Source organism: Bordetella bronchialis (assembly GCF_001676705.1).
GTDB classification, from domain to species: Bacteria; Pseudomonadota; Gammaproteobacteria; order Burkholderiales; family Burkholderiaceae_B; genus Bordetella_C; species Bordetella_C bronchialis.
In genome coordinates this window covers 3,814,271-4,275,643 of record NZ_CP016170.1, presented here as the reverse complement: position 1 = coordinate 4,275,643, position 461,373 = coordinate 3,814,271, and the positions used below count along the sequence as shown (strand labels likewise).

Sequence of the window (461,373 nt, the reverse complement as noted above, 5' to 3'; positions counted from 1 at the left end):
GCCTCGCTGGCGAGAGTCGTGCACGAGGCGCTCAGCGGCGCCGGCCATACGGTATATGTGGAAAACGACGGCCTGACGGCCCTGACGCGGATGCTGGAAGTACAGCCGGACCTGGTGGTGTCCGATGTGATGATGCCGGGCATGGGCGGCGCCTCGCTCCTGACCGCCATGCGCGACAACGCCTATCTGGAAGAAGTGCCAGTCATCGTCATGAGCGGCCTGCCCGAGGAATCGGTCGTCAAGGCCTGCCCGCATTACTCCGCGTTCATCGCCAAGCCTTTCGACTTGTCGGCCATCGTCGATACGGTGGATCGCGTGCTGCGCAACGCCGCCTAGGCGCATCGCGCCTATGCCGGCGGAAGTCATGACTTGACCTAGGGTTTCCGTCCATCGGTTCCAGGGATTTTCCGGATTAAAGTGGCTGGCGTGCCCGCGAACGGTGCACGCCCCATGCACCGCATGGCACCCCATACGACAAGAGGTCCGCCGCGCCAGCCGGGACGGGCCCGCGCAGCATCCGCGCCAACAAGGGTCCGCCGGGACCCCGTCCAGGAGACACACCATGAACAGTCCAGCAGACTTGAAGACCCGTCCCGCCCTATCGCCCAATGTGGAGCAATGGCTGTCCCGGCCGCGTTCCATGCTGATAGGGGGCAAGTGGGTGCAGGCCCAGTCCGGCAAGACCTTTCCGGTGCACGACCCCGCGACCGGCGAGGTGATCGCGCAGGTGGCCGAAGGCGATAAGGCGGACATCGACGAGGCGGTGAAGGCCGCGCGGCAGGCCTTCGAGACCGGACCCTGGTCGCGCATGACCGCCTCCGCGCGCGGCCGCATGATCCATCGTATCGGCGACTTGATCCTGGAGCATGCCGACGAGCTGGCGGAACTGGAAGCCATCGACAACGGCAAGCCGAAGTCCGTGGCACGGGTGGCGGATGTCGCGCTGTCGGCCGATATGTTCCACTACATGTCCGGCTGGGCCACCAAGATCGAAGGCAAGACCATACCGATCTCGGCCCTGGCGGCGCCCGGCATGGAGTTCATGTCCATGACGCGCCCCGAGCCCATCGGCGTCGTGGGCCAGATCATTCCCTGGAACTTCCCGCTGCTGATGGCGGCCTGGAAGCTCGCGCCGGCGCTGGCCACGGGCTGCACGGTGGTGCTGAAGGTGGCGGAAGAAACCCCGCTGTCGGGCCTGCGGCTGGGCGAGCTGCTGCAGGAAGCCGGCCTGCCGCCGGGCGTGGTGAACATCGTGCCGGGCTTTGGCGAGACGGCGGGCGCGGCCCTGGCCGGGCACCCCGGCGTCGACAAGGTGGCATTCACCGGATCGACGGAGGTCGGCAAGCTGATCGTGCAGGCCGCTTCGCGCGACCTGAAGAAAGTCAGCCTGGAGCTCGGGGGCAAGTCGCCCAACATCATCCTGGGCGATGCCGATCTGGATATCGCCATCCCGGGCGCGGCGGCGGCCATCTTCTTCAACCATGGCCAGTGCTGCAACGCCGGCTCGCGGCTGTACGTCCAGCGCAATGTCTACGAAAAAGTGGTGCAGGGCATCGCCGACCTGGCCGGCAGGATCACGCTGGGCCACGGCTTGCTGGAAAGCACGCAGATGGGACCTCTGGTGTCCCAGGTGCAGTACGAGCGCGTCACCGGCTATCTGGAATCGGGCAAGACCCAGGGCGCCCGGGCGGTGTGCGGCGGCAAGGGCCTGGGTGGCAAGGGCTATTTCGTCGAACCGACCATCCTGGTGGATACCAGTCCCGAGATGAAGGTCGTGCAGGAGGAGATCTTCGGCCCCGTGCTGGTGGCCACGCCCTTCGACGAGGTCGACGACGCCCTGATCGCGCAGGCCAACAACACGGTCTATGGCCTGGCCGCGGGGGTGTGGTCCGGCAGCGAGGGACGCGCCATGAGCATCGCCAACCGGCTGCGCGCGGGCACGGTGTGGATCAACTGCTATCACGTGTTCGATGCCGCCTTGCCGTTCGGCGGCTACAAACAGTCGGGCTGGGGCCGCGAAATGGGCCAGGCGGTGCTCAATAACTACCTGGAGACCAAGGCCATCACCACCCGGCTGTCGTAGGGGACTCGGAGACCCGGCCCCGGTGGCCCGGCCGCGCCGGCATGGCAAGCCGGCGCGGTTCGACCGCTTGGCCCGGCCGGCGTGGCTAGACCGCTTGGCCCGGCCGGCGTGGCCCCACCGTTTTATCGCGGATAATGCGGCTTCCTGGGGAGAACACCATGTACGTGCCTGCCGCATTCCGCGAAGAAGACCTGGCCGCCATCCATCGCGTCATGCGCGAGGCGCGGCTGGTACAGCTCGTCACCGCCGGTCCGGACGGTCCCATAGCCACGCCGCTGCCCATGCTGCTGGCGGCCGATGAAGGGGAGCAGGGCGTCCTGTACGGCCACATGGCGCGGGCCAATCCGCATTGGCGCGCCAGCGTCACGGGTCATGCGCTGGCGATCTTCATGGGCCCCGACGCCTATGTGTCGCCCTCGTGGTACGCCAGCAAGCAGGCCGACGGCAAGGTCGTGCCTACCTGGAACTATGTGTCCGTCCACGCCTATGGGCCGGTGGAGTTCTTCGACGATGCACAGCGCCTGCTGCAAGTCGTGTCGGGCCTGACCGATCGCCACGAGGCCGCGCGCGAGGCGCCATGGTCGGTGTCGGACGCCCCGGCGGACTACATCGCCGCCATGCTGCGCGGCATCGTGGGCGTGCGCCTGCCTATCGCGCGCATCGATGCCAAGCGCAAGATGAGCCAGAACCGCGGCGCGGAGGACCGGGCGGGTGTGCGCGCGGGCCTGGCGGCCAGCGACGACCCCACGGATCGCGCGGCCGCCACCCTGGTGCCGCGCTGATTCCCGGCGCTGCGTTACACGTCGCGGCTGAAGCGCCGCTTATTCCGTCGCTTATCCCGCGGCGCCGCCTGGCGCGGGCTGGCGTTGCGCCGTCGTGTCGGGGCTGCCCGGCACCGCCAGTGGCGACGCATCGGCCGGCAGCAGCAGGCTGGCGCGCGGATTGGCGATTTCGATGCCCAGCTCGCGGAAGCGTTCCAGGATACGCCGGTTGATTTCGCGCTGCACGCCCCAGCGGCCCTTGTCGCTGCAACGCATCTGGCCCACCAGGGTGACCATGGATCCGTCTACGGAGTCCACGCCCCAGACCTCGATATCGTTCAGGATCTGATCCTTGAAGTTCGCGTCCTCGCGCAGCGACGCGCCGATCTCCTTCAGTTCCCGCACGACCATGTCGATGTCGGTATCGTAGGCCACGCTGATGCGCACGGCCGCGTTGCCGATGCCGCGGTTGCTGTTGCTCACGGTGGAAACCGAGCTGAAGGGCACGATGTACAGGGCGCCATCGCCGCCACGCAGCCGCACGGTGCGGATGGACAGGTATTCGACGCTGCCCGACACGCCGGCCACGGTAACCCAGTCGCCCACGCGCATGGCGTTTTCCATCAACAGGAATATGCCGGTGATGAAATCCTGCACCAGTTTCTGCGAACCGAAACCCACGGCGACGCCGATGATACTGGCGCCCGCCAGCAAGGGCGTCGTATTGATGCCGATCTGGTTCAGCGCGGTCAGGCCCACGATCAGCGCCACCACGATGAACAGCGCCGTGCGCAGCATGGGCAGCAGCGTGCGCAGCCGCGCCGCGCGCACCGCGTCGCCTTGCCGCGTCCAGCGTGCCAGGCGCCGCTCCACGGCGTATTGCGCGGCTTCCCAGACCAGGATGGCGACGACGATGGCGATCACGATGGTCAGCGCGGCCGAGGCCAGGCTGCGTCCCAGCGTGCCGCTGGCGAACCAGCTCATGGCATCCACGCCCCAGGACTCGAACAGGACGACGGCGGTGCACAGGATGAGTGCCACCGACACCAGGCCGCGCGTCCAGGGATAGTAGCGTTCCGATAGCCGCGTGGCGCCGCTCGGCGCCGCATCGCCGTTGCGGTGCGCCGCGTCCCGGCCGGCGGAGAACAGGCGTCCCAGGCTGCCCAGGATCAGGATGGCCAGCAGCCGCGCGGCCACCAGCACGACTGCCGATACCAGGACGAAGTGGATCAGCTTGGGAAAGCCGTCCTCCACGCCCATCGCCCATACCACCCATACGCCCATGACGATGACGATGGCGATGGCCGCCCAGGCTTCCGCCAGCCAGTTGCGCGCGACGGCCAGCGGACCGCTGGCGTCGGACGCGGCGCGCAGGGCGTGGCGCACGGGTCGCCGCAGCTTCAGGATGAGAACGACCGCGCTCAGGTGCACGAGCAGCGAGACCGCCTTCAGGAAGGCCATGCGCAGCGCCGGTCCGGTGCCCAGCAAGGGCAGGGTGTCGGCGATGGCCATGCCGAACAGCGCCAGTGCGGCGATCCAGCGTATCCAAGTCGTCAGCAGCCGGGCCGGCCGCGGGCCCACATCCAGTAGCCGCAGTCCTCGTCCCGCCGGGGAAACCAGCAGCCGCACCACGGCCATGGTCAGCCGCAATGCCACATAGGCCTCGATGAAGCCGGTGACCGCTTCACGCACACGTGCGTGGTCGCCGGCCGCGTAGCGCAAGGCCAGGCTGGCGGCGATGAAGAACAGCGCGATGGGCAGCAATTCCAGGATCAGGGCGCCCAGGGCGTAGGGCAGGTTGCGCAGCGTGCGCCAGTGGTGCCTGGAGTTGCGGGCGCCTTCCTCCTCCCGTGTCTTGTCTGCCTCGGGGGTGTGCCGCGCCTGCGCGCTGGCTGTTTCCACGGCGGGCGGGGGCACGGAGCCGGCGGCGTTTTCCTTGCCGACGGGGATGGTTTCGACGCGATCCACGCCTTCGCGGTGCGTCTGGACGACGGCCACGCCGTCGGTCGCCGGGGTCAGGCCCGCCTGCGCCGCGTCGCGGGCGGCTTCGTGCGGCGTCGGCCGCGCGGGGTCGCGCGCGGGCGCCGCGCCGTCATGCCGCGCATCATGCCGCGCCGCCAGCCGGTTGGCGTGTTCCTCCAGCGCGAGGCGCGGCCGGCGCAGCGCGCGGTGCAGCGCCCATTCCAGCAACAGCCCTAGCGCGAACGCCGCCGCCAGGGCCAGGGCCAGCAGGCCCAGCAGGCGTTGTCCGGCCGGCGTGGTCAGCGTGCGCGACTGGGCGAACAGGGCTGGAATCTCTTTCGCGGCCTGGACGGCTTCGCTGCTCTGCCTGGCGAAGTTGTCCGTCCATCCATCCAGGCTGCGCAGCAGGCGCGCCATCAGGCCGCCGCGCTCCAGGGGCACGATCGTGCTCGGCTCCGCTTCCGCCGTGCTATCCGCCGCGGCGGGCGGGGAGCCCGCGGGCGCCGCGGAGGCCGGCGCCGTTACGGTCGAGGACGCCGCCGGCGCGGCGGATGGGGGAGTGGCCGTATCGGCGGGCGCCGCGGCGGCGATGGTGTTCAGGACGCGGATCAGCTCGGCGCGCCGGCCGTCGTCGCGCAGGATATCCGCGGTGCGCCGCGCATCGGCCGGTGTGATGGCGGCGGCCGCCGAGACCGGATGGGCGGCACCGGTTGCGCTCGGGGCGGCCGCCGCGACGGCCCCGGACGGCTGCGGCGCGGACGGCGGCGGTGTGCCGCCGGTCCCGGTCTGGGCCATCGCGGCGCTGCCAAGCAGGAAGAATGAAGCGATGCAGGCCAGGCTGGCCTTGCGGATGTGGCGTGTGTGCATACCCGGGAGCCGGCCACGGATGCCGGCGGAACGACCGAAACCCGCCGGCAGAGCAAGCGCCATACCTACCGGCCCGCTGCATCGCTGCCGCGGCAGGCCGGCCATCCGGGCTCAATCGATGCAGCGCGCCGCCAGGCCCCGCGCATCGGCCGCCCGCAGCGCCAGCGCGCTGCCGCTGCGGATGCCGTGGGCCAGGAGTTCATCGACGTCGTCCTCCCGGGCGCCAGCCGGCAAGGCGACGCGCCGCGCGGCGACGCCCGGTGTACCGACGCCCGGCGCATCGACGCCCGGCGCATCGACGCCCGGCGCTTCGTCCGCGTCCGTTTCCTCGCTAGGCGTGGCATGCCGTTCGCCCCATTGGCGCAGCGCGAGCAATACGGGCACGAGATCCCGGCCCCGCTCCGTCAACACGTATTGCCGGTAGACGCTGCCGTCCGACGCCGGCGCGATGGAAAGAATGCCGCGGTCGACCAGCATCCGCAACCGTGCCGTCAGGATGTTGCGCGGGATCCCCAGGCTCTTCTGGATGGCATTGAACCGCCCGATCTGCTTGAAGACATCCCGCAGAATCAGCAGGGTCCACCAGTCCCCGATATGGTCCAGCGCCCTGGCGATTGCGCAGGGCGAGGCGTGCAGGCATTTTCTTTTCACTGAATGGCTCCTCATGGGTACGCGTTTGCAATTGCACCGATACGTGCCGGCCTGTCGGCCCGACGGGGCTTGCCGGCATCACCGCCTTGCCGGATCGCCCCGCGTGCCGGCATCGCCGGATTGCTGCATTGCTACTGCTGCATGACCACTGTGCCGCTTCGCTCGCGCGGCTATTGTTTTTTGGGGGTGAGTCTAAGCAGGCGCCCTTCGGTGCTGTCCTCGATCACCCACAGCGCGCCGTCCGGCGCCATCGCCACATCCCGGATGCGACGGTCCATATCCCAGAGATCCGCCTCGGCGGCGCCACCCTTGCCGTCGAAGACGATGCGCGCCAGTGCCTGCGCCCGCAAACCGCCGATGAAGGCAGATCCCCGCCATTGCGGGAACATCGATCCCGTGTAGAACGCCAGCCCCGCCGGGGCGATGACCGGCGTCCAATAGAGCACCGGTGCCTCGAATTCCGGCCGGGTGGCATGGCGCGGGATCGGGGTGCCGTTGTAGTTGTCGCCGTTGGACACGATGGGCCAGCCGTAATTGCGGCCGGCCACGATCAGGTTCAGCTCGTCGCCGCCCATGGGCCCCATCTCGTCCATCCATAGCCCGCCGTCGGGCGCGAAGGCCAGGCCGTAGGGGTTGCGGTGGCCGGTGGTCCAGGTCTGGGCGCGCACCCCGCCTTGGGCGGCCCAGGGGTTGTCCGGGGGCGTGCTGCCGTCCAGGTTCAGGCGCAGCACCTTGCCCAGGGGCTGGTCCGGATCCTGGGCGGTTTCCGGCCGCATGCGGTCTCCCACCGTCAGGAACAAATGCCGGCCGTCGGGCGCGAAGGCGATGATGCCACCCGGCTGCCCGCCCGGCCCCTTGTAGGCCTGCCGCCAGATCGCCGATAGTCCCTTCAGGCTGGCGCCGGCCGGCCCCTCGTCCAGCGTCGCGCGCGCCAGCACCAGGCTGCCGCCACCCGTCGCGGGCTCCACATAAGTGAAGTAGATGGTGCGCCGGGTCGCGTAGTCCGGCGCGGCGATCACGTCCAGCAGGCCGTTCTGGCCGGCATAGGCCACCTTGGGTACACCGCCGACCGCCGTCTTGCGGCCCTGGGCGTCCGTCAGATACATGCGCCCGGGCTTTTCCGTGACCAGCATGCGTCCGTCCGGCAGGAACCCGATCGCCCATGGCTGGTCGAATGTGGCGACCGGCGTGGCGACGAAAGGCTTGTCGGCGAGCGGTTTGATCAGGCCGGCATTGGTCTCGGCCGCGGCGGGCAGCACCGCCAGGTTCAGCGCGGCGGCCAGCGCCGCGGCCGTACTGAAGATGATGCGAGCAAGCTGCATGAGTCGTCCTCCTGCCTTCCTGTATCGTCATCCCCGCCGGAGACCCCGGCGCCGTCCCGCCGGATCCTTACGCAGCCAGCGGGACGACTCCCACGCTCTCCGCCAGCGCGTCCAGTGCCGCGCGCAGTTCGGCATGTATGGGCACGCCGCCGGCCATGCGTTCGTCGTAGGTCCGGTTCGATTGCTCGCCGGGCAGGCGGATCTCGTCCCAGCCCGGCAAGCGCTCGGAGGACTTCATCTGCGCCCAGATGTCGTCCACCTGCTCCTCGAAATGCCGCAAGGGCATGAATGCTTCCACGTCGACCGCGATCACCGTGTGTCCGGTGTTGGTCGTCGTGGTGTAGTCCTGGTTGAAATCCACGACATCGCGGCCGAAGGCGGCGCCGTTCAGCGTTCCCGCCAGCAGCCCGAACATCATCGCCAGGCCATAGCCCTTGGCCCCGCCTATGGGCAGCAGGAAGCCTTCGTTGGACCGCTTGGGGTCCAGCAAGGGCTTGCCGTCGCGTCCCACCATCCAGCCCTCCGGCATCATTTCGCCGCGCTGCGCCTTGGCCTTTACCTTGCCATAGGCCGCGTTGGTGGTCGCCATGTCCAGCACGATGGGCGGCCGCGCACGGCCGGGCACCGCGATGGCGATGGGATTGGTCGACAGCAGCATGTCCGTGCCGCCCCAGGGCGGCATATGGTTGGCGCTGCCCACGGCCATATAGATGCCTATCATGCCGTGTTGCAAGGGCATGCGCGCATAGATTCCCGCCGGGCCCGCATGGTTGCTCATGCGCGCGCCTACCCAGGCCACGCCGGTGCTGCGCGCCTTGTGCACCGCCAGGTCGGCGGCCTTCTTCATGATCAGGTGCCCGATGCCATTGTCGCCGTCGATCACCGCCGAGCCCGCCCGCTCCTGCACGACGCGGATGTCCGGGCGCATATTCATGCCCCCGGCGCGGATGCGCTTGACATAGGGCGGCAGCCGGAACACGCCGTGCGCGTCGGCGCCGCGCGCATCGGCCTCGGCCATGATCGCGCCCACGATGCGGGCGTCGTCTTCCGGCATGCCTACCGCGTGCAGCACGCGCGCGATGAAGTCCTGGAGCTGGGTCGTGCCGACACGGATGCTGCCCGGTGCCTCGGCGGTGGGAGTGGCTTGCGACATCGTATAAAACAGGACCGCGATCCTGCCATATCACTTTGGACTGAGGAAGGCAGAGTATAGGAACCGTCCCTCTCTCGGGCCAATGCCGTTTTCTTACCAAGCCATAACAAACTGTTCTAGACTGCGGGCTGGCGCCACCCTTGCCACGGACGCATGAACCTCAAAGCCTTGCGGTATTTCGTTGCCATCGCCGATGCGGGAAGTTTCACCGCCGCCGCCGCGCAGGTGCGTATCGCCCAGCCGGCCCTCAGCCGGCATGTCCGCGAGCTGGAAAGCGAGCTGGGCGTCACCCTGCTGCGCCGCAGCGCCCGCGGCGCGATCCTGACGCAGGAAGGCGCCGCCCTGTGCGAGGCGGCGCGCCGCATCCTGGCCGAAGCCGAACAGGTCAAGACGCAGTTGACGGCCCAGGCGCAGCTGGGGCAATCCACCATCACCGTGGGCGCGTCGCCTACCCTGGGGCGCGTATTGCTGCCGGGCCTGTTCGAGCGCTGCGACAGCGCACTGGGCGGTTTCCGCATCACGCTGCGCGAATCGTTCACGCCCACGCTATCGGACTGGCTGGAACGCGGCCTGATCGACGTGGCCTTTCTGACCAACCCGAACGGCTCGCGCGATTTCGCGCTCCATCATCTTTACAGCGAACCCTTCGCGCTGGTTACCGCGATGCCGCGGCGCATCCCGGCGACGATACCGGTGTCCGCGCTGCCGGACCTGCCGCTGTTGATGACGCGCTTCCACCGCAGCGTGGTCGAACGCCAGCTCGGCGTCGTCGGCGGACGCTTGAACATCCATTCCGAAATCGACTCCGTGGAGTCGATCCGCGAACTGGTCATGCAGGGACGTTGGGCCACCCTGATGCCGGTTTCGGTCTTCAGCCGCCAGCGCGAAGCGCGCGCGGTGGCGCTTTCGGAGATCACGGGCGTACAGTTGAACCGGCTGCTGACGCTGGCGGTGCGCCGCGACGCCGGCGCCAATCCCGGCATTGCCCGCTTCACCGAGATCGTCAAGGCCGAATGCGCCGAGCTCGTCGCCAAGGGCGTATTCAGCTTTTCGGAAGGGCCGCTGGTGCCGCGTGGCGGCGCCGCGTGACCGGCGGTCTTGATATATCAAGCTTGGATACAATGCTGCGCTCGGATCTGTCGGCGGCCCGCATCATGGCGAGCAACGCGCGGCCGGATCGCAATTTGGAGAACTCTCATGCGTAAACTCTGCCTGGCCATGACCGTGGCCGGCCTGCTCGCCAGCGGCGCCGCGATGGCGCAATCCACCCTGCGTATCGGCCTGCAGGACGATCCCGATGTGCTCGACCCCGCGCGGGCCCGTACTTTCGTCGGCCGTATCGTTTTCGCCTCGCTTTGCGACAAGCTGGTCGAGATTACGCCCGACCTGAAGATCATCCCCCAATTGGCGGTGTCCTGGTCCACCAGCGCCGACGGCAAGACGCTGACGATGAAGCTGCGCAAGGGCGCCGTCTACCACGACGGCACGCCCATCGACGCCGCGTCGGTCAAGGCCAACCTGGATCGCGCCCGCACGCTGCCCGACAGCAACCGCAAGAGCGAGCTCGTCACGCTGGCCAGCGTGGACGCGCCCGATGCGGAAACCGTCGTGCTGCACCTGACCGAGCCCGACGCGTCCTTGCTCTCGCAGCTTTCCGATCGCGCCGGAATGATGATTTCGCCGGCCTCTTTCGACAAGGATCCCGGCAGCAAGCCGGTGTGTTCGGGCCCGTACAAGTTCAAGGAGCGCGTGCAGAACGACCGCATCGTGCTGGAGAAATTCCCGCAGTACTGGGATGCCGCGGATTATCACTTCGACCGGGTCATCTTCACGCCTATCCCGGACGCCACGGTACGCGTCAATAACCTGCGCGCCGGCGATCTGAACATCATCGAACGCGTCGCACCGTCCGACGCCAAGGCGGTCAAGGACGATCCCAACCTGCGCCTGGCCCCGGTTACGGGCCTGGGCTACCAATCGTTCTCCTTCAACCTGGGCAACGGCGCGCGGGCGAACAATCCCTTCGCCAAGGACAAGCGCGTGCGCGAGGCCCTGGACCTGGCCATCGACCGCGACGCCATCAACCAGGTCGTGGGCGAGGGCATGTTCCAGCCGGCCTACCAGCCTTTCCCCCCGGCCAGCTTCGCCTACGACAAGCGTTTCGAGCGCAGCGGCCGGGATCCCAAGAAGGCGCAGGCGCTGCTCAAGCAGGCCGGCTTCGACCGGGTCAAGCTGGAGATCACCTTCGGCAACAACACCACCATGCAGCAGGTCTACGAGCTGATCCAGGCCATGGGCGCCGAGGCCGGCTTCGACATCAGCCTGCGTCCGGTCGAGTTCGCCGCCCTGCAATCCGCGCTGGCGCGCGGCGATTTCGAGGCGGGGCAGAGCGGCTGGTCCGGCCGGGTCGATCCCAGCGGCAACATCTACCAGTACGTGTCGACCAAGGGCAGCCTGAATGACGGCAAATTCAGCAATGCGGAGGCCGACAAGCTGCTCAACGAGGCGCGCGCCGAGCCGGACGAAAGCAAGCGCAAGGCACTGTATGGGAAGGTCATGGAAATCATGCATGACGAGGATCCCATCGTCTATCTGTTCTATCTGCCGTGGACCTTCGGCGTGCAGAAGAAGGTGCAGGGCTTCGTGCCCTATCCGGACGGACTCATCCGCCTGAAGGGCGTGACGATGGCCGCCAAGTGATGTGAGCGCGTCCGTCCGCGGGCCTGGGCCGGCGGGCGGCCGGGAGATCGACATGATGTTCACCACCCGCCCGGAAATCCTGGGCACCTTCGGCGTCGTCACCTCGACGCACTGGCTGGCGACCGCCGCCGGCATGGCCATGCTGGAGCGCGGCGGCAACGCCTTCGACGCCTGCGTCGCCACCGCCTTCGTCCTGCAGGTAGTCGAGCCGCATCTGGTGGGGCCGGCTGGCGAAGTTCCCATCGTCTTCCATTCGACCACGACCGGCCGGACGGAAGTGCTCTGCGGCCAGGGCACGACGCCCGCCGCCGCGACGCTGGATCGGTTCCGCGCCGAAGGACTGGACCTGATACCGGGCAACGGCCTGCTGCCGGCCGTCGTCCCCGGCTCCTTCGACGCCTGGATGCTGCTGCTGCGCGACCATGGCACCATGCGCTTGCGCGATGTCCTGGAACCGGCCATTTACTATGCCGAAAGCGGACATGCCCTGATGCCGCGCATTTCCAACACCATCGCCGGCCTGAAGGACTTCTTCGAGCAGCACTGGCCCAGCACGGCGGAAATCTACGTGCCCAACGGCAGCGTGCCCCAGGCCCGCAAGCTGTTCCGCAATCCGCGCCTGGCGCGGACCTGGCAGCGCGTGCTGCGAGAGGCGGAGTCGGCGGGCGCCGATCGCCAACGGCAGATCGAGGCCGCCCGCGACGCCTTCTATCGCGGCTTCGTCGCAGAAGCGATAGACCGCTTCGTCCGCCACCCCTGCATGGACGAAAGCGGCACGCCGCACGCCGGCGTCCTGCGCGCGGAAGACCTGGCGGCCTGGTCGGCCAGCTACGAAGTCCCGCGGACCTACGACTACGAGCGCTACACCGTCGCCAAGGCCGATGCCTGGAGCCAGGGGCCGGTGTTCCTGCAGACCTTGGCACTGCTCAAGGGCGCCGGGCTGGAGGCCATGGGCCCATCCAGCCCGGAGTTCGTCCATTGCCTGACCGAGGCGATGAAGCTGGCCTTCGCCGACCGCGAGATCTATTACGGCGATCCGGCTTTCGTCGATGTCCCCGTGGCGGACCTGTTGTCCGAGGCCTACAACGGACCGCGCCGCGCGCTGATCGGCGAGCGGGCGTCGCACGAGCTGCGTCCCGGCGTGCTGCCCGGCTACGAGGACCAGCACGCCCGCATGATGGATGTCCTGCGGCGCCTGTCCCGCATCACCCAGGCGGGCGCCGCCACCAACGAGCCCACCATGGCCGACATGCGCGCGTCCGCGCCGGTGAAGCGCGGCGACACCACCCACGTGGACGTGATCGACCGCTGGGGCAATATGGTCTCGGCCACGCCCTCCGGCGGCTGGTTCCAGTCCTCGCCGGTGATCCCGGAGCTGGGCTTCGGGCTGACCACGCGGGCGCAGATGTTCTGGCTGGAGCCCGGCCTGCCCGGCAGCCTGGCGCCCCGCAAGCGGCCCCGCACGACGCTGACGCCCTCGCTGGCCCTGCGCGACGGCCGTCCTTATATGGTGTTCGGCACGCCCGGCGGGGACCAGCAGGAGCAATGGCAGTTGCAGTTGTTCCTGCGCCACGTCCACCATGGCCTGAACCTGCAGGAAGCCATCGACCAGCCCATGTCGCACACCATGCACTTTCCCAGTTCTTTCTATCCCCGCGACCGCAAGCCGGGCCACCTGGCGGTAGAGGCGTCCTTCGGCAAGGAAACCATCGCCGCCCTGCGGGGGCGCGGGCACGAGATCGAGGAAGTGCCCGCGTGGTCGGTGGGACGGCTGACGGCGGCGTCCCGGGACGACGACGGCCTCCTGCATGCCGCGGCCACGCCGCGCCTGATGCAGGCCTATGCCGCGGGACGCTGAGCCCGCGCAAGGCGAAACTTCTGGCGGGTGCGCCCCGGGGTGGCGGGCCCGCCGGGCGCGTTCCCTGTATTCGATGGCCGCCGCGCCCGCCATTGCCTGGCGCGCCCTGTCCCGATATTCTTGCCACCGGGCCAGGCAAAAGGGGACGCAAGCCTGCCGCGGCGTGTTCCCCATGTTGTATGGACCCAACAAAGCCCCGGCCCAAAGCCGTGGTTTTGCGGCACGACCATAGCCAGTCCCCCGGATTTTTGATGCAATAGCGTCAACTTCCCTTCGCGGAGTTAGGGGGGCGGCAGGCTGGTGTGCTGGATTGCTGCTCTTGTCACTCAAATCAACGGAGATTTCTTAAATGAAAAAGACTCTGCTCGCTGCCGCCCTGCTCGCCGGTTTCGCCGGTGTGGCCCAGGCAGAAACGTCCGTGACCCTGTACGGGATCCTGGACACTGGTATCGGTTACCAGAACGTGCGTGGCGTCGACGGTATCGACAAGCAGTCGAAGTTTGGCATGCTGACCGGCGTGCAAAACGGTTCCCGCTGGGGTCTGCGTGGTTCGGAAGATCTGGGTGACGGTCTGCGCGCGGTGTTCACGATCGAATCGGGCTTCAACTCCGGCGACGGCAACTCCGCTCAAGGCGGCCGCCTGTTCGGTCGTCAAGCCACCATCGGTCTGGCCAGCAACAGCTGGGGCCAACTGGACTTCGGCCGTCAGACCAACATCGCTTCCAAGTTCTTCGGTTCGATCGACCCGTTCGCTGAAGGCTTCGGTCTGGCCAACATCGGTACCGTGTTCAGCTCGTCCAACACGACGCGCTACGACAACATGGTCCTGTATCAATCGCCCGTGTTCGGCGGCTTCCAGGTTGGCGCTGGCTACTCGTTCAACATCGACGACACGAACGCTGCCAACACCAGCTTCCAGACGAACGAAAACCAGCGTGGCATCACGACCGGTCTGCGTTACGTCAACGGCCCGCTGAACCTGGCCGCTGGCTATGACCAGATCAACCGCGCCAGCGACGTCGCTGACAATCCCACGACCGGTACGGGCGACCGTATTCGTTCCTGGTTGATCGGCGGCGCGTACGACTTCGAAGTCGTCAAGGTGTCGGCTGCCTACGGCCAAACCAAGGGTGGCTGGATCCAAGCGACCTCGCTGACCGGCCTGTTCACCAGCGGTTCGCCCACGCTGAACACCTCCACCGCTCCTGGCAGCGTCCTGCCGACCAACGTCTACAGCGACGACTTCAAGTCGCAGCAGTGGATGCTGGGCGTGAGCGCCCCGATCGGCGGCGCGACGAGCGTCTTCGGTTCGTGGCAGCGTGCCAACGTCAAGGACAGCAGCCTGTACACCACGGGCAACGCGTTCGCTGGCGAAGACAGCAACATGAACGTCTACTCGCTGGGCGTGACGTACGATCTGTCGAAGCGCACCAACCTGTACGCTCTGGGTTCGTACACGAACAACTACGGCTTCATCGATGGCCTGAAGAGCACGCTGGTCGGTGTCGGTATCCGTCACCGCTTCTAAGCAACACCGATGCCGGGGCGATTCGTCGCCCCGCATCGAAATGCGTTTCGCCTGACCGGGGTCCGCTCCGGTGCGGCGTGAGCATACGAGGCGTCGCGATTCCGTCGCGACGATTCTTGAAGCCACCCTCCGGGGTGGCTTTTTTGTTTTCAGGTTTCCCCGGCGCGTCGGCGCTGCGGTCTACGGCAGGGCAGGGCAGGGGGATGGCCGAAGCGTGGCCCTGGACCGGTGTGGGACCCGCCGCCTGGCCGGCCGGCGCGCGGCCGGCTTGCGCCTTGTTGAGGGTCCGGATTCCCCGTGTTTGCGGGCTTTTTTGTTTTGTTTTTTGCTTTTTGCTATCGTTGCGGTCTTGCGCGCGGCTCCATAAGTCCGCCCTCCGGGCGGCGTGACGGAATGCACCGTCCGGGCAGCGCCCATACCTCTCCTGGGACTACAGAGTTCAGCGGGAAGTAACGGCGCAAATGCTACAATCCTAAGGTTTGAGCATTACACGGACGCGCCCAAATGAACCTGCAACAGTATTTTCCCGTTCTGCTATTCATCATTGTGGCGACGGCGATCGGTTTCGCGTTGATCACGGCAGGCTCGCTGCTCGGTCCGCGGCGCCCTTATGCGGAAAAGCTCTCCGCCTATGAATGCGGCTTCGAGGCATTCGAAGACGCGCGCATGAAGTTCGACGTGCGCTATTACCTCGTCGCCATCCTTTTCATCCTGTTCGACCTCGAGATCGCATTCCTGTTTCCGTGGGCCATCGCCCATGGCGCCGTCGGTCTGGTCGGCTTCTGGACCGTGATGATCTTCCTCGCGGTCCTGACGGTGGGTTTCATCTACGAATGGAAGAAAGGCGCGCTCGATTGGGAATGAGATCTACCGTCTCGTCTCCCATCCACGCCACCAGAGATCAAAATGGCTATTGAAGAAGGCATCCACAAGCAAGGCTTCATCACCACGAGCGCCGACAAGTTCATCAATTGGGCCAAGACGGGTTCGATGTGGCCGATGACGTTCGGGCTGGCCTGTTGCGCGGTGGAAATGATGCACGCCGGCGCGGCGCGCTACGACCTGGACCAGTTCGGCATCATCTTCCGTCCCAGTCCCCGGCAGTCCGACCTGATGATCGTCGCCGGCACGCTGTGCAACAAGATGGCGCCGGCGCTGCGCAAGGTGTACGACCAGATGCCGGAGCCGCGCTGGGTCGTGTCGATGGGTTCGTGCGCCAACGGCGGCGGGTACTACCACTATTCGTATTCCGTAGTGCGCGGCTGCGACCGCATCGTTCCCGTGGACGTCTACGTGCCGGGCTGTCCGCCCACCGCCGAAGCGCTGGTCTACGGTCTGCTGCAGATGCAGAACAAGATTCGCCTGACCAACACCATCGCCCGCTGACCCGGCGCTCGTCCGCATCGCGTGTCACGGCTTACCTAATCGTTGAAGATGATGACCAGGCTCGAAACCCTGAAAACCAACCTGCATGCCGCGTTCGGTGAAACGATCGCGTTGACCGAGGCGCTGGGTGAATTGACGCTGGAAGTGCCGGCGGCCCAGTGGATCTCGGCGTGCAACCGGCTGCGTACCGACGCGGCCCTGCAATTCGAAACCTGTATCGACCTGTGCGGCGTGGATTACCTGACCTGGGGCAACGGCACGCGCCCGCAGGCCGACGAACGCGCCGCCTCGCGCAGCCAGCGCGGCCGCTACGCGGTGGTGATCCATCTGTTGTCGATCGAGCACAACTGGCGCCTGCGCGTGCGCACCTGGGCGCCGGACGACGACTTTCCCATGGTGGCTTCGCTTATCGAGTGCTGGCCCGCCGTGGGCTGGTACGAGCGCGAAGCCTTCGACCTCTACGGCATCGTCTTCGAAGGCCATCCGGACCTGCGCCGCATCCTGACCGACTACGGTTTCATCGGACATCCCTTCCGCAAGGATTTCCCGCTGTCGGGCAATGTGGAAATGCGCTACGACCCCGAACAGCGCCGCGTCATCTACCAGCCGGTCACCATCGATCCGCGTGAGATCACGCCGCGCGTCGTGCGCGAAGACACCTACGGAGCCGGTCGCTGATCATGGCTGAAATCAAGAACTACACCCTGAACTTCGGTCCCCAGCACCCGGCCGCGCACGGCGTGCTGCGCCTGGTGCTCGAACTGGATGGCGAAGTCATCCAGCGCGCCGACCCGCATATCGGCCTGCTGCACCGCGCCACCGAAAAACTGGCCGAACACAAGACCTTCATCCAGGCGCTGCCCTATATGGACCGCCTGGACTACGTGTCCATGATGTGCAACGAGCACGCCTATGTCATGGCCATCGAGAAACTGCTGGGCATCGAGCCTCCGCTGCGCGCCCAGTACATCCGCGTCATGTTCGACGAAATCACGCGGATCCTCAATCACCTGATGTCGCTGGGCTCGCACGCCCTGGACGTCGGCGCCATGGCCGTCTTCCTGTACGCCTTCCGCGAACGCGAAGACCTGATGGACTGCTACGAGGCGGTCTCCGGCGCGCGCATGCACGCCGCCTACTATCGCCCGGGCGGCGTCTACCGCGACCTGCCGGATTCCATGCCGCAGTACGGCGAACCCAGCAAGTACCGAAGCGAAAGGGAAGTGCGCGCGATGAACGACGCGCGCTCCGGCTCGCTGCTGGACTTCATCGAGGACTTCACCAACCGCTTCCCGGCCTGCGTGGACGAATACGAAACGCTGCTGACGGACAACCGGATCTGGAAGCAGCGGCTGGTGGGGATCGGCGTGGTGTCGCCCGAGCGCGCCAAGGCGCTGGGCTTCACCGGCCCCATGCTGCGCGGTTCCGGCGTGGCCTGGGACCTGCGCAAGACGCAGCCCTACGAGGTCTACGACCTGGTGGACTTCGACGTGCCGGTCGGCGTCAACGGCGACTGCTACGACCGCTACCTGGTCCGCGTCGCCGAGCTGCGCCAAAGCAACCGCATCATCCGCCAATGCGTGGAATGGCTGCGGAATAACCCCGGCCCGGTGATGATCGATAACCACAAGGTCGCGCCGCCCAAGCGTGCCGCCATGAAAACCAACATGGAAGAGCTGATCCATCACTTCAAGCTCTTCACCGAAGGTTTCCATGTGCCGCCCGGCGAGGCCTATGCGTCTGTCGAACACCCCAAGGGCGAGTTCGGCATCTACCTGGTATCCGATGGCGCCAACAAGCCGTATCGCCTGAAGATCCGCGCGCCGGGCTTCCCGCATCTGCAGTCGCTGGACGAAATGACCCGCGGCCACATGATCGCCGACGCCGTGACCGTCATCGGCACGCAGGACATCGTGTTCGGCGAAATCGACCGCTAGGGAACGCCGCACGACCTCGAAGAAGACCCGTAGGGGCCTCTCGCATATTCCGGATTCAAACTATGCTGCTTTCCGAACAGGCTTACCAGAAAATCGACCGGGAGCTCACGAAGTTCCCGGGCGACCAGAAGCAGTCGGCCATCATGGCCGCGCTGGCCATCGCGCAGGACGAGAAAGGCTGGCTGTCGACCGAAATCATCGAAGACGTCGCCACCTATCTGGGCGTGCCGCCCATCGCGGTCCAGGAAGTGGCCACCTTCTACAACATGTTCAATGTGGAGCAGACCGGCAAGCACAAGATCTCGGTCTGTACCAATCTGCCGTGCGCGCTGCGCGATGGTGAAAAGGCGGGCGACTACCTGAAGCGCAAGCTGGGCGTCGACTACCGCGGCACCACCGCCGACGGCATGTTCACCCTGATCGAAGGCGAATGCATGGGCGCCTGCGGCGACTCGCCGGTGCTGCTGGTGAACAACAAGCATATGTGCGTACGCATGACCGAAGCGCGGCTGGACGAGCTGATCGACGGCCTGCGCGCGCAAGGAGAAACGGCATGAACGCGCCGGACCTGTATCGCCAGTTCGCCCAGGGGCTGGATCCCAACCCCCTGCGGGACCTGTCGCAGTCGATGTGCCTGCACGGACGCCATATCCAGCCGCAGATCCTGGCCGACCTGGACGGCGCCAACTGGCGCCTGGAAGACTACGTCAAGCGCGGCGGCTACGAAGCGCTGCGCAAGATCCTGACCACCGGCATGAAGCCGGAAGACGTCATCGCCGAGGTCAAGGCCTCCGGCCTGCGCGGCCGCGGCGGCGCGGGCTTCCCGACCGGCCTGAAGTGGAGCTTCATGCCGCGTACCTTCCCGGGCCAGAAGTACCTGGTGTGCAATTCCGACGAAGGCGAGCCCGGCACGTTCAAGGATCGCGACATCCTGCGCTTCAATCCGCACATCGTGATCGAAGGCATGGCCATCGCCGCGTACGCCATGGGCATTTCCGTGGGCTACAACTATATCCACGGCGAAATCTTCGAGGTGTACGAACGCTTCGAGGAAGCCCTGGAAGAAGCGCGCGCCGCCGGTTTCCTGGGCGACAGGATCCTGGGCTCGGAATTCAGCTTCCAGCTGCATGCCTTCCACGGCTACGGCGCCTATATCTGCGGAGAAGAAACCGCGCTGCTGGAATCGCTGGAAGGCAAGAAGGGCCAGCCGCGCTTCAAGCCGCCGTTCCCCGCCAGCTTCGGCCTGTACGGCAAGCCCACCACCATCAACAATACCGAGACCTTCGCGGCGGTGCCCTGGATCATCCGCAACAGCGGCCAGCAGTACCTGGAGGTCGGCAAGCCCAACAACGGCGGCACCAAGATCTTCTCGATCACCGGCGACGTCGAACGTCCCGGCAATTACGAGATTCCGATGGGCACGCCGTTTTCCAAGCTGCTGGAACTGGCCGGCGGCATGCGCGGCGGCCGCAAGCTGAAGGCGGTGATCCCCGGCGGGTCCAGTGCCCCGGTGCTGCCCGCCAGCATCATGATGGACACCACCATGGACTACGACGCCATCGCCAAGGCGGGCTCCATGCTGGGTTCCGGCGCGGTCATCGTCATGGACGAAACCCGCTGCATGGTGAAGTCGCTGCTGCGCCTCTCTTATTTCTATTTCGAGGAAAGCTGCGGCCAATGCACGCCGTGCCGCGAAGGCACGGGCTGGCTGTATCGCATGGTGAACCGCATCGAGCACGGCCATGGCCGTCCCGAAGACCTGGATCTGCTCGACAGCGTGGCGGGCAACATCATGGGTCGCACCATCTGTGCCCTGGGCGACGCCGCCGCGATGCCCGTGCGCGGTTTCCTGAAGCATTTCCACGACGAATTCGCGTACCACGTCGAGCACAAGAAGTGCGTGGTCCCGCACTATCTGTAGGTCCAGGAACAGACAATGGTTGAACTAACCGTCGACGGCAACAAGGTAGAAGTGCCCGAAGGCAGCATGGTCATGCATGCGGCCCAGAAGCTCGGGCAATACGTGCCGCATTTCTGCTACCACAAGAAGCTTTCCATCGCCGCCAATTGCCGCATGTGCCTGGTCGAGGTCGAAAAAGCGCCCAAGGCGCTGCCGGCCTGCGCCACGCCCGTCACCAACGGCATGGTGGTGTTCACCAACTCGGAAAAAGCCAAGGCCGCCCAGAAGTCGGTCATGGAATTCCTGTTGATCAACCATCCCCTGGATTGCCCCATCTGCGACCAGGGCGGCGAATGCCAGCTGCAGGACCTGGCCGTCGGCTACGGCGGCTCGGCCTCGCGCTATCACGAAGAAAAGCGCGTGGTCTTCCACAAGGACCTGGGCCCGCTGGTGTCGGCCGAGGAAATGAGCCGCTGCATCCACTGCACGCGCTGTGTCCGCTTCGGCCAGGAAATCGCCGGCGTCATGGAGCTGGGCATGATCAACCGGGGCGAACACTCCGAGATCACGTCCTTCGTCGGCCGCTCGGTGGAATCCGAGCTTTCCGGCAACATGATCGACCTGTGCCCGGTCGGCGCGCTCACGTCCAAGCCCTTCCGCTACAGCGCCCGCACCTGGGAGCTGGCGCGCCGCCGCGCGGTCAGCCCGCACGACAGCCTGGGCGCCAACCTGGTGGTGCAGGTCAAGGGCGACAAGGTCATGCGCGTGGTGCCCTTCGAAAACGAAGCGCTGAACGAATGCTGGCTGAGCGACCGCGACCGCTTTTCCTATGAAGGCCTGAACGCCGACGACCGCCTGGCCGCGCCCATGATCAAGGGCGCCGATGGCGAATGGCGCGAAGCCTCCTGGGCCGATGCGCTGCAAGCCGTCGCGCAGGGGCTGAGCCGCGTGCGCGATAACTTCGGCGGCGGGCAGATCGGCGCCCTGGCCGCCGAATATGCCACCACAGAGGAATACGCGCTGCTCGGCCGCCTGGTGCGCGCGCTGGGTTCCGAGAACATCGATTTCCGCCTGCGCCAGACCGATCCCGCCTTCGGTGCCGCGCTGGAAGGCGCCCCCTGGCTGGGCATGCCCGTGGCGGACCTGGATACGCTGGACCGCGTCCTGGTCGTCGGTTCCGTGCTGCGCAAGGATCATCCCTTGATGGCGCAGCGCCTGCGCCAGGCCGCCAAGCGCGGCACGCAGGTGCTGCTGGTCGACAGCCTGGCGGACGATCCGCTCATGCCCGTCGCCGGCCGCCTGACCGTGGCGCCGTCGGCGCTGCCGCGCGCCCTGGCCGAAGTGGCCGTGGCGCTGGCCCAGGCCAAGGGGCAGGACGTTCCCGCCGACTTCGCCGCCGTCACGCCGGGCGAGCAGGCCAAGCTGATCGCGGCCAGCCTGGCATCGGGCAGCCAGGCCGCCGTGCTGCTGGGCAATATGGCGGTTGCCTCGCCGCAGGCCTCCGTCATCGCCGCCAACGCGCAGGCCATCGCCACGATGGCCGGCGCCCGGCTGGGCTTCCTGACCTCGGGCGGCAATACGGTGGGCGGTTATCTGGCCGGCGCCGTGCCGGGCAAGGGCGGCAAGACCGCCGCCGCCATGCTGGCCGATCCCCTGAAGGCGTACATCGTGCTGCACGCCGAACCGCTGCTGGACGCGGACAACGGCCCGCAGGCCGTGGCCGCGCTGCGCGACGCGCAGTTCGCCGTGGCGCTGACGCCGTACCGTTCGGCGGCCCAGGAATGGGCCAACGTCATGCTGCCGGTGGCGCCGTTCACCGAAACCTCCGGCACCTTCGTCAATGCCCAGGGCCTGGCGCAGAGCTTCAAGGGCACGGTGGTGCCGTTCGGCCAGACCCGTCCCGCCTGGAAGGTCCTGCGGGTGCTGGGCAACGTGCTGCAGCTGTCGGGCTTTGAGGACGAAACCTCCGAATCCGTGCGTGACAGCGTGCTGTCCGGCGGACTGGAAGGCCGCCTGTCCAACCGCATCAATGCCGCGCCCGGGCTGGGCGCCGCGTCGGGCGGGCTGGAACGCGTGGCCGACGTGCCGATCTACCGCACGGATGCCATCGTGCGCCGCGCCGAATCGCTGCAGGCCGCGCCGGCTTCGCGGGCGCCGGCCGCGCGCATGAATGGCCAGACCCTGGCCAGCCTGGGCCTGACCGCCGGCATCAAGGTGCGGGTGCGTACCGCCACCGGCGCGGTCGAACTCGAAACGGTGCAGGACGACACGGTTGCCGACCGTGCCGTGCGTGTCGCCGCCGGCTTCGAACAAACGGCTGCCCTGGGCGGCGCATTCGGTGAAATCAGCGTGGAGCGTGCCTGATGGAATGGCTCAATATTCTGGAAAGCCACGGGCAGGCCTTGCTGGGCCCGACCCCCTGGCTGGTGGTCTGGACGATCGTCAAGATCGTCGTCATCGCGGTGCCCATCATTCTTTGCGTGGCCTACCTGACGTACTGGGAACGCAAGATGATCGGCTTCATGCATGTCCGCCTGGGGCCCAACCGCGTGGGCTTCCGCGGGCTGCTGCAGCCGTTCGCCGACGTGTTCAAGCTGCTGACCAAGGAAGTGGTCGTGCCCACCGCGGCCAACCGCATCCTGTTCGTCCTGGCGCCGGTGGTGACGCTGATGCCCGCGCTGGCCGCCTGGGCCGTGGTGCCGTTCGGACCGCAGGTCGTGCTGGCCAACGTCAACGCCGGGCTGCTGTACGTCATGGCGATCACTTCGGTGGGCGTGTATGGCGTCATCGTGGCGGGCTGGGCGTCCAACTCCAAGTACGCTTTCCTGGGCGCGCTGCGCGCCTCCGCCCAGATGGTCTCCTATGAACTGGCGATCGGCTTCGTGCTGGTGACGGTGCTGCTGGTGTCGGGCAGCCTGAACATGAGCGACATCGTGCTGGGACAGACCCGGGGCTGGTTCGCCGACCACCGCCTGACCTTCCTGTCCTGGAACTGGCTGCCGCTGCTGCCGCTGTTCGTCATCTACGTGGTGTCGGCCGTGGCGGAAACCAACCGCCATCCCTTCGACGTGGTGGAAGGCGAATCGGAAATCGTGGCGGGCCACATGGTCGAGTATTCGGGCATGGCCTTCGCGCTGTTCTTCCTGGGCGAGTACGCCAACATGATCCTGTTGTCGGCGCTGGCGTCCATCATGTTCCTGGGCGGCTGGACTTCGCCCATCGACGTGGCGCCGCTGACCTGGATCCCCGGCTGGATCTGGCTGGGTCTCAAGACGTTCTTCGTAGTGTCCCTGTTCGTGTGGTTCCGGGCGTCGTTCCCGCGGTATCGCTACGACCAGATCATGCGCCTGGGCTGGAAGATCTTCATTCCGCTGACCGGCGTGTGGCTGCTCGTCGTGGCGATCTGGATGCAGACGCCCTGGAATATTTGGCGCTAGCGATAGGCAAAAGGCAGGATATGGAAGCGATCAAGGATTTCTTCGGCAGCCTCTTGCTGTCCGAACTGCTCAAGGGCATGCGCCTGACGGGCAAGTATTTCTTCAAGCGCAAGGTCACCTTGCGCTACCCCCACGAGAAAACGCCGGCCTCGCCGCGCTTCCGCGGGCTGCACGCGCTGCGCCGCTACCCCAATGGGGAAGAGCGCTGCATCGCCTGCAAACTGTGCGAAGCCGTGTGCCCGGCCCTGGCCATCACCATCGAGTCCGAAGTGCGCGATGACGGCAGCCGCCGCACCACGCGCTACGACATCGACCTGACCAAGTGCATCTTCTGCGGTTTCTGCGAAGAAAGCTGTCCCGTGGACTCCATCGTGGAAACGCATATCCACGAGTACCACGGCGAAAAGCGCGGCGACCTGTACTTCACGAAGGACATGCTGCTGGCGGTGGGCGACCGCTACGAGGCGGAAATCGCCCAACGCCGCGCCGCCGACGCGCCCTACCGTTGATGCCGGGTACGACTCCATGACTTTCACCACCGTTCTGTTCTACATACTGGCCATCGTCCTCGTGGTGGCGGCCTTTCGTGTCATCACGGCGCGCAGTCCCGTCACCGCGGTGCTGCACCTGATCCTGGCGTTCTTCAACGCGGCCATGCTGTGGATCCTGCTGGGCGCGGAGTTCCTCGGACTGCTGCTGGTACTGGTCTACGTCGGCGCCGTCATGGTGCTGTTCCTCTTCGTCGTGATGATGCTGGACATCCGCATGACGACGTTGCGCCATGGCTTGCGGACCTACCTGCCGCTGGGCCTGGTCATCGGGCTGGTCCTGGTGCTGGAGATCTCCTTCGTGCTGGGCTCCACCTGGTTCGACGCCGGCGCGCCGGCAGCCGTGGCGGGCGACTACAACAACGCCCGGGCGCTGGGCGCGATCATGTACACGCAATACGTGTACGCGGTCGAGGTCGGCGCCGTGCTGCTCCTGGTCGGCATGGTGTCGGCGATCGCGCTGACCCTGCGCCGCCGCCGCGACGTCAAGTACAACAACCCGTCGGAAGCCGTGCGCGTGCGCGCCAAGGACCGCTTCCGCATGGTGAGCATGCCGGCGCAGAGCGAGCGTGCCCAGGCCCGGACCGCCGCGGCCGTTCCGTCCCAAGGAGAACAGAAGTGACGCTGACGCTGGCCCATTACCTGATACTGGGGGCGATTCTTTTCGCCATCGGCATCTTCGGCATCTTCCTGAACCGCCGCAATCTGATCATTCTGCTGATGTCCATCGAGCTCGTGCTGCTGGCCGTCAACATGAATTTCGTGGCTTTCTCGAGCTGGTCCGGCGACGCCGCCGGACAGGTCTTCGTGTTCTTCATCCTGACCGTCGCCGCCGCCGAAGCCGCGATCGGCCTGGCCATTCTGGTGCTGCTGTTCCGCAACCTGAACACGATCAACGTCGACGAACTCGATCGCCTGAAGGGCTGACGGAGTCCAGGAATAACAATGTCTAGCTCTCCCAACCTTTACCTGCTCATCGCGCTGGCGCCTTTGGCCGGCGCCATCCTGGCCGGCCTGTTCGGCACCGGATTCCTCGGCAAGCCGATCGGCCGGCGCGGCGCGCACCTGATCACCATCCTGGGCGTGCTGATCTCCACGATCGGCTCCTTCGTGGTGCTCGGCGATGTCCTTGGCGGCCACACCTACGACGGCAATGTCTATACCTGGAGCCTGATCGGCAGCACGCAGCTGAACATCGGCTTCCTGATCGACCCGCTGTCGGCCATGATGATGGTCGTGGTGACCAGCGTGTCGCTGATGGTGCATATCTACACCATCGGCTACATGGCGGACGATCCCGGCTACCAGCGTTTCTTCGCGTATATCTCGCTGTTCACCTTTTCCATGCTGATGCTGGTCATGTCCAATAACATGGTCCAGCTGTTCTTCGGCTGGGAGGCGGTGGGCCTGGTGTCGTACCTGCTGATCGGCTTCTGGTACACGCGCCCGACGGCGATCTTCGCCAACATGAAGGCCTTCCTGATCAACCGGGTGGGCGACTTCGGCTTCGTGCTCGGCATCGGCCTGCTGTTCGCCTACGTGGGCTCCATGCAGTACGCCGATGTGTTCAGCCAGGCCGACAAGCTGGCCGGCATGAGCTTTCCCGGCGGCGACTGGAAGCTGCTTACCGTGGCCTGCATCTGCCTGTTCATCGGCGCCATGGGCAAATCGGCCCAGGTTCCGCTGCACGCCTGGCTGCCCGACTCGATGGAAGGCCCGACGCCGATTTCCGCGCTGATCCACGCGGCGACCATGGTGACGGCCGGCATCTTCATGGTGGCCCGCTTCTCGCCGTTGTTCGAACACTCCGACACCGCGCTGTCCTTCATCATCGTGATCGGCGCCATCGGCGCGCTGTTCCTGGGCATCCTGGGCATCATCCAGAACGACATCAAGCGCGTGGTGGCGTATTCCACGCTGTCGCAGCTGGGCTACATGACGGTGGCGCTGGGCGCGTCGGCCTACCAGGTGGCGATCTTCCACCTGATGACGCACGCGTTCTTCAAGGCGCTGCTGTTCCTGGGCGCGGGCTCCGTCATCATCGGCATGCACCACGACCAGGACATCCGCAACATGGGCGGCCTGCGCAAGTACATGCCCATCACGTGGATCACCTTCCTGATCGGCACCCTGGCCCTGGTCGGCACGCCGTTCTTCTCGGGCTTCTACTCGAAGGAACACATCATCGAGGCCGCGGGCGCGTCCGAAGTGTGGGGCGCGGGCTTCGCCCATTTCGCCACGCTGATCGGCGTGTTCGTGACCTCGCTGTATTCCTTCCGGGTGTACTTCCTGGTGTTCCACGGCAAGGAGCGCTTCGATACGCACGGGCACGGCCACGCGCATCATGACGACAGCCTCGGCGACAGCCACGGCGCCGAAGCCCAGGTGCACGGCACCGCGGACAGCCACGGCCACGACGACCATGGCCACGGCGGTCCTCCGCACGAGTCGCCGTGGGTGGTGACGCTGCCGCTGGTCGTGCTGGCGATCCCGTCGGTCATCATCGGCGCGCTGGTCATCGACCCCATGCTGTTCGGCAAGTTCTTCCAGGGCGCCATTACCGTCCTGCCCGAGCACCCGGCCATGCATGAACTGGCCGAGGAATGGCACGGCTGGGTCGCCTTCGGCCTGCATGCCTTCACGACCAGCGCCTTCTGGCTGGTGGTGGCGGGTGCCGTGGTGGCCTGGTACTGCTACCTGATCAACCCGAAGGTGCCGGCCGCCATCAAGCGCAGCCTGTCCGGCGTCAACGCCATCCTCGAAAACAAGTACTACGTGGACTGGTTCAACGAGCAGGTCATCGCCCGTGCCGCCCGCGGCCTGGGCCGTGGCCTGTGGCAGGCCGGCGATCGCGGCGTGATCGACGGGCTGATCAACGGCAGCGCCAAACTGGTGGGCTGGGTGGCGGGCGTCAGCCGCTACCTGCAGTCCGGCTTCATCTATCACTATGCCTTCGCCATGATCATCGGCATCCTGGCCCTGGTGACTTTCTTCGTGCTGATTCCCCAATAAATGGCTAGCGAGATGGCATCCCATACTTTTCCCTGGCTTACCCTCGCGGTCTTTGTCCCCATCGTCTTCGGTCTGCTGGTGCTCGCCCTGGGCGGGGACAACAAGCGCGGCCTGACGCTGTGGCTTTCGCTGATCGGCGCGGTGGCCGGCCTGCTGGTGACGATTCCGCTGTACACGGGCTTCGACCCATCCACGGCGAACATGCAGTTCGTCGAGAACGTGCCCTGGATCAGCACCTTCAACGTCAACTACCACCTGGGCGTGGACGGCATATCGCTGTGGTTCGTCCTGCTGACGGCCTTCATCACGGTCATCGTGGTGCTGGCGGGCTGGGAAGTGATCACCAGCCGCCTGGCGCAGTACATGGCGGCCTTCCTGATCCTGTCGGGCCTGATGATCGGCGTCTTCGTGGCGCTGGACGGCCTGCTGTTCTACGTGTTCTTCGAGGCCACGCTGATCCCGATGTACATCATCGTGGGCGTGTGGGGCGGCCCCAACCGGGTCTACGCGGCGTTCAAGTTCTTCCTGTACACGCTGCTGGGTTCGCTGCTGACGCTGGTCGCCTTCATCTACCTGTGGAATGCCTCGGGCGGCTCGTTCGACATCCTGCAGTGGCAGCAGCTGAAGCTGGGCATGACGCCGCAGATGCTGGTGTTCTTCGCCATGCTGGCCGCCTTCGCGGTGAAGGTGCCGATGTGGCCGGTCCATACCTGGCTGCCCGATGCCCACGTCGAGGCGCCCACCGGCGGCTCCATCGTGCTGGCCGCCATCATGCTGAAGCTGGGGGCCTACGGCTTCCTGCGGTTTTCGCTGCCCATCGCCCCCGATGCGTCGCACAGCCTGGCCGGCCTGATCATCGCGCTGTCGCTGATCGCCGTGATCTACATCGGGCTGGTGGCCATCGTCCAGGACGACATGAAGAAGCTGGTGGCGTATTCGTCCGTGGCGCACATGGGCTTCGTCACCCTGGGCTTCTTCCTGTTCAACACGGCCGGCGTCGAAGGCGCGATCGTGCAGATGATCTCGCACGGTTTCGTTTCGGGCGCCATGTTCATGTGCATAGGCGTGCTGTACGACCGCGTGCATAGCCGGCGCATCGCCGACTACGGCGGCGTGGTCAACACCATGCCGCGCTTCGTGACCTTTTTCGTGCTGTTCTCCATGGCCAACAGCGGCCTGCCGGCCACCAGCGGCTTCGTCGGCGAGTTCATGGTCATCATGGGCGCCGTGCAGCACAACTTCTGGATCGGCCTGGCCGCGGCCACCGCGCTGATCCTGGGCGCGTCGTACTCGCTGTGGATGGTCAAGCGGGTGGCCTTCGGCGAGATCGCCAACGACCACGTGCGCGAGCTTACCGATATCAACCGCCGCGAGTTCCTGATCCTGGGGCTGATGGCGATCACCGTGCTGTACATGGGGATCTATCCCAAGCCCTTCACCGACGTGATGCATGCGTCGGTCCAGGCCCTGATGCAACACGTCGCCATCTCCAAACTGTAAGCCAAGACAATGATGCACTCCTCACTCGATTTCGCGCTGGCGACACCGGAGATCCTGCTACTGGTCCTGGGCTCGGCCATCCTGCTGATCGACGCGGTCAGCAACCATCCCACGCGCAAGGTCAGTTACCTGCTGACGCTGGGCACGCTGGTGGTCCTGACCGTCATTTCGCTGGTGCAGTGGCACGACGGCGTCAAGGGCAAGGCCTTCGGCGGTCTGTTCGTCGCCGACGACCTGGCGCACCTGCTGAAGGTCGTTTCGTATATCGCGGTGTTCGTCACGCTGGTCTACGGGCGCATCTATTCCCAGTCGCGCGACATGCTGCGCGGGGGCGAACTGTATGTGCTGTCGCTGTTCGGCCTGCTGGGCCAGATGGTGATGATCTCCGCCGGCAACCTGATCTCGGTCTATCTGGGCCTGGAACTGATGTCGCTGTCGCTGTACGCGCTGATCGCGCTGCGCCGCGACGACACCACGGCCACGGAAGCCGCCATGAAGTACTTCGTGCTGGGCGCCCTGGCGTCGGGCTTCCTGCTGTATGGCATGTCCATGATCTACGGTGCGACGGGCCACCTGGACCTGCAGGAAATCGCCGCCGTCATCGGCGCCGGCAAGGCGCAATACCTGCCGCTGGTGCTGGGCGTGGTGTTCATCGTGGCCGGCCTGGCGTTCAAGCTGGGCGCCGCGCCGTTCCACATGTGGGTTCCGGATGTCTACCATGGCGCGCCCACGGCCGTGACGCTGCTGCTGGGCGCCGCGCCCAAGCTGGCGGCGTTCGCGATTACGCTGCGCGTGCTGATCGAGGCCATGCACTCGCTGGCCGCCGACTGGCAGCCCATGCTGCTGATCCTGGCCGTGCTGTCGCTGGCGGTGGGCAACATCACCGCGATCGCGCAGAGCAACTTCAAGCGCATGCTGGCCTATTCGACGATCTCCCACATGGGTTTCGTCCTGCTGGGCCTGGCGGCGGGCGGCGAGTCGCCCGCCGTGGGCTACGGCGCCGCGCTGTTCTACATCGTGACCTACGTGCTGACCACCCTGGGCAGCTTCGGCATGATCCTGCTGCTGGCGCGCGATGGCTTCGAGTGCGACACCATCGACGACCTGAAGGGCTTGAACCGCCGCAGCCCCTGGCACGCCTTCATCGTGCTGGTGCTGATGGTGTCGCTGACCGGCCTGCCGCCCACGGTGGGCTTCTACGCCAAACTGGCCGTGCTGCAGCCCCTGGTGCAGATGGGCCACGTGGGCATCGCCGTGATCGCCGTGATGTTCTCGCTGGTGGGCGCGTTCTACTATCTGCGCGTGGTCAAGGTGGTGTACTTCGACGACCCGGTCGGCGAGGTCCATCCCGTGTCCGCCTCTTATGCCCAGCGCGGCCTGATGTCGCTGAACGGCGTGCTGGTGCTGTTGCTGGGCATCGTGCCGGGCGGCCTGATGGCGGCATGCGTGCGCGCGGTCCAGACCTCGCTGGGCCTGTGATCCCGGGCGTGCAGGACCACTTGTAATCATTGATGCCCGGCGCGGGGAATCCCGCCCGGGCATCGTTTATTCCGGCCCATGAGTCAAACCCTTGCCGTCTGGTTGTTGATCGCGCTGGCCCTGGTCTGCGCGAATCTGCCTTTCCTGAATGAACGCGTCTTCGCGCTGTTCGTCTGGCGCAAGGGCGGCCTGCCCGCGGCCAAGCCGTTCTGGCTGCGCCTGATCGAGCTGCTGGTCTTCTATGCGGTCGTGGGCGCCCTGGGTTTTGCCTTCGAGTCCACCCTGGGCAATCGCTTCCCGCAGGGCTGGCAGTTCTACGTCATCGGCCTGTGCCTGTTCCTGGTGCTGGCCTATCCCGGCTTCGTTATCCGCTACCTGCTCAAGCGGCGCCGCCCGGCACGCCGGGACTGAACCAGGCCGCGTGCAGCCATAGCGCGATCGCCGCCGCGATCGCGATCCACACCAGGACCACGAAAATCGCTCCCGCGCGGCTGCGCGGCTTGGCCAGCCTGCGCGCGGACCACGCCTGGGCGCGTTCGCGGCTTTCCGCGCGGACCGGCGCGGGCAGGGCGCGCATCGTCGCCCATATCAATATCGGCACCAGGACGATGTCGTCCAGCAGCCCCAGCACCGGAATGAAATCCGGGATCAGGTCGATCGGACTCAGGATATAGGCGGCCACCAGGATGGCCAGCGCCTTGGCATACCAGGGCGTGGCCGGGTTGCGCATCGCATACCAAACCGCCATTGCGTCCTGGCGTGTCCGCAGCGCCCACAGGCGCGTGATCTTCAGCCAACCCATCTTCGTCTTCCCTTGCGCCGCCTGATCGCGGCCCCTCCAGCTTATCGCCTTCCGCCGCCCGCGAAACGCCGTGCGGGCGGCGCTCTTGTAACGCTGTGGCGCCAAGACTGACAAGATGCTGAATGAAGTCAGCCATGGACCGCGTCGATACGACGCGTTTCCACCACGATTTTCACACGGCGTTAATAAAGATTGTTCAGGGCTTCAACTTTGTCTATGATTCGATGCAAACAAAAAAATAAGAATCGTTCGCATTAGCATTGTCAATCGGAGAAGACCTTGAAGCAGCAAGCCTCGTATTCGGTGAATACGCTGAACCACTCCCTGGCCGTTGCGTTGGCCGGTCCCGCCTTGTTCCTGGGTGCCCAGGCCTGCGCCCAGCAGGCGCCCGTCACGGAAATGGCGCCGGTGCAGGTGGAAGGCGATTCGCTGTACGACGTACCGGTATCCTCGTCGACGAAGTTCACGGCGCCCTTGCTGGATACGCCGAAGTCCGTGCAGATCATCCCGCAGACGGTGATCCAGGACAGCGCGGCCACTTCGCTTCAGGATGTCCTGCGCAATTCGCCCGGCATCACCTTCGGGGCGGGCGAGGGCGGACAGCCCCTGGCCGACCGCCCTTTCATACGAGGCAGCTCCTCTGGCAACAATATCTTCGTGGACGGCATCCGCGACCCGGGGGGCCAGACGCGCGAGCTTTTCAATGTGGAGAGCGTGGAGGTAATCCGCGGATCGGATTCCGTCTACGGCGGACGCGGATCCGGCGGCGGCAGCATCAACCTGGTCAGCAAGAAGCCCAAGCTGGGCTCCTTCGTGCAGGCCGACGCGGGACTGGGCAGCGACGCCTACTGGCGCGGCACCGTCGATGCCAACTGGCAGTTCAATGACAACTCGGCATTCCGCCTGAACCTGCTGGACGGCAAGGGCAATACGCCGGGGCGCAATGTGGTCGACTACGACAAGTGGGGCGTGGCGCCCTCGCTGTCCTTCGGCCTGGGCACCCCCACCCGCGTGACGCTCAGCTACTACCACTACCAGTCCAACGGCATGCCGGACTACGGCGTACCCCTGGCCAGCAAGATACCGGGCAAGAGAACCAGCGACGGCATCCTGAACGTGGGGCGCGACAAGTTCTATGGCGTGCTCGATCGCGACTACCAGAAGAACAAGGCGGATATCGGCACGATCGAGGTCGAGCACGATTTCAACGACCATGCCACCGTGCGCAATGTGACGCGCTATGGGCAGACGGTCAACGATTACGTGGTGACCAACCCGGGCGACGGCGGCGCTGCGCGTTTCGATCCCGTCACCGGCGAATGGTGGATGCAGCGCGGGCTGAAGTCGCGCTGGCAGCAGACCACCATGCTGACCAACGTGACGGAGCTGTACGGCAAGTTCAATACGGGCTCGCTCAAGCACAGCTATGACGTGGGCGTGGAGTTCACCAACGAGCGCATGAAGAACGCCAGCTACAACGTGACGACCAGCTCGGGCAGCTTCTGCCCGGCGGTGTTCCCGGCGGGATCGCAGGACTGCACCATGGTCTACCATCCGGATCCCCACGATAATTGGTCCGGCAGCATCTCCCGCGGTCCGCTGAGCAACGATTCCACTTCCAACACGCGGGCCATCTATGCTTTCGACACCATCGAGTTCAACGACCGCTGGTCGCTGAACCTGGGCGGCCGCTTCGACAACTACCGCATCGACGGCGATTTCCTGCCGCGCGGGGCAACCACGACCCAGAGCAGCGATGGCAGCTGGAATATCTTCAGCTACCAGACCGGCATCGTCTACAAGCCGGCGCCCAACGGCAGCATCTATCTGTCGTACGCCACGGCATCCACGCCGCCCACCGTCAGCGGCGGCGACCAGGAAGGCCTGGCCGCCAATACCGATAGCCTGGATCCGGAGCGCAGCCGCACCATCGAGCTGGGCACCAAATGGAACGTCCTGAACGAGAAGCTGACCCTTACGGCGGCGATCTACCAGACCGACCGCGAGGACGCGCAGATCGAGGTCGACCCGGGTATTTTCGAGCAGGCGGGCAAGACGCGGGTACGCGGCCTGGAGCTGGGCTTCGCCGGCGCGGTAACTCCTAGGTGGAACGTCTTCGGCGGCTACAGCTATATGGATAGCGAGCTGGTAAAGGGCGCCTATAACGGCGTCAATGAAGGCGATCCGCTGGCCAACACCCCGCGCAACAGCTTCAGCCTGTGGAACACCTACAAGCTGCTGCAGAAGTTCACGGTCGGCGGCGGCATTTACTACGTGGGCAAGACGTACGGCGGCAACCAGGGCGGGGCCGGTGGCGGCGGCAACAGCGTCTATATGCCCGCCTACTGGCGTTTCGACGCGATGGCGGCCTATGAAGTATCGCCCAACCTGACCTTCCAGCTGAACGTGCTGAACCTGACGGACAAGGAGTACTTCGCGCGGACCAACGGTGTGCACCACGCCGATTACGGCCCCGGCCGGCAGGTCATCCTGACCACGTCCATCCGCTACTGACGTGGCAAGCAGGCCGGGCGCGTTCGCCCGGCCCGCGGATCAGTGCTCGAACCAGTTCAGCACGCCGTCCAGGCCGGATACGTTCAGGGCGAAACGCGTGTGCTCGCGCACGACCGGTTTGGCATGGTAGGCGACCGAATAGCCGGCCAGCGCCAGCATCTTCAGGTCGTTGGCGCCGTCGCCCATGGCGATGATCTGTTCCGGCGCGGCGCCGTGGCGCTGCGCGAAGGCGCGCAGCCGCTGCGCCTTGCCGGCGGCATCCACGATGTCGCCCAGTACGCGGCCGGTGATGCGGCCGTCCTGGATCTCCAGCGTGTTGGAGTGCGCCTCGTCCAGGCCCAGGCGTTCGCGCAGGCGCTCGGTGAAAAACGTGAAACCGCCCGATACGAGCAGGATCTTGATGCCGGCGGCGCGCGCCGAGGCGATCAGCGCTTCCGCGCCGGGATTCAGGCGCAGCTTCTCGCGATACACCTGTTCCAGCGCCTGCGCCGGCTGCCCCGCCAGCAGGGCGACGCGGCGGCGCAGGCTTTCCGAGAAATCGGTGATCTCGCCGCGCATGGCGGCTTCCGTGATGGCCGCCACCTTGTCCTTGACCCCCGCCACGCCCGCGATCTCGTCGATGCATTCGATATTGATCAGCGTGGAGTCCATATCCATGGCCAGCACCTTGCATTGCGCCAGGGCGCTGCCCTTGGGCATGAAGGCGTGGTCCACGCCCGCGGCCTCGCACCATTGCCGCACTTCCCGGCGCGTGGCCTCGTCGTGCTGGACGTCCAGCAGGCGCGCGGCGGTCGCGCTCAGGCGGTGCAGGCCCTGCGCCCGCGCCAGTGCGGCCACCTGTTCGCAATGTTCCGCGGCCAGGGCGGGGGACTGGATGACGAGATGGTGGGCGATCATGTCGATGAGGATATCCGTGGGAAACAGGACGAGCCGGGCAGGGCTCGGGCGGGCGTGACGCGCACATTCACGGCCCGGGACGGGAGGACGGGATTCATGCCAGTGCCCGCAGCACGGTGCGCACCGCGTCCACGCGTGCCGGGATCTGCTGGCCCTTGATCTCCACGCGCAGCTTGTCCTGCCCCGCCAGCTTGATATGGCGCTGCTTCTGGACCAGTTCGATGATGCGCAGGGAATCGACGGGCGGATTGGGGCCGAACTGGATCATGGCCTGGCTTTCGCTGGCGTCGATCTTGATAATGCCCAGGGCCTGCGCGCCCAGCCGCAGGCGATGCGAGGCCAGCAGGGTCTGCGCCGACTCCGGCAGCTTGCCGAAGCGGTCTATCAGTTCCTCCTGGATGCGGATAAGGTCGTCTTCCCCATCGGCATGGGACAGGCGCTTGTACACCGCCAGCCGCGCATGCACGTCGGCGCAGTAATCGGCCGGCAGCAGGGCGGGCGCATGCAGGTTGACTTCGCAGGCCGTGCCGAACGGGGCTTCCAGGTCGGGTTCCTCGCCGGCCTTCAGCGCCCGCACGGCTTCGTTGAGCATGTCGGTGTACATCGAGAAGCCCACTTCCTGGATGTTGCCGGATTGCGATTCGCCCAGCACTTCGCCCGTGCCGCGGATTTCCAGGTCGTGCATCGCCAGGTAGAAACCGCTGCCCAGTTCTTCCATGGCCTGGATGGCTTCCAGCCGCTTCTTGGCGTTGGATGTGATGGCGTCTTCGCCGGGCGTCAGCAGGTAGGCGTAGGCCTGGTGGTGCGACCGGCCCACGCGGCCGCGCAGCTGGTGCAACTGGGCCAGCCCGAAGCGGTCGGCCCGGTGGATGACGATGGTATTGGCCGTGGGCACGTCGATGCCCGTCTCGATGATGGTGGTGCACAGCAGGACGTTGAAGCGCTGCTGGTAGAAGCCCTTCATGACCTGTTCCAGCTCGCGTTCGCCCATCTGGCCATGCGCGACCGCGATGCGGGCCTCGGGCACCAGCTCTTCCAGCCGCGCGCGGCGATTGTGGATGGTTTCCACTTCGTTATGCAGGAAGTAGGCCTGGCCGCCGCGTTTCAGTTCGCGCAGCAGGGCCTCGCGTATGGTGCTGCCGTCCTCGCGCCGCACGAAGGTCTTGATGGCCAGCCGCTTCTGGGGCGCGGTGGCGATGACGGAGAAATCCCGTATGCCTTCCAGCGACATGCCCAGCGTGCGGGGAATCGGCGTGGCGGTCAGCGTCAGCACGTCGACCTCGGCGCGCAGCGACTTCAGGGCTTCTTTCTGCCGTACCCCGAAGCGGTGTTCCTCGTCGATGATGACCAGCCCCAGCTGCTTGAAGCGCACATCCTTGGACAGGATCTTGTGCGTGCCGATGACAATGTCCACGCTGCCGTCGTTGATGCCCTGAATCGCCGCGGCGACTTCCTTGGCCGAGCGGAAGCGCGAAAGCTCCACCACCCGTACCGGCCAGTCGGCGAAACGGTCGGCGAAGGTCTGGGCATGCTGTTCGGCCAGCAGCGTGGTCGGACAGAGCAGGGCGACCTGCTTGCCGTTGGCGACCGCCAGGAAGGCCGCGCGCAGCGCGACTTCCGTCTTGCCGAAGCCGACGTCCCCGCAGACCAGGCGGTCCATGGGCTTGCCCGACGTCATGTCCAGGATCACCGCCTGGATGGCCGCGGCCTGGTCGGCAGTTTCCTCGAAGCCGAAGCCTTCGGCGAAGGCTTCGTAATCGTTGAGCTGCAGTTTGAAGGCATAGCCTTCGCGCGCGGCGCGCTTGGCATACAGGGCAAGCAGTTCCGCGGCGGTGTCGCGCACCTGCTTGGCGGCCTTGCGGCGCGCCCGGTCCCATTGGCCGGAGCCCAGCTGGTGCAGCGGGGCGGCTTCCGGGTCGGCGCCGCTGTAGCGGGCGATGACGTGCAGTTGCGACACGGGCACGTACAGCGTGCTGCCGTTGGCGTATTCGAGATGCAGGAATTCCATCTCGCCTTCGCCCATGTCCATATTCACCAGGCCGTGGTAGCGGCCGATGCCGTGCTGGGCGTGGACCACCGGATCGCCTTCGCGCAGCTCCGACAGGTCGCGCACCATGGCCTCGACGTTGCTGGCGCGTTCCTGTTCGCGCCGGCCGCGCCGGCTGACCGCGGCCTGGCCGGGGTACAGATCGTTTTCGGTGATGAAGGCGATGCCTTCCGCCGACAGGCTGAAACCCGATGTCAGGGGCGCGGCAAGCAGGGCCAGGCGCGCGGACGAAAGCCGGAAGTCCTCGATGGAGGCGGCTTCGAAATCGGGCGGCAGGTCGAACTCGGCCAGCATCTGCGCCAGGGTTTCGCGGCGTCCCGCCGAATCGGCGCACAGCAGCACCCGCCATTTGCCGGCATCGACCACGGCGCGCAGCCGTGCCACGGGATCGTCGGCCCGGCGCGTGACAGCCACGTCCGGCGCCGGCCCGATATCCGGATGGCCGCGGTCGGCCGTCAATGCCAGGCGTTCGAAATGCTTCAGGTGATCGAACAGCGATTCGGCGTCCAGGAACAGCGCGGAAGGCGGCAGCACCGGACGTTCGCGGTCGCTCTTGAGGAACTCGTAGCGGCTGGATGTGTCCTGGGCGAAGCGCCGGATGGCGTCATCGATGTCGCCGATGGTCACCGTGATGGCCGCGGGCGCGAGATAGTCGAAGAGCGTCGCGGTCCGGTCGAAGAACAGCGGCAGGTAGTACTCGACCCCGGCGAAGGCGATGCCGTTGCCGATGTCCCGATATGGCACGGCGCGCGAGGGATCGCCTTCGAAGATCTCGCGAAAGCGCGCGCGGAAGCGGTTGCGCGCCTCTTCGTCCATGGGGAATTCGCGTCCCGGCAGCAGCTGGACCTGGTTGACGGGATACAGGCTGCGCTGGGTGTCGACGTCGAATGCGCGGATGGATTCGATCTCGTCGTCGAACAGGTCCAGGCGGTAGGGCACCGCCGAGCCCATGGGGAACAGGTCTATCAGTCCGCCGCGCAGGCAGAATTCTCCGGGGGCCGTGACCTGGGTCACGTGCGTGTAATTGGCCAGCATGAGCCGGGCGCGCAGGGCGGCTTCGTCCAGCTTGTCGCGCTGCTTGAAGGAGAACGTGTAGGCCGCCATGAAGGCGGGCGGCGCCAGGCGGTAGAGCGCCGTGGTGACCGGTACGGTCAACACGTCGACCGACCCGCGCATCAGGGCATCCAGCGTCTTCAGGCGCTCGGAGATCAAGTCATGGTGAGGCGAGAACGCATCGTAGGGCAGCGTTTCCCAATCGGGCAGCTGGCGCACGCGCAGCGCCGGCGCGAACAGGTGGAGTTCGTCCGTCAGCCGCTGCGCTTCCAGGGGGTCGGCGGTCAGCACGAGCAGCGGCCGCCCGGCCCGCTGGGCCACGTCGGCCAGCAGCCATGCATCGCCCGAGCCGGGCGGACGGGGCTGGGTGTATCGGGTGCCGGGTTTCAGGGCCGCCAGGATGGAGTCCGTCGACGGGACCAGCGGCGCCGCGGGAGTAGAAGGGAAATCTGCAGGCATGAGATGGAAGATTATAAAATCTCCTGCTTATGTCTGCCTCTCTTATCGCGCTCGTTCCCGCCGCAGGGGTCGGCGCCCGCGCCCTGGCGGCGGGTGGCGACGGGATCCCCAAGCAGTACCGCCCGCTTGCCGGGCTGCCCATGCTGCGGCATTCGGTGCTTGCGCTGTTGTCCGATCCGCGCGTCCGTGAAGTGCGTGTCGCGGTGTCGCCCGGCGATACCTGGGTGCGGGAAGCGGTCGCCGGCCTGCCGCGCACGGTATGGCGCCCCTGTGGCGGGGCGACCCGCGCGCAGACCGTGGCCAATGCGCTGGCCGATAGCGGGGCCGCGCCGGACGATTGGGTGTTGGTTCACGATGCCGCGCGCCCTGGCCTGCCCGCCGAGGCGCTGGCGCGCCTGATCGACGCGTGCCTTGATGATGCCGTGGGCGGGCTGCTGGCGCTGCCCGTGCGCGATACCGTGAAGGCGGGCGCGGCGCGCGTCGTGCGCACCGTGGACCGCCAGGAACTGTGGTTGGCGCAGACCCCACAGATGTTCCGCGCCGGATTGCTGGATTCGGCGCTGCGCGATGCCGCCGAACGCGGTTTCGATGTCACCGACGAAGCATCGGCCATCGAGGCCGCCGGGCACGCGCCATTGCTGGTGCCGGGCGTCATGCGTAATTTCAAGGTGACCTGGCCCGAAGACTTTGCCTTGATGGAGAAATGGCTGTGAGTGTTCCCTTCCGTATTGGCCAGGGTTACGACGTGCATGCGCTCGTTCAGGGCCGCCCCCTGATCATCGGCGGCGTGACGATTCCGCATACGCATGGGCTGCAGGGGCATTCCGATGCGGACGTCCTGCTTCATGCCATTACCGACGCCGTGCTCGGCGCCGCCGCGCTCGGCGACATCGGCCGCCATTTTCCCGATACCGACCCCACCTATCGCGGCGCCGACAGCCGCGTGCTGTTGCGCGAAGCCATGGCCAAGGTACGGGCCGCGGGATGGGTGGTCGTCAACATCGATGCCACCGTGCATGCGCAGGCGCCGAAAATCGGTCCCCACGCGCCGGCCATGGTCCGCAATGTCGCGGCCGATCTGGGCGTGGAGGAAAGCGCGGTCAACATCAAGGCCAAGACCAACGAAGGCCTGGGCTACCTGGGCCGTAAAGAGGGCATCGCCGCCACGGTGGCGGCGATGCTGGCACGGGCCGGCGCCCCGGACGCCGCCTAGGGCGTCCGGGCCGGCGCGCCTTTTTCGAGCGGTCCTGGCAGCCTGGCGCTTCGCCGCCGTGCGCCGGCAGACCGCCCCGGCACATTGCCAGGGCGTATTTGCCGCGGCGTATCGCTCCGATGTTCCGCTCCGGCGTATGGCCGGCCGCGGCCATGCGCCGTGGGCCTTACTTGCCTTGCGCGGTCAGCACCAGCGCCGCGGCGTTGACCACCGACGCGATACGGCCGACGTCACGCAGCTGTTCCACCGTATAGCCTTCCTTCTTCAGCAAGGCGTAGTGGGATTGCACGCAGAAGTGGCATTTGCCCACGATGGATGCGGACAAGGCGAACAGCTCGAAGCGCTTCTTGTCCACGCCACCGCTGCTGGCGTAGGCGTTCATGCGCAGCTGGGCCGGCAGGCTCTTCAACTGGGCATCGTCGGCCATCTCGACATACGGATACCAGACGTTGTTCATGCCCATCAGCGCCGCGGCGGTGAGCGCGGCGTTGGCGTCGGTGTCGGACAAGCCCTTCTTGAAGGCCTCGATCAGCATCGGGCTGCGCGAGGCGAAAGCCGCCGCCAACGCCGCGCCGACCGCGTCTTCCGCGGGCAGGCTGGAGCGCGCGATCACGCCGTCCAGGTTCAGCCGGATATCCTTCGCCCAGTCCGGCACTGCGTCCTTAATGGTTTGGATAAAGTCCATAGTTTTTACCTATAGCGTGAAGCAACGAAAGCCCGGCGAGCCGGGCTGGGGGTATTACAGCGTGTCGCCGCCCACCTTGCGGTTGCAGGGGCACAGTTCGTCGGTTTGCAGGCCGTCGAGCAGGCGCAGGATTTCTTCAGGGCTGCGGCCCACGTTCAGGTTGTTCACGGAAACGTGTTGGATGACATTGTCCGGATCGACGATGAAGGTCGCGCGCAGCGCAACGCCGGCGGACTTTTCGCGCACGCCCAGCTGGTCGACCAGGGCGCCGGTGGTGTCGCCGAACTGGTAGTGGCCGAGCTTGTTCAGGTCGGGGTGCTCACGGCGCCAGGCCAGCTTGACGAATTCGTTGTCCGTGGAACCGCCCAGCAGGACGGCGTCGCGGTCTTCGAATTCCTTGGCCAGGCTGTTGAAACCGACGATTTCGGTCGGGCACACGAAGGTGAAGTCCTTCGGGTAGAAGTAGATCACCTTCCACTTGCCAGGGAACGAGCTTTCGGTGATGTCCTCGAAGGCGGAGACGCCGTTTTCTTCGTGGTGGTTGAAGCCGGGCTTGACGCCGGCAACCTTGAAAGGCTCGAGTTTGTCGCCAACAGTTTTCATGTGGACTCCTTGCTGTTTGGGTGATGAAACTTAGACGTTAAATTTTACGCTATTAAGTTTCACTGTCTAATTGATAATTCCTAAGTCGGGCTTTGGGTAATTCTATCCGCGCCGTCAGTCCGCCCCCGGGACGAGGCAGCATTTTCAGGGTTCCGCCGACGTGCTTCAACAGGCGCTCGACAATAGCCAGACCCAGGCCCGCCCCGCTTACGCCGGTACGCGCCGCCTCGCCACGGGAAAAGGGCCGCAGCAGCCGGTCGACGTCGTCCGCCGCAATTCCGGGGCCCCGGTCCGAGACTTCGATGGCGATGATATTGCCCTCGGATTGCACGCCCATGTACAGATGGGCCTGGCCGTCACCCGAGCGGCCATAGCGGCGGGCGTTTTCCAGCAGGTTGCTGACGATGCGCTTCAGGTCCAGCGCGGTGATGCGGGCGCGCAGGCCCGGCGTGATGAAGGCTTCGATTTCACCGCCGGTGGAGGCCGTGTGGCTGCGCTCGCGGTCCAGGAGCTCGCCCAGTACGCTTGACACATCCGTTGCCATTTGGGGCAGGGTGCCGGCGGGCCGTGCGTATTCCATCAACTGGCCGATACTGTGGTCGATCTGGGCCAGGTCGTCGTCGATCGCCTGCCGGGCATCTTCGGAGACGCCGCTCATTTCGATTTCCAGCCGCATGCGCGCCAAGGGGGTACGCAGGTCGTGCGAGATGCCCGCCAGCATCAGTTCGCGGTCCGCCTCCGTCTGCCGGATGTCCTTGGCCATGCGGTTGAAAGAGGCATTCAGATCGCGGATCTCCAGGGGGCCGTTCTCCGGCAGGGGCGCCGGCGTCTCGCCGCGCGACAGCACCTGCGCGGCGCGGGCCAAGCGGGACAGCGGCCGGTTCACGAATCCGACGCTGACTGCCGCGCCCACCAGGGAGAGCAGCAGGGCCGTCGCGCCCCAGCCCAGCCATTCGATGCCGCCGGTCAGGCCGATCTGTTCGCGTTCGAACACCAGCCAGTACAGATCGTGGTCGATCTGGAAACTGACCCAGAATCCCGGCACCTGGTTGACCCCCCAGGCGATCTGGGTTTCCGGACCGAAACGGCCCCGGATGTGGTCGGCCACCCGCTGCCAATAATCGTCGTTGGGCAGCGGTTCGGCGAAGTCGGTGAGTTCCCGGGGATAGACCTGGATGCCCTCGTTGGTGGCCAGGTCCAGCAAGAGTTTGCTGCGTTCATCCGCCTGCGAGTAGACCAGGGCGGTACGGGTGATGTTGACCGCCGTGATGACGCGTTGCGCCATCTGGTTGGCGCGCGGGCCCAGCTCCATGCTGAAGAAGACCTGCAACCAGGCGCCCAGGCTGACCAGCATGAGCGTGGCCAAAAGCAGGAACGTACGGCCGAACAGCCCCAGACGTATCCGCGACGTCATGGATTTGAGGGCGCTGCGAAAGCGGAGCATGTTGCGGCGTTCCTGCCCCGGGAACGATCAGGCTTCAGCTGCCACCGTCCGGCACAAAGACGTAGCCCAGTCCCCAGACCGTTTGAATGAATACCGGTTTGGAGGGGTTCGGTTCGATCAGTTTGCGCAGACGGGAGATCTGCACGTCCAGGCTGCGGTCGAAAGCTTCGTATTCGCGGCCGCGTGCCAATTCCATCAGCTTGTCCCGCGACAGGGGAATCTTGGGATGGCGGGCGAATACCTTCAGCACCGAGAACTCGCCCGTGGTGATGGGCACCTGTTCGTTGTTGCGCGTCAGCGTGCGCGTGGACAGGTTCAGCACATAAGGACCGAAGGCGATGGATTCGTTTTCCTGGCTGGGGGCGCCGGGATGCTCTTCCGTGCCGCAGCGGCGCAGGATGGCATTGATGCGCGCCAGCAGTTCACGCGGATTGAAGGGCTTGGACAGGTAGTCGTCCGCGCCCATTTCCAGGCCGACGATGCGGTCGATTTCCTCGGCCTTGGCCGTCAGCATGATAATAGGGGTATTGTCGTGCCCACCCCGCAGGCGGCGGCAGATCGACAGGCCGTCCTCGCCGGGAAGCATCAGGTCCAGCACGAGAAGATCGAAATGCTCCCGTTGCCAGAGCTTGCCCATTTCCTTGGCGTCTTCGGCGACGAAGACATTGAAGCCCTGTTCCGAAAGATACCGCCGCAGCAGGTCGCGGAGGCGGGGATCGTCGTCGACAACGAGGACTTTGCGCGTCGGAGTGGTGTTTTGCGTATTCATGGCCGGAAATGTAACAGTGGCCGGAATGACCGGCTAGTGGTCGTTCACAAGATATTACACATTGGACAGGATGGTTGAAATCCCCCTTACAACCGAGGGCAAGTCTTTGGTATTACGTACAATTCCGCTCCATGAACTCGACCCTGCTGGCGCTTGAAACCTCGTCCTCCCGCTGCAGCGTCGCGCTGCTGCGCGACCGTCCGGGCGGGCCTGTCATCGCCACGCTGGAGCACGAAGGGGCGCAGGAACATGCGGAACGCCTGCTGCCGATGGCGCGCGATCTGTTGCGCGATGCCGGCCTCCAGGCCGGGGACATCCAGGCGGTCGCCTTCGGCCAGGGGCCCGGCGGTTTCACCGGGCTGCGCGTCGCGTGCGGGGTAGCCCAGGGCATCGCCATGGCGCATGACCTGCCGGTCGTGCCGGTCGTCTCCCACCTGGCGGTTGCGGCGCAGGTTCCGGCGCGCCCGGACCAGGCCATCGTGGTCGCGCTGGATGCCCGCATGGAAGAGGTCTACCTGGCGGTGTACCGCCGTACAGACGGCGCGGTGGACAGCACCTCCTGGGAAACGCTCCAGCCGCCGCTGCTGATCGCCGCGGCGGAGACCGTTCCCTGGGTGGAGAACCAGCTGGCCGAGTGGCGCGCGCGTACCGGCCTGGCGCTGGTTCCCGTGCTGGCCGGCGACGCCTGGGACGCCTATGCGCGCCAGATGACGCCGCACGCCGATTGGAGCCGCTACGATGCCCTGCGCCCGCACGCCCGCGACGTCGCGCGCCTGGCCCTGCTGGCGTGGCGGCGTGGCGAAACGGTCCCTGCCGAACAGGCCATGCCTTTGTACGTGCGCGACCGCGTGGCCTTTACGACCGCCGAGCGCCAGGCCGGGCAGGGCGGCAATCCCAGGGCCGCTGCGGCCTTGGGCGCGGCCGCGATACAGCCTGCCGCGGCGCACGGCCAGCCGGCGGCAGCCGCGGGCGATGGCCATCGCGAGGTGCCGGTACCGGCCGGTGGCGATCCCCGCAAGGCGCCAGCACCCGATCGCGGCGCCGATGGCGATGCGGCGGCCGCGCGCGTGACCGCCGCCGCAACGGCCGCGGCGGATGCGGTACCGGTGGAAATGGCGCCGATGACGGTGCTCGATCTTGACGACATGGAGCGCATCGAGGCCTCGGTGCAGGCCTTTCCCTGGACACGCCGCAATTTCGCCGACGCGCTGGCGGCTGGCTACGACACTTGCGTCCTGCGCCGGGCCGGCCGCATGCTGGGGTTCTGCATTCTGATGCATGCGCCGGATGTGTCGCACCTGCTGGTGGTGGCGGTGGACAAGACCCTGCATCGCCAGGGCCTGGGCTCCAGGCTGATCGACTGGTGCGTGGATCGCGCCCGCCAGCGCGGCATAGGCGGCGTGTTGCTGGAGGTGCGCCCGTCGAACACGGGCGCGGTCGCGTTCTATGAGCACCATGGCTTTCTGCGCGTAGGCGTGCGCCGGGGTTATTACCCCGCGGGTCGAGGCCGCCGCGAGGATGCCCTGGTCATGCAGAAGCCGGTGCCGCTGGACGGGGGCCGCCATGGCTGACGCGATGACCGGCGCGCCCAGGTCCGTGGCGCTGAATCCGCTGCAGCGTGCATGGCTGCGCGAGATCGGCATGGAAAAAATATGGCTGCGCCAGGACGGTGCGCGGCCGGACGCCCCGGCGCGGGCCGCGCCGGTACGGGCCCCCGCCGAAGCCGGGGCCGGCGCGCCGCCGTCCGTCTTGCCGCGGGAAAAGGCGCAGGCCGGGACGGACGCCGGGGGAGCGGCCGGGGCCGTGGCCGGGCAACCGGGCGAAGCCGCCGCGGCGCGGCAAGCCGGGCATTCCAGCGAAGCCGCCGCGGCGCCTCAGCCTGGACACACTCCCGGCCCGCCGGGCGCAGCCGGCTCGACCACGCCCGGCGGCCCCGCGCCAGGGGCGGGCAAAGGGTCGCAGGCGCGGCCCCAACCGTCTGGACCGCGCCCGCGGCCGGCGGCATCGGGCGCCCGCGCGGCCTCGGACGAGCCGGCCACGCAGGCGCCGCCCACCGCCGAATCGCTGGCCATGCTGGATCTGCCCGCCTTGCGGGAACAGGTGCTCGCATGCCAGGCATGCGGACTGTGCCGGGCGCGCCGCCAGGCCGTCTTCGGGATGGGGGCGGAACAGGCGCGCTGGATGGTGATCGGCGAAGCCCCCGGCGAACAGGAAGACCGGCAGGGGCTGCCCTTCGTCGGCCGCTCCGGCCAGTTGCTGGACGCCATGCTGGCGTCGGTCGGCATGAGCCGTGAGCACAATGCCTATATCGCGAACGTGATCAAGTGCCGGCCGCCGGGCAACCGGAATCCCAAGCCGGAGGAAATCGCCGCGTGCCGTCCTTACCTGATGCGCCAGATCGCGCTGCTGAAGCCGGAGCGCATCCTGGTGCTGGGCCGCTTCGCCGCGCAGACGCTGCTGGAAACCGACGCCGCCATCGGCAGCCTGCGGGGCCGCGTGCACAGCCTGAAAACCGACCATGGGGACATTCCCATGGTGGTCAGCTACCACCCCGCGTATCTATTGCGCAGCCCGGGCGAAAAAGCGCGCGCCTGGGAGGATCTGCGGCTGGCCGCCACGCTGTAGCGGCGTCCGGCGCTTGCGCGCGACCGGACAGCCGCGGCGCGCGAGCCGCCGGACAGCCACTGCGCCGGGACCCGGGCGCCGCGGTCCGGCCCAGCGCCTGCATTCGGCCCGGCAGCTGCGGCCGGGCCTAGTGGGCCTGGCCTTCCAGCGCCTTGCCGTGGCCTTCCTGGCCGATCTGCCCTATCAGTTCCGGACGCTCCTGCATGTTGCGGCGGCTCCAGCGCATGAAGATAAGCATCAGGATGGCGACGATGGAGCCGAAAATCACGATGATCAGGCCGATGGGCAGGTTCAGCCACAACAGCAGCGTATAGACGGCCACCATGAGCAGGATGTTGAGCTGCTCGTTGAAGTTCTGTACCGCGATGGAATGGCCGGCGGACAGCAGGACGTGCCCGCGATGCTGCAGCAGCGCATTCATCGGCACGACGAAGAAGCCGGCCAGCCCGCCGACGACGAGCAGCAGCATATAGACGCTCCAGGTGGCGTGCACCAGCGGCATCAGCAGCACGACCAGGCCCATGCCGGCGCCGACCGGCAGCACGCTGAGCGCCTTGCGCAAGGGGATGCGCCCGGCCAGGATGGAGCCGATGACGGTGCCCACCGCCGCGATGCCCATCAGGATGGACGCCTGGTCCAGCCGGTAGCCCAGCTGGCTGCGCCCCCATTCGATGACGATCAGTTGCAGGGTGGCGCCGGCGCCCCAGAACAGCGTGGTGACGGCCAGCGAGATCTGGCCCAGCTTGTCTTTCCAGAGCACGCGGACGTAGCCGCCGAACGTCGAGATCAGGCGGATGGGGTTCTTCTGCTGCGGCGGGTAGCGTACGTGCGTATTGGGTATCAGCAGATTGCAGGCGGCGGCCAGCAGATACACCCCCGCGATGACCAGGATGGCCGCTTCGGCGGGCGTGTGGACCAGTTTGCTGCTGAGCGGGTGGTGCAGGATGGCGTGCGAGATCTCCGGCGAGATCAAGGCGCCGCCCAGCACCGTGCCGAGGATGATGGAGATCACCGTCAGCCCTTCGATCCAGCTGTTGCCCTTGACCAGCAGCTCGGGGGGCAGCATCTCGGTGACGATGCCGTATTTGGCGGGCGAATAGGCGGCCGCGCCGACACCCACCATGGCATAGGCCAGACAGACCAGGTAGGTTTGGTGGACCGGCGCGATCCCCAGGCTGGCATAGGAGAACATCAGCAGGCAGCCGCCTACTTTCAGCGCATTGGTGGCGAACATGACGCGGCCCTTGGCATAGGAGTCCGCGATGGCGCCGACGAAGGCCGCCAGCAGCACGTAGGCCAGCGCGAAGGACCACTTCATGATGGGCGCCATCCAATCAGGACCGCGCAGTTCCTGGATGAGGGCAATCGCCGCGATGAATAGCGCATTGTCCGCCAGCGAGGAAAGGGCCTGCGCCGCCATGACCAGAAAGAAGCCGCGTTTCAAAGAGTAGTCCCCATTCACGTTGCCGGTCAGTATCCGGCAGCGGCCGCGGTATGAATAGGCCCGCGCCAAATAAATAAAATTAAAAGTGTCAGCGAGTATAGCGTCCGCCCTGGGGGCGGGGCGTTGAGGGCGCCGCCTTCGCCGCCGCGGCGGGCCGCGATGGCGCAATGCGTCATGGCCGGCCCCGCCGGCCCGGGCCGGCCAGGTGCGCGGCGGCGGGGCGCCGCCGCTGCGGGAGAAGCGGGCGGTGGGGTATCATAGGGCCCGAAAAAAGCCGGTCTTCGACCCGGCTCGTCAGCATCGGCCCTGCGGGGCCGATTTGCAATGCGCGGCAGGTCCGTTCACACGCGTCCTTCAACTTTCCGGTCCGTTAATCAGATACTGTGCGTCTTACCCAGATAAAACTCGCCGGCTTCAAATCGTTCGTCGATCCCACCGTCATTCCGGTCCCCAGCCAGTTGGTCGGCGTGGTCGGGCCCAATGGCTGCGGCAAATCGAACATTATCGATGCCGTACGCTGGGTCCTGGGCGAGGCCAAGGCTTCCGAGCTGCGTGGCGAATCCATGCAGGACGTGATCTTCAACGGGTCGGGCAACCGCAAGCCGGCGGCCCGCGCCTCGGTGGAAATGGTCTTCGACAACACCGAAGGCCGCGCCGCCGGGCAATGGAGCACCTATGCGGAAATCGCGGTGCGGCGCGTCCTGACGCGGGACGGCACCAGCAGCTATTTCGTCAATAACCAGCAGGTGCGCCGCCGCGACATCCATGACATCTTCCTGGGCACCGGCCTGGGGGCGCGCGGCTACGCCATCATCGGCCAGGGCATGATCAACCGCCTGATCGAGGCCCGGCCAGAGGAACTGCGCGTTTTCCTGGAGGAAGCCGCCGGCGTATCGCGCTACAAGGAGCGCCGCCGCGAGACCGAGAACCGCCTGTCCGACACCCGCGAGAACCTGACCCGGGTCGAGGACATCCTGCGCGAGCTCAACAGTCAGCTGGAAAAGCTGGAGGCCCAGGCCGAAGTGGCGCGCGAGTACCGCGAGCTGCAGGCCGACGGCGAGCGCAAGCAGCACGCGCTGTGGTTCCTGAAGGAAACCGGCGCGCGCCAGGAGCGCGAAAAGAAAACCCAGGAAATCGAACGGGCGCAGAACGAGCTGGAAGCCGCCATCGCCGAGCTGCGCGCGGGCGAAGCCGCGCTGGAATCGCGCCGCCAGGCCCACTATGCCGCCAGCGATCTCGTCCACACCGCCCAGGGCCAGCTATACGAAGCCAACGCCCAGGTCAGCCGCCTGGAAGCCGAGATCCGTCACGTGGTGGAATCGCGCAACCGGGTGCAGGCGCGCCGCGAGCAACTGACCCGCCAGATCGAGGAATGGGATAGCCAGCAGACGCACTGCACCGAACAGATCGCCCAGGCCGAGGAAGACCTGGCCGCGGGCGCCGAGCGCGCGCAGGAAGCGCGCGCGATGGCCGAGGACGCCCAGGCGGCCCTGCCGGGCATAGAGGCCAAGGTCCGCGATGCGGCCCAGGGGCGCGACGCGATGCGCAGCGCGCTGGCGCGGGTCGAGCAGGACCTGGCGCTGGTCGCCCAGAGCCAGCGCGACGCCGACCGGCAATTGCAGGCGCTGGAACAGCGACGCGAGCGGCTGCAGCAGGAAATGCGCGAACTGCAAACGCCGGATCCCGCGCGGCTCGAGGAACTCGCCGGCGCGCTGGCCTCCGGCCAGGAGCAGCTGGACGCCGCGCAGGAAGAACTTGCCGCGCTGGAAGCGCGCCTGCCGGAAGCCGACGCCGAGCGCAGCCGCGCGCAGGCGGCCGTCCAGCAAGAGGCGCAGACGCTGGCCCGGCTGGAAGCGCGGCTGGCGGCCCTCTCCAAGCTCCAGGAAGACGTGCAGAAGCAGGGCGCGCTGGAACCCTGGCTGGCCAAGCACGAGCTGGCCGGCCTGTCGCGGCTGTGGCAAAAGCTGCATATCGAGGCGGGTTGGGAAACGGCGCTGGAAGCGGCCCTGCGTGAACGCATGGCCGCGCTGGAAGTGCGCAGCCTGGATTGGGCCAAGGCCTTCGCCGACGATGCGCCGCCGGCGCGCCTGGCCTTCTACCAATTGCCCGTCGCGGCGCCCGCGCCGGCCGCGGCGAGCGGCCTGCAGCCCCTGACCGGCCTGCTGCGCATCGCCGATGCCGATCTGCGCACCCTGATGAACGACTGGCTGCGCGACGTCTACGTCAGCGACAGCCTGGCGCAGGCGCTGGCGGGGCGGGCTTCGCTGCCGCCGGGCGGCGCCTATGTGGTGAAGGACGGCCATCTGGTCGACGCCCACAGCGTGCGCTTCTACGCCGCCGATTCGGAACAGGCCGGCATGCTGGCCCGGCAGCAGGAAATCGAAAACCTGCAGCGCGAACTGAAGGCGCAGCAGCTCATCGCCGATCAGGGACGCGCGGCGGTCGCCCGCAGCGAGGCAGCCTGGCAGCAGGTGTCGCAGGCCCTGGTCCCCGCCCGCCAGCGCGTGGCGGAAGTCACCCGCCGGGTGCATGACATCCAACTGGAGTATTCCCGCCTGCAGCAGCAGGCGGAACAATCGGGCGAACGCGGTGCGCGCCTGCGCGAGGACCTGGCCGAGATCAACGCCCAGGAAGAAGAGCTGCGCGCGGCACGCGAGGATGCCGAGGTGCGCTTCGAAACGCTGGACCAGGAACTGGCGGAACACCAGTCGCGTTTCGCCGATGCCGAGATCGAGGGCGAGACCCTTTCCGAGCAGGCCGAGGCGGCGCGCGCCCGGTTGCGCGAACTCGAGCGCGCGGTGCACGAATCCGAATTCGCGCAACGCGGCATCGAGGCGCGCATCCAGGATTTGCGCCGCAACCAGCAGTTGGCGGCCGACCAGAGCCAGCGCGCCCGCGCCGAACTCGAGCAATTGCAGGGCGAGCTGTTCGAACTGGATGCATCCGCGTCGCAGGCGGGCTTGCAAGACGCGCTGGAGCTGCGCGCCGAGCGCGAGGAAGCCCTGGCGCGCGCGCGTATCGAAATGGACAACCTGGCCGCCCAGTTGCGGGGCGCCGACGAAGACCGGGTACGCCTGGAACAGTCGCTGGAACCGCGGCGCGCGCGCATCATGGAGCTGCAGTTGCAGGAGCAGGCCGCGCGCCTGGCCGAAGAGCAGTTCAGCGAACAGCTGAACGGCCACGAAGTCGACCGCCAGGCGCTCGCGCAGTCGCTGGAATCCATGCCGGAAGAATGGCGCCGCGCCAGTTGGCTGCAGTCCGAGGTCACGCGCATTTCGCGGCAGATCGACAGCCTGGGCTCGGTGAACCTGGCGGCGCTGGACGAACTGACCACCTCGCGCGAGCGCAAGCAATTCCTGGATTCGCAGCAGACGGACCTGATGACGGCCATCGAAACCCTGGAAGACGCCATCCGCAAGATCGACCGCGAAACCCGCGAACTGCTGCAGGAGACCTTCAACACCGTCAACGGGCATTTCGGCGAGCTGTTCCCCAAGCTGTTCGGCGGCGGCGAGGCCAAGCTCATGATGACCGGCGACGAAATCCTGGACGCGGGCGTGCAGGTCATGGCGCAACCGCCCGGCAAGCGCAACAGCACCATCCACCTGCTGTCCGGCGGGGAAAAGGCGCTGACCGCGACGGCCCTGGTGTTCGCGCTGTTCAAATTGAATCCCGCGCCGTTCTGCCTGCTGGACGAAGTCGATGCGCCGCTGGACGACGCGAATACCGAGCGCTACGCCAATCTGGTCAGCGCCATGAGCGAACAGACCCAATTCCTTTTTATTTCGCACAACAAGATCGCCATGCAGATGGCAAAGCAATTGGTCGGCGTTACGATGCAGGAACAGGGCGTGTCCCGCATCGTGGCCGTGGATATCGATTCGGCGGTTCAGCTCGCGGCCGAAGCCGCATAAATCTAGATTGACGAGGCGTGGCCCCAAAGGCGCGGAATTGATACATGAGTGATTTGCAGATCGGGCTGATCGTCCTGGGTGTCCTGCTCATCCTGATGGTGTTGGGCTTCAACTGGTGGCAGGACCGCCGGGTGCGCCGCAGGATGCAGGCCCATTTCCCCAGTAATGAGCACGACCCCCTGCTGGGCACGGCGGGCCAGGAGAGCGCCGCGCCGCCACGGGCGTCCTCCGCGTCCGCGGCCCCGTCTCCCTCGCAGCGGCGCGAGCCTGGCTTCAATGGCGGTTCCCCCGCCGGCGCCGCCGCGACGGGCGCACACGAAGCGGTTGCCGCGCCGGCCGGCGGACCGGCCGACGGCGACGACCGCGAGGAAGCCGATCCGGCCTGCGAGGTCGTCATCGAGGTCACTTTCGCGGAGCCGGTGCGTGGCGCCGACCTGTTGCCGGTCACGCAGAGCATGCGCGCCGCGGGCCGCAAGCCCATGCGCGTCTTCGGCCAGACGGACGACCAGCGCCACCGCGCGCGCCTGCGCGGCGACGAGCGCTACGCATCGTTGCAGATCGCCGTGCTGCTGGCCAACCGCACGGGCCCGCTTACCGCCATCGAATGGTCGCAGGCCTGGGCTCGCGCGCAGGACCTTGGAGAGCGTTTCGACGCCGCCATCGAAGGGCCGGACCAGCAGGCTGTCCTGGAACAGGCCGCCCGCCTGGACGACACCTGCGCGGCCCTGGATACGCAGGTCGGCCTGACCCTGTTGCTGGGCGGTGCCCAGCCCGCGGCGGAAGTCCTGGCCGTGGCGCGCGACCTGGGATTCATTCATGACGGCCCGCGCCTGGTATGGATGTCGGATGTGGGCTTGCCGCGTTTCACGCTCACGCGGGGCGACGGCGCCGCCTTCGACGCCGGCATGGGCGGCGTCGAGCGGCTGAATCTGCTGCTGGACGTGCCCTGCAGTCCCGCCGACGAGCGCGCCTTCGGACGCATGGTGGACGTCGGACGCCAATTGGCGCAGCGGCTGCGCGCCGAACTGGTCGACGACCAGGGCAAGCCGCTGGCCGATGCCTCCGTCACGGTCATCGACGAACGCCTGCAAGTGTTGTTCGGCCAGCTGGAGCAGGCCGGCCTGCGTGCGGGCAGCGAACGGGCGTTGCGGGTGTTTTCGTGAAGCCTGCGGATACCGGCGTCGACGCGCAGGAGGAAATCGCCCGCCTGCGCGTCGAGATCGAACAGCACAATTACCGGTACTACGTCGAGGACGCGCCGACGGTTTCCGACGCCGAGTACGATGCCCTGATGCGCCGGCTCCAGGCACTGGAGGAAGCGCATCCCGAACTCGTCACGCCTGAATCGCCCACGCAACGCGTGGGCGCGACGCCGCTGGCGGCCTTTGGCGCCGTCACGCACGCGGTGCCGATGCTGTCGCTGGGCAATGCTTTCGACGAAGAAGAAGTTCGCGCCTTCGACAAGCGGGTGGCGGACACGCTGCGCGCGGCCGGCCTGCTGGGTCCGGCCAGCCAGCCGGACTATTTCTGCGAACTGAAGCTGGACGGCCTGGCGATCAGCCTGCGCTATGAAAACGGCAAGCTCACCCAGGCGGCCACGCGCGGCGACGGCCAGACCGGCGAGGACGTCACGGCCAACATCCGCACCATCCGCTCCATCCCGCTGCAATTGAAGGCCGGCGCGCCCCGCGTGCTGGAAGTGCGTGGCGAGGTGCTGATGAACCGCCGCGATTTCGAACGCCTGAACGAATCGCAGGCGGCGCGCGGCGAAAAGGTGTTCGTCAATCCACGCAATGCCGCCGCCGGCAGCCTGCGCCAGCTGGACCCGCGCATCACGGCCCAACGGCCGCTGCGCTTTTTCGCCTATGGCTGGGGAGAGGTGCACGGGCTGGCGGGCCGCCAGGCCGGCATGTTCGACGAGCCCGCGCCCGGCGTGCGCGAGGCCTCCACCCTGCCGCGGGAAGCCCACAGCGCCATGCTGGATTGGCTTGCCGAATTGGGCCTGCCCATCAACGCCCGGCACAATCACAAGGCGGCGGGCGCGGACGGCCTGCTGGACTTCTACGCGCGCGTGGCCAAGCTGCGCCCGACGCTGTCGTATGACATCGATGGCGTGGTGTACAAGGTCGACTCCCTGCCCGCGCAGAAAGTGCTGGGCTTCGTGGCCCGCGCGCCCCGATTCGCGCTGGCGCACAAGTATCCCGCCGAAGAAGCCACCACCACGCTGCAGGACATCGAGGTCCAGGTCGGCCGTACCGGCGCCATCACGCCCGTCGCCCGGCTGCAACCGGTCTTTGTCGGCGGGGTCACCGTCACCAATGCCACCCTGCACAACGAAGACGAGATCCGCCGCAAGGATGTACGCATCGGCGATACCGTCATCGTGCGGCGCGCCGGCGACGTCATTCCGGAGGTAGTGGGCCCGGTGCTGGAAAAGCGCCCGGCCGACGCCCGCGAGTTCCGCATGGTCACGGCCTGTCCGGTCTGCGGCTCGGCCATCGAGCGGCCCGAGGGCGAAGCCATCGCGCGGTGCACCGGCGGCTTGTTCTGCGCCGCGCAGCGCAAGCAGACGCTGTTGCATGCGGCGGGGCGCAAGGCCCTGGATATCGAAGGGTTGGGCGAAAAACTGGTCGATCAACTGGTGGAACGGGACCGCGTCAAGTCCCTGGCCGACATCTACGGCCTGACGGCCGAGGAATTGGCGGCCTACGATCGCATGGGCGCGAAATCCGCCGAGAACGTGGTCCGCGCCATCGACAAGGCCCGCACGCCCAGCTTGGGCCGCATGCTGTTCGCCCTGGGTATCCGACATGTGGGGGAAACCACGGCGCGCGACGTCGCCCGGCATTTCGGCGACCTGGATGCGATCATGAACGCGACGGAAGACCAGTTGCTGGAAGTGTCCGACGTGGGGCCGGCCGTGGCCGCGTCCATCCATCGCTTCTTCGCCGAACCGCACAATCGCGACATCGTGCAGGCGCTCAAACGGCAGGGCGTGCATCCGGTGCCCGAGGCGGCAGCGCGCGACGGCGGCCTGGCGGGCAAGACCTTTGTGCTGACGGGCACGCTGCCCAATTGGACGCGCGAGGAAGCCACCAGCCACATCCTGGCGGCGGGCGGGAAGGTCAGCGGTTCGGTGTCGAAGAAAACCGCCTATGTCGTGGCGGGCGCGGAGGCGGGCAGCAAGCTGGCCAATGCCGAAAAACTGGGCGTGCCCGTGCTGGACGAAGACGGCCTGAAGCAGTTGCTGGGCCTGGCCGGCTGACGCGCTCGTCCCTGGGCGCGGCCGTGGGGCCGCGCGCCAACAAAAGGCCAACAAAAGTCCCGCGACAAAAAGCCCCGCAACAAAAAAGCCCCGCTTTTCCGCGGGGCTTTTTGTTGGACGCGGCCCCGGAGGGCGGCGTCCCGGTGGCGACGGCGCTTACTGGATCTTGGCCTGGTCGCGCAGCGACTTCTGGTAGTTGGCCAGCAGTTGCTGGCGCAGCATTTCCTCCAGCTGGGGACGGACCTGGTCCAGCGGCGGGAATTCCACCGGACGGGTGTCTTCCACCTGGATGATGTGCCAGCCGTATTGCGTCTGCACGGGCTTGTCGGCCAGCTCGCCCTTCTTGAGCGAGGTCACGGCCTGGGCGAAAGGCGCGACGTAGTTGGTGGCGGGGGCCCAGCCCAGATCGCCGCCTTTTTCGGCGCTGCCGGGATCCTTGGAATCCTTCTTGGCGGCGTCCTCGAACTTCAGCTTGCCGCCCTTGATCTGGGTCAGCAGGTCATTGGCGGTTTTTTCGTCGGAAACCAGGATGTGGCGGACCTTGTATTCCAGCTTGCCGGACTGCTGCTGCTTGACCTCGTTGTATTCGTCCTGCACCTGCTTGTCCGTGATCGGGTGCTTTTGCAGATAATCGGCCATCAGCGCGCGCACCAGAATGCCCTGGCGCGCCAGTTCGACCTCGGTCTGCACGTCCGGCTGCTTGGCGACCCCGGCCTTTTCAGCGGCCTGCACGAACACCTGGCGATTGATCATTTCTTGCTTGACCTGGTCGCGCAGCTGGGGCGAATCGGTGGCGCCCTGGCTGACGAGCAGCTTTACGAACTGGTCCAGGCTTTTTTGAGTAATGGGTTTGCCATTGACCGTTGCCACGTTCTGGGCAAGGGCAGGGGCGGCAATGACGCAGGCCGCCACCAGCACGATAAAGCGTTTCATGTAGGTCCTTTCAGGGAGTACGGGTTTCCAGCGCAAGCGCGTGGATGGGGTAGGGCATCAAATCATTCAAATGATCATACACCAGCCGGTGCCGCGCCACGGGCGACAAACCCTCGAACCGGGCGGATGTAATCCGCACCGTGAAATGCGAAGCACCGCCGTGTGCGCCGGCATGGCCGGCATGCAAATGAGAGTCGTCCTGAATGTCCAACGCCACCGGCGCGAGCGCTTGCAGGCGTTCGCGAATAGTAGCAGCCACGTCCGTCATTTCACTCATGGAGAATTATTGAAAATGTATTCAGTGCTTGCCGCTTTCGCGGCCGGCCTGGTCGCCCGCTTCGCCGGGCGTTTGCAGATGCCGGCCCAGCCACAGCGACTGGGCCAGGACGAAAACGATCATCAGCCCCATCAGGCCAAAGGCCTTGAAGGTGACCCATTCCGCTTCCGAAAAATGCCCGGAGAATGCCACATAAAGATTGATGGCGCCGGCCAGAAGGAAAAACACCGCCCAGGTGGCATTCAGCTTGTCCCAGACGCGGTCGGGCAGGGCGATCTGCTTGTCCAGCAGGCGCCGCACCAGATTGCGCTTGAATATCCAGCGGCCGATGAGCAAGGCGCCGCCGAAAAGCCAGTACAGCACGGTGGGCTTCCATTTGATAAAGACATCGCTGTGCAGCCACAACGTGGCGCCGCCGAAGATCACGATGACCGCCAGATTGATCCAATGCATCCCTTCGATGGGCCGGGCCGTCAGTTTGAGCCAGAGGATCTGCAGGATGGAGGCGGTGATGGCCACCGCGGTGGCCGTATAGATACCGGCGTAGCGGTAGGCCACGAAAAACAGCAGCAGCGGAAACAGATCGAATAAAAACTTCTTCATTCTGGGGCAGGTTCGATTTTCATCAAGGCGGGGAAATCGGCGCACGATCGGGAAAAAACTGAGCCCGGCGCGAGCCGCCTACAATTGCACGATACCCCAGCCGGCGGGCAGGAGGTGTGCCCGTGCCGGCCGCTGGGGGCTTTCCGTCCCTGTTTGGCTGGGGGCGCGCCATGCTTTCCGTCCCCCCGGCACGCCAGCCGGCGCGGTCCTTCGCACTTGTCCTTTGTGCGCCGGATTGCCGGAGCGTTGGACCGGTTCGGGCATAATCGCGCCCCATGTTAATCGAGTTTGATCGTGCCGTCGTGAAGACGCCCCGGGCAGAGATTCTGCATGGGGTAAGCGCCGTGCTCGCCGAACGCCGCGTGGGCATCGTCGGCCCGAACGGCGCTGGCAAAAGTACGCTGGCGCGGCTGGTCAACGGGCTGGTGCTGCCGTCGTCGGGCGCGGTGCGCGTCAATGGGCATGACACCCGCCAGGCGACCCGCGATGTCCGCAAGGAGGTCGGCTTCGTTTTCCAGAACCCGGAAAACCAGATCGTCTTTCCCATCGTCCGGGAGGATATGGAATTCGGGTTGAAGGCCAGCGTGCCGGACCGCGCGCAGCGGCAGGCGCGGGCTGCGGAACAGCTGGACGCCCTGGGCATAGGGCACCTGGCGGATCGCGCCAGCCATAGCCTGTCGGGCGGCGAGCGGCAACTGGTGGCGCTGGCCGCCGTGCTGGTCATGCGGCCCAATGTGATTGTGTTCGACGAGCCCACCACGCAGCTGGATCTGCGCAATCGCAACCGCGTGCGCGCGGCCATTGCCGGTCTTGCATGCGACGCCATCGTGGTCAGCCATGACCTGGACCTGCTGGAGGATTTCGACCGCGTGCTGGTGGTGGTCGACGGCCGCGTGGCCGCCGACGACGCCCCGCACGCCGCGCTACGCTGGTATCGGGAGCACTGCGCATGATGGAGCCGCTATATGTGGAAGGCGATGGTCCGCTGCACCGCATCCCCGCTTCGTGGAAGCTGATGGCGCTGCTGGCGGCCGGTGCGGGGCTGTTCCTGGTGCGGCGCCTGGATGCGCTGGGCGCCGCCGCGGCGGTGGGCGGACTGCTGGTGGCAATGTCCGGCGCGGGGTTCGCCGCGGTGTGGCGCCACGCGCGCGGCCTGCTGCCTATCCTGGCGGTGGTGGGCGCCTTCACCGCGTATTTCGATGGCTGGGCGCAGGCCGCCGAAGTCCTGCTGCGCGTGTGCGCCCTGGTGGCCCTGGCCATGGCCGTGACCCTGACGACACGCACGACCGACCTGATCCGGGTGTGCGAACGGGCGCTCTACCCGCTGGACCGGCTGGGATGGGTCGATGCAAGCCGCGTGTCCCTGGCGCTGGCGCTGACGCTGCGCTTCATCCCGGAGATCTGGCGCAACTACCAGGATATCCGCGAGGCCCAGGCCGCGCGCGGGCTGTCCCGCAATGCCCTGGCGCTGGCCGTGCCGCTGCTGGTGCGCACGCTCAAGCGCGCGGAGGAGGTCGCCGAGGCCATCGAGGCGCGCGGCGGCTAGCATGGGTTTCTTCGGCGCCATGGCGCGCCCGATCGCAGAGGAGGGCGCGCATGCGCACCAAGGATACCGTCACCGTCGCATTGTTCGCGGCCTTCATCGTCGTGCTGAGCCTGGCGCCGCCGATCCCGGTGCCCGCCTTGCCCGTGCCTATCACCTTGCAGGCGTTGGGCGTGATGCTGGCGGGATGCATGCTGGGGCCCGCGCGCGGGGCGGCCGCGGTGGCGCTGTATCTGGTGCTCGCGGCGATCGGGCTGCCGGTGCTGCCGGGCGGCCGCGGCGGCCTGGGCGTGTACGCCGGGCCCACCGGCGGTTTCCTGATCGGGATGCTCGTGGGCGCGGCGCTGTGCGGCGCCATCGCGCAGCGGGTCGGCCGTTCCGGAGCCGGCACGCTGCCCGCCATCCTGGGCTATTTCGGCGCGGCGCTGGCCGGCGGGCTGGTGGTGGTCTATGCGGTCGGGATCCCGTGGCTGGCCGCCATCGCCGGCATGACCCTGGCCAAGGCCGCGGCGGCCATGGCGGTCTTTTTGCCTGGCGATATCGCCAAGGCCATCGTGGCCGCCGTGGTGACGCAGCGTGTACGCCGCGTCTGGGCGTTCGCGCACGAAAGATAAGCGACCGGCCAGGATGTTCCGGCGCCCGCGCGGTACGGCGGCCCTGCGGTCAGGCGCGCACTCAGGGTCATTACTTACCCGGCTGTTCCGAGGCAATTTGATACGGTTTTAAACCTATAATCCGATTTTCTGTATAGCTTGCAGAATGGTTTCATAGGCTGTTGCCGCCGGGCGTCCGCGCCGGCCCTCTCTGGAGACTTCGAAATGCATGACAAGCACATATTGCGGCGGCCGGCGGCAGCCCTTGCGGCCACGGCGCTGGCGCTGGCCTTGCCCTGGGCGGCCCAGGCGCAGGTCAAGGTCGGCGTGACCCTCTCCAGCACCGGCCCGGCCGCGTCGCTGGGCATCCCGGAGCGCAACACGGTTGCCCTGCTGCCCAAGGAAGTGGCCGGCCAGAAGATCGAATGGATCGTGCTGGACGACGCCACCGATACGACGCAGGCCGTCAAGAATATGCGCAAGTTCGTCAGCGAGGACAAAGTGGACGTGGTGGTCGGCACCTCGGTCACCCCCGCATCGCTGGCCATGGTGGACGTAGCGGGAGAAACCCGCACGCCGATGATCAGCGTGGCGGCCAGCGTCAAGATCGTCGACCCGGTCGACGGTCCGCGCAAATGGGCTTTCAAGACGCCGCAGAACGATGCCTTGATGGCCGGCGCCCTGGCCGACGCCATGGCCAAGGGCAAGGTCAAGACGCTGGGCTTCATCGGCTTTGCCGACGCCTACGGCGACAGCTGGCTGCAGGAAATCAAGAGCGCCACCGAGAAGAAAGGCATCAAGATCGTCGCCGTCGAGAAATACAGCCGCACGGACACCAGCGTGACGGGCCAGGTGTTGAAGCTGGTCAGCGCGCGCCCCGACGCCGTGCTCATCGCGGGGTCCGGCACGCCGGCCGCCTTGCCGCAGAAGGAATTGCGTGCCCGCAACTACGGCGGCGTGATCTATCAGACCCACGGCGTGGCCAATGGCGATTTCCTGCGTGTCTGCGGCAAGGATTGCGAAGGCATGCTGCTGCCGGCCGGCCCGCTGCTGGTGGCCGAGCAGCTGCCCGACAGCAATCCCGTGAAGAAATCCGCGTTGACCTATGTCGCCGCCTATGAGAAGGCGCACGGCGCGGGTTCGGTCAGCACCTTCGGCGGACATATGTGGGATGCCGGCCAATTGGTGCTGGCGGCCGTGCCGGTCGCGCTGAAGACCGCCCAGCCCGGCACCCCGGAGTTCCGCGCCGCGATGCGCGACGCGCTGGAGAACGTCAAGAACCTGGCGGCGTCGCAGGGCGTATTCAATATGAGCCCCACCGACCACGCCGGTTTCGACGAGCGCGCGCGGGTCATGGTGAAGGTGCAGAACGGCAAGTGGGTGTACCAGCCCGGCCTTTGACCCGACTGACATCACACAGGAGGCGCCGCGCGCGAGGACTGCCCCGCGCGCGGCGTTTCCGTACACGGTAAACGGTCGATGGATTCCTCCATAGCCTTCATCCTGCTGCAGGACGGCGTCGTCAGCGGGTCGATCTACGCCTTGCTGGGCATGGCCCTGGTGCTGGTATTCGCGGTCACGCGGGTGATCTTCATCCCGCAGGGCGAGTTCGTCGCCTTCGGCGCCTTGACGCTGGCCATGCTGGTGGACGGCAAACTGCCCGGCACGGTGTACCTGTTGCCGCTGCTGGGCGGCGTCGTGTTCCTGCTGGAGCTGGGCCGCGCGCTGCGCCAGCGCAGCGCCGCGGCGCTGCCCAAGGCTTTCCTGGCCAATGTGGTGCTACCCGCCTTGCTGTACTGGCTGACCGGCCAGCTGGCGGGCGCCGACACGCCGCTGTGGCGCAATATGCTGCTGACCCTGCTGCTGATCGTGCCGATGGGACCGATGGTGTATCGCATTGTCTACCAGCCCCTGGCGGAGGCCAGCGTGCTGGTGCTGCTCATTACCTCGGTGGCCGTGCATTTCGTGCTGGTCGGACTGGGCCTGGTGTTCTTCGGCGCGGAGGGCTGGCGCACACCGGCCTTCGTCGACGGCCAGGTGGACCTGGGCGTGACGGCCTGGTCGGCGCAAAGCCTGTTCGTAGTGGGCACATCGCTGGTCCTGATCGTGGCGCTGTGGCTGTTCTTCGGCAAGACGCTGTATGGGCGCGCCTTGCGCGCCACGGCCGTGAACCGCCGCGGCGCACGCCTGGTGGGCATCAGCAGCAGCATTTCCGGCAGCATCACCTTCACGCTGGCCGCGCTGCTGGGCGCGATCTCCGGGATCCTGATCGCACCGGTGACCACCATCTATTACGACACGGGATTCCTGATCGGGCTCAAGGGCTTCGTGGGCGCCATCATCGGCGCGCTGGCCAGCTATCCGGTCGCGGCCGCGGGCGCGCTGCTGGTCGGCCTGCTGGAATCGTTCTCTTCGTTCTGGGCCAGCGCCTACAAGGAAGTGATCGTGTTCACGCTTATCATCCCCGTGCTGCTGTGGCTGTCGCTGCGTGGCGGCGGGCATGCCGAGGCCGAGGAGTAAGCGCGCCATGAAGAGCCTCTTCCCGCGGCGGCTGCCCCTGCTGGTCTTTGTGGCGCTGCTGGCGCTGCTGCCGCTGTTCCCCGCCACGCCGGAATTCTGGATCACCCAGCTCAACTACATCGGCCTGGCCAGCCTGGTGGTGCTGGGCCTGGTGGTGCTGACGGGCGTCAGCGGGTTGACGTCCTTCGGCCAGGCCGCCTTCGTCGGGATCGGCGCCTACGCCACCGCCTGGCTGACCACCGCGCAGGGCTGGTCGCCCTGGCTGGGGCTGGTGGCGGGCCTGGTGCTGACGGGCGCGGTGGCATGGATACTGGGCGCGATCACGCTGCGGCTGTCCGGCCATTACCTGCCGCTGGGGACCATCGCCTGGTGCCTGGCGCTGTTCTATCTGTACGGCACCGTGGATGCGCTGGGCCGCCATGACGGCATCGCCGGCATCGAGCCGCTGACCGTGTTCGGCCTGTCGCTGGCGGAGGGCCGCCACATTTATTACCTGATCTGGCTCCTGGTGCTGGCAGCCGTCTGGGCCACCGGCAATCTGCTGGACTCGCGGCCGGGACGTGCGATCCGCGCGCTGCGCAACGGGGCGGGCATGGCCGAGTCCATGGGCGTCGACACCCGTCGCTACAAGGTCGTCGTGTTCGTCTACGCCGCCTTGCTGGCCAGCCTGTCGGGATGGCTGTACGCGCATATGCAGCGCGCGGTCAGTCCCAGCCCTTTCGGCCTGAACTACGGCATCGAGTACCTGTTCATGGCCGTGGTGGGCGGCGCCGCGCACGTATGGGGCGCCTTGCTGGGGTCGGCCATCATCCTGGTGCTCAAGGACCAGATCCAGAACGTGTTGCCGCGCTTGCTGGATACCACCGCCAACTTCGAATTGATCGTCTTCGGCATCCTGCTGATCCTGATGCTGCAGTACGCGCGGGATGGTGTGTGGCCGATGCTGGCCGGCGCCTGGCGGCGGCTGGCCGGTGGCGATGGCCGGCGCGCGCGCGCCGCGCCGCAGGGCGATGCCGCGCCCTTGTCCAGGCGGACGCGGCCGGCCGCTGGGCAAGTGGTCCTGGATGTGGACGCCATCCGCAAGACCTTTGGCGGGCTGGTGGCCGTCAACGATATTTCATTCCAGGTGCGCGCCGGCGAGATCATGGGCCTGATCGGCCCCAACGGCGCCGGCAAGAGCACCACCTTCAACCTGATCACGGGCGTGCTGCCGTGCACGCGCGGCGGCGTCAGTTTCATGGGCGAAAGGATCGAACGCCTGTCCGCGCGCGATATCGCGCGCCGCGGCGTGGGCCGCACTTTCCAGCATGTGCAGCTGCTGCCCGGCATGACCGTGCTGGAGAACGTCGCGCTGGGAGCGCACCTGCGCGCCGACGTCGGCGTGCTGGCGGGCGCCCTGCGCATGGACCGGCCGGCAGAGGCGCGGCTGCTGCGGGAAGCGGCGCTGCAGCTGGAGCGCGTCGGCCTGGGCGACTGCCTGTACGAACAGGCTGGAAATCTGGCGCTCGGCCAGCAACGCATTCTGGAGATCGCCCGCGCCCTGGCCGGCGATCCCGTCCTGCTGCTACTGGACGAGCCGGCCGCGGGCCTGCGCTACAAGGAAAAGCAGGCCCTGGCGCGGGTGCTGGAACAATTGCGGGAAGAAGGCATGAGCATCCTGCTGGTGGAACACGATATGGATTTCGTCATGCGCCTGACCAATCACCTGGTCGTCATGGATTTCGGCACCAAGCTCGCGGAAGGCGTGCCGGCGGACATCCAGCGCGATCCCGCGGTGCTGGAGGCCTACCTGGGCGGACTGGACGAGGACGAGGCGCCGGCGCCCGCGGGGGCGGCGGCTGACGTGCCGGTATCGGACGTGCCGGTAGCGGACGCGCCGGTTTCCCCGGATACGAGCCGCGCCGCGGCGGCACGGGAGCAGCGATGAGCGTACAGCCCCTCTCCCCAGGCTCCATGCTGCTGCGCGTGGACGGCCTGGCCGCGCGCTACGGCAAAGTGGCCGCGCTCTCTCCGGTTTCGCTGGCGGTTCCCGCCGGCAGCATTGTCACGGTGATCGGCGCCAACGGCGCCGGCAAGTCGACGATGCTCAATGCCATCATGGGCGCCTTGCCCTTGTCGGGCCACGCCACCGGCGGCATCTGGCTGGACGGCCAGGATGTGTCCGGCTGGGCCGTGGAGCGCCGCGTCGCGGCGGGTATGTCGCTGGTGCCCGAACGGCGCGAGCTTTTCGCCAGCATGTCGGTGGAAGACAACCTGCTGCTGGGCGGCTTTCGCCGCTACCGCATGCGCGAGGCCGGCTGGCGCGACAGCATGCGGGATGTCTATGAGCTCTTTCCCCGCCTGAAAGAACGCCGCGCCCAGCAGGCCGGTACGCTGTCCGGCGGCGAACGCCAGATGCTGGCCGTCGGGCGTGCCCTGATGGCCAAGCCGCGCCTGCTGATGCTGGACGAGCCCAGCCTGGGCCTGGCGCCGCGTATCGTGCGCGAGATTTTCCACATCATCGCGCGGCTGCGCGAGGCGGGCGTTTCCATCCTGCTGGTGGAGCAGAACGCGCGTGCGGCCTTGCAGGTGGCCGACCAGGGCTATGTGCTGGAAACCGGCGAGGTCGTGCTGTCCGGCCCGGCGGCGGAACTGGCGCACAACCCGCGGGTGGTGGAAAGCTATCTGGGACTGGGCCAGGCGACCGCTTGATCTCTCCGGGCGGACGTCGGCACAAGGGATGACAAGAAGCGCGTCCTCATCCCTATAATCTGCGCCGTCATGCCGGAAACCCGAAGGAGAGAGCGTGTTCACAAGGCGTAATGCCGCCGCCGCGGCACTGGCCGTTCTGGCGGCGCTGCAGGGATGTGGGCATACCTCGGAGCAGGAGAAATTCGATGCCGCCTGGGCGGACGAGAAGGCGGTCTTGATCCGGCAGATGCTGGCGCCGCGCGGCACGCTGCGGGCGGCGATGTACCGGGGCAGTCCGACGTCCTTCGTGCAGGCCAGTCCCGGCGATCCGCCGCGTGGCGTGGGCTACGAATTGGCCGAGGCCTTCGCCAGACAGCTGGGCGTCCCTTTCGAGCCCAAGGTCTACGCCAGCAATGCGGAGGCCCTGCGGGCAGTCGGTTCCGGCCAGGCGGATTTCATCTTTACCGATGCCACGCCCGAACGGGCGCGTTTCCTGGATTTCTCGCCCACGGTGCTCGACGTGCAAAAGAGCGTGCTCGTGGTCGGCAAATCGCGCCTGAAGACGCTGGATGACTTGCGCAAGCCCGGCCTGCGCATCGGCGTCGGCGCCGGCAGCAGCACCGGCGAGGAGCTGAAGCCGGTTTATCCCAAGGCCAGGCTGGTGCCGGTGGACACCCTGGCCAATGCCGTGGATATGTTGGCGTCGGACAAGATCGATGCATTCGCGACCAACGACGCCGTTCTTTTCGAAATCAGCGGCAAGCTGCCGGGATCCCGCGTGTTGGCCGGCCAGTGGGGCGTGGAGCATTTCGCCGTCGGCGTGCCGAAAGGGCGCCTGGCCGGCGCGCAATGGATCGCCGATTTCGTCCAGAAGGCCGTGGCCGACGGCCTGGTGCAAGGCGCGGCCCAGCGCGCGCGGCTGCGCGGCGGCGCGCAATCGCAGCCCGGATCCCGATCCCGGTCCCAGCAGTCCCAGCCCCAGTCCCAGTCCCCGTCCCGACCCGCATCCCAATCGCTATCGCAACCGCAACCGCTGGCGCATCCCTGATCGGGATCGCGGCCGCGCCCTTACGCCACCGCCATGCCCTCGCGCAATTCGGCGGGCGGCTTGCCCTCGCGGAAGATGTAGCCGGTATGCGGCCCATGGAAGGTCATATTCCGCCCGTCGCCCGCCAGCCAGTCGCCTTCCGGCAGGCCGACCACCGTGGCCGCGGGATTGGCGACCAGGAATTCGGCGATGCGGTCGTTGCGGGTTTCGCCCTGGTGCCCGGGGGGCAGGGCGTTGGTGTAGTGCGGGTTGATCTGGAAGCCGATCAGGCCCAGGGCGTCGAAACCGCCCGGGTCGACGATGGGCATGTCGTTGGTGGTGCACAGCGTGGGGCAGGCCAGGTTGGCGCCGGCGCTCCAGCCGGAGTAGGGCGTGCCCGCCCTGACGCGCTCCGGGATGGCCTGCAGCCAGCCGCGGCGCCGGCATTCGGCCACCAGCTGGAAGGTATTGCCGCCGCCCACCACGATCAGGTCGTAGCGGTCGGCCGTGCCGGCGTCCACGGTATGGGCGCCGGTCAGGGCCAGGCCCAGCGGCGCCAGGCTTTCCCGCACCTTGGCGGTGTAGTCGTCCCAGCTGGCGGTCACGCCGGCGAAGGGCACGAACAGCGTGTTCCGGCGTTCGCCGGCCAGGGCGCGCAAGGGTGCCAGGGCGTGCGTCAGGTAGCTGCCGTCGGAAGACCGGGAGTTGCTGAAAAGAAGCAGTTGCGTGGTCATTGATGGACGAGCTCCGCGACGAGTTTGGCGATAAGGGCGTTGGACAGCAGGGTGGGCAGGCCGCTGGCGCGCCGGGCCGCGGCGCGATGCGCTTCGACGAATCCCATGCAGTCCATCAGCAGCATTTGCGCGCCGCGTTCGCGCAGCGTCCGTGCCGCCTGTTCCACCGCGCGCAGGTCCTGGCCGTAGGGCGAGGCCGCCTCGCATAGCGGCGGCCTGGCCAGCAGGGAAAACTTGCCGGCTTCGCTCGCGGCCTGTTCTTGCAAGGGCAGGATGATACCCACCTGGCGGTCCCCCGCCAATGCGGCGGCGGCCGGCGGCACGATGCGGTCGGGCTCGACCAGCCAGGCTTGCCGCGCGCCCAGGCCGTGGAACTCGCCGGTGCACAGCACCAGGATCACCGTGCAGCCGCTGGCTTCGAGCTCGGCGACCTTGCCGGCCAGGGCGTCCTGCACGGCGGCCTTGTCCAGGATTACCGCATTGCCGTCGAGCAGGCGGGTGACCAGCAGCGGCTGGCCGGGGCGCGGCGCGTAGCGGGCGTCGATTTCCTTGGCCGTCAGGCCGTCCAGCACGCCGGCATGCAGGGTGCGCACGCCGGCCGGCAGCGCGGCCTGCAGGATGGGCGTGATATCGGCGCGAGGCGCCTGCCCTATGGTGATGGTGCCCAGCAAGGGGCTGTCATGCGTCATGCTCGTCTCCATCGTGCCGGCACCGTGCGCGGCGCCATGCCCGCGCATGGATGCGGCCGCTTCATTGGCGCCGCTGCAGGTGCGCCAGCGAACCGTACATCGCCAGCAGCTTTTCGTATTCGTCGTGGTCGTGGAACTTGCAGGTGCCGCGCGTGAATTCCTTGGCGACTTCCACCGCGAAGCGCACCGCGGCGGCGATATCGGCTTCGTCGCTGGCCCCGGTGCCGCACCCGGGCACCACGCTGATCGCCGAGATCGCCACCCCCACCGTGGGCGCCTGCGTGGCCACGGAAGGCTGCAGGATGCTGTTCAGGTGATAGACGCCATTGCCGTAGGGCGTGATGTCCTGCGTGGTGATCGGAAAGGTGACCGCCGGCCTGCCGCTGGTCATCTCCATGATGCGCACCAGGTCTTCCGAGACGCGCAGGATGTAGCCCTGCTTGACGGTGGGCGAGATCGCGTAGCCCTTGTGATTCAGGATGCGGTTGCCCTTGGTCGTGTCGATGGAGAGCACGGCGTCCATTTCCTCCGACACCTCGTTTTCGTTCAAGGTCTCGGTGTCCATGGGCGAGTCCATGAAGTCGACGGGCTCGTGCGGCCGCGTGGGCGCATCGGGGCAGACGTGCGTACTGATGACGACGTCTCCCGGCAGGCGGTCGCCCTGCGTCGCCATGTGGGCCAGCTTGAGCGCCGCCGCCACGGCGGCGACCGCACCGTCGCCGTCCGATACCAGGCCGATGCGGCTGGGCCGCGCGCCGATGCCGCCCAGGCGGCCGACGATGCCCAGCGTGGGGGCGCCGCCGCCCGACTGCTTGCCTTCCGTGCCGCGGATCTCGATGCGCACGAAATCCGTCTTGCCCTTGGGGCCGGAGATCGTCTTGACGGCGACCTGGGCATGGGCGGCATAGGGACGCAGCAGCTCGACCACGGTCTGCCCGCTGGCATGCGCGCTATCGAAGGCTTCGAATACTTTCAGGGTATGGGTAAGGCTCATGTCGGATCTTCCATATGACGCGGGAAACGGCGGCCGGCGCCTATTTCCCCTTGGCCTGATACTGGATCAGGGAATTGAAGAAGCTGTACAGCGCGTCGCCGGCGATGGTGCCGGCGGCGAAGACCTCCAGGCCGCTGCGCACTTTGTCGCCCCACAGGCGCAGCGCCACGACGCGTAGCACGATGCCGGCCAGCACGGCCCAGCCGGCCAGCGGATTGGCGATCAGCAGGCCGGTGGACAGCAGCACGCCCAGCTGGCGGCGCGGGCCGCCCAGCCATTGGATCAACGCGCCGGGAATCGCCCAGATCAGCAACTGCATGGCCACGCCGGGGGCCACGCCGGCCTTGATCGTCGCCACGTATACCGAGGCCACCGGCGGGGTCAGGCCCTGGTCGAAATAACTGTGGAAGCTGAAGTACACCATCGGCATGCTGATGACGAAGGCCAGCATGCCGGCGGCCAGCTGCTGGCGCCGCCCATCCAATTCGAAGGCGGGGTCCGTGCCGTTGCCGCGCAGCAGGTAGCCGGCCTTCAGGTCATAGCCCATATCGGCAAAGGCCGGACCCGTGGCGGCGGCGAAGCCGCACAGGATCACCAGCGCCACCGGCGGGAAGCCGATCAGCATGCCGATCAGCAGGGTAATCAGCGCGACCGCGAAGGCGGGGAACCAGCCCGAATGCATGGCGGCGATGCCCACCAGCAATTCATGCACGAAGGCGGCGAAAGCCGCATACAGCACGAAGCCGACCAGCATGGGCATGGACATGCCCGTGTACAGCCCGCTGCCCAGCGCCAGCAGCGCCGCAAGCACGATGTAGGCCACCGCGCCCAGGCGCAGCGTCCGGCGCATGTCTTCCACCGTGCGGGTGGGGCCGGCCGCGGGTTCGGCTTCCGCCGTCGCGGCGGCGGGCATGGCTTGCGCGCCGGCCGCGCCGGCCGCGGCGCCGCCGGCGTTGGCGATGCCCGCCGGCTTGTCCCCGCGCGATCGGATCTGCGCGATCACCTGTATCAGCGCGACCAGGCCCGCGCCTATCATCAGCCCGTGCGGGATGTACAGGGCGTTGATGTCCCAGCCCATCAGGGGCTTGGCGTAGCCGCGTATGAGCAGGCCGATGCCGAACATCGTGAGCGCCCAGATATTGCCCAGGAAAGCCGTGCCGAAGGCCGACATGGGAATGTGCAGCCACGCGCCCACCAGGCCGACGCCGATGCCGGCCCCCAGCAGGCGCGCCTGGCGTCCGCCGGTGTCGCCGGCCTTGATGGCCTCCGCCGCCGCCACGCCGGGCGGCCATGCGCCGGCGGCGGGAAAGACGCGGCTATCGAATAGCCGGTACAGCAGGTAGCCGTCCAGCAGCATTGCCGCCGCCACCCCGATGAACATGGGCAGTACCAGGTCCGTGCGGCCGAAGAGATACGGGATGGCGATGGGCAGCAGCAGGCTGTTGGCCGCGCCGAAGGTGGCCGACGAAATCGCGCTTTGCGCCAGATTCTGTTCGTGTATCGAACGGAAGCGCCGGAACAGCGCCAGCGGCACGCGCGCCAGGATCATGGCGACCAGCGCGCCGATGATGGAGGTGTTCGGCGTGACGCCCAGCGACACCAGGAGCTGGATGCCGATGATGGCGCCGAACACGCTGAGCAATGCCAGCAGCACGAATGTGCCGCCGCTGAAGGCGCGTGGATGCGAAACGGGATGCTGCATGGGTGTTCCCCTTGTTTTTTCACTGGTGGGCGGCGCTCGCCGGCGCCATGGTTTGCCAAAATGCATCGCCGGCCGCGCGGCCGATGGCGGCGACATGGCCCACCAGGCGGTGGGCCAGCGCGTCGACGAAACCGGGCCGGTCCAGCGACGCGGGAAAACTCAGGCAGAAGGCCAGCGTTTCGCCGCTCTGCGGATCGCTCACCGTGGCGCTGACCGAGCCGACGCCGGCCAGGCTTTCGTCCAGCGCCCACGCCCATCCCCGCTGGCGTATCTCGCGCAGTTGCGCGGCCAGCGCGCCGGGGTTGGCGGGCGCGTGCGGCAGCACCGCGGCCCGCGCATCGCCGGCGGCCGGATGCGCGTGGCGCGCGCTGTCATCATCCAGCCGCGCCAGCAGGGCGCGGCCGGTGGAGCTCGCATAGGCGGGCAGGCGATGGCCGGGTTGCGTCACCACGCGCAGGGGATGCGAGCCGTGGAAGGCGCGTACCACGACGACGTCGCGGCCGTTCTTGTCCAGTACGGAGATATACCCCGTGTAGCCGGTCTCCGCGACCAGGGATTCCAGGGCTTCCTCCAGGCGCCGGATCAAGGGCGTGCTGCCGCGCGCCTGGTGGGCGACCTCCAGCAGCAGCAGGGCCGGACGGTACTTGAGCGTGGCGGCGTCGCGCTCCAGCAGGCCGCTTTCCAGCATCTGTTTCAGCAGGCGCGAGGCCGAGCTCTTGGGCAGCGCCAGGTGGGCCACGACGTCCGTGACGCTGACCTCGCCGCCGTGCTGCGCCAGCACGCGCAACACGCGTGTCGCGTTATCCAGTACGCTCATCGGGTAGGTTCCAAAATATGGAACTAGGTATCAATAAATGGGATTCGCGCATTCTAGCGCGGCGGACGGGCCGGCGCTGTGCGGACTTTCCCTCGGTCGTTGCGGTGCACCATCGAAGTGCGGGAAACGCCGCATTCTCCAATCAGCAAGCCGACCGGCGCCAAGCCTCGTAACATCGTCATCCTGGCGCACACCCGTCCGGGCGGACGGGCAGGGCGGGCCTGCGGCCAGCCGCCAGTGCGCCCGCTGCCATGCCTGCCAGGAGATCGCGACGATGAAGCACGAACTGAAGATTTCTTCGATGAAGGACAAATGCTCCGAAGCGGAGTGGGAAGCCCGCGTGGACCTGGCGGCCTGTTACCGCCTGGTCGCGCACTACGGCATGTCGGACATGATCGCCAACCATATCTCGCTGCGCGTGCCCGGCGAGCCGGGGGCCTTCCTGATCAATGCCTACGGCCTGCTCTATGAAGAAATCACGGCATCCAGCCTGCTGAAGATCGACCATGACGGCAACATCCTGAGCAAGCCCGATTTCGGTCCGAACTTTTCCTACGGCGTGAACAAGGCCGGCTTCGTCATCCACAGCGCGGTCCACGAAAAGCGTCCCGAGGTCGACTGTGTCATCCACACCCATACCTGGGCCGGCATGGCCGTGTCGTCGCTGGCCTGCGGCCTCTTGCCGCTGAACCAGACCGCCATGCGTTTCGCCAAGATCGGCTATCACGACTACGAAGGCGTGGTGCTGGACCTGAGCGAGCAGGAATCCCTGTGCCGCGACCTGGGCCAGAACGAGGCCCTGATCCTGCGCAATCATGGCCTGCTGACGGTGGGACGCACCATCGGCGAAGCGTTCAACTGGATGCACCGCCTGGAATTGTCCTGCCGCGCGCAGCTGGCCGCGATGGCCTGCAACGCGCCGCTGAACCCGGTATCCCGGCAAGTCGTGGAGGCCACCTGGAACCAGTACCAGCCTGGCACGCGGCGTCCGTACGGCCAGATGGAATGGCCCGCGCTGCTGCGCCTGGCGGACCGCCTGGATCCCTCGTACCGCACATAACGATTTTTTCAAGCAGTAAGTTCGGAGACTTCAATGAAGCAGTTCAAAGGCGCTGTGAAAGCGCTGGGGATGGTTATTGCCCTGGGTCTGGGCACGCATGCCGGGATCGCGGCCGCTGCGGGCTATCCCGACAAGCCCATCCGGCTGGTCGTGCCCTATCCGCCCGGCGGCAATCTGGACATCACCACGCGCGCCATCACCACCGCCATGGCGCGCCACCTGAAGCAGTCCATCGTGGTGGAGAACCTCGGCGGGGCCGGGGGCTCCATCGGCGCGGGCAACGTCGCGCGTGCCGCGCCGGACGGCTATACCGTGCTGTCCACCACCATCGTGCCGCTGGTGGTCAACCCCACGCTGGTGCCGGGCACCAAAGTCAGGCTGGGCGATTTCGACCCCGTCGGCATGCTGGCCGTGGTGCCTTCCGTGCTGGAGGTCAACGCCAAGAACAAGCAGGGCATCAAGGACTTCAAGGGCTTCATCGCCTATGCCAAGGCCCACCCGGGCGAGCTGGCCGTGGCGCATTCCGGCACGGGCACGACCAACCACATCGCGGAACTGCTGCTGGAACAGGACTTCGGCATCAAGCTCAATCCCATTCCCTACAAGGGTTCGGCGCCGGCGCTGGCGGATCTGCTGGGCAACCAGGTCGACGGCATGGTGGACCAGCTGACCAGCTCCCAGCCGCAGATCCAGAACGGCGCCTTGACGGCGCTGGCGGTGACCTCGGCCAAGCGCGTCGCGCAATTGCCGGACGTGCCGACCGTGGCCGAATTGGGCAAGCCCGATTTCGAGATGGTCACCTATTCGGCGTTGATGACGCCCAAGGGAACGCCGAAGGAAGTGCGCCAGGTCCTGAACGATGCCCTGGCCAAAGCCGTCGCCGACCCCGAAGTGCAGAAGCAGCTGGCCAACATCGGCTCGGAAGTGGTGCCCTCCACCATCGACCAGGCCGCGCAGATCTTCGCCAAGGAAGAAGCCAAGCTGCAGCCGCTGCTGACGTCCGGCGTGTTGAAGCCCGAGAACGCGCGCTGATCGTCGCCGCGCGCCCCGCCAACCCGATAACCGCGAACCAGACATGACCAGACCCTGTTTGCCGCCCCACGCCGAGTCCACACCGGTGCGCTATGCCGTACCGCGTGGCGCCTGCGACTCGCACGCCCATGTATTCGGTCCCTACGCGCAGTTTCCGCTGAGCGAGGACCGCAGCTACACCCCGCCGGAGAACGGCGCCGAGCGTTTCATCGCCCACCTGGACCGCCTGGGCCTGACCCGCGGCGTGCTGGTGACGGCGAGCGCGCAGGGGGATGACAACCGCAATGTCCTGCAGGCCCTGCGTGCCTATCCCGACCGGCTGCGGGCGGTGGCGGTGATACGCGGCGATATCGCGGACAAGGACCTGGACGCCCTGGCCGAACAGGGGGTGCGCGGGGCGCGCTTCAATCTGTACAAGCATGACGGCAAGGCGGTCTACCGCAATGGCGTCGGCATCGACGACTTCGTCGCGCTGGCGCCGCGCCTGAAGGCGCGCGGCATGCACGCGCAGATCTGGATCCACGCGCCGGACCTGCCGGACATGGCCCCCACGCTGTTGCAGTCGGGCGTCACCCTGGTGGTCGACCACCAGGGCCGCATGAACGCCTCGCGCGGCGTCGGCGACGCGGGCTTCCAGTTCCTGTGCAAGCTGCTGGCCGAAGGCAAGGCCTGGACCAAGATTTCCGGCGCGGACCGCAATACCGCGGCGGGCTCGCCGTTCCCGGACATCGCGCCCTTCGCCACGTCGCTGCTCAAGGCCAACAGCGAGCAGATCGTGTGGGGCACGGATTGGCCGCACATCAACTATTACGACCCGGCCCATGTGCCGGACGATGGCATCCTGTTGAACCTGCTGGCGGACTGGATGCCGGACGAGGCCACGCGCAAGCGCGTGCTGGTGGACAATCCGGCGCGGCTGTACGGGTTCGGGGCGGTTTGACCCCGGCGTGCGGTGGCTGGGCGGAAGGCAGCAGGAGTCGAACCTACGTGGGAACGTCTGACGTCCCCAACCGGGTTTGAAGCCCGGCCGTGCCACCGGACACGGATGCCTTCCGAATGATGAGCATTGTAGGGGATAGCGGCCTTGCCGGCCGGCGCTCAGTCCGCCGGGGGGCCGTAGGGACGCGCGCCGCCGTCGGTGCGCAACACGTGCACGTCGCGCAGGCGGCGCGTGTAGCCGACGCGATCGAAGAATTCCAGTATCTGTATGGCGCGCTTGCGGCCCAGTCCGGTCGCATCGCGGAAGCGGGCGGCGTTCACGCCATCGCGGGCCAGCCCGGCGATCAAGGCGGCCAGTTCCCGCACGCTGGACTGGTGATAGAACAGATCCGGCACGATCTGCGCGACATCGCCGCGGCGCAATAGCTTGCGCAGCGTCTTGCGCACCCGGTCTTCCGGCACGCCCAGCCCGCGCGCCAGGTCGCGCACCCATGGCGGATCGTAGCGGCCCGCATGCAAAAGCGGCAGCAGGCGTTGCGCCAGTTCTTCTTCCTCGGCTTCCAGCTGGACGGCATGGCCGGCCAGGTGCAGCCAGGGGCCGTTGCGTGCGATGGTGCCGTCCTGCAGCAGGTCGGCGACCAGGGCCTGCCAGGGCGCTTCATCGAGCGCGGGCAAGGCCATGCGGCGCAGGCGGGCGCCGTCTGCGCCCGGTTCGTCCGGCGCATCCCGATGCAGCCGTTCCAGGGCGGCGTGTACCGACGCGCGCAGGCCTTCCCAGTGGGCCCGCAAGATCAGCGTACGCGGCGCGGCGCCGCCGCGCGAGGGGATCCACAGGGCGTCTTCCGGCAAGGGCAAATCCGCCGATGGACGCCCGGTCAGGCGCATCAGCATGTTTTCGTCCAAGCCCAGGCGGGCCTGCGCGAGCAGCGCATCCAGGCCGCCGCCATCGAGCATATGCGCGATCGCGGACAGCCATGCGGCGCGCTGCGGCGTGCGGCGCCGGCGGTCCGGCGCGTCGGGATCCAGGACGCGCCCGCCGCCCAGCGTCTGGCTGGCTTGCGCGTTGCGGACGATGTAGCGGTCGCCCGGCATGGCGCAGACCGGCGTGTCGAAGACGAGCTGCGCGCGCCCTGTCGCGCCCGGCGGCAGCCTCTCCGCGGACAAGGGCACGACGTGCGCCATGTGGTGGGCGGCGCCCAGGTGTACGTGCACGGGCAGCCAGGTCGTCAGGGCCGTATCGGCGGACGGCAGCACCCGCACGTCCACGTCGACGTGCCGCGCGGGCTGGAAACAGCGGGGATCGGCGATCCAGTCGCCGCGGGCGATCGCCGACTTGTCGATGCCGGCCAGGTTCAGCGCGCAGCGCTGGCCGGCATGGCCGGCCTGGCTGGGCCGGTTCTGCGCGTGGATACCGCGTATGCGCACGGGGATGCCGGCCGGCATCAGCACCGGTGCGCCGGCCGCATCCGGTCCCGCGTCGGCGCCCCCGGCCCGCACGCGCCCGGCGTGCACGGTACCGGTGACGACGGTGCCCTGGCCGGCCAGGGTGAAGACGCGGTCTACGGCCAGCCTGAACAGGCCGTCATCCGGCCGCGCGGCCAAGGTGGCCGCCGCGTTCTCCAGGCAGGCCCGCAAGGCGCGCGTGCCCAGGTCGGCGCCGGCCGTCGCGTTGACGGCGAATACCGGCGCCTCGGCCAGGAAGGTGCCGGCCGCCAGGGCCTGGACCTCCGCGCGCACCGCCCGCAGGCGTTCGGCGTCCACGCGGTCCACCTTGGTGATCGCGATCGCGCCGTGGCGCACGCCCAGCAATTGCAGGATGGCTAGATGTTCGCGGGTCTGCGGCATCGTGCCGTCGTCGGCGGCGATGACCAGCAGACCGAAGTCGATGCCGCCCGCGCCGGCGGCCATGGTGTGCACCAGCTTTTCATGGCCGGGCACGTCGATATAGCCCAGCACGTCGCCATTGGGCAGCGGCGTGTAGGCATATCCGAGCTCGATGGAAATGCCGCGCGCTTTTTCTTCCTTCAGGCGGTCGGTATCCACGCCCGTCAGGGCGCGGACCAGCGTGGTCTTGCCATGGTCGATATGGCCCGCGGTACCGACGATCATGCCAACGGCGCTTCCAGCTGCGCCAGGAAGGCGGCTTCGTCGCCGGGCTCCAGGCAACGCAGGTCCAGCCACAAGGCGTTGTCGCCGATGCGGCCGATCACGGGGCGCGGCAGGCGGCGCAAGGCGGCCTCCAGCTTTTCCAGCGCGCGGCCGGGGCGCCCCGTGCCGGCATGCCGGATCGCGTAGCCATGGCTGGGCAATCGGTCCACCGGCAGGGCGCCGCTGCCGATCTGGCTGGCCATGGCGGCGGCTTCGACGACATAGCCGCTGCCCACGGCATGCCGCAGGCGCGGCAGCATGCGCTCCGCTTGTTCGCGCATGCTGGCGGCCGGACGGGTCAGCAGGCGCAGGGTCGTGAGCCGGTCGGCCAGCAGTTCGGGGGCGCGGTACAGCGCCAGCACCGGTTCCAGCGCGGCCAGCGTCAGCTTGCCCACCCGCAAGGCGCGCTTCAAGGGGTTCTTCTTGATCTTGCGGATCAGGTCGGCGCGGCCGACGATCAGGCCGGCTTGCGGACCGCCCAGCAGCTTGTCGCCGCTGAAAGTGACCAGGTCGGCGCCGGCCGCCACGGTCTCCCGCACGGTGTCCTCGCGGGGCAGGCCCCAGCGCGACAGGTCCAGCAGCGTGCCGCTGCCCAGGTCCACCGCCGTCGGCAGGCCGGCCTTGCCGGCGATGCGGGCCACCTGGCCTACGTCGACGCTCCGGGTGAAGCCGGTGACGGCGTAGTTGCTGCAATGCACCTTCATCAGCATGGCGGTGCGCGGTCCGATGGCGGCTTCGTAGTCGGCGGGATGGGTGCGATTGGTGGTGCCGATCTCCACCAGCCTGGCGCCGGCCCGCTTCATGACATCGGGGATGCGGAAAGCGCCGCCGATTTCAACCAATTCGCCGCGCGACACCACGACTTCGCGCCGGTCGGCCAGCGAGTTCAGCATCAGCAGCACCGCGGCGGCATTGTTGTTGACGACGGTGGCGGCTTCGGCGCCGGTGAGTTCGCGCAGCAGGCCTTCGACCAGGTCGTCGCGATCGCCCCGGCCGCCGCTGTCCAGGTCGAATTCCAGGTTGGCCGGCGCCGTCAGCGCGCGCACCACCGCCGCCACCGCTTCATCGGGCAGCAGCGCGCGGCCCAGGTTGGTATGCAGCACGGTGCCGGTCAGATTGAACACGGCACGCAAGCGGGGGCGCGCCGCGGCCTCCAGGGCGGCTTGCACCTGGGCGGCGACCGTTTCGGCGACGATCGAGGCACCGGGCAGGGTACCGGCAAGCGCCGCCTGCCGCAGCGTATCCAGGTGCGACCGCAGCGCGGCCACCAGCTGCGTGCGCCCGTATCGCGGCGCCAGCGCGGCCAGGGCCGGCGCATTGAGCAGCCGGTCCAGCGACGGTATGTCGGCCGCGCGGGCCAGGGCGCCGGGTTCGCCGGGCATGGCATCGCTCGTCGCCGCTTGCCGGGGCTGCCCGGCCATCTGTCCGGCCATGCGTGTTCCTTATTCCTCTTCCTGCCACAGCAAGGGGTTGCCGCTGGCCCGGCTGTAGTCCGCTTCACCCATCAGGACATCCAGCACCAGGCTGGCCAGGTCGTCCGCCACCGGTTCGACCCGTACATCCTTTTCCTGGTAGAAGATCTTGCGGTAGGTGCGGCAGCGGTCGCAGGATTCCGCCTTGATCGCTTCCGGTCCGCCTTCCACGCCGTGGTACGCGATGCCTTCGGTGGATTCGCAATGCGAGCACTTCACGCGCACCATATGCCATTCCGCCGCGCACAGCGAGCAGCACAGGTAGCGATAGCCCTGGTATTGGCCGCCGATGCGCACCACGCTGGCCACCGGCAGGCTGCCGCATAGCGGGCAGACGCCGAAGGGGCTGACTACCGGCAACTGGGCGGCATCGAAGCGCGTCGCCATGTCCGTCCAGACTACCTGCAAGGCGCCCATGACGAAGGGCGCCGCGGCGCCGTCGATGCCGTCCTGGCTTTCCGCCAGCACGGCATCCGCCAGCTGCTCGATCGCGGCGGGGTCTTCATCCAGCGCGCGGCGGAGCGCGCCGCATGCCTGCACGGCCTCCGGCGGGACCGCGGGCGCGGCCGCCACGTCGTCCAGCAGCCGGCGCAGCACGTCGCGCCAGGCGGAATCGCGCGGCCAACCCATTGCTTGCAGGGGCGGCATGCCGTGCGCCTGCGCCAGGCCGATACGCTCGGCGGAAGGCGCGGGCGTCGCGCAATCGGCCAGGGCACGCTGCTGGGCGTCGGCCAGCGTGGCCATCAGCGCCAGATAGTCGCCCACCGGGCTGTCTTCGGCCAACTGCCGCAGCCGCGCCGCGCGATCGGCGAACACGCTGTCCCGCGCGGGCAGCCGCAGCCGCGGCAAGGCGTTGTGGTCCAGCGCCTCGATCTCGCCGCGTTGAAGAATACGTTGCAAAACAACCTCCGATGAAGAACTTCCGGCACGGCCGGCTGTGGCGCTCGCGCGGCCGGCCCGGCCGCAATGTGCACCGTACCGCACGGCCATCGTCATCGCACCGTACCGCCACCGGCCATCGTCGTCCGGCATCGACAGCAAACGGATGACAAAACGGCTGCCCCGGGGATGACGCCGGGACAGCCGCCGGTCGGCCTGGATCAGCCCGCCGCTATTTGCCCGCCGGCTCCTTGCGGATATCGCGGAACCAGGCGCGGTGATGCTTCCAGGCCCAACCCCAGGTGACGGTGCCGCGCACCATCGCGCCGAAGGAGCCCTTGACCCAGATGGCGGCGTAGATATGCACAATGATCGCGCAAATCATCACCAGACCACAAATCGCGTGGACGACCGAGGCCGCGCGGATAACCCCGATGGGGAAATAGAAGGAAAAATACTGCCGCCAGATGACGATGCCGCTCAGCAGCAGCCCGATCATGCAGGCGATCAGCACGTAGTACAGCAGCTTCTGGCCGGCGTTGTAGCGGCCGACCTCGGGCAGGCGGTCTTCCCGGTTGTTGACCACATCGCGGCCGCGCCTGAGCCATTCGCGGTCGCGCGCGTCCATCTTGTTGTGCCGCCACATGTGCGCCGCGAACAGCGCGAAGCACAGGAACATGACGATACCGACGAAGGGATGCAGGATGCGCGTCCACGGGCCGCCGCCGAACAGATTGGTCAACCAGAACATCGCGGGATGGAACAGCGCCAGCCCGGACAGCGCCAGCAGCACGAAGGTGATGGCGATAAGCCAGTGGTTCGTGCGCTGGCCCGGTGTATAGCGCTCGATCAGGCGATGGCCGTCCCGTACGGATTCATGGTCTTTCATGAGGCGCCTCCTGTCCGGTGCCTGTCCTGCCACGCTGCGCGTCACTGTCCTGCGCGGGCATGGATTCGGCGTTGCGTTCGTCTTCCTCGGTGACTTCGTTCGGCCCCACGCGGATGTAATGGAAGAAGCCGGCCAGCGCCGTCAGGGCGACCGCGGCCAATCCCAGGGGCTTGGCGATCCCTTTCCATAGCGCCACCATGGGGCTGATGGAGGGATTGTCCGGCAGGCCGTGATACAGGCCGGGCTGGTCGGCGTGATGCAGCACGTACATGACGTGCGTACCGCCCACCCCCGCCGGGTCGTACAGGCCGGCCTGGTCGAAGCCGCGGGATTTCAGGTCCTCGATGCGTTCGGCGGCGTGCTGCTTCATGTCCTCTTTGGTGCCGAAGACGATGGCGCCGGTGGGACAGGTCTTCACGCAGGCCGGCTCCTGGCCGACGGCCACGCGGTCGGAACACAGCGTGCACTTGTAGGCCTTGTGGTCCTGCTTGGAAATGCGCGGCACGTTGAACGGGCACCCGGTAATGCAGTAGCCGCAGCCTATGCAGTTTTCCTCGTGGAAGTCCACGATGCCATTGGTGTACTGCACGATGGCGCCCGGCGACGGACAGGCCTTCAGGCAGCCCGGGTCCTCGCAATGCATGCAGCCGTCCTTGCGGATCAGCCACTCCAGGTCACCCTTGGGATTCTCGTATTCCGAGAAGCGCATGACGGTCCAGGAATGTTCCGTCAGGTCCGCGGGGTTGTCGTAGACGCCGACGGCCTCGCCCACCACGTCGCGCAGGTCGTTCCACTCCATACAGGCGCTCTGGCAGGCCTTGCAGCCTATGCACTTGCTGACGTCGATCAGCTTGGCGACGCTGCCGGTGACCGGTTCACGGACACCCGGGGGCGGCGTGGTGGTGGCCGAGCGGCGTTTGATATCCAGGGATTGCATACTCATCGCTCGCTCCTAGGCTCTTTCCACCTTCACCAGGAAGGACTTGAATTCCGGTGTCTGCGAATTGCCGTCGCCCACGAAAGGCGTCAGCGTGTTCGCCAGATAGCCGGGCTTGGCGAGGCCGACGAAACCCCAGTGTATGGGGATGCCCACGTGATGGACGGGTTTGCCTTCCACCTGCATGGGCCGTATCCGCTTGGTGACCAGCGCCACGGCGGTGATGTGCCCGCGGTTGGAGGACACCTTGACCCGCGTCCCGTTGGCGATGCCCAGTTCCTTGGCCATGGCCTCGCCGATTTCCACGAACTGCTCCGGTTGCAGGACCGCGTTGATGTGGCAATGCTTGGTCCAGTAGTGGAAATGCTCCGTCAGGCGATAGGTGGTGGCCACATAGGGGAATTTGTCCACCGTTCCCATGGCCGCCAGGTCGTCCTTGAACACGCGCGCCGCCGGGTTGCTGGTCACGCCCTTGGCCTGCGGATGCAGGGGGTTGTAGCCCAGCGGGTTCTCGAAGGGTTCGTAGTGTTCGGGGAAGGGGCCTTCGGCCAGGCCGTTGCGCGAGAAGAAGCGCGCCACGCCCTCCGGATTCATGATGAAGGGTCCCATGCCGCCGGCGGGATTCTCGTCCAGCTTGAAGTCGGGCACGTCGGCGCCCACCCAGGCCTTGCCGTTCCAGGACACCAGGTTGCGCCGCGGGTTGAACGGCTTGCCCGAGGGGTCGCAGGAGGCGCGGTTGTACAGCACGCGGCGGTTGGCCGGCCAGGCCCAGGCCCAGTTCAGCGTCTGGCCGATGCCGGTCGGATCGCTGTTGTCGCGCCGCGCCATCAGGTTGCCTTCCGGCCCCCAGGCGCCCGCGAAGATCCAGCAGCCGCTGGACGTGCTGCCGTCATCGCGCAGCTCGGCGAAGCTGGCCAGCTGGTCGCCCGCCCGCCGCAGGATGCGCGAGGGGTCCTTGGGGTCGGCCAGGTCGGTCACGGCCTTGCCGGTGTATTCCTTGGCCAGTTCCTCTGCGGTGGGGCTTTCCGGATCGGCGTAGGGCCAGGCCAGGTTGACGATGGGATCCGGGTACTTGCCCCCTTCCTGCTGGTACATCCTGCGCAGGCGGGTGAACAGCAGCGACATGATTTCGATGTCGCTCTTGGCCTCGCCCGGCGGCTCGGCGCCTTTCCAGTGCCATTGCAGCCAGCGCCCCGAATTGACCAGCGCGCCGTTTTCCTCGGCGAAACAGGTGGTGGGCAGGCGGAAGACCTCGGTCTGGATCTTCGACGGATCCACATCGTTGTGATCGCCGAAATTGCGCCAGAATTCGGAAGTCTCCGTGACCAGCGGATCCATGATGACCAGCCACTTCAGCTTGGAGAAGCCCTGGATCAGCTTGCCCTTGTTCGGCGCAGCGGCCAGGGGATTGAAGCCCTGGGCGATGTAGCCGTTCATCTTGCCCTGGTTCATCAGCTCGTAGACCTGCAGCATGTCGTAGAGCCGGTCCAGCTTGGGCAGGTAATCGAACCCCCAGTTGTTTTCCGCGGTCGCGGCCGGGCCCCACCAGGCCTTCATCAGGCTGACGTGGAACTTGCGGTAGTTCTGCCAGTAGCTAAGCTGGTTGGGCCGCAGCGGTTTCAGCGCGCGCTTGCCGATGTATTGCTCGAAGTCCTGTTCGCTTTCCACCGGCAGCGTCAGGTAGCCCGGCAGCAGGTTGGACATCAGCCCCAGGTCGGTCAGCCCCTGGATATTGGAGTGGCCGCGCAGGGCGTTCATCCCGCCGCCGGATATGCCGATATTGCCCAGGAGCAGCTGCACCATGGCGCCGGTGCGTATCATCTGCGAGCCCACCGAATGCTGGGTCCAGCCCAGGGCATACATGATGGTCGCCGCGCGGCCCGCCGTGGCGGTGCTGGCCAGCATTTCGCACACCTTCAGGAACTTGTCCCTGGGCGTGCCGCAGACACGCTCGACCATTTCCGGCGTATAGCGCGAGTAATGCTGCTTCATCAGCTGATAGACGCAGCGCGGATCCTGTAGGGTGGGATCGGTCTTGACGTAGCCGTCCTCGCCCCGCTCGTAATCCCAGGTGGACTGGTCGTAGTTGCGCTTGTCGGGGTTGTAGCCCGAATACAGCCCGGCCTCGAACGTGAAGTCCGAACGGACGATGAAGGACATGTCCGTATAGTTGCGGACGTAGTCGTGATGGATCTTGTCGTTGGCGATCAGATAGTTGATGACGCCGCCCAGGAACAGGATATCCGTGCCGGTACGTATGGGCGCGTAGAAATCCGCCACGGACGCCGAGCGGTTGAAGCGCGGATCCACGACGATAAGCCTGGCCTTGTTATGGGCCTTGGCTTCGGTCACCCACTTGAAACCGCAGGGGTGGGCTTCGGCGGCGTTGCCGCCCATGATGAGAATGATGTCCGCGTTCTTGATGTCGACCCAATGGTTCGTCATCGCGCCACGGCCGAACGTCGGGGCAAGACCTGCCACCGTCGGGCCATGTCAGACACGAGCCTGGTTGTCGAACGCCAGCATCCCCATGCTGCGCACGGTCTTGTGCGTGATGTAGCCGACCTCGTTGCTGCTGGCAGAGGCGGCCAGCATGCCGGTGGTCAGCCAGCGGTTGACCGTCTTGCCGTCCGCCGTTTTTTCGACGAAGTTGGCGTCGCGGTCCTGCTTCATCAGCCTGGTGATGCGCGTCAGCGCTTCGTCCCAGGAAATCCGCTGCCACTTGTCCGAGCCCGGCGCGCGGTACTCCGGGTACTTCAGGCGGTTGGGGCTGTGGATGAAATCGATCAGGGCGGCGCCCTTGGGACAGAGCGTCCCGCGATTGACGGGGTGGTCGGGATCGCCTTCGATGTGGATGATGCTGGATGTGGCGTTCTTGGCGCCGTCGCCAAGCCCGTACATCAGGATCCCGCAAGCCACCGAGCAATAAGGACAGGTGTTGCGGGTTTCAGTGGTGCGCGCGAGCTTGTATTGGCGGACTTCCGCCATGGCCTGCCGGGGCGCGGCCCCGAGCAATGCCAGGCTGGACCCCGCCAGCGTCGCGCCGGTCACCTTGAAAAACTGGCGCCGGTTCATGTTGACCATGGGGCTCTCCCTTTTGATTGTGTGCAGCAAAACCGTCTGCATGATCATTGCGAGGCTCTTGTGAAGCCGCGACCGCGTTGCAGCATACGGCTGGGCACGGCCGCCGTCAACGCGTGCCGGGCGTGGCGCGCGCTGGAGGCCCGGCGTGGCGAGCGGAACGGGATCCGCCGCGGGATGGGGCCACGCGCGCTAGCCGCCGGCCTGGGTCAGGAAATCGAACAGCTCGCCCGCCGTGGGCCGCATGTGCGCGCGGTCGCGCGCGCAGACATAGAACTGCCGTTTTGCCCAGGCGTCCCGCAGCGGGATCTTGACCAGCCCGAGCAGGGCCAGATAGGTGTCGGCGATGGGTTCCGGCATGACGGCGATACCCAGGCCCTCGCGCACCATGCGGCAGCGCGCCTCGTAATTGGCCACCTGGATCTTGACGTTCAGCGGTCCGGTCAGCGTGGGCCCGACCAGCTCCATGAAGGCCTCGAAGGAGTGGCGCGGGAAATAGCCCAGGAAGTCGTAGGCGCGGGCGTCGTCCAGGTGCAAGGCGCCGGCGCCGGCCAGGGGGTGGCCCAGCGGCACGACCAGGACCACGCGGTCGCTGCGGTAGGGATGGGACACCACGCCGGGCGCCGCGCCGACCGCATGGTAGATGCCGATATCCACTTCCTGGTCGGACACCATGCGGGGGATATCGCCGCTATAGGCCTCCACCAGGTCCAGGCGCGACCGCGGGCTGACCGCCTGGAAGGCGCGGATGTCGCTGGGCAGGAACTCGATAATGGCGGACCGGTTGGCGGCCAGGCGGATCTTGGGGATGCCGTCCGGCGAGAATTCCTCGCAAAGGTCCTCCAGCGTGCGCACGCTGGTCAGGATGGCCTTGGCCTTGTGGTACAGCGCCGCGCCCGCCGGGGTGGGCTCGACACCGCGATTGTGGCGGACCAGCAGCGCGGTGCCGATCTGGCGTTCCAGTTCGGCGATGCGCTTGCTGGCGGCCGAGGTAACCAGATGCTCGCGTTCGCCCGCCTTGGCCAGGCTGCGCTCTTCGATGGCGGCCACCAGCGTCTGCAGGGCGGATAGGTCTATCTTCATTGCCATGACGGCCCGGCGGCGGTGCCCAGGCCCAGTTTCCATGGGCCCGAGTGTACCCGGGGCGTCGCGGCATGCCTTGGGGGCACGACGGGCAGGGGCTCTTGACCTTGCCCGGCCGGCCTGCCCGACGATGCGAGCGCTGTCCCGCCGGCCAGGCGGCGTGGCCGCCACGGCCGGCGGCGGCGCGCGAAAGGGGCGAGACGCCGGGCTAGAAGTCCACCGCCACGGACAACTTGACCGTGCGCGGGTCGCCCTGGACCAGATAGCCGCCGTTGGCCGAGGACCAATAGCGCTTGTTGGTGACGTTCTCCACGCCCAGGCGCCACACGACGTCGTGCCGCTCGACCTTCATGGCATAGCGCATGCCCAGGTCCAGGGTCGTCCACGGCTTGACCTTCTGCGTGTTGGCGGTGTCCAGGTACTGGGAGCCCGCGCGGGTCACCCGGCCCTGCAGCGTCAGGCCGGGCACCCAGGGCAGGTCCCATTCCGCGTTCAGCACGGCCGTGTAGTTCGGCACGCCGACGGCGTCGTTGCCTTCGGTGTCCGGGTTCTTGGTATCGCGCAAGGTGGCGTCGATGAAGGAGACGCCGCCGATCAGCCGGACGCCGCGTACCGGTTCGCCGAAGACGTTCATTTCGACGCCGCGGTTGCGCTGCTCGCCCGCCACCGAGAAGATTCCCGTCACGGGGTCGGTCACGCCGGTGGGCTGCTTGATCTCGAACAAGGCCAGGTTGGCGCCATAGCTGCCCATGTCCAGCTTTACGCCGACTTCGTTCTGCTTGGATTTGGATGGCGCGAAAGTCGTATTGGCGTTGACGGCGGTGGTCGGCGCGGTCAGGCCCTGCTGCAGGCCCTCGATGTGGTTCGCGTAGAGCGACACCTGTTCCCACGGCTTGACGACCAGGCCATATACCGGGGACGTGGCGGAATCGTCGTAGTGGCTGTCCTCCACACCCGTCATCGCCGAGTAGGTCGTCGTCTGGATCTTCTGGTGGCGCGCGCCCAGGGTCACGAAGACGCGGTCGTCCAGGAAGGACAGGGTGTCGGACACGGAAACGCCGGTCATGCGGTTGCGGCCGGTGACATACGGGTCATCGGAATTGCCGAACGGCAAGGTGGTCGCCGGATAGGGGACGGAGGGCGTGTCGTAGAGGTCCGTGGCGAAGCTGGACCCGAAGGTGTAGGCGGCTTTTTTCTTCAGGTAGGCCTCGGAGAACGCGGCGGTCACCGAGTGCTTCAGCGGACCGGTATCGAACTTGCCGCGCACGCCGCCCATCATGCCGAAGGTATCCGACTCGTACGGCACCACATCCAGGCGGCTGGCGGTGCCCACGCCGTCGCCGTCCACGGTCAGCGACGAATACGAGCCTTTCTCGCGCGCATGGTTGCCGCCGATCGCGGCGAAGGCGGTCCAGCGGTCGGTCAGGTCGTATTCCGCGCGCAGCATGCCGAAGGTGTTCTCCGTCATGGAGTACGTCCACGGCTGCGCGTAGTTGTGCCGCGCGGATGGCGGATCCGGGATGTCCTGGCCGGGCAGCACCTGGACCATGGGTCGCCCCTGGCTGGTGCGCTGCTTCTGGTAGCCGACGTCCAGCGAAGCACGGAACCGGTCGCCCCGATAATCCAGGCCCACCGAGCCGAAAGTAATGCGGTTGCCGACGTCGTCGATGCCGGTATCGCCTTCGCGCTGCAGGGCGTTCACGCGGATGCCGAACTGGTTGCTGGCGCCCCAGCGCCGGCCGATATCGGCGCTGACGCCGCGCTGCGACGAGGTGCCGTAGTCCACCGACACGCGGGTCAGCGGATCGTCGCCGGCACGCTTCGGTTCGATATTGACCATGCCCCCGACCGCGGAGCCGCCGGGCGGCACGCCGTTCAGGAAGGCGCTGGGGCCCTTGAAGATCTCTATCCGTTCGGCGCCCTGCGGCGAGATGATCTGCCGCGGCATGACGCCGAACAGGCCCCCATAGGAGATATCGTCGCCATACAGCGGGAAACCGCGCACCACGAAGGACTGCGCGTCGTTGCCATAGCCGCGCGTGACCTGGACGGACGGATCGTTGCGCAGCACATCCCCCAGCGTGCGGGCCTGCTGGTCTTCCACCAATTGCGAGGTGAAGCTGGTCACGCTGAAAGGCACGTTGGCGGCATCCTGTTCGCCCAGGATGCCCAGGCGCGCGCCCTTGGCGACCTGGCCGCCGGGATAGACGGGCGGCAGGGTATCGCCCTCCGTGATGGCTGTCCCGGTCACGGAGACCGGCGCCAGGGTGGTCACGGGCGGCGTGGAGGCGCCGGCACCCACGGTCCCGGGCTGGGCGGCCGCCGGCGGCGTCGCGGACGCCTGGGCCCAGGCGGCGGCGGGCAGGGTGGCGCCGGCGGTGGCCAGCGCGGCCCACGCCAGCTGGAGCGCGAGCGCCAGGGCGGAGGGCGCCGGGCGGGCGATGGTCGAAGCGGAGCGCGCGCTGGACGGCGATGCAGGCCCGGGCATGGGCGGTTGCGGCGCGTGATATGGCATGGAGAAATCCCTTGGAGGCTGATGCTGCCCGGCGCGGCGTCCGGGCCATGTCGATCCGGCTACATGCACGCCTGGCATGCGAACACGATTATTCGCAAAAGAAACTAAACGTTTACATAAATGCGAAGTATTCGCATTATCAATAATATGTCTTCGACATGCAACATGGGCGTGGCGGGGCAGCCACGCCGCCAAAATGAAATCGCCCGCCGGCGTGCGGTAAGCCACACGGCGGCGGGCGAGCCCATCGGCCAGGCCCGGCGCGATGCCGGGCCTGCTTCAGCCGGGGATCAGACTTCCACGACGTCGGCGACGTCCTTGTAGTCGTCGATCTTGTCGAAGTTCAGGTACTGGTAGATCTTGTCGCCGTTCTGGTTGACGACGCCGATGTCGGCCATGTATTCCTCGCGGGTCGGGATGCGGCCCAGCTTGGAGCAAATGGCGGCCAGTTCCGCGGAGCCCAGGTACACATTGGTGTTCTTGCCCAGGCGGTTGGGGAAGTTGCGGGTGCTGGTGGACATGACCGTCGCGCCTTCGCGTACCTGCGCCTGGTTGCCCATGCACAGCGAGCAGCCCGGCATTTCGGTGCGCGCGCCGGCGGCGCCGAAGGTCCCGTAATGGCCTTCCTCGGTCAGCTGGCGGGCATCCATCTTGGTCGGCGGCGCGACCCACAGCTTGACCGGGATATCGCGCTTGCCTTCCAGCAGCTTGGACGCCGCGCGGAAGTGGCCGATATTGGTCATGCAGCTGCCGATGAACACTTCGTCGATCTTGGCGCCGGCCACGTCCGACAGCGTCTTCACGTCGTCGGGGTCGTTGGGGCAGGCGACGATGGGTTCCTTGATGTCGGCAAGGTCGATCTCGATGACCGCGGCGTATTCGGCGTCGGCATCCGGCTCCAGCAGCTGGGGATTGGCCAGCCAGGCTTCCATGGCCTGGATGCGGCGGCGGATCGAGCGCTCATCCTCGTAGCCGTTGGCGATCAGCCACTTCAGCATGACGATGTTGCTGTTGATGTACTCGATGATCGGCTCTTTGTTCAGGCGCACCGTGCAGGCCGCGGCCGAACGTTCGGCCGATGCGTCGGACAGCTCGAAAGCCTGTTCGCATTTCAGGTCCGGCAGGCCTTCGATTTCCAGGATGCGGCCGGAGAAAACATTCTTCTTGTTCTGCTTTTCGACCGTCAGCAGGCCCTGCTTGATGGCGTACAGCGGGATCGCGTTGACCAGGTCGCGCAGCGTCACGCCGGGCTGCATCTTGCCCTTGAAGCGCACCAGCACCGATTCCGGCATGTCCAGCGGCATGACGCCCGTGGCGGCGGCGAAGGCCACCAGGCCCGACCCCGCGGGGAAGGAAATGCCGATGGGGAAGCGGGTGTGCGAATCACCGCCGGTGCCCACGGTGTCGGGCAGCAGCATGCGGTTCAGCCAGGAGTGGATGACGCCGTCGCCCGGCTTGAGCGAGATGCCGCCGCGCGTGCTCATGAAGGCGGGCAGCGTGTGGTGCGTCTTGACGTCCACCGGCTTGGGGTACGCGGCCGTGTGGCAGAAGGACTGCATCACCAGGTCGGCCGAGAAGCCCAGGCAGGCCAGGTCCTTCAGTTCGTCGCGGGTCATGGTGCCGGTGGTGTCCTGGCTGCCCACGGACGCCATGCGCGGCTCGCAGTAGGTGCCGGGACGCACGCCCTTGCCCTCGGGCAGGCCGCAGGCGCGGCCGACCATCTTCTGCCCCAGCGTGTAGCCCTTGCCGGTGTCGACCGGGCTGACGGGCAGGCGGAACAGGGTGGAAGGCGGCAGGCCCAGGGCTTCGCGCGCCTTGGCCGTCAGGCCGCGGCCGATGATCAGCGGAATGCGGCCGCCGGCGCGGACTTCGTCGAACAGCACGTCGGACTTGACCTGGAACTCGGCGATGACCTTGCCGTCTTTCAGCGCCTTGCCTTCGTACGGGCGCAGTTCGACGACGTCGCCCATGTTCATTTGCGACACGTCCAGTTCGATGGGCAGGGCGCCGGCGTCTTCCATGGTGTTGTAGAAGATGGGCGCGATCTTGCCGCCCAGGCAGACGCCGCCGAAGCGCTTGTTGGGCACGTAGGGGATGTCCTGGCCCGTGAACCACAGCACGGAGTTGGTCGCCGACTTGCGCGACGAGCCGGTGCCGACCACGTCGCCGACATAGGCGACCAGATGGCCTTTTTCCTTGAGCTGGTTCAGGAACTTGATGGGACCGACCTTGCCGGGCTCGTCGGGCTCGATGCCGGGACGCGCGTTCTTGAGCATGGCCTGCGCGTGCAGCGGGATGTCCGGACGGCTCCACGCATCGGGAGCGGGAGACAGGTCGTCCGTGTTGGTTTCGCCGGTCACCTTGAAGACCGTCACGGTCATGCTTTGCGGCACTTCCGGGCGCGAGGTGAACCACTCGCCGTCGGCCCAGCTTTGCAGCACGGCCTTGGCGTTGGCGTTGCCCTTGTCCGCCTTTTCCTTGACGTCATGGAAGGCATCGAACATCAGCAGCGTGGTTTTCAGGCCGTTGGCGGCGATGGCGCCCACTTGCGCATCGTCCAGCAGTTCGATCAGCGCGCTGATGTTGTAGCCGCCGAGCATGGTGCCCAGCAGTTCCGTCGCCTTGGCGCGATCGATCAAAGGACACGATTCCTTGCCCAGGGCCACGGCGGCCAGGTAGGAGGCCTTGACCTTGGCGGCGTCGTCCACGCCGGCCGGGACGCGGTGCGTGATCAGGTCGAGCAGGAAGGCGTCCTCGCCGGCGGGCGGCGCCTTCAGCAGTTCAATCAGGTCGGCCGTCTGCTGGGCCGACAGGGGAAGCGGGGGGACGCCCAGTGCCGCGCGTTCGGCGACGTGTTGGCGATAGGTAGCAAGCATGGATAGCCCTGGTCGTGGTTGGGGGAATATCGGCGGGGATTGTAGTAGCGCGCGGCCGCAGCGGCAAGGGGTCTTATATCTTATATAAGAGTATGCGGCCACGGCGCAACGTCCAGGCGTAGGGCAGACAGCCCAGGGCCCGGCTGGTTCCGGCCGGGGCCTTGTCCGTCGGACGCGCCAGGCCGCCCCCGGAGACCAGGGCGGCCAACCGGCGACGCCCCCTGGCCCGGGGTACGTGCCGCGGCGGCGCGCGCGGACCGCGCATCCGCCGGGGCAATCCGTCACGGCACGCCATCCGGTGTTTAATAACGGGGTTCCGACCCGCTTTTCCGCCACACGTGTTCGCGGTACGCCGCGCCCCGCCGTGCCGCCATCCGTTCCGAGGTGTCCATCATGTCCGTCCCGTCCTGCACCCAGATCGTCCTGGCGGCGCGTCCGCAAGGTGCCGTGCGCGCCAGCGACTTCCGCCAGGAAACCGTGCCCCTGGCCGAACCCGCGGAAGGCCAGGTCCAGCTGCAGGTGCTTTATCTGTCGCTGGATCCCTACATGCGCGGCAGGATGGACGAACGGAAATCCTATGCACCGCCGGTGCCGCTGGGACATGCGATGGAGGGTGAATCCGTGGGCCGGGTCATCGCCACGCGCCATCCGGACTACGCCGTGGGCGACATCGTGCTGGCCCGCACCGGCTGGCGCAGCCATGCCAATGTGGCCGCCGCCGGCCTGCGCAAGCTGGATCCGGCCGCCGCGCCCGTCAGCACAGGCCTGGGCGTGCTGGGCATGCCCGGCTTCACCGCCTACAGCGGCCTGCGCTTCATCGGGCAGCCCAGGACTGGCGAAACGGTCGTGGTGGCGGCGGCCAGCGGACCGGTCGGCTCGCTGGTGGGACAGCTGGCGCAGATCCAGGGCGCACGGGCCGTCGGTATCGCTGGCGGGGCGCGGAAGTGCGCCCACGTGAAGGACGAATTGGGCTTCGACGCGGTCGTGGACCATGGCGATCCGGACTTCCCGGCGCTGCTGGCGGACGCCTGCCCGGATGGCATCGACGTGTATTTCGAGAATGTCGGCGGCGCGGTATGGCAGGCGGTATTGCCCCTGTTGAACAAGTATGCACGCGTACCCGTGTGCGGCCTGATCGCGCAGTATGACGGCGCCCCGGCGCAGGGACCGGACCGGTTGCCCGCCACCATGCGCGAGGTGCTCTCCCGCAGCCTGACGCTGCGCGGCTTCATCAATACCGAATTCGCCGCGCACTATCCCGACTTCCTGCGCGAGGTCGGCGAGGCGGTGGCCAGCGGCCGGATCCGCTATCGCGAGGATATCGTCGATGGCCTGGAAAACGCGCCGCGGGCATTCATGGGCATGCTGAAAGGCGCCAACTTCGGGAAGCTGCTCGTTCGTGTTTCCTGATTGGTGCATGGTTCTATCGCGCCGGACGACGGTTCCGGGCTGGCGCCGGGCCTCCGTGGCGGCGGTCCTGGCTTGCTCGCTGCTCCTGTCGGGCTGCGCGACATCGCCGCCGCGCAATCCGGACGACCTGTGCGCCATCTTCCGCGAGAAGGACGACTGGTACGAGGCGGCCCTGGACGTGCAGAAGAAATGGGGCGTGCCCGTGCAGGTGCCCTTCGCCATCCTGTTCCAGGAGTCCGGCTTCCGCTATGACGCGAAGCCGCCGCGCGATTATCTGCTGGGCTTCATCCCGTGGGGGCGGGTCAGTTCCGCCTATGGCTACGCCCAGGCCAAGGACGAGACCTGGGACGACTACGTCAGCCAGAACAACCGGTGGTTCGCCAGCCGCGACGATTTCGACGACGCCATGGACTTCATGGGCTGGTACATCGACAAGACGCAGAAACTTACCGGCGTCTCGAAGTGGGACGCCTACGGGCAATACCTGGCGTATCACGAAGGCTGGAGCGGCTATCGCGCCCGCAGCTACAACCGCAAGGCCTGGCTGATCGGGGTCGCGCGCAAGGTGCAGGCGCGCGCCGATCGTTTCCGCCAGCAATATGCCGGCTGCAAGGACGAGCTGGATTCCGGCATCTGGCCCTTCTAGGCCGGCCTATCCCCGCGCGGGGCCCGGTTCCGCGGCGGGCGGCTCGCCCGCCGGACGCGACGGCGCGCTGGCCGAGATCCCCGGCAACAGCGACGGCGGCGCGGCCACCAGCATGGTGGGCGGCTTGCCCAGGCCGATGTTTTCCGCCGCCAGCCGTTGCAGGATCTCGAACAGCAGCGCGCTGCGCGTGCCGTAGGCCTGCCGCGGCGAGCCGACATAGCCGGTCGCATTGAACATCAGGTTGCCGGCGTCGATGCCGTCCAGGTAGACGTTGGGCGCGGGCGTGTCCAGCACGTCTTCGTGGTCCTTGAAGGCGGAAAGAATGATTTCGCGCGCCTTGGCGGCATCCGTGCCCAGGGGCATGGGCAGCTTGACCTGCACCAGGCCCAGCGGGTTCGCGTGCGTGACATTGCGCACGGTCTTGGTGATGAATTCGGAATTCGGCACGATCACGGTGGAACGATCGCTCATCTGGATTTCCGTGGCGCGTACGTTGATGCGGCGGATATCGCCTTCGACGCCGCCCAGCGACACCCAGTCGCCCACCTTGACCGGCCGTTCCGCCAGCAGGATCAGGCCGGAGACGAAGTTCTGCACCACCGCCTGCAGGCCGAAACCGATACCCACCGACAGCGCGCTGGCGACCCAGGCAACCCGTTCCAGCCCGATGCCCAGCGCCGACAGCGCCAGGCCCACCGCGACCACCACGCCGACGTAGCCGAACAGCGTGGTGGCGGATGTCTGCATGCCCGGATCCAGCGTCGTGGTGGGCAGATAGCGCTTGATCAGCCAGCGTTTCAGGATGCGCACGGCCAGCAGGCCGCCCAACAGCACTAGCAGGCCCTGCACCAGGGCCGCCGGGCGCAGCTGCACCTGGCCGACGGACAAGCCGTTCAACAGCTGCTCGGCGCGCTGCAGCAGTTCCACCGGGCCTTCGGCGAACTGGCCCAGCACCATGATGAAGGCGATCAGCCCGATCAACACGCGGGCCGCCCCGGACAGCACGACGGCCGCCTGGTCGCGGATGCGGGGTTCCTGGCTGCGTTCCTGGCCATCGGCCTCGCGCCTGGAGACGCCCAGCACCGACATGAAGAAATCGTCGACCAGGACCACCAGCAGATAGGCCGAGCTCAGGACGATCAGCGTCCACACCACCTGCTTGGCGGCGAAGTTGCCGAAGGCGACGTAGCCGGTCAGCACGGCGATCAGCGCGATGGCCAGTACGATCCAGGTCACGCTGACGCTGATCAGCAGCGAAAGCCGGCGGGGCGGCGCCCGGCCGGTTTCCGGATCGCGCAAGGCCGCGCGGCGCGCGCGCTCGAGCCGCACCAGCCCGACGGCGGCCACGGCGATCAGCAGGAAGGCCACCAGGCAATTGACGGCGATGGCCGTGCTCAGGCTGGCGTTGACCGAAACGGGCAGGGTGTCCAGTACCCATACCACGACCACCAGCGGCCCCAGCACGTGCGGAAACCAGCGCATCTTCTCGGCGATCGCGTCGGGAATGTCCGGCAGCCGCCAGGAGGGCCGGGACGGCGAGAGCAGCGCCAGGCCCAGTCCGGTCACATAACCCCCCAGGCACAGGATCCCGGCGAACCCGGAGACCAGCGCCTGCGTGGCGTCCGGCAATTGTCCCTGCCAGTCCAGGCCGATATAGATCAGCTGCCCGATCAGGCCCGGCGCCAGGGTGGCCACCAGGACGACAAGCAGGGCGTGGAACGAGCGCCGCAGGCGGCCCGCCGGCACGCGCGTGGCCGTGAAGCGGCGCACGACGCGGGCCGCCAGCGCGGACGCCACGATAATCGCCGCCGCCAGCAGCACCAGCACCATCCACACCCACGCCGGCGTGCCCGCCACCGCGGCCACCAGCTCGTCGCGCAGGCTATCGAAGCGGCTGAGATCGCGCGGCAGGTCGTCCTGCAGGTCGTTGCGGAATTGCGTGGCCAGGATAGAGGGCCGCCGTTCGCCCAGCCGCGCCTGGAACTGCGACCTGCGCATGGTGGAGACCAGTTCGGCGGTCTGCACGCCTTCGACCGATAGCAGCCGGGCCAGCTTGATCTGCGCATCCAGCGTCGACCGGGTCTTCTCCAGGTCGGCGCGCTGCGCCGCGACGTCGTGCGCTTCCTTGCCGGTATCGCCAGCCGGTCCCAGTTCGGTCAGGCGGGCCTGTACGGAAGTCAGGACAGGCGCCAGCTTTTCCGCGATGGCGTCGGCCTTGGACTGGATATCCAGGGCCGCGGCCCGCCGGCGCAGGAGTTCCGCGTCATCGGTCTGCTCCGCGAGATTCTTGCGCAAGGCTTCCATTTCCTTGCGCGCGGCATCCAGGGCCTTGTCGATTTCCTGCGACGTCGAAGGCGCCTGGGCGTGGCCCGGCACCGGTAGCACGGTTATGGCCAGGAACAAGGCCAGCAGCAGGCGCGCCGCCAGGGCGGTAAAGGAAAAAGCAGGGGGCAAGGCGAAAAAACGCATCGGGGCACTGCAAGTCAAGGACGCCGGAGCATAACGCGAGGCCGTCCCACCCGCTGCAACAAATTATGCGTGCGGACGGGCCCGCCTATCAGGGTTTGCCCGCTTCTGGATACAAATATATTTGGGATATCTTAGATGGTTGTATACAACGCCATACGCGCGACACCTGCGCGCCGGCGATACATCCGACAAGGGGAAGCACGCCATGCAGCGTCGCGAATTTCTGAAGCACTCGGCCGTCCTGGCCATGGGCATGGCGGGCGCCGGGCGGCTCTCGCTGGCGTCCGCGCAGTCATCGGGCTCGTTGGCGATGATGACCTGGGGCGGCTTGTGGGGCAACGGCATGGCGCAATACGTGGATGCGCCCTTTGCCAAGCAGACCGGCTACACGATCACGCAGGACCGCGGGCCCACGCCCGTCGAACGCGTGACCAAGCTCAAGATCAATTTGTCCAACCAGCCCTACGACCTGGTGCAACTGCATGATGGCGTGGTCCCGCTGGCCGAGTCCCAGGGCGTGCTGGAGACGCTGGATCCCGCCTCGCCCAACCTGTCCTTCCTAAAGGACATCCCGGACCGCTTCAAGCGCCCGGGCTGGGTCGCCATGATCTATTCGGCGCTGGGTATCGTCTACAACCCCAAGGAAGTGAAGAACCCGCCGCGCAGCTACGCGGACCTGTGGCGTCCGGAGTTCCAGGGGCGCATCGTGCTGCCCGAGATCACCCACTCCATCGGCCCGTATGTCATTCCCATCGGCGCGATGGCGGCCGGCAAGGACCCCAAGGACGAGAAGGCCGGCTTCGACATGCTGCGCAAGATGGTCAAGCTGGATCCCATCTGGGCCAAGGACACCGACACCATCATGAGCTCGCTGCAAACCGGCGAGGCGGTGGTGGGGCTGCTCTATAAATCGCAGACCTACACCGTGCGCGAGAAAGGCGGCCAGGCCGAATGGGTGTTCCCTGCCGAAGGCGCGATCTCCTACCTGGCCGGGACCGGCATTGCCAAGGGGACCAAGCACAAGGCCCTGGCCGAGCAGTACATCAATATGACGCTGAACCCGGAATACCAGACCTGGGTCGCGAAAGTGTTCAATTACGCCGGCTCCAATCCGGCCATGCTGAAACTGCTCAGCCCGGAGATGCAGCAACGCGTGCAGTTCTCGGACGCCGAGGTGTCGCGCATCATCGACCTGGACCAGGCATTCATTTCCTCCCGGCGCGCGGACTGGACCGATCAATGGAACCGCGTCATCAACGGCGCCTGAGGGCGCTGCCCGCCTTGTCGTCCTGCTGAGCGGCGATTCCCGATCCATGGCTTCACTTCTTTCCTGGTCGCGCCACGGCGATGCCCTGGGCATCGCCGTCCTGGCGCATCGCGCGGCGGCCCTGGGCCACGCCGTCCACCTTACCTCCGACGGCTACGCCGGTCCGGCCACCCTGGCGGCGGTCGCCCGGCGCACCGGCCTGCCGCAAGCCGCCGTAACGCCGGCCGATGCGCCGCTGCCGGCGGACGCGCGTGGCATCGCCGTGCCGCGCATCGTGCTGTATTGCGGCGCGGCCATCGGCTACCCGTACTACGCCTATTACTCGCATTGCCTGTGGAGCCTGGGCTTGCCGTACCGGCGCGCCGATGCAGCCGACATCGCCGGCGGCATGCTGGACCAGGCCGACGTGCTGATCCTGCCCGGCGGCTTCGCCACCTGGGGCCTGGACCGCATCGAGTCGCAGCCCGGCGTGGACGCGGCGATCCGCGGCTTCCTGGCGCGCGGCGGCGCCGGCATCGGCTCCTGCGGCGGCGCCTATTACTTCTCGGCGGGCCGGCCGCACTGGTTGGGCATCCTGGACGCCAAGCCGCGCTACACCCACGAGTACCTGCACACCGGCGCGGGCCTGCTGAACGTGAGGCTGGAGGACGCCGCGTTGCGGCGCGACCTGCCGGAATCGATGGAACTCGCGTACTACCATGGGCCCGTGTATGAACGGGGCCCGCGCCGCGCCCGCACGGTAGCCGGCTTCGAAAGCCATATCATGGCGACGCGGCTGTTCATCGATAACCCGCTGGATGCCGACCGCTTCGACCGCGTCATGCGCGAGCGCGCCGCCATCCTGGCGAGCGATGCGCCCGCGGGCCGCGTGATCGGCTTTTCCCCGCATCCGGAAATGGGCGAGTTCCTGCGCAAGGCCATGGCGCTGGACGGCTACGTGCGCAAATACCTGCCTGTCCGCGGCCGCAAGACCATGGACGAGACCCTGCGCTTCTATGCGAAGGAGGATTGCCTCAGTTTCCGGCTGGTGCTCAATGCGGCCCTGATGCTGGGCGCTTTCGACGGCAAGCCGGGCCGGCCGCCCATCGCGCCGCCCGCTGCCGTGCGCCCGCTCGCGCAGGACTTGCGCCGCGTCGGCGAGGCCTGGCGCGCCAGCGCCGACGACCTGGCCGCGCGGCTCGCGGGCGAAGAACCCGAGCTGGCCGGTCTGATGGCGGATATGCTGCGCGAACTGACGGCGGAGTGGCGGGCCTTGCTCGCCGACGAGGACATCTTCGACGGCGCCGACGTCGCGGTGGCGCGCGAACTGGGCCTGGTGCTGGACGATGCCGTGCAAGCCTTGCGCGGCCCCACCCGCCGCGCGGTCGAAATGCTGGTCCTGCTGGAATTGCCCGTGCGCCTGCTGGCGGCCGCGGCGCGTATCGCGCGGTTCGACCGCGCCGTCAAGGAGTCGATGTGAGTGTGGCAAGCGCGGCGGGCGACGCCGCTACCCTGGACGTGCGCTTCGATAATGTGGAAAAGCGCTTCGGCGCGGCGGTCGCCCTGCACAGGCTGGACCTGGATATCGAACGCGGAACGTTCTTTTCCCTGCTGGGCCCCAGCGGCTGCGGCAAGACCACCACACTGCGGCTGATCGCGGGTTTCGAGCAGCCCAGCCATGGCGACATCTACATCCGCGGCAAGCGGGTCACGGGTGTCCCGGCGCACAAGCGCAACTTCGGCATGGTGTTCCAGAGCTTCGCGCTGTTTCCGCACCTGACCGTGGCCGAGAACGTGGCCTTCGGCCTGAAGATGCGGCGCGTCGACGCGTCCAGCATCGCGCGGCGCGTGGCGGATGCGCTGGACCTGGTCGCCCTGGGCGCCTTCGGCCAGCGCTATCCGCGGCAGTTGTCCGGTGGCCAGCAGCAGCGCGTGGCCCTGGCGCGCGCCATCGTTTTCGAACCCGACGTGCTGCTGCTCGACGAGCCCCTCTCGGCGCTGGACAAGCTGCTGCGCGAACAGATGCAGGTGGAGTTGCGCCAGCTGCAGCGCCGGCTGGGCACCACTACCATTTTCGTCACCCACGACCAGGAAGAGGCGCTGACCATGTCGGACCGGGTGGCGGTAATGAAGGACGGCCGCATACAGCAGGCCGGCGCGCCGCGCGATATCTACGAGCGTCCCGGCACGGAATTCGTCGCGACTTTCCTGGGGGCCAGCAACATCCTGCGGGGCGAGGTGCGTGGCCGCGACGGCGACAAACTGGTGGTCGGCCTGGGCGGGACCTGCCTGGCGGTGGACCCGCCGGCCGGGCAGGGCGGGGCCTATGCCGTGGGCGACGCCATCCGTCTGGCCCTGCGTCCCGAGAAAGTGCGGCTGGACACGCGTGGCGCGCTGGCCGCCACGCTGAAAGAGGTGGTCTACCGTGGCGCGCAGACGCATTTGTACATGGACACCGAAGCCGGCCCGGTAGCTGCCCACCTGCCGAACAGTGGCGTGACCGCCATGCGCCTGGCGCCCGGAGCGGTGGTGCGGCTGGCGTGGGAAGACGCCAGCGTCGTCGCGCTGTCGCCGGCTTCGGCGGGCGACGAAGCAAGCGGGGACGCCATGCCGCGCGTCGCGGGTATGCCGCTATCCACGGGCGAGGGCCGCTCATGAGCCGTGTCGTCACGTCGGCCGGCGTGCGCGGCCAGGGATATGACGGCCGCCCGTGGCGACTGCTGCCGCGCACCGGACTTCTATGGGCGGTGGCGGCGCCGCCGGTCCTGTTGCTGCTGGTCTTCTTCGTGCTGCCCCTGGGTTATCTGCTGTTCATCAGTTTCATGACGAATTCGCAGAGCTCGCTGTATGAGCTGCAGCCGACGCTGCGCAACTATGTGGAAGTCGCAACGGATCCCTTCTATCTGCTGATCATCCAGCGCACGCTCCTGGCCACCGGCGTGGTGCTGATCGCCTGCCTGCTGCTGGGATATCCGGTGGCCCTGTACGCGTCGCGGCTGTCGCCGCGCGGCCGCATGATCATGCTGCTGCTGATGATGTTTCCCCTGATGGTCAGCAACGTCGTGCGCGCCTATGGCTGGGTCAGCATCCTGGGCCGCACCGGCATCCTGAGCGTTACGCTGCGCGAGGCAGGCCTGACCGAACGGCCCATCCAGTTCCTGTATTCCTTCGAGGCCGTGGTGGTGGGGCTGCTCACGATCCTGCTTCCCTTCATGGTCGTATCGATCACGAATTCGCTGACGGCGATCGACCAGCGCTACACCGAGGCGGCGCAATCCCTGGGCGCCGGTCCCTGGCAGACCTTCTACCGTGTCACCCTGCCGCTTTCCAGCCCGGGCGTGACCTCCGGACTGATGCTGGTGACCTTCCTTATGCTGAGCGCCTACGTCACCATCGCGCTGCTGGGCGGTCCCCGTTTCAAGCTGCTGGTCAGCCTGGTGTTCGACAGCGCGGCCACCTTCCGCTGGCCCCGCGCGGCCGCCTTGTCCTTTGTATTGCTGGCCATCGCGCTGGCCATCGCGGCGCTGGTGCAGATGGCGATGCGGCCGCAAAGGGTACAGGGGAAGGGGCCATGAGCGTCGGTCGATTCCTTTTGCGGCTGATCACCGGCATCGCGCTGGTCCTGATCCTGGGGCCTATTTTCGTCATTCTGCTCTTCGCCTTCAGCTCGGCCGACAGCCTGGTGTTCCCGCCGCCGGGCTTCTCCCTGCGCTGGTTCCAGGCCTTCTTCACGATTCCGGAGATGCGCGATGCCTTTGTGCTGAGCCTGTGGCTGGCGGTCGTGTCGGCGACGCTGGCTGGCGGCCTGGGCCTGCTCGCCGCCGTTTACGCCTCGCGCCGGCGCGGCTGGCTATCGAACCTGCTGCAAATGCTGTTCATGGCTCCGCTGGTCTTTCCCACCATCATCCTTGGCCTGGCGCTGCTGCTTCTGTATCGGACCCTGGGGGTCGGCATCCTGCCGGGGCTGTTGATCGCGCATGTGGTGGTGTGCCTGCCCTATGCCTTCCGCACCATCGTGGCGGCCCTGCAGGCCTTCGACACCGCGCTGGAAGAGGCGGGGCAAAGCCTGGGCGCGGGGCCGGTCAAATCCTTCCTGCTGATCACCATGCCGATTATCTGGCCCGCGCTGCTGTCGGGCTGGCTCTTCGCGTTCATCGTGTCCTTCGGCGAATTGAACGCCGCCCTGTTCCTGACCGGACCCGGCATCGTCACGCTGCCGATCGAGATTTTCAGTTATCTGCAGTTCCAGGGCAGCCAACTGGTGGTCGCCGCCGCCTCGGCCTTGCAGGTCATCATGATCATCCTGATCCTGGTGCTGGCCGAACGCATCGTCGGCGCCGGACGCATCGTCCAGCGCTAGGCCGGCGCGGCGCGCTTGCGCATGCGCGCCCGCACCCGCGCCGCGCGGGCCGGCATCGGGCCCGCCATGCGTGTCGCGCCCGCGATGCATCCGCCATGACGATAGGTACAGCGCGATAGGTACAGCGCGATGGGTACAGCGTTTGCTGAAGCGTGGCCTTTCCCGTGGAGATGCAGCGATGACACCTTACGACCTTTGGTATTGGGACGGCATTCCGGGTCGCGGCGAGTTCGTGCGGCTGGCGTTGGAGGCAGGCGGCATTCCATACCGGGATCGTGCGCGGGAACCCGGCGGCGACACGGCCATCGTCCGCGACATGAAAACCCGCGACCACCATCCGCCCTTCGCGCCGCCGTATTTGGTCGGCGAAGGGATATCCGTCGGCCAGACGGCCAATATCCTGCTATTCCTCGGCGAGAAGCATGGCCTGGCGCCCCAGGACCTGGCCGGCCGGTTGTGGGTGCACCAGATCCAGCTCACCATCGCTGACCTCGTGGCCGAGGCGCATGACGTCCATCACCCCATTTCTGCCAGCCTGTACTACGAAGACCAGAAAAAAGAGGCGGCGCGGCGGGCGGGGCACTTCCGCGAGGAACGCATGCCGAAGTTCCTCGCCTGGTTCGAACGCATTCTGGTCCATGAGGGGTTGTGGCTGGCTGGCGGCGACAAATGGACCTACGCGGATCTGTCGCTGTTCCAACTGATCGACGGACTGCGCTTCGCGTTTCCGAAGCGCATGGCGACGCTGGCGGGGCAGTATCCCAAGGTGCGGCGCCTGTACGAACGGGTCGCGGCCTTGCCGGAACTGCAAGACTACCTGTCCAGCGATCGCCGGCTGCCCTATGGCGATGGGATATTCCGGCACTATCCGGAACTCGACGCCAGCTAGGCGTGCGCAGGCCGCCGGGCGCGGTCCCGCCTATCGCGGCCCAGCGTGTCGGTCGTTCAACCTGCGGCGGCCCGGCATGTCGCGGCCCGGCCTGTCGCGGCCCGGTCCGTCGCGGCTCGGCCCGTTGCGTCCCGGCCCGGTCTGTCCGTAGCCAGGCTTATCGCCGCTCCATCCGGCCCGGCCCGCGCCTTCCATGGCTTTCCGCAATGGGCTGGCGGCTTCGTGCCTGTGCCGGCTGGCGCTCCGTCGCCTCACGCCATCGATAAGGGCTACGAGCGATCCGCTGCTTGGCGCGGATTGAATGCCGCGCCCAGTTCCGTCCGGGAGCGCTCCAGCTCTTCATGGATCCATGTCCTGAGCGCCGCCAGGGGCGGCCAGTCGCGCAGGGCGGGCGGATACACCAGGTGATAGGCGCGGCTGCCTTCATATTCGATGGCAATCGGCGACAGCCGCACCAGGTGTCCATCGCGCAAGGCATCGGCGGCCAGCAGCTCCCGCACCACCGCCAGGCCGAGGCCTTGCTCCACGGCCGAAAGCAGCAGGCCGGCATCATTGAATACCGCGACCGGGCTGACATCGCAACGCAGTCCCGCCGCGGCGAACCAGTGTTCCCACAGGCGGCTTTCTCCCAGCAGCGGCTCATCCAGGTACGCTCGCGGCGGCGCCCCCGCGAGCCGCCGCGCAATAGCGGGGGAGGCCACGGCGATCATGGCCATGGAGGCATCGAACAAGCGTTCCGAGGCCAGGCCCGGCCACTCTCCCTGGCCCTGCCGCAAAGCGGCGTGGAAGCCGTCGCGCCGCAGATCGGCCAACTGCTGCGAGGTCTCGATTTCCAGGGCGATATCGGGATGGCGTGCGCGCCAACGGGCCATGCGGGGCAACAGCCAGCGCTGCGCGAACGATGGCAGCACGCTGATCCGCAGGCGCTGCTCCGATGTGCCGGCCGCGGCCGCGGCTGCTTGCACGCCATCGTCCAGCAGGGTCAGCGCGGCCTGCACGCTATGCAGCAAGGCCGTTCCCGCGGCATTCAGCACCACGCGCCGGCCACGCCGGTCGAACAAATCGTGCCCCAGACGCGTTTCCAGCAGACGGATCTGCTGGCTGACGGCGCTATGCGTCAGGTGCAGCGCATCGGCGGCCGCGCGCAGATTCTGGGTTTCGGCGACGGCGCGAAAGACGGGCAGGGTATTCAGGGGCAATCGCGGCATCTGGGGAAAACGGAGCAGGGCGTTACGGGAGGGCGCCGGGAATTTCCAGCCCCGGGCCCGGGAATACAGTGGCGGCGCAGTGGCGGCGACTGGTAAGAAATACAGACCAGGCTATCCACGATAAATTGATTCCTGCCCAGGAAATGGATGGATATTCTAACCAGAGTGTGGCGGCGACGACATGTGGCGACGGAGATTCCGCGTGTCGGACTGGTCGGAAAACGCGGTTTCCCGCGCGCAGCCAGCCGGCTGCACCGTCCTCCGGGGAACCGCCGGGCGGACGAGCGTGACTTCCGACCGTTCGTCGCCCAGCCCGTATCGCGGCAATGTCTTCGGGAGGGCAGCGCGCGACAGACCGCCCCCCGCCGGCAAGGTGCCGTTGGCGACGTTGGTGTGCAGCGGTCGGCTGGCGCGCATGGACGGCGATAACGCCTTATGCCCACCGCTTTCCATCCATGAGGAGCCCATGATGTCCGAACACTCTACCGCCGTGGCCGACGAACTGCCGACCGCCCTGGAACGCCCCGGCGCCTGGCGCCGCTTCGGCGCGCTTCTGGCCACGCCCTTCGTCGCCTTGTGGAAAAGCTGGTCCGCGCCGGACGCCATGATGGACTTCTACGAACTGTCCGAGGCCGAACTGCTTGATATGGGCGCGTCCCCAGACGAGCTCGCCGAAGCCAACGCACGGCGCGAACTCGAGTTGCACCGCGCATATGCGATGAGCCTTTACTACTGGTAGCCGACAGCCGATCACAAATCGCCGACGGTTGATCGCCACAATCGCCAGTCCTCAACCGGATCAGCAAACGCCGCTAGCGATTGGCGGTCAGCCGTGAACCGTCGGTGGCTGGCAGCTGGCAACTGGTAGCTGGCAGCTGGTAGCTGGTAGCTGGTAGTCGGTAGTTCGTAGTCGGTAGTTGATGTCAGGTAGTGGGCCGGGGTAGTCGATCGTTAGACCCCGGCCAGGGCCGTGGGCCCGTGGCCGTTTCACCTTGGACGCCGCCCTGGCCGTTCCCCGTCGCTGCTCGCCGTCACTGTTTCCCGTCCGCGGCGGCGGCGTCCACCGTTCCACCTCTTCCTGCATCGGGCCCGCGCCATGGCCGGCTTCTTCCGGCCCAGGCCCGGGCGCGACGCATTGCCGCGTCGTGTGAGCACGCGCGCGGCTAGCCGCGCAGTTCCACGGGAACGTCCTCTGGCGGCCGGATATCGAAGGCGCCCAGCGTCATCGCGATCAGTGTGTAGTATCCGGCGATGCTCACCAGATCGATCACCCCCGACTCGCCCAGTACATGGACGATGCGGTCATAGAGTTCCTGCGGTGTGCGCCGGGTTTCATGCAGTACGTTCAGAAACTCGTGGACGAGCGCTTCGTCGGTATGCGCGTAGGGCACCGGCGCGCCGTCCCGCAAGGCGGCGATCATCGCCTCGCCTACCCCGGCCTGCAGGGCTCTCGGCTTGTGGGTCCACCATTCGTACTCCGACCGCCAATGGCGCGCCATGATAAGAATGGCCCACTCCGACAGGCGGGTCGGCAGGCTGGTCTCGTAGCGGCAATATTGTCCCAGCGCCTGGGCATGCTCCGCCATGGCGGGGCGGTGCAGCCACACGGCCAGCGGTCCGCGCACCTGCCCACGGGGCCCGGAAGCGATCACATCATGGATGCGCTTCTGCTCGGGACTCATCTGCGCGGGTTCCAGCAAGGGAACGCGAGGCAAACGGGGGGAAGTCATGCGGGTCTCCAGGGCTGGCCTTCCATACGCCGGGCGGATCGCGTCCGGCGGCATGGCGAGCAGCAGGTCTATCGGATCGATATTGTGGCGGGTGCGCGCCTACATCGATCTGAAACGACATGCATTCGAAAGCGGCCCTTCCACAGCACGGGGCGATCCCGCGCGACCCGCCCGCGCGCCGCCGCGGCATGTGCTATAGTCGCGCCCCTTCGTTGTTCGCGCAGCGCTGCATCAGCTGGGTCACGCGAGCCAACATGGCCCGATCCGCACGGATCGTCGCCATGATGTCTCAAGCCCGGCCAGGCGCGCCGCGAACGGATGCGAAGGGCGGGATAGGAAAACACCCGGGTTACCGAATCAGGCACAAGTCGATTTGACAGCCCCAAAAAATGTCTTCATAATCTCGTTTCTCTGCTGCTGACACAGCGAACGACGCGAAACGCAAGCCGAAGGGCGGGCGCCGCGGTCGGGCTGGATCGGCAAGCTGCCCTGGAAAGGGCGGCGGGGCTGGCAGGGCCGGGGGGGTGTAAAAACCCCGGGGTGTCACAACCCACTTGTTCTTTAAAAACGAAACAACCGATAAGTGTGGGCGCTTGATGGGCTTGGGCGCACCGGTCCGGTTCGGTACGCGAGTATCGAGCGGGGCTGGGCCAAAGAAATCAAGTGCTCACAGAAGTAAGTGTCAGGAATCAGAGGGTCGAAAGATCGTCTGGGTTCTATCACTTCCTTTGAGAGCGCTAAGCGAAAGACAACCTCTAGCAGGTTGTGCGAAACAGAGATTGAACTGAAGAGTTTGATCCTGGCTCAGATTGAACGCTGGCGGGATGCCTTACACATGCAAGTCGAACGGCAGCGCGGACTTCGGTCTGGCGGCGAGTGGCGAACGGGTGAGTAATGTATCGGAACGTGCCCAGTAGCGGGGGATAACTACGCGAAAGCGTAGCTAATACCGCATACGCCCTGAGGGGGAAAGCGGGGGATCTTCGGACCTCGCACTATTGGAGCGGCCGATATCGGATTAGCTAGTTGGTGGGGTAACGGCTCACCAAGGCGACGATCCGTAGCTGGTTTGAGAGGACGACCAGCCACACTGGGACTGAGACACGGCCCAGACTCCTACGGGAGGCAGCAGTGGGGAATTTTGGACAATGGGGGCAACCCTGATCCAGCCATCCCGCGTGTGCGATGAAGGCCTTCGGGTTGTAAAGCACTTTTGGCAGGAAAGAAACGGCGCCGGCTAATACCTGGCGTAACTGACGGTACCTGCAGAATAAGCACCGGCTAACTACGTGCCAGCAGCCGCGGTAATACGTAGGGTGCAAGCGTTAATCGGAATTACTGGGCGTAAAGCGTGCGCAGGCGGTTCGGAAAGAAAGATGTGAAATCCCAGGGCTTAACCTTGGAACTGCATTTTTAACTACCGGGCTAGAGTGTGTCAGAGGGGGGTGGAATTCCACGTGTAGCAGTGAAATGCGTAGATATGTGGAGGAACACCGATGGCGAAGGCAGCCCCCTGGGATAACACTGACGCTCATGCACGAAAGCGTGGGGAGCAAACAGGATTAGATACCCTGGTAGTCCACGCCCTAAACGATGTCAACTAGCTGTTGGGTCCTTCGGGGCTTGGTAGCGCAGCTAACGCGTGAAGTTGACCGCCTGGGGAGTACGGTCGCAAGATTAAAACTCAAAGGAATTGACGGGGACCCGCACAAGCGGTGGATGATGTGGATTAATTCGATGCAACGCGAAAAACCTTACCTACCCTTGACATGTCTGGAATCCCGAAGAGATTTGGGAGTGCTCGCAAGAGAACCGGAACACAGGTGCTGCATGGCTGTCGTCAGCTCGTGTCGTGAGATGTTGGGTTAAGTCCCGCAACGAGCGCAACCCTTGTCATTAGTTGCTACGAAAGGGCACTCTAATGAGACTGCCGGTGACAAACCGGAGGAAGGTGGGGATGACGTCAAGTCCTCATGGCCCTTATGGGTAGGGCTTCACACGTCATACAATGGTCGGGACAGAGGGTCGCCAACCCGCGAGGGGGAGCCAATCCCAGAAACCCGATCGTAGTCCGGATCGCAGTCTGCAACTCGACTGCGTGAAGTCGGAATCGCTAGTAATCGCGGATCAGCATGTCGCGGTGAATACGTTCCCGGGTCTTGTACACACCGCCCGTCACACCATGGGAGTGGGTTTTACCAGAAGTAGTTAGCCTAACCGCAAGGAGGGCGATTACCACGGTAGGATTCATGACTGGGGTGAAGTCGTAACAAGGTAGCCGTATCGGAAGGTGCGGCTGGATCACCTCCTTTCAGAGCGCGCGCACAAGTGCGTCAAGTGGCCACACTTATCGGTTGTTGTGTAAGACTGGATCGATAGCGGATCCGATGCGAATTGGGTCTGTAGCTCAGTCGGTTAGAGCACCGTCTTGATAAGGCGGGGGTCGTTGGTTCGAATCCAACCAGACCCACCAACGATTAAGCGAGTTAAGGCAGCGTTGAAAGGCGGTGCGTTAATGGGGGTGTAGCTCAGCTGGGAGAGCGCCTGCTTTGCAAGCAGGATGTCATCGGTTCGATCCCGTTCACCTCCACCACTTACCTGGTGCGCAGTGTCGAAGGGTCCGCGAAGAAAGAGTTCAACGGTCAGCGCTTGGCGCCTGGCGGGATGGAAAGATCCTGGCGAGGCGAACGAGTCTTGAGCGTTGGGTTTTTGACTCGACAGTTTTATTTGTTCTTTAACAATCTGGAAGAAGCACAACGAGAAGTATTGGCGGTGCATTGAGAGATGCGCCGTTGGATACGGGTTGTGATTGCATGATAGTTCAAACTCAAGTGATTGAGGATTGGACGGCACAAACGCAAAGTATCATGTCAGAAGCAAGACGGTTGCTTGGACGGTTTTATAGCCATTAGCGTTATAGGATCAAGCGACTAAGTGCATATGGTGGATGCCTTGGCGATCACAGGCGATGAAGGACGTTGTAGCCTGCGAAAAGCTGCGGGGAGCTGGCAAACAAGCATTGATCCGCAGATGTCCGAATGGGGAAACCCACTGCCGCAAGGCGGTATCCTGGGCTGAATACATAGGCTCCAGGAGGCGAACCGGGTGAACTGAAACATCTCAGTAGCTCGAGGAAAAGAAATCAACCGAGATTCCGAAAGTAGTGGCGAGCGAAATCGGAAGAGCCTTTACGATTTAGCGTGTTGCATAGTCGAACGGGATGGAAAGCCCGGCCGTAGCAGGTGATAGCCCTGTAGGCGAAATGCAATGCGTGGAACTAAGCGTAAGAGAAGTAGGGCGGGACACGTGAAATCCTGTTTGAAGATGGGGGGACCATCCTCCAAGGCTAAATACTCGTGATCGACCGATAGTGAACCAGTACCGTGAGGGAAAGGCGAAAAGAACCCCGGAAGGGGAGTGAAATAGATCCTGAAACCGTATGCATACAAACAGTCGGAGCCTCCTTGTGGGGTGACGGCGTACCTTTTGTATAATGGGTCAGCGACTTACATTCAGTGGCGAGCTTAACCGGATAGGGAAGGCGTAGCGAAAGCGAGTCCGAATAGGGCGATTCAGTCGCTGGGTGTAGACCCGAAACCAGATGATCTATCCATGGCCAGGTTGAAGGCACGGTAACACGTGCTGGAGGACCGAACCCACTAGTGTTGAAAAACTAGGGGATGAGCTGTGGATAGGGGTGAAAGGCTAAACAAATCTGGAAATAGCTGGTTCTCTCCGAAAACTATTTAGGTAGTGCCTCAAGTATGACTGCGGGGGGTAGAGCACTGTTATGGCTAGGGGGTCATGGCGACTTACCAAACCATGGCAAACTCCGAATACCCGCAAGTCCAGCTTGGGAGACAGAGCACCGGGTGCTAACGTCCGGACTCAAGAGGGAAACAACCCAGACCGCCAGCTAAGGTCCCCAATTATCGCTAAGTGGGAAACGAAGTGGGAAGGCTTAGACAGTCAGGAGGTTGGCTTAGAAGCAGCCATCCTTTAAAGAAAGCGTAATAGCTCACTGATCGAGTCGTCCTGCGCGGAAGATGTAACGGGGCTAAGCGATAAACCGAAGCTGCGGGTGTGCGCGTTCCTTTAACGGCATTGAGGCTTTGCGTCGCGGACAGCGACGCAAAGCGGTCAACACTTCGAGTGCGAGGTGGTGGCACGATGACGTGTCGTTAAAGGAGCGCGCACGCGGTAGGAGAGCGTTCTGTAAGCCTGTGAAGGTGACTCGTAAGGGTTGCTGGAGGTATCAGAAGTGCGAATGCTGACATGAGTAGCGATAAAGGGGGTGAAAAGCCCCCTCGCCGTAAGTCCAAGGTTTCCTGCGCAACGTTCATCGGCGCAGGGTGAGTCGGCCCCTAAGGCGAGGCAGAGATGCGTAGCTGATGGGAAGCTGGTTAATATTCCAGCACCATCGTACAGTGCGATGGGGGGACGGATTGCGGAAGATCATCAGGGTGTTGGAAGTCCCTGTTGCTGCATTGAAGAGGGCGCTTAGGCAAATCCGGGCGCGAGACTCAAGGGTGTGGCACGAGCGAGCATGGCTTGCGAAGTGATTGGAAGTGGTTCCAAGAAAAGCCTCTAAGCTTCAGCTGTACGAGACCGTACCGCAAACCGACACAGGTGGACGGGATGAATATTCCAAGGCGCTTGAGAGAACTCGGGAGAAGGAACTCGGCAAATTGATACCGTAACTTCGGGAGAAGGTATGCCCCGGTAGTGTGAGGCGCCTGCGCGCTGAGCATGATGGGGTCGCAGAGAATCGGTGGCTGCGACTGTTTATTAAAAACACAGCACTCTGCAAAGACGAAAGTCGACGTATAGGGTGTGACGCCTGCCCGGTGCCGGAAGGTTAAGTGATGGGGTGCAAGCTCTTGATCGAAGCCCCGGTAAACGGCGGCCGTAACTATAACGGTCCTAAGGTAGCGAAATTCCTTGTCGGGTAAGTTCCGACCTGCACGAATGGCGTAACGATGGCCACACTGTCTCCTCCCGAGACTCAGCGAAGTTGAAGTGTTTGTGATGATGCAATCTACCCGCGGCTAGACGGAAAGACCCCATGAACCTTTACTGTAGCTTTGCATTGGACTGTGAACCGGCCTGTGTAGGATAGGTGGGAGGCGCGGAAACCGAGTCGCCAGATTCGGTGGAGCCGACCTTGAAATACCACCCTGGTCTGTTTGCGGTTCTAACCTTGGCCCGTTATCCGGGTTGGGGACAGTGCATGGTGGGCAGTTTGACTGGGGCGGTCTCCTCCCAAAGCGTAACGGAGGAGTTCGAAGGTACGCTAGGTACGGTCGGAAATCGTGCTGATAGTGCAATGGCATAAGCGTGCTTGACTGTGAGACTGACAAGTCGAACAGGTGCGAAAGCAGGACATAGTGATCCGGTGGTTCTGAATGGAAGGGCCATCGCTCAACGGATAAAAGGTACTCTGGGGATAACAGGCTGATACCGCCCAAGAGTTCATATCGACGGCGGTGTTTGGCACCTCGATGTCGGCTCATCTCATCCTGGGGCTGTAGCCGGTCCCAAGGGTATGGCTGTTCGCCATTTAAAGAGGTACGTGAGCTGGGTTTAAAACGTCGTGAGACAGTTTGGTCCCTATCTGCCGTGGGCGTTGGATACTTGACGGAGCCTGCTCCTAGTACGAGAGGACCGGAGTGGACGTACCTCTGGTGTACCGGTTGTCATGCCAATGGCATTGCCGGGTAGCTATGTACGGAAGAGATAACCGCTGAAGGCATCTAAGCGGGAAACTCGTCTGAAGATTAGGTATCCCGGGGCCTCGAGCCCCCTGAAGGGTCGTTCAAGACCAGGACGTTGATAGGTCGGGTGTGGAAGCGCAGTAATGCGTTAAGCTAACCGATACTAATTGCCCGTGCGGCTTGATCCTATAACCCTGATGGTTGGAAAACCATCGAACGCATCCCAGGCAAGTCGGCTTGCATAAGCCATGATACTTGCGACACTGTGCCAGGCAGCCAAGCGCTGCCCGCAGTCTCGACCCGCATCCAGCAAGACAGAACCAATACCGATCGTTGCCCAGGCCAGTACCCCCTCACCGGGCCCGGCCAGGCAGCGTGCTTCGACCAGATTGGCGTGACGCGGCAAGCTCACCGGCATCCCCGGCCAGCCCACGCGGTGCGCAACCCCTTACGCCTGACGACCATAGCAAGGTGGTCCCACTCCTTCCCATCCCCGAACAGGACAGTGAAACGCCTTCGCGCCGATGATAGTGGACGGACGTCTGTGAAAGTAGGTCATCGTCAGGCTCTTATCCCCAAAACCCCGCTGGGCTCCCCAGCGGGGTTTTGCTTTATGCGGCCCCCTTGGGGCAACCGTCGTAAGCGCGGATTATCGTGAGCGCGGACCATCGTCGGCGCGAACCGTCGCAGCCGCGGGGTGGCGGCCTATTTGGGCGGCCGGCTATGGCTAACGGTAGTGCGCTTGATCGCGGCCGGCGCGCTAATCCACGACGCCGTCGACATAAAACCAGCGTCCGTTCTCCTTCACGAAGCGGCTGGTTTCATGCATGCGCTGCCCTTTGCCTTGTAGCCGGCTGCGGGCGACGAATTCGACCAGGGCATGCGTGTCGTCCTGGACGACGTGGCGCTTGACCTCGAGCCCCAGCCATTTCAAGCCGGGAGGATTCGGATCGATATGCGGCGGCCGTGTGTCCGGATGCCACGTGTCGCGCACATATTCGACCAAGTCCAGTACATAGGCGCTGTACCGTGACCGCATCAACGCTTGGGCGTCGGGCGCCTGGAGATGGCGCGGGCCCGCGTGCCACATGCCGCAGCACTTTCCGTAGGGCCGGCCGGTGCCGCACGGGCATGGCAGGGCAGCGTCAGCCAAGATCGGATACGCCAGGGGCCAGGAGGTCCGCGTACTCTGGATGGCGCTGCATGTAAGCGCTGGCGTAAGAGCAAACGGGGCGTATCTTCAGCACATGTTCGCGGGCATGGCGGAGTACCGCGGCCGTCAGCGCGGCCCCGATGCCACGGCCGCCGATTTCGGCCGGCACGATGGTGTGCAGGATGACCAGGACGTCGCCATCCATGTCGTATTCGACGTAGCCTTCATATCCATCCACATGCGTGGTGAATCGATGGTTGGCTGCATCGTGGACTACCGCGGTCTGTGTGTTTGGGGGCGTCATGGAGCACGGGCTGGAAAGGAGGCCATTCGCCTGAAGCGGAATGCCGTTCGGATCGGGATGAATGGCCATCCTCTTCAAACGGATGTCCGTTCGCCTCAACGGGGCCTACGGGACATGGTACCTGTTTTCAGATACCGCCATACCAGCACCGCGCCCACGCCGTACAGCGTTCCCATCGTGCCGAAGGCCAGCGGCAGCGAAATATGCCAATCCGTGCAGGCGTGCAGGATGGTCCCCATGGTCGCGACACCGACCAGTACGCCGATCTGGCGATTCGCGTTGAGACAGGCGGCCGCGATGTTGGCGTGCGCCTGGCCCGCGATCTGCATGACCACGGCGGTCATCGCCGGGACCGCCACCCCCACCCCCAGGTTGATCGGGGACACGATGGCCGCGAACAGCCAGTAATCCGTTTCCGGCCTGAGTACCGACGCCGTCAGTGCACTGGCGCCCGCGCACAAGGCCATGCTGGCCATCAAGGCGGCCCGCGGGCCGATGCGCGCGACGACTCGGGGAGCGGACAGATTGCCCAAGGTGAACAGCAGCATGGTGGGCAGCAATTGCGTGCCGGCCGCCAGCGGCGACGCGCCGCGCGCTTCCTGCAGGAACAGGCTCAGCAGGAACAACTGCCCGTAGCCGCCGAAGTTGATCAGAAAGCCCAGCATATTGGCCGCGGGAAAGCGCGCGGTCGCGAAAAGCTCCCGCGGAAGCAAAGGGGTGGCGATGCGCCGCTCCCGCATCACGAAACCCGCGCCGGCTACCAGCATGACCAGCGCGGCGGCCAGGATGGGCGCGGAGGTCCAGCCGTGCACCGGTCCTTCGATCAGCGCGAAACTCAAGCCCGCCAAGGCGGTCACGCCCAGGACGTGCGTGGCGGCGTTCAATGTGCGGAAGTGCCGCGCGGAGCTGGGAATCACGTGCTGTGCCATCGCCAGCCCGATCAGCCCGATGGGAAGATTGACCAGGAAGATACTGCGCCAGCCGAACCGGTCGATCAGGATGCCGCCCACCAGCGGCCCGGATACGCCGGCCACGGATACGATCGCCGACCACAGTCCCAGCATGCGCGCCCGCACGTGGTCATCCGGATAGGCGCGGGCCAGCAGGCTCAATGAACTGGGCATGAAGAGCGCGGCGCCCACGCCTTGCAGGAAGCGGGCCGCCACCAGGGTGGTGCCGTTGGGGGCGATGCCGCACAACAGCGAGGCCATGACGAAAACGGCCAGGCCGGCCTGGTAGACGTTCTTGGCACCGAAACGGTCGGCCAGGCCGCCGCCGACCAATAGCATCGCGGCGAACGTCAAGGTGTAGCCGTCCACCACCCAGACCAGGCCCGACAGGGGCACCTGCAGCTGGGTGGCGATGTTGGACAGCCCGACATTGACCACCGTGACGTCCAGGGTGGCCATCACGAAGCCCATGGCCAGGGTGATCAGGGGCAGATAGCGGACGCGCGGCTGGGGCGCGGCGGTCAGGGGCGGCGAGGACGTGAGTTCCGGCATGGCGGGCAGTGGGGGGCGGCATGGCCTGCTTCTGTGGGCGGGTCCGGCGCGCGGATTCTCCTTCGGCGCGCATCATATCCCCTGGCGGCCGATGCAAAAATACGTAGAATTGCGTCGGACGAATGCATTTTTGCATCACCATGGACTGGGACGACGCACGGATATTTCTGGCGGTTTATCGCGGCGGAACCCTGCGGGCGGCCGCGGCGCTGTTGCAGGTGGATCAAGCGACCGTCGGCAGGCGCTTGCGCGCGCTGGAAGAGGCCTTGCACGCGCGCCTCTTCCTGCACACGCCGCGCGGCTATGTTCCCACGCGGGCAGGGGAAGTGGCCTTGCCCGCGGCGGAGGCCATGGAGCGCGCGGCGGACCAGCTCGAGCGTCTGACGCAGGGCACCGATGAACGCGTATCGGGCACCGTGCGCGTGACGACCTCCGATACGATCGCGCGCGCTTTCATAATGCCGGCCATCCAGCGCCTGCGCGAAGCGCATCCCGACCTGCGTATCGTCCTGACGGCGTCCACGCATCTGAGCAACCTGACCCGGCGCGAGGCGGACGTGGCCGTGCGCAATGTGCGGCCGGACAACCCCGACCTGATATCCCGCCGGCTGGGGCGGCGCGAACTTGGCGTGTACGCGAGCAAGCGCTACCTGAAGGAGCACGGCGAACCGCGGCGCGGCACCGCCTTCGAAGGCCATGCCGTCATCGTGTACCAGCGGGCGGTGCTTGGCGCCCGCAGCGAAACCATCTGCGGCGAGCCTTACGCCAACGCACGCGTCGCCCTGGAAGTGAACTCGGGATTGATGATGCTGGAGGCGGCCAACCGCGGCATGGGAGTGGCGGAAGTCTCCACCTATCTGGCGCAGGACGCGCCCGGCCTGGTGCGCATCTGGCCGGACTGCAGCGAATTCTATGAACTGTGGCTGGTGATGCACGGAGACCTGCATCGCACCGCCCGCGTGCGGGCGGTGGCCGATGCCATCGTGGACGTCTTCGAGCGCGGCGAAGAGAAAGCGGCGCCGTCCCGCGCGAGGAAGGCCTGAGGACGGCGCAAGGCCTGCCCCGGGGACCTGCGCGGATTGCCCCGGGGATACCTGCCGGCGCGTCCCGGCGCGCCGGCACGGACCGCGCCCAACGACCTATCCACAGTTTTGCCCTTATGCGGATATCGTCCTATCTGTCCACATTTACTGTGGACAACCATTTGGACATGTCACGGACAAAATTAAAAAGGTCCGTAAACTCAACGACATAAGGTTCGCGGGTCACAAAGCGCGCAGTCGCCCACCTGCATAATCTTTACAGATTGTCCAGTTTGACTTCGAAGCCGCGACGGGTGGCGGGACGGGCCATCATGGTCTCGTACCAGCGCTTTACATGGGGGAAATCGGCCAGGTCCACCTGGTGGCGCTCGTGGCGCCAGGCCCAGCCCACGATGGCGAAGTCGGCCACGGAGATCGCGCCGGCGACGAACTCCACCTGGGCAAGGCGGCGATCGAGCACGCCGTACAAGCGGCGCGTTTCGTCGACGTAGCGCTTGGCGCCGTAGCGTTTGTCTTCTTCGTTCTGCAGGCCAAGGAAATGATGGGCCTGTCCCGGCATCGGTCCGAAGCCCCCCATCTGCCACATCAGCCACTCCAGCACCGGCACGCGCTCCGCCAGGGAGGCCGGCAGGAACTTGCCGGTTTTCTCGCCCAGGTACAGCAGGATGGCGCCGGACTCGAACACGCTGATGGGTTTCCCGTCCGGCCCCTGCGGATCGACGATGGCCGGAATCCGGTTATTGGGGCTGATGCGCAGAAACTCGGGCTTGTGCTGTTCGCCGTTGCGGATGTCGACCGTGTGCACGGAATAGGGCAGGCCCATTTCTTCCAGTGCGACGCTGATCTTGCGGCCGTTGGGGGTATTCCAGGTGTGGAGCGCGATGGTCATGGTGGCTTATCGAAAGGTACGCGGCGCTGCCGGCGCCGCAAGACGTGAAAAAGCCCGTCGTGGACGGGCGGACACAGGCAGGATCAGGTCAGGGCCGGCGCGACGTGGCGCTGGAAGGCGGGCCGCTGCCGCAATCCGTCGTACCAGGCTTGCAGGTTGGGGGTGTCCGGGCGCTGGATGCCATCCAGGCCGAGGAAGCGGCGGCAGTATGTGCCCAGGACGATATCCGCCAGGGTGAAGCGGTCGCCCTCCAGGAACTCCCGTCCCCGCAGGTGCACATCCACCATCAGCCAGAGCCTGCCGGCTTCGTCGGCGGACTTCTGGATGGCCGCCATGTCGCGCTGTTCCGGCGGCGTGCGGACCATGCCCCAGAAGACGCTGCGCTCCACGGGTTGCAGCGTGGACAGTACCCAGTCCATCCAGCGGTCGATGGACGCGCGCAACCGGGGCGCTTCCGGGTACAGCCCGCTGGCCGGCCCATATTGCATGACCAGGTAGCGCACGATGGCGTTGGATTCCCACAGGATGAAGTCGCCGTCTTCCAGGGTGGGCACCTTGCCGTTGGGGTTCATGGCCAGGTAGCCGGGCTCGTTGTTGCGGCCGAAATGCAGGCCCGCGTCCACGCGCTCGTAGGGCAGCGACAGCTCGTCGCAGCACCACAATACCTTCTGGACATTCACGGAGTTCACACGGCCCCAGATCTTGATCATTGCGTGGTCCTTTGCGAGAGTTGGCGGATGGCAATGCGGTAATGTCGGGCACGCTCAGTGGCGCAGCAGCAGCAGCGTCCACACGGTGATCATCGCCGCCAGGCCGATCCAGCAACCGGCCCACAAGCCCATGATGGGCCATTTGACGTCCATGGGAACCCGAGCCGGATCGACGTGCGCAAGGTTGCGATTGGCCTGTCCGAACAGGCCCTTGCGCGCGCGCGGAAACAGCAGGCGCAGGAAATAATCCAGGAAGATGCCCGCCTGGATGGCGCGCGGAAACTGGCGGAAGGGGCGATGCTGCAGCAGGGGGTGCCGCAGTACGTCGTTGATGCGGTCCAGCTTGAAGAACCAGATCGTGATCAGCGAGACGGCCGCGACGAAAAAGCAGGCCACGAAAATATTGAAGGCGGTCGTCAGCGCGACGACGTAGAGGGAGTTGTTCATGGCCGTAAGCATAACTCGGCGCGTGCGCGCGGCGCCGGCGAATACCTGCCACCAGGCCGGTGGCGCGGCCCGCGCAGGCGTGCGCCGCCGCGAGGGCCGGCATGCCGCACCGCAGCACGCCGCCGGCCGCCAGCGGCGGCCGGGACGCGCGGCAAGGACTAGATCACGTACAGGTCCACGTACTCATGGACCGGCATGGCTTCCAGCTTTTTCTGGTCCAGCGACACGTCCAGGATGCGGCGCTGCTGCCGCGCCGGGAACTGGCGGGCCAGGTTGGTGCGGAACTTGGCTTCCAGCAGCGGGATGCCGTCCGCGCGCCGGCGCTTGTGGCCGATGGGGTATTCGCAAACGACTTCGTCCAGCCGGCTGCCGTCGTTGAACTCCACGGTCAGCGCGTTGGCGATGGAGCGCTTGTCCGGATCGTGGTAGTCGCGGGTGAAGGCCGGGTCTTCCACGCATTCGATCTTGTCGCGCAATGCGTCGATGCGGGGATCGCGGGCGAAGTCGTCCTCGTAGTCGGCCGCCGTCAGGTGGCCGAATATCAGCGGGACGGCCACCATGTACTGGATGCAGTGGTCGCGGTCGGCCGGGTTGTTCAGCGGACCCTTCTTGTCGATGATGCGGATGCAGGCTTCGTGCGTGCGGATGGTGATTTTCTTGATGTCCTCGGCACGCTTGCCCTGGGCCGCGATCTGCTGGTGCAGCTGCATGGCGCACTCCACCGCGGTCTGAGAATGGAACTCGGCGGGGAAGGAAATCTTGAACAGCACGTTTTCCATGACGTAGCTGCCGTAGGGCCGCTGGAACTTGAAGGGCTGGCCCTTGAAGGACACGTCGTAGAAGCCCCAGGTCTTGGCGGTCAGCACGGACGGGTAGCCCATCTCGCCGGTGCGGGCGATCAGGGCCAGGCGCACGGCGCGGCTGGTGGCGTCGCCCGCCGCCCAGCTCTTGCGGCTGCCCGCATTGGGCGCGTGCCGGTAGGTGCGCAGGCTCTGGCCGTCCACCCACGCCAGCGAGACCGCGTTGATGATTTCCTCGCGGCTCAGGCCCAGCATTTCCGCGACGACGGCGGTAGAGGCGACCTTGACCAGGACGACATGGTCCAGCCCGACCTTGTTGAAGGAGTTTTCCAGCGCGATGCAGCCCTGGATCTCGTGGGCCTTGATCATGCCGGTCAGCACCTTGCGCATGGTCAGCGGGGGCTTGCCGGCGGCGACCGCATTGCGCGACAGCCAGTCGGCGGTGGCCAGGATGCCGCCCAGGTTGTCCGAGGGATGGCCCCATTCGGCAGCCAGCCAGGTGTCGTTGAAATCCAGCCAGCGGATCATGGCGCCGATGTTGAAGGCAGCCTGTACGGGGTCCAGCTGGAATTGCGTGCCGGGGACTTTCGCGCCATTGGGAACGACCGTGCCGGGCACGATGGGCCCCAGCAGCTTGCGGCATGCCGGGTATTCCAGCGCTTCCAGGCCGCAGCCCAGCGTATCGATCAGGCAGTTGCGCGCGGTCTCGTAGGCCAGCTCGCTCTTGATTTCGTAGTTCAGGACGTAGTCCGCGATGTCGACCAGTACCTGGTCCGGGTCGGGACGGACATTGGAGATGTGCGAGGACATATGCGTTGCCTTGTGGTTGCGTGCGGGCGGATTACTTGCGCTTGTCGATGGCGACGAACTTGCGGTCTTCCGGTCCCACGTAGTTGGCGGTCGGGCGGATGATCTTGTTATCCACGCGCTGTTCCATGATGTGCGCCGCCCAGCCGGCCGTGCGCGCGATGACGAACAGCGGCGTGAACATGGCGGTGGGGACGCCCATCTTGTTGTAGCTGACGGCGGAATACCAATCCAGGTTGGCGAACATCTTCTTGGCGTCCTGCATGACGCTTTCGATGCGTTCCGCGATGTTGTACAGATGCATGCTGCCGCTTTGCTTGGACAGCTTCTGCGCGACGGCCTTGATGACCTTGTTGCGCGGGTCGGACACGGTATAGACGGGATGCCCGAAACCGATCACGACCTCTTTGTTCTCGACGCGCCGGCGGATATCGGCCTCTGCCTCGTCGGGCGTGTCGTAGCGGCTCTGGACTTCGAACGCCACTTCGTTCGCGCCCCCGTGCTTGGGGCCGCGCAGCGCGCCTATGCCGGCGGTGATGGCCGAATACATGTCGGACCCGGTGCCCGCCACGACCCGGCACGTAAAGGTGGAGGCATTGAACTCGTGTTCCGCATACAGGATCAGCGAGGTATGCATGGCCTTGACCCAGTCGTCGGCGGGCTTTTCGCCGTGCAGCAGGCGCAGGAAGTGCCCGCCGATGCTGTCGTCGTCTGTTTCGACGTCGATGGCGCGGCCGTTGTGGCTGTAGTGATACCAATAGAGCAGGGCCGACCCCAGGCTGGCCATCAGGCGGTCGGCGATATCGCGCGCGCCCGGCATGTTGTGATCGTCCTTTTCCGGCAGCAAGCAGCCCAGCACGGACACGGCGGTGCGCATGACGTCCATGGGGTGGCTGGAGGCGGGCAGGGCCTCCAGCGCCACCTGCAGCTGGGCCGGCAGGCCGCGCAGCGCGCGCAGCTTGCGCTTGTAGGCCTGCAGTTCCGCCTTGTTCGGCAGCTTGCCGTGGACCAGCAGATACGCGACCTCCTCGAACTCGCTGGTGTCCGCGATGTCCAGGATGTCATAGCCGCGATAGTGCAGGTCGTTGCCGCTGCGGCCGACGGTGCACAGGGCCGTATTGCCGGCGACAACGCCGGACAAAGCGACCGATTTCTTCGGCTTGAATCCGGATTTCTGCTGTTCCTGATCGGAAGTGCTCATGTCTGCTCCTTTCCTGGGGTGGGCTTGCGCTTCGCTTTTTGGGCGCGACGGTGGCAAAAAAGGGCCCGTATATGCGGGCCCTTTTTCTTCTTCTTGCTTCTGGGGGGATTACTTGAGCAGGTCTTTGACGCCGTCGCGCTCTTCGAGCAGCTCTTTCAGCGTCAGGTCCATGCGTTCACGCGAGAAGGCGTCGATTTCCAGGCCGGTGACGCGCGTGTACTTGCCGTTGGCGGTGGTGACCGGCACGCCGTAGATGATGCCTTCCGGGATGCCGTAGGAGCCGTCCGACGGAATGCCCATCGTGACCCACTTGCCGTTGCTGCCCAGGACCCAGTCGCGCACGTGGTCGATGGCGGCATTGGCGGCCGAGGCGGCGGAAGACAGGCCGCGCGCATCGATGATGGCCGCGCCGCGCTTGCCCACGGTGGGGATGAAAACGTCGCGGTTCCAGGCGTCGTCGTTGATCAGCTTGGCCAGGCTCTGGCCGCCGACCGTGGCGAAGCGGATGTCCGGATACATCGTGGGCGAGTGATTGCCCCACACGATGAGTTTTTCGATATCGGCCACGGCCTTGCCGGACTTGGACGCCAGTTGCGACAGGGCGCGGTTGTGATCCAGGCGCAGCATGGCGGTGAAGTTCTCGGCCGGCAGGTCGGGCGCGGACTTCATCGCGATGTAGGCATTGGTATTGGCTGGGTTGCCCACCACCAGGACCTTGACGTCGCGCTTGGCGACTTCGTTCAGGGCACGGCCCTGGGCGGTGAAAATCTGGGCGTTGACGGTCAGGAGGTCCTTGCGCTCCATGCCGGGGCCGCGCGGACGGGCGCCGACCAGCAGGGCGATGTCGGCATCCTTGAACGCCGTGCGCGGATCGCTGTGCGCGGTCATTTCCTGCAGCAGCGGGAAGGCGCAGTCATCCAGTTCCATCATGACGCCCTTCAGCGCCTTCTGGGCCTTTTCGTCCGGGATTTCCAGCAGTTGCAGGATGACGGGCTGGTCTTTGCCGAGCATTTCGCCGGAAGCGATGCGAAACAGCAGAGCGTAGCCGATTTGACCGGCGGCGCCCGTGACGGCGACGCGCAAAGCGGGCTTGGACATGAACATTCTCCGTAATGAGTCGTCGAGAAAAAATCTCGCCGGACAGTGTAATCCGTTATGCCTTGCGCGATGCTGCGGACCGCCACGCGGACAAGGCGGGAAAGCGCCAGGGCAGGGCGTATCCTAAGTGCATGTGACGTTTACGTCAATTTCCTCTTATATCTTATATAAGACATAAGACGTTGGACACCCGGCGTTCGCTTATGCGACAATGGCGGGCTTGCCCACGACGCGCGACCCGGTATGGCCGCGGCGCGCGGCGTGTCGATCGGCGAGCGGTACGACTACGGAATCCATGGCAGATCCCCGGCCCGAAATCTCTCCGCGCACCAAGGGCGCCGCCGGCCAAGGCGGCGCGAGCGCCGCTTTCAGCCCGCTGTACCGGCAGATCAAGGAATTGCTGGTGCAGAGCCTGGACCGCGGGGAATGGAAGCCCGGCGAGCTGATCCCCAGCGAGATCGAACTGGCCGCGCGTTTCCAGGTCAGCCAGGGCACGGTCCGCAAGGCGGTCGACGAACTCGCCGCGGAGCACGTCCTGCTGCGCCGCCAGGGCAAGGGCACTTTCGTCGCCACCCACCATGAAGCCCGCGTGCGCTTCCGTTTCCTGCGGCTGGCCGGCGACGAAGGCGTGGAAGGCGAGATCGCCGAAAGCCATGTCCAGGAATGCCGCCGCATGCGGGCCTCCGCCGAGGTCGCCCGGGCCCTGGAATTGCGGGCCGGCGAAACCGTGGTGGCCATCCGCCGCCTGCTGACATTCGGCGGCATCCCCACCGTGCTGGACGATATCTATCTGCCGGGCTCCATCTTCCGCCGGCTGACGCTGGAGCTGCTCACGGCCAACAAGGCGCCGCTGTATGGGTTCCTGGAGTCGGAGTTCGGCGTCAGCATGATCCGCGCGGACGAAAAACTGCGCGCCGTGGCGGCCACGCCCGAAGCCGCCGCCATCCTGAAAGTCGCCCCCGGTTCGCCGCTGCTGCAGGTGGACCGTACTTCCTACACCTACGGCGATCGGCCGATGGAAGTCCGCCGGGGTTTATACCTGACCGATCGCTACCACTACCGTAATAGTTTGAATTGATTGACCTTTTCCTTTGATTTGATAGCACCCGTTACATGGGCGAAAATAGCCCGTTTTTTCCCGCAAGGGCCCGGCACTTCCGCCGTCACGATTTTCTAGTTCCGAAACCCCGAGGCCGTCATGTCCGACTCAGCTGCCAAGCCGCGTCCACAGTTTCGCAATATCAGCGTTCCCCAGATCCTCAGCTATCGCCTGCCCCTGCCCGGCAAGGTGTCCATCCTGCACCGCGTCAGCGGTGCGCTGCTGTTCCTCTGTCTTCCCTTGGTCCTGCTGCCGCTGCTCGCGGCCAGCCTGGCCTCGCCGGAGAGCTTCGCGAATGTCGCCGCGATCGCGGGTAATCCTATCGTCAAACTGATCCTGCTGGCGCTGATCTGGGGCTATCTGCATCACTTCTGTGCGGGCATCCGCTATCTGGTCCTGGACCTGCACAAAGGCATCGAGAAGGCCCAGGCGCAGAAAAGCGCGGGCGTGGTCCTGGGGGTCAGCCTGGCGCTGACCGTGGTGTTCGGTCTCAAACTGTTCGGAGCCTGGTAAGCATGGCAGTCACCAAGAACTATGGCGCCAAGCGCCTGGTCGTAGGCGCGCACTACGGCACGATGGATTTCATCGCGCAGCGCATCACCGCGGTCATCCTGGCCCTGTACACCATTGTGCTGCTGGTCGGCATCCTGGTGATGCCCGGCTTTACGTATGAGGGCTGGAAGGCGCTGTTTTCCTTCCACGTGTTCGCCTTGCCGCTGGGCCAGGTGCTGGCCACGCTGGCCTTTGTGTCGCTGATCTGGCATGCCTGGATCGGCGTGCGGGATATCTGGATGGACTACGTGAAGCCGGTAGGCGTGCGCCTGCTGCTGCAAGTCCTGACCATCCTGTGGCTGGTGGGCTCCCTCGCTTACTTCGCGCAAATCATCTGGAGGCTCTAAGCCGTGGTCGCTGTCATGAATTCCTTGCCGCGCCGCCAATTCGATGTGGTGGTGGTCGGCGCCGGCGGTGCCGGCATGCGCTGTTCCCTGCAACTGGCCCAGGCGGGCCTGTCAGTGGCGGTGCTGTCCAAAGTGTTCCCCACCCGCTCGCATACCGTGGCTGCCCAGGGCGGCGTCAGTGCGTCGCTGGGCAACATGAGCGAGGACAACTGGTACTGGCACATGTACGACACCGTGAAGGGCTCGGACTGGCTGGGTGACCAGGACGCCATCGAGTTCATGTGCCGCGAGGCCCCGAGCGCCGTGTACGAGATGGAACACTTCGGCATGCCGTTCGACCGCAACCCGGACGGCACCATCTACCAGCGTCCCTTCGGCGGCCATACCGCCAACTTCGGTGAAAAACCGGTGCAGCGCGCCTGTGCCGCCGCCGACCGTACCGGCCATGCGCTGCTGCATACCCTGTACCAGCGCAACGTCGCGGCCCGCACGCAGTTCTTCGTCGAATGGATGGCGCTGGATCTCCTGCGCGCCGAGAACGGCGATGTCGTGGGCGTGACCGCGCTGGAAATGGAAACCGGCGAGATCTACATCCTGGAAGCCAAGGCCACCGTGCTGGCCACGGGTGGCGCGGGCCGCATCTGGGCGGCGTCCACCAATGCGTTCATCAACACCGGCGACGGCCTGGGCATGGCGGCGCGGGCGGGTATCGCGCTGCAGGACATGGAGTTCTGGCAATTCCACCCGACCGGCGTGGCCGGCGCGGGCGTGCTCATCACCGAGGGCGTGCGCGGCGAGGGCGGCATCCTGCTGAACAAGGACGGCGAACGCTTCATGGAGCGCTATGCGCCCACGCTGAAGGACCTGGCGCCGCGCGACTTCGTGTCGCGCTCGATGGACCAGGAAATCAAGGAAGGCCGCGGCTGCGGTCCGGATGGCAGTTATGTCGTGCTGAAGCTGGACCACCTGGGCGCCGAGACGATCAACAAGCGCCTGCCGTCGATCCGCGAGATCGCGATCAAGTTCGGCAACGTCGATCCCATCAAGGAACCCATTCCCGTCGTGCCGACCATCCACTACCAGATGGGCGGCATCCCGGCCAACTACCACGGCCAGGTCGTGTCGTGGACGAATGGCGAAACCAAGATCGTCAACGGCCTGTACGCCATCGGCGAGTGCGCGGCGGTGTCGGTGCACGGCGCCAACCGCCTGGGCACCAACTCGCTGCTGGACCTGATCGTGTTCGGCCGCGCCACGGGCAACCACATCGTTTCCCAGCACCTGGAGCGCCAGCATTCGCACCAGACGGTGTCGAAGTCCTCGCTGGACTACTCGCTGGATCGCGTCAACAAGCTGGAATCGCGCACGTCGGGCGAAAAGACTCAGGATGTCGGCAACGCCATCCGCATGTCCATGCAGCGCCACTGCGGCGTGTTCCGCACGCTGCAGCTGCTGAACGAGGGCGTGGGGCAGATCGAGGAACTGGCCAAGCAGGCGGACCATATCGCCTTCAAGGACAAGTCCAAGGTGTTCAATACGGCTCGCGTGGAAGCGCTGGAACTGGCCAACATGACGGAAGTGGCCCGTGCCACCATCAAGTCGGCCGCCAACCGCACCGAAAGCCGCGGCGCGCATGCGCTGAACGACCACCCCACCCGCGACGACGAGAACTGGCTGAAGCACACCCTCTGGTATTCCGAGGGCAGCCGCCTGGACTACAAGCCCGTACAGATGCAGCCGCTGACGGTCGAGTCGTTCCCGCCCAAAGCGCGTACTTTCTAAGCAGGATGCCGGCATGAGCACCAAGCGTATCGTGAAATTCGAAATCTACCGCTACGACCCGGACAAGGACGAGCGTCCCTATATGCAGAAGCTGGAGGTCGAACTCCAGCCGACGGACAAGATGCTGCTGGACGCCCTGGTCCGCATCAAGAACGACGTCGATGACAGCCTGGCGATCCGCCGTTCGTGCCGCGAAGGCGTGTGCGGTTCGGACGCGATGAACATCAACGGGAAGAATGGCCTTGCCTGTATCACCAATCTGCGTGAACTCAAGGAACCCATCGTCCTGAAGCCGCTGCCCGGGCTGCCCGTGATCCGCGATCTGATCGTGGACATGACGCACTTCTTCAACCAGTACCACTCGATCAAGCCGTACCTGATCAACGACACGCCGCCGCCCGAGCGCGAGCGCCTGCAGTCGCCCGAGGCGCGCGAAGAGCTGGACGGCCTGTACGAGTGCATCCTGTGCGCCTGCTGCTCGACCTCGTGCCCGTCGTTCTGGTGGAACCCTGACAAGTTCGTCGGCCCGGCCGGCCTGCTGCAGGCCTACCGCTTCATCGCGGACAGCCGCGACGAAGCCACCGGCAGCCGTCTGGACAACCTGGAGGATCCGTACCGGCTCTTCCGTTGCCACACCATCATGAATTGCGTGGACGTGTGTCCCAAGGGCCTGAACCCGACGAAGGCCATCGGCAAGATCCGGGAACTGATGGTCCGGCGTACGGTCTAGTAGGGCAGGTGGCGAAACATGGGCAGGCTTACTGAATTGCAGCGCGCGCGTCTGCGTTGGCGGGCGCGCCGCGGCCTGCTCGAGAATGATCTGATCATTACGAAGTACCTGGACGCGTACGAGTCGCAACTGACCGACGCGGATGTAGCAGCGCTGACGCAGCTGTTCGAACTGGGCGACAACGACCTGCTCGACCTCCTGCTGGGGCGTAGTGAGCCAGAAGGTGAACTGGACACGCCGAGGCTACGCGAAATCATCGCGAAGATGCGCGAGCTGTAACTTTGAGAGGAATGTACGATGAAACAGTCAGATAAAAAGGCCACCCTAACGTTTTCGGACGGCAGCGCTCCGATTGAATTCCCGATTTACCAGGGTACGGTAGGTCCGGACGTTATCGACATTCGCAAGCTCTACGGCCAGTCCGGGATGTTCACTTACGATCCGGGCTTCATGTCGACGGCGGCGTGCTCTTCCGCGATCACCTATATCGATGGCGACAAGGGCGAGCTGCTGTATCGCGGCTATCCCATCGAGCAGCTGGCGACCAACTGCGACTTCATGGATGTCTGCTACCTGATCCTGAACGGCGAGCTGCCCTCGCCCGAGCAGAAGCAGGATTTCGATTCCCAGGTGACGCATCACACCATGGTGAACGAGCAGCTGCATTTCTTCCTGCGCGGTTTCCGCCGCGACGCGCACCCGATGGCGGTGCTGACGGGCCTGGTCGGCGCCTTGTCCGCCTTCTATCACGACTCGCTCGACATCACGAACCCGCAGCATCGCCATATCTCGGCGATCCGCCTGATCGCCAAGATGCCGACGCTGGTCGCGATGGCGTACAAGTATTCGCAAGGCCAGCCGTACATCTATCCGCAGAACAACCTGTCCTACACGGGCAACTTCCTGCGCATGATGTTCGCCACGCCGTGCGAAGACTACCAGGTGAACGAAGTCGTCGAGCGCGCGCTGGATCGCATTTTCATCCTGCATGCCGATCACGAGCAGAACGCGTCGACCTCCACCGTGCGCCTGTGCGGCTCGTCGGGCACCAACCCCTTCGCGGCCATCGCGGCCGGCGTGGCTTGCCTGTGGGGCCCTGCCCACGGCGGCGCCAACGAAGCCTGCCTGAACATGCTGGAAGAACTGCAGGCCAACGGCGGTGTCGCCAAGGTCGGCGAGTTCATGGAGAAGGTCAAGGACAAGAACTCCGGCGTGCGCCTGATGGGCTTTGGCCATCGCGTGTACAAGAACTACGACCCGCGCGCCAAGCTGATGCAGCAGACCTGCAAGGAAGTGCTGTCCGCGCTGAACCTGGAAAACGATCCGCTGTTCAAGCTGGCCATGGAGCTGGAGCGCATCGCGCTGGAAGACCCGTACTTCGTGGATCGCAAGCTGTATCCGAACGTCGACTTCTACTCCGGTATCGTGCAGCGCGCCATCGGCATTCCGGTCTCGCTGTTCACGGCCATCTTCGCGCTGGCCCGCACGGTGGGCTGGATCGCCCAGTGGAACGAAATGCTGACGGACCCCGATTACAAGATCGGCCGTCCGCGCCAGCTGTTCACGGGTTCGCCCGCGCGCGACATCAAGCGCAAGAAGTAATCGCCGCGCGCGCGCCGGCATCGACGCCGGCGCGTCGCCGAGGGTGTGCAGGTATCCTGCCGGATGGGGCCGCGTTTTCGCGGCCCTGTTTGTTTTTGCCACGGCGCGGGAAGGTCGTCCCGGATTCAGGACCGGGATTTCGGACCGGGATTTCGGACCAGGATTCGGGGGGGGGGGCCGCGTGGCGCGGCCCTGGATGCGTGGCGGCGTGCGCTCAGCGCCGCAAGGGCAGGACGGCGCCGCGGATCAGCGTGTTGTGCCAACGCGCCCCTTGCAGATCCGCCTGGTGGAAGTTGGTGCCGCTGAGGTCGCAGCCTTCCAGGTTGATGCCGGGTGCGTGCAGGTAGCGCAGGTCCAGCCCATTGAGCCCGCGCATGTGGCTGCAATCCTTGCCGGCCATGTCGCTGGCGAAGAGCGCGGTTTCCCTGGCCCACGCGGGCAGGGTTTCGAAAGGCACGGCGTGGGGCGGCAGATCCGTGGCGGGCAGGCGCCCCAGCCATTCCTGCCAGGCCCCTTCGCGCAGCATGGCATTCAATTGCAGAAGCGCGCGGTGGTCGTCGCGCAGCGCCATGACGACGTCGTCGTCAGTGGGGATCAGGCCTTGCCGGTAAAAGGCCTGGGCGGCATCCTGGGCGGCCCGCGGCGGTTCGCCGGCGCGCAGCAGGAACAGGCGCAGGCGGTCGCCACCGGCCTGATGGGTGAGGGGCAGTACGGCATTCCAGCCGTCCTGGGCAAGCAGATGGGGATCGCGGACGGCCAGCGCCGCGGCATAGATGCCCCAGCTTGTCCACTGCAGGAGCGCCTGGCGCCCTTCGCGGCCCAGGCCCGTTGCTTTTGCCAAGGCCTTGATGGTTTTTTCGATCTCGCGCGCGGCGCGATCGCCGGTGTCCGGGTCGCCGGACGACCGGAAAATGCACGAGGGAATGAAGTGCGCCACGGAAAGCTGCATGATTGGGGATCGCTCGGGTCGGCGGAAGGCGCGCCGGTGCGCGTGCCTTCGCGATTGCTGGGGAGCGATCTCCGTGGTCATGCGGGCAAGGCCGTTCCCTGCAAAGGGCGGGGCGGTTCAACGGCTGCCGGCCGCCCGCGGCGTCAGCGCCCGATGCCTCGGGCCATGAGCACGGCGAAAAGGGGCAGGAAACCGAGCAGATGCACTTGCACCATGACCCATCCGCGGATGCGCTTGATTTCGGCGTTGGTGGGCACGAAGCCCGGCAGCATGCGGGCCTGGCGGCGCCATTTCAGGAAAGCCACCGTCGGCCGCAGGGACAGCAGGGCGATCGCCACGAACAGCCCCATCTTGGCGTGGAACCAGGGATTGGGCAGGTAGAAGGCCGCGCCCTTGGCACCATAGAAGAGCCGCAGCAGGCCCGTCGCGACGACGGCCAGCGCGCACGCCAGGTAGAGGCGGTCGTGATTGGCCAGGCGGCGTACCGTGGCCGCCGGCATGTCGGGCCGTAGCAGCACGGCCTGGGCGGCCAGGGGGACGATAAGGGTGAAGATCGCCAGGAAGTGCAACCAGGCGAGCAGGGCGTCGGTGAGCATCGTGGGATGTCCTGTCTGGGGAATCGTGCCGGCTGCCCGCCCGGGGGCGGGCTCACCGGAATTTACCTCGATATCCGCATCGTCATCCACGGGCAACCCGGGCCGGCGGCGCGCCAGGACTGCGCCCGCCGGGCCCACGGGGATGGCTCAGCGGCGCTGCCCGGCTTCCGCCGCTTCCTGCTGCGCGTCGACGACGGCCAGCGCCGTCATGTTGACGATGCGGCGGACGGTGGCGCTGTTGGTCAGGATGTGTACCGGGCGCGCCGCCCCCAGCAGGATGGGCCCCATGGCGATGCCCCGGCTGCCCGTCATCTTCAGCATGTTGTAGGTGATGTTGCCGGTGTCCAGATTGGGCATGATCAGCAGGTTGGCCGGGCCCTTCAGCGAGCTGTCCGGATAGGATGCCATGCGGATCGACTCGGAAAGCGCGGCATCGGCATGCATCTCGCCGTCGATCTCCAGGTGAGGCGCGCGTTCCGATACGAGCTGGCGCGCGCGGGCCATCTTGCTGGAGGACGCGGTGTTGCGGCTGCCGAAGTTGGAATGCGACAGCAGCGCGATCTTGGGCACCACGCCGAAGCGCAGCATTTCGTCAGCGGCCTGGATGGTGATGTCGGCCAGTTCCTCCGCGCTGGGATCCTCGTTGACGTGCGTGTCGGCGATGAATAGGGTCTGGTCCGGCAGCATCAGGACGTTCAGCGCGGCGTACGCCTGCGTGCCGGACTTGCGGCCGATGACTTCGTCGACGTATTTGAGCTGGTTGTCGTAGCGGCTGCCCACGCCGCAGAGCAGGGCATCGGCATCGCCGCGCTGCAGCAGCATGGCGCCGATCAGCGTGTTGTGCTTGCGGACCATGGCCTTGGCGATGGCCGGCGTGACGCCCTGGCGGCCGCGCATGCGGTAGTAGGCGCTCCAGGTTTCGTTGAAGCGGGCGTCGTCCTCGGGATCGACGATATCGATGTCGGTGCCCGCGGCCAGGCGCAGGCCGAACTTGCGGATGCGCATTTCGATGACCGATGGACGGCCCACCAGGATGGGATGGGCGAGCTTCTCGTCGACCACGGTTTGTACCGCGCGCAGCACGCGCTCGTCTTCGCCATCGGCGTAGATGACGCGCTTGGGCGCCTGCTTGGCCTGGTGGAACAGGGGGCGCATGAGCTGGCCGGAATGGTAGACGAAGCCCATCAGCTTCTGGCGGTAGGCCTCCATGTCCTGGATGGGCCGCAGGGCCACGCCGGAGTCCGCGGCCGCTTGCGCGACGGCCGGGGCGATCTTGACGATCAGGCGCGGATCGAAGGGCTTGGGAATGATGTAGTCGGGGCCGAAGCTCAGGTCCTGGCCGGCGTAGGCGCGCGCCACTTCATCGTTCTGCTCGGCTTCGGCCAGTTCGGCGATGGCCTTGACCGCCGCCAGCTTCATTTCCTCGGTGATGCGCGTGGCGCCGGCATCCATGGCGCCGCGGAAGATGAAGGGGAAGCACAGGACGTTGTTGACCTGGTTGGGATAGTCGGACCGGCCGGTGGCGATGATGCAGTCCGGGCGCGCCGCCTTGGCGACCTCGGGACGGATTTCCGGATCGGGGTTGGCCAGCGCCAGGATCAGCGGCTGGCTGGCCATGGTCTTGACCATTTCAGCGGTGAGCACGCCGGCGGTGGAGCAGCCCAGGAACACATCGGCGTCCTTGACGATATCGGCCAGGGTGCGCGCATCGGTGCGCTGGGCGTAGCGCTTTTTATTGGGCTCCATGTTGGCCTCGCGGCCTTCCCAGATGACGCCGCGCGAATCCGTCACATAGATGTTTTCCTGGCGGATGCCGAGTTGCACCAGCATGTCCAGGCAGGCGATGGCGGCGGCGCCGGCGCCGGAGCAGACCAGCTTGACCTGGTCCATGCGCTTGCCCACCACCTTCAGTCCGTTCAGGATGGCGGCCGAGGAAATGATGGCCGTGCCATGCTGGTCATCGTGGAAAACCGGGATCTTCATCCGTTCGCGCAGCTTCTTTTCGATGTAGAAGCACTCTGGCGCCTTGATGTCTTCCAGGTTGACGCCGCCCAGGGTGGGCTCCAGCGCCGCGATGATGTCGACCAGTTTGTCCGGGTCGGTTTCGGCCAGTTCGATATCGAAGACGTCGATGCCGGCGAACTTCTTGAACAGGCAGCCCTTGCCCTCCATGACGGGCTTGGCGGCCAGCGGGCCGATGTTGCCCAGGCCCAGCACGGCGGTGCCGTTGGTGATCACGCCCACCAGGTTGCCGCGCGAGGTGTATTTCGAGGCCGCATCGTCGCCGCTGGCGTGGATGGCCATGCAGGCGGCCGCCACGCCGGGCGAATAGGCCAGCGACAGGTCGTCCTGGTTGGCCAGGGTCTTGGTGGGCATCACGGATATCTTGCCCGGCGTGGGAAAGGCGTGATAGTCCAGGGCAAGTTTGGTAAGGGTTTCGTCCATTGCGGTACTGCCTTTATCAACGATGAAGGAAAAGGGCGCGGTGGCCGGACGGCGCCGCACGGTCGGTGCGGGGGCGAGCCGCGTCGCCCTGTCGGCGGGGGCGGCGTCCGGAACCGGGGGGAATGGCCTCGCGCGGCGCCCGTTGTGGGGGCGGGGGCATCCGGTTGGGACGCGGGCGCGGCGGCGGAAAAGGACCGGCCGTGTATTTCAGCAGAAAGCGCGGGCGGAAGCTTGTTGCAGCGCGGCGTAAATCCCCGCGCGCACCGGTGTGGGGGGCGGCAAGGGCGGCACGGTATGGCGGCGCCATTGCGACGACCTCGTGTACTGACCGCGGGCTGAAAGGCCGTATTGTCTCCGTCCCGCCACGAAATATGGCCAAAATGTGGCCGCGGCGTTGATCCCCGTTGTCCGGCCCGCTGCGTAACGCACGGGCCGTCGGACAAAGCGCTATACTGCTTCGATACGGCTATCAAGGCTTGTACGTGCCTTCTGCCCCGCTATCCGCCAACCGGTTGAGCCGTGTCGCGGAAGGTTTTCCTGCATCGCAACGGGTGAAGCACCCGGTAAGGTGAAGCGTTATATGTCCACTGAGATCGAATCCAAGTCCACCTCATATCTGTTCGGGAGCAACGCTCCCTACGTCGAAGAGCTCTACGAAGCCTATCTCGACAATCCCTCGGCGGTCGGCGACAACTGGCGCAGCTATTTCGATTCGCTGCAGCACCTGCCCGCCACGGACGGCCAGGAAACCACCCGCGATCAAGCCCACGCTCCCATCGTTGCGTCGTTCGCCCAGCGCGCGCGCACCAATGGTTTCGTGCATCGTGCCCAGGAGCCCGATCTGTCGGTCGCTTCCAAGCAGGTGTCGGTGCAGCAGCTGATCGGCGCCTATCGCACCCTGGGCTCCCGCTATGCCGACCTGGATCCGCTCAAGCGCCAGGAACGCCCGAACATCCCCGAGCTGGATCCCGCTTTCTACGGCCTGACGGAAGCCGACCTGGACCAGGTCTATTCCGCGACCAATACCTATTTCACCAGCGCCAGCACAATGACGCTGCGGGATATCCTGAAGAGCCTGCGCGACACCTACTGTCGCACCATCGGCGCCGAGTTCATGCATTGCTCGGATCCGGCGGTCAAGCGATGGATCGAGGAACGCCTGGAATCCACGCTCAGCTCGCCGCCGGTCTCCACGGAACATAAACGCCATATCCTGCAGCAGCTGACCGAAGCCGAAGGTCTCGAGCGCTTCTTGCACACGAAATACGTGGGCCAGAAGCGCTTTTCGCTGGAAGGTGGCGAAAGCTTCATCGCGGCCATGGACGAAGTGGTCCACCACGCCGGCGAAAACGGCGTGCAGGAGATCGTGGTCGGCATGGCCCACCGCGGCCGCCTGAACATGCTGGTGAACATCATGGGCAAGATGCCCGGTGACCTGTTCGCCGAATTCGAAGGCAAGCACGCCGAAGGCCTGACCGACGGCGACGTGAAGTACCACAACGGTTTCTCCAGCGACCTGTCCACGCGTGGCGGTCCGGTGCACCTGTCCCTGGCCTTCAATCCCTCGCACCTGGAAATCGTCAATCCGGTGGTGGAGGGCAGCGTCCGCGCCCGCCAGGAACGCCGCGGCGACCACGAAGGCAAGCAGGTCCTGCCGGTGCTGGTGCACGGCGACGCGGCCTTTGCCGGCCAGGGCGTCGTGATGGAAACGCTGAACCTGGCGCAGACCCGCGGCTACGGCACGGGCGGCACCCTGCACATCGTCATCAACAACCAGATCGGCTTCACCACGTCCGATCCGCGCGACACGCGTTCCACGCTGTATTGCACGGACGTGGTCAAGATGATCGAAGCGCCCGTGTTCCACGTGAATGGCGACGATCCCGAAGCGGTCGTCTTCGTCACGCGCCTGGCGCTGGACTATCGCGCCCAGTTCCACCACGATGTGGTCGTGGATATCGTCTGCTTCCGCAAGCTGGGCCACAACGAGCAGGACACCCCCTCGCTGACGCAGCCCTTGATGTACAAGCGCATCAGCCATCATCCCGGCACCCGCAAGGCCTACGCCGATAAGCTGGTCGCCCAGGGCGTCCTGACCGACGCGGAAGCCGACCAGCTGGTGAAGGACTACCGCCAGTTGATGGAAGACGGCCACCGCACCATCGAGCCGGTGCTGACGGACTACAAGAGCAAGTACGCGATCGACTGGTCGCCCTTCCTGGGCGCCAAGTGGACGGACCAGGCCGACACCGGCGTGCCGCTGGCCGAGCTCAAGCGCATCGGCGAGCGCATCACCACCGTGCCGGAAGGTTTCACCGTGCACCCGCTGGTGGCGCGCCTGTTGAACGACCGCCGCGCGATGGCGCGCGGCGAGTTGAACCTGGACTGGGGCATGGGCGAGCACCTGGCGTTCGCGACGCTGGTTTCGTCCGGCTACGCCGTGCGCATCACGGGCCAGGACTCCGGCCGCGGGACCTTCACGCACCGCCATGCGGTGCTGCACGACCAGAATCGCGAACGCTGGAACGACGGTACCTACATCCCCCTGCAGAATGTGTCGGAAGGCCAGGCGCCCTTCGTCGTCATCGACTCGGTGCTGTCCGAAGAAGCGGTGCTGGGTTTCGAGTACGGCTATTCCAGCGCCGAGCCCAACACCCTGACCATCTGGGAAGCGCAGTTCGGCGACTTCGTCAACGGCGCGCAGGTCGTGATCGACCAGTTCATCAGCGCCGGCGAGGCCAAGTGGGGCCGCCAGTCGGGCCTGACCATGATGCTGCCGCACGGCTACGAAGGCCAGGGCCCGGAACACTCGTCCGCCCGCATCGAACGCTTCCTGCAGCTGTGCGCCGACAACAACATGCAGGTCGTGCAGCCGACGACGGCCGCGCAGATCTTCCACCTGCTGCGCCGCCAGATGATCCGGCAGTTCCGCAAGCCGCTGGTCATCATGACGCCCAAGTCGCTGCTGCGTAACAAGGATGCCGGTTCGCCCCTGGCCGACCTGACCACCGGCGGCTTCCGCCCCGTGATCGGCGAAGTGGACGACAGCATCAAGGCCGCATCGGTCAAGCGCGTGCTGGCCTGCTCCGGCAAGGTCTACTACGACCTGGTCAATGCCCGCAAGGAACGCGGCCTGGACAACGTCGCGATCATCCGCGTCGAGCAGCTCTATCCCTTCGCGCACAAGGCTTTCGAGGCCGAACTGCGCAAGTACCCGAAGGCCACGGAAGTCATCTGGGTTCAGGACGAACCGCAGAACCAGGGCGCGTGGTTCTACGTGCAGCATCACCTGTACGAAAACATGGCCGAGGGCCAGAAGCTGGCGTACGCCGGCCGTCCCGCCTCGGCTTCGCCCGCGGTCGGCTATCTGGCCAAGCACCAGGAACAACAGAAGGCCCTGGTGGAACAGGCCTTGGCGCCCAAGTACAAGGGCTTCATGCTGACCAAGTAAGCGCGAGCGCGAACAGGCGCGCGTCCGGGGTACGGACGCGCGCGCGTAGATCACACGAACATCACTTTACGGAAGAAAAATGGCCCAAATCGAAGTCAAAGTCCCCCAGTTGTCCGAATCCGTGTCCGAGGCATCGCTGCTGACGTGGAAAAAGCAACCTGGCGCGGCCGTTCAGGCGGACGAGATCCTGATCGAAATCGAAACCGACAAGGTTGTGCTGGAAGTACCCGCGCCGGCCTCCGGCGTGCTGGCTGAAATCGTCAAGGGCGACGGCAGCACGGTGACGTCCGACGAAGTCATCGCCCGCATCGACACCGAAGGCAAGGCCGCCGCCGCCGCGCCCACCGCCCCCGCCGCCGAAGCGCCCAAGGCCGCCCAGGCCGCTGCCGCCGCCGCGCCCGCCGCCGCGCCGGCCCCGGCTGCCTCGACGCCCGTCGCGTCGCCCGCCGCCGCCAAGATCATGGCCGACAAGGGCGTGTCGCCCGACAGCGTCAGCGGCACCGGCCGTGGCGGCCGTATCACCAAGGGCGATGCGCTGGAAGCCGGCGCCGCGCCCGCCGCCAAGCCCGCCGCCGCCGCGCCTGCGCCCGCGCCGACCCAGCTGTCGCTGGACGGCCGCCCCGAGCAGCGCGTGCCCATGAGCCGCCTGCGTGCCCGCGTGGCCGAGCGCCTGCTGCAGTCCCAGCAGGAAAACGCCATCCTGACCACGTTCAACGAGGTCAACATGCAGGCCGTCATCGACCTGCGCAACAAGTACAAAGAGAAGTTCGAGAAAGAGCACGGCGTGAAGCTGGGCTTCATGTCGTTCTTCGTGAAGGCCGCGGTCGCCGCGCTGAAGAAGTATCCGGTGCTGAACGCCTCGGTGGACGGCAAGGACATCATCTACCACGGCTACTTCGACATCGGCATCGCGGTAGGCAGCCCGCGCGGCCTGGTGGTGCCCATCCTGCGCAATGCCGACCAGCTCAGCATCGCCGAAATCGAGAAGACCATCGCCGACTTCGGCCGGCGCGCCGGCGAAGGCAAGCTGGGCATCGAGGAAATGACGGGCGGCACGTTCTCCATCTCCAATGGCGGCGTGTTCGGTTCCATGCTGTCCACGCCCATCATCAACCCGCCGCAATCGGCCATCCTGGGCATCCATGCCACCAAGGAGCGCCCGGTCGTCGAGAACGGCCAGATCGTGATCCGCCCGATCAACTTCCTGGCCATGTCCTACGACCACCGCATCATCGACGGCCGCGAAGCCGTGCTGGGCCTGGTCGCCATGAAGGAAGCGCTGGAAGATCCGCAGCGCCTGCTGCTGGAACTGTAAGCGATGCGGCGGTCCCGGCGGATGCCCGCCGGGACCGCCTGTCCTGCCGGCCGGCCGCGCGCCACGCCGCGGCCGGTCCGCGCAGGACCGCCAACATGCGCCTCACCCCGCCGGTCGGTCCGGCGTCCAGCCGGTTCCCACCGCACCAACCCGCGAGAAATCCATGTCTAAACAATTCGACGTCATCGTCATCGGCGCCGGCCCCGGCGGCTACATCGCCGCGATCCGCGCCGCCCAGCTGGGCATGTCGGTCGCCTGCATCGACGCCTGGCAGAACGCGCAGGGCGGCCCCGCGCCCGGCGGCACGTGCACCAACGTCGGCTGCATTCCCTCGAAGGCGCTGCTGCAGTCGTCCGAGCACTACGAGCAGCTGAACCATCACTTCGCCGATCATGGCATCGAGGTCAAGGGCGCCAGCGTCAAGGTGGACAAGATGCTGGGCCGCAAGAATTCGGTGGTCAAGCAGAACAACGACGGCATCCTTTACCTGTTCAAGAAGAACAAGGTCGCCTTCTTCCACGGCAAGGGCGAGTTCGCCGGCCAGGTGGAAGGCGGCTGGGGCGTCAAGGTAAGCGGCCCCACCCAGGAAGACCTGGTGGGCAAGCACATCATCGTGGCCACCGGTTCGGCCGCGCGCCCGCTGCCCGGCCTGCCCTTCGACGAGAAGAACGTCCTGTCCAATGACGGCGCGCTGGCCATCGACGCCGTGCCGAAGAAGCTGGGCGTGATCGGCGCCGGCGTCATCGGCCTGGAAATGGGCAGCGTGTGGCGCCGCCTGGGCGCCGAGGTCACCATCCTGGAAGCCATGCCGGAGTTCCTGGCGGCCGCCGACCAGCAAGTGGCCAAGGAAGCGCTGAAGGTGTTCACCAAGCAGGGCCTGAACATCCAGATGGGCGTGAAGATCGGCGAGGTCAAGTCCACCGCCAAGTCCGTGTCGGTGTCGTACACCGACGCCAAGGGCGAAGCGCAGACCCTGTCGGTGGACAAGCTGATCGTCTCGATCGGCCGGGTGCCCTATACCGACGGCCTGAAGGCCGATACCGTGGGCCTGAAGCTGGACGAGCGCGGCTTTATCGCCGTCGACGGCGACTGCAAGACCAACCTGCCCAACGTGTGGGCGATCGGCGATGTGGTGCGCGGCCCGATGCTGGCGCACAAGGCCGAAGAAGAAGGCGTGGCGGTGGCCGAGCGTATCGCCGGCCAGCATGGCCACGTGAACTTCGACACCGTGCCGTGGGTGATCTATACCTCGCCGGAAATCGCCTGGGTGGGCAAGACGGAACAGCAGCTCAAGGCCGAGGGCCGCGAGTACAAGGCCGGCAGCTTCCCCTTCCTGGCCAACGGCCGCGCGCGCGCGCTGGGCGATACCACGGGCTTCGCGAAGGTGATCGCCGATGCCAAGACGGATGAAGTCCTGGGCGTGCACATCGTCGGCCCGATGGCCTCGGAACTGATTTCCGAAGCCGTCACGATCATGGAATTCCGCGGCGCCGCGGAAGACATCGCCCGCATCTGCCACGCCCACCCGACCCTGTCGGAGGCCGTCAAGGAAGCCGCGCTGGCGGTGGACAAGCGCACCCTGAACTTCTAAGGGCGCATCGTCCCGGCGTGCCGCAATGCCCTGCCCCTGGGAAAGGGCATGCGCCGGCCGGGATGCTGAACTACGCCCGGCGCCGCCATGAGGGGGCGCCGGCGCGGCCGGGGCGGATTGCGACGATCCGCCTTTTTCTTTGGTTTGCGGGAATATCCCAATGAATGTCCGCGAGTATTACGAGCATGCGCTGGCCGAGCGCGGCTATCGATCCGACGCCGCGCAGGAGCGCGCCGTGGAGCGCCTGCAGCAGTACTACGACGATTGGGTGGGCTTCAAGGCCTTGCGTTCCAACGCCCTGAAGAAGTTGCTGAATCGGCCGGACGTGCCGCGCGGCGTGTATCTGTGGGGCGGCGTGGGGCGCGGCAAGAGCTTCCTGATGGACGCCTTTTATGCCACCGTGCCCGTGGTGCGCAAGACGCGCGTGCATTTCCATGAGTTCATGCGCAGCGTGCACCGGGAAATGCAGGAAGTCAAAGGCATGCAGGACCCGCTGGACGAAGTGGCGCGCCGCGTGGCCAAGCGCTACCGGCTGATCTGCTTCGACGAATTCCATGTGTCCGACGTGGCGGACGCGATGATCCTGCATCGGCTGCTGCTCAAGCTGTTCGAGAACGGCACGTCCTTTGTGATGACCTCCAACTACGAGCCCGACAAGCTCTACCCGGAGGCCCTGTACCGCGAGCGCATCCTGCCGGCCATCGCGCTGATCAAGGCCCGCATGGACGTGCTGAACGTGGACGCCGGCGTCGATTACCGCCGGCGCACGCTGGACCAGGTGCAGGCCTACCATACCCCGCTCGGGCCCGAGGCCGACGCGGCCTTGCAAGAGGCCTTCGACAAACTGGCCGACCACGCGCCGCAGACGCCGGTATTGCATATCGAGCACCGCGAACTGCACGCCAAGGCGCTGGCGGGCAGCGTGGTATGGTTCGACTTCGCCACGCTGTGCGGCGGTCCCCGTTCGCAGAACGACTACCTGGAGCTGGCCAGCCGCTTCCAGGCGGTGATCCTGTCGGACGTGCCCAAAATGGCGCCCCGCAATGCCTCGGAAGCGCGGCGCTTTACCTGGCTGGTGGACGTGTTCTACGACCATCGCGTCAAGCTGATCATGTCGGCCGCGGCCGAGCCGGAAGCCCTCTACACGGAAGGCTCGCTGGCCAACGAATTCCATCGCACCGTGTCGCGGATCATTGAAATGCAATCCAAGGAATACCTGGATTCGGCGCGGCGCGACACGGTGGCGCTGTAAACTTTCCCTTTGTTTTTCCTGCGAACGCCATGAACACCCGCGTCCTTACCGGCATCACCACTTCCGGCACGCCCCACCTGGGCAATTACGCCGGCGCCATCCGCCCCGCCATCCAGGCCAGCGAACAGCCGGGCGTGGACGCATTTTTCTTCCTGGCGGACTACCACGCCTTGATCAAGACCACCGAGGATCCGGCGCGCGTCGCCCGGTCCCGGCTGGAAATCGCCGCGACCTGGCTGGCGGCCGGGCTGGACCCCGAGCGGGTCACCTTCTATCGGCAATCGGATATTCCGGAGATCCCCGAGCTCTGCTGGCTGCTGACCTGCGTCACGCCCAAGGGGCTGATGAACCGCGCGCATGCGTACAAGGCCTCGGTCGACCAGAACACCGCCAAGGGCGTGGACCCGGACGATGGCATCAGCATGGGCCTGTTCTCCTATCCGGTGCTGATGGCGGCGGACATCCTGATGTTCAACGCCCACAAGGTGCCCGTGGGCCGGGACCAGATCCAGCACCTGGAAATGGCGCGGGACATCGCCCAGCGCTTCAATCACCTGTACGGCGACGAATATTTCGTGCTGCCCGACGTGGTCATCGCGGAGGACGTCGCGACGCTGCCCGGCCTGGACGGGCGCAAGATGTCCAAGAGCTACAACAACACCATTCCCTTGTTCGAAGGCGGCGCCAAGGCCCTGCGTTCCGCCGTCATGCGCATCGTGACGGATTCGCGGCAGCCGGGCGAACCCAAGGACGCGGAAAATTCCCACCTGTACACCCTTTACCGCGCCTTTGCCCCGGCGGGGGAGTCGGCGGCGTTCCGCCAGGCACTGGAGCAGGGCATGGGCTGGGGCGACGCCAAGCAGGCCCTGTGCGACCTGCTGGAGCGCGACCTGGCCGAGATGCGCGAACGCTACGTGGCCTTGATGGCCGCGCCGGCCCGCATCGAGGACATCCTCATGGCGGGCGCGGAAAAAGCGCGCAAGCTGGCAATGCCCTTCATGGCCCGGCTGCGCGATGCGGTGGGCTTGCGCCGGCTGGGCGGCAGCCCTGGCGTGGCGTCCGCGACGGGCAGCAAAAAAGCCGCCTCGCGCGCCGCGCGTTTCGTCAGCTTCCGCGACGAGACGGGCAGCTTCCGTTTCCGCCTGCTGGCGGCCGACGGCGAAGAGCTCTTGTGCTCCATCCCCTATGCCGATCCCAAGCAGGCCGGCGCGGCGATGCGCCGCCTGCAGACCGAGACGCCATCGCTGCGGGCCGAAGGCATGGCCTACCTGGCCGCGCTGGACGATGCTCCCGTGGCCTACGGCCCCCCGGCCGCCGATGACGCGGCGCGGGAAGCGGCCCTGGCGCGCACGCGGGAAACCCTGCAGGGGCTGGCGCGCGCGGACTAGTGCCGCCATACGCTGACCATCCGGGTTCCCACGCGGGAACCGGTATTTTCCGATATCGACTTACCTCCCCGTAAAGGCGCCTTCGCGCCAGTCCTGCATCGAGGGGAGAGCGTGGCTACGCAAGTCGGGCGCACCGGTCTCGCCCGCCGACCGATGGCGGACGAGGCCACCAACACGGATATGGCCGGCGACGCCGGCGCTGCCGCGGTGGAGGTGGGCGGCGCGATCGCCAGCGCGCTGGCCCGGGTGGGCGGGTCCGCCGGCGGTACGAAGCCCCCCGCTTCGGACCTGCAACTGGCCGACGCCTGGAAGCTGCTGCCGCTGTGGCTGACCCACGGCCCCCGGCTGCCAGGACCGGGCGACATCGCCGAGCCGGATGCCATCGCCCGGGACGGCAGGCGCCGCATGGCCTACCGGGCGGGTGTGCTGGCCGCGCGCGAGCTGGGGCTGGATACGCGCCGGCACGGCACGGATGAACTGCTGGCCCTGGGGCAGGAGACCATCGCCGACCATGTCATGGCTGGCAGCGCCAGCCAGGTGCTGGTGGCCCTGGCCCGCCTGGAGGGCAGGATAGACGACGCGGCCTGGGCGTCGCGCGATCCGGACAGGATCGCCGGGCAGGTCGACGCCTTCCTGCGAACGGAGTTCAAGGACGAGATCGACCTGTACGAGGCCCTGGACGGGCTGGTCGCGGAACCGCCGCCATCGGGACGGAGGGAACTGGCCGACGCCTTGTTGCGGGCCCAGGATATCGACCCGGATGCCTTGCTGGACACCGGCTATCGCGCGGCCATCGGCGATGTCTCCGCCTCTTCGCCGCCGCTGGTGCTGGATCGGAAAGCGGGGGAGGTCTATTTCCAGGTGGACAAGCTGGACGCCCCCATCCTGCGCAGGATGAAAACGCGCGCGGGCGGCACGCCCGACGACGCCCATATCGCGCGGGTGCTCGCGGCCTTGCCGGCGTCCCTGGATGCGGAGTTCGGTCGCCGCTTCGACGGCCACCGCGAGCGGATGTCCACGCTGCTGGCGCAATGGCTCGCCGTGCGCCTGGGCATGCACGCCCGCCAGGCTGCCATCGATCTCTCGGCGACGACGGTGACCGTATCGCGAGCCAGCCTGCGGCGCCTGGCGCGCGCGGCGACCTCCCTCATCGGCCGCGGCACGGTGTATCGCGATGTGGGCGACAAGCTGCCGTCGCGGGGATTCCTGGTCTCCATGGCGGGAAAGCATCGTTGTTTCATCGCCGGCGATACCGGCGCCCTCCATGTCGTGCCGCCGCAGACGTCCCTGGCCGCGTGGCTGGAGCGCGAGCGCCGGCTGGTATTCGGCGATGCCGCGGCGGATGCGCGGCCCGGCGGCGCGGATGGACAGGGCGACTTCGTTGTCGACGTGGAAAACGTGGCATCCGGACCGTGGGACGGCATGCGGGAATGGCTGTCCCGCGCCTTCGGCGCGGAGATCGAGCGCGGGCGCGAGGGCCTGCGTGGCCACACGTACGCCGAGGGCGCGGTCGACACGCTGCTGGACCTGATTCCCTTCCGTGCGATGGTCGTGGCGCTACGCAAGGGCGACGTCCCGAGCGCGATCGTGATGGGCGGGCTGGACGTGCTGTCGCTGGTGCCGCTGGTGGGCGCCGGCGTCCGGCTGGGCGGGGCGGTCGCGCGGGCGGCCGCCCCCTGGCTGGGCATGGGCTTGCGCCTGGGCGGCAGGCTGGCCGCCAGGACGGCCGGCGGCTTGCGGCAATTGGGCGCGGGTATTCCGCTGTTGCGCGGGCAGGTCAGGGCGGCCCTGGCGACGTCGGCCGTGCATGGGTGGGGACGCCTGCGGCCCCTGGATCTTGCCCGCGTGGCGCAGGCCTTGCGGGCCTCCGCCCCGAGGCTTGCCGGCATCCTGGACGGAATCGCCGCGCGCGCCCGGGGAACGTTTGTCGCCGACGGGGTGTGGCGGCTGGAACGCGGCATCGGCGCCGCTACCGGGAGCGGCATGAGCGGCATGAACCGCATGAAAGGCGCGGGCGCCATGGGCCGCGGCGCCTCGGCCGCGGCCGACGCCGCCGATGCGATCGGGCCGGCGCCGCGCGTCATGGCGCGCAATCCCCAAGGCGGCAGGCTGGCCCTGCTTCCCTATGGCGAGGGGCGCGCCGCGTACACCCAGGTCGACAACGCGGGGCGGCGGGTAGGCGCCCTGCTGGTGGCGGACAGCGGCGGCTGGCTGCACCGGACACTGCCGCTCGCGACCTTGGAGCGGTACCGCGTCGCGACGCCGGCCGTGCTGCGCGCGCTGGACGGTCGGCGCCCGGGCGCGGATGGGACCGTGGCCCTGGATGGCAGGCATTACGCCCGGCTGGGCCCGGACTACGTGGAGGTGCGGCGCGACCTGGCCGCCTCCACCGGTGCGCGGCGGATATGGCGCGCCGCGGCGCCGCCGGATGTCGTGCCCGATATGGTGGCGTACCGGCTGGTTTACGACCCGCTCCAGGGCTTGTGGCGCCACACGCCGGCACCGGGTTTGGCGGGGGGCTATCGGCCGGCGGGCGGCAGGGCTGTTCCCGTGGCGTCCCTGCCCGATGTACGGATCACGCCCGATGCCGCGCGACTGGCGCGCTTCCGCGACGCCTTGACAGCGAACATGCGCGGCGCCACACCCGTGCAGGTGCAGGCAGTGCGCGCGCTGGTGGACTTGATAGCCAGCAATCCGCGCGGCAAGGCCATCCTGAACGCCATGACGGCGCATTACGAATTGCTGGGCCAGGTGCCGGAGATCGTCCTGCGGGAAAGCGGCCATGCGGCGCATCCCAGGCCCAGCCTGGTCCACCCGGTTTCCGGCACCGCGTGGAACCTGGACCTGGACATGCTGGGGCGCGGCACGACCGGGGACGCGGTGCAGGAATTCGCGGCGGTCTACAACAACATGACCGGCGTGCTCCAGGAAAGGGACCCCTTCGAAGCCCTGGCGATCCAGCCAGGACCGCCCCTGGACCCGCGCCTGGAACAAGCCTGGGCGGCCTGGATTTCGCAAGGGTCCGTGGGGGTATCGCGCGCGGCCGCGACGCAGCGGCGACGGGCCCCCGGGATCATTGCGCGCCAGGCCGCGGTGTCCCACCTGCGTACGCAGCTGCGGGAAATGCGCTGCTATGGCGGCCTGGATCGCGCGTCCCTGCAGTCGCTGTTGAGGCATCCGGGCAGCAGGACGGCCATGAAAATCGATCTTTCCGGACGCGCCCTGGACAGCGTGCCGCCGCTGCCGCGCGACACCAGGGTGTTGCTCGTCTCCAATAATCCTATCCAGGACTGGAGCCATCTTCCGGATGGCTTGACGGTGCTGCACGCCGAGCGGACGCGCATGCGGAGGCTGCCCGCGAACCTGCCCGCGAGCCTGGTGTATTTGAACGTGTCCAACAATATGCTGCGGGGCACGGCCATGGTCTTGCCGCCCCGCCTGGAGCGCCTGGAAATGGCCCGCAACGGGCTCACCCGGTTGCCCGCGCTGCCCGCCACGTTGAAGGAGCTGATCGTCAGCGAGAACTTCCTGGCGGCGCTGTCGCCCGGGCTGCCGGGCGGGCTGGAAATGCTGAACGTAAACGGCAACGTATTGACGGGGCTGCCGGAACACCTGCCCGGTGCGCTCAAAGTCCTGCTGGCGCGCGGCAACCGGCTCGCCGGCCTGCCCCATGCGCTGTCCGAGGGGCTGGAGGAAGCCGACCTGTCCTTCAACTCCCTGGAGACCTTGCCCGCTTTGCCCGGCAGCTTGCGTATCCTGGATGCGCGTTCCAACCGCTTGGGCCGACTGCCTGAGGATCTGCCCGCGGCGCTGCAGGTGCTGGTGGTGTCGAACAATCGCCTGTCGCGCCTGCCCGATAACCTGCCGGGCCAACTGGTGTTCCTGGGCCTGCAAGACAACGCGATAACGGAGCTGCCGCCCTTTATCGCCGCGTTGACGCGCTGCTGGATTTTCCTGGACGGCAACCCGCTGCGCGCCGGCGCCATCCCGGCCATTCCCGCCGGCGTGCCCGGTCCGCGGTTCTCATATGGCGCCTTTCCGCACGGTGCGCCATCGGGCGAGCTTACGCTGGACCAGGCGGTGCGGCCCTGGCTGACGCGGGCATTCCAGGATGCGCAGGCGCGATGGGACGCCATCGCGCTGGTCCCCGCGATGCGGGGCAGGGCAGCGGAGTTCATCCGCTTCCTGGCGCGCCTGCGCAATACCGTCAGCGCCCGCGACCCGGGTTTCCGTGCGCAGGTGCAAGCCTGGCTGGCGGACCTTTCCAGGCCGGAACGCCGGCCGCTGCTGGAAGAGACGCTGGCCCTGTGCGCGGGTGCAACGGAAACCTGCGACGACCGCATCACGCTGGCCTGGAACGACCTGCAGGCCCTGCATCGCAATGACGATATCCGCCTGGGACTGTACGACGACCGCGTCGCGGAGGTCGTCGATATTGCCCGGCAGATGTTCCGCATCCATGTATTGACGGAGATCGCGCGCCGCAAGGAACGCGTTCTGTTGGCCTTGGCGCGGACGCACGGTGGACGCAGCGTCGACTCGCTGGAGGTATACCTGTCCCACATGGTGCATCTGCGCGACGCACTGCAGCTGACCTTCGTCGCGCCAAGAATGCAGTTCCACGATGCCTTGGCGGTCGACGAGGAGCACCTTGCCGAGGCGCGCGAAATCGTGCGCTCGCGCGAGCGCGAGGAGTTCGACAAGTTCCTGGTGCTCGACTACGCGCCCTGGCAGACCCTGCTGAAGCGCAAGAACCCCCAGGCTTATGCGCAGGCGCAGGCCGCGGCGGACGAGGCCGTGCGGGACCGCTTCGACGAGGAGCTCGGAAAAGAGCTCGACCGCTTGCAGCTGCCCGCCGACCCCGCCGTGCTGGACGACGCCCGCAAGGACCTGGGCCCGGGAATCGTGCGCGCGCTTCGGTACGCCGCCATGGAGCCCTTGACGCGCGCCTTGCTGCAGGCGGCCACGCCCGTGCCGGTCACCTCGGACTAATCCGATATTCCCGTGCGGGGGAACCCGAATTTTCCGACGCCGACTTAGCTTCCTTCGGCGCGATGCTGGCCGTTATTCCTATGCTGGTCGAGGTTAAGCAGTGAGAACACAAGGTGTAAGCACAGGCGGTGTCGCGCCACCGCCGGTAGCGCCCGCGATAGGGGACAAGGGCGCAAAGCCGCATGCGGAGCGCGGCGAGGAAAGCGGCGTGGCAAGGGCATTGTCCGAGGCGGTCCCGCCGGCCGGGCGGGCGCCCGCGCCGGACATGGGCGATGTCGCGCTGGCGGATGTGTGGAATCTGCTTGCCCTGTGCCTGCCGTACCGCGCGCACCCTCTGGATAGCCTGCCCGATATCGTCGTGCCCGCCGGCATCGCCGGGGACAGCCGGCAGCGCATGGCCTATAGGATGGGCGTGCTGGCGGCGCGGGAACTGGACGTGGGTCTCGCGGGCCTGGGCACGGAAGACCTGGTGGCCCTGGGCCGCGAGGCCATCGCGGACCAGGTGTTGTCCGGCACCGTCTCGGATGTCCTGTGCGTCCTGGCGCGCCTGGAGGGCAAGGTGGACGACGCGGCCTGGATGTCGCGGGACGCGGACCGGATCGCCGGGCAGGTCGATGCCTTCCTGCGCACCGGATTCCAGGACGAGATCGCGCTGTATCAGGCCCTCCAGGGCCTGGCGAGCGAACCGCCGCTGCCGGGCCGGCGGCAGCTGGCCGACGCGCTGTTGCATGCCCAGGATATCGATCCGCATGCCTTGCTGGATACCAGCTATCGGGCGGCCACCGAGAATATCTCGGCCTCCTCGCCGCCCTTGCTGCGGGACAGGACGGCCGGCGCGTTCTATTTCGAGGCGGACCGGCTGGATGCCGCCGCGATACGCCGGATGAAAACGCGCGCGGGCCGCAGCCCTGGCCCGGCGCATGTCGAGCGCGTGCGCGCGGCCTTGCCGGCCTCGCTGCACGCCGAGTTCGGCAGGCGTTTCGACGAGCACCAGACACGCATGTCCACGCACCTGGCCCAATGGCTGTCGGCCCGCGTGGCCTTGCATGCCAGGCAGCACGGCATCGATCCGGACACGGCGGCCGTGACGGTATCGCGCGCGCGAATGCGCTTCTTCACGCGCCTCATGGGCATGCGCGCCGGCGACGCGGCGAAATTCTCCGACGCCTATGGCACCGCGGTGTCGCGCGGTTACGTCGTGTCCCTGCAAACGGCGGATCGCTTGCACCGCTGTTTCGTTTCTTTCCAGACGGGCGAGGTGCAGGGGGTGCCGGAGCGCGAGTCGATCGAGTCCTGGCTGAAACGCGAGCATGAGCGGGTGTTCCATGATGGCGCTGCGCGTGCCAGGCTGGCCGCGCAGCCCGGGCGGTGGCTGCCGCGGCTGGGCATGGAGCAATTGGCTTCGGGTCCCTACGCGTCCCTGCGCCCTCGCATGACCGAGGTGTTCCGCGACGAGATCGCGCGGGGTCGCGATGCCGCCCGCGGCCAGACGTGGTCCGAAGGGGCGGTGGACACGCTGCTGGACCTGATTCCTTTCCGCGCCATGGTGGTGTCCCTGAGCAAAGGCGACATCGCCACGGCGTTGCTGCATGGCAGCTTCGACGTTTTGTCGCTGTTGCCGCTTGTCGGTACCGGTGCACGGCTGGCGGGCACGGCGGCCCGGTCGGCCGTGCCCTGGTTGCGATTGGGCGTGCGCTTCGGTGATGCGGCGGGCAGCATCGCCGCGGCCTCCTTGCGGCGTGCGGCCGGCCGCGTGCCGCTGGTCGGCGAACGCATCAAAAGCACCGTCAAGGGCGCGGCGATCCGCCAGCTGGGGCGGTTGCGTCCCATGGATGTCCAGCGCATGGCGCAACGGCTGCGCGCTACCGCGCCGCGGCTGGCCGATGTCCTGGAACGCATCGCGGCGCGGTCCCGGGCGCCGGTCATTCCGGATGGCGTATGGCGGATCCAGGCCGTATCCAGGACCGCGCCGGAAACGATGGACACCATCCGGGCGCTTTCGCCGGTACCCGCGCGCAGCCTGGGCGGTGGCAAGCTGCGGCTGCTGCCTTACGGAGAGCGTACCGGCGCTTACACCCAGGTCGACGCAGCCGGGCAGCGGGTTGGCGCGCTGCTGCTGGCCGACAGCGAGGGATGGCTGCACCAGGCGATGCCCATCGCCAGCCTTCAACGCTACCGCGTCGGCTTGCCCGAACTGGTGCACGCGCTGCAAGGCAGCCGGATACGGGAAGACGGTACGGTCGTGCTGGCCGGCTCCCATTACGCGCGTCTCGGTTCGGACTACGTGCAAGTGACGCGGGACGCGGCGGCGTCCACGCCGGAACGGGCGATCTGGCGGGCGGTGGCACCGGAAGGCGTCATGCCGGACGTCGTCGCGCATTGCCTGGTGTATGACCGCTCGCAGGGCCTGTGGCGGCAGGCCGAGGCGCCGCGGCTGGCGGGCGGCGGCTTGACACTGGGACGCGTCAGGGCGCTGGGCGGGACGCGGATCGCCGCGGCGCCCTTGCCGGGCACGCGCGTGACGCCCGGCGAAGCGCAACTGGCGCGGTTCCGCGATGAGCTGTGCGCGAGCGTGCGGGGCGCAACGCCGCAGCAGGCCGATGCGCTGCGGGCGCTGCTGGACCGGATCGCCGGCGATCGGCGGGGCAAGGCGATCCTGAACGCCTTCAGCGCCCATTACGACTTGCTGGGCGGCGCGCCGCGCATCGTCCTTGGGGCGGGCGCCGCCGCGGCCGCGCCCAGGCCGTCGCTGGACCGTCCGGCACCCGGCGATGTCTGGCATCTGGACCTGGAGGCGCTCAGGTTCGGGACGACCGAGGCAGCGGTGGATGAACTGGCGGCCGTCTATAACAACATGACCGGGCTCCTGCACAACGACGATCCCTTCGATGCCATGCTGGCGCGGGGCGAGCCGTCCCTGGATCCCGGACTGGAGCAGGCCTGGTCGGAGTGGATGGCCCAGGATCCGCAAGCCGGCGGGAACCTGGACGCGCGGGCGACCGACGCGGCGTTGACGCCGCGGGAGCTCACGGTGCTCTACCTGCAGGCTCGGATACGGGAAATGCGCTGCTATGGCGGCCTGGACCGGTCCACGCTGAAGGCCGTGCTGCGCAACCAGCGTGGCCGCTGGGAAATGAAGCTGAACCTGTCGCATCGCGGTATCGACAGCATTCCTCCCCTGCCGCGGGACACGGCGGTATTGAACGTATCGAGCAATCCCATCCGCGACTGGACCCGCTTGCCGGCGCGCCTGACCGTGCTCGATGCCGAAGCCACGGGCCTGTCGGAATTGCCGCCCAACCTGCCGCGCGGCTTGCTGGAGCTGAATGTCTCCGGCAACCGGCTCGGGCGTGCGACGCTGGCCTTCCCGCCGGGACTGGTGCGCCTGGGGCTGGGGAACAACGGATTGACGGAAGTGCCGCCGCTGCCGCGTGGATTGACGGAGCTGGTGCTGCGGGAAAACGGCCTGGAAGCGCTGCCGGCGGGATTGCCGCGCGGGCTGGAACTGCTGGATGCATCGAACAACGCGTTGACGCGCCTGCCGGATGACCTGCCGTCGACGCTGCGGGTATTGCATGCCGAGCACAACCGCCTGCAACAGCTGCCGGTGCTGCCCGACGGGCTGGACGAGTTGGCCGTCTCCTGGAACCGGCTGCAGTCGCTGGGCGAGCTGCCGCGATCGCTGCGCATTCTCGAAGCCGGGCATAACGCGCTGGACGATTTGCCGGCCAACCTGCCATCGCGGCTGGAAATGCTGATCGTGCCGCGCAACCGCCTGCGCCGCCTGCCCGATGGCCTGCCCACCAGCCTGACCCTGGTTTCCGTCCAGCACAATGCGATCGAGGACCTGCCCGCCAACGTCGCGGCGCTGCGCTCGTGCACCATCCACCTTGACGGCAATCCGCTGGCGCCGGGAGCAATACCGGTCATCGCCATAGGCGGGGCCGGGCCGCGCATTTTCTTCGACGATGGCATGGGCGTGGCATCGCAGCGCGCCCGCACCGTGGGCCGGTCGGTCCGGTATTGGTGGAGCCGCCCGGCCGTGGACGCGCAATCCCGTTGGGATGCCATCGATCGCACGCTGGGCCGCCGCGCCGACGCGCTGGAATTCGCGGTGTTCCTGGACAGGCTGCGCACGACGGTCAGTTATCGCGATCCGGCGTTCCGGGCCCAGGTGGAAGAATGGCTGGAAGAGATCTCCAGGCCGGAACGCCAGGCGCTGCTGCGGGAAACGCTGGCCGTTTGCCAGGGGGGCACGGAAACCTGCGAGGACCGCCTGATCTCCACCTGGAACGACACGCAGAACCTGCGCCGCAACGACGACGTGCGGGCGGGTCTTTTCGACGACCGGGTGCCGGAGGTCATCGACACCGCCAGGCAAATGTTCCGCCTTGAAGTGCTGACGGCTATTGCCAGGGCGCAGGAGCGCAGCCGGGTCGTGATAGACCCCATCGAGCTCTACCTGGCTTATGCCGTGCGGCTGCGCGATCCACTGGGCCTGGCCACGGTCGCGCCGATGATGCGCTTCTATGACCTTTCCTTCGTGACCGCCCACGACCTGCTCAAGGCCCGCGAAACCGTGCAGGCGCGCGAGCGTGCCGAGTTCGCGCAGTTCCTGGTACTGGACTACGAACCCTGGCAGAGCCTGCTCAAGCGCAAGGACGCCGCGGCCTACGCGGCGGCGGAGCAAGAAGCCCGGCGGCTGTTGGAGACGACGTTCGAACCGCGGCTGCGCGAAGAAATGGAAAAGCTGGGCCTGGACCCGGCTGACGAAGGCCTGCGCCAGGACGCGCGCACGAACCTCGGGCCGGGGATCATGCGCGAGATCCGCTATCGCGCCTTGAGCCCGCTGAGCCGCGGCTATTTGTCTCCCAGGGAACAGCCTTGATGCGCCGCCCTGGCGCCGTGTTCGCAGTCCAACGTTATTGGAGGTGGAAGCATGAGTATCCAGGCAAGCAACAACCCGGCCATGACTGCGGCCACCATCGAACCGCCGGGCGATGCGGCGGGTGGCGGGCCAAGGGATCCGGAGCAGGGCCGCGGGACCCGCGAGGCGAACGACATGGCGCATGCGTTCGCCGATAGCGCGCGCGCCGCCAGTGCCGATGCGGCCGTATCCCGGGCACTGGACCTGCGCGACATGTGGAGCCTGGCCTGCTTGTGCCTGCCGCCGCGCGCGGACGGGTCCGCCGATATCGTTGTGCCGGGATCCCTCGAACGGGACAGCCGCCGCCGCGCCGTTTATCGGCTGGGTGTGCTGGCGGCCCGCGAGCTGGGGCTGGATGCCCGGGAGTTCGCCTTGGACGAGCTGCTGGCACTGGGCCGGCAAATCGTGATCGACCATGCGCTGTCCGGCAGTGTCCAGCCGCTGCTCGCCAGCATGGCGCGGCTGGAGGGCCGCGTGGACGAGGCAGCATGGGCGGCGAACGACACCGAAATGATCGCGGAACAGGTTCACGCGTTCCTGCGGTCGGAATTCAAGGCCGAGTTCGCCGTGTACGAGGCGCTCCAGGACCTTGCCGGCGTACCGCCCCTGGTCTCCCGGAAGGACCTGGCCGACGAATTCCTGCGCCGCCACGGCATCGACCCCGCTGTCCACATGCAAGGGGAGAACGTCAGGTATGCCTATAACCGCTATTCGCCGGCCACCAATGGACGGCCGTTCAACTGGAAAGCCGGCGACTATTACTTCAACAAGGACCGCCTGACGGCCGACGATGCGCGGAAGATGCGGACGCCGGGCGACGGTGTGCCGTCGGACGCGCAGATCGCCGGCCTGCTGCAGGCCTTGCCGCGATCGCTGGACACGGAGTTCGGCCGGCGCTTCGATGCGCACAAGGCGAAGCTGTCCGTCCATCTCGCGCAATGGCTCGCGGCACGCCTGTCCTTGCACGCCAGGGATGCTTCCATCGACCTGTCCACCGCGACCGTCACGGTATCCCGCGCGAAGATGCGCTATGAACACCATGTGCGCGTCGACAAGACGATGATGCATGCCTATGGCCGGCATAGCGAAATCCCGGCGCGCGGATACGTGGTCTCCATCCGGGCGGCGGACAGGGTGCACCGGTGCTTCGTGTCCACCGAGACCGGCGCGGTGCACGCCGTGCCGCCCGGCGACTCCATCGAGAACTGGCTGAAGCAGGCCGCCGACGTCGCATTCGACAGCGCGAAGACGCTGGCCGAACTGGCCGCGCAGAATAAGGTGTGGCGTGCCGTCCCCGTGGTGGAGCAGATGGGCGCCGGTTCGCATGCGGAAAGACCGGAATGGCTGGTCGATCTCTTCCAGGCCGACATCGAGCAGGGGCGGGAGGCCGCCCGGGGCCAGACGCCGCGGGAGGGCGCGACCGAGTCCCTGCTGGACCTGATTCCCTTTCGCGCCATGATCGTGTCGCTACAGAAAGGCGACATCGGCGCGGCGATGCTGTGGGGCGGGCTCGACCTGTTGTCCATCGTGGCGCTGCTTCCCCTGGCCGGTCCGGGCATGCGCGGAATGGGCATGATGGCCAGGGCGGGCGGCCCCCTGGCCGGGGCCGGCACGCGGGTCGCCGGCGGGGCCGGCCGGCAGGCGGTGCGGCACCTGCGGCTGTTGCCGGGCGGCCTGTCCCGTTTGCGGCAGGGCATCCAGGCGGGCCTGACGGGGACGGCCGCGCGTTCCTGGGCTTGCCTGCGTCCCCTGGACGTGCGGCGGGTTGCGGCCGCCTTGCGCACCGGCTCGCCGAAGCTGGCCGATGCGCTGGACCGGCTGGCGGCGCGGGCCTCCGGCGTCACGATACCGGAAGGGGTCTGGCAGGTGGGCCGTCGCGCGGGCGAGGTTCCACGACGGCCGGCAAGCGCCGCCATCATGGCGGGGCCGGTCCCTGGCGGCGCCGGCGCGGCGTCCGCGCCACTACACGGCGGCAGCGCCGCCGTGTCCGCGCCGTCACGCGGCGGCAGCGCCGTCGTGTCCGTGCCGTCACGCGGCGGCAGCCCCGCCGCCGCGGGATGGGACGATGCGATCGGTACCCTGTCGCCGGTCACGGCCCGCGGGCCGGCGGGCCGCGAACTCGCCTTGCTGCCTTACGGCAATGGGGCCGGAGCCTATACCCAGGTCGATACCGTCACCGGCGCACGCACGGGAGCCCTGCTGGTCGCCGACGACCGGGGGCGCCTCTATCCGACCTTGCCGGTGGCCAGCCTGGAGCGCTACCGCGTGTCCGCGCCCGCCGTCATACGGATGCTGGAGGCGCGCCGCGCCGGGACGGACGGCACGGTGGCGCTGGACGGCGCGCATTACGCCCGCCTCGGCACCGACTATGTCGAAGTGGCGCTGGACCGGGCCGTATCCACGGTGGAACGGCCGATCTGGCGCGTGCTCGCACCGGCCGGCGTATCCCCGGATATCGTCGCCCACCGGCTGGTGTACGACGCGGAAAAACGCCTGTGGCGCCATACCGATGCGCCCGGCTTGTCGGGGCAGGGGGCGGCGGCTTCCTCCCAGGGAGGCGGGAAGGTCGCGGCGAAGCCGCATATCGGCGCGTGTATCGCGCCAGGCGCATTGCAGCAAGGCCGGTTTCGCGCCGCGCTGCTCGCGGGCCTGCCCGAGCCCGAGCGGCTGCAGATCGAGGTCATATTGGAGCGCATCGGCGGCAAGCCGCGCGGCCGGATCATTTTGAACGCCTTGTGTGCCTACCATGCGCTGCACGGCCGGGCACCGAAGATCGTGCTTGCAACGGGGCCGGATGCGACGAACGGCAGGCCGTCGCTGGCTTATCCCGCGTCGGGCGAGACCTGGTCCCTGGACCTGGATGCATTGCGCTTCGCGTCGACCGATGCTGCCATCCAGGAGCTGGCCGCGGTCTACAACAACCTGACGGGCCTGCTGCAAGACGGCGAACCTTTCAAGGCCTTGCTTGCCAAGGGAGAGCCCGCACTGGACCCCGCGTTGGAGCGTGCCTGGAGCAACTGGATCGCGCGGGATCCGGACCATGCATTCTTCAGCCTTTTGACGTCGAATTCGGCCAGTCGCGCGTCGTATGAGACGTCCCGCGAGAGCGCGGTGGCATTGCTCCGGGATCAACTGCGGGAGATGCGCTGCCATGGCGGCGTGGACCGCCAGACGCTATCTCGGCTGCTGGTGCAAGACGGCGATGCGTACGCGCACATCAGCCTGACGTACCGCTCGCTGGATAGCGTTCCACCGCTGCCCGACGACATCACGTCGCTGAACATATCGCACAATACGATCCGCGACTGGACCTATCTTCCTTCGGGACTCCTCGTATTGCACGCCGAGAATACGGACATGATGGAGCTGCCGCCCAATCTGTCTGCCGGCTTGTTGGAATTGGATGTGTCCAACAATGCGCTGGACCTGGCCAATGGCGTGGCCTCGTTCCCGCCCAAGCTGCGGCGGGTGTCGATGGCCCGCAACGCGCTGACCGTCTGGCCCGACCTGCCCGACAGCGTCGAAGAGGCGGTGCTGCACCACAATCGTATTCAGCGCTTGCCCCGGCGGTGGCCGCCCCGGCTCAAGCTCGTGGATGTGTCATCCAACCTGGTCACGGAAATTCCCACGCCGTTGCCGGCGGACCTCGTCGCGCTGCACGCCCGGAACAATCTTATCGGCCGCCTGCCCGAGCAGTGGCCGGTTCGGCTCCAGGTCCTTGACGTATCCATGAATCGGCTTGCATCGCTGCCCGACACGCTGCCGGACACGCTGACGACCCTGGAGGCGGGGTTCAATGCGCTGACGGCTTTACCCGCCTATCTGCCGCCCGGGATGAAGGTCATCTACGTGGAGCGCAACCGGTTGACCCGCTTGCCCGCCCACCTGCCTTTGGGGCTGACGCGCCTGGAAGCGCAATGGAATTCGATCGCGGAGCTGCCCCCCAATATCCTGGATCTGGTGTCGTGCACCATTCATCTGGACGGCAATCCCATCCCCCTGGCCAACCTGCCCCGTATCGCGCAGGGCCGCGCGGCACCGCGGATTTTCTTCTCCATGGCCGGTGTGTCCGGTACGGCGCAGGTCGTGCGCGGCGATCTGTCGGCCGCGGCGCGTAGCTGGCTGACCGGCCGGACGGATGACGTTGGGCCGCGATGGGATGCCATCGCGCGGGCCACGGAGGGCGACGCAAGGACCGCGGAGTTCGCCGGCCTGCTGGTCAAGTTGCACGAGACGGTGATGGCCCAGGATCCGGCATTCCGGGCGCAGGTGGCCGATTGGCTGGAGGAGCTGGCGAAGCCTGAGCGCGAATCGTTGTTGGACGATACCCTGAACGAGTGCGTGGAGGCCACGCGAGGCTGCGACGACCTGGCCATTTCCATCTGGAACGACCTGCAGGTCCTGCGCTACAACGACGATGTTCGCCGGGGCGTGTACGACGGTCGCGTGAATGCGGTCGTGGATCTCGCCCGCCAGGTGTTCTATATCCACGCCCTGCATGACGTCGCGCGGCAAAAGCAACGTACGTTGGCGCTCGACGACGCGGTCGAGGTGTACCTGGCCTTCCTGACGCGGCTGCGCGATGACCTGGGCCTGACGACGGTAGCGCCCCGGATGAGACACTACGAGGCTTCCTTCGTCGACGACGAGGACGTGATCGCGGCGCGCGACGCCCTGCGGGCGCGCGCCGCGCTCGAGTTCGACAAATTCCTGGTACTGGATTACGGCCCCTGGCAGACCCTGCTGAAGCGCAAGGACGCCGAGGCTTATGCCAAGGCCGAACAGGCTGCGCATCGCGACCTGGACGCGAAGTTCGACGAAGAATTGGAAAAAGAGGTCGCCAAGCTGGGCCTGGCCGCGGAAAACGCCGCCGCCTTGGCGGACGCCAAAAAGGACCTGGGACCGGGCATCATGCGGCAGATCCGCTATGAAGCCATGGCGCCATTGACGCGAACCCATGCAAGCGCAGAGGCCTCCGCCGTCCCCGTGGATCCGACCGCGGCCGTGGATACGCCCCCGGCCAGGGATACGTCCCCGGCCGAGGGCTCAGCCGCGGCCGGGGACCCGCCCGTCAGCGCCTGAGCTTGGCCAGTGCCTGCGCCATGGCGTCGGCCATGGCGCCGCCGGCGGGCGCGCCGCCGCCACGGCTGTCCTGGCCATTGCGGCGCGTACGGTCGCCGCCGGACCGGGGCGCGCCCGCGCCGCGGCTATCGGCCGGTCCCGCGCGCCGCGCCGGCGCGGCGGTGTCGTTCAAGCGCATGGTCAGCGCCACGCGCTTGCGCGCGACGTCCACTTCCAGCACCTTGACCTGCACGGTCTGTCCGACCCGCACGACGTCGCGCGGATCCTTGACGAACTTCTCCGACAGGGCGGAGATATGCACCAGGCCGTCTTGGTGCACGCCGATGTCGACGAAGGCGCCGAAGTTGGCGACGTTGGTGACCACGCCTTCCAGGATCATGCCTTCGTGCAGGTCGTTCAGGGTTTCCACGCCTTCCTTGAACTGGGCGGTCTTGAACTCCGGCCGGGGGTCGCGGCCGGGTTTTTCCAGTTCGGAGAAGATGTCGCGCACCGTCGGCAGGCCGAAACGGTCGTCGGTGAATTCGGCGGGCGATACGCCCTTCAAGGCGTCGCGCTGGCCCATGACCGCGCGCACGTCGGCCTGGATCTTCGCCAGGATGCGTTCCACCACGGGGTAGGCTTCCGGGTGCACGGACGAGGCGTCCAGCGGGTTCTCGCCGTCGCGGATGCGCAGGAAGCCGGCGGCCTGTTCGAAGGCCTTGTCGCCGAAGCGCGGCACCTTGCGCAGCGTTTCGCGGGAGGGAAAGGCGCCGTTTTCGTCGCGCCACGCCACGATGTTCTTGGCCAGCAGGGAATTCAGCCCCGACACACGCGCCAGCAAGGGAGCCGAGGCGGTATTCACGTCCACACCCACGGCATTCACGCAGTCTTCGATGACGGCATCCAGGGAGCGCGCCAGTTCGCGCTGGTTGACGTCGTGCTGGTATTGGCCCACGCCGATGGCCTTGGGCTCGATCTTGACCAATTCGGCCAGGGGATCCTGCAGGCGGCGGGCGATGGAGACGGCGCCGCGCAGGCTGACGTCCAGTTCGGGAAATTCCAGCGCCGCGAGTTCGGACGCGGAATACACGGATGCGCCCGCTTCGGACACCACCACGCGTGTCAGGCCCAGTTCGGGGAAGCGCGACATCAGTTCGCCGACCAGCTTTTCCGTTTCGCGCGAGGCCGTGCCGTTGCCGATGGCGACCAGTTCGATCTTGTGGCGCGCCGCGATGGCGGCCAGGGCGGCGATCGCGCCTTCGCGGTCGCGGCGCGGTTCGAAGGGATAGACCGTGGCCGTATCCACCACTTTGCCGGTGCGGTCGATGGCCGCCACCTTGACGCCGGTACGGATGCCGGGATCCAGTCCCAGCACGGCGCGCGGCCCCGCGGGCGCGGCCAGCAGCAGGTCCTTCAGGTTGGCGGAGAACACGCGGATGGCCTCGGCTTCGGCGCTTTCGCGCAGCCGGCCGACCAGTTCGCTTTCGAAGGCCGACAGCAGCTTGACGCGCCAGGTCCAGCGGCAGACCTCGCCCAGCCAGCGGTCGCGCGGCGAGGCGTCGATGTCGAACAGGCGCGGGCCCAGCTTGAGGATGTTGGCGATGCGCGCGACGCAGGGATGCGGGGTCAGCGCTTCCTGTTCGGCCTCCAATCCCAGGCGCAATTCCAGTACGCCCTGCTGGCGGCCACGCAACAGCGCCAGCACGCGGTGCGAGGGCAGGGTACGCAGGGGTTCGCTGAAATCGAACCAGTCGCGGAAGTTGGCGCCTTCGGCTTCCTTGCCTTCCGCCATCTTGGAATACAGCAGGCCGGTGGACCACAGGTATTCGCGCATGTCGGCCAGCAGGTCGGCGTTTTCCGCGTAGCGTTCCGCCAGGATGTCGCGCGCGCCATCCAGCGCGGCCTTGGCGTCGTTGATGGAGGCCTCGGGGTTCAAATACTGCTGCGCGAGCGCGGCGGGGTCGCAGGCCGGATCGGCCACGATGGCGTCGGCCAGGGGCTCGAGGCCGGCCTCGCGCGCGATCTGGGCGCGCGTGCGGCGCTTGGGCTTGTAGGGCGTGTACAGGTCTTCCAGGCGTTGCTTGGTGTCGGCGGCCTGGATCTCTTTCTGCAGTTCGGGCGTCAGCTTGCCTTGCTGGCCGATGGAGTCCAGGATCGCGGCGCGGCGTTCTTCCAGGTCGCGCAGATAACCGAGCCGCACTTCCAGATTCCGCAGTACGGTGTCGTCCAGCCCGCCGGTCGCTTCCTTGCGGTAGCGCGCGATGAAGGGCACCGTGGCGCCATCGTCCAGGAGTTCGACCGCGGCGGCGACCTGGTTGGGTCTCGCGCCGAGCTCCGTGGCGAGTTGCGCGATGATGCGGGCTTGGTCGACGGCGGGTGCCGCAGCGGACGTGTTGGCAGTGGTCTCAGGCATCTCTTGGGCGACAAAGAAGGAAAAACAAGGAAAAACAAGCGCCGGATTGTGCCACAAGGGGCGCTCGCGAAAAAATGCGCCATGGATGATTTTGTCCCTCTTTACATGCGCGGCGGTGGCCGGGCGGTATGATTCCAGGCTGTCCTGCCCATCGTGTTTTTTCATGTTGCATCTGGAGCTCGCCGAGTATTTCGCCGAAGACGGCCCGCTTGCCAAGGCGTCGCCCGGCTATCGATTGCGCCAGTCCCAGGTAGAGCTGGCGCAGGCCATCGAACAGGCCATCTCGCGGCGCTCGACCCTGGTCGCCGAGGCCGGCACCGGCATCGGCAAGACCTGGGCGTACCTGGTCCCGGCCTTTCTCAATGGCGGCAAGGTGCTGATCTCCACGGGCACGCGTACGCTGCAGGACCAGCTCTTCAATCGCGATCTGCCGCGCGTGCGCGCGGCGCTGGCGGTGCCTGTCACGGCCGCGCTGCTGAAGGGCCGCGGCAACTACCTGTGCCACTATCACCTGGACCGCCTGTCGGGCGACGACCGGGCCTTGAAATCGCGGGCCGAGATCAGCCAGCTGCGGCATATCCAGCGCTTCGCCGCGCATACCAAGACCGGCGACCGCGCCGATCTGGCGCAGGTGCCCGAAGACGCCGACATCTGGCAGCGCGCCACCTCCACCCGCGAAAACTGCCTGGGCCAGGAATGCCCCCGCATCCGCGACTGCTTCGTCGTGAAGGCGCGCCGGCAGGCGCAGGAAGCGGATGTCGTCGTCATCAATCATGCGCTCTTCATGGCCGACCTGGTGCTGCGCGAGGAAGGCGTCACGGACCTGCTGCCGGAGGCGGACACGGTCATCTTCGATGAAGCGCACCAACTGCCCGACACGGCCACGCGCTTCCTGGGTACGAGTTTGTCCACGCACCAATTGCTGGACTTCGGCCGCGCGGCCGAGGCAGCCGGCCTGGCCTATGCGCGCGAGGCCGCCAACTGGGGCGAGGCCTCGCGCAAGCTGGAGCACGCCGCGCGCGAGCTGCGCCTGGCCTGTGGCGCCATCGAGACCATGCCGGGGCGCAAGGCCACCTTCGAGGCCGTGCCGGAACCCGAGGGTTTCCACGAGGCGCTGCGGGCCTTGAACGAGGCCGTGCAAGCGGTGACGCGGGGGCTGACGCAGGTGGCGGAAAAACATCCCGACCTGGCGGCGGCCGCCCGGCAGGGCGCCGATATCCTGTTGCGGCTCAAGCGCTGGGCGCCGCCGGCACGCCCGGACGCGCCGGCCGGCGCGGCGCCGGAAGAAGACGACGAGACCGTCATCGCGGCATGGTCGGCCGCGATGGCCGCGGGTGTTCCCGCCCCCGCCGCCGCCTTGCCGGGCATGGGCGACGTGCCCGGCACGGCCGCCGTGCCGGCCCCGCAGGGCGAAACCGGCACGGCGGCTGCGGCATCGCCGGTCGCCCCGGTCGTGGCGCCGCCGACGCCGCTTGCCGACTGGACCGGTCCCGCCGTGCGCTGGGTGGAACACGGCACGCACCATGTGCGCCTGCATGCCGCGCCCTTGTCCGTGGCACAGGCGTTCTGCAAGTACCGCAAGCCGGGCCAGGCCTGGGTGCTTACCTCCGCGACGCTATCGGTGCATGGCGATTTCGGCCATTTCACCCGCCAGTTGGGCCTGGAGGACGCCGTCACGGGCCACTGGGAATCCCCTTTCGACTACGGCTCCCAGGGCCTGCTGTTCGTGCCCAGGGATCTGCCCGAGCCGCAGGCCCCGCGTTTCGCGGAACGCTTCGTCGAAACGCTCATGCCGCTGCTGCATGCCAGCCCAGGTGGCGCGCTGGTGCTTTGCACGACGCTGCGTGCCGTGGACCGTTTCGCCGGCCTGCTGGCGGACGCCTTCGACGCCGACGGTGTCGAATGGCCCTTGTTGCGGCAAGGCGAGGGCACGCGGCGGGACCTGCTGGACCGCTTCCGTACCCTGACCCATCCCGTATTGGTGGGCAGCGCCAGCTTCTGGGAAGGCATCGACCTGCCGGGCGAGGTGCTGACGCTGGTGGCCATCGACAAGCTGCCCTTCGCCCCGCCCGACGACCCGGTCATCGAGGCGCGCCTGCGCGAATGCCGCGCGCGGGGCGGCAATCCCTTTGCGGAGTACCAGCTGCCGGAAGCGGCCATTGCCTTGAAGCAGGGCGCCGGCCGGCTGATCCGTACCATGGGCGATTGGGGCGTGCTGATGGTGGGCGACGTCCGCCTGGTGGAAAAAAGCTATGGCAAGCGCCTGTGGCGCGGCCTGCCGCCTTTCGCGCGTACCCGCGAATTGAACGAGGCCCTGGCCTTCCTGTCCCGCAAGGCCGGCGAACATGCGCCGGCGGCCGCGCCCGCGTAAGCCGACCCGGCCCCGGGTCCGCCCGGCGGCGGGCCGCGCCGCCGCGGCCGAAGCGGCGAAGGGCCCGTAGCGTCGGGGCCACCGGGCCCGGAAACAACAACGCCCCCGCATATCGGGGGCGTTCTGTCCGGAGATGTCCGCGATGGCCGGCGGGCCTTGGCGCGCGGTGCCATACCGCGCGGGGGGCCGTGACGCCGGCCGCCCCGGGGCGGTATTACATCCAGCTCCAGGGATCCCACCAGTTCTTGTCTTGCTGGAAGCCCTGGGTGGGGAATTTGCTGTTGGGGAAGTTGGTGTCCAGCACGCGCTTGGCGTCGGCTTCCAGCTTGGGCATGTTCAGTTTTTCGTACGACTTGTACAGGATGTACAGCGCTTCTTCCGAGGCCGGCGCGCCCTGGAAATCCGTGATGACGGTCTGGGCGCGGTTGGCGGCGGCCACATAGGCGCCCCGCTCGTAGTAATAGCGCGCCACGTGCACTTCGTTCATGGCGATGGCGTTGACCAGCCAGATCACGCGCAGGCGGGCGTCGGCGGTGTACTTGCTGTCCGGATAGCGCTTGATCAGCTCGTTGAAGGCGTCATACGAGGCGCGCAGGCCCTTGGGATCGCGTTCGCTGGGATCCTGGCCGGTGATGTTGGTCATGAAGGCGCTGGCCGGCGTGAAATTGATCAGCCCCTTCAAATACAGCATGTAGTCCGTGCCAGGGTGGTTGGGGTAGAGCTGCTGGAAACGGTCGATGGCCGCCAGCGCCTGTTCGTTTTCGCCGTCCTTCCAGTTGACGTAGGCCAGGTTCATCAGCGCCTGCTGGGCGTAGATGCCGAAGGGATAGCGGCTTTCAACGGCAGTCAGGCGTTCGCGGGCGTCTTTCCAGTTGCCGGCGTCCATTTCCTGCTTGGCGTCGTTGTAGAGCTGTTCCGCGCTCCAGTTGGCGGTCTTGTCGTACTTGGCCCCGCTGTTGGCGCAGGCGGCCAGCAGGGCCGTGAAGGCAATCGCCATGCACAGGCGTGCGACCGACCCAAGGCGGGAGGCAGAAAACAGGGGGGCGGGTACGCGGGAGGTCACGACGGTCATTTCCTTGGTGTTAGCATGGCTGGCTGCGTCGATTATATGATTTGTCTCCATGTCCGAGTTAGCCGCCAGCGCGGATCTTCCCTCCGATGACGAACCGCAATTGCTGCGCGTCCCGGAAACCGTCCAGGCCGACCGGCTGGACAAAGTGCTGTCGGGGCTGCTGGCGGGGCACTCGCGCAGCCGCCTGCAGGGATGGATCGAGGCCGGCTATGTCCAGGTCAACGGCGCGCCGGCCAAGGTGCGGCAGGCGGTCGGGCCCGGCGATTTGATCTCCGTCTGGGAGCAACCCGCCCCGGACGCCCAGGCCTTCGAGCCCGAACCGGTGGATTTCCGCGTCGTGGCCGACGGCCCGGCCTGGATCGTGGTGGACAAGCCTGCCGGCCTGGTCACGCATCCCGGCGCCGGCAACTGGCGCGGCACCCTGCTCAACGGCCTGCTCTTCCGCTATCCGGAGCTGCGCGGCGTGGCGCGGGCCGGCATCGTCCATCGCCTGGACAAGGATACCTCCGGCCTGCTGGTGGTGGCGCGCACGGAGCAGGCGCAGACGCACCTGGTGCGGCAGCTGCAGGCGCGCTCCATGGGACGCGAATACGTGGCCCTGGCGCACGGCTGGCCCGCCGGTCCCGGCACGGTGGACCGGCCGGTGGGCCGCGATCCGCGCGTGCCCGTGCGCATGAGCGTGGAACGTCCCATCGCGCCCAAGCATGCCGTTACGCATTACACGCCGGAAGCCACGGGCCTGGCCGATGGGGCCCGGGTGTCGCGCATCGCCTGCCGCCTGGAAACAGGGCGCACGCACCAGATACGCGTGCACCTGGCCAGCCTGGGGCACCCGCTGCTGGGCGATACCCTGTACGGGGGCAGGGCGGTCGCCGGCGCGACGCGGCAGATGCTGCATGCGCGCGCCTTGCGGTTCGAGGATCCGGCGGGCTCCGGACCGCTGTCTTTCGAGGCGCCGCCGCCGACGGACATGGCAACCCTTTGCCAGGCCATCGCCTGGAACCCCTGAGAGGACACGCGTGGATATTCCCACATCCGCTATCACCCGGCCGGCCGTGGCGGCCTTGCCGGTCGTCACGGGCCCGCAATGGGCCGGGGTGCGCTATTTCTGCACGACGCGGGCGGGCGGTGTCGGCGTGGCGCCCCACGACACGTTGAACCTGGGCATGCGTGCCGGAGACCGGCCGGAAGCGGTCGCGGAGAACCGGCGCCGCGTACGTGCCATGGTCCCGGCCGAGCCGCTCTGGCTGCGGCAGGTACATGGCGCGCGGGTGGTCGACGCCGACGCTCCCCACGAAGACGAGCCGGCGGCGGATGCCTGCGTCACGGCGGTCCGGGACCGGCCGCTGGCGATCATGGTGGCGGATTGCCTGCCCGTGCTCATCGCCGAAGCCGGCGGCCGGGCGCTGGGCGCCGCGCATGCCGGCTGGCGCGGACTGGCCGGCGGGGTGCTGGAAAACACCCTGCGGGCATTGCGGGCCAAATGTCCCGATGCCGCGGGCTGGCAGGCCTGGATCGGGCCGGGCATCGGCCCGGACGCCTTCGAGGTTGGCCAGGATGTCCTGGACGCTTACGCCGCCGACGGCGCGGAGGCCACCGCCTTGTTCCGGCCCCGTCCCGGGCATCCGGGCAAATGGCTGGCCGACCTGCCGGCGCTGGCCGCGCTGCGCCTGCGTCGCGCCGGGGTGGACATGGTGCATCGCAGCGGCCTGTGCACGGTGGCGGATCCGGCGCGCTTCTTCTCGTATCGCCGCGACGGCCAGACCGGCCGCATGGCGATGCTGGCCTGGCTGACAGCCGCCGGCCCCGGCGAATACCCGCATTGACACTGCCTGCACCGCAATGCACCATCCTTTTGAAAAGCGACCATAACAAGGTGTCGAGGTGACTGCCCATCCATCCGCAGCATGGCCCGTCCCGGTGGGTGTCGCGCCGGACATCCTGGCCCAGATACAGGCGGACTTCTCCCGCGACTGGCAGCGTCTTGCCGACGATGCCCGTGCCGGGCGCCTGGAGCCGCCCGCGGACAAGCGTTTCGCGGGCGAGGCATGGCGCCGCAGTCCCAATCACCTGGCCATGGCCCATGCCTACCTGCTTTCCGTGCGGGCCATGCAGCGCATGGTCGAAGCGGCCAACGTCAGCGAAGCCATGCGCGACCGCCTGCGCTTTTCCATCATGCAATGGCTGGACGCGATCGCGCCGTCCAACTTCCTGGCCTTGAACCCGGATGCGCAGGAATCGATTGTCGCCTCGGCCGGCAGGGCCTTGAACGAAGGCCTGGCCAACCTCTTGCGGGATGTCGGCAAGGGCCGCATCACGCAGACCGACGAAAGCCAGTTCGAAATCGGCGTCAACGTCGCGGTCACTCCCGGCCAGGTGGTATTCGAGAACCCGCTGTTCCAGTTGATCCAGTACAGTCCGGCGACCCCCACGGTGTACCGGCGGCCGCTGGTCATCGTGCCGCCGAATATCAACAAGTTCTACATCCTGGACCTGCAGCCGGCGAATTCCTTCGTGCGGCACGCGGTGGAGCAGGGCTACACGGTTTTCATGATGTCCTGGCGCAACCCGGTACCCGCCGACGGCGATGGCGTCGACCGCGCGCAATGGGACGATTACCTGGAAAACGCCGTCCTGCCGGCCCTGCGCATCGCCGGCGAGATCGCCGGGCAGCCCCAGGTCAATGCGCTGGGCTTCTGCGTGGGCGGGACGTTGCTGGCCTCGGCGCTGGCCCTGGCCCATGCGCGCGGCGAAAGGCCGGTGGCGGCCCTGACCCTGCTGACGGCATTGCTCGATTTCCGCGACACCGGCGTGCTGAACGTCTTCGTCGATGAAACGCACGCCTTGCTGCGCGAACGCCAGCTGGGCGCCGGGGGCCTGATGTCGGGCCGCGAGCTGGCGACCACCTTCTCTTTCCTGCGGCCCAACGAGCTGGTCTGGAACTACGTGGTGGACAACTACCTGAAGGGGCGCACGCCGCCGGCCTTCGACCTGTTGTTCTGGAATGCGGACAGTACCAATCTGCCCGGGCCGTTCTTCGCCTGGTATTTCCGCAATACGTACCTGGAGAACAATCTGAAGGTCCCCGGCCGCTGCGCCGTCCGCGACGTGCCGCTGGACCTGACCACGCTCGATATGCCGGCCTATATCTTCGGTTCGCGCGAAGACCATATCGTGCCCTGGACCTCGGCCTACGCCTCCACGCAACTGCTGCGCGGCACGCAGCGCTTCGTACTGGGCGCCTCGGGACATATCGCGGGCGTGATCAATCCGCCGGCCAAAAAGCGGCGCAGCTATTGGACCACCGAGCCGGATGGCGATGGCCCGGCCGCGTTGCCGGGCGATCCGGCGGCCTGGCTGGCGCGTGCCCAGGAACATCCCGGCAGTTGGTGGCCGGATTGGACAGCGTGGCTGGCGGACCATTCCGGCCCGCGCGTCAAGGCGCCGGCGCGGGCGGGCAACGCGCGTTACGCGCCCATCGAGCCGGCCCCCGGACGCTATGTCAAGGTCAGGGCCATGTAGTGGCGATCGGGACGATCGCGGCAAGCGCGGCAATCGCCGCCGGACAACGCAGCACACATTCGAAGCGCGGCAGCACACAGGAGAACATCGATGAGCGGAAAACTGGCATATGTGACGGGCGGCATGGGTGGCATAGGAACCTCGATCTGCCAGCGGCTTGCCAAGGACGGCTTCCGCGTGGTCGCGGGCTGCGGGCCCAGCCGCAACTACCAGCAGTGGCTGGATGAACAGGCCGCCCAGGGCTATACCTTCTACGCGTCCGTGGGCAACGTTTCGGACTGGGAATCCACGGTCCAGGCTTTCGAGAAAGTGCGCGAAGCGCACGGCACGGTGGACGTGCTGGTGAACAACGCGGGCATCACGCGGGACGGCCTGTTCCGCAAAATGTCGCTCGACGACTGGCGCGCGGTGATCGACACCAATCTGAACAGCCTTTTCAATGTGACGAAGCAGGTGCTGGATCCCATGGTCGACCAGCAGTGGGGCCGCATCATCAACATCAGTTCCGTGAACGGCCAGAAGGGCCAGTTCGGGCAGACCAACTATTCGACCGCCAAGGCCGGCATCCATGGATTCACCATGGCGCTGGCCCAGGAAGTGGCCAGCAAGGGCGTCACCGTCAACACCGTGTCGCCCGGCTATATCGGTACCGACATGGTGCGGGCCATCCGCCCCGACGTCCTGGAAAAAATCGTCGCGACCATTCCGGTGCGGCGCCTGGGTACGCCGGAGGAGATCGCCTCCATGGTGTCGTGGCTGGCTTCCGACCAATCCGGCTTCGCCACGGGGGCGGACTTTTCCCTGAATGGCGGCCTGCATATGCATTGAGCAGGCCGCGCGCCGGTCCTTGCGGGCCGGCGCATCGCGGTACCCGGCAGTAACAGGACTAAGATATGGCCGTCGCACCCCGAGCGGGGCTGTATCGACCGATGACCCTCCATAAGTACAACACGATAGACCCGAGCAGGGGACAGCCATGACGCAAGCCCAAGCAGGCGCCAGCACACGCCTGATCAAGAAATACCCGAACCGCCGTTTGTACGATACGCAGACCAGCACCTACATCACGCTGGCGGACGTCAAGCAACTGGTGCTGGCCAACGAATCCTTCCAGGTCGTCGACGCCAAGACCGGCGACGACCTGACGCGCAGCATTCTTCTGCAGATCATCCTGGAAGAAGAAGGCGGTGGCGTTCCCATGTTCTCGTCGAACATGCTCGCGCAGATCATCCGCTTCTACGGGCATGCCATGCAGGGCATCATGGGCTCCTACCTGGAGAAGAACATCCAGGCCTTCATGGAAATCCAGGAGCGCATGGCCGAACAGTCCAAGGGGCTGTACGGCAGCCAGTTCGGGCCCGAGGCCTGGGCCCAGTTCATGAACGGGCAGGCGCCGATGATGCAGAACATGATGAACAGCTACATCGAGCAGAGCAAGAACCTGTTCGTCCAGATGCAGGACAAGATGCAGGACCAGACGCGCTCGATGTTCTCCAGCTTCCCCTTTCCCGGCACGGCGCAGGGCAACCGCAAGTAAGCGCTCGACGCCACCGGGCGCACCCCGCGGGTGCGCCCGGTGTCCGCGATGGCCGCGGCAGGGGCATCCCGCACGCCCGCGAAGGCCGCCTCCATCGGGAACCCGCATGCCGGATCCCGGTCTTACCCACCGTGGCGCGGGCCGGCTCCGACCCCTTTATACGGGGAAAACCGTTGAATCGACCGCGCGGATGGCGCATTGCGGGCTTGCATGAAAACAGTTCTTGTTTGCATTCATCCTTGCTTTTCCCTATCCTTTTAACTTTACGGTCGCATGACGGCGAAATTCCGCCGGAAGGAAAACTCGATGATCAAACAGGCCCTGGTTTTGGCTGCCGGTCTTGCCATGTTCGGCGCGGCCCATGCCGCGGAATATCCCATCGGCAAGCCCGCCGAGAAAGGCGGGATGGAAATCGGCGCGGTGTATCTGCAGCCCATCGAAATGGATCCTCCCGGCGTCATGCGTCCCGCCAAGGATTCCGACATCCACCTGGAAGCCGATATCCATGCCACGGCCAACAACCCCACCGGTTTCCCCGAGGGCGAATGGATGCCCTACCTGGTCGTGAAGTTCGAGCTGCAGAAGGTGGGCAGCAACAACGTGCAGAAGGGCATGCTGATGCCCATGGTGGCGAATGACGGCCCGCACTATGGCGACAACGTCAAGCTCGAAGGCCCCGGCAAATACAAGCTGAAGTACATCATCTCGCCGCCCACCGCCGATGCGCACAACCACTTCGGCCGCCATATCGACAAGGAAACCGGCGTGGGTCCGTGGTTCGAGCCCTTCGAGCTGGATTACGAATTCGTCTACGCCGGTACCGGCAAGAAGGGTGGCTACTGATGTTGCGCCGGGCCCGTGCATGGCTGCCGGCGCTGGCGCTGGCGCTGCTGTTCGCCGGCGGCGCGGCGCGCGCCGACGAGCTGCCGACTTTCCAGCTGACCTTCAAGGCCGACGGAACGTTCGAGCCGGCGCGGCTGGAAGTGCCGGCGGGCCGTTTCAAGATCGAGCTGAGCAACGAAAGCAACGAGCCGGTGGAATTCGAAAGCATCCCGCTGCGCAAGGAAAAAGTGCTGGGTCCGGGTGTGAAGTCCTTCGTCGTGATCACGATCTCGCGTCCCGGCGAGTATCCCTTCTTCGACGACTTCCACCAGGACGTCAAAGGTACGCTGGTCGTTAAACCCAAGGATTGAACTGGGCGCTCGCGCGCCCCGGCGGTGTCATGGAACAGGTCTCTTTTATTGTCTGGCGCGAATCCGTGGAAGCCCTGCTGGTCGTGGGCATCCTGTATTCCTGGTTGCGCGCCACGCCCGAGGGACGGCGCGGCCTGCCGTACCTGTGGGGCGGCGTCGGGGCGGGCCTGGCGCTGGCCGTGGCGCTGGCCCTGGTGCTGCTGGGCGTGTCGTCCTGGCTGTCCGACACCGGGCAGGAGTGGTTCCAGGCCGGCATGGCGGTGGTGGCCTGCGTGCTGGTCGTCCAGATGGTGTTCTGGATGAAAAAGCACGGCCGCACGCTGAAGGGCGAACTGGAAAGCGGCGCGCGCGAATCCATGCGGCATGACAACTGGTGGGGCCTGCTGGTCCTGGTCATGATCGCCGTCGCGCGCGAGGGCAGCGAAACCGTCGTCTTCCTGTACGGCACGGTGTCCGCGGGCGCGGAAGGCGCCAATGGCTGGATGCTGGCGCTGGCGGGGCTGGGCGGTTTCGTCGTGGCGCTGCTGACCTTCTGGCTGCTGCAGCTGGGCGGCAAGCTCATCACCTGGCGGCGCTTCTTCCGCGTGACGGAGATCCTGTTGCTGCTGCTGGCCGGCTCGCTGCTGGTGGGCGGCCTGGATCACCTGATTTCGCTGGGCGTGGTGCCGCCCCTGGTCGATCCGCTGTGGGACAGCAGCTGGCTGCTGGACGACAGCAGCGGCATCGGCAAGGTCCTGGCCGACTTCGCGGGCTATCGCGCGTATCCGGCGCTGATCACCGTGCTGGCGTGGGTCGGGTACTGGGTCGTGGTGTGGGCGCTGCTGCGGCGTGTCCGTCCGGCGGCGCCGCGCGAGCGTGGCGCGGCGGCCGCGGCGAACGCGCGATAATGGCGGCCGCCGTATCGGGCGAGTCTCTGTAAAGGTAAAGACCGATGGCTGTAGCAGTGGCGCGGGCGACCGCCCGCGTGGCCGACTTCCTGCGTGACCATGCCCCCATGCTGCGCAAGCTGCAGTGGGGCATCGTTGCTTTGTACGCCTTCCTGTTGATCGTGCCCGCGATGATGCCGCTGCCGGACAACACGGCCTCGGTGTTCAACAACCTGACCGTGGTCGCGCAGTTCGCCTTCTGGGGCATATGGTGGCCTTTCGTGCTGGTATCCATGCCCATCATGGGTCGCGCCTGGTGCGGCCTGTTCTGCCCGGAAGGCATGCTGACGGAATGGGCCAGCGAACGCGGCAAGGGCCTGGCCATTCCGCGCTGGATGCGCTGGGGCGGCTGGCCCTTCGTGGCCTTCGCCCTGACGACCATCTATGGCCAGCTGGTCAGCGTGTACCAGTACCCGCTGGCGGTGCTGGCGGTGCTGGGCGGCTCGACGGCGGCGGCGATGGTGGTGGGCTGGCGCTACGGGCGCAGCAAGCGCGTCTGGTGCAAGTACCTGTGCCCCGTCAATGGCGTGTTCAATTTGCTTGCCAAGCTCTCGCCGTGGCATTTCAAGGTCAATGAAGAGGCCTGGCGCCATCCCGTCATCCGCATCCAGCCCATCAACTGCGCCCCGCTGGTGCCGCTGCGCAACATGAAGGGCGCGGGCGATTGCCATATGTGCGGACGCTGCAGCGGCTACCGCGGCGCCATCGCGCTGACGCCGCGTTCGCCCGAGGCGGAAATCGTCAGCGTCGCCCAGGGCGATGCGTGGCAGACCGCGCTGGTGGTGTTCGGCATGATGGGCATCGCCATGGGGGCCTTCCTGTGGAGCGCCAGCCCCTGGTTCGTCACCATCAAGCAGGCCGCCGCCACCTGGCTCATCGACAAGGACATCACCTGGCCGCTGCTGGACAACGCGCCGTGGTTCATCCTGACCCATTACCCGGACGTCAACGACAGCTTTTCCTGGCTGGATGGCGCCTGCATCCTGTTCTTCATCGCCGCCACGACGGTCGTGGTCGGCGGCGCGCTATACGGCGCGCTATGGCTGGCCGACCGCCTGCTGCCGGCCGTGCCGGGCCGTACGCGCTGGGGCGGGGCGGGCGTGCACAAGCTGGCGCAGCCCTTGATTCCGGCGGCCGGTATCGGCGTATTCCTGGGCCTGTCCGCCACCACCATCACCCTGCTCAAGCACGAAGGCGTGCAGGCGCTGTGGGCGAACCCGGTGCGCTTCACCCTGTTGACGCTGGCCATCGCCTGGACGCTGCGCCTGGCCTGGCGCGTCATCGGCCAGCGCACGCCGTCCCTGGCGCGCCGGTCGGCCGCATGGCTGGTGTTCGCGGCCGGACTGCTGCCGTTCTGCTACGCCTGGGTATTGTTTTTCGTCACCTGGTAGGCAGACGGGCGGGCCGCATGCCCGGGCGGCCCGCGTCATTATCGACGCCTGCAAGCCATGCCATCGGCGCCGCGCGTTTTAAGGTAGGATCGCCGGCATGAGAACCTATCGCTTCCGCATCCTGAACGTCTTTGCCGAAAGCACCTTCGGCGGCAACCCTTTGTGTGTCTTCGAGGACGGCACCGGCCTGGACGATGCCGAGATGCAGTCGCTGGCGCTGCAGTTCAACCTGTCCGAGACCACCTTCATCCTGCCATCGCGGTCGGCGTCCGCGCGCATGCGCATCTTCACGCCCGGCTACGAAATGCCTTTCGCCGGGCATCCCACGCTGGGGACGTCCCAGGTGGTGCGCGCCTTGCGGGGTACGGGCGACAGCCTGAGCCTGGAAACGCGTGCGGGCATCGTGCCGGTGCAGGCGGCGGGAGACCGCTGGACGCTCGTGGCCCCGGGCGGCAGCCAGCCGGAAGTCCGCGCGCCGGCCCTGCCGGCGCCCACCATCGCGGCACTGCTGGGCGTGGGCGAAGACGACCTGCTGTCCGAGCCCTTGTGGCTGGATACGGGCGCGCATCAATTGGTCGTTCCCTTGAAAACCGCGGACGCGGTGCGGCGGGCCCGTCCGGACGCGTCGCGCCTGGGCGAATGGGAAACGGCCAAGTCGGGACGGCGGGTCGCTTATGTGTTCGCCTTCGACGGCCGGCAGGAAGACGGGGTCGACCGCGTTGTCGCGCGTTATTTTTCCGTGCATCCCACGGGGGGACTGGTCGAAGACCCGGGCACGGGATCCGCGTGCGCCAACCTGGGTGGATGGTGCCTGGCAACGGGCCGTGCCTTGCCCGTGCGGGCCAGGGTGGAGCAGGGCGCCGCCGTGGACCGACCCTGCTTCCTGGGGCTGGATGTCGGCGCCGACCGGCAGGTGCGCGTGTCGGGCCGGGTGCTGGAGCTGGGCAGCGGGACCATTACGCTGCCCTGAGCGCTCCGCTTACTTGTTGCTCTTGGAGGCGTCCACCTTCAGGTTGTTCCTGACCTGCTTGACGCCTTCCACGCCGCGCGCCACATGGGTGGCGGTGTCGCTTTGCGCCGCGGACGCCACGGTGCCCGTTAGGGTCACCACGCCGTTATTGGTCTCCACGGCGATATCCAGCGCGCTGAGCGATTTGTCGGCGACGATGGCCGCTTTCACCTTGGTGGTGACCACGGTGTCCGAGGCATACTCCCCGACGGATTGTTTTTGCTTGCCGCTGGTGTCGGCATTGTCGGCCGCGTGGGCGGCCGGCAGGGCGGCCGTGCCAAGGCCAAGCAGGGCGGCGATCAGGATTTGACGGGTGCGCATTCGAGTTCTCCTTGTAGGCGTTGCGGGTTGCCAGGGCGTGTGGCGTCTATCGTCGGAACACGCCGCCCAGGACGGACAGCAGCGCCAGGACCAGGAAAACGATGAACAGGATCTTCGCGATGCCCGCGGCGCCGGCGGCGATGCCGCCGAAGCCCAGGACGGCCGCGATGATGGCGATAACGAAGAAAACTGCGGCGTAGTACAGCATGATGTGCCTCCCGATTCGGAAAAGCGTCGGGATCGCGGCGCGACCCCGGCAGTGACCTCGGCGCGCCGGCGGGATGGCCGGCGCCCGGGTTGTCTCTACGCTACGTGGCCCCCATGCAGGGGGTCAAACCGGGATGTGGGGAAATGTAAGCAGGCCGGGGCGGTTACGCCGGTCGGCCGCATGAGGGCACCGCTGTTACAACTACGCAACCCTTGGCGGGTTTTTGACGGATGGGGGTAACAGCTGTCACGCCGGCACGGATGCCTGCGCGACGCGCATGGCGATATGCGCCAGCGCTTCTTCGACCTGGTCGACCAGGATCAGGCACAGGTCGCCGGTCTGCAGGCGTTCGAGCGCGGCGTCGATAGCGACGAACTCGCCGTCGATCTCCGTGGAATAAGTGGTGCGGCTGGCATGGCGCAGCCCTTCGCGCAGCAGCGCGATGACTTCGCCGTCGGCGCGGCCGCGCTGGCATTGATCCTGGTACAGGATCACGTCGTCGAAGGCTTCGCCCAATATTTCCGTCTGCCGGCGGATGTCCTCGTCGCGGCGGTCGCCGGCGCCGCTGATCACCACCGAGCGGCGCACGGCGGGCATGGCCTCCACGGCCTGCACCAGCGCGCCGATGGCGTCCGGATTGTGGCCGTAGTCGGCGATGAGGGTGGCGCCGCGATATTCGAACACATTGAAGCGGCCCGGCGCGGTCGCGGCATCGCTGACGAAGGTCTTCAGGCCCTGGCGGATGCGCGGCCAGGGCGTTTCCAGCGCCCAGGCCGCGCCGATGGCCGCCATGGCGTTTTCGACCTGGAAGGCGATGCTGCCGCCGCGCGTCAGCGGGATATCGGCCAGCGGGATTCTTTCCGTGTCCGCGCCTTGCGCGGCGACCAGGTGATCGCCATCGCGATAGACGACGCGGCCGCCCTGCGCGCGGTGCGTGGTCATGCGCGGATGGTGGCCGTCCTGGGCGAAGAAGACGATGCCCCCGGGGCAACTGGACGCCATGTCGGCGACGATGTGATCGGCGGCATTCAGTACCGCATAGCCGGAGGGCTGCACATACTGCACGATCACGCGCTTGACGACCGCCAGGTCCTCGACCGTGCTGATGTAGCCCAGGCCCAGGTGGTCGCCCATGCCGATATTGGTGACCACCGCGACATTGCATCGGTCGAAGGCCAGGCCCTCGCGCAGGATGCCGCCGCGCGCGGTTTCCAGTACCGCGGCGTCCACGTCCGGATGCGCCAGCACGCTGCGCGCGCTGCGCGGGCCGCTGCAGTCCCCCGTATCGATGCGGCGGGCGCCGATGTAGACGCCGTCGGAATTCGTCATGCCCACGCGCGTGCCGTCCTGCCCCAGCAGGTGGGCGGTCAGCCTGACCGTCGTCGTCTTGCCGTTGGTGCCGGCCACGGCCACTACCGGAATACGGCCGTCCTCGCCTTCGGCGAACATGTTCGCGATGATGGCTTCGCCCACGGCGCGGCCCTTGCCGAAAGACGGTGTCAGGTGCATGCGCAGGCCCGGCGCGGCGTTGATCTCGACGATGGCGCCGCGCTGTTCTTCCAGGGGCAGGTGCATGGTTTCGGCCACCACGTCCACGCCGCACAGGTCCAGGCCTATCATGCGGGCGGCGGTCACCGCCCGGGCGGCCAGTTCGGGGTGGACTTCGTCGGTGACATCGGTGGCCGATCCGCCCGTGCTCAGGTTGGCGTTGTTGCGCAGGACCACCCGCGCGCCGGTGGGCGGCACGGAGTCCACCTGGTAGCCCTGCTTGGCCAGCGTGGCGATGGCGATGTCGTCGATGCGTATCTTGGTCAGGGAAGTGGCATGGCCGTCGCCGCGCAGGGGATCCTGGTTGACCTGTTCGATCAGTTCGCGCACCGTGTGCACGCCGTCGCCGGAAACCTGCGGCGGATCGCGGCGGGCGGCGGCGACCAGCGTGTCGCCCACCACCAGCAGGCGGAAGTCATGGCCGGGGATGTAGCGTTCCACGATGACGTCGCGGCTGATTTCCGAGGCTGCGGCGAAGGCGGCGGCGATGCGGTCGCGCGTCTCGATATTGACCGCCACGCCGCGCCCCTGGCTGCCGTCGCGCGGCTTGACCACCACCGGCCCGCCCAGTTCCTGCGCGGCGGCCCAGGCGTCGTCGGCGCTGGATGCCGTGCGGCCCAGCGGCACCGGCACGCCGGCCGCGGCCAGCAGCATCTTGGTCAGGTCCTTGTCCTGCGCGATCGACTCCGAAATGGCGTTGGTGCGGTCGGTCTCCGCGGCCTGGATGCGCCGCTGCCGCGATCCCCAGCCGAACTGCACCATGCTGCCTTGCGTCAGCCGCCGGTACGGAATATTGCGGGCGACCGCGGCATGCACGATGGCCCCCGTGCTGGGTCCCAGCCGGATGTCTTCGTCCAGCTCGCGCAGCCGGTGCAGGGCGTCGGCCAGGTCGAAGGGCCGGTCCTCGCGCGCGGCCACGCAGAGCGCCTCGGCCAGCTCGAAAGCCAGGCGGCCGACGGGCTCTTCGCTGTATTCGACCACCACCTGGAATACGCCGGGCTCCACCGTGGGGGCGGTGCGGCTGAACGTGACGGGACAACCCGCATGCGCCTGCAATAGCAAGGCCACCTGTTCCAGCACGTGCGCCATCGATAGCGTGCCCTGGTATCCCTCCGGCCGCAGCAGGCCCAGTTGCGGGAAGCGCGCGCGCAGGCGCGGCTCCAGCGTGGGAAGCCGGTCGATGGAGCATTCGAGGTCGTCGCACGCGACGATGGCTTCGATGGCGGTGTTGCGGCTCCACAGGTTGGGGCCGCGCAGTGCGCGTATGCGGGAGACTTCCATGCGATATTCCTGTCGGCCGGGCCGCCGGAGGGCGGCGGCGTTGTCCTCAGTTCTGCTCGATCCAATGACGCAGCAAATGCAGCGCCGGTTCGGCGCTGCCCTCGTCGCACTGCAAGACGATGAAATCGCCAGGCCGCACGCTGTCCAGCACCGCGCGCATGGCGGCGGCATGGTCGGGTTGGTCCACGATGGACGCGGCGCGGCCGCCTTGCTGCGCGCCGGCCCGCAACAGGCCGCGTGCCTGCCCGGGCGGGCGGCTGGAGGGCACCGTGGTGTCGTCGTACAGGACGACCTCGTCGAACGAGGCCCCCAGCAGTTCGCCCTGGTCCAGCAGGTCCTGGTCGCGCCGGTCCTTGCCCGGGCCGTAGACGATGCGGCGGCGGCGCGCCGGGAAGCCTTCCGCCGCGGCCACCAGGGCGCGCAGCGCCGACACGTTGTGCGCGCCATCCACCACGACGGTGGCATCGTGGCGCTGGACGGCGGTGAATTGCCACGGCGCGTCGGCGCGGTCGGCATCGAAGGCCTCTATGCCCACGCGGACGATGTGCGCCGGCACGCCCAGCGCCCAGGCCGCGGCGGCCGCGGCCAGCACGTTTTCCACCTGGAAGGGGACGCGTCCGCCCACCGTCAGCGGAATGGCCTGCAATGCGCTGACGCGCTGCTCCTTGCCGCCCTCGGCCAGCACGACGTGGCCGTCGCGCACGTAGACGGCACGCTTGCCCAGCGCGACATGCGATGCGATGGCGGGCAGGCGCGGATCCAGGCCGAAGAAGATGACCTCGCCGTCGCACAGGTCGGCCATTTGGACCACGCGTTCGTCGCGCGCGTTCAGCACCGCCGCGCCGCCGGGCAGCACCACGTCGATCTGGGTCCGGATGACGTTGTACATGCCGTCCAGGTCGCGGATATCGTGTTCGCCCAGGTGGTCGGATTCGTCGATGTTGGTGACGATGCCGACCTGGCAGCGGTCGTAGGCCAGGCCCTGGCGCAGGATGACGGTGCTGCTGTTCTCGATGACGGCGGCGTCCACCGAGCGGTTCATCAGGACGCGTCGGCCGGTGGCCCAGTCGCCGCGGTCGCCTTTTTCCACCTGCCGCTGGTTGAAGTACAGGCCTTCGCTGCAGGCCAGGCCGACATGCCGGCCCCACAGCTGCAACAGGCGCGCGGTCAGGCGCGCCACGACGGTCTTGCCATTGGTGCCGGTGACACCCACCACGGGGATGCGGCCGTCCTCGCCATCCGGGAACAGATGATCGACGATGGCCTTGCCCACGGGCCGGGGCTGGCCGTCGGCCGGCTTCAGGTGCATGAGCAGTCCCGGACCGGCGTTGACTTCGACGATGGCGCCGCGCTGTTCTTCCAGCGGCCGCGAGATGTCCTCGGCGACCAGGTCCACGCCGGCGACGTCCAGGCCGACGATGCGGGCGGCCAGCGTGACGGCATGGGCCACTTCGGGATGGACCAGGTCGGTGACGTCGAAGGCGACGTTGCCGTTGCGCTGGATCAGGACGGGCTGCCCGGCCGGCGGCACGCTGTCGGCGGCCAAGCCCTGGCGGGCGATCTCCAGGCGCGCGGCCGAGTCCAGCCTGACCTTGTTCAGCGGGCAGTCCTCGCCGCTGCCGCGACGCGGGTCGGTGTTGATCTGCAGGTCGATCAATTCCTGGACGGTATGCACGCCGTCGCCGACGATGCCGGCGGGTTCGCCGCGCGCCGCGGCCACCATGCGGTCGCCCACCACCAGCAGGCGGTGTTCGTTGCCGGCGACGAAGCGCTCCACCAGGACGCCGCTGCCTTCTTCCTCGGCCACCGCATAGGCAGCCCGCACTTCTTCATGGCTGTTCAGGTTGGTGAATACGCCGCGGCCGTGGTTGCCGTCATAGGGCTTGACGACCACCGGCAGGCCGATATCCTGCGCGGCTTCCCAGGCCTCTTCCTGCGACGCCACCAGCCTGCCTTCCGGCACCGGTACGCCGCATTCGGCCAGCAGGCGCTTGGTCAGGTCCTTGTCGCGCGAGATGCCTTCGGCGATGGCGCTGGTGCGGTCGGTTTCGGCCGTCCAGATGCGGCGCTGGCGGGCGCCATAGCCCATCTGGACCAGGTTGCCCTCGAACAGGCGTATAAACGGGATATCGCGGTCGTCGGCGGCGTCCACGATGCAGGCGGTGCTGGGGCCCAGGCAATGGCGATCCACCATGCGGCGCAGCCGCTCCACCGTGTCCTGGACATCGAAGGGGCGGTCCTCCATGGCGGCCATGACCAGGTCGCGCGCCTCTTGCAGCGCCGCCCGGGTGACGTCTTCCTGCCAGGCGCGCACGACCACCTTGTAAACGCCGCGCGTGGCGGTTTCGCGGGCCTTGCCGAAGCCGCCGGGCAGCCCGGCCAGGTTCTGCAGTTCCAGCGTGACGTGTTCCAGGATATGGGCCGGCCAGGTGCCTTCGCGCAGGCGCTGCAGGAAGCCGCCGCGCACGCCCGGGCTGCAGCGGTGCTCGATCAGGGTGGGCAGCCACGTGGACAGGCGCTCGTAGAAACCCGGGATGGTGTTGGACGGATAGTCCTCCAGCTCGCCGATGTCCACCCAGGCTTCCAGTACCGGGCGGTACGTCCAGATGTTCGGGCCGCGCAAAGCCACGACATCGAGAAATTCAATGTCTTTCTTTTTCATGTTCTAATTTGCCGAAAATTCCGATGGCGAACGGAAGAATTCCTGGGCCTGGGGCGGTTTGTGGGTTATGCCGTGTGGGTAATACGGTGCGCGTATCGTCAGTGCCAGGATGCTCTATGTATGCCGCCGATTATAGAAATATCGGTAAGCAGGCGGCGACGCGGATTCTATCCATGACGTCCGGTGTGTTGCAAGGAAGGAACACGTTTTCAGCTTCGCGCCGAAATCGGGCTCCCGGCCTGCTGGTTTCGCCGCGGCTGTGAATACGTTTTCCATGAAGAAACCCGTTTTAGACTTCGTCCCGGGCGGAGCTGGCCTGCCAGCCGACTGGCACGCCGACATGGTTGCCCAGCTGGGTGAGGGCGAGACGCTGCTCGCCTGGTTGGCGCTAGACCTGGATGCCTCGCTGAAGTTCCGCAACGGCGTGGTTTTCGTGACCGACCGCGCCATCGTCGCGCGCGATCCCGGCACCGAGCAATGGCGGCGCTGGTCCTATGACGCCACCGCCGCGATGACGGTCAGCGACCATGCCGGCGCCGGCACGCTCGAGCTGCATGGCCCCGATACCCGGCTGGCCGTCTGGCGCTACACCCTGGGCCGCAATCCCGCCGCGCTGCGCCTGCGCGACGCCTATACCCGCCAACGCGACGTCCTGCACGGCCTGGAAGAGGCGGGCGGCGCGCGCGACCGCGTCTGCGCCACCTGCCTGGAGCCGCTTACCGCGGAGCAGGACGTCTGTCCGGTCTGCCATCCGCCGGCGCCCGAACCGCCATCCACCTGGGCGCTGCTGCGCCTGTGGCGCTTCGCCGTCCCGTACCAGGTGCCGCTGGTGATCGGCTTCATCCTGACGGTGCTGGCGACCGCCGCCACCCTGGTGCCGCCTTACCTGACGATGCCCTTAATGGATGAGGTGCTCATCCCCTTCCAGAACGGCGCGCCCATCGATAACGACAGGGTGGTGATGTATCTGTCGGGGCTGTTCGCGTCGGCCGTTCTGGCCTGGGGGCTGGGCTGGGGCCGCACGTACATCCTGGCCTGGGTCAGCGAGCGCATCGGCGCGGATTTGCGCACCACGACCTACGAACACCTGCAGCATCTGTCGCTGGCGTATTTCGGCGGCAAGCGCACGGGGGACCTGATCGCGCGCATCGGCAGCGAAAGCGACCGCATTTGCGTGTTTCTTTCGCTGCATCTGCTGGACTTCGCCACGGATGTGCTGATGATCGTCATGACCGCGGCGATCCTGGTATCCATCAATCCGTGGCTGGCGCTGGTCACCCTGGTGCCGCTGCCGTTCATCGGCTGGATGATCCACGCGGTGCGCGACCGCCTGCGCCATGGTTTCGAGAAAGTGGATCGCGTGTGGTCGGAGATCACCAACGTGCTGGCCGACACCATTCCCGGCATACGCGTGGTCAAGGCGTTCGCCCAGGAAAAGCGCGAGGTGCGGCGCTTCCGCGAGGCCAACCAGCGCAACCTGGATGTCAACGACCGGGTCAACACGGTGTGGGCGCTGTTCTCGCCCACGGTCACGCTGTTGACCGAAATCGGCCTGCTGGTGGTGTGGATCTACGGCATCTGGCAGGTGTCGCGGCACGAGATCACGGTGGGCGTGCTGGCGGCCTTCCTGGCCTATATCGGCCGCTTCTACACGCGGCTGGATTCGATGAGCCGCATCGTGTCCGTGACGCAAAAGGCCGCGGCCGGCGCCAAGCGCATCTTCGACATACTCGACCACGTGTCCAGCGTGCCGGAACCGCGCAACCCGGTGCAGCCGGGGCGCCTGCGCGGCCGCATCGACCTGCGCGACGTCGGTTTCCGCTATGGCAACCGCTCGGTGATGCACGGCCTGAACCTGTCGATCGAGCCGGGCACCATGGTCGGCCTGGTGGGCCACAGCGGCTCGGGCAAGAGCACGCTGATCAACCTGATCTGCCGCTTCTACGACGTGACCGAGGGCGCGATCCTGGTGGACGGCGTGGATATCCGCACCATGGGCATCGCGCAGTACCGGCGCAATATCGGCCTAGTGCTGCAGGAGCCTTTCCTGTTCTTCGGCACCATCGCCGAGAACATCGCCTACGGCAAGCCCGACGCCACGCGCGAGGAAATCATCGCGGCGGCGCGCGCCGCGCACGCGCACGAATTCATCCTGCGCCTGCCGCATGGCTACGATTCGCTGGTCGGCGAACGCGGGCAGGCGCTGTCCGGGGGCGAGCGCCAGCGCATTTCCATCGCCCGCGCGCTATTGATCGACCCGCGCATCCTGATCCTGGACGAAGCCACGTCCTCGGTGGACACCGCCACGGAAAAGGAAATCCAGAAGGCCCTGGACAATCTGGTGCGCGGGCGCACCACCATCGCCATCGCGCACCGGCTGAGCACGCTGCGCAAGGCCGACCGGCTGGTCGTACTGGACCGCGGCCGCGTGGTGGAGCAGGGCAACCATGCCCAGCTGATGGCGGCCGGCGGGGCGTACCACGCGCTGTACCAGGCCCAGGCACGCCAGGCGGAAGCCGACGCGCAGGCGCGTTCCAGCGAGGAGGATGACGATGACGACCTCGTCGCCGAAACCTGAGTTCCGGCTGCAGCGCAATGCGCACGGCAGGCTGGTCTATGTGGCCCCCGACGGCACGTCCATCGACGGCATCGTTCCCGTGCGGGCGTTTCCGATATCCGCGCCGGAAGGCGGCTGTTCGCTGCTGGACCCGGCGGGCCACGAGGTCGCATGGATAGACCGCGTGGACGACCTGCCGCAATCCATGCGCGTGCTGGTGCAGGAAGCGCTGGCCGCCCGTGAGTTCATGCCGCGCATCCAGCGCATCCTGGCGGTCTCGGGCTATGGGACGCCATGCACCTGGAGCGTGCAGACCGACCGCGGCGCGACGGCCTTCGTGCTGCGCGGCGAGGAAGACATACGCCGCCTGAGCGGCCAGTCCCTGCTGATCGCCGACAGCCACGGCATCCACTACCTGGTCGGCGATATGCGTGCCCTGGACAAGCACAGCCGCAAGTTGCTCGACCGCTTCCTGTAGCGAGTCGGCGCCGTTCGGACGCCGCGGCCAGCGCCATCTACAAGGCCGCGTAGCGGCGCGCCGTGGCCAGCGCGCCATGCGTGCCCAGCGCGTCGCAGGCGCGCTGGAGCGTCGCGACGAAGCGTTGGTCGGCCGCCAGTCCGGCGGGAAAGATTTCGCGCACGGCCAGCAGGCGCTCCACCAGGCCTTGCGCCCCCGGCGCCGCCAGGGCATGCAGACGCGCCGCCATGGGATCGTTCAGTTCCAGCGGCGCGCCGCTTTCCGAGCGGCCCAGCAGGAAGCGCATCCAGGCCGCGATGGCCAGCGCCAGCCGGTCCACGGCATGGCCATCGCGCAGGCGGTCCGCGATGGTGCCGAGCAGGCGCGGCGGCAGCTTCTGGCTGCCGTCCATGGCGATCTGCATGCAGCGGTGCTTCAGCGCCGGATTGGCGAAGCGTGCCAGCAGGTCATCGCGATAATGGGCGCGATCGAAGCTGGCGGGAACGGTCAGCGTCGGTGCGATGTCATCCGTCATCATGCGCCTGAGCAGCGCGTGTAGTTCCGGCTGGCCCACCGCCCGGTCCACCGTTTCGATATCGGCCAGGGCCGACAGGTAGGCCAGCGTGGAATGCGCGCCATTCAGCATGCGCAGCTTGGCCATTTCATAGGGCGTGACATCGTCCACCATCAGCGCGCCGGCCTGCTCCCACGCGGGGCGGCCGGCCGGGAAGCGGTCCTCGATGACCCACTGGCGGAAGCTTTCGGTCGGCACGGGCCAGGCGTCCACGCAGCCCAGCGCGGCGGCCGCGGCCTGGCGGTCCTCGTCCGTGGTGGCCGGGACGATGCGATCCACCATGGTGGAGGGAAACGCCACGGACTGTTCTATCCATGCGCCCAGCGCCGGATCGAGCGCGCGCGCATAGTCCGCCACCACCCGGCGCAGGGCCGCGCCGTTGTGGGCGAGGTTGTCGCAGGACAGTACGGTGTAGGGGTGCGCGCGGCGGGCGCGCAGGCCCGCCACCAGGTAGCCCGGCACGCTGCGCGGATGTTCGGGGTCGCGCAGGTCGTGTTCGATCAGCGGATTGGCAAAGTCCAGGCCACCGGTCCTGGGATCCTGGCAATAGCCTTTCTCGGTCACCGTCAGGGTGACGATGCGTACGGCCGGGTCGCGCAGCGCCGCCAGTACCTCGTCCGGCGCTTCGACGGCCACCAGCACCCGGCGCAGCGAGCGCACCACCCGCACACGTTCGCCGCGGGCGTCGCGGACCAGGACGCTGTACAGGCAGTCCTGGGGCGCCAGCGCATCGCGGGTGTCGGGGCGCCGCAGCGAGACGCCGCAGATGCCCCAGTCGCCGCCCGCCGCCAGCATGGCGTCCTCGGTATACATGGCCTGGTGGGCGCGGTGGAAATTGCCCAGGCCCAGGTGCACGATGCCGACGCGCGGCTCGGCCCAGGGCAGGGCGGGAAGGTGGGCCGCCAGGGCGGGCAGGCGGTCCGGGGCGAGACGGGGTAGATTCATACTTGTATGGTAGTATCCAACGCTACGTTCAGCAAGCCGGAGCCGCCATGAAAATCACCCACGCCGAGGTCATCGTTACCTGCCCGGGGCGCAACTTCGTCACCCTCAGGCTGCGTACCGATCAAGGCGTGCACGGCGTGGGCGACGCCACCCTGAACGGGCGCGAACTGGCGGTGGCGTCCTATCTTAGGGACCACGTCTGCCCGCTGCTGGTGGGCCGCGACCCGCGCAACATCGAGGATACCTGGCAGTATCTGTACAAGGGCGCCTACTGGCGCCGCGGCCCCGTCACCATGTCGGCGATCGCCGCCGTCGACATGGCGCTGTGGGACATCAAGGGCAAGATGGCCGGCATGCCGCTGTACCAGTTGCTGGGCGGCGCCTCGCGCGAGCGTGTCATGGTGTACGGCCATGCCACGGGCCGGGACCTGGAAGAGGCCCTGGACAAGTACGCCGAACACGTGGACCAGGGCTACCAGGCCATACGGATCCAGTGCGGCGTGCCCGGCATGAAGTCCGTCTACGGCGTCACCAAGCACGGCGGCGCCTACGAGCCCGCCACCAAGGGCTGGCCCGAAGAGCAGTCCTGGTCCAGCGAAAAGTACCTGGACTTCATTCCCAGGCTGTTCGAGGCGGTACGTGCGCGCTTCGGCTTCGACACCCACCTGCTGCATGACGTGCATCACCGCCTGACGCCCATCGAGGCCGCGCGGCTGGGCAAGTCCGTGGAACCCTACCGGCTGTTCTGGATGGAGGACCCCACGCCCGCGGAAAACCAGGAGGCATTCCGCCTGATCCGCCGCCATACGGTGACGCCGGTGGCGGTGGGCGAGGTCTTCAACAGTATCTGGGACTGCAAGCAACTGATCGAAGAGCAGTTGATCGACTACATCCGCGCGACGCTGACCCATGCGGGCGGCATCACGCATCTGCGCCGCATCGCGGATCTGGCCGCCCTGTACCAGGTGCGCACCGGCTGCCACGGACCCTCGGACCTGTCGCCGGTCTGCATGGGGGCGGCGCTGCATTTCGACCTGTGGGTGCCGAACTTCGGCGTCCAGGAATACATGGGCTATCCCGAGCAGGCGCTGGAAGTCTTCCCGCATGCCTGGGAGTTCGACCGCGGCACCATGCACCCGGGCGAGGCCCCCGGCCTGGGCGTGGATATCGACGAGACGCTCGCGGCGAAATACCCGTACGACCCCGCCTATCTGCCGGTGGCGCGGCTGGACGACGGCACTTTGTGGAATTGGTAGGCCCGGCGGCGAGCCGGCGACGTGCCGGTTCGCGCCAAGACCGACGCGGCCGCCGCATCGCGGCCGCGCGTGAATAACAGAAGGATGTGGAGCAGACATGAGCACCATCACCAGCCCCTCCCGCCCCGCCGGCGCGGCCGCCGCGCCCCAGGGCATGCTGCGGCGTGCCGCCGTCGCATCGACCATCGGCACCGCGGCGGAGTACTACGACTTCTTCGTCTACGCGACGGCCGCGGTGCTGTTCTTCGGCAAGCTGTTCTTTCCCAGTTCGGATCCGATGGTCGGCACGGTCGCGGCCTTCGCGACCTACGCGGTGGGGTTCCTGGCGCGGCCCATCGGCGGCATCGTCTTCGGCCACTTCGGCGACAAGCTGGGCCGCAAGAAGGCCCTGGTGATCACCATACTGATCGTGGGGCTGGGCACTTTCATCATCGGCCTGATGCCCACCTATGAACAAATCGGATTCTGGGCGCCGCTGGCCCTGGTGCTGATCCGCATCCTGCAGGGCTTCGGCGTGGGCGGCGAACAGGCCGGCGCCGTGCTGATGACGGCGGAATACGCGCCGCGGGCCCGCCGCGGCTTCTATGCCAGCTGGGTGCAGCTGGGCGCGCCCGCAGGCTTCCTGCTGCCCGCCGCCCTGTTCGCGGTGCTGACGGCCACGCTGAGCGAGTCGCAGCTGCTGGACTGGGGCTGGCGCATTCCCTTCCTGCTGAGCCTGTTGCTGGTGATCATCGGCTTGTACGTGCGCCTGCGCATCGACGAGTCCCCGGTGTTCGACGAAATCCGCAAGACCAAGGCGGTGGAATCGCGGCCGGTGGTGGAGGTGTTGCGCGCCTATCCCGGCATCATCGGCAAGGGTGTGCTCGCCAAACTGGTGGAAGCCTGCGCCTTCGCCATGTACAGCACCATCGTGCTGGCCTATGGCAAGGCCAATCATCTGAACGACGCCTGGCTGCTGCAAAGCATACTGGTGGCGGTCGGCCTGGAGCTGTTCACCATCCCGATCGCCGGCATGCTGTCCGACCGCTATGGCCGCCGTCCCGTCTACATGGCGGGGGCGCTGCTGCAGGTGCTGCTGGTGGTGCCGTTCTTCCTGATGGTGAACAGCGGCGATCGCCTGTTGACGCAGCTGGCCATGATACTGGTGCTGTCGATCGGCCACGCGCTGTGCTATTCGCCGCAGGCCTCGATGTTTCCCGAGCTGTTTCCCACGCGCGTGCGCTGCAGCGGCATCGCCCTGATATGGCAGATCGGCTCGCTGATCGGCAGCGGCATCCTGGGCCTGCTCGCGGTAAAGATCATCCAGGCCAGCGGCGGCCATTACGGCGGGCTGGCCGCGTATATGGCGGTGCTGGGCGTGGTGTCGCTGCTGGCCTTGCGCCGGCTTCCCGAGACCGCGCCGGCCGGGCGCGGCGGCGGCGACCTGCACGACTGGGGCCATCGCTAGCCGGCGGCGCGGGGAAGCGCGCGGGGGCGGACGATATACTGCGCCCTGGTGCAAGAGAACGAGGACAGGCCCATGGCTGTGGCGCGCGGAAAACCGGGCGGCGATCTGGCGGCCCTGGCGCTGCCGGGCGACGCGCAGGGGCCGGTAAACCAACGCATATACCGGGCGCTGCGCGAGGCCATCGTCAAGGGCCTGTATCCGCCGGGATCGCCGCTGTCGGAAAAGGAAGTGGCGGACCGCTTCGGCGTGTCGCGCCAGCCGGTGCGCGAAGCCTTCATCAAGCTGGGCGAAGCCGGCCTGGTGCAGGTGCTGCCGCAGCGCGGCACCTTCGTCATGAAGATCTCGCCGCGCCGCGTGGAAGACGGCCGCTTCATCCGCGAGGCCGTGGAAGTCGCGGTGGCGGGGCGCGCCGCCGAACGCATCGGCCCGGCTCAGCTGGACGCCATGGCGCGGCTGCTGGCGCGCCAGCGCCAGGCGGCCGACGACAACGATACCGCGGCCTTCCTGGACCTGGACGACGCCTTTCACCAGGCCATCGCCGCCGCGGCGGAATGCCCCGCGGTGTGGCAGACCATCGAGAACATCAAGGCCAATATGGACCGGGTGCGCTACCTGAGCCTGGCCGAGGTCTCGCCCCTGGAAAGGCTGATCGAGCAGCACGAGGCCGTCTTCGAGGCCCTGCGCAAGCGGGATGCGCCGGCCGCGCAGGCCGCCATGGGCCACCATTTGCGCGAGTTGACGATCTCCTTCGAGCCCATCCGCGCGCGCAATCCCGGCTGGTTCGGCGCGCAGGACGACTGATCCGCGCGGCTCAGGCGTCCGAGCGGGCCATCACGCGATTGCGTCCATGCCGCTTGGCGTTGTACAGGCCGCGGTCGGCCGCGTCGATCAGTTGCGTATAGCGATCGGCGCGGTCGGGCACCAGCGTGGCGATGCCGACGCTGGCCGTCAGCCACTCCGAGGTGCCCGAATCGCGATGCGGGATGTGCAGGGCCTCGACGGAGCGGCGGATTTTCTCGGCCACCAGGCGCGCGCCGGCCAGCGACGTGCCGGGCAGCACCACGGTGAATTCCTCGCCGCCGAAGCGCGCCGACAGGTCGGTGGAGCGGTCGCAGCAGCTGGCGATGGTGTGCGCGACTTTCTTCAGCACTTCGTCGCCCGCCATGTGGCCGTAGGTGTCGTTGTAGATCTTGAAGTGGTCGACGTCGATCATGAGCATGCTGATTTCGCTCTGCTCGCGCATGGCGCGTTTCCATTCCGCGCTGAGGTAGCTGTCGAAGTAGCGCCGGTTCGCCAGCCCCGTGAGCCCGTCGGAGTTGGTCAGCCGCCGCAGCTCCAGGTTGATCTCCATCAACTGCTGCTGGCTCTGCCGCAAGGCCTGGTAGGCTTCGTCGCGCTGCTGCATCGCCAGATAGGACCGCGAGTGGTAGCGGATGCGCGCCACCAGTTCGATGGTGTCCGGCAATTTGACCAGATAATCGTTGGCGCCCGCGCTGAACGCCGCGCTCTTGACCTCCGGGTCTTCCTTGCTGGACAGCACGATGATGGGAATGTCGCGGGTGGCCGGATTGGCGCGGTAGGCCCGCACCAGCGTCAGCCCGTCCACGCCGGGCAGGACCAGGTCCTGCAGGATCACCGTGGGGCGGGTCTGCGTGGCGACGTTCAAGGCCTCCTGCGCATCCGGGCAGAAGTGGAAATCGATGTTGGGTTCCTCGGCCAGGGCGCGGCGCACGGCTTCGCCCACCATGATCTGGTCGTCCACCAGCAGCACCATCGCGTTCTGCGGTTTGTTGTCGAGGCCGGCCACGTAATCGATGACGGGTTCCATGGAGATTTCCTTCTTTACTCAAGCCGGCTTGTGGCCGAAGCGCCGGGCAAGGCTGTCCGCGATGCGCGGCAGCGGCGTGATTTCGGTGGCCGCGCCGAGCTCGGCGGCGGCCTTGGGCATGCCGTAGACGGCACTGGTGGCGCGGTCCTGCGCGATGGTCAGGAATCCGCTCTCACGCATGGCTTTCAGGCCGAGCGCGCCGTCCCGGCCCATGCCGGTCAATAGTACGCCGGCGGCCTCGCCGCGCCAGTGGCGCGCCACGCTGTTGAAAAACACATCGATCGAGGGCCGGTACAGGCCCTCCACGGGGTGCCTGGTGTAGTTCAGGCTGCCGTCGCGCAGCAATACCAGGTGGTCATTGGTGCCGGCCAGCAGCACCGTGCCCGGTAGCGGCGTATCGCCGGGCAGCGCCAGTCGCACCGGCATCGCGATCTGCTCGTCCAGCCACCGCGCCATGTCGTGGGCGAAGCTGGCGTCGACGTGCTGGACCAGTACGATCCCCGCGGAAAAGTCGGCCGGCAGCGCGCGCAGCAGCAGCGCCAGCGAAGGCGGGCCGCCGGCGCTGGCGCCGATGGCGACCAGGCGGCGGCGCGCGGGGCCCGCCGCCTCGGCCACGGGCGCGGCGGCGGCAGGGCGCCGGCGATCGTAGGCGCCGATCAGCCAGCCCGCATTGCGGATCTTGCGCAGCAGCGGCGCGGCGGCATCGCCCGGGTCCTGGCTGCACAGGGCGGGGATCTCGATGGCATCCAGCGCGCCGTGGCCCATGGCATCGAACACGCGCGCGGTGTGGCTGTCCACGTCGGTGGCGACGATGATGATGGCGCAGGGCGTGCTGGCCATGATGCGGCGGGTGGCCTCGCTGCCGTCCATGACGGGCATCGCCAGCTCCATGAGCACGACGTCGGGGCGCGCCGCCGCGCATCGCTGCACGGCTTCGGCGCCATCGGCGGCCACCCAGGCAAGCTGCAGTGCCGGGTCGAGGGCCAGCACTTGCCGGAGCACCTCCACCGCCGCGGGTTTGTCGTTGACGATGCCTATCCTCACGTGCCCGCCCGTCCGATGAGTTCCTCGACGGCGTCCAGCAGCGCGTCGTCGTGGAAGCTGCTCTTGCCCAGGTAATAGTCGGCGCCGGCATCCAGCCCGCGCTGCCGGTCTTCCGGCCTGTCCTTGTACGAAACCACCATCACGTGTGTCGACTGCATCCGTGGATCCTGGCGGATATGGCTGACCAGTTCGATGCCGTCCATGCGCGGCATATCGACGTCGGTGACGACCAGGTCGAAGTGCTGCGCCCGCGCCATATTCCAGCCGTCCATGCCATCGACCGCCACCGTGACGTCGTAGCCGCGGTTGGACAGCAGTTTGCGTTCCAGTTCCCGCACGGTGAGCGAGTCGTCCACGACCAGGATGCGCTTGCGGCGTTCCGGCGCCTGCGGCGCGGCGGTGGCGTCGACGCGTTGCAGCGTCCCGCTCGCCACCTGTTTCTCGATGGTCCGCAGCATGTCCTCCACGTCCAGGATGAGTACCGGCGTGCCGTCCTCCATGACGGCGCCGGCCTGGATATCCTGCAGCTTGCCCAGCCGCGGGTCCAGCGCTTGCACCACCAGCGTCTGTTCGGCCACGAAGCGGTCCACCGCGACGCCATAGTGCCGTCCCTGCTGGTCCGCCAGCAGGACGACCGGCACTTCGTCGCCCAGCGCGGGGCGCTGGGGGTATTGCAGCACCTGGCTGGCGCCCACCAGGCCGACCTGCCGGCCATCGTGGGTGAAGTGCTGGCGGCCTTCCAGCTGTTCGACGGCGTCGCGCGGCAGGCGCAGCGCGCGCGATACATAGCCCAGCGGGAAAGCGTAGCGCTCGCCCGCGATATCGACAACCAGGCTGCGCACCACGGAAAGCGACAGCGGAAGCTCCAGCGTGAAGCGGGTGCCTTCCCCCAGGCGCGTATGGACGCGGGCAGAGCCGCGCAGGCGCCGCGCCATATCGTGCACCACGTCGAGGCCGACGCCGCGGCCGGATATCTCCGTGACGGCGGCGCGGGTGGTGAAGCCGGGCAGGAACAGGAAGGCCAGCGCTTCGCTTTCGCTCAACGCGTCGGCGGTCTGCGGCGTGGCCAGGCCGCGCTGGACGATGGCCGCCCGCAAGGCCGGCACATCGATACCGCGCCCGTCATCGCTGACTTCCACCCGCAGCATGCCGGCGCTGTGGCGGGCCTGCAGGGTGACCGTGCCTTCTTCCGGCTTGCCCGCCGCCCGCCGCTGCGCGGGCGTTTCGATGCCATGGTCCACCGCGTTGCGCAGCAGGTGCGTCAGCGGCGCATCGAGCTGTTCCAGCACGTCGCGGTCCACCCGCGTGGCCACGCCCTGGATCTCCAGCCGCGCCTGCTTGCCCAGTCCGCGCGCCAGGTCGCGCACCATGCGCGGCAGATTGCCGATGGCGTCGCCGATCGGCCGCATGCGGCATTGCAGCGCGGTGTCGTACAGGCGCTGGCCCAGGTCGCCGATGCGCCAGCCGAACTGGTCGGCCTGCGCCATGCGGTCGCCCAGCATCTGCTGGCAGGCGGCCGCCTGCTGGCGGGCCTGCTGCAAGGCGGCCTGGATGTCTTCGTCCCGGGCGTCGGCCGCGGCGCGGTGCTGCAGCGATTCCAGCAGCTTCGCCAGCGTGTCCTGCATGCGCTTGAGCGGCAGCAGCGAGGCGGCGAACGGCGACAGGCGGTTGGCCTCGACCAGCGTTTCGCTGGACAGCCCCAGCAGCTCGTCCAGCGTCCGCGCCGTGACGCGCAGCGCGCGTTCCTCGCCGGTCCCGGCATGCGCCGGGGCGGCGGGGGGGCTGGGGGGAGCGATATCGGCGGCCCGCATGTCGGCGGCAGCGGCCGGCGCGCCCGGCGCGGCTTGCCGCGTCGGAGCCGCGCGCGGCGGGGCGGCCAGGCTGTCCACGAAGGCGCGCGCGGCCGCAAGATCCGCCCTGGCATCCGGCGTCGGCATGTTGCGCAGCAGGTCGGCGCCGCGCAGCAGCGCATCGATGGCCGCGGCGTCCAGGGGCGCCCGTGCTTGCTGCGCCTCGACCAGCCTGTCCTCCATGGCATGCGCGATCTGCACCGGCCCTTCCAGCCCGACGATGCGCGCCGCGCCCTTCAGCGAATGGGCCGCCCGCATGCAGGCGGCAAGGTGGGCGGCCGCCGCGGGATCGCGCTCCAGCGCCAGCAATCCCGCATCCAGCACGCGCACCTGTGCATCGGCCTCCATCTTGTAGAGATCGAGCAGCGAGGCGTCGTGCAAGGGGTTGGGACTCATGCCAGCCTCCCGCCTACGGCCTGCGCGATGCGCGCGCTGTCCAGCAGGCCTACGGCGCGGTCGCGGTAGCGCACCACGCCGGCGGCCAGGCGCGCGCCGGCCAGCGTATCGGGCACCGGGCCGATGGCCCGCGCCGGATACGACTGTATGCCGGCGACTTCGTCCACCGGGATGACGATGGGGCCGGTGTGCGTGGACATCACCAGCATCCGTCCCGCGGGCCTGTGGTCCCCGGTCGCGGCGGGCGGCGGCGCCAGTTCCAGCAGCGCAGCAAGCGAGATGCAAGGCACCAGCCGGCCGCGCACATTGCAGACGCCCAGTACGATGCCCGCGCGTCTCGGCAGCCCATGGATGGGGCGTGGCGGCGTGACCTCCGCCAGCGCCGCCACGGGCAAGGCCAGCCATTCGGCATGCAGGCGGAAAACCAGCAGCGATGTGGCGGGCTCGGCGCCGCTGGCCTCATCGGCGGCGCGGCTGTCCGCTTGCGCCGGCACCGCGGCCGGGGCGTCGTGCGTCACGTCGCCGGACGCGACGCTGGCCGCCAGGCGATGCAGCAACCGCTGCCCGGCGGTGGCGTAGACGGGGCACTGGCGGCAATGGACGTATTCCCGCAGGCGCGCACAGGAGCGGTCGCCCCGCACGCCGATGCGATTCCAGCAGTCGTCGACCGGAACGGAATCGCGCTCAGGCATGGCCATCCTCGCGGCGCGCCGCGCGCGCTCTCAGCTGGCGGGCCGGCGCGGTCTCGCCACGCGTTTCCAGCAGCGAGGCCAGATGCAGCAGCGCCTGCCGGTGGCCCGGGTCCAGGTATAGCGTCTTGCGATAGGCCGCCTCGGCCGCCGCGGGCAGGTTGGCCGCGTCGTCGAGCAAGCCCAGCAGGTAATAGGCCTGGGCGGATGCGCCCTGCGTGGCCACGTGGGCGGCGGCGGCCGCACGGGCTTCATCCAGCCGGCCGGCGTCGGCCAGCGCCTGGATGGCGTCCAGGGACGGCGAGGGCGGCGCCGTACCCCCGGGCCGTGCCGGCCTTCCCGCCGCGTGTCCCGCGGATCGTCCCGATAAGTTTCCCGGTGTTGTCGCGGCGGTCCTGGACACCGTGGCGTCCGCTGTGTTGCCCGGCATCGGCCGGGACTGGGACCGCGGTTCCGGCCGCACGGCCGCGGCGTCCATGCCGCCTGCCGTCTTGCGCGGCCCCGACGGCATGCGTCCATCAGGACGGGCCCGCGCCAGGCGCGGCGGGACAGCGGTTCCGCCGGCGCGCCTGTGGGGCCCGCGCGCATCGGCGACGGCCATGCCTTCCAGCCGGTTGCCGAAGGCAAAGGCGCCCGGCGCGTCGATCTGCCGCATGCCCAGTCGCGTGAGCAGGCTGGCTTCCGCGGGGCCGACGAAAATCGCGCCGTCGCGGTGGCACAGGCGGCGCAGCACGCCGACCGCCGCTTCCTGGGTGGCGTTGTCGAAGTAGATCAGCAGGTTGCGGCAGAAGACGAAGTCGTAGGCGTCCGCGGGCAGGTTCAGGCCAGGATCGAGCAGGTTGCCGGCCTGGAAGCGCACGTGGGCCCGGACGCGCGGGTTGACCGAGTACCCCTGCGCCGTTTCGGTGAAGTGCCGCGCGCGGTAGTCCAGCGCTTCGCCGCGAAAGGCGTTGCGGCCGTAGATGCCTTGTTCGGCGCGCGCCACCAGGCGCTCGCTGATGTCCATGCCCAGGACGGTGAAGCGCTCCGGATGGATGCCGGCATCCAGCAGTGTCATGGCGATGGTGTAGGGCTCCTCGCCGCTGGAGCAGGGCAGGCTCAGCACGCGCAGCGCGCCGCCCCGGGCCGCGCGCTGGCGGGCCAGCGCGGCCAGGGCCGGCATCGATTCCGCGTGCCGGAAGAACGAGGTTTCGGGCACCACGACGGTTTCGATCAATTCCTGCTGCTCGCGCGCGGAGCCCGCCAGGATGCGCCAATAGGCCTGCGGATCGGCCGCGGCGGCCGCCTGGGCCCGCTGGCGCACCGCGCGCTCTATCGCGGCCATGCCGATGGAGTCGGCATCCAGCCCCATGCGGTGCTTGAGCAGCGCGGCGATCTCGGCCATGCTCATGGCGCGACCTCTTGCCCGGTCTCCTGGAAGAGCCGTTCGCGAACATCCGGGGGCAATAGCTCGTCGACGCCCACCCATTGCACCATGCCGTCCGCATCCGGCCGCACCGGCCCCAGGTAGCGGGCGTCGCGATTGTCCAGGCCATAGGGCTGGAATTCCCGCGGGTCGTAGGCCACCGTCCGGGTGGCATGTTCCAGCAGCAAGCCCAGCAGCCGGTCCGGTCCGCGGTACTGCACCACCGCGATGCGCGTGCTGGCGCGCGCGGCCGAAGGCCTGCCGGTCGCCAGCGCGGCAAGGTCGATCACCGGCACCGGGGTCGCGCCGAACAGCAGGATGCCCGCCACCCACGCCGGCGCGCCGGGCAGTCCCTTCAGCGGCGCAAGGGCCAGTATCCGGACGATCCCGGAAGCCGCCAGGGCGTAGCGATCGCCGGCAATGTCGAAGCGCAGGAATAGCCGCCGTGTCCCCGCGCCGGGGGCGGGACGCGCCAAGGGGCCGGAGGCGCGCATGTCCGCGGTCATCACACTCTGAACCGGGTGACGCTGCCGCGCAGTTCGCCGGCCACCGTATTCAGGTCGTCGATGGCCACGCTGGACTGGCGCAGCGACTCCACCGTCTGCTGCGTGGCGTCGGCCAGCTGGCTCAGCGCCTGGTTGATCTGCTCGGCTCCGGTGGCCTGCGCCTGCATGCCTTCGTTGACCATCTGCACGCGCGGGGCCAGCGTCTGCACGTGCTGGATGATCTGCGCCAGTTGCTCGCCGACCTGCTGCATCTCGGTCATCCCGCGCCGCACTTCTTCGGAGAACTTGTCCATGCCCATGACCCCGGCCGCCACCGAGGACTGGATCTCGCGCACGATCTGTTCGATGTCGTAGGTGGCGACGGCGGTCTGGTCCGCCAGCCGGCGGATCTCGGTGGCGACGACGGCGAAGCCGCGGCCGTATTCGCCGGCCTTTTCCGCCTCGATGGCGGCGTTCAGCGACAACAGGTTGGTCTGGTCGGCGACCTTGTTGATCGTGGTCACGACCTGGTTGATATTGCCGGCTTTTTCGTTCAGCACGGCCAGCTTCGTATTCACCGAGCCGGCCGCGTCCACCACCGCCCGCATGGTGCTTTCCATGCGTTCCAGGTCCTGGTGGCCTTCGTCGGCCAGGGCCGCGGTCTGGTCGGCGGCGCCCGAGACTTCGTTCATGGTGCGCACCAGGTCGCGGGACGTGGCGGCGATCTCGCGGGACGTCGCGCCGATTTCGGTGGTGGTGGCCGCCACTTCGGATGCCGTGGCCTGTTGTTCCTTGGAGGTGGCGGCGATCTGCGTAACGGAGGTCGCCACCTGGATCGCGGATCGCTGCGCCTTGCCGACCAGGTCGGTCAGTTCGTCCGCCATGCGATTGAAGCCGGTCTCGATCACGCCGAATTCATCGCGCCGGCCCAGGTCCAGCCGGCTGGCCAGGTCGCCCGCGCCAAAGGCGCCCAGCACGGCGACGATGCGCTGCATCGGACTGCTGATGGCGCGCATCAGCAGCATGCCCGCGACCACGGCGGCCAGCAGCGCCAGGACCAGCCCGGCCAGCATGACGATCTCGGCGTGCCGCAGGGCCTGCAGGACTTCCGTCACGGCCGTGTCGGTGCGCGCACGGTTGTCCGCCAGCATCCGGTCGGTGATGGTCTGCCCGTCGCGGAAGACGGGCTGCAACTGCTCCCGCAGCATGGTCCTGGCGCCTGCCGCGTCGCCCGCCTGCAGCGCGGCCAGGATAGCGTCCTCGCCTTTACGGTAGGCCGCCAGGGTGCGCAGGAAACCGTCGTAGACCGCGCGGTCGTCGCCGACGAAGGGCGTGGATTCGTAGCCCCGCATTTCCTCGTCGAGCTGGGCCTGCGCGCGCGATACCGCGGCGCGCAGCGCGGACGGCGCGTCGGCCGTGGGCCGGTCGATCTGGGCGGAGACGCCTTCGCGCAGCGTGTCGTAGGCATTGCGCCAGGCGTCGTGCATGGCGATGCTGTATTGCAGCCCGGGCAAGGAGTCGTCTTTCATGCCCTGCACGTCGGCGTCGATGGCCAGCAAGCGCGTGTAGTCCACGATCACCATCAACAGCATCACCGCCAGGATGGCGGCGAAGCTCGCGTAGATACGCCGTTTCAAGGACTGGTTCTTCATACGGGCTCGGTCGCGTCTGTTGCAGGAATTTTTGAATTTTGCCGTGCAGGAAGCCGACACAATACGATGCCGCTGTGCCGCGTTCAAGCAAGGAACGCGCCCGAGGGGCCCGTAGCGCCCGAATTCAGGCCGGGCCGTTGTTTTTGAACGGCGTATGCATGGCAAGTTCCTCGCGGTAGTCCTGCATGAACGCGCCCTCGCGGTCCAGGAAGTCGGCGATGGCCTCGCCGAAACGGTCATCGGCGATCCAGTGAGCGGAACAGGTGGGCGCCGGCAGCAGGCCGCGCGCGATCTTGTGCTCGCCCTGGGCGCCGCCTTCGAAACGGTCGATGCCGTTGGCCAGGCAGTATTCGATGCCTTGCACATAGCAGGTTTCGAAGTGCAGGCCGGGAACGAACTCCAGGGCGCCCCAGTGGCGTCCATACAGCGCGGCGCCATCGGTCATGTTCAGCGCCGAGGCGACGGGCGTGCCATCGCGCAGTGCCTCGATCAGCACGAAGGCTTGCGGCAGGGCGCGATGCACGCGCCGGAAGAATTCCAGGCTGAGATAGGGCGTGGACCAGTGGTTGCGATAGGTCTCCACGTAGCAGCGATGGAAGAACGCCAGCGCCGCGTCGTCGATATCGGCTCCGCGCCGCCAGCGGAAGACGATGCCCGCGTTGGCCACGCGCTTGCGGTCCTGCCGCAGTTTTTTGCGCTTGTCGTGATTGAGCGACGCCAAGAAATCGTCGAAGCCGGCATAGCCGTGGTTGCGCCAGTGGAATTGCACGCCTTCGCGGATCATATAGCCCGCTTCGCGAAGCGCCGCCATATCGGCCTGGGCGGGAAACAGCACGTGCAATGAGGAAAGCTTCAGGCGCATCGCCAGTTCGATCGCGCCGCGCGCCAGCCGGACCCGGTCTTCATGGGCCGCCGCCAACAGCCGGGGTCCCGCCACGGGGGTGAAAGGCACCGCGCACAGCAGCTTGGGGTAGTAGCGCAGGCCATGGCGGGCGAAGGCGTCCGCCCAGGCCTGGTCGAAAACGTATTCCCCGCGCGAGTGGGATTTGACGTACAGGGGCATGGCGCCCGCCAGCGTCCGCCCGCGCCACAGGCCCAGGTAGAACGGCGCCCAGCCGGTATCGGGCGCGGCGCAGCCGGTCTCGTGCAGGGCCCCCAGGAAGGCGTGCCGCAGGAAAGGCTGGCCGCCCGCCAGGGCATCCCATTGGGCCGGGTCCACATCGCTGAGGGATTCGAGGACTTGCAGGCGTATGTCGGCGGTCATGGCGATAGGCTTGGATGCCACGGCAGTATAGGCCACGGCACACCGGCCGCCGCCCGGGCCGGCCACGCAAGACGGCGCCTTCGCACCATGGGCACGGCAATCCCGGCCGGCGGCGCGGCGCGCTTTTTTAGTACGCTTGCGGCATGAACGATGCCGTACCCGATTCCCCTGCCTGCCCCGCGCCGCCGTCCGTGTGCGGCGACCTGCGCCACGCCGCGCTGCGCGCGCTGGCCATGCCCGCCTGGCCCGAGAAGCTGCGCGCCGTGGATGCCATGCCCCTGGACGCGCCGGTCGACACCCTGGCCGTGCTTGCCGATCCGGGCGGCCTGCCGGGCCGGCCGGCCCGGCCCGAACTGGTTTCGCCGTCCCGGCTCAAGCCGCGTCCGGTGGGCACGCCGGAGGGCCGGGCCGCGCTGATCCATGCGCTGGCGCATATCGAATTCAATGCCGTGAACCTGGCCCTGGACATCGTCTGGCGCTTTGCCGGCATGCCGGCGGATTTCTACCGCGATTGGCTGCGCGTGGCCCAGGAGGAATCCCGCCATTTCCAGCTGCTGGACGCCCACCTGGGCACCCTGGGGCACGCCTATGGCGATTTCCCGGCGCACAACGGGCTATGGGAGATGGCGGAAAAGACGCGTGGCGACCTGGCGGCGCGCCTGACGCTGGTGCCGCGCGTGCTGGAGGCCCGCGGGCTGGACGCGTCGCCGCAGATCCGCGACAAGCTGCTGGGTGTGGGCGACCGGGCGGGCGCGGCCATCCTGGAGATCATCCTGCGCGAGGAAATCGGCCATGTGGCCGTCGGCAACCGCTGGTGGCGGCATCTGTGCGCGGCGCAGGGCAAGGACAGCGTCGCCTGGCACGCCGAACTGGCGGCCCGCCATGCCGCGCCGCGCCAGCGCGGGCCCTTCAATCTGCAGGCGCGCCGCGCGGCCGGCTTCGATGAGGCGGAGCTGGACGCCCTGGCGGCGCCGGCTAGCCCGCGCGTCAGCCCTTGGCCGGATGGCCGGCCAGGAAGTCGATGATCCGCGGGACCGGGGCCTGGGCGATGCCGTCCTGGCTGGCCCGCGCATAGGTATCGCGGATGGCTTGCGCGGCGCCGTGCGGCGCGCCGGTTTCCTGGGCCATGGTGGTGTAGTAGCCCATGTCCTTCAGCGCGTTGGCGATGGAAAAGCGGAAGTTGCCGGCATCGCCGGATTCGATGTAGGGGCGCAGGCGTCCCAGCACCACGCCATCGCCGCCGCCCTTGGCCAGGATGTCGAGAAACACCGCCGGGTCCACGTCGGCCAGCCGGGCGCACGCGGCCGCCTCGGCCAGCACCGCCGAGAAGCCCAGGGAAACGTAGTTGTGCAGCAGCTTCAGGCGATGGCCGGAACCGATGGGCCCGGCATGGACGATGTTCTCCGCATAGGCCTGCAGCACGGGCTTGCAGCGCTCGAACAGCGCGGTGTCGCCGCCGACGATCAGGTTGAGCCGGCCTTCGGCGGCTTCCTTGGGCGTGCGGGTCATGGGCGCGTCCAGGAACAGGCCGCCGGCTTTTTCGACGGCCTGCGCCACCTTCAGCGTGGACGAGGGGATGGCGGTGGAGCAGTCGATGACCACCGTGCCCGGCCGCATGCCGGCCAGCACGCCGTCGGCCTTGAACAGCACGTCCTCGACTTCCGGCGTACCGGTCACGCACAGGATCACCATGTCGGCCTGGCGGGCGACCTCGGCCGGCGTGGGCGCCTTGGCGGCGCCGCGGGCCAGCAGGTCGTCCACGGGCTGGTTGCCGGGATGGTCCAGGAAAACCAGCGGGTAACCCGCCTTGGCGATATTGAACGCGATACCGTGGCCCATCTGGCCCACGCCGATAATGCCGATACGGGTCTTGCCGGCTTCCGCCATGTTTTGTCTCCAGTTCAGGCCCGTCCCGCCAGCTCCTGCATTTGCGCCAACAAGGCATCGGGCACGTTCACGCCCTGTTCGCGCGCCTGTCGTTCCAGTGCAGCGCGGCGTTGGCCGGGCAGGCGCACGCCTTCGTCCGCCAGCATAGCCGATACCAGCGTCTCCACGCGTTCCAGATACGCATCGCGGCCCGCCAGGGCGCCGGGGTCGATGACCAGGAAGGCCTGCCCGATGCGAGCGCGGTTGCCTTGCTCGGTGAAAAAGGAGTCGGCCTCGAAGCCGAAATGGGCGCCCGTCAGGGCGCAGGCCAGCAGCTCCACGGTCAGCGCCAGCATGGCGCCCTTGGCGCCGCCCATGGGCAGCATGCTGCCCGCCAGGCCGGCCTTGGGGTCCGTGGTGGGCTTGCCGTCCGCGTCCAGCGCCCAGCCCAGGGGGATGTCCTTGCCTTCGCGCGCCGCCACCATCAGCTTGCCGCGCGCGACCTCGGACAAGGACAGGTCGATGACCAGCGGCAGCGCGTCGCGGCGCGGGAAGGCGGCCGCGATGGGATTGGTGCCGAACAGGGCCCGCTTGCCGCCCCATGCCGGCATCGCGGAAGGCGAATTGCCCATGGCCAGGCCCACCATGCCGGCCCGCGCCACGGCGTCCAGATGGTAAGCCGCGACGCCGAAGTGGTGGCTGTTGCAGACCCCGGCAAAGGCCACGCCATGTTCGCCGGCGCGGGCGATGGCCTGTTCGATCGCCAGCGCGCAGGCCGGGAAGGCCAGGCCGTCGGCGGCATCCACCAGCACCGCGCCGCCGCGCTCGCGGACGACGCGGGCGACAGCCTGGCCGTCCGCCCGGCCATTGCGCAGGTGCGTGGCATAGAAAGGCACGCGCGAGACGCCGTGCGAGGCGATGCCCTGGCCTTCGGCATGGATCAGCGCGCGGGCGGTATCGGCCGCCATGGGTTCGCTCGCGCCGGCGCCCCGCAACGCCGCCACGGCCAGGTCATACAGTGCATTCAATTGCATGGTCGCCATCGTCGTGTTCCTCAGCCTTGCTTCAGTACATGGGCCACGCGCTGGGCGACCATGTCGGAGACGCGCGTGTTGGCCTCCACGCTCAGGCCCGCCACGTGCGGCGTCAGGATCAGGTTCGGCGCGCCGGCCAGCGGGCTGCCGCCGGGCAGGGGTTCTTCGCCGAACACGTCCATGGCGGCGCCGCCCAGCTTGCCCTCGCGCAGCGCCTGCGCCAGCGCCGCTTCATCGACGATGCCGCCGCGCGCCGTATTCACCAGCACGGCGCCATCCTTCATGGCCGCAATGCGTTTCGCGTCGAAAAGATTGCGGGTGCCGTCGGTCAAGGGAATATGCAGGGTGACGGCGTCCGCCTGCGCCAGCAGGCCGGCCAGGTCGGCGGGCGCGACGCCGGTCTCGCGCCATATGGGGTCGCCGTCGCCCAGCATGGGGTCATGGGCCACCACGCGCATATCCAGTCCCTGCGCCAGCCGGGCGGTCATCCGGCCGATGCCGCCGAAGCCGACGATGCCCAGCGTGCGGCCATGCACCTCATGGCCGTTGGACATCGCGGTGCGCGGCCAGGCGCCTTGCGCCACCTGGCCGCTGTTGTGGTAGACGCCGCGGATCAGGACCAGCACGCTGGTCACCACGTACTCCGCCACGGCGCGCGCATTGGCGCCCGTGGCCGGCAGTACATGGATGCCGCGCTGCTCGCAGGCCCGCACGTCGATATTGTCCAGGCCCACGCCCAGGCGGCCGACCGCCTTCAATGCGGCGCCCGCGGCCAGCACGTCGGCATCGACGCGCGTGCGGTTGCGCACGATCAGGGCATCGGCCTGGGCCACCGCCTTCAATAGATCGGCGCGCCGGTCCACCAGGTCCGGCTCGTACCGCACCCGGAAATCGCGGCGCAGCAGATCGACGGCGCCGGTGTCCATGAACTCGGAAATCACGATATGCATAGGGCGACTCGCTCGATACTCGCTACGTAAGGGGGCAGGCGGCGCTTATCCGACCTGGATGTTTGCCTCTTGGATGGTCTTGGCCCAGCGTGCCACTTCACCGGCCAGGTACTGCTTGAACTCGGCCGGCCCGCGCGGCCGCGGGATGAAGCCCAGTTGCGTCAGCGTTTTCTGCATCTCCGGCGTCTGGACCTGTTTTTCGATGGCCTTGCCGATGCGCTCCACGAGCCTGGGGTCGGTATGCGCCGGCGCCATGACGCCGGTGAAGTTCTCGACGACCAGTTCGGGCAGGCCGGCCTCGGCCACGGTCGGCACGTCGGGCAGGTCGGGGCTGCGCTCCTTGGTGGTGACCGCCAGGGCGCGCAGCTGCCCGCCTTTCACGTAGGCCAGCGATTCCGGGTAATTGGAGAAAATGACGTCCAGCTGGCCGCCGATCAGGTCGGTCAGCGAGGGCGCGCCGCCCTTGTACGGCACGTGCAGCAGCTTGGTGCCGGTCAACTGCATGTACAGCGCCAGCGTCAGGTGCGGCGGCGTGCCGTTGCCGCTGGAACCCGCGGACAGTCCGCCCGGCTTGGCCTTGGCCGCCTTGGTCAGGTCCGCCAGCGTCTTGATATCGCTCTTGGGATTGACCACGATCATCATCGAGGACGAGGCCAGCCCGGCCAGCGGCACCAGGTCCGTCATCAGGTCGTAGCCGGCCTTGCCCTTGAACAGCGTGGCGTTGGCGGCATGCGACATGGTCATGGCCAGCCAGGTACACCCGTCGGCTTCGGCGCGCGCGACGAAGGCGGCGCCGATATTCGCGCTGCCTCCCGGCTTGTTCTCGACGACCACGTTCCAGCCTTCGGCCGACGACAAGGCCTTGGCGACCTGCCGGGCCGCCACGTCGGTCAGCCCGCCGGGCGGGAAGGGCACCACGTAGTTGATGGGCTTGGAAGGCCACTTGTCGCCTTGCGCCAGCGCCTTCGACAGCGGTGTCATCGCGGCCAGGCCGGCGGCGCCCAGCAGGCCCAGGGTGGAACGACGGGTAGCCGAAACCGGCAGATCCGTGGATACGCGTTTCATGGATTGTCTCCTCCGGTAGGGGGAACGCCGCCGGGCGCGTGCGCGGTCCGGCCGGCGTGGCGGCGCCCGGCCATCTGCGGGCCGGTGCGCCAGGGGATGCCGGCTGCTGCCTGCCGGCGGGCGGATCGTCAGGCGCTTTCGAACAGGCGCGTCAGCACGAATTCGCGGTGGCCCAGGGCTTCGGCGGCGGTCCAGCGGCCGTTGATGGTGGCCATCATGCACTCCAGCAGTTTGTCACCGGCCTGGTCCAGGTCCATTTCACGCTGCAGCAGGCCCGAGGTATCGACGTCGATGTGTTCGGACATGGTGCGCACCGTGCGCGGGTTGGCGCAGATCTTGATGACCGGCAGGATGGGATTGCCGATCACGTTGCCCTGGCCGGTGGGGAAGAAGTGGACGGCGTAGCCGGAGGCCGCGCACAGCGTGACCATTTCGGCGGCGGCCGAGGACGAGTCCATGAACCACAGGCCCGGGTGGTCGGGGGTTTCCGCCTTGTCCAGCACGCCGTCGATGCGGCATTTCTTGCCGATCTTCTGGATGTTGCCCATGGCCTTTTCCTCGATGGTGGTCAGGCCGCCGGCGATATTCCCCTTGGTGGGCTGTGATTCCGACAGGTCGCTGGTCTTCCAGCGGTCGATCATGGCCTGGTAACGGTCGAACATGAACATGAAGCGTTCGCGCACCCTGTCGTTGGCGCAGCGCTCGGCAACGATGTGTTCGCCGCCGGTCAGCTCGGAGGTTTCCCCGAACACCAGCGTGGTGCCCAGCGGATAGAGCTTGTCGAAGGCGTTGCCCACGGTCGGGTTGGCGCCACAGCCCGAGGTCGTATCCGACTCGCCGCACTTGGTCGACACCCACAGGTCGCTGATGGGGCATTCCGTGCGCTGCAGAGAGGTCGCGTAGTGCACGAATTCCTTGGCGGCCTTGGACGCGCGCATGATGGTGTCGTGGTCGCCGTGCAGCTCGATGGAAAAGCCGGCCACCGGCTTGCCGGTCTGGGCGATCGCGTCGACGATGCGCTTGGTCCAGCCTTCCTCGATGCCGATGACCACCACCGCGGCGACGTTGGGATTGCAGCCCGTGCCGATCAGCGTGCGGAAGTGCAGTTCCAGGTCCTCGCCGAACTGCAGGCGGCCGTACGGATGGGGCAGGGCCATCGTGCCCTTGATGTTGTTGGCCACCGCTTCGGCGGCGGCATTGGAAATATCGTCCACGGGCAGCACGATGACGTGATTGCGTACGCCGACGCGGCCGTTGTCGCGGCGATAGCCGCGGAAGGTGGTGGATGCGGAAATGACAGCCATGAGTGTGTCCTTGGGCAGGCGTGAATAGGTATGGGGCAGCGGCGGGTGCGGCCGGTGCGCGGGCGTTGCGTGAGGCAGCCGCCGGGGCGGTGGCGATGCGGCGGTTCTTGCCGTCCTGCTACCAGCGCTTGGTCTTGATGTTGTGGACGTGCGCGTGCTGGCCCACCTGGATGTCGGAGACGACCTTGCCGATATCGACGCCATATTTGAAGACGGTGTCGCCCGTCTTCATATCCTTCAGCGCGACCTTGTGGCCGATGGGAATGTCCTGCTTGGCCTTGACCTGGATGATCTTGTCTTCATCCATGATCCAGGCGTTCAGGTCCGTGCCGGCGGTGATGCCTTCGACCACGGCCACGGCGACCGTGTCCTTCGCGTCGTGCAATACGGCATGAATCATGAGTCTTCCTCCTGGTGACGGGACGGTCGCGTGCGTCCTGGCGCCGTGCCCGCTGTTGATCGTGCCGTCGATCTTATTTTCGAATTTCATTCATGTCAATCAAATCATATATATGACCTGTATGGTCATGCGGAAAGCGGCCGCGGCGATGTCCGGGCGAGGGCAAGGATGGGGAATAGGGGGCGGATCGCTGAGCGCCGGGGTACATACAGAGCGCCGCCAGGGGCGCGCAGCCCCTGTGGCGGCACCCTGCGCACGAAGCGTCAGGGACGGATCGCGCCTTGCGCCAGCTTGCGCTTATAGACGGGCAGGTCCACGCTGGGACGCGGCGCGGCGATCTGGGTGAGCAGATCCGAAACGAAGCCGCGGTGGTAGCTGTTGTGGTTGACGACGTGCAGCAGGATCTCGCCTTGCGACATGCGCCCGGTGTTGCCGCCGATCAGGGCGTAGTCCTTTTCGCGGGCCAACGAGGTCTCGGTCTGGGCTGCGGCCCAGGCGATGTACCACTCGTCCATCGCCTGCTGGGCTTCCCACAGTTCTTCGATCCCGGGATGCGTCACGGTGTTCAGCGCCGGAATGCCGTGTTCCCGCCCTTCGATGTGCGCCTGCCAGATCAGGTCGACCACATACGTATGATTCAGCGAGCGGGCGAAATTCTTGAACAGCGAGACGCGGTCCTTGTAGATTTCCTCCGCCGGCAGGGCCATGACGATGGCGAAGGTTTCGCGGTTGGCCCAGCGCTTGTAGTCGGCGAGCATACGGGCGGATGCCGGGGTCAGCATGACGATTCTCCTGCGGAATGTCGATGCCGGCCAGCATACGCCGCCAAGCTGTATGCAAACTGTCTGGGGCGCGCCATCCGCCGTGTCCGGCGGCCTGCCAGGGTGCCCGGCACGGGCCGCGCCCGGCCGGGCGTTCAGCGGGCCGTCAAGCCGCGGCGCTGCCGCACCGCGTCCGCCAGCTGGCGCAGTACCGGCTCGGTCTGGGCCCAGCCCAGGCAGGCATCCGTGATGGACACGCCGCGGCGCAGCGGTACGCCGGGCTTCAGGTCCTGGCGGCCTTCTTCCAGGTGGCTTTCGATCATCGCGCCGATGATGCGCCTGTCGCCGCCGGCGATCTGCCGGCCGATATCCTGCGCAACGTCGATCTGGCGGCTGTGCGACTTGTTGGAGTTGGCGTGCGAACAATCCACCATCACCTGCTCGCGCAGGCCGGCGCGTTCAAGGATCTCGCAGCACGCGTCGATACTGGCCGCGTCGTAGTTGCTGCCCTGCTTGCCGCCACGCAGGATCACGTGCGTGTCGTCGTTGCCGCGCGTTTCGAAGATGGCCGCCATGCCCATCTTGGTCATGCCCATGAAGGCATGCCTGGCGCGCGCCGCGACGATGGCGTCGGCCGCGATCTGCACGCCGCCGTCCGTGCCGTTCTTGAAGCCCAGCGGACAGCTCAGGCCCGACGACAATTGGCGATGGCTCTGGCTTTCCGTCGTGCGCGCGCCTATGGCGCCCCAGGCGATCAGGTCGGCGATGAATTGCGGGCTGAGCAGGTCCAGGAACTCCGTGCCGGTCGGCAGGCCCAGCTGCGCGATGTCCAGCAGGAGTTCGCGGGCACGCCGCAGTCCCTCATTGATGCGGTAGCTGCCGTCCAGGCGGGGATCGTTGATATAGCCCTTCCAGCCTACCGTCGTGCGCGGCTTCTCGAAGTAGACGCGCATGACGATCAACAGGTCTTCGCGCAATGCGTCCGCCGCGGTCTTCAGCAGGCGGGCGTAATCCATGGCCTGGTCGTGGTCGTGGATGGAGCAGGGGCCGACCACCACGAGCAGGCGATCGTCGCGACCGTGAAGAATGTCGGCGGCCGAGGCGCGGGTGCGTTCCACCAGATCCTGTATCGCCGGCGAGACGGGCAGTTCATCCTGCAGCAGCGCAGGCGAAATCAAGGGGCGCACGGCGCCGATGCGCACGTCGTCGATACGGGTGGTGTCCAGGGTGGAATCGGCGCTGCCGACTTCGCGGTCGTGTAAGGGGTCATCCAGGCGGTTCAAGGCATTCTCCAGGCAATGCCTGAATTATTGCACCCCGCGACACCGGGGCGCCGGCCGCCGGAAGGCCGTCCACCGGGCCGCTGGCGCGTCGGCCTGGCCAACACCGCCATCCAGGCCGGGCCCGATGGACATTCCGCCGGACCGGTATTCAATCGTCGATAGCAGTCCGCGGCACGCCCGGCGCGCTGGTCGGCGCCTACAATCCTGCTTACCGTTTATGTACACCCGGCCCTGCCGCCCAGCTGTTACGGTGCCTCGATCGCCGGGACAGGCGGCGTCATGCCGCCCTGGGGACAGAGCAAGCGTGCGCGTCGCGCCATCGCGCGGCGGGGCGTTCCTCTCAAGGAGAAAGCCATGGGCAAGCGGTGTGTGGCGGAGTTTCTGGGCACTTTCTGGCTGGTACTGGGCGGTTGCGGCGCGGCCGTCCTGGCCGCCGCGTTCCCTCAATTGGGCATCGGTTTCGCCGGCGTGGCGCTGGCGTTCGGCCTGACGGTGGTGACCATGGCCTATGCCGTGGGCCACATATCGGGCGGTCATTTCAACCCGGCGGTTACCGTGGGCCTGTGGGCCGGCGGCCGCATCCCGTCCCGGGACATCCTTCCCTACGTCGTCTCGCAGGTATTGGGCGGTATCGTCGCGGGCGCGGTGCTGTATGCCATCGCCAGCGGCAAGACCGGCTTCGATCCCATGGCCGGCGGCTTCGCGTCCAACGGGTATGGCCAGCATTCCCCGGGCGGCTATACCCTGCTGGCCTGCATGATCTCGGAATTCGTCCTGACGGCGTTCTTCCTGATCGTCATCCACGGTATTACCGATAAGCGCGCGCCGGCCGGATTCGCGCCGCTGGCCATCGGCCTGTGCCTGACGCTGATCCACCTGATCAGCATCCCGGTGACCAATACCTCGGTCAACCCGGCGCGCAGCACGGGCGTGGCGCTTTTCCAGGGCAGCTGGGCGCTCGGGCAATTGTGGATGTTCTGGGTGGTGCCGCTGCTTGGCGGGGTCGCCGGCGGCCTGGTCTACCGCTATCTGTCGTCCCCGGATATCGCCCGGCGGGACACCGGCGCCTTTCCGTCCGCGCCCGCGCCCAGCGCCTGAGACGGCCCTAGCCCGGCCGCCGGCGTGGGACCAGATCCAGCCAGGCGACCAGCACCAGCCCCGCCGCCAGGCCCAGGTGCTCGAAGAAGGCGTTGGCGGCCATCGAGCGGTCCTGTCCTGGCGGCATTTCCCAGAAGCGCAAGGCCAGGCCCGTCGCCATGAGGGTGAAGGCGGCCAGCGCCGCCGCGCCCAGCCAGCGCAGCCGGCCGCCCAGGATCATGGCCGACGCGCCCAGTTCCAGCGCGATGACCAGCGCGGCGAACAGCGGCGCCGGCGACAGTCCGAAATGCGCCATCTCGCGCACGGCGCCCGGAAAGTCGAACAACTTGACCAGGCCGCCTTGCAGGTAGGCGGCGCACAGGCCCAGGTAGGCCAGGTACCGGACGGCATTCGCGGCCGGCGATACCGGTGCCGGCGATACTGGGGGCGTCATGGCGGGCGCCGAAGGCGAGTCAGGCCGCATCGTGGTCTCCCTACACCGCCCAGCACGAGCAGCCCAGGGCGCCGAAGAAGCCCTGCAGGTCGGACGCCGGCGCGCGCGCCGCCCAGGCCCGCGCGTGCTCGTGTCCGTGCAGGCCGCAGGCGCTGGCGCACCCGCACGCCGACAGATTGCGATATCCCAGGGAGTTCTTGCCCGCGCCTTGCGGGTCGCCCCAGGCGGCGTAGCCGCCGAACAGCCGCGTCGGCGACCAATCGGGCATGGCCGGCGGCAAGGGGTTGTCGTCCAGCGGCGTGAAGTCGCCCGCGCCATAGACCACGCGCCCGCCCACCACGGTCAGCTCGGAGGTCAGGAAGGGCAGGTCTTCCTCCGCGCAATGGAAGTAATCCTTGCTCGGCACGATGAAGTCGGCCAGCTGGCCCGGTTCGATGCGCCCGCGCCGGCCTTCCTCGTTGGCGAACCAGGCGACGTTCTCCGTCCACATGCGCAACGCGGTTTCCCGGTCCAGGCAATTGCGGCGCGGATACAGCTGCGTGCCGCCCACCGTCTTGCCGGTGATCATCCACGACAGCGAGACCCAGGGGTTGTAGGAAGCGACCCGCGTGGCGTCGGTGCCGGCGGAAACCTTCACGCCCTTGGCCAGCATGCGCGCGACCGGCGGCGTGGCCTGGGCGGCCTCGGCGCCGTAGCGTTCGATGAAATACTCGCCCTGGTAGGCCATGCGGTGCTGCACGGCGATACCGCCGCCCAAGGCGGCGATGCGGTCGATGGACCGGTCGGAGATGGTCTCCGCGTGGTCGAAGAACCAGTTCAGGCCGGTCAGCGGCGTATCGCGGTGCACTTTCTCGAACACGTCCAGCGCGCGCGATATGGTCTCGTCGTAGGTCGCATGCAGGCGCCAGGGCCATTTGTTCTGCGCCAGCACGCGGACGACTTCCTCCAGCTCGCCTTCCATTTCCGGCGGCATATCGGGCCGGGCCGCGCGGAAGTCCTCGAAGTCCGCGGCCGAGAACACCAGCATTTCGCCCGCGCCGTTGTGGCGGAAGTAATCGTTGCCCTGCTTGTACTTCACGCTGGACGTCCATTTCAGGAAGTCTTCTTTCTCCTGCCTGGGCTTTTGCGTGAACAGGTTGTAGGCCAGGCGTACCGTCATCTGGTTTTCGTCGGCCAGTTTCTGGATGACGGCATAGTCGTCGGGATAGTTCTGGAAGCCGCCGCCCGCGTCGATCACGCCGGTGACGCCCAGGCGGTTCAGTTCCCGCATGAAATGCCGGGTGGAGTTGACCTGGTAGTCGAATGGCAGCTTCGGGCCCTTGGCCAGCGTGGCGTAAAGGATGGTGGCGTTGGGCTTGGCCAGCAACAGGCCCGTGGGGTTGCCCTGGGCATCGCGCAGGATCTCGCCGCCGGGGGGATTGGGCGTGTCCCGGGTGTAGCCGACGGCACGCAAGGCGGCGCCGTTGAGCAGGGCCCGGTCGTACAGGTGCAGGATGAAGACCGGCGTGTCCGGCGCGACGGCGTTGATTTCATCCAGCGTGGGCAGGCGTTTTTCGGCGAACTGGTGTTCGGTGAATCCGCCGACCACGCGCACCCACTGCGGCGGTGGCGTAATGGCGACCTGGCGCTTGAGCATCGCCATGGCATCGGCCAGCGAACGCACGCCGTCCCAGCGCAGCTCCATATTGAAATTCAGGCCGCCGCGGATCACGTGGGTATGGTTGTCGAACAGTCCGGGCAATACGCCGCGGCGCTTGAGGTCCACCACGCGGGTATCCGGGCCGGCCAGCGCGAGGACCTCGGCGTCGCCGCCGACGGCGACGAACTTGCCGTCCTTGACGGCGACAGCGGTCGCCCGCGGGTTGGATCGGTCCAGTGTCGTGATCTGGCCGTTATGGAAGACGACGTCCGGCTTGGCGTTGGGCACGGTGCGATTCTCCTGGTTGGGATGGGGGTGTAAGGGCTCAGCCGCGGTCTTTCGGATCGGGCTGGCGGCCGGGCAATTGTCCGAACACGTGGCTTACCGCCTTTTCCTTGTCGCACGCCGCGACGAAGGCCGTGCCGCGCAGCATCTGCTTGCCCACGGGAATGACCTGCTCGCCCACCAGAATGCCCAGCAAGCCGACCAGCGCCACCAAAGGCGGGGCGGGCGAGCGCACCTGAAGCAGGCTGTATACGATGCCGACCAGCAGACCGGCGCCCAATGACAGCAGATAGAGTTTCATGGCGATTCGTCTCACGTGATGTTGCGGTTGGGAATACGCAGGCGGGCCGGCCTGGCCGGGCTTGGCCTGATCTGGCCCGGCCTACGGCCGGGTGTCGGCCAACAGCACCTCGGCATCGTCCAGGGCCACGACCCGCAGCTCGGTTTCGTCGCGGATGGCGGCGCCATCCCCTGGCCCGATCTCGACGCCGTTCACGCGGATGCGTCCGCTGGCGGCGACCAGGTAGCCATAGCGGCGCGGATGCGCGAAGCGGTATGTGGCGGCTTCGCCGGCCTTCAACGCCAGGGCCAGCACGCGGGCGTCGCTGCGTATGGGCAAGGCGTCCTCATCGCCTTCGATGCCGCTGGCCAGGGCGACGAATCGTCCCTTGTAGGCCTCGCGGGGAAAGGGTTTGCGGCCCCAGCTGGGCGGCGCGCCGCGGCGGTCCGGCTCTATCCAGATCTGGAAAGCCCGCGAAGGCGCGGTTTCCATATTGAATTCCGCGTGCGTCAGTCCGCTGCCCGCGCTCATGACCTGCACGTCGCCGGCCCGCGTCTGTCCGCGGTTGCCCAGATCGTCCTCGTGGGTCAGGGCGCCTTCACGCACGTAGGTGACGATCTCCACGTCGGCGTACAGGACCGGCGGCGAGCCCGCGCCCGCGGCGATCGTGTCGTCGTTCCATGCCCGCAAGGCGCCCCAGTTCATCCGCCGGGGATTCCGGTAACCGGCAAAGGAAAAATGATGCCGGGCGTCCAGCCAGCCGCGCCGCTCGCGGCCCAGGCTAGTAAAGGAACGACGCTCTATCATGGCCAGGCTCTCTTGCGTGGTGATTACGATGCGGGCAGTGTAGGCAGGCGCGTTCGACCTGGGAATCCGCGCAGTGGAATTGCATGCTTTCCATTCTTTCGATGATCGACGCGAGCGCCATGCCGCAAGCCCTATAGCGCGATGTAGTGGTGCACGGCCGGCTTGCCGGGCCCCGCGTGGTAGCGCAGGACGTCGTTCTGCAGGTCCGCATCGGCATGGGATACCCGCTGGTGCTGGCGCAGGTGTTCGGCCCAGGACTCCACGAAGAACCATTCCAGCACCCGGTCGGCCTCGCCCGTATGTTCGACCAGCCCCCAGGCGTAGGCGCCATCGCGCAGCCGCTCCCGCGACAGCCGCCGCATGGCCTGCAGGAAGGCCGGGCGGTCTTCCTGGCGCACGCGATATTCGATCTGCACCATCACGGGGCCGCGGTCATTGGCGACGGGCGCGGCGGTCAGCGGTTCGGGCCAGTGGTTGGAGGGCTGCAGGTCCGCCTCGCCCACGGGCAGGCTGGCGCGATGGAACAGCAGCGCGACGATGGCCAGGCCGGCGGCGCTGGCCGCCAGGGCGTAGGGGACGCCGATCTCGCGCGCCGCCAGGCCCCAGCCGAAGCTGCCGGCGGCCATCGCGCCGTTGAACACCATCAAATACACGGCCAGGCCGCGTCCGCGCACCCAGTTCGGCAGGACCGCCTGCGCCACGCTATTGAACGTGGTCAGCGCCGTGATCCAGCCCATGCCCAGCACCACGAGGACCGGGACGGCCAGCCATTTGGGCGGGCCGGCGACCAGGACCGCCATGACCGCCGCGCTGGTCACGGAGGCCACCAGCACCAGCCCGTCGGCGTCCAGCCATGCGCGCAGCCTGGGCATCACCAGCGCGCCGGCAATGGCGCCCACGCCCACCGCGCCCAGCAGCACGCCATAGAAGCCCGACGTGCCGCCCAGCATCTGGCGCGCCACCAGGGGCAGCAGGGCCCAGACGGCACTGGCGAAAAGGAAGAAGACCGCCGCGCGCAGGAGGACGCGATGCAATTCCTTGCTGGCCCGTGTATAGCGCAAGCCCGCCCGGAATGCGCCCAGGAAGTTCTCGGACAGCTGGGTGCTGGCGGCGGCGGGCCGCTTCCACCACAGCAGCGCGGCGATGACGAATACGTAGCTCAGGACATCGACCCCATAGGTGGCCGCCGCGCCGAAGCTGGCCAGGATCAGGCCGCCGGATGCGGGGCCGATCGCGCGGGCGATATTGATGCCCAGGGAGTTCAAGCCCACGGCGCTCTTGATGTCTTGCCGCGGCACGAGCTCCGGCACGATGGATTGCCAGGTCGGCCCCATCAGCGCGGCGCCGATGCCGCCGGCGAAGGTCAGGGCGATCAGGTATGGCACGGTCAGCGCGCCGGTGTGCGACAGCATCAGCAGCGTCGCGCTTACCGCGGCCAGCATCACCTGGACGAAGATCAGGAAGCGCCGGCGGTCGAGGATGTCCGACAGCACGCCGGCCGGTATGGCAAGCAGGAAAATCGGCAAGGTCGCCGCGGTCTGGATCAGCGCCACGGCGGTGGGGCTGGCCGACAGGTCGGTCACGAGCCAGGAGCTCGCGACGTCGCGCATGAAGCTGCCCACGTTGCCCAGCACCGTCGCGGCCCAAAGTACGGCGAATACGGGCTGGCGCAGCGGCGCGAAGCTGCCAGCGGTGGAAGTCGGATTCTTGTCCGGCACGGCGTGCTCCTGTTTCGCGCCGGACGGGGGCATTTCGCCGCGCCGCGCGTCTTGTGGGGGAATCGGGATGCCGGGGTGGCCGCGCGACTCATGGCGCGCGGCCCGCGATACCCCGGCCGTGGCTTACTTCGCCGGGTTGGGGCCGATGCGTTCGCCGTGCTGGACCCGTTCGGCCAGCTTGTGGACATGCGTGACGGCGTAGTCGATACCCATGCCGTAGGCGCCGGAGTGTTCCTTGACGATACCGGTGACGGCGTCGTAGGTTTCCGTGCGCGCCCAGTCGCGCTGCCATTCCAGCATCACCTGCTGCCAGGTCACGGGCACGGCGCCGGCCTGCACCATGCGGTCCATGGCGTACTTGTGGGCGTCGGACGAGGTGCCGCCAGAGGCATCGGCCACCATGTAGATCTCGTAGCCGCCTTCCAGCATGGCGCACAGGGCAAAGGTGGTATTGCACACTTCGGTCCACAGTCCGGAGACGACGATCTTCTTGCGGCCGTTGGCGGCCAGCGAATCGCGCACGTTCTGGTCGTCCCAGGAGTTCATCGAGGTCCGTTCCAGGATCTTGTGATCGGGAAACACGGCCAGCAGTTCGGGATAGGTGTTGCCGGAGAAGCTGTCCGTCTCCACCGTCGTGATGGTGGTGGGGATGTTGAACACGCGGGCGGCCTTGGCCAGGCCCACGACATTGTTCTTCAGCGTCTGGCGGTCTATCGACTGCACGCCGAACGCCATCTGCGGTTGCTGGTCGATGAAGATGATCTGGCTGTTCTGCGGGGTCAGGACTTCAAGGTACTTGTTGGTCATGGCAGGTCTCTCTTTCAGGGAACAGTCGTTGGCGCGGCGGGTGGGACGTTCGGCATGCCTGCAAGCCGTCTGGCCTGCCTCCGCTGCCTGGCGTGACGGGAGTGCCGCTTTGCCTCCCGCACACCTCGTGTATCGGTATCGGCATGTTAGGGAGAGACCGCAGGCCTGAGAACCCGAGCAAAAGAATTCCATCCTTTCCATTCCTGGCATGATCCGGGTGGCGGCTGGCCGCGATCGGGACGCAGGCCGATGGCCAGCGCGCACCCGGCCGGGTTTCCCTCGGGCCGGCGATCGCATCGGTGACGCCGCCCGTGGCCTTGTTGGCCCGACACGCGGCCGGCTATCATCGGCGCGACTTTTCGCGGGGATATGGAATGAAAAAACTGCCGGATCTGGAAGGGTGGGCGATCTTCGCCAAGGTCGCCGAAACGGGCTCGTTCGCCAAGGCGGCGGCCGAGTTTTCCCTGTCGCAGGCCACCGTGTCCAAGGCCATCACGCGGCTGGAAACGCGCATGAAGTCCACCTTGTTCCACCGGACTTCGCGCAGCATGACCCTGACGGAATCCGGCTACGCCGCGCTGGAGCGGGCCGCGCGCATCCTGGAAGAGGGCGAAGCGGTGGAAGCGGAAGTCACCGAAAAGTCCAACAGCCTGCACGGCAAGATCCGCCTGGCGGCGCCCATGTCCTTCGGCGTCACGCACCTGGCGCCCATGCTGCCGGCCTTCATGCAGGCGCATCCCGACGTCGATCTCGAGGTCGAGTTCAACGACAAGCAGGTGGACCTGGTGTCCGAGCGCTTCGACCTGGCGCTGCGTATCTCCAACCTGGTCGATTCGACGCTGCTGGCGCGCCGGCTGTGCACCGTGCGCATCCTGCTGGTGGGGGCGCCGGCGTATTTCGAGCGGGCCGGGCGGCCGCGGCATCCCAGGGACCTGGCGCAGCACACCGCCTTGCAGTACATGTACGCGCGCAACGGCACGAGCTGGCGTTTCCGCCACGACAAGCACGGCGAGTTCTCCCAGGCCATGCCCGTGCACCTCAACGTGAACAATGCCGAGGCCCTGGCCCCCGCGCTGCGGGCCGGCCTGGGCCTGGCCTTGCAGCCGGAGTTCCTGGCATGGGAGGACATCCATTCCGGTGCCCTGCAGACCGCCATGGACGACTGGCAGGTGGAATCCATCGCCCTGCATATCGTGACGCCGCCCGGCCGCCGGCGTCCTGCCCGCGTGCAGGCACTGATCGAATACCTGGCCGCGCGCTTGACCGCGGAACCCTGGGCCAGCGACGTGCAAGCGTAGAAGCCGTGGCCCTCGTCGACAGGACCCGGGCGCGATCCGGCTATTCGCGACCCCGACCTTTTCCCGCCGCAAGCGGCCCGCCGGCCCATGCACGGGTGCGAACGCCCGCTCAGCGGCTTTTGCCGGGCCCGATATAGCGGTTCGTGACGATCAATCCCGGATTGAGGACGCGGACTTCGGCCTGGGCATCCGTGAACGGTATGCCGGTGCCTTTGCAGACCTGCGGGGTGGAGCCGCAGAAGGCCTGTATGAAGTTGAAAAAATTGACGCCCGGGGTGGGCGTGAACTCCACCTTTTGCAGCCAGCCTTTGTTAAGGCCCCTGTACCGGCGATAGGTCACCGTGCCCCCGACTTCCGGGTGCTCGGAATTGCCCGTGATCATGGCGAGCGTGAACTCGATCGACGAGTCGCCGCAATCGGGCTTCAGATTGATGGGGAACGTCCGGTCATCGTTGACCCCGACAGGAAACGATCCCTGCTTGGGAGCGGGATCCACGCACTGGGCCTTGCCCCAGAACTCCACCCAGATCGCGCGGCCTGTCGTATTGAAGAACGTTATGCCCTTCTCATCCGCCGGGGCGGCGGCGGACAAGGTCGCCGCGAAAAGGAGCGTACAAAACGCCGTGTATCTTCCAGGAACCATGGCCGCATCTCCGGGATAAGTCTGGGCCCGTCTGCTTACTCGCCGTGGCAGTGTAGTGTCTGGTGCGCGGGCCGCCGTCGCCGCGCGCTTTAATCTTCGGTGTCCGCGTGTAAGGTCAAACGCGGGTGCCGGCTCGACCGGTCCGGCTCGACGCCACCAGCGCCGATAGCCTTTGTCCCAGCGGCCGTTCCGGATCCGCCAGGTCCAGCACGATGTTCATATGGTTCAGCCCCGGCGCCGGCAAGAGCGTCGCCGAGTGCCCGGAATCGCGCAGCTTGGCGTGCAGCGCGGCCGCCTGGAGCAGGAAGGGCGGCGTTTCATCCATGCCATAGGCGATGATGCGTTCCGGCCCCGGATGCTGCACGGCATCGAGCGGCGACCATGCGCGCGCCTCCGCCTGCGTCATCCGGGCCTCGTCCCGGAGGAAGCTATCCGGAATCCCCGACAGGTCGTAGATGCCGCTGACCAGGAGCATGCCCTGTAGCGCCGGCAGCGGCGCGATGGCGCTCTCGTCGGGGCCTGTCGCGGCAAGATAGGTCGCGAGATGCGCGCCCGCCGAGTGGCCGCTGGCCGTCAGCCGGGCCGGATCGGCGCCGAAGTCCCGCGCATGCGCGTGCAGCCACCGGACGGCACGGCGGACCTGGTCGACGAGCAGCGGCAGGCGCTCGCCGGGCATCAGATCGTATTCGACCACGGCGGCGATGCCGCCCGCCGCGATCACGGGCGCCGCGGCCAGGCGGAAATTGGCCTTTTCGCCGGAGCGCCAATAACCCCCGTGAACGAGGACGTGCAGTGGCGCCCCGGAACGGGGCCGGTCGGGAAATATCAGGTCCAGTGTTTCCCGCTTGCGCGCGCCGTAGGGGATATCGGGCTTCAGGATGGCCCTGGAAGACAGGGCGCGGCTGCGTTCGGCGCACTCGGCGGCGATTTCCTCGAAATCGGGCACGAAGTCCCGGATGCGATATGCGTCTGTGCCTGTCATTCATGTCCTCCGTTGCGCCCGTATCCCGGCTTTGCATGGCCGTATGCCTAGAATTCGACGGCGTAGTATTTCGGCTCCATGAATTCCAGGATCCCCGTCACGCCGCCTTCGCGGCCCAGCCCGCTCTGTTTCACGCCGCCGAATGGCGCGGCCGGGTCGGACATCAGGCCGCGGTTGATGCCGAGCATACCGGTCTCCAGGCGCTTGCCCACGCGCAAGGCACGCTGCAAGTCCCGGGTATAGAGGTACGCGGCCAGGCCGTACTCGGTATCGTTGGCCAATCGGACCGCTTCGTCCTCGGTCTCGAACCGGTAGACCGGGGCAACGGGACCGAATATTTCCTCGCGCGCGATGGCGGTGCCGGGCGGGACGTGCGCCAGGACCGTGGGCGGATAGAAATAGCCGGGCCCGGGCAGGGGCGTACCGCCCGTGGTCACCCGCGCGCCCTGCCGTGCCGCCGTCGAAACCAGGTGGTCGATCTTTTCGATCGCCCGACGCGTGATCATGGGGCCGCATTGCGTGGCCGGGTCGTAGCCGGCGCCGACACGCAGGGCCGCCATCCGGGCGGTCAGGCCCTGGACGAAATCGTCATGGATGCCCGCCTGGACATAGAAGCGGTTGGCGGCCGTGCAGGCCTCGCCGGCATTGCGCATCTTGGCCACCATGGCGCCATCGAGCGCTGCATCGAGGTCGGCATCGTCCAGGACGATGAAGGGCGCGTTGCCGCCCAGCTCCATCGAGCAATTGACCACGCGCCGGGCGGCTTCCGCCAGCAGCGTGCGGCCGACGGCCGTCGAACCGGTGAACGACAGCTTGCGCACCCGCGGATCGGCCAGCATGGCGTTGCTGACCTCGGCGGGTTGCTGGGTGGTCAGGACGTTGACGACGCCGGGCGGAACGCCGGCCTCTTCGCCGAGCCGGGCCATGGCGTAGGCCGTCAGCGGCGTTTCCGAGGCCGGTTTCAGGACGACGGTGCAGCCGGCCGCAAGAGCGGGAGCGATCTTGCGCGTGGCCATCGCGGCGGGGAAATTCCACGGCGTGATGAGCAGCGCGATGCCGATGGGTTCGTGCTCGACCAGGATATTGTGCGAGCCGGAGGGCGTGCGCCGGTATTCGCCGGGGATACGGGTCGCTTCCTCGGCATACCAGCGGAAAAACTCGGCCGCATAGGCGACCTCGCCGCGGGCATCGGGCAGCGCCTTGCCGTTCTCCAGCGAGATCAGGGTCGCGAGTTCTTCGGCGTGGTCGGTCATCAGCTGGAACCAGCGCCGCAGGATCTCCGAGCGCTGCCGGGCGGGCGTGGCGCGCCATCCCTGGGCCGCGGCCTGCGCGGCGTCCAGGGCCTGCATCGCGTCCGCGATGCCGGCGTCCGGCACTTCGGCCAGGACGTCGCCCGTGGAGGGGTTCATGACGGGAATGCCGGCGCCTTCGCGCCACGTGCCGCCGATATAAAGGCCGCGGGCATGCAGGGAGGGGTCGGCGTAGCCGGTCAGCGTAGGGTAGGCCATTGTGCGTGGGGCTCCTGGAAGGTCAGCCGAGGGCGGCGCGGTCGCCGGTATAGGCGGCCATGACAAGGGTGCGCATGTCGGGCAGCGACAGGGGGCGCGGGGTGTTCTGGACCAGTCGGGCGATGCCGCAGCTTTGCTCCGCGACCCAGTCGATACGGTCTTCGGCAAGGCCGAGATCGCGCAAGGTGGGCGGGATGCCGATCGCCTGGAAAAGCGCCGCGACGGCGGGGATGACCGCCGGCGTGCCGGGCAGCCCCATCGCACGGGCCATCTGCGCCAGCTCGTCCTGGATGCGCGGCGCGTTCCAGGCCATGACATAGGGCATCAGGCAGGCGACGCCCGCGCCATGCGCGGTATGGGTCAAGGCGCCTACCGGGTACTGGATGGCATGGGCCGCCGCCGTGCCCGCCACGCCAAAGGCCAGGCCGGCCAGCGTCGCGCCCATCATGACTTTGGCCCGGGCCGCGCGATCGGAGCCTTCATGGACGGCCTGCGCCAGCCCCTGCCAGAGCAGTTCGATGGCGCGCAGCGCGAAATGATCCGACAGGGCGTTCTTGCCGACGAACACGCGCTCCTGGGCGATGCCGGGGAGCGGTTCGCGGCGAATCGCGGTATATGCCTCGATGGCGTGGGTCAGGGCGTCCGCGCCCGCGATGGCGGTCAGGCCGGGCGGGCATGTCAAGGTCAGCTCGGGGTCGCAAATCGAGACGGTGGGGATCAGGTGGGGGCTGGAGATCCCCACCTTGAGACTGCGTTCGGTGTCCGACAGGACGGCGACCGGCGTGACTTCCGAGCCGGTGCCCGCGGTGGTCGGGATGGCGATCAGCGGCATGACGGGGCCGGGGACCTTGTATTCCCCGTAATAGTCCTGGGGCTGGCCGCCATGCGTCAGCAGGACCGCCACGCATTTCGCCATATCGAGGCATGAGCCCCCGCCCACGCCGATCACCAGGTCGGGCGCGAAGTCGCGGGCGGCCGCGGCGCGCGCCATGGCCGAGTCCACGGGGACATCGGGCAAGGTCGAGCCGTCCACCCGGACCGCCAGGCCCGCCTTCGCGAGTCGGTCCGCCATGGCCTGCAGCGCCGGATCGCCGGCCAGGCGGGCATCGGTGATGAGCAGCGCCCTGCGACCCAGCTTGCCGGCGACGGCTGATAGCGCATGCCTTTGCCCGAAGCCGAATATCAGTTCGCGTGGCGCCCGGATCGTGCCGAAGGGGTTCATGGGTTTACCTCTCTGGATGGGGTGGGGGTAAAGCGGAACAGCCGGCGAGGGCGCATGGGCGGCCGCCAGGATCGTATATCAGATCGTATAGGATATTTTATTTGACATCAAATATCCTATCTGGAAGAATTCGCCAGCATGGAGGCCGTGTCCCGGGTTTCGGGTTTTCAGGCTTCGGGATTCAGGAGAGCCAGTGTGGGCTTAGCAGCGGAACGCGAAGGCAAGCCGGTCAGTGTCAGGCCCAGCAGCATGGCCGACGGCGTCTACGACAACATCTATCACAAGCTGATGTCGCTCGATATCGCGCCCGGCTCGCGTATTCCCATCGATGTGCTGGCCCGCGAGCTCGGCGTGTCGCAGACCCCCGTGCGCGAAGCCCTCAGCCGCCTCGAGCGAGAAGGCCTGGTGCGCAAAGAGCATCTCATCGGCTACAGCGCGGCGCCGCAGTGGACGCGCAAGCAGTTCGAAGACCTCTATGCATTCCGCCTGCTTCTCGAACCGGAAGCCGCCCGGCTGGCCGCGCGCAATATGACGCCGGAATCGCTGCGGCTGCTGGAGACTTCGGCGGCGGACATGGGCCATGGCGAAGCGCCGGTCGACCGCAACACGCGCTATTCGCGGTTCGCGCGGGCCGATGCCAATTTCCACGACGAGATCATGAAAATCGCCGGGAACGATGTCATCCGCACCACGCTATACAACCTGCACGTCCATCTTCACATCTTCCGCCTGATGTTCCATACGCGCGTGACGCAGGAGGCCCTGCAGGAGCACGAGAACCTGCTCGCCGCATTCCGGGCGAACGACCCGGATGCCGCCTATGCGGCGATGTACGAGCACATCCAGCGTTCGCGCGACCGCCTGCTTTCCGCCTTCGAATGAGCGCCTCGCCGTCCCTGTCCGCCACTTCGGCCGGCGCCGCGCCCGGCGCGGTCGCCTTGCGCGCCGAAGGGCTGTGCAAGGCCTACGGCGCGATCACGGTCCTGTCGGACGTCACGCTCGATATCCAGGCGGGGGAGGTGCATGCGGTCATCGGCGAGAATGGCGCGGGCAAGTCCACGCTGATGAAGCTGCTGTCCGGCCATGCCGCGCCGACCGCGGGCAGGCTGTCCATGGAAGGCCAGGCGGTGGCGTTCGCCAGCGCCGTCGAAGCGGAAAGGGCGGGCATCGTCCTGATCCACCAGGAAATCCTTCTGGCCGCGGACCTGACGGTGGCGCAGAACCTGTTCCTGGGGCGCGAGATCGTCCGTGGCTGGGCTGTGGACGACCGCGAAATGAATCGCCGTACCGCCGAGCTTCTGGCGCGCGTCGGATCCGCCGCGCGGCCGCGCGACCGCGTCGGCGAACTGCCTCTCGCGCAGCGGCAATTGGTGCAGATCGCCCGCGCGCTGCTGTATGAACGCAAGGTGGTGATCTTCGACGAGCCCACGGCCGTCCTGGCCAACGACGAGGTCGCCGCGCTGCTGGATATCGTGCGCAGCCTGCGCGACCAGGGCGTCGCGGTGCTGTATATCTCGCACCGCCTGGACGAGGTGCAGGCGCTTGCCGACCGCATCACCGTGCTGCGCGACGGCCGCATGGTCGGGACCTGGCCGGCAACGGGGCTGGGCCAGCGCCAGATGGCCGAACTCATGGTCGGTCGTTCGCTGGACATGCTTTATCCGCCCAGGCGCGCCCTGCAGCCGGCGCCGCCCATCCTGTCCGTCACCGACCTGGAAGTCGACCGCGGCGCCCGCAAGGGCTCCTTCACCGTCCGGCCGGGAGAAGTGCTGGGGCTCGCCGGCATGGTCGGGGCGGGACGTACCGAGCTGATGGAAGGCCTGGTCGGCTTGCGCCCGTCCCATGCCGGCGAAATCAGGCTGAACGGCCGGGAGATCGCCCACCGCTCGGTGCGGACGCTGATGGCGGCCGGACTCGTCTACCTGACGGAGGACCGCAAGGGCAAGGGGCTGCTGCTGGACGAAAAGCTCGGCCCCAACCTGACCTTGCAGGCGCTGGACCGCGTCAATCCCTCCGCGGTGCTGGACAGGAAGGCGGAAACCGCGGCGCTGCGCCAGGCCGTGTCGGACTACGACATCCGCGTACGCGCGCTGACGCTGGAGGCCGGCAAGCTGTCGGGAGGCAACCAGCAGAAGCTGCTGCTGGCCAAGGTCATGATGGCCGATCCATCGGTCGTCATCATCGACGAGCCGACACGCGGCGTCGATATCGGCAACAAGAGCCAGATCTACGAATTCATCGACGCCATGGTGCGGGCGGGCAAGGCCTGCATCGTCATATCGTCGGAAATGCAGGAGCTGGTCGGCCTGGCGGACCGCGTCCTGGTGATGCGGGCGGGACGCATCGTCGCCGAGTTCCAAGGCGATGACATCAACGAAGAAAACATCGTCTATGCCGCCACTGCCGGCGGCCTCGGCACGACAGGGGAGGACACACATGGCCACTGCGACCGCAACCGTCGCGCCCGCTGAAGGCGGCAACCGCATCCGCTGGGCGGACCTGGCGCCCTTCATCGCGCTCGCCGTCATTCTGCTGCTGGGGGCGCTGATCAACTCGAACTTCACGTCGCCGACCAACCTGGCCAACGTCGTCACCCGCAGCGCCTTTGTCGCCATCATCGCGATCGGCGCCACGTTCGTGATTTCGTCCGGCGGCCTCGACCTGTCGGTGGGATCGATGATGGCCTTCGTTACCGGCATCATGATCATGGCCATGAACGGGCTGGCGCCGTCCTTTGGAAACTGGGCTATCCCAATGGGCGCCGGCGTGGCGATCGTGGTGGGCGTCCTGTGCGGCTTGTTCAATGGGCTGATCGTGACGGTAGGGCGTATAGAGCCCTTCATCGTCACGCTGGGCACGATGGGGATTTTCCGCGCGTTCATAACGTTCATGACGAACGGGGGATCCCTGCCCATCGACCGCAGCCTGCGCGAGGCCTATCGTCCCGTCTATTTCGGCAACTTCCTGGGCGTTCCTTACCCGGTCCTGATCACGCTCGTGGTCGTACTCGTCGGCGCATTCCTGCTCTATCGCACCAAGTATGGCCGCCGCCTGACCTCGGCCGGCTCGAACGCCGAGGTCGCGCGCTTTTCGGGCGTCAATGTCGACCGGGTACGCACGCTGGCCTACGTCATACAGGGATTCTGCGTCGCCATCGCGGCGATCTGCTACGTGCCGCGGCTCGGCGCCGCCACGCCCACGACGGGCCAGCTCTGGGAACTGCAGGTCATTACCGCGGTCGTCATCGGCGGAACCTTGCTCAGGGGAGGACGGGGCCGCATCTGGGGCACCGTGGCCGGCGCCCTGATCCTCGAGGTCATCGCGAACGTGATGGTCCTGTCGGACCTGGTCTCGGAATATCTCATTGCCGCGGTGCAAGGCGCCATCATCATCATCGCCATGCTTGCGCATCGCTTCACCAGCAGCCGTTAACAAGGCGTAGTACCTCAAAGGAGGAAGTGAACATGAAAGCAATCATGGCATTGTCCGTGGCCGCCCTGGCGGCGGGCCTGGCGCTCGGCCCCGCGCCGGCCCGGGCCAAGAACGTCACCATCGCGGTTTCCATTCCCGCCGCCACGCATGGCTGGACCGGCGGCGTGGTGTACCACGCGGAGCAGGCAGCCAAGGAAATCAAGGCCGCGTTCCCGAACATCGACGTGGTGGTCTCGACATCGCCGTCGGCCACGGCACAGGTGTCCGCGCTGGAGGACCTGTCCGCCACGCGCAAGCTCGACGCCCTGGTCATCCTGCCTTTTACGTCGGAAGAACTGACCGGGCCCGTGCAGCAGGTCAAGGCGAAGGGGACCTTTATATCGGTCGTCGACCGGGGGCTTACCGATCCGGCGGTGCAGGATCTCTATGTGGCCGGCGACAATATCGCCGTGGGCGCGAACACCGCGCGCTGGCTGGCGGAACAGCTGGAAGGCCAGGGCCAGATCGTCGTGCTGCGCGGCATTCCCACCGTGATCGACGACGAACGCATCAAGGGCTTTACCGACGTCATCGCCAAGACCAAGATCAAGATCCTCGATATCCAGTATGCCAATTGGAACCAGGACGAGGCATTCAAGCTGATGCAGGATTACCTCTCCAAGTATCCGAAGATCGACGCCGTCTGGGCCAATGACGACGACATGCTCCTGGGGGTAATCGAGGCCGTCGACCAGGCCCGCCGCACGGACATCAAATACGCCCTGGGCGGCAACGGCATGAAGCAGGTCATCGAGATGGTCAAGGCCGGCAACAAGCGCACGCCGATCTCCACGCCGTATCCGCCGTCGATGATCAAGACGGCCATGTACATGACGGCCAGCCAGTTCAGCGGACAGGCGCCGATGCGCGGCACCTTCCTGCTCGACGCACCCTTGATCACGGCCAAGAACGCGGACCAGTACTACTTTCCCAAATCGCCGTTCTGAAGCGGCGCGGGTGGCGTCCGGCCCGGGCCCGACGCCACATCCCACGGATTACAACAGGAGACACGATATGAGCGGAAAGAAAATCCTCATGCTCACCGGTGAGTTCACCGAGGAATACGAGATCTATGTTTTCCAGCAGGGCATGGAGGCCGTCGGCCATGTGGTCCATGTCGTCTGCCCCGACAAGAAGGCGGGCGACCGGATCAAGACCTCGCTCCATGACTTCGAGGGCGACCAGACTTATACCGAGAAGCCGGGCCATTACGCCGATATCAACAAGACGTTTTCCGAAGTCAGGGTGGAGGAATACGACGCCGTCTACGCCGCCGGCGGCCGCGGCCCGGAATACATCCGCACGGACAGGCGCGTGCAGGACATGGTGCGCCATTTCCATGAGGCGGGAAAACCCATTTTCACCATCTGCCATGGCGTACAGATCCTGATGGCCGTCCCCGGCGTGCTGAAGGGCAGGAAGGTCGCGGGCCTGGGCGCCTGCGAGCCGGAAGTCACGGCGGTCGGCGGCACGTTCATCGACGTCAAGCCCAACGAAGCCTATGTGGATGGCAACATGGTTTCCGCCAAGGGCTGGACGGGACTCGCCGCCTTCATGCGTGAATGCCTGAAGGTACTCGGTACGCGGATCACGCACGAGTAATGGGCTGGCCGGGTTTCGGCCCTGCCTGATCCGGCCATGATGTTGTCACGCGTGACGAACCGGGAGATCCTATGTGCCGGCCGGTGTCCCCGAGCCGCCTCCCGTCGCGATGCTGACCTGGGTCAGGGCTTTTTCTATACCCGCCCAGCCTGGGCCCTCAGACGCGCCCAGCGGTCCGCGACAGCCCAGCATACGGCCGCGGAAAAACCGCGGCAGTTCAACTGCGCCGTGCCTGGCGTGTTGCGTGGTGAAGCAACAAAAAAACGCGACCGGATGGCCGCGTTATGTTCAGTGCAAACAAGTATTGATTTTCCTGCGAATCCTGGTGGAGCCGGGGGGAATTGAACCCCCGTCCGCAAGCCCTCTGCAGGCAGTTCTACATGCGTAGTCGATCTATTTGGTTTTAACCCCGGACTTAGCCAACCGACAGGCCGGCCCGAAGCGAGTCATGTGATTTAAGCGTGAACCGTCAGACCCCAGTCCACACCGATTCTTTGTTCGATGACACTGCCGCGGTTCGGGGTTGCCCCCTAGGAAGTTTTACCTTCCTCCGCCTGACCCAAAGACAAGTCAGTGCAGCGGCTCATTAAGCGTTAGCGGCTTGAGCGAAGAACGCGTCGTTGGCGTTTGTGGTTTTCCAGTGGATTTACGAGCTGACTGGTGCTCGGCATGCCCTGCACTGTTTCGCGACCCACGTCGAATCCGGATCGGCCCCAGTTGCCTTTCATTGTACTCTCAATAAGACCCCGCCGCTGCCCACGCCGTTGCGGTCGCGGCAGCGCGATGGCGGGATCTTCAACGAATATCGTGGCGGATCGGCGGATTTCAAGGGGGCCGCCGGCCGGTTCACCGTCCGGCGGGCGCGGGAAGGACGCTCTCGATGGCCGTCCACAGCGCGTCCGGCGTATCCGCCCGGGCGTCGGCTTCCCACAAGGTGATGTCGTGGTCTCCGCCCAGGTAGCCATAGCCGGCCGCCACCGCCGGCATGCCGGCAGCGTGGGCGGCCTGCACGTCGCGCAGGTCGTCGCCCACGTACACGCACCGGGCCGCCTCGAAGCCGGCCTGCCGCGCCGCATGCAGCAGCGGATCGGGGTAGGGCTTGGAGCGGGGCGCCGTATCGCCGCAGACCAATGCCGCCGCGCCGTCCATCAGGCCCAGGAATTCCACGATGGGCAGGGTCAGGTGCGTGACTTTATTGGTGACGATGCCCCACGCATGCCCCTTGGCGCGGATGTCGTCCAGCAGCTCCGGGATGCCGGGGAAAAGCCGCGTGTCCACGGTAGAGCTGGCGGCATAGTCCTCCAGGAAGCGGGCACGCGTGTCCTCGAATTCCGGGTGATCGGGCATCATGCCCAGCGCCACGCGCAGCAGCCCGCGGGCACCCTGCGACGCCACCGGACGCAGCAGTTCATAGGGCATGGGTTCCAGTCCCCTGCGTAGCCGTTGCTTATTCGCCGCGGCGGCCAGGTCGGGAGCGGTGTCGGCCAGGGTGCCGTCGAAATCGAAAAGAATGAGCGCGGTCATTTGCGGGCCGCCATCAGGTAGTTCACCGAAGCGTCGGTCGACAATGCGTACACCTGCGTCAAGGGGTTGTAGGTCATGCCGGCGATCTTGACCGGCTGCAGGTCGGCCGAGCGGGCGGCGGCGGCCAGTTCGCTGGGCTTGATGAAATTCTCGTAGCTGTGGGTGCCCCGCGGCAGCAGGCGCAACACGTATTCCGCGCCGACGATGGCGAACAGGAAGGACTTGGCGTTGCGGTTGAGCGTGGAAAAGAACACCCATCCGCCCGGCTGCACCAGGGTGCTGCAGGCGCGTATGACCGAGGCGGGATCGGGGACGTGCTCCAGCATCTCCATGCATGTGACGACGTCGTACCGGCCGGGCTGCTCCTGGGCCAGCTGCTCTACCGGGACGGCCCGGTACTCGACCTTGATGCCGGATTCCAGGCCGTGCAGGCGCGCCACCTTGAGGGATTTCTCCGCCAGGTCGATGCCGGTGACGTCGGCCCCTTCGGCCGCCATGCTTTCCGACAGGATCCCGCCGCCACACCCCACGTCCAGCACCCGCTTGCCGGCCAGGCTGCCCACCGTCTGGCGTATCCAGTCCAGGCGCAGCGGGTTGATGGCGTGCAGCGGCTTGAACTCGCTGTCCGGGTCCCACCAGCGGGCGGCCAGCGCGCTGAACTTGTCCAGTTCGGCCTGATCGGCATTGGCGGGAGGGGCAGAGGTCGGGGTCAGCGTCATGGCGGATGCGGGTAGGCGTATGGCGTAGATATATATATTAGAGGCCCGGCGGAAAGCGGGTGCCCGCGCCCGGTCGCAAGCTTCCTTCCCAGGGCGGGGCACCGGGACCGGCGCGTGCCGCGAGGGCTTGGGAAGCCGGTCGGCGGAGGCGGACGGGCGAAAAAAAAGGCCCCGCTTGCGCGAGGCCTTTCATTGTAGCGTCCGGTGCGATTACTGGCCGGCGCGACGGGTACCGACGATTTCGACTTCCACGCGGCGGTTCTTGGCACGGCCGGCGGCGGTCTTGTTGTCGGCGATGGGCTGAGCTTCGCCCTTGCCTTCCGTGTAGATACGGTCGGCGGGGATGCCACGGCTGACCAGGTAGGCCTTGACCGCGGCGGCGCGGCGCTGCGACAGGGCCAGGTTGTACTTCTCGGTACCGATCGAGTCGGTGTGGCCGACGGCGATGATGGTTTCCAGGTTCAGCGACTGGGCTTGCTGAGCGACTTGATCCAGCAGTTGGCGGCCTTCCGGCTTCACGACCGACTTGTCGAAGTCGAAGAACGTGTCGGCGTTGAAGACGACCTTGGCGGCCATGGGCGTCGGGGCCGGAGCCTTGGGCGCGGCTTGCGCAACCGGCACGCCGTCGCAACCGGGGATACCCGTGGCAGGGGTCCAGAACGCATCACGCCAGCACAATTCGTTGGTGCCGTTCTTCCAGACGTTGCCGAACGGGTTGCGCCAGTTGTCGACCGTCTGGGCCGAGGCTGCACCGGAGGCCGTGACGGCGGCAAACGCGAGCGCCAGAGCGAATTTGGAGGGTTTGTTCATGTTTCTCCTCGTTGAGCTTGAAGCTGGATAAGTGACTCGCAGCGAACCCCCGCCGCTATCAGGAAAACGGGGCCAGTATAGCAACGCCAAGAACAGGTTCAAAGGATTGCGACTGGGTTTCCTGCGTGCTGGAAACAATCTTAAGGCATTTGTCGTGCCCTGGCCCGCGCATTCATGCCGGACCGGAGCAATTCAGCGCCCAGTCCTTCCCCTATGTTGGTTTTTGGCAACAGGGCCCGCAAGGCCTGGAAAGCCCCGGGATGAGCACCGCCCCGGTGCGCGGCCCGCGCGCCGGCAAAGGACGCGGACCCGGCCTGCGGGGCGCGGAATGATAGAATTTCCTGTTTCCCGACGGGCATGTCGAGCGGCATGTCGCGCCCGGCCGCGTCACCCTCCAGTCCGCGTCCGGCCGGTTGGGCCGGTCACCCAGTCGCCGCGGATCGCCACGGCCGCGGCTTCACTCGAGTAGCCACTTACTTATATATATGGATTCCTTCGCCAAGGAAACGCTTCCGGTATCGCTGGAAGAAGAGATGCGCCGCAGTTACCTCGACTACGCCATGAGCGTGATCGTGGGACGAGCCCTGCCGGATGTCCGGGACGGCCTCAAACCGGTGCACCGGCGCGTGCTGTTCGCCATGCACGAGCTGAACAACGACTGGAATCGCGCATACAAGAAATCCGCGCGTATCGTCGGCGATGTGATCGGTAAGTACCATCCCCACGGCGACCAGGCCGTCTACGATTCCATCGTCCGCATGGCCCAGGATTTTTCCCTGCGCTACATGCTGGTGGACGGGCAGGGCAACTTCGGCTCCATCGACGGCGATAACGCGGCCGCGATGCGGTACACCGAAATCCGCCTGGCAAAGATCGCCCACGAACTGCTGGCCGATATCGACCAGGAAACCGTCGACTTCGGCCCCAATTACGACGGCAGCGAAAAAGAGCCCCTGTTGCTGCCTTCCCGCCTGCCCAACCTGCTGGTCAACGGCAGCTCGGGCATCGCGGTGGGGATGGCCACCAATATCCCGCCGCACAACCTGGCGGAAGTCATTGACGGCTGCCTGTATTGCCTGCGCAACCCGGAATGCACCATCGATGAACTGATCGAGCTGATCCCGGCGCCGGACTTCCCCACCGGTGGGATCATCTACGGCCTGTCCGGCGTGCGCGAAGGCTATCGCACCGGCCGCGGCCGCGTCGTGATGCGCGCCAAGACGCACATCGAAGACATGGAAAAGGGCAATCGCCAGGCCATCGTGGTCGACGCCATCCCGTTCCAGGTCAATAAGAAGACGCTGCAGGAACGCATCGCCGAGCTGGTCAACGACAAGAAGATCGAGGGCATTTCCGACATCCGCGACGAATCGGACAAGGAAGGCATGCGCCTGGTCATCGAGCTCAAGCGCGGCGAAGTGCCCGAGGTCGTACTCAACAACCTCTATAAGAATACGCAGCTGCAGGACACCTTCGGGATGAACCTGGTGGCGCTGGTCGACGGCCAGCCGCGCCTGCTCAACCTGAAGCAGCTGGTGGAATACTTCCTGCAGCATCGCCGCGAAGTGGTGACGCGCCGCACGGTGTTCCAGCTGCGCAAGGCGCGCGAACGCGGCCATGTGCTGGAAGGCCTGGCGGTCGCGCTGGCCAATATCGACGAATTCATCGCCATCATCAAGGCGGCGCCCACGCCCCCCGTGGCGCGCCAGGAATTGATGGCGCGCTCCTGGGATTCGTCGCTGGTGCGCGAGATGCTCACCCGCGCGGAAGGCGACACCCCTGGCGGCATCGCGGCCTACCGGCCCGACGACCTGCTGCCCAGCTACGGCATGCAGTCGGATGGGCTGTACCGCCTGAGCGACACACAGGCGCAGGAAATCCTGAACATGCGCCTGCAGCGCCTGACCGGGCTGGAGCAGGACAAGATCGTCGGCGAGTACAAGGATGTGATGACCACCATCGCCGACCTGCTGGACATCCTGGCCCGCCCCGAGCGCATTACTACCATCATCAGCGACGAACTCCAGGCCATCAAGGCGGAATTCTCCACGGCGGCCAAGGACGTGCGCCGTTCGGAAGTCGAGCTCAACGCCACCGAGCTCGATACCGAAGACCTGATCACGCCGGCCGATATGGTCGTCACCCTGTCGCACGGCGGCTACATCAAGAGCCAGCCCTTGTCCGAGTACCGCGCGCAGAAGCGCGGCGGGCGCGGCAAGCAGGCCACGGCCATGAAGGACGACGACTGGATCGACCAGCTGTTCATCGCCAACACGCACGATTACCTGCTGTGCTTCTCCAACCGCGGCCGGGTCTACTGGCTCAAGGTGTGGGAAGTCCCGCAGGGCACGCGTACCTCGCGCGGCAAACCCATCGTCAACATGTTCCCGCTGGTCGACGGCGAGAAGGTCAACGTCGTGCTGCCGGTGAAGGAATTCAGCGACGATCACTACGTGTTCATGGCGACATCGCGCGGTACGGTCAAGAAGACGCCGCTGTCGGATTTCTCCAATCCCCGCAAGGCAGGCATCATCGCGGTGGACCTGGACGACGGCGACTACCTGATCGGCGCCGACCTGACCGACGGCAAGCATGACGTCATGCTGTTCTCCGACGCCGGCAAGGCCGTGCGCTTCGACGAGAACGACGTGCGCCCGATGGGCCGCAACGCGCGCGGCGTGCGCGGCATGATGCTGGAAGACGGCCAGAGCGTGATCGCCATGCTGGTGGCGGGCGACGAAGGGCAAAGCGTCCTTACCGCCACCGAAAACGGCTTCGGCAAGCGCACGTCCATCACCGAATACACGCGCCATGGACGCGGCACCAAAGGTATGATCGCCATCCAGACCAGCTCGCGCAACGGCAAGGTCGTCGGCGCGGTGCTGGTCCAGCCGGAACACGAGATCATGCTGATCACCACCGGCGGCGTCCTGGTGCGCACCCGCGTGGCCGAAATCCGCGAAATGGGCCGCGCCACGCAAGGCGTCACCCTGATCAGCGTGGATGACGGCAGCCGCCTGTCCGGCGTGCGCCGGGTGGTGGAAAGCGATGCCGACCTCGATGGCGAGGCGGAAAGCGACGATGCGCAGCCGCCGGCCGACTCGACCGACGGCGAAGCAGCGACTGAGCCGACGGAGGAATGATGGCGCGTCCATGGAATTTCTCGGCGGGGCCCTCGGCCCTGCCCGAGCCCGTGCTGCGGCAGGCGGCCGAGGAAATGCTCGATTGGCACGGCAGCGGCATGTCCGTGATGGAAATGAGCCATCGCGGCAAGCAGTTCGTGCAGATCTGCGACGAGGCCGAGCAGGACCTGCGCGAGCTGATGTCCATCTCCGACGACTATGCCGTCCTGTTCATGCAGGGTGGGGCCACCGCCGAGAACGCCATCGTGCCGATGAACCTGATCGGCCGGCGCGGCACGGCGGCCGCCGATTACGTGCTGACGGGCCAGTGGTCGGTCAAATCGCACAAAGAAGCCGCCAAGTATGGCGACGTCGGCGTCGCGGCCTCCAGCGGCGCGGAAACCGAGCTGGACGGCAAGCGGCAGAAGCCATGGACCTGGGTGCCGCCGGTGCGCGAGTGGAAGGTGCGCAAGAACGCCGCCTACCTGCATTTCTGCAGCAACGAGACCATAGGCGGCGTCGAATTCACGGACTGGCCCACGGCCGCGGAGCTGGGCGTCGAGGACGTTCCCCTGGTGGTCGACGCGTCGTCCCATTTCCTGTCGCGTCCCCTGGATATCGCGCGCACCGGCATGGTGTACGCCGGCGCGCAGAAAAACGCCGGGCCGGCCGGCGTGACCGTGGTCGTGGTGCGCCGCGACCTGATCGGCCATGCGCTGCCCATCTGTCCCGCGGCCTTCGATTACGCCAACGTGGCGCCCGAGCATTCGCGCTTCAACACGCCGCCCACTTTCGCGATCTACATCGCCGGCCTGGTGTTCAAGTGGATCAAGGCGCAGGGTGGCGTGCAGGCGCTGGAGCGCGCCAACATCGCCAAGGCCGAGCTGCTGTACGGCTACCTGGACAACACCGCTTTCTATCGCAATCCGGTCCACGGGCCGGTGCGCTCGCGCATGAACGTGCCGTTCATCCTTGGCGACGAATCGCTCAACGATGCCTTCCTGAAGGGCGCCGACGAAGCCGGCCTGACCCAGCTCAAGGGCCACAAGAGCGTCGGCGGCATGCGCGCGTCGATCTACAACGCCGTCCCGCTGGAGGCCGTCCAGGCGCTGGTGGCGTACATGAAGGACTTCGAGCAACGCCATGGCTGATACCCTTGCCGAGAAGCTTCGGCCCCTGCGCGAGCGCATCGATGCGCTCGACGCGCAAATCCTGGAGCTGCTGACGCAGCGCGCCCGCACGGCGATGGAAGTCGGCGAGGTCAAGCACGCCGAGAACGCCGAGGGCCCCGTGCTGCGCCCCGACCGCGAAGCCGAGGTCATCCGCCGGCTGCAGCAGTTGAATGGCGGCCCCGTGCCGCGCGAAGCCGTCGCGGCCATCTGGACGGAAATCATCTCCGCCTGCCGCGGCCTGGAGCGCGGCCTCAGGCTCGCCTACCTGGGGCCCGAGGGCTCCTATTCCGAACAGGCCGCGCTGGAGCATTTCGGCCACGCCGTGAACCGCCTGCCGTGTCCGTCCTTCGACGAAGTCTTCCGCGCGCTGGAGGCCGGCCAGGCCGATGTCGGCATGGTGCCGGTGGAAAATTCCACCGAAGGCGCCGTCAACCGCACGCTGGACCTGTTGCTGAATACCTCGATGACGGTCATGGGCGAACGCTCGCTAGTGATCCGCCATTGCCTGATGTCGCAAAGCGGCACGCTGGATGGCGTGAAGACGGTCATGGCTCACCCGCAGGCGCTGGCGCAGTGCCAGGCCTGGCTGGGCCGCAATCATCCGGAGCTGGCGCGCGCCGCCGCCTCCAGCAATGCAGAGGCCGCGCGCCTGGCCGCGCAGGATCCCTCCGTCGCCGCGATCGCCGGCGAATCGGCGGCCGCCACCTGGGGCCTGAACGTCGTCAGCGCCGGCATCCAGGACGATCCGCACAACCGTACCCGTTTCCTGGCGCTGGGCTCCATTCCCACGCAGCCCACCGGCCACGACAAGACCAGCCTGATCCTGGCGGTGCCCAACCGCGCGGGCGCGGTGTACGAGATGCTGGCGCCGCTGGCCGAGAACAAGGTCTCCATGACCCGTTTCGAGTCGCGCCCGGCTCGCACGGGCGAGTGGGAATACTATTTCTACGTCGATGTACTGGGCCACGCGCAGGATGCGAACGTCGCGCGCGCCCTGGACGCCCTGCGCTCGCAGGTGGCTTTCTTCAAACTCCTGGGTTCCTATCCCGCGCAATGAGGGGCGGCAAGCCGCCGGTGGCCGGCCCAACCGGCGGCCGCGGCGGCGCAGGCCTGATCCGCTATGACTGACACGAACAAAACCCTGGCCGCCCCGGCCCATGTAAGCGCCATCGCGCCTTATCAGGCCGGCAAGCCCATCGAAGAACTCGCCCGCGAGTTCGGCCTGGATCCCGCCACGATCGTCAAGCTGGCGTCCAATGAAAATCCGCTGGGCATGCCGGAGTCCGCGCGCGCCGCCATGCAGGCCGCCGCGGCCACGCTGGGCCGCTATCCGGACCCCAACGGCTTCGAGCTCAAGTCCACGCTGTCGCGGCTGTATGGCGTGCCGATGGACTGGATCACCCTGGGCAACGGCTCCAACGACATCCTGGAGCTCGTCGCGCTGGCCTTGCTGGAAAAGGGCAGCTCCGCGGTGTACGCGCAGCATGCCTTCACGGTCTACCGGCTGGCCACGCAGGCCCGCGGCGCGCGCCACATCATGGTGCCGGCGCGCGACTACGGCCATGACCTGGACGCCATGCTGGATGCCATCGCCGACGACACGCGGGTGGTGTTCATCGCCAACCCCAACAATCCCACCGGCACCTTCCTGCCCGCGCCGCGCGTGCAGGCTTTCCTGGAACAGGTGCGCGCGCGCCACGGCCAGCGCGTCGTCGTCGTGCTGGATGAGGCCTACAACGAGTACCTGGATCCGGAGCACCGCTTCGATAGCGTGAAGTGGGTGCGCGAGTTCCCCAATCTGATCGTCTCGCGCACGCTTTCCAAGGCCTACGGGCTGGCGGGCCTGCGCGTGGGCTTCGGCATCTCGCAGCCGGCGCTGACGGATCTGCTGAACCGCGTCCGCCAGCCTTTCAACGTCAACACGCTGGCGCAGGCCGCCGCCGTCGCGGCCTTGCAGGACCGGGATTTCCTCGAACGCGCCTATCGGCTCAACAAGGAAGGCAAGGCGCAGCTGTGCCAGGCCTTCGATGCCCTGAAGCTCGAGTACGTGCCCAGCTTCGGCAATTTCGTGCTGGTCCATGTCGGCGACGCGGCGCGCATCAATCTGGAATTGCTCAAGCGCGGGGTCATCGTACGCCCGGTGGTCGGCGACGGCTTGCCGGAGTGGCTGCGGGTCAGTATCGGCCTGCCGCAGGAAAACACGCGTTTCATCGACGCGCTGACCGAAATCCTGAAGACATCATGACGGGGGCCACGGCGCAGGCACATACCGCGGGAACGGCGGCGCCCATTCCCGTCCTTGCCGTGGTGGGGGTGGGGCTGATCGGCGGTTCGTTCGCGGCCGCGCTGCGCCGCGCGGGCCAGGTGGGCACGGTGCTGGGCGTCGGGCGTAACGGCCCCTCGCTGGCGAAGGCGCGCCAGCTGGGCCTGATCGACGAGGCCGTCGGCGCGGCGGAAGCGGCCGCGCGGGCCGACCTGATCATGCTGGCCGCGCCCGTGGGCACGTTTGGCGCCATCCTGGCCGAGATGCGCGACGCCCTGAAGCCCGACGCGCTGATCACCGACGCCGGCAGCACCAAGCTGGAAGTCGTGCAGGCGGCGCGCGCGGTGCTGGGCGACCGCATCGGCTGCTTCGTCCCCGGCCATCCCATCGCCGGCGCCGAGAAAACAGGACCTGACGCCGCCGACCCCGGTCTTTATACTGGGCGCAATGTCGTCCTGACGCCGATACCGGAAAACCATCCGGCGGGCGTTGCCCGCGTGCGGGCCGCCTGGGAAGCCTGCGGCGCCCGGGTGCTGGAAATGGATACCGCCGAGCACGATCGCGTGCTGGCATCGGTCAGCCATATGCCGCACTTCCTGGCCGCGGTCTATGTGGCCCAGGTGGCGCGCAGCGCGGACAGCCGGCAGCGGCTGGCCATCGCCGGCAGCGGATTCCGGGATTTCACCCGTATCGCCGCCGGCTCGGCGGAGATGTGGCGCGATATTTTCCTTTCCAACCGCGCCGCGATGAAGGCCGAATTGAGCGAAGTGCGCGCCGTGCTCGACGCGGCGGAACGCGCGCTGGATGCCGGGGACGGCGCCGCCCTGGAGTCCCTGCTGGAAGAAGCCGCGCGCTTCCGGCGCGATTGGAAGGCGGGCGCCTAGGGCCCGGCGGCACGGCGGGTCCCGCGAGCCAGCCGCGCATGGCGGGCGGCGTGGGCGGGGCGGGCATGCGGCCAGGCCACGGTATGCAGGCGGACAGCGCCCTCGGTCATGGGCAAGCGCCGCCAACGACGGTTTACGACAGGACACGGCTTACATGAGCGGACCTTCTTTTCTCGATCTGCCGCGCGCGACCCTGGCGCGGGGGACGGTATCCCTTCCGGGCTCCAAGAGCATCTCCAACCGCCTGCTGCTGCTGGCGGCCCTGGCCGATGGCAGCACGGAAATCTCCGGCCTGCTCGATTCCGACGATACGCGGGTGATGCTGGCGGCCCTGCGCGCGCTGGGCGTGGCGCTGGACGAGCAAGGGCAGGGACGGGTCGCCGTACGGGGCGCGGGGCGCTTTCCCCAGCCCGCGGCCGATCTTTTCCTGGGCAATGCGGGCACCGCCGTGCGGCCGCTGACGGCGGCGCTGGCGCTGATGGGCGGCGATTACGGGGTTTCCGGCGTGCCGCGCATGCACGAGCGCCCCATCGGCGACCTGGTCGACGCGCTGTGCGCGCTGGGCGCCCGCATCGACTACACCGGCCGCGAGGGCTATCCGCCCCTGCGCATCGGCAGCGGCACGCTGCGCGCGCAGGGGCCGGTGCGCATGCCCGGGGCGGTGTCCAGCCAATTCCTGACCGCCATGCTGCTGGCGGCCCCCATCTACACCGATACGGTGGGCGAGCCCCTGGTCATCGAGATCGTCGGCGACCTGATCTCCAAGCCCTATATCGAAATCACCCTGAACCTGATGGCGCGCTACGGCGTGGAGGTGCGGCGCGACGCCTGGTCGCGGTTCACGGTGCCGGCCGGCGCGCGCTATCGAAGTCCGGGCCGCATCGCCGTGGAAGGCGATGCCTCGTCCGCCTCTTATTTCCTGGCGCTGGGCGCGGTCGGCGGCGGTCCCGTGCGCGTGCAGGGCGTGGGGCACGACAGCATACAGGGGGACGTGGCCTTCGCCCGTACCCTGGAATCCATGGGCGTGCGCATCGATTTCGGCGCCGACTGGATCGAATCGCGCGGCGTCCGGGTGGCGCGCGGCGAAACGCTGCGTGCCTTCGACGCCGATTTCAACCTGATTCCCGACGCGGCCATGACGGCGGCCGCGCTGGCCCTGTTCGCCGACGGCCCCTGCCGCCTGCGCAACATCGGCAGCTGGCGCGTCAAGGAAACCGACCGCATCCACGCCATGCAGACCGAATTGCGCAAATTGGGCGCGGGCGTGGCCTCCGGGCCGGACTGGCTGGAGGTCTCGCCGCCGCCCGCCGGCGGCTGGCGCGACGCCGAAATCGGCACCTGGGACGACCACCGGATGGCCATGGCCATGTCGCTGGCGGCCTTCGGTCCCGCGGCGGTGCGCATCCTGGATCCGGGATGCGTCAGCAAGACTTTCCCCACGTATTTCGACGTTTACGCCGGGCTGGTCGGCAGCGAGGAACACGTATGACTCAGGCAGACGACACGCTACAGCAGGCCGCGCCGGATCCGGTGCCGGTCATCGCCATCGACGGGCCGACGGCCTCGGGCAAGGGCACGGTCGCGCATGGCGTGGCCCGCCGGCTGGGCTGGGCGGTGCTCGACAGCGGCGCCCTTTACCGCCTGGCGGCGCTGGCCGCCCTGGAACATGGCATCGCCCCGGAAGACGAGGCCGCCGTGGCGGAAACCGCCCGCACGCTGCCCGTGCGTTTCGAGGGACAGCACATCTACCTGGACGGCCGGGAAGTCGGCTACGACATCCGCCAGGAAAGGGTGGGCAATTTCGCCTCCCGCGTGGCGGCCTACGGATCGGTGCGCCAGGCGCTGCTGGACCGCCAGCGCGCCTTCCGGCGGGCGCCCGGCCTGGTGGCCGACGGCCGCGACATGGGCACCGTGGTCTTTCCGGATGCCGTGCTCAAGATTTTCCTGGTCGCCGACGTCGAGGCCCGTGCCGAAAGACGGCGTAAGCAGTTGATCGAAAAGGGTATTTCTGCTAATCTACAAGACCTTTTGCGAGATATGCGCGAGCGCGACGCCCGCGATACCCAGCGAGCGGTGGCGCCCTTGGTGGCCGCCGCGGACGCCCGGGTATTGGATTCGTCGAAGATGACGGCCCAGGAAACGGTGCAAGCCATACTCGATCTCTGGAACGGCCTGCGTGGCGGCTCATCGAAGCCGGTCCCCGCCGGCACGGCAGGGAAAGCAAAAGGGTTTTCCGGCGCCGCCGGGAATATCGCTCCCAGATAGCGCTGTTCCCGACGGTTTTGTTCCACTCCGCTGGTACGGGCAAGCCGTATTGGCGTGTATATATAACCGGGCCGTTCCGGCCTATGGATTTCAACTCAATGTCTTCCAATCCTTCTACCGCTGTCCTCGACGCCATGGGCGGCGAAAGCTTTGCCGATCTGTTTGCTTCGAGCCTCAAGAACCAGGACATGAAGTCCGGAGAGGTCATCAGCGCCGAAGTCGTGCGTATCGACCACAACTTCGTCGTCGTCAATGCCGGCCTCAAGTCCGAAGCACTGATCCCGCTGGAAGAATTCCTGAATGACCAGGGCGAAATCGAAGTCAACCCGGGCGATTTCGTCTCGGTGGCTATCGACTCGCTGGAAAACGGCTACGGCGACACCATCCTGTCGCGCGACCGCGCCAAGCGCCTGTCGGCCTGGCTGCAGCTCGAGCAAGCCCTGGAAAACGGCGAACTGGTCACCGGCACCATCACCGGCAAGGTGAAGGGCGGCCTGACCGTCATGACCAACGGCATCCGCGCCTTCCTGCCGGGCTCGCTGGTCGACCTGCGTCCCGTCAAGGACACCACGCCGTACGAAGGCAAGACCCTCGAATTCAAGGTCATCAAGCTCGACCGCAAGCGCAACAACGTCGTGCTGTCGCGCCGCCAGGTGCTGGAAGCCAGCATGGGCGAAGAGCGCCAGAAGCTGCTGGAAACCCTGCACGAAGGCGCGGTGGTCAAGGGCGTGGTCAAGAACATCACCGACTACGGCGCGTTCGTCGACCTGGGCGGTATCGACGGCCTGCTGCACATCACCGACATGGCATGGCGCCGCGTGCGTCACCCCTCCGAAGTCCTGCAAGTGGGCCAGGAAGTGGAAGCCAAGGTCCTCAAGTTCGACCAGGAAAAGAGCCGCGTGTCGCTGGGCGTCAAGCAGCTGGGCGAAGATCCCTGGGTGGGTCTGGCCCGTCGCTACCCGCAGGGCACCCGCCTGTTCGGCAAGGTCACCAACCTGACCGACTACGGCGCGTTCGTCGAAGTCGAAGCCGGTATCGAAGGCCTGGTCCACGTTTCCGAAATGGACTGGACCAACAAGAACGTCGATCCGCGCAAGGTTGTCACGCTGGGTGAAGAAGTCGAAGTCATGGTCCTGGAAATCGACGAAGACCGTCGTCGTATTTCGCTGGGCATGAAGCAGTGCCGCCAGAATCCGTGGGAAGAGTTCGCCACCAACTTCAAGCGTGGCGACAAGGTCCAGGGCGCGATCAAGTCCATCACCGACTTCGGCGTGTTCGTCGGCCTGCCCGGCGGCATCGATGGCCTGGTGCACCTGTCCGACCTGTCCTGGACGGAAACCGGCGAAGAGGCCGTTCGCAACTTCAAGAAGGGCGACGAAATCGAAGCCGTGGTGCTGGGCATCGACACCGACAAGGAACGCATCTCGCTGGGCATCAAGCAGCTGGAAGGCGACCCGTTCAACAACTTCGTCGCCACCCATGACAAGGGCGCGGTCGTGCCCGGCACGATCAAGTCGGTCGAGCCCAAGGGTGCCGTGGTGACGCTGTCCGTGGACGTCGAAGGCTATCTGCGCGCTTCCGAGATCTCCTCGGGCCGCGTCGAAGACGCCACGACGGTGCTGAACGCCGGCGACAACATCGAAGCCATGATCGTCAACGTCGACCGCAAGACGCGTTCGATCCAGTTGTCCATCAAGGCTCGCGACAACGCCGAAACCGCCGATACCATCCAGCGCATGTCTGAAGCCAGCGCTTCCTCGGGCACCACCAACCTGGGCGCCCTGCTGAAAGCCAAGCTGGACCAGCAACGCAACGACGGTTAAATCGTTGTGACCAAGTCGGAGCTTATCGCCGCCTTGGCGGCCCGCTATCCCCAGCTGGCCGCCCGCGATACCGATTTCGCCGTGAAAACGATCCTCGATGCGATGGCCCAGGCGCTTGCCGCGGGCCAGCGTATCGAGATCCGCGGCTTCGGCAGTTTTTCGCTATCGCGGCGTTCGCCGCGCATAGGCCGTAATCCGAAATCGGGCGAACAAGTGCTGGTGCCGGGTAAACAGGTGCCGCATTTCAAGGCGGGTAAGGAACTGCGAGAACGTGTCGACCTCGACAGCAGCGACGATGCCTCGTCGACGGCGTCGAGCGACAGCGTTGAAACCGCGGTGTCGGGCGTTGGCGCCCACGTGATGCTCTAGGTCCGGGGCGACAGGCGCCCGCGCCACCGTCGCCACCGGTCCGGACGCCGCCTGGGCCCTCCGATATGCAGTATTCGAAAAGACCGCCGTACCCGGCGGTCTTTTTGTTCTCCGCGCATGCGAGACGGTGGCATTTCCCTTTGCCGTCCACTTGCCGGGCCAAAGGGCGCTTACAATTCCGATACTGAACCCTGTGGAGCTTGCGTCATGCGCTATTTCGTCTGGGCGCTGCGACTGATCGTATTTGTCGCGGTGCTGATGTTCGCGCTCAAGAACACCAACCCCGTCCAGGTCAATTTCTACGGCGACTACATCATGCACGATGTGCCGCTGATCGTCGTCATGCTCGTCACTTTCGTGGTGGGAGCGATATTCGGCTTGTTGCTCACGGTGCCTGCCGCCATGCGGCGCCGGCGCGAAGCGGTGCGCCTGCGCAGGGAACTGGACCGCGTACAGGCCTCGCTCAGCAACCAGCCCGGCCAGGCGGCCAATGTGCCCCCGGAAACCATCGCGCCGATGTCGCCCCTGTGATGCAGGCGGTCCGTTTTCATGCCGCGCCGCCGGGCGCGTCCCAACCCTGCGAGAGCGAGCGCCGTGGATTTTGAACCCTGGTGGTTGATATTCGTCCCTTTGTTGTTCGCGCTGGGCTGGCTGGCGGCGCGCTTCGATATCCGACAAATGCTGTCGGAAACCCGTGTCCTGCCGGATTCCTATTTTCGCGGCCTGAATTTCCTGCTGAACGAGCAGCCCGACCGGGCCATCGACGCCTTCGTGGAAGTCGCCAAGCTGGATCCGGAAACCACCGAGCTGCACTTCGCGCTGGGCAGCCTGTTCCGCCGCCGCGGCGAAATGGAGCGCGCCATCCGGGTGCACCAAAGCCTGCTCAACCGGGCCGACCTGCCGGTCGCGGAACGCGAACACGCCTTGCATGAGCTGGCACAGGATTTCCTCAAGGCGGGCATGCTGGATCGAGCCGAAGGCGCGTTCAAGCAGTTGCGCGATACCCGGTATTCGCTGCCCGCGCTGCGGTCGCTGATCCGCATCTACGAATCCGAGCACGATTGGCCGCGCGCCATCGAGGCCGTCAAGACGCTGCGCGGCCTGGTCGACGAGCCCGTGCCCCAACTGGTGCACTACCAGTGCGAACTGGCGCAGCAGGCCATGTCGCTGCAGCCGCCCGATCTGGACGCGGCGCAGGCCGCGCTGGACGCGGCCGACCATGCGGCCGGTATCGCGGGCGACGCCAATCTGTCGAGCAAGGGCTCCGTGGTGCGGATCTCCATGCTGCGCGCCCGCCTTGCCGCGCTGGAAGGCGACGCCAAGCGCGAGCGCCTGCATCTGGAATCCGTCCTGACCGACGAACCCGAGTACGCCGGCCTGGTGGCCGAAGCGCTGCTCAACAGCTATCGGGCGAACGATGGCGCCGCGGCCGCGCTGGATCTGCTGCAAAAGCAATACGCCCAATATCCTTCGCTGGATCTCTTCAACATCGTCTTCAGGGAACTGCGTGCCCAGCAGGGCGCCGCCCCCGCCTGGGCTTTCGCGCGATCGGCCCTGCGGCATCATCCCTCGCTGCTGGGGCTGGATCGCCTGCTGGAAGCCGAACTCGCCGCGCCCGGCGGCGATGGCGAAGTCAGCCCTGTGCCGGGCGCCGATCTCAGCCTCTTGCGTAGCCTGATACACAAGCACACGCAGCGCCTGGACCGCTACGCCTGCCGTGCCTGCGGTTTTCAGGCCCGCCGTTATTATTGGCAATGTCCTGGTTGCAACGCATGGGAGACCTATGCGCCGCGCCGTCTGGAAGAACTTGAATGAGTGCATTTCCCGTAGGCGACATCTCGCGTCGCCGCATCCTGGTCGTGGGCGACGTCATGCTGGACCGCTACTGGTTCGGCGAAGTCGATCGCGTGTCCCCGGAGGCCCCCGTGCCCATCGTGCGCGTGGCGCGCCGTGAAGACCGCCTGGGCGGCGCCGCCAACGTGGCGCGCAACGTGGCCGCCCTGGGCGGGCAGGCGACGCTGATCGGCGTCGTCGGGGCGGACGAGGCCGGCGAGCGCATCCATGGCCTGGCCCGCGAAGCGGGCATCGCGCCCGGTCTGGTGGCCGACGCCGGTAATCCCACGACCCTGAAAATGCGCGTCCTGGGCCGCCAGCAGCAACTGCTGCGCGTCGATTTCGAGGAAGCCCCGCGGGCCGCCGCGCTGGACGCGCTGGATGCCGAATTCGAACGGCACCTGCCCGGCCATGACGTCGTGGTGCTGTCGGACTACGCCAAGGGCGCGCTCGGGCGGGTACAGCAATTGATCCAAAAGGCACGCGCGGCCGGCGTGCCGGTGCTGGTCGATCCCAAGGGCGACCACTACGATATCTACCGGGGCGCCACGCTGGTCACGCCCAACCGTTCGGAAATGCAGCAGGCCGTGGGCCGCTGGAACTCCGAGGACGACCTGGCCACCCGCGCGCAGCGCCTGCGCGGGGACCTCCAGCTGGAGGCCCTGCTGGTGACGCGGTCGGAGCAGGGCATGACGCTTTTCACCGGCGATGGCCGCGAGCATGTGGATGCCCAGGCACACGAGGTCTTCGACGTATCCGGCGCCGGCGATACCGTGCTGGCCACGCTGGCGGTGACGCGGGCGGTGGGCATGCCGTGGCCCCAGGCCATGCGCTGGGCCAACCGCGCGGGCGGCGTGGTGGTCGGCAAACTCGGCACATCGACCGTCAGTGCGAAGGAATTGGGAGACCTATCATGATCGTGGTAACCGGGGCCGCGGGCTTCATCGGCAGCAATCTGGTGCGCGGTCTGAACCGTCGCGGAATCCAGGACATCATTGCCGTGGACGACCTGAGCGATGGCGACAAATTCGTCAATCTGGCGGACTGCCGCATCGCCGACTACATGGACAAGGACTACTTCCGCCAACTGGTGGGCGCGCGCGCGCTACCGCGCTTCAGCGCCGTATTCCACCAGGGCGCGTGCTCGGACACGACCGAGCGCAACGGCAAGTACATGATGGACAACAACTACCGCGTCACGCTGGAGTTGTTCGATTATTGCCAGGCGGAATGCGTGCCTTTCCTGTATGCCTCGTCGGCGGCCACCTATGGCGGATCGTCGGTCTACGCGGAAGATCCCGCCAACGAGCGCCCGCTGAACGTCTACGGCTATTCCAAGCTGTTGTTTGACCAGGTGCTGCGCACGCGCTTGTCCTCACTGACCGCCCAGGTGGTGGGCTTGCGCTACTTCAACGTCTACGGCCCGCACGAACAGCACAAGGGGCGCATGGCGTCGGTGGCGTTCCACAACATGAACCAGTTCCTGGCGGAAGGCCACGTGCGCCTGTTCGCCGGCTGGGACGGCTATCCTGACGGCGGCCAGAGCCGCGACTTTATCTCCGTGGAGGACGTGGTCGCGGTCAATCTGCATTTCCTGGACAACCCGCAGGTATCGGGCATTTTCAATTGCGGGACCGGCCGCGCGCAGCCCTTCAATGACGTCGCGATGGCCGTGGTCAACACTTTGCGCGAAGAGCGCGGCGAACAGCCGCTGCCGCTGGACGAACTCGTCAAGCAAGGCCTGATCCGCTACATCCCTTTCCCGGACGACTTGAAAGGCCGCTACCAAAGCTATACCCAGGCCGACACCAGCCGCCTGCGGGCGGCGGGCTTCGACCAGCCCATGCGCGATGTGCAGACGGGCGTGGCGGAATACGTCCGCTACTGGCGCGCGCGCGAATAAATCCATGCGTGGATGGCCGGGTGGATCTTTCCGTTCACTCGCGCCCCGCCCCGGATTGCGGCCGGCGATGATGGCCTTGGCGTATCGCACGCCGCCCGTCAACGCCCATCACCGCTGTCCGGAGGCCTTATGAATCCATTCCTGCATGATCCCGTGGCGACTGCCCAGGCGCCTTCCCGCCTTGCCGCCCCGCGAACGGCGCAAGCACGGCCAGGCGAGCCGCCGTCGACAGGCGCGAAGCCGGGGGATGCGAAGCCCATCGCCGCGAAGCCGGCACGCGCGTCCCGGCACGCCCGCTGGCCGCGGGCGATCGGCCGGCTGGCCCTGGCCGCCGGGCTTGCGCTGGTGGCCCTGCCGGGGCATGCGCTGGACCTGAACAGCGCTACCGTCGATCAGTTGCGCGCCATACGCGGCGTCGGGCCCAAGACCGCCGAAACCATCGTCAAGGAGCGCGAACGCGGCGGCCGCTTCGAATCCATGGAAGACCTGTCCGACCGGGTCCGCGGTATCGGCCCCCGCCGCGCGCAAGCGCTCGAGGCCGCCGGACTGCGCGTGACGGCAGGGGGCACGGCGCCGGACCGAGCTGCGCCGGGGATGCGTCCTGCTCCCGGGCAGGCGGCGGGCGGGCACGCACGCCCCGGCGTCGCGCGCCAAGACCGGGCCCGCACCGATCCGGCGCGCACCGATCCGGCGCGTCCTGACGGCAAGGATCTCCGTGGCGGCCGCGTGCCGCCGCGCGTTACGCGTTGATCCCTCCCGCTGCCCTTGACGTCCCTGGCGCCGACGCGGCCTTCGCGTCGGCCGCTGGGGTACGGAGTTATAGTTGCGGCATGAAAACCGTCACCTATCCCACCGTCGAGCAGACCGTCGGCAATACGCCGCTGGTCCGCCTGCAGCGCATCCCTGGCGCGGACAGCGCCGCCCGCGGCAACGTGATCCTGGCCAAACTGGAAGGCAACAACCCGGCCGGCTCGGTCAAGGACCGTCCCGCCCTGTCCATGATCCGCCATGCGGAAGCCCGTGGCGAGATCAAGCCCGGCGATACGCTCATCGAAGCCACCAGCGGCAATACCGGCATTGCGCTGGCCATGGTGGCGGCCATGCGCGGCTATCGCATGGTCCTTATCATGCCGGACAACCTGTCGGTGGAGCGCCGTGCCGCCATGACGGCGTATGGCGCGGAGCTGATCCTGACGCCGGCCGACAAGGGCGGCATGGAGTACGCCCGCGATCTGGCCATGGCCATGCAAAGCGAAGGCAAGGGCAAGGTCCTGGACCAGTTCGCCAACCCGGACAACCCGCGCGCGCATATCGAAGGTACCGGGCCCGAACTCTGGGCGCAGACCGAAGGCGGCATCACCCATTTTGTCAGCGCGATGGGCACGACGGGCACCATCATGGGCGTGTCCACCTACCTGAAGTCGCGCAATCCCGCCATCCAGGTCATCGGCGCCCAGCCGGAGGAAGGCTCGCAGATCCCCGGCATACGCAAATGGCCGGAGGCCTATCTGCCGGCGATTTTCGATCGCAGCCGCGTGGACGGCTACGAAAGCATCAAGCAGGCCGATGCCGAAGCCATGGCGCGCAGGCTGGCCGCGGAAGAGGGCATCTTCGCCGGGATCTCGTCGGCCGGCGCCTTGATCGCCGCCTTGCGCGTCGCGTCCCGCGTGGAAAACGCCACCATCGTCTTCATCGTCTGCGACCGGGGCGACCGCTACCTTTCCACGGGCGTGTTCAACTAAGGCGGGGCGCACCGCCGCGGCGGCGTTCCGCCGTCGTGTGCGCCCGCATCCGTGGCCCGGCCGCTGCTACCTTTGCACGGGCGCGTCCGGCTGATCCGGACGCGCGGCCACGGCGTTCATGCGCGCCTGGATGGCGGCGGCCAGGTCCGCCACCGACGTGGCGTAGAAATAGCTGTGGTTGTATTGCGTCAGGGCGAAGAAATTCACCGTGGCGGTGCGGTATTCGGCCGTGCCGGCGGCTTCCTCGGGCAGGTCTATCACGCCCAGCATGCCTTGCTGCCAGCCATTGTCGGCGACGGTCATGGCTGTGGGCGAGACGGTCGCGCCCGCGGCCTGCAATTGCGGCCAGGTGCGGGTGGGCGCGAGCCCGCCGTCCACCAGCCGTCCCGCGTCGGGGGGCAGGACCACCGGCGCGAATACCGGCCGGCCGCGTTCCCAGCCGTGCTCCACCAGGAAGTTGCCCACCGACAGGATCGCATCGCGAGGATGGTTGGCCAGGTCGATGTGGCCGCTGCCGTCGCCGTCCAGCGCGTAGCGCAGGATGCTGCCCGGCATGAACTGCGGCATGCCGATCGCGCCCGCATAGGATCCCAGCGTTTCCAGGTCCAGCCGGCCCTGCATGACCAGGGTCAGGAAATCAGCCAGCTGCGAGCGGAACATCTGCGCCCGCTCGGGCCTGGCGGGGTCGGGGTAGTCGAAGGCCAGCGTGGACAGGGCGTCCAGCACGCGGAAGCTGCCCATGTTGCGGCCATACAGGGTTTCCACGCCGATGATGCCGACGATGATCGCCGGCGGCACGCCGAAACGCTGCGCCGCCTGGTTCAGCGCGTCGGCATTCTCCTGCCAGAACGCCACGCCCCAGCCGATGCGCTTGGGCTCGACGACGCGCGCGCGGTAGGTGATCCAGCTGCGCGATATCTTGCGTCCCGGCGGCGGGGCGATCAGGCGCGCGACCGTGGGGCTGTAGCGGGCCCCGGCCAGTGCGCTGGCCAGCCGGTCCGCGGGAAGGCCGCGTTCGGCGGCCAGCTGTTGGACGAAGGCCTGCACGTCGGCGCGCATGCGGCCGTCGGGCGCCGCCACGGCCGATATTTGCTGGTCATCGGGCACGGCGCCGCCTTCGCTGCCTATCGTGGACGCCGAGCCCTGGTCGGGCGGCGGACCGATGCGGATGCGCGGCGTGGCGGCATCCACGGCGGCGGGCGCCTGGGCCTGGTCCGTGCCGGCGGCGCGGTCCGGGCGGTTCTGTGCGGTGGAGCAGCCCGTCAATAGGGCGGTAAGCAGGACGAGTTGCAGTAAGTGCCGACAGGTGAACATAATCTTCCCATGGAGACCCTGTATCTTACCCACCCGTCCTGCAGGCTGCATGAAATGGGCGAGTGGCATCCCGAATGTCCGCAGAGACTCGATGCCATCTCGGACCAGCTGCTGGCCAGCGGCATCATGCCGTACCTGGACACGCGCGAGGCCACGGCGGTCTCCCGCGAGGCCCTGCTGCGCGCCCACGATGCCGCCTACGTCGACAGCCTGGCGGCGGGCATCCCCGCGGCCGGCTACCGCTCGCTGGACGCCGATACGCTGATGAACCCGCACACCTACGACGCGGCGCTGCACGCCGCCGGCGCCGGCGTGCAGGCGGTGGACGCCATCATGGCCGGCGAAGCGCCCACCGCGTTCTGCGCCGTCCGCCCGCCCGGCCATCATGCCTGCCGCGACCGGGCCATGGGGTTCTGCCTGTTCAATAACGTGGCCGTCGCCGCGCATCACGCCATGGCTCGCCACGGCCTGCAGCGGGTGGCCATCGTGGACTTCGACGTGCATCACGGCAACGGCACGGAAGACATCTTCGCCGGCGATCGGCGGGTCCTGATGTGCGGGATCTTCCAGCATCCCTTCTATCCCCATAGCGGCGAGACGGCGCGCGGCGACAATATGGTCAACGTGCCTGTCCCCGCCTACAGCGGCGGCGCCGAGGTGCGCGAAATCGTCTCGCGGATCTGGCTGCCCCGGCTGGATGCGCATCGGCCCGAAATGATCCTGGTCTCCGCGGGTTTCGATGCCCATCGCGAGGACGACCTGGGCCAGTTGGGACTGGTCGAGGCCGACTACGCCTGGATCACCCGCCAGCTCATGCAGGTGGCCGACCGCCATGCCGGCGGCCGTGTCGTCAGCATGCTGGAGGGCGGCTACAACCTGTCCGCGCTGGGCCGCAGCGCCGTGGCGCACATCCGCGAGCTGGCGCGCCTGTAGGGCAGCCCGGGTTTCCGCCACGTGAAATGCCCGCGGGGCGCCGCGCGCCCCGAGGTTGTAGAATCAGGCGATTCCCCACCGCCGCGGGCTTCGCGCGGCGTCAATTATTCGATCATCTGTGGAGGCTGCTGGATGAAGGTCTTGGTACCGGTCAAACGCGTCGTTGACTACAACGTCAAGGTGCGCGTCAAATCCGATCAAACGGGCGTCGACATCGCCAACGTCAAAATGTCGATGAACCCGTTCGATGAAATCGCCGTGGAAGAGGCCACGCGGCTCAAGGAAAAGGGCACGGTAAGCGAAGTCGTCGCCGTATCGTGCGGCGTCACGCAATGCCAGGAAACGCTGCGCACGGCCATGGCGATCGGCGCCGACCGCGGCATCCTGGTGCAGACGGACGCCGAACTGCAGCCCCTGGCGGTGGCCAAGCTCCTGAAGGCCCTGGTGGACAAGGAACAGCCCCAGCTGGTCATCCTGGGCAAGCAGGCCATCGACGACGATGCCAACCAGACCGGCCAGATGCTGGCCGCGCTGCTGGACTGGCCGCAAGCCACTTTCGCGAACAAGGTCGAGATCGCCGACGGCAAGGCCACCGTCACGCGCGAAGTCGATGGTGGCCTGGAAACGGTCGCGCTGAAGCTGCCCGCCATCGTCACCACCGACTTGCGCCTGAACGAGCCGCGCTACGTCACGCTGCCCAACATCATGAAGGCCAAGAAAAAGACGCTGGATACCGTCACGCCGCAGGACCTGGGCGTCGATCCGGCGCCGCGCCTGAAAACGCTGAAGGTCACCGAGCCGCCCGCGCGCAAGGCCGGCATCAAGGTGCCCGACGTGGCGGCGCTGGTGGACAAACTGAAGAACGAAGCGAAGGTGGTTTGAGATGACGATCCTGGTTATTGCCGAACACGATAACGCCCAGTTGAAGGGCGCCACGCTGAACACCGTGGCGGCCGCCGCCAAGCTGGGCGGCGACGTGCACGTGCTGGTGGCCGGCGGCGGCGCGCAAGCCGTCGCGCAGCAGGCCGCGGGGATCGCCGGCGTGTCCAAGGTCCTGCTGGCCGATGCGCCGCACCTGGCCGACGGCCTGGCGGAAAACGTCGCCGCACAGGTGCTGGCCGTGGCGCAGGACTACAGCCATATCCTGTTCCCGGCCACGGCCTCGGGCAAGAATATCGCGCCGCGGGTGGCCGCCAAGCTGGACGTCGCGCAGATTTCCGATATCTCGGCCGTCGTGTCGCCGGATACCTTCGAACGCCCCATCTACGCGGGCAACGCCATTGCCACCGTGCAGTCGGCCGATCCGGTCAAGGTCATCACGGTGCGCACCACCGCCTTCGATGCCGCGGCGGCGCAAGGCGGCTCGGCCCAGGTGGAAAACGCCACGCCCGTGGCCGATAGCGGCTTGTCGTCCTTCGTCGGGCGCGAGCTGGCCAAGAGCGATCGTCCCGAGCTGGCCGGCGCGCGCGCCGTCGTCTCGGGCGGCCGCGGCATGGGCAGCGCGGAAAACTTCAAGATCCTCGACCCGCTGGCCGACAAGCTGGGCGCGGCCCTGGGCGCTTCGCGCGCCGCGGTCGATGCCGGCTATGCGCCGAACGATTGGCAGGTCGGGCAGACCGGCAAGATCGTCGCGCCGCAGCTGTACGTCGCCGTCGGGATTTCCGGCGCCATCCAGCACCTGGCCGGCATGAAGGATTCCAAGGTGATCGTGGCGATCAACAAGGACGCCGAAGCGCCGATTTTCGGCGTGGCGGATTACGGCCTGGTGGGCGATCTGTTCACCGTGGTGCCCGAGCTGGTCAAGGCGCTTTAAGCTTTAATATAGAAAAACCAAGGCGCATCGCGGTCCGCCGCGCGCACGGGAAACGGCCGTCCTGGTGGACGGCCGTTTTGCTTGCGGCCAGGCCGTACTGGGGTATCAGGAGACGACATGAGCTATCACGTACCGCTGGCGGATATCCGCTTCACGCTCAAGGAACTGGCCGGCCTGGACGGCGTGCTGGCGCTTCCGGGTTACGAGGAAGCCACGCCGGATCTGGTCGATGCCGTGCTGCGCGAGAACGCGCGCTTCGTGGAGCAGGCCATCGCGCCGCTCAACCGCGCCGGCGACCGCCGGCCGGCCAGCTGGCGCGATGGCACGGTGACGACGCCTCCTGGCTATGCCGAGACCTTTCGCGCCTATGCGCAGGCAGGGTGGCAAGGCCTGCTGCATCCGCCCGCCTGGGGTGGACAGGGGCTGCCCAAGCTGGTGGCGGCGGTCGCGAACGAAAACATCAACTCGGCCTGCCTGGCGTTCTCGCTGTGCCCGCTGCTGACCGACGGGGTCATCGAAGCCCTGCTGGCGGTGGGAAGCGAGGCCCTGCGCGAGACCTATGTACCCAATCTGGTGGCGGGCAAGTGGACCGGCACCATGAACCTGACCGAACCGCAGGCCGGTTCGGACCTGGCCCAGGTCGCCATGCGGGCGGTCCCCCAACAGGATGGCACCTACCGGCTGAGCGGACAAAAGATCTTCATCACTTACGGCGAACACGATATGGCCGAGAACATCGTCCATCTCGTGCTTGCCCGCACGCCGGACGCGCCGGCCGGGGTCAAGGGCATATCGCTGTTCGTCGTCCCCAAGTACCTGCCCACGGCCGACGGTGCGCCGGGCGCGCGCAACGATGTCTGGTGCGCTTCCCTGGAAGACAAGCTGGGTATCCACGGCAGCCCCACCGCCGTATTGATCTACGGCGATGGCAAGGGCGAGGTCGGCGCCGGCGCGGTGGGCCACTTGGTCGGCGAGGAAAACCGCGGTCTGGAGTACATGTTCATCATGATGAACGCGGCCCGCTACGCGGTCGGGCAACAGGGCGTGGCCGTGGCCGAACGCGCCACGCAGCAGGCGGTGGCCTATGCGCGCGAGCGCGTCCAGGGACGTGCGGTGGAAGGATCGAAAGGGCCGGTGACCATCGCCCATCATCCCGACGTACAGCGCATGCTGCTGACCATGCGCGCGCTGACCGAAGGCGGCCGCGCCCTGTCCAGCGTCACCGCCGCCGCCTTCGACCTGGCCGGCCATCATCCCGATGCGGAAACGCGGGACAGGAACCGGGCCTTCTACGAATTCATGGTGCCTGTCGTCAAGGGTTTCTGCACCGAATCCGCCGTGGAGGTCGCCTCCCTGGGGGTGCAGGTGCATGGCGGCATGGGCTATATCGAGGAAACCGGCGCGGCGCAGCACTACCGCGACGCCCGCATCCTGCCCATCTATGAAGGCACCACCGCCATCCAGGCCAACGACCTGATCGGCCGCAAGCTGCTGCGCGACGGCGGCGCCACCGCGCGCCATCTGCTGCAGGCCATGCGGGAAACCCTGGATGCCCTGCAGCAGGCGGAAGCGACAGCGTCCGCCCCGGACGCGGCGGGCCTGGCGCTGATGCGGGTCAATCTGGCGCAGGCCATGCAGGCGCAGCAGCAGGCGCTGGAGTTCATGGCCCGCACGGGCATGGGCAACGTCCGCGCGGTGTTCGCCGGCAGCGTGCCTTTCCTGATGCTCACCGGCGTACTGGCGGCGGGATGGCAGATGGCCCGGGCGGCGGTGGCCTGCCATCGGCACCTGCAAGACGCCGGCAATTCCCCGACGGAGTGGTCGCCGGATTTCCTGCGCAATAAGCTGGCAACGGCGATTTTCTATGGCGCGCATATCCTGCCTCGCGCCGCCGCGCTGTCCGCCGCGGTCCAGGCGGGGGTCGTTACCGATACTTGCGCCAAATACTCGGATATTGCATAACCTTATGCGGATCGGGACTTTTGCCTGCCGCGGTTTGGTGCAAGAATGGCGGCACGGGCCCCGTCGGGACAGGTGCGCCCTCCCGCTTGCCCGCCGGCTCGCCGCACGCGACCCGGCGTTTACTTTCTCTGGAGATAGGATCGAGTATGGGACAACTACGTTTGGGCGATGAAGCCCCCGATTTCGAACAAAAATCCTCTGTCGGCCCCATCCGTTTTCATGAGTATCTGGGCAACAGTTGGGGCGTTCTTTTCTCGCACCCGGCGGATTTCACGCCCGTGTGCACCACCGAGCTCGGCTACACCGCCAAGCTGGCGGATGAATTCGCCAAGCGCAATGTGAAAGTGCTGGCGCTGTCCGTGGACCCGGTCGACTCGCATACCAAGTGGATCGACGATATCAACGACACCCAGGGCACCACGGTCAATTTCCCCATCCTGGCGGACGAAGACCGCAAGGTGTCCGAGCTCTACGACATGATCCATCCGAATGCCAGCGTCACCGCGACGGTGCGTTCGGTGTTCATTATCGACCCGGCCAAGAAGGTGCGGCTGATCATCACCTATCCCGCCAGCACGGGCCGCAATTTCAACGAGATCCTGCGCGTCATCGATTCGCTGCAGCTGACCGACAGCCACAGCGTGGCCACGCCGGTGAACTGGCAGGACGGCGACGACGTGATCATCGTGCCGTCGCTGAAGGACGAGGACGTGATCAAGCAGAAATTCCCCAAGGGCTACAAGGCGGTGCGCCCCTACCTGCGCATCACGCCCCAGCCGAACAAATAAACGGGCCGGCCAAGCGCCTGGCGCGAACCCCCGGTGGCCCCGGGGGTTTTTTTTGCCTGTCCATGCAGGGCCTTCATCCCGGGAATATGCAAACAAGCATATTTTCGTTTGATGCACCGCACCCACGCTCCACAATGCCGCTTCGTCACGGCGCCTTGTACGGCGGCCGTGCGATCACATCAATAACGCCCGATGGGCACCTATCGCGGAATGGACAGCATGGCGCATGGCAAGCAGAGACGGGACTTCCTTAAACGGTCGCTCGGTGTCGCGTCCGCCTGCGTCGGCTTGACGCAGCTGGCGCCGGCGGCGCGCGCGCAGGCGCGCCCCCTGGAACTGTTGAACGTATCCTACGACCCGACGCGCGAGCTCTATGCCCAGTACAACCCCTTGTTCGCCAGGTTCTGGAAGGCCAGGACCGGGCAGGACATCGTCATCCGCAATTCGCATGGCGGCTCGAGCAAGCAGGCGCGCAGCGTGATCGATGGCGTGGACGCCGATGTGGTCACGCTGGGGCTGGCTCCCGATGTGGAAGCGCTGGTCACCCACGGCGGGCTGGTACGCCCGGGCTGGGAGAGCCGGCTGCCTGGCAATTCCTCGCCTTATACCTCGACCATCATCCTGGTCGTGCGCAAGGGCAACCCGAAGGGCATCAAGGGTTGGGACGACCTGGTCAAGCCGGGCGTGTCCGTCATTACCCCCAACCCCAAGACCTCGGCCGGCGCGCGCTGGAACTACCTGGCGGCGTGGGAGCATGCGCGCCGCAAGTCGGGCGATGCCGGCGCCAGGGACTTCATCGAAAAGCTGTACCGCAATGTGCCCGTGCTGGATTCGGGCGCGCGGGGATCGACGATTACCTTCGCGCAGCGCGGTGTCGGCGATGTGCTGATTTCCTGGGAAAACGACGCCTTCCTGGCCTTGAAGGAATTCGGCGAGGGCCAGCTGGACCTGGTCGTTCCCAGCCTGAGCGTGCTGTGCGAGCCCTCCGTGGCGGTGGTCGACAAGAATGTCGATCGCAAAGGCACGCGCGAGGTGGCGCAAGCCTATCTGGAGCACCTGTACTCGGAAGAGGCGCAGGACCTGATCGGCCGCAATTACTACCGCCCCATCGCGGAGCAGGCCAAGGCCAAGTACGCGACGCAGTTCCCCGCGCTGGATCTATTCACCATCCGCGACCTGGGCGGATGGCCCGCGGTGGACAAGTTGCATTTCGCGGATAACGGGATTTTCGATCAGGTCTATGTCAAGCAGTAGCCAGCTGGCGGCAGGGGTGGCCTTGCCGCGCCATCCCGGCGCCCGCGGGGCGGGTCCGCTCGCGTCCCTGCCACCGGCGCGCGGGGGCAGGCGCACGCCCCGCGTACTGCCCGGATTGAACCTGACGCTGGGCCTGACGCTGGCGTATCTCGGGGTGCTCGTGCTGCTGCCCCTGTCGGCGCTGGTGATCAAGGCCGCGGGGCTGAGCTGGGACGCCTTCGTCGCCGCGGTGACATCGCCGCGCGTCCTGTCCGCCTATCGCGTGACGTTCGGCGCGTCCCTGATCGCGGCGCTGGTCAATCTGGCCTGCGGCCTGCTGGTGGCCTGGGTGCTGGTGCGCTATGACTTTCCCGGCAAGCGCATATTGGATGCGCTGGTCGATCTGCCTTTCGCGCTGCCGACCGCGGTGGCCGGCATCGCGCTGGCCGCCTTGCTCGGCCCCCATGGCTGGATAGGCGGGCTGCTGGCGCCATTGGGCATCAAGGTGGCCTACACGCCGGCGGGCATCGTCGTCGCGCTGATCTTCATCGGCATTCCCTTTGTCGTCCGCACGGTGCAACCTGTGCTGGAAGACCTGGAGACCTCGCTGGAAGAAGCCGCCGCGAGCCTGGGCGCGCGGCCGGCGCAGATCTTCCTTCGCGTGCTGCTGCCCACTATCGCGCCCGCGCTGCTGGCCGGATTCGCGATGGCGTTCGCCCGCGCGATAGGCGAATACGGTTCGGTGATTTTCATCGCCGGCAATATGCCCATGGTGTCCGAGATCGCCCCCTTGCTCATACTGGTCAAGCTGGAACAGTTCGACTATGCGGGCGCCGCCGCCATCGGCGCGGTGCTGCTGGGTCTGTCGTTCGCGATGCTGCTGGCGATCAACGGCCTGCAGGCCTGGCGCGGGCGGCTGGCCGGCCGTGACGCCGAAGGAGCCCGGCCATGACGGCGCGGCGGCCGGCCTTGCCTGCTACGCGACAGGGGCGTATCGGCCGCGTGGCGCTGATCGCGGCGGCGGCGGTTTTCCTGGCGCTCTTCCTGGTGCTGCCCTTGTGCGCCGTCTTCACCGAAGCGCTGCGCAAGGGCTATGGCGCCTATGTCGCCGCGCTGGTGGAGCCCGACTCCTGGTCCGCCATCCTGCTGACCTTGCTGACGGCGGCCATCTGCGTGCCCATGAACATGGCCTTCGGCGTCGTGGCGGCGTGGGCCATCGCCAAGCACCGGTTCCGCGGCAAATCCGTGCTGGTCACCCTGATCGACCTGCCGTTCTCCGTATCGCCCGTGGTGGCGGGCCTTTCCTACATGCTGGTGGTCGGCGCGCAGGGCTGGATAGGGCCGTGGCTGATGGCGCACGATCTGAAAATCGCCTTTGCCGTGCCGGGCATCGTGCTGGTCACCACCTTCGTCACGCTGCCCCTGGTGGCGCGGGAGCTGATCCCGCTGATGGAAGCCCAGGGCAGCGAAGAGGAAGAGGCCGCCGTCGTGCTGGGCGCGCGCGGCTGGCAGGTGTTCCGGCACGTCACGCTGCCCAATATCCGCTGGGGGCTGCTGTATGGCGTGATCCTGTGCAACGCGCGCGCCATGGGCGAGTTCGGCGCCGTCTCGGTGATATCCGGGCATATCCGCGGCCTGACCAACACCATCCCCTTGCAGGTAGAGATCCTGTACAACGAATACCAGATCCAGGCGGGGTTCGCCGTCGCCTCGCTGCTGGCCGTCCTTGCGCTGGTCACGCTGGCGATCAAAACCATGGTGCAATGGCGCCACGCGCGGGCCCGGCTGCGCCAGGCCGGCGCGCAGGCGCCGGCCCGCCCGGGGACGTCCCACGCGATCCCGGCCGCCTCGGGCGCCGCGGGCGCCTGAGCCCGGCACGGACTAGGAAAAAGACACATGGATATCGAGATCAAATCGGTCAACAAGCGTTTCGGCGCCTTCCAGGCGCTGCGCGACGTCAATCTGCATATCGACTCCGGCGAGCTGGTGGCGCTGCTGGGCCCCTCGGGCTGCGGCAAGACGACCTTGCTGCGCATCATCGCCGGCCTGGAGACGCCCGACAGCGGCAATATCTATTTCTTCGGCGAAGACAGTACCGGCGTGCACGTGCGCGAACGCCAGGTCGGCTTCGTCTTCCAGCATTACGCCTTGTTCCGCCACATGACGGTGTTCGAGAACGTGGCCTTCGGCCTGCGTATCAAGCCGCGTGGCCAGCGGCCCGGCGAGACGGCCATCCGCGAAAAAGTCCATGCGCTGCTGAACCTGGTGCAACTGGACTGGCTGGCCGACCGTTATCCGGCGCAACTGTCGGGCGGACAGCGCCAGCGCATCGCGCTGGCACGCGCCCTGGCGGTGGAGCCCCGGGTACTGCTGCTGGACGAGCCCTTCGGCGCCCTGGACGCCAAGGTACGCAAGGAGTTGCGGCGCTGGCTGCGCCGCCTGCACGACGAGTTGCACGTGGCCAGCGTGTTCGTGACGCATGACCAGGAAGAAGCCCTGGAAGTGGCGGATCGCGTCGTCGTCATGAACGCCGGCCGTATCGAACAGGTCGGCACCCCGCGGGAAGTCTGGTCGCATCCGGCCACGCCTTTCGTCTACGGCTTCCTGGGCGACGTCAACCAGATCGAAGGCCATGCCGGGGGCGGCCAGTGGCGCCTGAGCGGTATCTCGCTGCCGGCCCCGACATTCGACGGGCTGGACGAACAGCGCGCGGTCGCCTACGTGCGGCCGCACGAACTGGACGTGGTCCCGTACGCGCCGTCCGGCGAGGGTATCGCGGTCAGGCTCAATCACGCCTACCTGGCCGGGCCCAGCGCCTTCCTGGAGCTGCAGCGCGAAGACGGCGCCCTGCTCGAAGCGCAATTGCCTGAAGAGGAATACCACAGCCTGGCGCTGCGCGAAGGCGCGATGCTGCTTGCCCGCCCGCGCCGCGGCCGCATCTTTCCGGCGGCTTGACCGCTATCGCATTTCCTTGCCTTGCCCATCATGCCCGTATCGACCATGTCCGCCCCGGCTGCCCGCATCCCCGCCCCCATCGCCACGCGCTGGTCCGACCTGTTGCAGCGCCTGGCGGACATCGCGGCGCGCTATCCAGACGCGGCCCTGGCCTCGTCGCTGGCGGCCGAGGACATGGTCCTGACGCATGCCATCCACACCGGCGGGATCGATATCGAAATCTTCACCCTGGACACCGGCAGGCTGCACGCGGAGACCCTGGGCATGCTGGATGTCATCGAGCGCCGCTACGGCCGCCGTCCGACGGTGTACCGGCCGCGCCAGGAAGCAGTGGACGCCCACGTCGCGGCGCACGGCGCCTTCGCCTTCTACGAAAGCCGCGATCTGCGGCAGGCCTGCTGCCATATCCGCAAGGTCGAGCCGCTGACCCGGGCCCTGGCCGGACGCGGCGCATGGATCACCGGGCAGCGGCGCGCGCAGGCAAGCACGCGCGGCGCCCTGCCGGAGGCCGAGCAGGACACGGTGTTCGGCCAGCCCGGCCGGCCGCTCTACAAGTTCAACCCCTTGGCGGCGTGGAGCGAGGACGATGTCTGGAACGCCATCCGCGCCCTGGACATTCCGTACAACCCGCTGCATGACCGCGGTTATCCGTCCATCGGCTGCGAGCCCTGTACGCGCGCCATCCGTCCCGGCGAGGACGTGCGCGCGGGACGCTGGTGGTGGGAATCCTCCGACAGCAAGGAATGCGGCCTGCATGCCGGCAATCGCGCCGGCGGCGCGGCCGTGCATGCCTCCGCCGCCAAGGTCTGACGCGCCGTTCCACCCCGAAGCAATCGAGAATCGCCCATGTCCACCGTTCATACCCGCAGCCACCTGGATTGGCTGGAGTCCGAAGCCATCTTCATCCTGCGCGAGGTCGCGGCCGAATGCGAGAAGCCCGTCCTGCTGTTTTCAGGCGGCAAGGATTCCTGCGTGCTGCTGCGGCTGGCGGAAAAGGCCTTCCGTCCGGCGCGTTTTCCGTTTCCGTTGATGCACATCGACACCGGCCACAACTTCCCGGAGGTCATCCAGTTCCGCGACGCCCGCGCCGCCGAGCTGGGCGAGACCCTGATCGTGCGCAGCGTGGAGGACTCCATCCGGCGCGGCTCGGTGGTGCTGCGCAAGGAGACGGATTCGCGCAATGCCGCGCAGGCCGTCACGCTGCTGGAGGCCATCGCCGAATTCGGTTTCGACGCCTGCATCGGCGGCGCGCGGCGCGACGAAGAGAAGGCGCGCGCGAAGGAGCGCATTTTTTCCTTCCGCGACGAGTTCGGCCAGTGGGATCCCAAGAGCCAGCGTCCGGAGGTCTGGAGCTTGTACAACACCCGGGTGCATCGCGGCGAGAACATGCGCGTGTTCCCCATCTCCAACTGGACGGAGCTGGACGTCTGGCAGTACATCGCGCGCGAGAACCTGGCGCTGCCGTCCATCTATTACGCCCACCGCCGTCCGGTGGTGCGTCGCCGCGGCCTGCTGGTGCCGGTCACGCCGCTGACGCCGCCCCAGGCGGACGAGCAGGTGGAAACCCTGTCGGTGCGTTTCCGCACGGTGGGCGATATTTCCTGCACCTGCCCGGTGGCATCCGATGCCGCCGACAACCAGGCCATCATCGCCGAGACCGCGCTGAGCGACATCACGGAGCGCGGCGCCACGCGCATGGACGACCAGACCTCCGAGGCGTCCATGGAACGCCGCAAGAAAGAAGGGTATTTCTGAGCACGGGCCCGGAGCAAGCATGAACGCAATCAACGAATCCTTCCTGCCCACGGGCGAAACGGCGGTGATCCGCCTGATCACCGCGGGCTCCGTCGACGACGGCAAGTCCACGCTCATCGGCCGCCTGCTGTACGACAGCAAGAGCGTGTTCGCGGATCAGCTGGACGCGATCGCGCGCGCCAAGTACAAGCGCGTGGCGGGCGACGGCATCGACTTCGCGCTGCTCACCGACGGGCTGGAGGCGGAGCGGGAGCAGGGCATCACGATCGATGTCGCCTATCGCTACTTCGCGACGCCGCGGCGCAAGTTCATCGTGGCCGATGCGCCCGGCCATGAGCAATACACCCGCAACATGGTCACCGGCGCGTCCACCGCGGACGTGGCCGTGATCCTTATCGACGCCACGCGGGCCGCCGACGGCCGCCTGCTGCCGCAGACCAAGCGGCACAGCACGATCGCGCGGCTGCTGGGCATCCGCCACATCATTGTCGCGGTGAACAAGATGGATCTCGTGGCGTGGGACCGCGCCGTCTTCGAGCGCATACGGGACGGCTACGCCGATCTGGCCGCGCGGCTCGGCATCCAGGATTTCAAGGTGCTGCCCATGTCGGCGCTGAATGGCGACAATGTGGTGGCGCCGTCCGTCCACGCGCCCTGGTACGACGGCCCGCCGCTGCTGGAGCTGCTGGAATCGCTCGATCCCGCGGCACACGATGCCGAGGCGCCCCTGCGCTTCCCGGTGCAGTGGGTGGTGCGGCACGACGGCAGCAGCGCGCAGGACTTTCGCGGCTATGCGGGCCGCGTGGCCAGCGGCGCGCTGCGGCCCGGCGACGAGGTCGTGGTGCAGCCTTCCGGCGTGGCGGCGCGCGTGGCCGAAGTGCGCGGCCACGACAGGGTCCTGTCGGGGGCCGTGGCGGGCGACTCCGTCATTGTGGTGCTGGACCGCGATGTCGATGTGTCGCGCGGCGACGTGCTCACGCACGCGGCGTCGCCTGCCCGCGTCGAGAAAGAATTCGAGGCCGAAGTCTGCTGGCTGGATGCGCAGCCCCTGAACCCGGCGCGCAAGTATCTGTTGAAGCATGGCACGCGCTTGACCGCCGCGAAGATCCGCCAGGTCGCGACACGCCGCGACATTCACGAGCTGCGCGAGGTCGATGGCGCGGACGGCACGCTGTCGATGAACGACATCGGCAAGGTCCGCATCGCCACGCGCGAGCCCTTGGTCATCGATCGCTACGACGAGGTCGCGGCCACCGGCGCGTTCATTCTGATCGACGAATCCACGCACCAGACGGCAGCCGCCGGCATGGTCCGCTGAGGGTCCCCGCGTCGCGCCGGCGCGGACCCCGCTTTTACCACGCCGATGCCCGCAAAGCCTTATTTCATGCGGGTTTTGCGGCAAAGCCACAGTGCCGGAAATAGCCTGCAGCGGCCGCCGGACTTGCGGTAAAGTGGGACGTCGCCAACAAAAACGGCGGCGGGTACTTGCCAGAAATCACTGTATGGATGTACAGTATTTTCATGGCACGTACCGATCATTCCGTTTTTGCCGGTTCTGGGTCCCCGGCTGCCGCCCCCGCCGCCTTGCGCGGTCGGGGTGCGGTTACTAATGTTCGGCATCGCTTCCAGCGTGATGACCGCAGCGCGGTCGATCCGGCGGATGAGCCGGCGCTGGCCGATCCTGGGCTCGTAGCCCCCGTTCATGGCGCCGCTCGCTTGGCCGCGGATACGGTCCAGTTTTCTGTCCCCATTTACCCAGCGGCCGCGCCGGACGCTTCCCGCCGCGCCGAACCCGCCGATCCCGCCGATCCTGCCGCCGCTTCCGATCCGTCCCATCCGGCTGAACTGCCCGATCCGTCGGAAACGACTTCGCTGGCCACCACGGTCGCGGTCGAGCAGGCACGCAAGCTCCTGTCTCGCAATGATTCTCCGGATGTCCCCTTCGACCGGGCCATCAATACCTATCGTGGCTGCGAACACGGCTGCGCGTATTGCTATGCGCGGCCCACGCATGCCTATCTCGGCTATTCGCCCGGCCTGGATTTCGAAACCCGCCTGATCGCCAAGGCCAATGCCGTCGATGCCTTGCGGGCGGAACTCGCCCGGCCGGGCTACCGGGTGGAGCCCATCAATATCGGCTCGGCCACGGACGTGTACCAGCCTATCGAGCGCAGTTGGCGGCTGACGCGCGGCGTCATCGAAGTGCTGCTGGAAACCGGCCATCCCTTGACCATCGTCACCAAGAATGCCCTGATCGAACGGGACCTGGACCTGCTGCAGGCGCTTGCGCGCCGCAGGCTGGTGGCGGTGTACATCAGCATCACGTCGCTGGACGCCGGCTTGTCGCGGGCCCTGGAGCCGCGCGCCTCGGCACCCTGGAAGCGCCTGCAGGCCGTGCGCAAGCTGGCCGACGCGGGCATCCCGGTGGGCGTGCTGGCCGCGCCCATCATCCCCTTCATCAACGACGAATTCCTGGAACGCATCGTGGACGAGGCCGCCCAGGCCGGCGCCTACTACGCCAGCTATACCGTGGTGCGCTTGCCCTGGGAGGTCCGTCCCGTTTTCGAGCAATGGCTGCAAGCGCACTTTCCCGATCGTGCGGAACGCGTGCTGCACCGTATCGAGGACCTGCGGGAAGGCAAGCGCAACGATCCCCGCTTCGGCAGCCGCATGCGGGGTACCGGTATCTGGGCCGATCTGCTGCGGCAGCGTTTCGACAGGGCCGTGCGCAAGGCCGGGCTCAACCGCCACCGCCTGCAGCTGGACACACAACAATTCATTCCCCCAGCCCCCTTTGCTTCCTCCGGGGCGGGATTTGCTCATGGACCTGCGCCCGCGAGGCAGCTGGGTCTATTCGACTAGGATGTCTCCCAAGGAGCGCTTCGCATGAACATCGCCGCCGATCCGCAGTTTCCCGCCAAATGGCCCTTTCCGCCGGCGCCGCCGGCCCGCCGTCCCCTTGGCCATGGCCGCCCGGCGGGGCGGTCGGGGCATGCCGCCGCCCCGGTCGGGGGGGACGGGGCCGCCGCCCCTGGCATGGCGCCATCCCCGGCCGCGGGCGGCGTGTCCACGCGCCAGATGGTGGTCGATGTGCTGCTGGTCGCCATGTGGGGGGCCATGATCCCCGGGCTGATGTGGCTGGGCGCGGCCGCGGGGTTCTAGGCCGGGCCGCTGGTTTACCTAAGCTGCTGATTTCATGTAAAATGCCGGGTTTGCCATACGTCATCCTCTGCATGCGGCAGGGGCCGGGCTTTTCCCTGCGGGCTGTCTTGTCAGCCCGGCGGGAACGAATTCCAGGACGAAACTCCAGGAATGCCGGCACCTACCCCTTATCCGACAACAACCGCATGGCACGATGATTCCGGAGTTCTCATGAACCTTATCGCTATCCTGGAACAGGAAGAAATCAAGCGCCTGACCGCTGACAAGACCATGCCGGCTTTCGCCCCCGGCGATACCGTGGTCGTCAACGTCAACGTGGTCGAAGGCACCCGCAAGCGCGTGCAGGCCTTCGAAGGCGTGGTGATCGCCAAGCGCAACCGTGGCCTGAATTCGGCCTTCATCGTGCGCAAGATCTCTTCGGGCCAGGCCGTGGAACGTACGTTCCAGCTGTATTCGCCGCAAATCGCCTCCATCGAGGTGAAGCGCCGTGGCGACGTCCGCCGTGCCAAGCTGTACTACCTGCGCGATCGCTCGGGCAAGTCCGCTCGCATCAAGGAAAAGCTGGTCAGCCGCCAGGCTGCCGCGCAATCGGCGCAAGCCTCCGAGGCCGCCGCGTCCTGATTGCGACGATGGGCACCGCCAGCCGGTCCCAGCGCAGCGAAGGCACCCCCAGCGGGTGCCTTTTCATTTCTGGCGCCCACATCGGCCCGCGCGTATCCAGGATATCGCCAGGGGCCTGGCTGGCCGCTTCGGAGTATCCTGGCTGCGCCTTGTCTGCCGTCCGTCGTCCCCCCCATTTGCCGTCCACCATGTGTCTTGCCCTGTATGCCTGATCAGCCTCCCTCGTCACGCCCGCGTCGTCCTATCGTGCGGCCTGTTTTCGACGCCGCGGTCCAGCCCTGGGTTGCCGCCAATGAGGGCCTGCGGGCGATCCCGCCCGAGGCGCTGGCGGTGGACGCGCTGCGGCGGGTCCTGCAGCATCCGGCCGGCTTGCCGGCGCAACTGCCCTTGAACGGCGACCTTCGCTATCCCGGCCGGGAGGGTCCGCCCGTCCTGGCTGCCGTGCTCATCCCGCTGGTCATGCGCGAGCAGGGCGTAACCGTCATGCTGACGCAACGCACGGCGCATTTGCATGACCACGCCGGCCAGATCAGTTTCCCGGGCGGCCGCATCGAGGACACGGACGCCACGCCCATCGCGGCGGCGCTGCGCGAGGCGCAGGAAGAAACCGGCCTGGCGCCGGACTGGGTAGAGGTGCTGGGCACGATGCCGGCCTATCTGACGGCCACGGGATTTTCCATCACCCCCGCGGTGGCCCTGGTGCGGCCCGGTTTCGACCTGGTGCCCGATCCCTTCGAGGTGGCGGAGATCTTCGAGGTGCCCTTGTCCTTCATTACGGACCCGGCCAACCACCGCCTGCACAGCGTCGAGCTGCCTGACGGCCGCGTGCGGCGGTACTACTCCATGCCCTGGGGAAAGTACTTCATCTGGGGGGCCACCGCGGCGATGCTGCGAAACCTGTACCACGTGCTGTGCGACCCGACGGCACGTGACACGGTGCCCGAGTAGGGCGACGGGGACTGAGAGCGCCGCCGCGTGGCGCGGCGCGGCTGTCGGGCCGCGCGCAAGCCGGTACGCGGGCAGCGGCTTGGCGCGCGGTCTTTCAATAGCGCGGCGCCGCCGCGTTTTCCTGCAGGATGCGCATGAACAGCGCGTGGCGCGCGGGGTCTATCCTGCCCTCGGCCAGGGCCTGCAGCACACCGCACCCCGGCTCGTGCTGGTGCGTGCAGTTGTAGAAGCGGCAATGCGCCGCGTAGGGCGCGAATTCCGGGAAGCCGCGCTCGATGTCTTCCCGTGTCAGGTGCTGCAGGCCGAAGGCCTGGAAACCGGGGGAGTCGATCAGGTCGCCGCCGCCCGGCACATGGTAAAGCCGCGTGCTGGTCGTGGTGTGGCGGCCCATGTCGAGCGCAGTGGAGTGTTCGCGCGTGGCGGCATTCGCGCCCGGGATCAGGTCGTTCAGCAGCGTCGACTTGCCCATGCCGCTCTGGCCGAGCAGCAGGCTGACATGCCCGGCCATGCGCGGCAGCAGCGTCGCGCGCGTGGCGTCGGCGTCCAGGGCGCTGACCTCCAGGACGGGCACGCCCAGGGCGGCGAGTGGGGCCAGGCGGGCTCGCGCCTCGTCCAGCCCGTCTCGCAGGTCGACCTTGTTCAGCACGATCAAGGGCGCGATGCCGGCGCTCCAGGCGCCGGCCAGGGCGCGGCCGGCCAGGTCGTCGGAAAACGTCGGCGCGACCGCCACCACGATAAAGAGCCGGTCGACATTGGCGGCGAACTGCTTGGCGCGCATGTCGTCGGAGCGATACAGCAGGTTGCTGCGCGGCAGGATCTGCTCGATGGCGCCTTCGTCGCGGCCCTGTGGCGCGATGCGGACATGGTCGCCCACCGCGGCGCCGGCCTTTTTGCCGCGCGGGTAGCACTGCCGTACGGTGCCATCGGCCATCTCCACCGAATAATGCCGGCCGTGGGCGGCCACGATGCGGCCCTCCAGCAGCCTGGACCCGGCCGCGTCGGCCCCCTTGCCATCCCGCTCGCCCGCCGTGTCCCTGTCCCGGGACTTGCCTTTGTCCGCCAATGTGGCGGGCATCGCCTCCGGGCGCGTGGGACGGGCAGGGCGGTCTTGGCGGCTCATCGGGTGGCCGCGGCCAAGTGGCGGATACGGACGGCCGCCGGCGGATGGCTGTCGTAGAACGCCGAATGCACCGGATCCGGCGTCAGCGTGGCGGCGTTGTCGTCGTACAGCTTGACCAGCGCCGAAACCAGCTGTTCGGCCGAGCTTTGGCGCGCCGCGTAGTCGTCCGCCTGGAATTCGTCGCGCCGCGAATACCAGCTGGCGATGGGCGTGAACAGGAAGGTAAATACCGGCACGACCAGGAAGAACAGCAACAGCGCCATGGCGTCGTTGCGGCCGTCCAGGCGCGGCAGCACGCCCAGCTGTTCGTAGAACCAGGGCTGGCGCGCCAGCCAGCCCAGCAGCGCGAAGAAGCCCAGGGCGACGAGGAAGCTGACGGCGATGCGCCGGATGATGTGCCGGCGGGCGAAATGGCCGAGCTCATGCGCCAGCACGGCTTCGATTTCGTCGGCGTTCAGGCGGGCGAGCAGGGTGTCGAAAAAGACGATGCGGCGGGATTTGCCGAAGCCGGTGAAATAGGCGTTGCCGTGGCCCGAGCGGCGCGATCCGTCCATCACGAACAGGCCGTTGATGGCGAAGCCGCAGCGTTGCATCAGCCCGCGGATGCGGTGGGACAGGTCCTGGTCGGCCAGCGGCGTGAATTTGTTGAACAGGGGCGCGATGACCATCGGAAACAGCAGCAGCGTCAGCAGGCTGAATCCCACCCACAGGCCCCAGGCCCAGATCCACCACAGCGAGCCGGCCTTGCCCATCAGCCACAGGATGGCGGCGACCAGGGGCAGCCCGATCACCGCTGTCAGGAGCAGCCCCTTGATCGCGTCGGAGATGAACAGCGCCGGCGTCATGCGATTGAAGCCGAAGCGGGCCTCCAGCCTGAACTGCCGCCAGAGGGTGAAGGGCAGTTCCAGCGCCCCCAGCAGCAGGCCGGTAATGACCAGCAGCAGCATCTGGTGCAGGAAATCGTTGCCGGTCAGGCGGCCGGCGAACAGGTCGATGGCCTGCAGGCCGCCCAGCAGCGTCAGGGCGACCAGCACGACGGCGTCGAACACGCGCTCTATCATGCCCAGGCGGACGCGGGCCACGGTGTAGTCGGCGGCGCGCTGGTGGCTGGCCAGGCCGATCCGGTCGGAGAATTCCGCCGGCACGCGGTCCCGGTGACGGATGACATGGCGAATCTGCCGGGTGGAAAGCCAGAGCCTGATGCCGATATCGATCAGCAGCAGCGCAACGAACAACAGTGTCAGCATTGGGGATCCGGCCTGGGAAACCGATATGAGAAAATCGGATTTTTAAAAGGCAAATTATATGGCTCTGAACGAGAACCGCCTGGTCTGGCTGGACATGGAAATGACCGGCCTGGATCCGGAAAAGGAACGCATCATCGAAGTGGCGGTTGTCGTGACCGAGCCCGACCTGACACTGGTGGCGGAAGGCCCGGCGCTGGTCATCCATCAACCGGACAGCCTGCTCGACGCGATGGACAGCTGGAACAAGGCCACCCACGGCAAGAGCGGCCTGATCGACAAGGTGAAGGCGTCCACCATGACCGAAAGCCAGGCCGAGGACATCCTGATCGCCTTTCTCTCACAGCATGTGCCGGCCGGCAAGTCGCCCTTGTGCGGCAATACCATCAGCCAGGACCGGCGCTTCATGTTCCGCTACATGCCCAGGCTGGAGCAATTCTTTCATTACCGCAACCTGGACGTCAGCACCTTGAAGGAACTGGCCCGGCGCTGGCGTCCGGATGTCTACAAAAGCTTCGAGAAAAAAAGCCGCCACGAAGCCCTGTCGGATATCCACGATTCCATCGACGAGCTCAAGCACTACCGCGAGCACTTCCTGAAGGTCTGAGATCGGCGGTGTGCCCGGCGTAGGGGGCCGGCATGCAGGCGCCCGGCATCGGAGCGCTCGCCTTGCCCACGCCCGCCCGCGTCAGGCGCTCGCCCGTGCCGGCGACCCTGTCGCGATTGCTTCCGCCGCCGCGGCCGCCGGGCCGCCGAAGCGCCGCAGCGCCTCCGCCGCCAGCGGCCGGTAGTGCGCCTCGCCGTGGCCGGCGACCTCCCCCAGATGCGCTTCCGAGGCCTCGAACAAGGCCCAGTACAGCCGGCGACACAGGGCACGCGCCGCATGGCCGGGCCAGTCCGTGGCCAGCATGCCGGCGGGCAGTTGCGGATCGTGCAGCACGATGCGGCGCCAGCGGTGCAGCAGCAGCATGCGGGCAGTGAATGCGGCCGCCGGCGCGCCCGGGTCGTCCGACGGTAGCCGCCCGCCTTCCAGTGCTTTCTCCAGCGGCGCGAACTGGCGTATGAACTCCCGGTATTGGCCGGCCAGCCCGTCCAGGTTCCAGCACTGCGCCGCCAGGGCCGCCAGGGGCAGGCCGCCCACGCCGGGAAGGTCCTGGGCGCTCAACACCAGGGCCTTGTCCGGTATGCCCAGCGATTCCAGGATGCCGGCGGCGGCCTGCGCGTGCCCGCGCGGGTGCGCGAATACCCCGGGCGCGACCATTCCATACCCTTCCCATTCCAGGGCGCGCCGCAGCTCCGTGCGTTCGGCCAGCCCATTGCCTGTCGTGCGCGGAATGACGACCAGGGTCCATGCGCCATTCCAGGCGGCGTCCGTCGCCCCGTAGATGCGCTGGGCCGCGTGCGCGGTATTGCGCGCGCCTTGCGGCGACAGCCGGTACAGGCTGCGCCGGCCATGGCGTTCGGCGTGCAGCCAGCCTTCGGCCACCAGGCGGAACACGCTGGTGCGCAGCAGGCGTTCGTTGATGCCCAGCGGTCGCAGCAGGGCGATGAGATCGCCCAGCCAGATGGCGCCGCCATGGGGTTCCATGGCATCGCCCAACAGGCTGACGCACAGCGATTTGGCGCGCGGCGGATCGGCCTTGATCAGGCGGGCGGTAAGGCGGTCCAAGGCGGACGCGGCAAGGGCCATGGGGCGGGAACGAGGGCGCGGTGGAAGGATCGAGACATGATACATAAATGGAATGTGATACAGAAATACGTTTGACAGACGAAATTCTGTATTAAATAATCCTCGCATCGTCATGCCGCTGGCGGCGGTGTGCAGGAGACAACCATGATGGATGCGCATGCACCGCAAACCCGGGCGCACACCGGGCCCATGCAAACGCCGCGGCCCGGCGGCCTGGATGCCGTGGATCCGGCGGAGCAGGATTTCCAGCGCCGCGTGGACGCCGGCGTGCGCATCGAGCCGCGCGACGCCATGCCGGACGCCTACCGCAGGACGCTGATCCGGCAGATCTCGCAGCACGCCCACTCCGAAATCGTCGGCATGCTGCCCGAGGGCAATTGGATAAGCCGCGCGCCCACGCTCAAGCGCAAGGCCATCCTTCTGGCCAAAGTCCAGGACGAATGCGGGCACGGCCTGTATCTGTACAGCGCCGCGGAAACCCTGGGCGCGTCGCGCGACCAGATGGTCGACGACCTGCACAGCGGCAAGGCCAAATACTCCACCATCTTCAACTACCCCACGCTGACCTGGGCCGACATCGGGATGATCGGCTGGCTGGTGGACGGCTCGGCCATCATCAACCAGATTCCGCTGTGCCGGTGCTCCTATGGCCCGTATGCCCGCGCCATGGTGCGCATCTGCAAGGAAGAATCCTTCCACCAGCGGCAGGGCTACGACCTGCTGATCCAGATGTGCCGCCACGGCACGCCGGAACAGAAGGCCATGTGCCAGGACGCGCTGGACCGCTGGTGGTGGCCCGCCCTGATGATGTTCGGGCCGCCGGACGCGGAATCGCCCAATAGCGCGCGGTCCATGCGCTGGCGCATCAAGCTGTTTTCCAACGACGAACTGCGCCAGAAGATGGTGGACCAGACGGTGCCGCAGGCCGAATACCTGGGCTTGCGGGTGCCCGATCCGGACCTGCGCTGGAACGCCCGGCGCGGCCATTACGACTTCGGCGCAATCGACTGGGCGGAATTCCGCGCCGTCCTGGACGGCCATGGCCCCTGCAACCGCGACCGGCTGCAGGCGCGCGTGCGCGCCCATGAAGAAGGCGCATGGGTGCGCGACGCCATGGCGGCCCATGCCGAAAAACGACGCCTGCGCAAGGCCGCCTGATCCGGCGCCGCACGATGCGGCAAGCCGGGGGAGACACACATGGACGACAAGCAGTGGCCTCTTTGGGAGGTCTTCATCCGCGGCCAGCACGGCCTGGCCCACAAGCACGTCGGCAGCCTGCATGCGCCGGATGCCGAGATGGCGCTGATGAATGCGCGCGACGTCTACACGCGCCGCAACGAAGGCCTGAGCATCTGGGTCGTCCGCGCGGCGGATATCGTCGCCAGCGATCCGGCCGACAAGGACGCCTTGTTCGATCCGGCACGCGGCAAGGTGTACCGGCATCCGACCTTCTTTCCCATGCCCGACGAAATCAAGCACATGTAGGACGCCGCCATGGACCGCTGCCTGTTCGATTTCGCGCTGCGCATGGGCGACACCACGCTGATCCTGTCGCAGCAACTGTCCGCCTGGTGCGGCCACGGCCCCATCCTGGAAGAGGACCTGGCGCTGACCAACACGGCGCTGGACCTGCTGGGCCAGGCGCGCCTATGGCTGAGCCTCGCGGCCGAGGCCGAGGGCGCCGGCCGCGACGAGGACAGCCTGGCCTATCTGCGCGATGCGCACGAATTCCGCAACGCGCTGCTGGTGGAGCGGCCCAACGGCAGCTACGCGGACACCATGGTGCGGCAGTTCTTCTTCGACGCCTGGCATTACTTCCTGCTGGATCGTTTGCAGGCTTCGTCGGAGCCGCGGGTCGCGGCCATCGCCGGCAAGGCGGTCAAGGAAGCCGCATACCATGCGCGCCGGTCGGCGGATCTCGTGGTCAGGCTGGGCGACGGCACCGAGGAAAGCCATGCGCGCATGCAGGCCGCGGTGGACGCGCTCTGGCCGTATACAGGCGAGCTCTTCACCGATGACGAAGCCGACAGGGAAGCGGCGCGGCGTGGGATCGCCTGTATGCTGGCCGAGTTGCGCGAGCCGTGGATGGCCCAGGTTCGTGCGGTGCTGGACGAAGCCACGCTGGCCATGCCGGATGAAGCACTGGCCGGCCACGCCGCGTATCGCGGCGGACGACAGGGACGGCATACCGAAGCGCTGGGCCCGCTGCTGGCGGAGATGCAGTTCCTGCAGCGCGCCTATCCGGGGGCGGCATGGTGAACCCGCTGCTTTCCCGCGCCACGCCGGCAGCGGCCGCGGCGCAGTCGGCCGCACCTCGGTCCGCTACGCCTGAGCCCGCCGCGCCTGTGCCGGCCGCGCCCGAACACATCGCGGCCTGGCTGGAAGCCGTGCGGGACCCGGAGATGCCCGCGCTCTCCGTCATCGACCTGGGCATCGTGCGCGAGATCGGCTGGGAAGGGCCGCCCGCGGAACCGGTGTGCGTGGTCACCATCACGCCGACCTATTCCGGCTGCCCCGCCATGCGCGAAATCACCCAGGACATCGAATGGGTGCTGCGCGGCCACGGCATCGCGGCCGTCGCGGTGCGCACGCGGCTGGCGCCCGCATGGACGACCGACTGGCTGACCGAGCGGGGGCGGCGCGCCTTGCTGGCCGAGGGCATCGCCCCGCCGGCCGAACGCGCCATCGACGTCAGCGGCATCGCGCGGCGCGCCCACGCGCCGGCAGTGGCCTGCCCGCATTGCGGCTCGGCCGATACCCGCATGCTCAGCGCCTTCGGCGCCACGTCCTGCCGCGCGCTCTACCGCTGCAACGATTGCCGCGAGCCTTTCGATTACTTCAAATCCCATTGAGGGCCGCATCGCCATGGCTGCTTCGTTCCACCCCCTGAAGGTCGTCGACGTGGCGCGCGACACCCGCGATGCCGTCGTGCTGACCTTCGAGCTGCCGCCCGCGCTGGCGGGGGATTTCGCGTTCCGGCCGGGCCAGTACCTGACTTTGCGCACGCGGGTGGCCGGCGAGGAACTGCGGCGCTCGTATTCGATCTGCTCGTCGCCGGGCGATGGCGCCCTGCGGGTGGCGATCAAGCGGGTGGACGACGGCGCGTTCTCGAGCTGGGCCAATCGCGAGCTGCGTCCGGGCGCCGTGCTGGACGTGATGCCGCCGGATGGCGAGTTCACCGTGGCGTTCGCGCCGGGCCAGGCGCGCCACTACGTCGCCTTCGCCGTGGGCAGCGGCATCACGCCGGTGTACTCCCTGATCAAGACCGCGCTGGCCACCGAGCCCGACAGCCGCTTCACGCTGTTCTACGGCAACCGGGCGTCGTCGTCGGTGCTGTTCCGCGAGGCGCTGGAGGATCTCAAGAATCGCTACATGGCGCGCTTTTCGCTGTGCCATGTCATGAGCCGCGAGACCCAGGACGTGGAGCTCTTCAACGGTCGCCTGGATGGCGACAAGGTGGCCAGCCTGCTGACGCGATGGCTGCGCGTGCGGGATATCGACTATGTCTTCCTGTGCGGGCCGCAGGCCATGATAGAAGACGTGGTCCCCACCCTGGAACGCCTGGGCGTCGCCCGTGACCGCATCAAGTTCGAATTGTTCGGCGCGCCGCGTGGGCCGCGGCGCCCGCGCGCGGGAAGCGCGGCGCCGGGCCAGGCACTATGCCGCGTGACCGTCGTGCAGGACGGGCACCGCCGCAGCTTCACCATCGCCAAGAACCGCGACAGCGTGCTGGATTCCGCGCTGGCCCAGGGCATAGAGCTGCCCTACTCCTGCAAGGGCGGGGTCTGTTCCACCTGCCGCTGCAAGGTGATGGAAGGGGAAGTGGATATGGATGCGAATTTCGCCCTGGAAGACTACGAAGTGGCCCGGGGCTTTGTACTGAGTTGCCAGAGCTATCCCGTCAGCGACACGCTGGTGCTGGATTTCGATCAGGAAACCTGAGCGGACCGGCCGGGCCCCGTCCGCGGCCCGCGCCCGCCGCTCTACCCGCCAGGGTTGTTCACCGAGGAGACTAACGTGACCGCAGATTATTTCGACCGCCACCGCGACCTGCTGGACCGCGCCGTGCGCGCCATCGCGACGCGGGAATTCTGGAGCGCCTATCCGGAATCGCCCAGCCCGCGCAATTACGGTGAAACGGCGGGCGAGGCGGGACGCCAGGCCTTCGAAGCCCTGCGCGGCGGCACCTTTCCCTTGCAGGTGGACGGCGCGGAACCGCTGGCCGGGGGCGAACGGTCCCCGTTCGGCTTCGATCTGCACATCAGCTATCCCCGCCTGTCGCCGCAGGACTCGGTGGCCGCGTCCACGCGCGCCCTGGCCAGGTGGCGGCGCGCGGGTCCCCGCGCCTGGGTCGGCGTGTCGCTGGAAATCCTGCAGCGCCTGAACCGCGCCAGCTTCGAGATCGCCCACGCCGTGCAGCACACCACGGGGCAGGGTTTCCTGATGGCCTTCCAGGCCGGCGGCCCGCATGCGCAGGACCGCGGCCTGGAGGCCGTGGCCTACGCGTGGCAGGAGCTCTCGCGCATCCCGGAAAAAGTCCTCTGGGAAAAACCGCAGGGCAAGCAGGATCCGGTACGGATGGAAAAGCACTACACCGTCGTGCCGCGCGGCGTGGCGCTGGTCATCGGCTGCTCCACCTTTCCGACCTGGAACGGCTATCCCGGGCTGTTCGCCAGCCTGGCGACCGGCAACACCGTGATCGTCAAGCCGCATCCCACCGCCATCTTGCCCCTGGCCATCACCGTGCGCATCGCCCGCGAAGTATTGGCCGAGGCCGGCCACGATCCGGATGTCGTGCTGCTTGCCCCGCATGCGGCGGGCGACGATACGGCCCAGGTCCTGGCCACGCATCCGGGCGTGGCGATCGTCGACTTCACCGGCAGCAAGGCCAATGGCGAATGGCTGGAGCAGCATGCCCGGCAGGCGCAGGTATACACCGAAAAATCGGGCATCAACACGGTCATCCTGGACTCGGTGGACGACCTGCAGGCGGCCGCGCGCAACGTGGCGTTTTCATTGACGCTCTACAGCGGGCAGATGTGCACGGCGCCGCAGAACATCCTCGTGCCGCGCGACGGCGTGCGCACCGCGCAAGGCCGGGCCGGTTTCGATGAAGTAGCCGGCGCGATCGCGTCGGCGCTGCAGGCGCTGACCGCCGATGAAGCCAAGGCCGGCGATCTGCTGGGCGGCATCCAGGCCGACGCCACCCTGGCCCGGCTGGACGAGGCGCGCGACCTGGGCCTGCCCGTGCTGGCGCAAAGCCGCGCCATCGCTCATCCGCAGTTCCAGGGCGCGCGCATCCGGACGCCGCTGCTGCTGCGGGCCGACGCCCGCCACCCCGCCATCCGGCGCGAGTGGTTCGGTCCCATCGCCTTCGTCGTGGAAACGGCGGACACGGCCCAGGCCATCGCGCTGGCCCGCGATAGCGCGCGGGACCACGGGGCGTTGACGATGTCGGCCTACACCACCGACCCGGAGATCGCCCACGCCCTGCGCGATGCCGCGGAAGAGGGCGGGGTCGCGCTGTCGCTCAATCTGACGGGCGGCGTGTTCGTCAACCAGTCGGCCGCCTTCAGCGATTTCCATGGCACGGGCGCCAACCCGGCGGCCAATGCCTCGCTGTGCGACAGCGCCTACGTGGCCAACCGGTTCCGCGTCGTGCAGGCCCGCTGGCACGTTTGATGGATGGGGCCGGCATCGCGCGGTACGCTTGCGCCATGCCGGCCTCGCACGCGCCGGCGCGACCATGCCGCAATCCCCGTTACGCGACCAGACCAGGAACGCCCGCATCATGACGACATCGTACGAAGACATCCGATTTTCGCTGGAAGACGGCATTGCCCGCCTGACCCTGAACCGCCCGGACAAACTCAACAGCTTTACCGCGCGCATGCACGGAGAGGTCGCGCACGCCCTGGATCGCGTGGAGCAAGCGCCCGCGCGGGTGCTGCTGATCACGGGTGCGGGACGCGGCTTCTGCGCCGGGCAGGACCTGAGCGAGCGCCGCACGGCGCCGGGCGCGGCGCCGGTGGACCTCGGTGAAACCGTGGAGACCTATTACGCGCCCCTGGTGCGGCGACTGCATGCCATGCCGCTGCCGGTGGTGGTCGGGGTGAACGGCGTGGCGGCCGGCGCGGGCGCCAATCTCGCGCTGGCGGGCGATATCGTCATCGCCAAGGAATCGGCCAGCTTCATCGAGGCCTTTTGCCGGCTGGGGCTGATCCCGGATACGGGCGGCACCTACGTCCTGCCCCGCCTGGTGGGCCGCGCCCGGGCCATGGGCATGGCCCTGCTGGGCGACCGGATCGGCGCGCGCCAGGCCGAGCAATGGGGCCTGATCTGGCAGTGCGTGGCCGACGACGCTTTCGAGGAAACCCTGGAACGCCTGTGTCGCCATTTCGCGGCGGCGCCCACCAAGGGCCTGGCCTATACCAAGCGCGCGCTGCACGCCAGCCTGGACCACACGCTGGACCGGCAACTGGCGCTGGAGGTCGACATGATGCGTGAACTGGGCCGCAGCGAAGACTACGCGGAAGGCGTGGCCGCCTTCCTGGAAAAGCGCGAACCGCGCTTCAAGGGGCGATGATGAACGATATGCATCCGGACGCCTTGGCGCGCGCGGTGGGCGAGACCATGTACGCCGCCGATACCGCCAGCCAGGCGCTGGGCATGCGCGTGGAGGACATCGGGCCGGGGCGCGCCACCCTGACGATGCCGGTGCGCGCGGACATGCTGAATGGACACCGCACCTGCCATGGCGGCCTGATCTTCTCGCTGGCGGACAGTGCCTTCGCCTTCGCCTGCAATTCGCGCAACGTCAGCACGGTGGCGTCGGGCTGCACCATCGACTTCCTGGCGCCCGCGCGCCAGGGCGATGTGCTGACCGCCACGGCGGCGGAGCGATCGCTGGCCGGCCGTACCGGCGTTTACGACGTCACCGTCAGCAACCAGGAGGGCCAGACGGTCGCCCTGTTCCGCGGCCGCTCCTATCGCATCAAGGGGCAGGTCGTGGGCGAGTAGGGCAAGGGGATCGCCGGCGCCCCATCGCCGGCGGCGACACGGCGCGCACGCCAGGGCATGCGCCCCGTGCCGGATAAGACAGATAACGGAGACATCATCATGGCCACGCTGAGCAAGCCGGGACTGGATCCCATCGAACACGCCAGCCGCGACGAGATCGAGGCGCTGCAGTTGCAGCGCCTGCGATGGACGCTGGCACACGCCTATGCCAACGTCCCGCACTACCGCCGGGCCTTCGATGCGGCGGGCGTGCATCCCGAGGACTTGCGGCAGCTTGCGGATCTGTCCAGGTTTCCATTCACCACCAAGCAGGACCTGCGCGAGAACTACCCCTTCGGCATGTTCGCCGTGCCACGCGAACAAGTGGCGCGGGTACACGCTTCCAGCGGCACTACCGGCAAGCCCACCGTGGTGGGCTATACCCGCGAGGACCTGGACAACTGGGCGGGGCTGGTGGCGCGTTCCATTCGCGCATCGGGCGGCCGGCCCGGCGACGTGGTGCACGTCGCCTATGGCTACGGCTTGTTCACCGGCGGCCTGGGGGCGCACTACGGTGCCGAGCGTCTGGGCTGCACGGTGGTTCCCATGTCCGGCGGCCAGACGGAAAAGCAGGTCCAGCTGATCCAGGACTTCCGGCCCGACATCATCATGGTCACCCCCTCCTACTTCTGCAACATCCTGGAGGAAATGGAACGCCAGGGCCTGGAGCCCCGCGAAGCGTCCCTGCGCATCGGCATCTTCGGCGCCGAGCCCTGGACGGGCCGGCTGCGCGAAGAGCTGGAATCCCGCGCGGGCATCGATGCGGTGGACATCTACGGATTGTCGGAAGTCATGGGGCCGGGCGTGGCCAATGAATGCGTCGAAACCAAGGACGGCCCGGTCATCTGGGAAGACCACTTCTATCCCGAGATCGTGGACCCCGATACCGGACAGCCGGTGGCGGACGGGCAGCCCGGCGAACTGGTGTTCACCTCGCTCACCAAGCAGGCCATGCCGGTGATCCGCTATCGCACGCGCGACCTGACGCGGCTGCTGCCGCCCACCGCGCGCAGCATGCGCCGCATGGGCAAGATTACCGGCCGCAGCGACGACATGCTGATCGTGCGCGGGGTGAATCTTTTCCCCACGCAGGTGGAAGAACTGGTGCTGAAAACCGGCCGGCTGGCGCCGCACTACCAATTGGTGCTGAGCCGCAGCGGCGCCCTGGACGAACTGGAGATCCTGGCCGAACCCAAGCCGGAGCTGGAAGGCATGGCCGACGCCGAGCGCGCCGCCCTGGGCGCCGAGCTGGCCCATGCCGTCAAGGCGCATATCGGCGTCAGCGCGTCGGTGCGCGTGCTGGAGTGCGGCCAGGTCGAAAGAACCCTGACCGGCAAGGCGCGCAGGGTGGTGGACAAGCGTCCGAAGTAGGATCTCAGGCCGCCGGCGGCGCGCCGGCCAGGCTGCCGCGCACGATGCGCCGGTACCAGACGTGCAGTAGGGCGGCGGACAGCCCCAGCCCGAAGATCGCCATCAGCCACATGCTTCCCGCGCCCACGGGCGAACCGGGCAACAACAGCGCCCGTAATCCGTCCAGCTGGCCGCGCGCGGGGCCGAAGCCGAACAGCCAGCCGCCGCCCAGCCCGAACAGGCCCAGCGCCGCCACCTGCAACACCAGCGGCACCACCGCTACCTTGTAGGCGCGCAGCAGGTAGGAATTGATGCACTGCATGGCATCGCACAGGTGGAACAAGGGGATGACCTGCAGAAGCGTCGCGGCCACGGCGGCCACCTGCAGATTGTCGGTGTAGGCACGCAGGATCAGCGGCTTGCCCGTCCATAGCGCCAGGGACGTCAGCGCCGCGCCCATCAGGCCCAGCGCCAGGCCCGCCATGCCGGTCCGGTGGGCCAGCGCCATCCTGCCCGCGCCGATGGCCTGCGCCGTCAGCGAGGCGCTGGCGACGCCGATGGCCATGGGCATCATGTAGCACAGCGCCGCCAGGTTCGACATGATCTGGTGGCCGCCGATCACGAAGGTGCCTTCGCGCGCCACCAGCAGGGCCATGAAGGTGAAGGCGCACACTTCCACCAGGTATGAGCCGCCCATGGGCAGCCCCAGGCGCAGCAATTCCTTCTGCGCGGCCCACTCGGGCCTGCCCAGGCGCAGCTTGAAGCGGGCGTAATACCGGTCGCGGCTGACGATCCACAGGCCGGCGCCCAGGCTCATCCAGGACACCAGGGCAGAGGCCAGCCCGGCGCCGGTGGCGCCCATGGCCGGCAAGCCGAGCTTGCCGTAGATGAACACCCAGTTGAACAAGGCCTTGAAGACGATGGCGGCCAGGTTGATGCCCATGACCAGCTTGGGGCGGGAGACCGCCGTGCCCAGCGCATAGATGGTGCGGAAGACCAGCGACGCCGGCAACGCCAGCGTCAGGGCCTGCAGATAGCTGGCCACGCGGGCGCGCACGTCGGGCGCGACATCGCCCGACATCGACAGCCACACGTCCGGGAACAGCATCAAGGCGCCGCCCACCACGGAAAGCCCGATGGCCAGCCAGACGCCCTGGCCCCACATCGCGCCGACGTCGCGCATGCGGCCGGCGCCGAAATTCTGGGCCAGGATGGGAATCAGTGCGTGGATGACGCCCATCAGGCCGACGAACACGGTGATGTACACCGATGCCGACAGGGACATGGCGGCAAGGTCGTCCGGGCTGGCGTGGCCGGTCATCGCGGTATCCAGCACGCCGAAGGCGATGCCGGCCCACTGGCTGATCAACACCGGCCAGGCCTGGCGCGCGATGGCGCGCACGGCGGCCCCGAAAGGGGCCTCTGTGGGAAGCGAGTGCGTCATCGGGGCGTGGTGGGCGGGACGCGCAGCAGGCGGAAGACTTCGCTGCGGTCGGACAGGCGGCCACCTTGCCACAGGACATCCGCGCCGTCGCTATAGGCGGCGGTGCCGTCGCGCAGGCTGCTGCGGGAGGTCTGCTGCAGGATCAGCGTGCAGCGGTTGTCGTAGGGGAAGTTCAAATCGTTGAAAACCAGGAAGGACGCGCGCTGGCCATTGCCCAGGCCCAGCCCGCGTACGCATTCCCCGGGCCGCACGTTGCGTGCCAGGGCCTCGGCGAGCTCCCCCGACACCTTGCGATAGCTGCGGGCGTAATCCACCGGGGGCTGCCACAGCAGCACCAGCAGGATCCAGGTGGCCGACAGGCCGGCCGCCGACATGACGGTGCCGCGCCACAAGGCGGTGGGACGCACGCGCAGGCGCCATGAGACCAGCACGATCCAGCCTATGCTGACGGCCAGCGCCAGTGCCACGGCGATCCAGGAGATCTCCGGCACGTAGCCGGTGGTCTGGCGCTGGATATTGCGCGCGATCTTGGCAGGGAAACCGAAATTCAGCGCCACCCAACCCAGCCAGACCGTGGCCGCCGTCAGGGAAAAGCACATGACGGCGAACCAATCCAGCGTATTGACCACCGCCCGCCGCAGCGTCGGCAGCGAGAACGCCGCCAGGCAGGCGCAGGGGATGACCAGCAGGGTGAACTCGGCCTCGGAAGGCTCGTCGGTGAAGGCGATGAGGATCAGCGGGCACACCAGCATCGCCAGCGGCAGCCAGACGTGCGGGGCATAGCGCCACGCGCGCCAGCGCCACAGCGCCAGCAGGGCCAGCGGCCAGGTGGGCCACAAATACCACGGCAGGTCGCGCAAGGTGCGCAGCAGGTCGCCGATCTCCGGCATCGCGTAGTTGTCGATGTTCCAGAGCTTCCAGTTGCGGATCCAGTACTCGCTGGTCAGCGTGGCGGGTATCCACCATGCCAGCATGAGCGCCGCGCACAGCAGGACAGTCGCCAGCAGCCAGCGGCGCTGCGTCCACAGCACGCTCTTGGGGTGGAAGGCCAGCAGGCTGCCCAGCATGATGGGCAGCGCGCCGACCCAGCCGCGTATCAGGAAGCTGGCGGCCAGCGCCAGGCCCAGGCTGACCGCGCCCAGGCGGGGTCGGTCCAGCATGCGGGCCATCGAATAAAAGGCGAACGCCTGGGCCGCCATGATGGCCGGGATCTCGGAGGTCTCGTGCACCCGCTGCAGGATGCCCACGGTGGCCAGCAACAGCAGCAGCGCCGCGTCGGCCAGCATGCGGCCGTAGTCCCGCACGGTGGGTTCGCCGCCGAAGGGCAGGGCGAGCGGCTGGGCCTCGGGGCGGCGTCCCAGCAGGTAGGTGCCGTACCACAGCGACATGGTGGTGATGAAGAACCACAGCAGGTTGGGCAGCCGGCCGGCCGTGATGTCGCCCATGACGGGGCCGAACAGCCACATCGCTGCCGCGCCCACCCAGGTGATCAGGGGGCCTTCCTCGGCATGGGCCAGATGGCCCACCTGCGGCAGCAGCCAGGTGTGGCCGCCATCGCGCACCGCGGTCAGCATGGTCGCCAATCCCACCACGTCGTCCGTTTTCCACGGATCGCGCATGAACAGCCCGAAGACGATGTAGGCGACCGCAAGCCCCAGCAAGGCCAGCCGGGGCAGCTTGACGGTCGCCGGCGCGGTCAGCCGGGCGGGGGTGGTGCGGGATAAGGGGGACACGGGGCGTTACTGTACCGGATAGATGGCCGTCGGTTGTGTCTTGCGGTGTTGCAATGAAAAAAATCCGGGCGCCGGGGGCCCGGGCCGGAGGTCCCCGGCGGGGCGGGCGGCGCCGGGGCGACCCAGGGGCAAAAAAAAGCAGCCCGCAGGCTGCTTTTCTGGTGCGCGCGGCCGGATCAGCTGGCCGACTTGGCGGCACCCGTGGTGCGGGCGAAACGGGCGCGGAATTTTTCCACGCGGCCGGTTTCGACGATACGGGTCTGCGCACCGGTATAGAAGGGGTGGGACTTGGACGACACGTCGCACTTGAACAGCGGGTAGGACTTGCCGTCCACATCGATGGTTTCACGGGTGGAAACGGTGGAACCGATGATGAACTTGTCGCCCGTCTGGACGTCCATGAACACCACTTCGCGGTATTCGGGATGGGTATTCTCTTTCATGGCTTTTCCTAAAATTTGCGGGTCGCCGGTGGAGCAGATCGTTCGCGCCAAGAGACTTTGGAAGACCTTTCAAAGCACCTTCAAAGACCTTGCAAGCGCCACCCACCACGTGTCCAGAGATAACTCGCCATTCTAGCCCGATCGGACGCCGGCCTGCAAGCCGCCTACATGCGTCCCTGTTCCGCCATGGACAGCGCCGCGCCGCCGGCGACGATCAGGTGGTCCAGCAGCCGGACGTCTACCAGCGCCAGCGCCTGTTTCAGGTGCCGGGTCAGCCGTTCGTCGGCGTCGCTGGGAAGCGCGAGTCCGGACGGATGGTTGTGCGCCAGGATCAGGGCGGCGGCATGGTGGCGCAGGGCGTCCCGGACGACCTCGCGCGGGTACACCGACGCCTGGGACAAGGTGCCGCGCGCGACTTCTGCCGTCGCGATCAGCCGCAGGCGGTTGTCCAGGTACAGGGCAATGCAGTGTTCCACTTCCCGATGCCCGAGCAGGGCGACGCAGTACTGCTTGACCCGTGCGGGCTGGTCCAGCGCGCAGGTCTGGGCGAGGTCTTCACGCAGGGCCCGGCGCGCCAGCTCCAGTATGCTCAGCAACTGGCAGATCTTGGCGCTGCCCAATCCGCGCACCTGCCCCAGCGGGGTGGCGCCGGCGGCGAACAGGCCGCGCAAGCCGCCGAAGTGTTCCAGGATGTCATGGGCCAGGGCAACCACCGGACGCCCCGCCGTGCCGGTACGCAGCACGACGGCCAGCAGCTCCGCATCGGTAAGGACGGCCGCGCCATGGCGCAGCAGGCGCTCGCGGGGACGTTCGGCTTCTAGTACGGGCAGCTTGGGGGAGGACATGGCGGACTCCTGGCCGGCGGGCGGCGCGGCGCGGGTGGGACTAAAATGGCGGATTCAGCCTATTACGGTGGCATATCTTGAGCACCGCTACGCCCAGCGCGAACGTTTTTGTCCGTCCGGATTCCTACCTGACCCTGCACTACCGCATCGTCCTGGCCTCGGGGCCGGGCGAAGGGTCCGTCTTCGCCGACACTTTCACCGGCCGGCCGGCCACGCTGCAGCTCGGCACGGGCCAGTGGGCCCCCGGCATGGAGTCGGCCCTGCTGGACCGGCCCGAAGGCAGCGCGTTCAGCGTGACGCTGCCGCCCGCGCAGGCCTACGGCGATCGCAATCCGGACCTGATCCAGCGCGTCAGCCGCGCCATGCTGGCCGAGCACGCCGGCGCCGACGCCAGCTTCGAGCCCGGCGACCTGGTGGAATTCCAGGCGCCCAACGGCGGCCGCTATTCCGGGGTGCTGAAGTCCCTGGACGACGACGGCGCGCTGTTCGACTTCAATCATCCGCTGGCGGGCACGGCCCTGCGGCTGGATGTGCAGATCCTGGGGGTGCTGTGATGCGCGGCGCCGCCGAGACCGTCACCGCCCCGCAGGCGGAAGTCCTGCTGGCCCAGCCGCGCGGCTTCTGCGCCGGCGTGGACCGCGCGATCGACATCGTCGAACGTGCCCTGGAATTGCACGGCGCGCCCATCTACGTGCGCCATGAGATCGTCCACAACCGCTACGTGGTGGAAGACCTGCGCCGCAAGGGCGCCGTCTTCATCGACGAACTGGACGACGCGCCGGCCGGCGCCATCGTGGTGTTTTCCGCGCATGGCGTGTCCAAGGCCGTACGCCAGGAGGCGGAACGCCGCGGCCTGCAGGTCTTCGACGCCACCTGCCCGCTGGTCACCAAGGTGCATGTGGAAGTCGCCCGCATGCGGGCGGCCGGCCGCGAGATCATCATGATCGGCCACAAGGGCCACCCGGAAGTAGAAGGCACGCTGGGGCAGGCCCAGGGCGGCATGTACCTGGTGGAAACGGTGGAGGACGTGCAGGCGCTGCAAGTCACGGATCCGGAACAACTGGCCTTCGTCACGCAGACCACCCTGTCGGTGGACGACGCGGCGGCCGTGGCCGCGGCGCTGCGGTCGCGCTTTCCTTCCATCGTGGAACCGCGCAAGAGCGACATCTGCTATGCCACGCAGAACCGCCAGGATGCCGTCAAGGTGCTGGCGCCGGAATGCGATGTGGTGCTGGTCGTCGGCAGCGCCAACAGTTCGAATTCCAACCGCTTGCGGGAAGTGGCGGAACGCAAGGGCGTGCCCGCTTTCCTGGTCGATGGCGCGCAGGCCATCGATCCCGCCTGGCTGCGGGGACGCCGGCACATCGGCATTACGGCCGGCGCGTCGGCGCCGGAAGTGCTGGTGCGGCAGGTGATCGAGCGCGTCAAGGAACTGGGCGCGGTGTCGGTCCGCACCATGCCGGGCCTGGAGGAAAACGTCGCCTTCCCGCTGCCCAAGGGCTTGTCGCGCAAGACGGCCGAGCCCGACCAGCCGCCGCGCTAAGCCCCGATCGCCCCTGACAGGAGCCCGCATGCAGCTATACAGCTACTTCCGCAGCTCGGCCGCCTATCGCGTCCGCATCGCCTTGAACCTGAAGGGCCTGCCCTACGATACGGTGCCCGTGCATCTGCTGAAGGACGGCGGGCAGCAGCTCAAGCCCGACTACGTGCGCCTGAACCCGCAGGCGCTGGTGCCTGCCCTGGTCGACGGATCCACGGTGCTGACGCAATCGATGGCCATCATCGAATATCTGGACGAAACCCATCCCCAGCCGCCCTTGCTGCCCGCCACGCCGGCGGCGCGCGCGCGGGTGCGGGCGCTCGCCCAGGGTATCGCCTGCGATATCCATCCGCTGAACAACCTGCGGGTGTTGCGATATCTGAAGCGGGAACTGGACGTGCCGGACGATGCGCGCGATGCCTGGTACCGCCATTGGGTGCAGACCGGCCTGCTGGCCCTGGAGCGCATGTTGGCGGATTCGCCGGACACCGGTACGTATTGCCACGGCGACACGCCCACGATGGCCGACGCCTGCCTGGTACCGCAGCTGTTCAATGCCCGCCGGCTGGACTGCGACCTGTCCGCCATGCCGACCATCCTGCGCATCGACGCGGCGTGCCAGGCCTTGCCGGCCTTTGCCGGCGCCGCGCCGGAGAACCAGCCCGACGCGGCCGCCTGAGCCGCGCCCGCGGCCCGCTTCCCCGCTCACACGCGCGCCAGCTCGAACCCTGCCGGCGCGTTGTGCGCCTCAGGTCACGGACGCCAGGTTGGACAACGCCGGGGCGTTTCGCATCAGGTCACGGGCGCCGGGTTGAACAAGGCCAGGGCGTTGTGCAGGCGCAGGGCCTCGGCGCGGCTTTTCCGCCGGCCGCTGGCCACGTCCAGCATGGTGTGGAAGAGTTCCCAGCCTACGTCGGCGATGGTTGCCTCGCCGGTGGCGATGCGCCCGGCATTCACATCCATCAGGTCGTGCCAGCGCCGCGCCAGGTCGTTGCGCGTGGCGACCTTGATCACCGGCACCTCCGCCAGGCCGTAGGGCGTCCCACGGCCGGTGGTGAACACGTGCAGGTTCATCCCCGCGGCCAATTGCAGCGTCCCGCAGATGAAGTCGCTGGCCGGCGTGGCGGTATAGACCAGGCCCTTGGCCCGCAGCTTCTCGCCGGGCGGCACGACGCCGGAGATCGCCGACCGGCCGGATTTGGCGATGGAGCCCATCGCTTTTTCGACGATGTTCGACAGGCCGCCTTTCTTGTTTCCGGGCGAGGTATTCGCGCTGCGGTCCGCATTGCCGCGCGCCAGATAGGCGTCGTACCACGCCATCTCGCGTATCAGCGCCTGGGCCACTTCGGGCGTGGCCGCCCGGGCGGTCAACTGTGCGATGCCGTCGCGCACTTCGGTGTTTTCGGAAAACATGACGGTGGCGCCGGCGCGCACCAGCAGGTCGGTGGCATAGCCCACCGCCGGGTTCGCCGTGATGCCCGAGAACGCATCGCTGCCGCCGCATTGCACGCCGACCACCAGGTCGGATGCCGGGCATTCGACGCGGCGCCGGGCGTCCAGGACGGCCAGGTGCCGTTCGGCGGTCTTCATGATGGAGGCCACCATCGACTCGAAACCGACGTGGGCCTCGTCCTGCAGCGTCACGGTGTCCACGCGATTGCCGCCGCCCGCGATGGGTATGCTGCCCGGCGGCATCAGGCGATCCGGCTGCAGCTTTTCGCAGCCCAGGCTGACCATCATGGCCGTGCCGCCGAAGTTCGGGTTCAGCGCGATATTGCGCAGCGTGCGGATGGGAATGATGGCGTCGGGCGCGTCGATGGCGACGCCGCAGCCATAGGTGTGCTCCAGTCCCACGACGTCGTCCACGTTGGGATAGCGGGGCAGCAGTTCGGCGCGGATGCGCTTGACCGCATGTTCCACCACACCCGACACGCACTGCACGGTGGTGGTGATGGCCAGGATGTTGCGCGTGCCCACGGATCCGTCGGCATTGCGATAACCCATGAAGGTATAGCCTTCCAGCGGTTCCGGGGCGGGCGGCACGCGCGTGGAGATGGGTAGCTGGTCCAGCGCCGGGGCGGCGGGCAGGGTGGTGACGCGTTCGTTGACCCAGCTGCCGCGCGCGAGCGCCTGCGCCGCGTAGCCGATGACGACGCCATAGCGGACGATCGCGGCGCCCTCGGCCAGGTCGCGCAAGGCCACCTTGTGCCCCTGCGGAACCGCTTCGCGCAGCGTGAGCCCGTCGGGGAAAACGGCGCCGGCGGGCAGACCGCCGTCGTTGACGACGATGGCGACATTGTCGTCGTCGTGGATCTTGATATAGAGGGGAGTGCTGGGGTCGGACATGACGGACTCGAGGCGGCCTGTGGGGGACGGCGGACAGTGGCGATAAGCGGCGAATACGGGTCGGGCAGCGATGGGCTCGCATGGAACGGCTTGCTGCGGCGCGCCCGGTGCGTGCGGCCGGCGCATTGCCAGCTGGCATGTTTGTCATCGTACAACGACGGGGCGGAACTTGTCAGCCAAGTTGGCGTTTTACCGTAAAAACGCGGGCTTCAAAAAACCCTGGCCGGCGAATGCCGTTATGTTGTACGATAACGTATAACCAATCCCCGTCCGCAAACTGTCCCGGTACGCACAATGACTACGCCCCTAGAACTCAAGCAGATCATCTCCGACGGCCTTCTGTCCTTTCCCATCACGGACTTCGACGAACAGGGCGACTTCCGGCCCCGGACTTATATCGAAAGGCTGGAGTGGCTCGCGCCTTACGGCGCCAGCGCGTTGTTCGCGGCCGGCGGCACCGGCGAGTACTTCTCCCTGGCGCCGGCGGAATACGCCGATGTGATCCGCACCGCTGTGCAGACCTGCGCCGGCAAGGTGCCCATTCTGGCCGGTGCCGGCGGCCCGACGCGCACGGCCATCGCCTATGCGCAGGAAGCGGAACGCCTGGGTGCCAAGGGCATCCTGCTGATGCCGCATTACCTGACCGAGGCCAGCCAGGACGGCATCGCCGAGCATGTCGAGCAGGTCTGCAAGGCGCTGAAGATCGGCGTCATCGTCTACAACCGCGCCAACTCGCGCCTGGGCCCGGACCATCTGCGCCGCGTGGCCGAGCGTTGTCCCAACCTGATCGGCTTCAAGGACGGCGTGGGCGACATCGAGAACATGGTGCGGGTGCGCCGCGCGATGGGCGACCGCTTCGCCTACCTGGGCGGCCTGCCCACGGCGGAGGTCTATGCCGCGGCCTATAAGGCGCTGGGCGTGCCGGTGTATTCCTCGGCGGTGTTCAATTTCATCCCGAAGACCGCGATGCAGTTCTACCGCGCCATCGCCAGCGACGATCACGCCACCGTCGGCAAGCTGCTCGACGACTTCTTCCTGCCCTATCTGGAAATCCGCAATCGCCGCGCGGGCTATGCCGTCAGCATCGTCAAGGCCGGGGCGCGCCTGGTCGGCCGCGATGCCGGCCCCGTTCGTGCGCCCCTGACCGACCTCACGCAAGACGAAAGCGCCGCGCTGGATGCCCTGATCCGCAAGCTGGGACCGCAATAGCGCAATAGGCCCGGCCGGGCTTAGCGCTTATTGCGATCCAGGGCGACCTGGCCCAGGACCGCCAGGTCGTGGTCGCCCAGGCCCTGGTCGACGGCCTGGCGCATGCTTGCGGCGACGACATCGGACAGCGGCAGAGAGGCCCCGGCTTCGCGGGCGGCTTCTTGCGCCAGCAATACGTCCTTCAGGCCGAGCCGCGCACGGAAGCTGGCGGGCTGGTAGCTTCCTTTGGTCATCAGCGCGCCATAACCGGTATGAAGCGGGCCGGGAAGGATGGTGCTGGTCAACAGGTCCACCAATGTCCCGGTGCCGATGCCGTAGGCGTTGGCCAGGGCAGCGCCCTCCGCCAGTGCCTCCACGGCGCTGGTCAGGATGAAATTGACCGTGAGCTTCATGGCATTGGCGCTGTGCGGGGCCTCGCCCAGCATGACGGTTTTGTGGCCGATCAGGCCGAACAGCGGTTCGACGGCGGCCACCGCATCCGCCTTGCCCGCGACCAGCAGCGTCAGCTTCGCCGCGGCGGCCGCGTCCGGCCGGCCCATGACGGGGGCGGCGACATAGCCGACGCCTTGCGCGGCATGGGCGTCGGCCAGCCGTTGCGCGGCCGGTATGGAAATCGTTGCCATGTTCACATGGACGGCGCCCTTGCGCATGCCGGCCAGCGCGCCGTCATTCACAAAGATTTGCTCGACGGCCTGGTCGTCGGCCAGCATGCTGAAGACGGCCTCGGCATCGCAGGCTTGCGCCGGACTGTCCGCCACGCGCGCGCCCAGTTCGCGCAGCGGCGCGGCGGCTTGCGGGGAGCGGTTCCACACCGTGACCGTGTGGCCGCCCTTGATGAGATTGGCCGCGATCGCGCGGCCCATATTGCCCAACCCGATGAATCCGATATGCATGACGATGCCCCAAGGCGGGCCGGCCGGCGCTCAGGCGCCGCCCGTGTATTCCTGCCCCAGGTATTCGTAGGCTTCGGTATTCACGTGGGAAACGCGCCATTCCACCGGCTGGCGGTGATAGGAATAGGCCACGCGGCGGATCTGCAGCAAGGGCTCGCCTTCCGGAACCCCGAGCCACGGCGCGTGCGTTGCACTGGCGCGGCAGGTCCGCAGGCGTTCGTCGGTGCCGATGACGTTCACGCCGAACATGTCCTGGTACAGACTATACAAGGTGCTCGGCCGTTCGCGCAGGTGGCGCTCCGTCATGCCGGGAAACAGGGTTTCCGGCAGGCTCACTTCGTCGACCATCACCACGTCGCCATGCAGGGACAGCACATTGTTGAACTCGAACACGTGGCTGCCGGTGGCCAGGGCCAGCTTTTCGCGCACCAGGGGCGATGCGCGCACGCGGCGAAAGCGCACCAGTTCGGTGGTGGGGTAGGATTTCTCGCCGTCCTGCCGGACGATGCGGAAGAACTTGAAGAAGTGCGAGTTGCGCGTATGGACCGCCACATAGGTGCCGCGGCCCTGGTGGCGAACAAGGATGTTTTCCGCCGCCAGCTCGTCCACCGCCTTGCGCAGCGTGCCGATGGAAACACCGAAGCGCTCGGCCAGCGTTTTCTCCGGAGGGATGGCTTCGCCTTGCTTCCACTCGCCGCGCGCCAGCGCACTCAATATTGCCTGCTTGACCTGTTCGTACAGAGGGCTGCCCAGTGGCACCGCCGAGGACGGCTGAAGATTCATATCGCTTCCAGAATGATGGCGCGGATTGTAAGGCCAGGCCGCGCGAGGCCGGACCGGTGGCGAGGGCCTTGGCTATTATATATATCATTTATATGACTACAACGCGATAGCGTGGAAAGCCCCGGCGCGGCGGCCCGCATCCCTAGGCGTGCCTGCCCGGGTTGCGGCTGGCGTCCGCGGCCGCCCGCCGGCCGGGCTGTCCGCCCCGCGCGTCCCGCCGTGCCTTGATGCCGCGCAATAGTTCTTCCAGATAGGGCAGCGCTTCCAGCAGCGCCGAGGCAAGCAGCACGAAGACGATATAGCCGGTCGGCAGGGGCGTTTCCTTCAGGCGCAGATCCCAGCGGGCCGGCTCCGACCCCAGCCCGAACAGCGCGAGGAACTGCGGCCAGTGCAGGACGGCCACCAGGATGCCCGCCGCCAGCGGCAGCAATTCCAGGAAGCTGTGCACATGCTGTTCGAACGGTCCCACGTGGCGCCGGCTGGTGGCGTAGCTCACATCCCACAGCGCCGTTGCTTCATGCGCGATGAAGGCCAGGATCATGAGCAGGAACACCAGCGCGTTGATCTCCAGGAACAGGCAGGCCACCAGCGGAACGCCGATCTCCGCGAACATCAGCAGATGCAGCACGGACTCCTTCGGTCCGGCCGTATGGGCAATATCGGTGCGGCGATGGCAGAGATAGTCCGCGGTGCCCGCGGCGATCCACAGCGGCATGATGAAGTACATAAGGATGCGCAGCGCGGCATCCCCGGTGTCGTGCATTTCGGTCCCCATGGCGATCCTTGTCAGGTTGCGGATACGGGGCCCCTGGCGCCGGAATGGTGTTTGCTGCCCGGTCCCGCGGCCGTCTCGCGGCCCCGCGCAACCGTTCAGCAGGTCGCATGCCGGGTGTGCTCTGGCGTAACGCGCATGGGGCTTGCTGCCCCGCGCGGCGAACCCGCCTATCCATAGGAGTCAATTCATGAAAGCTGTCGTATTTCATGCCATCGGGGATATACGGCTCGAAGACGTGCCGGATCCCCAATTGCAGGAGGATACCGATGCCATCGTGCGGCTGGAGGCCAGCGCAATCTGCGGTACCGACCTGCATTTCATCCGCGGCACCATGGAAGGGGTGAAACCCGGCACCATCCTCGGACACGAGGGCGTGGGCGTGGTGGAGCAGGTCGGCGCCGGGGTGCGCAATCTGCAGAAGGGCGACCGGGTCGTCATTCCATCGACGGTGGCCTGCGGCTATTGCTCCTATTGCCGCGCCGGCTATTACGCGCAGTGCGATAACGCCAATCCGCATGGCAAAGGGGCAGGCACCACCTTCTATGGCGGGCCGGAGCAGGCCGGGGGCCTGAACGGCCTGCAGGCCGAGAAAGCGCGCATTCCCTATGCGCACGTCAACCTGGTCAAGCTGCCACGGGAAATCGACAACGACCAGGCGATCATGCTGTCCGATATCTTTCCCACCGGCTACTTCGGCGCGGACCTGGCCGATATCGAGCCCGGGCGCACCGTGGCGGTGTTCGGCTGTGGGCCGGTGGGCCAATTCGCGATTGCCTCGGCCAAGCTGATGCACGCCGGACGCATCTTCGCCATCGATGCCGTGCCGGACCGCCTGGCCATGGCGCGCGAGCAGGGCGCCGAGATTATCGACTTCAACGCGGAAGACCCCGTGGAAACCCTCAAGCGGCTGACCGGCGGCATAGGCGTGGACCGCGCGATCGATGCCGTGGGCGTGGACGCGGTGCATGCGCATGCCGGCCCCGCCTCGCAACCCGAACAGAATGCCGCCATGGAAGCCCAATCGCGCCAGATCGCGCCTCACGCCCATCCACAGGGCGCCAACTGGGTGCCGGGCGACGCGCCGGCACAGGCACTGAACTGGGCGGTGCAGGCACTGGCCAAGGCAGGCACCCTGGCCATCATCGGCGTCTATCCGCCGACGGACAACCTGTTTCCCATCGGCTTGGCCATGAACAAGAACCTTACCGTGCGCATGGGCAACTGCAATCATCGCAAGTACATCCCCATGCTGATCGAGCTGGTGCGTTCCGGCCGCATCGATCCGGCGGCGATCCTGAGCAAGCGCGAACCGATGTCCGCCGTGCTGGATGCCTACAAGGCCTTCGATACGCGCCAGCCCGGATGGATGAAAGTGGAACTGGCCCCGGTGGCCTGAGCGACAGGGAGTACGACAATGATGATCATTATGAGCGACCGGGCCGTTTTGCACGCCCTGCGCGCGCAGGTCCGCGAAGCGCGTGCGTCGCGCCTGCCCGCTTCGTCCGGCGCGACGGCATGGATCGCCGCCGCCGTGCTCGCGGGCGCCGCGGTCAGCATGGGCGCGCAGGCGGGTGCGGAGGTATCCGGCAGCGACGAGACGGTCGCTACGGCAAGCACCCAGGTATCCGCCGGGGATGTACGGCTCGCGCAGGCCGGCCAAGGCGCGGGCAGCCGCGGAGGCGGTTCGACCGGCGGCGGGCAATGGAAACACCCGGAGTCCGGCGCGACCAATCCCGCCGGCTCCGGCGCCGCGGGTCCGGGCGATGGCCAGGGCCAAGGACGCGATGCCACCACGGCGCCAGGATCCGGCTCCGGTGCCGGCGCGGGTGGCCGCCAGGGCAATGACATGCAAGGCCACCATGGCAACGACACGCTGCCGGCAGCGGGCAAGGGCAAGCAGGGCAGCACCCAGGGGCAGGGCGGGGCGAAGGGAACGGCGGGCAAGAGCGATAGCGCGAAAGGCAGTGCCGCCAACAGCGACAAAGGGCCGGGACACCGTGGCCCGGATACCCGGCCCGGGCATTGAACCGTTCCTGATCGACCGGCGCGGCGCTTGGACCGCGCAACGTGTCGCCGGCCTTCCCCAGGCCCGCTGGCGCGGCGCTACTGGCCCCGCATGCCGGCGTAGTACTTCGCCAGCGCGGCCGTGTCTTCGGGACTCAAACGCTTGGCGATTTCCCGCATGGTTCCCAGGTCGTCGTTGCTGCGCTGCCCGTTGCGGAACGCCTCCAGCTGTCCGCCCAGGTAGGCCTCCGGTTGGCCGGCCAGGCGCGGCAGCATCGGCGGTTCGCCTTCGCCGTTGGCGCCGTGGCAGTTGGCACAGGCAGCCAGGGCCAATGCGTTGTCGCCGAATGCGTGCAGGCGCTGTCCGCGATCGTCCGGCGCGGGCGCCGGCGCCTTGATCGCGGGCGCGGGCAGGCCGGCGTAATACCGCGCCGCGGCAACCATATCCTGGTCGCTCAGTCCTTTGGCGATACCGGTCATGATGGGGTGCTGGCGCGTCCCGTCGCGATAGCTAAGCAACTGCTTGAGCAGGTATTCCGCGGATGTGCCGGCCAGGACGGGAAACGGCGTCCCCGGGGCGGGCACGCCCTGGGCGCCATGGCAGGACGCGCAGGCCGCCACGCCGGCCGGCGGATTGCCGGAGCCCGGAAGCGCCGCGCTGGCGGGCTGGTCGGCGTTCTGCGCGAGCAACTGTTCCCATCGTGCCTGCGGGAAAGAGAACTCCGTTCCCGTGCGGGGCGGCGGCGCCGCTGCCGCTTGGGGGGCGCCTGCCTGGGGCGCGGCCGCTTGCGGGGGTGCCGTGGCCGGTGTCGCGGGCTGGGCGCCGGGCGCGCCCGGCGCGGCCGCCTGCGGCGTCACCGGGGCCGGGGCCGACGCGCTGGGCGCCGTCCTGGCCGGCGGGGCTTCCTCATGATGTCCGGGAATGCGGAACAGCGCCGATACGCCGGCGACCAGGACGGCGAACGTGCCGCCGACCATCACCGCGCCCTTGGCCAGGCCTGCCATGTTGCCGCTCATATCCGCACCAGGGGGCCGGGGGATTTCAGGTAGTCCCGCTTGACCGCGTCGACGATCCAGTACGCCGTCGCGCCCACCGTGCCGGTCGGGTTGTAGCAGGAGTTCTGCGGGAACAGCGCCGCGCCGGTCACGAATACATTGGGCACATCCCAGCATTGTCCATAGCGGTTGACGACGCTGGTGCGCGGGTCGGCGCCCATGGCGGCGCCGCCGGTCAGGTGCGTGGACTGGTAGCTTGCCGACGAATAGGGGCGGCTGCGCGGGGCCGGTTCGGTGCGGACGATGCCGCGCATGGCCTTGGCGATCTCGTCGCCCTTGGCGGTGACGAAGCGCGACATGCGGATGTCGTTGTCGGGAAAGTCGTAGGTGATGCGCAGCAGCGGCTGGCCCCAGGCGTCCTTGTACGTGGGATCCAGGTCCAGGTAGCTGCCGCGCGTGGGCTGCGCCGATCCGGTAATGGTGATGGGAATGGCATGGTTGTAGTAGCGCTTCACCGCCTTCTTCCACTCGCTGCCCCAATTGGGCGTGCCGGAGGGCACCGGGTGGTTGCTGATGGGCGTGCCGCTGACCACCTGGATCTGGATGTACGCGCCCCCGACGAAACCCAGCGGCCCGTGGTCGAAGTTGTCGGTGCAGAAGTCATCCATGGTGACGGCCACCGCGCCCGCGCCCATGAACGGGTTGATGGGCGTTTGTTCATCGAAGAACAGGCCCACGCCGGACGTCGTCTGGTGCGTGTAGTTGCGCCCCACGACGCCCTCGCCGCTTTGCGGATCGTAGGGCTTGCCGATCTGCGACAACAACAGCAGCCTGACGTTGTTGATGCTGAAGGCGCACAGGAACACCAGTTCGGCGGGCTGGAACACTTCCTCGCCCGCTTCATCGATGTAGGTCACGCCGGTCGCGCGCTTCTTGTCCTGGTCCAGTTCCACGCGCAGCACATGCGTGCCGGTACGGATCTCGAAGGTGTCCAGCTTCATCGCGACGGGCAGCACGCACACTTGGGGCGAAGCCTTGGCGAAGTGCTCGCAGCCGTAGTTGGAGCAGAAGCCGCAATAGACGCAGGCATTCATGTGCAGGCCTTCCGAATTCACGTACGGCCGCGTGCAAAGCGCGGAAGGTTGCACATAGGGGTGATAGCCCAGTTTGCGCGCCGCTTCGCCGAACAGCGCCGGCGCATACGGCACTTTCATCGGCGGATTGGGATAGGGATTGGAGCGCCACGGTTCGAAGGGATTGCCGCCTTCCTGCTTCTGCCCCTTCAGGTTGCCGGCAAAGCCCGACGCGCCGATCAGGCGGTCGAAGCGATCGTAGTAGGGCTCCAGTTCGTCGTACCGCACCGGCCAATCCTGGGCCGTGATGTCTTCATCGAAAATCTTGGCGCCGTATTTCTGGGTGTAGTGCGACCGCAGCTGGAACTCTACCTCGTCGAAGCGGTAGTAGGCGCCGGACCAGTGGTTGCCGGCGCCGCCCAGGTGCGTGCCCGGATAGGCAAAGGCCCAGCGGCGCATCGGCAGCGCCGTCTGGTTGACGTTATTGCGGAAGGTGTAGGTCTCGGTGGCGGCGTTCTGGTGCAGCGCGTGGCGCCGCACGTACTTGACCTCGTCGTGCACCATGGGCCCCTGGAAATCCGGCGAGGGCCAGCGCGGCTGGCCGCGCTCCAGCACCACCACCTTCTGGCCATTGGCCGCCAGCTCCTTGCCGATGACGGATCCGGTCCAGCCGCCGCCGACGATGGCGACGTCCACGGGGGGGAGTTTGCGGCTCATGCTGCCTCCCTGGCCGCGGGCTTCAGTTCCGTGCGCGGCGCCGGCGCGGCGGGCTGCCGGTCCATTTTCATGGGGGCCGCGGGCGCGCCGTGCTGCCCGTCCATCCTCATGTCGTGGACGGGGCTGTCCGCGATGGAGACCGGCGCCCGCACGAAGGCCACGCCATGCCGCTCGATGTCGTTCGAGTAGCTGGCGTAGGCGCCCGGGAACTGCACCAGCTTCCATCCGACCATATCGCGGTTGCCGCCATGGACGGGGTCGCAGAAGAAGCCCTCCACGGTGGCGTCCATCAATGCGGCGAAGAACACCGCCGACGGCAGCGGCGAGAAATCCAGCTTGCCGGCTTCCATGCGCCGGAGCATCTCGTCCTGCGTGGCGGCATCGAGTTCGGCGAAGGCCTTGCCATTCTGGCTCTGCCGCACCGCCTGGGCGAAGCGCGCCAGGCCGGTACGGAACATCTGTGCCGGTGTGTAGGAGAGCTGATAACCCTGCTGTGGCGTACCGGGCGCGAAGGGACCGGACTGATAGAACTGGTCGCCGTTGCCCCAGGCGCCCGCCAGCTGCTGGTCGATATAGACGGCGACGCCGGCTTCGCGAGCGCCGGGACCGAGCTCATCGGCCGGGATAAGGCGCGCGACGATGGCCTCCATCAGGGCGGCTTCGTCGGTGTTGAAGAATTTCCAGGTAGCGTTCGCGCCGGACGGCATGGCGGCGCCGGCAGCCGAGCCGCCCTGCGATCCACCTTGCGCAGGAGCGCCCTGCGGGGACGCGGACGGATCCGGGTTCGGCTGAGCCTCGGCGGATTGCACGCGGCCGGTCAATGCGGCGGCCGGCAGCCCCACTGTGATGGCTTTCAATACCTGCCGGCGCGAGGCCGGATCGACGGATCTGGATTTCATGCGTCCTCTCCCTGCAAACGGCGCATGCGGCCGCAACTGCTATGCCTGTCCTGCGTGCTGGCGGCGTCGACGCGGGCGGTACGTACCGGCTCCGTCACGCATCGTCCGGGCGCGCCGCGTCTTGCCCGTCGCGCCCGTGCCCGGTGGGCGCCGTCAGCGTCCGGCGCGGGATGCACGTCGACAGATGAGTACGTCTGGATACCAGGGCTTGAAGATGGCTCCGCCTTTGCGTGGCGGCGCCTGCTACCGGCCGTCCTTGCGCCATTCCTGATGCAGCGAAATCATGCGCTCCAGGGCGTAGGCCGCGGCAGCCTTGCGTATGCCGTGACGGCCGCCGTCGAAGCGATGGGTCTCGGTGTAGACGGCCGGGTTGGCATCGGCGGCGCTGGTCTTGAAAACCCAGGCGAAACACTGGGTGCCGGCCGGGATGTCGTCATCGGCGTTGTCGGCCAGTCCCGTGTTGGCGATCGCCACATTGGCCGGACTGCGCGCGGCGGCGCCCAGGGCCATTTCGCGGGCCACCGCCTCGCTGGTCAGGTTGTGGGTACTGAGGGTGTGCGCGGAAACGCCCACGCAGCGCTGCTTGGCGTCGGGGGAATAGACGACGAAGGCGCAGTCGAGCAGGGCGCCGGCGCCCGGTATATCGGCCAGCATGCTGGCGATCATGCCCGCCGTACAGGATTCCGCGGTGACCAGTGTCAGTTTGTGGTCGCGCATGAAAATCGCGGCGCGCTCGATTGTGTTCATGGTTGCTTTTCCTCCCGTCGCGCCGCTGAGCAACTGGCGGACCCGGGCGCGGCGGTTGCTTACGGATGGGCTGGCGCGGCGGCGGCTTTCCCGTGGCAGGACAGGCTGCGACGTTCGCACAAGGAGAGTCGCGATGGATATTCAATGGGACAACATCATCAAGTTCAGCATGTCGCCGCTGGAGATGATCATCCGCGGCAGCCTGACCTACTGGTTCATTTTCGTCCTGATGCGGCTTGCCGGCCGGCGGGATATCGGCTCGCTGGGCATCGCGGACCTGCTCGTGGTTGTGCTGATCGCCGACGCCGCGCAAAACGCCATGGCGGGCGAATACAAATCGGTGCCCGACGGCATGGTGCTGATCGCCACCATCGTCTTCTGGAGCGTCTTCATCGACCGGCTGGCGTACATATGGCCCGCCGCGCGGCCCTTCCTGCAGGCATCCAAGTTATGCCTGATCAAGGATGGCCAGCTGCAAAAGCGTGAAATGCGCCGCGAAAGCCTGACGCTGGAGGATGTGTCCAGCGAACTCAGGCAAAAGGGCATCGAGGACATCGCCCAGGTGCGGCGCGCCTACCTAGAGGCCGACGGATCGATCAGCGTGATCAAGAAACAGGGAACGTAGCGGAGTTGGCGTCAAAGCCACGTCATGCCCCAGGCGACGGCCATCGCCGCCAGGCCGGCACCCGCACTGACGCGAATCGATTGCGCAAAAGCAAAAGGCCAACCCATGCGGGTTGGCCTTTTCGATCTGGTGCCGGCAATAGGAGTCGAACCTACGACCTTCGCATTACGAATGCGCTGCTCTACCAACTGAGCTATGCCGGCTGAACGATATCCCGGCTGGCGCCGCAACGATACCGCACGCAGTTCGCGGCGTTGCCTGAACTGCTTCCAGGATTGAGCTGTCCCGGAAAAGACCGAGATCATATCAGAGTTTTTGGTTACGCGAAAAGTCCTCGGTCCGGGCAGGCCACATTGCCCGTATCACGTGCACCGTGCCCTATCGCGTGCACCTTGCCGCTGTCGCGCGGCAGGGCCGTCCCGCCAGCGCGATCCGGCCAATCGCCCGCGGCTCACGACGTTGGCCACCGCCTTGCCCGGCGCGCGGCGGACGTGGCCGGCGTTACACGCGGGGGAGCGGCTCGGTCGCCTCTCCCGGGTAATCCCTTATACGTTTCTAGTGATATATCAGAGTATTATCACTTGCGTTTTAGATGGCGAGCATCATGTCCGGTTCTTCCCTCCAGCCTGTCCAGCAGGACTCCGCCCCAGGCGCGGCCGGTCGCCGTGCGTCCTCGGGCGCCGCCTTGCGCGAGCTGGCCTATGCCGAGATCAAGCGGCGCATCATTTCCTGCGAGTTCCGGCCGGGCGAAGCCATCAACGAGTCCCAGGTGGGCGCGCTGCTGGGCCTGGGCCGCACGCCGGTCCACCAGGCGCTGCACCGGCTGGAAAGCGATGGGCTGGTTTCCATCCTGCCGCGCAAGGGTGTGCTGGTCGCGCCGCTTTCGCTGAACGAAGTGCTGGACATGATCGAGGTCCGGCTGACCAATGAATTGCTATGCGTCACGCTGGCGGCCGAGCGCGCGCACGGCAGCGACATCCAGGCCATGCGCGATATCGTCGAGCGTTCCGCGGCCTTGCTGGAGCACCGGGACATCAACGGGCTGATGCAGCTGGACCTGAAATTCCATAACGCCATTTCGGCCGCCTCCCGCAACCGCGTGCTGGCCGAACTGCTGCGCGGCTTGCACGAGAAACAGGCGCGCTTCTGGTTCCTGTCGCTGCAGGATCCCGAGCACCTGGCCAACGTCTACCACGAGCACATGGCCGTGCTGGACGCGCTGGAGCGCCGGGATATTCCGGGGGCGCGCGAGGCCATCCGCGACCACATCGACGAGTTCCGCAAGAACATCATCCGCTCCATCTGACGCCAGGCCGCAAGCACCCAGCGTGCATGGCGGCGCGCCGGCGGACGCGGAGTTTCACCGCGGCCCATGCGGCCGCAGCATCAAAGAGGTTTATCGCCATGCCGCAACTGAAGTTTCATCTCGCCGGATCGGGCGAGCGCACCATCCTGATCGACCGCCTGGTCATCGCCGGCTGGGCAGGCCGGGACGAGGCCGCCGTGCAGCACCACATCCGGGAACTGCAGGAAATCGGCGTGAAGCCGCCTTCCACGGTGCCCTGCTACTACCCGCTGGCGGCGTCCCTGCTGACCACCGACGAGGAAATCGAAGTGCCGCGCGCCGATTCCTCCGGCGAGGTCGAAGCCGTCCTGCTGTCCACGCCCGATGGCCTGCTGGTCGGTATCGGCTCGGACCACACCGATCGCAAGGTCGAGGCCTATGACGTTACGGTGTCCAAGCAGATGTGCGCCAAGCCGGTCAGCCGCGAACTCTGGCGTTTCGACGAGGTCGCCGGCCATTGGGACCAACTGGTTTCCCGCACCTGGCGCGTGCGCGACGGCCAGCGTGCCCTGTACCAGGAAGGACCCATGACCAGCCTGCGCGACCCGCGCGAGCTGGCCGAGAAATATGCCGGCCAGGGCGGCTTGCCCGTGGGGACCGCCATGTACTGCGGCACCCAGACCGTGATGGGTCAATTGGGTTATGGCGAGCAGTTCGAGATGGAACTGCACGACCCCGTCCTGAACCGTACCTTGCGCCACGCCTACCGCGTGCGCGTTCTGCCTGTCACCGATTGAGCCGGCCGCGCCGGAAAAGGGACTCCTCCATGCAAACGATCAAGCAGTTGCAAGCAGCGCTCCAGGCCGGCCGCACCACCAGCGAAAAACTGGTGGAGCAAGCCCTTGCGGACATCGAGTCGTATCGCAAGGCGGGCGGCGCGGCCTATATCCACGTGGATGCACAGGCTTCCCTGCAGGCCGCGCGCGCCAGCGATGCCGCCCGCCGCGCCGGCAATGTGCCTTCGCCCATCGCCGGCCTGCCGGTGTCCATCAAGGACCTGTTCGATGTGCGCGGCCAGGTCACGGCGGCGGGTTCGCGGGCCCTGGCGTCCGCCGCGCCCGCCGTGCGGGATGCGGATGCGGTGGCGCGCTTGCGGGCCGCCGGCGCGGTGCTGCTGGGGCGTACCAATATGAGCGAGTTCGCCTTTTCGGGCCTGGGGCTGAACCCCCATTACGGCACGCCGCGCGCGCCCTTCGACGAAGCCCGGGTGGCGGGCGGTTCGACGTCTGGCGGCGCCGTCAGCGTGGCCAAGGGCATGGCCGTGGCCACGCTGGGCACGGACACGGGCGGCTCCATACGCATCCCCGCGGCATTCTGCGGACTGACCGGGTTCAAGCCGACCTCGCACCGCGTTTCCCTGCGCGGTGGCGTGCCGCTGTCGCGCACGCTGGATTCGGCCGGCCCGCTTGCCAACTCCGTGGAATGCTGCGCGATCGTCGATCGCATCCTCAGCGGCCAGGACCTGGACGCCCGGCCCGCTCCGCTCAAGGGCTTGCGCCTGTACGTCACGCGCGACTTCCTGTTCGACGGCGCCGACGCCGCCGTGGTCGATGCGTTCGAGTCGGCCGTGTCCCGGCTCTCGGCACAGGGCGCGCAGATCGTGCCCTTCGACTTCCCGGAACTGCGCGACCTGCCGTCCATCAACGGCGGCGGCGGCTTTACCGCGGCCGAGGCATGGCACTGGCATCGCGACCTGCTTGCCGCCAAGGGCGATGAATACGATCCGCGCGTGGCGATGCGCATCCGTCGCGGCGAACAGCAGTCCGCGGCCGACTACATCACGCTGCTGGACCGGCGCGCGACCGTCATGGCCGTGGCCGCCGATCGCCTGCGCGACGCCGACGCCTGGCTGATGCCGACCGTTGCCGTGCTGCCGCCGCGCGTGGACGACCTGCAAACGGACGAAGCCTTCTTCTCCGTCAACGCCCTGGTCCTGCGCAATACCAGTGTCATCAACTTCCTGGACGGCTGCGGCGTGTCGCTGCCGGCCGGGCAGCCCGGCATCGGCCTGGCGGTCTGCGGTCTGCGGGGCGCCGACGCCCGGGTCCTGCAAGTCGCCGGCGCGATCGAGGCCGCGCTGAACTGAAATCCAAACAAGCCCGCCGCGGGGCGGGTCAACCATCTCCTTTACTTACGGAGCATCTTCATGTCGTCCACCGTTACCCCGGCGCCGGGTGGGGCTTCCAGCGCGCCGTTCCTGGCGGAACGCACGCTGGCGTATCGCAAGATCGCCGTGCGCCTGATTCCCTTCCTGGTTTTCCTGTTCGTGCTGGCGTGGATAGACCGCGTCAATATCGGTTTCGCCAAACTGCAGATGCTGCAGGACTTGCAGTTCAGCGAGACCGTCTACGGTCTGGGCGCGGGCATTTTCTTCATCGGCTACTTCCTGTTCGAAGTGCCCAGCAACCTGCTGCTGGAGAAAATCGGCGCGCGCCGCACGCTGGCGCGGATCACCATCCTGTGGGGGCTGGCCTCCATGGCGATGATCTTCGTCAAGACGCCGACGCAGTTCTACGTGTTGCGCTTCCTGCTCGGTGTGTTCGAGGCCGGCTTCTTCCCCGGTGTGGTGCTGTACCTGACGTACTGGTTTCCTTCGGACCGCCGGGCGCGCATCAACGGCTATTTCATGACCTCGTTCGCCATCGCGGGCGTGGTGGGCGGGCCGCTTGCCGGCTTCATCATGAGCGCGATGTCCGACGTCGAAGGCTTGACGAACTGGCAGTGGCTGTTCCTGATCGAGGGCATTCCCTCCGTGCTGGCCGGCTTCGCCGTGCTGGCATGGCTGCCGGAAAAGCCCGCCAGCGCCAAGTGGCTGACGGACAGCGAACGCGCGATCGTCCAGCGCGACCTGGAAAAGGAAACGCGCGATCCCGCCAAGCATTCGTCGCTGCGCGACGCGTTCAATGGCCGTGTCTGGCTGTGCGCGCTGATCTATTTCTGCATCGTCAGCGGCAACGCCACCATCGCCTTCTGGACGCCGTCCATCATCAAGGAGCTGGGCGTGCAGGGCAATTTCCACATCGGCCTGGTGTCGGCGATTCCCTTTATCCTGGGGACCATTGCGATGGTGCTGAACGGCATCCATTCCGACCGCACCGGCGAGCGCCGCATGCATAGCGTGCTGGCCAGCCTGGCGGCCGCGATCGGCCTGGTGGCAACGGGCTACTTCCTGGGCAGCCCCATGGCGGCGATGTACGCGCTGTCCTTCGCCGCCATCGGCATCCTGGCGGCCTTCCCGGTCTTCTGGTCGCTGCCGGCGGCCTTCCTGACCGGCACCGCGGCGGCAGGCGGCATCGCCCTGATCAACTCCGTTGGCAATCTGGCGGGTTTCGCCGCGCCTTACCTGATGGGATGGCTGAAGGACAAGACCGGTAGCCTGGCCTCCGGTTTGTACAGCGTGGGCCTGATGGAACTGTGCGCGGCCCTGCTGGTGCTGCTGTTCATCAAGATCAAGCGCGATACACCGCGGGCTTGATGCAAGGTGCGCGCGGTCACGGTGCGGCCGCGCCGCCTTGCGGGCGGATGCCTTGCCGGCACGCCGCCTTACCGCGCACCGCCCGACCCCGGGCGGCTCTCGGTGAGCCGGCCGCAAGGGCAGGGCATCCGGCGCGACGTTCTTCGCGCGGAAGTTCCCCGGGTTTGCACAACCCAAAAAAAACGTGCTATAGTCTCGCTTCTCTAACAGATCCCCGATAGCTCAGTCGGTAGAGCGACGGACTGTTAATCCGCAGGTCGCTGGTTCGAGCCCAGCTCGGGGAGCCAAAACTGTATAGAGAATCAAGCACTTAAAACCGCCCTGGCCGGCGGTTTTTCTTTTTGCGCGTCCTGCTGTGACAAAAACGTGACCGCATGCGCGTGATGCGATAGATGGTCAGGCGCTAGGTGCGCATACTTCAACACCATCTCAATCTTCTTCCATCCTCCCAGCTCTTTCAGCACCAGCAGCGGTGTGCCGCTCTGCACGTGCCACGATGCCCACGTGTGGCGGAGTCGTGAAAATGGAAGTCCTCGATGCCGACCGCGGCGCCTGCTCTGGCCAGCACGCGGCGGTCAACTTCCTGGATAGCGATGGCATCACGGTCCGGCACGTCGGAGCGCGTGAACACAAGCGTAGGATGCAGGCCCCGACGCTGACGCAGCACTTGCAGCGCGTCGGCATTTAGCGGCACGGCGCGGGCTTTCTTCGACTTGGCGCCGTCGGCGGTCACGTGCGCATGCTGCCGCACCAGGTCCACCTGGGACTAGGTGAGCGTCGTTATTTCGCTTTGCCGCATGCCGGTGGCCACGGCGAATAAGCTCAACTCTTGCATCCAACGCACGGTCATTCTAATCAGCCGCACGATGACTTGCTTGGGCTCCCAGCGCACGCGCGTCTCCGGCTCTTCGTAGGTGGTGAGCTTGGGCACCTTCGATATCCAACCCTATTCACCGCACAGCGAAAGGATGCGGCCCATGGTCGCCAGATGGCGATTGATGGTCGCCGGCGCCAGCGGCTCGACCGGGCCGCCAGGACGTGTGATGTGCGTCGGCGCCGCCTCCATGACGTCGCCAGCAATTAAAGAACGTAGCGTGCGGCCGCGGAACTGGTCGCGCCAATACGCAACGTGCCGCAGTTTGTTGCGGTAGTCGCGTGCGTTGGCGTACAGCTTCAAGCGGTGGAGTGTGAGCACATGAAAGTAGAACGTCGATGTATGCCTGTGATCGCTTCGCGCCTGGGAGGACGTAGACCTGTCACTAGCCTCATGGGGCTGCGGGGCCTTTGGAATGTATGGATCCAAGTAGGGCGTATGCGCATCCCTATGGTTGGCGCTTCCGAGTACTTGGTGTTGACAGATGCCTAGCAGACTTTATACACTCCTACCGAATGCCCTCAGTGAGTGAGGCCCTTTTTTTCTGCGCTGCGTGGTCAGCGTCTTCCAAGTGGACTGCCGATTGGCAATTTCTAGAGATCGATGATCTCATATAGCCCTTATGGAGCGGAGATGAACTAAGATCAGTAGTTCTTATCCCAAAAGGCCCCGGCTAGTGAAGCGGGGCCTTTTGCTTTGTGCTATTAAGATGAAAAAGCAAGTCCGATTCGTTTCTTTTGGCGGTCGAGGAACTTCACTTTGACGTCGATTTCTTCATTGGGGAAAAAAACCTCATCCGTCATGTAGCTTTCCGGAAGTTGATCCTTGAAAATGAGCCCATTGAAACCTGGTTCCATTTCCACAAATATTCCATGATGCATGGTACGGTTTACGATCCGTTTTCTGTGCACCGAACCCGTATAATATTTCTGCTCTATGGCCAGCCATTCGTCCAGTTTTTGGTTCTTGGCTAGTGCATCTACCGCCTCGACCGCTTTAGACAGGTCCAATAGTTCAGTCACTGCGGCGTCGTCTTCTCTGAATATGAGGATGCTCTTCAGAGCGGCATCGAGTTTTAGTTTCAAGTAATCAGCAAACTCTTTGGCGTTGATGAGTTGGGTAGCCACCTGCAAGTGGTGATAAGGTCTGCCGATCCGCTCCGCAATACGCGAGGCTAGACTGCGATCATCAAACCAGGTGTCCTCCGCGACTGTGGCCAGATAGTCGACGTTCCCAAGCAGGTCCAAGTGGACATGGCCCGCTGCGCTTAGCCTTACAAGGTCATTCTCATCCACCTTTTCATTGCTCAAGGTCTCGGATGTAATGCATTGGGCCTTGATAAGAAAGTCCAGCTCTCTGTCAAACGCGTAGTCCGGGACCCCTACCTTGAGCAGCTCCGCGCGCATCTCACGTACTGGGAAATATCCACGAGTGCCGTTAGGTCCGGTTTGATGGAACCGGTTGCTTAACCACCGCAGGATGACAAGGCGGGTGAAATAAAAAGGCGCGCTGTCGTAATGAAAGATGTTGAAGAGGCTTTTGACAGGAGACGCACTTTCGTCGTAGAACCGCAAGTTCCCACGTAGAAGGATTCGGGTAACGAGGTACAGTGGCAAGGTGTGCTGGCCCGACGTACTCCTAATACGGAAAATTTCGTCTTCGCTCAAATGCGCGCTGTTGCAAAAGTCCATGAATATTTCGAGGGCTTTCCGGATATTTTTTCCGGATAACCCAGTAATCATTCGTCGTATAAATCGGTCGTGCTCGAAAAGGGAACGCACGATGGAAGACAGATAATAAGCCTGTTCCGTCGGGGGGTAGGTTACCGTGAATCCGTTAGGCAAGTCATAAGATAGTGTGCGCTCATCGCCTGATTTCATTTTAGACAAGGCGAGCTGAACCCTTCGTACCAGCACGTGCTGAAACAGAGGTGGTTCAATGCGGAAAGTCAAATCTTTGACCGCCGTGTCGAGGGGCTTCTCATCTTGATGAGCTTCGAATGTTTCTTCGCGCAGCGGGAGCACAATTAGCGCGCGATATTCGCTTTGGATCCACTGAGCGGCTTGGAACATGAGTAGTTGCTCGTCTCGTGACCGCTTGTCACAGTTGTCCAAAACAACTACTAGCAACTTACCCCTTTCCCCGCAGCAATATCGAGAGATCGCTTTCGATGTTAGTTCACCGTCTGCTTGGCAAGTCGTTAGGAGCTCTACCAATCGGCGCGTATATTCTTGGAGGTCACCCGCCTCCTTCAAAAGGCGTCCTTGAACTTTTTCGAATCGGTTAACTTCAACAGAATATACCTTCTTGCTGGATTCTAAACTGTCAAAATCCTCGTCAGGGTACGCACGTTTGCAACCATCGGCAATCTGTGCCCTAAGCCACTTATATATTTCGTCTTTAGATGCAGGAGCCTTGTTCATATTGACTCTGCACCAAAGCGTAGTGGCTAACAGGTCGTCCGGAAGCACTTTATATATTAAGTGATCCACGAACGTGCTTTTGCCGGATCCTACGCTACCAATAAGCAGAATGACCTTCCCTTCGAGCTTGGGTGTCTTTTTCAGTTTCTCTAAAAGTTCGGTAGGATTTGCTGTGCTTCCGATCGTGGTCGCTAATGTTTCACTGTTAGGTCGCGCTGCTCTGATGACACGATCAATTGGTTCGATAGCGCGCTGGGACGCCCTAGAGTCAACATATGCGTGGCGGGCGATCTCGGCGCGGTCCGAGACGTCTTCCGGTGAAAATATATGACCGTACTCAGCTGATAGTGTTGAACCAAAAGAGTTGTGACCGACCTCCTCCGTTTGAACACCGTTACCGCCCAGGAGCTTCTTCGGCTTCCAGAACCTTTGTGGCTTTAGCGTAGCGCTGAGTGCTACAGCTTTCGCCCGCAAATTTTGCCATGCCAGCCTTTGCTGCATCTCGCCGAATACCTGATGACTTACCGTCAAATCAGCACACGGGATTGAGATGTGGTCGTCTGAGTCAGGGGCGCCGTAAAGGAAGTCTATACCATTGCAAGCTGCAACAAAGTAGACCGGGTTGAATCCCGAGGGAAATTTGGAATTTATGGCATTGGCATACAGTCTTGCCTCTCGTAGGGCATTCAGGACGTCTGCAGATGGTTCCTTTGCTTCTATTACGAATAGGGGCAGGGCTTCGCAGGTAACGATATAGTCAGGAAAGTACCTTTTCTTGTCGTTGCCTTTTCCAATATCCAAGCGGCGAATCTCGAGTTTCGTCAGTATCTGAGCTTGGGGAATGCCAAGCCCATACGGCAGCGGAGTCGTGAGGAGTGGAAAAATCAGCTTTTGTTCGACGTCCGACTCGGTATGTAATGTCTTCAGTACGGGTATTTGAAACATTGTCTGGCGCACCCTTGCCTTCGATGGGACGTAACTTAACCTAACAATGTTGGAAGCGGCAAGAGGCGATTTTTTGGCCGCCGCTCGCCTTAGCTATGTGTAGTGTGATGCGTCGCCGCGGTGGTCGACATGGTCGGATGTGTTCCTTGAAGGGCCAGCCGTCGTGGCCCGCCTTACGATGTTTTGCATATTATGTGGGCGCATGCGCGCATGCGCCTCACGGGCTGTTATCTTGCCGTGTCAAGGCGGGTAGGTCCAGCCACCCGGCGCGTACGCTCGAGTTCAAGAAGTGTGGGCGAGAGACGGGACAGCGCCCCGTACGGACGGTGTATCGCCAAGAAGGCGAAGCTCCGTTACGCAACAAGCACTACGCGCGCCGTGTCCAAATTTTGCCCACAGTGCCCGAAAAAGGGGCCAAAATGAATGGAAAGCCGCGCGCAGTCCACGGATGGATGAAATCACAAGTCATTGATATTGCGGACCCGTCTTGCTTCAGCTATTTCGGACCGCGCGACTGTTAATCCGCTGGTTCGAGCCCAGCTCGGGGAGCCAAACGCTGTTAGAGGGCAAGCAAGGCAAGGACAAGCAAGGCAAGCACAAGAAAGACAACGACAGAACCGCCCGCGTGGCGGTTTTTTGTTGTCTGGTGGATTGTCCGGTGGATTGGCTGATGGACCGTAAGGGCCCGGTGATCCCGTCTTGAGCCACGGCGTTGTCTGCGATTAGTGTCCACCATTTTTTGGTGCACACCATGACGAAGACAGAATTAGCGCCGCTGCGTAAACGCCGGTCTTATCCGAAGACGCTGAAGGCGCAGATCGTGGCGCAGTGTAATCAGCCTGGGGCATCCATTGCCAGCGTCGCGCTGTCGCACGGCGTGAACGCGAACCTGGTGCATAAATGGATCCGGCTCGCCAGCCGCGCGCCGGCCGCCACGCCCGCGTTTTTGCCCGTGGTCGCACCGGCGCTGCCGGCACTGGGCCGGCATATTGAAATCCGGCTGTCGCGCGGCCCGGTGCAAGCGACGGTGCAGTGGCCCGTGAGCGAAGCGGGCGCCTGCGTGGCGTGGCTACGAGAGTGGCTGCGGTGATCCGGGTCGATGCGATCTGGCTGGCCACCGAGCCGCTGGACATGCGCGCCGGCACCGAGACGGCGCTGGCGCGGGTGGTGGCGGTGTTCGGTATTGCACGCCCGCACCACGCCTACTGTTTCGCAAACCGGCGCGCCAACCGCATGAAGGTGTTGGTGCACGACGGGATCGGCGTGTGGCTGGCCGCGCGCCGGCTGAACCGTGGCAAGTTCACGTGGGCCGAGGCGACCCACGGTCCGCATATGGCGCTGGACAGCGAACAATGGCAGGCGCTGGTGCTGGGCCTGCCCTGGCAGCACGTCGGCGCTGCCGGTGCGATCTCGGTGCTGTAACCGCGCAATCCGGCAAGACGCCAATACCGCCGCCGCGAACCGTGCGGCATACTGGCGGCCATGAGTACCGCATCCCTGGACCACCTTGACGCGCAGCAACTGCGCGCATTGGCCGAGCGCCTGATGGGCGAGGTGGCCGTGCGTAACGCCCGGATCGCGGCTCACGACGCGGTGATCGCCGAGCGGGATCGCGTACTGCACTTCAAGCAGACGCACATCGATCAGCTCACGCAGGAACTGGCGCTGTACAAGCGCTGGCGCTACGGCAAGCGCAGCGAGCAATTGAACGCCGCGCAGGCGAGCCTGCTGGAAGAGACGATGGATGCCGACATGGCGGCCATCGAAGAGCAAGTCAACGCGCTGCGCGAGGCGATCGCGCCCAAGCCCGCGCAGCCGCAAGCGCCGCGACGCATGAAGCTGCCGGCCGAACTGCCGCGCACCGACATCCATCACGAACCCGCCTCTACAGTTTGCCGATGCGGCTGCGGCATGAAGCGCATCGGCGAAGACATCAGCGAGAAGCTGGATTACCTGCCCGGCACCTTTACGGTCGAGCGGCACATCCGCGGAAAATGGGTCTGCGACAAGTGCGAGACGCTCACGCAGGCACCGGTGCCAGCTCAGGTCATCGACAAGGGCATCGCGACGGCGGGGCTCTTGGCGCAGGTGCTGGTGGCGAAGTTCGCCGATCACCTGCCGTTGTATCGCCAGGAAGGCATCTTTGCACGCGCCGGACTGGCGCTGCCGCGCTCGACGCTGGGCGAGTGGGTTGGTGTGTGCGGGTTGCGGCTACAGCCCTTGGTCGATGCGCTGAAGGCCGAAGTACTGGGCAAAGCCGTGCTGCACGCCGACGAGACACCGGTGCAGATGCTCAAGCCCGGGGCAGGCAAGACGCACAAGGCTTACCTGTGGGCCTACACGCCGACCTCCTATGACTGCCTGCGCGCAGTGGTCTATGACTTCACGCCCAGTCGCGCCGGCGAGCACTGCCGCACGTTCCTGGACGACTGGCGCGGCAAGCTGGTGACTGACGATTACGTCGGCTACAAGGCCGGGTTCGCCGCCGGCATCATCGAGTTGGGTTGCATGGCCCATGCCCGGCGCAAATTCCATGACCTGCATGCGAGCAACCAGAGCCAGATTGCCGGCCAGGCGCTGGAATTGTTCGGCGCCCTGTATGGCGTCGAACGTGATGTGGCCGATCTGCCTGCCGACGAGCGGCTGCGAATGCGACAAGAACGCGCGCGGCCGATCGCCCAGACGCTGCACAACTGGTTGATCGCGCAGCGCCAGCGCGTGCCTGACGGATCCGGCACCGCTCGCGCCATCGATTACAGCCTCAAACGCTGGGAGGCGCTCGTGCGCTATCTGGATGACGGCCATGCCCCGATCGACAACAATTGGGTCGAGAACCAGATTCGTCCATGGGCGATCGGGCGTGCGAACTGGTTGTTCGCGGGATCACTGCGCGGCGGCCAGCGCGCGGCCGCCATCATGAGCCTGATCCAGTCGGCGCGACTAAACGGGCATGATCCGTATGTCTACTTGAAGGACGTGCTGACGCGGCTGCCGACGCAGAAAAACAATCGGATCGCCGAACTGCTGCCACATCGGTGGACTGCGGCCACCTGATTGCCGTCGTCAACGCGTGATTACCGGCCGCTTACGATGGACCGCAAGCACGCTCGATCCCGTCGCATCGCGTCGTCCCGCCCCGGCGCTAGGGGCTGCCGGGCAAGGGATGCTCGGCCAGGTCTATCGCCGTGATTCGCCGCGCGTCTGCTATCTGCGACGGCCGTATGACCGCATATATGTCCCTGGCGATGATCTCCGCCGCCGGCACGCCCGCATAGTGCAGCGACAAGTAGATTTTCAAGGCGTCCTTGGCTTCTTCGCTTTTCACGGTCTCGACCGTCCTTCGCGATTCAGTGTGCACTCTGTCGATGCGCAGCTTCTCGAAAAACTGCATCATCAATTGCTGGGCGTTCTTGGATTGCACGAAAGCCAGGGTGGCGACGGCTTCCATGATCAATCCCCCGAGGGTCTGGGCGAATATCGCCCCGCGATTCGTATAAAGCGTGGCCGCGAAGATGATGGCGAAGAAGCCGATCGCGGAGCTGGCGATCGCGAACCAGAAGGCGACTTGCGATTGCGCGAGCGTTTCGGCGTAATACTTGGAGAGCTGGCCGGCTTCGAACGCGGCGTCGGCCGGTTCGGACGCCCCATCGGCCGCGACGCCGCGTTTCAACCTGATGCCGGATACGGTGTCCGCCGAGCTGGCCCGCAGGAGCGCACTGCGTGGATTCGCCCATATCAACGCCGCGACCACGCAGCCCAGGGCGGCAAGCGCCACGACGGTGACCCACACCCATTTGGCGATATCGATGTTGCCGTTATCCATGGAGACCCCCTTGGTGGCGCAAGCCATGGTTCAGTGCGAAATGCGCGGTCAGGCAATGAATCGATGAGTATCCCGGCCGGCCTGCGGCGGCTCGACCGGGTGTTTCGAAATCGATTGTAGGCAGCCGGCCCATACTTGTCGCCATGCCGGCCCATGCTTAGGATGACCACGGAACGGTCTAGCGCGGTGCCTCCTGGACAGGGGCACCGCTTTCTTTCGCTGCCGGCCTATTGGCCAGGCGGGCTGGCCGCCAAGCGCCGGTTTCACGTCCCGGACGTCGGGATCTTCAGCGCCTTGGCGATATTCGACCCTAGCGGCGACCCCAGCCCGCAGCAGGCATTCCATGGGACCCCGGCCTGCGCGACGAACGCCACATCGCTGTCCGGCGCGCCGTTATTGCCCTGCGTGATGGGGTGGCACAGCTCGGCATCCCCGTAAAGCTGCGCCGCGTACAGCCACGGATTCAGGAAGCCCAGCGGCTTGCCGCCGTTGCCCTCGATCAGGCGGGCGATCAATGCCGCCCACATGGGGGCGGCCGCGCTGGTTCCGTAGTAATTGCCCGTGTTATCGGGCTGCAGTGCGTAGCCGCTCGATTCCGCGGCGTTGGCCGCGACGTCCGGTATGCCGCGCCCCGCCGGCATATCCTTGTTGAAGGAGTCCGGCAGGGACATTCCCTGCTGGTAGTCCGGCACACCGAACATCGTGCTGCGGCCGCCGCCCGTCGCGCACTTCTGATGGGCCACCACGAGTTCATTCCATACGACTTCGCCCTGCAGGTTGCGCTGGTTATCGAGCAGGAGCTCCGTGCCGCCGCACGCCAGTACGAATGGCGAGGTAGCGGGAAAGGCGCAGTTCTGCATGTACTTGCCGTTGTGTTTGCCCAAGGCACCGTAGTCGCCGGAGGCCACACAGACCGTCACGCCCTGCAAGCCCGCGATCGCGAACAGGATATGCGCGCTCAGCACGGTCTGGACGCCCCAGGCCGATTCCGGATTGCCCAGGCTGATGGACATGACGTGGCAGGGGAAGGCGGGCCGGTCCAGCGCCGCCAGCAAGGAATCGACCCAGGGATCGCAGCTATAGCCGTAGCTCTCCGCCTGTCCGTAGACCACGAGGGTGGCGCCCGGCGCCACCGCTCCAGTGAGCTTGATGTCCAACATGGCTTCGCCATCCGGTTCCGGCGGCAGGATCTGCGTCTCGCAAAAGGGCTGGCCCATGTCTATCATCGCGCGTATCACTTCGAGCTTTACGGTCAAGCCCAGGCTCGAGAAATACGCTTGGATGTCGTCGTTGTTCAGCGCCAGGTAGGCCTCGATGAACGCGACAGTCGCGCCGACGCCGGTAAATTCGGTCGGATACTTGTAATACTCGTTCGCCACGGTAATGGGCGGATTCTCCGCCATGGTTTCCATGCTGACTTCGCAGGGGATAGTGTCGGTCAGCCGGCACGCCAGGGATGACACCTCGTCCAGTCCCAGCACCGCGGCGACGTGCGGCGCCAAGGTGGCGGGCAGGGTCAGCGTACCCGCGTAGCCCCTGAAGACGCGGTCCTCATGTCGATACAACGCCAGCTCGGTGCCGAAGGCGCGCGCCAGGTCGCCAGCCTTGCCGACGATGGTGGCGAACAGGCCGCCCAGGGCCACCCGGTGCAGGGTGAAGCCATGTTGCGAGCAGAACGCGCGGACGGCATCCAGGGCCTCCGGCGGCGGGCCGAATTCCGCGGCCAGCCCCTGCGCATCCAGGAAGCGGCGTTGCGCGGGATGTTCCTTGCCCAGTTGCATGGCGCGCGCGAAAACGGCCTGGTCGCCGCCGCGCGGATGCAATCGCAAGGCGACGTGCAGTGTGGGACCCGGGTCCGCGGCGCCGGCCGGCCGGGTCAATAGATGCGCAGGCAACGCGCTCGCTTGCAATACCGTCGCTTCTTGTTCTTGCGTCATGGCGTTTCTCTTCCTTGTTGCGGGATACGGTCAGCGGCAGGCTGCCACATGGCGGCGCGCCGGTACGGCGGGAACGCGGGTCAGGCGGTTCAGGCGGTTCAGGCAGGGAACGCGGATCAGGCGGGACACTGGGGCGTCGTGGGCGGTTTGGGGAATTTCGACGGCTGCGCGGTGGCGCCACGCAGCTTGCCCAGCAGGGTGCGGCCGCCATGGACCACCGTGCCGCCGGCCTCGTCGCCGTCGGTATTTCCCAGGACGAAAACGCCCACCTTGGCGTGCGGGTCGAAGGCCATGTAGGAGTTGTAGCCAGGCAGCGCGCCGTCCTTGTCCAGATAGTCGTTCGACCGTTGCCAGCCCAGGCCCATCGAAAGCGAGTCGGAGGACGGCCATGGCTGTTGCGTGGCCGCGATGGCCTGCGCCAGCGCCGTGTCGCCGACGGAAGAGGGATCGATCTGCGCTTCCAGGAATGTCAGCATGTCGTCCAGTGTCGAGGACAGCGCGCCGGACGTCAGCGCCGCCGATCGTATGCCCCACGTCGGCGGATCGATCTTCGCGTATTCCGGTGCGCCGCCGCGGTCCTTGTAGACGTAGCCCTGGGCCACACGGCTCGCGACCTTCGAGTAATCCACATGGGTGGACCCCATTCCCAGGGGCTCGGTCACGTACTTCCGGACCAGGGATGGCCACTGCATATACGTGCTGTCCCATTCCGTGCTCGGTGTATCCGTGACAAAGGCGTGGGACAGGACGTCGCCCAGCAATGCGAAGCCGGGATTGCTGTACGCGAAGTATTCGCCGGGCGCATACGGAGGCTGGAAGGCGTCGAGAAACTCGTTCAGCGACGCAAAAGGGTAGTCGCCGAAGTGCGGCCGTTTGCCGCATACATGGAATGGGAAACCGGCGCTGTGCGTGGCCAGGTGCCACAGCAGTACCTGCCCGTTGGGCTGGTTGAAGGTGACGCTGGTGGGCAGCAGGGACGCGACGGGCGTATCGGCGGTGACCGGATTGCTTGCCTGCGACGCCGCCAGCGGCAGCAGGGTGGCCGTGAACACCTTGGAGTTCGATCCGATGAAGAAAACGATGTCCTGGCGCCGCGGCATGGGGCCGTCGCCATGCAGGCCGATACTTCCTTCCGTGAAGTAATGGCGGGTTTTATTGATCGTGATCCCGACAAGGAAGCCGACGCTTCCGCCCTTCTTGGGAGCATCCGGCGGGGTGACCCAGGGACCGAAGATTTCGGCGACCAAGGCGGATAAGGTGTCGGAATCGATCATCGTGGCGCTCCGGCAGGGCAGGAAAGCGCAAGAATATGGCAGCGATTATGCAAATGTCATCTCAAATGCGAAACGGCAAAACAAATTCCGGAGCCATAGGCAAAAATGCGACATCGGGGCCCGGCGCCGGGGCGGATGCCCGCCCCAATGGCCGCCCCGATGGCCGCACCCTACAATCCGGCCGAGAAGCCGGCCCGCGCGTCCCGCGCCGCGGACGCAAGCCAAACGAGCGGTGTGCTCGCTTGCGCGGGCCGCACTGCCATCTGGAGTCAGCATCATGAAACCCTATCGTCAGGCGCCCGTCCTGTTTGCCGCGCTGTGCGCCTTGCTCTCGGGCTGCGCCCATCCGCCTCCCGCGGATCCGGGGCCGCCGGTATACAGCGCGGCGCCCGAATCCAGCGCGGCCGGGGGCGTTGCGCCCAGCGGCCCCAGGCCGGCCTTGACGATACAGTCGGGCGAGGGCGAAAAACTGAACCTGCCCTGGTTTGTCAGGGACGCGACCGACTGGATCAACGAGCGTAGCGCCCCGTCGCCGCTGGAACGGCCGCCCGGCAGCTAGCGCGCCGGGTGCGTCTTGGCATCGCGGCCGGACGGCGTAAAATGCTCGCTGCACCGCAGCAATTGCGGTGGCTGCATCCGTTCTACCGTTATCCGGGACACCCCATGACCGATTCCTCCGCCGTGCCGCACCGGCTCGGCCTTGTGCTTGTCGCGCTCGCCGTCGGCAGCTTCGCCATCGGCACCACCGAATTCGCCACCATGAGCCTGCTGCCGTACTTCGCGGACAGCCTGGGCATCGATGCGCCGACCGCCGGCCATGTCATCAGCGCCTATGCCCTGGGCGTGGTGGTGGGCGCGCCGGTATTGGCGGTGCTGGGCGCCAGGCTGCCGCGGCGCACGCTGCTGATCCTGCTCATGGGTTTGTTCGCCATCGGCAATGGCCTCAGCGCGGTGGCGCCGAATTATCACGCGATGCTGGCCGCGCGGTTTCTCAGCGGGCTGCCGCATGGCGCCTACTTCGGCATCGCGTCGCTGCTGGCCAGTTCCCTGGTCCCGGCCAACCGCCGCACGGTCGCGGTGGGACGCGTGTTCCTGGGCCTGACCTTCGCGACCATCGTCGGCGTTCCCTTGGCCAATTGGCTGGGCCAGGCAGTGGGCTGGCGCTGGAGCTTCGCCCTGGTTTCCTTGCTGGCCGTGCTGACGATGACCAGCGTGCGCCTGTTCGCGCCGCATACGCCCGCCGATCCCACGGCCAGCCCCTTGCGCGAGCTCGGCGCGCTGCGCCGGGTCCAGGTGTGGCTGACGCTGGGCATCGGTGCCGTCGGCTTCGGCGGGCTGTTCGCCGTCTACACCTACCTGGCCGATACCCTGGCCGCCGTGACGCACGTGGCGCCCGCCACCGTGCCCCTGGTCCTGAGCGTGTTCGGCGTGGGGCTTACCGTGGGCAATATGGTGGTGCCGCTGTATGCGGACCGCGCCATCATGCGCACCGCGGGACTGTTGCTGCTGTGGACGGCGACCGTGCTGGCGCTGTTTCCCTTGATGGCGGACAAGCTGTGGCTGATCATGTTGAGCGTCTTCCTGATCGGGCTGGGCGGGGCCCTTGCCACCGTGCTGCAGACCCGCTTGATGGACGTCGCCGAAGACGCGCAGGGACTGGCGGCGGCCTTGAACCATTCGGCTTTCAATACGGCCAATGCGCTGGGGCCTTTCCTGGGCGGCCTGGCGATCGCCGCCGGCCATGGATGGACGTCCACCGGCTGGGTGGGCAGCCTGTTGGCGATAGCGGCCATGCCGCTGTGGCTGCTGGCCGTGACCTTGCATCGCCGCCGCGCCACCGCGGTCGGCGTGGTGGCCAGCCGGCAGGCCGGCTAGCCGCTATGGCGCGGTGCGGTCATCGGCGGCGTCGCGCGGGGCCGCTACCGTGCCGCGGTCCGCGTCCGCCGCGTCGCGGCCGAGATGGCCGGACACACTGGCCTGGGTCGCGGCCACCGCCTGTATCAGCGCGTCGCGATGCATGCACAAAGCCGTCATATGTTTTTCCATCTGGCGCGCGCGCAGTTTCTCCAGCCATGCCCGCGCCCGCTGCTGGTGCAAGCCTGCGATCAGCCGGTACTGGCAATCGAGCCGGTGCCGGAATTCGGCGATGAGCAGGTCCGTCTTGCGCAAATCGATGTATAGCTGGTGCGGGTTATCCATGGTCGGCTCCTGCAAGCATTGAACGGCCGCGCGCGAACGCCAACGATGCACCGAAAAAAGCCCCTGCGGGCCGGGAGCAGTGCGCCGGGATGGCGCTGTTGTCGGTAAGACCGTGTCGACGTCGCCGTCCTGTCCGCTCATGGTGTGGCTACCCCGAGGCGACCGGATGGATGCGGGCTGGCCGCCGGTTCTTTCAAGGCCTGTCGCGGCGTGCCTGAGCGCGGCCAGCGTGGGCGGAAGGGCGCGCGACCGTTGTATAGTGCTGACGCGCATGCGGCGGGCCGCCGTCGCCGGTGCGGGGCCCGGCCGCCGCCAGGGTACGCCGCCGCCTTCACGATACCGCCGCATGTAAACAAGGACCAGGCCAAGCCCGGCACCCCGACGGTGCGCCAGGGCCGGCATGCCCTGGCGTTGGAGGAGGCTGATGCGTTTCGACCTGCTGTCGCTCAAGCTGTTCGTGGCGGTCTGCGAACACCTGAATATTTCGCGGGCGGCGGATGCCGAGAGCATCGCGCCGTCCGCGGTAAGCAAGCGCATCTCCCAGATGGAGGACATGCTCAAGACGCCGCTGTTCCTGCGCAGCAACAAAGGCCTGGAGCTGACGCCGGCGGCGCACTCGCTGCTGAACCATGCGCGCGTCATCCTGCGCGACCTGGCGCAGATGGAAAGCGAGTTGTTCGATCACGCGGAAGGCCTGCGCGGGCAGATACGGCTGCATGCCAGCCTGTCGACCATCGTCCAATACCTGGCCAACGATATCCGCGATTTCCTCGCCCTGCACCCCGCCTTGCGTATCGACCTGCAGGAAAGCCTCAGCCCGGAGGTCGTGCGCGCCGTGGCGGACAATGCCGCCGATATCGGCATCTTCGGCGGCAATGCGCTGGTGCCGGGCCTGCGGGTTTATCCCTATCACAGCGATCGCCTGGTCGTGATCATGACGTCGGATCACGTACTGGCGAAGGCGCGCACGCTGACGTTCCGCCAGGTCGCCGAGCATGACCTGGTCGGTCCGCAACCTGGCAGTTACCTGAATTCGCTGGTCTTGCGCGCCGCGGCGGACCTGGACTTTCCGCTGCGCTTCCGCATCCGCGTCAACGGCTTCGAACCCGCGCGCAGCATGGTAGAGGCCCGGTTGGGCATCGCGCTGGTCTCGGAACACCACGCGGCGCGCTATGTGTCTTCCGGTCCCCTGGTCGCCGTCCCGCTGGACGAGGACTGGGCCATGCGGCACTGGAAGATCTGCGTGCGCGACGCGGAGTCCCTGCCGGCGCCCGTGCAGTTGCTGATCCGGCATCTGAGCGAACATGGCGATGCCGGTACGCCGAGTTCGCCCGGCCGGCCCGCTCAGCCGTAGGGCAGGCGCAGCCCCGCATCGGGCCAGGGCATGGCCACCAACTGGCCGGTGCCCGACAAGGTGATGTAGGCCGTCTTGCGGTCCGGGCCGCCGAAGCAGATGTTGGTGACCATGGGATCGGGCAGCATGACTTGACGCAGGATTTCGCCGGAGGGCGCGATGACGGTGATGCATCCGGTGATCAATGTCCCCACGCAGATATTGCCGTGCACGTCGATCGCCATGCTGTCCAGGCGCTGGTAACCCGGCAAGGTGCATATCAATCGTCCGCCGTGGGGCGAAGGAAAGGGATGCTTGCGCGGCCGGCCGGGGCCGTCCAGGTCGAAGGCCCAGACGCGGCCCGTTTCGGTTTCCGATACGTAGACCACCGTTTCGTCCGGCGACAGGCCCACGCCATTGGCCGTGGTCAAGGGGTAGGCGACCTCCACGATCGACGATCCGTCGGCCCGCGCGTAGTACAGGCCGGCGTGGTCGCGATCGCGCTTGCGGTTCTTGCCGAAGTCGGTGAAGTAAAAGCCGCCCTGGCTGTCGAACACCAGATCGTTGGGGCCGCACAGCGGCGCATCGCCGCAGCGGTCGTACAGCGTGCGCAGTTCGCCGGTGCTCGCGTCGTACCGCTCGATGCGTCCGCTGGTATAGGCGGGATGCACGCCGGCCCGCGTGCGGTTGTAGCCGGCGATGGTCTGGAACAGGAAGCCGCCGTTATTCGCGATGTAGTACGCGCCGTCCGGCCCCCGGGCCAGCCCGTTGGGGCCGCCCCCGGTCTGGATCAATACTTCCACGCCGCCATCCGGCGTGACGCGGCTGATGGTTTCGCGCTGGATTTCCACCAGCACCACCGAGCCGTCGTCGCACGCCACCGGGCCCTCCGGGAACAGAAGCCCGCTTGCCATGACCGTGAAGTCCGCCATCGTTTTATCCGTCTTCATCACTGCCTGGGCACCTGCTGCACGAAACGATTGGTGTAAGTCGCGTCCAGATCGATCTTCGCCTGCGCGATGGCGGGGTCGAAAGCGGCCAGGACGTTGCGCACCGTGCGGGCGGCCTCGTCCGTCATGACGCCGTCCCGTGACAGGCAGGCGCGCATGTTGGTGAACGCCTGGGCGAATACCTCTTTGTCGGCCAGCGCATACTCGGGCGGCACGGCGGCGGCCACCTGCTCGGGCGTCGCCTGGGCCAGCCATTGCTCGGCGCGCACGATCGCGGTCGTGATGGCCTGCACGGTATGGGGGTTCTTGTCGATGAAATCCTTGGTGGAATAGATGGCCGCCTCCGGATAATTGCCGCCCAGCGTCTGCTGCGTGGATTGCGGGCTGCGCATCGCCGCCAGCGGGAACAGGTCGCCGCTATCCTGCAGGATGGTCGCGACAGGATCGTTGGACATCATGGCGTCCACCTGCCCGCTGCGCGCGGCGGCAACGGCGCCGGACGAGGAGCCCACGCCGATGATGGAGACTTCGTCGGGCTTCACGCCGGCGCGGCTCAGCAGGTAGTTCACGCCCATATGGAAGCTGGAGCCCGGGGAGCTGACGCCGATGCGCTTGCCCTTCAGGTCGGCATAGGACTTGATCTTGTCGCGGCTGGCCTTGGTCACCCCGAAGACGAAGCCGGGGCAGTTCGCCTGGATCGCGAAGGACACCAGCTTCTGGCCCTTGACGGCCATGGTGATGGTGTTGGAATACGCGCCCGCCACGAAGTCCGCGCTGCCGCCCATCAGGGCCTGCAGGGCCTTGGCGCCGCCGCTGTACACGCCGATGTCGACATCCAGCCCCGCCTGCTTGAAGTAGCCGCGGCTGCTGGCGATCACGAAGGGCAGGTAGGGGAAACCGACACCGGCGGCGGCCAGGTGCAGTTTGGGTTTTTCGGGCGTGCCCTGTGCCCGCGTGGCCGCCGGCGCGCCGGCCAGCAATGCCAGGGAAAGCGACGCCGCGGCGAAACGCATGGTCATGGTGTTCTCCTCCTTGGGGCGCGGGCGGCGGACCCGTGTCCGCGTCCCGCCATCTCGTTCTTCAGCCTTGGACCACGTCCTGGCGCTGCGTGCCCAGGCCCTCGATACCCAGGGTCACGACATCGCCGGCCTTCAGGTAGACCTGGGGGTTCTGCCCCAGGCCCACGCCGGGCGGCGTGCCGGTCGAAATAATGTCGCCGGGTTGCAGCGACATGAACTGCGACAGGTAGGACACCAGATAGCGCACGCCGTACACCATGGTCGCGGTACTGCCGTTCTGGTAGCGGTGGCCGTTGACTTCCAGCCACATCGGCAGCGCCTGCGGGTCGGCGATCTCGTCGGGCGTCACCAGCCAGGGCCCGATGGGGCCGAACGTGTCGGCCGACTTGCCCTTGGTCCACTGGCCCTGGCGCTCGGCCTGGAAGGCCCGTTCGGACACATCATTGATCAGGCAATAGCCCGCCACATGCGCCATGGCGTCGCGTTCCGCGACGTACTTGGCCGGCTTGCCGATGACCACGCCCAGCTCCACTTCCCAATCGGTTTTCTCGGCGCCGCGCGGGATTTCGATGGGGTCGCCGGGCCCCGTGATGGCGCTGGTCGCCTTCATGAAAATGATGGGCTCCGGCGGCACGGTGGCGCCGGTTTCGGCCGCATGGTCCGAATAGTTCAGCCCGATGCAGATGAACTTGCCGGTGCCCGTCACGCAGGGTCCCAGGCGCGGCGTGCCGGGGACCAGCGGCAGGCTGGCCGGGTCGACGGCCCTCAGGCGGGCCAGGGTCTCGGGCAGCAGCGCGGCCCCGCCGATGTCGGCGATGTGGCCGGACAAATCGCGTATGCGGCCCTGGGCGTCCAGCAGTCCGGGCTTTTCCTGGCCCCTGGCGCCGTAGCGTAGCAACTTCATACTTCAACTCCCTTGTTTACGGATGGAAAGGGCGGATGCAAAGGCCCGCCGGGCGGCACGCGCTCCGGCAGGCGGCAAGGCAAGGACGTCACGGCTGGGCCGCGGGACCGCCTCGGGCAGTGGACCGTCCCGGCGGCAGACCGTGTCGGCGGCGGACCGTGTCGGGGCGCCGGACGCCGATGCGTTCACCCGCTCGCGCCGGATAGCCGGGTCCCTGGGGGCCGCGAGGGTCGCGGGTAGTCTCGCTGGGGTCGGCCTTCAATACGTCGCGCGTCCGCCGGACAGGTCGAAGACGGCGCCCGTGGTGAAGGAGTTCTCTTCGCTGGACAGCCAGGCGATCATCGCGGCGGCCTCATGCAGCTCCAGGAAGCGGCCGCGCGGAATGCGGCTGAGCATGTAGGCGATATGCTCCGGCGACTGCTGCTCCATGGCGCCGGGCGTGCGGGCCACGGCCGGGGTCACGCAGTTGACGGCGATATCGTGGGCGGCCAGTTCCTTGCCCAGCGACTTGGTCATGGCGATCACCGCCGCCTTGGCCGAGCTATACGCCGCCGCGTTGGGATTGCCTTCCTTGCCGGCGATGGAGGCCACATTCACGATGCGGCCGTACTTCTGCGCCACCATGATGGGGGCGACGGCGCGGCAGCAATAGAAGGTGCCGTTGACGTCGACGTCGATGACCTTGCGCCACTGGTCCAGCGGATACTCGGCCAGGGTGGTGTTGGGGCCCACGATGGCCGCGTTGTTGATCAGGATTTCCAGCTTGCCCAGCGCGCGCAGGGTGCCCGCCACGCCGGCTTCCACGCTGGCGTAGTCGGCGATATCGACATGCTCGGTGTGCACGTCATGGCCCGCGCCACCCAGCTCCTTTTTCACCTTTGCCAGTGCATCGGCGTTGACGTCCCATATCGCCACGCGCGCGCCGGATTCCAGGAAGCGGCGCACCACCGTCAGGCCGATGCCCTGGGCGCCGCCGGTGACCACGGCCACGCGGCCGTTCAGATGGATGGCATTCGTTTGCAAGATGCGTTTCCTTTGTTTGCTCGTGGATGGAAGAACTCTCAGGCGTTGGCCGCCACCGTCTGGCCGGCCACCGGCCGCCAGCGCATGAAGTGGTCCTCGAACAGCGACACGGCGGTGTCCAGCACCAGCGCGAAGACGGTCAGCAGCAGGATGCCGGCGATCACGGAATTGATGTCGAACACGCCTTCGGCCAGCAGGATCAGATAGCCCACACCTTTTTCGGAGCCCAGGTACTCGCCCACCACGCTGCCCACGAAGGCGATGCCCACGGCGTTGTGCAGGCTGGAGAACACCCAGCTCATGGCCGACGGCATGTAGACATGCCGCATCAGCTGGCGCGAGCTCGCGCCCAGCATGCGGGTGTTGGACAGCACCGCCGGACTGACTTCGCGCACGCCCTGGAACACGTTGAAGAACACCACGAAGAACACCAGCGTGACGCCCAGCGCGATCTTGGACCAGATGCCCAGCCCGAACCACAGGGCGAAAATGGGCGCGAAGATCAGGCGCGGCATGGAGTTGAAGGCCTTGATGAACGGGTCCGTGACCACCGCCAGGAAGGGATTCAGCGCCAGCCACAAGCCGCAGGCCAGGCCCAGCACGGTGCCGATGACGAACGCCAGCAGCGTTTCGATCAGCGTGGTGTACAGGTGGATGAAGATCGACCCGCTGGTGAACCAGGTGACGATGCGTACCGCCACCCCGACGGGGTCGCCGAAGAAAAACGTGGACAGCCACTGCTGGCTGGTCCCCAGCCACCACAGGAACACCGCCCCCGCCAGCAGCAGCAGGCGCGTGACCAGGACCAGCAGGCGGTTGCGCGGATCAAGAACGAGCGCTGGCATAGCTTTTCAATACCTCCCCTCTGAGCACTTCCCATATTTCGGTATGCAGCTGCAGGAAGCGCTGTGTCATGCGGATTTCCGCGACTTCGCGCGGCCGTTCCAGGTCGATCTCGAATTCGGCGATGGGGCGGGTGCCCGGCCCCGCGGACAACACGATCACGCGGTCCGACAGCGATATCGCTTCTTCCAGATCGTGCGTGACGAAAATCACCGACTTGCGGTCGGCCGACCACAGGCGCAGCAGCTCGTCCTCCATCAGGTGGCGGGTCTGGATATCCAGGGCGCTGAACGGTTCGTCCATCAGCAGGATGCGGGGGTTCAGCACCAGGGCCTGGGCCAGGCCGGCACGCTTGCGCATGCCGCCGGACATCTGGTGCGGATACTTCTTGCCGTGGCCGGCCAGCCCCACGCGCTCCAGCCACTGGCGCGCCGAGTCCAGCGCCTGGGGCTTGGGCATGCCATGGAAGATCAGGCCCGCCGCGATGTTGTCTTCCGCGGTCTTCCACGGCATCAGCGCATCGACCTGGAACAGGTACGAGGCATCCTTGTTCAGGCCTTGGGTCAAGGGCTTGCCGAAGACGCTCAAGGTCCCGCTGGAGGGCCGCATCAGCCCCGCAGCCACATTCAGCAGCGTGGACTTGCCGCAGCCCGTGGGGCCCACCACGGACACGAATTCGCCATCGCGGATCGCCAGGTCGACATCGCGCACGGCGGTATAGGTCTGTCCGCGGCCCTCGTTGCTGGCGAAGGTGCAGGTCACGCCGTCGAACCGCAGCGCTTCCCGCGCCGCGTCCGTCCGGTCGTGTGCCCGCGGGGAGGGATCCCCGAGCGCGGGTGGGTCGATACTGCGCAGCATGGCACCTCTCATTGCACCGTTTCTCCAGCCTTCTTCACATAGCGGTTGTCGTACGTGGCCGCCAGATCGATGTGGGCGGCGCCGATGGAGGGGTCGAACGCGGCCAGCACATCCTGCACGGTGCGCGCGCCGGCGTCGCTGATCATCCCGTCGGCCGACAGGCAGCGGCGGCTGTTCTCGAAGGATTTGGCGTACAGGCTCTTGTCGCCGACCACGTATTCGGCCGGCACCGTGTCCACGACTTGCTGGGGCGTGGCCTTGGCCATCCAGTGCTCGGCGCGGACGATGGCATTGGCGACGGCCTGTACCGTGCGCGGGTTCTTCTCCACGAAGGACCGTGTCGCGTAGATGCTGGACTCGGGATAGTCGGCGCCGAAGACCTGCTTGTTGCCGTCGGCCGTGCGCATTTCGGCCAAAGGCTTGAGATCGCCCCCATCCACCAGCACGGTCGCCACCGGATCGTTGACGATGAGCGCGTCGATCTGCCCGGCGCGCACGGCCGCCACGGCACCGGCGGCCTGGCCCACGCCTATGATCGATACGTCATCCGGCTTCAACCCGGCCTTGTGCAGGATGTAGTTGACCACCATATGGGTGCTGGAACCCGGCGCGCTGACGCCCACGCGCATACCCTTCAGGTCGGCGGGCGATTTGACCTTGTCGAAATTTTTCCGGGATGTGCCGAACACCCAGCCCGGGCAGACCACCTGGGCCGCGATGGTGACCAGTTTCTGGCCTTTTGCCGCCATGGTCAGCGTGTTCGAATAGGCGCCGGCCGTCATGTCGGTGCTGCCCCCTATCATGGCCTCCAGCGCCTTGGAGCCGCCGGAGAAGGCCGCGATGGTCACGTCCAGGCCTTCGTCGCGGAAGTAGCCCAATTGCTTCGCGATGATGGCCGGCAGATACGTGATACCGGTGGAGGCCGCGCCTATCTTCAGCGCTTTCTTTTCGGGGGGCGTCGCGGATCGCGCCGGCGCGCTCGCGCATACGATCATGGCGGCGCCCAGGGCGGCCGCCAGCAGGGTTTTCATGGTTGTCTCCTTCTTGGTTTCTTCTCGCCGGTGCCTGGGCATCGACGGCGAGTAATGATGCATGTTGCGGCATGGCCCCGGCGTGGTTTTTCGGAAAACCACCATCTCGGATCGCGATGGCGGAACCGTCGCGGGCCGGCTGCCCCGGGCCGGTCGAAGCCGGTATGATGGCCGTTCGCCTTCATGCATCCGGACCATCCATCGACCATGATCGAACGTATCGAAACCACGGGCGCGCCGCTGCCCGCGGGCCACTACTCGCAAGCCATCAAGGCCAACGGTTTTGTATTCGTGTCGGGGCAGCTGCCTTTTCCGCCCGGCGCGCAACGCGTCATGCCCGATGGCATCGCCGCCCAGGCCCGGCAGTGCCTGGAGAACCTGCGCGCCATCCTGGATGCCGCGGGCACCACGATGGAGCACCTGGTCAGCGTGCAGATCTTCATTCCCGACGTATCGCTGTGGGGCCAGGTGAATGCCGTGTACGAAGCCGTCATGGGCAGCGCGCGCCCGGCCCGTACGGTCGTGCCGACCACCGCGCTGCACTACGGCGCGCTGATCGAGCTGAATGCGGTCGCGGTCTGCCCTTGACGGCATCCGGCACCTCCGCGGACGCCCGCATCGGCGTCACGGTCCTGACGGGCTTCCTGGGCAGCGGCAAGACCACCTTGCTCAACCGCATGGTGCGCGAGCCGCGCTTCGCGCGCTCGGCCGTGGTCATCAATGAGTTCGGCCAGATCGGCGTCGACCACCATCTGGTGCGCCACGTCAGCGATACCGTGCGCGTGGTGGAGGGCGGTTGCATCTGCTGCATGGTGCGCGGCGGCGTGGCCGACACGCTGCGCGACCTTTTCCTGCTGGCGGTCCGTCGCGCGATCCAGCCCTTCCGGCATGTCCTGGTCGAGACCAGCGGGCTGGCCAGTCCCGCGCCCATCCTGTTCACGCTGCGTCACGAACCCTTCCTGGCGGAGCGCTACGTCTATGACGGCACCATCGCCGTCGCGGATGCGCAGCGCGTGGCGGGGCAGATCGCGACCGAGCCGGAGGCCGTCCAGCAATTGGCCCTGGCCGACGAAGTCGCCGTCAGCAAGGCCGACCTGGCGTCCGCCAGCGAACTCGAAGGCGCGCGCGTGGCGATCGCGGGCATCAATCCGATCGCGGGGCTGCATGTCCTGGACCGGGACGGCCCCTTGCCCGCCGGCTTGCTGGCCGAAACGCTATACCGCGGGCGGCGCGGGGTGGCGCCGGCGGGTACGCCCTGGCTGGGGGGGTATGCGACCAACGGACGAGGCGCCGGCCTGGCGGGTCGGGCATCCCACGACGTGGCCGTGGCCACGCTGATCCTGCCGCCCACCGTCCCCCGCGCGCGCTTCGTGCGCGGGATGTCGGCGCTGCAAGCGGAACTCGGCGCGTCGCTGTTGCGCATGAAAGGCCTGGTCCGTTTCGAGGGCGACGGCGCGCCGAGCGCCGTGCACGGCGTGCACGACCAGCTTTACCCCGTCGTGCCGCTGCGGGCATGGCCCGGCGACGACGCGGAGCCCAGGCTGGTCTTCATCGCTCGCGGGATCGACGCGGCACAGCTGGACAGGCGGGTGCGACACCATCTGGGGCCGGGATTTTTCTCCCTATGAAACCGTTAATGTGGGTATAATTTGTAGGTTCCTGCAGGCGGTTCGGCTTGATTACGGGCGGCCAGACAAAGGGCATGCCCCGGATAGGCCGTTTCAGGTGGTTCGCATGGTGGTTCGCGCATTTCGCAGCCCGCTTCCATCTTTTTCCGTCGACGCGCAGGTAGAACGGCAATAAAAAGACGCTCCGATAATCCGGGGTAATGCCGGACGGCTCAGTTCAATATTCATCGGCGCCGCGCCGGGTATCCCCAGCCAGACCAGGGGTGCGCGGATACTGTCCGCCTGTCGTCCATTGCCATATCGTTCCTTTTCGGCATTCGCGGTTCGTGGTTGCTCAAGCATGCCTCGGCGCCGCATGGGTATCGCAAACCAGCCTTATAGGCCGAGGTTTATTTGCAAGCGATTTTCTGTTCCAAGCCGCGGTCCGCGGCTGCTTTCGCACAGGCGCGTGTGGGTGTCGTGACGGCGTGCGCCGTATGGCAGGGCATCTCGCGCATGGCGAGCCGGAAAACCGCGATGGCTTATCGCGATCGATGCGATGCGGATGCCGATCGGCGCGATGGCGATGGCGATGGCGATGGCGATGGCTTTGGACGGCCAGGCGTCTATGGGGCAGGGGCAGGAGCCAAGATCGGGCGCGCGGCGCTGGCGCGCGTGTCGCGGTCTTTGGCCGCGCTGCCTTTGTCGTCGTCGACCTCGTCCGTATCGCCGCTGTCTTTGCCGCTGCTGTCTTTGTCGCCGCTGTCTTCGTCACGTACAGCCGCCGCAAAACAAAAAAGGCTTGGCGAATTCGCCAAGCCTGATCTGCATGCTGTTTGGTTGCGGGGGCAGGATTTGAACCTACGACCTTCGGGTTATGAGCCCGACGAGCTGCCAGACTGCTCCACCCCGCGTCTGGAGAAAGAAATATTACTTCAGTTTTTCAGCCTTGGCAAGTCGAAGGCATCACTTCCCACGAGAAATTGAACATATCGATGAACGATAGCGAGGCAATACTGGTGATCGAAACGGCACTGCTCTGTGCGCCGCAGCCCATGCCGCGCGCCGAACTGCGCAAATTGTTTTCGGATGACGACGATATCGACAATGATCGTCTGGACACGCTGCTCCAGGGCTTGCAGGCGGCGTGGCAGGATCGTGGCCTGGAGCTGGTGTCGCTGGCCGGAGGCTGGCGTTTCCAGAGCCGTCCTTCCATGCAGCGTTATCTGGAACGGCTGAATCCGGAAAAACCGCCGAAGTATTCGCGCGCGGTACTGGAAACCTTGGCCATCGTGGCGTGGCGCCAGCCCGTCACGCGCGGCGACATCGAAGATATCCGCGGTGTCACGGTCTCCTCGCAGATCGTCAAGACGCTGGAGGACCGCGGCTGGATCGAAGTCATCGGCCATCGCGACGCCCCGGGCCGTCCCGCCTTGTTCGGCACGACGCGGCAGTTTCTCGACGATCTGGGCTTGCGTGCGCTCGATGAGCTGCCGCCGCTGGAAGCGGGCGGAGCGATGGCGGCGCTGGAGGGACTGGATCTGACGGGCGGCGGCGCCGGCGCGGATGGCGGCCAACCGGAAGGGGACGTGGACGGCAGCGACCCGGTGCAGACAGCTGACGCCGCTGCCGATGGGCAGGGTGACGGCGCGGGCGCCGAAGCGCAGGGCGGGCAGGTGGCCAATGGCATCGCGGCCGGTATCGACGGCGTGCCCGCCGAAATCCAGCTCCTCAGGACCGCTGAAGCCGAGAACCATGTGGACGGGGCGGATGTCCAAGCCCACGACACCGACGCCGCGGCTTCCGATCCGGATGCCGACGGGCAGGTCGATGGCGCGCAGGCCGCCGATGCCGAGCCCGGCGAGACGGAACTCAGCGGTACTGGAACTGGTGCGGAAACCGAAGCCGAAGCCGAAACCGAAGCGGGCGATCCGACGGATCCGGCGGTCCGCGACGCGGTCGACGCGCTGGATACGCCCCAGGGTGGGATCCAGGCCGCGACCGGCCCCACCCCTGAAAAGCCGGAGATCCCGGCGCCCCGGCGCGACACCATCGAACCCGGTGGTCATCGCCCTGAAATCAGCCCGCCCGGGCAGCATCCCGAGATCGAGCCGCCGGGCGGGACGCCCGAAATCGATCCGGCGGAGCCAGCACCGGAGATCGCGCCGCCCGCACCGGGCGAGACGCCCGAGGTACCCGGACAAACCGATAACGACGATGAAGAAGACGCGCCCGGCGCGCCTCGTAAAGAATGAATTCTGGAGTAGTCCCAGTGAGTATCAATAAGAACGTGCAGGACGATGTCATGGAACCGCGTGAAACGGCAGGGGTGTCGCGCGTCGATTCTCCCGCGCCGGCGGCGGACGAGGGCGGCGGCAAGCCGGCGCCGCGTCCGCGCGCCAAGCGCCAGCCCCGCGCCAAGGCCGAGGCCGCCGCGTCGTCGGCCGCCGCGTCGTCGGCTGACGCGCAATCCGGCACGCCAGCCTCCGCGCAGGCGGTCGATCCGCGTACCGAGGCCACTATTCCGGCGGCTGGCGCGCCTTCCGCGTCGCACGTAATGGCCACGGACACGGCCCCGGCCGTGGCGGCGGAAGCGATGCCGGGCGACGCCCCGTCGCCGCGCGCCCGTGCGCGCAAGCCGCGCACGCCGCGGGCGCAGGCGCAGGGCGCCTTGCCGCTGGGGCTCGAGGGGCAGGGCGCGGCTGCCGCGCCGGCGCAGCTGCCGGCCATGCAAGACGCGGCGCCCCCTGACGCATCGACGCCGGCCGCGCCCGTGAAGCGCGCGCGCAAGCGTAAATCGGCGGAAACGCCTGAAACCGCCATGGTTGGTGCGGACGCGTCCGCGGGTTCCGCCGCCGGTTCCAATGATGAAGGCCACACCGGCGGCATGCCGTACGGTCGGGCCGCGGCGGATGCCGGCGGCGCGCCTGCCGTTACCGGCAAGGCCATGGAAGCCGCTGGCGTGTCCGAGCCCTCCCGCGATGCGGGCGATGCCGCCGGCCAGCCCGCCCAGGCCCGTCCGGCTCGCGCGGCGGGCCCGCGCGGCCGGACCCGGGGCACCCGGGCCGCCCTGCCGGCCGAGACCGCGCTGGCGGATCACCTTGCAGCCGGCGCGGCGCCTGGGGACGTCCAGCCGCAGGACGAACGTGTCCAGGCACAGGGCCAACGCGGCCTGGATGTCGCCCCGGACCAGGACGCCTCCCGTGCCGGCGGCGAAGCGGCCGTCTCCGCGGACGGCGAGGCTCCCGCATCCGGAAATCGTGGCCGCGGCCGCAAGTTGCGGACGCCGTTCCGCCGCCGTCGCGGCGACGCCGTGACGGGCGCCGAAGGCGCCACGCCCGCCGAAGCCGGTGCGCAAGGCGCGGCGCCGCAAAACGCGCCGGCGATCGACCCCGAGGCCATGTCCCCCGGCGGGGAGCGCGAAGCCGAACAGGCGCTCGCCTATCTGGAAAAGACGGCGCGCATGGAGCAGCGCCTGAACAAGTACCTGAACAGCGAGGCGGTGATGCCCAAGCTGCACAAGGTGCTGGCGGACGCGGGCATCGGTTCGCGCCGCGAAATGGAAGAGTTGATCATCGCCGGCCGGGTTTCCGTCAACGGCGAGCCGGCGCACATCGGCCAGCGGGTCGCCGGAGGCGACCAGGTGCGGGTCAATGGCAAGCTCATCACGCGCGTGAATACACGCAAGCCGCCGCGCGTCATCCTGTACCACAAGCCCGCCGGCGAGATCGTCAGCCATGACGATCCCGGCGGCCGCGCCAGTGTATTCGCGCGCCTGCCCAAACTGCGCACCGGCAAGTGGCTGTCGGTCGGCCGTCTCGACCTGAACACCGAAGGGCTGCTGATCTTCACCACTTCGGGCGATATGGCCAACCGCATCATGCACCCGCGGTACGGCACCGAGCGCGAATACGCCGTACGCGTGTTGGGTGAAATGGACGCCGCCCAGCGCACGTCGCTGGTGGAAGGCATCGAGCTGGAAGACGGCAAGGCGGCCTTCGGCGCGCTGGATTACCTGGGCGGCGAAGGCAGCAACCGCTGGTACCGCGTCACGCTGCAGGAAGGACGCAACCGCGAGGTGCGGCGCATGTTCGAGGCGATCGGCGTCACGGTCAGCCGCCTGATCCGCACGCGGTTCGGCGATATCGTCCTGCCGCGCAATCTGCGGCGCGGCCGCTGGGAAGAGCTGGATCCGAACCTGGTCACCGCGTTGATGGTCCAGCTGGGCCTGCTGCGCGACGATGACGACGGCGGACGCCGTCCGAAGCAGCCGCAGTCGCACGATAGCGCGCTGCCCCCGGGCTTCGGCACGCTGCAGAACAACGGCATGAATGGGGCGCGCATCGGGCGCCGCGGCAAACTGCAAGGCGGCCGCCCCGGCAAGGGCGGCGCGGGCGGTATGTCGTATCCCTCCGATCCCTTCGGTACCGGCCTGCTGATCACCGGCGGATATGCCAACGGCCATCCCCTGGGCAACGACGGCCCGGGCAAGGGCGGCAAGGGCCAGGGCCAGCGGCGCGGGCCCGGCAAGCGCGCCGCGCCGGGGCAAGGTCAAGGTCAAGGACAGGGGCAGGGCCAGCCGGGCGGGCAGCACGTGCCGCGCGGCAAGTCGCCGCGCAAGGGCAAGCCGGGGGGCGCCAATGCCGTCCGGACCGGTGGCCAGGGGCCAGGCGGACAAGGTCCGCAGGCCGTCGCCGGCGCGCCGGGCAAAGGGCCCCAGCGCGCCCGTCCCGGCAAGGGCGCCGCGCCGGGCAAGAAGCGCGGCGGCGGCAATGCCAAGGGGCCTCGTGGGGGCGGCGGCGGTGGCGGCGGTGGACGGGGCGACGATTGGCAACCTCGCGGCGCCGCGGCCCACGAATCCCGCCTGGGCGTGATTGGCGTCCGCGGGCGCGGGTCCCGCTAGGCCCGCGCTTGTATCGGCCGTCTCCGCCGGTTCCGGCGCGGCCCGCGCCAGGTCCGGCCCCCAATACGTAAGCCCTGGACGTGTCAGGCAATTTTGGCGGTTCTATGGTAATATCGATGGTTTTCGTGGGCGTCTCTGCGGCTGGGGGCAACAGTGTGGCAACGCCGGGGGAACACCCCGGGGCGGCGCCCGCGGGCCCTGGAGCAGGGCCCCGGCAAAACCGAACATGGCGCGAATGCGCGCGTTCCGCGGCTGGGGGTCCGGCCTGGAGCGCGCTTTGCCGCGTGATAATAATGGGCTGGGCTGACAGCCCATTTTTTTCGAGCATATGGCAGATTTATTCGCATTGACCCAAGAGGCGCTGTCCGGGATGGACGTCGAGCTTGTCGACGTCGAACGGGCGGCGCTTGGCCTATTGCGCGTCACGATAGACCGCCCGGAAGGCGTGCGCATCGAAGACTGCGAACAGGTCTCGCGCCAGTTGTCGCGCGTCTACGAGGTCGAGAATATCGATTACAAGCGATTGGAGGTCGGTTCGCCCGGCGTGGATCGCCCGCTGCGCAGCGAGGCCGATTTCCATCGTTTCGCCGGCCAACGGGTCGAGGTCAGGCTGCGTCAGGCCGTGGAAAACCGCAAGGTATTCACCGGCATACTGGTTGCGGCCGCCGAGCCGGCCCAGGACCCGGGCAAGGCGGTTTTCGGCGTGGAATTTGAGGCAAAGAAGGACGATATTCAGGTGGTGAACTTCACGTTCGACGAAGTCGAGCGCGCCAAGCTGGATCCGGTCCTGGATTTCAAGGGCAAAAAGCGATGAGTCGCGAAATTCTTCTGTTGGTCGACGCCCTGGCGCGCGAAAAGAACGTGTCGCGCGAAGTGGTGTTCGGAGCGCTGGAAAGTGCGCTGGCTTCGGCCATGAAAAAGCGCTTCAAGGAAGACGCGGACATCCGTGTTTCCATCGATCGCGAAAGCGGCGGCCACGAAGGCTTCCGCCGCTGGCTGGTCGTTCCCGACGAAGCGGGCCTGCAGGAACCGGACAAGCAGGAAATGTATTCCGACGCTCGCGAGCTCGTCCCCAACATCCAGGTCGGCGAATACATCGAAGAACCGCTGGAGCCCATCGAGTTCGGCCGTATCGGCGCGCAGGCCGCCAAGCAGGCGATCCTGCAGAAGATCCGCGACGCGGAGCGCGAGCAGGTGCTGAACGACTTCCTGGAGCGCGGCGAAACCATCGTGTCCGGCACGGTCAAGCGCATGGACAAGGGCGACGCCATCATTGAAACCGGCAAGATCGAAGCCCGCCTGCCGCGCTCGGAAATGATCCCCAAGGAAAACCTGCGGGTCGGGGACCGCGTGCGCGCCTTCGTGCTGCGCATCGACCACGCGGCCCGCGGCCAGCAGGTGATCCTGTCGCGTACGTCGCCGGAGTTCATCCGCCAGCTCTTCGAGAACGAAGTGCCCGAAATCGAACAGGGCCTGCTCGAGATCAAGGCCGCTGCGCGCGATCCCGGCGTGCGCGCCAAGATCGCCGTCATCGCCTACGACAAGCGCATCGACCCCATCGGCACGTGTGTCGGCATGCGGGGTTCCCGCGTCACCGCCGTGCGCAACGAGCTGGGCGGCGAACAGGTCGACATCGTGCTGTGGTCGGAAGATCCCGCCCAATTCGTGATCGGCGCCCTGGCGCCGGCGAATGTGGAATCCATCGTCGTCGACGAAGACAAGCACGCCATGGACGTGGTGGTGGACGAGGAAAACCTGCCCAAGGCCATCGGCGCCAAGGGGCAGAACGTCCGCCTGGCTTCCGAGCTGACCGGCTGGCAGATCAACATCATGACGCCGGAGGAAAGCCAGAACCGCCAGGAAGTCGAACGTTCGGCCTTGCGCGGCACCTTCATGAGCAAGCTGGACGTGGACGAAGAAGTCGCCGATATCCTGATCGACGAGGGCTTCACGGGGCTGGAAGAAATCGCCTACGTTCCCATGCAGGAATTGCTGGAAATCGAAGCCTTCGACGAAGACACGATCAACGAGTTGCGCACCCGTGCCCGCAACGCGCTCCTGACCGAAGCCATCGCCCAGGAAGAGCGCCTTGAAACGGCGCAGGACTTGCTCGAACTCGAAGGCATGACGCCCGAACTGGCCGCGCGCCTGTCCGAGCGCAAGGTGCACACCCGGGATGACCTGGCCGAGCTCTCCACCGACGAGCTGGCCGAGATCTCGGGTCTCGACGAAAACCAGGCCAGCGAGCTCATCATGAGGGCTCGCGCGCACTGGTTCGACGAGGAAAAATAGTATTTAGGCGGAGAGGGCCCCATAAGGGGTCTTCTCGAACTTGTTTTATTGGATTGCGCTAGTCATATTGTTATATCGCCGTACACAGGAAGAAAGCCTAATGTCGAGCAATACCGTCGCCCAGTTCGCTACCGAGCTGAAAATGCCTGCCAATGTGCTGCTGGACCAGCTGCGCTCGGCAGGTGTTGACCTCAAATCGGTGGACGATGCCGTCACCGACAGCGACAAGGCGAAATTGCTCGACTCGCTGCGCCGCGCGCATGGCGGGGCCGCCGAGGGCAAGAAGATCACCCTGACGCGTCGCCAGACGTCCGAGATCCGCCAAGCGGATGCCACGGGCCGTTCCCGCACGATCCAGGTCGAAGTGCGCAAGAAGCGCGTTTTCGTCAAGCGCGATCCCGCGGAACTGGCCGCGGAAGCCGCCGCCGCCCGTGCCCAGGCCGAGCCCGCCGAAAAACCCGCGGCGCCTGCCCCGGCCACGCAACCCGTCGCCGATACGGCTCCTGCCGTCGCGCCTGCGCCACAGGCTGCCGCCGAGCCGGCCGCCACGACGTCCGGCGCCGCCGCATCGGGTGCCCCCGCGCCCGCCGCAGCCGCGCCGGCGGCAACGCCCGCGCCCGCCGAAGCCCCGCAGCCTGCCGCGCCTTCGGCCGAGCCCGCCGAGCCGGCGCCCGCGCCCGCGCCCGCCGCGCAAGCCGCGCCATCCGTGCCGCGCACCGAGCCCGCCGCCGAGCCGCAAGACGCGCCGGCGCAGGAAGCGCGCGCCACAACCGAACCTATCCAGCCGGAACCCGAACACGAGGCACCCGTGGCACCCGCCGCCGGCCCCGCCGCCGAGCCGCCGGTCGAAGCTGTCCCGCAAGAGCCCGTGAACACGCCAGATATCGCAGCGGTTTCCGAAAAGCCGGAAACCGAAAGTCCCGTCGCATCGAAGTCGCCGGCCGCGCCGACGCCCGCCAGCCAGGACATCCGTCCCCGCCCGGGTACGCCCGTGCCGCCCAAGCCGTCCGTGTCCAAGGGCCCGCGCGCGGGCGACGCACGGCGCGGACCGCCGCCGGCCGCTTCGCCGGCGCAAACGATGAGTGCCGCCCAGCGTGACGAGGCGCGCCGCCAGGCAGAGGCCGAAGCCGCTGCCCTGCGCGAGATGCTGAACCGTCCGCGCAAGGTGCTGCGCGCGCCCGAGCCCGAACAGCCGGCCCCCAACGCCGCCCTGTCGGGCACGCTGCACAAGCCCGCCGCCAAGCCCGGCGGGCCTGTCAAGAAGGACGCCAAGCCCACCGTCGGCGCCGGCGGCAAGAAGACCATCAAGACCGCGGAAGTCTCGTCCACGTGGACCGACGACAGCGCGCGCAAGAAGCCGGCCGACAAGCCGGGTGGCGGCGCTCCCACCCGCGACGGCTGGCGCGCGGGCGGCAAGGCCGGTGGCAAGACGGGCGGTCGTGGCGGCCGCAATCAGCAGTCCGACCGCCGCGGCGGGGTAGTGGAACAGGCGCCGCAGGAATTCATCGCGCGCGAAGTCCACGTCCCCGAGACCATTACGGTCGCCGATCTGGCCCACAAGATGTCGGTCAAGGCCGCCGAAGTCATCAAGCAATTGATGAAGCTCGGCCAGATGGTCACCATCAACCAGGTCCTGGACCAGGAAACGGCCATGATCGTGGTCGAGGAACTGGGCCACAAGGCCATTGCCGCCAAGCTGGACGATCCGGAAGCCTTCCTGGACGAAACCGCGCCCGAAGGCGAGGACGCCGAACTCCTGCCGCGCGCGCCGGTCGTCACCGTCATGGGCCACGTCGACCACGGCAAGACCTCGCTGCTGGACTACATCCGCCGCGCCAAGGTCGCCGCGGGCGAAGCCGGCGGCATTACGCAGCACATCGGCGCGTATCACGTCGAAACCGATCGCGGCATGGTCACCTTCCTGGATACCCCGGGCCACGAGGCGTTCACCGCCATGCGTGCGCGCGGCGCCAAGGCGACCGATATCGTCATCCTGGTGGTGGCGGCGGACGACGGCGTGATGCCGCAGACGCGCGAAGCCATCCACCATGCCAAGGCGGCCGGCGTGCCGCTGGTCGTGGCGGTGAACAAGATCGATAAGCCGGACGCCAACCCCGAGCGCGTCAAGCAGGAACTGGTCGCCGAGGAAGTCGTGCCGGAAGAATACGGCGGCGACGTACCTTTCGTGAACGTGTCGGCCAAGACCGGCGCGGGCATCGACGACCTGCTGGAAAACGTGCTGCTGCAAGCCGAAATCCTCGAGCTCAAGGCGCCCGTGAACGCCCATGCCAAGGGCCTGGTCATCGAAGCCCGGCTGGACAAGGGCCGCGGTCCGGTGGCCACCATCCTGGTGCAGAGCGGGACGCTGAAGCGTGGCGACGTCGTGCTGGCTGGCGCCAGCTTCGGCCGCGTGCGCGCCATGCTGGACGAAAACGGCAAGCAGGTGCAGAGCGCCGGTCCTTCCATTCCCGTGGAAATCCAGGGTTTGACGGATGTGCCGGCCGCCGGCGACGAACTGATGGTGCTGACCGACGAACGCAAGGCGCGCGAAATCGCGCTGTTCCGCCAGGGCAAGTTCCGCGACGTCAAGCTGGCCCGCCAGCAGGCCGCCAAGCTGGAATCTATGTTCGACAACATGGGCGAAGGCACCCAGACCCTGGCCCTTATCGTCAAGACCGACGTGCAGGGTTCGCAGGAAGCCCTGGTCGCCGCGCTCCAGAAGCTCTCCACCGAAGAAGTGCGCGTGCAGGTCGTGCATGCCGCGGTGGGCGGTATCTCGGAAAGCGACGTCAACCTGGCGATCGCCTCCAACGCGGTGGTCATCGGCTTCAACGTCCGTGCCGACCAGAGCGCCAAGAAACTGGCGGAAGGCAACGGCATCGATCTGCGCTACTACAACATCATCTACGACGCCGTGGATGAGGTTAAGGCGGCGATGTCGGGCATGCTGGCGCCGGAAAAGCGCGAAGAGATCATCGGCCTGGTGGAAATCCGCGAGATCTACACCGTTTCGCGCGTGGGCAACATCGCCGGCTGCATGGTGCTGGACGGTGTGGTCCGCCGCGACTCCCAGGTACGGTTGTTGCGCAACAACGTCGTCAGCTGGACCGGCCATCTGGATTCGCTGCGCCGCTTCAAGGACGACGTCCGCGAGGTCAAGGCCGGTTTCGATTGCGGCCTGACGCTGCGTGGCAACAACGACATCCAGGTGGGCGACCAGCTGGAAGTCTTCGAGATCAAGGAAATCGCGCGTTCGCTGTAAGCATCGCGTGTCCAGTGCATGAGCCGTCATAAAACCAAAGCGATCCCCGGCCGCAACCTGCGGCTGGCCGACCAGATCCAGAAGGACCTGGCCGGCCTGATCCAGCGCGAAATCGACGTCGCGCGGGCCGGGCTGATCACGCTGTCCGGCGTCGAGCTATCGCCCGACTACGCCCACGCCAAGGTGTACTTCACCGTGCTGGGCGGCGAACCGGGCGTGGCCGAAGGCGTGCTGAACGAGAAGGCCGGTTGGCTGCATTCCCAGCTGTATCGCATGCTGCACATCCATACCGTACCGACACTGCGCTTCGTGCATGACGAGCAGGTGGCGCGCGGGATTGAAATGTCGCGCTTGATCGATCGTGCGAACCAGCCCGGTTCCTACCGGGCCGACCCCGACGAACCGGAAGAGCAGTCCTGAGGGCTGTCGTCTCGGCGTTTTTTTTCGGATAAGACGATGGCCAAACGACGCGGGCTGATGCTCGACGGTGTCCTGTTGCTGGACAAGCCCGAAGGCTTGTCCAGCAATCATGCCTTGCAGCGCGCCCGGCGTACGCTGGATGCCGCCAAGGCGGGGCATACCGGCACGCTGGATCCTTTCGCCACCGGCCTGCTGGTGTGCTGCATGGGCAAGGGCACCAAGCTGTGCAATACCATGCTGGGCGCGGACAAGGGCTATCGCGCGACACTGCGCTTCGGCGAGGAAACCGACTCCGGCGACCTGACCGGCAACGTCGTGGCGCGTGCGCCGGAAGGCTTCGCCGGTGTGGAGGAATCCGCCTTGCGCGATGTGCTGTCACGTTTCCAGGGCACCATCAGCCAGGTCCCGCCGATGTACTCCGCGCTCAAGCGCGACGGCAAGCCCTTGTACGAGTACGCGCGGGCCGGCGTGGAGATCGAGCGCGAGGCCCGGCAGGTGACGTTGTACCGCGTGGAACTGCTGTCCTGCGACGGCATGACCGCGGAGATCGATGTGTCGTGCAGCAAGGGCACCTATCTGCGCACCCTGGCCCAGGATATCGGGCGCGCGCTGGGCTGCCATGCGCACCTGGTGGCGCTGCGCCGTACCCAGGTCGGCCCCTTCGGGCTGGCGGGCGCGGTCACGCTGGACGCGCTGCAGGCCATGCCGGACCCCAAGCAGGCGCTGCTGCCCCTGAATGAATTGCCGGCGGGCCTTGCGCCCGCCTCACCTTAAAGGATCGTTTATGACTCGCGCCTTGCGCAACGTCGCCATCATCGCCCACGTCGACCACGGCAAGACCACGCTGGTCGACCAGCTGCTGCGCCAATCGGGTACCTTCCGTGACAACCAGGCCGTGGCCGAGCGTGTCATGGACTCCAACGACCTGGAAAAAGAACGCGGCATCACCATCCTGGCCAAGAACTGCGCCGTGCAGTACGAAGGCACCCACATCAACATCGTCGACACCCCGGGACACGCCGACTTCGGCGGCGAGGTCGAGCGCGTGCTGTCCATGGTGGATGGCGTGCTGCTGCTGGTGGACGCGGTGGAAGGCCCGATGCCGCAGACGATCTTCGTCACGCGCAAGGCGCTGGCGCTGGGCCTGAAGCCCATCGTGGTCGTCAACAAGATCGACCGTCCGGGCGCGCGTCCGGATTACGTCATCAATGCCACGTTCGAGCTGTTCGACAAGCTGGGCGCCACCGAGGAACAGCTGGATTTCCCGGTGGTCTACGCCTCGGGCCTGTCGGGCTATGCCGGCATGAGCGCCGATGTCCGCGAAGGCGACATGCGGCCGCTGTTCGAGGCCATCCTCAAGCACGTGCCGCAGCGCAATGACGATCCCGACGGCGCGCTGCAACTGCAGATCATCTCGCTGGACTACAGCAGCTACGTCGGCAAGATCGGTGTGGGCCGCGTCAACCGCGGGCGTATCCGCAGCGGCATGGACGTCCAGTACCGCTTCGGCCCCGAGGGCGAAAGCGGCAAGGGCCGCATCAACCAGGTGCTCAAGTTCAAGGGCCTGGAACGCGAAGTGGTCAGCGAGGCCGAAGCCGGCGACATCGTGCTGATCAACGGCATCGAAGGCATCGGCATAGGCTGCACCGTCATGGACGTCGCGTCGCCGGCCGAGGACGCGCTGCCCATGCTGCGCATCGACGAGCCCACCCTGACCATGAACTTCATGGTGAACACGTCGCCGCTGGCCGGCCGCGAAGGCAAGTTCGTGACCAGCCGCCAGCTGCGCGACCGCCTGGACCGCGAACTCAAGTCCAACGTGGCGCTGCGCGTGCGCGACACGGGCGACGACACGGTGTTCGAAGTGTCCGGCCGCGGCGAACTGCACCTGACCATCCTGCTGGAAACCATGCGTCGTGAAGGCTACGAGCTGGCCGTGTCGCGCCCGCGCGTGGTCTTCAAGGAAATCGACGGCGTGCGCCATGAACCCTACGAGCTGCTGACGGTGGACGTGGAAGACGCCCACCAGGGCGGCGTCATGGAAGAACTGGGCCGCCGCAAGGGCGACCTGCTGGATATGCAGCCGGACGGCCGCGGCCGTACCCGCTTGGAATACCGCATCCCGGCGCGCGGGCTGATCGGTTTCCAGAACGAGTTCCTGACCATGACCCGCGGCACGGGCCTGATGAGCCATATCTTCGACGAATACGCGCCGGCGCGCGAAGGCAGCATCGGCGAACGCCGCAACGGCGTGCTGATCAGTCAGGACAATGGCGAAGCCGTCGCCTATGCCCTGTGGAAGCTGCAGGATCGCGGCCGCATGTTCGTCAATCCCGGCGATGCGCTGTACGAAGGCATGATCATCGGCATCCATAGCCGCGACAACGACCTGGTGGTCAATCCCATCAAGGGCAAGCAGTTGACCAACATCCGCGCCTCCGGCACGGACGAGGCCGTGCGCCTGGTGCCGCCCATCCAGATGTCGCTGGAATACGCGGTGGAATTCATCGACGATGACGAACTGGTGGAAGTCACGCCGAAATCCATCCGCCTGCGCAAGCGCTTCCTGACCGAAAACGAGCGCAAGCGCATGTCGCGCGCGACCGCCTGACGCGGGCATATGGGGATGCCGCCGAGGCATCCCCGCGGGACCGCCCCGGTCCCGCTATTGGCGCGGTTCGATGCGCCAGGGCAGGGTGATAAACTCAGGCCCCGATTTCCCATCGCGACTGACATGGCAGCTGACAAAACATCCGTCCGCCGGGACGGCGCCGTCAAAGCCACGCCGCCCGAGGACCGGCGGCCGTCCATCCGTGACGTGGCATTGCTGGCCAAGGTGGGCCTGGGAACCGTGTCCCGGGTGATGAACAATCATCCCAATGTCAGCGAGGACAAGCGCAAGCGTGTCCAGGCCGCGATCCTGCAGCTGGGCTATGTGCCGGATATCGTCGCGCAAAGCATGCGCAACCATCGCTCGATGACGTTCGCATGCGTCATGCGCGACTTCACGGTACCCGTGCTGAGCATGTTCGTCGATTCGATGCAGAAGGAAATCGACGCCTTCGGCTTTTCACTGACCGTGGCCTCCAGCTATCACGATAGCCGGCGCGAAATGGAGCTGCTGCGCAATCTGCAGCAGCGCCGCATCGATGGCCTGGTCATCGCGACCTCCTCCGAAGACAACCCCGCCGTGCTGAAGATGCTGGAAGAGGCACCGTTCCCTATCGTCCTGCTGGACCGGGACGTTCCGGAAAGCCTGGACGCCGTCACCGTCAACCATGCCACGGGGATACACCAGGCCGTCCTGCATCTGGCGGACCTGGGGCATCGCCGCATCGCCATCATTTCGGGGGAGCAGGGCGTGCATGCGACGCGCAGCCGCCTGGAAGGCTATCGGCGCGGGCTCAAGGACCGCGGCCTGCCTTACGAACCCGCGCTGGTCCGCGCCGTGTCCTTCGACCGGGATGCGGGATTCATCGAAGCCGGCCGCTTGCTGGATAGCGAGGCGCCGCCGACCGCCATCATCGCCGGCGGCACCTCCTTGCTTCCCGGCGTGATCCAGGCGGCGCGGCAGCGCAACCTGGCGCTGCCCGAAGACCTTTCCATCATCGGCGGCGCCGATAGCGACCTGGCCCTGTTGTCCACGCCAGCCTTTACCGTGGTGCGATGGAATCACGACCAGCTGGGCAAGGCGGCCGGCCGTTTCCTGATCGACCGCCTGGCCGATCCCCAACTTGCGCCGCGCAAGCTTATGGTCGATGCGGAACTGGTGCTGCGGGGCTCATGCGCGCCGTTGCGGCGCCGACGCCAAAAAGCTTGACAGCGTGGAATAAGGGAATAGAATCCAGCCTCAAGCATCAACGCTGACTTTTACAACAATAATTGGAAACGTTCCCAAAGTGATGGATCGAGGCAACCATTCATGAATCGCATAGGTATTGACGTCGGGGGCACGTTCACCGACATCGTGCTGGTCGACGACCAGTCCGGACAGATCTGGTCCACCAAGGTTCCGACGACGCCGGCCGACCGGGTGGTCGGTGCAATGGCCGGCTTTCGCAGGATCCTGGAGCTCAGCGGCCGCGCCAGCCGCGATGTGGGCTTCATCGGCCACGGCACCACCATGGCCACCAACATGATCGTGGAAGGGAAGGGCGCCAGGACCGCGCTCATCACCACCCAGGGCTTTCGCGACGTGCTGGAGCTGCGCCGCATCTCGCGCCACGACCGCGCGGACCTGTACGACCTGCATTTCACCAATCCGCGGCCCCTGGTGGAGCGCCGCTGGTGCCTGGAAGTGGCCGAGCGCATGCGCCACGACGGCACCATCGAGACCCCGCTGGACCTGCAGGCGTTGCGCCAGCTCGCGCAGCGGATCCAGCAGGCCGATATCGAGGCGGTCGCGGTCTCCTTTCTGCACGCCTACGCCAATCCGCTGCACGAGCGCGAGGCGGTGGACGAGTTGAAGCGTCTGCTGCCGGACCGCTTCATCACCGCCTCGCATGAAGTCAATCCTGAGATGCAGGAATACGAGCGCACGAGCTCGACGGTCATGAATGCGCTGCTCGGACCGGTATGCATGCGCTACATCCATAATTTCGAGGCACAGCTGAAAGACACGGGTTTCCGCGGCGAGCTGCTGTTCATGCAATCCAACGGCGGCCTGGCATCCACCGCGCAGGTCGCCGCCAAGCCCATCGTGCTGCTGGAATCCGGGCCGGCCGGCGGCGTCAGCGCGGCCGTGCGTACCAGCGAACAAGCCGACCTGAAGGGCGTGCTGCTGGGTGACATGGGCGGCACTACCTTCGACGTATCGCTGGTGCGTGAATCGCGTCCGGAGATCCGTACGCATGGCCTCCTGCATACCCATGCGGTGCGCGCACCGACCATCGACATCGACTCGATCGGCGCCGGCGGGGGGTCGATCGCGTGGATCGATAGCGGCGGCGGCGTGCACATCGGCCCGGAAAGCGCCGGCGCCGATCCTGGACCGGCCTGCTATGGGCGGGGCGGCACGCGGCCCACGGTCACCGACTGCAATTTATTGCTGGGCTACGTCGATCCCGATTCCTTCCTGGGCGGCGAGTTCAGGCTGGATGTGGAAGCCGCGCGCGTGGCGGTCGATACGCACCTGGCGCGTCCCCTGGGGGTGTCCACGGTCGAGGCGGCATGGACGGTGCGCGTCATTGCCAACGCGCTGATGGCGCAGGCGATGCGCCTGATGACGGTGGAACGCGGCTACGATCCGCGCGAGCTCGCCTATATGTGCTACGGCGGCGCCGGTCCCGTGCATGCGATCGACCTGGCCCAGGAGCTGGATATCAAGGAGGTCATCGTGCCGCCGTTGCCCGGCCTGTTCAGCGCGTTCGGCATGATCGTGGCGGACCGGCAGTTCGATGGCCAGGCGGCCATCGAGGCCGAGCTGCGGGCGGTGCCGCCGCAGCGGATCCTGGATACCTATGCATCGTTGCGCGAGCAGGCCCGTTCGGCACTGGGCCAGGGCACCGCCGGGCAACGCATCGCCATGACGTACCGCGCGGACTGCCGCTATGCGGGACAGCCCGCCGCCATCACGGTGGACGTCCGCGACGATCTGGTCGCGGACGGCGGACAGGCGCTGGCGGACCATATCCAGCAAGCGTTCGAGCGCAACCACAAGCGCATGTGGAATTTCATCAAGCCCGACCAACCCGTGGTCCTGGTCAACCTGCGCGTGCAGGCCAACGTGCCGACCGGCTGGCGCGGCGTGGTGCGGCAGGCGGCCGCGGGGAAGGCATCCGCCGAAGGGGGATCCCGCCGGCAGCGCACCCGCGACGTCTATGTCGACGGGAAAATGCAGGCGCTGCCGGTCTACCGCCGTGCCGACCTGGGCGCCGATGTCCGCGTCGAGGGTCCGGCCATTATCGAGGAACAAAGCAGCTGCCTGATCTTCAAGGCAGGCCAGACGGCCAGGGTCGATCCGGCCGGCAATCTTCGTATCGCGCTCTGAGGATGCAATGGAAACCATCGTCTACGAAATCATCCGCAATTCGCTCTACGCCATCGCGCGGGAAATGAAGATCGCCATGATGCGGACCGCGGCCAGTCCCATCATGCACCTGGGCGCGGATGCCTCCGCGGCCGTGTTCGACGCCAACATGCAATTGGTGGCGCAGGGCAACGATATCCCGACCATGCTGGGTTCGGCGGTCATCTCCACCAAGGTATCGGTCGAGGCGGTCGGCCGCGACCGCCTGCGCCCCGGCGATGTGATCATCAGCAATGACGCCTACCTGGGCGGCGGCAATCACCAGCCCGATGTGCAGGTCACCCGGCCCGTGTTCGTGGGCGACGAACTGGTGGCCTTCGTGATGACGCGCGGGCACTGGACCGATATCGGCGGCCAGGCGCCCGGCAGCTACACCCTGGACACCTGGGACGTCTTCGGCGAGGGCGTGCGGATTCCGCCCGTGCTGCTGTACCGCAATGACGAGGTCGTGCAGGACGTGCTGACCATGATCGTGCAGAACACCCGCGATCCGGAAGGGCGCCAGCTCGATATCCAGGCGCAGTACGCGGGGGCCTTCGTCGGCGACCAGCGCATCCAGGCGCTCGCCCGCAAGTACGGCACCGGCGCGCTGGCCGATGCCATGCGGCGTTCGCTGGACCACTCCGAAGCATTGATGCGCGAAGCCATCCGGCAGATACCCGACGGCGTGTACGAGGCCGAGGACTTCGCGGAGGGCGTCGCGGCGCCGGGGTGGCAGGGCGAAGCCGTGCCGATCAAGGTGAAGATCACGGTGGCCGGCGATAGCATGCATTTCGACTATGCCGGTACGGGGGCGCAGACGCGCGGCGGCATCAATTGCCCGCTTGCGGTGACGTGCAACAGCACCTGGTTCACCGTCAAGGCCCTGACCGACGTCTCGATTCCCATCAACCAGGGCTGCTACCGCCCGGTCACCATCGATGCGCCGGTGGGCAGCATACTGAACTGCCAGTTTCCCGCGTCGGTGGTGGGCGGCAATACGGAGACCTCGCCGCGCGTGATCGACTTGTGCTTCAAGGCCTTGTCCAAGGCGGTGCCCGATCGCATCATCGGCCAGAGCAACTGCGCCGCGTGCTCCGGCGTGTTCGGCGGCCGCGATCCCGTGCAGGCGCGCGTGCAGCGCACCGGCAAGGCCTTCGTCAGCATGGTCGAGCCGCACGGCGGCGGCATGGGGGCGCGCGCCGATCAGGACGGCATCAACGGCATCCGCGTCTATGTCGGCAACGCCGGTTCGCTGCCCGTGGAGTTTATCGAGCAGAGCATGCCGCTGGTCGTGGAAGACTGGGCCCTGGTCACGGACTCCGGCGGCGCCGGCCGCTACCGTGGCGGATTGACGGCGCGCCGGACCTACCGGGTGGAATTCGACGAGGCCACCTTCACGGTGGCCGGGGAGCGCGGCCAGACCGCGCCGGAAGGATACTTCGGCGGCCTGCCCGGCGCCTTGTTCGATTGCCGTGTACTGGGGCCGGACGGCAGCAGCCGCAGCCTGCCCGCCAAGGGCGCGACCGAAATCGTCAGGCGCGGCGACCGCGTCATCGTCCAGCCCGCCGGCAGCGGCGGATACGGCGATCCGAAGTCGCGGCCGGCGGATGCCGTCGAGCGCGATCTGCTGGACGGCTACATCAGCGCGCGCGCCGCGCGCGAACTCTACGGCGCGCGGCTGGCCGACATCGACGGGTCCCTGCATGACTGAGCACACATCCGGACAGGACGCGCGGTCCGCCGGCAAGCCCTTGCCGCTGCAAGACGTATGCGTGGTGGAAATCGGCCACAGCCTGGCGGCGCCGTACGCGGGATTGATCTTCGCGCACCTGGGCGCGCGTGTCGTGAAAATAGAGAATGCCGGCAGCGGCGATTACGCGCGCGGCTGGGGGCCGCCCTTCATCGACGGCGACTCGGCCTTGTTCCATGCCATCAATCATGGCAAGGAAAGCTGCCGCGCGGACTTCAACGATCCGATCAGCATCGCGGCCGTGCGCGATTTCATCCTGGAACACGCGGACGTCGTTATCCAGAACCTGAAACCCGGCAGCCTGGATCGGCACGGCCTGGGCCCACGCGAGCTGATGGCGCAGTCCCCCGCGCTGGTCTATTGCAACCTGGGGGCCTTCGGCGCGGTGGGGCCGCTGCGGGACAAGCCCGGCTACGACCCGCTGGTGCAGGCCTATAGCGGGATGATGAGCATCGTGGGACACGATGCCGATGCCCCCAGCCGCGTACCGATCTCGCTGAACGACATGGGGACCGGGATGTGGGCCGTGATCGGCGTGCTGGCCGCGCTGCGCGATCGCGACCGGTCCGAGCCGGCGCGCGGGCAGGTGGTCGATGTGTCGCTCTACGAAACGGCCCTGGCATGGATGACGGTGCCGCTGTCCGACTGCCTGGCCGATGGCAAGCTGCCTGTGCGGCTGGGCTCCGGCAGTCCCAACATCGTTCCCTACCAGGTCTTCGCGTGCGCGGACCAGTCTATCCTGGTGGCGGCGGGCAACGACACACTCTACCGGCGCCTTTGCCAGATCATGGACCTTCCCGCGCTGGCCAAGGATAGCCGCTTCGCCACGAATGGCGACCGCGTGTCGAACCGCAAGGTACTGATCCCGCTGCTGGAAGCGCGCTTCAAAGAGGCGCCCGCCAGTTACTGGATCCCGCGCCTGGAGGCCGAGTCCATCCCCTGCGGTCCCATGCAGACGGTCGACCGCGTGATCGCCAGCGAACAGACCGCGGCGCTCGATATTTTGCGCAAGACCCCGGACCGGCGCAGCACCACGGTGGCCTTGCCCGTGTCGTTCGACGGCTGCCGTCCGCCGCTTCCGGGCAACACGCCCGCCCTCGGCCAGCACGACCACGTGATCGGCCGCCCACGAACCGCTTCCTTGCCGGAGAACCGCTGATGTCCATGTCCTTGACGGATCCGTCCCGCGCTTTCGAAACCCTGTCGCTCTCTTCGCCGTTCGAGGGGCTGTTGATCGTGCAGTTGAATCGCCCGTCGGCGGCCAACTCCATCAGCACCACGATGGGACACGAGCTGATCGCGGTGTTCGGCGAACTGGAGGCCGCGCCGGAAACTTACCGTTGCGTGGTGCTGACCGGGGCGGGCGATCGCATCTTCTGCGCGGGCGCGGACCTGAAAGAGCGCGAGGGCATGAGCGACGAGCAGTTCCATACCCAGCACTACCTGTTCGAACGCATGGGCCGCGCGGTCTACGATTGTCCCGTGCCCATCCTGGCCTGCGTGAATGGCGCCGCCATCGCCGGCGGGCTGGAACTGGCGCTGGCCTGCGATTTCATCGTGGCATCCGACAATGCGCGTTTCGGGTTTTCCGAGGTCTCGCGCGGCATCATGCCGGGCGGGGGCGGCACGCAGCAGCTGCCGCGCGCCATCGGCGTGCGGCGCGCCAAAGAGGCCATCTTCACCGGCGATTATTTCGGCGCCGCCGAAGCGCTGGCGATGGGCTTGCTCAATCATGTCTACCCGCAGGCCACGCTGATGGAAGAAACCTTGAGCCTGGTCAAGCGGATCCTGGCCAATGCGCCGGTGGCGGTCCGGCAGGCGAAGAAAGCCGTGACCTACGGCATGCAGATGGACCTGCGCACCGGGTTTTTCTTCGAGATCGAAGCCTACAGCCGCCTGATATCCACCGAGGATCGCATCGAGGGTATCCGCGCGTTCAACGAAAAGCGTCCGCCGCGCTTCATCGGGAGATAAGCCATGGCCAACCTGGACGATCGCACGGTGCGGATACGCGAAGTGGGCTTGCGCGACGGCCTGCAGAGCATCGCGCAATGCATGCCGACCTCGGCGAAGCTGGCCTGGATAGATGCCGAATTCGCGGCCGGCGTCCGGGAAATCGAAGTCTGCTCCTTCGTGCCGGCCAAGCTCATGCCGCAGTTCAGCGACGCGGCGGACGTCGTCAGGCATGCCTTGGGCATTCCGGGATTGACCGTCGCCGCCCTGGTGCCCAATGTGCGGGGCGCCGAGCTGGCGCTGGAGCTGGGCGTGCCCAAGTTGAACTACGTGATCTCGGTCAGCGAAAGCCACAACCGGGCGAACGTCCGCCGCAGCCGCGAGGAATCGCTGGAAGGTTTCCGGCAGGTGGCCCGCCTGGCCGCCGCCGCCGGGGCGAAAGCGGTGGGTGGGATGTCGACGGCGTTCGGGTGCACCATCGAAGGCCCGATCGCGCAGGACGAGGTACTGCGGATGGCGCGGGGATACCTGGATGCCGGCGCCGCCGAGCTCGTGCTGGCCGACACCGTGGGCTATGCGGCTCCGGATGCGATCAGCCGCCTGGTGGAGCGGGTGAGGGCCATCGCGGGCGATGTGCCGCTGGCCCTGCATCTGCACGATACGCGCGGCCTCGGCCTGGCCAATGTGGCGGCGGGCCTGGCAGCGGGCGTGCGCGATTTCGACGCCTCGCTGGGCGGCCTGGGCGGCTGTCCGCATGCGCCGGGCGCCAGCGGCAATATCGTCACCGAGGATGCCGTGTTCCTCCTGCAGGCCATGGGCTGGCATACCGCTATCGATATCCCGGCCCTGCTGCGCGTAAGGGACATCGTGCGGGATGCCTTGCCCGGCGTCGAGCTCCTGGGCGCGATCGCCAAGGCGGGCCTGCCCATCGGGCACGGCGCGGCGCCGCCCTGAGCTGGCGGTCCCGCGAAGGAAATCCCACCGGCAAATATTGGAAACGTTTCAACGGATCGATGACACCCACTATGCGTATCTGGCACCAATCCAGCACCGAGATCGAGGAACTGGGCAGCTATAAGCAGGCCCTGGTCCGCCATGCCGCCGAGGTGCTCGGCGATGACGCCACCGTGGCGGTGCAGGGCATACCGCCCGGCCGCTACCACGGCCGCACCCCTTCGGGCTCGCTGGGCAACGCATACGTGCATCATCGCGTGCTGGAGCCCATCCTGGACAATGCCGTGCGCGCCGAGCGTGAAGGCTATGACGCCTTCGTGCTGGGCTCCTACAGCGAACCGTTCCTGCGCGAGCTGCGGTCCGCCGTCGATATGCCGGTGGCATCGCTGACGGAAGCCAGCCTGCTGGTGGGGTGCAGCCTGGGCCGCTACAGCGCGCCGGTATCCAATGCCCATTCCACGGCCTGGATGGTCCGCATGTCGGTGCAGGCGCACGGGATGTCCGATCGCGTACTGCCCGTGCGGTGCATCGACCCGGTCCTGGACGAGCGTCAGCTGGCGCTGGGCTTCGAGCACCCGCGGCCGGTGATCGAGTCCTTTCAGCACTGCGCGCGGCAAGCCATCGCCGAAGGCGCCGACGTCATTATTCCGGCCGAGGGCATGCTGGCCGAAATCCTGTATGTAAACAAGGTGTCGCGCATCGGCGAGGTGCCGGTCATGGACGTGTTCGGCGTTACGTGGGCCTACGCCGCCATGCTGGCGACCTTGCGCGCGCGCACGGGCCTGGGAGTGGGCCGCCAATGGCATTACCACCGTAACGACCCCGATTTGGTGCGGGAGCTGGCCGGCAGGGATTGAACAGACCCGCTCGACCCGCCCTGTCCGCGGGGCGGTACAGGCGCCGTCCACGATGACGAGCGCCGGATAAAAATGGAGGAGACAAAATGGATGGAGACAACCCTTTAAGCCGGCGCCGCGCCTTGCTTGCCCTGGCGGGAAGCTGCGCGGCGGGCATGGCCTGGCGCGCGCCGCGCGCCGCGCCGTCGACCTGGACACCGACGCATCCGCTGCGCCTGGTGGTGACCTATCCGCCGGGCGGCGGCGCCGATGTGACGGCACGCGCCATGACCGAGGCGCTGGGAGCAAGGCTGGGCCAGCCCGTGGTGGTGGAAAACCGCGGCGGCGCGGGCGGGATGGTCGGCACGGCCTCTGTGTTCCGCGCCGCGCCGGACGGCTACACCTTGCTGTGGGGCAATACGGACACCATGGCAATGGCGCCGAACCTGTATCGCCAGATCAACTACGTGCCCGAGGAGTTCACCGCCCTCGCGCCGGTGGTGGCCCTGGGTTTCGTCCTGGCGAGCCGTCCCACCCTGGAAGCCCAGGACTTCCGGCAGTTGATCGAGCTGGCGCGCAAGAGGCAATTGAGCTTTGCATCCTGGGGCGTCGGCAGTCCCGGCCATGTGGGATCCGAAATGCTGAAGAACCAGGCGGGCATTCCCAGCATCCTGAATGTCCCGTATCGCGGTACGGCGCCGGCCTGCCAGGCCTTGCTGGCAGGGGAGGTCGACGTCATGTATCTGCCGTCCCCGCTATGGCTGGCCTTTCGCAAGCAGGTGCGCACCTATGCGATCGCGGCACCGAAGCGCTACACGCAGTTCCAGGACATCCCGACCATGGCGGAACTCGGCGTGCCGGTCGATATGGACGTCTGGCAGGGATTGTTCGCGCCTCCGGGCACGCCGTTGCCCATCGCCGAACGCATCCACGAGGCCGTGACCCAGGCCGTCGGCACGCCCGATGTGCAAAAGCGCTTCCTGGAGCTGGGCGGCGTGCCGCTGACCAGCAGCCGTGCCTCCTTCGCGCAGTCCATTCCGACCGAAAGGGCGCGTTGGGGGGCGCTGTTACGCGCCGCCAACGTGCAGCCGCAAGACTAGCGCGCCCCGGCGTGCCGCGACCATGCGGGACGTGCGTCACCGCATGGCGCGATGAAAACCAGGAGACAGCAATGCCCAGCTTTTTTTTGCAGCTTCGCTCGTTATGCCTGCATTCCGCACTGGCGGCGTTGGCGCTATGCGCCGCGGTCCCGGTGGCGGCGCAGCAGGCCTGGACGGCCACGCGCCCCATCCGGCTCGTCGTGCCGTATCCCGCCGGCGGCGGCACCGACATCGCGGCGCGGATGATCGCCACCGGCGTGGCGGACCACCTGGGCCGCCCCATGGTCGTGGAGAACAAGCCCGGCGCCAATGGCGTGATCGCGGCGGATTACGTCTACGGCGCCGCGCCGGACGCCAGTACGCTGCTGTTCGGCTCCGGCGACGTGATCTCGCTCAGTCCGCATACCTATACGAACTACCGCTTCAAGCCCGACGGCTTCGCGGCCGTGGCGCCGATCGCGCGCATCGGCGTGGTCCTGGCCGGCAGGCCGGGCCTGGAGCCCAAGACGCTGAAGGACTTGGTCGCCAGCGTGAAGACGCGGCAGTACACCTACGCCCACTGGGGCCCGGGCAGCAACGGCCGTGTCGCCATGGAGATTTTCCAGACGCAGACCGGCGCCAAGAAGATGCTGGACATTCCGTACCTGGGTACCGCGCCGGGCCTGATGGCCTTATTGGCCGGGCAGGTCGACCTGATGCTGGTGCCCACGCCGCTGGTCATCGCCAATCGCGGCAAGCTGCAGGTGTATGGCGTCGCCTCGCCGACCCGCTATGCCGGCTTGCCCGACGTGCCCACGCTGCAGGAACAGGGCTATCCGGTCAATGGCGATATCTGGTTCGGCGTGCTGGCGCCGCCCGGAACGCCACAGCCGGCCATCGACGCCATACGCGCGGAACTGGGCCGCGTGGTGGCCGATCCCGGCGTCCAGGCCAATATGATCCAGCAGGGCCTGCAACCCGACACGAGCGATCCCGCCCGCTTCGGCGATTTCATCGTGAACGAAAACCACCGCTGGGGCGCGGTGGTGAAAGCGGCCGACATCAAGATCGGCGGGTAGGGCAGGATGTCCGGGCAGGCACGCCGAGCGCAATGCCCAACACTATGGAACGAGCGTCATGCACAAGATAGCGGTGATCGATGATTTTCAGAATGTCGCCTTGCGGTTCGGCGATTGGGACGGTCTGCCGGATGCCGAGATAACGGTGTTCAACGACCATGTCGTATCCGAGGACGAGCTGGCGCGCAGGCTCGCGCCCTTCGACATCCTGTGCGTGATGCGCGAGCGCACCCGGCTTACGCGCAGCCTGCTGCGCCGGCTGCCCAATCTGCGCATGATCGCCAGCACCGGCCCGTGGAATGCGGCCATCGATATCGAGGCCACCGATGAACTCGGCATCACCGTATGCGGAACGGGAACGTCGCTGACCGCCGCGGGCGAACACACCTGGGCCCTGATCATGGCGGCGGCGCGCAAGCTGCCCCAGGAACTGGCCGCCTTCAAGTCGGGTGGCTGGCAGGTATCGGTGGGCGTGGACCTGCATGGCAAAACCCTGGGGATGCTGGGCTTGGGCTATACCGGCGGCGTGGCGGCGCGCATCGCCCGTGCCTTCGGCATGAAGGTGATCGCCTGGAGCCAGAACATGACGCCAGAACAGGCCGCATCCCACGGCGCCACGCACGTCTCCAAGGATGAACTGATGCGGGGCAGCGATTTCCTGTCCATCCACGTGCGGCTGTCGGAACGCACGCGCGGCCTGGTCGGCGCGCGCGAGCTCGGCCTGATGAAGCCCGGCGCCTATCTGATCAATACCGCCCGCGGCCCCATCGTCGACGAGCAGGCGCTGGTCGAAGCCTTGCGCGCGCGCCGCATCGCCGGCGCCGCCGTCGATGTATTCGAGATCGAACCGCTGCCGGCCGACCATCCGTTCCGTACCCTGGACAACTTCATCGGTACTTCGCACCTGGGCTATGTGACCGAACAATCCTACGACATCTACTACGGGGAATCGGTGGAGAACATACGCGCATACATCGCGGGCGAGCCGATCCGTGTGCTGACCGCGACCCGCCGCGAGATCGGCTATCAGTCCGAGCCGCGCTAGGCGGCGCGCGCCGCCGCGACGGCCCCGACAGGGGCCACCGTGCGGTACGTGCGCTACGAGCGGTACCGGCAGTACGAGCAACATGAACGATCCCATCGATATATCCGACACGACGATAACCACGGGCACTGGAAATATGACATCTCACGGCCATGCCGGCGGACCCTACCGGGGCGTGTTCCCGGTTGTTCCGACCACCTTCACCGAAGACGGCGATCTCGACCTGGAGAGCCAGAAGCGATGCGTGGATTTCATGATCGACGCGGGCTCCGACGGCCTTTGCATACTCGCCAATTTCTCCGAGCAGTTCGTCCTTTCCGACGATGAGCGGGAAATCCTGACCAAAACCATCCTGCGCCATGTGGACGGCCGCGTGCCGGTCATCGTGACCACCACGCATTTCAGCTCCAAGGTGTGCGCCGAACGCAGCCGGCGGGCGCAGGACGACGGCGCCGCCATGGTCATGGTCATGCCGCCTTACCATGGAGCGACGATCCGTGTAACGCCGTCCGCCTGCCATGGTTTTTTCCAGCGCGTTTCCGACGCCCTGTCGATTCCCATCATGATCCAGGACGCGCCGGTCAGCGGCACCCTGCTGGACGCCGAAGCGCTGGCCCGCATGGCGCGCGAGATCCAGCACGTGTCGTACTTCAAGATAGAAACGCCGGGTGCCAGCGCCAAGCTGCGCGAGCTCATCCGCCTGGGCGGCGATGCGGTCGTCGGTCCCTGGGACGGCGAAGAGGGCATCACGCTCATCCACGACCTGGAAGCCGGCGCGACCGGGTCCATGACCGGCGGCGGCTATCCCGATGGCCTTGGGCCTATCGTGCATGCCTACCTGGCAGGCCGGCATGACGAGGCGCGCCAGCGGTATGAACGCTGGCTGCCATTGATCAATGCCGAAAACCGCCTGGGCGGCCTGCTGACCAGTAAAGCCCTGATGAAGGAGGGCGGTGTCATCGCGTCGGACGCACCCCGGCATCCCCTCGCACCGCTGCATCCCCAGATCCGCGCGAGCGTGGTCGCGACCGCGCGCCGCCTGGATCCGCTGGTGCTTCGCTGGGCCAAATAGCCATCGCCCCGGCGATGGCCAGACGGCCGGAAGGTCCGGCCGAACCACAACCAAGAGACCGCGCCCCGCGATGGCGAGCCATCCATGGGACAAGCCGGTACGACAGGAGTCGAGACATGAAGAAGAACCCAAGGCTGCACCTTATTTTGATGCTGGCCGCCGCGGCCATCGCCGGCAGCGGGCCCTCGGCCGCCGCCGAGGACACCGGCAAGGCATGGAAGGCAAGCCAGCCCATCCGTATCGTGGTGCCGTTCTCGGCGGGCGGCGGCTCGGACGTGGCCGCGAGATTGCTGGCGCAAGGGCTGGGGAACAGCCTGGGAGAGCCGGTCATCGTCGAGAACAAACCCGGCGCCAGCGGCGCCATCGCGTCGGACCTGGTGTACACGGCGGCGCCGGACGGCTACACGCTGCTGCTGGGTACCGCCGACACGCAGGCGATGAATCCCCATGTCAACAAGGTGCGCTACGACGCCCTAAAGTACGTTCCGGTGGCCGCGATCGCCAAGGTGTCCTATGTATTGGTCGGGCGTCCCGACATGCCGGCCGCCGACACCAAGGCGCTGGTCGCCTTGGCCAAGGAAAAGTCCCTGACCTACGGGTCCTCCGGCACGGGGGCGGCGGCCGACATCCAGATGCGCATGTTCGACGACGCTGCCAAGATTCCCAACATGCTGCACGTTCCCTACCAGGGGGTGGCGCCGGCATTCCAGGCGCTGGTGGCGGGGCAGGTGGACCTGGCGATGATTCCCGTCGCGCTGGTGGCCCAGTACCGCAACAAGGTGAAGTTCTATGGCATTGCGTCGATGCAGCGCAATCCCGCCATCCCCGACGTACCCACGCTGGCGGAACAAGGCTTTCCGGTGGATGGCGATCCCTGGGTAGGCTTGCTCGCGCCGCCGAAAACGCCGGACGCGGTCGCCAACGCCATCGCGGAGCGCGTCGCGAAGGTACTGGCCGTGCCCGAGAACCAGAAGAAGCTGCGCGAGGTCGGCATGACGCCATACCAGGGTACGCGATCCGAGTTCACCGAGTTCTACCGGAAGGACTACGACAAGTGGGAGAAAGCGATCAAATCCGCCGGCATCACGGCTCAATAGGACGCCCACCGGGGTCTTTTCCAAAACCCATCGATCGACGGGGAATCCGAAATGAATAACTACTTGCGGGCGTGCGCCGCGCTGATTCTTGCAACGGTCTTCCAGGCCTGCGGCGCCGCCGATGCGGCCGGATGGAAGCCGACCCAGCCCATACGCATCGTGGTGCCGTTTTCCGCCGGCGGCGGCTCCGATGTGGTGGCGCGCCTGGTATCGCAAAGCCTGGGCAACCGACTCGGTCAAACCGTGATCGTGGAGAACAAACCCGGCGCCAGCGGCGCCATTGCATCGGACCTGGTGTATAACGCGGCGCCGGACGGCTATACCCTGCTGCTGGGTACCGCCGACACCCAGGCGATGAATCCCCACGTCAACAAGGTGCGCTTCGACTCGCTGAAATTCGTGCCGGTGGGCGGCCTGGCCAAGGTGCCCTACGTGCTGGTGGGACGTGCCGACCTGCCCGCCAGCAACCTGCCGGAGCTCCTGGCGCTGGCCAAGCGCCAATCGCTGTCGTATGGATCCTCCGGCCTGGGTACCGCGGCGGACGTGCAGATGCGCATGTTCGGCGAGGTCGCGAAGATCGATAACCTGCTGCACGTGCCGTACCAGGGCGTGGCGCCGGCCTTCCAGGGGCTGGTGGCCGGGCAGGTGGACCTGGCCGCCGTGCCGGTGGTGCTTGCCGCGCAGTACCGCGACAAGCTGAAGTTCTTCGGCCTGCCATCCATGGAGCGCAACAGCGCCATTCCGGACGTGCCCACGCTGGCGGAGCAAGGCTATCGCGTGGACGCCGACTCATGGAACTGCCTGCTGGCCCCACCCGGCACGCCCGCGGCCATCGCCGACGCCATCGGCAGCCAGCTGGCGGCCGTGCTTGCGGAGCCGGCGGTCCAGAAGCGACTCCACGAAGTCGGTATGACCGCCTTCCCAGGCTTCCGCACCGAGTTCGCCGCGTTCTATCGCAGCGAATACGAAAAATGGGGCGATGCGATCCGCAAGGCGAATATCGGGGCGACGGCGCAGTAGGGATTACGCGCGGAATAGATCCGCTTCAGCGCCGAATCCATTCTGGTACGAGGGCCTGCCACGCCGGCAGGCTTTTTTTCTATCTGCCGCGCCTGGAGGTGCGCGTCGGCGCACGCATCTGTGCCATATGCCGCCGACAAAGGAACCTGTCTGCATAACAGGCCACTGATCCGGCCGGCCCCGTTGACACCGGGGCACGACGTATCCTCCTGATTTGAGAGCGTATGCAGAAAGAAATAAGCCTTGGCAAGCGGCGGCTGGCGGCGTTCGCCATGCTGGGAAGCCTTCTGTCGGCCGGTACGAAGGCGTTCGAATCGACCGCGCCTTACCCCAGCCGACCGGTAACGTTGACGGTCGGATATCCGCCCGGCGGCGGCGCCGATACGCTGGCTCGCCTATTGGCACGGCATCTGGCCAAGGAGTTGGAGCAGGACGTGGTCATCCATAACAGGCCGGGCGCCGCGAGCAATATCGCGGCGGAAGCCGTGGCTCACGCCAAGCCGGACGGATACACGCTGTATATAAGCACGCGCTCCAACACGATACACAAATCGATGTATGGCCATTTCGACTTCGATATGGCGAGCGACCTGGCGCCTATCGGTGTCCTGGCCAAAGTGCCCAACGTCATTCTTACTGGGGCCCAGTCGCCCATCTCATCGGTCGCGGACCTTATCACCCTGGCGAAACGGCGTCCTGGCGGCGTGACCTATGCATCGACGGGCGTTGGGTCGGATACCCACTTGCTCGGCGAACTGTTCCAGCAGCACGCCGGAATCCAGCTCCTGCATGTCCCATACCGTGGCGGTGCAGTCGCGATGGCAGACGTCATCGCGGGCCGGGTAGATCTGCTTATCTTCTCTCTCCCGGGTGCACTGCCTTATATCAAGGCATCTTCGGCTCGCCCGATCGCGCTCATGTCTTCCACCAGAGTCTCTCCTGTCGCCGGTGTACCAACGATGGAAGAGTCGGGTGTCCGTAATGTCAATCTCGAAACATGGTTCGGCTTGATGGCGCCCGCAGGCACGCCGGCCAGCGTGATAGTCAAGTTGAACAGGGCCGTCAATGCGGTACTTGCAAAGCCCGATCTGCGCGATGCCCTGGGAGCGCAGGGGTATGTCGTGCCACCCCGCGCCCGCGATACCGTCATGTCGTGAATGTGGGACATTGCCCCGCTTCTCGCGCGGGCGCGGATGGCCTCTAGGAAGATCTGGGTTTAATAAAAACGGAGACAGGAATGAGCTTCTGCAGGCGTGAGCTTGCCATCCTTACATTGGTTGGAAGTGCTAGTGCCGTTCCCTTGGGCGCCCAGGCTGCCCAGGCTGATGTTGCATATCCGACGCGCCCGATCACTCTGATCGTCGGTTCGACCGCGGGCGGCGGTGCAGATGGCCTGGCCAGGCTGCTTGCGAAACATATGACCGATGATCTGGGACAGACGGTCCTCGTGAATAACCGTCCAGGCGCGGCAGGAAATGTCGCGGCGGAGTACGTTGCACGCTCCGCCCCCGACGGATACACGCTGTATATAAGCATTCGTCCGAACACAATACACAAGATCATGTACGAACATCTTAAGTTCGATATGAGTACTGATCTTGTTCCGGTCGGGCTTCTCGCAACAGTGCCAACCATATTCGTTTCCGGCGCCAATGGGCCGGTCGAAGACATCAAGGACGTGATCGGTCTGGCGAAAGCGTACCCAGGCGCGGTGAGCTGTGCGTCGACCGGCGTCGGATCGACCGCGCACCTGATGTGCGAGCTATTTCAGCAAGAGACCGGGACCGACTTACTGCATGTGGCCTATCGTGGTAGTGCGCCTGCTTTCACCGATGTAATCGGCGGGCGCGTGGATTTTTTGATTGCTGCGCTGCCGGCTGCGATGCCCCACATACAGGCGGGGACGGCGCGGCCTATCGCGGTGCTGTCGCCTCAGCGAACAGCAATACTGCCCAATGTTCCCACGGTCGAGGAAGTGGGGCTTTCTGGCATAGATCTGGATGCGTGGTTTGGACTGATGGTGCCGGCGGGTACGCCGGCGAGCACGATCGAGCGCTTGAACCACTCCGTGAATACCGTCTTGCTCAAGCCGGAAGTGCAGGAGGCCTTTACATCGCAGGGTTATGTCGCGCCTCTGCGTCCCAATACGCCGGAAACACTGCGGCAACTGATCGTGGAAGAGACGGAGAGGTGGACCACGATCGTGCGGGAGCGCAACATCGTACCGCGCTGACAAGGGGAACTGGTCGATTACATATCCCAAGTAAGGCCGGCGAAAAGGCGGCCTTTGCTTTGGTATGCATGGGCAGTCGGCTCGCGGCGCTCATACGCCGGTGCGGGCCGCGCCACTCCTATTGGCTTCGGCGACCGAACCGGCCCGCCCCTCTTGGAATGCGGAATGGAACCCGCAGGCGCAGCGGAGCACTGATGGCACCTTTCTGCGAGCTGTTTGACCCTTCTTTCGGAGCGCGAATACATGGAGACAGGGATGCATTCCTGCATACGGGAGTTGGCCGCTCTCACTCTGATCGGAAGCACGCTACCCATGGCCGCCTCTGCTTCCGAGGCGCCAGCGACGTATCCCGTGCGGCCCATTACATTGGTGATCGGGTTCACTCCGGGCGGCGGAACCGACGGGCTGGCTCGCATATTGGCCAGGTACTTGGCCGACGAGCTGGGACAGAAAGTCCTCGTGGAGAATCGCCCCGGTGCTGCCAGCAACGTAGCCGCGGAGCATGTGGCACGGGCAGTGCCAGATGGCTATACGCTTTACTTGAGTACACGCTCGAACACGGTACATAAGACGATGTACCCGCACCTCAAGTTTGACCTGGGCAAGGACCTGCTTCCTATCGGGCTTCTCGCCACCGTTCCCAACGTCATTCTCACTGGCGAACGCACGCCGATCAAGTACGTGCGGGACATTGTCACGCTGGCGCGGACTTACCCGGCGACGGTGACCTGCGCGTCGTCCGGAGTGGGATCCACAGGCCATTTGCTATGCGAACTGTTCCAGCGCGAGACCGATACCGCGATGGTGCACGTCGCATACCGTGGCAGCGCGCCGGGCTTCGTGGACCTCATCGGCGGTCGAGTCGATCTGCTATTCGGCGTATTGCCCGCGGCCTTGCCTTATATCCAGGCCGGTAGCGTCCGCCCCGTTGCGGTCATGTCGCGACAGCGGGCGTCCGCGATACCGGACGTTCCCACCGTGGACGAAACGGGAATCGTCGGCCTGAACCTGGACACCTGGTTTGGCTTGATGGCGCCGGCGGGAACGCCGCCGGATATCACCCGGCGTCTGAACGACTCTATCAATGCCATCTTCCTGAACCCGGGGCTCCAACGTGCCTTCACGGAGCAAGGGTATGTGGCTCCGCTACAACCGAATACGCCTGAGACGTTCGGCACTTTGATCTCCACGGAGATCGACGAGTGGAGCAGGGTCGTCAAGGAGCGGAACATCAAGCCCGGCTGAGGGCTTTACGTAGAGGAATCGCCGGACGCTTGCCGCGTCCGGCGATTCCCTGCCGGGCATGAATCAGAAGGTCTCTGCTGCCGGCGCGTGGGCAGCGCCCAGGCGATCAGCGATGCACGCGGAAGCGTTGCGCGTCGTCCATGAAGGCCTTCTCGTTGAAGGGAGCTTCATTGGAGCCGAAGGGCATTTGGGCGCGCAGTTTCCAGCTGGCCGGAATGTTCCATTCCTTGGCGACGGCTTCGTCGATCAGCGGGTTGTAGTGTTGCAGGCTGGCGCCGATGCCGGCGTTGGCCAGGGTGGACCAGACCGACAGTTGAGCCATGCCGCCGGCTTGTTCGGACCACACGGGGAAGTTGTCAGCATACAGCGGGAATTTCTCCTGCAAGGCCCTGACGACGTCCTGGTCTTCGAAGAACAGCACCGTGCCGGCGCCGGCCGCGAAGCTGTCCAGCTTCTTCTCCGTGGCGGCGAAGGCGTCCGCCGGCACGATCTTGCGCAGGGCCGCCTTGGCAATGTCCCACAGTTTGAGGCTTTGGGCGCCGAACAGGATGACGGCGCGCGAGCTTTGGGAGTTGAAAGACGAAGGGGTGTGCTTGACGGCTTCCTGGATGAGCGTCGTGACCGCTTCATGCGACACGGGAAGGTTGCGGCCCAGGGAGTACTGCGTACGGCGACGCTTCAGGGCGTCGAGAAAAGCGTTTTCCATCGAACGGGATCCTATGATGACCTGCGAATAATCGCATGGTGTGATGATCCCATCCTTGGGATGTACGTCCAGTTCATCCCGTACTGCAGTAGGGTTTTCAGTTTTATGTCAGCCCGCCGGACCCGCCCGCGGCGACCGGCGCCCGTGCCGTCGTCGCGTGCGAGCGCTGGCGGCGGGCTCAGGCCGCCAGCAGGCCACGCTGTTCTATAAAGCGCACAATGTCGGGCAGGCCGGCGCCCGCCTTCATGTCGCTCATCACGTAGGGGCGTGTACCGCGCATGCGCCGCGTGTCTTCTTCCATGATAGACAGCGATGCGCCCACCATGGGCGCCAGGTCGGTCTTGTTGATCACCAGCAGGTCGGACTTGGTGATGCCGGGGCCACCCTTGCGCGGGATTTTCTCGCCACCGGCCACATCGATGACATAGATGGTCAGGTCGGAGAGCTCGGGACTGAAGGTAGCGGCCAGATTGTCGCCCCCGGACTCGATGAACACGATGTCGGCGTCAGGAAAGCGCGCCAGCATGCGGTCGACCGCCTCCAGGTTGATGGAGGCATCCTCGCGTATGGCCGTGTGGGGGCAGCCGCCCGTCTCCACCCCCATGATGCGCTCGGCGGGCAGGGCGCCGGCCACCGTCAGCAGGCGCTGGTCTTCCTTGGTGTAGATGTCGTTGGTGATGACCACCAGGTCGTAGGTATCGCGCATGGCCTTGCATAGCATCTCGGTCAAGGTCGTCTTGCCGGAGCCGACGGGGCCGCCGATGCCTACCCGCAGGGGCGGGTTTTTCTTCGTGCGCTGAGTCATGGTCGTAAGCCAGAATTGTGCGGGGTTAGCGAGGGAATGCGCATCATGACCGGAACAGGCGCGAATACTGGGTTTCGTGGCGCGCGGAGAGAATGCCCAGCAAAGGCGCGAATGTCGAGGCTTCTTCCTCCGGCGTGGCGGCGGCTCGGCGCGCGGCCTGTCCGATGGCGCCATGCAGGCCGAAAAGAATGCGCTGGCCGGCCACCTGGCCCAGGGGAACCGCCTTCAGGGCCGCCGCGACCTGGTTTTCCGCCCAGGCGAACAGCCAGGCCGACAGGCAGTCCTCCAGCCGTGCGCCGGCACGCTGCGCCGCGTAGGCATAGGCAGTGGGCAGGCTGAGCGGCTGCATGGCCCGCAGCGCCGCGCGGCCCGCGGCATCGCCCCATTCGAGTTCGTCCAGCAGCCGCGCCAGCGACCATCCCATCTGTTCGGTTTCCTGGCGCAGTTCAGCGGATTCGCGCATGGCCAGCAGCCATTCGTTCAGGCCGGCAACCGCGGGTATGTCGCCGCCGGCCCAATTGCGGTACTGCTGCCCGAGCAAGGCGGCTTCGCCGTCGGCCACGATATCCAGGCCGTGCGCGATCCATTGCCGCGCGTCCTCGGCGGTGGCGATGACGCCTGCTTCGATGGCCGCTTCCAGTCCCTGCGAATAGCTGAACGCGCCGATCGGCAATGCCGGCGACGCCAGGTGCAGCAGCGCGATGAGTTCAGTGCTTGTGCCCATGGCGATGCGGCTTGTCCCTGCCGTGCTGGTGGGCATCCCCGTGGGCGTGTCCATGATCGCGGTCGTGACCGTGCTCGTGGTCGTGCTCATGATCGTGCGCATGTCCGTGATGGAGGTGTTCGTGCCCGTGGTCATGCTCGCAATGATGGGCATGCCCGTGGCCGTGATCGTGACTGTGACCGTGGCCGTGATCGTGTCCATGACCGTGGTCATGATCGTGCCCGTGCTCGTGAGGATGATCATGGTCGTGTCCATGATCGTGCTCATGCCCATGCCCATGCCTTTGGCGATACGCCTGCTGCGCCAGTGCGTAGTCTTCCGCGAAGGTTTCGTCATGGCCATGCTTGTGCCCGCCGCCGTAGGCGCCGGCCTCCGGCTCGAAGGGGGCTTGGACCTCGACCACCTGCAACCCCAGCCGCAGGAGCAGATCGCGCAGTACGGGATCCTGTTCCAGCTGGAGGTAGTCGGGACCGACTTCCACGGGTGTATGGCGGTTGCCCAGGTGATAGGCGGCCCGCAGCAGGATGTGCGGGTCGACGCTGGTGGCCCGCAGGACGGGCTGCGGCGCGGCGACCACGCGCACCAGGCCGCCGTCTTCGGCGACCAGTGCGTCGCCATCGCGCAGCACGGTGCCGCGCGGCAGGAACAGGGCGACTTCCTCGCCGCTATCGAGCGTGGCGGCCAGGCGGCTGCGGCTGCGCGATTCGAAGGGCAGGGTCAGGGTGGGCGCGCGCCGCAACAGCGCCTTGGCGACAGCCTGGCCGCGGCCGACCACTTTTTCTATGCGTCTCATGCGAATCTGAACGTTGGATGCGCCGGCGTTCAGAACAGGAAGTAGCGTTGCGCCATGGGCAGCACCCGGGCGGGTTCGCAGATCAGCTCCTGCCCATCGGCGACGACGCGATAGGTTTCGGGATCGACTTCGATGTGCGGCTGCCAGTCGTTGTGCACCATATGCGATTTGCGTACGCCCCGGATGCCGTGGACGGGCACCACGCGCTTGGACAAGCCGTACTTCGCCGCGATGCCGGCCTGGTAGGCGGATTGCGAAACAAAGGTCAGGGAGCCCCGCGCCAGCGCGCCGGCGCGCGTGCCGAACATGTCCCGGTAGTGTACCGGCTGCGGCGTCGGAATGGAGGCGTTGGGATCGCCCATCAGCGCGGTGGTGATGATGCCGCCCTTGAGCACCATATCGGGCTTGACACCGAAGAAGGCCGGATCCCACAGCACCAGGTCGGCCCATTTGCCCGGCTCGACCGAGCCGATCTCGTGGGCCATGCCGTGCGTTAGCGCCGGATTGATGGTGTATTTCGCGATGTAGCGCTTGGCCCGCGCATTGTCGGCGCGGCCGTCGCCGGGCAGGGCGCCGCGTTGCACCTTCATCTTGTGCGCGGTCTGCCAGGTCCGCATGATGACTTCGCCGATGCGTCCCATGGCTTGGGAGTCGCTGGAGATCATCGAAATCGCGCCCAGGTCCTGCAGAATGTCTTCGGCGGCGATGGTTTCCCGGCGGATGCGGGATTCCGCGAAGGCGACGTCCTCGGCGATGGCGGCGTCCAGGTGATGGCACACCATCAGCATGTCCAGGTGCTCGTCGACGGTATTGATCGTGTAGGGGCGCGTGGGGTTGGTGGAAGACGGCAGCACGTTGGGCAGGCCCGCCACTTTCAGGATGTCGGGCGCGTGGCCGCCGCCGGCGCCTTCCGTGTGGTAAGTGTGGATGGTGCGCTGCTTGAAGGCGGCGATCGTGCTTTCGACGAAGCCGGCTTCGTTCAAGGTGTCGGTATGGATGGCGACCTGCGTATCCGTTCGGTCCGCCACGCCCAGGCAGCAATCGATGGCCGCGGGCGTGGTGCCCCAATCTTCGTGCAGCTTGAGGCCGATGACGCCGGCGTCGATCTGCTCCAGCAGCGGCGCCGGCTGGCTGGCATTGCCCTTGCCCAGCAGGCCGATGTTGATGGGCCAGCCGTCCGCGGCCGCCAACATGCGTTCGATGTGCCAGGCCCCGGGGGTGCAGGTGGTCGCGGCCGTGCCGGTGGCGGGGCCGGTGCCGCCGCCCAGCAGCGTCGTCAGGCCGGCCGCCAGGGCCTCGTCGATCAGTTGGGGGCAGATGAAATGGACGTGGGCATCGATACCGCCGGCCGTCACGATCTTGCCTTCGCCCGCGATGATCTCGGTGCCGGCGCCGATGACGATGGTCACGCCGGGCTGGATATCGGGATTGCCGGCCTTGCCTATGGCCTGGATGCGGCCATCTTTCAAGGCGATATCGGCCTTGACGATGCCCCAGTGATCCAGGATGACCGCATTGGTGATGACCGTATCGGCGACTTCCGCGCCCGGGCGCTGCGACTGGCCCATGCCGTCGCGGATGACCTTGCCGCCGCCGAACTTCACTTCCTCGCCGTAGGTCGTGTAGTCACGCTCGATCTCGATAAGAAGCTCGGTGTCGGCCAACCGGATGCGGTCGCCGGTGGTGGGGCCGAACATTTCCGCGTAGGCGCGGCGGCCTATTTTCACGCTCATGCGTATGCTCCCGCGGCGCCGCGCGCCGGGCTGGTGTTCATCAGGGGGATGCCGGCGCGGGCCTGCCGGCCGCGCGCTCGCGATAGGCGGCCCGGCTTCACAGTTTGCCCATCACGCGGCCCGCGAACCCGTAGACCGCGCGCTCGCCCGCCAGGGCAACCAATTCCACGGTGCGTGTCTGGCCGGGCTCGAAGCGGACGGCGGTGCCGGCCGTGATATTCAGCCTGTAGCCGCGCGTCGCCGCGCGATCGAAGCGCAATGCGTCGTTGACTTCATGGAAGTGGTAATGCGAACCGACCTGGATGGGCCGGTCGCCCGTGTTGGCCACCGTGACGGTGATCGTGGCGCGGCCGGCGTTCAGTTCTATTTCGCCATCGTCCACCAGGAGCTCGCCGGGTATCATCGCGCGCTCCTTCTTTCAAGCGGCCAGCAGCACGGCGCCGTACAGCGCCACGCCCAGGCCGGCGATGCGCGGCAGCCAGGCATGCGCCTGGCGCAGCGCCACGCCGGCGGCGATGCCGGCGCAATGCAATCCCACCGTCGCGGCCATGAAGCCCGCGATATAGGCACCGGCGCTGGCGGCTTCCGGCAGCTCATGGCCGTGCGCATGCCCGTGGAAGAAGGCGAACAGCGCCGCGATGGCCGCGCCGGCCCACTCCGGCAGCCGCGCGCGGGCAGCCACCAGCAGCCCCAATACCAGCAGCGATGCCGCGATCATGGGTTCCACGGCGGGCATGGGTACACGCGCCAGGCCGACCAGTGCGCCAAGCAGCAGGACGGCCGCGAAGCTCAGGGGCGCGAGCCAGACTCGGCGCGCCGTCATCGCGCTCCACATGCCAACGGCGATCATGGCGCACAAGTGGTCCAGTCCGGTCAGCGGATGCAGCAGGCCCGCCACGGCGCTGGATGCCATGCCCGCCGCCTCGGCGATATGTTCCCGCAGGGGATGCGCGCCGGCGGCGCCGGCGACCAGCAGCGTGGACCATGCGGCGATCGCCGCGATGCGTGAACGGTTCATCTCTTGATGTTCTCCATGGCAAAAGGGGCATAGGTTCGCCGGTCAGGCGATCGGGTGATGGACCGTCACCAACTTGGTCCCGTCGGGGAAAGTGGCCTCGATCTGCACGTCGGGGATCATTTCGGGAACGCCCTCCATGACGTCCTCGCGCGTCAGCAGGGTGGTGCCGTAGTCCATCAGCTCGGCGACGGTCCTGCCGTCGCGGGCGCCTTCCATCAGTGCGGCGCTGATATAGGCCACGGCTTCGGGGTAGTTCAGTTTCAGGCCGCGCGCCTTGCGCCGTTCGGCCAGCAGGGCGGCGGTGAATATCAGGAGCTTGTCTTTCTCTCGGGGCGTCAGCTTCATGGGAAGGGTCCAGGGGATATCAGGTCGCCCACAAACGCAGGGGGCGGCCGGGAACGCCATGCACCCGCGGGCGCAGTTGCAGCCACAGCGCGGCGAACAGGCGCCGCAGCGGTTCGATGTGGGCGGCGGCGGCGCGCACGAGCAGCACGCCGGAGGCAGGGCTGGTGGCGCCGGCGCGCAGGCCGGCGTCGAAGGGCAGGCCGGGCGCGAGCGATTCCGCCAGTTCCCGCGTGCAGGCGGGCCCTGCGGCCCACAGCGTGCCGTAGGCGGGAAGTCCGCCCAGGCCCTGAGGCGCCTCTCGCAGGCCGGCGTCCGCCCGCAGGCGTTGCCGCTCCGCCCACAGAAGCCGGCCCGTGCCGTCCCGCAGCCGGAAATCGGTGCGCGCCTGGCCGGCGCTCCATGTTTCGCCCGCCGCTTGGCGGCCCAGCAGCGCCGCATCCCAGCCCAGCGCGCTGGCGCCCGTCCCAAGCTGGACGTCGATGCGCTGGCAAGCCTGGCTATGGTCGAAGAAGATGTTCTCCAGCGGCAGCCAGTCCAGGCGGGCGCCATCGCCGACGCGGATGTCCACGTCCTGCCGCGACGGGTAACGGGGATGGGCCTTGTACCACTTGGTCGCGCCCGGCGTGGAGAAAACGGCGTGCGCATGGGGTTCGAGTTCGATGTCCAGGCGCAGCGTATCGCCCGCGGCCAGGCCGCCGGGCGGATGCAGCAGGGTCAGGTGGCAGATGCCGCTGTCCCCTTCCGGATACAGCGCCTTCTGGACCATAAGGGGCCCCAGGTGCTGGCGCCGGGCCAGAACGGTACGTCCCTGCCGGCAGGCCAGGCCCAATCGCAGACTTGCCAGCCAGCCGCCGGCATGCGGGGCGTCCAGGATGGGGCGTGGCACGTCCATGAGGCGGCGGGTCTCCGGCAAGAAGGATGGAAAAATGCCGCGGCGGGCCGGCCGGGAAGACGGCGCGGGTCGCAGTGGCGTTGCACCGGGTCGATGCAAAATGCGTGCCATATTGAGGGCGAGAGGGGCGGCCCAAATGGGAGAGAACCCGGCGTCCAGGCGCCCGCCGGCGGACGGCCGCGCCGGTTAGAAGTTTCAAAATGAAACAAATGCGCCGATTCTGTGCGCGCTTATGCACCGAAACATGGCGAAGTGCACCATTTCGGATCGCCGGGCGCTGCGGTCCGGTGCGCGGGCGGAATGCGGAGTGCGCCAATCGGGCGCGCCAGCGGATCGAGTCCCGTCCAGTCCAGTCCAATCCAGTCCAGTCCAGTCCAGTCCGGTCCGGCCCGGTCCGGTCCGGCCGGCACGCCGCCCTTGCGCACGGACGAAGAGGCCGCCCCCAGGATGGTACGGCGGTATCCCCGCCGCGCCGACGCGGCCGCGCGATCCGGCCTGGCTTCAGGCCGGCAAAGAAGGTGCGTACTGCTCCGGGGAGAGATAGCGGGTATGGAAGTCGATAATGCGGCTGACCACCACCTTGGGATCGTCTTCCACGATGAAGAGCTCCAGGTCATGCGCCCCGATCATGCCGTTGCTGAGCACCGTCTTGGCCAGCCAGTCCACCGCGCCATGCCAGTAGTCCTTGCCCATGAGCACGATGGGCGCCGGCGGTACCTTGCCCGTCTGGACCAGCGTCAGGGCCTCGAACAATTCGTCCAGGGTGCCGAAGCCGCCCGGCAGCGCCACGTAGGCAAAGCTGTGCATGAAGAACGTCGCCTTGCGTGCGTAGAAATACTCGAACATCAGGCTGATGGTCTGGTACTCGTTATTGTTCGCCTCGTGCGGAAGAACGATATTCAGGCCGACGCTGGTGCCGCCTGTTTCGAATGCGCCTTTATTGGCGGCTTCCATAATGCCCGGTCCGCCCCCCGCGATGATGGCGAAACCCGCTTGCGCCAGCGCCGCGGCCAATGCCTCGGCCTGTGCGTAGTAGGGCGATTCCCGGCTGACGCGCGCGCTGCCGAAAATGCTGACGGCCGGACCAAGGTCGCGCAGCTTCTCAGCCGCGGTCAGTATCTCTGACATAATCACCGGTATTTGCTTGCCGGCGGGCGTGTCCCTGCCATCTTCCTTTTTGACCATGAATAAAACCCTGTTGCTGGTTGACGGTTCTAGCTATTTGTACCGCGCTTATCATGCCATGCCCGACTTGCGCAACGCGCAAGGCGAGCCGACCGGGGCGTTGTACGGCGTCGTCAATATGCTCCGGAAGCTAAAGCAGGACTATGACGCGCAGTACGTGGCTTGCATTTTCGATGCCCGGGGGAAAACCTTCCGTGACGACCTGTATCCCGAGTACAAGTCGCATCGGCCGCCCATGCCCGAAGACCTGGCTGCGCAGATCGAACCCATACACAACGTCGTGCGCGCGCTGGGCTGGCCGATCTTCGCCATCGAAGGCGTGGAGGCCGACGACGTCATCGGTACGCTGGCGCGCATCGCCACCGAACACGGCATCAAGACCATCGTGTCCACCGGCGACAAGGATCTTGCACAGCTGGTGGACGACCATGTCACGCTGGTCAATACCATGACCGGCGAAACGCTGGATCCCGCCGGGGTCGTCAAGAAGTTCGGCGTGCCGCCGGCGCGCATCGTCGATTACCTGATGTTGATCGGCGATGCGGTGGACAACGTCCCGGGCGTCGACAAGGTCGGCCCCAAGACCGCGGTCAAGTGGCTGACGGAGTTCGGCAGCATCGACAAGCTGGTGGAGTCCGCGGAAACCATCAAGGGGGTCACGGGCAACAACCTGCGCACGGCCATCGCCAACTTTCCGCTCACGCGCGAATTGCTGTCGGTGCGCCGGGACTGCGACCTCAGCGCCACCATGGCCGGGCCCGAATCCCTGGTCCCCCTGGAAGAGGACAAGGAAGCCCTGCTCGCGCTGTACGAGCGCTATGGCTTCCGCACCTGGCTGCGCGAGGTCAGCGGCGAAACCGAACGCGTGCCGGCCGGCGATTCGCGCATCGCCCCGGAACGGCCCGAGCCGCCGGCAGAGGTCGACTACCAGGTCATCACCGATTGGACGGCGTTCGACGCCTGGCTGGAAAAGCTGCGCGCGGCCCCGCTGGCGGCGGTCGATACGGAAACCACCTCGCTCGACGAAATGCAGGCGCGCCTGGTGGGCTTGTCGTTCTCCGTCGAGCCCGGCGTGGCCTGTTATATCCCCGTGGCCCATCGGGGGCCGGAGGCCGGGGATCAACTGCCCAAGGACGAAGTGCTGCAGCGCCTGCGCGCCTGGCTGGAAGACCCCGCCATTCCCAAGCTGCTGCACAATGCCAAATACGATGCCCACGTGCTGCGCAACGAGGGCGTGCGCCTGGCCGGGATCGCGGAAGACACGATGCTGCAGGCCTATGTGCTGGAATCGCACCGCAGTGTCAGCCTGGCGGACCTGGCGCAGCGCTGGCTGGGCCGCAGCGGCATCACCTACGAGGCCTTGTGCGGCAAGGGCGCCAACCAGATCTGCTTCGACGAGGTGCCGATAGACCGCGCCGGCCACTACGCCGCCGAGGACGCCGACTTCACCCTGCAGATGCATCGCCTGCTGCGCCCGCGCGTCAGCGCGGATCCCGGCCTGGAGACCATCTACAAACTGGAAATCCAGGTTTCAGAGGTCCTGACCGAAATCGAGCGCACGGGCGTACGCGTGGACGCGCAGGAACTGCATCGGCAAAGCTCGGCCCTGGGGCAGGAGATGCTGACGCTGGAACAGCGCGCATACGAGCTGGCCGGCCAACCGTTCAACCTGAATTCCCCCAAGCAGCTGGGGGAAATCCTGTTCGGCCGCATGCAGCTGCCCGTGGTGCGCAAGACCGCCAGCGGGGCGCCTTCAACCGACGAGGAAGTCCTGAGCAAGCTGGCGCAGGACTATCCGCTACCACAGGTACTGCTGGAATACCGTGGCCTGTCCAAGCTGAAATCGACATACACGGACAAGCTGCCGCGCATGATCAATCCCGCCACCGGCCGCGTGCACACGCATTATGCCCAGGCGGCGGTGATCACCGGCAGGCTGGCGTCTTCCGAACCGAATCTGCAGAACATTCCGGTGCGCACGCCGGCCGGCCGTCGGGTACGCGAGGCCTTCGTCGCCGAGCGCGGCGTGCTGATGTCGGCGGACTATTCGCAGATCGAACTGCGCATCATGGCCCACGTCTCGGACGACGCCAATCTGCAGCAGGCCTTCGCCGCCGGCGAGGACATCCACCGCGCCACGGCGGCCGAGGTCTTCGGCGTGCCGCTGGAAGCCGTGGCGGCGGAGCAGCGGCGCGCCGCCAAGGCCATCAATTTCGGCCTGATCTACGGCATGGGCGTATTCGGGCTCGCGTCCAACCTGGGCATCACGCGCGAGGCGGCCCAGGCCTACATCGACCGGTATTTCGCCCGCTATCCGGGCGTGGCGCAGTATATGGAGTCGACGCGCGTCCTGGCGCGCGAACAGGGCTACGTGGAAACGGTATTCGGACGTCGGCTGTGGCTGCCGGAAATCCGCGGCGGGTCGGGACCGCGCCGGCAGGCGGCCGAACGTGCCGCCATCAACGCGCCCATGCAGGGTACCGCGGCCGACCTGATCAAGATGGCCATGGTTGCGGTGCAGCGCTGGATCGAGCAGGAAGGACTGCTGACTCGCATGATCATGCAGGTGCACGATGAACTGGTGCTCGAGGTGCCGGATGCCGAGGCCGAGCGCGTGCGCGCCGAGCTGCCCGGCCTGATGTGCAATGTCGCGCGGCTGCGCGTGCCGCTGGTGGCGGAGGTCGGCGTGGGCAAGAACTGGGAGCAGGCGCACTAGCCGGGCGGCGTGGCAGGAAGGGCAGCCGGCGCACCGGACCGGCGGCGGGCGGTGGTTCCAGCACGCGTTAAGGGAATGCGCGGCATAATCGGGCGGAAGCGCCGGAAGGACGGCGCCCGGGGCGGCCATCCTGACGCGCCGCCCATGTGCTCCACCCCAGCCCGAGGATACCGCCATGAGTTTTTCGCCCGCCGCCGGAACCGTGCAAGGCACGGCCATTCATACCAGCCCGCAGGGCCTGACGCACGGCCTGATCGATCTGCCGGTCAAGGACGGCACCGTGCCGGCCTATTACGCCCTGCCCGAGGGCAAGACCGACGTGCCCATCGTTTGTGTCGTGCAGGAGATCTTCGGCATACACGAGCACATCCAGGACGTATGCCGTCGCCTGGCCAAGGAAGGCTATTTCGCCATTGCCGTCAATCTGTACGAGCGCCAGGGCGATGCGTCCACCTACACCGATATCCCCAAGCTGATCCAGGACATCGTCGCCAAGGTGCCCGACGAGCAAGTCATGGCCGACCTGGACGCCAGCGTGGCCTGGGCCGCTCAGCACGGCGGCGATGCCGGCCGCGTCGGTGTGACGGGCTTCTGCTGGGGCGGCCGTATCACCTGGATGTACACCGCGTACAGTCCCAAGGTGAAGGCCGGCGTCGCCTGGTACGGCAAGCTGACGCAGGGCCATGGCCCGCTGATCAAGCGCAATGCCGTCGATGTGACCAAGGAGCTGCACGGTCCCGTGCTGGGCCTGTATGGCGCCCAGGACACCAGCATTCCCCTGGAGGACGTCGAATTGATGAAGAAGCGCCTGGCCGAGGGCAACGACCACGCCAAGGCGTCGAAATTCGTCGTCTATCCCGACTCCGGCCATGCCTTCCTGGCGGACTACCGGCCGAGCTACAACGAAACGGACGCCAAGGACGGCTGGCGCCGGATGTGCGACTGGTTCTCCCAGTACCTGAAATAAAGGCGCAAGGCCAAGGGGCGCGCGGTGGCGCGCCTTTTCAATTGGCCGATTCCCGCAGCCGGCTGGGCAGCAGCTCGCCTTCCTTGGCCAGGACCGGATACGCCGCCGCGCCGACCAGATAGGAGTTCACGCCTTTGACGTCGCGCAGGATGTCCAGGTACATCTGCCCGATTTCGGCTTCCTCGACCTGGCCGGATTTGATCTTCTGCAGATGCGCTTCCGCGGCCTGGCTTTCCAGCGCGCGGAAGCTTTCCTTTTCGCCGGCCAGGGCGCGTGCCTGGCGCAGGTCGGCGTTGACGAACAGGGCCGCGGTGCGCCGTTCATTGGTCAGCAGCTGGCCCATGGATTCGTCCAGTTGCTGCCGCTGCTCCGGGGCCAGCGTCCACCCCTGTTTGCGCAGGCGCGTGGCGTGGCTCAGGAGGCCGCCATGGACGATGTCCGCGGCATGGCCGATGTTGCTGGCGAAGGCCAGGATCTGCTCCATGCGCTGCACGTCCTCGCTGGTCATGCTTTCGCGGTCCAGCGTGGCAAGGTATAGCGTGATCGCCGTTTCCAGCTTGTCCATGGCCACGTCCAGGCGCTTGGCCTGCGGCAGGCGGTGCCGGTTATCACGCTTGAAGCCGGCGCGCGCGAGGGCGAGCAGGGTTTGCAGCATATCGGCCATGCGCAGGGCTTCGCGCGACGCATTGCCCAGGGCCACGGCCGGGATGTCGTGCGCCGATTCGTCCAGGTATTGCGGGCGGGCGGGATCGTCGGGATCGATGCGCTTGGGCAGCCAGCGCGTCAGCAGCGCGGCATAGGGCGACAGCAGCGGCAGGAAGACGGCCGCGACCACGGCATTGAACAGCGTGTGGAAGTTGGCGACGGCGCGTGCCGGGTCGTCCGACAGGGCCGACATCCAGGGGCCCAGCCAGGGCAGCAGGACCAGGCCGACCACCACCCCGCCGACCCGGGTCAGCAGATTCCCCAGCGGCAGGCGCCGCGCCGCGGGATCGTCGCCGGTGACGCCTTCGATCATGGGGTTGACGGCCGTGCCCAGGTTGGCGCCCAGGACCATCGCGAAGGCGGCCTCCGGCGTGACCAGCTGGTGCGAGGCCATGGACATCAGCAGTACCACCACGGCGACGCTGGAATGGGCGGCCCAGGTCAGGACGGCCGCCACCAGCATGGCGGCGACGGGCTGGGTGGCCAGGGCCTGCAGCAGGATGCGCAGCAGGGGGGCGTTCTGGAACGGCGCGAACAGGTCCACCAGCGAGTGCAGCGAAATCAGCAGCAAGCCCAGGCCGATGAAGACGCGGCCCAGGTCGCGGGTGCGCCCCGGCGGATAGCGGCGGAACATCCACACGCCGAACAGGATCAGGATCGGTGCCAGCGCGGTCAGGTCGAAGGACAGGACCTGCACGATCAAGGTCGTGCCCACATTGGCGCCCAGCATGGCGGACAGGGCAGGCACCAGGCCGACCATGCCGCCGGCCGCGAAGCCCGTGATCATCAGGCCGGTGGCCGTACTGCTTTGCAAGGCGGCGGTAATGCCCAATCCGGCCGCGAACGCGCGCAACCGGGTGCCCAGGGCCCTGCCCAGTACCGCCCCCAGGGCCGCGCCGAAGGCGCGCTGCACGCCCGTCTGGACCATATGAACGCCCCATAACAGCAGGGCGACATAGCCGGCGAAGTCGAGCAGGGTCAGGATTCCGGACATGGATCAGTGCGTGGCGTAAGGTGGAAGTGCCGGGGACGGGCCAGGGCCCAATGATCGCATGGTTCCCCGCTTTGGGGACGGAGACGTTGAAATCGTTTTCACGCGCGATCCCGGAACGCGGCGGCGTGGGCGCGTATCGACGGGGCCCGCGGGCTATCATAGCGATGTGCCGGGACGCGGGGGATGCGGGACGGCGTTGCCTGCGGAGCCATCGTGGCGGTTTCTGTCTTTGATCTGTTCAAGATCGGTATCGGTCCTTCGAGTTCGCATACGGTCGGCCCCATGCGGGCCGCGCTGCTGTTCGCCCAGGGCCTGCGGCGCGACGGGCTGCTGCCTTCGGTCGCCAGCGTGCGCGCCGAGCTCTATGGCTCGCTGGGTGCCACCGGGAAAGGGCATGGCACGGACAAGGGCGTCATGCTCGGCCTGATGGGCGAGGCGCCGGACACCGTGGATCCGTCCGCCATCGACGGCATGCTGCAGGCGGTGCGCGCCAGCCGGCAATTGCCGCTGCTGGGACAGCACCGGGTACCCTTCGTCGAAAAAGAGCATTTGCTGTTCTATCGCCGCGAGGCCATGGCCGAACACCCCAACGGCATGAAATTCCATGCCTTCGACGCCGAAGGCAATCCGCTGCGGGAGTCGCGCTATCTTTCCGTCGGCGGCGGCTTCGTCGTGACGGCGGGGGCGCCCAACACCCAGGTCATGGCGGCCCACGACCAGTTGCCCTTTCCGTTCCGCACCGGGCGCGAACTCGTCGATATGACGGCCGCCTCCGGACTGACCGTGGCGCAGCTGATGATGCGCAACGAGCTCGCCTGGCGCAGCGAAGACCAGGTGCGGGAAGGCCTGGACCGTATCTGGGACGTCATGCAGCAGTGCGTGGCCCGGGGTTGCGGCATCGGCCACCCGGATGCGGACGGCGAGCTGCCGGGGCCGCTGCGCGTGCGCCGGCGCGCTCCCGAGCTCTATCGCAGCCTGACCCAGCGCGCGGAACGCACCCTGTCGGATCCGCTATCGGTCATGGACTGGGTCAACCTGTACGCCATCGCCGTCAACGAGGAAAATGCCGCCGGCGGCCGCGTCGTGACGGCGCCCACGAATGGCGCCGCCGGCATCATCCCGGCGGTGCTGCATTACTACGATCGCTTCGTGCCCGGGGCTTCGCGCACGGGCGTGCACGATTTCCTGCTGACCGCGGCGGCCATCGGCCTGCTGTACAAGTTCAACGCCTCGATCTCGGGCGCGGAAGTCGGTTGCCAGGGCGAGGTCGGTGTGGCCTGTTCCATGGCGGCCGGCGGCCTGGCCGCGGTGCTGGGCGGCCGCGTTTCGCAGGTGGAAAACGCCGCCGAAATCGGCATGGAACACAACCTGGGCCTGACCTGCGACCCGGTGGGCGGCCTGGTGCAGATTCCCTGTATCGAGCGCAACGCCATGGCCTCGATCAAGGCCGTGAATGCCGCCCGCATGGCCTTGCGCGGCGACGGCCACCATTACGTCTCGCTGGATTCGGTGATCAAGACCATGCGGGAAACCGGCGCCGACATGAAGATCAAGTACAAGGAGACGGCGCGCGGCGGCCTGGCGGTGAATATCGTGGAGTGCTGATGTCGTGACGGCGGCGGCCGCCGCCCGCTGGCGACGGCCACCTTCCGCCGGTACCCGCGGCCTTAGACCGCCACGCGCTGCAAGGCGGCGATGCGCTGCTGGATGGGGGGGTGCGAGGCGAACATCGCGCTGATGGCGCCGCCGCCGGCGATGCCGGAGGCCTCGAAGGACTTCGGCAGCGCGCCGGCTTCCAGGCCCCCCAGGCGCGCCAGGGCGCGGATCATGGGATCGCGCGAACCCAGCAGATGGGCGGAGCCCGCATCGGCGCGGTATTCGCGCTGGCGCGAGAACCAGGCCACGATGATGGACGCGACGATGCCGAACAGGATCTCGCAGACGATCACGGTAATGAAATAACCGGGGCCGACCCCGCGTTCATTGCGGAACACCGCCTTGTCGATGAAGTAGCCCACGACGCGGGCCAGGAATACGACAAAGGTATTGACGACCCCTTGGATCAGGGTAAGGGTGACCATGTCGCCATTGGCGATGTGGGCCACCTCGTGCCCCAGGACGGCGGCGACTTCTTCCTCTGTCATGCTGTCCAGCAGCCCGGTGCTGACCGCGACCAGCGAATCGTTCTTGAAGGCGCCCGTGGCAAAGGCGTTCGGCGCGCCATCGTAGATGGCCACTTCCGGCCGGCCGATGCCTGCGCGGTCGGCCAGCTGGTGCACCGTGTCGACCAGCCATGCTTCCCGCTGGCTGCGCGGGGCGTTCGGGTCGATGACCTGGGCGCCGGTGCTCCACTTGGCCATGGGCTTGCTCATGAGCAGCGAGATGATGGCGCCGGTGAAGCCCACCACCAGCGAAAAGACCAGCAGGGCGCTGACGTTGAGCCCGTTGGCGGTCAGGTAGCGGTCGATCCCCAGAATGCGCAACGTGGCCGACAGTACGAGCATGACGGCCAGGTTGGTAAGCACGAACAGAACAATGCGTTTCATGGTTTTTATGGTCCCTTTGCGAGCGATGTAGCTTTGACGGCCCTGGGTCTTCCAGGTTCCGCGGCGCGCGAGCCAGACCGCGGATGGTAGGGCGCCGAGGGGCGCGCCGGATGTCGCGGAGACGGGGCCATCGCGGAGTATAGTATCGCCTTCTTGCAACTTCCCGCTTCCGGTTTCCCCTCCATGCAGGCTCTCTGGATGTTGTTGGCGTCCCTCATGTTCGCCATCATGGGTTCCTGCGTGAAGCTGGCGACGGAGCACGAGGCGTCCTTGTCGCAGGTGGTGCTGTTTCGCGGCCTGCCATCGGTCGTCCTGCTGCTGATCTGGGCCCGCGCGGGCCGGCAGTCCATCATCCCCACCAGTTGGAAACCCCATTTCTGGCGCAACCTGGCCGGCGTGAGCTCCATGTGGCTGGGTTTTTTCGCCCTGGCCCACCTGCCGCTGGCCACGGCGACCAGCCTCTCCTATACGTCGCCCCTGTTCATCGCGGCATGGATGCTGGGATGGGGCGGGGCCCAGCGGGACATCGTGCGCATCATGTCCGTGGCGCTGGGCTTTCTGGGCGTGATCGCGGTGCTGCGGCCCAGTATCGGCGAGGACCAATGGCTGGCGGCGCTGCTGGGCCTGACGGCCGGCGGTACGTCGGCGGTCGCGATGATGCAGATACGCGAACTCGGCCGCATCGGCGAGCCCGAATGGCGTACCGTGCTGTTTTTTTCCTGCGGCGTTTGCCTGAGCAGCGTGGTCGGCCTGGGCACGGAAGGCTGGGGCGATACGGACCTGGCCGGCTATACCGCCCTGGCGGGCATCGGGCTGTCAGGACTGTTCGGGCAATTGGCCGTGACGCGCGCTTTCGGGCTGGGCTCCGCGCTGTTGACGGCCGCGCTGCAGTACACCACCATCATTTTCGCCGCCATCCTGGGGATGGCATTCTGGCACGACCATCTGGACGACATGGCGTGGCTGGGCATGGGATTGATCGTCGTCGCCGGCTTGCTGTCGATATGGCGCACGATGCGCGAATCGCGGGCCGCGGCGCTATCCTCACGGGAGAAACAGGCATGACTTCGATGACCCTGATGTCGGTCTCGCAACTGACGAGCCGGCTGGACGACCCCCAGGTGCGCGTTTTCGACGTGCGTCACGATCTTGGCGACTTCGCCGCCGGCCGGCGACAGTTCGAGGAATCGCACATTGCCGGGGCGCATTTCCTGGACAACGAGAAGGACCTGGCCGGCGTGCACACCGGCCGCAACGGACGCCATCCCTTGCCCGAGCGCGCCGCGCTGGCCAGCCTGATGGCGGCCCACGGCGTCGGCCCCGATACGCTCGTGGTGGCCTACGATGCCAGCGGCGGGCAGTTCGCGGCGCACCTATGGTGGCTGCTGCGCTGGATCGGCCATGAACGGGTGGCGGTGCTGGATGGCGGCTGGCAAGCCTGGACGGCGGCCGGGCAGCCCGTGGAAAGCGGCCCGCCTCCGGCGCCCGCCCCGGGTGCCGCTGCGTCGCCCCGCCCCTCGCTGGTGGGCGCGGTGGATGCCGATGCCGTGCTGGCCAATCTGCGCGACCCGTCCTTCACGCTGGTCGACGCGCGGGCGGCGGCCCGCTATCGCGGCGAAGTGGAACCCATCGACCCGGAGGCCGGCCGCATCCCGGGCGCCCTGAACCGGCCCTATACGGACAACCTGGAGGCCGACGGCCGTTTCAAGTCGCCCGCGCAACTGCGGCAGGAATTCGAGGCCGTGCTGGGCGGCCGCCCGCCCGCATCCATCGTCCACCAGTGCGGATCCGGCATTACGGCCTCGGCCAATCTGTTCGCCATGGAAGTCGCCGGGCTGCCGGGCTCGCGCCTGTATCCGGGTTCCTGGAGCGAATGGATCAGCGATCCCTCGCGGCCGCGTGAGAAGGGCTGAAGGACGGCGCGTGGGCCGGACGGCGGATCGAACCCCGGCGGCCCGGCATGGATTGCGCCGGGCCGCGGCTACTGCGGCCGTTCCTGGTGGCTGTTGCAGGCAGCCAGGCGGATCGAAGCAAAACGGCGCCATGTTGCCATGGCGCCGTTTTGCGCTTCCGGGGATGGGATTAGGGATGCGGATCCGTTTCGGCCATGATGCGGCGGTACCACTCGTGGAAATGCTGCATGCCGTCTTCCATCGGCGACTGGTAGGGGCCGGCCTCGGAGACGCCTCGGTCCAGCAGGGCCTTGCGTCCGGCATCCATGCGTTCCGCGATTTCGTCGTCCTCTACGGCCGTTTCCATATAGGCCGCCTGCTGGGCCTCGACGAATTCGCGTTCGAAGGCGACGATTTCCTCCGGGTAGTAGAACTCCACCACGTTCAGCGTGTCCTGCGGTCCGCGCGGATGCAGGGTCGATAGCACGAGCACGTGCGGATAGACCTCGATCATGTGCGTGGGGAAGTAAGTTGCCCAGATGGCGCCGAAATCGGGGGTTTCGCCCTGGCGGAAATCCAGTACCCGGTCGTGCCAGGCGCGATACACGTCCGAGCCCGGATGGGCCAGCGCCTGGTGCACGCCGACGCGCTGCACGCTGTGCCAGGAACCGAACTCCCACGCCAGGTCGTCGCAGGTGACGAAGCGGCCCAGGCCGGGATGGAAAGGCCCGACGTGGTAGTCCTCCAGGTAGACCTCGATGAAGGTCTTCCAGTTGTAGTTGCACTGGTGGATCTGCACGCGGTCCAGCACGTAGTCGCCGAAGTCGAATTCGGGCCGCCCGAACAGGCCGCCGATATCCTGCAGCGGGTCGCGCGGGCCCTCGAACAACAAGCCATGGCAATCGCGCAGGCGGAAGCGGTCCAGCCTGGCGCAGGGCGTACTGTCGAACTGCGGCGCGCCCAGCAGTTCCCCCTGTGCGCTATAGGTCCAGCGGTGCAGGGGGCAGACGATGTTGCCGCCCGTGGCCCGCAGATTGCCCGACGTGTTGACGTCGCCCGCGACATTGCCCGCCACGCCGCCCAGCATCAGAGCCTGGCGGTGGCGGCAGACATTTGAGATGAGTTCTATCCCCTGGGGAGTATGGACGAGGGCACGTCCGCCTTTTTCCTGGACCAGCGTACGCCAATCGCCGACTTCGGGCACCATGTTCCGATGGCCGACGTAAAGCGCGGACTGTTTGAAAATGAGTTCTTGCTCGCGCTGGAAACGGGCTTCGTCAAAGTAAGCGCTGACGGGTAGCTGGGTGCGAGCTGGCACGAATTGCGCCATCCGACCAATGTCGGTCATGATTCCCTCCGCTCGGATAAAAAAGCCAGGACGGCAAGAATCCGTTCTGGCGCGAAGAAAAATCGGTCTGGCCGATCGAAGAAACTAAACGGTAATTGTACCCCAGCCGCTACAAGCGCGCCCGTGGGGCGCGCCTTTGCATGATGACGGGTTTATTGCAGGGCCACATTGGCCTGCCGCACCAGTTGCTGGATGACCGGTTGCTCCGCCTTGATCTGCGCCGTCAGGGCTTCCGGCGTGCCGGAAGCAGGCTGTATGCCCATCTCCAGCATTTTCTTGCGCACTGTTTCGTCCTTCAGCGCATCGGCCAGCGCGGCGCGCAGTTTGGCCAGGGCTTCCGGCGAGGTGTGCCGCGGGGCGACGAAACTGAACCAGGCGGTGATGTCGAACTTGGGATAGCCCTGCTCGGCCAGCGTGGCGAGCTTGGGCTCGCTGTCCAGGCGTTGCGGGCTGGTGATGCCGAAGACCTTGACCTTGCCGGCATCGGCCTGCGGCATGCCGGTGGCCACCATATCGAAGAAGATGTCCACGTCGCCGGAGATCAGGGCCGGCAGGGCCTGCGTGGCGCCCTTGAAGGGCACGTGCAGCATGTCCGTTCCGGTCAGGCTCTTGAACTGTTCGGCCGCCAGGTGCGACGAGGTGCCCGGGCCGAATGTGGCGAAGGTCACCTTGCCGGGGTGCTTGCGCGCGTAGTCCACCAATTCCTTCGTGTTGGAGAAGGGCGCCTTGGGGCTGGACAGCAGCACCAGGGGACCGATGCCCACCATGCCGATGGGGTCGAAGCCGTCGGGATCGTAGGGCAGCTCTTTGTATAGATAGCGATTGGTGACCAGCGTGGAGTTGGTGGCCATGAGAATGGTGTAGCCGTCGGCGGGCTCGCGCTGGACGAAAGACGCGCCGATGCTGGTTCCCGCGCCGGCGCGGTTCTCCACGATCATGGCCACGCCCAGGTCCTTGCCCATGCGTTCGGCCAGCAGGCGGGTCAGGACGTCCGTGGCGCCGCCGGCGGGGAAGGGCGAGATCACCTTGATGGGCCGCGCGGGATAGGTCTGGGCCTGCGCCGCGCCGGCGGCGGTCAAGGCGGCCAGGGCGGCCGCGGCGATGAAGCGGAACCACGTATGCATAGATTTCCCCTTGTTATGGAAGCGGCGCCAGCCTGCCCATCCGTGCAGGCCCGGGCCGCGATGCGGCCGTTGCGCCAGGCGGGAGACTATAAGAAGGGCTGGCGCCGAACGCAATCCGGGATGGCCTGGGGGCCCCGGTTCGCGATCTCGTACAATTCCAGGATTACCCATAGTCTGTTTTTCGGAGACACGCTTGGCTCCCACGCAAGCCGATCCGCACGATCCTTTCCCCGCCGCGACGGACGCTTCCAGCGCGGACAGCGCCGCCGGCGGCCGCGCCACGGCGACGCTGCCGCAGGATTTCGAGACCGCCCTGGCGCAATTGGAATCGCTGGTCGCCGCCATGGAAGACGGCTCTCTGCCGTTGGAGCAATCGCTGGCGGCCTATCGGCGCGGCGTCGAACTCACGCGCATCTGCCAGGAACGGCTGGCGCAGGCCGAGCAGCAGGTGCGTGTCCTGGAAGGCGAACTGCTCCGGCCGCTGGAGCCGGACGCGCTGGACGACGAACCGAACGGATGAAGCCCTCCCATCTCGCTTTCCAGGAATGGCTGGCCGATCGCGCCGCGCATGTCGAGCGCACGCTGGACGATTTCCTGCCCGCGGCCGACACCGTGCCCGCACGCCTGCATGAAGCCATGCGCTATGCGGTGCTGGGTGGCGGCAAGCGCGTGCGCGCCGCGCTGGTCTACGCGGCGGGACAGGCCTGCCCGATCGCCGGCCATGCCGCCGCGGTGGAAGCCTCGCTGGACCGCGCCGCCGCGGCGGTGGAGCTGATCCACGCCTATTCCCTGGTGCACGACGACCTGCCCTGCATGGACGACGATACCCTGCGCCGCGGCCGGCCCACGACGCACGTGCGGTACGACGAGGCCACGGCGATGCTGGTCGGCGATGCCCTGCAGCCGCTGGCCTTTGAATTGCTGGCCGAAATGCCTATCGCACCCGCCCTGGTCGTGCAGGCGACCCAGGCGCTGGCGCGCGCCTCGGGCAGCCTGGGCATGGCGGGCGGGCAGGCGATCGACCTGGAAAGCGTGGGCCAGGCGCTGGATCGCGAGGCCCTGCAGACCATGCACGGCATGAAGACCGGCGCCATGCTGGCCGTCAGCGTGGCGCTGGGGGGTATCGTGTCCGGAGCCAGTTCCAGCGCGCGCCAGGCGCTGGACGACTACGCGCAGGCCATGGGCCTGGCTTTCCAGGTGGTGGATGACATCCTGGACGTGACGGCGGATTCCGGCAAATTGGGCAAGACCGCGGGCAAGGATGCCGCGGACAACAAGCCGACGTATGTATCGTTGATGGGCCTGGAACAGGCGCGCGCCTTCGCGCAGGACCTGCGCCAGGCCGCCCTGCAGGCCTTGGCGCCTTTGGGCGAAGGGCGCGCGCGGCTGGCTGAGCTGGCCGATTTCATCGTATTGCGGGACCGTTGACGCACGCCGCGGCGTGATCGGTCCGCGACCTTGGTTGCGAAAAGCATGACCACAGAATTACTGGAAACCATCGATAGCCCGGCAGACCTCAAGCGACTGGACCGTCGCGCGCTGAAAAAGGTCGCCGACGAACTGCGGGCCTTCATACTGGCTTCGGTTTCCCGCACCGGTGGGCATCTGTCGTCCAATCTGGGCACGGTGGAATTGACGCTGGCCCTGCACTATGTGTTCGATACGCCGCACGATCGCCTGGTGTGGGACGTGGGGCACCAGTCCTACCCTCACAAGATCCTGACCGGCCGCCGCGAGGGCATGGCACACCTGCGGCAGGCCGATGGAATCTCCGGCTTTCCGCGCCGCTGCGAATCCGAGTACGACGCCTTCGGCACGGCGCATTCGTCGACGTCCATTTCGGCGGCGCTGGGCATGGCCGTGGCATCGCGCAATGCCGGAGTGTCGCGCCAGCACATCGCCGTGATCGGCGACGGCGCCATGTCCGCGGGCATGGCCTTCGAGGCCATGAACAATGCCGGCGTGACGCCGGGCATCAACCTGCTGGTCATCCTGAACGACAACGACATGTCGATCTCGCCGCCGGTGGGAGCGCTGAACCGCTACCTGGCGCGCCTGATGTCGGGCCGTTTCTATGCGGCCGCCAAGAACGTCGGCAAGGCGGTGCTGCAGCACGTGCCGCCGGTGCTCGAACTGGCCCGCCGCATCGAGGAGCATGCCAAGGGCATGGTGACGCCGGCCACGCTGTTCGAGGAATTCGGTTTCAACTACGTGGGGCCCATCGACGGGCACGACCTGGACGCGCTGGTTCCAACGCTGCAAAACCTGAAGGCGCTGCAGGGCCTGCAGTTCCTGCACGTGGTGACGCGCAAGGGGCAGGGGTACAAGCTGGCCGAGGCGGATCCCGTGCTTTACCACGGCCCGGGCAAGTTCGACCCGGCCGTGGGCATCGTGCCGGCCAAATCGCCCGCCAAGGTGACCTTCACCCAGGTTTTCGGCCAATGGCTGTGCGACATGGCCGGACAGGACGAAAAACTGGTGGGCATCACGCCGGCCATGCGCGAAGGCAGCGGGCTGGTGGAATTCGAGCGCCGCTTTCCGTCCAGGTACTTCGACGTGGGCATCGCCGAGCAGCACGCCGTGACCTTCGCCGCCGGCCTGGCCTGCGAAGGGCAGAAGCCGGTGGTGGCCATTTATTCGACTTTCCTGCAGCGCGGCTATGACCAGTTCATCCACGACGTTGCCCTGCAGAACCTGGATGTGACCTTCGCGCTGGACCGGGCGGGCCTGGTGGGCGCCGACGGCGCCACCCACGCCGGCAATTACGACATCGCCTTTTTGCGCTGCATTCCGAATATGGTCGTGGCCACGCCGTCCGACGAGGCCGAGGCGCGCCGGCTGCTTACCACCTGTTATCGCCATCCCGGTCCGGCGTCGGTGCGCTATCCGCGGGGCGGCGGACGCGGCGCGGCGGTGCCCGCCACCCTGGAAGAGGTTGCGCTGGGCAAGGGCGTGGTGCGGCGCCATGGCGGGACGATCGCCATCCTGTGTTTCGGCACCCTGTTGCCCGCCGCCGAGCGCGCCGCCGAGGCCCTGGACGCGACAGTGGCGGACATGCGCTTCGTCAAGCCCCTGGACGAAGACCTGGTGCGCGAACTGGCCGCCACCCACGAGGCCCTGGTTACCGTGGAAGAGGGCGCCATCATGGGCGGCGCGGGCAGCGCGGTATGCGAGGCCCTGAATGCGGCCGGCATCGCCATGCCGGTGCTGCAGCTGGGGCTGCCCGACCGCTTCATCGACCACGGCGACCAGCAGGCCCTGTTGAGCGGGCTGGGCCTGGACGCCCCGGGGATAGAGGCGTCCGTGCGGGCGCGTTTCGGCGACCTGCTGGCGCGTCCGGTGGCCAAGCTGAACCGCGGTTGATTCGAGGTAAGGCATGTCCTGCAGACCTGTCGGGAAAAGGGTTTTCCCGCACCGATAAATTCCCTTGGGCGATAATGCTCGTCCATCGACATTCGCGACGGCGCTCAAGCGCCGTTTGTCACAGGCCAGATCTATGAATTCCCCGATCGATTCCGCCCTCGTCATGCCGGACATCCAGAGTTCGGCCGATACGCGGCATATCCCTATCCAGCGTGTGGGCATACGCGGGGTGCGCCATCCCATGCTGGTCCAGGCCGCCGACGGCAGCGCCATGGCCACGGTGGCCAACTGGACGCTGACGGTCGCCCTGCCGGCGGAAGAAAAGGGGACGCACATGTCCCGCTTCGTCGCCTTGTTGGAAAAATACCGCAGCACGCCCATGACGCCGGCCGCCTTCCGCGCCATGGCGCGCGAAATGCTGCCCCTGCTGCATGCCCAGCGCGGCGACATCACGGCGGCGTTCCCGTACTTCATCAATAAGTCGGCGCCCGTGTCGGGCGTGCAAAGCCTGATGGATTACGAGATCCAGTGGACCGCCCGCGCCGCCGGCAACCAGGTGGAATTCGAACTGACCGTCCAGGTACCGCTGACCAGTCTTTGCCCCTGTTCCAAGGCGATATCGGAATACGGCGCGCACAACCAGCGTTCGCATGTCACCGTGACGGCCCTGATCGGCGACGAGGTCGGCGTCGACGAGTTGATCCGGCTGATCGAGGACGAAGGCTCCTGCGAGGTCTGGGGCCTGCTGAAGCGCCCGGACGAAAAATTCGTCACCGAACGCGCCTACGATAATCCCAAGTTCGTCGAAGACCTGGTGCGCGACGTGGCCGCACGCCTGTCGGTGCGCGCCGGCGTGGCGCGCTACCGCGTCGAGGCCGAGAACTTCGAGTCCATCCACAACCATTCCGCCTATGCGGTGGTGGAAGGCGAAGGCCCGGCCCGCCTCTGAGTATTGTGCGCTTGCACAATCAGGCAATTCCGGCGATAATCGAAAGCTTTCCTGCTCGACCGTCTATCACGGTTGGCTGTCATTCGACATGCGATTTGGCGTGGCATTAGCGTGGCATTGGCGCGGCAAATCGCCGTGGCAATCCGGCCCGGCATGTTGGATGGCGCCCGCGGTGTAGCGCGGCGGGCTGTCCCACGGGACATCCACTAGGAGTTTTACCCATGCGTCACTACGAAGTAGTGTTCATTGTCCATCCCGACCAGAGCGAGCAGGTGCCCGCCATGGTCGAGCGGTACCAGGCGCTGGTCACGGGCCAGGGCGGTACCGTGCACCGCCTGGAAGACTGGGGCCGCCGCCAACTGGCCTATCCCATCCAGAAGCTGGTCAAGGCCCACTATGTGTGCCTGAACATCGAGTGCAGCCAGTCCACCCTGGACGAGCTGGAGCATTCCTTCCGCTACAACGACGCCGTCCTGCGCCACCTGGTCATCAAGACCAAGAAGGCCCAGACCGGCCCGTCGATCATGATGAAGTCGGTCGAGCGTGAAGAAGCCCGCAAGGCGTCCGCGGAAGCGGCTGCCACGCCGGCTGAGTAACCGGATCACACACACGGCAGGACGTTCCGCCCGCCGTATCGGCAAACCGGCGCGCCCGGCAAGCGATGAATGAAACAGCGTTGAGCGCCCAGGTTCTTGAAAGAGAACCGCTGCGCCACACCCCGGCCGGCATTCCCGTACTGGAAATGCTGCTGGAACATGCATCGGAAGTCATCGAGGCAGGCCATCCGCGCCGCGTCGAGCTGACGATACAGGCAGTGGCGATGGGCGATCTGGCGCTGATGCTGGCCGATATCCAGCTCGGCACATCGCTGCAGGTGCAAGGCTTCCTGGCACCGGTCCGCCAGGGCGCGGTCAAGCTCAAGCTGCATATGCAGCGCGTGGTCAGGTTGCCGGCCGGCCAGGATCCGCTGGTGGCCTGAGGGCCGCGCGGACACCGGCACAGGAACGACGGGCAGGGAACCCCTGCATAGGCAAGGATTACGGGTCGACGTACCCGGACAAATTCAAGAGGCACATCATGGCTTTCTTCGGTAAGCGCAAGGAAAAACGCAAGTTCACGCAGCAGAATCCGCTGTTCAAGCGCCGCAAGTTCTGCCGCTTCACGGCGGCCGGCGTGGAAGAGATCGACTACAAGGATCTGGATACGCTGCGCGATTTCATCCAGGAAAACGGCAAGATCATCCCGGCCCGCCTGACCGGCACGAAGGCGCACTACCAGCGCCAGCTGGACACCGCCATCAAGCGCGCGCGCTTCCTGGCGCTGTTGCCCTACACCGACAACCACAATTGATCCGGAGATCGCCATGGAAGTGATCCTGCTCGAAAAAGTCCCCGGCAAGGGTAATCTGGGCGACAAAGTCCGCGTTCGTGACGGTTACGCCCGCAATTACCTGATCCCCCAGAAGATGGCCCAGCGCGTCACGCCCAAGGTCCTGGAAGCGTTCGAAGCGCGTCGCGCCGAACTCGAAAAGGCCCAGGCTGAAAAGCTGGCCGCGGCCCAAAGCGTGGGCGAGCGCCTGAACGGCCAGCAGGTCAAGATCCAGCAGAAGGCCGGCGTCGACGGCCGTCTGTTTGGCTCGGTGACCAGCGCCGACATCATGGAAGCCCTGCACAAGGCGGGTTTCGAATCGGTGGAAAAGTCCAACGTCCGCCTGCCCGCCGGCCCGCTGAAGGCTGTCGGCGAATACCCGGTGCAAGTCGGGCTGCACGCCGACGTCGTGGCGGAAATCACCGTGGTGGTCGAGGGCGACATCGCCTGATGCCCCTCGCGCTGCCGGGGCTGTGCGTTTCCCCGCCGCCTGGTGCGCGGGGCGCGCATCGCATACGCCCGTCCGCATACGGCAACAAAAAAGCCGGCCTGGTGCCGGCTTTTTTTCGCCGCCGGATCCTGGCGCGCCGGGCGGCGCGTCCTTTTACGTCCCTTTATCGAAGGTCCGCGCTTGACGTCGTCGCCTGAACACGACAATCCGCCCCCTGGCCTGCGCGATTGGCTGGCGCGGGCCAAGCAGACGCCCTTGCCGCCCGTCGACGAAGTCAGGATCGACGGGGTCTGGTGCGTGGTGAAATACCGCCGTGCCAGCGTGCGGGGGGCCGTCAGCTATGCGCTGCGCTATGCCCGCGCGGCGCTGCTGGCCCTGGGTTGCCGGCTGGTCCTGGGTGAATTCCCCAATCCCCGCGTCCTGCTACGCAATGGGGTGGATTACGAAGCCGAACGCTTGCGGCAGTTGCGCCAGGCCGATTGCCGGGTGCCGGATATCTGGTACCACGAACCGGGCCTGCTGGTGCTGGAGCACGTGGGCACCGATCTGAATGCCCTGATGCGCCATGGCAGCGACGAGCGCCGCATCGCCCTGGCGGCGCAGGCGGGCCGCGACCTGGCCGAATTCCACAAGCGCGGCTTTTGCCACGGCGGGGCGCAGATCCGCAACCTGACCATGCGCGGCGACGAGATGTGGCGCATCGATTTCGAAGAGAACATCGGCGAGGCCCTGTCCCCGCCGCTGGCCCAGGCCTACGACCTGTTCCAGATGGTGGCCTCGGTGCTGTCGATGCGCAAACTGGCGGTGGCCATCATGCCCCGGCTGGGACAGGTTATGCTGGCGTCGTACTTCGAGGTCAATCCGGATCCTGAAGTGCGCGCCCGCCTGCTGCGGCTGGGCCGGTTCCTGCGCGGGGTGGCCTGGCCCTTGCGGCCGCTGCTGGGCTGGTTGCCGTCGCGCGATATCCAGGGATTTTTCCGTGTTGCCGATACGTTGCGACCATGAATGAACCTATGAATTCCCAAGCCGACAGTACGCTCGACTATTTGCGCGTTCCGCCGCATTCGATCGAGGCGGAGCAATCCGTGCTGGGCGGCCTGCTGCTGGATAACGCCGCCTGGGATCGCATCGCCGACGTGTTGATAGAAGAGGACTTCTATCGGCACGACCACCGCCTGATATGGCAGCATATCGCCCGCTTGATCGGACTGGCGCGGCCGGCCGATGTGATCACGGTGCACGAATCGCTGGTCAGCGCCGGCAAGTCCGACGATGTCGGCGGCATCGCATACCTGAATTCCCTGGCGCACAACACGCCGTCGGCGGCCAATATCCGCCGTTATGCCGAGATCGTCCGCGAGCGTGCCACGCTGCGCAAGCTTGTGACCATCTCGGACGAGATTGCCGCCGCCGCCCTGAACCCGCAGGGCAAGGAAGCCCGCCAGATCCTGGACGAAGCCGAGTCCAAGGTGTTCAAGATCGCGCAGGAAGGCGCGCGCGGGGCGGCGGGTTTCCAGGAGATCCAGCCGCTCCTGACGCAGGTGGTGGAACGCATCGACGAGCTCTACCACCGCGATACCGAGTCCGACGTGACGGGCGTGCCCACCGGCTTCACCGACCTGGACAAGATGACGTCCGGCCTGCAGCCCGGCGACCTCGTCATCGTGGCGGGCCGGCCCTCCATGGGCAAGACCTCGTTTTCCATGAACATCGGCGAGCACGTCGCCATCGAGCAGGGCCTGCCGGTGGCGGTGTTCTCCATGGAAATGGGCGCCGTGCAGCTGGCGATGCGTATGCTGGGCTCCGTCGGCATGCTGGACCAGCACCGCATGCGGACCGGCAAGCTTATCGCGGAGGACTGGCCGCGCGTCACGCACGCCGTGCAATTGATGCAGGATGCGCAGGTCTACATCGACGAGACGCCCGCGCTGAGCCCCATGGAAGTGCGCGCGCGCGCGCGCCGGCTGGCACGCCAATGCGGCCAGCTGGGCTTGATCATCATCGACTATATCCAGCTGATGTCCGGAAACGGTGGCGGCGGCAGCGAAAACCGCGCCACGGAAATCTCTGAAATCAGCCGTTCGCTGAAGGGCCTGGCCAAGGAGCTGAACTGCCCGCTGATCGGCTTGTCGCAGTTGAACCGAAGCCTGGAACAGCGGCCCAACAAGCGGCCGGTGATGAGCGACCTGCGCGAATCCGGCGCCATCGAGCAGGACGCGGACGTGATCCTGTTCATTTACCGGGACGAGGTCTACAACCCCGATTCGCCCGACAAGGGCACGGCCGAGATCATTATCGGCAAGCAGCGTAACGGTCCCATCGGCACCGTGCGCCTGACTTTCCAGGGCATGAGCACGCGCTTCCTGAACTTTACCGCCGGCACACAGTATTGATACGCCGCGGCCTCGCGCCGCGCGCTTGCCGCGCTTCAGGCGCCGCGCTAGCGAGTCAGCGCGCCAAGTCCCCACGTGACCACCACGGGGATGACGGTGAAGCTGGCGAAAAAATTCTTGGAGGGCAGTGTCACCGGCGCGCTCCCGCAATACAGGAATTTGTCCCCACACGCGGTCCTGAACAAGACCAGCTTCGGATCGGCGACAGGCGGCGTCAGTTGCATGTGCAGTTCCGCCTTCCAATCCGCGCCCTGCTGAAAATGCTGGTACGTCAGCGTGCCAATGATCGCGCGGGCGTTTTCGGCGGGTACGGGATTGTAGGTTTGCGAATAGTCGAATGTGATGTTGGCGTTGTCGCAATCGTCCTGCACGGTCGCGTAGTAAGTGCGATTCCCTCGTGAAGAAAGGGTGAACGGCTCCGTATCGAAGTCGTCTATGCAGTAATTGGCCGCGCTTGGCTTGATGGTGAAGTCGAACGGCGTATCGTTGCTGAAGAAGATATTGATGGTCGACGCCGCATCGGAAGACGAGAAGAAAAGCGCCAGGAAGACCAGGACTGTAGACCGTCGATAGACCTTCATTGTGGCTGCCTGTGGCGGGTTGTGGGCGGCGCTTGATGCGCGCGGGTGTGTGCGTCGGCCGGTGAGCCGCTGCCCTCGGCCGCCGCCGAAGCACTTGCCCGGGCCGCATGGACAGCCTTCGTCCGGATCACCGTAGCCGATCTTAATGGCCGCTTCTTCGCGCGTGCTGCCGGGCGCGGCGTAATCTTCGGTGAGCAGGCGTTATCCCGGTATCCGCGCGGCAGGATGCTGGGCGGAAGGCGCCAGGCGCTTCCGGTGATCCGATACCGTGCTCGCCGCTGACTGCTCATCGATCGCCAGGACATCCCGCGCCTTGGGCATGGTGATCACCTTGGCGCGTTCAAGATGGTTCATATTGCCGTGATCGAACAGCGTGGGGTTGGCCTCGAACAGCGCGACCATTTTCTGGTTTAGCGTCGCGCCGGCCACGTCCAGGCGCTTGGCGATGCGTTCCAGGGTATCGTCGCCGAAGACCCATTCCTGGTCTTCGGGCAGCAGCCGGCGGAGATTCTGTTCGCCCGGGACGATCGAGGCGCAGATGTCCGCCGCTTCCTTATTGTCCAATGCACGCATATCGGCCGCCGGCGGCAGGATAAGACGCGTCGTCTCGGGCTTCAGGCGTTTATGGTGGGGTCCGAAGCCGCGGTCCGGTTCGAACGCGTCCGGGTTGGCCCGGACCAGCGAGGCGACGATCTGGTGCGCGCTCGCTCCCATCCAAAGCCGGCACCCGGCGATGCTCCATAGGGTGTCGTCCGGCCCTACCTCGATGACGCCGCCCGATGCCGCTGCCCGCGTGGGGGGCGGGCAATGCGGGGCATAGGCCTCGAACGCATCGGCCGCGCCGCGCGCCGCATTGCTCTCCCGGGCCGGTTGCGCCGGAAGTGCGCTACGTGATTGCGCGGATGGGGGCGATAGGTTCGCCTGGGACATATTCAGCGGGGAAGCGGTCGACACGTTGGTCATCTTCTTTGCCTTCGGAAAAGGAGAGAGGCATTCGTTTCCCGTACAAGCGATGCGTTCCAAGCGGCGGTCACGCCTGGCTGCGTAATTTCGTGTGATCAAGTCTATCGGCCGGCATTCCGTGGGTCGCGGGCGCACGTCCCCGGCGCGAGGCATGCGACCGCGTTGCCAAGGCGCGATGCCGGCTCGCGAGCTCGGCCGCGAAGGTCGCCGGACCCAGGCATCGGGACGTAATGCCGCCGGTGCCGCTATTGCTGCGAGGGGACGGGTGATGGATCGTATCGCTTCCCTGAAGGAGAAGCGCGATGCCTACCCCCGACAGGGCCGCCCTTGCGCGCCGGGCATCGTTGCCGCTCGGGCGGCCCCTGCGGCGACCATGGATGTACCTCAAGATCGCCATCCTGCTGGCCGGGACCGGCGGGTTCGGAAACGTCCAGGCCCAGTTTCCCGATAACAAGATCGAGCAGCGGCAATTCCTCTGGCGAAACTCCTCTTTTGAAACCTATACCATGGCACGAACCCGGTATTCGGGCTGCGTCACCAATCCAGGTCCCGCGACCTTCGATGTCAGGCGCGGGCCCTTGGTCGGCGTGCAGATCACGGTGGGCGGCAATTGCCTGGCCTTCATCGAATGGCGGTACACGCAGCACCGGACGACGGGCGATATCGATGCTTTCATCCGCTACACGGAGATCTATGACACCGAGGGCCTGACGGCTTTCGTGTCGGTGGCGTTCAACAAGCCCGCCGGCGCCCGGGGCGTGGATTACTTCCAGGTCCAATGCGGACCGGCGCTGGGGACCTCTCCGTCCTGCCTTGGCCGGTCGGCCTTATTGCCCTCGCCGACCAGCGGATCGCTCATTGCGTTCAACGCACTGGCGATTTCCGTTCCATTGATGTTCACGGGCCCGTACTGGCAGCCCATGCGGCGATGAATGCCCACATGGGCGAGAGGGAGCCGCCGGCGGCTAGAGCAGGAACTGCAGGGCCGGCACGCTGTGGGAAACCGCGCCCACCTTGCCGGGAACGATGCGGCGTTCCGCCAGCAATTGCGATATGTCGCGCACGATGCTGTCCACCGCGCCGGCGCGCGCCGCGGCGTCGCGCGGGACCGCGGCGATCGGGTCGCCAGGGTTCGGCATGTCCGATCCGAGGCCGCCGCAGACGGCTACGTCGCGGGCGCCGCAGCGGCGCAGCCGGGCCGCGTCCTGTTCGGTCCGCGCTAGCACGCGGTCGAGGCCGGCGTAGGCTTCGCGCAGGACGCGGCCGGCGTAGCGCCCCCGCCTGGCGGAACGTTCGGACATCCGGGCGCTGGCCAGCACCATGGGGATGCCGCGTGCCTTCGCTTCATGGACCATGGTGGGCCAGACGTCACGTTCCAGCAGGATGCCGCAGGACGGCGCGATTTCTTCCAGGAAGCGCCGGCACGCGCCCGGGGTGTCGTAGGGCAGCCAGGCCTGGCGCAAATGGCCGGATTCGATGGCCGGGCTGAACAGCCGTGCCCCTTCGCGCCGGCCGGCGGCCTCGGTGTGGGTCAGGATCACGGGCCAGCGGCGCTCGAGCAGCCTGTGTACCAGCGGCGGCGCGGCGCGGGTTTCGGCCAGGGCCGGCGCGTGTATCCAGACGGGAGCCACGCCGCTGGGCGGCAGGGCGTAGCCGAAGCCGAAACGCTCCCAGAGCGCGGCGCCCTGCATCGCGTCGGATCGGCCGCGCAGCAGGGCGCGGAAGGCAAGGGCGGGCGCGCAGGCGCGCAGGATACAGGCGTACGTGGTGCGATTCATGCTGGCGGACCCTGGAAGCGCCCACGGGCGGTGGGCAGGGGCCAGCATGCATGAGCTTCATGTCGGGTGGGTGACGGCCGCGTGTCAGGCACTTTACAGCGGCGCGGCCGTCACGGCGATCAGTCCTCGCCCTGGCCCTGGCCCTCGTCGCCTTCGCGCTTGGCGAAGCGCCCCGCGAGCATGGCGCACACCATCAGCTGTATCTGGTGGAACATCATCAGCGGCAGCACGATGGCGCCCACCGCCTGTCCCGCGAACAGCACCTGGGCCATGGGGATGCCGCTGGCCAGGCTTTTCTTGGATCCGCAGAACAGCAGCGTGATGCGGTCCGGAACGCTGAAATGCATGATGCGCCCGAACAGCGCGGTGACCAGCAAGGCGGCCACCAGGATGACGCCGCAGGCGACGATCAGGCCCAGCAGGGCCGGGATGGGGGTGTTGTGCCACAGCCCTTCGTTGACGGCTTCGGAGAAGGCCGTGTACACGACGAGCAGGATGGAGCCCTGGTCGACGATCTTCAGCAGGCTCTTGCGCTTGTGCACCCAGGCGCCGATCCAGCGCCGCAATGCCTGGCCCAGGATGAAGGGCAACAGCAGTTGCAGCATGATCTTGACCACCGCATCGAAGGACACCGGCGCGCTGCCCGCGTTGACCACGACCACGCCGACGGCGATCGGCGTAATAAAGATACCGAGCAGGCTGGATGCCGACGCGCTGCACACCGCCGCGGGCACGTTGCCGCGCGCCATGGACGTGAAGGCGATGGCCGACTGCACGGTCGCGGGCAGGCAGCACAGGAACATGATGCCCAGGTACAACTGCGGCGTGACCAGGGGCATCAGCACCGGCTTGAGCACCAGGCCGATGATCGGAAACAGGATGAAGGTGGTCGTGAAAATCAGGCTGTGCAGGCGCCAATGCGTGATGCCGGCCAGGATGGCCTCGCGCGACAGGCGTGCGCCATGCAGGAAGAACAGCAAGCCGACGGCGATGTCGGTGATGGCGTTGAAGAGGGGAACGCCCTTGCCATGGGCGGGAAAGAAGCTGGCGATCAGGACGGTGGTAACCAGGAACAGCAGAAAGCGGTCCGGCAAAAAGCGACTGAGGCGTTTCATGGTGCTGCGACGGAGGACGGTCATGCCACGCGCCAACAGCGCCAGCCGGCCGGAATGAAGGAACTTGAGACCGGGCCTATTGTAGACCGCCGTGCATGCGCGGAACTTTCAAGTCGCTGTCAACCGTGCGGGTCATGCCGGCGTCATCGCCAGCGCGAGGTCGAAGGCGGTGACCAGGGAAGTCGGATCGGCGACGCCTTGCCACGCGATGTCGAAGGCGGTGCCGTGGTCGACGCTGGTGCGCACGAAGGGCAGGCCCACCGTGACATTGACGCCTTCTTCCACGCCCAGGTATTTGACCGGGATCAGGCCCTGGTCGTGGTATTGCGCCACGACGATGTCGAAATCGCCGCGCCGCGTCCGCATGAAGATAGTGTCCCCGGGCCAGGGGCCGCTGGCATCCAGGCCTTCCCGCCGGGCTTCCTGGATGGCGGGCGCGATGATGTCGATTTCCTCGCGCCCGAATTTGCCTTCTTCGCCCGCATGCGGGTTCAGGCCGGCCACCGCCACGCGCGGACGATCGATCCCCATCCGGCGGCAGGCCGCATGGGCCAGCCGGATGGCGCGCAGTTCCGCTTCCTTGGTGATACGGGCGAACACATCGGCCAGCGCCACATGGATGGTGACCAGCAGCACCCGCAGTTCTCGATTGGCCAGCATCATGGCGAAGTCGCGGGTGCCGCTGCGCTCGGCCAGGATCTCGGTGTGGCCGGGATAGTCGATGCCGCCCGCATGCATGGACGCCTTGTTCAGGGGCGCGGTGACTATCGCGCGGATGCGTCCCGCCATGGCGTCGTCGATGGCGGCGCACACGTATTCATAGGCGGCGCGCCCGGCCTGGGCATGGACCTGGCCGGGCGGCAACACGGGCAAGGGGGGATGGCAGGCGACGACCTGGATGGCGCCCGCCCGCGGGCTGGCCTGCGCGGCCGAGGGGATTTCCTCGATGTCGAGACGCGCGCCCAGCAGTTGCGCGGCGCGCCGCAAGGTGCCCGCATCGCCGTAGACGATGGCGGGGGCGGCCAGGCCCTGCGCCAGCGCCTGCACGACGATTTCCGGGCCGATGCCGGCGGCGTCGCCCATGGTGATGCCGACGGGCAGGACCGGATTCATGGCGCGGGCTCCTGGAGGATCGCGGCGCGTGCGTTCATCGGGCGCGGATCCCGCGGGCGCTACAGCACGTCGCCCGCATAGTCGGCCAGCCGCGAGCGCTCGCCCCGCTGCAGCGTGACGTGGCCCGAATGCGGCCAGCCCTTGAAGCGGTCCACCACATAGGTCAGGCCCGAGCTGCCTTCCGTGAGATAAGGCGTGTCGATCTGCGCGATGTTGCCCAGGCAGATGACCTTGGTGCCGGGGCCCGCGCGGGTGACCAGCGTTTTCATCTGCTTGGGCGTGAGGTTCTGCGCTTCGTCGATGATCAGGTACTTGTTCAGGAAGGTGCGGCCGCGCATGAAATTGAGCGATTTCACCTTGATGCGAGACCGGATCAGGTCCATGGTTGCGGCGCGGCCCCAATCGCCGTTGCCGTCGCCGTCGCCCATGTTGAGGACGTCCAGGTTGTCTTCCAGTGCGCCCATCCAGGGCAGCATTTTTTCTTCTTCCGTGCCGGGCAGGAAACCGATGTCCTCGCCCACCGGGACGGTGACCCGGGTCATGATGATCTCGGTGTAGCGCTTGGTCTCGAGCACCTGGGTCAGTCCCGCCGCCAGCGCCAGCAAGGTCTTGCCGGTGCCGGCCTGCCCCAGCAGCGAGATGAAGTCGCACTCCGGATTCATCAGCAGGTTCAGCGCGAAGTTCTGTTCGCGGTTGCGCGCCGTGATGCCCCACACATTGTTCTTGCCGTGCGTGTAGTCGCGCAGCGTGGCCAGCACCGCCGTCTTGCCGCTGACTTCCCGCACCTGGGCGTAGAGCGGCATCTGGCCTTCGAAGTACACGAACTGGTTGACCACGAATTGCGCGCACAGCGGCCCGCTGATGCGGTAGAAGGTGGTGCCGCCCTGCTGCCAGGATTCCACGTCCTTGCCGTGCTTGTTCCAGAAGTCTTCCGGCAGCTGCATCACGCCGGTGTAGAGCAGGTCGGAGTCTTCCAGGACGTGGTCGTTGAAGTAGTCCTCGGCCGCCATCCCCAGCGCCCGGGCCTTCAGGCGCATGTTGATGTCCTTGGATACCAGCACGACCTCGCGCTGAGGATATTTTTCCTGCAGGGCCCGCACCACGCCCAGGATCTGGTTGTCCGCCTTGCCCATGGGCAGGTCGGACGGCAGCGTGCTGTGGATGGCGGTGGTCTGCAGCAGCAGGCGCCCGCTGGCGTCCTTGTTGCCCAGGGAGTCCAGCGCCAGGCCTTCGTCCAGCTTGACGGTATCGCTGACCAGGGCGTCCAGCGAACGGCTGACCTGGCGCGCGTTGCGCGCGACTTCCGACATGCCCTTTTTCTGGTGGTCCAGTTCTTCCAGCGTCATCATGGGCAGGAAGATGTCGTGTTCCTCGAAGCGGAACAGCGACGTCGGGTCGTGCAGCAGCACGTTGGTGTCCAGCACGAACAGCTTGCGCACGCCGGTTTCGGCGCGAACGCGGGTCTTGCGGGCCGGGGCGGGCGCGGCCGCGGGGGCCGGCGCCGGGCGCAAGGCCGGCGCGGCGGGGGTGGCCGCGCTGGGGGCGGCGGCGGTCTTGCCGGCCGGCTCCTTGCGCGCGGTGGACTTGCGGGGGGCGGCCGCGGGCGGGGCCGAGATGCCGGCCAGCTGCGGCTGGACGACCTCTTCGGGTTCCGCCCGGGCGGCCTGGGGTTTGGCGGCGCGTGCCGCGGGTGCGCGGGCGGCGTCGCCCGAAGGGAAGGTCAGGATGGCGGCGGGACGGGTGGGCAACTTGGGAAGCGGCATGGAGTCACTCTCCTTGGGGGGCCGGCAATATCGCCTGACGGGACTACGGGAATACGGTCAACCGATACTCTTGGCGGCCTGCAGGACTTCCTTGGCGTGGCCGGGAACCTTGACCCCGCGCCATTCCTGCACCAACAGGCCGTAGGCATCGATCAAAAAGGTGCTGCGCTCTATGCCGCGCACCTGTTTGCCATACATGTTTTTCTGCTTGATGACGCCGAACAGATTGCACACGGTTTCGTCGGGGTCGGTGATAAGGGGGAAAGGAAGCTCGTATTTGCAGCGGAAGTTTTCGTGCGACTTGAGGGAATCGCGGGAAATGCCGACCACCACGCATCCGGCCGCCAGGAAGTCTTCGTGCAGGTCGCGGAAATCCTGGCTTTCGGTGGTGCAGCCGGGGGTGTTGTCCTTGGGATAGAAATACAGCACCACGGCGCGGCCGCGGCATTGCTCCAGGCTGATCGGCCCGATCGTGCTGTCAGCGGTGAAAAGGGGGGCCGGTTTGCCTATGATCGGCTTCATTCTTGGGATTCTCCGGTGGGGATCAGCGCGACGATGACGCGTCGGCCTTCCGACATCAGTATGTTGTAGGTGCGGGCGGCCGCCTGCGTGTCCATGGTCTCGATGCCGATCCCGGCGGCCAGCAGCGGACGCAGCACGTCGGGGCGCAGGAAGCGCTGGCGACTGCCGGTGCCGATGAGCAGGACTTCAGGGGCGTTGGGCGGAAGGGCGGGCGCGGTATCGGGCTCGTCCAGGAAAGCGAGCGGATCGCTGACCGGTTCGGGCAGGCCGGCGGCCTGGCGCAATAGCGCGGAGGTGATCTGTTCTGCCGCCTTCACAGGCCATTCGGCGACCGCGCCTTCGGGCCCGAAGGCGACCGCGTGGGAAAATCGTACCTGGTTGACTTCGATATAACCGTCACCATAGGCGGTCACGGTATTCAGGGCCGACGCAGGCTCAGTATGCAGCTTCAATAAGGACTCCGGCTTGTTGTGCGGATGATAGCGCATCGCAATGGCTGCATGTTGCGCGCTCAACACGCCCGAAAATGGGATTTTCCCTGCCATTTGCCGGGTTGCCCGCCTTCGGCTAGATTATCGGGTTAGCCCCTAAAATCCCTTCCCGCATCAAGGATTCCCGTTATGAGGAACTTCTCGCGCATCGAGCGCCTGCCGCCTTACGTTTTCAATATCACGGCCGAATTGAAAATGGCGGCACGACGGCGCGGGGAGGACATCATCGACATGTCCATGGGCAATCCGGACGGCGCCACCCCCCGCCATATCGTCGATAAGCTGGTCGAGGCCGCCAACCGGCCGGACACCCATGGCTATTCGGTATCCAAGGGGATTCCGCGGCTGCGCAAGGCGATTTCCGACTGGTACCAGCGCCGCTACGCCGTGGAAATCGACCCGGACAGCGAAGCCATCGTCACCATAGGCTCCAAGGAAGGGCTGGCCCACCTGATGCTGGCCACCCTGGACCGGGGCGACACCGTGCTGGTGCCCAATCCCAGCTACCCCATCCATATATATGGCGCGGTGATCGCCGGCGCCAATATCCGCTCGGTGCGCATGACGCCGGGCGTGGATTTCTTCGAGGAACTCGAGCGCGCCGTGCGCGAATCCATCCCCAAGCCCAAGATGATGGTGCTGGGCTTCCCCAGCAACCCCACCGCGCAATGCGTGGACCTGGGCTTCTTCGAGCGCGTGGTGGCGCTGGCCAAGGAGCACGACATCCTGGTGGTGCATGACCTGGCCTATGCCGACATCTGCTTCGACGGCTTCGTGGCGCCGTCGATCATGCAAGTGCCGGGCGCCCGGGACGTGGCGGTGGAATTCTTCACCATGAGCAAGAGCTACAACATGGCCGGCTGGCGGATCGGCTTCATGGTGGGCAACCGCGAACTCGTGCATGCCCTGGCCCGCATCAAGAGCTACCACGACTACGGCACGTTCACGCCCATCCAGGTGGCGTCCATCGCCGCGCTGGACGGCCCGCAGGACTGCGTCAAGCAGGTGGTCGAGCAATACCGCAGCCGCCGGGACGTGCTGGCCCGCGGCCTGCACGAGGCCGGCTGGAACGTCGAAATCCCCAAGGCGTCCATGTATATCTGGGCGCAGATCCCCGAGCCCTACAAGGCGCTGGGTTCGCTGGAATTTTCCAAGCGGCTGCTGGCCGACGCCAAGGTGGCCGTGTCGCCGGGCATCGGCTTCGGCGAATACGGCGACGACTATGTGCGCTTCGCGCTCATCGAAAACGAGCAGCGCACGCGCCAGGCCGTGCGCGGCATCAAGGAAATGTTCCGCAAGGACGGATTGCTGAAATGAATCCCATGAAGGTAGGCCTGCTGGGCCTGGGCGTGGTCGGCGGTGGCACCTTTACCGTGCTGTCGCGCAACGCCGAAGAAATCGCGCGGCGCGCGGGGCGCCGCATCGAAGTGACCCACGTGGCGGTGCGCGATGCCGCCAAGGCCACCGGCCGCATCGGCGACGCGGCGGTCGTGACCACCGATCCGTACCAGGTGGTGCGCAATCCGGATATCGATATCGTCGTCGAACTCATCGGCGGCGACACGCTGGCCCGCGAACTGGTGCTGGAAGCCATCGCCCAGGGCAAGCATGTGGTCACGGCGAACAAGGCGCTGCTGGCCAAGCATGGCAACCAGATCTTCGCGGCCGCGTCCGCGCGGGGCGTCATGGTCGCCTTCGAAGCCGCGGTGGCCGGCGGCATACCGATCATCAAGGCCATACGCGAAGGCCTGACGGCCAACCGCATCGAGTGGGTGGCGGGCATCATCAACGGCACTACGAATTTCATTCTTTCCGAAATGCGCACGCGCGGGCAGCCCTTCGCGGAAGTCCTGGCCGAGGCGCAGCGCCTGGGCTATGCCGAGGCCGATCCCACCTTCGACGTCGAAGGCGTGGACGCCGCGCACAAGCTGACGCTGCTGGCCTCGCTGGCCTTCGGCGTGCCGGTGCAGTTCGACAAGGCCTACGTGGAGGGCATCTCCACGCTGGCCCAGGAAGACATCGCCCACGCGGAACGCCTGGGCTACCGCATCAAGCTGCTGGGCATGACGCGCCGCCGTCCCGACGGGATAGAACTGCGCGTGCATCCGGCCCTGATCCCGGCCGAGCGCCTACTGGCCAATGTGGAAGGTCCCATGAACGCCGTGCTGGTGCGCGGCGACGCCGTCGGGCCCACGCTGTACTACGGGCAGGGCGCCGGCGAAGAGCCGACGGCCTCGGCCGTGGTGGCCGACCTGGTGGACGTTACCCGGCTGCATACCGCCGATCCGGGCAACCGCGTGCCGCACCTGGCCTTCCAGCCGGATGCCATGTCGGATACGCCCATCCTGTCCATCGATCAGGTGTCGACATCCTATTACCTGCGGCTGCGGGTGGATGACCAGCCCGGCGTGCTGGCGGATATCGCCCGCATCCTGGCCGAGCACCGCATATCCATCGGGTCCATGATCCAGCAGCCGTCGCATATCGGCGGCGCGGACATCATTTTCCTCACGCACCAGGCCGTGGAAGGCCAGGTCAATGCCGCCATCGGCCGCATCGAGGGCTTGCCCTTCGTGCGCTCACGGGTCACGCGCATCCGCATGGAGAGCCTGTCATGAAGTACGTATCCACGCGCGGCGGCATGGCGCCGCAGGATTTCTCGGACATCCTGCTCGAGGGCCTGGCGCCCGATGGCGGGCTGGCCGTCCCGCAGGTCCTGCCGCGCTTGTCCGCCGAGACGCTGGCCGCCTGGCGCGGCCTGCCTTACGCCGACCTGGCCTTCGAAGTGCTGCGCCTGTTCGCCGACGATATTCCGGCCGACGACCTGCACGCCCTGACGCGCGCCGCCTATACGCAAAAGGTGTTCGGCAGCGAGGACATCGTGCCGGTGCGGCCGCTGGCCGGCGGCATGAGCCTGCTGGGCCTGTCGGATGGCCCGACGCTGGCGTTCAAGGACATGGCCATGCAGTTCCTGGGCCAGGTCTTCGAATACGTGCTGGCCAAGCGCGGCACCACGCTCAATATCCTGGGCGCCACCTCCGGCGACACGGGATCGGCGGCCGAATACGCATTGCGCGGCAAGAAGGGCGTGGCCGTGTTCATGCTGTCGCCGCACGGACGCATGAGCCCCTTCCAGCGCGCGCAGATGTATTCGCTGCAGGACGAGAACATCCACAACATTGCCGTGCGCGGCGTGTTCGACGACTGCCAGGACATCGTCAAGCTGCTGGCCGGCGACCTGGAATTCAAGTCGGCCTGCCGGCTGGGCGCGGTCAATTCCATCAACTGGGCGCGCATTGCCGCCCAGGTGGTGTACTACATCCACGGCTGGCTGCGCGCCACCACGCGAGCCGACCAGCAGGTGTCCTTCGCCGTGCCGTCCGGCAACTTCGGCAACATCCTGGCCGGACATATCGCCCGCCGCATGGGCTTGCCGGTGCGCCGCCTGGTGCTGGCCACCAATGAGAACAACGTGCTGGAGGAATTCCTGCGCACGGGTATCTACCGCCCCCGTTCGGCGGTGGATACCTATGCCACGTCCAGCCCGTCGATGGATATCTCGCGCGCGTCCAACTTCGAGCGCTTCGTCTACGACCTGATGGGCGGCGACGCGGCACGCGTGCAGGCCTTGTGGCGCGAGCTCGCGGAAACCGGCCAGTTCGACCTGTCCGCCATGCAGCCTTCCTTCGAGTCGGAATACGGATTCGTCGGCGGCGTCAGCACGCATGCGGACCGGCTGTCCACCATACGCTCCACCTACGACGAGGCCGGTGTGCTGATCGATCCGCACACGGCCGACGGCGTCAAGGTGGCCCGGTCGTACGTGGAGCCGGGCGTGCCGATGCTGGTGCTGGAAACCGCCTTGCCGGCCAAGTTTTCGGACACCATCCAGGAAGCGCTGGGCCGCCCGGTGCCGCCGCCCGCGGGACTGGCCGACCTGGAATCGCTGCCCCAGCGCGTGCAGATCATGGACTGCGATGCGCAGGCGGTGAAGGCCTATGTGAAGGCGCACGCGGTGCTGTAGGAGGCTCGCTGCGCCATCATGTGGCCGCTGCAATGAATACGGGGCGCGATGCGCCCCGTATTCATTGCCGCGTACCGTAGCCGCCGCGGAGCCGCGTCAGTCTTCGATGCGCAGCACTTCCGGGTTGACCAGATTGGTGGGCGTGCCCGCGCAGAATGCATTGATGTTGTCGAAGGCCGTGCCGAAGTAGGCTTCGTAGTTGTCCTTTTCGACGAAACCCAGGTGCGGCGTGCACAGGGCGTTATCCATGTGCAGCAGCGGATGCGCGGCGCCCAGGATGGGCTCCGACTCGAAGGTGTCGATGGCGGCGTAGCCGGGCCGTCCCGCGCGCAGGGCGGCTTCCAGCGCGCCGGCCTCGATCAGCTCGGCGCGGCTGGTGTTGACGATCAGCGCGCTGGGTTTCATGCGGGCCAGGTCCGCCGCGCGGATCGCGCCTTGCGTGGCGGGGCCCAGGCGCAGATGCAGCGTCAGCACATCGCTGTGGGCGAAGAAGTCCTCGCGGCTGGGCGCGACCTCGATGCCGTCCTCGCGTGCCTGCCGTGTCGAATCGGGACCGCCCCATACCCAGACCTTCATGCCGAAGGCGCGCCCATAGTTGACGACCTGGCGCCCGATGCGGCCATAGCTCCAGACGCCCAGCCGCTGGCCGCGCAATTCCTGGCCCAGCGTGCCTTGCCAGAGACCGGCGCGCAGGCGGTTGGCCTCGGCCACCAGATGCCTGCGGCTGGCCAGCATCAGCGCCCAGGTCAGCTCCGCGGTGGCCGCGCCGGAGCCCGAGCCCTCGGCCACCGCCACGCCGTGGGCGGTGCAGGCCGCCACGTCGATGTGCGGCGCCACCTTGCCGATCTGGCTGATCAGGCGCAAGCGCGGCAGGCGCCGCAGCAGCGCTTCGCCGACCTGGGTGCGCTCGCGGGTCAGCACGATGGCCTCCGCGTCGCGGAAGCGTTCGGCCAATACGTCGACGTCCTTCACGTTGTCGTGGAACAGGGTGACGTCATGGCCGGCGAGCCTGGCATAGCAGTCCAGGCCGCGCACGCAGTCCTGGTAGTCGTCGGGAATGGCGATACGCATGGGAGTGTCTCGTGTGAAGTCGGGGATGTCCGGGCGATGGAAGGCGGCTGGCCTAGCCGATGGAGATGTGCAGGCGGCCGATGGTGTCCTTCCATTGCGCCAGGTCGCCATGGATCAGGCTGGCGAATTGCGCGGGCGGCATGCCGCCGGGGTCGATCCCCACCGAGGCCAGGTACTGCCGCGCCTCGTCGCTGGCCAGGGCGTCGCGCAGCACGCCGTAGAGCGCCTGGCGCACGGGTTCCGGCGTGCCGGCCTTGATCAAGGCGCCATACCATGCGTGGATATCGAAGCCCGGGTATCCCGACGCCGCGATGGTGGGCACGTCGGGCAGCGCCTTGGCGCCCGCGGCGGGCGCCGCCGCCAGCGCGCGCAGCTTGCCGGCGCGCAGATAGGGCAACAGGGTGGGCGTGTCCAGGAACATGAACTGCAGCCTTCCCGCCAGCAGATCGGTCAAGGCCGGCGCGGCGCCGCGATAGGGCACGTGCGTGACCTGCAGGCCGGCACGGTCGGCGAAGAGGGCGCCGGCCAGGTGCGCGGACGTGCCGTTGCCGGACGAGCCGTAGCTCATGGCGCCGGGCTGGGCCTTGGCCGCCGCCACCAGCTCGGCCAGCGTGCGGGCGGGAAAATCCGCGCGCACGACCAGGATGTGCGGAATGAAGGCGGCCACGGTAATCGGTTCGAAGTCTTTTTCGGCGTCGTAGGACACCTGCATCATGGCCGGCGTGGTCACCAGCGTGATGGAGGACAGAACCATCGTGGCGCCGTCGGCGGGCGCGCTGCTGACGGCATTGAGCGCGACCACGCCGCCGCCGCCGGGCCGGTTGTCCACGACCACGGGCTGTTTCAGCTGCGGGCTCATGATCTTGCCCAGCAGCCGTCCCAGGCTGTCCACCGGTCCGCCGGGGGCGAAGGGGACGATCAGCCGCAGCGGCTTGTCGGGCAATGAGGCGGTCGCGGCCATGGCCGGGCGGGGCAGCCAGGGCGCGGCCGCGGCGGTGGCAGCCGCCGCCAACAGGCGGCGACGGGTGGGGGAATGCTGCATGGTGTCTCTCCACATCCGGCGCCGGGGACGCCGGTGAAACGCGGGCCGCGCGACGGCGCGGTGCTTGTTGTCGCGGGCAGTGTAGAGGACGGGAATGAGGGAAGGCGGCGCCCATTTCCAAGCAGTGGAAATGGGCCTCTCCATATCCGGCAAATGGACATATGGACTGTCACGGGACCTTCGCGGCTTTCCGTCGCGGACGCTCCGGAAGCCTGCCATCCCGCGCCGCGGCCGCGGACGCCCGCGGCGACCGCCCCGCTAGAATGTACCGATGACGACGCCAGCGACCTCCCTCCCCGCGCCCGCCATGCCGGCCTTGCGCATAGAAGGCCTGCACAAGCGCTATGGCCGCCGGCCCATCGTCCACGACCTGTCCTTTTTCCTCGCGCGCGGCGAGTGCTACGGGCTGCTGGGTCCGAACGGCGCCGGCAAAACGACTACCTTGCGCACGCTGCTGGGGCTGACGCCATTCGATGGCGGCCGCATCGAGCTTCTGGGCCATCCCGTGCCGGCCCAGGCCCGTCAGGCGCGCATGGGCGTGGGCGTCGTGCCGCAGATGGACAATCTGGATCCGGACTTCACCGTGGCGGAAAACCTTTTGGTGTTCGGCCGCTATTTCGGCTTGCGCGATGCGCAGATCCGCGAGCGTATTCCCGGCCTGCTGGATTTCGCCGCGCTGGCGGCCAAGGCCGACTCGCGCATCGGAGAATTGTCCGGCGGCATGAAGCGCCGCCTGACCCTGGCGCGCGCCCTGGTCAACGATCCGGACCTGATCGTGATGGACGAGCCCACCACCGGGCTGGATCCGCAGGCGCGGCACCTGATATGGGAACGCCTGAAGACGCTGCTGGCGCGCGGCAAGACCATCCTGCTGACGACGCATTTCATGGACGAGGCCGAGCGCCTGTGCCATCGCCTGGGCGTCATCGACCATGGCCGCATGATCGCCGAAGGCACGCCGCGCGCGCTTATCGGCAAGCATGTGGAAGCGCAGGTGGTGGAAGTCTACGGCGACGGTCTGCATGCCTGGCTGGCGCGACATGGCGGCGGCTTGCCGGCGCGCATCGAAATCAGCGGCGAAACGGCCTTTTGCTATACCGCCGACGCGGCGCCCATCGTGCACGCGCTGCGCGACGCGTCCGGCCTGCGCTATCTGCATCGACCGGCCAATCTGGAAGACCTGTTCCTGCGGCTGACGGGCCGCGATATGCGCGAGGAGACCTGAGCCATGGATACGTCCTCGAAGGACGCGCCCCGCTCCGGCGGCATGCCGCCGCTGTGGCGGTGGCCGTGGCCGACGGCGCGCAGCATCGCGGTGATACGCCGCAACTTCCTGGTCTGGCGCAAGACGGCGCTGGCGACCGTCCTGGGCGATGTGCTCGATCCCGTCGTGGCCCTGCTGGCGCTGGGCTACGGCCTGGGCAGCATGCTGCCGGGCGTGGAGGGCGTGCCCTACGTGACCTACCTGTCCGCGGGGTCGATCTGCGTGGGCGTGCTGTACGGCGCGACCTTCGAAGCGACCTACAGCGCGTTCTCGCGCCTGCAGATACAGCGCACCTGGGACGCCATACTCAATACACCGCTCAACCTGGACGACATCGTCTGGGCGGAGATCCTGTGGGCGGCGGCCAAGGCCATGAAGAGCGGGCTGGCCATCCTGCTGGTGGTGATCGCGCTGGATATCTCGCGCGCCGCCACGCTGGCATGGGTGCCGCTGCTGCTGGTGCCGCTGGGCGTGCTGTACGCCGCCATGGCGCTGATCGTCAGCGCCTTGGCGCGCGGCTATGACTTCTTCATGTATTACTTCACGCTGGTCATTACGCCCATGGTCTTTCTATCGGGCGTGTTCTTTCCGGTGTCGCAATTGCCGGCGCCGCTGGTCGCGGTCATGCGCTGGCTGCCCTTGTCGCCGGCCGTGGACCTCCTGCGGCCGCTGGTGCTGGGCCGCGTGCCCGCCGATCCCTGGGGGCCGCTCCTACAGCTGTTTGTCAGCGCGGTCGCGGCGATATGGATCGCGGCCGTGTTGATGCGCCGGCGTTTATTGAGATAATCGCCGGCATTCCAATCGAAGCGGACGCGCGTGGGCGCGGTTTGCCATGTTCACTTCAGGCAATTTCGTGGCGGTCGCCGCGGGCGCCACGCTGGGCGCCTGGCTGCGCTGGGTGCTGGGACTGTTCTTCAATGCGGGCGACTGGCCCTGGGGCACCATGGCCGCCAACCTGGTCGGCGGCTATCTGATCGGCGTGATGGTCGCGCTGGTCGCCGGGCATCCCGATTGGCCGGCGTGGATACGCCTGGCCTGCATCACCGGCTTCCTGGGCGGCCTGACGACGTTCTCGACGTTTTCCGCGGAAACCGTGGCCTTCGTGGAAAAGGGCGCGTACGGCATGGCCTTGCTCTACGCGGGGGCCAGCCTGGCGGGTTCCTTGTTGCTGACCGCCGCGGGCCTGCACACGGTGCGCAGCCTGGGCTGATCGCTTCCTGGCCGGCCCGCGCGCGCCGGGCCGTCTTGACGCGATTTTCCCTGGCGCGGGAACCACGGCGCCGGGCGCATGTCCCGGCGGCCGGCCACGCGGGACATCTCCATCGTCAACCTGTGGATCCGGCCAGGATGGCCTGCGCGGCGCGCATGCCGCTGCGTACCGCGCCCTCCAGCACGCCGGGGTAGCCCGTGTCCGTCCAGTCGCCCGCCAGGGCCAGCCCGCGCCAGGGGGTGCGCTGCGCGGGCCGCGCCATGCCAGGCACCGCCAGGAAGGTCGCCCGTTTGTCGATCAGCAAGGCCGTGCCGTCGACCTCGGGCATGGCGGGCAGGCCGGCGCGCGCGGCCTGTTCGCGTATCTGGCGGATCAGGTCCTGGGTGGCCTGGGCCCGGTCCCGGCTGGCGATGGCCGTCGCCGCGCTGACCACCACGGCGATCTCCGCGCCGGCGCCGGCGGGTCCGCCGCCGCGCTGTCCTCGCGCGCCGGGAAGCGTTCCCGCGGCCAGGCCTGGTCCCTGGCTCAAGGCTGTCCTGTCGAACAGCCATTGGCCGTCATGGCCGCGCGCGCGGTCCTCGGTCAGCATCATCATGGGACGCGGCAGCGTCCACGGCCGGCGCAGCTTCAGGTTCAGCGTGGCGATGGGGGCATGCGGCAGGCGATCCATGCCGGCCACCACGTCTCGCGCGGGGCCCGGGGCCAGCAGCCGCGCCGCGATGGCGGGCGGTACCGCGACCACCGCCGCATCGTGGCGCTCGCCGTCGATCTGGACGCCATCCCGCGCGGGCACCACCGCCTGTACGGTATGGCCATATCGCATCGTGCACCGCGCGGCCGCGGCATCGGCCCACAGCGCGGACAGGTCGGTGCGAGGCAGCAGCATATCGGTGGCGGGGCGCGGTCCGCCCAGGCTGTCGCGCAACACGTTGGCATACAACTGCGCGCAGGCCTGTTCCAGCGGTGTATTCAGCGCCGCCAGGCACAAAGGTTCCCATAGCCGCTGCACGGCCCGCGCGGGCTGGCCGTGCCGCCGCAGCAGGGCCGCCACGGTTTCGCCCTGGACGGCCCGCCAGCCCGCGGCGCGTAGCCCGCGCATCAGCCGCAGGCAGGCCAGGCGGTCGGCCCAGCCCAGGCCGCGGGCGCCAAGCAGCGCCGCGGCCGCGTGCAAGGGCGCGGGCAGGCGCGGCGCGGCGAGCCGGAAGTCGCCATCCAGGCTGGCCAGGCATAGCGGCAGGCGCAGGAAGAGGGCATCGGGGTCACGCCCCAGGCGGCGCATGAGCGCCAGCGTATCGGTGTAGGCGCCCAGCAGGATGTGCTGGCCGTTGTCCAGCGGCGTATCGAAGCCGCCTTGCGGGGGATGGGGCACGCGCCGCGCGCGCCCGCCCGGGGTGTGGCCGCTTTCGTAGACGGTGACGTCGCAGCCGGCCTGGCGCAGGACCGTGGCGGCGGCCAGCCCGGCCCATCCCGCGCCGACCACCGCGGCCTTCATCGCGACAGCCGCCGCACCAGGCCCCGTCCGCCGCCCACCCAGGTGCGCCAGGCCAGCCACAGCTTGCGCAGCGGCGTCAGGGAAATGCGCTGATGCAGCACCTGCCAGTCGTCGCGTTCGATTTCGTCCAGCAGCGCGTGGTAAATGGCGGCCATCATCAGGCCCGGACGCTGCGCGCGCCGGTCGGCTTCGGGCAGGGCGGACATCGCTTCCTTGTATAGCTCGCGCGCGCGCCGCGCCTGGAAGGCCATCAAGGCGCTGAAGCCGGGCGAATACCGGCCGTTCAGGATGTCCGCCGCCTTGACGTCGAATTGCTGGAGTTCGTTGATGGGCAGATAGATGCGGCCGCGCCGCGCGTCGTCGCCCACGTCGCGGATGATGTTCGTCATCTGGAACGCCAGGCCGAGTTTTTCGGCATAGACCAGCGTGGACGGATCGGTGTAGCCGAAGATCGACGCGGACATCTCGCCGATCACGCCGGCCACATGCCAGCAGTATTTGCGCAGGCCCGGCCAGTCCAGGTAGCGGGTCTGGTCCAGGTCCATTTCCATGCCGTCGACCACGGCCAGCATGCGGTCGCGCGGGATGCCGTAGACCTGCAGATGCGGTTCCAGCGCGCGGGTGACGGGGTGTTCCGGCGCGCCGCCGTACAGGCGGTCGATTTCCGTGCGCCACCAGGCCAGCTTGATGCGGGCCACCGACACGTCGCTGACTTCGTCGACCACGTCGTCCACTTCGCGGCCGAAGGCGTAGAGCGCGGTGATGGCGCGCCGCCGTTCCGGGGGCAGGAACAGGAAGGCGTAATAGAAGCTGGAGCCGCTCTTGGCGGCCTTGTCCTGGCAGTATTCGTCGGGAGTCATTTCAGCTGAAAGCGCGCCACATCATGACGCCCCAATCTCGTGCACCCAATTGCGGGCGGTTCATGAACACGTCGTAGCGTGCCCGCTCGATGCGTTCCAGTATACGCAGTCCACCCTGGACGACCAGGCGCAACTCCAGGCCGATGCGGCCGGGCAGCCGGCGGGCCAGCGGCGCGCCGGAGTTTAACAGCGCACGCGTGCGCGCGGTCATGTCGGCCATCAGCGCCGACCAGGCCGGGCTCAGGCGGCAGGTGCCGATATCCTGATCCGTGACGCCGTGCCGGCGCAGCGCGTCTTGCGGCAGATAGACGCGGTCCTTGCGCCAATCGATATGCACGTCCTGCCAGAAGTTCACCAGCTGCAGGCCGGTGCAGATGGCGTCGGCGTCCCGCAGGTTGTCCGCGCTGGCCGCGCCATACAAATGCAGCATCAGGCGGCCGACGGGGTTGGCCGAACGGGCGCAGTAGTCGAGCAGGGCGGCCTCGTCGGCGTAGCGCTTGACCGTGACGTCCTGTTCGAAGGCCGACAGCAGGTCGTAGAACGGTGTGACGGGCAACTGGTGACGGGCGATGGTCGCGGCCAGCGGGTCGAAGACGGCCGCCAGCGCGGGATCGGCCACGGCCCGCACGCCGGGCTTGCCCTGCGCGATGCGGTGCAGCTCCGCGCGGTACGCGGCCAGGCCCGCCAGGCGCTCGGCGTCGGCGGCTTCGCCTTCGTCCGCGATATCGTCGGCGCTGCGCGCGAAACGGTAGATATCGCGCACCGCCGCGCGCAGCCGGGGCGGCAGCAGAATCGAGGCGACGGGGAAGTTCTCGTAGTGGTCGACGGCCATGGCGGCGTAGCGGGATCCTGGGCGGGCAATCGCGCATTTTATCGTTCACGATGCGTTGATCGCCGCTTGCGCGGTCGTGGCGCGGCCGCGCGCCACGCGGCGCTCTGCCGGAAACCGTTGCGGTAGACTTATCGGGCTTCAGGACCGCCGCGATGCCACGACCGATTTCCGTCACTATTTCCGTCTCCGCACTTGCCCATAACCTGGGCGTCGTCCGGCGCCACCTCGACCAGGCCGCGGCGGCCGCGTCGAGGGCCGCATCGCCGTCGGACGACGCTTCGTCAGCCGGCATATCGTCAGCCGGCATATCGTCAGCCGGCATATCGTCAGCCGGCATATCGTCAACCGTCACATCGTCAGCGGGCGCGCTCGCCGACACAGCGCCCGCCGGCGGCCCAGCCGCCGTCGTGGCGCCTTCCATCTGGGCGGTGATCAAGGCGCACAGCTACGGCCACGGCACGGTCCAGGGCATGCAGGGATTCGCCGCCGCCGACGGCCTGGCCATGCTGGACCTGGCCGAAGCCCTGGAATGCCGGGAATCCGGTTGGACCAAGCCCATCCTGCTGCTTGAAGGCTGCTTCGAGCCCGCCGACCTGGAATTGGCCGATCGCTACCGCCTGACGTCCGTCGTGCATAGCCGCGAACAGCTCGATATGCTGGCGCGCGCGCGGCCGGCGCAGCCCCTGGACGTACTGGTCAAGCTCAACAGCGGCATGAACCGGCTGGGCTTCGCTGCGGATGCCTACCGCGGCGCCCACGCCCGCGCGCTCGAATTGCGCGCGCAGGGCATCCTGGGCAGTGTCGGCCGCATGACGCACTTCGCCAATGCGGACGCCGCCCAGGGCGTCGCGGCCCAGCTGCGGGTGTTCCAGCAAGTAGCGGGCGATCTGCCCGGCCCGGTCAGCCTGTGCAATTCGGCCGCCACGCTGCGCTATCCGGAAATCTCGCTGGCGCGCGGCGGTGCCGAAAGCTGGGTGCGCCCCGGCATCTGCCTGTACGGCGCGTCGCCCTTCGCCGATGCCGACGCCGCATCCTTCGGCCTGAAGCCGGCGATGTCGCTGCGGTCGGCCATCATCGCCACGCAGGACCTGCGCCCCGGCGACACCGTCGGCTACGGCAGCCTGTTCACGGCCGAGGCGCCCATGCGCATCGGCGTGGTGGCTTGCGGCTATGCCGACGGCTATCCGCGCCATGCCGGCACCGGAACGCCCATCGTGGTGGCCGGCACGCGCACGCGCCTGCTGGGCCGCGTTTCGATGGACATGCTGGCCGTGGACCTGACACCGGTGCCGCAAGCCGGCATCGGCGCCCCGGTGTCGCTGTGGGGCGCCGACGGCCCGTCCGTGGACGAAGTCGCGCAGGCCGCCGGCACCATAGGCTACGAGCTGCTCTGCGCACTGGCCACGCGCGTGCCGGTACGCACGACGCCCTGACCCTGCCGTGGCGCCGGCCACATAACAGCTTTGTCTCCGGGGGCAGTACCCCGGCCCGCCCGCGATTCATAGACTGTCCGGACATCGTGAATCAAAGGGGTGGGCCTTGCAGCCGGTTTTATCGAATATCAAGGTGCTGGACCTGAGCCGCGTCCTGGCCGGCCCGTGGGCCAGCCAGATCCTGGCGGACCTGGGGGCCGATGTCATCAAGGTCGAGCGGCCGGGGCGGGGCGACGATACGCGGTCCTGGGGGCCGCCCTTCCTGAAGGACCAGGCGGGGCAGGACAGCGCCGATGGCGCCTACTTCATCGCCACCAATCGCGGCAAGCGCTCCATCACGCTGGACCTGCAGACGCCGGAAGGCCAGGACCTGGTCAAGGACTTGTGCCGCGACGCCGATGTGGTGCTGGAGAACTACAAGGTCGGTACGCTGGCGCGCCTGGGCCTGGACTACGCCGCGCTGTCACGCATCAATCCGCGCCTGGTGTATTGCTCCGTGACCGGCTTCGGCCAGACCGGCCCGCGCGCGGCGGAGCCGGCCTACGATTTCCTGATCCAGGCCATGGGCGGCCTGATGAGCGTGACGGGGGAACGCGACGACAAGCCCGGCGGCGGTCCGCAGAAGGTGGGCGTGCCCATCGTCGACCTGAGCACCGGGGTCTATGCGGCGCTGGGCATCGTGGCCGCGCTGCTGCGCCGTACGCAGACGGGGCAGGGGGAATACGTCGACGTCGCCATGCTGGACGTCCAGGTCGGCCTGCTGGCCAACCAGGCGATGAACTTCCTGCTGGGCAAGCGGGTGCCGCGCCGCACCGGTACCGCGCATCCCAACATCCAGCCCCAGCGCACCTTTGCCTGCGCCGACGGCGACATCGTCGTCGTGGCCGGCAACGACGCGCAATTCGCCGCGCTGTGCGGGGTGATCGGCAATCCGGCCCTGGCGCGCGACGAGCGCTACGCCACCAATGGCCAGCGCGTGAAGAACCAGGCCAGCCTGGATCCCGTGCTGGACGCCGCCTTCGCCGGCCAGCCGCGCGCGTATTGGCTGGAAGCATTGAAGAAGGCCGGCGTGCCGGCCGGTTCCATCAATTCGGTGCCCGAGGTATTCGACGACCCGCAGGTCGTCCATCGCGCGATGCTGCGCCAGTTGCCCCATCCCGTGGCCGGCATGGTGCCCCAGGTCATGAATCCCCTGCGCTTCGGCGGCGCCGCCCTGCGCGTGGACCGCGCGCCGCCGCTGCTGGGTCAGCACACGGAAGAAATCCTGTCCGAGATGGGCCTGGACGCGGCGCGCATACGGTCGCTGCGCGAACGCAACGTCATCTGAACCCTGCGAGGGAAACCGCCATGAGCATGCCCGAGGCCTTGACCGGCTCCTATACCGCCCTGGACGTCGCCGTGGAAGACGGCGTGGCCGTCGTCCTGCTGGCCAATCCGCCGGTGAACGCGCTGTCCACCGCGATGATGAACGAACTGTCCTGGGTGCTGGACCGCATCTCCGAAACGCCGGAGGTCCGCGCGGTAGTGCTGTCCGGACAGGGCAGGAATTTTTGCGCCGGCGCGGACCTGAAAAACCGCGCCACCACGATCCAAGGGCCGGGCGACCTGCCGCAGCATTCGCGCCGCACGCGGGAATGCTTCCACGCGATACGGGAATGCGCCAAGCCCGTGGTATGCGCCATCAACGGCGCGGCGCTGGGGGCGGGCCTGGCGATGGTGGCGTCGTGCGACATCCTGATCGCCGCCGCCAATGCCACCGTCGGCCTGCCCGAAATCGATGTGGGCCTGCTGGGCGGCGGACGGCACGGCATGCGCCTGTTCGGCCATTCCAGGCTGCGGCGCATGATGCTGACGGGACTGCGGGTCGATGGCCAGGAACTCTATCGGCTGGGCATCGTGGAGCGCGCCGTGCCGCCGGACGCATTGATGGACGAAGCGATGGCGCTGGCGCGCGAGCTGGCATCCAAGAGCCCGCTGGCCTCGATGCTGGCCAAGCAGACGCTGAATGCCATCGAAGACATGAGCCTGCGCGACGGCTACCGCTACGAACAGGACATGACCGCCGCCATCGCCAGGACGGAAGACGCGCAGGAGGCGCGCCGCGCCTTCCTGGAAAAGCGGCCGCCGGTGTTCAAGGGCCGCTAGCCGGCCGCGGCCTTCCCGCATTCCCCGGATACCAAGGAGACATCATGAGCGGGGCCCTACATGGCGTGAAAGTGCTGGACCTGAGCCGCGTGTTCTCGGGCCCGTGGGCGGCGCAGATGCTGGCCGATTTCGGCGCCGACGTCATCAAGGTCGAGCGCCCGGGGCGCGGCGACGACGTGCGCCACCAGGGCTATCCCCTGCCGGCCGCCGACGGCAGCCCGAGCAGCGAAACATCGTCCTTCGTGGCGATGAACCGCGGCAAGCGTTCGCTGACCGTCGACATCGCCCGGCCCCAGGGCCAGGCGCTGGTGCGCCGCCTGGCGCGCAAGGCCGATGTCGTCATCGAGAATTTCAAGGCCGGCGACCTGCGGCGCTACGGACTCGATCACGAATCGCTGGCGCGCGAGAATCCGCGGCTGGTGTATTGCTCCATTACCGGCTTCGGCCAGGATGGCCCCTACAGCCACTTGCCGGGCTACGACCCGATATTCCAGTCCATGAGCGGCCTGATGAGCGTCACCGGCGTGCCGGACGGCGAGCCCGGCGCCGGCCCGGTCAAGGTCGGTTATTCCGTGTCCGACCTGACCGCCGGCTTCTACGCGGTCTGCGCCATTCTCGCCGCCCTGCGGCACCGCGACCAGGTGTCGGGACAGGGCCAGCACATCGACCTGGCCCTGCTGGACGCGCAGATCGCCGCCATGTCGCACATCGGCATGAACTACCTGGCCAGCGGCACGCCGCCGGCCCGCATGGGCTCGGCATCGGCCATCACCGCGCCGTTCCGCGCCTTTGCCTGCCGCGATGGACACTTGATGGTGGCCGTGGGCAACGATACGCAGTTCCAGGCCTTTTGCGAGGCGATCGGCCTGCCGGGCCTGGCCGCCGATGCGCGTTTCGCCACCAATCCGCTGCGCGCGGCGGCACAGGCCGAATTGTCGGCGCTGATAGAACCCGCGATGCGCGTGCGCACCGTCGCCGAGTGGAATGACGCCCTGGGCCGCGCCAAGGTGCCCTGCGGCCCCATCTACAGCCTGGACCAGGTGTTCGAGGATCCGCAAGTCCGGCACCGCGGCATGCTGGGACGCATGGCGCATCCCTGCCTGGGCAGCATGCCCTTCATCCGCAATCCCATCCGGTTCTCGGCCACGCCCGTCCGGGCCGGCCTGCCGCCGCCCATGCTGGGCGAGCACACCGCCGCCGTGCTGGCCGCGGAACTGGGCATGAGCGACGCGGAAATCGCGCGCTTGCGGGAGGAGGGCATCGTATGACGGCACCGGACGAATCGCTGATCGAAGCCATCCGCGACAGCGCGCGCGACCTGCTGCGGCGGCATGACCAGCGGCGGCGCAAGCGCCGGGGCGCGGCGCCCGACCGGGATTACTGGCGCGAGATCGCCGGCGCGGGCTGGATAGGCATGGGCGTGCCGGAAGCCCTGGGCGGCTTGGGCCTGCCCTGGCAGGCCACGGCCGCCGTCATGGAGGAAGCCGGACGGGCGCTGTTGCCCGAGCCGCTGGTCGCCGCCGCCGTGCTGCCCACGGCCTTGCTGGCGCGCCTGGAGGAAACCGCCGGCGGCCGCGATCAGGACGACGCGGGCCGGCGATCCGATGGTCCGCAAGCCGATGGCCGGCAATCGGAGGACCGGCAATCGGAGGACCGGCGCCTATCCGCCGCGCGCCGGCAATTGCTGCGGCAGATTTGCGAGGGCGATTGCATGGTGGCGCTGGCCTGGCAGGAAAGCGAAGGCCAGCTGGAGGCGGGCGAGGCCGCCGGCGCCTTCGGCGTCAGCGTCGCATCGCGCGAGGGCGCCTATGTCCTGAACGGCGAGAAGCGGCATGTCATTCCCGGCCAGGGCGTCGACGGCTGGCTGGTCCCGGCCGACGGCGAGGACGGCCCGGCGCTGTTCCATGTGGCCGCCGGAACTCCGGGTGTCGGCGTCGCGGGCTATGTGCGTGCCGACGGCACCCATGCCTGCCACCTGTCGCTGGAATCCGTCGCCGTCGCGCCGGAGTGCCTGTTGGCGCGGCACGAGGTCCTGGATGCCGTCGACGCGGCGCTGGACATCGGCCGCCTCATGCAATCCGCCGAGATGTTGGGCGCGGCGCGCCAGGTGCTGGCCGATACGGTTGCCTACCTGAATACCCGGCAGCAGTTCGGCCGGCCGCTGGCATCGTTCCAGGCCTTGCAGCACCGGCTGGTGGATGCGGCGATGCAGGTCGAGCTGGCGGCAAGCAGCCTGGCCAATGCGCTCAAGGGGCTGCCCGAGGCCGACAAGACCGCCGCGCGGGCCGCGGCCAGCCGCGTCAAGGCGCGTGCCGCCCGCGCCGGGCTCGAGGCGGCGCGGCTGGCGGTGCAATTGCACGGCGCCATCGGCTATACGGACGAATGCGACGTCAGCCTGTACTTCCGTAGCGCCCTGCACCAGGCCGCCTGGCTGGGGAACGCCACCGCGCACCGGCAACGCTTCGGCGCGCTATCGCCGATGCCGCGCGAGGAGACCGGCATCGGCGACGCCGGCCATGCCTGGCCGGCGGATGGCGACAGGCCGTCCCACGAAGATGCGGACGCGCCGGCGGAGCGCGGCAGCGCCGCGCCGCCTGCCACGGATTTCCCCCGCGACGCCGACTGGAACGCCATGCCGGAGGCCGAGTTCCGCGACATGCTGCGGCGGTTCTTCCACGCGCACTATCCGCGGGCGCTGCGTCATGTGCCGCGCCGGCTGCACTGGGATGAAATCAAGGCGTGGTATTTCACGCTGGCCCGGCAGGGCTGGATCGCGCCATCCTGGCCGCGCGAGCATGGCGGCATGGCGCTGGCGCCGGACCGCCTGATCGCCTATATCGAGGAGGCCGAACGCCATGGCGTGGCGCGCGCGCCGGACCAGGGGCTGGTCATGCTGGGCCCTATCCTGTTCCGCCACGGCACGCAGGAACAGCGGGACCGCTTCCTGCCGGGCATCCTGTCCGGCCGGGACGTCTGGGCGCAGGGCTATTCGGAGCCCAATGCCGGTTCGGACCTTGCCGCCCTGCGCTGCGAGGCCGTTGCCGACGGCGACGACCTGATCGTCACGGGCCAGAAAACCTGGTCGACGCTGGCGCAGGACGCCACCCATATGTTCATGCTGGTGCGGACCGACAAGACGGTAAAAAAGCAGGCCGGCATCAGCTTCCTGCTGGTCGACCTGGACAGTCCCGGCGTGAGCCGCCGACCGATCCGCACGCTGGCCGGCCACGAGGAATTCTGCGAAGTGTTCTTCGACCGGGTGCGCGTGCCGCGCGCCAATCTGGTCGGCGAACTGAACGCGGGCTGGAGCATCGCCAAGGAGCTGCTGGGTTTCGAACGGCTGTTCAGCGGGAGCCCCAAGCGTGCCAACCACACCCTGCGGCAGATCCACGTCCGCGCGCGGCAGCGCGGCTTGCTGGCCGACGCGGGCTTTCGCGATCGCCTGGCCGAATTGCGGCTGGATGCCGCCGACCTGACCGCCATGTACGAGGTCTACGCCGACATGGCGCGGCGCGGGCGGCCCTTGCCGCCGCAACTGTCGCTGCTGAAGATCTGGGCCACGGAAACGCACGAGCGCCTGGGCGCCTTGTTGATACAGTCCGCCGACGAATATGGCGGCGCGGCGGTGGATCACCCCCACGGCGGGGTGTATGCCCTGGCTCCCTATGTCAATGCGCTGGCCGCCACCATCTTCAGCGGGACCAACGAGATACAGCGCAATATCTACGCCAAGCAGGTCCTGGGCCTGGAGGGCGCATAAGCGGCCGGCGCGCCGCGCCATGCGCCGCCGCGCCGGCGTATCCGCGAGAAGACCGATAAACACGAGGAGACAATCCGATGAACACATGCCGCGTCTTGCTGGCCGCCGTGCTGGCCTTGAGCGCATTGCCCGCGGGCGCCACGGGTGCCGCCGCATCGTGGCCGAGCCAGCCCATACGCCTGATCGTGCCTTATCCTCCCGGCGGCTCGGTCGACAATCTGGCGCGGCTGCTGGCGCCCACCCTGGGCCAGAAGCTGGGGCAGCCCGTCGTCGTCGAGAACAAGGCGGGCGCTTCCGGAACCATAGGCGTGGACGCCACCGTGCGCGCCGCGCCGGATGGCGGCACCTTCGGCTTCGGCGTGCCCGGCGCCATATCCGGGCTGCCGCACGTCATGAAGGTGCCGTACGACGTCGCCGCCATCCAGTATGTGTCGCTGGTGGCGCGCATCCCCGTGGTCTTTGTCGTCAATCCCGCCATGGCCGAAAACAGCCTGCCTGCCTTCATCGCCGCGGCGAAGAAGAACCCGGGCAAGTACAACTATGCGTCCGCGGGCAACCTGACGACGCCGCACCTGGCGGGGGAACTGCTCAAGCAGCAGGCGGGCATCGAGATCATGCATGTGCCCTACAAGGGCGCGGCGCCCGCGGCCACCGCGCTGCTGTCCAATGAAGTGCAGATGTTCCCCGCCGATGCGTCGGCGGTGCTGGCCTTCATCAAGGCGGGCAAGATGCGCGCGCTGGCGGTGGGCAGCCCTGAGCGTTTCGTGGGCCTGCCCGACGTGCCGGCGACGCGCGAACTGGGCATGCCCGGGGTGCAGGTGGAGTCCAACTATGGCGTCATCGCGCCCACGGGCACGCCTGCCGCCATCGTCGACAAGATGGCCGCGGCCATCGCCGCGTCCTTGCAGGAGCCGGCGCTGCGCGCCCGCATCATCGAGCAGGGCGCGGTGCCGCAGGCCACCACGCCCGCGGAGTATCGCAAGCTGATGGAGTCGGAGTCCCGCAAATGGGGCGAGGTCATCCGGCGGGGCAACCTGGGGTTGCAGTAGGCAAGGCGCCGTGCCCGCCGCGGAAGCGGCCGGCGCTGCCGTATAGTGTCCACGCCTATTGCTCCCGACCGCCATCATGCCATCCGCCAAAGCCCCCGGGCCCAGCCTGGACCTGACCGCCGATCTTCACAAATGGCGCGCCTTCGTCGCCATCGCCGAACTGGGCAGTATCACCCGCGCCGCCTTGTACCTGGACCAGGATCAATCGGTGCTGAGCCGGCGAATCAACGCGCTGGAACGCGAATGCAACGCGCGGCTCTTCAATCGCACGGGGCGGGGCGTGCATTTGTCCGAAGTGGGCGAGCGGCTTTTTCCCCTGGTCCAGGTGCTGCTGGAAAACGCGGAACGCCTGGAGCTCGAAGTCAATGGGCAGGCGCGCGAGCCGGCCGGCGAAGTGCGGCTGGGCCTGCTGCCTTCCACCGCCCATCCGCTGATCCGCCGGCTGTTTTCACGGCTGCGCGAGCAGTATCCCAAGGTCCACCTGCGGATATTCGAAGGGTCGAGCGGCCAGATAGAGGAATGGCTCACGGACAGCCGCGTGGACATCGCCATCCTGTACCGCTATGCCGAAAAATGCCCGCCCGGCGAAACCGCCCTGGCGTATGTGGAGTCGTATCTGGTCGGGGCGGCGGGCGATGCGCGCACGCGCGCGGGCGCCATCCCGTTCGACGCCCTGGACGGATTGCCCTTCATCCTGCCCGGCGCGCCCAACGGCCTGCGCAACACGCTGGACGGCCTGGCGCGGGCGCGCAAGATCCGCATCGCGCCGCTGATCGAGGCCGATTCGCTGCCGCTGATGAAATCCATCGTCGAACAGGAAAACATGTACACCGTGCTGCCCTTGCACGCCGTTTGGCAGGAAGTGCAGGAAGGCCGGCTGAGCGTGGCGGCGCTGCGCGATCCCTCGCTGGGCCGCATCATCTCCATGGCGTATTCGCGCAGCAAGGGACCGGGCCGCACCGTGATGGAAGTGGCCGGGCAGATCGAGGCCCTGGCGCGCGAGATCGGCGGCGAGGGCGTCTGGCACGTCAGCCCTTGAAGCGGCGGCGCCGATATGCCCCGGCGTGCCGAAGCGCCGGTCAACCCGGCGTGTAGCCGTACAGTCGGGCCGGATTGTCGACCCACACCTTGTGCCGCAGGGCATCGGTGCCCAGCCAGTCCCAGGCCAGGTCCAGCAAGGCGTCGGCCGCCGGGGCCTTGTCCCCCATGCGCACGAAAGGCCAGTCCGACCCCCAGACGATCCGATCCGGATTGGCGGCGGCGAAGGCGTCATGCAAATAGCGGGCATCGGCGTAATCGGGCGCGGTGCCGACGCGGCACAGGCTCAGTTTCATCCAGATCGCGCCATCGGCCAGCAGGCCGCGCAACAGCTGGAACGCCGCATCCCCGGGGCCGCGGGCCGGCACCAGGCTTGCCATGTGATCGATGACCAGCGTCAGGCCCAGGCGGGCCAGCGCCGGTAGATGGCGTGCGTGGACGTCGCACGGTGCCCACAGCTGCGCATGCAGGCCGTGCTGCTTCATGCGGGGCGCCAGCGCGGCGATCCGGTCGAAGCCGACGCTGCCGGGAAACAGCCGCCCGGCGGGATCGCGCGCCTCGACGAAGCGCAGCGCGCGCACGCCGCCGTCGTACAGGGCCCGCAGCTGGGCGTCGGTGACATCGGCATCGGCCACGGCCACGCCGCGCAGGCGGTCCGGGGCCTGCCGCAGCGCATCCAGCAAGGCGGAAGGCTCGGTGCCGTAGGGCGCGGGCTGCACCAGCACGCCGCGCCGCGCGCCCAGCGTGTCCAGCATGGTCAGATAGCGCGCCACCGGCGCATCCGGCGCGGCATACGAAGAGGCGTGCCGCAGCGGAAAGCGGTCGTAGGGACCGAAGACATGGCAATGCGCGTCGCAGGCGTCCGGCGGCAGCACATGGCGCGGCCGCCCCGGCATGCGCGGCGTTTCCGTGGCAGCGGGGAGGGTGGGCTGGCGGTCGCCGTGTGCCGCGCGTTCCCCGGCGCTCGTTGGGTCTTCCCCGGCCTTCATTGCGCCATCCCCGGCGGCAGCGGCGCCAGGCGGCTCAGCGCCGGCTGGCCGCCTTCGGCCGGCACGTCCAGCGGAGCGGGCGCGTCGTCAGGCATCGGTATCTCGTGCGCATTCAGTGTCATGGACACCAGCGTGTAGTAGCCGATCACCGCCGTCAGCTCGACCACGCCGGCCGCGTCCCAGTAATCGAGGGCCCGTGCGTACAGGGCGGGCGCCACTTGCCCGGTCTCCTGGAGCTGGCGCGCGTATTCGTAGACGACTTCGTCGGCGGGCGTGTCGAAGACAGGCGTGCGCCGTGCGCGGATCGCCTCCAGCACCGTGGGCGAAATGCCCGCCGCGGCCGCGGCCTGGGCATGGATGTGCCACTCGATCTGGCTGTTCCAGCGCCGCGCCGTCACGACGATGGCCAGTTCGCTGACGCGGGGCGGCAGGCGGGTGCCGAAGCGCAGCAGGGCGCCGAAGGCCTGCCAGCGATCCGCCAGCTCGGGGTTGTGCAAGGCGGCGCGCAGCGGCCCGACCAGCCGGCCGCGCGGGCCGGACACGATGCGCTCGTAGACCTGGCGTTGCGCGTCGCTCATGGTGTCCGGGTCGGGGAAGGGAATGCGGCTCATGGGCTGTCCTCTGTGTGGTCGTCTCGTCGGGGTGCCTGCGTCGTGCCGTGCCGGCGTTCAGGCCGCCGCGTCGTCCGGCTGGCTGCGCGCGACGGAGGGCCGCGCGCTGAATTCCCGGTGCCAGGCCGCCAGCAACGGATGGCCGTCCCGCCACGGCATATCGGAAAAGCGATAGTCCAGGTAGGAAAGGGCGCAGCCGATGGCGATCAGGCCCAGGTCGAAGGGCGTTGCCTGCAAGGCGGGCGCTTCTTTTTCCAGGGCCGCCAGCACCGCGTCGACCTTCAACCCGAATGCGTCCAGCCAGGCGGGCGTCTGCCGCGCCGGCGGCTTGTTGCGTTCCTGGCGATAGAGCAGCAGCACGTCCATCAGGCCGTCTCCCAGGGCCTGCCGCCGCTCGGCGGTCAGCCGCGCGCGCGGTTCGGCCGGCAACAGGCCGGAGCCGGCCAGATCGTCCAGATAGGCGCAGATGACGCGCGAGTCGTAGATCGCCGTGCCATCGTCCAGGACCAGCGTGGGCAGCTTGATGAGCGGATTGTCGCGCACCAGTTCCAGATTGGGCTTGTCCATCGCCACCGGCGTGCGCACGCATGCCACGCGGTCGGCGATGCCCGCTTCGTGCAGCACGATCATCACTTTGCGCACGAAAGGCGAGCGCGGCGACCAATGCAGTTTCATTCGAGTCTCCAGGAAAATTATTCGTGTCCCGCGCTCATCGGTGTCCCTGCGCCGGCCGTACCGTCGGATCCCCGGCGGCATCGGGCGCCGGCATCTGGAACAGCTCGCTGGTGCGGGTGTACCAGCCCGCGCCATGCATGCGGCCCAGCAGCTCCAGCGACGGGGTATCCACATGGAATCTGCGGTGGTCCAGGATGGCCTGGTCGCGCAGATACATCGCCACGACGCGGGCCAGTACGATAACGCGTTGCGGCGCGGCTTCCAGTACCTGCCATACCGTGCATTCCAGCGCCGCCGGGCTCTGGGCTATGCGGGGCGGCCGCACGCGCAGCGAAGGCTCCGTCGTCAATCCCGCGCGCGCCAGTTCGTCGACATCGGCGATGTAGTCCAGGCTGGTGTGGTTCATCTGTTGCGCCAGGGCCGCCGACGCCACATTGACGACGAACTCGCGTGTCGCCAGGATATTGCGCGAGGTGTCCTTCAACTGGCCGTTGCGCGGCCCGATACCCAGGGCCACGATGGGGGGATCGCTGCTGACCACGTTGAAGAAGGAAAACGGCGCGGCGTTCAGGCATCCCTCGGCCGAAAGGCTGACGACCCAGGCGATGGGCCGGGGCACCACCACGCTGGAGAGCAACTTGAAGGCGTCGGCCGAGGCCAGTTCGGTGAAATCGAAGTTCATGCGGTGATGGCCGCGGACTGGCAATGCGGCATGGTGAGCGTCGTCATTTCGCCAGCAGCCCCAGCCGCCCCAGCAAGGCTTGCATGTCGGCGCGGTCTTTTTCCACATAGGCGCGCGCCTGGCCGGGGGCAAGCGCCATCAGCTCGATGGCCTGATCCTGCATGACCCTGCGGTAGTCGGGGTCGTCGTTCACCTCGCGCACCGCGTCGCTCAAGCGCTGTACCACCGCCGGCGGCGTGCCGGCGGGCGCGGCCAGGCTGTACCACGTCGCCGCTTGCGCGCCATGCACGCCGGCCTCGTCCAGCGTCGGCACCTGCGGCAGCAGCGGCGAGCGGCGATCCGCGGCATAGGCGAGCGGCACCAGGCGGCCCTGGCGGATGAACGGCAGGCTGGCGGAAAGATTCAGCATCACCATGTCGAGCTGGCCGCCCACCGCATCGTTGACGGCCGGCGAGGCACCCGGGTAGGGGATGTGATTCAGCTGGATGTGGGCCGCCTGCTGGAACAACTCCGCGCCAAGATGCGTGGCGCCGCCGACGCCGGCCGAGCCGTAGCTGAGCTTGCCGGGCGCGGCCTGGGCGCGCGCGATCAATTCGGCCACCGTCCCGATGCCGCGCGCCGGGTTCACGGCCAGCATGATGGGCTGCACCGCCACGACCGAGGCGAACGTGAAGTCGGCGACGCCGTCGTAGGCGGTTTTCTGCATCAGCGGCGTCACCACATGGCCGGCCGAAGTCCCCAGCAGCAGGGTATAGCCGTCGGCCTTGGCGCGCGCCACGAAAGCCGTGCCGATGGAGGCGCCGCCGCCCGGCTTGTTCTCCACCACCACCGGCTGGCCCAGGCGTTTTTCCAGCCCGCGCGCCAGGCTGCGGGCCACGATGTCCGCCGGCCCGCCGGCGGCGTAGGGGTTTACCAGAGTGATCGGGCGGGTCGGGTAGGCGGCCGGGGCGCCGCCGGCGGCGGCATGCGGCGGCAAGGCGGCGGCCGTCGCGATCGCGGCCAGCAGCGCCAGCGCACGGGCTGTTCGCACATTGCCTCCCTTATTTTTGCTGTTGTCGTGATGGCTGCATGGTACGGAGCGGGACGCGGGCGAGCTATGCCCACGCCGGCAAATCAGGTATGCAGGGCCGCCGCGCGGCGCCGGTGTATGACACGAAAACCAAGACAGACCGCCATGGTTGGTGGTTTACTCTGGTGGTTTGCAGTAAGCAGGACGTAGTCGAGGGTAGATCATGAAAGATAAATGCGTGCTCGTAACGGGCGCCACCAAGGGAATCGGCTGGGCATTGACGCGCCGCCTGGCCGATATGGGATGCCACGTGGTCGGCATCGCGCGGCACACCAGCGATGTGGACTTTCCGGGCTATCTCTATGCCTGCGACCTTTCCGACGCCGGCAAGACCGAGGAAACCCTGCGCGAAATCCGCGACAAGTTCCCGGTGGACGCGGTCGTCAACAACGTCGGCCTGGTATTGCCGCAGCCCCTGGGCAGCATCGAGCTCGCCACGCTGTACAACGTGCTGGACCTGAATGTCCGCGTCGCCGTACAAGTGGCGCAGGCCTTCGTCGAATCGATGAAAGTGCGCCGCGCCGGCCGCATCGTCAATGTCGTCAGCCGCGCCATCCATGGCGGCTACGACCGCACCAGCTATTCGGCCGCCAAGAACGCGCTGGTCGGCTGTACCCGTACCTGGGCGCTGGAGTTGGCCGAGTACGGCATTACGGTCAACGCCGTTGCGCCGGGCCCCATCGAAACCGAACTCTTCCGCGCCAGCCGGCCGGTGGGCAGCGATGCGGAAAAGCGCATCCTGTCCTCCATCCCCATGAAGCGCATCGGTTCGCCGGCCGATGTGGCGGCCGCCATCGCCTTCCTGCTATCCGACGACGCCGGCTACATCACCGGCCAGGTCCTGGCCGTGGACGGCGGCGGCAGCATCGCGGGCCGCTAGGCTCGCTCTACCAGGCAAGGCCCGCCGCGCGCCGCGGACGCAGGCCCGGATCCGCCCGGGAGCGCCTTGCCGGTACACTGCCGGGATGGCCAAATCCCGAACCGTCTACGTGTGCGCCGAATGCGGCGGCACCAGTCCGAAGTGGCAGGGCAAATGCCCGCACTGCGGCGCCTGGAACACCCTGGAAGAAACCCTGGAAGCGGCCCCCGCGGCGGCGGCGCATCGCTACGCGCCGCTGGCCGCTTCCAGCCCCGTGCGCAGCCTTGCCGAAATCGAGGCGCGCGAAGTGCCGCGCCAGCCCACCGGACTGGAGGAGTTCGACCGTGTCCTGGGCGGCGGCCTGGTGGCCGGCGCCGTCGTGCTCATAGGCGGCGACCCCGGCATCGGCAAGTCCACCCTGCTGCTGCAGGCCCTGGCATCGCTATCGGAAAGCGCCAAGGTCCTGTACGTCACGGGTGAGGAATCGGCCGAACAAGTGGCGCTGCGCGCGCGGCGGCTGGGCCTGCCCACCGGCAACGTGGACCTGCTGGCGGAGATCCGCCTGGAAGCCATACAGGCGGCGGTCAGCGAGCAGAAACCGGTGGTGGCCGTCATCGACTCCATCCAGACGCTGTACAGCGGCGAGCTCACCGCCGCGCCCGGCTCGGTTTCGCAAGTGCGGGAGTGCGCGGCGCAGTTGACGCGCCTGGCCAAGCAGACGGGCATCGCCATCGTCATGATCGGCCACGTCACCAAGGATGGCGCGCTGGCCGGGCCGCGCGTTCTCGAACACATCGTCGACACGGTGCTGTATTTCGAAGGCGACACCCATTCGTCCTTCCGCCTGGTGCGCGCCTTCAAGAACCGTTTCGGCGCTGTGAACGAACTGGGCGTGTTCGCCATGACGGATCGCGGCCTGCGCGGCGTGGCCAATCCTTCCGCGCTGTTTCTGTCCCAGCACGACCGCCAGGTCGCGGGCTCCTGCGTGATGGCGACCCAGGAGGGCACACGGCCGCTGCTGGTCGAAATCCAGGCGCTGGTCGACGGCGTGCAGGGCGCCAATCCGCGCCGCCTTACCGTCGGCTTGGAAGGCAACCGCCTGGCCATGCTGCTGGCGGTGCTGCACCGGCACGCCGGTGTCGTCACCGCCGACCAGGATGTCTTCGTCAACGCCGTGGGCGGCGTGCGCATTACCGAGCCCGCCGCCGACCTGCCCGTGCTGCTCGCCATCATGTCGTCCCTGCGCGACCGGCCCTTGCCGCGGGGCCTCGTCGCCTTCGGCGAAGTCGGCCTGGCCGGCGAAATACGCCCGGCGCCGCGCGGCCAGGAGCGCTTGCGCGAAGCGGCCAAGCTGGGATTCAGCGTCGCCTTGATACCGAAGGCCAACGCGCCGCGCCAGCCCATCGAGGGCCTGGAGGTATGGGCCGTCGATCGGCTGGAACACGCGCTGGACAAACTGAAGAACGCCTGAGGGCTCGCGCGCGATGACGCTGTGTGCGCGACGCTTAAGCTTCGCGATGGCGGATTGAAAGCGATTGGAAGGAAAGCCGGGGATCGGACGCCCCGACTATTTCCAAATCGCAGATCATGCAAATTTTTTTGCGGCCCATGAAACCTTCGCAAGGGTGCTTGCTCCAAGGCTGTACGGGATTCACGGCAAGACGCCGTGCCCGTGGGATGAGGCCACGTGGCCTTGCTTAATCTGGAGTTTTCAAATGACCAACCGCTCCCGTATTGCTGCTTTTTTGTCCGCGTCCGCACTGTGCCTGGGCCTGACCGCCGCGCCGGCTGTTTTCGCCGCCGAAGCCGGTACGACCGCCAAGCCGGCCAAGACGACCACCCACAAGCACAAGGCCAAGTCCGGCGCGAAGGCGAAGAAGTCGGCCATGCCCGCCACGCCTGCCACGCCGGCCAAGTAAGCCGGGGCAGGCACGTCCCCAGGGCGAAGCTCCCGCAAGGGAGTTTCGCCTTTTTTTCGCCATCCGGACCGGGCTTCGCGCGACGAGGCAAGCCAACTGTCAGGTTACGATACGGCCATGCACGATACCTCCGCCCCCCGCCTGGGCGCCGCCGTCCCGGCGGGCGCATCCATCGGCCCCATTCCCGCCGTGCGCCTGGGCGCGCGCATGCTGCTGCGCGATTGGCGCTCCGGTGAACTGCGGCTCCTGCTGATCGCCCTGGTCGTCGCGGTCGCCGCCGTGACCAGCGTGGGCTTCCTGGCCGATCGTGTCGGCCGTGCGCTCGAACGCGACGCCGCCCAGATGCTGGGCGGGGACATCGTGCTGGACGCGGACGAGCCCATTCCGCCCGCCTTCGAAAACCAGGCGCGCGACCGGGGCCTGAGCCTGGTACATACCTATCAGTTTCCCTCCATGGCGTCGGCGGGGCAGGGCGCCCAGCTGGTTTCCCTCAAGGCAGTGGAAGACGGCTACCCGCTGCGCGGCAGCCTGCGCACCGCCGCCGGTCCGGCCGCCGCGGAAAGCCCCACCCGCGGCATACCCGAAGCGGGCACCGTGTGGGTCGACCCGCAACTGCTGGCGGCCCTGGGCGTGAAGATGGGTGACTCCATCGCGTTGGGCGACAGCCGGTTCCGCATCGCGCGCGTCGTCACTTACGAGCCCGACCGCGGCATGTCCTTCGTCAACATGTCGCCGCGCGTGCTGATGCGCGCCGATGAATTGCCGGCGACGGGGCTGCTCGCGCCGGGCAGCCGCGTCGATTACGGCCTGCTGGCGGCCGGCGCGCCGCAGTCCGTGTCCTCCTATATGGAATGGCTTGGGCCGCGCCTGCAGCGCGGGCAGAAAATCGCCACGGTGGAATCCGGCCGGCCGGAGATCCGCCGCGTGCTGGACCGCGCGCAGCGCTTTCTGTCCCTGGTGGCGCTGCTCGCGGTCCTGATTTCGGCGGTGGCCGTGGCGCTGGCCGCCACGCGCTTCATGCTGCGCCATCGCGACGGCATCGCCGTGATGCGCTGCATGGGCGCTACCCAGCAGCAGGTTACGCGGATGTTGTCCGCCGAATTCGTGCTGGTCGGCCTGTCCGGCTCCATCCTGGGCGGGCTGGCGGGCTATCTGGGGCATCTGGTCCTGATGGCCATGCTGGGCCGCATGGTCGGGGTGGACCTGCCCGCGCCGTCCGCCATCCCCGCCGCCCAGGGCCTGGTGACCGGCTTGTGGCTGCTGCTGGGCTTCGCCCTGCCTTCGCTGGCGCAACTGCGCCATGTGCCGCCCGCGCGCGTCCTGCGGCGCGACGCCGGTGGGGTGCGCATGGGCAGCGTCCTGGGCTATGCGGTGGGCGCGGCCGGTTTCGCGCTGCTGATCTGGTGGTTCGCGGGAGACGCCCGATTGGGGGCCGTCATCGCCGGCGGTTTCCTCGGCGCCTTCGCGGCCTTCGCGCTGGTGGCCTGGTTGTGCGTGCAGGCGCTGGCGCGCTTGCGCCATGGCGTGGCCGGCATGCCGGCGCTGCGCTTTGCCCTGGCCGGTGTCGTGCGGCGCCGCGCCGCCACCATCACCCAGGTGTGCGCGCTTTCCATCGGGCTGATGGCGCTGTTGTTGCTGGCCATGACCCGCACCGATCTTATCGCCGGCTGGCAGCGTACGCTGCCGCCCGACGCCCCCAACCGGTTCCTGATCAATATCCAGCCCGACCAGCGCGCGGCCGTCGCGCAGACGCTGGCTGGCGCCGGCGTGGGCGACGTCACGCTGTTCCCGATGGTCCGCGGCCGCCTCGTGGCCGTGAACGGCCGCGCGGTATCGTCGGCCGACTACACCGACGAGCGCGCGCGGCGCCTGGTGGATCGCGAATTCAACCTTTCGTACAGCGACCGCATGCCGTCCTACAACACCCTGGCAGCAGGCCAATGGATGCCTCCCGACTCGCGCGAGGTGTCCATGGAGTCCGGCATCTCACAGACGCTGGGCCTGCACATGGGGGACAAGCTCACCTTCGACATCGCCGGCCAGCCGGTGGATGTCACCGTGACCAGCATGCGTGGGGTGGACTGGGACACCATGCGGGCCAACTTCTTCGCCATGCTGTCGCCCAGCGTGCTGGCCGACGCGCCGCAGAGCTGGATCACGTCTTTCCGCCTGCCCGCGGGGCAGCCGGAGCTGTTGCCCCGTCTGGTACAGCGCTTTCCCAACCTGACCGTCTTCGACGTCGATGCCATTCTGCGCCAGTTGCAGGATGTGCTCGACCAGGTCGCGCGGGCGGTGCAACTGCTGTTCGGTTTCACCCTGGCGGCGGGCGTGCTGGTGCTGACCGCGGCGCTGGCCGCCACGCGCGATGAACGCGTGCGCGAGGCCGCCGTCCTGCGGGCGCTGGGCGCCACCCGGCAACAACTGGCGCGCGCGCAGCGCATCGAGCTGCTGGCCGTGGGCGGACTGGCGGGCGCCCTGGGGGCGGCCGGCGCCGGCGCGGTCGCCTGGGCGCTGTCGCGCCGCGTATTCGATTTCGATATCACTTTCAGCCTGTGGCCCTGGGTGGCCGGCATCGCCGCGGGCATGCTGGCCGCCTGGGCGGGCGGGGCGCTGGCCCTGCGCGGCGTCCTGCGCACCCCGCCCCTGGTCACGCTCCGGGAAGCCCTATGACTACCACCACGCGGGTCGAACCCATTTTCGAACCCCTGGACCACACTCGCACCATCTTCGAACAACTGGGCGGCGAAGAGGCCGTGCGGGCCCTGGTCAACCGGTTCTACGATCTGATGGACATGGACGCCGACCTGGCGGCCCTGCGCGCCGCGCACGGCCCCAGCCTGGACTCGGCACGCGAAAAACTCTTCCTGTTTCTTTGCGGCTATTTCGGCGGTCCGGACTACTACGTGCAACGCTACGGACACCCGCGCCTGCGCGCGCGCCATCTGCCGTTCTCCATCGGCGAGGCCGAACGCGACCAGTGGGTGGCCTGCATGGGGCGCGCCATGCAGGACATGAATGTGCCGCCGCCCTTGATGGACCGCCTCCTGCATGCCTTCTATGGCACCGCGGACTGGATGCGAAATCGTGCCGGTTGACGATCGCCGCATGGCCTGGGATGGCGAAAGGCCCGGCGCGATGTGCTACGACGCCGCGCGTATCGCGCAGCCGGCCCCCGCGCTTTTCGACCCCGCCTTCTACGGTACGGCGGCCCAGCCGGTGCAGCAGGGCGGGCGCCAGGCGGCCTGGTTCGTGGACGGCGAGTTCGGCAGCGGTGTCCTGCGGCACTACCGGCGCGGCGGCCTGGTCGCCCGTTTGAGCCGCCAGCGCTACGTCTGGCTGGGGGAAGCCCGCACGCGCTGCTTCATGGAATTCCAACTGCTGGAGTCCCTGTCCGCGCAGGGCCTGCCCGTACCGGCCCCGCTGGCCGCCGCCTATTGGCGGGTGGGACCGCTGGCGTATGAAGCCGCCATCCTGGTGGCGCGCCTGCCTGACGTGCGTCCCCTGGCCGGCGTCCTGGACCAGCCCGTCTGGGACGTGGCCGCCGAGGCGATCGCCCGCATGCACCAGGCCGGCGTCTGGCATGCGGACCTGAACGCCTACAACATCCTGCTCGATGCCCGCGGCAAGGCCTGGATCATCGATTTCGACCGGGGACGCCAGGGCGGGGTGTCGGACGCGGGCAAGCGGCGCAATATCGAACGGCTGCGCCGGTCGCTGGAAAAGGTCGGGGGGGCGGCGGGCCTGGCGTTTTTCGAAAAGCTGGACCAGTCCTACCGCGAGCGGATGGCCCGGGCGCCGGCCTGACTGCCGGGGGAAAACGAATTATCATTTTGCCTTTGCGCGCGGGCAGCCCCCGCTTGCCGGGGCGGCCTGCCGCCGGCAGGCGGGCCTGCCGCGCCTGCGAGCGGCAGCCTGGCGACGGTCCGGCACACCCTCATCAACGCAAATCTTCTCGGCAAGGGGCTCTGGGATATGGGTATCAACGCGGGTGTGCGCGTCGCGGCGGCGGTGCTGGCGGCGCTGGCGCTGTCGGCGGCCAAGGCGCAGGAAAACGTCGTCAACGTCTATAACTGGGCCGAATACACCGCGCCGGACACGATTCCGGGCTTCGAACGCGAAACCGGCATCAAGGTGCGCTATGACACCTACGACAACAACGACACGCTGCAAGCCAAGCTGCTGACCGGCAAGTCCGGCTACGACGTCGTCGTGCCTTCGACGCACTATGCCTCGCGCCAGCTGCAGGGCGGCCTGTTCCAGCCGCTGGACAAGTCCAAGATGCCCAACCTGCAGTACCTGGACCCGGAGGTCATGGCCCTGGTCGCCCAGGTGGACCCCGGCAACAAGTACTTCGTGCCCTGGGGCTACGGCACCAACGGGCTCGGCTACAACGTCACCAAGGTCCAGCAGATCATGGGCAAGGACGCGCCGCTGAACAGCTGGGACATGCTGTTCAAGCCCGAGAACGCCGCCAAGCTGAAGGACTGCGGCATTTCCGTGCTGGACGAGGCGGCCCAGGTCTTTCCGGCCGTGCTGCATTACATCGGCAAGGATCCCAACAGCAGCAATCCCGACGACTACAAGGCCGCCTTCGAGGTCCTGAAGAAAATCCGGCCGTACATCCGCCAGTTCAGCTCGTCGGGCTATATCGACGAAATGGCGTCCGGCGACCTCTGCATGGTGTACGGCTTTTCCGGCGACGTCATGATCGCCCGCGACCGCGCCCGGCAGAACAAGCAGACCTTCGACGTCAATTACTTCATCCCGCAGGGCGGGGCGCCCGCCTGGTTCGACGTCATGGCCGTGCCCAAGGATGCGCCCCATCCCGAAAACGCCATGAAGTTCATCAACTACATCGAGACGCCGCAGGTGCACGCCGCGATCACCAACAAGATGTTCTATCCCAACGCCAATAAGGAAGCGCGCAAGTACGTGGTGAAGGACGTCGCGGACAATCCCATGATCTACCCGCCCGCCGAGGTGTCCAAGACGCTGTACGTCATCAAGGCGCAACCCATCAACATCCTGCGCCTGCAAACCCGTATGTGGGCTGAACTGAAGTCCGGGCGATAAGCATCATGAACGACAGCCGTTACGCGGCCCCTCACGCGACGGATGCCGACGAGATCGTTCGCGTTTCCGACTTGGTGAAAATCTTTGGCGACACGGTCGCCGTCCGTTCGGTGAACCTGTCGGTGCGCCGCAACGAGCTCTTCGCGCTGCTGGGAAGTTCCGGCTGCGGCAAGTCCACGCTGCTGCGCATGCTGGCGGGCTTCGAGGAAGCCACGTCGGGGCAGATCCTGCTGGATGGCGAGGACATCACCGACGTGCCGCCGTACCGGCGGCCCGTCAACATGATGTTCCAGTCCTACGCGCTGTTTCCGCACATGTCGGTAGAGGCCAATGTCGCCTTCGGCCTGAAGCAGGAAGGCGTGGACCGCGCGGAAATCCACGATCGCGTGTTCGAGGCGCTGAACCTGGTGCAGATGGCCGGCTATTCGCGGCGCAAGCCGCACCAGCTGTCCGGCGGCCAGCAGCAGCGCGTCGCGCTGGCCCGCAGCCTGGTCAAGCGCCCCAAGCTGCTGCTGCTGGACGAGCCCATGTCGGCGCTGGACAAGCAGATCCGGCAGGCCACGCAGATCGAGCTGGTGCGCATCCTGGAACAGGTCGGCGTCACCTGCATCATGGTCACCCATGACCAGGAAGAGGCCATGACCATGGCGCACCGGCTGGCGGTCATGACCGAAGGCCAGATCGTGCAGATCGGCAGCCCGCAGGACGTCTACGAATTTCCCAATTCGCGCTTCGTCGCGGGCTTCATCGGCAGCACCAATCTGTTCCCGGGCACCATCGTGGTGGACGAGCCCGACCACGTCGCCATCGAATCGGACCAGCTGTCGCGCCAGCTGTACGTCAGCCATGGCGTCAGCGAGCCGCTGGGCATGCAGGTCTACGTATCGATCCGCCCCGAGCGCATCGTGGTTTCCCGCGAACAGCCCGAAAGCATTTACAACTGGGCGCACGGCGTGGTCATGCACATGGCATGGATGGGCGGTTACGCGCGCTACCACATCCGCCTGGATTCGGGCATGACGGTCGAGGCCACCGTGCCGCGCCGCGTCTTCGCGCAGGACGACGCGCCGGCCATCCACGAGGAAGTCTACGTGGTGTGGGACGCCGACAGCGCGACGGTGCTGCCTTCATGAACGCCGCGCCGCTGCGTCGCCTGCTGCCTTCCCCGCGGGCTTTGGCCATCGTGCCGCCGTTCGCCTGGCTGGCGCTGTTCCTGCTGGTGCCTTTCCTGCTGGTGCTCAAGATCAGCTTCGCCGACCTGCAATTCGGCGTGCCGCCCTACACGCCGCTGCTGGAGCTCAAGGACGAGGCGCTGAACTTCAGCCTGCACCTGCGCGGCTACGCGCTGCTGTTCACCGACAGCCTGTACCTGGCCACCTACCTGAGCTCGGTGAAAATCGCGGCCATCAGCACGCTGTGCTGCATCCTGATCGGCTATCCCATGGCCTACTACATCGCCCGCTCGGCGCCGGCCACGCGCAACCTGCTGCTGCTCGGGGTGATCCTGCCGTTCTGGACCTCGCTGCTGCTGCGGGTGTATGCGTGGGTGGGCATCCTGCGCAACGACGGCCTGCTCAACAAGCTGCTGCTGGGCCTGGGCATCATTTCGCAGCCGCTGGAAATCTACCGCACCGACCTGGCGGTCTATATCGGCATGGTGTATTCCTATCTGCCGTTCTTCATCCTGCCGCTGTACGCCAACCTGGTCAAAATGGACCTGCGCCTGCTGGAGGCCGCCTACGACCTGGGCGCCAGGCCCTGGCAGGCGTTCTGGCAGATCACCGTCCCCTTGTCCCGGCCCGGCGTCATCGCCGGCGCCATGCTGGTATTCATTCCGGCCGTGGGCGAATACGTCATCCCGGAAATGCTGGGCGGCGCGAATACCCTGATGATGGGCCGCGTCATGTGGAGCGAGTTCTTCAACAATGCCGACTGGCCGATGGCCGCGGCGGTCACCTGCGTGATGGTCCTGCTGCTGCTGGTACCGCTGGCGCTGTTCCAGTACAACCAGGTCAAACAGGTCGAACCCGGCCGGGAGGCCCGCGAATGAAAGGGCCTCATCGCGGCATGCGGGCGCTGGCCCTGGGCCTGGGCTTCGCCTTCCTGTACATCCCCATCCTGAGCCTGGTGGTGTTCTCGTTCAACGATTCGCCCCTGGTGACGTCGTGGTCGGGCTTTTCCTTCAAGTGGTACGGTTCGCTGCTGCAGGACGACGCCTTGCTCAGCGCGGCCTGGCTGTCCTTCCGGGTCGCGGCGCTGGCCGCCACGGCCGCCACCGTCATCGGCACCTGGGCCGGCTACGTCCTGGCCCGCATGGGGCGCTTCCGCGGCTTTTCCCTGTACATCGGCATGCTCAGCGCGCCGCTGGTCATTCCGGAGGTCGTCATCGGCATCTCCCTGCTGCTGATGTTCGTCGAGGTCCGCACCGCCATCGGCTGGCCGGAGAACGGCATCTTCACGATCTGGGTCGGGCATACGACCTTCTGCATGGCCTTCGTCGCGGTGATCATCCAATCGCGCGTGCGAGACCTGGACCGCTCGCTGGAGGAAGCCGCGCTTGATCTGGGCGCCACGCCGCTGAAGGTGTTCTTCGCCATCACGCTGCCGCTGATCGCGCCCGCGCTGGCATCGGCATGGCTGCTGTCCTTCACCCTGTCGCTGGACGACGTGATCCTGTCATCCTTTCTTTCCGGGCCCGGCTACACCACGCTGCCGATCGAAGTCTTCTCGCGCGTGCGCCTGGGCCTGAAGCCGGAGGTCAACGCGCTCGCGGCCATTTTCATCCTGATCGTCGGCGTATGCGTCGTGGTGGCCAACCGCCTGCAGCGCCGCGCGGAAAACCGGGGAGTCAACACGTGAACCAGACCGTCCTGTACGGACTCAAGCAATGCAGTACCTGCGTCAAGGCGCGCGCGTGGCTGGACGAACATGGCGTCAAGCACCAGTTCGTCGACTACCGCGACAACCCCGTTCCGCCCGCCACGCTCAAGCAATGGGCCGAGCAGGTGGGCGGCTGGGAAAAACTGGTGAATCGCACCTCCATGACCTGGCGCGCGCTGCCGGAAGCCCGCAAGGCGGCCGCCGGCGACGCCCAGTGGCAGGCCCTGATCGCGGAATATCCCGCCCTGGTCCGCCGCCCGGTGACCGTCACGCCCGATGGCGTGGCAACGGTGGGCTTTTCGGAAAAACGCTATACCGAACGCTTTGCCTGACGCCGTTCCGGCCATCGGGCCCGGCCCCATGCTGCCCGACTCCTTCTTCGACCGCGATGCCCGCCAGGTGGCCCGGGAGCTCATCGGCATGGTGCTGCGCCGGCGCTACCGCGGCCTGTGGCTGTCGGCCCGCATCATCGAGACCGAAGCCTACTACCTGCGCGACAAGGGCAGCCATGCCTCGCTCGGCTATACGCACAAGCGGCGCGCGCTGTTCATGGACGGCGGCACGATCTACATGTACTACGCCCGCGGCGGCGATTCCCTGAACATCAGCGCGGGCGGACCCGGCAATGCCGTATTGATCAAGTCCGGCCATCCCTGGGTGGACGCCGTGTCGGGCGAGGACGCGCTGGCGTGCATGCAGGCGCTGAATCCGGACGCCCTGGGCCGCAGCCGCCCGCCCCAGCGCCTGTGCGCCGGCCAGACGCTGCTGTGCCGCTCGCTGGCCTTGAAGGTCCCCGACTGGGACGGCGGGCATTTCGACCCGGAAAACTTTTTCGTCGAGGATATCGGCGCGCGGCCGTCTTGCCTGGTGCGCACCGTGCGCCTGGGCATACCCGAAGGGCGCGATCCGCATCTGCCGTATCGCTTCGTCGATCCTGCCTATGCGCCGTTCTGTACCCGCAATCCGCTGCGCCGCGGACAGGTGGCGGGACGCGACTACGATTGGGTCACGCGTCAGGGCCGGCCTTGCAAGGGTCAGGCCTTGCGGACCTGACCCTTTCCGGCTTTTTCTCGGCGCTTCGCGCTCTTTCCCCTAACTGTCGAGTTCGCTCGATTGCCGGCGCGCCTGCAGGCGCGCAAGGCTGCGGGCTTGCAACTTGGCGCGCAATACCTGGTATTTGCGCAGGATGCGGCGGCGGTTCAACAACTTGCTGTAGGCGAACAGCGGCACCGCTTGCTTGGAGCCGAAGCCGTCGATCAGGTACAGGCCCGCCTCGCCATCGGCGTTCAAGCCCATGACGACGTTGCGCGCGGAGACATCGTTCAGGATGATGTGGTGGTCCGCCAGGGTATCGAAGAAGTAATCCAGCTCGCGTGCCAGGGACTCGTCCAGGCCGCGGTCGCGGACGATCTGTTCCACGGTCGGCGCCAGTCCGCCCTGGCCGTCGGTAATCTTCTCGACCAGCAATCCCAGTCCCATGCTGGTCTGCGCCAGGCCAAGGATGCGCGCCATCGGCACCTTCCACCGCCCGGCCGCGGCATTCTGCGCGGCGGTGTATTCGGCCAGTTCGGCGACATGGTTGCGGTAGGCGCCCTCGCGCTGGCGATCCTTGCGCCAGCGGCGCAGCGGACGCGTGCTAAGGTGCTCCGCCACGGCGGGGAAATCGACCACTTTCACCAATAGGGAAGGGTCATGGGGGTGCTGGTAAACCAGCCGTTCGGCACCCGATGCGATGGGCCGCAGTCCCGTCAGGTCCAGCAGCCGGAACGGCTGGTAGGCCTCGGTAGCCAGGGGCGCCGGCTGTGCCGCGGGGGCAGCCGGTTCACGCCGGGCCGGGAAGGGGACAATACTCATGGCGCAAGCCGTATCGCTCGTGTGGCGCTTGTGATTATTTTTGCCGGCCACAGTTATATGACGAAAATTCAACGATGAACGTAGTGTGACTGTTTAATTCGCGCAGGCAAAGCGAAACCTGTTGCTTGTGGCGCGCGGCCTACAATGCCAACGGATGAGTGGGAGAGGTTCAGTGTTGCTTCAAGGCGACATCGTATTGGCAGGAATCGGGGTGGCCGCCGTGGTGGCAGCCCTGGCGGCGCTGGCGGCCGCCTGGCGTACCGGGCGTTCAGCCAGGGGGACGGATCAGCTGGCCATCCGCCTGGCGGAACAGGAGCGGGCGGCGGCCGCACTGCGCGGCGAACTCGCGGAAAGCCAGCGCGGCCTGCGCGGCGAGCTCGGCGACGCCATGCGCGACCTGCGGGTGGAACTGGGCGGCCAACTGGAAGCGCTGCGCGCCACCCTGGCGCGTGATGCGCTGGCCACGCGCACGGAATCCGCGGACGCCCTGGGGCGTTTCAGCGCGGTCTTCGGCGAGCAGGTCCAGCGCCTGACCGACATGAACGACCGGCGCCTGCAGGAGATCCGGCAAACCGTGGACCAGCGCCTCCTGGCCTTGCAGGCGGAAAACGCCGGCAAGCTGGACGAGATGCGGCGCACGGTGGACGAAAAACTGCATGCCACGCTGGAGCAGCGCCTGGGCGAATCCTTCCGGCTGGTGTCGGAACGGCTGGAAGCCGTGCACAAGGGCCTGGGTGAAATGCAGAGCCTGGCCTCGGGGGTGGGCGACCTGAAGCGGGTGCTGACCAACGTCAAGTCGCGCGGCACCTGGGGCGAGGTGCAATTGGCCCGTCTGCTGGAAGACACCATGACGCCGGACCAGTACGGCTGCAACGTCAAGCCCGTCCCGGGCAGCGATGCCATCGTGGAGTTCGCCATCCGCCTGCCGGGCCGCGCCGATGACGGCGAGCCGGTGTGGCTGCCGCTGGACGCCAAATTCCCCAAGGAGGAATACGAGCGCCTGGTCGACGCCGAACAGGCCGACGACCCGGACGCCGCGCGGGCCGCGGCCGCCGCGCTCGCGCGCGCGGTGGAGCTGCAGGCGCGCGCCATCGCGGACAAATACATCGCGCCGCCGCACACCACGGATTTCGCCATCATGTTCCTGCCCACCGAAGGCTTGTATGCCGAAGTCCTGCGGCGTCCCGGGCTGCTGGACAAATTGCACCGCCTGCGGGTCAATGTCAGCGGGCCGGCCAATCTGGCCGCCTTGCTGAACAGCCTGCAGATGGGCTTCCGCACGCTGGCCATCGAGCGGCGTTCCTCGGAGGTCTGGCAGGTACTGCGCGCCGTGAAGACGGAGTTCGGCCGTTTCGGCGATGCGCTGGCCGGCGTCAAGCGCACGCTGGAGACAGCCAGTTCCAAGATCGGCCAGACGGAAACCCGCACCCGCGCCATGCTGCGCAGCCTGAAGGCGGTGGAGGCCCTGCCCGACGACGCGGCCACGCCGGCCGCCTTGCTGGCCCAGCTTGCCGAAGAGGCCACGCCAACGGCGGACGACGAGAACCCGCCATCGCGCTAGCGTGCAAGCGGCGACGCGGGCGGCCGCCCGCGCGGTTTCCATCGTGCCGCATGTCGAAGCAAGCGCGCACGATATGGCGCATGGATGGCGGCGGGGCGGATCGCGGGCAATCTGCTAAATTGCTGCGCTTCCCTTTGTTTATCCGCGCTTTTTCCGATCGGGTGTTCCCATGCTCAGCCAGCAAGAATTGAAACAGCAGGCCGCCGCCGCGGCACTGGAGGTCGTCGACCAGGTCGCCGGCCCGGACGTCATCATCGGTGTCGGCACGGGTTCCACGGCGGACTTGTTCATCGACGGCCTGGCCCGGTTCAAGGGTCGCCTGCGCGGCACCGTCGCCAGCTCGGAACGCAGCGCCGCGCGCCTGTCCGCGCTGGGCATCGCGGTGCTGGACCTGAACGACGTCGAGCACATGCCCATATACGTCGATGGCGCGGACGAAATCGACGGCCGCCTGCACATGATCAAGGGCGGCGGCGGCGCGCAGACGCGGGAGAAAATCGTGGCCTCCGTCGCCGACCGCTTCGTCTGCATCGCCGACGAATCCAAGCTGGTGGAGCGCCTGGGCGCCTTCCCCTTGCCGGTGGAGGTCATCCCCATGGCGCGGGCCGCCGTCGCCCGCAAGCTGGCGGCGCTGGGCGGCCAGCCGCGCCTGCGCGAGGGTTTCATCACCGATAACGGCAATGTCATACTCGACGTGGCCGGCCTGCGGATCGACGATGCGCCCGCGCTGGAGCTGCATATCAATAACCTGCCTGGTGTCGTCACGTGCGGCCTGTTCACCCAGCCGGGGGCCGACGTCGCGCTGCTGGCCACGCAGAACGGAATCAGGCGGCTTGCGCGCCCGTAGCGCGCGGTGACCGGTGCCCGGTTCCCGGCGACCGGTTCATAATCCTGTCACATGGAAGTCATAACCTAGCCCCCCGATGCGGCCCGGGACTTCCTGATGGCATTTCTTGGAGGCTCGCATGGCAATGGAACCATCGTCAACCCCGCAGGGAGCCCGGATGACCGAGCACACAAACAAACAATTCGATGCCGACCTGGAAGCGGTCCGTTCGCAGTTTCTGGCGATGGGCGGCGTGGTGGAAGCCATGATCCAGGACGCGATCGACGCCTTGGCCAACGGCGATCTGGACCTGGTCGACAAGGTCCGCGAACGGGAAAAGGAAGTCAATCGCTACGAGGTCGAAATCGACCAGCGCATCAGCTATATCCTGGCGCGCCACCAGCCCACGGCGATCGACCTGCGCATGCTGCTGGCCGTGTCCAAGATGCTGACCGATATGGAGCGCTCCGGCGACGAGGCCGAGAAAATCGCCACCGTCGCCCGCCGCATCAACGACGGCGAAGTGCGCGTCACTCCCTTGGTGGACCTGCGCCATATGGCCAACAGCGTGCGCGCCATGCTGCGCCAGTCGCTGGATGCCTTCGCCCGGCTGGATCCGGTGCAGGCCGCCCAGGTGGTGCGCAGCGACAAGGAAGTGGACAAGGAGTGGAAGGCCGCGCTGCGGCAGCTGATTTCCTTCATGCTGGAGGATCCGCGCACCATCACGCCTTCGATCGACCTGATCTTCATCGCGCGCGCCATGGAACGCATCGGCGACCATGCCAAGAACATGTCGGAGCGGGTCATCTACATGGTGCGCGGCGCCGACGTGCGTCACACGGGCGCCAAGAATGCCGAACGCCAGGCCCGCGGCGAAGAGGAAAGCACCGAAACCACGGAATAAGCGCCGGGCCGCATGCGGCGCCTTGTCGCCCCGCTACGAAGCGACCCGCTTCGGGGCGACCGGTCATCAAGGCGGCGCATCCCCGCCCGACGGCCCGGCAGCGGCAGGCGAGCCGCCGCGGCAAGAAAAACGGCCCGCCCGCGTCGACCCCCACGGCCGGACTTCTCGTCCGGGTCAGGTGGGCCGACGCGGGCGGGCCGCGCCGTGTTCCAGGTGGCGCCGCGTTTCAGGCCGGGCCGCGTTTCAGGCCGAGGGCGGAACGTAGCCCTGGGCCTCGACGGTGCCGTCCTCGAACAGGAAGCGCTCCATCTGCTGCTGCAGGTACTTGCGCGCGCGCGCATCGGCCAGGTTCAGGCGGTTTTCGTTGACCAGGCGCGTCTGGATGCTTTTCCATTCCTCCCAGGCCTCTTTGGACACCTGTTGCCAGATGCGCTGGCCGAGTTCGCCAGGGTAGGGCGGAAAGTCCAGGCCTTCGGCGTCGCGCTTGAGTTTGACGCAATGGACGGTACGGGTCATGGGTATGGCTGCCGGATAAACGTTGGATCGTCGATTTTACCGAAACGCCCGTCCGGCGGCGTACGGCGTCACAGGCGCTTGATGAATACCAGGCTGTTGCGCGAGCGGTTGTAGTGCTGCTGCTTGTCGCGCGGCAGGTCGGCGATGCCGCCCTGGACGAAGCCGCGCTTCATGAACCAGTGCGAGGTACGCGTCGTCAGCACGAACAGGCGCTTGGCGCCCAGCGCGCGGGCGCGCGATTCCATGTGGCGCAGCAGCAATTCGCCTTCGCCGGAGCCCTGCCATTCCGGATGGACGATCAGGCAGGCCATTTCGGCCATCTGCTCTTCCTTGTAGGGATGCAGGGCCGCGCATCCGTAGATGACGCCGTCGTGCTCCAGCACGGTGAAGTTCTCCACGTCGCGCTCGATCACGCTGCGGCCCCGCGGCACCAGCGTGCCGTCGGCTTCCAGCGGCTCGACCAGGCTGAGGATGGCGCCCACGTCGTCGACCGTGGCGGGCCGCAGGTCGTCCAGCGTGTCCTCGACCACCATGGTGCCCACGCCGTCGTGGGTGAAGATCTCCAGCAGGACGCTGCCGTCCAGCCCGAAGGGAACCACGTGCGCCCGGGCCACGCCGCGCTTGACCGCCTGCGAGCTGTACTTCACGAACAGCGCCGTGTCCTCGTCCAGGCCGCCCTTGGCCAGCAGGGCATCGGCGTCCACGCGCGCCAGCTCGGTGTCGATGGAGCCGTCTTCGTTGCGCACGCCTTCGGTGGTCGACAGGAAGATCAGCTTTTCCGCCCGCAGCGCGACCGCCACGCTGGTGGCCAGGTCTTCCATGGCAAGGTTGAAGGCTTCGCCCGTGGGCGAGAAACCCAGCGGGGACAGCAGGATCACCGAGCCCTTTTCCATGGCGAAACGCATGCCGTCGACGTCGATCTTGCGCACGTGGCCGGTGTGCCGGTAATCCACGCCGTCGATCACGCCGGTCGGCCGCGCGGTGACGAAGTTGCCCGAGATGACGCGTATCTGGGAATGCGACATCGGCGTGTTGGGCAGGCCCTGGCTGAAGGCGGCCTCGATATCCAGGCGGATCTCGCCGGCCGCCTCCTTGGCGCATTCCAGCGACGCGGCGTCGGTGGGTGACAAGCCGCGGTCGAACTGGTGGCTGAAACCCTTCAGCCGCAGCTGTTCGTTGACCTGCGGACGGGATCCGTGCACCAGCACCAGCCGTATGCCCAGCGCCGACAGCAGGGACAGGTCCTGAACCAGTGTGTTCAGCGCGCCGGCCTGGATGAGTTCCCCGCCGAAGGCCACCACGAAGGTCTTGCCGCGAAAGGCATGTACGTACGGGGCGACCTCGCGAAACCAGCGCACGAATTGCGCGGGCGCGAAGCCGGGGGCTTCCAGGGCTGAGACGGTTTCTTGATCCAGGTCGGGCATGGTGCGGTGAAGAGCCGGAAAGAACAGGTAGGCGGCCAGGCGGAACCTGGGTTGAATCGCGAAATTATAGTGATCGCGCCGCCGCCCTGTTAACGCCGGTCCGGCAATGGGGTCCTACAGGGTGCCGGGGTAGGTGCCGCCGTCCAGCACCAGGTTCTGTCCCGTCATGAATCCGGCCCGCGCGCCGCACAGGAAGGCGCAGGCATCGCCGAATTCCGCCGGGTCGCCCAGCCGGCGCGCCGGCACGGTGCGGCGCCGCGCCTCCAGGATGTCCTCGACGGTCTTGCCGGTTTTTTGCGCGGTGGCGATCGCCGTGCCGCGCAGCCTGTCGGTCTCGAACGGCCCGGGCAAAAGGTTGTTGATCGTGACGTTGTGTTCCGCGACCTGCCGCGCCAGCCCCGCCACGAAGCCGGTCAGGCCCGCCCGCGCGCCGTTGGACAGGCCCAGGTGGTCGATGGGCATCTTCACGGCAGCAGAGGTGATGTTCACGATGCGGCCGAAGCGGCGCCCGATCATGCCATCGATGGTGGCCTTGATCAGTTCGATCGGGGCGATCATGTTGGCGTCCAGCGCCTTGATCCAGTCGTCCCGCGACCATTCGCGGAAATCGCCGGGCTTGGGGCCGCCGGCATTGTTGACCAGGATATCGGGATCCGGGCAGGCGGCCAGCAGGCGGGCGCGGCCTTCCGCCGTGGTGACATCGGCGGCCACCGTGGTGACGCGGGCACCGGTTTCGCGCCGTATCGCGTCGGCGGCTTCCTCCAGCGCTTCGGCGCCCCGCGCCGACATGATCACATGCACGCCCTCGCGTGCCAGCGACAGCGCGCAGGCGCGCCCCAGTCCCTTGCTGGATGCGCACACCAGCGCGGTACGTCCTTCAATGCCCAGATCCATGTTCGAGAGTCTCCGTGAGAAATGCGGCCCGGACCGGACGGGGCGGCGATGGGCGCCGTCCAGGCGGAAACGGCGCGGTCCGGGCGGGAAAGCCTGCTTAATTTTCAGAAAAAAAGGGTCGCAACTTGAAGTTTCATCGTTAATAATTTGAAATATGCGCCTGATGCAATTGTCGACACGAAAAAAACCGACTTCGGGTCTCAACAACGATACCAAGCCGCCAGGGAGATAAGCCGTCCTCTCCGAAGCGCGGTAATTTCTCGAGGATACACGGCAGTGACGCAATCCTATTGGTTGACCCTGGATCCGGCGACCCGCGAGCTGCGTGCCGGTTTTCGTGCCGCGGCGGCGGTGGAACCCCCCGACAGCGAGATGTTGCAGGCCGCGCTGGCGGCTCGCGGCTGGAGCGTCGATGCGCTGGACAGCGGAGCGGTCGCGGGATTCCTGGCGCGCTGCCAGGAGGCTGCTGCCCGCATCAGCGCCGAAGCCCTGCGCCAGGCCGGCACCACGGTGGCAGCGGCCGCCTCCATCGCCCATGAAGTATCCGGCGAACTGGCCGCCATCGAGTCCAGCGCGGCACGCCTGGGCGCCGCCCTGGAGCTCATGGACGCGCCCGAGGCGGCCGTCGCGCCGGCGACCGAGGGCGACGGCGTGGTCGAGGCGGTCATCGGCGAAGTGGTCGACGGCGCTTTCGAACTGGAGGTCTCCGAGGACAAGCTGCAGGTCTACCTGACGCTGCATCCGGCCAGGGGTGGGCGCGCCGTCCAGTTGGGAGACGTCCGCGCCGCCCTGACCGGGCATGGCATCGTCTATGGCCTGGACGAGGAAACGTTGCTGCAGGCGGTCGAAGGCGGTGCCACGGAAGCGGCGCTGATCGCCTCGGGCATTCCTCCCAAGCAGGGCCAGCCCACCCGTTTCGAGAGCCTGCTGACCCGGCAGGCCGCGGCCGACGTGGACGAGAACGCGCCCGTGGATTACCGCTCCCTGGGCAATCTGGTCCTGGTCAAGGCCGGCATGCCCTTGATGCGGCGGATTCCCGGTACGCTCGGCACGGACGGCATCGATGTGTATGGCAATCCCGCGCCGGCCCCGGCGCCGGAGGATCTGCCCTACGACGAGAATCTGGCCGGCGTGGCGCGCGATCCCAACGATCCGGAGATCCTGGTGGCCGCCATCGACGGCGCGCCTTCCATGCTGCCCTGCGGCGTGTCGGTCAATCCGGTGGTGGAGGTCGACGCCGTCAACCTGAACTCGGGCAACATCAACTTCGAGGGCACGCTGCAGGTACGCGGCGATGTCACCACCGGCATGTCGGTCAAGGTCAGCGGCGACGTCCTGGTCAGCGGCACGGTGGAAGCCGCGCACATCGACGCCGGCGGCAACGTGGTGGTCAAGGGCGGCATCATGGGTGCGGCGGAAGGCGCCACCACGGCGGAACCCGCCGCGCGGCTGGCCCAGGTCACGGCACGCGGTTCGGTAAAGGCGCGCTTCATCGGCAATGCCTCGATCAATGCCGGCCAGAATGTCGAGGTCGAGAGCGAAATCCGCCAGAGCGAGGTGAACGCCGGCCACACCGTCACCGTGGGCGCCAAGGGCTCCACCCAGGGCAACATCAGCGGCGGCCAGGTGCGCGCGCTGCGCGGCGTGCGGGCCGCCACGCTGGGTACCATGGCGGGCGTCAAAACCATTATCCAGGTCGGCGTCAATCCGCATGCCCAGGCCCAGAAGGAAGCGCTGCAGCGCACGCGCAAGCGCTTGCAGGAGGAAAAAGGCAAGCTGGAGCAGCTGCTGATTTTCTTGCGCAAGAACCCGGAGAAAGCCGCCAATGGCATCGGCGAGCGCGCGGTGCAGACCCATGCCAAATTGATGAAGGACCTGGCCGGCGTCGACGCGCGCGAGCGGCGCCTGGCCGCGGAGAACTCCGTGGCCGAGGACGCCACGATCCACGCCTCGCGCAAGATCCATGGCGGGGTGGAATTGCAGGTGGTCAACCGGCGCGAGGAAATCACCGAGGACATGCCCGCCGGTACGGCCAAGTTGTCCGATGGCAAATTGATCATCCGCTAGCGCAGGCCGCGGTCGGAGCTGGCATGCCCGCGGCCGGGCGGACCGGGGCCGGACAAAGTCGCCCATAGTCGCGACGTCGCCAGGGCCGCACGGCGCGCGCCCATGAACGCCCCGGGGAGGGCGCCCGCCACGCGGAAACTATAATCGCGGGAATGACCGTCAAGCCCCAGATTCCCTCTCGGCGCGGCCGGGCCGCGCCTGAAGCGGTCGCGCCGTCCCGTCCTGCCTCGCCGCCCGCCACCGCCCCCGCTCCCGCGCCGCGCGCCATTCCGGCCATCCGCTATCCCGAAGACCTGCCGGTCAGCGCCCGCCGCGATGAGATCGCGCGCGCGATCGCCGCCCACCAGGTCGTCATCGTCAGTGGCGAAACCGGCTCCGGCAAGACCACGCAGCTGCCCAAGATCTGCCTGGACCTGGGGCGCGGCCGTACGCGCATGATCGGCCATACGCAGCCGCGCCGGCTGGCGGCGACCTCGGTGGCGCGCCGCATCGCCGACGAGCTCGAAACCCCGTTGGGCGAGGTCGTCGGCTACCAGGTCCGGTTCAATGACCGTACCGGGCCCAACGCGGCGATCAAGCTGATGACCGACGGCATCCTGCTGGCCGAGACGCAGCGCGATCCCTTGCTCAAGCGCTACGACACGCTGATCATCGACGAGGCGCACGAGCGCAGCCTGAACATCGATTTCCTGCTCGGCTATCTGAAGCGCGTGCTGCCGCGGCGGCCGGACCTGAAAGTCATCATCACGTCCGCCACCATCGACGCCGAACGCTTCGCCCGGCATTTCGCCGAGGCGCCGGATCGGGCCGCACCGGTCATCGAGGTCTCCGGGCGCCTGTATCCGGTCGAAGTCCGCTATCGCCCGGTTCGCCGCGACGATGTCGACGACGATGCCGGGCCGGCATCCGGCCGGGCCGCCGCGCCCGATGCCGGTGCCCGTCCGGCGCGCGAGCGCGCCGGGGACGAAGAGCGCGACCTGATCGACGCCATCGTCGACGCCGTGGACGAATGCGCGCGCCACGGCCCTGGCGATATCCTGGTCTTCCTGCCCGGCGAACGCGAGATCCGCGAGGCCTCCGAGGCTTTGCGCAAGCAACACCCCGTCGGCACCGAGGTCCTGGCGCTGTACGCGCGCCTCTCGCAGGCGGAACAGGAACAGATCTTCCGGCCGCGCGGCAGCGGCCGGCGCGTGGTGCTGGCCACCAATGTGGCCGAGACCTCGCTGACGGTCCCCGGCATCCGCTTCGTGGTCGATAGCGGCCTGGCGCGGGTCAAGCGCTATTCCTGGCGCAACAAGGTCGAGCAGCTGCGCATCGAGCCCGTCAGCCGCGCCTCCGCCAACCAGCGCGCGGGACGCTGCGGGCGCGTCGGCCCGGGCGTCTGCATCCGCCTGTACGACGAGGCCGACTTCAACGCCCGCGCGCCGTTCACCGATCCGGAGGTCCTGCGTTCATCGCTGGCTTCCGTGATCCTGCGCATGAAGTCGCTCAAGCTCGACGACATCGAGGATTTTCCTTTCGTCGAGGCGCCGCCAGGCCGCGCCATCGCCGACGGCTACCACCTGCTGCAGGAGCTCGGCGCCATCGAAACCGTGCAGCGCGGCGAGCAGGACGGTGCGGAAGGCAGCGGCGATGACCAGCCCCGCATCGTCTACACCCTGACCCGCACCGGACAGGAGCTGGCGCGCCTGCCGCTGGATCCGCGCATCGGCCGCATGATCCTGGCCGCGCGCGAACAGCAGTGCCTGGCGGAAATGCTGGTCATCGCGTCGGCGCTGTCCATCCAGGACCCGCGCGACCGTCCCATGCAGGAAAAGGAAGCCGCCGAGAACGCGCATGCGAAATTCGCCGACGACAAATCGGAATTCCTGTCCTTCCTGAAGCTGTGGCGCTGGTACGGCGAACAGGTCCAGCACAAGGCATCGCAGCGCAAGCTGGTGGGCCTGCTGCGCCAGAACTTCCTGTCGCCGCTGCGGCTGCGCGAATGGCACGATGTCCATACGCAACTGGCCGCGGTGGTGGGCGAACAAGGCTGGCGCCTGAACCAGGCCGAAGCCACCTTCGAACAGATCCATATGGCGCTGCTCAGCGGGCTGCTGGGCAATATCGGCTACAAAAGCGACGAGGGCGGGCATTACCAGGGCGCGCGGGACATCCGCTTCCATATCCATCCCAGCTCGCGGCTGGCCAGGAAGGCGGGGCGCTGGATCGTCGCGGCCGAACTCGTGGAAACCACGCGCCTGTATGCGCGCTGCGTCGCCCGCATCGAGCCGGCCTGGATCGAACGCGCCGCGGCGCATCTGCTGCGCCGCAATTGGTCCGATCCGCGCTGGGAAAAAAAGGCCGGGCAGGTGGTCGCCAACGAACGCGCCACCTTGTATGGCCTGACCATCTACACCGGACGGCGGGTGCACTACGGCCGCATCAACCCCGACCATGCCCGCGAGATTTTCATCCGCGATGCGCTGGTACCGGGGGAGCTGGACACGCGCCTGCCCTTCGTCGCCCACAACCGCCGCCTGATCGCCGAGATCGAGAAACTGGAGCATCGGGCGCGGCGGCCGGACATCCTGGTGGACGACACACTGATCCAGGCCTTCTACGACAGGCAGATCCCGGCCGGGATGAGCCAGCTGGCAACCCTGGAAAAATGGTACGCGGGCCTGGACAAGCCCGCGGCCGACGCGCTGCTGCTGACCCGCGACGCCCTGATGCGCCATGAGGCCGCCGGCATCACGACCGAGGTCTTTCCCAAGAAGGTGGAATGGCAGGGCGTCACCATGGCGCTGGATTACCACTTCGAACCCGGCTCGCCGCGCGACGGCGTGACGCTTTCCGTGCCGCTGTTCGCGCTGAACCAGATCGACCCGCAGCGCTGCGAATGGCTGGTGCCCGGCATGCTCAAGGAAAAAGTCCACCTGCTGCTGAAGTCGCTGCCGCAGAAGATACGCCGCCACTGCGTGCCCCTGCCCGACTATGCCGCGGGTTTCTACGACCGCTGGTTCGATCGCCTGGGCGACCCCCAGCAGGGGCTGCTCGACGCCCTGGCGACGGATATGTGGGATCAGGTCAAGGTCCGCCCCCAGCCCGCCGATTTCAAGCTGGAAACGCTGCCGGCGCATCTATTCATGAATTTCCGCGTGGTCGACGAGCATGGGCGCATGCTGGCGGCCGGCCGCAACCTGGCCTCGCTGAAGGCCGAGTTCGGCCGCCAGGCGCAGGCGGATTTCCAGCAGCTGGCCGCGCGCGATACGCAGGTGGCGCAGGCGCTGGCCCAGGATGGCCTGACCAGCTGGTCCTTCGGCGAACTGCCGGAAATCATGGAGATCAAGCGCAAGGGCCAGTCCGTCATCGGCTATCCGGCGCTGGTGGACCGCGGCACGCACTGCGACCTGGACGTCTTCGACGACCCCGACGAGGCGCGCAAGCACCATCGGGCCGGCCTGCTGCGGCTGTTCCGGCTGGGACTGCGCGAGCAGATCAAGTTCCTGGAAAAAAACCTGCCCGACCTGACCCGCATGAGCATGCTGTTCATGCCGCTGGGCACGCAAGAGTTCCTGCGCGACCAGATCATCGATTGCGCCCTGGAGCGGGCTTGCTTGGCCGACCCCTGGCCGGTCAATCAGGCGGAGTTCGAGTCGCGGCGCCTGGAAGGCAAAAGCCGGCTGGGACTCCTGGCGCAGGAGGTCGCGCGGCTGGCCGCGGCGGTGCTGGCGGAGTGGGCCGCGCTGCAGCGAAAATTGCCCCAGGCCAAGGCGCATGCGGCGGCCTATGCGGACCTGCAGCAGCAGGTCGGCGCCCTGGTTCCGCCCGCCTTCCTGCGTGAGTCGCCTTATGCCCAGCTGGCGCATTTCCCCCGTTACCTGAAGGCGGCCGTCGCGCGCATAGACAAGCTGCGTGCCGATCCGGGGCGCGACCAGCGCCTGATGGCCGAGATGGCGCCCTTGCTGACGCAATACCAGCGCGCCCGCGCGGCGCTCAAGGGGGCGCCCGACGCGCGCCTGGACGAGTTCCGCTGGCTGCTCGAAGAGCTGCGGGTGGCCCTGTTCGCGCAGGAGCTGCGTACGCCCATGCCGGTATCGGTGAAGCGCCTGCAGAAGTCCTGGGAGTCGATGCGGCGCTAGGATGGCGGCGTGGCGCAAGTGCCACGCGGCGCCCCGCGCAGGGGACCGGCCATTGCCATGCGTCAAGCGCGAGGCATATCATCGTTCAGGTAGCTTCATCCATCCTGTCTGCGGGAGAAGACCATGAGCGACACCATCCTGAAAGGCCGCGCGTTCCAAACCAGGCGAGGGTGGTCCGGCGGCCCACCGTGGTTCCGCCGCCTGCGGCTGAAGGGCCTGGGCGACCAGGTCGCCGCGTTCATCGCCGAGGTCTACGCGGAGATGGAGCGCGCCCGCGGCATCCGCCCGGTCATTTCCGCCTACAAGCCGCCGCGCCAGCCCGGGGCGCGCCAGCCCGGGGCGCGCTAGGCTGGGACCGCCGGTCGCGCCGCGCTCAGATCCAGACGAAGGCGCCGACCAGCAGGACCACCAGGCTCCACTTCACCGCCTTGTAAAGCGGCCGGTTCCAGGCCTTGAAGCGCTTGCGTGCCTGGTCGAGCCGCCAATGGGCGTGCGTCAGGCGGTTGATCGCGCCGGTCTTGTCGCCTTCGTCGTTGGGCGAGCTGGCGGCGGACATCACCACCTTGCCGAACCACGAATTGAAGGCCTCGGCCCAGCGCCAGCGCAACGGCCGCTCCACGTCGCAGAACAGGATGATGCGGTTCTGCCCGGATTGGTTGTGGGCTTCGTGGATGTAGGTTTCGTCGAACACCACCCCTTCGCCGTCGCGCCAGCTGTAGCGTTCGCCGTCGACGTCGATATAGCAACGGTCGTCATTCGGCGTGGCCAGCCCCAGGTGGTAGCGCAGCGAGCCGGAGAACGGGTCGCGGTGCGGGTTCAGCTTGCCGCCATCGGGCAGTTCCGCGAACATCGCGGCCTTTACCTTGGGCAGCGTCCTGAGCAGCGCGACGGTGCGCGGGCAGAGCGCTTCCGCCGAGGGATGGCGGGCGTCGTACCACTTCAGGTAGAAGCGCTTCCAGCCGTACTTGAAAAAGGAATTGAAGCCGATGTCATCGTGGCGTTCGGCCGCCTTGATGCGGCGCAGTTCGGCCATTTGCAGGGCCTCGTCGCGGATGATCTCCCAGTTGTCCTGCAGCACCTGCAGTTCGGGGATTTCGCGCGTCGACACATAAGGGGTGGTGGGCACGCGCGAGGCGAGCACCATGAAGGCGTTCACGGGCGCCAGCAGCACGGAATGGTCCAGGAAGACTCGCGACCAGGCCAGGCGTACGCGGCCGCGGTAGTGCCCGTACAGGATAGAGGCCAGCCATAGGCCTGGGATCAGCCATTTCATAGCGAAAGACGCGCAAAGTTCCAGTCAACTGTCTATTCTTGCACAGCCGAAGCCGCGGTGGGGCAGCGGATGGTCCGGGACCGGTCCGGCGGGCGGTCTGCTGAGTACAATCGCGGTCATGTCAGAAGAAGCCGTCATCGCCCCGTCCCCCTTTGTCCACCTGCGCGTCCATTCCGAGTTTTCGGTGGTGGACGGCACGGTCCGTATTCCCGATCTGGTCAAGCGCGCCGCCAAGCTGGGCCAGCCCGCCGTCGCCTTGACGGATCTGTCCAATCTGTTCGGCCTGATCAAGTTCTACAAGGCCGCGCGCGGCGCCGGCATCAAGCCGGTGGCCGGCTGCGATGTGTGGGTCAGCAACGACGAGGACCGCGACAAGCCCTACCGCCTGCTGCTGCTGGTGCGGGACCGCCAGGGCTACCTGGACCTGTGCGAGCTGCTGACGCGCGCCTACCTGACCAACCAGCACAAGGGCCGGGCGGAGGTGCGCCGCGAATGGCTGTTGCAGGCCGGCGGCCTGATCCTGTTGTCGGGCGGCCGCGCCGGCGATGTCGGGCAGGCGCTGGAGACCGGCAACGCCGCGCAGGCACAGGCGCTGGCGCGCCAGTGGGCGGCGGCCTTTCCCGATGCCTATTACATCGAGCTGCAGCGCGCCGGCATGGACGGCGACGAGGCCTACGTCCAGGCCGCGCTGCGGCTGGCCGCGGAGTGCGGCCTGCCTGTCGTGGCCACGCATCCCATCCAATTCCTGGACAAGCACGAATTCCAGGCGCACGAGGCGCGGGTCTGCATCGCGGAGGGCGAGATCCTGGCCAACCCGCGCCGCGTCCGCCGTTTCACGCCCGAGCAGTACATGCTGGATAGCCAGGAAATGGCGCGGCGCTTCGCCGACGTGCCCTCGGCCCTGGCCAATACGGTGGAAATCGCCCGCCGCTGCAACCTGACGCTGGTGCTGGGCAAGCCGCGGCTGCCGAATTTCCCCACTCCCGACGGCGTCACGCTGGACGACTACCTGGTACAGCTGTCCGAACAGGGCCTGGAAAAGCGCCTGGAGTTCCTCTTTCCCAACGAAGAAGAACGCAACGCCAAGCGCGATGCCTACTACGAACGCCTGCGCTGGGAATGCAAGACCATCATCCAGATGGGCTTCCCGGGCTACTTCCTGATCGTGCAGGACTTCATCAACTGGGGCAAGAACAACGGCGTGCCGGTCGGGCCGGGCCGGGGTTCGGGCGCCGGTTCGCTGGTGGCATACGCGCTGGGCATTACCGACCTGGACCCGATTCGCTACGACTTGCTGTTCGAACGCTTCCTGAATCCGGAGCGGGTGTCCATGCCCGACTTCGATATCGACTTCTGCCAGGACAACCGCGAACGGGTCATCGACTACGTCAAGGAAAAATACGGCCGCGAGGCGGTCAGCCAGATCGCCACCTTCGGCACGCTGGGGGCCAAGGCGGTGGTGCGCGACGCCGGCCGCGTGCTGGATATGCCGTATATGTTCTGCGACGGCTTGTCCAAGCTGATCCCGTTCAACCCGGCGGATCCCTGGACGCTGGAACGCGCGCTCAAGGACGAACCCGCCTTCAAGGAACGCTACGAGCAGGAAGAGGAAGTCCGCGGCCTGGTCGACCTGGCGCAACCGCTGGAAGGGCTGACCCGCAACATCGGCATGCACGCCGGCGGCGTGCTGATCGCGCCCGGCAAGCTGACCGATTTCTGCCCGCTGTACTGCCAGCCCGGCCAGGAGAACAGCGCGGTATCGCAGTTCGACAAGGACGACGTGGAAGCGGCCGGCCTGGTCAAGTTCGACTTCCTGGGCCTGCGCAACCTGACCATCCTGGACTGGGCGGTGCGCTATGTCCGGCAGTTCAACGAGGACAAGCGCGATTTCGACATCATGGCGGTGCCGCTGGACGACCCTGCCGCCTATAAGATCCTGACCGACGCCAATACCACCGCGGTATTCCAGCTGGAATCGCGCGGCATGAAGGAGCTGCTGAAGAAACTGCGGCCCAGCACCTTCGAAGACATCATCGCCATGCTGGCGCTCTACCGTCCGGGCCCGCTGGAATCCGGCATGGTGGACGACTTCGTCAACCGCAAGCACGGGCGGGCGCCGGTCGATTACTTCCATCCCGACCTGGAAGGCACCCTCAAGAGCACCTACGGGGTCATCGTCTACCAGGAACAGGTGATGCTGATCTCGCAGATCATCGGCGGCTACTCGCTGGGCGGCGCCGACCTGTTGCGGCGCGCCATGGGCAAGAAAAAGCCCGAGGAAATGGCCAAGCACCGGGAGTTGTTCCAGAAAGGCGCCGAAGCCAAGGGCCACGACCCCAACCTGGCGGTCAAGCTGTTCGACCTGATGGAGAAGTTCGCCGGCTACGGCTTCAACAAGTCGCACTCGGCCGCCTACGCGCTGATCGCCTACCAGACCGCGTGGCTCAAGGCCTATCATCCCGCCGAATTCCTGGCCGCCACCCTGTCGTCCGACATGGACGATACCGACAAGGTGCAGACCTTCTGGCGCGATGCCACGGATAACGGCGTGGAAGTCCTGCCGCCCGATGTCAATGCCTCCGGCTACCGCTTCGAGCCGGTGGCCGACGCCCGCACCGCCAAGGGCCTGCCGCCGCGCACCATGCGCTACGGCCTGGGCGCGGTGAAAGGCACCGGCCAGAGCGCGGTCGAGGACATCATCCGCGCGCGCCAGGAAGGCGGGCCGTTCCGCGACCTGTTCGACTTCTGCCGCCGGGTCGACAAGCACACGGTGAACCGCCGCACCATCGAGGCCCTGATCAAGGCCGGCGCCTTCGACGGCATCGAGCCGAATCGCGCGGCGCTGCTGGCCTCGGTGCCCACCGCCATGGAGGCCGCCGAGCAGGCCGCGCGCAGCGCCAACCAGGTTTCGCTGTTCGGCGACGACGCCAGCGACGTGGTGGCCAGCGAACTGGCCAAGGTGCCGCCCTGGAACCTGCATACCCGCCTGACGGAAGAAAAATCCGCGCTGGGCTATTACTTCAGCGGGCATCTGTTCGACGCCTGGCGCGACGAGGTCCGCCGCATCGTCCCCATGACGCTGGCCCGGCTGGAGCCGCAGCGGGAACCGCAATGGATGTGCGGCGTGCTGTCGGGCGTGCGCGCCATGATGACCCGCCGCGGCAAGATGGTGTTCGCGGTGCTGGACGACGGCACGGCGCAGGTGGAAATTTCCATCTTCAACGAACTCTACGAAAAACACCGCAACCGCTTGCGCGAGGACCAGCTGCTCATCGTGCACGGCAAGGTCAGCAACGACGAGTATTCCGGCGGCATGCGCATCGTGGCCGAGTCGCTGTTCGACCTGCAGCTGGCGCGCGAAGCCCGCGCGCGCTCGCTGCGCATCCGCCTGAACGGCAACGCCGACGCGGAACACCTGCGCAAGCTGCTCAATCCCTACCGCGCCGAACCGGAAAACGGCGTGCCCGGCACGCCCGTGGAGGTCATCTACACCCGCGGCAATTTCCTGTGCACGGTCCGGCTGGGCGAAGACTGGCGGGTACGCATGGCCGACGCGCTGCTGGAGCGGCTCAATGAATGGACACGCCCGGAAGGCGTGGAGATCTCCTACTCATGACACCCTTACGCATCGTCCATTCCGAAGCCGCGGTGGCGTTCGGCGGACAGGAGCATCGCATCTTCAAGGAAATGATCGCCATGCGCGAGCGCGGCCATCATATGGAAGCCATCTGCCAGTCGCGCGCCCAACTGGTCAAGCGGCTGGGCGATGAGGGCTTCACCGTGCACCAGGTCGACATGGACGGCGTGCCCAATTATTTCAAGGGCATCGCCGCCATCCGCCGCATCCTGCGAGAAGGCCGCTTCGACGTACTGAATACCCACAGCCGCCGCGATACGGTCATCGCCGCCGTCGCGGCGCGGATGGCCGGCACCCCGCTCATCGTTCGCACCCGGCACCTGGCCAGCAAGGTGGGATCGATGTGGTCCTACACCATCCTGCCGCATCGCGTGACCACCGTCAGCGACCACGTCCGCGAATACCTGATCACGCGCGGCGTGCCGCGCGAATCGGTCGCCACCCTGTATTCGCCCATCGTGCCCCCGCCGCCCATCGAGCGTTCCACGCTGCGCGACGAACTCGGCCTGGCCGATACCGATGTCGTCGTCGGCTGTGTCGCCGTCATGCGGCCGGCCAAGGGTCACATCGCGCTGATCGACGCCATGCGCGGGCTGATGGCCACGCGGCCCAACCTGCACCTGGTGTTCGTGGGCAGCGGCTCGCCGACCTTCGAGCGGGTGCAGGCCTACATCGCCGAGCTCGGCCTGCAATCGCGCATCCATCTGATGGGTACCCGGCGCGATGTTCCCAATCTGTTGGCCGGCTTCGACCTGTTCGCCCTGGCCACCGAGCAGGAAGCCTCCGGCACCGTCTATGTCGAGGCTCAGGCCAGCGGCCTGCCGGTGGTCGGCACCAACGTGGGCGGCGTGTCGGAGATGTTCCGCGACGGCGTCAGCGGCTTCCTGGTGCCGTCCAAGGATCCGGCCGCGCTGACCGCCGCGCTGCAGCGGCTGATCGACGATCCGGGGCTGCGCCGCAAGATGGGCGAGGCCGGACGGCGCATGATCCGGGAAGAGGGCGTGTTCTCGCCGCAGCGCCTGGCGGAGCGCACCGAACTCGTCTATCGCAAATGGCTGGCGGAGCGGCGGCGATGACGGCCGGGGCGCACAATGTGCCGGTGCTGATGTACCACCACGTCACCCCGGCGGGCGGCATGATCGCGGCCACGCCGGCGCATTTCGAAAGCCAGATCGCCCGGCTGGCGCGGGACGGCTATACGGCCCTGTCGGCGGATCGTTTCGCGGCCCATCTGGCCGGCGAGCCGGTGCCGGAAAAGTCCGTGCTGATCACCTTCGACGACGGCTACCTGGACAATTGGGTGCACGCCCACCCCATCCTGCAGCGCTACGGCATGCACGCGGTGATGTTCATCGTCACCGGCTGGATAGGCGATGGTCCCGCGCGTCCCACCGCGGGGCAGGGCGGCGCGCCGCCCGCGCCCGATCATGCCGCCTGCAAGGCGGCCATCGCCGACGGGCGCGCGGACCAGGTCATGGCGCGCTGGACCGAGATCGAGGCCATGCGCGCGGCCGGCACCTTCGAGTTCCATAGCCATACGCAGACGCACACGCGCTGGGACAAGGTATGCGGCACGGACGTGGCCGCCAAGCGCGAACGCATCGCGGAGGAACTGCACCGTTCGCGCCTCGTGCTGGGCGAGCGGCTGGGCGAACAAAGTCCACACCTGTGCTGGCCCCAGGGCTACTTCGACGACGATTACCTGGAGGCCGGGCGCCAGGCGGGCTTCCGCTATTTCTACACCACCGATGCGCTGGGCCAGAATACCGTCGGTGGCGATCCGGAACACATCTACCGCTTCGCCGTGCGGGACCAGCCCGGACGCTGGCTGGCGCGCCGCCTGTGGCTGGGCGGGCATCCTGTCTGGGGGCCGCGCTATCACGCCTGGAAGGCCTGGAAGCGCCGCCTGAGGGGACGCGCATGAAGCTCTCGGTCATCGTCATCACCAAGAACGAAGCGGCCAATATCGTCGCCTGCCTGGATTCCGTGGCCTTTGCCGACGAGTTCATCGTGGTCGATTCCGGGAGCACCGACAACACCATCGAGCTGGCCCGCGCGATGGGCGCCACCGTGGAACAGACGCACGACTGGCCCGGCTTCGGTCCGCAGAAGAACCGCGCGCTGAACCTGGCCCAGGGCGAATGGGTGCTGTCCATCGATGCGGACGAACGCGTCACGCCCGAATTGGCCAAGGCCATCCAGGAGGCCATCGCGGCGCCCGATCGCGACGCCTACGAGATCGCCCGACTGTCGGATTTCTGCGGCCGCTTCATCCGCCACAGCGGGTGGTGGCCGGACTACGTGCTGCGCTTGTTCCGCCGCGGCACCGCGCGGTTCAGCGATGCCGCCGTGCATGAGAAAGTCATTCCATCGCAGCCGGGGCGCGTCGGGCGGCTGCAGGGGCATTTCGTCCACTATCCCTATCCCCATCTGGATGCGCTGGTCAGCAAGGTCAACCGTTATTCCTCGGATGCCGCGGCGATGATGCATGCCCGCGGCAAGCGCACGGGCATCCTGGGCGCGCTGGGGCACGGCTTCTGGACCTTCGTCCGCATCTACCTGATCCGCCGCGGTTTCCTCGACGGCCGCCACGGCCTGGTGCTGGCGGTGACGGCGGCGGCGGGCAGCTTCTTCCGCTATGCCAAGCTGATGTTCCTGACTGAAAACGCGCGCCGCGATGGCGCCCCCCGGCCTTGAAAATCCTGTATACGAACTTCCATCCGCGCAACGGCGGGGGGCATGTCACCTACATCATGAATCTCGCGCGCGGCCTGCGGCATGCGCACGAGATCACGGTGGCGACGCCCGGCAGCAGCCGGCTGTACCGCTATGCGGGCGAACTGCCGGGCGTGCGTGTGGCGGACATCGGCTTCCGCTCGCGCGCATCCGCCCTGTTCGGCGAGGCTGCCGCCCTGCGGCGGCTGATACGCCAGGAAGGCTATGACCTGATCCACGTGAACGGCTCGACCGACCATCGCCTGGCGATGATCGCCACCCTGGGCATGCGGCGGCCGCCCATCGTGTTCACCAAGCACAACGACCTGCCGCTGGATACCGTGGGCCACCGCATGCGCGCGCGTTTCGGCACGGACCGCGTCATCGCCGTCAGTGAATTCGTCGCAGGCCTGCTGCGACGTTCGCCGTACGGACGCCTGCCCATCGCCACCATCCGGCACGGCATCGACACGGACTACTTCGCGCCGCCCTCGGCCGCCCTGCGCCCCGGGCTGCGCGACAAGTACTTCGGCGCCACCGCGCCGGGCAAGATTCTGCTGGGCAGCTCCGGCGGCACCGACTACGACAAAGGCTGGCTGGATCTGCTGGCCGGCCTGGCGCAATTGGCGCCGGAGAACCGCCAGCGCTTTCGCGTCCTGGTCGCGGGCGATCCGCCCGACGAGGCGAAGATGGCGCGCGTGCGCGAACTCGGGGTGCAGGACCAGGTGGTATTCCCCGGCCTGCTGGACGACGTGCGCCCGGCGCTCGCGGCCTGCGACGTGGGCTTCGTGCTGTCCTACCGCGAGGCGCTGTCCTTCGCCTGCCGCGAAGTCATGTCGCTGGGCCTGCCCGCCCTGGTATCCAATGCCGGCGGCCTGCCGGAGAACGTTATCGACGGACGCGACGGCTGGGTCGTGCCCGTGCGCGATCCGCGGGCTATCGCGGCGGTGTTGCAAGGCATGCTGGACGATCCGTCGCGCACGGCGGCGATGGGCGCGGCCGCGCGCGAAAAAAGCCTCAGCGATTTCGGCCTGGCCAAGTTCGTGGAAGCGACGTTCGCGGTGTACCAGGCGGCGCTGGACGGCCGCTAGGCCGGTGACGTTGCATGGATCCCCGGCCCGCCCGGCTCCTATAATCGCCGCCATGTCCATCCCCATTCTCATGTACCACCAGGTCGGAACGCTGCCGCCGCGCGGCACGCCGTATCGCGGCTTGACGGTGGACACGGCGGCCTTCCGGCGGCAGATGTCCTGGATGCGCCGCCTGGGCTACCGGGGCCTGTCGATGCGCGAGCTGATGCCCTATCTGCGCGGCGAACGCAGCGGCAAGGTCTTCGGCATCACCTTCGACGACGGCTACCGCAATGTGCATGACAACGCCATGCCGGTGCTGGCGGAACTCGGCTTCACCGCCACCAATTATTTCGTCGCCCGCCAGTTCGGCGGCAGCAATGTCTGGGACCATGCGCACGGGGTGCCGCCATCGCCCCTGATGACGGCGGCCGAGATGCGCGCATGGGCGTCCGCCGGCAACGAGGTCGGCTCGCATACGCTGGACCACGTCCATCTGCCGGAGCTCGATGCCGGCGAGGCCCGCCGCCAGATCGCCGCCTCGCGCCGCGAACTGGAGGATGCCCTGGGCGGGCCCGTTACCGCCTTCTGCTACCCCTATGGCGAATACAACGCCCAGCTCATGGACATGGCGCGCGAAGCCGGCTACGACAACGCCACGCTGACCAAGCGCGGGCTGGCGAACGCCAAGGACGATCCCATGGGCCTGCCCCGGGTGCTGGTCGCGGGTTCGACCGGCCTGCTGGCCTTCCTGCGCAAGACGCTGACCCGCCACGAGGACCGCAAGCGGCGGCGCTGGTAGCGGCGGGCGCGGCGACTCGGGTACCGGGCGCGAGGGCCGCGCGTCCCGCGATCGCGGCGGCCGACGCGGCAGGCAATGCCAAAAGGCCCGCAAGGCCGCCGCGTGCGATGGCGTCTATGCCAGCCGCTTCGCCCAGGGGGAGGGCGCCGTCGCCTGTTCCAGCTGTGTCAGCCAGGCAATGGCGTGTTCGCGGTTATCCCCGCACATGTCGGCGGCCGGGCGCAATCCCCCGCAGAAATCCGGGCGTTCCGGCTTGCCGAACACGGCGCAGCGCATATCGTCCATCAGCTGCACGCAGCGCACGCCGGCGGGCTTGCCCCCCGGCATCCCGGGCAGGGCGCGCGTAATCGACGGCGCGATGCAGCAGGCGCCACAGCCCGGCCGGCACGAGGGCGCGGCGGCGGCGGGCATCAGATCCACCCCCGTATCCAGTACAGGAACAGCCCGGTGTACTCCTTGATGATGGAGCGGCTGGCGTCGAAGGCGCGTTCGTCCGGCAGCCAGGGCGAGATCCGCGGCGAGGCCGGCAGGTAGATCTGCGGCTGCGAGGGCGCCGGGATCGCCGTCACGCCCTGTTTGCGGAAGGCGGCCATGGCGCGCGGCATGTGCAGGGCCGATGTCACCAGCAGCACCGTGCGGATATCGTGCTCCTTCAGCTGGCCTTCGGTCAGGATGGCGTTTTCGTAGGTGGTGCGGCTGTCGTTTTCCAGGATCATCGCGCTGCGGGGCACGCCGGACCGGCGCAAGGCATGCGCCATGCCTTCGGCTTCGCTGACGTCGCCGCTCAGGGCGCCGCCGGACAGCACGATCTTGGGCGCGCGGCCGGCCTCGTACAGTTGTTCCGCCGTCTGGAAGCGCCGGATCGCGGTCTCGCGGTCGTACGGCAGGAACCAGTTCTGGCGGTCGTTGGCGATATTGCCACCCAGCACGACGATCGCGTCGGCCGTGGGCAGTTCGGCGGGCGGGCGATAGGGGTACTCCCTTTCCAGCATGCCGCCCAGCCACAGCGAGGTGGCCGGGATGGACCAGGCATAGGCCCAGGCCAGGCCGATGGCGGCCAGCGCCAGGCCCGTCTTGCGCCACCGGACCAGCGCCAGCACCAGGCCCAGCCCCACCAGGGTCAGGCACAAATAAAGAGGGATGATGAGATACGCGAGAAGACTGACAATGGACATACCGTCACGATTGTTCAGGCCGGCGCCGCGCCTGTCAATTCATGGGACGCACGGCCGGGTTCATGCCCATTCAACAGGGCTTCCGCGTCGCGCGCGACATCCCGCACCGCGGGCCAATGTCCGTCCGAGCCCATGCAATGGGCGCTGGCCGACCACGGGCCGGTGCGTTCGCGCTGGGTGACCCCGAACAGCGTGATCTGCCGCGCTCCGGCCGCCGCGGCCACATGGGACACGCCGGAATCGTTGCATATGACCAGGGCGGCCCGCGTGGTCAGGGCGGCGAAGGCGCCCAGGCCCAGAGGGGGCAGCAGGCGCGCGTCCGGCGCGTTCGCGCGGGCGGCGTCGGCCTCCGCGGGAGGCGGGCACATGGCGACCGCTATGCCGCGGTCCAGCAACGCGCGCGTCAGCTCGGCGAAACCGGGCCAGACCTTGTTGCGCCCCCGGTGCAGGCCGGTGGCGGTGGGCGCGATCAGCACGAAGGGCGCCTGCGCCAGGCCGGCGTCCTCCAGGCAGGCCTGCGCCTGCGCCCGCTGTGACGCGGTCAGCGTCAGGCCCAGTTCCGGCCCGGGATCGGGGGCCCCGTTGGGCAATCCCCAGCGGCCCAGGGCCTCTCGCGCCAGGTGGTACCAGGATTGCACCGCATGCAAGGGCGCCTGCGGTTTGCGCACGGGCCAGCGCAGCAACAGGCTGCGGCCGTCGTCGCGATAGCCCGCCACTGGCAGCCCAGCCAGCCGGAAGACCGCCGCGCTGGACAGGGAGTCCGGCAGGGCCAGCGCCACGCCGCCCCGGCCGGCGCGCCGGATATGCGCCCGCACCGCGGCGCGGTCCTGGCCGAAGCGGCCTCGCATGGGGATGAAATCGTCCTGGCCCGCGACGCCGGCCAGCAGGTCCTGCGCCCAGGGCCGGGCGCACAGGACCGTCGGCAGCCCCGCCGCGCGCAGCAGCCGCAGGGTCGGCAGGCTCATGCAGACGTCGCCGACCCAGTTGGGCAGCCGCACGTATAAACGGGTTATCGATGGCATAAAAGGCAGGGTCCGCCGCCTGGCGGCGCAAGGATGGGGCCGGGGCGGGCGAAGCGCCGGGCCGCGGCCGGGAAGGTCGCGCGGCCGACGGTACAATCCCCGGACACTCGAATTGTATAGAAGCGAGAGATTTCTTGGATTCTGCCACTCGCAACAGGCCCGCCGGCTCCCATCCGGTCAAGGCCGTGCTCTGGAAACGTATTTATTCGCGCGTCGGCTCCCACTGGAAGGCGCTGGCGCTCGCGATCCTGCTGATGGCAGGGGCCGCCGGCACGCAGCCAACGCTGGCCGTCATCATGAAGCCGCTGCTGGACGACGGCTTCAGCGGTACCAAGCCTTACTATGTCTGGGCCATCCCGCTGGCCGTGGTCGGGCTCATTTTCCTGCGCGGCGTCTGCAACTTCTTCAGCGACTATCTGCTCGCGTGGGTCGCCAACAATGTGTTGCGCGGCATCCGGCAAGAGATGTTCGACCGTCTGCTCGGGCTGCCGGACGAACAATTCAAGCGCGGGGATACCGGCCGCCTCTTGAACCGCTTCACCATAGACGCCGGCAACGTGACCGGCTACGCCACCGACGTCATCACGGTCCTGGTGCGCGAAACACTGGTGGTGGTGGCGCTGATCTGCGTGCTGCTGTACATGTCCTGGCTGCTGACGCTCATCATCCTGGTCATGCTGCCCGTGTCGGTGTTGATCGCCCGGGTCTTTATCCGGCGGCTGCGCAAGATCAACCGCGAAACGGTCAATATGAATGCCGAACTGACCCGCGTGGTGGGCGAGGGCATCGACGGCCAGCGCGTGATCAAGCTGTTCGACGGCTACGAGTACGAACGCGGCCGCTTCAGCTACGTCAATTCGCGCCTGCGCCGCTACGCCATGCGCGGCGCCATCGCCGATGCGGCGATGACGCCGCTGACGCAGGTTTGCATCGCGCTCTCGGTCGCCGGCATCATCGCCGTCGCGCTGGGGCAGGCCAACGCCGGCTCGCTCACCGCCGGCAGCTTCGCCGCCTTCATGGCCTCGCTGGCGCAGCTCTTCGATCCGGTCAAGCGCCTGACCAATCTGGCCGGCCGCATGCAGCGCATGCTGGTTTCGGCCGAGAGCGTCTTCACGCTCATCGACGAAGTGCCGGAACAGGAAACCGGCCAGCGCGCCTTGCCCGAACCCATACGCGGCCAGGTCGAATTCAGCGGGGTCACCCATCGGTTCCCGGATGCGGATCGCGATACCGTCAGCGACGTATCGTTCTCCGTACAGCCCGGCGAAACGGTGGCGCTGGTCGGCCGCTCCGGCAGCGGCAAGACCACGCTGGTGAACATGCTGCCGCGCTTCGTCCTTCCCACGGGCGGGCGGATCTCCATCGATGGCGTCGACATCCGCGAACTGTCGCTGGGCAGCCTGCGGTCGCACCTGTCGCTGGTCAGCCAGGACGTGGTGCTCTTCGACGACACCATCGCGGTGAACGTCGGCTATGGCGCGCTCGGGCAGGCCAGCGACCAGCAGGTCCTGGAGGCCCTGGAAGCCGCTAACCTGCTGGATTTCGTCAATGGCCTGCCCAAGGGTATCCATACGCCGGTCGGGGAAAACGCCGCGCGCCTGTCCGGCGGCCAGCGCCAGCGGCTCGCGATCGCGCGGGCCCTGATCAAGAACGCGCCCATTCTGATCCTGGACGAGGCCACCTCTGCCCTGGACAACGAGTCCGAGCGGCAGGTCCAGGCCTCGCTGGAACGGCTCATGAAGGGCCGCACCACGCTGGTCATCGCGCACCGCCTCTCCACCGTGCAGAACGCCGACCGTATCGTCGTGCTGGACGCCGGCCGGATCATGGAGCAGGGCCGCCACGAAGATCTGCTGGCGGCCAATGGCCTGTACGCATCGCTGTACCGGATGCAATTCCGCGAAACGGAATAAGCCATGGGGAGGGACGTGCGGCGCATGACGGCAGGCACGCCCCCATCGTCCCACGCCCGGCGGCACAGCGGCGCGCCGCGCCTTGCCGCGATGGGTATCTTGCGCTGGAACCTCGCGGCCGCAGCCGGATCCGGGAACGCGTTCCAGTCCGCACGCGCCCCGGGCGTCGTCCCGCGCCGCCCGGGCTGCTCGTGGATGCCGGCGGTCTGGCTCGCGCTGCTGGTGTTCGCGGTGCGGGCCTTGTTGCCGACGGGCTTCATGCCCGATCCGGACGCCTTGCGCGCCGGACGCTTCCAGCTTGTTTATTGCGGTGCGGCCGGCCCCATGCCCGCGGGCATGGCACAGGCGGGCCACTTCGGCGCCCACCCGCATATGGCCCATCCCGGCCATCCCGGCGCGACGCCGACCGGCCATATGGAAAGGGCCGCGCCCGCCATGAGCGCCGACGGCCATGGCATGCGGGGCCAGGCGCCCGCCATACCGGACGGCGACCGGATGCCCGCCGATTGCCCTTTCGGCTTGACGGGCGTCTACACCCACGCGCCGCCGCTTCCCGCCGTGGCGGCGCCGGTACTGGCCCTGGCCTGGCACATTCCCAGGCCCGTGCCGACGGCCTTGCCCCGGGCACATGTCACGCCCGGTCCGCCGCTGGGATCCCGCGCGCCGCCCGGCCTGCTCGATTGACGTATCGGAAGCGCTGCCCGCCTGCGGGCGGCGCGCTCATGGTTTCGTTATTCGAGGTTGCTTATGTCTCGCTTTCTTCGGCGCGCGTCGTCGCTGGCCGCCCCTGCCTTGCTGGCCGTCGCCGGCGCGGCCCACGCCCACGTCACGATTGAAACCCGCGAAGCGCCCGCGGGCAGCTACTACAAGGCGGTCTTCCGGGTGCCGCACGGCTGCGACGGGTCGGACACGCGCAAGCTGCGCATCCGCATTCCCGATGGCGTCATCGGCGTGAAGCCGCAGCCCAAGCCGGGCTGGCAACTGGACATCGTGCAAGGCCGGTACGACAAGGCGTACACCTTGCACGGCGCCCGCGTGGACCAGGGGGTCAAGGAGCTCGCCTGGACCGGCGATCTGCCGGACGCCTACTACGACGAGTTCGTCTTCCAGGCCTATCTGGCCGACGACCTGCCCGCCGGCCAGCCGGTTTATTTTCCAGTGGTGCAGGAGTGCGCCAAGGGGGTATCCCGCTGGATCGAGATCCCGGCCAGCAATGGCCCGCGGCCCGCGCAGCCGGCGCCCGCACTGCTGATCGCGCCGGTGCGGCCGCGCTAGGGGGAAGGTCATGAAAACGGTCGCGGCGGCCATTGTGCTCGCCTTTCTTTTTGCATTGTCCGGCGTGGCGCAAGCGCATTCGGAGTTGCTCCGGACCGAACCGGCGGAGGGCGCGGTCCTTGCCAATCTGCCGGCGACCGTCGCGCTGACCTTCAACGAACCCGTCGCGCCGCTGGTGCTGCGCCTGCTCGGACCGGGTGGCCAGACGGTCGCCCTGGGCGAAGCCCAAGTGCGCGATGCCACGCTGTCCGTCGCGGTGCCACCCCTGGCAATGCGCGGAAGTTACCTGTTCAGCTGGCGCGTGGCGTCGGCCGACGGGCATCCGGTGGGCGGCACGCTCAGTTTCGCCATCGGCGCGGCGGATGCGCACCCCGCCGTGGCCGATACGCAGCAGGGCGCGACATGGCTGTATCCCGTTATCGCCGTGGTCACCGTGGCCTTGTTGGCGGGGCTGTTGTTCGGCATCGGCGGCGTGGCCTTCGAGGCCTTCGCCACGCAGTACGAGGCCGGCGGTTGCCGCAAGCACCTGCCCGCCCTGCTGTTGGCGGCCGTCGCCGCGCCGGTGCTGCTGGGGCTGCAGGGCCTGGACGCCTTGGGCGCGCCCTGGTCCGCGGTCCTCACGCGGGCATGCTGGAGCGCCGCCATACGGACCTCGCTCGGCTTGCTGGTGGGCGCGGCGGAGGCCGCCGCCGTCGTCGCGCTTTTCGCATGCGCCGCGGGTTCGGCGCGCGGGCGGCGGGCCCTGGCCTTGCTGTCCCTATTGTTGTTGGGCCTGGCCCTGGCTTCCAGCGGACACGCCGCTACGGCCTCGGTCGGCAACGCCGCCCGCATCGCCGTATTCGTGCATGTCGCCGCCGCCGCGGGCTGGCTGGGGGCGCTGGCCTGTCTGCCCGTGCTGCTGCTGGCGGGTTATGGCGATACCCCGCTGCGCCGTTTCTCCACGGCGGCGCTGGCGATCGTGCTGGTGCTCGTCGCCACCGGCGTGCTGCTGGCATGGTGGCAGTTGCGCGAACCGGCGGATCTATGGCGTACCGCGTATGGCCGGATACTCGCGGCCAAGCTCGCGCTGGTATTGGGCATGATGGCGCTGGCCGCGGTGAACCGGTGGCGCTGGACCGCGGCCACGCTGCGCGGGGACATGCGCGCGCTGTTTGCGCTGGTCCGCAACATCCGCGGGGAGATCGTCCTGGCCTTTGCCGTCCTGGCGGCCGTTTCCCTGTGGCGATTCACGCCTCCGCCCAGGTCGCTGGACGGCATGGCGGACACCATGCATCACGAAATGTCCCACGGCCGTACCGCCCATGCCGATGCCCGAACCACCCTCCATCTTCACGGTCCGGCCGCCACCGCGGAAATCGTGGTCATGCCCAAAGCCGGGGGCCATGCCGCACTGACCGTGGTCATCAAGCGTGAAGACGATGCGACCCTGGCAGCCAAGGAAGTCTCCGTGACTTTCTCGATGCCGCAACGCGGGGTAGAGGGCATCGTGCGGGCCGCCCATCCGGCAGGACAGGGGAGTCCTGCCGGGATGTGGATCGTCGATGACATGCCACTCATCGTCGCCGGCCCCTGGGACGTCCGCGTCGATGCGCTGGTCTCCGACTTCGACAGCATCTCGCTCCAGGGGCAAGGCCGCGTCGCGGGCGGGGACGCCGGACAGCGCTGACCTGGGGTCGCCTGGCGGTGCCCGGCCGCTCGCCACCCGATGGGCCGGCAAGCGCAATGTCGAGTCGCGTGGACGGCGTTTCGACGGTAATCTCGCGTTTTGCCATCGGGGACGATGTGCGCAGGGCGCCGTACGCGCCGCGCGCACGATACGCCAACGCCAGGGACGTCGGAAAACCATGTCATCTATGCAAGAAAGCCGGCCGGCAGGGGATGCGGCCCAAGTTGTCCAGTTCTGGCGCGACGCCGGCCCGCGCAAATGGTTCGCCAAGGACGCCGCGTTCGACGCCGAATTCTCCGCGCGCTTCGCCGACCTGCATTTCGCGGCCGCGCGCCGCGAACTGGACCATTGGGCGGACACCGCGCCGGGCATGCTGGCCTTGCTGATCCTGCTGGATCAATACCCCCGCAACGCCTTCCGCGGCACGGCCCACATGTATGCCACAGACCCCCTGGCGCGGCGCTTCGCGGCCCAGGCCGTGGAGCAGGGGCTGGACAAGCAGGTCGATCCGGACATGCTGGTTTTTCTCTATCTTCCCTTCGAACACTCGGAAGATCCGGCCGATCAGGCGCGCTCGGTACAACTGGCGCAAGCGCTGGATCCGCGCAGCCGCGACTTCGCGGTCCTGCACCGGGACATCATTGCGCGCTTCGGGCGTTTCCCGCATCGCAACGCCCACCTGGGCCGACAGACGACGCCGGAAGAGCAGGCGTTCCTGGACAACAAGGGATTCGCGGGATAAGCCTGGCCGGCCTTGGGGGGGCGGTCGCCGTCCCATCTTCGCCGATGCCGCGCGGGCCCGCGGTGTACGCGACACCACTGCGTACTCAAATCAGGATCAGGTCGTACTGCTCCTGCGTGTAGGTGGCCTCGACCTCCAGCGACACGGTCTTGCCGACGAAGTCGCCCAGCATCGCCAGATGCTGGCTTTCCTCTTCCAGGAACAGATCCACCACCTGCTGCGAGGCCAGGATGCGGAATTCCTTGGGATTGAACTGGCGCGCCTCGCGCAGGATCTCGCGCAGGATCTCGTAGCAGATCGTGCGCGCGGTTCGCACGTGCCCACGTGCCTGGCAGGTGGGGCAAGCTTCGCACAATTGGTGCGCCAGCGAGTCCCGCGTGCGCTTGCGGGTCATCTCCACCAGGCCCAGTTGCGTGAAACCATTGACCGTCATGCGCGTACGGTCGCGCGCCAGGGCCTTGCGCAGTTCGCCCAGCACGGTTTCCCGGTGCTCGGCGTCTTCCATGTCGATGAAATCCAGTATCACGATGCCGCCCAGGTTGCGCAGGCGCAATTGCCGGGCGATGGCCTGGGCCGCTTCCAGATTGGTCTTGAAGATGGTGTCGTCGAAATTGCGCCCACCCACGAAACCGCCCGTATTCACGTCTACCGTGGTCAGCGCCTCGGTCTGGTCGATGATCAGGTAGCCGCCCGATTTCAGGTCTACCCGGCGCGATAGCGCGCGCTGGATTTCCTCATCGACGTTGGCGGTATCGAACAGCGGGCGCTCGCCGCTGTAGTGGTGTATGCGGTCGACCACGGACGGGGTATACAGGCGGGCCCACTCGATCAGGCTGGCCGTGGTGGTGCGCGAATCCACGCGTATGGTGCCGGTGTGCGGTCCCACCATATCGCGCAGCACACGCTGCGCCAGGGTCAGGTCCTGGTACAGCACCGTGGGCGCCGGGCGACTGCGCGCCGCCGCTTGCACGCTGCCCCAAAGCTTGCGCAGATAGTCCAGATCGGCGCGCAGTTCCTCGTCGGTGGAGCCCTCCGCCTGCGTGCGGACGATAAAGCCGCCTTTCTCGTCTTCCGGCATCAAGGCCTGCAGCCGCTCGCGCAACTGGATCCGCTCGGCCTCCGAGTCGATCTTCTGCGAGATGCCAATGTGCGGGTCGTGCGGCAAATACACCAGCATGCGGCCGGCCATGCTGATCTGCGTGGAAAGACGCGCGCCTTTGGTCCCCAGCGGATCCTTGATCACCTGGACCATCAGGGTCTGGCCTTCGAAGAGCAGTTTTTCGATGGGCGTGGGCGTCAGCCCCTGGCTGCGCTCCGTTCGGTTCTCGCGCAGGTCGGCGATATGGATGAAGGCCGCGCGCTCCAGCCCGATGTCGACGAATGCGCTCTGCATGCCGGGCAGTACGCGCACTACCCGGCCCAGGTAGATATTGCCGACGTGGCCGCGTTGGATGCTGCGCTCCACGTGCAGTTCCTGCACCGCGCCCTGGGCGACCACCGCCACGCGCGTCTCGAAGGGCGTGACGTTGATGAGGATATCTTCGTAGACGTCGGGATGGCTGGCTGACATGGTGGCTGTTGTGGTTCGTATCGTGGAAGGAATGCGGCCGCCGGCGCGGTGCCCGCTGCACATCAGTTGAAGTCTATCGATAAAGTGCCATGTCGGCGATCCGCATCGCGGCGTCCCCGCGCCCGGTAATCTGGTGTCCCGGTGTCCCGGTGTCCGGGTCCGCTGGTGTCCCGGTGTCCCGGTGTCCGGGTCCGGTCTCCAGTGTCCCGTGTTCCGTGTTCCGTGTCGCGTGTCCCGTGCCTCGACGCGAAGACGGTGCTTTCAGGCGCCGCCACCGTCACACGGGACATGCCCGGCAAGCCGGACGCTACACGCGCTTCGTTGTGCTATAGTCTCGCCCCTTCGCTTCTGGCGAAGAACGGGAGCAAGGCAATAACGCTTGGGCACGGCTTGGCCGGACTTGGGCGGGCCTGGGGCTCGGATGAGCGGGGCGGCGGCGTTTATGCGCCGTAGGCACCTGACCGGCACGAAGGGCCGGTTCCGCAAGTCCCAGTGTGCAAATCGAACGAAAGAAAATGACCTCGATTTGACAGCCCCAAAAAATGTCTTCATAATCTCGTTTCTCTGCTGCTGACACAGCGAACGACGCGAAACGCAAGCCGAAGGGCAGGCGCCGCGGTCGGGCTGGATCGGCAAGCTGCTCTGGAAAGGGCGGCGGGGCTGGCAGGGCCGGGGGTGTAAAAGCCCCAGGGTGTCACAACCCACTTGTTCTTTAAAAACGAAACAACCGATAAGTGTGGGCGCTTGATGGGCTTGGGCGCACCGGTCCGGTTTGGTACGCGAGTATCGAGCGGGCTGGGCCAAAGAAATCAAGTGCTCACAGAAGTAAGTGTCAGGAATCAGAGGGTCGAAAGATCGTCTGGGTTCTATCACTTCCTTTGAGAGCGCTAAGCGAAAGACAACCTCTAGCAGGTTGTGCGAAACAGAGATTGAACTGAAGAGTTTGATCCTGGCTCAGATTGAACGCTGGCGGGATGCCTTACACATGCAAGTCGAACGGCAGCGCGGACTTCGGTCTGGCGGCGAGTGGCGAACGGGTGAGTAATGTATCGGAACGTGCCCAGTAGCGGGGGATAACTACGCGAAAGCGTAGCTAATACCGCATACGCCCTGAGGGGGAAAGCGGGGGATCTTCGGACCTCGCACTATTGGAGCGGCCGATATCGGATTAGCTAGTTGGTGGGGTAACGGCTCACCAAGGCGACGATCCGTAGCTGGTTTGAGAGGACGACCAGCCACACTGGGACTGAGACACGGCCCAGACTCCTACGGGAGGCAGCAGTGGGGAATTTTGGACAATGGGGGCAACCCTGATCCAGCCATCCCGCGTGTGCGATGAAGGCCTTCGGGTTGTAAAGCACTTTTGGCAGGAAAGAAACGGCGCCGGCTAATACCTGGCGTAACTGACGGTACCTGCAGAATAAGCACCGGCTAACTACGTGCCAGCAGCCGCGGTAATACGTAGGGTGCAAGCGTTAATCGGAATTACTGGGCGTAAAGCGTGCGCAGGCGGTTCGGAAAGAAAGATGTGAAATCCCAGGGCTTAACCTTGGAACTGCATTTTTAACTACCGGGCTAGAGTGTGTCAGAGGGGGGTGGAATTCCACGTGTAGCAGTGAAATGCGTAGATATGTGGAGGAACACCGATGGCGAAGGCAGCCCCCTGGGATAACACTGACGCTCATGCACGAAAGCGTGGGGAGCAAACAGGATTAGATACCCTGGTAGTCCACGCCCTAAACGATGTCAACTAGCTGTTGGGTCCTTCGGGGCTTGGTAGCGCAGCTAACGCGTGAAGTTGACCGCCTGGGGAGTACGGTCGCAAGATTAAAACTCAAAGGAATTGACGGGGACCCGCACAAGCGGTGGATGATGTGGATTAATTCGATGCAACGCGAAAAACCTTACCTACCCTTGACATGTCTGGAATCCCGAAGAGATTTGGGAGTGCTCGCAAGAGAACCGGAACACAGGTGCTGCATGGCTGTCGTCAGCTCGTGTCGTGAGATGTTGGGTTAAGTCCCGCAACGAGCGCAACCCTTGTCATTAGTTGCTACGAAAGGGCACTCTAATGAGACTGCCGGTGACAAACCGGAGGAAGGTGGGGATGACGTCAAGTCCTCATGGCCCTTATGGGTAGGGCTTCACACGTCATACAATGGTCGGGACAGAGGGTCGCCAACCCGCGAGGGGGAGCCAATCCCAGAAACCCGATCGTAGTCCGGATCGCAGTCTGCAACTCGACTGCGTGAAGTCGGAATCGCTAGTAATCGCGGATCAGCATGTCGCGGTGAATACGTTCCCGGGTCTTGTACACACCGCCCGTCACACCATGGGAGTGGGTTTTACCAGAAGTAGTTAGCCTAACCGCAAGGAGGGCGATTACCACGGTAGGATTCATGACTGGGGTGAAGTCGTAACAAGGTAGCCGTATCGGAAGGTGCGGCTGGATCACCTCCTTTCAGAGCGCGCGCACAAGTGCGTCAAGTGGCCACACTTATCGGTTGTTGTGTAAGACTGGATCGATAGCGGATCCGATGCGAATTGGGTCTGTAGCTCAGTCGGTTAGAGCACCGTCTTGATAAGGCGGGGGTCGTTGGTTCGAATCCAACCAGACCCACCAACGATTAAGCGAGTTAAGGCAGCGTTGAAAGGCGGTGCGTTAATGGGGGTGTAGCTCAGCTGGGAGAGCGCCTGCTTTGCAAGCAGGATGTCATCGGTTCGATCCCGTTCACCTCCACCACTTACCTGGTGCGCAGTGTCGAAGGGTCCGCGAAGAAAGAGTTCAACGGTCAGCGCTTGGCGCCTGGCGGGATGGAAAGATCCTGGCGAGGCGAACGAGTCTTGAGCGTTGGGTTTTTGACTCGACAGTTTTATTTGTTCTTTAACAATCTGGAAGAAGCACAACGAGAAGTATTGGCGGTGCATTGAGAGATGCGCCGTTGGATACGGGTTGTGATTGCATGATAGTTCAAACTCAAGTGATTGAGGATTGGACGGCACAAACGCAAAGTATCATGTCAGAAGCAAGACGGTTGCTTGGACGGTTTTATAGCCATTAGCGTTATAGGATCAAGCGACTAAGTGCATATGGTGGATGCCTTGGCGATCACAGGCGATGAAGGACGTTGTAGCCTGCGAAAAGCTGCGGGGAGCTGGCAAACAAGCATTGATCCGCAGATGTCCGAATGGGGAAACCCACTGCCGCAAGGCGGTATCCTGGGCTGAATACATAGGCTCCAGGAGGCGAACCGGGTGAACTGAAACATCTCAGTAGCTCGAGGAAAAGAAATCAACCGAGATTCCGAAAGTAGTGGCGAGCGAAATCGGAAGAGCCTTTACGATTTAGCGTGTTGCATAGTCGAACGGGATGGAAAGCCCGGCCGTAGCAGGTGATAGCCCTGTAGGCGAAATGCAATGCGTGGAACTAAGCGTAAGAGAAGTAGGGCGGGACACGTGAAATCCTGTTTGAAGATGGGGGGACCATCCTCCAAGGCTAAATACTCGTGATCGACCGATAGTGAACCAGTACCGTGAGGGAAAGGCGAAAAGAACCCCGGAAGGGGAGTGAAATAGATCCTGAAACCGTATGCATACAAACAGTCGGAGCCTCCTTGTGGGGTGACGGCGTACCTTTTGTATAATGGGTCAGCGACTTACATTCAGTGGCGAGCTTAACCGGATAGGGAAGGCGTAGCGAAAGCGAGTCCGAATAGGGCGATTCAGTCGCTGGGTGTAGACCCGAAACCAGATGATCTATCCATGGCCAGGTTGAAGGCACGGTAACACGTGCTGGAGGACCGAACCCACTAGTGTTGAAAAACTAGGGGATGAGCTGTGGATAGGGGTGAAAGGCTAAACAAATCTGGAAATAGCTGGTTCTCTCCGAAAACTATTTAGGTAGTGCCTCAAGTATGACTGCGGGGGGTAGAGCACTGTTATGGCTAGGGGGTCATGGCGACTTACCAAACCATGGCAAACTCCGAATACCCGCAAGTCCAGCTTGGGAGACAGAGCACCGGGTGCTAACGTCCGGACTCAAGAGGGAAACAACCCAGACCGCCAGCTAAGGTCCCCAATTATCGCTAAGTGGGAAACGAAGTGGGAAGGCTTAGACAGTCAGGAGGTTGGCTTAGAAGCAGCCATCCTTTAAAGAAAGCGTAATAGCTCACTGATCGAGTCGTCCTGCGCGGAAGATGTAACGGGGCTAAGCGATAAACCGAAGCTGCGGGTGTGCGCGTTCCTTTAACGGCATTGAGGCTTTGCGTCGCGGACAGCGACGCAAAGCGGTCAACACTTCGAGTGCGAGGTGGTGGCACGATGACGTGTCGTTAAAGGAGCGCGCACGCGGTAGGAGAGCGTTCTGTAAGCCTGTGAAGGTGACTCGTAAGGGTTGCTGGAGGTATCAGAAGTGCGAATGCTGACATGAGTAGCGATAAAGGGGGTGAAAAGCCCCCTCGCCGTAAGTCCAAGGTTTCCTGCGCAACGTTCATCGGCGCAGGGTGAGTCGGCCCCTAAGGCGAGGCAGAGATGCGTAGCTGATGGGAAGCTGGTTAATATTCCAGCACCATCGTACAGTGCGATGGGGGGACGGATTGCGGAAGATCATCAGGGTGTTGGAAGTCCCTGTTGCTGCATTGAAGAGGGCGCTTAGGCAAATCCGGGCGCGAGACTCAAGGGTGTGGCACGAGCGAGCATGGCTTGCGAAGTGATTGGAAGTGGTTCCAAGAAAAGCCTCTAAGCTTCAGCTGTACGAGACCGTACCGCAAACCGACACAGGTGGACGGGATGAATATTCCAAGGCGCTTGAGAGAACTCGGGAGAAGGAACTCGGCAAATTGATACCGTAACTTCGGGAGAAGGTATGCCCCGGTAGTGTGAGGCGCCTGCGCGCTGAGCATGATGGGGTCGCAGAGAATCGGTGGCTGCGACTGTTTATTAAAAACACAGCACTCTGCAAAGACGAAAGTCGACGTATAGGGTGTGACGCCTGCCCGGTGCCGGAAGGTTAAGTGATGGGGTGCAAGCTCTTGATCGAAGCCCCGGTAAACGGCGGCCGTAACTATAACGGTCCTAAGGTAGCGAAATTCCTTGTCGGGTAAGTTCCGACCTGCACGAATGGCGTAACGATGGCCACACTGTCTCCTCCCGAGACTCAGCGAAGTTGAAGTGTTTGTGATGATGCAATCTACCCGCGGCTAGACGGAAAGACCCCATGAACCTTTACTGTAGCTTTGCATTGGACTGTGAACCGGCCTGTGTAGGATAGGTGGGAGGCGCGGAAACCGAGTCGCCAGATTCGGTGGAGCCGACCTTGAAATACCACCCTGGTCTGTTTGCGGTTCTAACCTTGGCCCGTTATCCGGGTTGGGGACAGTGCATGGTGGGCAGTTTGACTGGGGCGGTCTCCTCCCAAAGCGTAACGGAGGAGTTCGAAGGTACGCTAGGTACGGTCGGAAATCGTGCTGATAGTGCAATGGCATAAGCGTGCTTGACTGTGAGACTGACAAGTCGAACAGGTGCGAAAGCAGGACATAGTGATCCGGTGGTTCTGAATGGAAGGGCCATCGCTCAACGGATAAAAGGTACTCTGGGGATAACAGGCTGATACCGCCCAAGAGTTCATATCGACGGCGGTGTTTGGCACCTCGATGTCGGCTCATCTCATCCTGGGGCTGTAGCCGGTCCCAAGGGTATGGCTGTTCGCCATTTAAAGAGGTACGTGAGCTGGGTTTAAAACGTCGTGAGACAGTTTGGTCCCTATCTGCCGTGGGCGTTGGATACTTGACGGAGCCTGCTCCTAGTACGAGAGGACCGGAGTGGACGTACCTCTGGTGTACCGGTTGTCATGCCAATGGCATTGCCGGGTAGCTATGTACGGAAGAGATAACCGCTGAAGGCATCTAAGCGGGAAACTCGTCTGAAGATTAGGTATCCCGGGGCCTCGAGCCCCCTGAAGGGTCGTTCAAGACCAGGACGTTGATAGGTCGGGTGTGGAAGCGCAGTAATGCGTTAAGCTAACCGATACTAATTGCCCGTGCGGCTTGATCCTATAACCCTGATGGTTGGAAAACCATCGAACGCATCCCAGGCAAGTCGGCTTGCATAAGCCATGATACTTGCGACACTGTGCCAGGCAGCCAAGCGCTGCCCGCAGTCTCGACCCGCATCCAGCAAGACAGAACCAATACCGATCGTTGCCCAGGCCAGTACCCCCTCACCGGGCCCGGCCAGGCAGCGTGCTTCGACCAGATTGGCGTGACGCGGCAAGCTCACCGGCATCCCCGGCCAGCCCACGCGGTGCGCAACCCCTTACGCCTGACGACCATAGCAAGGTGGTCCCACTCCTTCCCATCCCGAACAGGACAGTGAAACGCCTTCGCGCCGATGATAGTGGACGGACGTCTGTGAAAGTAGGTCATCGTCAGGCTCTTATCCCCAAAACCCCGCTGGGCTCCCCAGCGGGGTTTTGCTTTATGCGGCGCGAATACCGGCCGCGCATGCTTGGAAATCGCGGGATTCTGGAATTCAGTTTTCCGCAAGCCTCCGGAATAGGCGGAGTCCCCGGAGTGGGATAATGACGTGTCGTGCCGACGCGCATCCTGCGGATGCGCCGAGCGCATGCAGATTAGTGGAAGAGAGCAAATGATCGAAATAGATCAGGCAGCAGTGCCGCGGAAGCAGAAGTTCTACCAGATTCTTTACGTGCAGGTCATCTTCGCCATCATCATCGGCATCCTGCTAGGGTATTACAAGCCGGACACGGCGGAAGCCATGCGACCCCTGGGCGATGGCTTTATCAAGCTGGTCAAGCTGATCATCGCCCCGGTGATCTTCCTGACGGTCAGCACCGGTATCGCCGGAATGAATGACCTCAAGCGTGTCGGCCGCGTCGCGGGCAAGGCGTTTATCTATTTCCTCGTTTTTTCGACGATCGCGCTGATCGTCGGCATGGTGGTCAGCCATGTGGTGCAGCCGGGTGCCGGCATGCACGTCAATCCGCAGACGCTGGACAATAAGGCCGTGGCGGACTATGTCACCAAGGCGCATGACAGCACGGTCACGGGCTTCCTGATGAACGTGATTCCCAGCTCGCTGGCAGGCCCCTTCGTAACGGGCGACATTCTGCAGGTGCTGTTCGTTTCCGTGCTGTTCGGCGTCGCGCTGGCCCTGGTCGGCGAACGCGGCAAGCCGGTCCTGAACCTGCTGAACGCCCTGGCCCATCCCGTCTTCAAGATGGTGGCCATCCTGATGCGCGCCGCGCCGGTCGGCGCGTTTGGCGCGATGGCGTTTACCATCGGCAAGTATGGCATCAAGTCCGTGCTGAACCTGGCGGCATTGGTGGGCACGTTCTACGCGACCTCGGTCCTGTTCGTCGTGGTCGTGCTGGGCGTGGTGGCGCGCTACAACGGCTTTTCCATCATCAAGCTCGTGCGCTACATCCGCGAGGAACTGCTGCTCGTGCTGGGCACCAGTTCCTCCGAGGCCGCGCTGCCCAGCCTGATGCAGAAGATGGAGCGCGCCGGCTGCTCCAAATCCGTGGTGGGCCTTGTCGTGCCCACCGGCTATTCCTTCAATCTGGACGGCACGAATATCTACATGACCATGGCGGCGCTTTTTATTGCGCAAGCCTGCGACATCCATTTGTCGCTGGGCGACCAGGTGTTGCTGCTGCTGGTCGCCATGCTCAGTTCCAAGGGGGCGGCGGGCGTCACCGGTTCGGGCTTCATCACGCTGGCCGCCACGCTCTCCGTGGTGCCCAGCCTGCCCATCGCCGGGATGGCGCTGATCCTGGGGGTGGACCGCTTCATGTCCGAGTGCCGCGCGCTGACCAATCTGGTCGGCAATGCGACGGCCTCGGTCGTGGTGGCCCGCTGGGAAGGCCAGCTGGACAAGGATGCGCTGCATGCCGCCTTGAACGGCGAGCCGGCCGCGCCGCTACCCCAGCCGCCCCAGCCCGCGGCCGCGGCAGGGCGCTGAACCGTCCGCGCTGTCGTACCGCAAGAGGTGGCGCCCCGGCGCCGCCTCTGACTTTCAGGGAAGGGCGATATCGACCCTGCGCAGCAGCGCGGTGGTCTCGAAAAGCGGCAGACCCATCACGCCGGTGTAGCTGCCCTCGATGCGCTCGATGAAGGACGCTGCCAGCCCCTGTATCCCGTAGGCGCCC

At 67.0% G+C, this 461,373-nt stretch carries 388 protein-coding genes, 8 tRNA genes, 6 rRNA genes, 1 other RNA gene and 1 pseudogene (2 of these 404 only partly in view); 245 read left to right on the top strand and 159 right to left on the bottom strand.

What is annotated here, in order from left to right; all coding sequences use genetic code 11:
- The 3 genes from BAU06_RS18835 to BAU06_RS18825 all read left to right on the top strand — a co-directional run.
- A protein-coding gene (locus BAU06_RS18835; protein ID WP_197509322.1) for a response regulator transcription factor crosses the window boundary here: on the top strand, nt 1-336 show its 3' portion. The gene continues 30 nt to the left of window position 1, outside the view; 336 of the gene's 366 nt are visible here — the last part of the coding sequence; its start codon lies off the left edge, out of view; the stop codon is at nt 334-336.
- Nucleotides 337-562: 226 nt separating this feature from the next.
- Entirely contained in the window at nt 563-2,083 is a 1,521-nt protein-coding gene (locus BAU06_RS18830) for an aldehyde dehydrogenase family protein (RefSeq protein ID WP_066353512.1), read from the top strand.
- Between the two features lie 158 nt (nt 2,084-2,241).
- Nucleotides 2,242-2,865, top strand: a complete 624-nt coding sequence (locus tag BAU06_RS18825; protein WP_066353510.1) for an FMN-binding negative transcriptional regulator — start codon at nt 2,242-2,244, stop codon at nt 2,863-2,865.
- A gap of 51 nt (nt 2,866-2,916) precedes the next feature.
- Here BAU06_RS18825 and BAU06_RS18820 read toward each other — a convergent pair whose 3' ends face one another.
- From BAU06_RS18820 to BAU06_RS18805, 4 genes are all read right to left on the bottom strand, one after another.
- Nucleotides 2,917-5,673 (bottom strand): mechanosensitive ion channel domain-containing protein, encoded by a 2,757-nt coding sequence (locus BAU06_RS18820; RefSeq protein WP_066353509.1) that lies wholly within the window; start codon nt 5,671-5,673, stop codon nt 2,917-2,919.
- Between the two features lie 111 nt (nt 5,674-5,784).
- Nucleotides 5,785-6,324, bottom strand: coding sequence for a winged helix-turn-helix transcriptional regulator (locus tag BAU06_RS26705; protein WP_066353507.1), 540 nt, complete (start codon nt 6,322-6,324; stop codon nt 5,785-5,787).
- A 170-nt stretch (nt 6,325-6,494) separates the two neighbouring features.
- Nucleotides 6,495-7,646, bottom strand: coding sequence for a PQQ-dependent sugar dehydrogenase (locus BAU06_RS18810; protein ID WP_066353505.1), 1,152 nt, complete (start codon nt 7,644-7,646; stop codon nt 6,495-6,497).
- A gap of 67 nt (nt 7,647-7,713) precedes the next feature.
- A complete protein-coding gene (locus BAU06_RS18805) occupies nt 7,714-8,799 on the bottom strand; it encodes an Ldh family oxidoreductase (protein WP_066353502.1) in 1,086 nt (361 codons plus the stop codon).
- Between the two features lie 153 nt (nt 8,800-8,952).
- Between BAU06_RS18805 and BAU06_RS18800 the strand changes: the two genes are divergently transcribed.
- The 19 genes from BAU06_RS18800 to BAU06_RS18710 all read left to right on the top strand — a co-directional run bounded on the left by BAU06_RS18800 (nt 8,953) and on the right by BAU06_RS18710 (nt 30,495).
- The gene (locus tag BAU06_RS18800; protein ID WP_066353500.1) at nt 8,953-9,888 is read left to right on the top strand and encodes a LysR family transcriptional regulator; all 936 of its coding nucleotides are present in this window, start codon (nt 8,953-8,955) and stop codon (nt 9,886-9,888) included.
- A gap of 108 nt (nt 9,889-9,996) precedes the next feature.
- A complete protein-coding gene (locus tag BAU06_RS18795; RefSeq protein ID WP_066353498.1) occupies nt 9,997-11,499 on the top strand; it encodes an ABC transporter substrate-binding protein in 1,503 nt (500 codons plus the stop codon).
- A gap of 55 nt (nt 11,500-11,554) precedes the next feature.
- Complete coding sequence (locus tag BAU06_RS18790; RefSeq protein ID WP_197509540.1) at nt 11,555-13,357, top strand: gamma-glutamyltransferase family protein; 1,803 nt, start codon at nt 11,555-11,557, stop codon at nt 13,355-13,357.
- Between the two features lie 349 nt (nt 13,358-13,706).
- On the top strand, nt 13,707-14,885 hold the full coding sequence (locus BAU06_RS18785; RefSeq protein WP_066353496.1) for a porin: 1,179 nt from the start codon (nt 13,707-13,709) through the stop codon (nt 14,883-14,885).
- Nucleotides 14,886-15,389: 504 nt separating this feature from the next.
- Nucleotides 15,390-15,749 (top strand): NADH-quinone oxidoreductase subunit A, encoded by a 360-nt coding sequence (locus BAU06_RS18780; protein WP_066353491.1) that lies wholly within the window; start codon nt 15,390-15,392, stop codon nt 15,747-15,749.
- Between the two features lie 42 nt (nt 15,750-15,791).
- The gene (locus tag BAU06_RS18775; RefSeq protein WP_066353485.1) at nt 15,792-16,271 is read left to right on the top strand and encodes a NuoB/complex I 20 kDa subunit family protein; all 480 of its coding nucleotides are present in this window, start codon (nt 15,792-15,794) and stop codon (nt 16,269-16,271) included.
- A gap of 48 nt (nt 16,272-16,319) precedes the next feature.
- On the top strand, nt 16,320-16,949 hold the full coding sequence (locus BAU06_RS18770; protein WP_066353483.1) for an NADH-quinone oxidoreductase subunit C: 630 nt from the start codon (nt 16,320-16,322) through the stop codon (nt 16,947-16,949).
- Between the two features lie 2 nt (nt 16,950-16,951).
- Nucleotides 16,952-18,208, top strand: a complete 1,257-nt coding sequence (locus BAU06_RS18765; RefSeq protein ID WP_066353481.1) for an NADH-quinone oxidoreductase subunit D — start codon at nt 16,952-16,954, stop codon at nt 18,206-18,208.
- Between the two features lie 62 nt (nt 18,209-18,270).
- A complete protein-coding gene (gene nuoE, locus BAU06_RS18760) occupies nt 18,271-18,765 on the top strand; it encodes an NADH-quinone oxidoreductase subunit NuoE (protein WP_066353476.1) in 495 nt (164 codons plus the stop codon).
- Complete coding sequence (gene nuoF / locus BAU06_RS18755) at nt 18,762-20,129, top strand: NADH-quinone oxidoreductase subunit NuoF (protein ID WP_066353474.1); 1,368 nt, start codon at nt 18,762-18,764, stop codon at nt 20,127-20,129. Before nuoE ends, nuoF begins: the two co-directional genes overlap by 4 nt.
- A gap of 15 nt (nt 20,130-20,144) precedes the next feature.
- Nucleotides 20,145-22,472, top strand: a complete 2,328-nt coding sequence (nuoG, locus tag BAU06_RS18750) for an NADH-quinone oxidoreductase subunit NuoG (protein WP_066353471.1) — start codon at nt 20,145-20,147, stop codon at nt 22,470-22,472.
- A complete protein-coding gene (nuoH, locus tag BAU06_RS18745; protein ID WP_066353469.1) occupies nt 22,472-23,545 on the top strand; it encodes an NADH-quinone oxidoreductase subunit NuoH in 1,074 nt (357 codons plus the stop codon). The genes nuoG and nuoH overlap by 1 nt, the downstream gene beginning before the upstream one ends.
- A gap of 20 nt (nt 23,546-23,565) precedes the next feature.
- The gene (gene nuoI, locus BAU06_RS18740) at nt 23,566-24,054 is read left to right on the top strand and encodes an NADH-quinone oxidoreductase subunit NuoI (protein WP_066353468.1); all 489 of its coding nucleotides are present in this window, start codon (nt 23,566-23,568) and stop codon (nt 24,052-24,054) included.
- 16 nt (nt 24,055-24,070) lie between these two features.
- Nucleotides 24,071-24,715: an NADH-quinone oxidoreductase subunit J gene (locus BAU06_RS18735; protein ID WP_066353467.1), complete on the top strand. Its 645-nt coding sequence runs from the start codon at nt 24,071-24,073 to the stop codon at nt 24,713-24,715.
- Nucleotides 24,712-25,020 (top strand): NADH-quinone oxidoreductase subunit NuoK, encoded by a 309-nt coding sequence (nuoK, locus tag BAU06_RS18730; RefSeq protein ID WP_066353466.1) that lies wholly within the window; start codon nt 24,712-24,714, stop codon nt 25,018-25,020. Before BAU06_RS18735 ends, nuoK begins: the two co-directional genes overlap by 4 nt.
- Nucleotides 25,021-25,038: 18 nt before the next feature.
- Complete coding sequence (gene nuoL, locus BAU06_RS18725; protein WP_066353460.1) at nt 25,039-27,105, top strand: NADH-quinone oxidoreductase subunit L; 2,067 nt, start codon at nt 25,039-25,041, stop codon at nt 27,103-27,105.
- Nucleotides 27,106-27,117: 12 nt separating this feature from the next.
- Nucleotides 27,118-28,605 carry an NADH-quinone oxidoreductase subunit M gene (locus tag BAU06_RS18720; protein ID WP_066353456.1) on the top strand — a complete coding sequence of 496 codons (1,488 nt, stop codon included), beginning with the start codon at nt 27,118-27,120 and terminating at the stop codon, nt 28,603-28,605.
- Nucleotides 28,606-28,614: 9 nt separating this feature from the next.
- Complete coding sequence (gene nuoN / locus BAU06_RS18715) at nt 28,615-30,084, top strand: NADH-quinone oxidoreductase subunit NuoN (protein ID WP_066353455.1); 1,470 nt, start codon at nt 28,615-28,617, stop codon at nt 30,082-30,084.
- 78 nt (nt 30,085-30,162) lie between these two features.
- A complete protein-coding gene (locus BAU06_RS18710) occupies nt 30,163-30,495 on the top strand; it encodes a DUF2818 family protein (protein ID WP_066353445.1) in 333 nt (110 codons plus the stop codon).
- Here the strand turns inward: BAU06_RS18710 and BAU06_RS18705 are convergent.
- The gene (locus BAU06_RS18705; protein WP_066353443.1) at nt 30,464-30,886 is read right to left on the bottom strand and encodes a YkvA family protein; all 423 of its coding nucleotides are present in this window, start codon (nt 30,884-30,886) and stop codon (nt 30,464-30,466) included. The two genes, BAU06_RS18710 and BAU06_RS18705, sit on opposite strands and share 32 nt — an antisense overlap.
- 279 nt (nt 30,887-31,165) lie before the next feature.
- On the opposite strand from BAU06_RS18705, the gene BAU06_RS18700 reads away from it, so the two are divergent.
- Complete coding sequence (locus BAU06_RS18700; protein ID WP_197509320.1) at nt 31,166-33,400, top strand: TonB-dependent receptor; 2,235 nt, start codon at nt 31,166-31,168, stop codon at nt 33,398-33,400.
- A gap of 39 nt (nt 33,401-33,439) precedes the next feature.
- On the opposite strand, the gene serB is transcribed toward BAU06_RS18700, so the two are convergent.
- Together serB and mfd are read right to left on the bottom strand one after the other, a co-directional pair.
- The gene (serB, locus tag BAU06_RS18695; protein WP_066353442.1) at nt 33,440-34,297 is read right to left on the bottom strand and encodes a phosphoserine phosphatase SerB; all 858 of its coding nucleotides are present in this window, start codon (nt 34,295-34,297) and stop codon (nt 33,440-33,442) included.
- A 94-nt stretch (nt 34,298-34,391) separates the two neighbouring features.
- Nucleotides 34,392-37,856 carry a transcription-repair coupling factor gene (gene mfd, locus BAU06_RS18690; RefSeq protein ID WP_066353441.1) on the bottom strand — a complete coding sequence of 1,155 codons (3,465 nt, stop codon included), beginning with the start codon at nt 37,854-37,856 and terminating at the stop codon, nt 34,392-34,394.
- A 29-nt stretch (nt 37,857-37,885) separates the two neighbouring features.
- Here mfd and ispD point away from each other — a divergent pair, with 29 nt between their 5' ends.
- Together ispD and ispF are read left to right on the top strand one after the other, a co-directional pair.
- Entirely contained in the window at nt 37,886-38,569 is a 684-nt protein-coding gene (gene ispD, locus BAU06_RS18685) for a 2-C-methyl-D-erythritol 4-phosphate cytidylyltransferase (RefSeq protein WP_066353440.1), read from the top strand.
- Complete coding sequence (gene ispF, locus BAU06_RS18680) at nt 38,566-39,069, top strand: 2-C-methyl-D-erythritol 2,4-cyclodiphosphate synthase (protein WP_066353438.1); 504 nt, start codon at nt 38,566-38,568, stop codon at nt 39,067-39,069. Before ispD ends, ispF begins: the two co-directional genes overlap by 4 nt.
- Nucleotides 39,070-39,235: 166 nt before the next feature.
- Here ispF and BAU06_RS18675 read toward each other — a convergent pair whose 3' ends face one another.
- Genes BAU06_RS18675 through risA form a run of 4 tightly spaced genes read right to left on the bottom strand, consistent with a single transcriptional unit; the run spans nt 39,236 to nt 42,570 of the window.
- Nucleotides 39,236-39,754, bottom strand: a complete 519-nt coding sequence (locus tag BAU06_RS18675) for a carboxymuconolactone decarboxylase family protein (RefSeq protein WP_066353436.1) — start codon at nt 39,752-39,754, stop codon at nt 39,236-39,238.
- 54 nt (nt 39,755-39,808) lie between these two features.
- On the bottom strand, nt 39,809-40,357 hold the full coding sequence (locus BAU06_RS18670) for a peroxiredoxin (RefSeq protein WP_066353435.1): 549 nt from the start codon (nt 40,355-40,357) through the stop codon (nt 39,809-39,811).
- Nucleotides 40,358-40,409: 52 nt separating this feature from the next.
- Nucleotides 40,410-41,801, bottom strand: coding sequence for a sensor histidine kinase RisS (gene risS, locus BAU06_RS18665; RefSeq protein WP_066353434.1), 1,392 nt, complete (start codon nt 41,799-41,801; stop codon nt 40,410-40,412).
- A gap of 34 nt (nt 41,802-41,835) precedes the next feature.
- The gene (risA, locus tag BAU06_RS18660; protein WP_066353430.1) at nt 41,836-42,570 is read right to left on the bottom strand and encodes a response regulator transcription factor RisA; all 735 of its coding nucleotides are present in this window, start codon (nt 42,568-42,570) and stop codon (nt 41,836-41,838) included.
- Between the two features lie 131 nt (nt 42,571-42,701).
- Between risA and tsaB the strand changes: the two genes are divergently transcribed.
- Nucleotides 42,702-44,141 (top strand): tRNA (adenosine(37)-N6)-threonylcarbamoyltransferase complex dimerization subunit type 1 TsaB, encoded by a 1,440-nt coding sequence (tsaB, locus tag BAU06_RS27115; RefSeq protein ID WP_231933908.1) that lies wholly within the window; start codon nt 42,702-42,704, stop codon nt 44,139-44,141.
- Nucleotides 44,134-45,195 (top strand): uracil-DNA glycosylase, encoded by a 1,062-nt coding sequence (locus BAU06_RS18650; RefSeq protein WP_231933907.1) that lies wholly within the window; start codon nt 44,134-44,136, stop codon nt 45,193-45,195. Before tsaB ends, BAU06_RS18650 begins: the two co-directional genes overlap by 8 nt.
- A 127-nt stretch (nt 45,196-45,322) precedes the next feature.
- Here the strand turns inward: BAU06_RS18650 and lplT are convergent, their stop codons facing one another.
- Nucleotides 45,323-46,639, bottom strand: a complete 1,317-nt coding sequence (lplT, locus tag BAU06_RS18645) for a lysophospholipid transporter LplT (protein WP_066353418.1) — start codon at nt 46,637-46,639, stop codon at nt 45,323-45,325.
- 383 nt (nt 46,640-47,022) lie between these two features.
- Between lplT and smc the strand changes: the two genes are divergently transcribed.
- The 3 genes from smc to ligA are packed head-to-tail and all read left to right on the top strand — an operon-like array spanning nt 47,023 to nt 53,818.
- Entirely contained in the window at nt 47,023-50,553 is a 3,531-nt protein-coding gene (smc, locus tag BAU06_RS18640; RefSeq protein ID WP_066353414.1) for a chromosome segregation protein SMC, read from the top strand.
- A 44-nt stretch (nt 50,554-50,597) separates the two neighbouring features.
- Nucleotides 50,598-51,716, top strand: coding sequence for a cell division protein ZipA C-terminal FtsZ-binding domain-containing protein (locus tag BAU06_RS18635; protein ID WP_066353412.1), 1,119 nt, complete (start codon nt 50,598-50,600; stop codon nt 51,714-51,716).
- Nucleotides 51,713-53,818: an NAD-dependent DNA ligase LigA gene (ligA, locus tag BAU06_RS18630; RefSeq protein ID WP_066353410.1), complete on the top strand. Its 2,106-nt coding sequence runs from the start codon at nt 51,713-51,715 to the stop codon at nt 53,816-53,818. Before BAU06_RS18635 ends, ligA begins: the two co-directional genes overlap by 4 nt.
- A 156-nt stretch (nt 53,819-53,974) precedes the next feature.
- On the opposite strand, the gene BAU06_RS18625 is transcribed toward ligA, so the two are convergent.
- The 3 genes from BAU06_RS18625 to BAU06_RS18615 are packed head-to-tail and all read right to left on the bottom strand — an operon-like array spanning nt 53,975 to nt 55,631.
- On the bottom strand, nt 53,975-54,751 hold the full coding sequence (locus tag BAU06_RS18625) for a peptidylprolyl isomerase (RefSeq protein WP_066353405.1): 777 nt from the start codon (nt 54,749-54,751) through the stop codon (nt 53,975-53,977).
- 10 nt (nt 54,752-54,761) lie between these two features.
- Nucleotides 54,762-55,028, bottom strand: a complete 267-nt coding sequence (locus BAU06_RS18620; protein WP_066353399.1) for a BolA family protein — start codon at nt 55,026-55,028, stop codon at nt 54,762-54,764.
- A 21-nt stretch (nt 55,029-55,049) separates the two neighbouring features.
- Entirely contained in the window at nt 55,050-55,631 is a 582-nt protein-coding gene (locus BAU06_RS18615; RefSeq protein WP_066353398.1) for a septation protein A, read from the bottom strand.
- Between the two features lie 275 nt (nt 55,632-55,906).
- Between BAU06_RS18615 and BAU06_RS18610 the strand changes: the two genes are divergently transcribed.
- The 8 genes from BAU06_RS18610 to BAU06_RS18575 all read left to right on the top strand — a co-directional run bounded on the left by BAU06_RS18610 (nt 55,907) and on the right by BAU06_RS18575 (nt 64,005).
- Nucleotides 55,907-56,584 (top strand): energy-coupling factor ABC transporter ATP-binding protein, encoded by a 678-nt coding sequence (locus BAU06_RS18610; RefSeq protein WP_066353396.1) that lies wholly within the window; start codon nt 55,907-55,909, stop codon nt 56,582-56,584.
- A complete protein-coding gene (locus BAU06_RS18605; protein ID WP_066353393.1) occupies nt 56,581-57,177 on the top strand; it encodes an energy-coupling factor transporter transmembrane component T family protein in 597 nt (198 codons plus the stop codon). Before BAU06_RS18610 ends, BAU06_RS18605 begins: the two co-directional genes overlap by 4 nt.
- A 50-nt stretch (nt 57,178-57,227) precedes the next feature.
- Nucleotides 57,228-57,788: a biotin transporter BioY gene (locus tag BAU06_RS18600; protein WP_066353391.1), complete on the top strand. Its 561-nt coding sequence runs from the start codon at nt 57,228-57,230 to the stop codon at nt 57,786-57,788.
- A gap of 204 nt (nt 57,789-57,992) precedes the next feature.
- Nucleotides 57,993-59,168, top strand: coding sequence for an ABC transporter substrate-binding protein (locus BAU06_RS18595; RefSeq protein ID WP_066353390.1), 1,176 nt, complete (start codon nt 57,993-57,995; stop codon nt 59,166-59,168).
- Between the two features lie 78 nt (nt 59,169-59,246).
- Nucleotides 59,247-60,287 carry a branched-chain amino acid ABC transporter permease gene (locus BAU06_RS18590; protein WP_066353388.1) on the top strand — a complete coding sequence of 347 codons (1,041 nt, stop codon included), beginning with the start codon at nt 59,247-59,249 and terminating at the stop codon, nt 60,285-60,287.
- Nucleotides 60,288-60,294: 7 nt separating this feature from the next.
- Nucleotides 60,295-62,214 (top strand): branched-chain amino acid ABC transporter ATP-binding protein/permease, encoded by a 1,920-nt coding sequence (locus tag BAU06_RS18585; RefSeq protein ID WP_066353387.1) that lies wholly within the window; start codon nt 60,295-60,297, stop codon nt 62,212-62,214.
- Nucleotides 62,211-62,978 carry an ABC transporter ATP-binding protein gene (locus BAU06_RS18580; RefSeq protein ID WP_066353385.1) on the top strand — a complete coding sequence of 256 codons (768 nt, stop codon included), beginning with the start codon at nt 62,211-62,213 and terminating at the stop codon, nt 62,976-62,978. Before BAU06_RS18585 ends, BAU06_RS18580 begins: the two co-directional genes overlap by 4 nt.
- A 94-nt stretch (nt 62,979-63,072) precedes the next feature.
- Nucleotides 63,073-64,005: a transporter substrate-binding domain-containing protein gene (locus BAU06_RS18575; RefSeq protein WP_066353380.1), complete on the top strand. Its 933-nt coding sequence runs from the start codon at nt 63,073-63,075 to the stop codon at nt 64,003-64,005.
- Nucleotides 64,006-64,025: 20 nt separating this feature from the next.
- Here the strand turns inward: BAU06_RS18575 and pepE are convergent, their stop codons facing one another.
- From pepE to BAU06_RS18550, 5 genes are all read right to left on the bottom strand, one after another.
- The gene (pepE, locus tag BAU06_RS18570; RefSeq protein WP_066353378.1) at nt 64,026-64,718 is read right to left on the bottom strand and encodes a dipeptidase PepE; all 693 of its coding nucleotides are present in this window, start codon (nt 64,716-64,718) and stop codon (nt 64,026-64,028) included.
- Nucleotides 64,715-65,407, bottom strand: a complete 693-nt coding sequence (locus BAU06_RS18565) for an AroM family protein (RefSeq protein WP_066353376.1) — start codon at nt 65,405-65,407, stop codon at nt 64,715-64,717. The genes pepE and BAU06_RS18565 overlap by 4 nt, the downstream gene beginning before the upstream one ends.
- A 61-nt stretch (nt 65,408-65,468) precedes the next feature.
- Entirely contained in the window at nt 65,469-66,401 is a 933-nt protein-coding gene (locus tag BAU06_RS18560) for a DUF1177 domain-containing protein (protein WP_066353374.1), read from the bottom strand.
- A 40-nt stretch (nt 66,402-66,441) separates the two neighbouring features.
- On the bottom strand, nt 66,442-68,103 hold the full coding sequence (locus tag BAU06_RS18555; protein WP_066353373.1) for an OPT/YSL family transporter: 1,662 nt from the start codon (nt 68,101-68,103) through the stop codon (nt 66,442-66,444).
- Nucleotides 68,104-68,122: 19 nt separating this feature from the next.
- On the bottom strand, nt 68,123-68,920 hold the full coding sequence (locus tag BAU06_RS18550; RefSeq protein WP_066353367.1) for an IclR family transcriptional regulator: 798 nt from the start codon (nt 68,918-68,920) through the stop codon (nt 68,123-68,125).
- Nucleotides 68,921-69,194: 274 nt separating this feature from the next.
- Here BAU06_RS18550 and BAU06_RS18545 point away from each other — a divergent pair, with 274 nt between their 5' ends.
- From BAU06_RS18545 to BAU06_RS18535, 3 genes are read left to right on the top strand one after another with little or no spacing between them, the layout of a single operon-like run.
- A complete protein-coding gene (locus BAU06_RS18545; RefSeq protein ID WP_066353366.1) occupies nt 69,195-69,980 on the top strand; it encodes a class II aldolase/adducin family protein in 786 nt (261 codons plus the stop codon).
- A 33-nt stretch (nt 69,981-70,013) separates the two neighbouring features.
- Nucleotides 70,014-71,012: a Bug family tripartite tricarboxylate transporter substrate binding protein gene (locus BAU06_RS18540; protein ID WP_066353364.1), complete on the top strand. Its 999-nt coding sequence runs from the start codon at nt 70,014-70,016 to the stop codon at nt 71,010-71,012.
- A 43-nt stretch (nt 71,013-71,055) separates the two neighbouring features.
- A complete protein-coding gene (locus tag BAU06_RS18535; protein WP_066353359.1) occupies nt 71,056-71,952 on the top strand; it encodes an amidohydrolase family protein in 897 nt (298 codons plus the stop codon).
- Between the two features lie 21 nt (nt 71,953-71,973).
- Here the strand turns inward: BAU06_RS18535 and BAU06_RS18530 are convergent.
- The 10 genes from BAU06_RS18530 to acnB all read right to left on the bottom strand — a co-directional run bounded on the left by BAU06_RS18530 (nt 71,974) and on the right by acnB (nt 87,831).
- A tRNA-Sec gene (locus tag BAU06_RS18530) sits at nt 71,974-72,066 on the bottom strand.
- A gap of 44 nt (nt 72,067-72,110) precedes the next feature.
- Complete coding sequence (gene selB, locus BAU06_RS18525) at nt 72,111-74,060, bottom strand: selenocysteine-specific translation elongation factor (protein ID WP_066353357.1); 1,950 nt, start codon at nt 74,058-74,060, stop codon at nt 72,111-72,113.
- Nucleotides 74,057-75,481 (bottom strand): L-seryl-tRNA(Sec) selenium transferase, encoded by a 1,425-nt coding sequence (selA, locus tag BAU06_RS18520; protein ID WP_066359350.1) that lies wholly within the window; start codon nt 75,479-75,481, stop codon nt 74,057-74,059. Before selA ends, selB begins: the two co-directional genes overlap by 4 nt.
- 60 nt (nt 75,482-75,541) lie before the next feature.
- The gene (gene fdhE, locus BAU06_RS18515) at nt 75,542-76,471 is read right to left on the bottom strand and encodes a formate dehydrogenase accessory protein FdhE (protein ID WP_066353354.1); all 930 of its coding nucleotides are present in this window, start codon (nt 76,469-76,471) and stop codon (nt 75,542-75,544) included.
- Between the two features lie 211 nt (nt 76,472-76,682).
- Nucleotides 76,683-77,339 (bottom strand): formate dehydrogenase subunit gamma, encoded by a 657-nt coding sequence (locus BAU06_RS18510; RefSeq protein ID WP_066353350.1) that lies wholly within the window; start codon nt 77,337-77,339, stop codon nt 76,683-76,685.
- Entirely contained in the window at nt 77,326-78,282 is a 957-nt protein-coding gene (gene fdxH / locus BAU06_RS18505) for a formate dehydrogenase subunit beta (RefSeq protein WP_066353348.1), read from the bottom strand. The genes BAU06_RS18510 and fdxH overlap by 14 nt, the downstream gene beginning before the upstream one ends.
- A 9-nt stretch (nt 78,283-78,291) precedes the next feature.
- Complete coding sequence (fdnG, locus tag BAU06_RS18500) at nt 78,292-81,360, bottom strand: formate dehydrogenase-N subunit alpha (RefSeq protein WP_156770279.1); 3,069 nt, start codon at nt 81,358-81,360, stop codon at nt 78,292-78,294.
- Between the two features lie 189 nt (nt 81,361-81,549).
- The gene (locus tag BAU06_RS18490) at nt 81,550-82,440 is read right to left on the bottom strand and encodes a LysR family transcriptional regulator (RefSeq protein WP_335617489.1); all 891 of its coding nucleotides are present in this window, start codon (nt 82,438-82,440) and stop codon (nt 81,550-81,552) included.
- 208 nt (nt 82,441-82,648) lie between these two features.
- Complete coding sequence (locus tag BAU06_RS18485) at nt 82,649-84,928, bottom strand: TonB-dependent receptor (protein ID WP_082993742.1); 2,280 nt, start codon at nt 84,926-84,928, stop codon at nt 82,649-82,651.
- 317 nt (nt 84,929-85,245) lie between these two features.
- Nucleotides 85,246-87,831: a bifunctional aconitate hydratase 2/2-methylisocitrate dehydratase gene (gene acnB / locus BAU06_RS18480; protein WP_066353341.1), complete on the bottom strand. Its 2,586-nt coding sequence runs from the start codon at nt 87,829-87,831 to the stop codon at nt 85,246-85,248.
- 393 nt (nt 87,832-88,224) lie between these two features.
- Here acnB and BAU06_RS18475 point away from each other — a divergent pair, with 393 nt between their 5' ends.
- Both BAU06_RS18475 and BAU06_RS18470 read left to right on the top strand, forming a co-directional pair.
- Nucleotides 88,225-89,241, top strand: coding sequence for an NADP-dependent oxidoreductase (locus tag BAU06_RS18475; RefSeq protein ID WP_066353340.1), 1,017 nt, complete (start codon nt 88,225-88,227; stop codon nt 89,239-89,241).
- A gap of 7 nt (nt 89,242-89,248) precedes the next feature.
- Nucleotides 89,249-89,887, top strand: a complete 639-nt coding sequence (locus BAU06_RS18470; RefSeq protein ID WP_066353339.1) for a transglycosylase SLT domain-containing protein — start codon at nt 89,249-89,251, stop codon at nt 89,885-89,887.
- Nucleotides 89,888-89,893: 6 nt separating this feature from the next.
- Here the strand turns inward: BAU06_RS18470 and BAU06_RS18465 are convergent, their stop codons facing one another.
- The gene (locus BAU06_RS18465) at nt 89,894-92,356 is read right to left on the bottom strand and encodes a DUF3772 domain-containing protein (protein ID WP_066353337.1); all 2,463 of its coding nucleotides are present in this window, start codon (nt 92,354-92,356) and stop codon (nt 89,894-89,896) included.
- A gap of 205 nt (nt 92,357-92,561) precedes the next feature.
- On the opposite strand from BAU06_RS18465, the gene BAU06_RS18460 reads away from it, so the two are divergent.
- From BAU06_RS18460 to BAU06_RS18435, 6 genes are all read left to right on the top strand, one after another.
- The gene (locus BAU06_RS18460) at nt 92,562-93,623 is read left to right on the top strand and encodes an ABC transporter substrate-binding protein (protein WP_156770278.1); all 1,062 of its coding nucleotides are present in this window, start codon (nt 92,562-92,564) and stop codon (nt 93,621-93,623) included.
- Between the two features lie 46 nt (nt 93,624-93,669).
- Nucleotides 93,670-95,082: a hypothetical protein gene (locus BAU06_RS18455; protein WP_066353333.1), complete on the top strand. Its 1,413-nt coding sequence runs from the start codon at nt 93,670-93,672 to the stop codon at nt 95,080-95,082.
- Nucleotides 95,079-96,260 carry an ABC transporter ATP-binding protein gene (locus BAU06_RS18450; protein ID WP_231933906.1) on the top strand — a complete coding sequence of 394 codons (1,182 nt, stop codon included), beginning with the start codon at nt 95,079-95,081 and terminating at the stop codon, nt 96,258-96,260. Before BAU06_RS18455 ends, BAU06_RS18450 begins: the two co-directional genes overlap by 4 nt.
- On the top strand, nt 96,257-97,177 hold the full coding sequence (locus BAU06_RS18445) for an ABC transporter permease (RefSeq protein WP_066353331.1): 921 nt from the start codon (nt 96,257-96,259) through the stop codon (nt 97,175-97,177). The genes BAU06_RS18450 and BAU06_RS18445 overlap by 4 nt, the downstream gene beginning before the upstream one ends.
- Nucleotides 97,174-97,962: an ABC transporter permease gene (locus tag BAU06_RS18440; protein ID WP_066353322.1), complete on the top strand. Its 789-nt coding sequence runs from the start codon at nt 97,174-97,176 to the stop codon at nt 97,960-97,962. The genes BAU06_RS18445 and BAU06_RS18440 overlap by 4 nt, the downstream gene beginning before the upstream one ends.
- Before the next feature lie 178 nt (nt 97,963-98,140).
- Entirely contained in the window at nt 98,141-98,851 is a 711-nt protein-coding gene (locus BAU06_RS18435; protein WP_066353316.1) for a glutathione S-transferase, read from the top strand.
- 269 nt (nt 98,852-99,120) lie between these two features.
- Here the strand turns inward: BAU06_RS18435 and BAU06_RS18430 are convergent, their stop codons facing one another.
- Complete coding sequence (locus BAU06_RS18430) at nt 99,121-100,059, bottom strand: LysR substrate-binding domain-containing protein (protein WP_066353315.1); 939 nt, start codon at nt 100,057-100,059, stop codon at nt 99,121-99,123.
- Nucleotides 100,060-100,525: 466 nt separating this feature from the next.
- On the opposite strand from BAU06_RS18430, the gene BAU06_RS18425 reads away from it, so the two are divergent.
- Entirely contained in the window at nt 100,526-100,798 is a 273-nt protein-coding gene (locus BAU06_RS18425; RefSeq protein ID WP_156770276.1) for a hypothetical protein, read from the top strand.
- Nucleotides 100,799-101,222: 424 nt separating this feature from the next.
- Here the strand turns inward: BAU06_RS18425 and BAU06_RS18420 are convergent, their stop codons facing one another.
- Nucleotides 101,223-101,789 (bottom strand): carboxymuconolactone decarboxylase family protein, encoded by a 567-nt coding sequence (locus BAU06_RS18420; protein ID WP_231933905.1) that lies wholly within the window; start codon nt 101,787-101,789, stop codon nt 101,223-101,225.
- Between the two features lie 781 nt (nt 101,790-102,570).
- On the opposite strand from BAU06_RS18420, the gene BAU06_RS18415 reads away from it, so the two are divergent.
- From BAU06_RS18415 to rrf (BAU06_RS18395), 5 genes are all read left to right on the top strand, one after another.
- A 16S ribosomal RNA gene (locus BAU06_RS18415) occupies nt 102,571-104,101 on the top strand.
- Between the two features lie 84 nt (nt 104,102-104,185).
- A tRNA-Ile gene (locus BAU06_RS18410) sits at nt 104,186-104,262 on the top strand.
- A 44-nt stretch (nt 104,263-104,306) separates the two neighbouring features.
- Nucleotides 104,307-104,382, top strand: a tRNA-Ala gene (locus BAU06_RS18405).
- 327 nt (nt 104,383-104,709) lie between these two features.
- Nucleotides 104,710-107,691, top strand: a 23S ribosomal RNA gene (locus BAU06_RS18400).
- Nucleotides 107,692-107,956: 265 nt separating this feature from the next.
- Nucleotides 107,957-108,070: ribosomal RNA gene (gene rrf, locus BAU06_RS18395) — 5S ribosomal RNA — on the top strand.
- Together the 16S, 23S and 5S rRNA genes with 2 tRNA genes alongside form the textbook arrangement of a ribosomal RNA operon.
- 193 nt (nt 108,071-108,263) lie before the next feature.
- Here the strand turns inward: rrf (BAU06_RS18395) and BAU06_RS18390 are convergent.
- The 3 genes from BAU06_RS18390 to BAU06_RS18380 are packed head-to-tail and all read right to left on the bottom strand — an operon-like array spanning nt 108,264 to nt 110,462.
- Nucleotides 108,264-108,659, bottom strand: coding sequence for a YchJ family protein (locus BAU06_RS18390; protein ID WP_066353313.1), 396 nt, complete (start codon nt 108,657-108,659; stop codon nt 108,264-108,266).
- Nucleotides 108,649-109,029, bottom strand: a complete 381-nt coding sequence (locus BAU06_RS18385) for a GNAT family N-acetyltransferase (protein ID WP_335617488.1) — start codon at nt 109,027-109,029, stop codon at nt 108,649-108,651. Before BAU06_RS18385 ends, BAU06_RS18390 begins: the two co-directional genes overlap by 11 nt.
- A gap of 26 nt (nt 109,030-109,055) precedes the next feature.
- A complete protein-coding gene (locus BAU06_RS18380; protein WP_066353307.1) occupies nt 109,056-110,462 on the bottom strand; it encodes an MFS transporter in 1,407 nt (468 codons plus the stop codon).
- A 140-nt stretch (nt 110,463-110,602) separates the two neighbouring features.
- On the opposite strand from BAU06_RS18380, the gene BAU06_RS18375 reads away from it, so the two are divergent.
- Entirely contained in the window at nt 110,603-111,505 is a 903-nt protein-coding gene (locus BAU06_RS18375; RefSeq protein WP_066359337.1) for a LysR family transcriptional regulator, read from the top strand.
- A 256-nt stretch (nt 111,506-111,761) separates the two neighbouring features.
- On the opposite strand, the gene BAU06_RS18370 is transcribed toward BAU06_RS18375, so the two are convergent.
- The 6 genes from BAU06_RS18370 to BAU06_RS18345 form a co-directional block, all read right to left on the bottom strand.
- Entirely contained in the window at nt 111,762-112,394 is a 633-nt protein-coding gene (locus BAU06_RS18370; RefSeq protein ID WP_066353305.1) for a glutathione S-transferase family protein, read from the bottom strand.
- 83 nt (nt 112,395-112,477) lie between these two features.
- Nucleotides 112,478-113,104, bottom strand: coding sequence for a glutathione S-transferase family protein (locus tag BAU06_RS18365; protein WP_066353303.1), 627 nt, complete (start codon nt 113,102-113,104; stop codon nt 112,478-112,480).
- A gap of 54 nt (nt 113,105-113,158) precedes the next feature.
- Nucleotides 113,159-113,551 (bottom strand): hypothetical protein, encoded by a 393-nt coding sequence (locus BAU06_RS18360; protein ID WP_066359334.1) that lies wholly within the window; start codon nt 113,549-113,551, stop codon nt 113,159-113,161.
- A 158-nt stretch (nt 113,552-113,709) separates the two neighbouring features.
- Entirely contained in the window at nt 113,710-115,161 is a 1,452-nt protein-coding gene (locus tag BAU06_RS18355; protein WP_066353297.1) for a bifunctional 2-methylcitrate dehydratase/aconitate hydratase, read from the bottom strand.
- Between the two features lie 31 nt (nt 115,162-115,192).
- Nucleotides 115,193-116,359 carry a bifunctional 2-methylcitrate synthase/citrate synthase gene (gene prpC, locus BAU06_RS18350; protein WP_066353295.1) on the bottom strand — a complete coding sequence of 389 codons (1,167 nt, stop codon included), beginning with the start codon at nt 116,357-116,359 and terminating at the stop codon, nt 115,193-115,195.
- 108 nt (nt 116,360-116,467) lie between these two features.
- Nucleotides 116,468-117,457 carry a malate dehydrogenase gene (locus BAU06_RS18345; protein WP_066353293.1) on the bottom strand — a complete coding sequence of 330 codons (990 nt, stop codon included), beginning with the start codon at nt 117,455-117,457 and terminating at the stop codon, nt 116,468-116,470.
- Between the two features lie 295 nt (nt 117,458-117,752).
- Between BAU06_RS18345 and BAU06_RS18340 the strand changes: the two genes are divergently transcribed.
- The 7 genes from BAU06_RS18340 (at nt 117,753) to BAU06_RS18310 (ending at nt 123,569) form a co-directional block, all read left to right on the top strand.
- A complete protein-coding gene (locus tag BAU06_RS18340) occupies nt 117,753-118,535 on the top strand; it encodes a GntR family transcriptional regulator (RefSeq protein WP_066353291.1) in 783 nt (260 codons plus the stop codon).
- A 120-nt stretch (nt 118,536-118,655) separates the two neighbouring features.
- Nucleotides 118,656-119,069, top strand: coding sequence for a succinate dehydrogenase, cytochrome b556 subunit (gene sdhC / locus BAU06_RS18335; protein WP_066353289.1), 414 nt, complete (start codon nt 118,656-118,658; stop codon nt 119,067-119,069).
- A gap of 2 nt (nt 119,070-119,071) precedes the next feature.
- Nucleotides 119,072-119,455 carry a succinate dehydrogenase, hydrophobic membrane anchor protein gene (gene sdhD / locus BAU06_RS18330; RefSeq protein ID WP_066353287.1) on the top strand — a complete coding sequence of 128 codons (384 nt, stop codon included), beginning with the start codon at nt 119,072-119,074 and terminating at the stop codon, nt 119,453-119,455.
- Nucleotides 119,456-119,458: 3 nt separating this feature from the next.
- Nucleotides 119,459-121,237: a succinate dehydrogenase flavoprotein subunit gene (gene sdhA, locus BAU06_RS18325; protein WP_066353281.1), complete on the top strand. Its 1,779-nt coding sequence runs from the start codon at nt 119,459-119,461 to the stop codon at nt 121,235-121,237.
- A gap of 13 nt (nt 121,238-121,250) precedes the next feature.
- Nucleotides 121,251-121,967: a succinate dehydrogenase iron-sulfur subunit gene (locus BAU06_RS18320; RefSeq protein WP_066353275.1), complete on the top strand. Its 717-nt coding sequence runs from the start codon at nt 121,251-121,253 to the stop codon at nt 121,965-121,967.
- A gap of 18 nt (nt 121,968-121,985) precedes the next feature.
- Nucleotides 121,986-122,246 (top strand): succinate dehydrogenase assembly factor 2, encoded by a 261-nt coding sequence (locus BAU06_RS18315; protein ID WP_066353272.1) that lies wholly within the window; start codon nt 121,986-121,988, stop codon nt 122,244-122,246.
- 18 nt (nt 122,247-122,264) lie between these two features.
- Nucleotides 122,265-123,569, top strand: coding sequence for a citrate synthase (locus tag BAU06_RS18310; protein ID WP_066353270.1), 1,305 nt, complete (start codon nt 122,265-122,267; stop codon nt 123,567-123,569).
- A gap of 214 nt (nt 123,570-123,783) precedes the next feature.
- Here the strand turns inward: BAU06_RS18310 and BAU06_RS18305 are convergent, their stop codons facing one another.
- The 3 genes from BAU06_RS18305 to BAU06_RS18295 form a co-directional block, all read right to left on the bottom strand.
- Nucleotides 123,784-124,518 (bottom strand): pentapeptide repeat-containing protein, encoded by a 735-nt coding sequence (locus BAU06_RS18305; protein ID WP_066353269.1) that lies wholly within the window; start codon nt 124,516-124,518, stop codon nt 123,784-123,786.
- A 143-nt stretch (nt 124,519-124,661) separates the two neighbouring features.
- Complete coding sequence (locus BAU06_RS18300; RefSeq protein WP_066353267.1) at nt 124,662-125,114, bottom strand: DUF2214 family protein; 453 nt, start codon at nt 125,112-125,114, stop codon at nt 124,662-124,664.
- A 147-nt stretch (nt 125,115-125,261) separates the two neighbouring features.
- Nucleotides 125,262-127,559: an NADP-dependent malic enzyme gene (locus BAU06_RS18295; RefSeq protein ID WP_066353265.1), complete on the bottom strand. Its 2,298-nt coding sequence runs from the start codon at nt 127,557-127,559 to the stop codon at nt 125,262-125,264.
- A gap of 580 nt (nt 127,560-128,139) precedes the next feature.
- On the opposite strand from BAU06_RS18295, the gene BAU06_RS18290 reads away from it, so the two are divergent.
- The 8 genes from BAU06_RS18290 (at nt 128,140) to BAU06_RS18255 (ending at nt 151,557) form a co-directional block, all read left to right on the top strand.
- The gene (locus tag BAU06_RS18290; RefSeq protein WP_066353261.1) at nt 128,140-131,010 is read left to right on the top strand and encodes a 2-oxoglutarate dehydrogenase E1 component; all 2,871 of its coding nucleotides are present in this window, start codon (nt 128,140-128,142) and stop codon (nt 131,008-131,010) included.
- A gap of 79 nt (nt 131,011-131,089) precedes the next feature.
- On the top strand, nt 131,090-132,325 hold the full coding sequence (gene odhB / locus BAU06_RS18285; RefSeq protein WP_066353260.1) for a 2-oxoglutarate dehydrogenase complex dihydrolipoyllysine-residue succinyltransferase: 1,236 nt from the start codon (nt 131,090-131,092) through the stop codon (nt 132,323-132,325).
- Between the two features lie 163 nt (nt 132,326-132,488).
- On the top strand, nt 132,489-133,916 hold the full coding sequence (gene lpdA / locus BAU06_RS18280) for a dihydrolipoyl dehydrogenase (RefSeq protein WP_066353258.1): 1,428 nt from the start codon (nt 132,489-132,491) through the stop codon (nt 133,914-133,916).
- 160 nt (nt 133,917-134,076) lie between these two features.
- Nucleotides 134,077-135,168, top strand: a complete 1,092-nt coding sequence (zapE, locus tag BAU06_RS18275; RefSeq protein WP_066353256.1) for a cell division protein ZapE — start codon at nt 134,077-134,079, stop codon at nt 135,166-135,168.
- Between the two features lie 29 nt (nt 135,169-135,197).
- A complete protein-coding gene (locus BAU06_RS18270; protein WP_066353253.1) occupies nt 135,198-136,556 on the top strand; it encodes a tryptophan--tRNA ligase in 1,359 nt (452 codons plus the stop codon).
- Nucleotides 136,557-136,667: 111 nt separating this feature from the next.
- Nucleotides 136,668-141,548, top strand: a complete 4,881-nt coding sequence (locus BAU06_RS18265; RefSeq protein WP_156770274.1) for an NEL-type E3 ubiquitin ligase domain-containing protein — start codon at nt 136,668-136,670, stop codon at nt 141,546-141,548.
- A gap of 208 nt (nt 141,549-141,756) precedes the next feature.
- A complete protein-coding gene (locus BAU06_RS18260; protein WP_156770273.1) occupies nt 141,757-146,436 on the top strand; it encodes an NEL-type E3 ubiquitin ligase domain-containing protein in 4,680 nt (1,559 codons plus the stop codon).
- A gap of 51 nt (nt 146,437-146,487) precedes the next feature.
- Nucleotides 146,488-151,557 carry an NEL-type E3 ubiquitin ligase domain-containing protein gene (locus tag BAU06_RS18255; protein WP_066353246.1) on the top strand — a complete coding sequence of 1,690 codons (5,070 nt, stop codon included), beginning with the start codon at nt 146,488-146,490 and terminating at the stop codon, nt 151,555-151,557.
- On the opposite strand, the gene tex is transcribed toward BAU06_RS18255, so the two are convergent.
- Nucleotides 151,547-153,949: an RNA-binding transcriptional accessory protein Tex gene (gene tex / locus BAU06_RS18250; RefSeq protein WP_066359332.1), complete on the bottom strand. Its 2,403-nt coding sequence runs from the start codon at nt 153,947-153,949 to the stop codon at nt 151,547-151,549. The two genes, BAU06_RS18255 and tex, sit on opposite strands and share 11 nt — an antisense overlap.
- Nucleotides 153,950-154,112: 163 nt before the next feature.
- On the opposite strand from tex, the gene BAU06_RS18245 reads away from it, so the two are divergent.
- Nucleotides 154,113-156,320, top strand: coding sequence for an ATP-dependent DNA helicase (locus BAU06_RS18245; protein WP_066353245.1), 2,208 nt, complete (start codon nt 154,113-154,115; stop codon nt 156,318-156,320).
- 214 nt (nt 156,321-156,534) lie between these two features.
- Here BAU06_RS18245 and BAU06_RS18240 read toward each other — a convergent pair whose 3' ends face one another.
- Nucleotides 156,535-157,317 carry an outer membrane protein assembly factor BamD gene (locus BAU06_RS18240; RefSeq protein ID WP_066353239.1) on the bottom strand — a complete coding sequence of 261 codons (783 nt, stop codon included), beginning with the start codon at nt 157,315-157,317 and terminating at the stop codon, nt 156,535-156,537.
- Nucleotides 157,318-157,441: 124 nt separating this feature from the next.
- On the opposite strand from BAU06_RS18240, the gene BAU06_RS18235 reads away from it, so the two are divergent.
- From BAU06_RS18235 to BAU06_RS18190, 10 genes are all read left to right on the top strand, one after another.
- A complete protein-coding gene (locus BAU06_RS18235) occupies nt 157,442-158,401 on the top strand; it encodes an RluA family pseudouridine synthase (protein ID WP_066353235.1) in 960 nt (319 codons plus the stop codon).
- A gap of 46 nt (nt 158,402-158,447) precedes the next feature.
- Entirely contained in the window at nt 158,448-159,218 is a 771-nt protein-coding gene (gene pgeF, locus BAU06_RS18230; RefSeq protein ID WP_066359326.1) for a peptidoglycan editing factor PgeF, read from the top strand.
- A gap of 58 nt (nt 159,219-159,276) precedes the next feature.
- Nucleotides 159,277-160,914: a class I poly(R)-hydroxyalkanoic acid synthase gene (gene phaC, locus BAU06_RS18225; RefSeq protein WP_066353233.1), complete on the top strand. Its 1,638-nt coding sequence runs from the start codon at nt 159,277-159,279 to the stop codon at nt 160,912-160,914.
- Between the two features lie 90 nt (nt 160,915-161,004).
- The gene (gene phbB, locus BAU06_RS18220; protein ID WP_066353228.1) at nt 161,005-161,742 is read left to right on the top strand and encodes an acetoacetyl-CoA reductase; all 738 of its coding nucleotides are present in this window, start codon (nt 161,005-161,007) and stop codon (nt 161,740-161,742) included.
- Nucleotides 161,743-161,890: 148 nt separating this feature from the next.
- The gene (gene phaR, locus BAU06_RS18215) at nt 161,891-162,451 is read left to right on the top strand and encodes a polyhydroxyalkanoate synthesis repressor PhaR (RefSeq protein ID WP_066353226.1); all 561 of its coding nucleotides are present in this window, start codon (nt 161,891-161,893) and stop codon (nt 162,449-162,451) included.
- Between the two features lie 306 nt (nt 162,452-162,757).
- Nucleotides 162,758-163,294 (top strand): iron transporter, encoded by a 537-nt coding sequence (locus BAU06_RS18210; RefSeq protein WP_066353224.1) that lies wholly within the window; start codon nt 162,758-162,760, stop codon nt 163,292-163,294.
- On the top strand, nt 163,294-163,644 hold the full coding sequence (locus BAU06_RS18205; RefSeq protein WP_415834877.1) for a cupredoxin domain-containing protein: 351 nt from the start codon (nt 163,294-163,296) through the stop codon (nt 163,642-163,644). Before BAU06_RS18210 ends, BAU06_RS18205 begins: the two co-directional genes overlap by 1 nt.
- 29 nt (nt 163,645-163,673) lie before the next feature.
- Nucleotides 163,674-164,531 (top strand): FTR1 family iron permease, encoded by an 858-nt coding sequence (locus BAU06_RS18200; protein WP_066353222.1) that lies wholly within the window; start codon nt 163,674-163,676, stop codon nt 164,529-164,531.
- Nucleotides 164,532-164,575: 44 nt separating this feature from the next.
- A complete protein-coding gene (locus BAU06_RS18195; protein WP_066353221.1) occupies nt 164,576-165,961 on the top strand; it encodes a 4Fe-4S binding protein in 1,386 nt (461 codons plus the stop codon).
- Nucleotides 165,962-166,058: 97 nt separating this feature from the next.
- Nucleotides 166,059-166,931, top strand: a complete 873-nt coding sequence (locus BAU06_RS18190; protein ID WP_066353219.1) for a PhzF family phenazine biosynthesis protein — start codon at nt 166,059-166,061, stop codon at nt 166,929-166,931.
- A gap of 9 nt (nt 166,932-166,940) precedes the next feature.
- On the opposite strand, the gene BAU06_RS18185 is transcribed toward BAU06_RS18190, so the two are convergent.
- From BAU06_RS18185 to cphA (BAU06_RS18170), 4 genes are all read right to left on the bottom strand, one after another.
- Nucleotides 166,941-167,291 (bottom strand): BON domain-containing protein, encoded by a 351-nt coding sequence (locus BAU06_RS18185; protein WP_066353214.1) that lies wholly within the window; start codon nt 167,289-167,291, stop codon nt 166,941-166,943.
- A gap of 46 nt (nt 167,292-167,337) precedes the next feature.
- The gene (locus BAU06_RS18180) at nt 167,338-167,499 is read right to left on the bottom strand and encodes a DUF1328 domain-containing protein (protein ID WP_066353213.1); all 162 of its coding nucleotides are present in this window, start codon (nt 167,497-167,499) and stop codon (nt 167,338-167,340) included.
- A gap of 246 nt (nt 167,500-167,745) precedes the next feature.
- Complete coding sequence (gene cphA / locus BAU06_RS18175) at nt 167,746-170,328, bottom strand: cyanophycin synthetase (RefSeq protein ID WP_066353212.1); 2,583 nt, start codon at nt 170,326-170,328, stop codon at nt 167,746-167,748.
- A gap of 46 nt (nt 170,329-170,374) precedes the next feature.
- Nucleotides 170,375-172,990: a cyanophycin synthetase gene (cphA, locus tag BAU06_RS18170; protein WP_066353211.1), complete on the bottom strand. Its 2,616-nt coding sequence runs from the start codon at nt 172,988-172,990 to the stop codon at nt 170,375-170,377.
- 274 nt (nt 172,991-173,264) lie between these two features.
- Between cphA (BAU06_RS18170) and BAU06_RS18165 the strand changes: the two genes are divergently transcribed.
- Both BAU06_RS18165 and BAU06_RS18160 read left to right on the top strand, forming a co-directional pair.
- Nucleotides 173,265-175,568: a cyanophycin metabolism-associated ABC transporter gene (locus BAU06_RS18165; protein ID WP_066359322.1), complete on the top strand. Its 2,304-nt coding sequence runs from the start codon at nt 173,265-173,267 to the stop codon at nt 175,566-175,568.
- On the top strand, nt 175,543-176,025 hold the full coding sequence (locus BAU06_RS18160) for a cyanophycin metabolism-associated DUF1854 family protein (protein WP_066353209.1): 483 nt from the start codon (nt 175,543-175,545) through the stop codon (nt 176,023-176,025). The genes BAU06_RS18165 and BAU06_RS18160 overlap by 26 nt, the downstream gene beginning before the upstream one ends.
- A gap of 37 nt (nt 176,026-176,062) precedes the next feature.
- On the opposite strand, the gene BAU06_RS18155 is transcribed toward BAU06_RS18160, so the two are convergent.
- Entirely contained in the window at nt 176,063-177,523 is a 1,461-nt protein-coding gene (locus BAU06_RS18155; protein WP_066353207.1) for a mannitol dehydrogenase family protein, read from the bottom strand.
- Between the two features lie 47 nt (nt 177,524-177,570).
- Between BAU06_RS18155 and manD the strand changes: the two genes are divergently transcribed.
- From manD to BAU06_RS18140, 3 genes are all read left to right on the top strand, one after another.
- A complete protein-coding gene (manD, locus tag BAU06_RS18150) occupies nt 177,571-178,779 on the top strand; it encodes a D-mannonate dehydratase ManD (protein WP_066353202.1) in 1,209 nt (402 codons plus the stop codon).
- Nucleotides 178,780-178,876: 97 nt separating this feature from the next.
- Nucleotides 178,877-180,226 (top strand): MFS transporter, encoded by a 1,350-nt coding sequence (locus BAU06_RS18145; RefSeq protein ID WP_066353201.1) that lies wholly within the window; start codon nt 178,877-178,879, stop codon nt 180,224-180,226.
- Between the two features lie 72 nt (nt 180,227-180,298).
- Entirely contained in the window at nt 180,299-181,027 is a 729-nt protein-coding gene (locus tag BAU06_RS18140) for a GntR family transcriptional regulator (RefSeq protein ID WP_082988309.1), read from the top strand.
- A 10-nt stretch (nt 181,028-181,037) separates the two neighbouring features.
- Here BAU06_RS18140 and BAU06_RS18135 read toward each other — a convergent pair whose 3' ends face one another.
- The 8 genes from BAU06_RS18135 to BAU06_RS18100 form a co-directional block, all read right to left on the bottom strand.
- Complete coding sequence (locus BAU06_RS18135) at nt 181,038-182,054, bottom strand: response regulator (RefSeq protein WP_066353200.1); 1,017 nt, start codon at nt 182,052-182,054, stop codon at nt 181,038-181,040.
- An 18-nt stretch (nt 182,055-182,072) separates the two neighbouring features.
- Entirely contained in the window at nt 182,073-183,098 is a 1,026-nt protein-coding gene (gene cheB, locus BAU06_RS18130) for a chemotaxis response regulator protein-glutamate methylesterase (RefSeq protein WP_066353199.1), read from the bottom strand.
- Complete coding sequence (locus tag BAU06_RS18125; RefSeq protein ID WP_066353197.1) at nt 183,095-185,344, bottom strand: hybrid sensor histidine kinase/response regulator; 2,250 nt, start codon at nt 185,342-185,344, stop codon at nt 183,095-183,097. Before BAU06_RS18125 ends, cheB begins: the two co-directional genes overlap by 4 nt.
- Complete coding sequence (locus tag BAU06_RS18120) at nt 185,341-186,036, bottom strand: chemotaxis protein CheW (RefSeq protein ID WP_066359315.1); 696 nt, start codon at nt 186,034-186,036, stop codon at nt 185,341-185,343. Before BAU06_RS18120 ends, BAU06_RS18125 begins: the two co-directional genes overlap by 4 nt.
- Nucleotides 186,029-187,423: a CheR family methyltransferase gene (locus BAU06_RS18115; RefSeq protein ID WP_156770272.1), complete on the bottom strand. Its 1,395-nt coding sequence runs from the start codon at nt 187,421-187,423 to the stop codon at nt 186,029-186,031. The genes BAU06_RS18120 and BAU06_RS18115 overlap by 8 nt, the downstream gene beginning before the upstream one ends.
- Entirely contained in the window at nt 187,420-187,944 is a 525-nt protein-coding gene (locus BAU06_RS18110) for a chemotaxis protein CheW (RefSeq protein ID WP_231933904.1), read from the bottom strand. Before BAU06_RS18110 ends, BAU06_RS18115 begins: the two co-directional genes overlap by 4 nt.
- A complete protein-coding gene (locus tag BAU06_RS18105) occupies nt 187,944-189,575 on the bottom strand; it encodes a methyl-accepting chemotaxis protein (RefSeq protein WP_066353187.1) in 1,632 nt (543 codons plus the stop codon). The genes BAU06_RS18110 and BAU06_RS18105 overlap by 1 nt, the downstream gene beginning before the upstream one ends.
- Before the next feature lie 124 nt (nt 189,576-189,699).
- Nucleotides 189,700-190,839, bottom strand: a complete 1,140-nt coding sequence (locus BAU06_RS18100; RefSeq protein WP_066359311.1) for a GNAT family N-acetyltransferase — start codon at nt 190,837-190,839, stop codon at nt 189,700-189,702.
- Nucleotides 190,840-190,982: 143 nt separating this feature from the next.
- Between BAU06_RS18100 and BAU06_RS18095 the strand changes: the two genes are divergently transcribed.
- Nucleotides 190,983-191,864 carry a ferritin-like domain-containing protein gene (locus BAU06_RS18095; protein ID WP_066353185.1) on the top strand — a complete coding sequence of 294 codons (882 nt, stop codon included), beginning with the start codon at nt 190,983-190,985 and terminating at the stop codon, nt 191,862-191,864.
- Here BAU06_RS18095 and BAU06_RS18090 read toward each other — a convergent pair.
- The 8 genes from BAU06_RS18090 to BAU06_RS18055 all read right to left on the bottom strand — a co-directional run bounded on the left by BAU06_RS18090 (nt 191,827) and on the right by BAU06_RS18055 (nt 199,502).
- Complete coding sequence (locus BAU06_RS18090; protein ID WP_066353183.1) at nt 191,827-192,726, bottom strand: NAD(P)-dependent oxidoreductase; 900 nt, start codon at nt 192,724-192,726, stop codon at nt 191,827-191,829. The two genes, BAU06_RS18095 and BAU06_RS18090, sit on opposite strands and share 38 nt — an antisense overlap.
- Nucleotides 192,727-192,740: 14 nt before the next feature.
- Entirely contained in the window at nt 192,741-193,748 is a 1,008-nt protein-coding gene (locus BAU06_RS18085) for an Ldh family oxidoreductase (RefSeq protein WP_066353182.1), read from the bottom strand.
- An 11-nt stretch (nt 193,749-193,759) separates the two neighbouring features.
- Nucleotides 193,760-194,689 (bottom strand): hydroxyacid dehydrogenase, encoded by a 930-nt coding sequence (locus BAU06_RS18080; RefSeq protein ID WP_066353180.1) that lies wholly within the window; start codon nt 194,687-194,689, stop codon nt 193,760-193,762.
- Between the two features lie 45 nt (nt 194,690-194,734).
- Nucleotides 194,735-195,754 carry a Bug family tripartite tricarboxylate transporter substrate binding protein gene (locus BAU06_RS18075; RefSeq protein ID WP_066353178.1) on the bottom strand — a complete coding sequence of 340 codons (1,020 nt, stop codon included), beginning with the start codon at nt 195,752-195,754 and terminating at the stop codon, nt 194,735-194,737.
- A gap of 128 nt (nt 195,755-195,882) precedes the next feature.
- Nucleotides 195,883-197,058: a UxaA family hydrolase gene (locus tag BAU06_RS18070; protein WP_066353176.1), complete on the bottom strand. Its 1,176-nt coding sequence runs from the start codon at nt 197,056-197,058 to the stop codon at nt 195,883-195,885.
- Nucleotides 197,059-197,176: 118 nt separating this feature from the next.
- Nucleotides 197,177-197,458: a UxaA family hydrolase gene (locus BAU06_RS18065; RefSeq protein WP_066353174.1), complete on the bottom strand. Its 282-nt coding sequence runs from the start codon at nt 197,456-197,458 to the stop codon at nt 197,177-197,179.
- 263 nt (nt 197,459-197,721) lie between these two features.
- The gene (locus BAU06_RS18060; protein WP_066353169.1) at nt 197,722-198,240 is read right to left on the bottom strand and encodes a DinB family protein; all 519 of its coding nucleotides are present in this window, start codon (nt 198,238-198,240) and stop codon (nt 197,722-197,724) included.
- A gap of 134 nt (nt 198,241-198,374) precedes the next feature.
- On the bottom strand, nt 198,375-199,502 hold the full coding sequence (locus BAU06_RS18055) for a 3-deoxy-7-phosphoheptulonate synthase (protein WP_066353165.1): 1,128 nt from the start codon (nt 199,500-199,502) through the stop codon (nt 198,375-198,377).
- Nucleotides 199,503-199,856: 354 nt separating this feature from the next.
- Between BAU06_RS18055 and aqpZ the strand changes: the two genes are divergently transcribed.
- Nucleotides 199,857-200,600: an aquaporin Z gene (gene aqpZ / locus BAU06_RS18050; RefSeq protein WP_066353161.1), complete on the top strand. Its 744-nt coding sequence runs from the start codon at nt 199,857-199,859 to the stop codon at nt 200,598-200,600.
- A gap of 7 nt (nt 200,601-200,607) precedes the next feature.
- Here aqpZ and BAU06_RS18045 read toward each other — a convergent pair whose 3' ends face one another.
- From BAU06_RS18045 to BAU06_RS18020, 6 genes are all read right to left on the bottom strand, one after another.
- Nucleotides 200,608-201,033 carry a DoxX family protein gene (locus tag BAU06_RS18045; protein ID WP_066359309.1) on the bottom strand — a complete coding sequence of 142 codons (426 nt, stop codon included), beginning with the start codon at nt 201,031-201,033 and terminating at the stop codon, nt 200,608-200,610.
- Between the two features lie 40 nt (nt 201,034-201,073).
- Nucleotides 201,074-202,960: an amidohydrolase gene (locus tag BAU06_RS18040; RefSeq protein ID WP_066353155.1), complete on the bottom strand. Its 1,887-nt coding sequence runs from the start codon at nt 202,958-202,960 to the stop codon at nt 201,074-201,076.
- A gap of 37 nt (nt 202,961-202,997) precedes the next feature.
- Nucleotides 202,998-203,258, bottom strand: a complete 261-nt coding sequence (locus BAU06_RS18035; protein WP_066353153.1) for a XapX domain-containing protein — start codon at nt 203,256-203,258, stop codon at nt 202,998-203,000.
- Nucleotides 203,259-203,339: 81 nt separating this feature from the next.
- Nucleotides 203,340-204,044: a pirin family protein gene (locus BAU06_RS18030; RefSeq protein WP_066353151.1), complete on the bottom strand. Its 705-nt coding sequence runs from the start codon at nt 204,042-204,044 to the stop codon at nt 203,340-203,342.
- A gap of 131 nt (nt 204,045-204,175) precedes the next feature.
- On the bottom strand, nt 204,176-205,795 hold the full coding sequence (locus tag BAU06_RS18025) for an MFS transporter (protein WP_066353150.1): 1,620 nt from the start codon (nt 205,793-205,795) through the stop codon (nt 204,176-204,178).
- A 90-nt stretch (nt 205,796-205,885) separates the two neighbouring features.
- On the bottom strand, nt 205,886-206,569 hold the full coding sequence (locus BAU06_RS18020; protein ID WP_066353148.1) for a hydrolase: 684 nt from the start codon (nt 206,567-206,569) through the stop codon (nt 205,886-205,888).
- A gap of 374 nt (nt 206,570-206,943) precedes the next feature.
- On the opposite strand from BAU06_RS18020, the gene BAU06_RS18015 reads away from it, so the two are divergent.
- Nucleotides 206,944-207,867 (top strand): LysR family transcriptional regulator, encoded by a 924-nt coding sequence (locus BAU06_RS18015; RefSeq protein WP_066353146.1) that lies wholly within the window; start codon nt 206,944-206,946, stop codon nt 207,865-207,867.
- Between the two features lie 109 nt (nt 207,868-207,976).
- Here BAU06_RS18015 and BAU06_RS18010 read toward each other — a convergent pair whose 3' ends face one another.
- The 4 genes from BAU06_RS18010 to BAU06_RS17995 all read right to left on the bottom strand — a co-directional run bounded on the left by BAU06_RS18010 (nt 207,977) and on the right by BAU06_RS17995 (nt 212,222).
- Nucleotides 207,977-208,510, bottom strand: a complete 534-nt coding sequence (locus BAU06_RS18010; protein WP_156770270.1) for a hypothetical protein — start codon at nt 208,508-208,510, stop codon at nt 207,977-207,979.
- Nucleotides 208,511-208,625: 115 nt separating this feature from the next.
- Nucleotides 208,626-209,492, bottom strand: a complete 867-nt coding sequence (locus BAU06_RS18005; protein ID WP_066353144.1) for an alpha/beta hydrolase — start codon at nt 209,490-209,492, stop codon at nt 208,626-208,628.
- A 47-nt stretch (nt 209,493-209,539) separates the two neighbouring features.
- Nucleotides 209,540-211,000 carry an NAD-dependent succinate-semialdehyde dehydrogenase gene (locus BAU06_RS18000; RefSeq protein ID WP_066353143.1) on the bottom strand — a complete coding sequence of 487 codons (1,461 nt, stop codon included), beginning with the start codon at nt 210,998-211,000 and terminating at the stop codon, nt 209,540-209,542.
- A 22-nt stretch (nt 211,001-211,022) separates the two neighbouring features.
- The gene (locus BAU06_RS17995; RefSeq protein WP_066353142.1) at nt 211,023-212,222 is read right to left on the bottom strand and encodes an iron-containing alcohol dehydrogenase; all 1,200 of its coding nucleotides are present in this window, start codon (nt 212,220-212,222) and stop codon (nt 211,023-211,025) included.
- 195 nt (nt 212,223-212,417) lie between these two features.
- On the opposite strand from BAU06_RS17995, the gene BAU06_RS17990 reads away from it, so the two are divergent.
- The 5 genes from BAU06_RS17990 to BAU06_RS17970 all read left to right on the top strand — a co-directional run bounded on the left by BAU06_RS17990 (nt 212,418) and on the right by BAU06_RS17970 (nt 217,295).
- Entirely contained in the window at nt 212,418-213,104 is a 687-nt protein-coding gene (locus tag BAU06_RS17990) for a GntR family transcriptional regulator (RefSeq protein WP_231933902.1), read from the top strand.
- The gene (locus BAU06_RS17985; protein WP_066353136.1) at nt 213,101-214,693 is read left to right on the top strand and encodes a sugar ABC transporter ATP-binding protein; all 1,593 of its coding nucleotides are present in this window, start codon (nt 213,101-213,103) and stop codon (nt 214,691-214,693) included. The genes BAU06_RS17990 and BAU06_RS17985 overlap by 4 nt, the downstream gene beginning before the upstream one ends.
- The gene (locus BAU06_RS17980) at nt 214,659-215,654 is read left to right on the top strand and encodes an ABC transporter permease (RefSeq protein ID WP_066353134.1); all 996 of its coding nucleotides are present in this window, start codon (nt 214,659-214,661) and stop codon (nt 215,652-215,654) included. Before BAU06_RS17985 ends, BAU06_RS17980 begins: the two co-directional genes overlap by 35 nt.
- A 32-nt stretch (nt 215,655-215,686) precedes the next feature.
- On the top strand, nt 215,687-216,640 hold the full coding sequence (locus BAU06_RS17975) for a substrate-binding domain-containing protein (protein ID WP_066353131.1): 954 nt from the start codon (nt 215,687-215,689) through the stop codon (nt 216,638-216,640).
- A gap of 67 nt (nt 216,641-216,707) precedes the next feature.
- On the top strand, nt 216,708-217,295 hold the full coding sequence (locus tag BAU06_RS17970; RefSeq protein ID WP_066353130.1) for a DJ-1/PfpI family protein: 588 nt from the start codon (nt 216,708-216,710) through the stop codon (nt 217,293-217,295).
- A 323-nt stretch (nt 217,296-217,618) separates the two neighbouring features.
- Here BAU06_RS17970 and ssrA read toward each other — a convergent pair.
- The 4 genes from ssrA to ompA form a co-directional block, all read right to left on the bottom strand.
- Nucleotides 217,619-218,010: a transfer-messenger RNA gene (gene ssrA / locus BAU06_RS17965) on the bottom strand.
- A 131-nt stretch (nt 218,011-218,141) separates the two neighbouring features.
- On the bottom strand, nt 218,142-218,819 hold the full coding sequence (locus BAU06_RS17960; protein WP_066353127.1) for an HAD-IA family hydrolase: 678 nt from the start codon (nt 218,817-218,819) through the stop codon (nt 218,142-218,144).
- The gene (gene ubiG, locus BAU06_RS17955; protein WP_066353126.1) at nt 218,816-219,538 is read right to left on the bottom strand and encodes a bifunctional 2-polyprenyl-6-hydroxyphenol methylase/3-demethylubiquinol 3-O-methyltransferase UbiG; all 723 of its coding nucleotides are present in this window, start codon (nt 219,536-219,538) and stop codon (nt 218,816-218,818) included. The genes BAU06_RS17960 and ubiG overlap by 4 nt, the downstream gene beginning before the upstream one ends.
- Before the next feature lie 210 nt (nt 219,539-219,748).
- Nucleotides 219,749-220,348, bottom strand: a complete 600-nt coding sequence (gene ompA / locus BAU06_RS17950; RefSeq protein ID WP_066353124.1) for an outer membrane protein OmpA — start codon at nt 220,346-220,348, stop codon at nt 219,749-219,751.
- Between the two features lie 485 nt (nt 220,349-220,833).
- On the opposite strand from ompA, the gene gyrA reads away from it, so the two are divergent.
- From gyrA to cysM, 15 genes and pseudogenes are all read left to right on the top strand, one after another.
- Entirely contained in the window at nt 220,834-223,491 is a 2,658-nt protein-coding gene (gene gyrA, locus BAU06_RS17945; protein WP_066353123.1) for a DNA gyrase subunit A, read from the top strand.
- Nucleotides 223,488-224,621 (top strand): 3-phosphoserine/phosphohydroxythreonine transaminase, encoded by a 1,134-nt coding sequence (gene serC, locus BAU06_RS17940; protein WP_156770268.1) that lies wholly within the window; start codon nt 223,488-223,490, stop codon nt 224,619-224,621. The genes gyrA and serC overlap by 4 nt, the downstream gene beginning before the upstream one ends.
- The gene (gene pheA / locus BAU06_RS17935) at nt 224,614-225,699 is read left to right on the top strand and encodes a prephenate dehydratase (protein ID WP_066353116.1); all 1,086 of its coding nucleotides are present in this window, start codon (nt 224,614-224,616) and stop codon (nt 225,697-225,699) included. Before serC ends, pheA begins: the two co-directional genes overlap by 8 nt.
- A 63-nt stretch (nt 225,700-225,762) precedes the next feature.
- The gene (gene hisC, locus BAU06_RS17930; RefSeq protein WP_066353114.1) at nt 225,763-226,887 is read left to right on the top strand and encodes a histidinol-phosphate transaminase; all 1,125 of its coding nucleotides are present in this window, start codon (nt 225,763-225,765) and stop codon (nt 226,885-226,887) included.
- A complete protein-coding gene (locus tag BAU06_RS17925) occupies nt 226,884-227,789 on the top strand; it encodes a prephenate dehydrogenase (RefSeq protein WP_066353111.1) in 906 nt (301 codons plus the stop codon). Before hisC ends, BAU06_RS17925 begins: the two co-directional genes overlap by 4 nt.
- A 154-nt stretch (nt 227,790-227,943) precedes the next feature.
- Complete coding sequence (gene aroA / locus BAU06_RS17920; RefSeq protein WP_066353109.1) at nt 227,944-229,278, top strand: 3-phosphoshikimate 1-carboxyvinyltransferase; 1,335 nt, start codon at nt 227,944-227,946, stop codon at nt 229,276-229,278.
- Nucleotides 229,275-229,955 (top strand): annotated as a pseudogene (gene cmk, locus BAU06_RS17915) ((d)CMP kinase); the annotation flags it as partial. The gene aroA and the pseudogene cmk, both read left to right, overlap by 4 nt.
- A gap of 182 nt (nt 229,956-230,137) precedes the next feature.
- On the top strand, nt 230,138-231,877 hold the full coding sequence (gene rpsA / locus BAU06_RS17910) for a 30S ribosomal protein S1 (RefSeq protein WP_066353106.1): 1,740 nt from the start codon (nt 230,138-230,140) through the stop codon (nt 231,875-231,877).
- A gap of 6 nt (nt 231,878-231,883) precedes the next feature.
- Entirely contained in the window at nt 231,884-232,246 is a 363-nt protein-coding gene (locus BAU06_RS17905) for an integration host factor subunit beta (protein ID WP_066353104.1), read from the top strand.
- 207 nt (nt 232,247-232,453) lie between these two features.
- Nucleotides 232,454-232,777: a LapA family protein gene (locus BAU06_RS17900; protein WP_066353102.1), complete on the top strand. Its 324-nt coding sequence runs from the start codon at nt 232,454-232,456 to the stop codon at nt 232,775-232,777.
- A gap of 63 nt (nt 232,778-232,840) precedes the next feature.
- Nucleotides 232,841-234,061, top strand: a complete 1,221-nt coding sequence (gene lapB, locus BAU06_RS17895; protein ID WP_066353098.1) for a lipopolysaccharide assembly protein LapB — start codon at nt 232,841-232,843, stop codon at nt 234,059-234,061.
- Complete coding sequence (gene rfaE1, locus BAU06_RS17890) at nt 234,058-234,996, top strand: D-glycero-beta-D-manno-heptose-7-phosphate kinase (RefSeq protein ID WP_066353096.1); 939 nt, start codon at nt 234,058-234,060, stop codon at nt 234,994-234,996. The genes lapB and rfaE1 overlap by 4 nt, the downstream gene beginning before the upstream one ends.
- Entirely contained in the window at nt 234,993-235,982 is a 990-nt protein-coding gene (gene rfaD / locus BAU06_RS17885) for an ADP-glyceromanno-heptose 6-epimerase (protein ID WP_066353095.1), read from the top strand. Before rfaE1 ends, rfaD begins: the two co-directional genes overlap by 4 nt.
- A gap of 153 nt (nt 235,983-236,135) precedes the next feature.
- The gene (locus BAU06_RS17880; protein WP_231933901.1) at nt 236,136-236,732 is read left to right on the top strand and encodes a ComEA family DNA-binding protein; all 597 of its coding nucleotides are present in this window, start codon (nt 236,136-236,138) and stop codon (nt 236,730-236,732) included.
- Nucleotides 236,733-236,812: 80 nt separating this feature from the next.
- Complete coding sequence (gene cysM / locus BAU06_RS17875) at nt 236,813-237,724, top strand: cysteine synthase CysM (RefSeq protein ID WP_066353092.1); 912 nt, start codon at nt 236,813-236,815, stop codon at nt 237,722-237,724.
- A gap of 66 nt (nt 237,725-237,790) precedes the next feature.
- Here the strand turns inward: cysM and mltB are convergent, their stop codons facing one another.
- On the bottom strand, nt 237,791-239,038 hold the full coding sequence (gene mltB, locus BAU06_RS17870) for a lytic murein transglycosylase B (RefSeq protein WP_066353091.1): 1,248 nt from the start codon (nt 239,036-239,038) through the stop codon (nt 237,791-237,793).
- A gap of 9 nt (nt 239,039-239,047) precedes the next feature.
- Here mltB and BAU06_RS17865 point away from each other — a divergent pair, with 9 nt between their 5' ends.
- From BAU06_RS17865 to BAU06_RS17810, 12 genes are all read left to right on the top strand, one after another.
- Nucleotides 239,048-239,971, top strand: coding sequence for a histone deacetylase family protein (locus tag BAU06_RS17865; RefSeq protein ID WP_066353089.1), 924 nt, complete (start codon nt 239,048-239,050; stop codon nt 239,969-239,971).
- A gap of 132 nt (nt 239,972-240,103) precedes the next feature.
- Nucleotides 240,104-240,853, top strand: coding sequence for an electron transfer flavoprotein subunit beta/FixA family protein (locus BAU06_RS17860; RefSeq protein WP_066353083.1), 750 nt, complete (start codon nt 240,104-240,106; stop codon nt 240,851-240,853).
- Nucleotide 240,854: 1 nt separating this feature from the next.
- Nucleotides 240,855-241,784 (top strand): electron transfer flavoprotein subunit alpha/FixB family protein, encoded by a 930-nt coding sequence (locus BAU06_RS17855; protein ID WP_066353082.1) that lies wholly within the window; start codon nt 240,855-240,857, stop codon nt 241,782-241,784.
- Nucleotides 241,785-241,901: 117 nt separating this feature from the next.
- On the top strand, nt 241,902-243,746 hold the full coding sequence (locus tag BAU06_RS17850) for an acyl-CoA dehydrogenase (RefSeq protein WP_066353081.1): 1,845 nt from the start codon (nt 241,902-241,904) through the stop codon (nt 243,744-243,746).
- A 146-nt stretch (nt 243,747-243,892) separates the two neighbouring features.
- The gene (locus tag BAU06_RS17845) at nt 243,893-244,534 is read left to right on the top strand and encodes a peroxiredoxin (protein WP_066353078.1); all 642 of its coding nucleotides are present in this window, start codon (nt 243,893-243,895) and stop codon (nt 244,532-244,534) included.
- A 192-nt stretch (nt 244,535-244,726) separates the two neighbouring features.
- Nucleotides 244,727-245,788 carry a sulfate ABC transporter substrate-binding protein gene (locus BAU06_RS17840; protein WP_231933900.1) on the top strand — a complete coding sequence of 354 codons (1,062 nt, stop codon included), beginning with the start codon at nt 244,727-244,729 and terminating at the stop codon, nt 245,786-245,788.
- Nucleotides 245,775-246,719 (top strand): sulfate ABC transporter permease subunit CysT, encoded by a 945-nt coding sequence (gene cysT, locus BAU06_RS17835; RefSeq protein WP_082988303.1) that lies wholly within the window; start codon nt 245,775-245,777, stop codon nt 246,717-246,719. The genes BAU06_RS17840 and cysT overlap by 14 nt, the downstream gene beginning before the upstream one ends.
- Complete coding sequence (cysW, locus tag BAU06_RS17830; protein WP_066353076.1) at nt 246,716-247,636, top strand: sulfate ABC transporter permease subunit CysW; 921 nt, start codon at nt 246,716-246,718, stop codon at nt 247,634-247,636. Before cysT ends, cysW begins: the two co-directional genes overlap by 4 nt.
- Nucleotides 247,637-247,663: 27 nt before the next feature.
- A complete protein-coding gene (locus BAU06_RS17825; protein ID WP_066353071.1) occupies nt 247,664-248,722 on the top strand; it encodes a sulfate/molybdate ABC transporter ATP-binding protein in 1,059 nt (352 codons plus the stop codon).
- Between the two features lie 45 nt (nt 248,723-248,767).
- Complete coding sequence (locus BAU06_RS27110; RefSeq protein WP_066359301.1) at nt 248,768-249,532, top strand: phosphoadenylyl-sulfate reductase; 765 nt, start codon at nt 248,768-248,770, stop codon at nt 249,530-249,532.
- A 36-nt stretch (nt 249,533-249,568) separates the two neighbouring features.
- Nucleotides 249,569-250,477, top strand: coding sequence for a sulfate adenylyltransferase subunit CysD (gene cysD / locus BAU06_RS27105; RefSeq protein ID WP_066353067.1), 909 nt, complete (start codon nt 249,569-249,571; stop codon nt 250,475-250,477).
- A gap of 19 nt (nt 250,478-250,496) precedes the next feature.
- Nucleotides 250,497-251,795, top strand: coding sequence for a sulfate adenylyltransferase subunit 1 (locus tag BAU06_RS17810; RefSeq protein WP_066353065.1), 1,299 nt, complete (start codon nt 250,497-250,499; stop codon nt 251,793-251,795).
- A 59-nt stretch (nt 251,796-251,854) separates the two neighbouring features.
- On the opposite strand, the gene BAU06_RS27100 is transcribed toward BAU06_RS17810, so the two are convergent.
- Entirely contained in the window at nt 251,855-252,181 is a 327-nt protein-coding gene (locus tag BAU06_RS27100) for a hypothetical protein (protein WP_231934140.1), read from the bottom strand.
- Here BAU06_RS27100 and BAU06_RS17805 point away from each other — a divergent pair.
- The 4 genes from BAU06_RS17805 (at nt 252,062) to BAU06_RS17790 (ending at nt 255,208) form a co-directional block, all read left to right on the top strand.
- Entirely contained in the window at nt 252,062-253,339 is a 1,278-nt protein-coding gene (locus BAU06_RS17805) for a PA0069 family radical SAM protein (protein ID WP_231934113.1), read from the top strand. The genes BAU06_RS27100 and BAU06_RS17805 overlap by 120 nt on opposite strands.
- 24 nt (nt 253,340-253,363) lie before the next feature.
- The gene (locus tag BAU06_RS17800; protein ID WP_066353063.1) at nt 253,364-253,639 is read left to right on the top strand and encodes a hypothetical protein; all 276 of its coding nucleotides are present in this window, start codon (nt 253,364-253,366) and stop codon (nt 253,637-253,639) included.
- A 210-nt stretch (nt 253,640-253,849) separates the two neighbouring features.
- Entirely contained in the window at nt 253,850-254,260 is a 411-nt protein-coding gene (gene rplS, locus BAU06_RS17795; protein WP_066353061.1) for a 50S ribosomal protein L19, read from the top strand.
- Nucleotides 254,261-254,464: 204 nt separating this feature from the next.
- Nucleotides 254,465-255,208, top strand: coding sequence for a CoA pyrophosphatase (locus BAU06_RS17790; protein WP_156770267.1), 744 nt, complete (start codon nt 254,465-254,467; stop codon nt 255,206-255,208).
- Nucleotides 255,209-255,302: 94 nt separating this feature from the next.
- On the opposite strand, the gene rsgA is transcribed toward BAU06_RS17790, so the two are convergent.
- Together rsgA and BAU06_RS17780 are read right to left on the bottom strand one after the other, a co-directional pair.
- Nucleotides 255,303-256,139, bottom strand: coding sequence for a ribosome small subunit-dependent GTPase A (gene rsgA / locus BAU06_RS17785; RefSeq protein WP_066359296.1), 837 nt, complete (start codon nt 256,137-256,139; stop codon nt 255,303-255,305).
- A gap of 185 nt (nt 256,140-256,324) precedes the next feature.
- The gene (locus tag BAU06_RS17780; protein ID WP_066353056.1) at nt 256,325-257,575 is read right to left on the bottom strand and encodes a M48 family metallopeptidase; all 1,251 of its coding nucleotides are present in this window, start codon (nt 257,573-257,575) and stop codon (nt 256,325-256,327) included.
- Between the two features lie 58 nt (nt 257,576-257,633).
- Here BAU06_RS17780 and orn point away from each other — a divergent pair, with 58 nt between their 5' ends.
- Complete coding sequence (gene orn, locus BAU06_RS17775) at nt 257,634-258,179, top strand: oligoribonuclease (protein ID WP_066353055.1); 546 nt, start codon at nt 257,634-257,636, stop codon at nt 258,177-258,179.
- A gap of 81 nt (nt 258,180-258,260) precedes the next feature.
- On the opposite strand, the gene paaX is transcribed toward orn, so the two are convergent.
- Entirely contained in the window at nt 258,261-259,262 is a 1,002-nt protein-coding gene (gene paaX, locus BAU06_RS17770) for a phenylacetic acid degradation operon negative regulatory protein PaaX (RefSeq protein WP_066353054.1), read from the bottom strand.
- 189 nt (nt 259,263-259,451) lie between these two features.
- Between paaX and paaA the strand changes: the two genes are divergently transcribed.
- The 9 genes from paaA (at nt 259,452) to paaK (ending at nt 267,692) form a co-directional block, all read left to right on the top strand.
- The gene (gene paaA / locus BAU06_RS17765) at nt 259,452-260,420 is read left to right on the top strand and encodes a 1,2-phenylacetyl-CoA epoxidase subunit PaaA (protein ID WP_066359293.1); all 969 of its coding nucleotides are present in this window, start codon (nt 259,452-259,454) and stop codon (nt 260,418-260,420) included.
- 39 nt (nt 260,421-260,459) lie between these two features.
- Nucleotides 260,460-260,747, top strand: coding sequence for a 1,2-phenylacetyl-CoA epoxidase subunit PaaB (gene paaB / locus BAU06_RS17760; protein WP_066353053.1), 288 nt, complete (start codon nt 260,460-260,462; stop codon nt 260,745-260,747).
- Between the two features lie 9 nt (nt 260,748-260,756).
- Nucleotides 260,757-261,521, top strand: a complete 765-nt coding sequence (gene paaC, locus BAU06_RS17755; RefSeq protein WP_066353051.1) for a 1,2-phenylacetyl-CoA epoxidase subunit PaaC — start codon at nt 260,757-260,759, stop codon at nt 261,519-261,521.
- Nucleotides 261,515-262,114 carry a 1,2-phenylacetyl-CoA epoxidase subunit PaaD gene (gene paaD, locus BAU06_RS17750; RefSeq protein ID WP_082988301.1) on the top strand — a complete coding sequence of 200 codons (600 nt, stop codon included), beginning with the start codon at nt 261,515-261,517 and terminating at the stop codon, nt 262,112-262,114. The genes paaC and paaD overlap by 7 nt, the downstream gene beginning before the upstream one ends.
- 13 nt (nt 262,115-262,127) lie before the next feature.
- Nucleotides 262,128-263,204: a 1,2-phenylacetyl-CoA epoxidase subunit PaaE gene (gene paaE, locus BAU06_RS17745; RefSeq protein ID WP_066353048.1), complete on the top strand. Its 1,077-nt coding sequence runs from the start codon at nt 262,128-262,130 to the stop codon at nt 263,202-263,204.
- Between the two features lie 75 nt (nt 263,205-263,279).
- On the top strand, nt 263,280-264,944 hold the full coding sequence (gene paaN, locus BAU06_RS17740) for a phenylacetic acid degradation protein PaaN (protein ID WP_066353046.1): 1,665 nt from the start codon (nt 263,280-263,282) through the stop codon (nt 264,942-264,944).
- 109 nt (nt 264,945-265,053) lie between these two features.
- Nucleotides 265,054-265,848 (top strand): 2-(1,2-epoxy-1,2-dihydrophenyl)acetyl-CoA isomerase PaaG, encoded by a 795-nt coding sequence (gene paaG / locus BAU06_RS17735; protein ID WP_066353044.1) that lies wholly within the window; start codon nt 265,054-265,056, stop codon nt 265,846-265,848.
- Entirely contained in the window at nt 265,845-266,282 is a 438-nt protein-coding gene (gene paaI, locus BAU06_RS17730; protein WP_066353042.1) for a hydroxyphenylacetyl-CoA thioesterase PaaI, read from the top strand. Before paaG ends, paaI begins: the two co-directional genes overlap by 4 nt.
- 96 nt (nt 266,283-266,378) lie before the next feature.
- Nucleotides 266,379-267,692 (top strand): phenylacetate--CoA ligase PaaK, encoded by a 1,314-nt coding sequence (gene paaK, locus BAU06_RS17725; RefSeq protein ID WP_156770410.1) that lies wholly within the window; start codon nt 266,379-266,381, stop codon nt 267,690-267,692.
- A 4-nt stretch (nt 267,693-267,696) separates the two neighbouring features.
- Here paaK and BAU06_RS17720 read toward each other — a convergent pair whose 3' ends face one another.
- The 4 genes from BAU06_RS17720 to radC form a co-directional block, all read right to left on the bottom strand.
- Complete coding sequence (locus tag BAU06_RS17720) at nt 267,697-269,115, bottom strand: MATE family efflux transporter (RefSeq protein ID WP_066353039.1); 1,419 nt, start codon at nt 269,113-269,115, stop codon at nt 267,697-267,699.
- Nucleotides 269,112-270,848: an ArnT family glycosyltransferase gene (locus BAU06_RS17715; RefSeq protein WP_066353036.1), complete on the bottom strand. Its 1,737-nt coding sequence runs from the start codon at nt 270,846-270,848 to the stop codon at nt 269,112-269,114. The genes BAU06_RS17720 and BAU06_RS17715 overlap by 4 nt, the downstream gene beginning before the upstream one ends.
- 176 nt (nt 270,849-271,024) lie before the next feature.
- Nucleotides 271,025-271,291, bottom strand: coding sequence for a type B 50S ribosomal protein L31 (locus tag BAU06_RS17710; protein ID WP_066353034.1), 267 nt, complete (start codon nt 271,289-271,291; stop codon nt 271,025-271,027).
- A 164-nt stretch (nt 271,292-271,455) separates the two neighbouring features.
- The gene (radC, locus tag BAU06_RS17705; RefSeq protein ID WP_066353026.1) at nt 271,456-272,136 is read right to left on the bottom strand and encodes a RadC family protein; all 681 of its coding nucleotides are present in this window, start codon (nt 272,134-272,136) and stop codon (nt 271,456-271,458) included.
- Between the two features lie 77 nt (nt 272,137-272,213).
- On the opposite strand from radC, the gene BAU06_RS17700 reads away from it, so the two are divergent.
- The 3 genes from BAU06_RS17700 to maiA are packed head-to-tail and all read left to right on the top strand — an operon-like array spanning nt 272,214 to nt 274,355.
- Entirely contained in the window at nt 272,214-272,690 is a 477-nt protein-coding gene (locus tag BAU06_RS17700; protein WP_066353023.1) for an FKBP-type peptidyl-prolyl cis-trans isomerase, read from the top strand.
- Nucleotides 272,690-273,679: a 4-hydroxy-3-methylbut-2-enyl diphosphate reductase gene (gene ispH, locus BAU06_RS17695; protein ID WP_066353017.1), complete on the top strand. Its 990-nt coding sequence runs from the start codon at nt 272,690-272,692 to the stop codon at nt 273,677-273,679. The genes BAU06_RS17700 and ispH overlap by 1 nt, the downstream gene beginning before the upstream one ends.
- 28 nt (nt 273,680-273,707) lie before the next feature.
- Nucleotides 273,708-274,355, top strand: coding sequence for a maleylacetoacetate isomerase (maiA, locus tag BAU06_RS17690; protein WP_066353014.1), 648 nt, complete (start codon nt 273,708-273,710; stop codon nt 274,353-274,355).
- A 113-nt stretch (nt 274,356-274,468) separates the two neighbouring features.
- Here the strand turns inward: maiA and garD are convergent, their stop codons facing one another.
- Nucleotides 274,469-276,022 carry a galactarate dehydratase gene (gene garD / locus BAU06_RS17685; protein ID WP_066353012.1) on the bottom strand — a complete coding sequence of 518 codons (1,554 nt, stop codon included), beginning with the start codon at nt 276,020-276,022 and terminating at the stop codon, nt 274,469-274,471.
- A 294-nt stretch (nt 276,023-276,316) separates the two neighbouring features.
- On the opposite strand from garD, the gene kdgD reads away from it, so the two are divergent.
- Nucleotides 276,317-277,231 carry a 5-dehydro-4-deoxyglucarate dehydratase gene (gene kdgD / locus BAU06_RS17680; RefSeq protein WP_066353010.1) on the top strand — a complete coding sequence of 305 codons (915 nt, stop codon included), beginning with the start codon at nt 276,317-276,319 and terminating at the stop codon, nt 277,229-277,231.
- Nucleotides 277,232-277,251: 20 nt separating this feature from the next.
- Here kdgD and BAU06_RS17675 read toward each other — a convergent pair whose 3' ends face one another.
- From BAU06_RS17675 to BAU06_RS17665, 3 genes are all read right to left on the bottom strand, one after another.
- Complete coding sequence (locus BAU06_RS17675) at nt 277,252-278,124, bottom strand: NAD(P)-dependent oxidoreductase (RefSeq protein WP_066353005.1); 873 nt, start codon at nt 278,122-278,124, stop codon at nt 277,252-277,254.
- Nucleotides 278,125-278,154: 30 nt separating this feature from the next.
- Complete coding sequence (locus BAU06_RS17670; RefSeq protein WP_066353004.1) at nt 278,155-278,907, bottom strand: GntR family transcriptional regulator; 753 nt, start codon at nt 278,905-278,907, stop codon at nt 278,155-278,157.
- Nucleotides 278,908-279,049: 142 nt separating this feature from the next.
- Nucleotides 279,050-279,682 (bottom strand): diguanylate cyclase, encoded by a 633-nt coding sequence (locus tag BAU06_RS17665; protein ID WP_231933899.1) that lies wholly within the window; start codon nt 279,680-279,682, stop codon nt 279,050-279,052.
- Nucleotides 279,683-279,869: 187 nt separating this feature from the next.
- On the opposite strand from BAU06_RS17665, the gene BAU06_RS17660 reads away from it, so the two are divergent.
- Nucleotides 279,870-281,078 carry a zinc-dependent alcohol dehydrogenase gene (locus BAU06_RS17660; RefSeq protein WP_066352998.1) on the top strand — a complete coding sequence of 403 codons (1,209 nt, stop codon included), beginning with the start codon at nt 279,870-279,872 and terminating at the stop codon, nt 281,076-281,078.
- An 18-nt stretch (nt 281,079-281,096) separates the two neighbouring features.
- Nucleotides 281,097-281,708: a hypothetical protein gene (locus tag BAU06_RS17655; RefSeq protein ID WP_066352997.1), complete on the top strand. Its 612-nt coding sequence runs from the start codon at nt 281,097-281,099 to the stop codon at nt 281,706-281,708.
- A 77-nt stretch (nt 281,709-281,785) separates the two neighbouring features.
- Here the strand turns inward: BAU06_RS17655 and BAU06_RS17650 are convergent, their stop codons facing one another.
- The 4 genes from BAU06_RS17650 to BAU06_RS17635 all read right to left on the bottom strand — a co-directional run bounded on the left by BAU06_RS17650 (nt 281,786) and on the right by BAU06_RS17635 (nt 286,118).
- Nucleotides 281,786-282,703 carry a c-type cytochrome gene (locus tag BAU06_RS17650; RefSeq protein ID WP_066352995.1) on the bottom strand — a complete coding sequence of 306 codons (918 nt, stop codon included), beginning with the start codon at nt 282,701-282,703 and terminating at the stop codon, nt 281,786-281,788.
- Complete coding sequence (locus BAU06_RS17645) at nt 282,700-284,472, bottom strand: GMC family oxidoreductase (protein ID WP_066352993.1); 1,773 nt, start codon at nt 284,470-284,472, stop codon at nt 282,700-282,702. The genes BAU06_RS17650 and BAU06_RS17645 overlap by 4 nt, the downstream gene beginning before the upstream one ends.
- Entirely contained in the window at nt 284,469-285,371 is a 903-nt protein-coding gene (locus BAU06_RS17640) for a gluconate 2-dehydrogenase subunit 3 family protein (RefSeq protein WP_066352990.1), read from the bottom strand. Before BAU06_RS17640 ends, BAU06_RS17645 begins: the two co-directional genes overlap by 4 nt.
- A gap of 243 nt (nt 285,372-285,614) precedes the next feature.
- The gene (locus BAU06_RS17635; RefSeq protein WP_066352986.1) at nt 285,615-286,118 is read right to left on the bottom strand and encodes a CinA family protein; all 504 of its coding nucleotides are present in this window, start codon (nt 286,116-286,118) and stop codon (nt 285,615-285,617) included.
- Nucleotides 286,119-286,251: 133 nt separating this feature from the next.
- Between BAU06_RS17635 and BAU06_RS17630 the strand changes: the two genes are divergently transcribed.
- Nucleotides 286,252-286,743, top strand: a complete 492-nt coding sequence (locus BAU06_RS17630; protein WP_066352981.1) for a DUF421 domain-containing protein — start codon at nt 286,252-286,254, stop codon at nt 286,741-286,743.
- Nucleotides 286,744-286,870: 127 nt separating this feature from the next.
- On the opposite strand, the gene BAU06_RS17625 is transcribed toward BAU06_RS17630, so the two are convergent.
- Nucleotides 286,871-286,946 (bottom strand) — tRNA-Thr (locus BAU06_RS17625).
- Between the two features lie 401 nt (nt 286,947-287,347).
- On the opposite strand from BAU06_RS17625, the gene BAU06_RS17620 reads away from it, so the two are divergent.
- The 5 genes from BAU06_RS17620 to BAU06_RS17600 all read left to right on the top strand — a co-directional run bounded on the left by BAU06_RS17620 (nt 287,348) and on the right by BAU06_RS17600 (nt 291,850).
- A complete protein-coding gene (locus BAU06_RS17620) occupies nt 287,348-288,049 on the top strand; it encodes a GntR family transcriptional regulator (RefSeq protein ID WP_197509317.1) in 702 nt (233 codons plus the stop codon).
- A 98-nt stretch (nt 288,050-288,147) separates the two neighbouring features.
- Nucleotides 288,148-288,825, top strand: a complete 678-nt coding sequence (locus BAU06_RS17615) for a DUF2848 domain-containing protein (RefSeq protein WP_066352975.1) — start codon at nt 288,148-288,150, stop codon at nt 288,823-288,825.
- Between the two features lie 29 nt (nt 288,826-288,854).
- Nucleotides 288,855-290,174, top strand: coding sequence for an amidase (locus BAU06_RS17610; RefSeq protein ID WP_066352971.1), 1,320 nt, complete (start codon nt 288,855-288,857; stop codon nt 290,172-290,174).
- A 60-nt stretch (nt 290,175-290,234) separates the two neighbouring features.
- A complete protein-coding gene (locus tag BAU06_RS17605) occupies nt 290,235-291,563 on the top strand; it encodes an MFS transporter (RefSeq protein ID WP_066352968.1) in 1,329 nt (442 codons plus the stop codon).
- Between the two features lie 211 nt (nt 291,564-291,774).
- Nucleotides 291,775-291,850 (top strand) — tRNA-Asn (locus tag BAU06_RS17600).
- Nucleotides 291,851-291,865: 15 nt separating this feature from the next.
- Here BAU06_RS17600 and BAU06_RS26285 read toward each other — a convergent pair.
- A complete protein-coding gene (locus BAU06_RS26285) occupies nt 291,866-292,051 on the bottom strand; it encodes an integrase (RefSeq protein WP_231933898.1) in 186 nt (61 codons plus the stop codon).
- Nucleotides 292,052-292,086: 35 nt separating this feature from the next.
- Here BAU06_RS26285 and BAU06_RS26920 point away from each other — a divergent pair, with 35 nt between their 5' ends.
- Nucleotides 292,087-292,251 (top strand): hypothetical protein, encoded by a 165-nt coding sequence (locus BAU06_RS26920; RefSeq protein WP_197509553.1) that lies wholly within the window; start codon nt 292,087-292,089, stop codon nt 292,249-292,251.
- Between the two features lie 78 nt (nt 292,252-292,329).
- Here the strand turns inward: BAU06_RS26920 and BAU06_RS26700 are convergent, their stop codons facing one another.
- From BAU06_RS26700 to BAU06_RS26690, 3 genes are all read right to left on the bottom strand, one after another.
- On the bottom strand, nt 292,330-292,494 hold the full coding sequence (locus BAU06_RS26700) for a hypothetical protein (protein WP_156770265.1): 165 nt from the start codon (nt 292,492-292,494) through the stop codon (nt 292,330-292,332).
- A gap of 15 nt (nt 292,495-292,509) precedes the next feature.
- Nucleotides 292,510-292,740 carry a hypothetical protein gene (locus BAU06_RS26695; RefSeq protein ID WP_156770264.1) on the bottom strand — a complete coding sequence of 77 codons (231 nt, stop codon included), beginning with the start codon at nt 292,738-292,740 and terminating at the stop codon, nt 292,510-292,512.
- A 401-nt stretch (nt 292,741-293,141) separates the two neighbouring features.
- Nucleotides 293,142-295,805: a type I restriction enzyme HsdR N-terminal domain-containing protein gene (locus BAU06_RS26690; protein ID WP_066352966.1), complete on the bottom strand. Its 2,664-nt coding sequence runs from the start codon at nt 295,803-295,805 to the stop codon at nt 293,142-293,144.
- Between the two features lie 751 nt (nt 295,806-296,556).
- On the opposite strand from BAU06_RS26690, the gene tnpA reads away from it, so the two are divergent.
- From tnpA to tnpC, 3 genes are read left to right on the top strand one after another with little or no spacing between them, the layout of a single operon-like run.
- Complete coding sequence (gene tnpA, locus BAU06_RS17580; protein WP_066359283.1) at nt 296,557-296,895, top strand: IS66-like element accessory protein TnpA; 339 nt, start codon at nt 296,557-296,559, stop codon at nt 296,893-296,895.
- Nucleotides 296,883-297,227: an IS66 family insertion sequence element accessory protein TnpB gene (gene tnpB, locus BAU06_RS17575; RefSeq protein WP_082988244.1), complete on the top strand. Its 345-nt coding sequence runs from the start codon at nt 296,883-296,885 to the stop codon at nt 297,225-297,227. The genes tnpA and tnpB overlap by 13 nt, the downstream gene beginning before the upstream one ends.
- 60 nt (nt 297,228-297,287) lie before the next feature.
- The gene (tnpC, locus tag BAU06_RS17570) at nt 297,288-298,859 is read left to right on the top strand and encodes an IS66 family transposase (protein ID WP_066352960.1); all 1,572 of its coding nucleotides are present in this window, start codon (nt 297,288-297,290) and stop codon (nt 298,857-298,859) included.
- An 88-nt stretch (nt 298,860-298,947) separates the two neighbouring features.
- On the opposite strand, the gene BAU06_RS17565 is transcribed toward tnpC, so the two are convergent.
- From BAU06_RS17565 to BAU06_RS17555, 3 genes are all read right to left on the bottom strand, one after another.
- On the bottom strand, nt 298,948-299,628 hold the full coding sequence (locus BAU06_RS17565) for a TRADD-N-associated membrane domain-containing protein (RefSeq protein ID WP_066352956.1): 681 nt from the start codon (nt 299,626-299,628) through the stop codon (nt 298,948-298,950).
- Between the two features lie 263 nt (nt 299,629-299,891).
- The gene (locus BAU06_RS17560; RefSeq protein ID WP_066352951.1) at nt 299,892-301,565 is read right to left on the bottom strand and encodes a S53 family peptidase; all 1,674 of its coding nucleotides are present in this window, start codon (nt 301,563-301,565) and stop codon (nt 299,892-299,894) included.
- 116 nt (nt 301,566-301,681) lie between these two features.
- Nucleotides 301,682-302,839: a serine hydrolase domain-containing protein gene (locus BAU06_RS17555; RefSeq protein ID WP_066352950.1), complete on the bottom strand. Its 1,158-nt coding sequence runs from the start codon at nt 302,837-302,839 to the stop codon at nt 301,682-301,684.
- 277 nt (nt 302,840-303,116) lie between these two features.
- Between BAU06_RS17555 and BAU06_RS17550 the strand changes: the two genes are divergently transcribed.
- Nucleotides 303,117-303,398, top strand: coding sequence for a hypothetical protein (locus BAU06_RS17550; RefSeq protein WP_066352948.1), 282 nt, complete (start codon nt 303,117-303,119; stop codon nt 303,396-303,398).
- A 104-nt stretch (nt 303,399-303,502) separates the two neighbouring features.
- Nucleotides 303,503-304,714: an MFS transporter gene (locus tag BAU06_RS17545; RefSeq protein WP_066352946.1), complete on the top strand. Its 1,212-nt coding sequence runs from the start codon at nt 303,503-303,505 to the stop codon at nt 304,712-304,714.
- 3 nt (nt 304,715-304,717) lie between these two features.
- Here BAU06_RS17545 and BAU06_RS17540 read toward each other — a convergent pair whose 3' ends face one another.
- The gene (locus BAU06_RS17540) at nt 304,718-305,038 is read right to left on the bottom strand and encodes a hypothetical protein (RefSeq protein ID WP_066352944.1); all 321 of its coding nucleotides are present in this window, start codon (nt 305,036-305,038) and stop codon (nt 304,718-304,720) included.
- A gap of 424 nt (nt 305,039-305,462) precedes the next feature.
- Here BAU06_RS17540 and BAU06_RS17535 point away from each other — a divergent pair, with 424 nt between their 5' ends.
- Nucleotides 305,463-306,392 (top strand): LysR family transcriptional regulator, encoded by a 930-nt coding sequence (locus BAU06_RS17535; protein ID WP_066352942.1) that lies wholly within the window; start codon nt 305,463-305,465, stop codon nt 306,390-306,392.
- Here the strand turns inward: BAU06_RS17535 and BAU06_RS17530 are convergent.
- From BAU06_RS17530 to BAU06_RS17500, 7 genes are all read right to left on the bottom strand, one after another.
- On the bottom strand, nt 306,383-307,321 hold the full coding sequence (locus BAU06_RS17530) for an SMP-30/gluconolactonase/LRE family protein (protein ID WP_231933897.1): 939 nt from the start codon (nt 307,319-307,321) through the stop codon (nt 306,383-306,385). The genes BAU06_RS17535 and BAU06_RS17530 overlap by 10 nt on opposite strands.
- Nucleotides 307,321-308,340: an ABC transporter substrate-binding protein gene (locus BAU06_RS17525; protein ID WP_066352940.1), complete on the bottom strand. Its 1,020-nt coding sequence runs from the start codon at nt 308,338-308,340 to the stop codon at nt 307,321-307,323. Before BAU06_RS17525 ends, BAU06_RS17530 begins: the two co-directional genes overlap by 1 nt.
- Before the next feature lie 61 nt (nt 308,341-308,401).
- The gene (locus BAU06_RS17520) at nt 308,402-309,244 is read right to left on the bottom strand and encodes a fumarylacetoacetate hydrolase family protein (RefSeq protein ID WP_066352937.1); all 843 of its coding nucleotides are present in this window, start codon (nt 309,242-309,244) and stop codon (nt 308,402-308,404) included.
- Between the two features lie 258 nt (nt 309,245-309,502).
- On the bottom strand, nt 309,503-310,267 hold the full coding sequence (locus BAU06_RS17515; RefSeq protein ID WP_066352934.1) for an SDR family NAD(P)-dependent oxidoreductase: 765 nt from the start codon (nt 310,265-310,267) through the stop codon (nt 309,503-309,505).
- 38 nt (nt 310,268-310,305) lie between these two features.
- Nucleotides 310,306-311,112 (bottom strand): ABC transporter permease, encoded by an 807-nt coding sequence (locus BAU06_RS17510; RefSeq protein ID WP_066352932.1) that lies wholly within the window; start codon nt 311,110-311,112, stop codon nt 310,306-310,308.
- Nucleotides 311,093-311,968 (bottom strand): ABC transporter ATP-binding protein, encoded by an 876-nt coding sequence (locus BAU06_RS17505; protein ID WP_156770263.1) that lies wholly within the window; start codon nt 311,966-311,968, stop codon nt 311,093-311,095. The genes BAU06_RS17510 and BAU06_RS17505 overlap by 20 nt, the downstream gene beginning before the upstream one ends.
- Nucleotides 311,969-311,976: 8 nt before the next feature.
- Entirely contained in the window at nt 311,977-312,999 is a 1,023-nt protein-coding gene (locus BAU06_RS17500) for an ABC transporter substrate-binding protein (RefSeq protein WP_066352930.1), read from the bottom strand.
- Nucleotides 313,000-313,206: 207 nt separating this feature from the next.
- Between BAU06_RS17500 and BAU06_RS17495 the strand changes: the two genes are divergently transcribed.
- Both BAU06_RS17495 and BAU06_RS17490 read left to right on the top strand, forming a co-directional pair.
- Complete coding sequence (locus tag BAU06_RS17495) at nt 313,207-313,587, top strand: RidA family protein (protein ID WP_156770262.1); 381 nt, start codon at nt 313,207-313,209, stop codon at nt 313,585-313,587.
- On the top strand, nt 313,584-314,627 hold the full coding sequence (locus BAU06_RS17490; protein WP_066352922.1) for a CobW family GTP-binding protein: 1,044 nt from the start codon (nt 313,584-313,586) through the stop codon (nt 314,625-314,627). The genes BAU06_RS17495 and BAU06_RS17490 overlap by 4 nt, the downstream gene beginning before the upstream one ends.
- Nucleotides 314,628-315,232: 605 nt before the next feature.
- On the opposite strand, the gene BAU06_RS26685 is transcribed toward BAU06_RS17490, so the two are convergent.
- Nucleotides 315,233-315,424 (bottom strand): hypothetical protein, encoded by a 192-nt coding sequence (locus BAU06_RS26685; RefSeq protein ID WP_156770261.1) that lies wholly within the window; start codon nt 315,422-315,424, stop codon nt 315,233-315,235.
- Between the two features lie 19 nt (nt 315,425-315,443).
- Nucleotides 315,444-315,520 (bottom strand) — tRNA-Met (locus BAU06_RS17485).
- Nucleotides 315,521-315,595: 75 nt separating this feature from the next.
- Here BAU06_RS17485 and scpB point away from each other — a divergent pair.
- The 24 genes from scpB to BAU06_RS17365 all read left to right on the top strand — a co-directional run bounded on the left by scpB (nt 315,596) and on the right by BAU06_RS17365 (nt 346,856).
- Nucleotides 315,596-316,861 (top strand): SMC-Scp complex subunit ScpB, encoded by a 1,266-nt coding sequence (scpB, locus tag BAU06_RS17480; RefSeq protein WP_156770409.1) that lies wholly within the window; start codon nt 315,596-315,598, stop codon nt 316,859-316,861.
- A gap of 917 nt (nt 316,862-317,778) precedes the next feature.
- Nucleotides 317,779-319,509, top strand: a complete 1,731-nt coding sequence (gene rluB, locus BAU06_RS17475; protein ID WP_066359278.1) for a 23S rRNA pseudouridine(2605) synthase RluB — start codon at nt 317,779-317,781, stop codon at nt 319,507-319,509.
- A gap of 328 nt (nt 319,510-319,837) precedes the next feature.
- Nucleotides 319,838-320,323, top strand: coding sequence for a ribosome maturation factor RimP (rimP, locus tag BAU06_RS17470; protein WP_066352906.1), 486 nt, complete (start codon nt 319,838-319,840; stop codon nt 320,321-320,323).
- Nucleotides 320,320-321,801 carry a transcription termination factor NusA gene (gene nusA, locus BAU06_RS17465; RefSeq protein ID WP_066352901.1) on the top strand — a complete coding sequence of 494 codons (1,482 nt, stop codon included), beginning with the start codon at nt 320,320-320,322 and terminating at the stop codon, nt 321,799-321,801. Before rimP ends, nusA begins: the two co-directional genes overlap by 4 nt.
- A gap of 100 nt (nt 321,802-321,901) precedes the next feature.
- Nucleotides 321,902-325,063: a translation initiation factor IF-2 gene (gene infB / locus BAU06_RS17460; protein ID WP_066352896.1), complete on the top strand. Its 3,162-nt coding sequence runs from the start codon at nt 321,902-321,904 to the stop codon at nt 325,061-325,063.
- Nucleotides 325,064-325,081: 18 nt separating this feature from the next.
- Nucleotides 325,082-325,483, top strand: a complete 402-nt coding sequence (gene rbfA, locus BAU06_RS17455) for a 30S ribosome-binding factor RbfA (protein WP_066352893.1) — start codon at nt 325,082-325,084, stop codon at nt 325,481-325,483.
- Between the two features lie 36 nt (nt 325,484-325,519).
- The gene (truB, locus tag BAU06_RS17450; RefSeq protein ID WP_066352878.1) at nt 325,520-326,257 is read left to right on the top strand and encodes a tRNA pseudouridine(55) synthase TruB; all 738 of its coding nucleotides are present in this window, start codon (nt 325,520-325,522) and stop codon (nt 326,255-326,257) included.
- 10 nt (nt 326,258-326,267) lie between these two features.
- Nucleotides 326,268-328,094 carry a translational GTPase TypA gene (typA, locus tag BAU06_RS17445; RefSeq protein ID WP_066352876.1) on the top strand — a complete coding sequence of 609 codons (1,827 nt, stop codon included), beginning with the start codon at nt 326,268-326,270 and terminating at the stop codon, nt 328,092-328,094.
- A gap of 123 nt (nt 328,095-328,217) precedes the next feature.
- Complete coding sequence (locus tag BAU06_RS17440; RefSeq protein WP_231933896.1) at nt 328,218-329,303, top strand: LacI family DNA-binding transcriptional regulator; 1,086 nt, start codon at nt 328,218-328,220, stop codon at nt 329,301-329,303.
- Nucleotides 329,304-329,405: 102 nt separating this feature from the next.
- The gene (locus BAU06_RS17435) at nt 329,406-331,472 is read left to right on the top strand and encodes a hydantoinase/oxoprolinase family protein (RefSeq protein WP_066352874.1); all 2,067 of its coding nucleotides are present in this window, start codon (nt 329,406-329,408) and stop codon (nt 331,470-331,472) included.
- A 7-nt stretch (nt 331,473-331,479) separates the two neighbouring features.
- Complete coding sequence (locus tag BAU06_RS17430) at nt 331,480-333,204, top strand: hydantoinase B/oxoprolinase family protein (protein ID WP_066352872.1); 1,725 nt, start codon at nt 331,480-331,482, stop codon at nt 333,202-333,204.
- Nucleotides 333,197-334,402: a CaiB/BaiF CoA transferase family protein gene (locus BAU06_RS17425; RefSeq protein WP_066352864.1), complete on the top strand. Its 1,206-nt coding sequence runs from the start codon at nt 333,197-333,199 to the stop codon at nt 334,400-334,402. Before BAU06_RS17430 ends, BAU06_RS17425 begins: the two co-directional genes overlap by 8 nt.
- The gene (locus tag BAU06_RS17420; RefSeq protein ID WP_231933895.1) at nt 334,402-335,217 is read left to right on the top strand and encodes an enoyl-CoA hydratase-related protein; all 816 of its coding nucleotides are present in this window, start codon (nt 334,402-334,404) and stop codon (nt 335,215-335,217) included. The genes BAU06_RS17425 and BAU06_RS17420 overlap by 1 nt, the downstream gene beginning before the upstream one ends.
- A 3-nt stretch (nt 335,218-335,220) precedes the next feature.
- Complete coding sequence (locus BAU06_RS17415) at nt 335,221-336,150, top strand: hydroxymethylglutaryl-CoA lyase (protein ID WP_066352856.1); 930 nt, start codon at nt 335,221-335,223, stop codon at nt 336,148-336,150.
- Nucleotides 336,151-336,221: 71 nt separating this feature from the next.
- Nucleotides 336,222-337,007 carry an aspartate/glutamate racemase family protein gene (locus BAU06_RS17410; RefSeq protein WP_066352853.1) on the top strand — a complete coding sequence of 262 codons (786 nt, stop codon included), beginning with the start codon at nt 336,222-336,224 and terminating at the stop codon, nt 337,005-337,007.
- Nucleotides 337,008-337,093: 86 nt separating this feature from the next.
- Nucleotides 337,094-338,086, top strand: coding sequence for a Bug family tripartite tricarboxylate transporter substrate binding protein (locus BAU06_RS17405; protein ID WP_066352850.1), 993 nt, complete (start codon nt 337,094-337,096; stop codon nt 338,084-338,086).
- A 71-nt stretch (nt 338,087-338,157) separates the two neighbouring features.
- Nucleotides 338,158-339,144, top strand: coding sequence for a tripartite tricarboxylate transporter substrate binding protein (locus BAU06_RS17400; RefSeq protein WP_066352844.1), 987 nt, complete (start codon nt 338,158-338,160; stop codon nt 339,142-339,144).
- 58 nt (nt 339,145-339,202) lie between these two features.
- On the top strand, nt 339,203-340,189 hold the full coding sequence (locus tag BAU06_RS17395; protein WP_066352832.1) for a D-2-hydroxyacid dehydrogenase family protein: 987 nt from the start codon (nt 339,203-339,205) through the stop codon (nt 340,187-340,189).
- A gap of 136 nt (nt 340,190-340,325) precedes the next feature.
- Nucleotides 340,326-341,261 carry a dihydrodipicolinate synthase family protein gene (locus tag BAU06_RS17390; RefSeq protein ID WP_066359272.1) on the top strand — a complete coding sequence of 312 codons (936 nt, stop codon included), beginning with the start codon at nt 340,326-340,328 and terminating at the stop codon, nt 341,259-341,261.
- 116 nt (nt 341,262-341,377) lie between these two features.
- A complete protein-coding gene (locus tag BAU06_RS17385; protein ID WP_066352823.1) occupies nt 341,378-342,358 on the top strand; it encodes a Bug family tripartite tricarboxylate transporter substrate binding protein in 981 nt (326 codons plus the stop codon).
- A gap of 51 nt (nt 342,359-342,409) precedes the next feature.
- Complete coding sequence (locus tag BAU06_RS17380; protein ID WP_066352816.1) at nt 342,410-343,378, top strand: Bug family tripartite tricarboxylate transporter substrate binding protein; 969 nt, start codon at nt 342,410-342,412, stop codon at nt 343,376-343,378.
- 224 nt (nt 343,379-343,602) lie between these two features.
- Nucleotides 343,603-344,535 (top strand): Bug family tripartite tricarboxylate transporter substrate binding protein, encoded by a 933-nt coding sequence (locus BAU06_RS17375; RefSeq protein ID WP_066352814.1) that lies wholly within the window; start codon nt 343,603-343,605, stop codon nt 344,533-344,535.
- A gap of 80 nt (nt 344,536-344,615) precedes the next feature.
- Complete coding sequence (locus tag BAU06_RS17370; protein WP_066352807.1) at nt 344,616-345,611, top strand: Bug family tripartite tricarboxylate transporter substrate binding protein; 996 nt, start codon at nt 344,616-344,618, stop codon at nt 345,609-345,611.
- Between the two features lie 429 nt (nt 345,612-346,040).
- Complete coding sequence (locus BAU06_RS17365; protein ID WP_197509315.1) at nt 346,041-346,856, top strand: tripartite tricarboxylate transporter substrate-binding protein; 816 nt, start codon at nt 346,041-346,043, stop codon at nt 346,854-346,856.
- A gap of 106 nt (nt 346,857-346,962) precedes the next feature.
- On the opposite strand, the gene BAU06_RS17360 is transcribed toward BAU06_RS17365, so the two are convergent.
- The 10 genes from BAU06_RS17360 to BAU06_RS17315 all read right to left on the bottom strand — a co-directional run bounded on the left by BAU06_RS17360 (nt 346,963) and on the right by BAU06_RS17315 (nt 355,057).
- On the bottom strand, nt 346,963-347,562 hold the full coding sequence (locus BAU06_RS17360) for a nitroreductase family protein (RefSeq protein WP_066352791.1): 600 nt from the start codon (nt 347,560-347,562) through the stop codon (nt 346,963-346,965).
- A gap of 178 nt (nt 347,563-347,740) precedes the next feature.
- The gene (gene ureG, locus BAU06_RS17355; protein WP_066352788.1) at nt 347,741-348,367 is read right to left on the bottom strand and encodes an urease accessory protein UreG; all 627 of its coding nucleotides are present in this window, start codon (nt 348,365-348,367) and stop codon (nt 347,741-347,743) included.
- Nucleotides 348,368-348,410: 43 nt separating this feature from the next.
- Complete coding sequence (locus BAU06_RS17350; protein ID WP_066352783.1) at nt 348,411-349,091, bottom strand: urease accessory protein UreF; 681 nt, start codon at nt 349,089-349,091, stop codon at nt 348,411-348,413.
- The gene (ureE, locus tag BAU06_RS26275) at nt 349,075-349,884 is read right to left on the bottom strand and encodes an urease accessory protein UreE (protein WP_082988296.1); all 810 of its coding nucleotides are present in this window, start codon (nt 349,882-349,884) and stop codon (nt 349,075-349,077) included. The genes BAU06_RS17350 and ureE overlap by 17 nt, the downstream gene beginning before the upstream one ends.
- 29 nt (nt 349,885-349,913) lie before the next feature.
- Nucleotides 349,914-351,617 carry an urease subunit alpha gene (gene ureC / locus BAU06_RS17340; protein WP_066352776.1) on the bottom strand — a complete coding sequence of 568 codons (1,704 nt, stop codon included), beginning with the start codon at nt 351,615-351,617 and terminating at the stop codon, nt 349,914-349,916.
- Nucleotides 351,618-351,714: 97 nt separating this feature from the next.
- Nucleotides 351,715-352,020, bottom strand: coding sequence for an urease subunit beta (locus BAU06_RS17335; RefSeq protein WP_066352762.1), 306 nt, complete (start codon nt 352,018-352,020; stop codon nt 351,715-351,717).
- 15 nt (nt 352,021-352,035) lie between these two features.
- A complete protein-coding gene (locus BAU06_RS17330) occupies nt 352,036-352,635 on the bottom strand; it encodes a HupE/UreJ family protein (RefSeq protein ID WP_066352749.1) in 600 nt (199 codons plus the stop codon).
- Nucleotides 352,636-352,677: 42 nt separating this feature from the next.
- Nucleotides 352,678-352,980, bottom strand: coding sequence for an urease subunit gamma (ureA, locus tag BAU06_RS17325; protein ID WP_066352747.1), 303 nt, complete (start codon nt 352,978-352,980; stop codon nt 352,678-352,680).
- A 19-nt stretch (nt 352,981-352,999) separates the two neighbouring features.
- Nucleotides 353,000-353,872: an urease accessory protein UreD gene (locus BAU06_RS17320; RefSeq protein ID WP_066352744.1), complete on the bottom strand. Its 873-nt coding sequence runs from the start codon at nt 353,870-353,872 to the stop codon at nt 353,000-353,002.
- Between the two features lie 501 nt (nt 353,873-354,373).
- Nucleotides 354,374-355,057 (bottom strand): LOG family protein, encoded by a 684-nt coding sequence (locus tag BAU06_RS17315; protein ID WP_462935907.1) that lies wholly within the window; start codon nt 355,055-355,057, stop codon nt 354,374-354,376.
- Here BAU06_RS17315 and polA point away from each other — a divergent pair.
- Both polA and BAU06_RS17305 read left to right on the top strand, forming a co-directional pair.
- Nucleotides 355,056-357,773 carry a DNA polymerase I gene (gene polA, locus BAU06_RS17310; RefSeq protein WP_066352740.1) on the top strand — a complete coding sequence of 906 codons (2,718 nt, stop codon included), beginning with the start codon at nt 355,056-355,058 and terminating at the stop codon, nt 357,771-357,773. The two genes, BAU06_RS17315 and polA, sit on opposite strands and share 2 nt — an antisense overlap.
- Nucleotides 357,774-357,948: 175 nt before the next feature.
- Nucleotides 357,949-358,740: a dienelactone hydrolase family protein gene (locus BAU06_RS17305; protein ID WP_066352732.1), complete on the top strand. Its 792-nt coding sequence runs from the start codon at nt 357,949-357,951 to the stop codon at nt 358,738-358,740.
- Nucleotides 358,741-358,777: 37 nt separating this feature from the next.
- Here BAU06_RS17305 and BAU06_RS17300 read toward each other — a convergent pair whose 3' ends face one another.
- Entirely contained in the window at nt 358,778-360,439 is a 1,662-nt protein-coding gene (locus BAU06_RS17300; RefSeq protein WP_066352728.1) for a Na/Pi cotransporter family protein, read from the bottom strand.
- 213 nt (nt 360,440-360,652) lie between these two features.
- Between BAU06_RS17300 and BAU06_RS17295 the strand changes: the two genes are divergently transcribed.
- Complete coding sequence (locus tag BAU06_RS17295) at nt 360,653-362,044, top strand: L-serine ammonia-lyase (protein WP_066359270.1); 1,392 nt, start codon at nt 360,653-360,655, stop codon at nt 362,042-362,044.
- Between the two features lie 62 nt (nt 362,045-362,106).
- On the opposite strand, the gene htpX is transcribed toward BAU06_RS17295, so the two are convergent.
- Nucleotides 362,107-362,985, bottom strand: coding sequence for a protease HtpX (gene htpX, locus BAU06_RS17290; RefSeq protein WP_066352725.1), 879 nt, complete (start codon nt 362,983-362,985; stop codon nt 362,107-362,109).
- Between the two features lie 183 nt (nt 362,986-363,168).
- Between htpX and BAU06_RS17285 the strand changes: the two genes are divergently transcribed.
- Entirely contained in the window at nt 363,169-364,050 is an 882-nt protein-coding gene (locus BAU06_RS17285; RefSeq protein WP_066352722.1) for a DMT family transporter, read from the top strand.
- Nucleotides 364,047-364,898, top strand: coding sequence for a sulfurtransferase (locus tag BAU06_RS17280; RefSeq protein WP_066352715.1), 852 nt, complete (start codon nt 364,047-364,049; stop codon nt 364,896-364,898). Before BAU06_RS17285 ends, BAU06_RS17280 begins: the two co-directional genes overlap by 4 nt.
- 169 nt (nt 364,899-365,067) lie before the next feature.
- On the opposite strand, the gene BAU06_RS17275 is transcribed toward BAU06_RS17280, so the two are convergent.
- Both BAU06_RS17275 and BAU06_RS17270 read right to left on the bottom strand, forming a co-directional pair.
- Complete coding sequence (locus tag BAU06_RS17275; RefSeq protein WP_066352712.1) at nt 365,068-366,225, bottom strand: aromatic ring-hydroxylating oxygenase subunit alpha; 1,158 nt, start codon at nt 366,223-366,225, stop codon at nt 365,068-365,070.
- Nucleotides 366,226-366,377: 152 nt separating this feature from the next.
- Nucleotides 366,378-367,349, bottom strand: coding sequence for a Bug family tripartite tricarboxylate transporter substrate binding protein (locus tag BAU06_RS17270; protein ID WP_066352702.1), 972 nt, complete (start codon nt 367,347-367,349; stop codon nt 366,378-366,380).
- A 289-nt stretch (nt 367,350-367,638) separates the two neighbouring features.
- On the opposite strand from BAU06_RS17270, the gene BAU06_RS17265 reads away from it, so the two are divergent.
- The 10 genes from BAU06_RS17265 to BAU06_RS17220 all read left to right on the top strand — a co-directional run bounded on the left by BAU06_RS17265 (nt 367,639) and on the right by BAU06_RS17220 (nt 375,873).
- On the top strand, nt 367,639-367,869 hold the full coding sequence (locus BAU06_RS17265; RefSeq protein WP_066359268.1) for an exodeoxyribonuclease VII small subunit: 231 nt from the start codon (nt 367,639-367,641) through the stop codon (nt 367,867-367,869).
- Nucleotides 367,866-368,777, top strand: a complete 912-nt coding sequence (locus BAU06_RS17260; RefSeq protein ID WP_066352698.1) for a polyprenyl synthetase family protein — start codon at nt 367,866-367,868, stop codon at nt 368,775-368,777. Before BAU06_RS17265 ends, BAU06_RS17260 begins: the two co-directional genes overlap by 4 nt.
- 45 nt (nt 368,778-368,822) lie before the next feature.
- Nucleotides 368,823-370,712: a 1-deoxy-D-xylulose-5-phosphate synthase gene (gene dxs / locus BAU06_RS17255; RefSeq protein WP_066352687.1), complete on the top strand. Its 1,890-nt coding sequence runs from the start codon at nt 368,823-368,825 to the stop codon at nt 370,710-370,712.
- Between the two features lie 133 nt (nt 370,713-370,845).
- A complete protein-coding gene (folE2, locus tag BAU06_RS17250; RefSeq protein WP_066352680.1) occupies nt 370,846-371,661 on the top strand; it encodes a GTP cyclohydrolase FolE2 in 816 nt (271 codons plus the stop codon).
- Between the two features lie 221 nt (nt 371,662-371,882).
- Nucleotides 371,883-372,257, top strand: coding sequence for a 30S ribosomal protein S6 (rpsF, locus tag BAU06_RS17245; protein WP_066352678.1), 375 nt, complete (start codon nt 371,883-371,885; stop codon nt 372,255-372,257).
- Between the two features lie 65 nt (nt 372,258-372,322).
- Entirely contained in the window at nt 372,323-372,640 is a 318-nt protein-coding gene (priB, locus tag BAU06_RS17240) for a primosomal replication protein N (RefSeq protein WP_066352670.1), read from the top strand.
- Between the two features lie 98 nt (nt 372,641-372,738).
- Complete coding sequence (rpsR, locus tag BAU06_RS17235) at nt 372,739-373,011, top strand: 30S ribosomal protein S18 (RefSeq protein WP_066352664.1); 273 nt, start codon at nt 372,739-372,741, stop codon at nt 373,009-373,011.
- A gap of 13 nt (nt 373,012-373,024) precedes the next feature.
- Nucleotides 373,025-373,480, top strand: a complete 456-nt coding sequence (gene rplI / locus BAU06_RS17230) for a 50S ribosomal protein L9 (RefSeq protein ID WP_066352661.1) — start codon at nt 373,025-373,027, stop codon at nt 373,478-373,480.
- A gap of 180 nt (nt 373,481-373,660) precedes the next feature.
- Nucleotides 373,661-374,485 carry a BUD32 family EKC/KEOPS complex subunit gene (locus BAU06_RS17225; protein WP_066352654.1) on the top strand — a complete coding sequence of 275 codons (825 nt, stop codon included), beginning with the start codon at nt 373,661-373,663 and terminating at the stop codon, nt 374,483-374,485.
- A gap of 8 nt (nt 374,486-374,493) precedes the next feature.
- A complete protein-coding gene (locus BAU06_RS17220; RefSeq protein WP_066352646.1) occupies nt 374,494-375,873 on the top strand; it encodes a replicative DNA helicase in 1,380 nt (459 codons plus the stop codon).
- A 47-nt stretch (nt 375,874-375,920) separates the two neighbouring features.
- Here BAU06_RS17220 and BAU06_RS17215 read toward each other — a convergent pair whose 3' ends face one another.
- Nucleotides 375,921-376,454, bottom strand: coding sequence for a hypothetical protein (locus BAU06_RS17215; protein WP_066352642.1), 534 nt, complete (start codon nt 376,452-376,454; stop codon nt 375,921-375,923).
- Between the two features lie 201 nt (nt 376,455-376,655).
- Nucleotides 376,656-377,417, bottom strand: a complete 762-nt coding sequence (locus BAU06_RS17210) for a FimV/HubP family polar landmark protein (RefSeq protein WP_066352638.1) — start codon at nt 377,415-377,417, stop codon at nt 376,656-376,658.
- Between the two features lie 377 nt (nt 377,418-377,794).
- Between BAU06_RS17210 and BAU06_RS17205 the strand changes: the two genes are divergently transcribed.
- Nucleotides 377,795-378,349, top strand: coding sequence for a hypothetical protein (locus BAU06_RS17205; protein WP_066352637.1), 555 nt, complete (start codon nt 377,795-377,797; stop codon nt 378,347-378,349).
- Nucleotides 378,350-378,382: 33 nt separating this feature from the next.
- Here the strand turns inward: BAU06_RS17205 and BAU06_RS17200 are convergent, their stop codons facing one another.
- From BAU06_RS17200 to BAU06_RS17175, 6 genes are all read right to left on the bottom strand, one after another.
- Nucleotides 378,383-379,195, bottom strand: a complete 813-nt coding sequence (locus BAU06_RS17200; protein ID WP_066352634.1) for a glycosyltransferase N-terminal domain-containing protein — start codon at nt 379,193-379,195, stop codon at nt 378,383-378,385.
- Between the two features lie 119 nt (nt 379,196-379,314).
- Nucleotides 379,315-380,310 carry a bile acid:sodium symporter family protein gene (locus BAU06_RS17195; RefSeq protein WP_066359266.1) on the bottom strand — a complete coding sequence of 332 codons (996 nt, stop codon included), beginning with the start codon at nt 380,308-380,310 and terminating at the stop codon, nt 379,315-379,317.
- Nucleotides 380,311-380,442: 132 nt separating this feature from the next.
- On the bottom strand, nt 380,443-381,423 hold the full coding sequence (gene pdxA / locus BAU06_RS17190) for a 4-hydroxythreonine-4-phosphate dehydrogenase PdxA (protein WP_066352633.1): 981 nt from the start codon (nt 381,421-381,423) through the stop codon (nt 380,443-380,445).
- Nucleotides 381,424-381,482: 59 nt separating this feature from the next.
- Nucleotides 381,483-383,186 (bottom strand): PhoH family protein, encoded by a 1,704-nt coding sequence (locus tag BAU06_RS17185; RefSeq protein WP_066352631.1) that lies wholly within the window; start codon nt 383,184-383,186, stop codon nt 381,483-381,485.
- 57 nt (nt 383,187-383,243) lie between these two features.
- Nucleotides 383,244-383,708 carry a peroxiredoxin gene (locus tag BAU06_RS17180; RefSeq protein WP_066352629.1) on the bottom strand — a complete coding sequence of 155 codons (465 nt, stop codon included), beginning with the start codon at nt 383,706-383,708 and terminating at the stop codon, nt 383,244-383,246.
- A complete protein-coding gene (locus BAU06_RS17175) occupies nt 383,705-384,160 on the bottom strand; it encodes an Mth938-like domain-containing protein (RefSeq protein WP_066359264.1) in 456 nt (151 codons plus the stop codon). The genes BAU06_RS17180 and BAU06_RS17175 overlap by 4 nt, the downstream gene beginning before the upstream one ends.
- A gap of 168 nt (nt 384,161-384,328) precedes the next feature.
- On the opposite strand from BAU06_RS17175, the gene alaC reads away from it, so the two are divergent.
- Genes alaC through thrC form a run of 3 tightly spaced genes read left to right on the top strand, consistent with a single transcriptional unit; the run spans nt 384,329 to nt 388,223 of the window.
- Nucleotides 384,329-385,516: an alanine transaminase gene (gene alaC / locus BAU06_RS17170; RefSeq protein ID WP_066352624.1), complete on the top strand. Its 1,188-nt coding sequence runs from the start codon at nt 384,329-384,331 to the stop codon at nt 385,514-385,516.
- Nucleotides 385,513-386,817: a homoserine dehydrogenase gene (locus BAU06_RS17165; protein WP_066352622.1), complete on the top strand. Its 1,305-nt coding sequence runs from the start codon at nt 385,513-385,515 to the stop codon at nt 386,815-386,817. Before alaC ends, BAU06_RS17165 begins: the two co-directional genes overlap by 4 nt.
- Nucleotides 386,814-388,223, top strand: coding sequence for a threonine synthase (gene thrC / locus BAU06_RS17160; RefSeq protein ID WP_066352620.1), 1,410 nt, complete (start codon nt 386,814-386,816; stop codon nt 388,221-388,223). Before BAU06_RS17165 ends, thrC begins: the two co-directional genes overlap by 4 nt.
- A 96-nt stretch (nt 388,224-388,319) precedes the next feature.
- Here the strand turns inward: thrC and BAU06_RS17155 are convergent, their stop codons facing one another.
- A complete protein-coding gene (locus BAU06_RS17155) occupies nt 388,320-389,294 on the bottom strand; it encodes a D-2-hydroxyacid dehydrogenase family protein (RefSeq protein ID WP_066352619.1) in 975 nt (324 codons plus the stop codon).
- A 52-nt stretch (nt 389,295-389,346) separates the two neighbouring features.
- Entirely contained in the window at nt 389,347-390,336 is a 990-nt protein-coding gene (locus tag BAU06_RS17150) for a Bug family tripartite tricarboxylate transporter substrate binding protein (RefSeq protein WP_066352617.1), read from the bottom strand.
- 271 nt (nt 390,337-390,607) lie between these two features.
- Between BAU06_RS17150 and nodI the strand changes: the two genes are divergently transcribed.
- The 3 genes from nodI to crcB are packed head-to-tail and all read left to right on the top strand — an operon-like array spanning nt 390,608 to nt 392,810.
- Nucleotides 390,608-391,561 (top strand): nodulation factor ABC transporter ATP-binding protein NodI, encoded by a 954-nt coding sequence (nodI, locus tag BAU06_RS17145; RefSeq protein ID WP_156770259.1) that lies wholly within the window; start codon nt 390,608-390,610, stop codon nt 391,559-391,561.
- A 3-nt stretch (nt 391,562-391,564) separates the two neighbouring features.
- A complete protein-coding gene (locus tag BAU06_RS17140; protein ID WP_082993732.1) occupies nt 391,565-392,386 on the top strand; it encodes an ABC transporter permease in 822 nt (273 codons plus the stop codon).
- Nucleotides 392,387-392,432: 46 nt separating this feature from the next.
- The gene (gene crcB, locus BAU06_RS17135) at nt 392,433-392,810 is read left to right on the top strand and encodes a fluoride efflux transporter CrcB (RefSeq protein ID WP_066352604.1); all 378 of its coding nucleotides are present in this window, start codon (nt 392,433-392,435) and stop codon (nt 392,808-392,810) included.
- 115 nt (nt 392,811-392,925) lie between these two features.
- Here the strand turns inward: crcB and hpnE are convergent, their stop codons facing one another.
- Genes hpnE through hpnC form a run of 3 tightly spaced genes read right to left on the bottom strand, consistent with a single transcriptional unit; the run spans nt 392,926 to nt 395,994 of the window.
- Nucleotides 392,926-394,302 (bottom strand): hydroxysqualene dehydroxylase HpnE, encoded by a 1,377-nt coding sequence (hpnE, locus tag BAU06_RS17130; protein ID WP_066352601.1) that lies wholly within the window; start codon nt 394,300-394,302, stop codon nt 392,926-392,928.
- Nucleotides 394,299-395,162 carry a presqualene diphosphate synthase HpnD gene (gene hpnD / locus BAU06_RS17125; RefSeq protein WP_066352597.1) on the bottom strand — a complete coding sequence of 288 codons (864 nt, stop codon included), beginning with the start codon at nt 395,160-395,162 and terminating at the stop codon, nt 394,299-394,301. Before hpnD ends, hpnE begins: the two co-directional genes overlap by 4 nt.
- 1 nt (nt 395,163) lies before the next feature.
- Nucleotides 395,164-395,994, bottom strand: coding sequence for a squalene synthase HpnC (gene hpnC / locus BAU06_RS17120; RefSeq protein ID WP_066352591.1), 831 nt, complete (start codon nt 395,992-395,994; stop codon nt 395,164-395,166).
- A 335-nt stretch (nt 395,995-396,329) separates the two neighbouring features.
- Between hpnC and alr the strand changes: the two genes are divergently transcribed.
- From alr to BAU06_RS17085, 7 genes are all read left to right on the top strand, one after another.
- On the top strand, nt 396,330-397,427 hold the full coding sequence (gene alr, locus BAU06_RS17115) for an alanine racemase (protein ID WP_066359260.1): 1,098 nt from the start codon (nt 396,330-396,332) through the stop codon (nt 397,425-397,427).
- A 106-nt stretch (nt 397,428-397,533) separates the two neighbouring features.
- On the top strand, nt 397,534-398,754 hold the full coding sequence (locus tag BAU06_RS17110) for a CaiB/BaiF CoA transferase family protein (RefSeq protein ID WP_066352589.1): 1,221 nt from the start codon (nt 397,534-397,536) through the stop codon (nt 398,752-398,754).
- A 20-nt stretch (nt 398,755-398,774) separates the two neighbouring features.
- Complete coding sequence (locus tag BAU06_RS17105; RefSeq protein ID WP_156770258.1) at nt 398,775-399,572, top strand: enoyl-CoA hydratase/isomerase family protein; 798 nt, start codon at nt 398,775-398,777, stop codon at nt 399,570-399,572.
- Between the two features lie 44 nt (nt 399,573-399,616).
- Nucleotides 399,617-400,840 (top strand): CaiB/BaiF CoA transferase family protein, encoded by a 1,224-nt coding sequence (locus BAU06_RS17100; protein ID WP_066352583.1) that lies wholly within the window; start codon nt 399,617-399,619, stop codon nt 400,838-400,840.
- On the top strand, nt 400,837-403,332 hold the full coding sequence (locus BAU06_RS17095) for an acyl-CoA dehydrogenase (protein ID WP_066352582.1): 2,496 nt from the start codon (nt 400,837-400,839) through the stop codon (nt 403,330-403,332). The genes BAU06_RS17100 and BAU06_RS17095 overlap by 4 nt, the downstream gene beginning before the upstream one ends.
- Before the next feature lie 77 nt (nt 403,333-403,409).
- Nucleotides 403,410-404,381 carry a Bug family tripartite tricarboxylate transporter substrate binding protein gene (locus BAU06_RS17090; protein WP_066352580.1) on the top strand — a complete coding sequence of 324 codons (972 nt, stop codon included), beginning with the start codon at nt 403,410-403,412 and terminating at the stop codon, nt 404,379-404,381.
- Between the two features lie 76 nt (nt 404,382-404,457).
- Complete coding sequence (locus BAU06_RS17085; RefSeq protein WP_066359255.1) at nt 404,458-405,420, top strand: LysR family transcriptional regulator; 963 nt, start codon at nt 404,458-404,460, stop codon at nt 405,418-405,420.
- 40 nt (nt 405,421-405,460) lie between these two features.
- On the opposite strand, the gene BAU06_RS17080 is transcribed toward BAU06_RS17085, so the two are convergent.
- The 5 genes from BAU06_RS17080 to BAU06_RS17060 form a co-directional block, all read right to left on the bottom strand.
- Nucleotides 405,461-406,315 carry an amidohydrolase family protein gene (locus BAU06_RS17080; RefSeq protein ID WP_066352577.1) on the bottom strand — a complete coding sequence of 285 codons (855 nt, stop codon included), beginning with the start codon at nt 406,313-406,315 and terminating at the stop codon, nt 405,461-405,463.
- Between the two features lie 89 nt (nt 406,316-406,404).
- Nucleotides 406,405-407,019, bottom strand: a complete 615-nt coding sequence (locus tag BAU06_RS17075) for a carboxymuconolactone decarboxylase family protein (protein ID WP_066352574.1) — start codon at nt 407,017-407,019, stop codon at nt 406,405-406,407.
- Between the two features lie 57 nt (nt 407,020-407,076).
- Nucleotides 407,077-407,694: a glutathione S-transferase family protein gene (locus BAU06_RS17070; protein WP_066352565.1), complete on the bottom strand. Its 618-nt coding sequence runs from the start codon at nt 407,692-407,694 to the stop codon at nt 407,077-407,079.
- 34 nt (nt 407,695-407,728) lie between these two features.
- Nucleotides 407,729-408,376: a flavin reductase family protein gene (locus tag BAU06_RS17065; protein WP_066352559.1), complete on the bottom strand. Its 648-nt coding sequence runs from the start codon at nt 408,374-408,376 to the stop codon at nt 407,729-407,731.
- A gap of 43 nt (nt 408,377-408,419) precedes the next feature.
- Nucleotides 408,420-409,406: a tripartite tricarboxylate transporter substrate binding protein gene (locus BAU06_RS17060; protein ID WP_066352556.1), complete on the bottom strand. Its 987-nt coding sequence runs from the start codon at nt 409,404-409,406 to the stop codon at nt 408,420-408,422.
- A gap of 202 nt (nt 409,407-409,608) precedes the next feature.
- Between BAU06_RS17060 and BAU06_RS17055 the strand changes: the two genes are divergently transcribed.
- The 12 genes from BAU06_RS17055 to BAU06_RS17000 all read left to right on the top strand — a co-directional run bounded on the left by BAU06_RS17055 (nt 409,609) and on the right by BAU06_RS17000 (nt 421,229).
- Nucleotides 409,609-410,325: an SDR family oxidoreductase gene (locus BAU06_RS17055; protein WP_066352552.1), complete on the top strand. Its 717-nt coding sequence runs from the start codon at nt 409,609-409,611 to the stop codon at nt 410,323-410,325.
- An 85-nt stretch (nt 410,326-410,410) separates the two neighbouring features.
- The gene (gene radA / locus BAU06_RS17050; RefSeq protein ID WP_066352546.1) at nt 410,411-411,775 is read left to right on the top strand and encodes a DNA repair protein RadA; all 1,365 of its coding nucleotides are present in this window, start codon (nt 410,411-410,413) and stop codon (nt 411,773-411,775) included.
- A 244-nt stretch (nt 411,776-412,019) separates the two neighbouring features.
- On the top strand, nt 412,020-412,223 hold the full coding sequence (locus BAU06_RS17045) for a hypothetical protein (RefSeq protein WP_066352544.1): 204 nt from the start codon (nt 412,020-412,022) through the stop codon (nt 412,221-412,223).
- Nucleotides 412,224-412,430: 207 nt separating this feature from the next.
- Complete coding sequence (locus BAU06_RS17040; protein WP_066359253.1) at nt 412,431-414,893, top strand: ABC transporter permease; 2,463 nt, start codon at nt 412,431-412,433, stop codon at nt 414,891-414,893.
- The gene (locus BAU06_RS17035; RefSeq protein ID WP_066352541.1) at nt 414,890-415,318 is read left to right on the top strand and encodes a group II truncated hemoglobin; all 429 of its coding nucleotides are present in this window, start codon (nt 414,890-414,892) and stop codon (nt 415,316-415,318) included. The genes BAU06_RS17040 and BAU06_RS17035 overlap by 4 nt, the downstream gene beginning before the upstream one ends.
- The gene (locus tag BAU06_RS17030; protein WP_415834916.1) at nt 415,308-416,027 is read left to right on the top strand and encodes a 3-deoxy-D-manno-octulosonic acid kinase; all 720 of its coding nucleotides are present in this window, start codon (nt 415,308-415,310) and stop codon (nt 416,025-416,027) included. Before BAU06_RS17035 ends, BAU06_RS17030 begins: the two co-directional genes overlap by 11 nt.
- 168 nt (nt 416,028-416,195) lie before the next feature.
- A complete protein-coding gene (locus BAU06_RS17025) occupies nt 416,196-417,296 on the top strand; it encodes a polyamine ABC transporter substrate-binding protein (protein ID WP_066352536.1) in 1,101 nt (366 codons plus the stop codon).
- A gap of 5 nt (nt 417,297-417,301) precedes the next feature.
- Nucleotides 417,302-418,429 carry an ABC transporter ATP-binding protein gene (locus tag BAU06_RS17020; protein ID WP_066352531.1) on the top strand — a complete coding sequence of 376 codons (1,128 nt, stop codon included), beginning with the start codon at nt 417,302-417,304 and terminating at the stop codon, nt 418,427-418,429.
- A complete protein-coding gene (locus BAU06_RS17015; protein WP_066352529.1) occupies nt 418,426-419,346 on the top strand; it encodes an ABC transporter permease subunit in 921 nt (306 codons plus the stop codon). The genes BAU06_RS17020 and BAU06_RS17015 overlap by 4 nt, the downstream gene beginning before the upstream one ends.
- Complete coding sequence (locus tag BAU06_RS17010) at nt 419,343-420,155, top strand: ABC transporter permease subunit (protein ID WP_066352527.1); 813 nt, start codon at nt 419,343-419,345, stop codon at nt 420,153-420,155. The genes BAU06_RS17015 and BAU06_RS17010 overlap by 4 nt, the downstream gene beginning before the upstream one ends.
- Entirely contained in the window at nt 420,152-420,508 is a 357-nt protein-coding gene (locus tag BAU06_RS17005) for an arsenate reductase (protein WP_066352524.1), read from the top strand. The genes BAU06_RS17010 and BAU06_RS17005 overlap by 4 nt, the downstream gene beginning before the upstream one ends.
- Nucleotides 420,509-420,536: 28 nt before the next feature.
- Nucleotides 420,537-421,229 (top strand): DNA-3-methyladenine glycosylase, encoded by a 693-nt coding sequence (locus BAU06_RS17000; protein WP_066359251.1) that lies wholly within the window; start codon nt 420,537-420,539, stop codon nt 421,227-421,229.
- A 39-nt stretch (nt 421,230-421,268) separates the two neighbouring features.
- Here the strand turns inward: BAU06_RS17000 and BAU06_RS16995 are convergent, their stop codons facing one another.
- A complete protein-coding gene (locus BAU06_RS16995; protein WP_082988289.1) occupies nt 421,269-422,030 on the bottom strand; it encodes a YrbL family protein in 762 nt (253 codons plus the stop codon).
- Nucleotides 422,031-422,202: 172 nt separating this feature from the next.
- Between BAU06_RS16995 and BAU06_RS16990 the strand changes: the two genes are divergently transcribed.
- The 3 genes from BAU06_RS16990 (at nt 422,203) to phoU (ending at nt 425,321) form a co-directional block, all read left to right on the top strand.
- Nucleotides 422,203-423,591 (top strand): DNA recombination protein RmuC, encoded by a 1,389-nt coding sequence (locus BAU06_RS16990; RefSeq protein ID WP_231933893.1) that lies wholly within the window; start codon nt 422,203-422,205, stop codon nt 423,589-423,591.
- A 169-nt stretch (nt 423,592-423,760) separates the two neighbouring features.
- Nucleotides 423,761-424,438 (top strand): ribose-5-phosphate isomerase RpiA, encoded by a 678-nt coding sequence (gene rpiA, locus BAU06_RS16985; protein ID WP_066352519.1) that lies wholly within the window; start codon nt 423,761-423,763, stop codon nt 424,436-424,438.
- A gap of 157 nt (nt 424,439-424,595) precedes the next feature.
- Nucleotides 424,596-425,321: a phosphate signaling complex protein PhoU gene (gene phoU, locus BAU06_RS16980; protein ID WP_066352517.1), complete on the top strand. Its 726-nt coding sequence runs from the start codon at nt 424,596-424,598 to the stop codon at nt 425,319-425,321.
- 243 nt (nt 425,322-425,564) lie between these two features.
- Here phoU and BAU06_RS16975 read toward each other — a convergent pair whose 3' ends face one another.
- From BAU06_RS16975 to BAU06_RS16965, 3 genes are all read right to left on the bottom strand, one after another.
- Complete coding sequence (locus BAU06_RS16975; RefSeq protein WP_066352515.1) at nt 425,565-425,837, bottom strand: oxidative damage protection protein; 273 nt, start codon at nt 425,835-425,837, stop codon at nt 425,565-425,567.
- A gap of 68 nt (nt 425,838-425,905) precedes the next feature.
- Nucleotides 425,906-427,261, bottom strand: coding sequence for an amino-acid N-acetyltransferase (gene argA / locus BAU06_RS16970; protein WP_066352513.1), 1,356 nt, complete (start codon nt 427,259-427,261; stop codon nt 425,906-425,908).
- A 114-nt stretch (nt 427,262-427,375) separates the two neighbouring features.
- A complete protein-coding gene (locus BAU06_RS16965; protein WP_066352506.1) occupies nt 427,376-428,155 on the bottom strand; it encodes an SDR family oxidoreductase in 780 nt (259 codons plus the stop codon).
- 276 nt (nt 428,156-428,431) lie between these two features.
- On the opposite strand from BAU06_RS16965, the gene BAU06_RS16960 reads away from it, so the two are divergent.
- From BAU06_RS16960 to BAU06_RS16950, 3 genes are all read left to right on the top strand, one after another.
- Nucleotides 428,432-430,222: a DUF342 domain-containing protein gene (locus tag BAU06_RS16960; RefSeq protein ID WP_066352503.1), complete on the top strand. Its 1,791-nt coding sequence runs from the start codon at nt 428,432-428,434 to the stop codon at nt 430,220-430,222.
- A 152-nt stretch (nt 430,223-430,374) separates the two neighbouring features.
- Nucleotides 430,375-434,346: an ATP-dependent RNA helicase HrpA gene (gene hrpA, locus BAU06_RS16955; protein WP_082993729.1), complete on the top strand. Its 3,972-nt coding sequence runs from the start codon at nt 430,375-430,377 to the stop codon at nt 434,344-434,346.
- 123 nt (nt 434,347-434,469) lie between these two features.
- Entirely contained in the window at nt 434,470-434,694 is a 225-nt protein-coding gene (locus BAU06_RS16950) for a hypothetical protein (RefSeq protein WP_066352498.1), read from the top strand.
- 25 nt (nt 434,695-434,719) lie between these two features.
- Here the strand turns inward: BAU06_RS16950 and lpxO are convergent, their stop codons facing one another.
- Nucleotides 434,720-435,619: a lipid A hydroxylase LpxO gene (lpxO, locus tag BAU06_RS16945; RefSeq protein ID WP_066352497.1), complete on the bottom strand. Its 900-nt coding sequence runs from the start codon at nt 435,617-435,619 to the stop codon at nt 434,720-434,722.
- A 118-nt stretch (nt 435,620-435,737) separates the two neighbouring features.
- Here lpxO and dnaE point away from each other — a divergent pair, with 118 nt between their 5' ends.
- From dnaE to BAU06_RS16915, 6 genes are read left to right on the top strand one after another with little or no spacing between them, the layout of a single operon-like run.
- Nucleotides 435,738-439,235 (top strand): DNA polymerase III subunit alpha, encoded by a 3,498-nt coding sequence (gene dnaE / locus BAU06_RS16940; RefSeq protein WP_066352495.1) that lies wholly within the window; start codon nt 435,738-435,740, stop codon nt 439,233-439,235.
- Nucleotides 439,232-440,332, top strand: a complete 1,101-nt coding sequence (locus BAU06_RS16935; RefSeq protein ID WP_066352492.1) for a glycosyltransferase family 4 protein — start codon at nt 439,232-439,234, stop codon at nt 440,330-440,332. The genes dnaE and BAU06_RS16935 overlap by 4 nt, the downstream gene beginning before the upstream one ends.
- Complete coding sequence (locus BAU06_RS16930; protein ID WP_066352488.1) at nt 440,329-441,180, top strand: polysaccharide deacetylase family protein; 852 nt, start codon at nt 440,329-440,331, stop codon at nt 441,178-441,180. Before BAU06_RS16935 ends, BAU06_RS16930 begins: the two co-directional genes overlap by 4 nt.
- Nucleotides 441,177-441,953: a glycosyltransferase family 2 protein gene (locus BAU06_RS16925; protein WP_066352485.1), complete on the top strand. Its 777-nt coding sequence runs from the start codon at nt 441,177-441,179 to the stop codon at nt 441,951-441,953. Before BAU06_RS16930 ends, BAU06_RS16925 begins: the two co-directional genes overlap by 4 nt.
- Nucleotides 441,950-443,062 carry a glycosyltransferase family 4 protein gene (locus BAU06_RS16920; protein WP_066352481.1) on the top strand — a complete coding sequence of 371 codons (1,113 nt, stop codon included), beginning with the start codon at nt 441,950-441,952 and terminating at the stop codon, nt 443,060-443,062. The genes BAU06_RS16925 and BAU06_RS16920 overlap by 4 nt, the downstream gene beginning before the upstream one ends.
- A gap of 52 nt (nt 443,063-443,114) precedes the next feature.
- Complete coding sequence (locus BAU06_RS16915) at nt 443,115-443,843, top strand: polysaccharide deacetylase family protein (protein ID WP_156770256.1); 729 nt, start codon at nt 443,115-443,117, stop codon at nt 443,841-443,843.
- Between the two features lie 114 nt (nt 443,844-443,957).
- Here the strand turns inward: BAU06_RS16915 and BAU06_RS16910 are convergent, their stop codons facing one another.
- Genes BAU06_RS16910 through BAU06_RS16900 form a run of 3 tightly spaced genes read right to left on the bottom strand, consistent with a single transcriptional unit; the run spans nt 443,958 to nt 446,040 of the window.
- On the bottom strand, nt 443,958-444,254 hold the full coding sequence (locus BAU06_RS16910) for a YkgJ family cysteine cluster protein (RefSeq protein WP_066359239.1): 297 nt from the start codon (nt 444,252-444,254) through the stop codon (nt 443,958-443,960).
- Entirely contained in the window at nt 444,254-445,018 is a 765-nt protein-coding gene (locus tag BAU06_RS16905; protein WP_066352478.1) for a YdcF family protein, read from the bottom strand. Before BAU06_RS16905 ends, BAU06_RS16910 begins: the two co-directional genes overlap by 1 nt.
- A gap of 14 nt (nt 445,019-445,032) precedes the next feature.
- Nucleotides 445,033-446,040, bottom strand: a complete 1,008-nt coding sequence (locus BAU06_RS16900) for a glycosyltransferase family 9 protein (RefSeq protein WP_066352475.1) — start codon at nt 446,038-446,040, stop codon at nt 445,033-445,035.
- A 134-nt stretch (nt 446,041-446,174) separates the two neighbouring features.
- Between BAU06_RS16900 and msbA the strand changes: the two genes are divergently transcribed.
- The 5 genes from msbA to BAU06_RS16875 all read left to right on the top strand — a co-directional run bounded on the left by msbA (nt 446,175) and on the right by BAU06_RS16875 (nt 451,636).
- Nucleotides 446,175-447,953 (top strand): lipid A export permease/ATP-binding protein MsbA, encoded by a 1,779-nt coding sequence (msbA, locus tag BAU06_RS16895; protein ID WP_066352472.1) that lies wholly within the window; start codon nt 446,175-446,177, stop codon nt 447,951-447,953.
- 195 nt (nt 447,954-448,148) lie between these two features.
- Nucleotides 448,149-448,637, top strand: coding sequence for a hypothetical protein (locus BAU06_RS26680; protein ID WP_066352467.1), 489 nt, complete (start codon nt 448,149-448,151; stop codon nt 448,635-448,637).
- 63 nt (nt 448,638-448,700) lie between these two features.
- Nucleotides 448,701-449,228, top strand: coding sequence for a YcnI family copper-binding membrane protein (locus BAU06_RS16885; protein ID WP_066352459.1), 528 nt, complete (start codon nt 448,701-448,703; stop codon nt 449,226-449,228).
- 10 nt (nt 449,229-449,238) lie between these two features.
- Nucleotides 449,239-450,894 carry a copper resistance CopC/CopD family protein gene (locus tag BAU06_RS16880; RefSeq protein WP_066352448.1) on the top strand — a complete coding sequence of 552 codons (1,656 nt, stop codon included), beginning with the start codon at nt 449,239-449,241 and terminating at the stop codon, nt 450,892-450,894.
- A 178-nt stretch (nt 450,895-451,072) separates the two neighbouring features.
- On the top strand, nt 451,073-451,636 hold the full coding sequence (locus BAU06_RS16875) for a DUF924 family protein (protein ID WP_066352435.1): 564 nt from the start codon (nt 451,073-451,075) through the stop codon (nt 451,634-451,636).
- 85 nt (nt 451,637-451,721) lie between these two features.
- On the opposite strand, the gene rng is transcribed toward BAU06_RS16875, so the two are convergent.
- A complete protein-coding gene (rng, locus tag BAU06_RS16870; RefSeq protein ID WP_066352427.1) occupies nt 451,722-453,206 on the bottom strand; it encodes a ribonuclease G in 1,485 nt (494 codons plus the stop codon).
- Nucleotides 453,207-454,137: 931 nt separating this feature from the next.
- Between rng and BAU06_RS16865 the strand changes: the two genes are divergently transcribed.
- From BAU06_RS16865 to BAU06_RS16840, 6 genes are all read left to right on the top strand, one after another.
- A 16S ribosomal RNA gene (locus BAU06_RS16865) occupies nt 454,138-455,668 on the top strand.
- Between the two features lie 84 nt (nt 455,669-455,752).
- Nucleotides 455,753-455,829, top strand: a tRNA-Ile gene (locus BAU06_RS16860).
- A gap of 44 nt (nt 455,830-455,873) precedes the next feature.
- A tRNA-Ala gene (locus BAU06_RS16855) sits at nt 455,874-455,949 on the top strand.
- Nucleotides 455,950-456,276: 327 nt separating this feature from the next.
- Nucleotides 456,277-459,258: ribosomal RNA gene (locus BAU06_RS16850) — 23S ribosomal RNA — on the top strand.
- Between the two features lie 265 nt (nt 459,259-459,523).
- Nucleotides 459,524-459,636, top strand: a 5S ribosomal RNA gene (gene rrf, locus BAU06_RS16845).
- Between the two features lie 215 nt (nt 459,637-459,851).
- Complete coding sequence (locus BAU06_RS16840; protein WP_066352417.1) at nt 459,852-461,186, top strand: dicarboxylate/amino acid:cation symporter; 1,335 nt, start codon at nt 459,852-459,854, stop codon at nt 461,184-461,186.
- Nucleotides 461,187-461,240: 54 nt separating this feature from the next.
- Here the strand turns inward: BAU06_RS16840 and BAU06_RS16835 are convergent, their stop codons facing one another.
- Nucleotides 461,241-461,373 carry the final stretch of a Maf family protein gene (locus BAU06_RS16835; RefSeq protein ID WP_066352410.1) on the bottom strand. Its footprint extends 485 nt past the window's final position, so only the last 133 of its 618 coding nucleotides appear in the window; the start codon falls outside the window, past its right edge; the stop codon is at nt 461,241-461,243.

Bases quoted from the DNA above. Each gene is read 5' to 3' on its own strand.
- BAU06_RS17530 (WP_231933897.1), bottom strand. From the start codon at position 307,321: ATGAAGACGGATAAAACGATGGCGGACTTCACGGTCATGGCAAGCGGG.
- paaD (WP_082988301.1), top strand. From the start codon at position 261,515: ATGGTGAACCCGCTGCTTTCCCGCGCCACGCCGGCAGCGGCCGCGGCG.
- BAU06_RS18775 (WP_066353485.1), top strand. From the start codon at position 15,792: ATGGCTATTGAAGAAGGCATCCACAAGCAAGGCTTCATCACCACGAGC.
- folE2 (WP_066352680.1), top strand. From the start codon at position 370,846: ATGAATTCCCCGATCGATTCCGCCCTCGTCATGCCGGACATCCAGAGT.
- pdxA (WP_066352633.1), bottom strand. From the start codon at position 381,423: ATGAATCCGGTCCTGCCCGTCGGCATCACCATGGGCGACGCCGCCGGC.
- infB (WP_066352896.1), top strand. From the start codon at position 321,902: ATGTCGAGCAATACCGTCGCCCAGTTCGCTACCGAGCTGAAAATGCCT.
- hpnC (WP_066352591.1), bottom strand. From the start codon at position 395,994: ATGGCCGTCGACCACTACGAGAACTTCCCCGTCGCCTCGATTCTGCTG.
- BAU06_RS17825 (WP_066353071.1), top strand. From the start codon at position 247,664: ATGGATATCGAGATCAAATCGGTCAACAAGCGTTTCGGCGCCTTCCAG.
- nuoE (WP_066353476.1), top strand. From the start codon at position 18,271: ATGCTGCTTTCCGAACAGGCTTACCAGAAAATCGACCGGGAGCTCACG.
- BAU06_RS18190 (WP_066353219.1), top strand. From the start codon at position 166,059: ATGAGAACCTATCGCTTCCGCATCCTGAACGTCTTTGCCGAAAGCACC.
- BAU06_RS17410 (WP_066352853.1), top strand. From the start codon at position 336,222: ATGCGTATCTGGCACCAATCCAGCACCGAGATCGAGGAACTGGGCAGC.
- BAU06_RS18720 (WP_066353456.1), top strand. From the start codon at position 27,118: ATGGCATCCCATACTTTTCCCTGGCTTACCCTCGCGGTCTTTGTCCCC.
- cysT (WP_082988303.1), top strand. From the start codon at position 245,775: ATGTCAAGCAGTAGCCAGCTGGCGGCAGGGGTGGCCTTGCCGCGCCAT.
- garD (WP_066353012.1), bottom strand. From the start codon at position 276,022: ATGTCCGACCCCAGCACTCCCCTCTATATCAAGATCCACGACGACGAC.
- paaE (WP_066353048.1), top strand. From the start codon at position 262,128: ATGGCTGCTTCGTTCCACCCCCTGAAGGTCGTCGACGTGGCGCGCGAC.
- BAU06_RS18770 (WP_066353483.1), top strand. From the start codon at position 16,320: ATGATGACCAGGCTCGAAACCCTGAAAACCAACCTGCATGCCGCGTTC.
- acnB (WP_066353341.1), bottom strand. From the start codon at position 87,831: ATGCTTGCTACCTATCGCCAACACGTCGCCGAACGCGCGGCACTGGGC.
- BAU06_RS18115 (WP_156770272.1), bottom strand. From the start codon at position 187,423: ATGAGCATGGCCGAGATCGCCGCGCTGCTCAAGCACCGCATGGGGCTG.
- BAU06_RS16840 (WP_066352417.1), top strand. From the start codon at position 459,852: ATGATCGAAATAGATCAGGCAGCAGTGCCGCGGAAGCAGAAGTTCTAC.
- nuoH (WP_066353469.1), top strand. From the start codon at position 22,472: ATGGAATGGCTCAATATTCTGGAAAGCCACGGGCAGGCCTTGCTGGGC.
- BAU06_RS18195 (WP_066353221.1), top strand. From the start codon at position 164,576: ATGGCTGTAGCAGTGGCGCGGGCGACCGCCCGCGTGGCCGACTTCCTG.
- BAU06_RS18455 (WP_066353333.1), top strand. From the start codon at position 93,670: ATGGCTTCACTTCTTTCCTGGTCGCGCCACGGCGATGCCCTGGGCATC.
- BAU06_RS16930 (WP_066352488.1), top strand. From the start codon at position 440,329: ATGACGGCCGGGGCGCACAATGTGCCGGTGCTGATGTACCACCACGTC.
- BAU06_RS17970 (WP_066353130.1), top strand. From the start codon at position 216,708: ATGAGCGGAAAGAAAATCCTCATGCTCACCGGTGAGTTCACCGAGGAA.
- BAU06_RS18360 (WP_066359334.1), bottom strand. From the start codon at position 113,551: ATGAACAACTCCCTCTACGTCGTCGCGCTGACGACCGCCTTCAATATT.
- BAU06_RS17035 (WP_066352541.1), top strand. From the start codon at position 414,890: ATGACTACCACCACGCGGGTCGAACCCATTTTCGAACCCCTGGACCAC.
- BAU06_RS18425 (WP_156770276.1), top strand. From the start codon at position 100,526: ATGATGTCCGAACACTCTACCGCCGTGGCCGACGAACTGCCGACCGCC.
- BAU06_RS17865 (WP_066353089.1), top strand. From the start codon at position 239,048: ATGGAGACCCTGTATCTTACCCACCCGTCCTGCAGGCTGCATGAAATG.
- BAU06_RS17360 (WP_066352791.1), bottom strand. From the start codon at position 347,562: ATGGAAAACGCTTTTCTCGACGCCCTGAAGCGTCGCCGTACGCAGTAC.
- maiA (WP_066353014.1), top strand. From the start codon at position 273,708: ATGCAGCTATACAGCTACTTCCGCAGCTCGGCCGCCTATCGCGTCCGC.
- BAU06_RS18605 (WP_066353393.1), top strand. From the start codon at position 56,581: ATGATGGAGCCGCTATATGTGGAAGGCGATGGTCCGCTGCACCGCATC.
- phbB (WP_066353228.1), top strand. From the start codon at position 161,005: ATGAGCGGAAAACTGGCATATGTGACGGGCGGCATGGGTGGCATAGGA.
- BAU06_RS17430 (WP_066352872.1), top strand. From the start codon at position 331,480: ATGGAAACCATCGTCTACGAAATCATCCGCAATTCGCTCTACGCCATC.
- BAU06_RS17540 (WP_066352944.1), bottom strand. From the start codon at position 305,038: ATGGATAACCCGCACCAGCTATACATCGATTTGCGCAAGACGGACCTG.
- crcB (WP_066352604.1), top strand. From the start codon at position 392,433: ATGTTCACTTCAGGCAATTTCGTGGCGGTCGCCGCGGGCGCCACGCTG.
- lpdA (WP_066353258.1), top strand. From the start codon at position 132,489: ATGTCTAAACAATTCGACGTCATCGTCATCGGCGCCGGCCCCGGCGGC.
- BAU06_RS18160 (WP_066353209.1), top strand. From the start codon at position 175,543: ATGACGACCTCGTCGCCGAAACCTGAGTTCCGGCTGCAGCGCAATGCG.
- BAU06_RS16995 (WP_082988289.1), bottom strand. From the start codon at position 422,030: ATGAGTATTGTCCCCTTCCCGGCCCGGCGTGAACCGGCTGCCCCCGCG.
- BAU06_RS17380 (WP_066352816.1), top strand. From the start codon at position 342,410: ATGAATAACTACTTGCGGGCGTGCGCCGCGCTGATTCTTGCAACGGTC.
- BAU06_RS17980 (WP_066353134.1), top strand. From the start codon at position 214,659: ATGGCCACTGCGACCGCAACCGTCGCGCCCGCTGAAGGCGGCAACCGC.
- BAU06_RS18635 (WP_066353412.1), top strand. From the start codon at position 50,598: ATGAGTGATTTGCAGATCGGGCTGATCGTCCTGGGTGTCCTGCTCATC.
- BAU06_RS18085 (WP_066353182.1), bottom strand. From the start codon at position 193,748: ATGGCGACCATGCAATTGAATGCACTGTATGACCTGGCCGTGGCGGCG.
- BAU06_RS18710 (WP_066353445.1), top strand. From the start codon at position 30,163: ATGAGTCAAACCCTTGCCGTCTGGTTGTTGATCGCGCTGGCCCTGGTC.
- nuoL (WP_066353460.1), top strand. From the start codon at position 25,039: ATGTCTAGCTCTCCCAACCTTTACCTGCTCATCGCGCTGGCGCCTTTG.
- BAU06_RS18420 (WP_231933905.1), bottom strand. From the start codon at position 101,789: ATGACTTCCCCCCGTTTGCCTCGCGTTCCCTTGCTGGAACCCGCGCAG.
- BAU06_RS17315 (WP_462935907.1), bottom strand. From the start codon at position 355,057: ATGGTCAAAAAGGAAGATGGCAGGGACACGCCCGCCGGCAAGCAAATA.
- hrpA (WP_082993729.1), top strand. From the start codon at position 430,375: ATGACCGTCAAGCCCCAGATTCCCTCTCGGCGCGGCCGGGCCGCGCCT.
- BAU06_RS17185 (WP_066352631.1), bottom strand. From the start codon at position 383,186: ATGCCGCTTCCCAAGTTGCCCACCCGTCCCGCCGCCATCCTGACCTTC.
- BAU06_RS18310 (WP_066353270.1), top strand. From the start codon at position 122,265: ATGAAACAGTCAGATAAAAAGGCCACCCTAACGTTTTCGGACGGCAGC.
- rpsR (WP_066352664.1), top strand. From the start codon at position 372,739: ATGGCTTTCTTCGGTAAGCGCAAGGAAAAACGCAAGTTCACGCAGCAG.
- ureG (WP_066352788.1), bottom strand. From the start codon at position 348,367: ATGACTCAGCGCACGAAGAAAAACCCGCCCCTGCGGGTAGGCATCGGC.
- nuoN (WP_066353455.1), top strand. From the start codon at position 28,615: ATGATGCACTCCTCACTCGATTTCGCGCTGGCGACACCGGAGATCCTG.
- BAU06_RS17900 (WP_066353102.1), top strand. From the start codon at position 232,454: ATGCGCTATTTCGTCTGGGCGCTGCGACTGATCGTATTTGTCGCGGTG.
- BAU06_RS18320 (WP_066353275.1), top strand. From the start codon at position 121,251: ATGAGCACCAAGCGTATCGTGAAATTCGAAATCTACCGCTACGACCCG.
- BAU06_RS17065 (WP_066352559.1), bottom strand. From the start codon at position 408,376: ATGAACTTCGATTTCACCGAACTGGCCTCGGCCGACGCCTTCAAGTTG.
- odhB (WP_066353260.1), top strand. From the start codon at position 131,090: ATGGCCCAAATCGAAGTCAAAGTCCCCCAGTTGTCCGAATCCGTGTCC.
- BAU06_RS17435 (WP_066352874.1), top strand. From the start codon at position 329,406: ATGAATCGCATAGGTATTGACGTCGGGGGCACGTTCACCGACATCGTG.
- BAU06_RS16910 (WP_066359239.1), bottom strand. From the start codon at position 444,254: ATGCCCGCCGCCGCCGCGCCCTCGTGCCGGCCGGGCTGTGGCGCCTGC.
- BAU06_RS17335 (WP_066352762.1), bottom strand. From the start codon at position 352,020: ATGATACCCGGCGAGCTCCTGGTGGACGATGGCGAAATAGAACTGAAC.
- BAU06_RS18780 (WP_066353491.1), top strand. From the start codon at position 15,390: ATGAACCTGCAACAGTATTTTCCCGTTCTGCTATTCATCATTGTGGCG.
- BAU06_RS18110 (WP_231933904.1), bottom strand. From the start codon at position 187,944: ATGACCGCGGACATGCGCGCCTCCGGCCCCTTGGCGCGTCCCGCCCCC.
- BAU06_RS18245 (WP_066353245.1), top strand. From the start codon at position 154,113: ATGTTGCATCTGGAGCTCGCCGAGTATTTCGCCGAAGACGGCCCGCTT.
- BAU06_RS17670 (WP_066353004.1), bottom strand. From the start codon at position 278,907: ATGAATCTTCAGCCGTCCTCGGCGGTGCCACTGGGCAGCCCTCTGTAC.
- BAU06_RS18440 (WP_066353322.1), top strand. From the start codon at position 97,174: ATGAGCGTCGGTCGATTCCTTTTGCGGCTGATCACCGGCATCGCGCTG.
- BAU06_RS18100 (WP_066359311.1), bottom strand. From the start codon at position 190,839: ATGACCGCCGACATACGCCTGCAAGTCCTCGAATCCCTCAGCGATGTG.
- BAU06_RS17660 (WP_066352998.1), top strand. From the start codon at position 279,870: ATGAAAGCTGTCGTATTTCATGCCATCGGGGATATACGGCTCGAAGAC.
- BAU06_RS18435 (WP_066353316.1), top strand. From the start codon at position 98,141: ATGACACCTTACGACCTTTGGTATTGGGACGGCATTCCGGGTCGCGGC.
- BAU06_RS18375 (WP_066359337.1), top strand. From the start codon at position 110,603: ATGGACTGGGACGACGCACGGATATTTCTGGCGGTTTATCGCGGCGGA.
- paaI (WP_066353042.1), top strand. From the start codon at position 265,845: ATGATGAACGATATGCATCCGGACGCCTTGGCGCGCGCGGTGGGCGAG.
- BAU06_RS18095 (WP_066353185.1), top strand. From the start codon at position 190,983: ATGAACGATGCCGTACCCGATTCCCCTGCCTGCCCCGCGCCGCCGTCC.
- ompA (WP_066353124.1), bottom strand. From the start codon at position 220,348: ATGAACAAACCCTCCAAATTCGCTCTGGCGCTCGCGTTTGCCGCCGTC.
- BAU06_RS18615 (WP_066353398.1), bottom strand. From the start codon at position 55,631: ATGAAGAAGTTTTTATTCGATCTGTTTCCGCTGCTGCTGTTTTTCGTG.
- ispD (WP_066353440.1), top strand. From the start codon at position 37,886: ATGTCTGCCTCTCTTATCGCGCTCGTTCCCGCCGCAGGGGTCGGCGCC.
- BAU06_RS17505 (WP_156770263.1), bottom strand. From the start codon at position 311,968: ATGCTGCGCAGTATCGACCCACCCGCGCTCGGGGATCCCTCCCCGCGG.
- BAU06_RS27110 (WP_066359301.1), top strand. From the start codon at position 248,768: ATGTCCGCCCCGGCTGCCCGCATCCCCGCCCCCATCGCCACGCGCTGG.
- BAU06_RS18705 (WP_066353443.1), bottom strand. From the start codon at position 30,886: ATGGGTTGGCTGAAGATCACGCGCCTGTGGGCGCTGCGGACACGCCAG.
- BAU06_RS17025 (WP_066352536.1), top strand. From the start codon at position 416,196: ATGGGTATCAACGCGGGTGTGCGCGTCGCGGCGGCGGTGCTGGCGGCG.
- BAU06_RS18020 (WP_066353148.1), bottom strand. From the start codon at position 206,569: ATGACCAACAAGTACCTTGAAGTCCTGACCCCGCAGAACAGCCAGATC.
- BAU06_RS18210 (WP_066353224.1), top strand. From the start codon at position 162,758: ATGATCAAACAGGCCCTGGTTTTGGCTGCCGGTCTTGCCATGTTCGGC.
- BAU06_RS17020 (WP_066352531.1), top strand. From the start codon at position 417,302: ATGAACGACAGCCGTTACGCGGCCCCTCACGCGACGGATGCCGACGAG.
- nusA (WP_066352901.1), top strand. From the start codon at position 320,320: ATGAGTCGCGAAATTCTTCTGTTGGTCGACGCCCTGGCGCGCGAAAAG.
- BAU06_RS17710 (WP_066353034.1), bottom strand. From the start codon at position 271,291: ATGAAAGAGAATACCCATCCCGAATACCGCGAAGTGGTGTTCATGGAC.
- ispH (WP_066353017.1), top strand. From the start codon at position 272,690: ATGCGCGGCGCCGCCGAGACCGTCACCGCCCCGCAGGCGGAAGTCCTG.
- dxs (WP_066352687.1), top strand. From the start codon at position 368,823: ATGACCACAGAATTACTGGAAACCATCGATAGCCCGGCAGACCTCAAG.
- BAU06_RS18540 (WP_066353364.1), top strand. From the start codon at position 70,014: ATGAAGCAGTTCAAAGGCGCTGTGAAAGCGCTGGGGATGGTTATTGCC.
- typA (WP_066352876.1), top strand. From the start codon at position 326,268: ATGACTCGCGCCTTGCGCAACGTCGCCATCATCGCCCACGTCGACCAC.
- BAU06_RS17850 (WP_066353081.1), top strand. From the start codon at position 241,902: ATGAGCTATCACGTACCGCTGGCGGATATCCGCTTCACGCTCAAGGAA.
- BAU06_RS17440 (WP_231933896.1), top strand. From the start codon at position 328,218: ATGGCAGCTGACAAAACATCCGTCCGCCGGGACGGCGCCGTCAAAGCC.
- mltB (WP_066353091.1), bottom strand. From the start codon at position 239,038: ATGTTCACCTGTCGGCACTTACTGCAACTCGTCCTGCTTACCGCCCTA.
- BAU06_RS18070 (WP_066353176.1), bottom strand. From the start codon at position 197,058: ATGGCTGTCATTTCCGCATCCACCACCTTCCGCGGCTATCGCCGCGAC.
- rpsF (WP_066352678.1), top strand. From the start codon at position 371,883: ATGCGTCACTACGAAGTAGTGTTCATTGTCCATCCCGACCAGAGCGAG.
- cysD (WP_066353067.1), top strand. From the start codon at position 249,569: ATGTCCACCGTTCATACCCGCAGCCACCTGGATTGGCTGGAGTCCGAA.
- BAU06_RS18650 (WP_231933907.1), top strand. From the start codon at position 44,134: ATGGCTGACGCGATGACCGGCGCGCCCAGGTCCGTGGCGCTGAATCCG.
- BAU06_RS18535 (WP_066353359.1), top strand. From the start codon at position 71,056: ATGACCAGACCCTGTTTGCCGCCCCACGCCGAGTCCACACCGGTGCGC.
- BAU06_RS17275 (WP_066352712.1), bottom strand. From the start codon at position 366,225: ATGACCGACATTGGTCGGATGGCGCAATTCGTGCCAGCTCGCACCCAG.
- lpxO (WP_066352497.1), bottom strand. From the start codon at position 435,619: ATGAAATGGCTGATCCCAGGCCTATGGCTGGCCTCTATCCTGTACGGG.
- hpnE (WP_066352601.1), bottom strand. From the start codon at position 394,302: ATGAAGGCCGCGGTGGTCGGCGCGGGATGGGCCGGGCTGGCCGCCGCC.
- BAU06_RS18080 (WP_066353180.1), bottom strand. From the start codon at position 194,689: ATGCATATCGTGATTTCCGAGTTCATGGACACCGGCGCCGTCGATCTG.
- selB (WP_066353357.1), bottom strand. From the start codon at position 74,060: ATGATCGTCGGTACCGCGGGCCATATCGACCATGGCAAGACCACGCTG.
- BAU06_RS18790 (WP_197509540.1), top strand. From the start codon at position 11,555: ATGTTCACCACCCGCCCGGAAATCCTGGGCACCTTCGGCGTCGTCACC.
- serC (WP_156770268.1), top strand. From the start codon at position 223,488: ATGATGGCGCGTCCATGGAATTTCTCGGCGGGGCCCTCGGCCCTGCCC.
- pepE (WP_066353378.1), bottom strand. From the start codon at position 64,718: ATGACCACGCAACTGCTTCTTTTCAGCAACTCCCGGTCTTCCGACGGC.
- BAU06_RS17350 (WP_066352783.1), bottom strand. From the start codon at position 349,091: ATGGGCACAAGCACTGAACTCATCGCGCTGCTGCACCTGGCGTCGCCG.
- BAU06_RS26680 (WP_066352467.1), top strand. From the start codon at position 448,149: ATGCCGGCGGTCTGGCTCGCGCTGCTGGTGTTCGCGGTGCGGGCCTTG.
- BAU06_RS16905 (WP_066352478.1), bottom strand. From the start codon at position 445,018: ATGTCCATTGTCAGTCTTCTCGCGTATCTCATCATCCCTCTTTATTTG.
- BAU06_RS18025 (WP_066353150.1), bottom strand. From the start codon at position 205,795: ATGCCCCCGTCCGGCGCGAAACAGGAGCACGCCGTGCCGGACAAGAAT.
- BAU06_RS17545 (WP_066352946.1), top strand. From the start codon at position 303,503: ATGACCGATTCCTCCGCCGTGCCGCACCGGCTCGGCCTTGTGCTTGTC.
- BAU06_RS18555 (WP_066353373.1), bottom strand. From the start codon at position 68,103: ATGCAGCATCCCGTTTCGCATCCACGCGCCTTCAGCGGCGGCACATTC.
- phoU (WP_066352517.1), top strand. From the start codon at position 424,596: ATGACCGAGCACACAAACAAACAATTCGATGCCGACCTGGAAGCGGTC.
- BAU06_RS17055 (WP_066352552.1), top strand. From the start codon at position 409,609: ATGAAAGATAAATGCGTGCTCGTAACGGGCGCCACCAAGGGAATCGGC.
- BAU06_RS17045 (WP_066352544.1), top strand. From the start codon at position 412,020: ATGACCAACCGCTCCCGTATTGCTGCTTTTTTGTCCGCGTCCGCACTG.
- BAU06_RS17655 (WP_066352997.1), top strand. From the start codon at position 281,097: ATGATGATCATTATGAGCGACCGGGCCGTTTTGCACGCCCTGCGCGCG.
- nuoG (WP_066353471.1), top strand. From the start codon at position 20,145: ATGGTTGAACTAACCGTCGACGGCAACAAGGTAGAAGTGCCCGAAGGC.
- BAU06_RS18475 (WP_066353340.1), top strand. From the start codon at position 88,225: ATGTCCGTCCCGTCCTGCACCCAGATCGTCCTGGCGGCGCGTCCGCAA.
- BAU06_RS18000 (WP_066353143.1), bottom strand. From the start codon at position 211,000: ATGGCCTACCCTACGCTGACCGGCTACGCCGACCCCTCCCTGCATGCC.
- nodI (WP_156770259.1), top strand. From the start codon at position 390,608: ATGACGACGCCAGCGACCTCCCTCCCCGCGCCCGCCATGCCGGCCTTG.
- BAU06_RS17635 (WP_066352986.1), bottom strand. From the start codon at position 286,118: ATGAACACAATCGAGCGCGCCGCGATTTTCATGCGCGACCACAAACTG.
- BAU06_RS18015 (WP_066353146.1), top strand. From the start codon at position 206,944: ATGAAAAAACTGCCGGATCTGGAAGGGTGGGCGATCTTCGCCAAGGTC.
- BAU06_RS17425 (WP_066352864.1), top strand. From the start codon at position 333,197: ATGACTGAGCACACATCCGGACAGGACGCGCGGTCCGCCGGCAAGCCC.
- BAU06_RS18135 (WP_066353200.1), bottom strand. From the start codon at position 182,054: ATGGAACCCGTCATCGATTACGTGGCCGGCCTCGACAACAAACCGCAG.
- BAU06_RS17300 (WP_066352728.1), bottom strand. From the start codon at position 360,439: ATGTCCGGAATCCTGACCCTGCTCGACTTCGCCGGCTATGTCGCCCTG.
- BAU06_RS18315 (WP_066353272.1), top strand. From the start codon at position 121,986: ATGGGCAGGCTTACTGAATTGCAGCGCGCGCGTCTGCGTTGGCGGGCG.
- BAU06_RS17210 (WP_066352638.1), bottom strand. From the start codon at position 377,417: ATGACCAACGTGTCGACCGCTTCCCCGCTGAATATGTCCCAGGCGAAC.
- manD (WP_066353202.1), top strand. From the start codon at position 177,571: ATGAAAATCACCCACGCCGAGGTCATCGTTACCTGCCCGGGGCGCAAC.
- sdhD (WP_066353287.1), top strand. From the start codon at position 119,072: ATGGCAGTCACCAAGAACTATGGCGCCAAGCGCCTGGTCGTAGGCGCG.
- BAU06_RS18765 (WP_066353481.1), top strand. From the start codon at position 16,952: ATGGCTGAAATCAAGAACTACACCCTGAACTTCGGTCCCCAGCACCCG.
- BAU06_RS18785 (WP_066353496.1), top strand. From the start codon at position 13,707: ATGAAAAAGACTCTGCTCGCTGCCGCCCTGCTCGCCGGTTTCGCCGGT.
- BAU06_RS16900 (WP_066352475.1), bottom strand. From the start codon at position 446,040: ATGCCATCGATAACCCGTTTATACGTGCGGCTGCCCAACTGGGTCGGC.
- BAU06_RS18445 (WP_066353331.1), top strand. From the start codon at position 96,257: ATGAGCCGTGTCGTCACGTCGGCCGGCGTGCGCGGCCAGGGATATGAC.
- BAU06_RS17605 (WP_066352968.1), top strand. From the start codon at position 290,235: ATGTCGTCCACCGTTACCCCGGCGCCGGGTGGGGCTTCCAGCGCGCCG.
- BAU06_RS18180 (WP_066353213.1), bottom strand. From the start codon at position 167,499: ATGCTGTACTACGCCGCAGTTTTCTTCGTTATCGCCATCATCGCGGCC.
- BAU06_RS17550 (WP_066352948.1), top strand. From the start codon at position 303,117: ATGAAACCCTATCGTCAGGCGCCCGTCCTGTTTGCCGCGCTGTGCGCC.
- polA (WP_066352740.1), top strand. From the start codon at position 355,056: ATGAATAAAACCCTGTTGCTGGTTGACGGTTCTAGCTATTTGTACCGC.
- BAU06_RS17925 (WP_066353111.1), top strand. From the start codon at position 226,884: ATGACGGGGGCCACGGCGCAGGCACATACCGCGGGAACGGCGGCGCCC.
- BAU06_RS17090 (WP_066352580.1), top strand. From the start codon at position 403,410: ATGAACACATGCCGCGTCTTGCTGGCCGCCGTGCTGGCCTTGAGCGCA.
- BAU06_RS18460 (WP_156770278.1), top strand. From the start codon at position 92,562: ATGCAGCGTCGCGAATTTCTGAAGCACTCGGCCGTCCTGGCCATGGGC.
- risS (WP_066353434.1), bottom strand. From the start codon at position 41,801: ATGCTCCGCTTTCGCAGCGCCCTCAAATCCATGACGTCGCGGATACGT.
- BAU06_RS17800 (WP_066353063.1), top strand. From the start codon at position 253,364: ATGAACATCGCCGCCGATCCGCAGTTTCCCGCCAAATGGCCCTTTCCG.
- BAU06_RS18090 (WP_066353183.1), bottom strand. From the start codon at position 192,726: ATGGCGGAAGCCGGCAAGACCCGTATCGGCATTATCGGCGTGGGCCAG.
- BAU06_RS18030 (WP_066353151.1), bottom strand. From the start codon at position 204,044: ATGATAGAGCGTCGTTCCTTTACTAGCCTGGGCCGCGAGCGGCGCGGC.
- BAU06_RS18125 (WP_066353197.1), bottom strand. From the start codon at position 185,344: ATGAGTCCCAACCCCTTGCACGACGCCTCGCTGCTCGATCTCTACAAG.
- tnpA (WP_066359283.1), top strand. From the start codon at position 296,557: ATGACGAAGACAGAATTAGCGCCGCTGCGTAAACGCCGGTCTTATCCG.
- priB (WP_066352670.1), top strand. From the start codon at position 372,323: ATGAATGAAACAGCGTTGAGCGCCCAGGTTCTTGAAAGAGAACCGCTG.
- BAU06_RS18595 (WP_066353390.1), top strand. From the start codon at position 57,993: ATGCATGACAAGCACATATTGCGGCGGCCGGCGGCAGCCCTTGCGGCC.
- fdxH (WP_066353348.1), bottom strand. From the start codon at position 78,282: ATGAGTATGCAATCCCTGGATATCAAACGCCGCTCGGCCACCACCACG.
- hisC (WP_066353114.1), top strand. From the start codon at position 225,763: ATGACTGACACGAACAAAACCCTGGCCGCCCCGGCCCATGTAAGCGCC.
- BAU06_RS17140 (WP_082993732.1), top strand. From the start codon at position 391,565: ATGGATACGTCCTCGAAGGACGCGCCCCGCTCCGGCGGCATGCCGCCG.
- BAU06_RS18585 (WP_066353387.1), top strand. From the start codon at position 60,295: ATGAAGAGCCTCTTCCCGCGGCGGCTGCCCCTGCTGGTCTTTGTGGCG.
- BAU06_RS18590 (WP_066353388.1), top strand. From the start codon at position 59,247: ATGGATTCCTCCATAGCCTTCATCCTGCTGCAGGACGGCGTCGTCAGC.
- BAU06_RS17790 (WP_156770267.1), top strand. From the start codon at position 254,465: ATGCCTGATCAGCCTCCCTCGTCACGCCCGCGTCGTCCTATCGTGCGG.
- radC (WP_066353026.1), bottom strand. From the start codon at position 272,136: ATGTCCTCCCCCAAGCTGCCCGTACTAGAAGCCGAACGTCCCCGCGAG.
- BAU06_RS18385 (WP_335617488.1), bottom strand. From the start codon at position 109,029: ATGGCCATTCATCCCGATCCGAACGGCATTCCGCTTCAGGCGAATGGC.
- BAU06_RS18235 (WP_066353235.1), top strand. From the start codon at position 157,442: ATGTCCGAGTTAGCCGCCAGCGCGGATCTTCCCTCCGATGACGAACCG.
- BAU06_RS17015 (WP_066352529.1), top strand. From the start codon at position 418,426: ATGAACGCCGCGCCGCTGCGTCGCCTGCTGCCTTCCCCGCGGGCTTTG.
- BAU06_RS16915 (WP_156770256.1), top strand. From the start codon at position 443,115: ATGTCCATCCCCATTCTCATGTACCACCAGGTCGGAACGCTGCCGCCG.
- BAU06_RS17320 (WP_066352744.1), bottom strand. From the start codon at position 353,872: ATGGACGTGCCACGCCCCATCCTGGACGCCCCGCATGCCGGCGGCTGG.
- BAU06_RS17650 (WP_066352995.1), bottom strand. From the start codon at position 282,703: ATGAGCGGCAACATGGCAGGCCTGGCCAAGGGCGCGGTGATGGTCGGC.
- BAU06_RS18380 (WP_066353307.1), bottom strand. From the start codon at position 110,462: ATGCCGGAACTCACGTCCTCGCCGCCCCTGACCGCCGCGCCCCAGCCG.
- BAU06_RS18545 (WP_066353366.1), top strand. From the start codon at position 69,195: ATGAAGCACGAACTGAAGATTTCTTCGATGAAGGACAAATGCTCCGAA.
- hpnD (WP_066352597.1), bottom strand. From the start codon at position 395,162: ATGACTCCCGACGAATACTGCCAGGACAAGGCCGCCAAGAGCGGCTCC.
- BAU06_RS17105 (WP_156770258.1), top strand. From the start codon at position 398,775: ATGAGCATGCCCGAGGCCTTGACCGGCTCCTATACCGCCCTGGACGTC.
- BAU06_RS18560 (WP_066353374.1), bottom strand. From the start codon at position 66,401: ATGAGCCTTACCCATACCCTGAAAGTATTCGAAGCCTTCGATAGCGCG.
- BAU06_RS17195 (WP_066359266.1), bottom strand. From the start codon at position 380,310: ATGAAACGCCTCAGTCGCTTTTTGCCGGACCGCTTTCTGCTGTTCCTG.
- BAU06_RS17840 (WP_231933900.1), top strand. From the start codon at position 244,727: ATGGGCACCTATCGCGGAATGGACAGCATGGCGCATGGCAAGCAGAGA.
- BAU06_RS17180 (WP_066352629.1), bottom strand. From the start codon at position 383,708: ATGAAGCCGATCATAGGCAAACCGGCCCCCCTTTTCACCGCTGACAGC.
- BAU06_RS17280 (WP_066352715.1), top strand. From the start codon at position 364,047: ATGACTTCGATGACCCTGATGTCGGTCTCGCAACTGACGAGCCGGCTG.
- BAU06_RS18620 (WP_066353399.1), bottom strand. From the start codon at position 55,028: ATGAGTGAAATGACGGACGTGGCTGCTACTATTCGCGAACGCCTGCAA.
- BAU06_RS18625 (WP_066353405.1), bottom strand. From the start codon at position 54,751: ATGAAACGCTTTATCGTGCTGGTGGCGGCCTGCGTCATTGCCGCCCCT.
- BAU06_RS18155 (WP_066353207.1), bottom strand. From the start codon at position 177,523: ATGAATCTACCCCGTCTCGCCCCGGACCGCCTGCCCGCCCTGGCGGCC.
- risA (WP_066353430.1), bottom strand. From the start codon at position 42,570: ATGAATACGCAAAACACCACTCCGACGCGCAAAGTCCTCGTTGTCGAC.
- ureC (WP_066352776.1), bottom strand. From the start codon at position 351,617: ATGAGCGTGAAAATAGGCCGCCGCGCCTACGCGGAAATGTTCGGCCCC.
- BAU06_RS17395 (WP_066352832.1), top strand. From the start codon at position 339,203: ATGCACAAGATAGCGGTGATCGATGATTTTCAGAATGTCGCCTTGCGG.
- BAU06_RS17860 (WP_066353083.1), top strand. From the start codon at position 240,104: ATGAAGGTCTTGGTACCGGTCAAACGCGTCGTTGACTACAACGTCAAG.
- htpX (WP_066352725.1), bottom strand. From the start codon at position 362,985: ATGAAACGCATTGTTCTGTTCGTGCTTACCAACCTGGCCGTCATGCTC.
- BAU06_RS18800 (WP_066353500.1), top strand. From the start codon at position 8,953: ATGAACCTCAAAGCCTTGCGGTATTTCGTTGCCATCGCCGATGCGGGA.
- BAU06_RS18200 (WP_066353222.1), top strand. From the start codon at position 163,674: ATGGAACAGGTCTCTTTTATTGTCTGGCGCGAATCCGTGGAAGCCCTG.
- BAU06_RS18060 (WP_066353169.1), bottom strand. From the start codon at position 198,240: ATGCTGACCCCGGCATCCGCCCGTATGCTCGCCGACTACAAGCGCTGG.
- BAU06_RS26690 (WP_066352966.1), bottom strand. From the start codon at position 295,805: ATGTTTCAAATACCCGTACTGAAGACATTACATACCGAGTCGGACGTC.
- selA (WP_066359350.1), bottom strand. From the start codon at position 75,481: ATGCCCGGCGAACCCGGCGCCCTGGCCCGCGCGGCCGACATACCGTCG.
- BAU06_RS16885 (WP_066352459.1), top strand. From the start codon at position 448,701: ATGTCTCGCTTTCTTCGGCGCGCGTCGTCGCTGGCCGCCCCTGCCTTG.
- BAU06_RS17200 (WP_066352634.1), bottom strand. From the start codon at position 379,195: ATGAATCGCACCACGTACGCCTGTATCCTGCGCGCCTGCGCGCCCGCC.
- BAU06_RS18470 (WP_066353339.1), top strand. From the start codon at position 89,249: ATGGTTCTATCGCGCCGGACGACGGTTCCGGGCTGGCGCCGGGCCTCC.
- tnpC (WP_066352960.1), top strand. From the start codon at position 297,288: ATGAGTACCGCATCCCTGGACCACCTTGACGCGCAGCAACTGCGCGCA.
- BAU06_RS18290 (WP_066353261.1), top strand. From the start codon at position 128,140: ATGTCCACTGAGATCGAATCCAAGTCCACCTCATATCTGTTCGGGAGC.
- rpsA (WP_066353106.1), top strand. From the start codon at position 230,138: ATGGATTTCAACTCAATGTCTTCCAATCCTTCTACCGCTGTCCTCGAC.
- paaG (WP_066353044.1), top strand. From the start codon at position 265,054: ATGACGACATCGTACGAAGACATCCGATTTTCGCTGGAAGACGGCATT.
- BAU06_RS17640 (WP_066352990.1), bottom strand. From the start codon at position 285,371: ATGAAATCCAGATCCGTCGATCCGGCCTCGCGCCGGCAGGTATTGAAA.
- BAU06_RS18370 (WP_066353305.1), bottom strand. From the start codon at position 112,394: ATGACCATCGCGCTCCACACCTGGAATACCCCCAACGGCCGCAAGATC.
- BAU06_RS17620 (WP_197509317.1), top strand. From the start codon at position 287,348: ATGTCCGGTTCTTCCCTCCAGCCTGTCCAGCAGGACTCCGCCCCAGGC.
- BAU06_RS17270 (WP_066352702.1), bottom strand. From the start codon at position 367,349: ATGCATACGTGGTTCCGCTTCATCGCCGCGGCCGCCCTGGCCGCCTTG.
- BAU06_RS17610 (WP_066352971.1), top strand. From the start codon at position 288,855: ATGCAAACGATCAAGCAGTTGCAAGCAGCGCTCCAGGCCGGCCGCACC.
- BAU06_RS17525 (WP_066352940.1), bottom strand. From the start codon at position 308,340: ATGACCATGCGTTTCGCCGCGGCGTCGCTTTCCCTGGCATTGCTGGCC.
- rsgA (WP_066359296.1), bottom strand. From the start codon at position 256,139: ATGGCCGATGGCACCGTACGGCAGTGCTACCCGCGCGGCAAAAAGGCC.
- BAU06_RS18490 (WP_335617489.1), bottom strand. From the start codon at position 82,440: ATGAAGATAGACCTATCCGCCCTGCAGACGCTGGTGGCCGCCATCGAA.
- BAU06_RS17615 (WP_066352975.1), top strand. From the start codon at position 288,148: ATGCCGCAACTGAAGTTTCATCTCGCCGGATCGGGCGAGCGCACCATC.
- BAU06_RS18510 (WP_066353350.1), bottom strand. From the start codon at position 77,339: ATGAAAGACCATGAATCCGTACGGGACGGCCATCGCCTGATCGAGCGC.
- thrC (WP_066352620.1), top strand. From the start codon at position 386,814: ATGAAGTACGTATCCACGCGCGGCGGCATGGCGCCGCAGGATTTCTCG.
- BAU06_RS17040 (WP_066359253.1), top strand. From the start codon at position 412,431: ATGCTGCTGCGCGATTGGCGCTCCGGTGAACTGCGGCTCCTGCTGATC.
- BAU06_RS16975 (WP_066352515.1), bottom strand. From the start codon at position 425,837: ATGACCCGTACCGTCCATTGCGTCAAACTCAAGCGCGACGCCGAAGGC.
- BAU06_RS17080 (WP_066352577.1), bottom strand. From the start codon at position 406,315: ATGCCGGGGCGGCCGCGCCATGTGCTGCCGCCGGACGCCTGCGACGCG.
- BAU06_RS17720 (WP_066353039.1), bottom strand. From the start codon at position 269,115: ATGACGCACTCGCTTCCCACAGAGGCCCCTTTCGGGGCCGCCGTGCGC.
- BAU06_RS16935 (WP_066352492.1), top strand. From the start codon at position 439,232: ATGACACCCTTACGCATCGTCCATTCCGAAGCCGCGGTGGCGTTCGGC.
- BAU06_RS16880 (WP_066352448.1), top strand. From the start codon at position 449,239: ATGAAAACGGTCGCGGCGGCCATTGTGCTCGCCTTTCTTTTTGCATTG.
- BAU06_RS16925 (WP_066352485.1), top strand. From the start codon at position 441,177: ATGAAGCTCTCGGTCATCGTCATCACCAAGAACGAAGCGGCCAATATC.
- BAU06_RS17960 (WP_066353127.1), bottom strand. From the start codon at position 218,819: ATGACCGCGCTCATTCTTTTCGATTTCGACGGCACCCTGGCCGACACC.
- BAU06_RS17565 (WP_066352956.1), bottom strand. From the start codon at position 299,628: ATGGATAACGGCAACATCGATATCGCCAAATGGGTGTGGGTCACCGTC.
- BAU06_RS18465 (WP_066353337.1), bottom strand. From the start codon at position 92,356: ATGCGTTTTTTCGCCTTGCCCCCTGCTTTTTCCTTTACCGCCCTGGCG.
- BAU06_RS18005 (WP_066353144.1), bottom strand. From the start codon at position 209,492: ATGACAGGCACAGACGCATATCGCATCCGGGACTTCGTGCCCGATTTC.
- BAU06_RS18105 (WP_066353187.1), bottom strand. From the start codon at position 189,575: ATGAAGAACCAGTCCTTGAAACGGCGTATCTACGCGAGCTTCGCCGCC.
- BAU06_RS16950 (WP_066352498.1), top strand. From the start codon at position 434,470: ATGAGCGACACCATCCTGAAAGGCCGCGCGTTCCAAACCAGGCGAGGG.
- BAU06_RS17085 (WP_066359255.1), top strand. From the start codon at position 404,458: ATGCCATCCGCCAAAGCCCCCGGGCCCAGCCTGGACCTGACCGCCGAT.
- cysW (WP_066353076.1), top strand. From the start codon at position 246,716: ATGACGGCGCGGCGGCCGGCCTTGCCTGCTACGCGACAGGGGCGTATC.
- BAU06_RS17995 (WP_066353142.1), bottom strand. From the start codon at position 212,222: ATGAACCCCTTCGGCACGATCCGGGCGCCACGCGAACTGATATTCGGC.
- BAU06_RS18295 (WP_066353265.1), bottom strand. From the start codon at position 127,559: ATGGACGAAACCCTTACCAAACTTGCCCTGGACTATCACGCCTTTCCC.
- BAU06_RS18045 (WP_066359309.1), bottom strand. From the start codon at position 201,033: ATGACGCCCCCAGTATCGCCGGCACCGGTATCGCCGGCCGCGAATGCC.
- BAU06_RS18185 (WP_066353214.1), bottom strand. From the start codon at position 167,291: ATGCGCACCCGTCAAATCCTGATCGCCGCCCTGCTTGGCCTTGGCACG.
- BAU06_RS17555 (WP_066352950.1), bottom strand. From the start codon at position 302,839: ATGATCGATTCCGACACCTTATCCGCCTTGGTCGCCGAAATCTTCGGT.
- BAU06_RS18140 (WP_082988309.1), top strand. From the start codon at position 180,299: ATGGCTGTGGCGCGCGGAAAACCGGGCGGCGATCTGGCGGCCCTGGCG.
- BAU06_RS17400 (WP_066352844.1), top strand. From the start codon at position 338,158: ATGCCCAGCTTTTTTTTGCAGCTTCGCTCGTTATGCCTGCATTCCGCA.
- mfd (WP_066353441.1), bottom strand. From the start codon at position 37,856: ATGCCTGCAGATTTCCCTTCTACTCCCGCGGCGCCGCTGGTCCCGTCG.
- BAU06_RS18345 (WP_066353293.1), bottom strand. From the start codon at position 117,457: ATGTCCAAGCCCGCTTTGCGCGTCGCCGTCACGGGCGCCGCCGGTCAA.
- BAU06_RS17305 (WP_066352732.1), top strand. From the start codon at position 357,949: ATGAGTTTTTCGCCCGCCGCCGGAACCGTGCAAGGCACGGCCATTCAT.
- BAU06_RS18340 (WP_066353291.1), top strand. From the start codon at position 117,753: ATGGCAGATCCCCGGCCCGAAATCTCTCCGCGCACCAAGGGCGCCGCC.
- BAU06_RS18485 (WP_082993742.1), bottom strand. From the start codon at position 84,928: ATGCCCGGGCCTGCATCGCCGTCCAGCGCGCGCTCCGCTTCGACCATC.
- aroA (WP_066353109.1), top strand. From the start codon at position 227,944: ATGAGCGGACCTTCTTTTCTCGATCTGCCGCGCGCGACCCTGGCGCGG.
- BAU06_RS18735 (WP_066353467.1), top strand. From the start codon at position 24,071: ATGACTTTCACCACCGTTCTGTTCTACATACTGGCCATCGTCCTCGTG.
- BAU06_RS16875 (WP_066352435.1), top strand. From the start codon at position 451,073: ATGTCATCTATGCAAGAAAGCCGGCCGGCAGGGGATGCGGCCCAAGTT.
- rfaE1 (WP_066353096.1), top strand. From the start codon at position 234,058: ATGAGTGCATTTCCCGTAGGCGACATCTCGCGTCGCCGCATCCTGGTC.
- BAU06_RS17075 (WP_066352574.1), bottom strand. From the start codon at position 407,019: ATGAGCCGCATTCCCTTCCCCGACCCGGACACCATGAGCGACGCGCAA.
- nuoF (WP_066353474.1), top strand. From the start codon at position 18,762: ATGAACGCGCCGGACCTGTATCGCCAGTTCGCCCAGGGGCTGGATCCC.
- ureE (WP_082988296.1), bottom strand. From the start codon at position 349,884: ATGAGACGCATAGAAAAAGTGGTCGGCCGCGGCCAGGCTGTCGCCAAG.
- BAU06_RS18240 (WP_066353239.1), bottom strand. From the start codon at position 157,317: ATGGCGATTGCCTTCACGGCCCTGCTGGCCGCCTGCGCCAACAGCGGG.
- rbfA (WP_066352893.1), top strand. From the start codon at position 325,082: ATGAGCCGTCATAAAACCAAAGCGATCCCCGGCCGCAACCTGCGGCTG.
- gyrA (WP_066353123.1), top strand. From the start codon at position 220,834: ATGGATTCCTTCGCCAAGGAAACGCTTCCGGTATCGCTGGAAGAAGAG.
- paaC (WP_066353051.1), top strand. From the start codon at position 260,757: ATGGACCGCTGCCTGTTCGATTTCGCGCTGCGCATGGGCGACACCACG.
- tex (WP_066359332.1), bottom strand. From the start codon at position 153,949: ATGCCTGAGACCACTGCCAACACGTCCGCTGCGGCACCCGCCGTCGAC.
- paaX (WP_066353054.1), bottom strand. From the start codon at position 259,262: ATGGCCCTTGCCGCGTCCGCCTTGGACCGCCTTACCGCCCGCCTGATC.
- BAU06_RS18600 (WP_066353391.1), top strand. From the start codon at position 57,228: ATGCGCACCAAGGATACCGTCACCGTCGCATTGTTCGCGGCCTTCATC.
- BAU06_RS26920 (WP_197509553.1), top strand. From the start codon at position 292,087: ATGGAAGTCCTCGATGCCGACCGCGGCGCCTGCTCTGGCCAGCACGCG.
- BAU06_RS17645 (WP_066352993.1), bottom strand. From the start codon at position 284,472: ATGAGCCGCAAACTCCCCCCCGTGGACGTCGCCATCGTCGGCGGCGGC.
- BAU06_RS17420 (WP_231933895.1), top strand. From the start codon at position 334,402: ATGTCCATGTCCTTGACGGATCCGTCCCGCGCTTTCGAAACCCTGTCG.
- dnaE (WP_066352495.1), top strand. From the start codon at position 435,738: ATGTCAGAAGAAGCCGTCATCGCCCCGTCCCCCTTTGTCCACCTGCGC.
- BAU06_RS17070 (WP_066352565.1), bottom strand. From the start codon at position 407,694: ATGAAACTGCATTGGTCGCCGCGCTCGCCTTTCGTGCGCAAAGTGATG.
- rpiA (WP_066352519.1), top strand. From the start codon at position 423,761: ATGCTCAGCCAGCAAGAATTGAAACAGCAGGCCGCCGCCGCGGCACTG.
- BAU06_RS18205 (WP_415834877.1), top strand. From the start codon at position 163,294: ATGTTGCGCCGGGCCCGTGCATGGCTGCCGGCGCTGGCGCTGGCGCTG.
- cphA (WP_066353211.1), bottom strand. From the start codon at position 172,990: ATGAAAAAGAAAGACATTGAATTTCTCGATGTCGTGGCTTTGCGCGGC.
- BAU06_RS27100 (WP_231934140.1), bottom strand. From the start codon at position 252,181: ATGAACGGGGGCTACGAGCCCAGGATCGGCCAGCGCCGGCTCATCCGC.
- BAU06_RS17260 (WP_066352698.1), top strand. From the start codon at position 367,866: ATGAAGCCCTCCCATCTCGCTTTCCAGGAATGGCTGGCCGATCGCGCC.
- BAU06_RS17500 (WP_066352930.1), bottom strand. From the start codon at position 312,999: ATGAAAACCCTGCTGGCGGCCGCCCTGGGCGCCGCCATGATCGTATGC.
- BAU06_RS17780 (WP_066353056.1), bottom strand. From the start codon at position 257,575: ATGCTGACACTGTTGTTCGTTGCGCTGCTGCTGATCGATATCGGCATC.
- orn (WP_066353055.1), top strand. From the start codon at position 257,634: ATGGCTCTGAACGAGAACCGCCTGGTCTGGCTGGACATGGAAATGACC.
- rng (WP_066352427.1), bottom strand. From the start codon at position 453,206: ATGTCAGCCAGCCATCCCGACGTCTACGAAGATATCCTCATCAACGTC.
- BAU06_RS17095 (WP_066352582.1), top strand. From the start codon at position 400,837: ATGACGGCACCGGACGAATCGCTGATCGAAGCCATCCGCGACAGCGCG.
- BAU06_RS17215 (WP_066352642.1), bottom strand. From the start codon at position 376,454: ATGAAGGTCTATCGACGGTCTACAGTCCTGGTCTTCCTGGCGCTTTTC.
- BAU06_RS17675 (WP_066353005.1), bottom strand. From the start codon at position 278,124: ATGCATATCGGATTCATCGGGTTGGGCAATATGGGCCGCGCGATCGCG.
- BAU06_RS17205 (WP_066352637.1), top strand. From the start codon at position 377,795: ATGTACCTCAAGATCGCCATCCTGCTGGCCGGGACCGGCGGGTTCGGA.
- BAU06_RS17810 (WP_066353065.1), top strand. From the start codon at position 250,497: ATGAACGCAATCAACGAATCCTTCCTGCCCACGGGCGAAACGGCGGTG.
- phaR (WP_066353226.1), top strand. From the start codon at position 161,891: ATGACGCAAGCCCAAGCAGGCGCCAGCACACGCCTGATCAAGAAATAC.
- BAU06_RS17415 (WP_066352856.1), top strand. From the start codon at position 335,221: ATGGCCAACCTGGACGATCGCACGGTGCGGATACGCGAAGTGGGCTTG.
- sdhC (WP_066353289.1), top strand. From the start codon at position 118,656: ATGTCCGACTCAGCTGCCAAGCCGCGTCCACAGTTTCGCAATATCAGC.
- serB (WP_066353442.1), bottom strand. From the start codon at position 34,297: ATGATCGCCCACCATCTCGTCATCCAGTCCCCCGCCCTGGCCGCGGAA.
- argA (WP_066352513.1), bottom strand. From the start codon at position 427,261: ATGCCCGACCTGGATCAAGAAACCGTCTCAGCCCTGGAAGCCCCCGGC.
- BAU06_RS17010 (WP_066352527.1), top strand. From the start codon at position 419,343: ATGAAAGGGCCTCATCGCGGCATGCGGGCGCTGGCCCTGGGCCTGGGC.
- BAU06_RS18670 (WP_066353435.1), bottom strand. From the start codon at position 40,357: ATGAAAACTGTTGGCGACAAACTCGAGCCTTTCAAGGTTGCCGGCGTC.
- BAU06_RS18805 (WP_066353502.1), bottom strand. From the start codon at position 8,799: ATGTCGCAAGCCACTCCCACCGCCGAGGCACCGGGCAGCATCCGTGTC.
- kdgD (WP_066353010.1), top strand. From the start codon at position 276,317: ATGACTACGCCCCTAGAACTCAAGCAGATCATCTCCGACGGCCTTCTG.
- rimP (WP_066352906.1), top strand. From the start codon at position 319,838: ATGGCAGATTTATTCGCATTGACCCAAGAGGCGCTGTCCGGGATGGAC.
- rplS (WP_066353061.1), top strand. From the start codon at position 253,850: ATGAACCTTATCGCTATCCTGGAACAGGAAGAAATCAAGCGCCTGACC.
- BAU06_RS17150 (WP_066352617.1), bottom strand. From the start codon at position 390,336: ATGCAGCATTCCCCCACCCGTCGCCGCCTGTTGGCGGCGGCTGCCACC.
- BAU06_RS18810 (WP_066353505.1), bottom strand. From the start codon at position 7,646: ATGCAGCTTGCTCGCATCATCTTCAGTACGGCCGCGGCGCTGGCCGCC.
- BAU06_RS18255 (WP_066353246.1), top strand. From the start codon at position 146,488: ATGAGTATCCAGGCAAGCAACAACCCGGCCATGACTGCGGCCACCATC.
- BAU06_RS17855 (WP_066353082.1), top strand. From the start codon at position 240,855: ATGACGATCCTGGTTATTGCCGAACACGATAACGCCCAGTTGAAGGGC.
- BAU06_RS18820 (WP_066353509.1), bottom strand. From the start codon at position 5,673: ATGCACACACGCCACATCCGCAAGGCCAGCCTGGCCTGCATCGCTTCA.
- alaC (WP_066352624.1), top strand. From the start codon at position 384,329: ATGAGGAACTTCTCGCGCATCGAGCGCCTGCCGCCTTACGTTTTCAAT.
- zapE (WP_066353256.1), top strand. From the start codon at position 134,077: ATGAATGTCCGCGAGTATTACGAGCATGCGCTGGCCGAGCGCGGCTAT.
- rplI (WP_066352661.1), top strand. From the start codon at position 373,025: ATGGAAGTGATCCTGCTCGAAAAAGTCCCCGGCAAGGGTAATCTGGGC.
- BAU06_RS18355 (WP_066353297.1), bottom strand. From the start codon at position 115,161: ATGTCCTCGCACATCTCCAATGTCCGTCCCGACCCGGACCAGGTACTG.
- prpC (WP_066353295.1), bottom strand. From the start codon at position 116,359: ATGAGCACTTCCGATCAGGAACAGCAGAAATCCGGATTCAAGCCGAAG.
- BAU06_RS18830 (WP_066353512.1), top strand. From the start codon at position 563: ATGAACAGTCCAGCAGACTTGAAGACCCGTCCCGCCCTATCGCCCAAT.
- BAU06_RS17330 (WP_066352749.1), bottom strand. From the start codon at position 352,635: ATGAACCGTTCACGCATCGCGGCGATCGCCGCATGGTCCACGCTGCTG.
- BAU06_RS17560 (WP_066352951.1), bottom strand. From the start codon at position 301,565: ATGACGCAAGAACAAGAAGCGACGGTATTGCAAGCGAGCGCGTTGCCT.
- BAU06_RS17975 (WP_066353131.1), top strand. From the start codon at position 215,687: ATGAAAGCAATCATGGCATTGTCCGTGGCCGCCCTGGCGGCGGGCCTG.
- BAU06_RS18035 (WP_066353153.1), bottom strand. From the start codon at position 203,258: ATGAAACTCTATCTGCTGTCATTGGGCGCCGGTCTGCTGGTCGGCATC.
- BAU06_RS18580 (WP_066353385.1), top strand. From the start codon at position 62,211: ATGAGCGTACAGCCCCTCTCCCCAGGCTCCATGCTGCTGCGCGTGGAC.
- BAU06_RS17510 (WP_066352932.1), bottom strand. From the start codon at position 311,112: ATGCCAGCGCTCGTTCTTGATCCGCGCAACCGCCTGCTGGTCCTGGTC.
- cysM (WP_066353092.1), top strand. From the start codon at position 236,813: ATGAAAACCGTCACCTATCCCACCGTCGAGCAGACCGTCGGCAATACG.
- BAU06_RS17535 (WP_066352942.1), top strand. From the start codon at position 305,463: ATGCGTTTCGACCTGCTGTCGCTCAAGCTGTTCGTGGCGGTCTGCGAA.
- BAU06_RS17520 (WP_066352937.1), bottom strand. From the start codon at position 309,244: ATGAAGTTGCTACGCTACGGCGCCAGGGGCCAGGAAAAGCCCGGACTG.
- radA (WP_066352546.1), top strand. From the start codon at position 410,411: ATGGCCAAATCCCGAACCGTCTACGTGTGCGCCGAATGCGGCGGCACC.
- BAU06_RS17100 (WP_066352583.1), top strand. From the start codon at position 399,617: ATGAGCGGGGCCCTACATGGCGTGAAAGTGCTGGACCTGAGCCGCGTG.
- BAU06_RS18300 (WP_066353267.1), bottom strand. From the start codon at position 125,114: ATGCTCACCGACGCCCTGCTCGCCTGGTTGCACTTCCTGGCGATCTTC.
- BAU06_RS18610 (WP_066353396.1), top strand. From the start codon at position 55,907: ATGTTAATCGAGTTTGATCGTGCCGTCGTGAAGACGCCCCGGGCAGAG.
- paaA (WP_066359293.1), top strand. From the start codon at position 259,452: ATGCAAACGCCGCGGCCCGGCGGCCTGGATGCCGTGGATCCGGCGGAG.
- BAU06_RS17665 (WP_231933899.1), bottom strand. From the start codon at position 279,682: ATGGGGACCGAAATGCACGACACCGGGGATGCCGCGCTGCGCATCCTT.
- BAU06_RS17985 (WP_066353136.1), top strand. From the start codon at position 213,101: ATGAGCGCCTCGCCGTCCCTGTCCGCCACTTCGGCCGGCGCCGCGCCC.
- BAU06_RS17370 (WP_066352807.1), top strand. From the start codon at position 344,616: ATGAGCTTCTGCAGGCGTGAGCTTGCCATCCTTACATTGGTTGGAAGT.
- ureA (WP_066352747.1), bottom strand. From the start codon at position 352,980: ATGAAGCTGACGCCCCGAGAGAAAGACAAGCTCCTGATATTCACCGCC.
- aqpZ (WP_066353161.1), top strand. From the start codon at position 199,857: ATGGGCAAGCGGTGTGTGGCGGAGTTTCTGGGCACTTTCTGGCTGGTA.
- rfaD (WP_066353095.1), top strand. From the start codon at position 234,993: ATGATCGTGGTAACCGGGGCCGCGGGCTTCATCGGCAGCAATCTGGTG.
- cphA (WP_066353212.1), bottom strand. From the start codon at position 170,328: ATGGAAGTCTCCCGCATACGCGCACTGCGCGGCCCCAACCTGTGGAGC.
- BAU06_RS18365 (WP_066353303.1), bottom strand. From the start codon at position 113,104: ATGATCAAGATCTGGGGCCGTGTGAACTCCGTGAATGTCCAGAAGGTA.
- BAU06_RS17375 (WP_066352814.1), top strand. From the start codon at position 343,603: ATGCAGAAAGAAATAAGCCTTGGCAAGCGGCGGCTGGCGGCGTTCGCC.
- tsaB (WP_231933908.1), top strand. From the start codon at position 42,702: ATGAACTCGACCCTGCTGGCGCTTGAAACCTCGTCCTCCCGCTGCAGC.
- BAU06_RS17155 (WP_066352619.1), bottom strand. From the start codon at position 389,294: ATGCGTATCGCCATTCCCGACGACTACCAGGACTGCGTGCGCGGCCTG.
- BAU06_RS16965 (WP_066352506.1), bottom strand. From the start codon at position 428,155: ATGGATCTGGGCATTGAAGGACGTACCGCGCTGGTGTGCGCATCCAGC.
- BAU06_RS17390 (WP_066359272.1), top strand. From the start codon at position 340,326: ATGACATCTCACGGCCATGCCGGCGGACCCTACCGGGGCGTGTTCCCG.
- BAU06_RS18065 (WP_066353174.1), bottom strand. From the start codon at position 197,458: ATGATTCATGCCGTATTGCACGACGCGAAGGACACGGTCGCCGTGGCC.
- paaB (WP_066353053.1), top strand. From the start codon at position 260,460: ATGGACGACAAGCAGTGGCCTCTTTGGGAGGTCTTCATCCGCGGCCAG.
- ubiG (WP_066353126.1), bottom strand. From the start codon at position 219,538: ATGACGCTGACCCCGACCTCTGCCCCTCCCGCCAATGCCGATCAGGCC.
- BAU06_RS18550 (WP_066353367.1), bottom strand. From the start codon at position 68,920: ATGAGCGTACTGGATAACGCGACACGCGTGTTGCGCGTGCTGGCGCAG.
- BAU06_RS17165 (WP_066352622.1), top strand. From the start codon at position 385,513: ATGAATCCCATGAAGGTAGGCCTGCTGGGCCTGGGCGTGGTCGGCGGT.
- BAU06_RS17405 (WP_066352850.1), top strand. From the start codon at position 337,094: ATGGATGGAGACAACCCTTTAAGCCGGCGCCGCGCCTTGCTTGCCCTG.
- BAU06_RS18430 (WP_066353315.1), bottom strand. From the start codon at position 100,059: ATGCCGCGATTGCCCCTGAATACCCTGCCCGTCTTTCGCGCCGTCGCC.
- BAU06_RS18075 (WP_066353178.1), bottom strand. From the start codon at position 195,754: ATGAAACGCGTATCCACGGATCTGCCGGTTTCGGCTACCCGTCGTTCC.
- pheA (WP_066353116.1), top strand. From the start codon at position 224,614: ATGGCTGATACCCTTGCCGAGAAGCTTCGGCCCCTGCGCGAGCGCATC.
- BAU06_RS17495 (WP_156770262.1), top strand. From the start codon at position 313,207: ATGATCGAACGTATCGAAACCACGGGCGCGCCGCTGCCCGCGGGCCAC.
- BAU06_RS18270 (WP_066353253.1), top strand. From the start codon at position 135,198: ATGAACACCCGCGTCCTTACCGGCATCACCACTTCCGGCACGCCCCAC.
- BAU06_RS17845 (WP_066353078.1), top strand. From the start codon at position 243,893: ATGGGACAACTACGTTTGGGCGATGAAGCCCCCGATTTCGAACAAAAA.
- BAU06_RS18145 (WP_066353201.1), top strand. From the start codon at position 178,877: ATGAGCACCATCACCAGCCCCTCCCGCCCCGCCGGCGCGGCCGCCGCG.
- BAU06_RS17285 (WP_066352722.1), top strand. From the start codon at position 363,169: ATGCAGGCTCTCTGGATGTTGTTGGCGTCCCTCATGTTCGCCATCATG.
- truB (WP_066352878.1), top strand. From the start codon at position 325,520: ATGGCCAAACGACGCGGGCTGATGCTCGACGGTGTCCTGTTGCTGGAC.
- BAU06_RS18305 (WP_066353269.1), bottom strand. From the start codon at position 124,518: ATGCAGCTTTCCGTGGCGCACTTCATTCCCTCGTGCATTTTCCGGTCG.
- BAU06_RS18120 (WP_066359315.1), bottom strand. From the start codon at position 186,036: ATGCCTGAGCGCGATTCCGTTCCGGTCGACGACTGCTGGAATCGCATC.
- BAU06_RS17630 (WP_066352981.1), top strand. From the start codon at position 286,252: ATGGATATTCAATGGGACAACATCATCAAGTTCAGCATGTCGCCGCTG.
- BAU06_RS18825 (WP_066353510.1), top strand. From the start codon at position 2,242: ATGTACGTGCCTGCCGCATTCCGCGAAGAAGACCTGGCCGCCATCCAT.
- BAU06_RS18675 (WP_066353436.1), bottom strand. From the start codon at position 39,754: ATGGACTTTATCCAAACCATTAAGGACGCAGTGCCGGACTGGGCGAAG.
- BAU06_RS18010 (WP_156770270.1), bottom strand. From the start codon at position 208,510: ATGGTTCCTGGAAGATACACGGCGTTTTGTACGCTCCTTTTCGCGGCG.
- nuoI (WP_066353468.1), top strand. From the start codon at position 23,566: ATGGAAGCGATCAAGGATTTCTTCGGCAGCCTCTTGCTGTCCGAACTG.
- BAU06_RS18165 (WP_066359322.1), top strand. From the start codon at position 173,265: ATGAAGAAACCCGTTTTAGACTTCGTCCCGGGCGGAGCTGGCCTGCCA.
- BAU06_RS17000 (WP_066359251.1), top strand. From the start codon at position 420,537: ATGCTGCCCGACTCCTTCTTCGACCGCGATGCCCGCCAGGTGGCCCGG.
- BAU06_RS18795 (WP_066353498.1), top strand. From the start codon at position 9,997: ATGCGTAAACTCTGCCTGGCCATGACCGTGGCCGGCCTGCTCGCCAGC.
- BAU06_RS17220 (WP_066352646.1), top strand. From the start codon at position 374,494: ATGAATTCCCAAGCCGACAGTACGCTCGACTATTTGCGCGTTCCGCCG.
- BAU06_RS17385 (WP_066352823.1), top strand. From the start codon at position 341,378: ATGAAGAAGAACCCAAGGCTGCACCTTATTTTGATGCTGGCCGCCGCG.
- BAU06_RS18565 (WP_066353376.1), bottom strand. From the start codon at position 65,407: ATGACGCATGACAGCCCCTTGCTGGGCACCATCACCATAGGGCAGGCG.